The sequence below is a fragment of the Frigoribacterium sp. CFBP 8759 genome, assembly GCF_014841655.1.
In the GTDB taxonomy this organism is placed as follows: Bacteria; Actinomycetota; Actinomycetes; order Actinomycetales; family Microbacteriaceae; genus Frigoribacterium.
On sequence record NZ_JACYUH010000002.1, the window covers coordinates 286,989 to 746,313 of the forward strand.

Annotated in this window: 417 protein-coding genes, 10 tRNA genes, 1 other RNA gene and 4 pseudogenes (1 of these 432 running past the window's edge); 294 read left to right on the forward strand and 138 right to left on the reverse strand. The window is 70.2% G+C overall.

Annotated elements, in window-relative coordinates; translation table 11 throughout:
- The 5 genes in view from IFT79_RS06625 to IFT79_RS06645 are tightly spaced (each overlapping or abutting the next) and all read right to left on the reverse strand, a layout consistent with a single transcriptional unit that may run on beyond the window.
- Positions 1-92: the start of an ABC transporter ATP-binding protein gene (locus tag IFT79_RS06625; protein ID WP_192123352.1), read on the reverse strand. The gene continues 715 nt to the left of window position 1, outside the view; the window shows 92 of its 807 coding nt (coding positions 1-92); the start codon lies at positions 90-92; its stop codon lies beyond the left edge, outside the window.
- Complete coding sequence (locus IFT79_RS06630; RefSeq protein ID WP_192123354.1) at positions 89-868, reverse strand: ATP-binding cassette domain-containing protein; 780 nt, start codon at positions 866-868, stop codon at positions 89-91. The genes IFT79_RS06625 and IFT79_RS06630 overlap by 4 nt, the downstream gene beginning before the upstream one ends.
- Positions 865-1,818: an ABC transporter permease gene (locus tag IFT79_RS06635; RefSeq protein ID WP_192123356.1), complete on the reverse strand. Its 954-nt coding sequence runs from the start codon at positions 1,816-1,818 to the stop codon at positions 865-867. Before IFT79_RS06635 ends, IFT79_RS06630 begins: the two co-directional genes overlap by 4 nt.
- Positions 1,815-2,768 (reverse strand): ABC transporter permease subunit, encoded by a 954-nt coding sequence (locus IFT79_RS06640; RefSeq protein WP_192123358.1) that lies wholly within the window; start codon positions 2,766-2,768, stop codon positions 1,815-1,817. The genes IFT79_RS06635 and IFT79_RS06640 overlap by 4 nt, the downstream gene beginning before the upstream one ends.
- Positions 2,765-4,264 carry an ABC transporter substrate-binding protein gene (locus IFT79_RS06645; RefSeq protein WP_342211785.1) on the reverse strand — a complete coding sequence of 500 codons (1,500 nt, stop codon included), beginning with the start codon at positions 4,262-4,264 and terminating at the stop codon, positions 2,765-2,767. Before IFT79_RS06645 ends, IFT79_RS06640 begins: the two co-directional genes overlap by 4 nt.
- Positions 4,265-4,549: 285 nt before the next feature.
- Here IFT79_RS06645 and IFT79_RS06650 point away from each other — a divergent pair, with 285 nt between their 5' ends.
- On the forward strand, positions 4,550-4,978 hold the full coding sequence (locus IFT79_RS06650; RefSeq protein WP_192123362.1) for an SIP domain-containing protein: 429 nt from the start codon (positions 4,550-4,552) through the stop codon (positions 4,976-4,978).
- A gap of 12 nt (positions 4,979-4,990) precedes the next feature.
- Complete coding sequence (locus tag IFT79_RS06655; RefSeq protein WP_056045971.1) at positions 4,991-5,947, forward strand: siderophore-interacting protein; 957 nt, start codon at positions 4,991-4,993, stop codon at positions 5,945-5,947.
- 73 nt (positions 5,948-6,020) lie between these two features.
- Here IFT79_RS06655 and IFT79_RS06660 read toward each other — a convergent pair whose 3' ends face one another.
- The 3 genes from IFT79_RS06660 to IFT79_RS06670 are packed head-to-tail and all read right to left on the reverse strand — an operon-like array spanning position 6,021 to position 8,592.
- Positions 6,021-6,842, reverse strand: a complete 822-nt coding sequence (locus IFT79_RS06660; RefSeq protein ID WP_056045968.1) for an SDR family NAD(P)-dependent oxidoreductase — start codon at positions 6,840-6,842, stop codon at positions 6,021-6,023.
- Positions 6,839-7,195 carry a Fe-S oxidoreductase gene (locus IFT79_RS06665; protein ID WP_307785085.1) on the reverse strand — a complete coding sequence of 119 codons (357 nt, stop codon included), beginning with the start codon at positions 7,193-7,195 and terminating at the stop codon, positions 6,839-6,841. Before IFT79_RS06665 ends, IFT79_RS06660 begins: the two co-directional genes overlap by 4 nt.
- The gene (locus IFT79_RS06670; RefSeq protein WP_192123364.1) at positions 7,192-8,592 is read right to left on the reverse strand and encodes a dihydrolipoyl dehydrogenase family protein; all 1,401 of its coding nucleotides are present in this window, start codon (positions 8,590-8,592) and stop codon (positions 7,192-7,194) included. Before IFT79_RS06670 ends, IFT79_RS06665 begins: the two co-directional genes overlap by 4 nt.
- A gap of 193 nt (positions 8,593-8,785) precedes the next feature.
- Between IFT79_RS06670 and IFT79_RS06675 the strand changes: the two genes are divergently transcribed.
- Positions 8,786-8,956: a CsbD family protein gene (locus tag IFT79_RS06675; RefSeq protein WP_043595102.1), complete on the forward strand. Its 171-nt coding sequence runs from the start codon at positions 8,786-8,788 to the stop codon at positions 8,954-8,956.
- 81 nt (positions 8,957-9,037) lie between these two features.
- Here the strand turns inward: IFT79_RS06675 and IFT79_RS06680 are convergent, their stop codons facing one another.
- The 6 genes from IFT79_RS06680 to IFT79_RS06705 form a co-directional block, all read right to left on the reverse strand.
- The gene (locus tag IFT79_RS06680; protein ID WP_192123365.1) at positions 9,038-9,874 is read right to left on the reverse strand and encodes a crotonase/enoyl-CoA hydratase family protein; all 837 of its coding nucleotides are present in this window, start codon (positions 9,872-9,874) and stop codon (positions 9,038-9,040) included.
- Positions 9,871-10,698, reverse strand: a complete 828-nt coding sequence (locus IFT79_RS06685) for an arginase family protein (protein ID WP_307785086.1) — start codon at positions 10,696-10,698, stop codon at positions 9,871-9,873. The genes IFT79_RS06680 and IFT79_RS06685 overlap by 4 nt, the downstream gene beginning before the upstream one ends.
- A 13-nt stretch (positions 10,699-10,711) precedes the next feature.
- Positions 10,712-11,818, reverse strand: coding sequence for a DUF418 domain-containing protein (locus IFT79_RS16875; RefSeq protein WP_192123366.1), 1,107 nt, complete (start codon positions 11,816-11,818; stop codon positions 10,712-10,714).
- Positions 11,819-11,847: 29 nt separating this feature from the next.
- A complete protein-coding gene (locus IFT79_RS06695) occupies positions 11,848-12,570 on the reverse strand; it encodes a PspA/IM30 family protein (RefSeq protein WP_123570253.1) in 723 nt (240 codons plus the stop codon).
- A 130-nt stretch (positions 12,571-12,700) separates the two neighbouring features.
- Positions 12,701-14,704, reverse strand: a complete 2,004-nt coding sequence (locus tag IFT79_RS06700) for a TPM domain-containing protein (RefSeq protein WP_192123367.1) — start codon at positions 14,702-14,704, stop codon at positions 12,701-12,703.
- Between the two features lie 106 nt (positions 14,705-14,810).
- A complete protein-coding gene (locus tag IFT79_RS06705) occupies positions 14,811-15,218 on the reverse strand; it encodes a hypothetical protein (RefSeq protein WP_043596924.1) in 408 nt (135 codons plus the stop codon).
- Between the two features lie 50 nt (positions 15,219-15,268).
- On the opposite strand from IFT79_RS06705, the gene IFT79_RS06710 reads away from it, so the two are divergent.
- From IFT79_RS06710 to IFT79_RS06720, 3 genes are all read left to right on the forward strand, one after another.
- Positions 15,269-16,159 carry an EamA family transporter gene (locus tag IFT79_RS06710; RefSeq protein ID WP_056045943.1) on the forward strand — a complete coding sequence of 297 codons (891 nt, stop codon included), beginning with the start codon at positions 15,269-15,271 and terminating at the stop codon, positions 16,157-16,159.
- A gap of 141 nt (positions 16,160-16,300) precedes the next feature.
- Positions 16,301-16,516 carry a hypothetical protein gene (locus IFT79_RS06715; RefSeq protein WP_148053617.1) on the forward strand — a complete coding sequence of 72 codons (216 nt, stop codon included), beginning with the start codon at positions 16,301-16,303 and terminating at the stop codon, positions 16,514-16,516.
- A gap of 105 nt (positions 16,517-16,621) precedes the next feature.
- The gene (locus IFT79_RS06720; RefSeq protein ID WP_192123368.1) at positions 16,622-17,206 is read left to right on the forward strand and encodes a recombinase family protein; all 585 of its coding nucleotides are present in this window, start codon (positions 16,622-16,624) and stop codon (positions 17,204-17,206) included.
- A gap of 67 nt (positions 17,207-17,273) precedes the next feature.
- Here IFT79_RS06720 and IFT79_RS06725 read toward each other — a convergent pair.
- Positions 17,274-17,348 (reverse strand) — tRNA-Arg (locus IFT79_RS06725).
- 77 nt (positions 17,349-17,425) lie between these two features.
- On the opposite strand from IFT79_RS06725, the gene IFT79_RS06730 reads away from it, so the two are divergent.
- On the forward strand, positions 17,426-18,145 hold the full coding sequence (locus IFT79_RS06730; RefSeq protein ID WP_192123369.1) for a pyridoxine/pyridoxamine 5'-phosphate oxidase: 720 nt from the start codon (positions 17,426-17,428) through the stop codon (positions 18,143-18,145).
- Positions 18,146-18,246: 101 nt separating this feature from the next.
- Entirely contained in the window at positions 18,247-19,074 is an 828-nt protein-coding gene (locus IFT79_RS06735) for a gamma-glutamyl-gamma-aminobutyrate hydrolase family protein (RefSeq protein WP_249407867.1), read from the forward strand.
- Positions 19,075-19,113: 39 nt separating this feature from the next.
- Here IFT79_RS06735 and IFT79_RS06740 read toward each other — a convergent pair whose 3' ends face one another.
- A complete protein-coding gene (locus IFT79_RS06740; protein ID WP_192123370.1) occupies positions 19,114-19,740 on the reverse strand; it encodes a hypothetical protein in 627 nt (208 codons plus the stop codon).
- Positions 19,741-19,804: 64 nt separating this feature from the next.
- Between IFT79_RS06740 and argS the strand changes: the two genes are divergently transcribed.
- From argS to IFT79_RS06845, 21 genes are all read left to right on the forward strand, one after another.
- A complete protein-coding gene (argS, locus tag IFT79_RS06745) occupies positions 19,805-21,466 on the forward strand; it encodes an arginine--tRNA ligase (RefSeq protein WP_173151002.1) in 1,662 nt (553 codons plus the stop codon).
- An 83-nt stretch (positions 21,467-21,549) separates the two neighbouring features.
- Positions 21,550-22,329: an LmeA family phospholipid-binding protein gene (locus IFT79_RS06750; RefSeq protein ID WP_192123372.1), complete on the forward strand. Its 780-nt coding sequence runs from the start codon at positions 21,550-21,552 to the stop codon at positions 22,327-22,329.
- 67 nt (positions 22,330-22,396) lie between these two features.
- Positions 22,397-23,827 (forward strand): diaminopimelate decarboxylase, encoded by a 1,431-nt coding sequence (gene lysA, locus IFT79_RS06755; RefSeq protein ID WP_199859511.1) that lies wholly within the window; start codon positions 22,397-22,399, stop codon positions 23,825-23,827.
- A gap of 69 nt (positions 23,828-23,896) precedes the next feature.
- Entirely contained in the window at positions 23,897-25,228 is a 1,332-nt protein-coding gene (locus IFT79_RS06760) for a homoserine dehydrogenase (protein ID WP_056045923.1), read from the forward strand.
- Entirely contained in the window at positions 25,228-26,310 is a 1,083-nt protein-coding gene (gene thrC / locus IFT79_RS06765; protein ID WP_056045920.1) for a threonine synthase, read from the forward strand. The genes IFT79_RS06760 and thrC overlap by 1 nt, the downstream gene beginning before the upstream one ends.
- Positions 26,307-27,260, forward strand: coding sequence for a homoserine kinase (thrB, locus tag IFT79_RS06770; protein ID WP_123570242.1), 954 nt, complete (start codon positions 26,307-26,309; stop codon positions 27,258-27,260). Before thrC ends, thrB begins: the two co-directional genes overlap by 4 nt.
- 344 nt (positions 27,261-27,604) lie before the next feature.
- The gene (gene rho / locus IFT79_RS06775) at positions 27,605-29,860 is read left to right on the forward strand and encodes a transcription termination factor Rho (RefSeq protein ID WP_213016651.1); all 2,256 of its coding nucleotides are present in this window, start codon (positions 27,605-27,607) and stop codon (positions 29,858-29,860) included.
- 2 nt (positions 29,861-29,862) lie between these two features.
- Positions 29,863-30,945: a peptide chain release factor 1 gene (gene prfA, locus IFT79_RS16275; RefSeq protein WP_056045910.1), complete on the forward strand. Its 1,083-nt coding sequence runs from the start codon at positions 29,863-29,865 to the stop codon at positions 30,943-30,945.
- Positions 30,942-31,832 carry a peptide chain release factor N(5)-glutamine methyltransferase gene (prmC, locus tag IFT79_RS16280; protein ID WP_446718853.1) on the forward strand — a complete coding sequence of 297 codons (891 nt, stop codon included), beginning with the start codon at positions 30,942-30,944 and terminating at the stop codon, positions 31,830-31,832. The genes prfA and prmC overlap by 4 nt, the downstream gene beginning before the upstream one ends.
- A 39-nt stretch (positions 31,833-31,871) precedes the next feature.
- Complete coding sequence (locus IFT79_RS06790; protein ID WP_056045907.1) at positions 31,872-32,549, forward strand: L-threonylcarbamoyladenylate synthase; 678 nt, start codon at positions 31,872-31,874, stop codon at positions 32,547-32,549.
- Positions 32,546-33,826 carry an MraY family glycosyltransferase gene (locus tag IFT79_RS06795; protein ID WP_123570237.1) on the forward strand — a complete coding sequence of 427 codons (1,281 nt, stop codon included), beginning with the start codon at positions 32,546-32,548 and terminating at the stop codon, positions 33,824-33,826. The genes IFT79_RS06790 and IFT79_RS06795 overlap by 4 nt, the downstream gene beginning before the upstream one ends.
- Positions 33,823-34,248 (forward strand): hypothetical protein, encoded by a 426-nt coding sequence (locus IFT79_RS06800; protein WP_192123376.1) that lies wholly within the window; start codon positions 33,823-33,825, stop codon positions 34,246-34,248. The genes IFT79_RS06795 and IFT79_RS06800 overlap by 4 nt, the downstream gene beginning before the upstream one ends.
- A gap of 182 nt (positions 34,249-34,430) precedes the next feature.
- Positions 34,431-35,237 carry a F0F1 ATP synthase subunit A gene (gene atpB / locus IFT79_RS06805; RefSeq protein WP_043594504.1) on the forward strand — a complete coding sequence of 269 codons (807 nt, stop codon included), beginning with the start codon at positions 34,431-34,433 and terminating at the stop codon, positions 35,235-35,237.
- Between the two features lie 54 nt (positions 35,238-35,291).
- Complete coding sequence (atpE, locus tag IFT79_RS06810; protein ID WP_043594505.1) at positions 35,292-35,525, forward strand: ATP synthase F0 subunit C; 234 nt, start codon at positions 35,292-35,294, stop codon at positions 35,523-35,525.
- A 20-nt stretch (positions 35,526-35,545) separates the two neighbouring features.
- Positions 35,546-36,106, forward strand: a complete 561-nt coding sequence (locus IFT79_RS06815; RefSeq protein WP_056045898.1) for a F0F1 ATP synthase subunit B — start codon at positions 35,546-35,548, stop codon at positions 36,104-36,106.
- A gap of 2 nt (positions 36,107-36,108) precedes the next feature.
- Positions 36,109-36,903 (forward strand): F0F1 ATP synthase subunit delta, encoded by a 795-nt coding sequence (locus IFT79_RS06820; RefSeq protein WP_056045895.1) that lies wholly within the window; start codon positions 36,109-36,111, stop codon positions 36,901-36,903.
- A 59-nt stretch (positions 36,904-36,962) separates the two neighbouring features.
- A complete protein-coding gene (gene atpA / locus IFT79_RS06825) occupies positions 36,963-38,600 on the forward strand; it encodes a F0F1 ATP synthase subunit alpha (RefSeq protein WP_056045891.1) in 1,638 nt (545 codons plus the stop codon).
- Positions 38,601-38,644: 44 nt separating this feature from the next.
- Positions 38,645-39,544: a F0F1 ATP synthase subunit gamma gene (locus tag IFT79_RS06830; RefSeq protein WP_056045889.1), complete on the forward strand. Its 900-nt coding sequence runs from the start codon at positions 38,645-38,647 to the stop codon at positions 39,542-39,544.
- Positions 39,545-39,585: 41 nt separating this feature from the next.
- A complete protein-coding gene (gene atpD, locus IFT79_RS06835; protein ID WP_043594513.1) occupies positions 39,586-41,046 on the forward strand; it encodes a F0F1 ATP synthase subunit beta in 1,461 nt (486 codons plus the stop codon).
- Positions 41,047-41,048: 2 nt separating this feature from the next.
- Positions 41,049-41,309 (forward strand): F0F1 ATP synthase subunit epsilon, encoded by a 261-nt coding sequence (locus IFT79_RS06840; protein ID WP_043594515.1) that lies wholly within the window; start codon positions 41,049-41,051, stop codon positions 41,307-41,309.
- Positions 41,310-41,337: 28 nt separating this feature from the next.
- The gene (locus tag IFT79_RS06845) at positions 41,338-42,093 is read left to right on the forward strand and encodes a YaaA family protein (RefSeq protein ID WP_192123378.1); all 756 of its coding nucleotides are present in this window, start codon (positions 41,338-41,340) and stop codon (positions 42,091-42,093) included.
- A gap of 33 nt (positions 42,094-42,126) precedes the next feature.
- Here the strand turns inward: IFT79_RS06845 and IFT79_RS06850 are convergent, their stop codons facing one another.
- Positions 42,127-42,687 carry a methylated-DNA--[protein]-cysteine S-methyltransferase gene (locus IFT79_RS06850; RefSeq protein ID WP_192123380.1) on the reverse strand — a complete coding sequence of 187 codons (561 nt, stop codon included), beginning with the start codon at positions 42,685-42,687 and terminating at the stop codon, positions 42,127-42,129.
- 211 nt (positions 42,688-42,898) lie between these two features.
- Between IFT79_RS06850 and IFT79_RS17055 the strand changes: the two genes are divergently transcribed.
- The 9 genes from IFT79_RS17055 to IFT79_RS06890 all read left to right on the forward strand — a co-directional run bounded on the left by IFT79_RS17055 (position 42,899) and on the right by IFT79_RS06890 (position 59,316).
- On the forward strand, positions 42,899-43,453 hold the full coding sequence (locus IFT79_RS17055) for an FHA domain-containing protein (protein WP_267658643.1): 555 nt from the start codon (positions 42,899-42,901) through the stop codon (positions 43,451-43,453).
- Positions 43,450-44,247 carry a PP2C family protein-serine/threonine phosphatase gene (locus IFT79_RS06855; protein WP_123570230.1) on the forward strand — a complete coding sequence of 266 codons (798 nt, stop codon included), beginning with the start codon at positions 43,450-43,452 and terminating at the stop codon, positions 44,245-44,247. Before IFT79_RS17055 ends, IFT79_RS06855 begins: the two co-directional genes overlap by 4 nt.
- Positions 44,248-44,479: 232 nt before the next feature.
- A complete protein-coding gene (locus IFT79_RS06860; RefSeq protein ID WP_267658642.1) occupies positions 44,480-45,844 on the forward strand; it encodes a serine/threonine-protein kinase in 1,365 nt (454 codons plus the stop codon).
- Positions 45,844-51,648, forward strand: a complete 5,805-nt coding sequence (locus IFT79_RS06865) for an Ig-like domain-containing protein (protein ID WP_192123381.1) — start codon at positions 45,844-45,846, stop codon at positions 51,646-51,648. Before IFT79_RS06860 ends, IFT79_RS06865 begins: the two co-directional genes overlap by 1 nt.
- Positions 51,649-51,682: 34 nt before the next feature.
- Complete coding sequence (locus IFT79_RS06870; protein ID WP_056045870.1) at positions 51,683-52,654, forward strand: AAA family ATPase; 972 nt, start codon at positions 51,683-51,685, stop codon at positions 52,652-52,654.
- Positions 52,651-54,114: a DUF58 domain-containing protein gene (locus IFT79_RS06875; protein ID WP_342211786.1), complete on the forward strand. Its 1,464-nt coding sequence runs from the start codon at positions 52,651-52,653 to the stop codon at positions 54,112-54,114. Before IFT79_RS06870 ends, IFT79_RS06875 begins: the two co-directional genes overlap by 4 nt.
- Positions 54,111-56,483 (forward strand): transglutaminase-like domain-containing protein, encoded by a 2,373-nt coding sequence (locus IFT79_RS06880; RefSeq protein WP_192123383.1) that lies wholly within the window; start codon positions 54,111-54,113, stop codon positions 56,481-56,483. Before IFT79_RS06875 ends, IFT79_RS06880 begins: the two co-directional genes overlap by 4 nt.
- Complete coding sequence (locus IFT79_RS06885) at positions 56,483-58,360, forward strand: zinc-ribbon domain-containing protein (RefSeq protein ID WP_192123385.1); 1,878 nt, start codon at positions 56,483-56,485, stop codon at positions 58,358-58,360. The genes IFT79_RS06880 and IFT79_RS06885 overlap by 1 nt, the downstream gene beginning before the upstream one ends.
- Before the next feature lie 95 nt (positions 58,361-58,455).
- On the forward strand, positions 58,456-59,316 hold the full coding sequence (locus tag IFT79_RS06890) for a hypothetical protein (protein WP_192123387.1): 861 nt from the start codon (positions 58,456-58,458) through the stop codon (positions 59,314-59,316).
- Here IFT79_RS06890 and IFT79_RS06895 read toward each other — a convergent pair.
- On the reverse strand, positions 59,313-60,329 hold the full coding sequence (locus tag IFT79_RS06895) for an asparaginase (RefSeq protein ID WP_192123389.1): 1,017 nt from the start codon (positions 60,327-60,329) through the stop codon (positions 59,313-59,315). The genes IFT79_RS06890 and IFT79_RS06895 overlap by 4 nt on opposite strands.
- 69 nt (positions 60,330-60,398) lie before the next feature.
- On the opposite strand from IFT79_RS06895, the gene IFT79_RS06900 reads away from it, so the two are divergent.
- The 20 genes from IFT79_RS06900 to rbfA all read left to right on the forward strand — a co-directional run bounded on the left by IFT79_RS06900 (position 60,399) and on the right by rbfA (position 81,646).
- On the forward strand, positions 60,399-60,890 hold the full coding sequence (locus tag IFT79_RS06900) for an OsmC family protein (RefSeq protein ID WP_192123391.1): 492 nt from the start codon (positions 60,399-60,401) through the stop codon (positions 60,888-60,890).
- Between the two features lie 74 nt (positions 60,891-60,964).
- Positions 60,965-61,525: an FKBP-type peptidyl-prolyl cis-trans isomerase gene (locus tag IFT79_RS06905; protein ID WP_056045854.1), complete on the forward strand. Its 561-nt coding sequence runs from the start codon at positions 60,965-60,967 to the stop codon at positions 61,523-61,525.
- A gap of 36 nt (positions 61,526-61,561) precedes the next feature.
- Positions 61,562-62,575, forward strand: coding sequence for an FKBP-type peptidyl-prolyl cis-trans isomerase (locus IFT79_RS06910; protein ID WP_192123393.1), 1,014 nt, complete (start codon positions 61,562-61,564; stop codon positions 62,573-62,575).
- Between the two features lie 74 nt (positions 62,576-62,649).
- Positions 62,650-63,726, forward strand: a complete 1,077-nt coding sequence (gene dxr, locus IFT79_RS06915) for a 1-deoxy-D-xylulose-5-phosphate reductoisomerase (RefSeq protein WP_192123395.1) — start codon at positions 62,650-62,652, stop codon at positions 63,724-63,726.
- 84 nt (positions 63,727-63,810) lie between these two features.
- Complete coding sequence (locus IFT79_RS06920) at positions 63,811-65,142, forward strand: M50 family metallopeptidase (protein WP_342211787.1); 1,332 nt, start codon at positions 63,811-63,813, stop codon at positions 65,140-65,142.
- Between the two features lie 80 nt (positions 65,143-65,222).
- The gene (ispG, locus tag IFT79_RS06925) at positions 65,223-66,371 is read left to right on the forward strand and encodes a flavodoxin-dependent (E)-4-hydroxy-3-methylbut-2-enyl-diphosphate synthase (protein ID WP_171007237.1); all 1,149 of its coding nucleotides are present in this window, start codon (positions 65,223-65,225) and stop codon (positions 66,369-66,371) included.
- 229 nt (positions 66,372-66,600) lie between these two features.
- The gene (locus IFT79_RS06930) at positions 66,601-67,524 is read left to right on the forward strand and encodes a MetQ/NlpA family ABC transporter substrate-binding protein (protein ID WP_056045848.1); all 924 of its coding nucleotides are present in this window, start codon (positions 66,601-66,603) and stop codon (positions 67,522-67,524) included.
- An 81-nt stretch (positions 67,525-67,605) separates the two neighbouring features.
- Positions 67,606-68,667 carry a methionine ABC transporter ATP-binding protein gene (locus IFT79_RS06935; protein ID WP_056045846.1) on the forward strand — a complete coding sequence of 354 codons (1,062 nt, stop codon included), beginning with the start codon at positions 67,606-67,608 and terminating at the stop codon, positions 68,665-68,667.
- A complete protein-coding gene (locus IFT79_RS06940) occupies positions 68,667-69,326 on the forward strand; it encodes a methionine ABC transporter permease (protein ID WP_056045843.1) in 660 nt (219 codons plus the stop codon). The genes IFT79_RS06935 and IFT79_RS06940 overlap by 1 nt, the downstream gene beginning before the upstream one ends.
- 55 nt (positions 69,327-69,381) lie before the next feature.
- A complete protein-coding gene (locus IFT79_RS06945; protein WP_082460258.1) occupies positions 69,382-70,413 on the forward strand; it encodes an AAA family ATPase in 1,032 nt (343 codons plus the stop codon).
- Positions 70,414-70,418: 5 nt separating this feature from the next.
- Positions 70,419-71,306, forward strand: a complete 888-nt coding sequence (locus tag IFT79_RS06950; RefSeq protein ID WP_192123398.1) for a DUF58 domain-containing protein — start codon at positions 70,419-70,421, stop codon at positions 71,304-71,306.
- Positions 71,293-71,775 carry a hypothetical protein gene (locus IFT79_RS06955; protein WP_056045838.1) on the forward strand — a complete coding sequence of 161 codons (483 nt, stop codon included), beginning with the start codon at positions 71,293-71,295 and terminating at the stop codon, positions 71,773-71,775. Before IFT79_RS06950 ends, IFT79_RS06955 begins: the two co-directional genes overlap by 14 nt.
- Positions 71,766-72,764 carry a vWA domain-containing protein gene (locus IFT79_RS06960; protein WP_123570221.1) on the forward strand — a complete coding sequence of 333 codons (999 nt, stop codon included), beginning with the start codon at positions 71,766-71,768 and terminating at the stop codon, positions 72,762-72,764. Before IFT79_RS06955 ends, IFT79_RS06960 begins: the two co-directional genes overlap by 10 nt.
- Positions 72,761-73,855 (forward strand): VWA domain-containing protein, encoded by a 1,095-nt coding sequence (locus IFT79_RS06965; RefSeq protein ID WP_192123400.1) that lies wholly within the window; start codon positions 72,761-72,763, stop codon positions 73,853-73,855. Before IFT79_RS06960 ends, IFT79_RS06965 begins: the two co-directional genes overlap by 4 nt.
- Positions 73,852-74,688: a hypothetical protein gene (locus IFT79_RS06970; protein WP_192123401.1), complete on the forward strand. Its 837-nt coding sequence runs from the start codon at positions 73,852-73,854 to the stop codon at positions 74,686-74,688. Before IFT79_RS06965 ends, IFT79_RS06970 begins: the two co-directional genes overlap by 4 nt.
- A 26-nt stretch (positions 74,689-74,714) precedes the next feature.
- Positions 74,715-76,475: a proline--tRNA ligase gene (locus tag IFT79_RS06975; RefSeq protein WP_192123404.1), complete on the forward strand. Its 1,761-nt coding sequence runs from the start codon at positions 74,715-74,717 to the stop codon at positions 76,473-76,475.
- A 163-nt stretch (positions 76,476-76,638) separates the two neighbouring features.
- Entirely contained in the window at positions 76,639-77,628 is a 990-nt protein-coding gene (gene nusA / locus IFT79_RS06980) for a transcription termination factor NusA (protein ID WP_056045823.1), read from the forward strand.
- Between the two features lie 61 nt (positions 77,629-77,689).
- Positions 77,690-78,124: a YlxR family protein gene (locus tag IFT79_RS06985; protein ID WP_192123406.1), complete on the forward strand. Its 435-nt coding sequence runs from the start codon at positions 77,690-77,692 to the stop codon at positions 78,122-78,124.
- A gap of 88 nt (positions 78,125-78,212) precedes the next feature.
- A complete protein-coding gene (infB, locus tag IFT79_RS06990; RefSeq protein WP_192123408.1) occupies positions 78,213-81,005 on the forward strand; it encodes a translation initiation factor IF-2 in 2,793 nt (930 codons plus the stop codon).
- Positions 81,006-81,106: 101 nt separating this feature from the next.
- Positions 81,107-81,646 carry a 30S ribosome-binding factor RbfA gene (gene rbfA, locus IFT79_RS06995; RefSeq protein ID WP_159826395.1) on the forward strand — a complete coding sequence of 180 codons (540 nt, stop codon included), beginning with the start codon at positions 81,107-81,109 and terminating at the stop codon, positions 81,644-81,646.
- A 28-nt stretch (positions 81,647-81,674) separates the two neighbouring features.
- Here rbfA and IFT79_RS07000 read toward each other — a convergent pair whose 3' ends face one another.
- Positions 81,675-82,544 carry an A/G-specific adenine glycosylase gene (locus tag IFT79_RS07000; RefSeq protein WP_056045814.1) on the reverse strand — a complete coding sequence of 290 codons (870 nt, stop codon included), beginning with the start codon at positions 82,542-82,544 and terminating at the stop codon, positions 81,675-81,677.
- 68 nt (positions 82,545-82,612) lie between these two features.
- On the opposite strand from IFT79_RS07000, the gene IFT79_RS07005 reads away from it, so the two are divergent.
- Genes IFT79_RS07005 through IFT79_RS07025 form a run of 5 tightly spaced genes read left to right on the forward strand, consistent with a single transcriptional unit; the run spans position 82,613 to position 85,963 of the window.
- Positions 82,613-83,167, forward strand: a complete 555-nt coding sequence (locus tag IFT79_RS07005; RefSeq protein WP_056045810.1) for a hypothetical protein — start codon at positions 82,613-82,615, stop codon at positions 83,165-83,167.
- Between the two features lie 46 nt (positions 83,168-83,213).
- A complete protein-coding gene (truB, locus tag IFT79_RS07010; RefSeq protein ID WP_056045807.1) occupies positions 83,214-84,113 on the forward strand; it encodes a tRNA pseudouridine(55) synthase TruB in 900 nt (299 codons plus the stop codon).
- Entirely contained in the window at positions 84,110-84,478 is a 369-nt protein-coding gene (locus tag IFT79_RS07015) for a hypothetical protein (protein WP_043596125.1), read from the forward strand. Before truB ends, IFT79_RS07015 begins: the two co-directional genes overlap by 4 nt.
- 46 nt (positions 84,479-84,524) lie before the next feature.
- Positions 84,525-85,016: a hypothetical protein gene (locus tag IFT79_RS07020; RefSeq protein ID WP_233568335.1), complete on the forward strand. Its 492-nt coding sequence runs from the start codon at positions 84,525-84,527 to the stop codon at positions 85,014-85,016.
- A gap of 5 nt (positions 85,017-85,021) precedes the next feature.
- Positions 85,022-85,963 (forward strand): bifunctional riboflavin kinase/FAD synthetase, encoded by a 942-nt coding sequence (locus tag IFT79_RS07025; protein ID WP_056045804.1) that lies wholly within the window; start codon positions 85,022-85,024, stop codon positions 85,961-85,963.
- Positions 85,964-86,116: 153 nt separating this feature from the next.
- On the opposite strand, the gene deoC is transcribed toward IFT79_RS07025, so the two are convergent.
- Positions 86,117-86,845, reverse strand: coding sequence for a deoxyribose-phosphate aldolase (gene deoC / locus IFT79_RS07030; RefSeq protein ID WP_192123410.1), 729 nt, complete (start codon positions 86,843-86,845; stop codon positions 86,117-86,119).
- Between the two features lie 26 nt (positions 86,846-86,871).
- On the opposite strand from deoC, the gene IFT79_RS07035 reads away from it, so the two are divergent.
- The 5 genes from IFT79_RS07035 to IFT79_RS07055 all read left to right on the forward strand — a co-directional run bounded on the left by IFT79_RS07035 (position 86,872) and on the right by IFT79_RS07055 (position 91,514).
- Entirely contained in the window at positions 86,872-88,476 is a 1,605-nt protein-coding gene (locus IFT79_RS07035; RefSeq protein WP_192123412.1) for an SDR family oxidoreductase, read from the forward strand.
- Positions 88,473-88,679 (forward strand): hypothetical protein, encoded by a 207-nt coding sequence (locus IFT79_RS07040; protein ID WP_159826405.1) that lies wholly within the window; start codon positions 88,473-88,475, stop codon positions 88,677-88,679. Before IFT79_RS07035 ends, IFT79_RS07040 begins: the two co-directional genes overlap by 4 nt.
- Before the next feature lie 92 nt (positions 88,680-88,771).
- The gene (locus IFT79_RS07045) at positions 88,772-89,356 is read left to right on the forward strand and encodes a GDSL-type esterase/lipase family protein (protein ID WP_056045795.1); all 585 of its coding nucleotides are present in this window, start codon (positions 88,772-88,774) and stop codon (positions 89,354-89,356) included.
- 3 nt (positions 89,357-89,359) lie between these two features.
- Positions 89,360-89,731 (forward strand): DUF6804 family protein, encoded by a 372-nt coding sequence (locus IFT79_RS07050; protein WP_192123414.1) that lies wholly within the window; start codon positions 89,360-89,362, stop codon positions 89,729-89,731.
- 127 nt (positions 89,732-89,858) lie between these two features.
- Positions 89,859-91,514 carry a stealth family protein gene (locus tag IFT79_RS07055; protein WP_249407914.1) on the forward strand — a complete coding sequence of 552 codons (1,656 nt, stop codon included), beginning with the start codon at positions 89,859-89,861 and terminating at the stop codon, positions 91,512-91,514.
- A 129-nt stretch (positions 91,515-91,643) separates the two neighbouring features.
- On the opposite strand, the gene IFT79_RS07060 is transcribed toward IFT79_RS07055, so the two are convergent.
- The gene (locus tag IFT79_RS07060) at positions 91,644-92,120 is read right to left on the reverse strand and encodes an NUDIX hydrolase (protein WP_192123417.1); all 477 of its coding nucleotides are present in this window, start codon (positions 92,118-92,120) and stop codon (positions 91,644-91,646) included.
- A 38-nt stretch (positions 92,121-92,158) separates the two neighbouring features.
- On the opposite strand from IFT79_RS07060, the gene IFT79_RS07065 reads away from it, so the two are divergent.
- Positions 92,159-92,992 (forward strand): oxygenase MpaB family protein, encoded by an 834-nt coding sequence (locus tag IFT79_RS07065; RefSeq protein WP_192123419.1) that lies wholly within the window; start codon positions 92,159-92,161, stop codon positions 92,990-92,992.
- A gap of 365 nt (positions 92,993-93,357) precedes the next feature.
- Here IFT79_RS07065 and IFT79_RS07070 read toward each other — a convergent pair whose 3' ends face one another.
- The 4 genes from IFT79_RS07070 to rplU form a co-directional block, all read right to left on the reverse strand.
- Positions 93,358-94,326 (reverse strand): phosphodiesterase, encoded by a 969-nt coding sequence (locus IFT79_RS07070; protein ID WP_192123421.1) that lies wholly within the window; start codon positions 94,324-94,326, stop codon positions 93,358-93,360.
- A gap of 231 nt (positions 94,327-94,557) precedes the next feature.
- Entirely contained in the window at positions 94,558-95,733 is a 1,176-nt protein-coding gene (locus IFT79_RS07075; RefSeq protein ID WP_192123423.1) for an alcohol dehydrogenase catalytic domain-containing protein, read from the reverse strand.
- A 124-nt stretch (positions 95,734-95,857) separates the two neighbouring features.
- Positions 95,858-96,124 carry a 50S ribosomal protein L27 gene (rpmA, locus tag IFT79_RS07080; RefSeq protein ID WP_043596143.1) on the reverse strand — a complete coding sequence of 89 codons (267 nt, stop codon included), beginning with the start codon at positions 96,122-96,124 and terminating at the stop codon, positions 95,858-95,860.
- Positions 96,125-96,138: 14 nt separating this feature from the next.
- Positions 96,139-96,450: a 50S ribosomal protein L21 gene (gene rplU / locus IFT79_RS07085; RefSeq protein ID WP_054144935.1), complete on the reverse strand. Its 312-nt coding sequence runs from the start codon at positions 96,448-96,450 to the stop codon at positions 96,139-96,141.
- A gap of 88 nt (positions 96,451-96,538) precedes the next feature.
- On the opposite strand from rplU, the gene IFT79_RS07090 reads away from it, so the two are divergent.
- Positions 96,539-97,180 (forward strand): hypothetical protein, encoded by a 642-nt coding sequence (locus tag IFT79_RS07090; RefSeq protein ID WP_056045774.1) that lies wholly within the window; start codon positions 96,539-96,541, stop codon positions 97,178-97,180.
- 22 nt (positions 97,181-97,202) lie between these two features.
- Here IFT79_RS07090 and IFT79_RS07095 read toward each other — a convergent pair.
- Positions 97,203-97,373, reverse strand: a pseudogene (locus IFT79_RS07095) (DUF779 domain-containing protein); the annotation flags it as partial.
- Positions 97,374-97,583: 210 nt separating this feature from the next.
- Between IFT79_RS07095 and IFT79_RS07100 the strand changes: the two are divergent.
- Positions 97,584-97,805: a helix-turn-helix domain-containing protein gene (locus IFT79_RS07100; protein WP_192123425.1), complete on the forward strand. Its 222-nt coding sequence runs from the start codon at positions 97,584-97,586 to the stop codon at positions 97,803-97,805.
- Positions 97,806-98,336: 531 nt separating this feature from the next.
- Positions 98,337-98,984: a hypothetical protein gene (locus tag IFT79_RS07105; protein WP_192123427.1), complete on the forward strand. Its 648-nt coding sequence runs from the start codon at positions 98,337-98,339 to the stop codon at positions 98,982-98,984.
- Positions 98,985-98,987: 3 nt separating this feature from the next.
- Here IFT79_RS07105 and IFT79_RS07110 read toward each other — a convergent pair whose 3' ends face one another.
- Positions 98,988-99,923: a hypothetical protein gene (locus IFT79_RS07110; RefSeq protein ID WP_192123429.1), complete on the reverse strand. Its 936-nt coding sequence runs from the start codon at positions 99,921-99,923 to the stop codon at positions 98,988-98,990.
- Positions 99,924-100,140: 217 nt separating this feature from the next.
- Complete coding sequence (locus IFT79_RS07115; RefSeq protein ID WP_192123430.1) at positions 100,141-100,980, reverse strand: M15 family metallopeptidase; 840 nt, start codon at positions 100,978-100,980, stop codon at positions 100,141-100,143.
- A 193-nt stretch (positions 100,981-101,173) separates the two neighbouring features.
- Between IFT79_RS07115 and IFT79_RS07120 the strand changes: the two are divergent.
- From IFT79_RS07120 to IFT79_RS17060, 3 genes and pseudogenes are all read left to right on the forward strand, one after another.
- A pseudogene (locus IFT79_RS07120) lies at positions 101,174-101,701 on the forward strand (GntR family transcriptional regulator); the annotation flags it as partial.
- A gap of 9 nt (positions 101,702-101,710) precedes the next feature.
- Positions 101,711-102,286 (forward strand): hypothetical protein, encoded by a 576-nt coding sequence (locus tag IFT79_RS07125; RefSeq protein WP_192123432.1) that lies wholly within the window; start codon positions 101,711-101,713, stop codon positions 102,284-102,286.
- Positions 102,287-102,710: 424 nt separating this feature from the next.
- Positions 102,711-103,478 carry a DUF3800 domain-containing protein gene (locus IFT79_RS17060; RefSeq protein ID WP_192123433.1) on the forward strand — a complete coding sequence of 256 codons (768 nt, stop codon included), beginning with the start codon at positions 102,711-102,713 and terminating at the stop codon, positions 103,476-103,478.
- A gap of 142 nt (positions 103,479-103,620) precedes the next feature.
- Here IFT79_RS17060 and IFT79_RS07135 read toward each other — a convergent pair.
- Positions 103,621-103,693 (reverse strand) — tRNA-Arg (locus tag IFT79_RS07135).
- A 56-nt stretch (positions 103,694-103,749) separates the two neighbouring features.
- A complete protein-coding gene (locus IFT79_RS07140) occupies positions 103,750-106,422 on the reverse strand; it encodes a phage tail tape measure protein (protein WP_192123434.1) in 2,673 nt (890 codons plus the stop codon).
- Between the two features lie 1,315 nt (positions 106,423-107,737).
- On the opposite strand from IFT79_RS07140, the gene IFT79_RS07145 reads away from it, so the two are divergent.
- Entirely contained in the window at positions 107,738-108,265 is a 528-nt protein-coding gene (locus IFT79_RS07145; RefSeq protein WP_192123435.1) for a hypothetical protein, read from the forward strand.
- 312 nt (positions 108,266-108,577) lie between these two features.
- Here the strand turns inward: IFT79_RS07145 and IFT79_RS07150 are convergent, their stop codons facing one another.
- The 7 genes from IFT79_RS07150 to IFT79_RS16880 form a co-directional block, all read right to left on the reverse strand.
- Complete coding sequence (locus IFT79_RS07150) at positions 108,578-109,183, reverse strand: hypothetical protein (protein ID WP_192123437.1); 606 nt, start codon at positions 109,181-109,183, stop codon at positions 108,578-108,580.
- A gap of 105 nt (positions 109,184-109,288) precedes the next feature.
- The gene (locus IFT79_RS07155) at positions 109,289-109,681 is read right to left on the reverse strand and encodes a helix-turn-helix domain-containing protein (RefSeq protein WP_192123438.1); all 393 of its coding nucleotides are present in this window, start codon (positions 109,679-109,681) and stop codon (positions 109,289-109,291) included.
- Positions 109,671-110,042 carry a hypothetical protein gene (locus tag IFT79_RS07160; protein ID WP_192123440.1) on the reverse strand — a complete coding sequence of 124 codons (372 nt, stop codon included), beginning with the start codon at positions 110,040-110,042 and terminating at the stop codon, positions 109,671-109,673. Before IFT79_RS07160 ends, IFT79_RS07155 begins: the two co-directional genes overlap by 11 nt.
- Positions 110,039-110,332: a hypothetical protein gene (locus IFT79_RS07165; protein WP_192123442.1), complete on the reverse strand. Its 294-nt coding sequence runs from the start codon at positions 110,330-110,332 to the stop codon at positions 110,039-110,041. The genes IFT79_RS07160 and IFT79_RS07165 overlap by 4 nt, the downstream gene beginning before the upstream one ends.
- Positions 110,329-110,976 (reverse strand): hypothetical protein, encoded by a 648-nt coding sequence (locus tag IFT79_RS07170; protein WP_192123444.1) that lies wholly within the window; start codon positions 110,974-110,976, stop codon positions 110,329-110,331. Before IFT79_RS07170 ends, IFT79_RS07165 begins: the two co-directional genes overlap by 4 nt.
- Before the next feature lie 220 nt (positions 110,977-111,196).
- Positions 111,197-111,565 (reverse strand): hypothetical protein, encoded by a 369-nt coding sequence (locus IFT79_RS07175; protein ID WP_192123446.1) that lies wholly within the window; start codon positions 111,563-111,565, stop codon positions 111,197-111,199.
- A gap of 37 nt (positions 111,566-111,602) precedes the next feature.
- Positions 111,603-111,920, reverse strand: a complete 318-nt coding sequence (locus tag IFT79_RS16880; protein ID WP_342211789.1) for a helix-turn-helix domain-containing protein — start codon at positions 111,918-111,920, stop codon at positions 111,603-111,605.
- 6 nt (positions 111,921-111,926) lie between these two features.
- Between IFT79_RS16880 and IFT79_RS07180 the strand changes: the two genes are divergently transcribed.
- Positions 111,927-112,484: a helix-turn-helix transcriptional regulator gene (locus tag IFT79_RS07180; protein WP_192123448.1), complete on the forward strand. Its 558-nt coding sequence runs from the start codon at positions 111,927-111,929 to the stop codon at positions 112,482-112,484.
- Positions 112,459-113,547, forward strand: coding sequence for a tyrosine-type recombinase/integrase (locus IFT79_RS16885; protein WP_192123450.1), 1,089 nt, complete (start codon positions 112,459-112,461; stop codon positions 113,545-113,547). The genes IFT79_RS07180 and IFT79_RS16885 overlap by 26 nt, the downstream gene beginning before the upstream one ends.
- Here the strand turns inward: IFT79_RS16885 and IFT79_RS07190 are convergent.
- From IFT79_RS07190 to IFT79_RS07205, 4 genes are all read right to left on the reverse strand, one after another.
- Positions 113,532-113,915, reverse strand: coding sequence for a DUF779 domain-containing protein (locus IFT79_RS07190; protein WP_192123937.1), 384 nt, complete (start codon positions 113,913-113,915; stop codon positions 113,532-113,534). The genes IFT79_RS16885 and IFT79_RS07190 overlap by 16 nt on opposite strands.
- A 92-nt stretch (positions 113,916-114,007) precedes the next feature.
- Positions 114,008-115,549 (reverse strand): acetaldehyde dehydrogenase ExaC, encoded by a 1,542-nt coding sequence (gene exaC / locus IFT79_RS07195; RefSeq protein WP_056045771.1) that lies wholly within the window; start codon positions 115,547-115,549, stop codon positions 114,008-114,010.
- Between the two features lie 94 nt (positions 115,550-115,643).
- The gene (locus tag IFT79_RS07200) at positions 115,644-116,885 is read right to left on the reverse strand and encodes a GAF domain-containing protein (protein ID WP_192123452.1); all 1,242 of its coding nucleotides are present in this window, start codon (positions 116,883-116,885) and stop codon (positions 115,644-115,646) included.
- A gap of 231 nt (positions 116,886-117,116) precedes the next feature.
- Positions 117,117-118,040, reverse strand: coding sequence for an NAD-dependent epimerase/dehydratase family protein (locus IFT79_RS07205; RefSeq protein WP_192123454.1), 924 nt, complete (start codon positions 118,038-118,040; stop codon positions 117,117-117,119).
- Between the two features lie 125 nt (positions 118,041-118,165).
- Here IFT79_RS07205 and IFT79_RS07210 point away from each other — a divergent pair, with 125 nt between their 5' ends.
- Entirely contained in the window at positions 118,166-118,882 is a 717-nt protein-coding gene (locus tag IFT79_RS07210; RefSeq protein WP_192123456.1) for a TetR/AcrR family transcriptional regulator, read from the forward strand.
- A gap of 57 nt (positions 118,883-118,939) precedes the next feature.
- On the opposite strand, the gene IFT79_RS07215 is transcribed toward IFT79_RS07210, so the two are convergent.
- The 3 genes from IFT79_RS07215 to IFT79_RS07225 all read right to left on the reverse strand — a co-directional run bounded on the left by IFT79_RS07215 (position 118,940) and on the right by IFT79_RS07225 (position 123,855).
- A complete protein-coding gene (locus IFT79_RS07215; protein ID WP_342211790.1) occupies positions 118,940-119,275 on the reverse strand; it encodes a TraR/DksA family transcriptional regulator in 336 nt (111 codons plus the stop codon).
- 11 nt (positions 119,276-119,286) lie between these two features.
- On the reverse strand, positions 119,287-120,309 hold the full coding sequence (locus IFT79_RS07220; RefSeq protein ID WP_123570205.1) for a glutathione S-transferase family protein: 1,023 nt from the start codon (positions 120,307-120,309) through the stop codon (positions 119,287-119,289).
- A 93-nt stretch (positions 120,310-120,402) separates the two neighbouring features.
- Positions 120,403-123,855 (reverse strand): DNA polymerase III subunit alpha, encoded by a 3,453-nt coding sequence (locus tag IFT79_RS07225; protein ID WP_056045756.1) that lies wholly within the window; start codon positions 123,853-123,855, stop codon positions 120,403-120,405.
- Between the two features lie 132 nt (positions 123,856-123,987).
- On the opposite strand from IFT79_RS07225, the gene IFT79_RS07230 reads away from it, so the two are divergent.
- Positions 123,988-125,301, forward strand: coding sequence for an FUSC family protein (locus tag IFT79_RS07230; protein ID WP_192123458.1), 1,314 nt, complete (start codon positions 123,988-123,990; stop codon positions 125,299-125,301).
- Between the two features lie 200 nt (positions 125,302-125,501).
- Positions 125,502-126,866, forward strand: coding sequence for a glucose-6-phosphate dehydrogenase (locus tag IFT79_RS07235; protein WP_192123459.1), 1,365 nt, complete (start codon positions 125,502-125,504; stop codon positions 126,864-126,866).
- A 102-nt stretch (positions 126,867-126,968) separates the two neighbouring features.
- Here the strand turns inward: IFT79_RS07235 and IFT79_RS07240 are convergent, their stop codons facing one another.
- The 7 genes from IFT79_RS07240 to IFT79_RS07270 all read right to left on the reverse strand — a co-directional run bounded on the left by IFT79_RS07240 (position 126,969) and on the right by IFT79_RS07270 (position 133,652).
- Positions 126,969-128,750: a glycoside hydrolase family 15 protein gene (locus tag IFT79_RS07240; RefSeq protein WP_192123461.1), complete on the reverse strand. Its 1,782-nt coding sequence runs from the start codon at positions 128,748-128,750 to the stop codon at positions 126,969-126,971.
- A 34-nt stretch (positions 128,751-128,784) separates the two neighbouring features.
- Positions 128,785-129,468 (reverse strand): nicotinamide riboside transporter PnuC, encoded by a 684-nt coding sequence (pnuC, locus tag IFT79_RS07245; RefSeq protein ID WP_159824818.1) that lies wholly within the window; start codon positions 129,466-129,468, stop codon positions 128,785-128,787.
- 152 nt (positions 129,469-129,620) lie between these two features.
- Entirely contained in the window at positions 129,621-129,947 is a 327-nt protein-coding gene (locus IFT79_RS07250; RefSeq protein WP_055972315.1) for a DUF6504 family protein, read from the reverse strand.
- Positions 129,948-130,056: 109 nt separating this feature from the next.
- Positions 130,057-131,340: a type II toxin-antitoxin system HipA family toxin gene (locus IFT79_RS07255; RefSeq protein ID WP_056045738.1), complete on the reverse strand. Its 1,284-nt coding sequence runs from the start codon at positions 131,338-131,340 to the stop codon at positions 130,057-130,059.
- Positions 131,337-131,699 (reverse strand): helix-turn-helix domain-containing protein, encoded by a 363-nt coding sequence (locus tag IFT79_RS07260; RefSeq protein ID WP_056045735.1) that lies wholly within the window; start codon positions 131,697-131,699, stop codon positions 131,337-131,339. The genes IFT79_RS07255 and IFT79_RS07260 overlap by 4 nt, the downstream gene beginning before the upstream one ends.
- A 95-nt stretch (positions 131,700-131,794) precedes the next feature.
- The gene (locus IFT79_RS07265; protein WP_056045734.1) at positions 131,795-132,835 is read right to left on the reverse strand and encodes an App1 family protein; all 1,041 of its coding nucleotides are present in this window, start codon (positions 132,833-132,835) and stop codon (positions 131,795-131,797) included.
- Positions 132,836-132,893: 58 nt separating this feature from the next.
- On the reverse strand, positions 132,894-133,652 hold the full coding sequence (locus IFT79_RS07270; protein ID WP_082460251.1) for an SOS response-associated peptidase family protein: 759 nt from the start codon (positions 133,650-133,652) through the stop codon (positions 132,894-132,896).
- Between the two features lie 85 nt (positions 133,653-133,737).
- Between IFT79_RS07270 and IFT79_RS07275 the strand changes: the two genes are divergently transcribed.
- The 5 genes from IFT79_RS07275 (at position 133,738) to IFT79_RS07295 (ending at position 137,702) form a co-directional block, all read left to right on the forward strand.
- Positions 133,738-134,385, forward strand: a complete 648-nt coding sequence (locus tag IFT79_RS07275; RefSeq protein WP_056045731.1) for a TetR/AcrR family transcriptional regulator — start codon at positions 133,738-133,740, stop codon at positions 134,383-134,385.
- Between the two features lie 128 nt (positions 134,386-134,513).
- Positions 134,514-135,350 (forward strand): ABC transporter ATP-binding protein, encoded by an 837-nt coding sequence (locus IFT79_RS07280; RefSeq protein WP_056045726.1) that lies wholly within the window; start codon positions 134,514-134,516, stop codon positions 135,348-135,350.
- Positions 135,347-136,033, forward strand: a complete 687-nt coding sequence (locus IFT79_RS07285) for an ABC transporter permease subunit (RefSeq protein ID WP_192123462.1) — start codon at positions 135,347-135,349, stop codon at positions 136,031-136,033. Before IFT79_RS07280 ends, IFT79_RS07285 begins: the two co-directional genes overlap by 4 nt.
- Positions 136,030-136,770, forward strand: coding sequence for an ABC transporter permease (locus IFT79_RS07290; protein ID WP_056045720.1), 741 nt, complete (start codon positions 136,030-136,032; stop codon positions 136,768-136,770). The genes IFT79_RS07285 and IFT79_RS07290 overlap by 4 nt, the downstream gene beginning before the upstream one ends.
- Positions 136,767-137,702 (forward strand): ABC transporter substrate-binding protein, encoded by a 936-nt coding sequence (locus IFT79_RS07295; protein WP_285063573.1) that lies wholly within the window; start codon positions 136,767-136,769, stop codon positions 137,700-137,702. The genes IFT79_RS07290 and IFT79_RS07295 overlap by 4 nt, the downstream gene beginning before the upstream one ends.
- 90 nt (positions 137,703-137,792) lie before the next feature.
- Here the strand turns inward: IFT79_RS07295 and IFT79_RS07300 are convergent, their stop codons facing one another.
- Positions 137,793-138,461, reverse strand: coding sequence for a DedA family protein (locus IFT79_RS07300; RefSeq protein ID WP_192123463.1), 669 nt, complete (start codon positions 138,459-138,461; stop codon positions 137,793-137,795).
- Positions 138,462-138,604: 143 nt separating this feature from the next.
- On the opposite strand from IFT79_RS07300, the gene IFT79_RS07305 reads away from it, so the two are divergent.
- Genes IFT79_RS07305 through cydC form a run of 4 tightly spaced genes read left to right on the forward strand, consistent with a single transcriptional unit; the run spans position 138,605 to position 144,479 of the window.
- Positions 138,605-140,017 carry a cytochrome ubiquinol oxidase subunit I gene (locus IFT79_RS07305; protein WP_192123464.1) on the forward strand — a complete coding sequence of 471 codons (1,413 nt, stop codon included), beginning with the start codon at positions 138,605-138,607 and terminating at the stop codon, positions 140,015-140,017.
- 43 nt (positions 140,018-140,060) lie between these two features.
- On the forward strand, positions 140,061-141,062 hold the full coding sequence (gene cydB / locus IFT79_RS07310; protein ID WP_056045711.1) for a cytochrome d ubiquinol oxidase subunit II: 1,002 nt from the start codon (positions 140,061-140,063) through the stop codon (positions 141,060-141,062).
- Positions 141,063-141,072: 10 nt separating this feature from the next.
- Positions 141,073-142,716: a thiol reductant ABC exporter subunit CydD gene (gene cydD, locus IFT79_RS07315; protein WP_192123465.1), complete on the forward strand. Its 1,644-nt coding sequence runs from the start codon at positions 141,073-141,075 to the stop codon at positions 142,714-142,716.
- Positions 142,713-144,479, forward strand: coding sequence for a thiol reductant ABC exporter subunit CydC (gene cydC / locus IFT79_RS07320; protein ID WP_192123466.1), 1,767 nt, complete (start codon positions 142,713-142,715; stop codon positions 144,477-144,479). The genes cydD and cydC overlap by 4 nt, the downstream gene beginning before the upstream one ends.
- Before the next feature lie 33 nt (positions 144,480-144,512).
- On the opposite strand, the gene IFT79_RS07325 is transcribed toward cydC, so the two are convergent.
- On the reverse strand, positions 144,513-145,340 hold the full coding sequence (locus IFT79_RS07325) for an aminotransferase class IV (protein WP_192123467.1): 828 nt from the start codon (positions 145,338-145,340) through the stop codon (positions 144,513-144,515).
- 32 nt (positions 145,341-145,372) lie between these two features.
- Here IFT79_RS07325 and IFT79_RS07330 point away from each other — a divergent pair, with 32 nt between their 5' ends.
- The 5 genes and pseudogenes from IFT79_RS07330 (at position 145,373) to holA (ending at position 153,754) form a co-directional block, all read left to right on the forward strand.
- The gene (locus IFT79_RS07330) at positions 145,373-146,797 is read left to right on the forward strand and encodes an anthranilate synthase component I family protein (RefSeq protein ID WP_192123469.1); all 1,425 of its coding nucleotides are present in this window, start codon (positions 145,373-145,375) and stop codon (positions 146,795-146,797) included.
- A 180-nt stretch (positions 146,798-146,977) separates the two neighbouring features.
- Positions 146,978-149,524, forward strand: a complete 2,547-nt coding sequence (gene leuS, locus IFT79_RS07335; protein WP_446718858.1) for a leucine--tRNA ligase — start codon at positions 146,978-146,980, stop codon at positions 149,522-149,524.
- 43 nt (positions 149,525-149,567) lie between these two features.
- A complete protein-coding gene (locus tag IFT79_RS07340) occupies positions 149,568-150,272 on the forward strand; it encodes a ComEA family DNA-binding protein (RefSeq protein ID WP_192123473.1) in 705 nt (234 codons plus the stop codon).
- 353 nt (positions 150,273-150,625) lie between these two features.
- Positions 150,626-152,059 (forward strand): annotated as a pseudogene (locus IFT79_RS16660) (ComEC/Rec2 family competence protein); the annotation flags it as partial.
- Between the two features lie 660 nt (positions 152,060-152,719).
- The gene (holA, locus tag IFT79_RS16295) at positions 152,720-153,754 is read left to right on the forward strand and encodes a DNA polymerase III subunit delta (protein ID WP_056047549.1); all 1,035 of its coding nucleotides are present in this window, start codon (positions 152,720-152,722) and stop codon (positions 153,752-153,754) included.
- A gap of 117 nt (positions 153,755-153,871) precedes the next feature.
- Here holA and rpsT read toward each other — a convergent pair whose 3' ends face one another.
- Positions 153,872-154,132, reverse strand: a complete 261-nt coding sequence (gene rpsT, locus IFT79_RS16300; RefSeq protein WP_043596189.1) for a 30S ribosomal protein S20 — start codon at positions 154,130-154,132, stop codon at positions 153,872-153,874.
- Positions 154,133-154,375: 243 nt separating this feature from the next.
- Between rpsT and IFT79_RS07355 the strand changes: the two genes are divergently transcribed.
- From IFT79_RS07355 to hemW, 5 genes are all read left to right on the forward strand, one after another.
- Positions 154,376-155,527, forward strand: a complete 1,152-nt coding sequence (locus IFT79_RS07355) for a pyridoxal phosphate-dependent aminotransferase (RefSeq protein ID WP_159824834.1) — start codon at positions 154,376-154,378, stop codon at positions 155,525-155,527.
- A gap of 54 nt (positions 155,528-155,581) precedes the next feature.
- Positions 155,582-155,890, forward strand: a complete 309-nt coding sequence (locus tag IFT79_RS07360) for a DUF4190 domain-containing protein (RefSeq protein ID WP_192123476.1) — start codon at positions 155,582-155,584, stop codon at positions 155,888-155,890.
- 476 nt (positions 155,891-156,366) lie between these two features.
- Positions 156,367-158,217 (forward strand): translation elongation factor 4, encoded by a 1,851-nt coding sequence (gene lepA / locus IFT79_RS07365; RefSeq protein WP_056045691.1) that lies wholly within the window; start codon positions 156,367-156,369, stop codon positions 158,215-158,217.
- A 5-nt stretch (positions 158,218-158,222) separates the two neighbouring features.
- On the forward strand, positions 158,223-158,996 hold the full coding sequence (locus tag IFT79_RS07370; RefSeq protein ID WP_192123477.1) for a DUF1990 family protein: 774 nt from the start codon (positions 158,223-158,225) through the stop codon (positions 158,994-158,996).
- 2 nt (positions 158,997-158,998) lie between these two features.
- Positions 158,999-160,225, forward strand: a complete 1,227-nt coding sequence (gene hemW / locus IFT79_RS07375) for a radical SAM family heme chaperone HemW (protein ID WP_192123478.1) — start codon at positions 158,999-159,001, stop codon at positions 160,223-160,225.
- Positions 160,226-160,354: 129 nt separating this feature from the next.
- Here the strand turns inward: hemW and IFT79_RS16305 are convergent, their stop codons facing one another.
- On the reverse strand, positions 160,355-160,858 hold the full coding sequence (locus IFT79_RS16305; RefSeq protein ID WP_236556798.1) for a DUF4870 domain-containing protein: 504 nt from the start codon (positions 160,856-160,858) through the stop codon (positions 160,355-160,357).
- A 180-nt stretch (positions 160,859-161,038) separates the two neighbouring features.
- On the opposite strand from IFT79_RS16305, the gene hrcA reads away from it, so the two are divergent.
- The 13 genes from hrcA to leuA all read left to right on the forward strand — a co-directional run bounded on the left by hrcA (position 161,039) and on the right by leuA (position 176,544).
- Positions 161,039-162,061: a heat-inducible transcriptional repressor HrcA gene (gene hrcA, locus IFT79_RS07385; protein WP_056045687.1), complete on the forward strand. Its 1,023-nt coding sequence runs from the start codon at positions 161,039-161,041 to the stop codon at positions 162,059-162,061.
- A gap of 109 nt (positions 162,062-162,170) precedes the next feature.
- Entirely contained in the window at positions 162,171-163,286 is a 1,116-nt protein-coding gene (gene dnaJ / locus IFT79_RS07390) for a molecular chaperone DnaJ (RefSeq protein ID WP_159824840.1), read from the forward strand.
- A 2-nt stretch (positions 163,287-163,288) separates the two neighbouring features.
- Positions 163,289-164,032 (forward strand): 16S rRNA (uracil(1498)-N(3))-methyltransferase, encoded by a 744-nt coding sequence (locus IFT79_RS07395; RefSeq protein WP_123570183.1) that lies wholly within the window; start codon positions 163,289-163,291, stop codon positions 164,030-164,032.
- 50 nt (positions 164,033-164,082) lie between these two features.
- Positions 164,083-164,460 (forward strand): histidine triad nucleotide-binding protein, encoded by a 378-nt coding sequence (locus IFT79_RS07400; protein ID WP_056047543.1) that lies wholly within the window; start codon positions 164,083-164,085, stop codon positions 164,458-164,460.
- Positions 164,450-165,535, forward strand: a complete 1,086-nt coding sequence (locus IFT79_RS07405) for a PhoH family protein (RefSeq protein WP_446718854.1) — start codon at positions 164,450-164,452, stop codon at positions 165,533-165,535. Before IFT79_RS07400 ends, IFT79_RS07405 begins: the two co-directional genes overlap by 11 nt.
- Entirely contained in the window at positions 165,532-165,993 is a 462-nt protein-coding gene (gene ybeY / locus IFT79_RS07410) for an rRNA maturation RNase YbeY (protein ID WP_056045671.1), read from the forward strand. The genes IFT79_RS07405 and ybeY overlap by 4 nt, the downstream gene beginning before the upstream one ends.
- Before the next feature lie 7 nt (positions 165,994-166,000).
- Positions 166,001-167,299: a hemolysin family protein gene (locus IFT79_RS07415; RefSeq protein ID WP_052505052.1), complete on the forward strand. Its 1,299-nt coding sequence runs from the start codon at positions 166,001-166,003 to the stop codon at positions 167,297-167,299.
- Positions 167,300-167,360: 61 nt separating this feature from the next.
- On the forward strand, positions 167,361-168,299 hold the full coding sequence (gene era / locus IFT79_RS07420; protein WP_056045670.1) for a GTPase Era: 939 nt from the start codon (positions 167,361-167,363) through the stop codon (positions 168,297-168,299).
- 136 nt (positions 168,300-168,435) lie between these two features.
- Complete coding sequence (locus IFT79_RS16665) at positions 168,436-169,698, forward strand: sensor histidine kinase (protein WP_123570181.1); 1,263 nt, start codon at positions 168,436-168,438, stop codon at positions 169,696-169,698.
- A complete protein-coding gene (locus IFT79_RS07430) occupies positions 169,695-170,387 on the forward strand; it encodes a response regulator (protein WP_369794374.1) in 693 nt (230 codons plus the stop codon). The genes IFT79_RS16665 and IFT79_RS07430 overlap by 4 nt, the downstream gene beginning before the upstream one ends.
- Positions 170,388-170,581: 194 nt before the next feature.
- Positions 170,582-171,913, forward strand: coding sequence for an alpha/beta hydrolase (locus tag IFT79_RS07435; protein WP_192123480.1), 1,332 nt, complete (start codon positions 170,582-170,584; stop codon positions 171,911-171,913).
- Positions 171,910-174,576: a phosphatidylglycerol lysyltransferase domain-containing protein gene (locus tag IFT79_RS16670; RefSeq protein WP_192123482.1), complete on the forward strand. Its 2,667-nt coding sequence runs from the start codon at positions 171,910-171,912 to the stop codon at positions 174,574-174,576. Before IFT79_RS07435 ends, IFT79_RS16670 begins: the two co-directional genes overlap by 4 nt.
- A 207-nt stretch (positions 174,577-174,783) precedes the next feature.
- The gene (gene leuA, locus IFT79_RS07445; protein ID WP_192123484.1) at positions 174,784-176,544 is read left to right on the forward strand and encodes a 2-isopropylmalate synthase; all 1,761 of its coding nucleotides are present in this window, start codon (positions 174,784-174,786) and stop codon (positions 176,542-176,544) included.
- Between the two features lie 547 nt (positions 176,545-177,091).
- Here the strand turns inward: leuA and IFT79_RS07450 are convergent.
- Positions 177,092-177,754, reverse strand: coding sequence for a trimeric intracellular cation channel family protein (locus tag IFT79_RS07450; protein ID WP_056045653.1), 663 nt, complete (start codon positions 177,752-177,754; stop codon positions 177,092-177,094).
- A 34-nt stretch (positions 177,755-177,788) separates the two neighbouring features.
- Between IFT79_RS07450 and recO the strand changes: the two genes are divergently transcribed.
- Together recO and IFT79_RS07460 are read left to right on the forward strand one after the other, a co-directional pair.
- Complete coding sequence (recO, locus tag IFT79_RS07455; RefSeq protein ID WP_123570177.1) at positions 177,789-178,532, forward strand: DNA repair protein RecO; 744 nt, start codon at positions 177,789-177,791, stop codon at positions 178,530-178,532.
- Positions 178,529-179,326 (forward strand): isoprenyl transferase, encoded by a 798-nt coding sequence (locus IFT79_RS07460; protein WP_342211791.1) that lies wholly within the window; start codon positions 178,529-178,531, stop codon positions 179,324-179,326. Before recO ends, IFT79_RS07460 begins: the two co-directional genes overlap by 4 nt.
- An 11-nt stretch (positions 179,327-179,337) precedes the next feature.
- On the opposite strand, the gene IFT79_RS07465 is transcribed toward IFT79_RS07460, so the two are convergent.
- Together IFT79_RS07465 and IFT79_RS07470 are read right to left on the reverse strand one after the other, a co-directional pair.
- Complete coding sequence (locus IFT79_RS07465; RefSeq protein WP_192123486.1) at positions 179,338-180,009, reverse strand: hypothetical protein; 672 nt, start codon at positions 180,007-180,009, stop codon at positions 179,338-179,340.
- 32 nt (positions 180,010-180,041) lie between these two features.
- Positions 180,042-180,998 carry a LysR family transcriptional regulator gene (locus IFT79_RS07470; protein ID WP_233568330.1) on the reverse strand — a complete coding sequence of 319 codons (957 nt, stop codon included), beginning with the start codon at positions 180,996-180,998 and terminating at the stop codon, positions 180,042-180,044.
- An 81-nt stretch (positions 180,999-181,079) separates the two neighbouring features.
- Here IFT79_RS07470 and IFT79_RS07475 point away from each other — a divergent pair, with 81 nt between their 5' ends.
- The 5 genes from IFT79_RS07475 (at position 181,080) to IFT79_RS07495 (ending at position 186,073) form a co-directional block, all read left to right on the forward strand.
- Positions 181,080-182,120 carry an aminotransferase class V-fold PLP-dependent enzyme gene (locus IFT79_RS07475; RefSeq protein ID WP_192123488.1) on the forward strand — a complete coding sequence of 347 codons (1,041 nt, stop codon included), beginning with the start codon at positions 181,080-181,082 and terminating at the stop codon, positions 182,118-182,120.
- Positions 182,121-182,198: 78 nt separating this feature from the next.
- Entirely contained in the window at positions 182,199-183,584 is a 1,386-nt protein-coding gene (locus tag IFT79_RS07480; RefSeq protein WP_192123490.1) for a glycine--tRNA ligase, read from the forward strand.
- A gap of 577 nt (positions 183,585-184,161) precedes the next feature.
- Complete coding sequence (locus IFT79_RS07485) at positions 184,162-185,202, forward strand: glycyl-tRNA synthetase (protein WP_192123492.1); 1,041 nt, start codon at positions 184,162-184,164, stop codon at positions 185,200-185,202.
- Positions 185,199-185,867, forward strand: coding sequence for a DsbA family oxidoreductase (locus IFT79_RS07490; RefSeq protein WP_192123495.1), 669 nt, complete (start codon positions 185,199-185,201; stop codon positions 185,865-185,867). Before IFT79_RS07485 ends, IFT79_RS07490 begins: the two co-directional genes overlap by 4 nt.
- A complete protein-coding gene (locus IFT79_RS07495; protein WP_192123497.1) occupies positions 185,864-186,073 on the forward strand; it encodes a hypothetical protein in 210 nt (69 codons plus the stop codon). Before IFT79_RS07490 ends, IFT79_RS07495 begins: the two co-directional genes overlap by 4 nt.
- Here IFT79_RS07495 and IFT79_RS07500 read toward each other — a convergent pair.
- The gene (locus IFT79_RS07500; RefSeq protein WP_082460244.1) at positions 186,063-186,587 is read right to left on the reverse strand and encodes an aminoacyl-tRNA deacylase; all 525 of its coding nucleotides are present in this window, start codon (positions 186,585-186,587) and stop codon (positions 186,063-186,065) included. The two genes, IFT79_RS07495 and IFT79_RS07500, sit on opposite strands and share 11 nt — an antisense overlap.
- Positions 186,588-186,602: 15 nt before the next feature.
- Here IFT79_RS07500 and dusB point away from each other — a divergent pair, with 15 nt between their 5' ends.
- The 10 genes from dusB to IFT79_RS07550 all read left to right on the forward strand — a co-directional run bounded on the left by dusB (position 186,603) and on the right by IFT79_RS07550 (position 199,097).
- Positions 186,603-187,760, forward strand: coding sequence for a tRNA dihydrouridine synthase DusB (gene dusB, locus IFT79_RS07505; protein ID WP_056045623.1), 1,158 nt, complete (start codon positions 186,603-186,605; stop codon positions 187,758-187,760).
- Between the two features lie 45 nt (positions 187,761-187,805).
- Positions 187,806-189,077 carry a deoxyguanosinetriphosphate triphosphohydrolase gene (locus IFT79_RS07510; RefSeq protein WP_082460243.1) on the forward strand — a complete coding sequence of 424 codons (1,272 nt, stop codon included), beginning with the start codon at positions 187,806-187,808 and terminating at the stop codon, positions 189,075-189,077.
- A 112-nt stretch (positions 189,078-189,189) separates the two neighbouring features.
- Positions 189,190-191,097, forward strand: coding sequence for a DNA primase (gene dnaG, locus IFT79_RS07515; RefSeq protein WP_173150935.1), 1,908 nt, complete (start codon positions 189,190-189,192; stop codon positions 191,095-191,097).
- Between the two features lie 228 nt (positions 191,098-191,325).
- Positions 191,326-192,948, forward strand: a complete 1,623-nt coding sequence (locus IFT79_RS07520) for an ABC transporter substrate-binding protein (RefSeq protein ID WP_056045617.1) — start codon at positions 191,326-191,328, stop codon at positions 192,946-192,948.
- 158 nt (positions 192,949-193,106) lie between these two features.
- On the forward strand, positions 193,107-194,201 hold the full coding sequence (locus tag IFT79_RS07525; RefSeq protein ID WP_055972446.1) for an ABC transporter permease: 1,095 nt from the start codon (positions 193,107-193,109) through the stop codon (positions 194,199-194,201).
- A 2-nt stretch (positions 194,202-194,203) separates the two neighbouring features.
- Positions 194,204-195,217 (forward strand): ABC transporter permease, encoded by a 1,014-nt coding sequence (locus tag IFT79_RS07530; protein ID WP_056045614.1) that lies wholly within the window; start codon positions 194,204-194,206, stop codon positions 195,215-195,217.
- Entirely contained in the window at positions 195,214-196,956 is a 1,743-nt protein-coding gene (locus tag IFT79_RS07535; RefSeq protein WP_082460242.1) for a dipeptide ABC transporter ATP-binding protein, read from the forward strand. Before IFT79_RS07530 ends, IFT79_RS07535 begins: the two co-directional genes overlap by 4 nt.
- Positions 196,957-196,958: 2 nt before the next feature.
- Positions 196,959-197,858: an ATP-binding cassette domain-containing protein gene (locus tag IFT79_RS07540; RefSeq protein WP_157485310.1), complete on the forward strand. Its 900-nt coding sequence runs from the start codon at positions 196,959-196,961 to the stop codon at positions 197,856-197,858.
- Complete coding sequence (locus tag IFT79_RS07545) at positions 197,855-198,910, forward strand: NAD(P)-dependent oxidoreductase (protein WP_192123499.1); 1,056 nt, start codon at positions 197,855-197,857, stop codon at positions 198,908-198,910. The genes IFT79_RS07540 and IFT79_RS07545 overlap by 4 nt, the downstream gene beginning before the upstream one ends.
- 114 nt (positions 198,911-199,024) lie before the next feature.
- Positions 199,025-199,097: transfer RNA gene (locus tag IFT79_RS07550), tRNA-Asn, on the forward strand.
- A 171-nt stretch (positions 199,098-199,268) separates the two neighbouring features.
- On the opposite strand, the gene def is transcribed toward IFT79_RS07550, so the two are convergent.
- Positions 199,269-199,835, reverse strand: a complete 567-nt coding sequence (def, locus tag IFT79_RS07555; protein ID WP_192123500.1) for a peptide deformylase — start codon at positions 199,833-199,835, stop codon at positions 199,269-199,271.
- Between the two features lie 41 nt (positions 199,836-199,876).
- Here def and IFT79_RS07560 point away from each other — a divergent pair, with 41 nt between their 5' ends.
- From IFT79_RS07560 to IFT79_RS07600, 9 genes are all read left to right on the forward strand, one after another.
- On the forward strand, positions 199,877-200,791 hold the full coding sequence (locus IFT79_RS07560) for a DMT family transporter (protein WP_192123502.1): 915 nt from the start codon (positions 199,877-199,879) through the stop codon (positions 200,789-200,791).
- Positions 200,792-200,883: 92 nt separating this feature from the next.
- Positions 200,884-202,167 carry a glycosyltransferase gene (locus IFT79_RS07565; protein ID WP_342211792.1) on the forward strand — a complete coding sequence of 428 codons (1,284 nt, stop codon included), beginning with the start codon at positions 200,884-200,886 and terminating at the stop codon, positions 202,165-202,167.
- 57 nt (positions 202,168-202,224) lie between these two features.
- A tRNA-Ile gene (locus IFT79_RS07570) sits at positions 202,225-202,298 on the forward strand.
- 115 nt (positions 202,299-202,413) lie between these two features.
- Complete coding sequence (locus tag IFT79_RS07575) at positions 202,414-202,755, forward strand: hypothetical protein (RefSeq protein ID WP_148053615.1); 342 nt, start codon at positions 202,414-202,416, stop codon at positions 202,753-202,755.
- A 384-nt stretch (positions 202,756-203,139) separates the two neighbouring features.
- Entirely contained in the window at positions 203,140-204,276 is a 1,137-nt protein-coding gene (locus IFT79_RS07580; protein ID WP_192123504.1) for an LLM class flavin-dependent oxidoreductase, read from the forward strand.
- Positions 204,277-204,295: 19 nt separating this feature from the next.
- Positions 204,296-204,937 carry an FMN reductase gene (locus tag IFT79_RS07585; RefSeq protein ID WP_192123506.1) on the forward strand — a complete coding sequence of 214 codons (642 nt, stop codon included), beginning with the start codon at positions 204,296-204,298 and terminating at the stop codon, positions 204,935-204,937.
- Positions 204,938-205,042: 105 nt separating this feature from the next.
- A complete protein-coding gene (locus IFT79_RS07590) occupies positions 205,043-205,903 on the forward strand; it encodes a DUF1684 domain-containing protein (protein WP_192123508.1) in 861 nt (286 codons plus the stop codon).
- Positions 205,904-205,945: 42 nt separating this feature from the next.
- Complete coding sequence (locus IFT79_RS07595) at positions 205,946-207,607, forward strand: bifunctional 3'-5' exonuclease/DNA polymerase (protein WP_446718855.1); 1,662 nt, start codon at positions 205,946-205,948, stop codon at positions 207,605-207,607.
- 196 nt (positions 207,608-207,803) lie between these two features.
- The gene (locus IFT79_RS07600; protein ID WP_056045587.1) at positions 207,804-208,307 is read left to right on the forward strand and encodes a DUF3145 domain-containing protein; all 504 of its coding nucleotides are present in this window, start codon (positions 207,804-207,806) and stop codon (positions 208,305-208,307) included.
- Positions 208,308-208,412: 105 nt separating this feature from the next.
- Here IFT79_RS07600 and IFT79_RS07605 read toward each other — a convergent pair whose 3' ends face one another.
- The 6 genes from IFT79_RS07605 to aceE form a co-directional block, all read right to left on the reverse strand.
- Positions 208,413-209,651: a beta-ketoacyl-[acyl-carrier-protein] synthase family protein gene (locus IFT79_RS07605; protein ID WP_173150928.1), complete on the reverse strand. Its 1,239-nt coding sequence runs from the start codon at positions 209,649-209,651 to the stop codon at positions 208,413-208,415.
- Between the two features lie 156 nt (positions 209,652-209,807).
- Positions 209,808-210,056 carry an acyl carrier protein gene (locus tag IFT79_RS07610; RefSeq protein ID WP_043592609.1) on the reverse strand — a complete coding sequence of 83 codons (249 nt, stop codon included), beginning with the start codon at positions 210,054-210,056 and terminating at the stop codon, positions 209,808-209,810.
- Between the two features lie 81 nt (positions 210,057-210,137).
- Positions 210,138-211,148, reverse strand: coding sequence for a beta-ketoacyl-ACP synthase III (locus IFT79_RS07615; RefSeq protein WP_192123510.1), 1,011 nt, complete (start codon positions 211,146-211,148; stop codon positions 210,138-210,140).
- The gene (locus tag IFT79_RS07620) at positions 211,145-212,065 is read right to left on the reverse strand and encodes an acyltransferase domain-containing protein (protein WP_192123512.1); all 921 of its coding nucleotides are present in this window, start codon (positions 212,063-212,065) and stop codon (positions 211,145-211,147) included. The genes IFT79_RS07615 and IFT79_RS07620 overlap by 4 nt, the downstream gene beginning before the upstream one ends.
- 106 nt (positions 212,066-212,171) lie before the next feature.
- Complete coding sequence (locus tag IFT79_RS07625; RefSeq protein WP_056047511.1) at positions 212,172-213,383, reverse strand: PucR family transcriptional regulator; 1,212 nt, start codon at positions 213,381-213,383, stop codon at positions 212,172-212,174.
- Positions 213,384-213,405: 22 nt separating this feature from the next.
- Positions 213,406-216,150: a pyruvate dehydrogenase (acetyl-transferring), homodimeric type gene (gene aceE, locus IFT79_RS07630; protein ID WP_192123514.1), complete on the reverse strand. Its 2,745-nt coding sequence runs from the start codon at positions 216,148-216,150 to the stop codon at positions 213,406-213,408.
- Between the two features lie 264 nt (positions 216,151-216,414).
- Here aceE and IFT79_RS07635 point away from each other — a divergent pair, with 264 nt between their 5' ends.
- From IFT79_RS07635 to IFT79_RS07650, 4 genes are all read left to right on the forward strand, one after another.
- On the forward strand, positions 216,415-216,888 hold the full coding sequence (locus tag IFT79_RS07635; protein WP_159826459.1) for a peroxiredoxin: 474 nt from the start codon (positions 216,415-216,417) through the stop codon (positions 216,886-216,888).
- 85 nt (positions 216,889-216,973) lie between these two features.
- Positions 216,974-217,046 (forward strand) — tRNA-Val (locus IFT79_RS07640).
- A gap of 492 nt (positions 217,047-217,538) precedes the next feature.
- Entirely contained in the window at positions 217,539-218,108 is a 570-nt protein-coding gene (locus IFT79_RS07645; protein ID WP_192123516.1) for a recombinase family protein, read from the forward strand.
- Between the two features lie 38 nt (positions 218,109-218,146).
- Complete coding sequence (locus IFT79_RS07650; RefSeq protein ID WP_192123517.1) at positions 218,147-218,671, forward strand: hypothetical protein; 525 nt, start codon at positions 218,147-218,149, stop codon at positions 218,669-218,671.
- A 547-nt stretch (positions 218,672-219,218) separates the two neighbouring features.
- Here IFT79_RS07650 and IFT79_RS07655 read toward each other — a convergent pair.
- Positions 219,219-219,566 (reverse strand): hypothetical protein, encoded by a 348-nt coding sequence (locus tag IFT79_RS07655; protein ID WP_192123519.1) that lies wholly within the window; start codon positions 219,564-219,566, stop codon positions 219,219-219,221.
- A gap of 563 nt (positions 219,567-220,129) precedes the next feature.
- On the opposite strand from IFT79_RS07655, the gene IFT79_RS07660 reads away from it, so the two are divergent.
- Positions 220,130-220,552 carry a hypothetical protein gene (locus IFT79_RS07660; RefSeq protein WP_192123521.1) on the forward strand — a complete coding sequence of 141 codons (423 nt, stop codon included), beginning with the start codon at positions 220,130-220,132 and terminating at the stop codon, positions 220,550-220,552.
- A gap of 210 nt (positions 220,553-220,762) precedes the next feature.
- Here IFT79_RS07660 and IFT79_RS07665 read toward each other — a convergent pair whose 3' ends face one another.
- Positions 220,763-221,749 (reverse strand): helix-turn-helix transcriptional regulator, encoded by a 987-nt coding sequence (locus IFT79_RS07665; protein ID WP_192123947.1) that lies wholly within the window; start codon positions 221,747-221,749, stop codon positions 220,763-220,765.
- Between the two features lie 99 nt (positions 221,750-221,848).
- Between IFT79_RS07665 and IFT79_RS07670 the strand changes: the two genes are divergently transcribed.
- Positions 221,849-222,301, forward strand: a complete 453-nt coding sequence (locus tag IFT79_RS07670) for a VOC family protein (protein ID WP_192123523.1) — start codon at positions 221,849-221,851, stop codon at positions 222,299-222,301.
- A 222-nt stretch (positions 222,302-222,523) separates the two neighbouring features.
- Here IFT79_RS07670 and IFT79_RS07675 read toward each other — a convergent pair whose 3' ends face one another.
- Positions 222,524-222,913, reverse strand: a complete 390-nt coding sequence (locus IFT79_RS07675) for a hypothetical protein (RefSeq protein WP_192123525.1) — start codon at positions 222,911-222,913, stop codon at positions 222,524-222,526.
- Between the two features lie 401 nt (positions 222,914-223,314).
- Here IFT79_RS07675 and IFT79_RS07680 point away from each other — a divergent pair, with 401 nt between their 5' ends.
- Positions 223,315-225,921 carry an AAA family ATPase gene (locus IFT79_RS07680; RefSeq protein ID WP_249407930.1) on the forward strand — a complete coding sequence of 869 codons (2,607 nt, stop codon included), beginning with the start codon at positions 223,315-223,317 and terminating at the stop codon, positions 225,919-225,921.
- On the opposite strand, the gene IFT79_RS07685 is transcribed toward IFT79_RS07680, so the two are convergent.
- Complete coding sequence (locus IFT79_RS07685; RefSeq protein WP_192123528.1) at positions 225,811-226,386, reverse strand: hypothetical protein; 576 nt, start codon at positions 226,384-226,386, stop codon at positions 225,811-225,813. The genes IFT79_RS07680 and IFT79_RS07685 overlap by 111 nt on opposite strands.
- Positions 226,387-226,391: 5 nt before the next feature.
- Positions 226,392-226,922 carry a WGR domain-containing protein gene (locus IFT79_RS07690; RefSeq protein WP_192123529.1) on the reverse strand — a complete coding sequence of 177 codons (531 nt, stop codon included), beginning with the start codon at positions 226,920-226,922 and terminating at the stop codon, positions 226,392-226,394.
- Between the two features lie 105 nt (positions 226,923-227,027).
- Between IFT79_RS07690 and IFT79_RS16890 the strand changes: the two genes are divergently transcribed.
- Positions 227,028-228,086: an SHOCT domain-containing protein gene (locus IFT79_RS16890; protein ID WP_199859515.1), complete on the forward strand. Its 1,059-nt coding sequence runs from the start codon at positions 227,028-227,030 to the stop codon at positions 228,084-228,086.
- Between the two features lie 10 nt (positions 228,087-228,096).
- On the opposite strand, the gene IFT79_RS07700 is transcribed toward IFT79_RS16890, so the two are convergent.
- On the reverse strand, positions 228,097-228,462 hold the full coding sequence (locus IFT79_RS07700) for a PcfJ domain-containing protein (RefSeq protein ID WP_192123530.1): 366 nt from the start codon (positions 228,460-228,462) through the stop codon (positions 228,097-228,099).
- 597 nt (positions 228,463-229,059) lie between these two features.
- Between IFT79_RS07700 and IFT79_RS07705 the strand changes: the two genes are divergently transcribed.
- From IFT79_RS07705 to IFT79_RS07715, 3 genes are all read left to right on the forward strand, one after another.
- Entirely contained in the window at positions 229,060-230,019 is a 960-nt protein-coding gene (locus tag IFT79_RS07705) for a hypothetical protein (protein WP_192123531.1), read from the forward strand.
- Complete coding sequence (locus tag IFT79_RS07710) at positions 230,016-230,702, forward strand: hypothetical protein (protein ID WP_192123532.1); 687 nt, start codon at positions 230,016-230,018, stop codon at positions 230,700-230,702. Before IFT79_RS07705 ends, IFT79_RS07710 begins: the two co-directional genes overlap by 4 nt.
- 68 nt (positions 230,703-230,770) lie before the next feature.
- Entirely contained in the window at positions 230,771-231,799 is a 1,029-nt protein-coding gene (locus IFT79_RS07715; RefSeq protein WP_192123533.1) for an AAA family ATPase, read from the forward strand.
- Here the strand turns inward: IFT79_RS07715 and IFT79_RS07720 are convergent.
- The 3 genes from IFT79_RS07720 to IFT79_RS07730 all read right to left on the reverse strand — a co-directional run bounded on the left by IFT79_RS07720 (position 231,750) and on the right by IFT79_RS07730 (position 234,237).
- The gene (locus IFT79_RS07720) at positions 231,750-232,157 is read right to left on the reverse strand and encodes a hypothetical protein (protein WP_192123536.1); all 408 of its coding nucleotides are present in this window, start codon (positions 232,155-232,157) and stop codon (positions 231,750-231,752) included. The genes IFT79_RS07715 and IFT79_RS07720 overlap by 50 nt on opposite strands.
- Positions 232,154-233,185 (reverse strand): hypothetical protein, encoded by a 1,032-nt coding sequence (locus IFT79_RS07725; protein WP_192123538.1) that lies wholly within the window; start codon positions 233,183-233,185, stop codon positions 232,154-232,156. The genes IFT79_RS07720 and IFT79_RS07725 overlap by 4 nt, the downstream gene beginning before the upstream one ends.
- A 335-nt stretch (positions 233,186-233,520) precedes the next feature.
- Positions 233,521-234,237, reverse strand: a complete 717-nt coding sequence (locus IFT79_RS07730) for a hypothetical protein (RefSeq protein ID WP_192123540.1) — start codon at positions 234,235-234,237, stop codon at positions 233,521-233,523.
- A gap of 429 nt (positions 234,238-234,666) precedes the next feature.
- Here IFT79_RS07730 and IFT79_RS07735 point away from each other — a divergent pair, with 429 nt between their 5' ends.
- From IFT79_RS07735 to IFT79_RS07745, 4 genes are all read left to right on the forward strand, one after another.
- Positions 234,667-234,882, forward strand: coding sequence for a hypothetical protein (locus IFT79_RS07735; RefSeq protein WP_192123542.1), 216 nt, complete (start codon positions 234,667-234,669; stop codon positions 234,880-234,882).
- Positions 234,883-234,913: 31 nt separating this feature from the next.
- Positions 234,914-235,450 (forward strand): hypothetical protein, encoded by a 537-nt coding sequence (locus IFT79_RS07740; protein WP_192123544.1) that lies wholly within the window; start codon positions 234,914-234,916, stop codon positions 235,448-235,450.
- Positions 235,451-236,146: 696 nt separating this feature from the next.
- Complete coding sequence (locus IFT79_RS16675) at positions 236,147-236,272, forward strand: hypothetical protein (RefSeq protein ID WP_274604854.1); 126 nt, start codon at positions 236,147-236,149, stop codon at positions 236,270-236,272.
- A gap of 5 nt (positions 236,273-236,277) precedes the next feature.
- Positions 236,278-236,955: a DUF6766 family protein gene (locus tag IFT79_RS07745; protein WP_192123546.1), complete on the forward strand. Its 678-nt coding sequence runs from the start codon at positions 236,278-236,280 to the stop codon at positions 236,953-236,955.
- A gap of 97 nt (positions 236,956-237,052) precedes the next feature.
- Here the strand turns inward: IFT79_RS07745 and IFT79_RS07750 are convergent, their stop codons facing one another.
- Positions 237,053-237,334, reverse strand: a complete 282-nt coding sequence (locus tag IFT79_RS07750) for a GlsB/YeaQ/YmgE family stress response membrane protein (RefSeq protein ID WP_123570784.1) — start codon at positions 237,332-237,334, stop codon at positions 237,053-237,055.
- A 119-nt stretch (positions 237,335-237,453) separates the two neighbouring features.
- Here IFT79_RS07750 and IFT79_RS07755 point away from each other — a divergent pair, with 119 nt between their 5' ends.
- Positions 237,454-238,122 carry a response regulator transcription factor gene (locus IFT79_RS07755; protein ID WP_043592622.1) on the forward strand — a complete coding sequence of 223 codons (669 nt, stop codon included), beginning with the start codon at positions 237,454-237,456 and terminating at the stop codon, positions 238,120-238,122.
- A gap of 33 nt (positions 238,123-238,155) precedes the next feature.
- Here the strand turns inward: IFT79_RS07755 and IFT79_RS07760 are convergent, their stop codons facing one another.
- Both IFT79_RS07760 and IFT79_RS07765 read right to left on the reverse strand, forming a co-directional pair.
- The gene (locus tag IFT79_RS07760; RefSeq protein ID WP_192123548.1) at positions 238,156-238,767 is read right to left on the reverse strand and encodes a histidine phosphatase family protein; all 612 of its coding nucleotides are present in this window, start codon (positions 238,765-238,767) and stop codon (positions 238,156-238,158) included.
- 53 nt (positions 238,768-238,820) lie between these two features.
- On the reverse strand, positions 238,821-240,221 hold the full coding sequence (locus IFT79_RS07765) for a dihydrolipoyl dehydrogenase family protein (RefSeq protein ID WP_192123550.1): 1,401 nt from the start codon (positions 240,219-240,221) through the stop codon (positions 238,821-238,823).
- A 128-nt stretch (positions 240,222-240,349) separates the two neighbouring features.
- Here IFT79_RS07765 and IFT79_RS07770 point away from each other — a divergent pair, with 128 nt between their 5' ends.
- Positions 240,350-240,763, forward strand: coding sequence for a hypothetical protein (locus IFT79_RS07770; protein WP_192123552.1), 414 nt, complete (start codon positions 240,350-240,352; stop codon positions 240,761-240,763).
- A 16-nt stretch (positions 240,764-240,779) separates the two neighbouring features.
- Here IFT79_RS07770 and IFT79_RS07775 read toward each other — a convergent pair whose 3' ends face one another.
- The gene (locus IFT79_RS07775; protein ID WP_192123554.1) at positions 240,780-241,148 is read right to left on the reverse strand and encodes a winged helix-turn-helix transcriptional regulator; all 369 of its coding nucleotides are present in this window, start codon (positions 241,146-241,148) and stop codon (positions 240,780-240,782) included.
- Positions 241,149-241,239: 91 nt separating this feature from the next.
- On the opposite strand from IFT79_RS07775, the gene IFT79_RS07780 reads away from it, so the two are divergent.
- From IFT79_RS07780 to IFT79_RS07795, 4 genes are all read left to right on the forward strand, one after another.
- On the forward strand, positions 241,240-242,097 hold the full coding sequence (locus tag IFT79_RS07780; RefSeq protein WP_192123557.1) for an SDR family oxidoreductase: 858 nt from the start codon (positions 241,240-241,242) through the stop codon (positions 242,095-242,097).
- 142 nt (positions 242,098-242,239) lie between these two features.
- On the forward strand, positions 242,240-242,962 hold the full coding sequence (locus tag IFT79_RS07785; RefSeq protein WP_192123559.1) for a histidine phosphatase family protein: 723 nt from the start codon (positions 242,240-242,242) through the stop codon (positions 242,960-242,962).
- 33 nt (positions 242,963-242,995) lie between these two features.
- Complete coding sequence (locus IFT79_RS07790; RefSeq protein WP_056045550.1) at positions 242,996-243,547, forward strand: DUF3090 domain-containing protein; 552 nt, start codon at positions 242,996-242,998, stop codon at positions 243,545-243,547.
- The gene (locus IFT79_RS07795; RefSeq protein ID WP_192123561.1) at positions 243,547-244,350 is read left to right on the forward strand and encodes an SCO1664 family protein; all 804 of its coding nucleotides are present in this window, start codon (positions 243,547-243,549) and stop codon (positions 244,348-244,350) included. The genes IFT79_RS07790 and IFT79_RS07795 overlap by 1 nt, the downstream gene beginning before the upstream one ends.
- On the opposite strand, the gene IFT79_RS07800 is transcribed toward IFT79_RS07795, so the two are convergent.
- Positions 244,319-246,316: a vWA domain-containing protein gene (locus IFT79_RS07800; protein WP_192123562.1), complete on the reverse strand. Its 1,998-nt coding sequence runs from the start codon at positions 246,314-246,316 to the stop codon at positions 244,319-244,321. The two genes, IFT79_RS07795 and IFT79_RS07800, sit on opposite strands and share 32 nt — an antisense overlap.
- 8 nt (positions 246,317-246,324) lie before the next feature.
- A complete protein-coding gene (locus IFT79_RS07805) occupies positions 246,325-247,710 on the reverse strand; it encodes a hypothetical protein (RefSeq protein WP_056045542.1) in 1,386 nt (461 codons plus the stop codon).
- Between the two features lie 135 nt (positions 247,711-247,845).
- Here IFT79_RS07805 and IFT79_RS07810 point away from each other — a divergent pair, with 135 nt between their 5' ends.
- The gene (locus IFT79_RS07810; RefSeq protein ID WP_192123563.1) at positions 247,846-249,132 is read left to right on the forward strand and encodes an Nramp family divalent metal transporter; all 1,287 of its coding nucleotides are present in this window, start codon (positions 247,846-247,848) and stop codon (positions 249,130-249,132) included.
- A gap of 160 nt (positions 249,133-249,292) precedes the next feature.
- Here the strand turns inward: IFT79_RS07810 and IFT79_RS07815 are convergent, their stop codons facing one another.
- The 3 genes from IFT79_RS07815 to IFT79_RS16895 form a co-directional block, all read right to left on the reverse strand.
- Positions 249,293-249,871, reverse strand: coding sequence for a DinB family protein (locus IFT79_RS07815; protein WP_192123564.1), 579 nt, complete (start codon positions 249,869-249,871; stop codon positions 249,293-249,295).
- A 77-nt stretch (positions 249,872-249,948) separates the two neighbouring features.
- Positions 249,949-251,418 carry a cardiolipin synthase gene (cls, locus tag IFT79_RS07820; RefSeq protein WP_056045533.1) on the reverse strand — a complete coding sequence of 490 codons (1,470 nt, stop codon included), beginning with the start codon at positions 251,416-251,418 and terminating at the stop codon, positions 249,949-249,951.
- Between the two features lie 100 nt (positions 251,419-251,518).
- Positions 251,519-252,463 carry a septum formation family protein gene (locus IFT79_RS16895; protein WP_192123565.1) on the reverse strand — a complete coding sequence of 315 codons (945 nt, stop codon included), beginning with the start codon at positions 252,461-252,463 and terminating at the stop codon, positions 251,519-251,521.
- Between the two features lie 164 nt (positions 252,464-252,627).
- On the opposite strand from IFT79_RS16895, the gene IFT79_RS07830 reads away from it, so the two are divergent.
- The 6 genes from IFT79_RS07830 to rnpB all read left to right on the forward strand — a co-directional run bounded on the left by IFT79_RS07830 (position 252,628) and on the right by rnpB (position 258,231).
- Complete coding sequence (locus tag IFT79_RS07830; protein WP_192123566.1) at positions 252,628-253,767, forward strand: FAD-dependent oxidoreductase; 1,140 nt, start codon at positions 252,628-252,630, stop codon at positions 253,765-253,767.
- Positions 253,768-253,796: 29 nt separating this feature from the next.
- Positions 253,797-254,570 (forward strand): alpha/beta fold hydrolase, encoded by a 774-nt coding sequence (locus IFT79_RS07835; protein ID WP_159826485.1) that lies wholly within the window; start codon positions 253,797-253,799, stop codon positions 254,568-254,570.
- Between the two features lie 115 nt (positions 254,571-254,685).
- Positions 254,686-256,098: a hypothetical protein gene (locus tag IFT79_RS07840; RefSeq protein WP_192123568.1), complete on the forward strand. Its 1,413-nt coding sequence runs from the start codon at positions 254,686-254,688 to the stop codon at positions 256,096-256,098.
- Positions 256,099-256,107: 9 nt separating this feature from the next.
- Positions 256,108-256,923, forward strand: coding sequence for a Nif3-like dinuclear metal center hexameric protein (locus tag IFT79_RS07845; protein WP_192123570.1), 816 nt, complete (start codon positions 256,108-256,110; stop codon positions 256,921-256,923).
- A 112-nt stretch (positions 256,924-257,035) separates the two neighbouring features.
- Positions 257,036-257,779 (forward strand): zinc ribbon domain-containing protein, encoded by a 744-nt coding sequence (locus tag IFT79_RS07850; RefSeq protein WP_233568328.1) that lies wholly within the window; start codon positions 257,036-257,038, stop codon positions 257,777-257,779.
- Between the two features lie 71 nt (positions 257,780-257,850).
- Positions 257,851-258,231: RNase P RNA component class A (rnpB, locus tag IFT79_RS07855), an RNA gene on the forward strand.
- A gap of 75 nt (positions 258,232-258,306) precedes the next feature.
- On the opposite strand, the gene ppgK is transcribed toward rnpB, so the two are convergent.
- Both ppgK and map read right to left on the reverse strand, forming a co-directional pair.
- The gene (gene ppgK, locus IFT79_RS07860; RefSeq protein WP_056045514.1) at positions 258,307-259,068 is read right to left on the reverse strand and encodes a polyphosphate--glucose phosphotransferase; all 762 of its coding nucleotides are present in this window, start codon (positions 259,066-259,068) and stop codon (positions 258,307-258,309) included.
- 13 nt (positions 259,069-259,081) lie between these two features.
- Positions 259,082-259,945, reverse strand: coding sequence for a type I methionyl aminopeptidase (gene map, locus IFT79_RS07865; protein WP_056045510.1), 864 nt, complete (start codon positions 259,943-259,945; stop codon positions 259,082-259,084).
- Between the two features lie 66 nt (positions 259,946-260,011).
- Here map and IFT79_RS07870 point away from each other — a divergent pair, with 66 nt between their 5' ends.
- A complete protein-coding gene (locus tag IFT79_RS07870) occupies positions 260,012-260,182 on the forward strand; it encodes an SPOR domain-containing protein (RefSeq protein WP_123570143.1) in 171 nt (56 codons plus the stop codon).
- A 66-nt stretch (positions 260,183-260,248) separates the two neighbouring features.
- On the opposite strand, the gene IFT79_RS07875 is transcribed toward IFT79_RS07870, so the two are convergent.
- Positions 260,249-262,030, reverse strand: coding sequence for an NAD+ synthase (locus tag IFT79_RS07875; protein WP_192123572.1), 1,782 nt, complete (start codon positions 262,028-262,030; stop codon positions 260,249-260,251).
- 37 nt (positions 262,031-262,067) lie between these two features.
- Between IFT79_RS07875 and IFT79_RS07880 the strand changes: the two genes are divergently transcribed.
- The 5 genes from IFT79_RS07880 (at position 262,068) to IFT79_RS07900 (ending at position 271,527) form a co-directional block, all read left to right on the forward strand.
- The gene (locus IFT79_RS07880) at positions 262,068-263,405 is read left to right on the forward strand and encodes a glutamine synthetase family protein (RefSeq protein ID WP_043592660.1); all 1,338 of its coding nucleotides are present in this window, start codon (positions 262,068-262,070) and stop codon (positions 263,403-263,405) included.
- Positions 263,406-263,426: 21 nt separating this feature from the next.
- Positions 263,427-266,372, forward strand: a complete 2,946-nt coding sequence (locus tag IFT79_RS07885) for a bifunctional [glutamine synthetase] adenylyltransferase/[glutamine synthetase]-adenylyl-L-tyrosine phosphorylase (RefSeq protein WP_192123574.1) — start codon at positions 263,427-263,429, stop codon at positions 266,370-266,372.
- Between the two features lie 506 nt (positions 266,373-266,878).
- Positions 266,879-268,465: a glycosyltransferase family 2 protein gene (locus IFT79_RS07890; RefSeq protein WP_123570783.1), complete on the forward strand. Its 1,587-nt coding sequence runs from the start codon at positions 266,879-266,881 to the stop codon at positions 268,463-268,465.
- Positions 268,458-270,041, forward strand: a complete 1,584-nt coding sequence (locus tag IFT79_RS07895; protein ID WP_192123576.1) for a glycoside hydrolase family 26 protein — start codon at positions 268,458-268,460, stop codon at positions 270,039-270,041. The genes IFT79_RS07890 and IFT79_RS07895 overlap by 8 nt, the downstream gene beginning before the upstream one ends.
- A gap of 55 nt (positions 270,042-270,096) precedes the next feature.
- The gene (locus IFT79_RS07900; RefSeq protein ID WP_159826509.1) at positions 270,097-271,527 is read left to right on the forward strand and encodes a UDP-glucose dehydrogenase family protein; all 1,431 of its coding nucleotides are present in this window, start codon (positions 270,097-270,099) and stop codon (positions 271,525-271,527) included.
- A 189-nt stretch (positions 271,528-271,716) separates the two neighbouring features.
- Here IFT79_RS07900 and glnA read toward each other — a convergent pair whose 3' ends face one another.
- On the reverse strand, positions 271,717-273,141 hold the full coding sequence (gene glnA, locus IFT79_RS07905; RefSeq protein ID WP_043592663.1) for a type I glutamate--ammonia ligase: 1,425 nt from the start codon (positions 273,139-273,141) through the stop codon (positions 271,717-271,719).
- A gap of 138 nt (positions 273,142-273,279) precedes the next feature.
- Here glnA and IFT79_RS07910 point away from each other — a divergent pair, with 138 nt between their 5' ends.
- On the forward strand, positions 273,280-273,723 hold the full coding sequence (locus IFT79_RS07910) for an RDD family protein (RefSeq protein WP_123570140.1): 444 nt from the start codon (positions 273,280-273,282) through the stop codon (positions 273,721-273,723).
- An 84-nt stretch (positions 273,724-273,807) separates the two neighbouring features.
- Here the strand turns inward: IFT79_RS07910 and IFT79_RS07915 are convergent, their stop codons facing one another.
- A complete protein-coding gene (locus tag IFT79_RS07915) occupies positions 273,808-274,530 on the reverse strand; it encodes a DUF4191 domain-containing protein (protein ID WP_056045492.1) in 723 nt (240 codons plus the stop codon).
- Between the two features lie 122 nt (positions 274,531-274,652).
- Between IFT79_RS07915 and IFT79_RS07920 the strand changes: the two genes are divergently transcribed.
- Complete coding sequence (locus IFT79_RS07920) at positions 274,653-276,038, forward strand: hypothetical protein (RefSeq protein ID WP_192123578.1); 1,386 nt, start codon at positions 274,653-274,655, stop codon at positions 276,036-276,038.
- A 27-nt stretch (positions 276,039-276,065) separates the two neighbouring features.
- Here IFT79_RS07920 and sucB read toward each other — a convergent pair whose 3' ends face one another.
- The 3 genes from sucB to IFT79_RS07935 all read right to left on the reverse strand — a co-directional run bounded on the left by sucB (position 276,066) and on the right by IFT79_RS07935 (position 280,681).
- A complete protein-coding gene (sucB, locus tag IFT79_RS07925; protein ID WP_192123580.1) occupies positions 276,066-277,565 on the reverse strand; it encodes a 2-oxoglutarate dehydrogenase, E2 component, dihydrolipoamide succinyltransferase in 1,500 nt (499 codons plus the stop codon).
- A gap of 89 nt (positions 277,566-277,654) precedes the next feature.
- Positions 277,655-279,028: a dihydrolipoyl dehydrogenase gene (gene lpdA / locus IFT79_RS07930; protein ID WP_159826512.1), complete on the reverse strand. Its 1,374-nt coding sequence runs from the start codon at positions 279,026-279,028 to the stop codon at positions 277,655-277,657.
- Between the two features lie 174 nt (positions 279,029-279,202).
- Positions 279,203-280,681, reverse strand: coding sequence for a leucyl aminopeptidase (locus IFT79_RS07935; protein WP_192123582.1), 1,479 nt, complete (start codon positions 280,679-280,681; stop codon positions 279,203-279,205).
- Positions 280,682-280,766: 85 nt separating this feature from the next.
- Here IFT79_RS07935 and IFT79_RS07940 point away from each other — a divergent pair, with 85 nt between their 5' ends.
- The 5 genes from IFT79_RS07940 to IFT79_RS07960 all read left to right on the forward strand — a co-directional run bounded on the left by IFT79_RS07940 (position 280,767) and on the right by IFT79_RS07960 (position 286,650).
- On the forward strand, positions 280,767-281,693 hold the full coding sequence (locus IFT79_RS07940) for a proteasome assembly chaperone family protein (protein ID WP_056047489.1): 927 nt from the start codon (positions 280,767-280,769) through the stop codon (positions 281,691-281,693).
- 88 nt (positions 281,694-281,781) lie between these two features.
- The gene (locus IFT79_RS07945; protein ID WP_192123584.1) at positions 281,782-283,137 is read left to right on the forward strand and encodes an MFS transporter; all 1,356 of its coding nucleotides are present in this window, start codon (positions 281,782-281,784) and stop codon (positions 283,135-283,137) included.
- A 240-nt stretch (positions 283,138-283,377) separates the two neighbouring features.
- Positions 283,378-284,637 (forward strand): RNA polymerase sigma factor, encoded by a 1,260-nt coding sequence (locus IFT79_RS07950; protein WP_056047486.1) that lies wholly within the window; start codon positions 283,378-283,380, stop codon positions 284,635-284,637.
- A gap of 4 nt (positions 284,638-284,641) precedes the next feature.
- The gene (locus IFT79_RS07955) at positions 284,642-285,901 is read left to right on the forward strand and encodes a MurT ligase domain-containing protein (protein WP_056045474.1); all 1,260 of its coding nucleotides are present in this window, start codon (positions 284,642-284,644) and stop codon (positions 285,899-285,901) included.
- The gene (locus IFT79_RS07960) at positions 285,898-286,650 is read left to right on the forward strand and encodes a hypothetical protein (RefSeq protein ID WP_192123587.1); all 753 of its coding nucleotides are present in this window, start codon (positions 285,898-285,900) and stop codon (positions 286,648-286,650) included. Before IFT79_RS07955 ends, IFT79_RS07960 begins: the two co-directional genes overlap by 4 nt.
- A gap of 100 nt (positions 286,651-286,750) precedes the next feature.
- Here IFT79_RS07960 and IFT79_RS07965 read toward each other — a convergent pair whose 3' ends face one another.
- Positions 286,751-286,978: a DUF7455 domain-containing protein gene (locus IFT79_RS07965; RefSeq protein WP_043592677.1), complete on the reverse strand. Its 228-nt coding sequence runs from the start codon at positions 286,976-286,978 to the stop codon at positions 286,751-286,753.
- 224 nt (positions 286,979-287,202) lie between these two features.
- Between IFT79_RS07965 and IFT79_RS07970 the strand changes: the two genes are divergently transcribed.
- Positions 287,203-289,317: a DNA gyrase/topoisomerase IV subunit B gene (locus IFT79_RS07970; protein WP_056045466.1), complete on the forward strand. Its 2,115-nt coding sequence runs from the start codon at positions 287,203-287,205 to the stop codon at positions 289,315-289,317.
- Positions 289,318-289,397: 80 nt separating this feature from the next.
- Here the strand turns inward: IFT79_RS07970 and IFT79_RS07975 are convergent, their stop codons facing one another.
- The gene (locus IFT79_RS07975) at positions 289,398-291,911 is read right to left on the reverse strand and encodes a DNA gyrase/topoisomerase IV subunit A (protein WP_192123588.1); all 2,514 of its coding nucleotides are present in this window, start codon (positions 291,909-291,911) and stop codon (positions 289,398-289,400) included.
- Between the two features lie 61 nt (positions 291,912-291,972).
- Between IFT79_RS07975 and IFT79_RS07980 the strand changes: the two genes are divergently transcribed.
- Positions 291,973-293,103, forward strand: a complete 1,131-nt coding sequence (locus IFT79_RS07980) for an alkaline phosphatase family protein (protein ID WP_342211794.1) — start codon at positions 291,973-291,975, stop codon at positions 293,101-293,103.
- A gap of 28 nt (positions 293,104-293,131) precedes the next feature.
- Here IFT79_RS07980 and sepH read toward each other — a convergent pair whose 3' ends face one another.
- A complete protein-coding gene (sepH, locus tag IFT79_RS07985; protein WP_192123590.1) occupies positions 293,132-294,286 on the reverse strand; it encodes a septation protein SepH in 1,155 nt (384 codons plus the stop codon).
- A gap of 198 nt (positions 294,287-294,484) precedes the next feature.
- Here sepH and IFT79_RS07990 point away from each other — a divergent pair, with 198 nt between their 5' ends.
- Positions 294,485-294,778 carry a DUF4193 domain-containing protein gene (locus IFT79_RS07990; RefSeq protein ID WP_043592858.1) on the forward strand — a complete coding sequence of 98 codons (294 nt, stop codon included), beginning with the start codon at positions 294,485-294,487 and terminating at the stop codon, positions 294,776-294,778.
- On the opposite strand, the gene IFT79_RS07995 is transcribed toward IFT79_RS07990, so the two are convergent.
- A complete protein-coding gene (locus IFT79_RS07995) occupies positions 294,753-295,217 on the reverse strand; it encodes a DUF3093 domain-containing protein (RefSeq protein ID WP_233568327.1) in 465 nt (154 codons plus the stop codon). The two genes, IFT79_RS07990 and IFT79_RS07995, sit on opposite strands and share 26 nt — an antisense overlap.
- A gap of 30 nt (positions 295,218-295,247) precedes the next feature.
- Between IFT79_RS07995 and dut the strand changes: the two genes are divergently transcribed.
- The 5 genes from dut (at position 295,248) to dxs (ending at position 302,232) form a co-directional block, all read left to right on the forward strand.
- Positions 295,248-295,709: a dUTP diphosphatase gene (gene dut, locus IFT79_RS08000; protein WP_173150895.1), complete on the forward strand. Its 462-nt coding sequence runs from the start codon at positions 295,248-295,250 to the stop codon at positions 295,707-295,709.
- 77 nt (positions 295,710-295,786) lie between these two features.
- Positions 295,787-296,425: a DUF3710 domain-containing protein gene (locus tag IFT79_RS08005; RefSeq protein WP_123570779.1), complete on the forward strand. Its 639-nt coding sequence runs from the start codon at positions 295,787-295,789 to the stop codon at positions 296,423-296,425.
- A 6-nt stretch (positions 296,426-296,431) separates the two neighbouring features.
- A complete protein-coding gene (locus tag IFT79_RS08010; protein WP_056045452.1) occupies positions 296,432-297,190 on the forward strand; it encodes a DUF3159 domain-containing protein in 759 nt (252 codons plus the stop codon).
- A gap of 151 nt (positions 297,191-297,341) precedes the next feature.
- Positions 297,342-300,158, forward strand: coding sequence for an aconitate hydratase AcnA (acnA, locus tag IFT79_RS08015; RefSeq protein ID WP_056045449.1), 2,817 nt, complete (start codon positions 297,342-297,344; stop codon positions 300,156-300,158).
- A 127-nt stretch (positions 300,159-300,285) separates the two neighbouring features.
- Positions 300,286-302,232, forward strand: a complete 1,947-nt coding sequence (gene dxs, locus IFT79_RS08020; protein WP_192123592.1) for a 1-deoxy-D-xylulose-5-phosphate synthase — start codon at positions 300,286-300,288, stop codon at positions 302,230-302,232.
- A gap of 79 nt (positions 302,233-302,311) precedes the next feature.
- On the opposite strand, the gene IFT79_RS08025 is transcribed toward dxs, so the two are convergent.
- From IFT79_RS08025 to IFT79_RS08040, 4 genes are all read right to left on the reverse strand, one after another.
- On the reverse strand, positions 302,312-304,435 hold the full coding sequence (locus IFT79_RS08025; RefSeq protein WP_192123595.1) for a 3-hydroxyacyl-CoA dehydrogenase NAD-binding domain-containing protein: 2,124 nt from the start codon (positions 304,433-304,435) through the stop codon (positions 302,312-302,314).
- Positions 304,432-305,637 carry a thiolase family protein gene (locus IFT79_RS08030; RefSeq protein ID WP_123570125.1) on the reverse strand — a complete coding sequence of 402 codons (1,206 nt, stop codon included), beginning with the start codon at positions 305,635-305,637 and terminating at the stop codon, positions 304,432-304,434. Before IFT79_RS08030 ends, IFT79_RS08025 begins: the two co-directional genes overlap by 4 nt.
- 73 nt (positions 305,638-305,710) lie before the next feature.
- Positions 305,711-307,045, reverse strand: coding sequence for an HRDC domain-containing protein (locus IFT79_RS08035; RefSeq protein WP_082460233.1), 1,335 nt, complete (start codon positions 307,043-307,045; stop codon positions 305,711-305,713).
- Positions 307,046-307,088: 43 nt separating this feature from the next.
- Complete coding sequence (locus IFT79_RS08040) at positions 307,089-307,685, reverse strand: DUF3000 domain-containing protein (protein ID WP_342211795.1); 597 nt, start codon at positions 307,683-307,685, stop codon at positions 307,089-307,091.
- Positions 307,686-307,794: 109 nt separating this feature from the next.
- Between IFT79_RS08040 and IFT79_RS16900 the strand changes: the two genes are divergently transcribed.
- A complete protein-coding gene (locus IFT79_RS16900; RefSeq protein ID WP_192123597.1) occupies positions 307,795-309,039 on the forward strand; it encodes an alpha/beta fold hydrolase in 1,245 nt (414 codons plus the stop codon).
- Here the strand turns inward: IFT79_RS16900 and IFT79_RS08050 are convergent.
- The 3 genes from IFT79_RS08050 to IFT79_RS08060 are packed head-to-tail and all read right to left on the reverse strand — an operon-like array spanning position 308,997 to position 311,088.
- A complete protein-coding gene (locus IFT79_RS08050; protein WP_192123599.1) occupies positions 308,997-309,752 on the reverse strand; it encodes a dihydrofolate reductase family protein in 756 nt (251 codons plus the stop codon). The two genes, IFT79_RS16900 and IFT79_RS08050, sit on opposite strands and share 43 nt — an antisense overlap.
- Entirely contained in the window at positions 309,749-310,192 is a 444-nt protein-coding gene (locus tag IFT79_RS08055; protein WP_123570121.1) for a SufE family protein, read from the reverse strand. The genes IFT79_RS08050 and IFT79_RS08055 overlap by 4 nt, the downstream gene beginning before the upstream one ends.
- Positions 310,189-311,088 carry a sulfurtransferase gene (locus IFT79_RS08060; RefSeq protein ID WP_123570777.1) on the reverse strand — a complete coding sequence of 300 codons (900 nt, stop codon included), beginning with the start codon at positions 311,086-311,088 and terminating at the stop codon, positions 310,189-310,191. The genes IFT79_RS08055 and IFT79_RS08060 overlap by 4 nt, the downstream gene beginning before the upstream one ends.
- 176 nt (positions 311,089-311,264) lie before the next feature.
- Here IFT79_RS08060 and zapE point away from each other — a divergent pair, with 176 nt between their 5' ends.
- On the forward strand, positions 311,265-312,281 hold the full coding sequence (gene zapE, locus IFT79_RS08065) for a cell division protein ZapE (protein WP_173150888.1): 1,017 nt from the start codon (positions 311,265-311,267) through the stop codon (positions 312,279-312,281).
- Between the two features lie 221 nt (positions 312,282-312,502).
- Complete coding sequence (locus IFT79_RS08070) at positions 312,503-313,783, forward strand: ammonium transporter (protein ID WP_123570119.1); 1,281 nt, start codon at positions 312,503-312,505, stop codon at positions 313,781-313,783.
- Positions 313,784-313,927: 144 nt separating this feature from the next.
- Here IFT79_RS08070 and IFT79_RS08075 read toward each other — a convergent pair whose 3' ends face one another.
- Entirely contained in the window at positions 313,928-315,622 is a 1,695-nt protein-coding gene (locus IFT79_RS08075; protein ID WP_192123601.1) for a glycoside hydrolase family 13 protein, read from the reverse strand.
- Between the two features lie 124 nt (positions 315,623-315,746).
- Positions 315,747-315,819 (reverse strand) — tRNA-Val (locus IFT79_RS08080).
- 174 nt (positions 315,820-315,993) lie between these two features.
- Here IFT79_RS08080 and IFT79_RS08085 point away from each other — a divergent pair.
- The 3 genes from IFT79_RS08085 to IFT79_RS08095 all read left to right on the forward strand — a co-directional run bounded on the left by IFT79_RS08085 (position 315,994) and on the right by IFT79_RS08095 (position 316,358).
- Positions 315,994-316,065: transfer RNA gene (locus tag IFT79_RS08085), tRNA-Gly, on the forward strand.
- Between the two features lie 66 nt (positions 316,066-316,131).
- Positions 316,132-316,205: transfer RNA gene (locus tag IFT79_RS08090), tRNA-Cys, on the forward strand.
- A gap of 81 nt (positions 316,206-316,286) precedes the next feature.
- Positions 316,287-316,358, forward strand: a tRNA-Val gene (locus IFT79_RS08095).
- A 147-nt stretch (positions 316,359-316,505) separates the two neighbouring features.
- On the opposite strand, the gene IFT79_RS16685 is transcribed toward IFT79_RS08095, so the two are convergent.
- Positions 316,506-318,017: a serine/threonine-protein kinase gene (locus tag IFT79_RS16685; RefSeq protein ID WP_192123603.1), complete on the reverse strand. Its 1,512-nt coding sequence runs from the start codon at positions 318,015-318,017 to the stop codon at positions 316,506-316,508.
- On the reverse strand, positions 318,014-319,351 hold the full coding sequence (gene coaBC, locus IFT79_RS08105; RefSeq protein ID WP_192123954.1) for a bifunctional phosphopantothenoylcysteine decarboxylase/phosphopantothenate--cysteine ligase CoaBC: 1,338 nt from the start codon (positions 319,349-319,351) through the stop codon (positions 318,014-318,016). Before coaBC ends, IFT79_RS16685 begins: the two co-directional genes overlap by 4 nt.
- 178 nt (positions 319,352-319,529) lie before the next feature.
- On the opposite strand from coaBC, the gene IFT79_RS08110 reads away from it, so the two are divergent.
- From IFT79_RS08110 to IFT79_RS08125, 4 genes are all read left to right on the forward strand, one after another.
- Positions 319,530-320,276: an NRDE family protein gene (locus IFT79_RS08110; protein ID WP_056045413.1), complete on the forward strand. Its 747-nt coding sequence runs from the start codon at positions 319,530-319,532 to the stop codon at positions 320,274-320,276.
- Positions 320,277-320,430: 154 nt separating this feature from the next.
- Entirely contained in the window at positions 320,431-321,285 is an 855-nt protein-coding gene (locus tag IFT79_RS08115) for a transporter substrate-binding domain-containing protein (protein WP_192123956.1), read from the forward strand.
- Between the two features lie 2 nt (positions 321,286-321,287).
- Positions 321,288-321,953 carry an amino acid ABC transporter permease gene (locus IFT79_RS08120; protein WP_056045410.1) on the forward strand — a complete coding sequence of 222 codons (666 nt, stop codon included), beginning with the start codon at positions 321,288-321,290 and terminating at the stop codon, positions 321,951-321,953.
- Positions 321,943-322,746, forward strand: coding sequence for an amino acid ABC transporter ATP-binding protein (locus IFT79_RS08125; protein WP_199859517.1), 804 nt, complete (start codon positions 321,943-321,945; stop codon positions 322,744-322,746). The genes IFT79_RS08120 and IFT79_RS08125 overlap by 11 nt, the downstream gene beginning before the upstream one ends.
- 78 nt (positions 322,747-322,824) lie before the next feature.
- On the opposite strand, the gene IFT79_RS08130 is transcribed toward IFT79_RS08125, so the two are convergent.
- Positions 322,825-324,051: a cobalamin-independent methionine synthase II family protein gene (locus tag IFT79_RS08130; protein ID WP_192123605.1), complete on the reverse strand. Its 1,227-nt coding sequence runs from the start codon at positions 324,049-324,051 to the stop codon at positions 322,825-322,827.
- Positions 324,052-324,272: 221 nt separating this feature from the next.
- On the opposite strand from IFT79_RS08130, the gene IFT79_RS08135 reads away from it, so the two are divergent.
- From IFT79_RS08135 to IFT79_RS08205, 15 genes are all read left to right on the forward strand, one after another.
- Positions 324,273-325,580, forward strand: a complete 1,308-nt coding sequence (locus IFT79_RS08135; protein WP_192123960.1) for an aminotransferase class V-fold PLP-dependent enzyme — start codon at positions 324,273-324,275, stop codon at positions 325,578-325,580.
- Entirely contained in the window at positions 325,577-326,026 is a 450-nt protein-coding gene (gene sufU / locus IFT79_RS08140; RefSeq protein WP_123570113.1) for a Fe-S cluster assembly sulfur transfer protein SufU, read from the forward strand. The genes IFT79_RS08135 and sufU overlap by 4 nt, the downstream gene beginning before the upstream one ends.
- 194 nt (positions 326,027-326,220) lie before the next feature.
- The gene (thrS, locus tag IFT79_RS08145; RefSeq protein WP_199859613.1) at positions 326,221-328,158 is read left to right on the forward strand and encodes a threonine--tRNA ligase; all 1,938 of its coding nucleotides are present in this window, start codon (positions 326,221-326,223) and stop codon (positions 328,156-328,158) included.
- Between the two features lie 2 nt (positions 328,159-328,160).
- The gene (locus IFT79_RS08150; RefSeq protein WP_446718856.1) at positions 328,161-328,745 is read left to right on the forward strand and encodes an HIT family protein; all 585 of its coding nucleotides are present in this window, start codon (positions 328,161-328,163) and stop codon (positions 328,743-328,745) included.
- A gap of 23 nt (positions 328,746-328,768) precedes the next feature.
- A complete protein-coding gene (gene pdxS / locus IFT79_RS08155; protein ID WP_123570111.1) occupies positions 328,769-329,683 on the forward strand; it encodes a pyridoxal 5'-phosphate synthase lyase subunit PdxS in 915 nt (304 codons plus the stop codon).
- Positions 329,684-329,705: 22 nt separating this feature from the next.
- The gene (gene pdxT / locus IFT79_RS08160) at positions 329,706-330,311 is read left to right on the forward strand and encodes a pyridoxal 5'-phosphate synthase glutaminase subunit PdxT (RefSeq protein WP_123570110.1); all 606 of its coding nucleotides are present in this window, start codon (positions 329,706-329,708) and stop codon (positions 330,309-330,311) included.
- A 38-nt stretch (positions 330,312-330,349) separates the two neighbouring features.
- Complete coding sequence (locus IFT79_RS08165; RefSeq protein WP_056045387.1) at positions 330,350-331,111, forward strand: YebC/PmpR family DNA-binding transcriptional regulator; 762 nt, start codon at positions 330,350-330,352, stop codon at positions 331,109-331,111.
- 9 nt (positions 331,112-331,120) lie between these two features.
- The gene (gene ruvC, locus IFT79_RS08170; RefSeq protein ID WP_043592720.1) at positions 331,121-331,696 is read left to right on the forward strand and encodes a crossover junction endodeoxyribonuclease RuvC; all 576 of its coding nucleotides are present in this window, start codon (positions 331,121-331,123) and stop codon (positions 331,694-331,696) included.
- Positions 331,693-332,307, forward strand: coding sequence for a Holliday junction branch migration protein RuvA (ruvA, locus tag IFT79_RS08175; protein WP_123570109.1), 615 nt, complete (start codon positions 331,693-331,695; stop codon positions 332,305-332,307). Before ruvC ends, ruvA begins: the two co-directional genes overlap by 4 nt.
- The gene (gene ruvB / locus IFT79_RS08180) at positions 332,304-333,329 is read left to right on the forward strand and encodes a Holliday junction branch migration DNA helicase RuvB (protein ID WP_056045381.1); all 1,026 of its coding nucleotides are present in this window, start codon (positions 332,304-332,306) and stop codon (positions 333,327-333,329) included. The genes ruvA and ruvB overlap by 4 nt, the downstream gene beginning before the upstream one ends.
- 79 nt (positions 333,330-333,408) lie before the next feature.
- Complete coding sequence (locus IFT79_RS08185; protein WP_192123607.1) at positions 333,409-333,822, forward strand: preprotein translocase subunit YajC; 414 nt, start codon at positions 333,409-333,411, stop codon at positions 333,820-333,822.
- A 96-nt stretch (positions 333,823-333,918) separates the two neighbouring features.
- Positions 333,919-335,682, forward strand: a complete 1,764-nt coding sequence (gene secD, locus IFT79_RS08190) for a protein translocase subunit SecD (RefSeq protein WP_056045374.1) — start codon at positions 333,919-333,921, stop codon at positions 335,680-335,682.
- Entirely contained in the window at positions 335,682-336,692 is a 1,011-nt protein-coding gene (gene secF / locus IFT79_RS08195; protein ID WP_192123609.1) for a protein translocase subunit SecF, read from the forward strand. Before secD ends, secF begins: the two co-directional genes overlap by 1 nt.
- Positions 336,689-337,039, forward strand: coding sequence for a rhodanese-like domain-containing protein (locus tag IFT79_RS08200; RefSeq protein WP_192123612.1), 351 nt, complete (start codon positions 336,689-336,691; stop codon positions 337,037-337,039). Before secF ends, IFT79_RS08200 begins: the two co-directional genes overlap by 4 nt.
- A 237-nt stretch (positions 337,040-337,276) precedes the next feature.
- Positions 337,277-339,421 carry a RelA/SpoT family protein gene (locus tag IFT79_RS08205; protein ID WP_235452715.1) on the forward strand — a complete coding sequence of 715 codons (2,145 nt, stop codon included), beginning with the start codon at positions 337,277-337,279 and terminating at the stop codon, positions 339,419-339,421.
- Here IFT79_RS08205 and IFT79_RS08210 read toward each other — a convergent pair.
- The 3 genes from IFT79_RS08210 to IFT79_RS08220 form a co-directional block, all read right to left on the reverse strand.
- A complete protein-coding gene (locus tag IFT79_RS08210) occupies positions 339,400-340,041 on the reverse strand; it encodes a hypothetical protein (RefSeq protein WP_192123614.1) in 642 nt (213 codons plus the stop codon). The genes IFT79_RS08205 and IFT79_RS08210 overlap by 22 nt on opposite strands.
- 102 nt (positions 340,042-340,143) lie before the next feature.
- On the reverse strand, positions 340,144-341,373 hold the full coding sequence (locus IFT79_RS08215) for a DUF349 domain-containing protein (protein ID WP_056045363.1): 1,230 nt from the start codon (positions 341,371-341,373) through the stop codon (positions 340,144-340,146).
- A gap of 89 nt (positions 341,374-341,462) precedes the next feature.
- Positions 341,463-342,254: a peptidylprolyl isomerase gene (locus IFT79_RS08220; protein ID WP_082460230.1), complete on the reverse strand. Its 792-nt coding sequence runs from the start codon at positions 342,252-342,254 to the stop codon at positions 341,463-341,465.
- A gap of 65 nt (positions 342,255-342,319) precedes the next feature.
- Here IFT79_RS08220 and IFT79_RS08225 point away from each other — a divergent pair, with 65 nt between their 5' ends.
- The 40 genes and pseudogenes from IFT79_RS08225 (at position 342,320) to IFT79_RS08420 (ending at position 387,468) form a co-directional block, all read left to right on the forward strand.
- Positions 342,320-343,729 (forward strand): replication-associated recombination protein A, encoded by a 1,410-nt coding sequence (locus IFT79_RS08225; RefSeq protein WP_082460229.1) that lies wholly within the window; start codon positions 342,320-342,322, stop codon positions 343,727-343,729.
- A 220-nt stretch (positions 343,730-343,949) separates the two neighbouring features.
- Positions 343,950-344,579, forward strand: a complete 630-nt coding sequence (gene rpsD / locus IFT79_RS08230) for a 30S ribosomal protein S4 (protein ID WP_043592736.1) — start codon at positions 343,950-343,952, stop codon at positions 344,577-344,579.
- A 123-nt stretch (positions 344,580-344,702) separates the two neighbouring features.
- Complete coding sequence (locus tag IFT79_RS08235; RefSeq protein ID WP_056045353.1) at positions 344,703-344,894, forward strand: hypothetical protein; 192 nt, start codon at positions 344,703-344,705, stop codon at positions 344,892-344,894.
- Between the two features lie 56 nt (positions 344,895-344,950).
- Complete coding sequence (alaS, locus tag IFT79_RS08240; RefSeq protein ID WP_192123616.1) at positions 344,951-347,623, forward strand: alanine--tRNA ligase; 2,673 nt, start codon at positions 344,951-344,953, stop codon at positions 347,621-347,623.
- Positions 347,624-347,631: 8 nt separating this feature from the next.
- Complete coding sequence (gene ruvX / locus IFT79_RS08245) at positions 347,632-348,141, forward strand: Holliday junction resolvase RuvX (RefSeq protein ID WP_056045348.1); 510 nt, start codon at positions 347,632-347,634, stop codon at positions 348,139-348,141.
- 3 nt (positions 348,142-348,144) lie between these two features.
- A complete protein-coding gene (gene mltG, locus IFT79_RS08250) occupies positions 348,145-349,488 on the forward strand; it encodes an endolytic transglycosylase MltG (RefSeq protein WP_192123618.1) in 1,344 nt (447 codons plus the stop codon).
- A 98-nt stretch (positions 349,489-349,586) separates the two neighbouring features.
- Positions 349,587-350,792: a chorismate synthase gene (gene aroC, locus IFT79_RS08255; RefSeq protein ID WP_192123620.1), complete on the forward strand. Its 1,206-nt coding sequence runs from the start codon at positions 349,587-349,589 to the stop codon at positions 350,790-350,792.
- A gap of 32 nt (positions 350,793-350,824) precedes the next feature.
- Positions 350,825-351,304 (forward strand): shikimate kinase, encoded by a 480-nt coding sequence (locus tag IFT79_RS08260; protein WP_159828566.1) that lies wholly within the window; start codon positions 350,825-350,827, stop codon positions 351,302-351,304.
- On the forward strand, positions 351,301-352,389 hold the full coding sequence (gene aroB, locus IFT79_RS08265) for a 3-dehydroquinate synthase (RefSeq protein WP_056045338.1): 1,089 nt from the start codon (positions 351,301-351,303) through the stop codon (positions 352,387-352,389). The genes IFT79_RS08260 and aroB overlap by 4 nt, the downstream gene beginning before the upstream one ends.
- Before the next feature lie 85 nt (positions 352,390-352,474).
- Positions 352,475-353,038 carry an elongation factor P gene (gene efp, locus IFT79_RS08270; RefSeq protein ID WP_043592746.1) on the forward strand — a complete coding sequence of 188 codons (564 nt, stop codon included), beginning with the start codon at positions 352,475-352,477 and terminating at the stop codon, positions 353,036-353,038.
- A 3-nt stretch (positions 353,039-353,041) separates the two neighbouring features.
- Positions 353,042-353,452, forward strand: coding sequence for a transcription antitermination factor NusB (gene nusB / locus IFT79_RS08275; protein ID WP_043592748.1), 411 nt, complete (start codon positions 353,042-353,044; stop codon positions 353,450-353,452).
- Between the two features lie 121 nt (positions 353,453-353,573).
- Positions 353,574-354,167 (forward strand): bifunctional pyr operon transcriptional regulator/uracil phosphoribosyltransferase PyrR, encoded by a 594-nt coding sequence (gene pyrR, locus IFT79_RS08280; RefSeq protein WP_192123622.1) that lies wholly within the window; start codon positions 353,574-353,576, stop codon positions 354,165-354,167.
- On the forward strand, positions 354,164-355,120 hold the full coding sequence (locus IFT79_RS08285; protein ID WP_056045330.1) for an aspartate carbamoyltransferase catalytic subunit: 957 nt from the start codon (positions 354,164-354,166) through the stop codon (positions 355,118-355,120). The genes pyrR and IFT79_RS08285 overlap by 4 nt, the downstream gene beginning before the upstream one ends.
- The gene (locus tag IFT79_RS08290) at positions 355,117-356,484 is read left to right on the forward strand and encodes a dihydroorotase (RefSeq protein ID WP_192123624.1); all 1,368 of its coding nucleotides are present in this window, start codon (positions 355,117-355,119) and stop codon (positions 356,482-356,484) included. The genes IFT79_RS08285 and IFT79_RS08290 overlap by 4 nt, the downstream gene beginning before the upstream one ends.
- Positions 356,481-357,002, forward strand: coding sequence for a PH-like domain-containing protein (locus IFT79_RS08295; RefSeq protein ID WP_056045324.1), 522 nt, complete (start codon positions 356,481-356,483; stop codon positions 357,000-357,002). Before IFT79_RS08290 ends, IFT79_RS08295 begins: the two co-directional genes overlap by 4 nt.
- A complete protein-coding gene (gene carA / locus IFT79_RS08300; RefSeq protein ID WP_056045322.1) occupies positions 356,995-358,179 on the forward strand; it encodes a glutamine-hydrolyzing carbamoyl-phosphate synthase small subunit in 1,185 nt (394 codons plus the stop codon). Before IFT79_RS08295 ends, carA begins: the two co-directional genes overlap by 8 nt.
- Positions 358,179-361,454: a carbamoyl-phosphate synthase large subunit gene (gene carB, locus IFT79_RS08305; RefSeq protein ID WP_192123627.1), complete on the forward strand. Its 3,276-nt coding sequence runs from the start codon at positions 358,179-358,181 to the stop codon at positions 361,452-361,454. The genes carA and carB overlap by 1 nt, the downstream gene beginning before the upstream one ends.
- Complete coding sequence (pyrF, locus tag IFT79_RS08310) at positions 361,451-362,305, forward strand: orotidine-5'-phosphate decarboxylase (RefSeq protein ID WP_192123628.1); 855 nt, start codon at positions 361,451-361,453, stop codon at positions 362,303-362,305. The genes carB and pyrF overlap by 4 nt, the downstream gene beginning before the upstream one ends.
- Positions 362,293-363,207, forward strand: coding sequence for a guanylate kinase (gmk, locus tag IFT79_RS08315; RefSeq protein ID WP_056045311.1), 915 nt, complete (start codon positions 362,293-362,295; stop codon positions 363,205-363,207). Before pyrF ends, gmk begins: the two co-directional genes overlap by 13 nt.
- Before the next feature lie 77 nt (positions 363,208-363,284).
- Positions 363,285-363,551 (forward strand): DNA-directed RNA polymerase subunit omega, encoded by a 267-nt coding sequence (gene rpoZ, locus IFT79_RS08320; RefSeq protein ID WP_056045308.1) that lies wholly within the window; start codon positions 363,285-363,287, stop codon positions 363,549-363,551.
- Between the two features lie 120 nt (positions 363,552-363,671).
- Positions 363,672-364,904, forward strand: coding sequence for a methionine adenosyltransferase (gene metK, locus IFT79_RS08325; protein WP_056045305.1), 1,233 nt, complete (start codon positions 363,672-363,674; stop codon positions 364,902-364,904).
- Positions 364,905-364,906: 2 nt separating this feature from the next.
- A complete protein-coding gene (locus IFT79_RS08330; RefSeq protein ID WP_342211798.1) occupies positions 364,907-366,982 on the forward strand; it encodes a primosomal protein N' family DNA-binding protein in 2,076 nt (691 codons plus the stop codon).
- Positions 366,983-366,997: 15 nt separating this feature from the next.
- On the forward strand, positions 366,998-367,981 hold the full coding sequence (gene fmt, locus IFT79_RS08335; RefSeq protein WP_192123630.1) for a methionyl-tRNA formyltransferase: 984 nt from the start codon (positions 366,998-367,000) through the stop codon (positions 367,979-367,981).
- Positions 367,978-369,348, forward strand: a complete 1,371-nt coding sequence (locus tag IFT79_RS08340) for an RsmB/NOP family class I SAM-dependent RNA methyltransferase (RefSeq protein ID WP_192123632.1) — start codon at positions 367,978-367,980, stop codon at positions 369,346-369,348. The genes fmt and IFT79_RS08340 overlap by 4 nt, the downstream gene beginning before the upstream one ends.
- A gap of 9 nt (positions 369,349-369,357) precedes the next feature.
- On the forward strand, positions 369,358-370,023 hold the full coding sequence (gene rpe / locus IFT79_RS08345) for a ribulose-phosphate 3-epimerase (RefSeq protein ID WP_192123634.1): 666 nt from the start codon (positions 369,358-369,360) through the stop codon (positions 370,021-370,023).
- Positions 370,020-370,283, forward strand: a complete 264-nt coding sequence (locus IFT79_RS08350; RefSeq protein WP_043592769.1) for a phosphoribosyl-ATP diphosphatase — start codon at positions 370,020-370,022, stop codon at positions 370,281-370,283. The genes rpe and IFT79_RS08350 overlap by 4 nt, the downstream gene beginning before the upstream one ends.
- A gap of 64 nt (positions 370,284-370,347) precedes the next feature.
- Entirely contained in the window at positions 370,348-371,187 is an 840-nt protein-coding gene (gene hisG / locus IFT79_RS08355) for an ATP phosphoribosyltransferase (protein WP_123570089.1), read from the forward strand.
- 2 nt (positions 371,188-371,189) lie between these two features.
- Positions 371,190-371,996 (forward strand): imidazole glycerol phosphate synthase subunit HisF, encoded by an 807-nt coding sequence (gene hisF / locus IFT79_RS08360; RefSeq protein WP_192123637.1) that lies wholly within the window; start codon positions 371,190-371,192, stop codon positions 371,994-371,996.
- A gap of 86 nt (positions 371,997-372,082) precedes the next feature.
- Entirely contained in the window at positions 372,083-372,499 is a 417-nt protein-coding gene (hisI, locus tag IFT79_RS08365; protein ID WP_054146066.1) for a phosphoribosyl-AMP cyclohydrolase, read from the forward strand.
- Complete coding sequence (locus IFT79_RS08370) at positions 372,492-374,024, forward strand: anthranilate synthase component I (protein WP_369794370.1); 1,533 nt, start codon at positions 372,492-372,494, stop codon at positions 374,022-374,024. The genes hisI and IFT79_RS08370 overlap by 8 nt, the downstream gene beginning before the upstream one ends.
- On the forward strand, positions 374,024-374,668 hold the full coding sequence (locus IFT79_RS08375) for a Trp biosynthesis-associated membrane protein (RefSeq protein ID WP_159826568.1): 645 nt from the start codon (positions 374,024-374,026) through the stop codon (positions 374,666-374,668). The genes IFT79_RS08370 and IFT79_RS08375 overlap by 1 nt, the downstream gene beginning before the upstream one ends.
- Before the next feature lie 144 nt (positions 374,669-374,812).
- Positions 374,813-375,028: pseudogene (locus IFT79_RS08380) on the forward strand (DUF6704 family protein); the annotation flags it as partial.
- Positions 375,029-375,802 (forward strand): indole-3-glycerol phosphate synthase TrpC, encoded by a 774-nt coding sequence (gene trpC, locus IFT79_RS08385; protein WP_123570085.1) that lies wholly within the window; start codon positions 375,029-375,031, stop codon positions 375,800-375,802. It abuts the pseudogene before it with no gap.
- A 2-nt stretch (positions 375,803-375,804) separates the two neighbouring features.
- Complete coding sequence (gene trpB / locus IFT79_RS08390) at positions 375,805-377,013, forward strand: tryptophan synthase subunit beta (RefSeq protein WP_056045283.1); 1,209 nt, start codon at positions 375,805-375,807, stop codon at positions 377,011-377,013.
- Complete coding sequence (trpA, locus tag IFT79_RS08395; protein WP_056045280.1) at positions 377,010-377,825, forward strand: tryptophan synthase subunit alpha; 816 nt, start codon at positions 377,010-377,012, stop codon at positions 377,823-377,825. Before trpB ends, trpA begins: the two co-directional genes overlap by 4 nt.
- Positions 377,826-377,911: 86 nt before the next feature.
- A complete protein-coding gene (lgt, locus tag IFT79_RS08400; protein WP_233568323.1) occupies positions 377,912-378,913 on the forward strand; it encodes a prolipoprotein diacylglyceryl transferase in 1,002 nt (333 codons plus the stop codon).
- Between the two features lie 288 nt (positions 378,914-379,201).
- Positions 379,202-383,779, forward strand: coding sequence for a glutamate synthase large subunit (gene gltB / locus IFT79_RS08405; protein WP_192123639.1), 4,578 nt, complete (start codon positions 379,202-379,204; stop codon positions 383,777-383,779).
- Positions 383,772-385,229, forward strand: coding sequence for a glutamate synthase subunit beta (locus tag IFT79_RS08410; RefSeq protein WP_123570084.1), 1,458 nt, complete (start codon positions 383,772-383,774; stop codon positions 385,227-385,229). The genes gltB and IFT79_RS08410 overlap by 8 nt, the downstream gene beginning before the upstream one ends.
- A gap of 78 nt (positions 385,230-385,307) precedes the next feature.
- Positions 385,308-386,756, forward strand: a complete 1,449-nt coding sequence (gene pyk, locus IFT79_RS08415) for a pyruvate kinase (RefSeq protein WP_056045267.1) — start codon at positions 385,308-385,310, stop codon at positions 386,754-386,756.
- An 85-nt stretch (positions 386,757-386,841) separates the two neighbouring features.
- Positions 386,842-387,468: a hypothetical protein gene (locus IFT79_RS08420; RefSeq protein ID WP_123570083.1), complete on the forward strand. Its 627-nt coding sequence runs from the start codon at positions 386,842-386,844 to the stop codon at positions 387,466-387,468.
- A 124-nt stretch (positions 387,469-387,592) separates the two neighbouring features.
- On the opposite strand, the gene IFT79_RS08425 is transcribed toward IFT79_RS08420, so the two are convergent.
- Both IFT79_RS08425 and IFT79_RS08430 read right to left on the reverse strand, forming a co-directional pair.
- Entirely contained in the window at positions 387,593-387,796 is a 204-nt protein-coding gene (locus IFT79_RS08425) for a cold-shock protein (protein WP_043592793.1), read from the reverse strand.
- Between the two features lie 292 nt (positions 387,797-388,088).
- Positions 388,089-388,174: transfer RNA gene (locus IFT79_RS08430), tRNA-Leu, on the reverse strand.
- 39 nt (positions 388,175-388,213) lie between these two features.
- Between IFT79_RS08430 and IFT79_RS08435 the strand changes: the two genes are divergently transcribed.
- Positions 388,214-388,819, forward strand: coding sequence for an ANTAR domain-containing response regulator (locus IFT79_RS08435; protein ID WP_043592796.1), 606 nt, complete (start codon positions 388,214-388,216; stop codon positions 388,817-388,819).
- A gap of 58 nt (positions 388,820-388,877) precedes the next feature.
- Here the strand turns inward: IFT79_RS08435 and IFT79_RS08440 are convergent, their stop codons facing one another.
- Positions 388,878-389,231, reverse strand: a complete 354-nt coding sequence (locus IFT79_RS08440) for a PaaI family thioesterase (RefSeq protein ID WP_233568385.1) — start codon at positions 389,229-389,231, stop codon at positions 388,878-388,880.
- Positions 389,232-389,417: 186 nt separating this feature from the next.
- On the opposite strand from IFT79_RS08440, the gene polA reads away from it, so the two are divergent.
- The 20 genes from polA to IFT79_RS08540 all read left to right on the forward strand — a co-directional run bounded on the left by polA (position 389,418) and on the right by IFT79_RS08540 (position 413,611).
- Positions 389,418-392,090, forward strand: coding sequence for a DNA polymerase I (gene polA, locus IFT79_RS08445; RefSeq protein ID WP_056047436.1), 2,673 nt, complete (start codon positions 389,418-389,420; stop codon positions 392,088-392,090).
- A gap of 411 nt (positions 392,091-392,501) precedes the next feature.
- Positions 392,502-393,263, forward strand: a complete 762-nt coding sequence (locus tag IFT79_RS08450) for a DeoR/GlpR family DNA-binding transcription regulator (protein WP_056045263.1) — start codon at positions 392,502-392,504, stop codon at positions 393,261-393,263.
- Between the two features lie 113 nt (positions 393,264-393,376).
- On the forward strand, positions 393,377-394,573 hold the full coding sequence (locus IFT79_RS16345) for a PTS mannitol transporter subunit IICB (RefSeq protein WP_056045261.1): 1,197 nt from the start codon (positions 393,377-393,379) through the stop codon (positions 394,571-394,573).
- A gap of 47 nt (positions 394,574-394,620) precedes the next feature.
- A complete protein-coding gene (locus tag IFT79_RS16350; protein WP_054146078.1) occupies positions 394,621-394,929 on the forward strand; it encodes a PTS lactose transporter subunit IIB in 309 nt (102 codons plus the stop codon).
- Between the two features lie 2 nt (positions 394,930-394,931).
- On the forward strand, positions 394,932-395,396 hold the full coding sequence (locus IFT79_RS16355; protein WP_056045258.1) for a PTS sugar transporter subunit IIA: 465 nt from the start codon (positions 394,932-394,934) through the stop codon (positions 395,394-395,396).
- Positions 395,397-395,422: 26 nt separating this feature from the next.
- Positions 395,423-395,692: an HPr family phosphocarrier protein gene (locus IFT79_RS08470; RefSeq protein WP_043592801.1), complete on the forward strand. Its 270-nt coding sequence runs from the start codon at positions 395,423-395,425 to the stop codon at positions 395,690-395,692.
- Between the two features lie 42 nt (positions 395,693-395,734).
- The gene (locus IFT79_RS08475; protein ID WP_056045255.1) at positions 395,735-397,426 is read left to right on the forward strand and encodes a DUF885 domain-containing protein; all 1,692 of its coding nucleotides are present in this window, start codon (positions 395,735-395,737) and stop codon (positions 397,424-397,426) included.
- A 168-nt stretch (positions 397,427-397,594) separates the two neighbouring features.
- Positions 397,595-399,043 (forward strand): 30S ribosomal protein S1, encoded by a 1,449-nt coding sequence (gene rpsA, locus IFT79_RS08480; protein ID WP_043592805.1) that lies wholly within the window; start codon positions 397,595-397,597, stop codon positions 399,041-399,043.
- A gap of 78 nt (positions 399,044-399,121) precedes the next feature.
- Positions 399,122-399,772, forward strand: coding sequence for a dephospho-CoA kinase (coaE, locus tag IFT79_RS08485; RefSeq protein WP_056045251.1), 651 nt, complete (start codon positions 399,122-399,124; stop codon positions 399,770-399,772).
- 10 nt (positions 399,773-399,782) lie between these two features.
- Positions 399,783-401,849: an excinuclease ABC subunit UvrB gene (gene uvrB, locus IFT79_RS08490; protein WP_043592809.1), complete on the forward strand. Its 2,067-nt coding sequence runs from the start codon at positions 399,783-399,785 to the stop codon at positions 401,847-401,849.
- A complete protein-coding gene (locus tag IFT79_RS08495; protein ID WP_173150858.1) occupies positions 401,839-402,753 on the forward strand; it encodes an SDR family NAD(P)-dependent oxidoreductase in 915 nt (304 codons plus the stop codon). Before uvrB ends, IFT79_RS08495 begins: the two co-directional genes overlap by 11 nt.
- A gap of 70 nt (positions 402,754-402,823) precedes the next feature.
- Positions 402,824-405,775, forward strand: coding sequence for an excinuclease ABC subunit UvrA (uvrA, locus tag IFT79_RS08500; protein ID WP_192123644.1), 2,952 nt, complete (start codon positions 402,824-402,826; stop codon positions 405,773-405,775).
- Positions 405,772-407,694, forward strand: a complete 1,923-nt coding sequence (uvrC, locus tag IFT79_RS08505) for an excinuclease ABC subunit UvrC (RefSeq protein ID WP_123570080.1) — start codon at positions 405,772-405,774, stop codon at positions 407,692-407,694. The genes uvrA and uvrC overlap by 4 nt, the downstream gene beginning before the upstream one ends.
- Positions 407,695-407,734: 40 nt before the next feature.
- Positions 407,735-408,616 carry an RNase adapter RapZ gene (rapZ, locus tag IFT79_RS08510; RefSeq protein ID WP_056045245.1) on the forward strand — a complete coding sequence of 294 codons (882 nt, stop codon included), beginning with the start codon at positions 407,735-407,737 and terminating at the stop codon, positions 408,614-408,616.
- 68 nt (positions 408,617-408,684) lie between these two features.
- Positions 408,685-409,665 (forward strand): DNA-binding protein WhiA, encoded by a 981-nt coding sequence (whiA, locus tag IFT79_RS08515; protein ID WP_056045242.1) that lies wholly within the window; start codon positions 408,685-408,687, stop codon positions 409,663-409,665.
- A 170-nt stretch (positions 409,666-409,835) separates the two neighbouring features.
- Entirely contained in the window at positions 409,836-410,840 is a 1,005-nt protein-coding gene (gene gap / locus IFT79_RS08520) for a type I glyceraldehyde-3-phosphate dehydrogenase (RefSeq protein ID WP_043595015.1), read from the forward strand.
- 63 nt (positions 410,841-410,903) lie between these two features.
- On the forward strand, positions 410,904-412,115 hold the full coding sequence (locus IFT79_RS08525) for a phosphoglycerate kinase (protein WP_192123645.1): 1,212 nt from the start codon (positions 410,904-410,906) through the stop codon (positions 412,113-412,115).
- Positions 412,109-412,897, forward strand: a complete 789-nt coding sequence (tpiA, locus tag IFT79_RS08530; RefSeq protein ID WP_192123646.1) for a triose-phosphate isomerase — start codon at positions 412,109-412,111, stop codon at positions 412,895-412,897. Before IFT79_RS08525 ends, tpiA begins: the two co-directional genes overlap by 7 nt.
- A gap of 106 nt (positions 412,898-413,003) precedes the next feature.
- The gene (secG, locus tag IFT79_RS08535) at positions 413,004-413,255 is read left to right on the forward strand and encodes a preprotein translocase subunit SecG (RefSeq protein WP_043595012.1); all 252 of its coding nucleotides are present in this window, start codon (positions 413,004-413,006) and stop codon (positions 413,253-413,255) included.
- Positions 413,255-413,611 carry an RNA polymerase-binding protein RbpA gene (locus IFT79_RS08540; protein ID WP_043595011.1) on the forward strand — a complete coding sequence of 119 codons (357 nt, stop codon included), beginning with the start codon at positions 413,255-413,257 and terminating at the stop codon, positions 413,609-413,611. Before secG ends, IFT79_RS08540 begins: the two co-directional genes overlap by 1 nt.
- Before the next feature lie 111 nt (positions 413,612-413,722).
- On the opposite strand, the gene pgl is transcribed toward IFT79_RS08540, so the two are convergent.
- The 6 genes from pgl to tkt form a co-directional block, all read right to left on the reverse strand.
- Positions 413,723-414,493 carry a 6-phosphogluconolactonase gene (gene pgl, locus IFT79_RS08545; RefSeq protein WP_056045234.1) on the reverse strand — a complete coding sequence of 257 codons (771 nt, stop codon included), beginning with the start codon at positions 414,491-414,493 and terminating at the stop codon, positions 413,723-413,725.
- A gap of 15 nt (positions 414,494-414,508) precedes the next feature.
- Positions 414,509-415,462 carry a glucose-6-phosphate dehydrogenase assembly protein OpcA gene (locus IFT79_RS08550; RefSeq protein ID WP_056045231.1) on the reverse strand — a complete coding sequence of 318 codons (954 nt, stop codon included), beginning with the start codon at positions 415,460-415,462 and terminating at the stop codon, positions 414,509-414,511.
- Positions 415,459-416,994 (reverse strand): glucose-6-phosphate dehydrogenase, encoded by a 1,536-nt coding sequence (gene zwf / locus IFT79_RS08555; RefSeq protein WP_123570074.1) that lies wholly within the window; start codon positions 416,992-416,994, stop codon positions 415,459-415,461. Before zwf ends, IFT79_RS08550 begins: the two co-directional genes overlap by 4 nt.
- A 113-nt stretch (positions 416,995-417,107) precedes the next feature.
- On the reverse strand, positions 417,108-418,703 hold the full coding sequence (locus tag IFT79_RS08560) for a glucose-6-phosphate isomerase (RefSeq protein WP_056045225.1): 1,596 nt from the start codon (positions 418,701-418,703) through the stop codon (positions 417,108-417,110).
- Complete coding sequence (tal, locus tag IFT79_RS08565; RefSeq protein WP_056045222.1) at positions 418,700-419,827, reverse strand: transaldolase; 1,128 nt, start codon at positions 419,825-419,827, stop codon at positions 418,700-418,702. Before tal ends, IFT79_RS08560 begins: the two co-directional genes overlap by 4 nt.
- A gap of 28 nt (positions 419,828-419,855) precedes the next feature.
- Positions 419,856-421,949 carry a transketolase gene (gene tkt / locus IFT79_RS08570; RefSeq protein ID WP_192123647.1) on the reverse strand — a complete coding sequence of 698 codons (2,094 nt, stop codon included), beginning with the start codon at positions 421,947-421,949 and terminating at the stop codon, positions 419,856-419,858.
- 281 nt (positions 421,950-422,230) lie between these two features.
- Between tkt and IFT79_RS08575 the strand changes: the two genes are divergently transcribed.
- Complete coding sequence (locus IFT79_RS08575; protein WP_192123649.1) at positions 422,231-423,154, forward strand: heme o synthase; 924 nt, start codon at positions 422,231-422,233, stop codon at positions 423,152-423,154.
- 4 nt (positions 423,155-423,158) lie between these two features.
- On the forward strand, positions 423,159-423,593 hold the full coding sequence (locus IFT79_RS08580; protein WP_159826596.1) for a GNAT family N-acetyltransferase: 435 nt from the start codon (positions 423,159-423,161) through the stop codon (positions 423,591-423,593).
- 17 nt (positions 423,594-423,610) lie between these two features.
- Here the strand turns inward: IFT79_RS08580 and IFT79_RS08585 are convergent, their stop codons facing one another.
- Positions 423,611-424,579, reverse strand: coding sequence for a COX15/CtaA family protein (locus tag IFT79_RS08585; protein ID WP_342211799.1), 969 nt, complete (start codon positions 424,577-424,579; stop codon positions 423,611-423,613).
- 299 nt (positions 424,580-424,878) lie between these two features.
- On the opposite strand from IFT79_RS08585, the gene sufB reads away from it, so the two are divergent.
- From sufB to IFT79_RS08610, 5 genes are read left to right on the forward strand one after another with little or no spacing between them, the layout of a single operon-like run.
- Positions 424,879-426,297 (forward strand): Fe-S cluster assembly protein SufB, encoded by a 1,419-nt coding sequence (sufB, locus tag IFT79_RS08590; protein ID WP_192123651.1) that lies wholly within the window; start codon positions 424,879-424,881, stop codon positions 426,295-426,297.
- Positions 426,298-427,524, forward strand: a complete 1,227-nt coding sequence (sufD, locus tag IFT79_RS08595) for a Fe-S cluster assembly protein SufD (protein ID WP_082460223.1) — start codon at positions 426,298-426,300, stop codon at positions 427,522-427,524.
- Positions 427,524-427,856 carry a non-heme iron oxygenase ferredoxin subunit gene (locus IFT79_RS08600; protein ID WP_082460222.1) on the forward strand — a complete coding sequence of 111 codons (333 nt, stop codon included), beginning with the start codon at positions 427,524-427,526 and terminating at the stop codon, positions 427,854-427,856. Before sufD ends, IFT79_RS08600 begins: the two co-directional genes overlap by 1 nt.
- A gap of 13 nt (positions 427,857-427,869) precedes the next feature.
- Complete coding sequence (gene sufC, locus IFT79_RS08605) at positions 427,870-428,655, forward strand: Fe-S cluster assembly ATPase SufC (protein ID WP_056045210.1); 786 nt, start codon at positions 427,870-427,872, stop codon at positions 428,653-428,655.
- A gap of 2 nt (positions 428,656-428,657) precedes the next feature.
- On the forward strand, positions 428,658-428,990 hold the full coding sequence (locus IFT79_RS08610; protein WP_043594998.1) for a metal-sulfur cluster assembly factor: 333 nt from the start codon (positions 428,658-428,660) through the stop codon (positions 428,988-428,990).
- A gap of 100 nt (positions 428,991-429,090) precedes the next feature.
- Here the strand turns inward: IFT79_RS08610 and IFT79_RS08615 are convergent, their stop codons facing one another.
- A complete protein-coding gene (locus IFT79_RS08615) occupies positions 429,091-429,696 on the reverse strand; it encodes a biotin transporter BioY (protein ID WP_056045207.1) in 606 nt (201 codons plus the stop codon).
- Between the two features lie 148 nt (positions 429,697-429,844).
- On the opposite strand from IFT79_RS08615, the gene IFT79_RS08620 reads away from it, so the two are divergent.
- Positions 429,845-431,443, forward strand: a complete 1,599-nt coding sequence (locus tag IFT79_RS08620; RefSeq protein WP_056045204.1) for an ABC-F family ATP-binding cassette domain-containing protein — start codon at positions 429,845-429,847, stop codon at positions 431,441-431,443.
- Positions 431,444-431,532: 89 nt separating this feature from the next.
- Here IFT79_RS08620 and IFT79_RS08625 read toward each other — a convergent pair whose 3' ends face one another.
- From IFT79_RS08625 to IFT79_RS16360, 3 genes are read right to left on the reverse strand one after another with little or no spacing between them, the layout of a single operon-like run.
- Complete coding sequence (locus IFT79_RS08625; RefSeq protein ID WP_192123653.1) at positions 431,533-432,384, reverse strand: SURF1 family cytochrome oxidase biogenesis protein; 852 nt, start codon at positions 432,382-432,384, stop codon at positions 431,533-431,535.
- Positions 432,381-432,617, reverse strand: coding sequence for a hypothetical protein (locus IFT79_RS08630; RefSeq protein WP_056045199.1), 237 nt, complete (start codon positions 432,615-432,617; stop codon positions 432,381-432,383). Before IFT79_RS08630 ends, IFT79_RS08625 begins: the two co-directional genes overlap by 4 nt.
- Entirely contained in the window at positions 432,617-432,991 is a 375-nt protein-coding gene (locus tag IFT79_RS16360) for a DUF3099 domain-containing protein (protein ID WP_236556971.1), read from the reverse strand. Before IFT79_RS16360 ends, IFT79_RS08630 begins: the two co-directional genes overlap by 1 nt.
- 205 nt (positions 432,992-433,196) lie before the next feature.
- On the opposite strand from IFT79_RS16360, the gene fabG reads away from it, so the two are divergent.
- Positions 433,197-433,907 carry a 3-oxoacyl-ACP reductase FabG gene (gene fabG / locus IFT79_RS08640; protein ID WP_056045191.1) on the forward strand — a complete coding sequence of 237 codons (711 nt, stop codon included), beginning with the start codon at positions 433,197-433,199 and terminating at the stop codon, positions 433,905-433,907.
- A gap of 58 nt (positions 433,908-433,965) precedes the next feature.
- Here fabG and serB read toward each other — a convergent pair whose 3' ends face one another.
- On the reverse strand, positions 433,966-434,604 hold the full coding sequence (serB, locus tag IFT79_RS08645; RefSeq protein WP_123570066.1) for a phosphoserine phosphatase SerB: 639 nt from the start codon (positions 434,602-434,604) through the stop codon (positions 433,966-433,968).
- A gap of 53 nt (positions 434,605-434,657) precedes the next feature.
- Positions 434,658-435,899: a glucose-1-phosphate adenylyltransferase gene (locus tag IFT79_RS08650; protein ID WP_054146106.1), complete on the reverse strand. Its 1,242-nt coding sequence runs from the start codon at positions 435,897-435,899 to the stop codon at positions 434,658-434,660.
- A gap of 47 nt (positions 435,900-435,946) precedes the next feature.
- Here IFT79_RS08650 and glgA point away from each other — a divergent pair, with 47 nt between their 5' ends.
- The 3 genes from glgA (at position 435,947) to IFT79_RS08665 (ending at position 438,294) form a co-directional block, all read left to right on the forward strand.
- The gene (glgA, locus tag IFT79_RS08655) at positions 435,947-437,131 is read left to right on the forward strand and encodes a glycogen synthase (RefSeq protein ID WP_192123655.1); all 1,185 of its coding nucleotides are present in this window, start codon (positions 435,947-435,949) and stop codon (positions 437,129-437,131) included.
- A gap of 10 nt (positions 437,132-437,141) precedes the next feature.
- Positions 437,142-437,927: an ABC transporter ATP-binding protein gene (locus IFT79_RS08660; protein ID WP_192123657.1), complete on the forward strand. Its 786-nt coding sequence runs from the start codon at positions 437,142-437,144 to the stop codon at positions 437,925-437,927.
- A gap of 118 nt (positions 437,928-438,045) precedes the next feature.
- On the forward strand, positions 438,046-438,294 hold the full coding sequence (locus tag IFT79_RS08665) for a type B 50S ribosomal protein L31 (RefSeq protein ID WP_043594989.1): 249 nt from the start codon (positions 438,046-438,048) through the stop codon (positions 438,292-438,294).
- 180 nt (positions 438,295-438,474) lie between these two features.
- Here IFT79_RS08665 and IFT79_RS08670 read toward each other — a convergent pair whose 3' ends face one another.
- Positions 438,475-439,197 (reverse strand): exonuclease domain-containing protein, encoded by a 723-nt coding sequence (locus IFT79_RS08670; protein ID WP_192123964.1) that lies wholly within the window; start codon positions 439,195-439,197, stop codon positions 438,475-438,477.
- 54 nt (positions 439,198-439,251) lie between these two features.
- Positions 439,252-440,991: a maltose alpha-D-glucosyltransferase gene (gene treS / locus IFT79_RS08675; RefSeq protein WP_056045180.1), complete on the reverse strand. Its 1,740-nt coding sequence runs from the start codon at positions 440,989-440,991 to the stop codon at positions 439,252-439,254.
- 70 nt (positions 440,992-441,061) lie between these two features.
- Here treS and IFT79_RS08680 point away from each other — a divergent pair, with 70 nt between their 5' ends.
- Together IFT79_RS08680 and IFT79_RS08685 are read left to right on the forward strand one after the other, a co-directional pair.
- Positions 441,062-441,967 carry an alpha/beta fold hydrolase gene (locus tag IFT79_RS08680; protein WP_342211800.1) on the forward strand — a complete coding sequence of 302 codons (906 nt, stop codon included), beginning with the start codon at positions 441,062-441,064 and terminating at the stop codon, positions 441,965-441,967.
- The gene (locus IFT79_RS08685; protein WP_123570064.1) at positions 441,964-443,052 is read left to right on the forward strand and encodes a glycosyltransferase family 4 protein; all 1,089 of its coding nucleotides are present in this window, start codon (positions 441,964-441,966) and stop codon (positions 443,050-443,052) included. Before IFT79_RS08680 ends, IFT79_RS08685 begins: the two co-directional genes overlap by 4 nt.
- A gap of 48 nt (positions 443,053-443,100) precedes the next feature.
- Here IFT79_RS08685 and IFT79_RS08690 read toward each other — a convergent pair whose 3' ends face one another.
- Together IFT79_RS08690 and IFT79_RS08695 are read right to left on the reverse strand one after the other, a co-directional pair.
- Positions 443,101-443,748, reverse strand: coding sequence for a histidine phosphatase family protein (locus IFT79_RS08690; RefSeq protein WP_192123659.1), 648 nt, complete (start codon positions 443,746-443,748; stop codon positions 443,101-443,103).
- A 28-nt stretch (positions 443,749-443,776) separates the two neighbouring features.
- Complete coding sequence (locus IFT79_RS08695) at positions 443,777-444,619, reverse strand: NAD-dependent protein deacetylase (RefSeq protein WP_056045171.1); 843 nt, start codon at positions 444,617-444,619, stop codon at positions 443,777-443,779.
- A gap of 103 nt (positions 444,620-444,722) precedes the next feature.
- Between IFT79_RS08695 and IFT79_RS08700 the strand changes: the two genes are divergently transcribed.
- Together IFT79_RS08700 and IFT79_RS08705 are read left to right on the forward strand one after the other, a co-directional pair.
- Positions 444,723-445,550, forward strand: a complete 828-nt coding sequence (locus tag IFT79_RS08700) for an RNA methyltransferase (RefSeq protein WP_192123660.1) — start codon at positions 444,723-444,725, stop codon at positions 445,548-445,550.
- A gap of 8 nt (positions 445,551-445,558) precedes the next feature.
- Entirely contained in the window at positions 445,559-446,791 is a 1,233-nt protein-coding gene (locus IFT79_RS08705; protein ID WP_158612832.1) for a D-alanyl-D-alanine carboxypeptidase family protein, read from the forward strand.
- Between the two features lie 8 nt (positions 446,792-446,799).
- On the opposite strand, the gene IFT79_RS08710 is transcribed toward IFT79_RS08705, so the two are convergent.
- On the reverse strand, positions 446,800-447,588 hold the full coding sequence (locus IFT79_RS08710; protein ID WP_056045163.1) for an SGNH/GDSL hydrolase family protein: 789 nt from the start codon (positions 447,586-447,588) through the stop codon (positions 446,800-446,802).
- Positions 447,589-447,610: 22 nt separating this feature from the next.
- Between IFT79_RS08710 and IFT79_RS08715 the strand changes: the two genes are divergently transcribed.
- From IFT79_RS08715 to IFT79_RS08730, 4 genes are all read left to right on the forward strand, one after another.
- Positions 447,611-448,813 carry an acyl-CoA dehydrogenase family protein gene (locus IFT79_RS08715; protein ID WP_236556974.1) on the forward strand — a complete coding sequence of 401 codons (1,203 nt, stop codon included), beginning with the start codon at positions 447,611-447,613 and terminating at the stop codon, positions 448,811-448,813.
- A gap of 78 nt (positions 448,814-448,891) precedes the next feature.
- Positions 448,892-450,175, forward strand: a complete 1,284-nt coding sequence (dinB, locus tag IFT79_RS08720) for a DNA polymerase IV (RefSeq protein ID WP_192123662.1) — start codon at positions 448,892-448,894, stop codon at positions 450,173-450,175.
- An 11-nt stretch (positions 450,176-450,186) separates the two neighbouring features.
- On the forward strand, positions 450,187-452,043 hold the full coding sequence (locus tag IFT79_RS08725; protein WP_192123664.1) for a DEAD/DEAH box helicase family protein: 1,857 nt from the start codon (positions 450,187-450,189) through the stop codon (positions 452,041-452,043).
- An 18-nt stretch (positions 452,044-452,061) separates the two neighbouring features.
- Entirely contained in the window at positions 452,062-452,316 is a 255-nt protein-coding gene (locus tag IFT79_RS08730; protein ID WP_056045153.1) for a hypothetical protein, read from the forward strand.
- Here IFT79_RS08730 and IFT79_RS08735 read toward each other — a convergent pair.
- From IFT79_RS08735 to IFT79_RS08760, 6 genes are all read right to left on the reverse strand, one after another.
- Complete coding sequence (locus IFT79_RS08735; protein WP_192123665.1) at positions 452,265-452,831, reverse strand: hypothetical protein; 567 nt, start codon at positions 452,829-452,831, stop codon at positions 452,265-452,267. The genes IFT79_RS08730 and IFT79_RS08735 overlap by 52 nt on opposite strands.
- 91 nt (positions 452,832-452,922) lie before the next feature.
- A complete protein-coding gene (locus IFT79_RS08740) occupies positions 452,923-453,363 on the reverse strand; it encodes an adenylyltransferase/cytidyltransferase family protein (RefSeq protein ID WP_056047412.1) in 441 nt (146 codons plus the stop codon).
- Positions 453,364-453,509: 146 nt separating this feature from the next.
- Positions 453,510-454,958 (reverse strand): hypothetical protein, encoded by a 1,449-nt coding sequence (locus tag IFT79_RS08745; RefSeq protein WP_158612830.1) that lies wholly within the window; start codon positions 454,956-454,958, stop codon positions 453,510-453,512.
- Positions 454,955-455,752 carry a CDP-alcohol phosphatidyltransferase family protein gene (locus tag IFT79_RS16365; protein ID WP_233568318.1) on the reverse strand — a complete coding sequence of 266 codons (798 nt, stop codon included), beginning with the start codon at positions 455,750-455,752 and terminating at the stop codon, positions 454,955-454,957. Before IFT79_RS16365 ends, IFT79_RS08745 begins: the two co-directional genes overlap by 4 nt.
- Positions 455,749-457,011 (reverse strand): glycosyltransferase family 4 protein, encoded by a 1,263-nt coding sequence (locus IFT79_RS16370; protein ID WP_056045142.1) that lies wholly within the window; start codon positions 457,009-457,011, stop codon positions 455,749-455,751. Before IFT79_RS16370 ends, IFT79_RS16365 begins: the two co-directional genes overlap by 4 nt.
- 77 nt (positions 457,012-457,088) lie before the next feature.
- Positions 457,089-458,660 (reverse strand): sugar transferase, encoded by a 1,572-nt coding sequence (locus tag IFT79_RS08760; RefSeq protein WP_056045139.1) that lies wholly within the window; start codon positions 458,658-458,660, stop codon positions 457,089-457,091.
- Positions 458,661-459,325 lie beyond the last annotated feature (665 nt).

Consider the following 459,325-nt stretch of genomic DNA (forward strand, 5'->3'; position numbering starts at 1 on the left):
CGGAAGGGCGAACGGCGCGGCAGGGTGAAGGTGCGAGTGAGGCCCCGGGCGACGAGCAGAGGAGGCGCGGGTGCGGTGGTCGGGTCGCTCACGAGGCCCTCCAGGTCGTCGCCCTCGTGGCCTGGACGAGCCCGCGGGTGACCTCGTGCTCGGGGCGGTGCAGCAGCTGCTCGACGGGGCCCCGCTCGACGACGCGCCCGTGCGACAGCACCGCCGCCTGGTCGGTGATGCGCGAGAGCACGGCGAGGTCGTGCGTGACGAAGAGCAGCGACGTCCGCTGCTCGTCGACCAGGCGCTGGAAGAGCGCGAGCACCTCGGCCTGCGTGGTGACGTCCAGCGCGGTGGTCGGCTCGTCGGCGAGGACGAGCCCCGGCCGGTTGATCAGCGCCATGGCGATGCCGACCCGCTGCCGCTGACCACCCGAGAGCTGGTGCGGGTAGAGGTCCACGACGGTCTCGGGGTCGGGCAGGCCGACCTCGGCGGCCGCGGCCACCGCTCGCGAGCGGGCGTCCCGGCGACCGACGCGACCGTGCAGGCGGAGGGGCTCGGCGATCTGTCGCCCGACGGTCACGACGGGGTCGAGCGCCGTGCGGGGGTCCTGGAAGACCGTGCCGACGACGCGGCCGCGCAGGCCGGCCAGGTCGCGCTCGGACGCTCCGAGCAGTTCGCGTCCGTCGAGCCGGATGCTGCCCGTCGCGCGGGCGCCGTCGGGCAGGAGGCCGAGCACGGCCAGCGTCGTCATCGACTTGCCCGAACCGGATTCGCCGATCAGTCCGACCCTCGCACCGTCGGGCACGTCGAGCGAGAGGCCGTCGACGACGCGGCGGCCGCCGACGGTCACGGTGAGGTCGTCGATCACCAGGCTCACGAGACGACCCCCGGGGTGGTCGGGGTGCCTGCGGTGCCCGGGGCGGTGGCCCGCGGGGAAGTCGTGGACGGAGCCGGCGTCGTGGGGGAGCCCGGGGTGCCACGTCCCGTCCGCCGGGACCGCAACCGGGGATCGGAGGCGTCGCGCACGGCGTCGCCCAGCAGGTTCAGCGCCAGGACGGTCAGCGTGATGGCGAGCCCGGGCCAGACGACCGACCCCGGGTGCACGCCGATGAACTTCTGCAGGTCGCTCAGCAGACGCCCCCAGGAGGCGGTGTCGGCCGGGGCGCCGTAGCCGAGGAACGACAGTCCGGCCTCGGCGAGCACGCTCGTGGCCATCGACAGCGAGAGCTGGACGACGAAGACGGGCGCGATGTTCGGCAGCACGTGGCGACGCAGCACGGCCCCGGTGCCGAGCCCGTTCGCCCGGGCGGCGAGCACGTAGTCGGTCCGCGCCACCTGACGGATCTCGGACCGGCCGACCCGGGCGATCGTCACGCCGTAGCCGATCCCCACGGCGACGACCACGACGGTGAGGGACCCGCCGAACGCCGCGGCGAGGGCCATGGCGATCAGGAGCGTCGGGAACGCCACGAGCACGTCGATCAGCACGGCGACCGACTCGCGCACCCAGCGGGACGTCAACGAGCCGAGGGCGGCCAGCCCCACCCCCACCACGGTGGCGACCACGCCCGAGGCGACGGCGACCACGACCGTCGTTCCGGTCGCCGCGACGACGTAGCTGAAGATGTCGCGGCCGACCGAGTCGGTGCCGAAGGGGTGACCGAGCGAGGGCGTCAGCCAGGCCGAGTAGGGGTCGGTGTCGAAGGGGTCGAGCGGGGTCCAGAACCGGCTGACCACGGCGGACAGGACGATCAGGCTCAGCCAGCCGGCGCCGAACGCGCCCTGCGGTCGACGCAGCAGCTCGCGGACGAACGCGGCGCGCCTCATCGGTGGCCCTCGCGGAGGCGCGGGTCGAGCCGCCGGTGCACGACGTCGATCACGAGGCCGATGAACAGCACGAGCGTGGTCAGCGTCATCAGTTCACCCTGCACCTTGGTCAGGTCGCGGCGGCCGACGTCGGTCACCAGCATGCGGCCGAGCCCGGGCAGCGTGAACAACTGCTCGACGACGACGGCCGACACGATCAGGCCGGCCACCTGCAGGCCGAGGATCGACACGATGCTGAGCATCACGTTGGGCAGCCCGTGTCGCACGAGGGCGCGCGACCGGGTCATGCCGTTGGCGGCGGCCGTCCGCACGTAGTCCTGATCCAGGGCCCCGAGCGCCGCCGACCGGGTGAAGCGCAACAACACGGCCCCCTCGACGATGCCGATGGTGAGGGCCGGCAGCACGAGCGAGCGCAAGGCCCGCCCGGGCTCGCTCCAGCCGTCGGCCGGGAACCCCTGCGTCGGCAGCAACCGCAGCGTCACGGCGAAGACGCCGATCAGCAGCATGCCCGCCCAGACGACCGGCACGGCCGCGAGCAGCTGGGCCCCGGTGCCGAGGACGACCCCGGAGGCGCGGCCACGGCGGAGCGCGCTCGTCACGCCGAGCGGGATGCCGATCAGCAATCCGAAGACCAGGGACAGCCCCGCGAGCGGCAGGGTGACGGCCAGCTTGTCGAGCACCTCGTCGACCACCGGCGTCCCCGTGACGAGCGATTCGCCCAGGTCGAGCCTCAGCAGCCCGCCGGCCCAGTCGAGGTACTGCACGACGACGGGACGATCGAGGCCGAGCTGCTGACGGAGGGCGGCGACCTGCTCGGGTGAGCCGGTCGTGCCGGCGATCGCCTGGGCGACGTCGCCCGGCAGCAACCGCAGCGCCGCGAAGATCAGCACGCTGGCGACGGCCAGCCCCCCGACGAAGAGGAGCAGGCGGCCGACGACGAAGCGGGTCACTCCGTCGTGGCCAGGTCAGCCAGGTCGAGGCGGGTCGTGGTCGAGCTCGTCGGGAAGCCGGTGACGCCGTCGTGGATCGCCGTCAGCGTCGTGGCCGTGTAGAGCCATTCGGCCGGTGCGTCGTCCGAGACGATCGTCGCCGCCTCGGCGAGCTTCTCGTCGGCCACCTCCGGGTCGGTCGCCGCGATCGACTCGGCGTAGAGCTGTTGCACGGGGGCGCTGTCGTAGCCCCAGTAGTAGTCCGGGTTCGCCCAGTTCGCGAAGTCGTGCGTCTCGGCGTGGTTGACCATGCTGAGCTCGAAGTCCTTGTTCACGTAGACGTCGTCGAGCCAGGTGCTGAAGTCGACCTGCTGCACCGTCAACGTGACGCCGACCGCCTTGAGTTGCGTCGTCAGCACGTCGCCGATGGCGGCCGGGTAGACGTTGGGGTACTCGAGGGTGAGCGAGAGGTCACCGTCGTGACCGGCCTCGGCCAGCAGGCCCTTCGCCTCGTCGGGGTCGTAGGAGTCGACGCTCGTGAGGTCCTCGTAGCCGGGGTCGAGCTCGGGGATCGGGCCCCCCTGGTCCACCGCCGACCCGCCGACGGCGGCGATCAGGGCATCGTTGTCGATCGCGAGGCGCAGGGCCTCGCGGACCTTGGCGTCGGTGAAGGGGGCGACGGCGTTGTTGAACGCGAGGGTGTACTTGTCGGTCGTCTTGCCCTTCTCGAGGGTGATGCCGTCCACGCCGTCGAGCTGGGTCGACAGGGTCGCGTCGACCGCGGTCTGCACGTCGACGTCACCCGAGATCGAGGCGTTGATCGCCGCGGACGGGTCGGTCACGTAGCGGAAGGTCACGCCCGCGACCTTCGCCGGGGTGCCCCAGTAGTCGTCGAAGCGCCCGAGCTGCAGGTTGTCGCCCTGTCGCCAGCTCGTCAGCTCGAAGGGGCCGGTGCCGTTCGCCGTCGTCGAGAGGTCGTTCGTCGCGGACTGCTGGAGCACGAGGCCCGCGCGACCGGTGAGGTCGAACAGCAGGGACGAGTCGGGTCGCGAGAGCGTCAGCACGACGGTGTCGGCGGCGGGCGCCGTGATGGTCGAGACCGCGGCGAGGTCGGAATGGCTCGCGAGCGAGGCGTCGTCCTTGACCTGGGACAGCGACCAGACGACGTCGTCGGCCGTCATCGCGGCCCCGTCGTGGAAGGTCACGCCGTCGTGCAGCGTGAACGTGTAGGTCAGGCCGTCGTCGCTGACCGTGTGGCTCGCGGCCAACACGTCGCGGATCTCGTTGTCCTGCGTGCGGCCGACGAGGCCCTGGTAGACGTTGTCGATCAGCACCTGGTCGAGCGCGATGCCGGCCGTGGTGCGGATGTCGAGGTCGCTCGGCTCGAGCACGAGGCCGACCGTGACGGTCGCGTCGGGGTCGGGGGTGCCCGACCCGTCGGGGGACGAGGCGGACGAGCAGCCCGTCGCGAGCAGCAACAGCGCGGCGACGGCGGCGGAGAGGGGGAGGGTGCGCACCTGGTGGGGCCTTCCGGGGATGGCCGTGGCGGATCGTCCACGGCGACGGGGGACCGGGGGCGCGGGAGAGCCCCTCGGTCGTTCGGCGGGGGAGTCCCGGTCGCTGCTGAACCGGTCCACGCGATCCGTCACCGTGTTGCTGTCGGACACGGCACGGCCCCTTGCGCCGGGCGTCGCTGACGGACTCCCGAACCCGTCAGAACTTACCATCACGGCAGCGAGGTCGCTGTCAATCGAGAGACCCGTGTGGCGGATGAGGCAAGCCTTACCTATATTGAAGGGGTCATGCTCCTCGTAGACCAGAACCCGTCCCTGCCGCACGACGCCCTGCGCGTCCTGTTCGCCGCCGACGCGACCTCGATCCCCGTCCTGCGAGAGATGCTCTCGGTCCTGCCGATCTGCGCGAGGGGCCAGGTGTTCGTCGAGGTCGAGAGCGCTGCCGACGTCGTGCCGCTCGCCTCGCCGGGTCGCGTCACGGTCACCTGGCTCGCGCGGGACCGCCGCTCGGGCGTGCCCGGCACCGGCACCGCCTGCGCCCCCGGCCAGGCCCTCGAGCGGGCGGTCCGTGCGTGGCTCGGCGAGATGTACGTCGAACCCGAGACCGTCGCGACGGGTGACCACGTCATCTGGATCGGCGGCCCGCCCTCGTTCGCCTACGACCTGCGGCACGACCTGCACCAGCTCTTCCACGTCGGCACCCCCGCCGCGGCCTGACCGGCTCCCTCGATGACGATCACGTCCCCGGGCACGTCCACGTCCGCCGCCACCGTCGAACGACCGGCGAAGCCGGCCCACCGCCCCTACCGCGTCCGGGTCGCGGCCGTGCGTCGGCTCGCTCCGTCGTTCGTGCGCATCACGTTCACCGGTGACGACCTGGGCGACTTCGGCGTCGACGGCCTCGACCAGCGCATCAAGGTCGTCCTGCCCCTCGAGGCCACCGGCTACGACACGTTCCCGACCGACGACTGGTACGCCTCGTGGCGCGCCCTGCCGCCCGAGCAGCAGAACGCCTTCCGCACCTACACGGCCCGGGCCGCCCGCCCCGAGCGGCGCGAGGTCGACGTCGACTTCGTCTGCCACGGCGACACCGGCCCCGCCTCGGCCTGGGCCGGGCGCGCGCGCGTCGGTGACGAACTCATGCTGATCGGGCCGGACGCGACGAGCGGCGTCACCGGCAGCGGCGTCGAGTGGTCACCGGGTGACGCGCGCACCGTGCTGCTGGCCGGCGACGAGACGGCGGCCCCGGCCATCTGCTCCATCGTCGAGGCCCTGCCGGTCGACGCCCGGGGGTGCGTCTTCATCGAGATCCCGACCGCGGCCGACGAGCTCGACCTCGTCGCGCCTCCCGGGGTCGACGTCCACTGGCTGCCGAGGCGAGACGCCACGTCCGGTCACGGTGAGGCCCTGGTGGTCGCCGTCCGCCGCTGGACCGCCCGCTACGTGACCGCCTGGCACCACGGCGTCGAGGTGAGCGAGGTCGACATCGAGCACGACATCCTCTGGGACGTCCCGCAGGGCGACGATCCGCGCGGCACCGCCGTCAGCTCCGACCTGTACGCCTGGTTCGCCGGCGAGGCGGGGGCGATCAAGACGCTCCGACGCTTCCTCGTCAGCGAGGTCGGCATCGACCGGCGCCAGGTCGCCTTCATGGGCTACTGGCGGGTCGGCAAGTCCGAGTCCTGAGGCGAGGCCCTCGACGACGAAGGAGGCGCGACCACGTCGGTCGCGCCTCCTTCGTCTCGTATCGTGGTCGCGCCTAGACCTCGGCGGGCACACCGACGAGCTCGGAGGTGCGCTCCCAGAGGGCCTCGGCGAGCAGGGGATCGGTGGCCTGGCGGTGCAGGCGACCGTGCGGCGACAGCTGGTCGAAGTAGGTGCCGCTCTCGACCGAGATCGTCGTGGGCCCGGCGAGCTGGATCAACGGCACGGCGCCGGCCGACGCCGAGATGCCGTAGTTGCCGTTGGTCAGGACGTTCGCGACCCGCATCGAGCGTGAATCCGAGCCGAAGCCGGTCATCACGATGCCCGGGTGGAACGAGAACGCGTCGAGGCCCGTGCGCTTCGCCAGTTCACGGATGAACAGGACGGTCTCGATCTTGGTCGTGCCGTACTGACGCCAACCCCCGGCCCATCGACGCTTCGACCAGTTGATGTCGTCGAGCCGGACGTGCCCGAGCAGGTTGGCCGCGCTGGCCGTCGACACGACCCGGCCACCGCTCTCGACGAGGCGGGGCAGGAGGAGCCTGGTCAGGAGGAACGGTGCGAGGTGGTTCGACTGGAGGGTGCGCTCGAACCCGTCTGCGGTGAGGCCTCGTTCGCTGACGAGACCTCCGGCGTTGTTGGCGAGGGCGTCGATGCGGGGATAGCGCTCCAGCAACCGGTCGGCCAACGACCGGACGTCGTCGAGCCGGTCGTAGTCGACCAGGAAGGCCGTCCCGCCCACCTCGTCGGCGACCGCCTGGGTGCGTTCCGGGTTGCGTCCGACGACGCCGATCTCGGCGCCGCCCTTCGCGAGCTCGCGGGCGGCCTCGCGGCCGATGCCGCTGCTCGCCCCGGTGATGATCACGGTGCGGGTCATCGATATCCGCCCTTCTCGAGGCCGGCCTCGATCTCGAATCTGTTCGACAGCGGGTCGCTGCCGGCCAGGAAGTACAGTACGGGCATCAGCATGCCGTACCTCTGCCACTGACGGACGTGCACGGCCTCGTGTTCGAGGACGCGTGGCCCGTCGTTGTCCCGGGTCAGGTAGACCCGACCGACACAGGTGCCTCCCCGCTTGAACGCCCAGCGGGGCAGGCCGCTGCACACGATCAGGTCGCCGACCACGCGGACCCGCCCCACGCTGAGCGGCACCCCGACCGCGAGACCGACGGCCGTCGCCCAGGCGCAGCCGAGTCTCGAGATCGGGGAGTCGAGCAGAGGGTTCTTCACGGACGGCCGTAGGCGTCGAGCAGGCGCAGCCAGACTTCGCTCACCGTCGGGTACGACGGGACGGCGTGCCACAGCCGGTCGATCGGCACCTCGCCGACGACGGCGATCGTGGCGGCGTGCAGCAGGTCGCTGACGTCCGGGCCGACGAAGGTCGCGCCGACGATCACCCCGCGCGACTCGTCGACGACCAGCCGCGCCTGTCCCGCGTACTCGTCCGAGTGGATCGCCGAACCGGCGACCGCGGCGAGGTCGTAGTCCACGACCTTGACGTCGATGCCTCGCTTGCCGGCGGCGTCGGCCGTGAGGCCGACGCTCGCGACCTCGGGGTCGGTGAAGGTGACCTGCGGCACTGCTGCGTCGTCGGCGGTCGCGACGTGTGCACCCCACGGCTCGGCGTGCACGGGCTTTCCGAAGGCGCGGGCGGCGATGACCTCGCCGGCGGCGCGGGCCTGGTACTTGCCCTGGTGGGTGAGCAGGGCGCGGTGGTTGACGTCGCCGACGCCGTAGAGCCAGTCGGTGCCCTTGACGAGCATGGTGTCGTCGACGTCGAGCCAGTCGCCCGGGGTGAGCCCGACGTTCTCGAGGCCGAGGTCGGAGGTGCGGGGGACACGGCCGGTCGCGACGATGATCTCGTCGGCGACGACCGTGGAGTCGTCGTCGAGGGTGACCTCGACCGTGTCGTGCTCGGTGCGCAGCACGGTCGAGGGCGAGGCCCCGAGGCGCACGTCGACGCCGAGACCCCTCAGCGAGTCGGCCACGAGTTCGCCGGCGAAGGGCTCCTGGCCACCCAGCAGACCACTGCGGGCGATCAGGGTGACGGTCGAGCCGAGCTGCTGGTACGCCGTGGCCATCTCGGCGGCGACGACGCCACCGCCGACGATGACGACGCTCTGCGGCATCGACTCGACGCTCGTGGCCTCACGGCTGGTCCAGGGCTTCGCCTCGGCGAGGCCGGGGATGTCGGGCAGGAGCGCCGACGAACCGGTCACCGCGGCGACGGCGTACGTCGCGTGGTGCACCTCGCCGTTCACCGTCACTTCCTTGACGCCGGTGATGGTGGCGTGCCCGCGGATCAGGTCGATGCCGGCGCCCTCGACCCAGTCGGCCTGGCCCGAGTCGTCCCAGTTGCTGGTGAACGAGTCGCGGCGACGCAGCACGGCGGCGACGTCGACGTCACCGGTCACGGCCTGCTTGGCCCCGTCGAGCGACTTCGCCGCACGGACGACGGCGCTCGAGCGGAGCAGCGCCTTCGACGGCATGCAGGCCCAGTACGAACACTCGCCCCCGACGAGCTCGGCTTCCACGAGCCCCACCTTGAGGCCGTTGCGGGTGGCGTAGTCGGCCACGTTCTCGCCGACAGCGCCGGCTCCGATCACGATGAGGTCATAAGTCGTCATGGCCCCGACGCTAGTCGCCCGGGGCCTGGCGTTCTCAGGCGGGTCCCCGGGCGGACGTGGCCGTTTCGTGAAACCCCGCTGGGTCTTTCCTGAACGGCACGAGCGAGATCCGGGAGGCACGGGTAGCGTCCCTCACATCAGCGCACCACCGCGATCGTTGCGGGGGAGCGCGTCAACCTACGAGGAGGCACACATGGGACTCGACGACAAGATCAAGAACGCCGCTCAGGACATCGCCGGCAAGGCGAAAGAAGCTCTCGGCGACCGCAAGGGCGACGACGAGCTGAAGGCCGAAGGTCAGAAGGACCAGGCCGGTGCCTCCGCCAAGAAGGTCGGCGAGGACGTCAAGGACGTCTTCAAGTAGGCCGATCCGCCTCGTTCTCGGGCCCGTCCACCCCTCGGGGTGGGCGGGTTCTTTCGTGTGCCCACGACCGAGGAGGCGCGGTCACCGTCCCGTGAACTCGGCGACGGTCCGCGAGACGAAGGCCTCGAACCCGATCCGGGCGTCGTCGGTGGCGAGCAGCCGCACGAGCTCGGGCTGCAGGCGGGCCTCGGCCGCGGCGTCGCCGTCACGGACCGCGAGCCGGGCGTTCGCCAGGGTGGCCTGCACGGCCAGGGGTGCCTGGGCGGCGATGCGACGGGCGAGGTCGAGGGCGTGGTCGAATGCGGACCCGACGTCCACCAGGTCCTGCACGAGTCCGATGCGCCGCGCCTCCTCGGCGTCGAGGAGGTCGCCGGTCAGCAGGTACCGCATGGCGTCGCCCCAACCGACCCGGCGGGGGAGGCGGATCGTCGCGCCACCGAAGGGGAGGATGGCGCGGCTCACCTCGATCTGACCGAAGCGGGCGTCCCTGCTCGCCACCACGACGTCGCTCGCCAGGGCGAGCTCGACCCCGAGCGTCAGGCAGGTGCCCTGCACGGCCATCACCACGGGCTTGCCCACCTGGCGACCGTGGACCTGCCACGGATCAAGGCCACCCTCGGGGACCACGTCGAGGCCCTCCGCGGTGACCGCGGGCACGACGTCGCCGAGGTCGAGTCCCGCGGTGAAGTGGTCGCCGTGGGCGAAGAGCAGTCCCACCCGCAGGTCGGGGTCGCGGTCGAGTTCGCCGTAGGCCAGGGCCAGTTCGCGCAGCATCCGCAGGTCGGCCGCGTTGCGCTTCTCGGGCCGGTCGAGGCCGATCAGCAGCACGTGGCCGTCCCGCTCCACCGTGACGCGCGGACGGTCGGCCGCGGAGGCGGCGGGGTCGGCCGGGGCGGCGCTCGGGGGGCCCGCGCTCATCGGGACAGGGCTCCGAGGATGCGCAGGATCGGGCCCATGTCGTCGGAGGCGGCTTCGGCGTCGACCGGCGCGAACGAGCACAGGCCCGCGCCGACCAGGGAGAAGCGCTCTTTCAGGGCCGTGATCGTCTCGATCAACACCCCGAGCTCGAGACCGAACGGCTGGGGGTCGAGGAGGCCCTCGATCACCCCCGGGTCCAGCACGTCGAGGTCGACGTGGAGGTACACCTCGGTGGCGCCGGACGCCTCGACGGCGGCGACCACCTCGGCCGGGTCGAAGTCCAGCGACGACACCGTGGGGACGTGGCGGCTCTCGATGTAGCGGTCTTCCGCGTCGTCGTAGCTGCGAGCCCCGGCGAGCACGACCCGGGCGGGGTCGAGCGGTTCGGGCGTCGGACCGGGGCCGATGGTCGGGAGGTCCTCGGTGGCGTCACCGATCAGGGCCCGCAGCACCATGCCGCTGAAGGCACCGCTCTCGCTGCTGCGCGGGCTGTGGAGGTCGGGGTGCGCGTCGAACCAGACCACGGCGGTGCGGGGGGTGACCGCGTGGCGGACCGCGGCGAACTCGACGCCGCAGTCGCCGCCCACCACGATCGCGGGGGAGTCGTCGGCCCGCAGCTCGCGTCCGACCGACTCGGCGATGGTGAGCACCGACGAGAGCCGGTGCACCCGCGTGCCGAGCGAGTCGCCCGCACCCACCGGGACCTCGACCAGGGTGGTGGCCGTCGACGGCAGGTCTCCGAGGACGGCGTACGCACCCTCGGCGAGCCGCATGGCGCGCGACGACGGAGAACCCTGCCACTGTGGAACCACGACGAACCTCACGCGCGTCAGTCTGTCACGGGCGGGGGCCCGTGCTCCAGGCCCAGGGACGACTCAGCGCCCCGACGGCACGCTCCAGCGGCCCGCGCCCGACGTACCGTTGCCAGAGGGTGGCGTAGACGAGCGTGAGGACGACGGCGACGACCAGGTGGCCCAGGGGCAGACCGTAGGCGGCGGCCGGGTCGGACAACCGGTACACGGTGAACAGCGGCGCGGTGATCAGCACGTGGGCCGCGTAGACGGTGAGCGGTTGCGCGCCCGTGGCCGCGAGGGGCCGGAGGACGGTGCGGACGACCGCAGCCGCGCCTCCTCGTCCCCGACCCTCGGGCGTCACGGGACGACGCGGGGTGGTGGCGAGCAGGAGCAGTCCGAGCACGGCGGCGGCGACGCCGCCCGAGCCGACGATCTCGGCGGGCATGCCTTCGTGGTCGGCCGGGTCGAACCAGGGGATCGAGGAGGCGCCGGGCAGGAAGCGCGCCGCGTACCCCACGATCGCGGCCGACGTCCCGGCGACGATCAGCGTGACCTGGGTCCGGGTGCGGTTCAGGTCGGAACGAGCCGCGACGAGACCGACGAGCAGGAAGGGCGTCCAGACCAGCGCCGGGTAGGCGCCGACGAGCAGGGCCTGGGTCGCCAGGCCGGCGGCGCCGGACACCGCGGTGTCGCCGTAGGCGTCGACGGGGACGGACGAGGCCAGCCACGGGGCCACGACGGCGAGCAGGGCGGCGGCCGCCAACAGGACGGCCCGGGGGGCGAAGAGCAGCCCCAGTGCCAGGACGAACATCACGCCGTAGTAGGGCAGGATCACCAGGAGGTACGGGTTCCAGGCCTGCAACGCGAGGCCCAGCACGACGAGCAGGCCCGCCCGGATGGCGATCCCACCGACGACCCGCCCTCGACCGCCACGGGGCGTCGGCCGGGCGCCTCCCGACATCAGACCGAGCGAGACGCCGGCGAGGGTCGCGAAGAGGATCGCCGATCGTCCGTCGAAGACGCGCTCGTCGAGCAGCGGCCGAGGCCACATGTGGGCGGCGAACATGCCGAGCACGGCGAGGCCGCGGGCGACGTCGACGCCCATCAGGCGGGGTGCCGCCCGGCGCGCCTGCACCGGCGGGACGTCCACCGGCGCAGGCGTGACGGGCGGCGGCTGGCTCACTTGTCGAGCGCGCCGAGCTTGAGGGCGGCGAGGCGGGCGTCGACCTCGGTCTGCTCCCCGAGGTCGTCGAGGCCCTCGAACTGGGCGTCGAGGCTCGAGGCCGCGAGCTCTTGACGACCGAGCATCTTGGCCTCCTCACGGCGGACCTTGTCCTCGAAGCGGCTGATCTCGCTCGTCGGGTCGAGGATGTCGATGCTCTGGACGGCGTCGGCGACCTTGGTCTGGGCCTCGACGGTCTTCGAGCGCGCGTTCAGTTCGTCGCGCTTGGCGGCGAGCTGGTCGAGCTTGGACCGCATGCCGCTCAGCCCCGTCTTGAGCTTGTCGACGACGTCCGTCTGGGAGGCGATCTGCGGCTCTGCCGTCTTCGCCTCCTTCTCGCTCTGCAGTTGCTTGCCGAGGGCCACGCGAGCGAGGGCGTCGAACTTGTCGGCGTCGACCGTGTTGCCCGACGAGCGCAGCTCGTCGGCCTTGTTGCTCGCCGCGAGGGCCTTGCGCTCCCAGTCCGCGGCGGCGGCGACGTCCTCGGCGTGGTCCTGCTCGAGGAGGCGCAGGTTGCCGATGGTGGTCGCGACGGCTTCCTCGGCCTCGGCGATGCTGTTGGTGTAGTCGCGGACCATCTGGTCCAGCATCTTGCTGGGGTCCTCGGCCTGGTCGAGCAGGCTGTTGATGTTCGCGCGGGTCAGTTGCGCGATGCGTCCGAAGATCGACTGCTTTGCCATGGTGCGTCCTTTCGAGAGGTGGTGCCGTGGGGTGGTGCTCGGCTTGTCGGTCGTGCTGCTGTCTGGGGGCGGAGGGGGGCGGATTGGGGCGGATGGGGCGGAACGGGGCGTGGACCGTGACGGGCGGGCCCTAGAACCGTCCGCCGCCCGAGCTGCGGCCGCCTCCGCCGCCACCCCCACCGCCGAAGCCGCCGCCCCCGCCGAAGCCGCCGCCTCCGCCACCGAAGCCGCCGCCGCCGAAGCCGCCGCCACCCCCGCTGAAGAGTCCACCGAGCAGCATGCCGGTGACGATGCCGCCGAGATCGGCCCCGGCCGACCCCCGCGTGCCGACTCCGCCGCCGAACGGGCTCGCCTGCTGGTAGGACGAGACGTCGGCCTCGGCACCGGCGGCTGCGGCCTGAGACAACTGGACGGCCTGGTGGGCCTCGAACAGTGCGGCGTCGCGGTCGGACGTCGCGAGCGACACCGCGGTGGCCAGGTGACGTTCGGCCTCGGACAACCGGGTGCGCGGCTGCGGGCCGATGCCGCCGCGACGGGTCTCGATGAAGTCGCGGGTGGCGCTGATCTGACTCCGCGCGGTCAGCAGCGCCTGGTCGAGGGCCGCCTGGGCCCGGCGCTGCTTCTCGGAGTCGTCGCGCACGGCCGCCAGCACTTGGTCGATGCGGTCGTTGGCAGCACCGAGCGAGGCGACGACGGCGAGCGGGTCGTCGGTCGTCGTCTCGGCCAGCGCGATGGAGGCCCGCGCAGCCGAGACGGAGCCGGCGACGTCGACGCCCTGCGGGGCCGAACCGTCGGGCAGCCCCTCGGCCGTCGCGATGTCCTGCCGCAGGTCGAGGGTCATGGCCGAGATGGTGCTGCCCGCCGTCCGCAGCGACACGGCGGCCCCGTCGACCGCGCTGAGCAGCTGGTCGACCTGCGCCAGGGCCTGACGGGCCTCTCGGACGGCGATGACGGCCTCCGACGTGGAGGACGACGCCAGCGCGGTCGCCGCCGTACCGGCCCTCTCGTCGGCGAACTCGAGCAGACGGTCGGCCTGGTCGTCGTTCTGGTCGATCGACGCGACCGCCCGCGCCGAGTAGATCGTGGTCAGCTCGCCGATGAGGGTGCGGGCCGAGGCGAGCCGGGCTCGTCGGGTCGCGACCTCGCCGGGGAGGGCCGCCACGTCGCTCGGCGCCCGCCCCTCGGCCTCACGCAGCTCGTCGAACGCGGCGGACTGCTCGGCGAGCGACGCGTCGGCCGCCTCGCACAACTCGATGATGCGGGTGGTCCACTCGAGGCGTTGTTCGGGGGAGTCGGGGACGGAGTCGTCCAACTTCTGCTGCAGGGCGAACGCCTCGCGGGCGTGCACCCGGGCCGCGTCGAGCGCCTCGGCGAACGGCCGGGCCGCGTCGTCCCCGAACTGTGCCGCCGCGAAACCGACCTCGTGTGCGCCTGCGGTCAACTCGTCGTCGAGGGCGACCAGCACCCGCGCGGCACGCTTGTCGAGTTCGTCCTGGCGGGCCTTCTGCGCATCGGACTCGCTGCGTCGACGTCGTGCCCGGCGGACCACGACGACGACGGCGACGGCCGCCGCGACGAGGACCAGCACGAGCAGCGCCCAGAGCACCCAGCTGAGGTCGGGCCCGGCCTCGTCGCTGCGGATGCCGTCGGCGAGGGCGACGGCGGCACCGGCCCAGTCGCCGTCACGCAGCTCGGGCACGACGACGTCGGTCTGCAGCGCCTGCCGATCGGATTCCGAGATCACGGACGTGTCGGCCGAGAGGTCGTAGAACTGGTCGTCGACCGCCACCGAGAGCAGCACGTCGTTCGCACCCAGTTGGTTCAGGGACGCCGTCGCCTCGCCCCAGGCCGTGCGGTCGGAAGGCGAGGAGAAGGAGTCGACGTAGACGACGAAGAGGTTGACGCCGGTGTCGGTCGCGAGCCGGTCGAGTGCGTCGGTCACCTCGGCCTCGTCCGCGCTCGACAGCACGTCGGCCTGGTCGACCACGTAGGCGCCCGAGAACTCGACCGGTTCGACGGCCTGGGCCGGGATGGCACCGAAGGCGATCGTGCCGACCACGGCCAGGACCGCCGCGGCGACGGCGGCCACCGTTCGTCTCGTCGGTCGTCGGCCGGTCGTGGATCTCGTGCTCACGACGCTCCCCTCGCTCGTTGCGGGGGAGTCTATCGACGGCCCCCGTCAGACCGCCCGGGGTGCCCTGTGCCCGCAGGGGGTGACGTCGAACCGGCCGCCGGACGGGTCAGGAGACGAAGAGCAGGCCCACCGACGCGACGGCGCAGACCGCCCCGACGGCGTAGAGCACCACCCCCACGGTGCGGGGCGCCCGTCCGTCGTCGTGCGGGGGGTGGACGCGGGCCCGGTGGGGTCGGTCGGGGTCGTAGTGCACGGTGAGCTCGGTCTCGAGCGGCGTCGTCACCGGGACGTCGCCGAACTGCGTCTCGTGCAGCTGCCCGTCGACGTCCATCCATCGGGCGGTGGCGGCACGGGCCCAGTCGGGCGGCGGGATGACCACGCCGACGGTGCTCTCGAGGCGGGTCGCTCGGCGCCGGAGCACCCACCCGGCCAGGAGGAAGGGCGTGCCGACGATGAACCCGAACCAGCCGAAGAGCTCCACCACCGGCGAGATGACGGAGAAGGCGTCGCTCATGCCACGATCGTACTGTGCCGCCGCGCACCCCGTGACGAACCCGGAGCCCCGTGAACCCCAGCCCCCTCGGCCGTGTGCCGTCGCCCCTGCTCGCCGTCGCGGCGATCGTCTCGGTGCAGTTCGGGGCCGCCCTCGCCAAGACGCATTTCGAGGCCCTGGGACCCCTGGGCGCCGCCAGCCTGCGCCTCGCCTTCGGTGCGACGCTCCTGGTGCTCGTCTTCCGACCGCGCCCCTGGCGATGGCCCCGTCGAACGTGGCTGGGCGTGGTCCTGTTGGGTCTCGCCCTCGCCGGGATGAACTCGCTCATCTACCTCGCGATCGACGTCGTACCGCTCGGGGTCGCGGTCACCCTCGAGTTCCTCGGTCCGCTGGTCGTGGCACTCGTGCAGACGAGACGCTGGTGGGACGCGGCCTGGGCCCTGCTCGCCCTCGCCGGGGTCGTGCTGCTCGGCTCCGACTCGACCGGGGCGATCCCCGTCGTCGGCGTGCTGCTCGCCCTCGGCGCGGGGGCGTTCTGGGCCTGCTACATCCTCGCGAACGCCGCCCTGGGGCGAGGCCGTGACCCGATGGGCGCCCTCGCGACCGCGATGCTGGTCGCCGCCCTCGTGGTCGTCCCGTTCGGGGCGCACGACGCGACGGTGGCCGTCCGGGCCGACCCGCGCCTCCTGCTCGTCTTCCTCGTGGTGGCCGCCCTCACCTCCGCGATCCCGTACGCGCTCGAGTCGGTGGCGCTGCGGAGGCTGCCGACGCGCGTGTTCGGCGTCCTGTCGAGCCTGGGGCCGGCGGTGGCTGCCCTGGCCGGCCTCGTCGTGCTCGGCGAGGCACTCGGGGTGCGCGAGGTCGTCGCCCTCGCCTGCGTCACGGCGGCGAGCGTCGGCGTCACGATCGCGGCCGGTCGCCGGCGGCGTCGTGGGGCCCTGCCCGAGGCTCCGCCGGCCTGATCGGACGGCGAGGCCTCGCGCCTGTCCGAGGAACGAGTCAGAGGCCCAGTCTGACAACCCCACGGGGACTTGTACCCCAGATGCGGGGTACGCTGCGATCACGGCCCGGTACGAGGGCCGGAGAACGAAGAAGGAGACATCATGGGTGCTGTCTTGGAGCGCACGTCCCGAGCGGAGGTCGTCCCCCTGGGCGACGGATTCCACCGCGTGTCGACGCCGACCGCCGGGGTGATCGGGTTCGTGCACGAGTCCGACGGGTTGTTCGAGGTGCTGCGGGGGCGCGTCCGCACCGCCGTCCGGCGTGAGGGTTCGTACCGCACGCTCGACGTCGCGGTGATCGCGCTCACCTACAGTTGAGTTCGACCCACCACTGACGCACGCCTCCGGGCGGACGTCCTCGAGGCCTCGCCGTCGGCGGGGCCTCACCTCTCTGTCCACCCTCGCCTCGCCGGAAGGCCCACCGTGACCGTCGTCGGGTACGCCCGCATCTCGCGAGACGACCCGTCGTCCGATCGCCAGGCGGAGCGCCTGCGGGCGGGCGGGTGCGAACGGGTCTTCGTGGACCACGCCACCGGCACCAGGCAGTCCCGCCCCGAGTTCGCCAAGGCGATCGGCAGCCTGCGAGAAGGTGACGTCTTCGTCGTGACGAACGTCGACCGGATCGGCCGCTCGGTGGCCGAGCTGGTGGGGGTGATGGCGACCCTCGACGCCCTGGGCGTCGCCTTCCGCTCGATCGACGAACAGATCGACGAACTCAACGCCTACGGCCGCTTCTTCTTCCGCGTCACCGCCGCCCTGGCCCGCTTCGACGAGCAGGTCGGCGGTGAGCTCCACCGCGCCGAGACCCGCAAACGGCAGGAGGCGCGGGTGGCGCAGACCCCGAAGCCCCCCGTCTCGAGACGCCGCCTCGACGCGGCCCGTCAGCTACGGGCCGGGGGAGCGAGCATGCGCGAGGCCGCCGAGCACGTCGCCGTCCCCGAACGCATCCTGCGTCGCGAGCTCGACCGCGACGATGCCGACCGCGCCCGCCGCCAGCAGTCCGACTGACCTGCCGCGGTCGTTCGACCGCGGCACCGGGAGGCCTGTGCATCGAGAGGGGCTTCGAGAGAAGAAGTGGTGCCCCCAGGCAGATTCGAACTGCCGCCCCTGCCTCCGGAGGGCAGTGCTCTATCCCCTGAGCTATGGGGGCCCGGGAACGTCGTCCAGGTTAGCAGCGAATCGGTCCGGCCTGGGACGGCCCCGCCGCGGGAGGTGCATCGTGGGGGAGTGACCGACGACACCCGCACCGACCGAGCCGACTCCGGCACCCGTTCCGACCGCACCGACCCCGAGGGTCCGACACTGCGTGAGCGTCTCCGCTCCGCCAAGGTCTTCCACCCCGAGTTGCCCACCTTCGACGTCGACGACGTGGCCGACGACGCGGTCGACCAGTTCGTCGCGTGGCTTGTCGAGGCCGTCGACCAGGACGTCGCCCAGCCGCACGCCATGGTGATCTCGACCTCGTCGTCCGACGGCGACGTCACGGCCCGCACCCTGCTCCTCAAGGACGTCGACGACGGTGCCCTCTGGTTCGCGACCTCGTCGATCAGCCCGAAGGGACGGCAGATCGCCGAGAACCCCCGGGTGGCGCTCACCCTGTACTGGCGCGAGCAGGGCCGCCAGGTCCGCGTGCTCGGCCGGGCGACGCCCGGTCCGCGCGACCTCAGCGAGAAGGACTTCACCGCTCGCCACCCCGACTCGCGCGCCGTCGCGATGACGCAGCCGCAGAGCAGCCCGATCACCGACGAGGCCGAGACGCGGCGTCGCCTCGCCGAGGCCAAGGCCACGATCGAGTCCGACGACACCTTCGTCCCCGACGACTGGACGGCCTGGCGGGTCGACCCCACCTCGATCGAGTTCTGGCAGGCCACCACGGGCCGCGACCAGGTGCGCCTGCGGTACGACCGCGACGGCGACGGCTGGACCCGCGCCTCCTTGTGGCCCTGACCACCCCTGAGGGAGCCGGCGGCGCGACCGCTGCCGCCGCAGCGGCGTAACGCGACGACACGCACCTGGCAGGGCGCCCGTCGCGACGGCAGCATGGAGGCATGACCTCGTACGCCGCCCCGTCGACCCGCCCGAGCGACCCCGCCGTCGCCTCGATGCGTCTCGCCGTGGTCGAGGTCACCCGGCATCGGTCGCACGCCCCCGAGTACCACGCCTACGTCGACGACATGAACTCCCGTGTCCGCGCGACCGCCGAGGCCGCGGGCTGGCAGGCGACGCGCTTCGCCGCGGGCGACCTCGGCACCGACGAGCTGCTGCGCGTGACCGCCGACGCCGATGCGATCGTCATCCTCGGTGGCGAGGATCTCTCTCCCCGTCTCTACGGAGGCGCGACCGGCTACCCGGGGGAGGGTCGCCACGACCCCGTGGCCGACGAGGCCCAGCTCGCCGTCGTGCGCCGCGCCGTCGCCCGCCGTACTCCGCTGCTGGGTATCTGCCGCGGCCACCAGCTGATCAACGTCGCCCTCGGCGGAGACCTCGTGCAACACCTGGACGACCACGACGGGGTGCACCGCACCCCCGACGCGCCGGTCGATCAGCTCATGCACCCGCACGCCGTCGGGCTCGAGCCCGGTAGTCGCCTCGCCCGGGCCCTCGGCGCCGAGCCCGTCGTCCAGAGCGCGCACCACCAGGCCGTCGGCCGCCTGGGCCAGGGCCTGTGCGTCGTCGGCCGCGCCTCCGACGGCACCGTCGAGGCCGTCGAGCACGACTCGGCCCCGGTCGTCGGCGTGCAGTGGCACCCCGAAGACAGAGGAGCCCCGGTCGGCCAACTCGAGGCACTGTTGGCGTCCTTGGGCGCCTCCGTCGAGGCGGGGCGCCTCGCCGCGTCCGTCGCCTCGCGAACGGACCAGGAGGCGCTGGTCGCCTAGGCCGCGTTCCTCACCGGAGCGCGCCTCCCGCCCTCGGTCTCAGTCGACCTGCTTCAGCGCCGACAGCACGGCAGACACGACCGGCTCGGCGTCGCCGGGTTCGAGGAAGGTCGTCGAACGGGCGACGACGAACGCCGGCGACGAGAACGCCTCGGCCGTGCCGATCTCACCGGGGGTGTCGAAGTAGCCCTCGACGCCGAAGGTCGGCACCGAGTTGCTGGTCGCGACGAGGTCGTTGGCCAGCTCGTCGAGGCTGTCCGCGTCGAAGTGCGCGACACCGACCGTGACGGTGGCGCCGCTGGAGTCCTGCCACGTGCACGTCGTGCCGTCCGCGTCGGCGACCTGCTGCAGGGCCTCACCGTCGCGGCTCGCGTCGCCGCTCGCCTCGTCGTCGACGACGGCCGTCAACCCCGGGTACCAGGAGGCGAGCGAGCCGGGATCGAGCAGCTCGCCGCAGTCGACGTCGAACGGGGTGCTCACGAGCTCGGGCGTGGCCGCCGCCGTCGGCGTCGCGACGGGGGTGGAGGACGACTCCTCGCCCGTGGTCGGGGTCGCGCTCGGCGCGGCCTGCGACGGTGCCGTGCAGGCGGTCAGAGTCAGGGCGAGGGCACCCGTCACGACGAGGGTGCGCAGGACGACGGGGGAGCGGGTCGAGGCGGGGCTCATCCCTCCATCATCACCGACGTCGGGCTCGTCGTCGTCTCCGTGCCTCCCGGTAAGATCGACCCTCGTGACTCCCGCCGAACTCTCCACGTCCCTGCTCGCCGTCGTCCAGGGCGTCCTCGAACGCCGAGGCACCGTCGACGTGGCGGTGACCGAGGGCGACGTGGCGCTCGAGCGTCCGAAGAACCGCGAGCATGGCGACTGGGCGTCGAACGTGGCCATGAAGTTCGCCAAGCGCGTCGGCACGAACCCCCGTGAGCTCGCCACCGACATCGCGGCCGACCTGGCCGAGGTCGACGGCGTCGCCGACGTCGACGTCGCGGGCCCCGGGTTCATCAACATCCGCCTCGACGCCGCGGCCGCGGGCCTCCTCGCGCGCTCGATCGTCGAGCAGGGCGAGTCCTACGGTCGTGGCGACTACTACCGGGGCGTCACCATCGACCTCGAGTTCGTCTCGGCGAACCCCACCGGCCCGATCCACCTCGGCGGCGTGCGCTGGGCAGCGGTCGGCGACAGCCTCGCCCGCGTGTTCCAGGCGCAGGGCGCGCTCGTCACCCGCGAGTACTACTTCAACGACCACGGCGGGCAGATCGACCGTTTCGCCCGTAGCCTCCTGGCCAGCGCACTCGGCGAACCCACCCCCGACGACGGCTACGGCGGGCAGTACATCGGCGACATCGTCGAGCGCGTCGTGGCCTCGACCGGCGTCGACGCCGCCGCCCTGCCGCGTGACGAGGCGCAAGAGGTCTTCCGCGCCGCCGGCGTCGACTTCATGTTCGCCGACATCAAGTCGTCGCTGCACGACTTCGGCGTCGACTTCGACGTGTACTTCCACGAGAACGAGCTGCACGAATCCCAGGCCGTCGAGCGCGCCATCGCCCGGCTCCGCGAGCTCGGGCACGTCTACGAGTCCGAGGGCGCCACCTGGCTGCGCACCACCGACTTCGGCGACGACCGCGACCGCGTCATCGTCAAGAGCGACGGCGAGGCCGCCTACATCGCCGGCGACCTGGCCTACTACCTCGACAAGCGCGAACGTGGCTTCGAACGCAACCTCATCATGCTCGGCGCCGACCACCACGGCTACGTCGGTCGCATGATGGCGATGTGCGCGGCGTTCGGCGACGAGCCGGGCGTCAACCTCGAGATCCTCATCGGCCAGATGGTCAACCTGCTGCGCGACGGCGAACCGATGCGCATGTCCAAGCGTGCGGGCACCGTCGTCACGATGGAGGACCTCGTGGACGCCGTCGGCGTCGACGCCGGCAGGTACTCGCTGGTCCGCAGCCCGGTGAACAGCTCGATCGACATCGACCTCGACCTGCTCACGAAGCGCAGCAACGACAACCCCGTCTTCTACGTCCAGTACGCCCACGCGCGCACCCGTGCGGTCGCGCGCAACGCCGAGGCCGCCGGCGTGACGCGGGACGCGTTCGACGCGTCGCTGCTCACGCACGAGACCGAGAGCGCCCTGCTCGGCGCCCTGTCCGAGCTGCCCCGCGTCGTCGTCCAGGCCGCCGAGTTGCGCGAGCCGCACCGCGTCGCCCGCTACGTCGAAGAACTCGCCGGCACCTACCACCGCTGGTACGACACGTGCCGCGTCACGCCGCTCGGCGACGACGAGGTCACCGACCTGCACCGCACCCGTCTGTGGCTCAACGACGCGGCGGGCCAGGTCATCCGCAACGGCCTCGGACTGCTCGGCGTCTCGGCACCCGACCGCATGTGACCTCGCGCGCCGCGCCTCCTCGGTGTCGACCGCAGGAGGCGCGGCGTGAGCGTCCCTCGCCACCCGGCTGACAAGATGGCCCGATGAGCGACATCGACTCCGACTTCTTCGAGGCCAAGCCCGTCGCCCGCCGCCGAGGCCGGGGCTTCGGCATCGTCGTCTTCGTCCTGCTCGGGATCGTGGTCGTGCTGGGGATCCTGGCCGTGGTCGCCGACCTCGTCGTGCGGACGGTCGCCGAGGACCAGGCCGAGAAGCAGATCTCGCAGCAACTCGGCGACGCGGCCGGTCCCGTCGACGTGCAGATCGGCGGCTTCTCGATGCTCTGGCAGCTGGTGCAGGGCACCATCGACCAGGCCACCATCTCGTCCGCCGGGTCCTCGGATGGCCTGTCGTTCGACTTCGACGTCCGCGACGTGCCGACCGACCTGAGCGGATCGACCGGGTCCATCACCGGCACGGTGACCGCCGACGCGGCGACCGTCAACGGGCTCGCGGCCGTGCAGGAGAGCGGCGGAGCGATCTCCTTCGGCGACGGACAGGTCACCTACGCCCGCGACTTCACGATCCCGCTGGTGAACACGGTCGTCCCCGTGGACGTCGTCGCGAACCCCTCGATCACGAGCGAGGGCCGGGTCATCTCGCTCACCCCGACCACGGCGTCGCTGCGGGACACGTCGGTGACGCTCGACCTCGCCCCCTTCATCGGCGGCTACGCCTTCGACGTGTGCGCCGCGCAGTACCTGCCCCAGGGCACCACCCTCACCGCCGTGGACGTCACGCCGTCGGCGGCGACCCTCGACGTCACGTCGCCCGGCCTGCCGATCTCGTCGAGCGGCATCGGCACCAAGGGGTCCTGCTCCTGACCTCCGGTGTGGCGACCATGTCGCCACGACCCTGGCCGTCACGCACCTCGGCGGTCGGTAGGCTCTGATGTCGTTCCCCGTCCTTCGAACCCCCGAGGTCCGCGTGTCCCCGAACCCCCTGGCTCCCGCCTGGCTCCACGAGCCGACCGACGCCGACGCCCTCGACCCGGCCGTCTGGTCGGCCACGGCCCAGCGGTCCTCCGACGGCGAACTCGTGCTCGGCGGCGTCACCGTCTCCGACCTCGTGGCGTCGTACGGCACGCCGCTCTACGTCCTCGACGAGGACGACGCCCGTGCCCGCGCGGTCGAGGCCGTCCGCTCGTTCGAGCGCGAGGCGGCCCGCATCGGCACGACGGCGACGGTCTACTACGCGGCCAAGGCGTTCCTCTCCGCCGAGGTCGCCCGCTGGGTGGCCGAGGCGGGCATGGCCGTCGACGTCTGCACCGGCGGCGAGTTCGCCGTGGCCCGGGCCGCCGGAGTCGACCCCGCCCGCATGGGGTTCCACGGCAACAACAAGTCGCTCGCCGAGATCGACCGCACGGTCGAGGCCGGCATCGGCACCGTCGTGCTCGACAACGCCGCCGAGGTCGGACGGGTCGCCGCGGCGGCCGAACGGCACGGACGCGTCCAGCGGGTGCGCCTGCGGGTCAACTCGGGGGTCCACGCCTCCACGCACGAGTACCTCGCCACCGCCCGCGAAGACCAGAAGTTCGGCGTCCCGCTCTCCGAGACCGCCGACATCGTCGACTCGATCCGCCGGCAGCCGTCGCTCGAGTTCGTCGGCCTGCACTCGCACATCGGCTCGCAGATCTTCGGCTCGGACGGCTTCGCGGAGGCCGCCCGCCGCCTGCTCGCCGTGCACGCCGACCTGCTGGCGTCCGGCCCGGTGCCCGAGCTCAACCTCGGCGGGGGCTTCGGCATCGCGTACACGAGCGCCGACGACGCCCGCCCGCTCGACGACCTCGCCGTCGCCCTGGCCGACATCGTCCAGGCGGAGTGCCTCCGCCTCGGCGTCGACGTGCCGCTCCTCGCGGTCGAGCCCGGACGCGTCATCGTCGGTCCGGCCGGCACGACGCTCTACGAGGTCGGCACGATCAAGGACGTCTCGGTCGCGATCGACGAGGGCAGCGCGGTGCGCCGCTACGTCAGCGTCGACGGCGGGATGAGCGACAACGCGAGGACGGCCCTCTACGCGGCGGACTACTCCGTGCGCATCGCGAACCGCACCTCCTCGGCCCCGCCCGCCCTCGTGCGGGTCGCCGGGAAGCACTGCGAGAGCGGCGACCTCGTCGTGCTCGCCGACTACCTCCCCGGCGACGTCGTCCCCGGCGACCTGCTCGCGGTGCCCGCCACCGGGGCCTACTGCCACAGCCTCGCCAGCAACTACAACCATGTCGGGCGTCCGCCCGTCGTGGCCGTGCGCGACGGCCGGGCACGCGTGATCGTGCGGGGCGAGAGCGAAGCCGACCTGCTGGCCCGCGACGCCGGCCTCGACTGAGCGATCCGCGCCTCCTCACCTCGTGCGAGCACCGCACCCCGCCGACGAAGCACCCGAGAACGGACTGACATGATCGAATACCGCAACGTGAGGGTCGCCCTGCTGGGCGCCGGCTCCGTGGGGTCGCAGGTGGCGCGGTTGCTGCTCGAGCAGGGCGACGACTTCGCCGGGCGCGCGGGTGCCGGGCTCGAGCTGGTCGGCATCGGGGTGCGCGACGTCGACGCGCCGCGCGACGTCGACCTGCCGCGCGAGCTGTTCACGACCGACGTCGAGTCGCTGATCGTCGGCGCCGACATCGTCGTCGAGTTGATCGGCGGACTCGAGCCGGCCCGCAGCTACGTGCTGCAGGCCCTCAACTCGGGGGCCGACGTCATCACGGGCAACAAGGCCCTGCTCGCGAGCCACGGTCCCGAGCTGTTCGACGCCGCCGAGCAGGTGGGCGCGCAGGTGTACTACGAGGCCGCCGTGGCCGGTGCCATCCCGATCATCCGCCCGTTGCGCGACAGCCTCGCCGGCGACCGCGTCCAACGCATCATGGGCATCGTCAACGGCACGACGAACTTCATCCTCGACCGCATGGACACCGACGGCTCGAGCCTCGAGGACGCCCTGGCGACGGCCACGGCCCTGGGTTACGCCGAGGCGGACCCCACGGCCGACATCGAGGGCTACGACGCGGCGCAGAAGGCGGCCATCCTGGCCGGCCTCGCCTTCCACACGGCCGTGCCCCTCTCCGCCGTGCACCGCGAAGGCATCACGTCCGTCACGCACGACCAGGTGGTCGCGGCTCGCAAGGCCGGGTACGTCGTGAAGATCCTGGCGATCTGCGAGCGCCTGGTCGACGACGACGGCGTCGAGGGCGTCAGCGCACGCGTCTACCCGGCGCTCGTTCCGCTGAGCCACCCGCTCGCGGCCGTGCACGGAGCGAAGAACGCCGTCTTCGTCGAGGCCGAGTCGGCCGGAGACCTCATGTTCTACGGCGCCGGCGCCGGGGGAGTCGAGACGGCGTCCGCCGTGCTGGGCGACCTCGTCTCGGCCGCGCGACGCCACGTCATCGGCGGCCCCGGCGTCGCCGAGTCCACCCACGCGAACCTGCCCGTCCTGCCGATCGGTCGCGTGTCCACGCGGTACCAGATCACGCTCGACGTGGCGGACCAGCCGGGCGTCCTCGCCGAGGTCGCCGGGGTGCTCAGCGACCACGGCGTGAGCGTGCACAACGTCGAACAGACGTCGGGTGCGACGCCGGGCGTCACGGGCGAGGGCGACGCCGTGGCCACCGCTACGCTGATCATCGGCACCCACCGGGCGCGCGAGTCCGACCTCGCCGCCACGGTGACCGCCCTGAAGAACGCCACGGTCGTGAACTCCGTCACGAGCGTGCTGAGAGTCGAAGGAGCCTGATGGCCCACCAGTGGCAGGGTGTCCTGCGCGAATACGCCGACCGTCTCGACGTCACCGACGCCACCCCGATCGTCACCCTCGGCGAGGGCGGAACGCCCCTCATCCCGGCTCCGGCCCTGTCGAACCGCACGGGCGCGAAGGTCTACGTCAAGTACGAGGGCATGAACCCGACCGGTTCCTTCAAGGACCGCGGCATGACGATGGCGATCTCGAAGGCCGTCGAGCACGGAGCCAAGGCCGTCATCTGCGCGTCGACCGGCAACACGTCCGCCTCGGCCGCCGCCTACGCAGCCCACGCCGGCATCACGGCCGCCGTGCTCGTCCCCGAGGGCAAGATCGCCATGGGCAAGCTGAGCCAGGCCGTCGCGCACGACGGTCAGCTGCTGCAGATCCAGGGCAACTTCGACGACTGCCTCGACATCGCACGCGACCTCGCCGCCAACTACCCGGTCCACCTCGTCAACTCGGTCAACAACGACCGCATCGAGGGCCAGAAGACCGGGGCGTTCGAGGTCGTCGACGTGCTCGGCGACGCCCCCGACTTCCACTTCATCCCGGTCGGCAACGCCGGCAACTACACGGCCTACACGCGCGGCTATCGTGAAGACCTCGAGATCGGCCGCGCCACCAAGCTGCCGCGCATGTTCGGGTTCCAGGCCGCCGGCTCGGCGCCGATCGTCGCCGGTGAGGTGGTCAAGGCTCCCGAGACCATCGCCAGCGCGATCCGCATCGGCAACCCCGCCTCGTGGCAGCTCGCCCTCGAGGCGCGCGACCTGACCGACGGCTGGTTCGGGGCCATCACCGACGAAGCGATCCTCGCCGCGCAGAAGATCCTCTCGGCCGAGGTCGGCATCTTCGTCGAGCCCGCGTCGGCCATCAGCGTGGCGGGTCTGCTCGAGCGGGCGGACGCCGGGGTCATCCCCGCCGGGGCCACGGTCGTGCTCACCGTCACGGGCCACGGCCTGAAGGACCCCCAATGGGCCCTGCGGCGCGCCGACGGCAGCGACGTGCAACCGACCGTGGTCGCGAGCGACACGGCCCGGGTGGCCGAGGTGCTCGGTCTCGCGCCGGCCTCTGCATGACCCCCGGGGTCGTCGGGCGTTCGGTGCTGGTCAAGGTCCCCGCGACCTCGGCCAACCTCGGTCCCGGCTTCGACACGCTGGGGCTCGCGCTGTCTCTCTACGACGAGCTCGAGGTCACGGCGACCGGTGAACCCGGGGTCTCGGTCGAGGTCACGGGCGTCGGGGCCGGTCAGGTGCCCACCGACGGCTCGAACCTCGTCGTCCAGGCCGTCGCCGCGGCCTTCGCGTCGGTCGACGTCCCTCTGCCGGGGCTGCGGCTCCGGGCTCGCAACGCGATCCCGCACGGCCGGGGACTCGGGTCGTCCGCAGCCGCGATCGTCTCGGGCATCATGGCCGCCAAGGGACTGCTCGAGGGCACGGTCGAACTCGACTCCGCGGCTCTGCTCGCCCTGGCGACCGAGATGGAGGGTCACCCCGACAACGTGGCACCTGCGCTGTTCGGCGGCCTCACGATCGCCTGGATGAACTCGCACGGCCCGTCCCACAAGCGACTGCTCGTGCACCGTGGGGTGTCGCCCGTCGTGTTCGTGCCCGAATCCACCCTCTCGACGAAGCTGGCGCGGAGCCTGCAGCCCGCCTCCGTTCCGCACGAGGACGCCACGTTCAACGTGTCGCGGTCCGCTCTGCTGGTGGCGGCCCTCGTGCAGAGTCCGGAGTTGCTGCTCGCGGCGACCGAGGACCGCCTGCACCAGAGCTATCGCGCCAGTGCCATGCCCGAGACCGACGCCCTCATCCGCATGCTGCGCGACGCCGGTCTCGCGGCCGTCGTGTCGGGGGCCGGCCCCTCCCTCCTGGTCCTCGGCAGCGACCCGGCACAGCGCTTGTTCGCCGCCGAACTGGTGCGCGAACACGCCGTCTCGGCGTGGCGTCCGTTGATGCTGGCCGTCGATCTCAAAGGTGCTACAGTGGTGCCGCACCCGGTAGAAAACTCAGATTTCCTGGGCATCTAGCATCATCCCCGCAGTTCTTCGCGGGGATTACCGCGTGGGGTCACAAGTCTTCGAGTCCCCGGGTCGCACATCCCGTAGTGCACATCTAGCAGTGTTCGTCTGCCGATCTGGTCGGCGCGCACCGCACCTCCCAGGCCTCCTGCTCATCCCGGGCAGCTGCTCGTTCAGGGCAGAGCCGGCACAGGGTCGCCCCCTCGGGGCGAACCCGTTCAGTGCAGGTGAGAGGCCACGAGGTGTGACCAGCTCTGCCCCGCCGATCAACGCGGGGGAGCGAAAGGAACCCATCACTCGTGACTGACGTCCAGAACGGCGCCGCTGCGCCGTCCACGCCCGAACTCACCGCCATGCGCCTGCCCCAGCTGCAGGCCCTCGCCTCGTCGCTGGGCATCAGCGGCATCTCCAAGCTGCGCAAGGGCGACCTCGTGGCCGCCATCGCGGCGAAGCAGGGCGAGGGGGCGGCCACCGAGGTCGCGCCCCAGCCGACGCTCGACGGAGTCGTCGACGCCGGTGTCCAGGCCTCCGTCGAGACCGCCGTCGCCGAAGGCGCCGAGGCCCCCGTCGTCGAGACGGGCACCGAGCCCACCGAGGCACCGACCCGTGCCCGCCGGGGCTCGCGCCGCGCCACGTCGGCTGCCGGGGCTCCCGAGTCCCGCGCCGCCGGTGCCCACGTTAACGCCGGCGAGACCGGTGTCACTCCTCTCGTCGAGGTGCCCGCCACCGAGGCCGTGGCCGTCGAGGCCGCCGACGCCGAGCAGGGTTCGACCGAGCAGGCTCCGACCGAGAAGGCCGCCTCCGAGCGCCCGTCGCGTCGTCGCGGCTCGCGCCGCGCCTCCGACGCGTCCGTCGCCGCCGACGCGGCGCAGCCCGGTGCGTCGGTCGAGTCCCCGGCCGCCGACGGCTCGGCTTCCCTCGAGACCTCCCCGTCCGCGCCCTCCGACGGGGCCGGTTCCGAAGCGCAGGGCCAGTCCGACCAGCAAGGCCAGTCCGACCAGCAGGGCCAGTCCGACCAGCAGGGCGGCGACCAGCAGAACGGTGGCCAGCAGGGTGGGGGCCGCCGGAGCCGCAACCGCAACCGCGGCAAGGGCGGTCAGCAGCAGACCCAGGCCGACCAGAACGGTGGCCAGCAGAACGGCAACCAGCAGAACGGTGGCCAGAAGGCCGACGCTCCGCAGAACGGTGGCCAGAAGGCCGATGCCCCCCAGAACGGCCAGCAGCGCGGCGACCAGCAGCGCGCGGACCAGAGGGCCGAGCAGCAGGCCCAGCGCGAAGCCGGCGAGAAGAACGACGCCGCCCGCGGCGAGCAGTCCGGCAACGGGCCCCAGTCCGGCGGTCAGAACGACGAGGGCGGCCGACAGGGCCGTGGCCGTCAGAGGGACCGCAAGCGCGGTCGTGGGGCGCAGAACGACGACGTCGAGCCCGAGATCGGCGAGGACGACGTCCTCATCCCCGTCGCGGGCATCCTCGACGTGCTCGAGAACTACGCCTTCGTGCGCACCACGGGCTACCTGCCCGGTGCCAGCGACGTCTACGTCTCGCTCGGTCAGGTCAAGAAGTACCACCTGCGCAAGGGCGACGCGGTCGTCGGCGCCATCCGTCAGCCCCGCGAGGGCGACCAGGGCCAGGGGCGCCAGAAGTACAACGCGATCGTCAGGATCGACTCGATCAACGGTCAGCCCGTCGACGAGGCCGCCAAGCGCGTCGAGTTCAGCAAGCTGACCCCGCTCTACCCGCAGGAGCGCCTCCGTCTCGAGACCGAGCCCCAGAAGCTCTCGACCCGCATCATCGACCTCGTGTCGCCGATCGGCAAGGGGCAGCGTGGTCTGATCGTCTCGCCGCCGAAGGCGGGCAAGACGCTCGTGCTGCAGTCGATCGCCAACGCCATCGCGATCAACAACCCCGAGGTCCACCTCATGGTCGTGCTCGTCGACGAGCGCCCCGAAGAGGTCACCGACATGCAGCGGACGGTCAAGGGCGAGGTCATCGCCTCGACGTTCGACCGTCCGGCGGAGGACCACACCACCGTCGCCGAGCTGGCCATCGAGCGCGCCAAGCGCCTCGTCGAGCTGGGCCACGACGTCGTCGTGCTGCTCGACTCGATCACTCGTCTCGGCCGTGCGTACAACCTGGCCGCACCCGCGTCGGGCCGCATCCTCTCGGGTGGCGTCGACTCGTCGGCCCTGTACCCGCCCAAGCGCTTCTTCGGTGCCGCGCGCAACATCGAGAACGGTGGCTCGCTCACCATCCTCGCGACCGCGCTCGTCGAGACCGGTTCGAAGATGGACGAGGTCATCTTCGAGGAGTTCAAGGGCACCGGCAACATGGAGCTCCGCCTGTCGCGCCACCTGGCCGACAAGCGCATCTTCCCCGCGGTCGACGTCAACGCCTCGGGCACGCGACGTGAAGAGATGCTGCTCAGCCCCGACGAGGTCAAGATCACCTGGCGTCTGCGCCGCGCCCTGGCCGGGCTCGACCAGCAGCAGGCCCTCGAGATCGTCCTGCGCAACCTGCGCGAGACGCAGTCGAACGTGGAGTTCCTCGTCCAGGTCCAGAAGTCGGTCCCCGCGTCGAACGGACACGACTCCGGCCACAAGGAGCACTGAGCGTGTTCGAGTCGGTGGCCGTGCTGCTGGCCGAGCACGACGACCTGCAGACGCAGCTCAGCGATCCGGCGGTCCACGCCGACGCCGCACGCGCCAAGAAGATCAACCGCCGCTACGCCGAGCTCAGCCGCATCGTGGCTGCTCACTCGACATGGCAGCAGGCGGCTGAAGACCTCGAGGCCGCGCGCGAACTCGCGAAGGAGGACGAGGCGTTCGCCGACGAGGTGCCCGTCCTCGAGCAGGCGCTCGACGAGTCCCAGGAGCGCTTGCGGCGCCTCCTGATCCCGCGCGACCCGGACGACGGGCGCGACGTCATCATGGAGATCAAGGGCGGCGAGGGCGGGGCCGAGAGCGCCCTGTTCGCGGCCGACCTGCTGCGCATGTACCTGCACTACGCCGAGTCGAAGGGCTGGAAGTCCGAGATGATCGCGAGCGACGACTCCGACCTCGGTGGCTACAAGAACGTGCAGGTCGCGCTCAAGTCGAACGCGTCCGACCCCTCGCAGGGCGTCTGGGCGCACCTCAAGTACGAGGGCGGCGTCCACCGCGTGCAGAGGGTGCCGGCGACCGAGTCGCAGGGCCGTATCCACACCTCGACCACGGGCGTGCTCGTGTTCCCCGAGGTCGACGAGCCCGAAGAGGTCGACATCAACCAGAACGACCTCAAGATCGACGTCTACCGGTCGAGCGGCCCCGGCGGCCAGTCGGTCAACACGACCGACTCCGCCGTCCGCATCACCCACCTGCCCACGGGCATCGTGGTCGCGATGCAGAACGAGAAGAGCCAGCTGCAGAACCGCGAGGCGGGCATGCGCGTCCTGCGGGCCCGCATCCTCGCCCGTCAGCAAGAAGAGCAGGCGGCCATCGCGTCGGACGCCCGCAAGAGCCAGATCCGGGGCATGGACCGGTCGGAACGCATCCGCACCTACAACTTCCCCGAGAACCGCATCGCCGACCACCGCACCGGTTACAAGGCGTACAACCTCGACGCCGTCATGGACGGTGCGCTCGACGCGGTCGTCGAGTCGTGCATCCAGGCCGACGAAGAGGCACGTCTCGCCGAGATCGGCGACACCGCGTCGTGACCGATGCGATCGCCGCGGCCTTCGACGGCGTGACGACGGTCGACGTGGCCCTCCGGGTCGCGTCGACCGTCCTCGTCGACGCCGGGGTACCGTCGCCCGACGTCGACGCCGAACTCCTGCTCGGCCACGTCACGGGCCTGACCAGGGGAGCCGTGCGGGCGAGGGCCGTCACGGCCGCGTCGTTGACGCCGGACGAGCAGGAGGCGCTGGTCGCCGCGATCACGCGCCGCGCCTCCCGCGAGCCCCTGCAGCACATCACGGGGCGGGCGTCGTTCCGCCACCTCGAGTTGCGCGTGGGGCCGGGTGTCTTCGTCCCGCGACCCGAGACCGAAGGCGTCGCCCAGTTGGCGATCGACGCCCTGCGCTCCAGGGCGGACGCGTCACCCGTCGCCGTCGACCTCGGGACCGGGAGCGGCGCCCTGGCCCTGGCGATGGCCTCCGAGGTGCCGACGGCCACGGTCGTCGCCGTCGAGCTGTCTCCCGAGGCAGCCGTTTGGACCCGTCGCAACATCGACGCGGTGGGGGTCGACAACGTGCGCCTCGTCGAGGGCGACCTCGCCGACGCCCTGCCCGAACTCGACGGCACGGTCTCGGTCGTGGTGTCGAACCCGCCGTACGTGCCCGTCGGCATGGTCCCGCGCGACCCCGAGGTGAGACTCCACGATCCTGCGCTCGCCCTCTACGGCGGTGAGGACGGCCTCGACCTGGTCCGCGCACTGTCCCTCACGGCCCGGCGGCTGCTGCGCCCGGGCGGAGCGCTCGTCATCGAGCACGGCGAGCTCCAAGGAGGCGCCATCCGCGACCTCCTGACGGCCGACGGTTGGCGCTCCCCGGTCACGCATCCCGACCTCACCGGCCGCGACCGGGCCACGACGGCGGTGCGCTGACCGGGTTCTCCCGGTCCGTCGCACTATCATCGTCAGGTCATGGCCACTTTTCACGACTGCTCCGTCGACTCCGAACTCCTCGCCGGCATGCGCATGGCGCGCGGTGCCATCGGTCGAGGCGAGCTCGTCGTCCTGCCGACCGACACGGTGTACGGCGTCGCGGCCGACGCGTTCGACCCGACCGCCGTGCAGCGCCTGCTCGACGCCAAGGGTCGTGGTCGCCAGTCCCCGCCTCCGGTGCTGATCAAGGGTCAAGAGACCCTCGCCGCTCTCACCGACCGGGTGCCCGAGGTCGTCCGTCCGTTGCTCGACGAGTTCTGGCCCGGCCCGCTCACGGTCATCTTCCGTGCGCAGGCGTCGCTCAGCTGGGATCTCGGCGAGACGCGCGGCACCGTCGCCCTGCGCGTGCCGAGCCACCGCATCGCCCTCGAGCTGCTCGAAGAGACCGGCCCGCTCGCGGTGTCGAGCGCCAACCTCACGGGCCAGCCCGCGGCCGAGACGGCAGGCGACGCCCGCCGCATGCTCGGCGACTCCGTGTCGGTGTACCTCGACGACGGCCCCGCGGGCGCCACGTACGAACACCGGGCCGGCGCCAACACGGGGTCGACGATCGTCGACGCGACGGGCGGCGCCGACGGGGTGTTGCGCATCGTGCGCCACGGCGTCCTGTCCGACGCCGAGATCATCCGCGTCGTCGGGGTCGACGCCCTCGCGTGAGGTACTACCTCCTCGCGCTGGCGATCTCGGCGGGGGTCAGCTTCGTGTTGTCCGTCGTCGTCTGGCGGGTGGGCCTCAAGTACCGCCTCTATCCCCAGATCCGCGAGCGGGACGTCCACCAGACGCCCACGCCGCGTCTCGGGGGAATCGCGATGTGGGCCGGCATCGTGGTCGCGCTGCTCGCGGCGTGGTTCGTCTTCCCCTTGATCTCGGGTGTCGACTACTTCCGTCTCGTCTTCGCCGACGCGGGGCCTCCTCTGGCCATCATCGGCGCCGCCACGATCATCGTCGTCATCGGAGTCGTCGACGACCTGTACGACCTCGACTGGATGACCAAGCTGGCGGGCCAGATCGTCGCCGCGGGAGTCCTCGCGTGGCAGGGCGTCCAACTCGTCTCGTTGCCCATCGGGGGCAGCCTGGCCATCGGCTCGCCCTACATGTCGCTCGTCCTCACGGTCCTCACGATCGTCCTCGTCATGAACGCCGTGAACTTCATCGACGGACTCGACGGTCTCGTGGCCGGGGTCGCGATCATCGCGAACGGCGTCTTCTTCGTCTACAGCTTCGTGATCTCGATCACCATCGGCCAGACCGAGTACTTCAACCTCGCCGCCCTCCTCTCCGCCGTGTTGATCGGGGCCTGCCTCGGCTTCCTTCCGCTGAACTGGCACCCGGCCAAGCTCTTCATGGGCGACGCGGGTGCGCTCCTCACCGGACTCGTCATGGCGACGAGTGCGATCTCGGTCACCGGGCAGATCGACCCGGCCGGGATCTCCCGGACGGCACTCCTGCCGGCGTTCATCCCGATCGTCCTGCCCTTCGCGATCCTCGTCGTGCCGTTGCTCGACTTCGGCCTGGCCGTCCTCCGCCGACTCAGTGCCGGGAAGTCCCCCTTCACCGCCGACCGCAAGCACCTGCACCACCGCCTGCTCGACATGGGGCACTCGCACTTCCAGGCCGTCCTGATCTTCTACGCCTGGACGATCGTGGCGGCCGTCGGGGGCCTGATGTTCCTCTTCGTGAAGCCGACCTACCTGGTCGCCGTCTTCCTCGGCGTCGGCCTGGTCGCCTGCACCGCCGCCACGTTGTCTCCGCTCAGCCGTCGCAAGAAGGTCGAGATCGCCGTCCAGACGACCCGCACGGGTGACTTGTCGACGACGGAGTCCGACCGGTTCGACCCGCTCGACGCCGCCGCGGACGTCCTCGACCCGCACGACACCGACACCGCGGCCAAGGCCGAGGTGCCCGAACTGACGAACCCGAAGGACCACCCATGAACGCCAGCTCGATCTTCACCCAGATCCTCAAGTACACGGGCGCACTCGCCCTCGTCATCGCCGTGGTCGGAGGAGGGCTCGGCTACCTCTTCGCCGGCACCGACGGCCTGTGGAGCGCCCTCGTGGGGGTGGGGCTCGCGATCGTCTTCGCGGCGATCACGGCCGCGAGCATGCTCGTGGCGATCCGCTTCACCCTCGGTGCGTTCTTCGGCATCGTGATGGGTGCCTGGCTCCTCAAGCTGGTCATCTTCATCGTCTTGCTCGTCCTGCTGCGCGACCAACCGTTCGTGGACGACGTCGTGTTGTTCCTGGCCCTCGTGGTCTCGATCATCGGCACGCTGGCGGTCGACGCCCTCGTGGTCGTCCGGGGGCGCCTGTCGTACGTGAGCGATGCCACGCTTCCCCCTGCTCCGCAGGACTGACGACCATGCGTGCACACGGTGAAAATACCTCGACCGATTCGTGGAAGCAACCATTACCTTGATAGGGTTGACGACGTTCCCCGGCCGCGTTTCCAGCGTGCACGGATGACAAACCCCACCAATCGTCGCGACACTTCAGGGTGCTCGCCCCGACACAGGAGATAGCGCTGATAGCGAACGCTGTGAACCTGCTCTCCGCTGCCGAAGCCGGCCACGGGGACGGGGGATTCCATGCCCCGACTCTTGACGAGTTCTTCCCTCCCGCCATCTTCTTCGAGGGCACCCCCTTCGAGCTGAACCGCATCATGCTGGTCCGCCTCTTCGCGATCGCCGTCATGTTGCTGCTGTTCTGGCTGGCCCTGCGCAAGGGGCGGCTCATCCCGTCCCGCGGGCAGAGCATCGCCGAGCTGGGCCTCGACTTCGTCCGCATCCAGATCGTCGAGGAGATCCTCGGCGAGAAGCTCGGACGCAAATACCTGCCGTTGCTGGCCGCCATGTTCTTCGGCATCTTCGCCATGAACATCACGGGCATCATCCCCGGCCTCAACATCGCAGGCACGTCGGTCATCGCCATGCCCCTGCTGCTGGCGGTCGTGGCCTACATCATGTTCATCTACGCGGGCTTCCGCGAGGCCGGTGGCGCGACGTTCCTGCGCAACGCCCTCTTCCCGCCCGGTGTGCCGTGGGTCATGTACATCCTGCTGACGCCCATCGAGTTCATCAACATCTTCATCGTGCGGCCGATCTCCCTGGCCCTCCGACTCCTGTTGAACATGATGGTCGGCCACCTCTTGCTGGTGCTCTGCTTCGCGGCGACGCACTTCTTTTTCTTCAGCATGAGCGGGGGCTTCATGGCCTTCGGTGCTCTCACCCTCATCGGTGGCTTCGTGATGACCATCGTCGAGATGGCCGTCGCCGTGCTGCAGGCCTACGTCTTCACGCTCCTCGCCTCGGTCTACATCCAACAAGCCGCGGCGAAAGAACACTAAATACAGACGACGCACGTCATCCGACGTGCATCGCCCAACCGGAAGGAAACACAAGTGGACACCACCACGATCCTCGCTGAGATCAACGGCAACATCGCGACCGTCGGCTACGGCCTCGCTGCGATCGGCCCCGGCATCGGTATCGGCATCGTCGCGGGCAAGACCGTCGAGGCCATGGCCCGCCAGCCCGAGCTGGCCGGCCGCCTGCAGGTCACGATGTTCCTCGGCATCGCGTTCACCGAGCTGCTGGGCTTCATCGGCCTCGCCGCCGGCTTCATCTTCTCCTGATCAGTTAGGACGACACACCGATGATCGAGACGATCCTCGCGGCCGAGGGTGGTGCGCCCGAAGGCGCCGCCATCTTCTTCCCCGCTGGTTACGACATCCTCTGGTCCTTGGTCGTCTTCGTGGTCATCGCCGCGTTCTTCGGGCTCTTCGCGATCCCCAAGTTCCGCAGGATCCTCGACGAGCGTGCCGAGCGCATCGAAGGCGGCATCAAGCACGCCGAGGCCGCGCAGGCCGAGGCTGCCAAGGCCCTCGACGAATACAAGAAGCAGCTGGCCGACGCTCGTGCCGAGGCCGCTCGCATCCGTGAGGCTGCGCGCGCCGAGGGCAACGAGATCATCGCCGAGCTCAAGCAGCAGGCGCAGGCCGAGGCCGACCGCATCACCGCCTCCGCCCACGCGCAGATCGAGGCCGAGCGTCAGGCCGCCGTGGCCTCGCTCCGGTCCGAAGTCGGATCTCTGGCCATCGACCTCGCCTCCGGCGTCATCGGTGAGTCGCTGAGCGACGACGCGAAGGCGTCGGCCGTGGTCGACCGCTTCCTGGCCGATCTCGAGGCGGACGAGAACGCTAAGGCGGGCAACTGACGATGGGTTCCATGTCCCGAGAAGCACTTGGTTCGGCGCGGTCGGTCTTGTCCGACCTCGGCGGGTCGGTCGACCTGACGACCGGCGAGCAGTTGCTCGACGCCGGTCGGGTCATCGGCGGCTCCGTTCAGCTGCAGTCGTATCTCGCCGACCCCGCTGTCGACGTGGCGACCAAGAAGCAGCTGCTCGACCGGCTCTTCGGGTCGTTCTCCGAGTCGACGCGAGCGGTGCTCGTATCGGTCGTCGGCAGCCGCTGGTCGTCGTCCGACGATCTGCTCGCCGGCATCGAAGAGGTCGCCTTCCGAGCGATCGCGACGACCACGCCGGCCGACAGCAGCATCGAGAACGAGCTCTTCGCCTTCGATGCCGCCGTCCGCACGGATTCGCAGCTCGAATTGGCCCTCGGCTCCAAGCTGGGTGACCCCGCCGCCAAGGCGGACCTCGTCGAGCGCCTGCTCGGAGGGAAGGCCAGTCGTCAGACGGTCGCCATCGTGATGCACCTGGTGCAGCAGCCCCGTGGCCGTCGGATCGGTGAGCTCCTCCGTCACGCGGCCGACATCGTCGCCGATCAGTCCGATCAGCTCGTCGCCACCGTCACGAGCGCCGTCCACCTCGACGACGCCCACGTCACTCGGTTGCAGCACGGTTTGGCCAGGCAGTTCGGGCGTAGCCTGCGCATCAACCAGGTCATCGATCCCGCCGTCGTCGGCGGCCTCCGCGTCCAGGTGGGCGACGAGGTCATCGACGGCACCGTTGCGACGAAGCTCAGCCTGCTTCGCCTGCAGCTCGCCGGCTAGTCACGCTCTCACACACAGACTCGAGGCCTCCCGAAGCCTCGCTACGAATAGGAATCACAATGGCAGACATCAAGATCAGCCCGGATGAGATTCGCGACGCGCTGAAGGACTTCGTCTCGTCGTACGACCCTTCGAAGGCCTCCACCACCGAGGTCGGCCACGTCACGGACGCAGCCGACGGCATCGCCCACGTCCAGGGGCTCCCCGGCGTCATGGCCAACGAGCTCATCCGCTTCGCGGATGGCACGCAGGGTCTCGCTCAGAACCTCGACGAAGACGAGATCGGCGCCATCGTCCTCGGCGAGTTCTCCGGCATCGAAGAGGGCATGGAGGTCACCCGCACGGGTGAGGTCCTCTCCGTCCCCGTCGGCGACGGCTACCTGGGTCGCGTCGTCGACCCGCTGGGCGCACCCATCGACGGTCTCGGCGACATCGCCACCGAGGGTCGTCGTGCCCTCGAACTCCAGGCCCCCGGTGTCATGCAGCGCAAGTCGGTCCACGAGCCCATGCAGACCGGCATCAAGGCGATCGACGCCATGATCCCCGTCGGTCGTGGGCAGCGCCAGCTCATCATCGGCGACCGCCAGACCGGCAAGACGGCCATCGCGATCGACACGATCATCAACCAGAAGGCCAACTGGGAGTCCGGCGACGAGAACAAGCAGGTCCGCTGCATCTACGTCGCCATCGGCCAGAAGGGCTCCACGATCGCCTCGGTCAAGGGTGCCCTCGAAGAGGCCGGAGCCATGGAGTACACGACGATCGTCGCCGCTCCCGCCTCGGACCCCGCCGGCTTCAAGTACCTCGCTCCGTACACCGGGTCTGCCATCGGTCAGCACTGGATGTACAGCGGCAAGCACGTCCTCATCATCTTCGACGACCTGTCGAAGCAGGCCGAGGCCTACCGTGCCGTCTCGCTCCTCCTTCGTCGTCCGCCGGGACGCGAGGCCTACCCGGGTGACGTCTTCTACCTGCACTCGCGTCTTCTCGAGCGTTGCGCGAAGCTGTCCGACGAGCTGGGCGCCGGCTCGATGACGGGTCTGCCCATCATCGAGACCAAGGCCAACGACGTCTCGGCGTACATCCCGACCAACGTGATCTCCATCACCGACGGCCAGATCTTCCTGCAGTCCGACCTCTTCAACGCGAACCAGCGTCCCGCGGTCGACGTCGGCATCTCGGTGTCGCGCGTCGGCGGTGACGCCCAGGTCAAGTCGATCAAGAAGGTCTCCGGCACGCTCAAGCTCGAACTGGCCCAGTACCGCTCGCTCGAAGCGTTCGCGATGTTCGCGTCCGACCTCGACGCGGCGAGCCGTCGTCAGCTCGCACGTGGTGCACGTCTCACCGAGCTCCTCAAGCAGCCGCAGTACTCGCCCTACCCGGTCGAGGACCAGGTCGTCTCGATCTGGGCCGGCACCAACGGCAAGCTCGACGAGGTCCCCGTGCCGGACATCCTGCGTTTCGAGCGCGAGTTGCTCGACTACATGGGCCGGAACACGTCGGTGTTGTCCGATCTCAGGGAGAAGAACGTGCTGTCGGACGACATCGTCGCGGCTCTCGAGAGCGGCATCGACTCGTTCAAGCAAGAATTCCAGACCGGTGAGGGCAAGCCTCTCGCTTCGGTGGGACGTGAAGAGTTCGAGGCCACCGACGCCGACGACGTCAACCAGGAGAAGATCGTCAAGACGAAGCGCTGACGCGCCCGTTCGACGTTCACGACTGACGAGACAACAGGAGAGTAATGGGAGCCCAACTCCGGGTCTACCGGCAGAGGATCCGCTCTGCGCAGACGACCAAGAAGGTCACTCGCGCGATGGAGCTCATCTCGGCCTCGCGCATCCAGAAGGCGCAGGCCCGGATGAAAGCCTCCGGGCCGTACTCGCGAGCCATCACCCGCGCGGTGTCGGCCGTGGCGACGTTCTCGGACGTCGACCACGTGCTGACCACCGAGCCCGAGACGGTCGAGCGTGCCGCGATCGTCGTGTTCACGTCGGACCGCGGCCTCAACGGTGCGTTCAGCTCGAACACGCTGAAAGAGAGCGAGCAGCTCGCGCAGCTGCTGCGGAGCCAGGGCAAAGAGGTCGTCTACTACCTCGTGGGTCGCAAGGCCCAGGGGTACTTCGCCTTCCGTCGTCGTGACGCCGAGCAGGTGTGGACGGGCAACACGGACCAGCCCGAGTTCGTCACGGCGAAAGAGATCGGTGACGCCGTCGTCTCCAAGTTCCTCACCGAGGCGGCCGAGGGCGGCGTGGACGAGATCCACATCGTCTACAACCGTTTCGTGAACATGGTCAGCCAGGTTCCCGAGGTCGTCCGTCTGCTTCCCCTCGAGGTCGTCGAGGGGATCGAAGAGCCCGGAGAGGACGAGGTCCTGCCGCTGTACGACTTCGAACCCGATCCGACCGAGGTCCTCGACGCCCTGTTGCCGGTCTACATCGAGAGCCGTATCTTCAACGCCATGCTGCAGTCGGCCGCCTCCGAGCACGCCGCCCGTCAGAAGGCCATGAAGGCTGCCAGCGACAACGCCGACACCCTCATCCGCGACTTCACCCGTCTGGCCAACAACGCGCGTCAGGCCGAGATCACGCAGCAGATCTCCGAGATCGTGGGCGGCGCAGACGCCCTCGGGTCGGCCAAGTAGAGCTCTGCACCACAGCATCATCATCCGAAGAGAGAGAAGCCATGACTGACACCGCAACCGCACCGGTCGCGACCGAGTCGGCTCCCGGCGTCGGGCGCATCGCCCGGGTCACGGGCCCCGTCGTCGACATCGAGTTCCCGCACGATGCCATCCCCGGCGTCTACAACGCGCTGACCACGAAGATCACCATCGGTGACACGACCACGCAGATCACGCTCGAGGTCGCCCAGCACCTCGGTGACGACCTCGTCCGTGCCATCGCCCTCAAGCCCACCGACGGCATCGTCCGTGGGCAAGAGGTCATCGACACTGGCGCGCCGATCTCCGTGCCCGTCGGCGACGTCACCAAGGGCAAGGTCTTCAGCGTCACGGGCGAGATCCTCAACCTCGAGGGTGACGAGACGGTCGAGATCACCGAGCGCTGGCCCATCCACCGCAAGCCCCCGAAGTTCGACCAGCTCGAGTCCAAGACCCAGCTGTTCGAGACGGGCATCAAGTCCATCGACCTCCTCACGCCTTACGTGCAGGGCGGCAAGATCGGTCTCTTCGGTGGTGCGGGTGTCGGCAAGACCGTCCTCATCCAGGAGATGATCCAGCGTGTCGCGCAGGACCACGGTGGTGTGTCGGTCTTCGCCGGCGTCGGTGAGCGTACCCGCGAGGGCAACGACCTCATCGCCGAGATGGACGAAGCGGGCGTGTTCGACAAGACCGCGTTGGTCTTCGGCCAGATGGACGAGCCGCCGGGAACCCGTCTCCGCGTCGCGCTGTCGGCCCTCACGATGGCCGAGTACTTCCGCGACGTGCAGAAGCAGGACGTGCTCCTCTTCATCGACAACATCTTCCGCTTCACGCAGGCCGGTTCCGAGGTCTCGACCCTTCTGGGTCGCATGCCCTCGGCCGTGGGTTACCAGCCCAACCTGGCCGACGAGATGGGCGTCCTCCAAGAGCGCATCACCTCGACGCGCGGTCACTCGATCACCTCGCTGCAGGCGATCTACGTGCCTGCCGACGACTACACCGACCCGGCTCCCGCGACGACGTTCGCGCACCTCGACGCGACCACCGAGTTGTCGCGTGAGATCGCGTCGCAGGGTCTCTACCCCGCGATCGACCCGCTGACCTCGACCAGCCGCATCCTCGACCCGCGTTACCTGGGCCAGGCGCACTACGACACGGCGATCCGGGTCAAGGCCATCCTGCAGAAGAACAAGGAGCTGCAAGAGATCATCGCCATCCTCGGTGTCGACGAGCTCTCCGAAGAGGACAAGATCACGGTGTCGCGTGCGCGCCGCATCCAGCAGTTCCTCTCGCAGAACACCTACATGGCCAAGAAGTTCACGGGTGTCGAGGGCTCGACCGTCCCGCTGAAGGACACCATCGAGTCCTTCACCGCGATCGCCGACGGCGAATTCGACCACGTGGCCACGCAGGCATTCTTCAACGTCGGCTCCATCTCGGACGTCGAAGAGAAGTGGGCTCAGATCCAGAAGGAGAACGGCTGATCGTGGCTGCTCTCACTGTCAGCGTCGTCTCGGCCGACCACGAAGTGTGGTCGGGCGAGGCGTCGTCGATCGTCGCTCGCACCGCCGAGGGTGAGATCGGGATCCTTCCCGGTCACGAGCCGATCCTCGCCATCCTGGCCTCGGGTCAGGTCAGGGTCCGGTTGTCCGACGGCACCACCGTCGAGGCGACTGCCGACGACGGTTTCCTGTCCGTCGAGAACGACACCGTGACGGTCGTCGCGCGCAACGCACAGCTCAACTGAGCTCCGCCCGTCTGCACCACCGAACGACATGCTGTTCCTGCTGCCCCCGTCCGAGACCAAACTCGACGGGGGCAGCGTCGGTTCGCGGCTCGATGTGACGGCACTGTCGTTCGACGAGCTCGACGGCCCCCGCCGCGCCTCCTTGGCCTTGCTCGACGAGATGTCGGCCGACGTCGCGGCGGCCGCCGCCGCCCTCAAACTCGGTCCCACGCAGGCTCACGAGGTCGAGCGCAACCGGCTCGTGACCGTGTCGCCCACGATGCCCGCTCTGTCGCGCTACACGGGGGTCCTCTTCGACCCTCTCGGTGTGGCAGGCATGAGTGCCGATGCGTGGACGTGGGCTCACCGGCACGTACTCGTGCATTCGGCCTTGTTCGGCTTGCTCCGGGCTGGTGACGAGATCCCCGCCTACCGGCTCTCGCACGACTCGAGGGTCCCCCGGACGTCGTTGAAGAAACTCTGGCGAGGGCCGGTGTCCGCGGTCCTGGCAGGCGTCGGCGAACTCGTTGTCGACCTGCGATCCGAGGGATACGTCGGTCTGGGGCCGGCGGGGACGAGGTCGACGTACGTCCGTGTCGTCTCGGATGCGGGCGACCGACGCCGAGCCCTCAACCACTTCAACAAGAAGAGCAAGGGGTTGTTCGTTCGCGCCCTCCTGGCCGATCGTCCGGACCTGGCCGACATCGGCGACCTGACGGAGTGGGCCCGCGGTCGAGGGTTCGTGCTCGAACCCGGAGACGAGAGCGTGCTCGTGGCGGAGTCGGTCCTGCAGGCGTCCGTCTGATCGGCGGGCGGGCGGCGACCCTTCAGATCTGTCTCAGTCCAGGGGCACGGGACCCTCTCGGAACGCGATGCCCTCGTGGCGGAGGAGCCACTTCTTCGTCTCGACCCCTGTGCCCACGGTGTAGCCGGTGACGCCGCCCGTCCGGCCCAGGACGCGGTGGCACGGGACGAGCAGGGGGAGCGGATTCACCGCCACCGCTCCACCGACGGCTCGCCCGGCCCGAGGATTGCCGAAGGTCCCGCCGAGTCGTCCATAGGTCGTGGCCCGTCCCCACTCGACCTCGAGCAGCGCAGACCAGACCGAGCGCTGGAAGCTCGAACCGACCAGGCGGAGCGGAAGATCGAAGCGCGTGCGCACTCCTTCGAAGTAGCCGTCGACCTGACGTCGGGCTGCATCGAGCAGGTTGTCGGGCCGCTCGGGTTGACCGTCGTGAGGCAGGACGCCCTCACGCTCGATCGCGAGGCCCTCGACGGCGAAGTGCCGACTGACGATCTCGATTCGTCCCACGGGGGAGTCGAGTCGGACGAGCCCCGGCGGTTCGTCGTCGTCGGCACGGCCGGGTGGCAGCGGGGGTACGAGGACGAGGTCGGTCATGGCGTCACGTTAGGGCGGCCGCCCGGTCGGGACGCCGGAGAACGGGCCGGGTGTGAACCGACGGCTGCCGCACCCGGCGTGGGGAGGAGACGTGCGGTGGTGCAGCCTGGGCCCGGGTGTGGACGCGGCACCCGAACGGACCGGTCACCGGGCGCTAGCGTGGAGGTCGTGGTCGCCGAACCGCGCCAGAGCCCCCGGTGAGAGGAACGAGATGCCCACCGAACAGTCACCAGGATCGTGGCACCGAGTCGGCTCGATCGACGACACGGTCGTCGGTCGCCCGGCCCGCCCCTCGGGCGTCGACGAGACGGACGCGGACGACACGGTCCTACGGGTCTCCCCGCCGGCACGGCCGCCGACGAGCGGGGAGCCGAACCCGTCGGGCCGACCCACCCCGCGCCTCCACGGGGTGAGGGTCGCCGGGCAGGACCTGTCGCTCGACGTGCCCGTCATCGTGGGGCGTCGCCCGACCGGGCCGCGCGTGGGCTCTGGACCCCTGCCACGGTTGGTGACCGTGCCGTCTCCGCGACACGAGGTCTCGGGGGCGCACGTCGACGTGCGCCAGCACGGGGGCACCGTCGTCGTCACCGACCTGCGTTCGACGAACGGGACCCGGGTGATCGAGCCCGGACGCGTTCCCGTCGTTCTCCGGCAAGGCGAGTCGCTCGTCGCCCGTGCAGGCACGATAGTGGACGTAGGTGACGGGAACCTTCTCGAGATCCTGCCTCCCCAGCGCATCATCCCGACGAAAGAACCCCTCCTGTGACAGAGCTCGGCCGCCCCACGACCGCCCACGCCCTCGGCCTCGACGGCCCGGGGCTCACCTTCGACTGGGCGGGGGTGACCGACGTGGGTCGTCGCCGAGCGCACAACGAGGACAGCTACCTCGCAGAGGCGCCGCTGTTCGTCGTGGCCGACGGCATGGGAGGGCACAGCGCGGGCGACGTGGCGAGCGACGCGGTCGTGCGCCGCATGAGCGAGATCGCGTCACGCCCGTTCGCCACCACGGACGACGTCGAGACGGCCCTCCGCGTGGCCACGGAGGACATCGCGGTGGCGGCGGCCGACACCGAGCTCGGGGTCGGCACGACGGCCACCGGGGCGTTCCTCTCACGAGAGGGAGAAGGCGCCGAGGTCGACTTCACGGTCTTCAACGTGGGCGACTCCCGCGTGTACATGTTCGAAGACGGCCGTCTCCGCCAGGTGACCGTCGACCATTCCGTCGTCCAGGAGATGGTCGACGCGGGGCTCCTGCACGCGGACGACGCCGAGAAGCACCCCGACAGCAACGTGATCACCCGGGCGGTCGGGTTCGACGTCGACCCGCGTCCGGATTACTGGAGGGTGCCCGCCCGACCCGGCCTGCGCCTCCTCGTCTGCTCGGACGGCCTGACCAAAGAACTGTCCGCCGGGCGGATCGCCGAGCTCCTCGGCGGCGTCGACGGTGCCGAGCCAGCGGCGACGGCCCTCGTCGAGGCCGCCGTCGAGGCGGGTGGACGCGACAACGTCACGGCCGTCGTCGTGGACGTCCGGAGCGCCGAGACGACGGACGCCGAGTAGGCGCGACACGCGGACACGGACGGCCCCGCCCCCGAAATGGGGGGACCGGGTCCGTCCACAGGGGGGCCCACGGGCCTCTCGGGCGTCGGGGACCCCCACGTAGAATGGCTGCGGTCGGACCGACGCCGACCTGTTCCGCCCAGCCGACCCGGCATCGATCCCCAGAGGAGGCGACGTGGCTCGACGACTGCCTTCGGCGCCCCCCGTCCTGCCGGGATTCTCGCATGTGCGCGTGCTCGGGTCGGGCGGCTTCGCCGACGTGTTCCTCTACGAACAGAACATGCCGCGCCGGCAGGTCGCGGTGAAGGTCATGCTCAGCGAGGTCGTGAACGACCAGGTCCGCCAGATGTTCCAGGCCGAGGCGAACCTCATGGCCCAGCTGAGTGCCCACCCGTCGATCCTCACGGTGTTCCAGGCCAGCGTCTCGGCCGACGGCCGTCCGTACCTGGTGATGGAACTCTGCTCGTCGTCGTTGAGCGAGCGGTACCGGCGCGACCGCATCCCCGTCGCCGACGTGCTGCGCATCGGCGTCAAGATCGGCAGCGCGGTCGAGACGGCCCACCGGCAGGGCGTCCTGCACCGCGACCTGAAACCGTCGAACATCCTCATGACGGCCTACGGACACCCCGTGCTGTCCGACTTCGGCATCGCCGCGTCCCTCAGCGAGAGCGAGCCGCAGGAGGTCGTCGGCATGTCGATCCCGTGGTCGGCCCCCGAGGTGCTGCTCGACGAGACCAACGGCACCATCGAGTCCGAGGTGTGGTCCCTCGGGGCGACGGTGTACTCGCTGCTCGCGGGCCGGAGCCCCTTCGAGGTCCTCGGCGGCGACAAGAACGGCGCGTCCGACCTGATCGGTCGCATCGACAAGGCCAAGCTCGTGCCGACCGGACGGACGGACGTCCCTCCCACCCTCGAGCGACTGCTCGCGAGGTCCATGTCGCGGCGCCCCGAGAACCGCCAGGCCAGCGTCCTCGAGTTCGTGCGCGAGCTCCAGCAGGTCGAGAGCGAGATCGGCGTCGCGCAGACCCCCATCGAGGTGGCGGTCGACGACTGGGCCCTGGCGACCGTGGCCGACCTCGAGGACAAGACGCGCCTCCGGGGTGTGACCCCCGTGCAGGCCTCGCGGCGTCGCCGCCGGCGCCGGGCGACCGAGGCCCAGGTCCAGGCGCAGCACGGCGGTTCGCTCCAGCAGAGCCGCGCCGTGCCTCGCAGCACGGGTACACGTCCGACGCGGCGTCGGTCGCTGCTCGTCGTGACGTGGGCCCTCGTGGCGGCGTCGGTGGTGGGGATCGGTCTCGCAGCCGCCGCGACGCTGGTGCTCGTCCGCTCGACGTCGACCGACATCCCCCGGGTGGCCGACGTCGCGTCGTCGAGCGACGGCTCCTCGGTGGTCTTCACCTGGAGCGACCCGGGGCTCCGGGCAGGTGACACCTACGTCATCTCGACCGGGGGGCAGACGAGCCAGCAATCCGCCGACCGGTTCGTCGCCACCCCTGCCGACCCGGGTGACGAGGTCTGCATCACCGTCTCCGTGAGCCGCGGTGGTTCGACCGGCCCGGAGAGCAACGAGAACTGCGCGACGGCGGGTCAGGGCTGATGGGGCGGCTGCTCTACTGGGCCTCCCGTCGTCGATCCGCCGTCGTCACCGGGGTCGGAGTGGTCGTGGTGGCCACGCTCGTGACGACCGTCGCCGTGGCCAGCGGTGGCTACGAGGCCCAGCGCGTCGACCTCTCCGACGGAACGGTCTGGGTCGCCAACGGAGAACGCGCCGCGATCGGTCGGGCGAACACCGACGTCCTGCAGCTCAACTCCGCCGTGCGCGGCACCGGTGCCGACCTCTCGGTCGTCCAACGCGAGCAGGACGTCCTGCTCGTGGATCGCAGCAACGCCACGGTCGGTGTCGTCGACACCGCCACGGCCGAGGTGGCCGAGAGCGTCCCGCTCCCGCCCGAATCGCCCGACGTGTCGATCGCCGGGGACCGTGTGCTCGTCGTGTCACAGGGCACGGGGGAGGTCTGGAGCCAACCGCTCTCGGACCTGGCGTCCTTCAGCAACGAGGTCGACCCCGATCTCAGCCTCGGCAAGGGACTGGTCACCGACGTCACGCCCGACGGCCGTGTGGTCGCCTACTCGTCCGACACCGGCAGGGTGTCGATCTTCGACGGAACGGTGTCACCCGACGTCGCCGAGACGCACGACGTGCCCGCCTCGTCGTCCTCCGGGTACCAGGTGGCCTCGGTCGGCGGTCACTGGGCCGTGCTCGATGCCGTCACGGGGGAACTGGTCGTCGACGGACGGCAGGTCGACCTGTCCGACCGGGCCTCGGGCGGGCTCGCCCTGCAGACGGGGTCCGACACGGGCGACGAGGTCCTGGTCGCGACGTCCACCGGCCTCTTGTCCGTGTCGATCGACTCCTCACGGGTCGCCGAGGTCGTCGGCGGACGCGAGGGCAAGCCCGCGCGACCCGTCGTCGTCGGCGACTGCCGCTTCGGCGCCTGGGCGGGCGGGTCGGCGTGGAGCGACTGTGCGTCGGCCCGCGGGGGAGTCCTCGACCTCGACCAGGTCACCGGAGGGGCGAGCCTGGTCTTCGACGTCAACGCGCGCCGGGTCGTGCTCAACGATCCGGCGTCGGGTCGGTCGTGGGCGGTCCAGCGTTCCGGCGAGCTCATCGACAACTGGTCGGACCTCTTCCAAGAGGACCGCGACCAAGAAGAGCAACAGGAGAACGACGACCAGCAACCGCCCGAGCTGGATCTCGACCAGAAACCACCGGTCGCCGTGGACGACGCGCTCGGCGCACGACCCGGTCGAGCGAGCACCCTGCCCGTGCTGCTCAACGACTACGACCCGAACGGCGACCCGCTCGTGATCGACGACGTGTCCGCACTCGACGATGCCGTCGGCCGGATCGACCTCGTCAACGACCGACAACAGGTGCTCCTCACCCTCACCGACTCGGCTTCCGGCACGTTCTCGGTCGACTACACCATCTCCGACGGACGCGGCGGTCAGGCCAGCGCGACGGTCACCCTCACCGTCCGCCAACCGTCGGAGAACTCGCCGCCGCAGCAGGCGCGCAGGACGTCGGCGTCGGTGTCGTCGTCGGGGCGGGTCACCACCTCGGTGCTCGGCGACTGGATCGACCCTGACGGCGACGCCTTCTACCTGACCTCGGCAGGAGGGGCGGCGGGGCTCTCGTACAAGCCCTCGGGGGACGTCGTCTACCAGGACGCCGGTGCGGGCGACGCGACCGTCGAGGTCCCCTTGACGGTCTCGGACGGCCGTGACGAGGGGCGAGGATCGCTCGCGATCACCGTGATGGGGGCAGGGCAGGTGCCCCTCGAAGCCCTGCCCTTCTCGCAGCAGGCCTATGCGGGCCAGCAGCTGACCGTGCGGCCGCTGACCTACGCTCGAGGCGGCACGGGCACCGTCAAGCTGAACAGCGTCCCGGCGAAGGCCGACGTCACCGTCACGCCGAACTACGAACAGGGCACGTTCCGGTTCCTCAGCGACGTGCCCGGGACCCACCTGCTCGAGTACACCGTGACGGACGGCGACCAGACGGCGACCGGCACGGTCAGGGTGGACGTCCAATCCCCTCCGGACGCGGGCACACCGCCCGTCACGACGCCCAAGACGATCTTCGTCGAGACGTTGGGCACGCAGACGCTCGACGTCGTCGCGACCGATCGTGACCCGGCCAACAACGTCCTCATGCTCACGGCGACCGATGCCGTGCCCGCCGCGTCCGGGGTCAGGGTCGAGACCCTCGATCAGCGCTACGCCCGCATCACGCTCGCGGCCCCGCTCGACGACGGGCCGGTCACCTTCGGCTACACCGTCAGCAACGGCCTCGCCTCCGCGCCCGGCACCGTGACGGTGGTCGAGATCCCGCGCCGGGCGATCACCCAGCCGCCGATCGCGACCGACGACCAGGTGACCGTCCGGGTGGGGGACTCCATCGACATCGACGTCCTCGCCAACGACGAGCAGCCCGACGGCGACGAGTTGACGCTGGTGCCGCGACTCGAGAGGGACGTCCCGGCCGGCAGCGGGTTGCTCTTTGCGTCGGGTAACCGTCTCCGGTACCTGGCCCCCACCACCCCGGGCAACGTCACGGCGACCTACACCGTCGAGGGCCCCGACGGGCAGCGGGCCTCGGCCCAGGTCGCCATCGCGGTCCGCGAGGTCGACGCGGGCAGCAACGCCGCCCCCGCGCCCCAGTCGGTGACGGCGCGCGTCGTCGCAGGCGAGACCGTGCGCATCGGCGTCCCGCTCGACGGCATCGATCCCGACGGCGACTCGGTCCAGCTGCTCGGGGTGGGCACGAACCCCGAGAAGGGCAGCGTGTCGACCGTCGGCACCGACTACGTCGAGTACCAGGCGAACGCCAGCTCGGCGGGCACCGACAGCTTCACCTACGCGGTCGTGGACGGCTTGGGTGCCCGGGCCACGGGCACTGTCCGTGTGGGGATCTCGACCCGCGCCGACGGATCGCGCAACCCGATCGCCGTCGCGGACGCCGTGACGATGCGACCCGGGGGTTCAATCACGGTCCGGGTGCTCGACAACGACTCCGACCCCGACGGGGGCGCGTTGTCGGTCGACGCCGTCGAGCCGAACGGCGAGGGCGTCGTCGCGAAGGTCGTGTCGGGGACGATGGTGTCGGTGACGCCCCCCGAGACCCCCGGGACGTACGGCCTCGTCTACACGGTGTCGAACGAGCGCGGCGGGCAGAGCTCGACCTTCGTCACCGTGACCGTCGACCCCGACGCACCGTTGAACTACCCGCTCGCCGACGACACGGTGCTCGGACTCAGCGACATCGCCGGTCGGCAGACCGTGACGGTCAACCCCCTGACCAACGTGTTCTTCTCGGACGGCAGCACGTCGCAGCTCGACCTCGGACTGGCCCCGGGATTCGGCTCGACGGCCGAGGTGACGCCGAACTCACGCGTGACCGTCCGCATCACCGACTCGAGCCAGATCGTCCCGTTCTCGGTCTCGAGGAAGGACGACCCGGGCGTCCGCTCCTACGCGTTCATCGTCGTGCCCGGTTTCGACGACGCCCTTCCGCAGGTCGACCGGACGGTCCGTCCGATCACGGTCGAGAGCGAGAAGGCCGTCACGATCGACCTCGACCGTTACGTGATCTCCGCCGGCACCAACGGAGTCAGACTGACCGACCCCGCGACGGTCCGGGCGACGAACTCGAACGGCGACGACCTCGTGGTCGACGACACGACCCTCCGGTTCACGTCCGCCGACCTGTTCTCGGGTACGGCCTCGATCTCGTTCCAGGTGACCGACGGTCGCTCGGCCGACGACCCGGACGGTCGGACGGCGTCGCTCGTGCTGCCCATCACGGTGACGTCGCGAGAGAACCAGCCACCCGTCTTCAACGGCACCTCGATCGACCTCGAACCGGGCCAGTCCCGCACGCTCGACCTCGCTCGGCTCACCACGTACCCCTATCCGGACGACGTCGACGAGCTCCGGTACTCGGTCGAACAGGGCGGCGTCGCGGGCGTCGGCTTCGACCTGTCCGGGTCTAAGCTCACCGTCTCGGCCGAGGCCGGCACCGCGAAGGGGACGAGCAGGTCGCTCCCCGTCGCCGTCAGCGATGCCCTCAACCCGGGCCGGAGCGGTGCCGTCACCGTGTCGGTCGTGGGATCGACCCGCCCGCTCGCTCAACCGGCCGCCGATCGTGCCGTCGTCAAGCGCGGGGCCTCGACCTCGGTCGACGTGTTGCAGAACGACCAGGCGACCAATCCCTTCCCCGGGCAGGCGCTGCGGGTGGTGGCCATCCGTGGGCTGAACGGGTCGAGCGTGCCGGCAGGCGTCTCGATCACGCCGAGCGGTGACAACCGGAGTCTCGCCGTCTCGGTCGCGGCTTCCGCGGCCCCCGGCGACACGAACCTCCAGTACCAGGTCGCCGACGTCACGGACGACCCCGACCGATACGTCTGGGGCACCGTCACCATCAGCGTGCAGGACGTCTCGAACGCCCCCAATGCCCCGGTCCGAACGGGCACCTTCACGGGGGGACAGCTCACCCTGAGCTACACGGCTCCCGCGGCCAACAACTCGCCGCTGACCGGCTACCGTCTGACCGGGGCGGGTTCGGCCGGGGGCTCGTACTCCAAGGCCTGCGGGCTGGCGACGGTCTGCACCCTGACCGACCTGCCCGCGGGCCAGCGGTTTTCCTTCACGGTCGTCGCCACCAACGGCGTCGGGGACTCCGCTGCATCGGCGCCGAGTCCCGCTTACAGCGCCGACTACGTGCCCGCCGCACCCACGGGCCTGAGCGCGACTGCGGTGCCGTCGGGCCAGGGCGACACCCGGATCACGTGGACGGACTCGCCGGATCCCCGGCCGGGCTCCGCGATCCAGTCGTACGTCGTCGAATGGTCCGGGCCCACGACGGGATTCCAGACCGTTCGCCGTGGGGTGCAGCAGAGCGTCATCCCCGGCCTCGTCCCGAACCAGAACTACACGGTGAATGTCTTCGCGAAGAACGACGCCGACGTCGACAGCGAGGCGGCGTGGGCCCGGGCGTCCCTGACGCGGGTGGTACCCGTCGGGAGCCCCGGGGTACCCCAGGTCACGGCCACTCCCGTGAGCGGCGGCGTGCAGATCACCTGGACGCCGTCGACCGCGAACGGCGGATCGGCTCCCACGTACCGGGTGGTCCGCGTCGCCGGCTCGGACGGGCCGGTGTCCTGCGACACCCCGGGTGACCCCGTTCCCCTCGCCGGCGGGGGAGCGACGGACTCGTCCGCAGAGGACGGCGTCACCTACCTCTACGTCGTGAAGGCGGACAACGGCACCTTCTGTTCCGCGGGTTCGGGTCGCACCACGGCACTCAAGGCCCCCGGTGCTGCTCGCGCGACCGTGGCGTCGATCGAGAACGGTGGGGGACGCTTCGACGTCAGGGTCTCCGCGACCGACGTGGTGTCGGGTACGGCAGCCCGATTCGAGTGGTCGCAGAACGGGCAGACGGGTTGGCAGCCCCTGGCCGCCGACGGCTTCGTCTCCACCGGGGGATACGGCACCGAACTCCAGGTCTACGTCCGAGGCTGTCGAGACGCTTCCGAGACGTTCTGTGGCGCCGCGTCCGATCGTCAGGCCGCGACGCCCGTGACGGTGCGGCCCGTCATCGTCTCGTGCGTCCCCGGCGAACCCCTCGTGGTCAACCCGCCGTCGAACGGTAACCTCGACTTCTCAGCGACGGTCGAGTTCAACGTGTCGCCCCTCATCCTGGACAACTGGCAGTCGGGAGACAGGAACGGCGCGTACACGACGACGTCCCGGGTCGATCCCTCGGCGACGGAGGTCCGCATCCGCGGGACGGTCGACGGCAAGACCGACAGCGGCTACGCACGGGTCACCTGCGGCTGAAGCCCATGAACGACACATCGAGGAACGAAGACACATGAGCATGACCCCCGAGCAGGCGACCTGGTTCTCCGACATCTTCGGGCGACTGGTGGCCAACGTCGACCAGGTGCTGCTGGGCAAGACCTTCGTCGTGCGGCTGTCGTTCACGGCTCTGCTGAGCGAGGGGCATCTGCTGCTCGAGGACTTCCCGGGCACGGGCAAGACCTCGCTCGCCCGCGCGATCGCCCAGAGCGTCCAGGGCTCGAGCAACCGCGTGCAGTTCACCCCCGACCTCCTGCCCGGCGACATCACAGGCGTCAGCATCTACGACCAGAAGGCCGGTGGGTTCGAGTTCCACCGCGGGCCGATCTTCTCCAACATCGTCCTCGCCGACGAGATCAACCGCGCCAGCCCCAAGACGCAGTCCGCCCTCCTCGAGGTGATGGAAGAGAGCCGCGTGACGGTGGACGGCGTCAGCCACCCCGTGGGTTCGCCGTTCATGGTGATCGCCACCCAGAATCCGGTCGAGCAGGCCGGCACCTACCGTCTTCCCGAGGCCCAGCTCGACCGGTTCATCATGAAGACCTCGATCGGCTACCCCGACCACGCGGCGACCGTCCGCATCCTCGAGGGCTCCGCCACGAGGGTCCACGAGGGCAGCCTCAACCCGATCGTCCAGGCCGGGGTCATCACCGAGATGGCGCAACTCGCCCGCACCGTGCACGTCGAGCCCACCATCAGTGACTACGTCGCCCGGCTCGTCGACGGGACGCGCACGGCCCAGGAGGTCCGTCTCGGTGTGAGCGTCCGCGGTGCGCTGGCCCTCGTCCGTTCGGCCAAGACCTACGCGGCGTCCCTCGGTCGTCACTACGTGATCCCGGACGACGTCAAGTCGCTCGCCGAGCCCGTGCTCGCCCACCGTCTCGTGCTCGACCCCGAAGCGGAGTTCGACGGGGTCACGCCGTCCAGCGTCGTGAGCCAGCTGCTCATCGAGACGGCGCCACCCGCCGAGCGGGTAGCCGTGTGAGCGAGCGTCCCCGAGGCACCGACCGGGCCGCCCGGCCCGCGCCGGGGTCGACCGTGGACGGGTCCCGCGCCGGCCGGACACGACCGCGGGTCGGCACCCGTGGCGCCGACCAGCGATTCGATTCCGCGTTCTCGACGGGAACGCAAGGACTGACGAACGCCCGGACCCGGATCGTCGGCGACCGTACCGGCATCGGAGCGGACCTGCTCGTCCTGCTGGTCAGGACGACGCGTGGGGCTCGCCGTTCCGTCCGCCGGGCGTTCACCAGCGCCTCCTCGGTGGTCACGCCCTTCGGGTGGTCGATGCTCGTCGCCGCACCGGTCGGGCTGCTCGTCGGCTACCTGCTCGGCTGGACCGAGCTCGTGGTGGTCGGCTTCGCCGCGATCGTCCTGCTGCTCGTCGCAGGGCTCGCTCTCGTCGGACGGAACACCGTCCGCATCACGCTCGAGATCCCGCACGAGCGCGTGGCCGTCGGCGCCCCGGCGGCCGGCACCGTGCGGGTGCGCAACGCGAGCGCCCGCCGCATCCTCGGAGTGTCCGTCGAGGTCCCCGTCGGTCCGGGTCTCGCCGAGATCGGCCTGCCGAGCCTCCGATCGGGAGACGAGGTCGCCGAGTCGTTCGACCTGCCCACCACGCGACGCGGCGTCGTGGCCGTGGGTCCGGTCAGCACCGTGCGAGGCGACCCGGTCGGCCTCGCCCGACGCGAGATCGAGTGGACCGGCGTCACCGAGGTGTTCGTGCACCCTCGCACCATCGGCATCCCGAGCACGAGCACGGGTCTCATCCGTGACCTCGAGGGCAACCCGACGCGTGACCTCTCGCCCAGCGACATCTCGTTCCACGCCCTGCGCGAGTACCAGCCGGGCGACGAACGACGGAACATCCACTGGAAGTCGACCGCCAAGACGGGCACCTACATGGTGCGGCAGTTCGAGGAGAGCCGGCGCAGCCACCTGGTCATCGCGCTGAGCCTCGCGGCCGGTGACTTCGCCAACGACGACGAGTTCGAACTGGCCGTCAGCGTCGCGGGTTCTCTCGGTGCCCGCGCCATCCGTGACGCGCGTGAGGTCAGCGTCGTCGTCGGCGAGACCACCCCCGAGTTCGCCAAGCGGAAGAACCTCGAGATCCGCTCCCTGAGCACGCTGACCCGGAACCGCCTGCTCGACGAACTCGCGGTCGTCACGTCGGCGGAGTCGGCGCTGGCCATCACCGACGTCGCGCGGGTGGCGGGTGATCAGGTCGTGGGGATCTCGGTGGCGTTCCTCGTCGTCGGGTCCACGACGACGGTCACCGAGATGCGCGCCGCAGCCCTGCAGTTCCCCCTGGGGGTGGAGGCGGTGGCGATCGTGTGCGACCCCGAGACGGTCCCCGGCATGAGGCGCATCGCCGATCTCACCGTGCTGACCATCGGGTTCCTCGAGGACCTGCAGAAGTCGCTCGCCCGAACGGCGAGCGCATGAGCGTCGTCGACGGGGTCCGGACGCCCGCGGGGCCCGCGGCGCCTGCTCCGCGCGCACGGTCCCGCGCGCGGCCGTCACGACTGCGAGCCCCGTTCGTCGCCTGGGTCGTCGCGTTGTTCGCGGCCTCGCTCGGCGCCGCCACCGTGACCTTCTGGCCGGTGTACGAGAGCGCCGCCTTCGTCGTGCTCGTCGTCGTCGCCTTCGCCGTCGGCGTGGTCATCGCGCTGGGCACCGCCGCCCTCCGGCTGTCGAGCGTGTGGGTGTTCGCGGCGACGATCGTGGCGTACCTGTTGCTCGGGGTGCCGCTCGCCGTGCCGTCGCAAGCCTTCGGCGGCGTGCTGCCCACGGGTCGGGGCCTCCTGACGTTGGTCTCGGCGACCGCTCTCGGCTGGAAGCAGCTCGTCACCATCGCCTTGCCGGTGGGCAGCTACGAGGCCCTGCTGGTGCCGGTCTTCGCGCTGGTCCTCGTCGGCACGGTCGTCGGCCTGTCCGTCGCGCTCCGCAGCCGACGCGGAGAACTCGCCGTCGTCGTTCCCGTCGTCGTCTGGATCGCGGCGATCGTGCTCGGTCCGGGCGAGGCCTGGTGGCCCCGCGTCACCGGTCTCGCCGTGTTGGTGACGGTGGTCGCCTGGGTCGTCTGGTGGCGCCTCCGTCGACGTCGCCTCGCGCTCGGGGCCCTCACCACCCGTGCTGTCACGACGTCTGCCGGGCACCGCCCGGTGGCCGTCCGTGCCGTCGTCGGCGCGTTCGCCACGCTGGCCGTCGCAGGGACGGCCGGCACGGTCGCCGTCGCCGCGATCCCGCCGGTCACCGCGCGGACCGTGGCCCGCACGGTGGTCGAGCAACCGTTCGATCCGCGGGACCACGTCAGCCCGCTCAGCGGCTTCCGGGCGTACGAACAGGAGCCCACCGTCGACCAGGCGCTCCTCACGGTCTCGGGCCTCCGCGACGGTCAGCGACTGCGGGTGGCGACGCTCGACACCTACGACGGTGTCGTCTACAGCGTCGGCAGCGGCGAGGTCGACAGCGCCTCCGGGTTCTTCACCCGCGTGCCGTCCGACGTCGACCAATCCCGGGTCGACGGGCAGGCGACCGCGGTGGACGTCACGATCGGTGCCTACGGCGACCTCTGGCTCCCCACCGTCGGCCGACTCGAGTCCGTCTCGTTCGGCGGACCCACGGCGGATGCCCGGCGGGACGCGTTCTTCTACAACGACCTCACGGGTACGGCGGCCGTCCTCGGCGGACTGCGACAGGGCGATTCGTACCGACTGGACGCGGTCGAGCCCCGCCAGCCCGGCGACGACGAGCTCGACGCGCTCACACCGGGGACCGCCACCGTGCCGACGCCGCGGGACGTGCCGGACGAGCTCACCTCCTCGCTCGAGGAGGACGTCGCCGGGGTCCAGGGCCCCGGGGCGCGCCTCCGGGCGGCGCTGAGCGCCCTGCGCGAGGACGGCTACGTGAGCCACGGCGTCACCGCCGACGAACCCGTCAGCCGATCCGGGCACGGTGCGGACCGCATCGCCCAGCTCTTCACCGACCCCGTCATGATCGGCGACGCCGAGCAGTACGCGACGGCCGCCGCGCTGATGGCCGACCGGCTGGGGTTCCCCGCGAGGGTCGTCATGGGATTCGCCCCCGAGACGGACGGTGGCCCCGTCGACGTCACGGGGTCCAGCGTGACCGCCTGGATCGAGGTCGACACCGCCCAGTACGGCTGGGTGGCGCTCGACCCGAACCCGGCCGAACGTCCCATCCCCGAGGACCAGGTGCAGGACCCGACGCAGATCTCCCGGCCCGAGTCCGTCGTCCAGCCCCCACCCCAGGACCCTCAGATGCGGGACGACCAGACGCCGCCGCAGTCCGAGCAGGACGATCCCGAGACCCCTCCGGCCTGGTTGGCCATCGTCCTGGCGGTCGTGCGGGTCGTCGGCTGGAGCGCCCTCGTCGCCGGTCTGCTCGCGGCCCCGTTCGTGACGGTCGTGGTCCTCAAGGCGCAGCGGCGTCGTCGCCGCCGGACGGCGACGAGTCCCTCCGACCGCATCAGCGGCGGCTGGCACGAGTTCCAGGACGCCGTGGTCGACCACGGCATCCGCACCCCGCCCGCGGCGACCCGGAGCGAGGTCGCCGCCGTCGTCGGTGGCTCGCGTCCCGCGGTGCTCGCCCGGGTGGCGGACCGTGCGGTGTTCTCGCCGAACCCGCCCGCGGAGTCCGACGCCGACCGCGTCTGGACGGCCGTCGCCGAGATGAGACACGCCCTCGGCGTCGGGCTCACGAGGCGGCAGCGGTTCGCCGCGGCGGTCTCGCTCCGATCTTTGCGTGGTTACCATGGGCGCACCCCTCCCGAGCGACAGAGGAACGACTGATGTACTGCCCCACCTGTGCCAGCCCCCTGCCCGTCGGCGCGATGTTCTGCGGCGAATGCGGTCGGGCGGTCTCGAGCGCAGACCTCGCGGCTGCCCGACGTCGGGCCGACGCCGCCGCCGAGCACGTCGACGCCACCAGTGCGCCCGACCTGCCCGAGGCTCCTCCGCGTGCGACCTCGCACCCCCGCCGCAGCGATGCGCAACCCCCGTGGTGGGTGCGCGACCGTCAGGCCGACACCGGCGTGCCCGGGGTCGAGGTCGAGCCGACCCGTGTCGATCACGCGCGGTCCGAAGCGCCCGCGTCGGCTCCCGAGCCCCCGGTGTGGCCGGTCGACGATCGAACCGTCGTGTCCACGGGCGAGGACGACCGCCCGACGGCCTCCGAGGAGGCGCGGGCCGAGTCCCCGAGGACCCCTGACCCCGGCAGTCCCGCCGTCCCCGACGGCCCCGTCGGGGCCCTCGCGACGCCGCCACCCGAGACGGTCGGATCGCCCACACCGCTCCGAATGCCCTCCGAGCACCCCGACAACGGGCCCCGCCCCTCGTCCGCCCCGCTCTGGACGGCGTCGTTGACGCCTCTCGCATCGGACGAGTCCTCTCCCGACGTGGTGGTCGCCGTCGAACCCCTCTCCGCCGAGGCGCCCCACGGACGTCGAGACGACGACGGCGAGGTCCGGTCAGGCGAGGTCGAGACGTCCACCGCCCCTGACGGAACCCGGCCGGTCGAGAACGACCACACCGAGGGCGCGACCGACCCCGAGGCGACGGTGATGCCGGACGAGTCCGCTCCCTCGTCCGACTCCTCCTCCGAGGTCGTCCCCGGCGACCGGGTCGCGCCTCCTGCGGGCCCGCCGCCTCTCGTGCGGCCGACGGCCGACGGGCCGCGGGACGGCGACACCGCCCCGGTGGCCGCCCTCGGCCGTGACCTCCGCCCGCCGGTCCCGAGCGGGTCCCGGCCCGCCCTCCCCGACTCCGACCGCCCCGAGCCCGTACCGCTCGTCGAGCCCGCACCGCTCGTGGACCCCGTACCGCTCGTCGAACCGGGCTCCGCCGTCGTCCCCGAACGGTGCACGCACTGTGGCGCACCCATCGACGAGGACGACATCTTCTGCGGCGAATGCGGTGCGGTCGTGCAGTCGGTCGCCTTGTCGTTCACGGGGCCTGTCGTCCCGCTCCCGCCCGAATGGCGACCCGACGACGAGTCCGTCCTCCGCCGTCGTCCCGCCACACAGGACCGTGAGGGCGCCGGATCGGGCTCCGACGACGCCGGGACCTCTCCGGACGGCCCGGGCTCCGGCGACGACGTACCCGTCCGAGACGGCGCCGACGACCGGCAGGACGACACGCCACGCCCGGCACCCGAACCGATCGACCACGTCCCGGGATTCCGCGCCGAACGACCGGCGGCGACTGCGACGCCGAGCGTCGCCGACGTCCCCCCTGCTCCCACGTCGTCGTCGGCTCCGTCCTGGCGCCCGCGTCGGGCGCCCGTCGACCTGACCGACGACGCCGACGTCGACGAGACCCGGATCGTCCGTCGTGGCGCACTCGGGACCGAGTACGTGCTGCAGTTCAGCACCGGTGAGAGCATCACGGTCGACGGGACCGGCCTCGTCGGCCGTGCACCGACGCCCCAGCCGGGGGAGCGCTTCGACCAGCTCGTCCGCATCGTCGATCCCGGCAAGTCCGTGTCGAAGACGCATCTGGAGTTCGGTCAGGAGGCCGGAGCCCTCTGGGTCAGCGACCGGTGGTCCGGCAACGGGACGGTCGTCCGTCCTCGTGACCTCCCGCCCCGCCGTGCCGATCCCGGAGTCCGCGTCCGCGTGACGCGTGGCACCCGGGTCGAGATCGGCGAGCAGTTCTTCGTCGTGGTCTGACCCACGGCTCCTCCCCACGCGGCAGGGTGGTCGGTCCTTCCCCCGACCCGACCACCCGGTACCCGCCGCGGCCGGTGCTCCGCTCCACTGGAGTCATGAACTCCTCGACCACCGCGGCGTCACCGGTCCTGCCGTCCCGCGTCCGGCTGCCGTCCGGGCCGGCCAGACCCCGCCCGACGGCGACGCCCGTGGCGGCGATGTCGACGGGTGCCGTCGTGTCCGCGTGCGGTGCTCTCGTCCCGTGGACCGCGCCGCCTGCCGTCCTCGGGCTCTCGCTCGCGACGGCTCTCGCGGTCCTCGTCGGCTGGGCCGTCGACCGTGTCGTCGGGGCGACGCTCACGGCACGGCGCGAACGGTCGAGGTTCCTGGCCGCCCTCGACGACGTCGACGAGGTCGTCGCGCGCCTCCGGGCGGTGCGGTCGCGTGAGCTGGCCGACTGGTACCCGACGGCCGATCGGCTCGACGAGTGCGACGTCGCACGTCGTCCGACCCGGGTGCTGGTGCTCGGGGTGGGTCGCGCCTCCAGCGGGCTCGTCCTCGAGGGGCGTCCCGAGGACGACCTCGAGCCGGGCGACCCGGTCGCCGAACGTCTGGCACGCCTCCGGGCCGAGGCGGCCACCCTCGACGAGGCTCCGCTGTGCGTGCCCCTCTCGTCGGCCGTGAGGGTCGTCGGTCCACCCGTGGTGGCCGAGGCCGTGGCGTCGGGCCTCCGCCGTCAGCTCCGGGCCGCAGGGGCATCGTCGGTCGACGCGGCCGCGGCGATCGACTGCGTGGTGGTCCGGGCGCCGACCTCGGGCGGGGCCCGGCCCGAGGCCGAGCCACCCCCGGTCGACACCGTCGTCGTGATCGGTCAGGACGGAGGAGCGACGGTCACCTTCAAGGACGGCCGGCCGTGCCGACAGAGCCTGCGGGTCGCCTTCGTGTCGGTGCTCGACGACGTCGCGCGGTGCGCCTAGCGGTCGACCCCGCTGCCCAGGCGGATGCGGCCCACCAGGCCGTCACCGCCGGTGACCTTCTCGAGCGTGCGCTCGACGACGCGAGCGGCGGCGGCGGCGTCGACGGCCCCCTCGTCGACCAGGAGGCGCAGCGCGACCAGGGTGCCGGCCCTCACGTTCCCGTCGAGCACCTTCACGGCCACCGCGACGCCGTCGGTCGTGCCCATCACCATGACGCCCTCGGCGCCGAGCTTGGCCAGCACGCCCAGCTCGTCGATCGTCACCGTGTTGGCTCGACCGGGGCCGTCGATCGCCCAGGCGTCGCCCAGGACGGCCTCGACGAGATGCGCGGCGTGGCCGTCGCGTCCCGGCCCGGTCGCGCCGACCGACCCGGTGATGCGCGCGATCGCCCGGGCCAGGCCGACCACGGTGGTCGCGATCACCGGGGCACCGCAGCCGTCGACGCCGGAGTGGTCAGCGGCCTCGCCGGTGAACTCGGCGACCGTCGCGCGCACCGCGGCCTGCAGGGGGTGGTCGGTGGCGACGTAGCGGGACGGGTCCCAGTCGTTCTCGGCACAGGCGAGGAGGAACGCGGCGTGCTTGCCCGAGCAGTTCATCGCGAGCCGGCGCGGCGCGGTGGCCTCGCGGGCGCTGGCCCGGTCACCGGGCCAGTCCGGCGGGCAGAGGAGGTCGTCCTCGGTGCTGCCCGACCGGCCGAGCAACGCCTCGACCACCTCGAGGTGGGCCGGCGTGCCCGCGTGGCTCGCCGTGGCCAGCACCGCCTGGGGACCGTCGAGGGAGACCCCCGACCGCAGCACCGTGAGCGCTTGCAACGGCTTGAGGCACGAGCGCGGGTAGATGGTCGCGTCGGCGTCCCCGATCCGACGCAGTTCGCGTCCGTCGGCGTCCACGACGACACCGGCTCCGAGGTGACGGCTCTCGTCCCAACCCGAGCGCTCGAGCACGGCCAGCTCGACGCTGGCCGAGGCGGTCAGGGGGTGACGGGAGGGCGCGGCGGGGCGGGGGTCGGTCATGATGGGGAGTGTACCGAGGCCCGCCACGCGACCACGTCGCACCGACGAGGGGCCCGAGAGGGAGGCAGCATGCTCGACCACGACTACGCCGTCGACGTCCGTTGGACGGGCGACCGGGGCGAGGGCACGACCTCGTACCGTTCGTACGGCCGCGACGCCACGATCGTCGCCACCGGCAAGCAGCACGACGTCCTGGCGTCGGCCGACCGCACCTTCCACGGTGACGCGGACCGCTGGAACCCCGAGGAGCTGCTGCTCGCCGCACTGGCGCAGTGCCACCTGCTCAGCTACCTGCACGTCGCCGCGGCCGCCGGGGTGGTCGTGGTCGCGTACGAGGACGCCGCCGTGGGACGGATGACCCAGACGCACGACGGCGGTGGTCGCTTCACCTCGGTGACCCTGCGGCCCCGGGTGACCGTCGCCGACGACGACATGGTCGAGCGCGCCCTCGAGCTGCACGCCGAGGCGAGCCGCAAGTGCTTCATCGCCGCGTCGGTCGCCTTCCCGGTCGATCACGAGCCCACCGTCGTGGCGGTGTCCAGAGAAGCCGACCCGGCGTGAGGCAGAATGGCACGGCACCTCCGCCGCGCCGAGCCCCACGGCACGACCCCCGTCACCCCGACCGAGAGATCCCCATGCGCCGTTCCCTCGCCCTCCTGGCCGTCCCCGCCCTCCTCCTGTCGCTCGCGGCCTGTGCCGGTGACGCCGGCGGGTCCTCCGATGCGGCGACGCCGAGCAGCTCGTCGCAGGCGACCTCCGACGTCCCGTTGCGCGCCTCCGGCGAGCCCCAGGCCCCGCAGGACGGGTTCCCGACGGTCGAGCTCGACGCCGACGGCCGCCCGACGGTGACCGTCCCCGACGCGGACGCTCCGACCGAACTCGGTGTCGAGACCCTGATCAAGGGCGACGGAGCCACGGTCCAGGCCGGTGACACCGTCACCGTCCAGTACCAGGGCGTCATCTGGAACACCGGCGAGATCTTCGACGAGAGCTGGTCGCGCGGTGCACCGGCCACCTTCTCGACCGACCAGGTCATCACCGGCTTCGCGGACGGCATGGTCGGGCAGACCGTCGGATCGCAGACCGTCGTCGTCATCCCGCCGGCCGACGGTTACGGCGAGGCCGGCGCCCCGCAGGCCGGCATCTCGGGCACCGACACGCTCGTCTTCGTCATCGACATCCTCGCCGTCTCCTAGTCGACCGTCGCCGCCGACCCCCGAGACGACTCCCCGATGATCCGCACCGCGCCTCCTCGTCCGTCCGCCCGTGTCCGCCGTGGACGGTTCGCCGCCGTGGCGGCCGTTCCGCTCGTCGCCCTCGTGCTGAGCGGTTGTACGGGTGGTTCCGACCAGCCGTCTCCCACGGCGAGCGGCGCGACCGGCGACTGCAAGGCGCCGACGTCGGGGGCGCTGTCCGACGGCGTCGACGTCACGGGCGAGGTCGAGAGCAAGCCCGAGGTCGTCTTCGACACCCCGCTCGAGGTCCCGTCGACCCAGCGCACCACCCTGGTCGAGGGCAGCGGCGAGGTCGCCGGGCAGGGCGCCGTGGCCAACGTCCGCATCGCGGTCTACGACGCGACCACCGGGGCCGAGGTCACCTCGGCCGGTTTCGACGAGGGCCAGCAGCCCACGCAGCTCACGGTGAGCACCGACTACTACGTGCCGGGCATCGTCGACGCGATCGCCTGCGTGCCCTCGGGCAGCCGCACGGTGACCGTCGCCTCGGCGGCCGACATGACGACCGCGACCGCGGGGGAGCAGGCGGCCGCACCCACGCCCGTGGTGATCGTCGCGGACGTCGTCTCGATCGTGCCGACCAAGGCGACGGGCGAGGCCCAGCCCCCGAAGGACGGTTTCCCGACGGTCGAGCTCGCCGACGACGGTCGGCCCACCGTGACGATCCCGCCCGGCACCGAACCGCCGTCCGACCTGCAGATCGAGGTCCTGAAGAAGGGCGACGGCCCCGTCGTCCCCGACCCCGCGAACGTCACCGTCCAGTACCAGGGCGTGAACTGGACCACCGGCGAGGTCTTCGACCAGAGTTGGGGCAAGGGAACGCCGACACCGTTCTCGACCGACCAGGTCGTGCCCGGATTCGCCAAGGCCATGATCGGTCAGACGGTCGGCTCGCAGGTCGTGGTGATCATCCCGCCCGCCGAGGGCTACGGCGAGGCCGGTCAACCGTCGGCCGGCATCGGGGGCACCGACACGCTCGTCTTCGTCATCGACATCCTCTCCGTCGCCTAGCCCCCGGCCCGTCCGACCACGGCTCGCCTCGCGGCGGTGGGCGGCCCCGACGACGCTCGCCCTAGGCTGATCCCATGCGTCGCATCACGATCCTCGGCTCCACCGGTTCGATCGGGGTCCAGGCCCTCGACGTCGTCCGGGCCCACCCCGACCTCTTCGAGGTCGTCGGCCTCTCCGCCGGTTCCGACCGCGAGGGCGTGGCCGCGCAGGCCGCCGAGTTCGGAGTCGAGCACACGGCGCTCGGCACCGACGAGTCGGTGCAGCTCGTCCGCGACGTCCGGGCCGACGTCGTCCTGAACGGCATCACGGGCTCGGTCGGCCTCGCGCCGACCCTCGCCGCCCTCGACTCGGGGGCGTCGCTCGCCCTGGCCAACAAGGAGAGCCTGATCGTCGGAGGCGATCTCGTGACGAAGCGCGCCGCCCCCGGCCAGATCGTGCCGGTCGACTCCGAGCACTCGGCGATCGCGCAGGCGCTGCGGTCGGGCTCCGACCGCGAGGTGCGTCGGCTCGTCCTGACGGCGTCGGGTGGGCCGTTCCGCGGTCGCACACGGGAATCGCTGGCCGACGTCACCCCGCGCGAAGCGCTCGCGCACCCCACCTGGGACATGGGCCTGGTGGTGACGACGAACTCGTCGACCCTCGTCAACAAGGGGCTCGAGGTGATCGAGGCGCACCTGCTCTTCGACGTCGACTACGACCACATCGACGTCACGGTGCACCCGCAGTCGATCGTCCACTCGATGGTCGAGTTCGTCGACGGCTCGACCATCGCCCAGGCCTCGCCTCCCGACATGCGCCTCCCGATCTCGCTCGGGCTCGCCTGGCCGGACCGCGTCGCGGGCGTGGGGGTCCCGCTCGACTGGACCCGCGCCTCCACCTGGACGTTCGAGCCCCTCGACGAACAGGCCTTCCCGGCCGTGCGACTCGCCAAGCAGGTCGGGCGCGCGGGGGGGACGTACCCGGCCGTCTTCAACGCGGCCAACGAGCAGGCCGTCCTGGCGTTCCACGCGGGACGCGTCGGGTACCTCGACATCCTCGACGTGGTCGAGGCCGTCGTCGACCGGCACACCGCGGGCGAGAGCAGCCTCGAGGGCGTGCTCGAGGCCGAACGCTGGGCCCGTGCCGAGGCGGACGCGATGCTGGCCCGCTGAGCCCGCCGCCCCAGTTCGGGGCTCCCAGCGTCGTCATGGCCCCGGCGCGGTGGACGTCCGGGCACGGGCGGCTACCCTTGCCCGGTGCAGACGATCCTCCTCTTCGTGCTCGGCGTCCTGGTCATGGTCGTCGGGCTGGCCGTGTCGATCGCCCTGCACGAGGTGGGCCACCTCGTGCCGGCGAAGAAGTTCGGCGTGAAGGTCGGCCAGTACATGATCGGCTTCGGGCCGACCGTCTTCTCGCGCAAGAAGGGCGAGACCGAGTACGGCGTCAAGGCCCTGCCGCTCGGCGGCTACATCTCGATGTCGGGCATGTTCCCCCCGGGAAGGACCGGGGGAGGCGCGCGCCAGTCGAGCACCGGCTTCTTCAACACCCTCGTGCAGGACGCCCGGACGGCCAGCGCCGAGACCGTCGACGAGGGCGACGAGTCGCGCACCTTCTACCGTCTGCCCGTGTACAAGCGCGTCATCATCATGCTCGGCGGCCCGTTCATGAACCTGCTCATCGCGATCGTCCTGTTCGCGGTGCTGCTCTGCGGCTTCGGCGTCCAGCAGGCGAGCACGACGGTCGGCAGCGTCAGCACCTGCGTCCTGCCCGCCGGCTCCACCGAGACGAGCTGCCCCTCGGACGCGCCCGAGGCCCCGGCCTACGCCGCGGGCATGCTGAACGGCGACCGCATCGTGTCGATCGACGGGACGACCGTGACCGACGGCGACCAGATCACGGGCATCCTGCAGCGTTCTCCCGGCGACACCCTCGACGTCGTGGTCGATCGCGACGGCACCGAGCGCACGCTCCAGGTGACTCCGGCCCTGTCCGAGCGCTACGTGACGACGTCGAGCGGGGCCGTGGCGACGAACCCCGACGGCAGCTCCCAGACGCAGGAGGTCGGTTTCGTCGGCATCGGGTTCGCCTACGAGAAGGTGCGCGAGCCCGTGACGGCCGTGCTGCCGGCGGTCGGCGACAACATCTCGCACGTCGTCGGTGTCATCGTCACCCTGCCGCAGCGTCTGGTCGGGGTGGCCCAGGCCGCCTTCGGCGGGGCCGAGCGCGACCCGAACGGACCGGTCAGCGTCGTCGGCGTCGGTCGCATGGCGGGCGAGATCGCCAGCCTCGACACGATCCCGGTGGTCGACCGCATCAGCACCCTCGTCGGGCTGCTCGCGAGCCTCAACGTCGCCCTCTTCGTGTTCAACCTGGTGCCGCTGATGCCGCTCGACGGCGGTCACGTGGCCGGGGCCCTGATCGAGGCGATCCGCCGCGGCTTCGCCAAGCTCCTCCGCCGGCCCGACCCGGGCCCGGTCGACACGGCCAAGGCCATCCCCGTGACCTTCGCCATCGTGATCCTCCTCGGCGGCATGACCGTCCTGCTCACCTACGCCGACATCGTGAACCCGATCGACATCTTCGGCTGACGTCCGGTCGCGAGCGACCCGTGACGCACCGGTCACGCGTCCGTCACTCGGCGTCCAGCGCCGAGGTTTACGATGACTCCGTGCCAGCAGTCAATCTCGGAATGCCGAAGGTCCCCGAAGTCCTCGCCCCGCGCCGCAAGACGCGGCAGATCAAGGTCGGCAAGGTGCTCGTGGGTGGCGACGCCCCCGTCAGCGTGCAGTCGATGACCACGACTCCGACCCCCAACATCAACGCCACCCTGCAGCAGATCGCCGAGCTCACGGCCAGCGGCTGCGACATCGTGCGCGTCGCCGTGCCGAGCCGTGACGACGCCGAGGCCCTTCCGATCATCGCGAAGAAGAGCCAGATCCCGGTCATCGCCGACATCCACTTCCAGCCCAACTACGTCTACCAGGCGATCGACGCCGGGTGCGCGGCGGTCCGGGTCAACCCCGGCAACATCCGCAAGTTCGACGACCAGGTCGGCAAGATCGCCGCCGCGGCGAAGGCCGCCGGCGTCTCGATCCGCATCGGCGTCAACGCCGGCTCGCTCGAGCCCAGCATCCTGCAGAAGTACGGCAAGGCCACCCCCGAGGCGCTCGTCGAGTCCGCCGTGTGGGAGGCCTCGCTCTTCGAGGAGCACGACTTCCACGACTTCAAGATCTCGGTCAAGCACAACGACCCGATCGTCATGGTCAAGGCGTACCGCCAGCTCGCCGAACGCGGCGACTGGCCCCTGCACCTCGGCGTGACCGAGGCCGGGCCCGAGTTCCAGGGCACGATCAAGTCGGCCACGGCCTTCGGCATCCTGCTGAGCGAGGGCATCGGCGACACCATCCGCGTCAGCCTCAGTGCCCCGCCCGCCCAAGAGGTCAAGGTCGGCCTGCAGATCCTGCAGTCGCTCAACCTGCGCGAGCGCAAGCTCGAGATCGTCAGCTGCCCGAGCTGCGGTCGCGCCCAGGTCGACGTCTACAAGCTGGCCAACGACGTCACCGACGGGCTCGAGGGCATGACCGTCCCGCTGCGCGTCGCCGTCATGGGCTGTGTCGTCAACGGTCCTGGCGAGGCCCGCGAGGCCGACCTCGGCGTCGCCTCGGGCAACGGCAAGGGTCAGATCTTCGTCAAGGGCGAGGTCATCAAGACCGTTCCCGAGTCCGAGATCGTCCAGACCCTCATCGACGAGGCGAACCGTCTCGCTGCCGAGATGCCCCCCGGCGAGCTGGGCTCGCCCGAGGTCGTCACCGTCTGACCGGGTCCACCCCGGGGGCGACGCGACCCCGTCAGGAGGCGCGGTGCGAGATCTCTCGCACCGCGCCTCCTTCGTGTGGTCGCGTCCGCGGCCGGGCCGACGGGGCCGTGTGTCGTCGTGTGACGCCCCGATGTGACGCGCCCCGGGGCGTCCGCCAGCATGGACGACGCACCGTGACGGCCCCGGCCCACCCCCGAGCGGTGCTCCCGCAGCGCCCCGAGAGGAACCCATGACCAGCAGCGCCCCCCTGATCGACGCCCCCAAGAAGGGCCCCGGTCGTCTGATCGCCGTCATCGTCGCGGTCGTCGTCGTGCTCGCCGCCGTCGGCATCGCGATCGGAGTCACCCGTGGCGGTGGCGACGACGAGACCGTCCGCATCGGCGTCGTGGGCGCGAGCGACCCGTACTGGGCCGACTTCGTGCAGGCCGCGGCCGACGAGGGCATCACGGTCGACCTCGTGGACTACTCGGACTACGAGCAGCCCAACCCCGCCCTCGCCGACGGCGAGATCGACCTGAACCAGTTCCAGCACATCGTCTACCTCGCGCAGTACGACGTGGCATCCGGCAACGACATCGTGCCGATCGGTTCGACGGCGATCTACCCCCTGCCCCTGTACTCGTCGAAGTACACCGAGCTGAGCGACTTCCAGGAGGGTGACACCATCGCGATCCCCGACGACTCGAGCAACCTGGCCCGCGCCCTGCTCGTCCTGCAGTCGAACGGCCTGGTCTCGCTGAAGGACGGCGGGACGATCTTCTCGGGCGTCAACGACGTCGACGAGTCGAAGTCGAAGGTGAAGGTCGCGACGGTGAGCGCCGACCTCGCCGCCACGTCACTGCCCGACTACGCCGGTGCGATCATCAACAACGACTTCGCGACGAAGGCCGGTCTGTCGACCGACGACGTCATCGCCCAGGACGACCCCAACGACCCCTCGTCGGTGCCCTACGCCAACGTCTTCGCCGCCCGGGCGGAAGACAAGGACGACGCCACCTACCAGAAGCTCGTCCAGATCTACCAGGACACCAAGGCCGTCACCGACGGCGTCGTCGACAACTCGGGTGGCACGGCGATCATCACGAAGATCCCCGCGAGCGACCTCGAGAAGTCGCTGACCGAGACCGAGAAGCTCGTCGAACAGAACGGCTGACCCACCAGGTCGCCACCCCGGCCCGGACCGCGCGCAGCATCCGCTCGCGGTCCGGGCCTCCGCCCGTGCCGAGGAGAACGCGTGCCCGCCATCACCCTGACCGACGTCGTCAAGACGTACCCGCCCCGTGAGAAGGGCGCCGCACCGCTGACCGCGGTCGACGGCGTCAGCCTCGAGATCGCCGAGGGCGAGATCTTCGGCATCATCGGCTACTCGGGCGCGGGGAAGAGCACCCTCGTCCGCCTCGTCAACGCCCTCGAGCCCACGACGAGCGGGAGCATCCGCGTCGACGGCCGCGAGATCACCGGCCTCCGTGAGCGCGAACTGCGCTCGGTCCGGGCCGGCATCGGCATGATCTTCCAGCAGTTCAACCTGTTCTCGTCGAAGACGGTCTGGGGCAACGTCGAGTTCCCGCTCAAGGCGGCGGGGGTACCCAGGGACGAGCACCAGCGGCGGATCAGCGACCTGCTGCACTTCGTCGGCCTCGGCGACAAGGCCCACGCGCGGCCGGACCAGCTCTCGGGTGGTCAGAAGCAGCGCGTCGGCATCGCCCGCGCGCTCGCGACGAATCCCCGCATCCTGCTCGCCGACGAGGCGACGAGCGCCCTCGACCCCGAGACGACCAGCGAGGTGCTCGCCCTGCTCAAACGCGTCAACGCCGAGCTCGGCATCACCATCGTCGTGATCACCCACGAGATGGACGTCATCAAGTCGATCGCCGACCGGGTGGCCGTGATGGACTCCGGCCGCGTCGTCGAGACAGGCCCCACCTTCGAGGTGTTCTCCGACCCGAAGCAGGCGTCGACCAAACGGTTCGTCTCGACGGTCATCGCGGGCACGCCGCACGGTGACGAACTCGATGCGCTGCGGGCCCGCCACCCCGGCGTCCTGGTGTCGGTGCGCATCGCCGAGGGTGGCGTCGACCAGCGCGACGTCTTCGCGCTGCTCGCGCGTCACGGCCTGTCGTTCGAGATCGTCTTCGGCGGCGTGAACGACATCCAGGGACGCACGTTCGGCACCCTGACCCTCGCCGTGACCGGCGACGACGCGGCCGTCCGAGCGGCCGTCGCCGAGCTGGGCGACGACGCGACCGAACTGCCCACCTCGCCGACGACGTCGGTCCGACCCACGGAAGGACGCTGATGGACTCCCTGATCGAACTGCAGCCGATGCTGTGGCAGGCGGCCGTCGAGACCGTCTACATCGTCGCCCTGACCCTCCTCTTCGGCGGCATCGGCGGACTCCTGCTCGGCTTGGCGCTCTACCTGACGCGGGGCGGAGCCCTCTTCGCGAACCGCGTCGTCTACGGCGTGCTGAACGTGGTCGTCAACGTGTTCCGACCGATCCCGTTCATCATCTTCCTGGCCGCGGCCCAGCCGTTGGCGAGGTTCGTCATCGGGTCGGGCAGCGGCAACCCGGCCATCATCTTCACCCTGTCGCTCGCCGCGTCGTTCGCCATCTCGCGCATCGTGGAACAGAACCTGCTCACCGTGCAGCCGGGCGTCATCGAGGCCGCACGGGCGGCGGGGGCCGGCCCGGCCCGCATCATCGGAACGGTGCTGCTGCCGGAGGCGCTCGGACCGCTCGTCCTCGGCTACACGTTCATCTTCGTCGCGCTGGTCGACATGTCGGCGGTGGCCGGCTACATCGGCGGCGGCGGGCTCGGCAACTTCGCCCTGCTCTACGGCTACCGGCAGTTCGACCCGGTCGTGACCTGGGCCGCGGTGCTGCTGATCATCGTGCTGGTGCAGCTCGTCCAGTTCCTGGGCAACTGGCTGGCGAGGCGCGCGCTCCGGCGATGAGGCGCGGTGCCCGGGGGCACGGGAGCTGTCGGGGGACTGGTTTACAGTGGGGCGCGTGACCGACACCGCCACCGCCAGCCCGACCCCGCCGCCGGCTCCGGCCCCCGTGACGCCCGCCGAGCTCGAGCGGGCTCGGCAGATCGTCGGGGCGGTGTCGCAGGCGTTCGGCCGCAAGGTCGTGGGTCAGACCGCACTCCGCGACACCCTGCTCGTCGCCCTGATCACCGGCGGGCACGTCCTGCTCGAGAGCGTCCCGGGGTTGGCCAAGACGACCGCGGCACAGACCATCGCGCAGTCGATCGACGCGAGCTTCCGGCGCATCCAGTGCACGCCCGACCTCCTGCCGAGCGACATCACGGGCACCCAGATCTACGACGCCCAGAAATCGACCTTCGTCACCCAGCTCGGGCCGGTCCACTCGAACTTCGTCCTGCTCGACGAGATCAACCGGTCGAGCGCCAAGACCCAGAGCGCCATGCTCGAGGCGATGCAAGAGCGACAGACGACCATCGGGGGCACGGTCTACCGACTGCCGTCGCCCTTCCTCGTCCTGGCCACCCAGAACCCGATCGAGCAAGAGGGCACCTACCAACTGCCCGAGGCGCAGCTCGACCGCTTCCTGTTGAAAGAGATCCTCGACTACCCGACCCCCGCCGAAGAGGCCGAGATCATCCGGCGCATCGAGAGCGGCGTCTACGACGAGGCCGCCGCACCGTCCACGGGCGTCGGCCTGGCCGACGTCGTCTACCTGCAAGACCTGGCCAAGCGCGTCTACGTCGACGCGTCGATCGTCAACTACATCGTGCAGCTCATCTACGTCACGCGGCACCCGCAGCAGTACATCCCGGCGACCCTTGCCGACTACGTCGAGTTCGGGGCCAGCCCCCGGGCCAGCATCGCCTTCATGCAGGCGGCCCGTGCCCTCGCCCTGCTGCACGGGCGCGACTACGTCATCCCCGAAGACGTCAAGCACCTGCGCCACTCCGTGCTGCGACACCGCATGATCCTCAACTACGAGGCCACGGCCGACGAGGTCGCGCCCGAGACGATCATCGACGCCGTGTTCGGCGCCGTCCAGACCCCCTGACGCCGGTGGCCAGCCTGTTGCTGCGCGTCAGGACGAAGATGGGGCTGTTCGCCCACCGACGCACGATCGACCTGCTCGAGGGCGGCTACGCCTCGGTGCACCACGGGCGCAGCCACGACTTCGACGACCTCCGGGCCTACGTCCCGGGCGACGAGGTGAAAGACATCGACTGGAAGGCCACGGCCCGTCACGGCGAGCCCCTGGTCAAGCGGTACATCGCGAGCCGCCGGCAGAACCTCGTCCTCGTGATGGACACCGGTCGCAACATGGCCGCGACGGCCACGAGCGGCGAATCGAAGAAAGACATCGCCCTGATGGCGGCCGGCGCCCTCGCCTACATCGCCGCCAAGCACGGTGACGTCGTGTCACTGGTGGCGGGCGATTCGTCGGGTACCCGCGCGCACCCGGCGGGCGCGACCGAAGCCCACCTCGAGACCCTCCTGCGGCAGGTCGACCGACGCGTCGACCTCGACGCCCCGACGAGCGACCTCGCGGCCGTGCTCGAGTGGGTCGCGCGGGGCATCCGGCGGCGCTCCATGCTGCTCGTGGTCACCGACGACTTAGCGATCGACGATCGCATCACCCGGTTGCTCCGGCGTCTGCGCGCGCAGCACGAGGTCGTCTGGCTGACGATCGGCGACGCCGACCTGATGACGCGCGCGGGTCGGGCGGGCGAGGTCTTCGACGTCCGCGAGATGGCCGGACTGCCGGCGTACCTGCGCGAGAACGCGCAGCTCCGTCGAGAGTTCGACGACTCCTCCCTGCGGCGCGTCGGCGACACCGAGCGCGAGCTCCTGGCCCTCGGCATCAGCAGCCAACGGCTCGGCAGCCAGGCCGAGGTCGTTCCCGGGCTGTTCACCCTGATAGAGAAGCACCGTCGTGTCGGGCGCTGACGACTTCTTCGGGCCCTACCAGTACCCGCTCTGGGTGCTCTGGCTGGTGCTCGGCCTGGTCGGGCTGGCACTCGTGGCCGCCTGGTACGTCTTCGTGATCCGTTTCTCGGCCCGCCGCCTCCCTCCGGCCCAGCGGGCGGCCCGCGCGGCCTCCCGACCGGTCGCCCTCGCCGACACCAAGGAGAAGTACCTCGCCCTGATCGACGAGGTCGAGACGGCCGCCTCCTCGGGGCGGCTGAACGACCGTGGCGTGCACTCCCGGCTCAGCCTGCTCCTGCGGTTCTTCGCGCACGAGACGAACGGGGTCGACACCCACGTGATGACCCTCGCCGACCTCCGCGAGTCGAACCTGCCCCGGCTCGTCGGTGCGGTCGAGCAGTACTACCCGCCGGCCTTCCGGCTCGAAGCGCCCGGCGACCCGGCCCGTGCCGTCGCCACCGCGAGGGACCTGGTGTCGTCATGGGGCTGATCTTCTGGTGGGTCCCGTTGGTCGCACTGGCGGTCGTGGCGGTCGCGGCATGGCTCTACGTGCGGTGGAGGCGCCGCGACAGAGCGCGCCTCCGTCGCCTCGGCGTCCCGGTCGCGCACGGCGAGCGGCTGACCGCGCTGCCCGCGTACCAGCGCGTCGTCCGGCGCTACCGTGCCGCGCTCGCGGTCGTCCTCGTCGCCATGGTGGCGCTGACCGGCATCAGCGTCCTGCTCGCGGCCCGCGTCTCGAGCACCGACGTCGTCGAGCCCCAGTCGTACAAGCGCGACATCATGCTCTGCCTCGACGTGTCGGGTTCGATGACCGAGGTCGACTCCCAGATCGTCGACACCTTCTCGACCCTCTCGCAGGGGCTCGACGGCGAACGCGTCGGGCTGTACCTCTTCGACAGCTCGGCCGTGCAGGCGTTCCCGCTCACCGACGACTACGACTTCGTGCGCACGCAACTCGAGCAGTACCGCGACTCGTTCGACACCATGGGCGAGAACGGGACCCGCTACTGGACGGGCACCGACCTCGGTGACGGTGCGTCGCTGATCGGCGACGGTCTGGCGTCGTGCGTCCTCGGGTTCGGCGACGACGACAGCACGCGGCCCAAGTCGGTCGTGCTCGCCACCGACAACTACGTCAACGGCAAGGCCCTGCTCACGCTCACCGAGGCTGCCGACCTGGCGACCGAGCGCGACGTCCGCGTGTACGCGGTGAACCCCGCCGACCACGCCACGGACGCCGTGGCCGACCAGGTCGCCGCCGAACTGCGCACCGCGGCCGAGTCGACCGACGGTGGCTACTACGCCCTCGACGACTCGACGACCGTGCCGCAGATCGTCGACGAGATCGACGCCCGCGAGGCGGGGCTCTTCACCGGCGCCCGACGGCTCGTGGTGACCGACCACCCGCAGGCCCTGGCGATCGCCGCCCTGCTCGTCGCGATGGGCGGGCTCGTGATGCTCTGGCGGGTGCGCCTGTGATCGCCCGGGCGCTGGTGTTCCAGCCCGTCCTGCCCTGGTGGCTCCTCGCCGTGGCCGCCGTCGCCCTGCTCGGGTTCACGGGCTGGCGCGTGGTGGCCGAGCGGGGCCGACGACGGGCCCTTCTCACCTGGGTGCGACGTCTGGTCATCGTCGCGTTGCTGCTCGTCGTCGCCGTGCGGCCGAGCCTCCCGGGCGGGTCGGCGCAGGCGTCGGTCGCCCAGCTCAACGTCTTCTTCGTGGTCGACACGACGTCGAGCATCGCGGCGGAGGACTGGGGCGACGGTCGGCGTCGACTCGACGGGGTGCGGGCCGACATCGCCGAGGTCACCTCGCAGCTGGCGGGAGCCCGGTTCTCGCTGCTGTCCTTCGACAGCACCGCCGTCCTGCGGACGCCGCTGACCGACGACGCCTCCGCCGTGGTCGCCGCCGCCGACGCCATGAACCAAGAGGTCACCTACTACTCGAGCGGCAGTTCCGTCAGCGAGGCGAACGACCTGCTGGCCGAGCGGCTGTCCGAGGCCCGGCAGAGTGCGCCCGAACGGGCCAACGTCGTCTACTACCTCGGCGACGGCGAGCAGACCAGCGGCACCGAGCCCGAGAGCTTCGCGGCATCCGCCGGCGACGTCGACGGCGGTGCCGTCTTCGGCTACGGCACCGAGCAAGGAGGCAAGATGCGCGTCTTCGACGGCTACGGCGACGAGTACTCGTCGAAGGAGTACATCCAGGACCGCACACAGCCCGGCGATCCCGATGCCGTCTCGACGATCGACGAGGACGCCCTGCGGCGCATCGCCGATCAGCTCGGCGTGCCGTACGTGCACCGCACGGCCGACACATCCGTCGACGCTGCGGTCGCGGACGCTCGCGACGGTGCCGTCGCCTCCGACGAGGGGCGGGCCGACAGCCTGATCGACCTCTACTGGATCGCCGCGATCCCCTTGTTCCTCTTGCTGCTCCTCGACGTCGCACTCGTGGCGAGGGCACTGGGCGAGGTCCGTCCACCACGGCCCGTCCGCGCCGGACGCGGTCGAGGACGCGGTGCGCCGTCGGGACTCGACGCCTCGCGACCCGACAGGGGAGTCCGCCCGTGACCGACACCCTCGTCCCTCCGCCCGTCGACGAGATCCGCCGCGCCCACGAGGCCGAGGCCGGGCCCGACGTCGAGCAGTACCGGAGACGCCTCCGGCGTCGACTGCTGCTCTGGTCGGCCCCGGTCGTGCTCGTCGTCCTGCTCGTGGCCCTGAAGCTGCTGAGCCTGCCCGCCTTCGCCGCCCTGACGCAGTGGTCGTACGGCGACAGGGAGTTCGAGCGCAGCGCCTCCTGGTCCGAGCCCCTCGGCGTCGCCAACGTGGTCGAGCCCTGGGTGCACCACTTCGACCGGGGGACCGCCTACGCCCAGATCGGCGTGCTCGACGTCGCGCGTCAGGAGTTCGTCACGGCACTCGACCTCGCCCCCGACGACGCCACGATCTCGTGCGTCATCCGGGTCAACCTGGTGCTCACGATCGAGGCCCAGGGCGATGACGCCCTGCTCGAACTGCGCTACGCCGACGCCGAGGCGCTGTACGAACTCGGGGCGAAGACCGTCGACGAGGCTCCCGAGGGCTGCTTCCAGCCGCCGGAGGACCCCCGGCAGCCCGACACCTCCCAACCCCTCGACGACGCCCAGCAGCGCCTCGACGAGAAGGGGCAGCAGGCCCAGGGGGGCGAGGGCGACGAGCAGCAGCCCGAAGGGGACGACGGCAGCGATCCCGGTGCCGGGGGAGACGAGCCCGGCGGGGGCGAGGGGCAGGCCGAGTCCGACGACCCGCTCGACCAGCTGCAGCAGCAGGGCGAGCAGAGCCAGCAGCAGCAACAGCAGGACACCGACCGCGACCGCTACTACGAGCAGAACCCGGGTGACTACGACGGCAAGCCGTGGTGACCCGGGCACGCCCCTAAGCTGGACGGGTGTCCACACGTCTCTCCCAGCTCTTCGTCCGCACCCTCCGAGAAGACCCCTCCGACGCCGAGGTGACCAGCCACCGGCTGCTCGTCCGTGCCGGGTACATCCGCCGTCAGGCACCGGGGGTCTTCGCCTGGCTGCCGCTCGGCCTGCGCGTCAAGGCGAAGATCGAGGCGGTCATCCGTGACGAGATGCAGGCCGCGGGCGCCCAAGAGGTGCACTTCCCCGCCTTGCTGCCTCGCGAGCCCTACGAGGCCACCGGGCGGTGGACCGAGTACGGCGACGGCATGTTCCGCCTCAAGGACAGGAAGGACGCCGACTACCTCCTGGCCCCCACGCACGAGGAAGCCTTCACCCTCTTGGTGAAGGACCTCTACTCGTCCTACAAGGACCTCCCGCTGACCCTGTTCCAGATCCAGGACAAGTACCGCGACGAGGCTCGACCCCGGGCCGGCCTGCTGCGCGGCCGCGAGTTCACCATGAAGGACGCCTACTCGTTCGACGCGTCCGACGCCGGTCTGGACGACAGCTACCAGAAGCAGCGCGACGCCTACGAGCGCATCTTCACGCGGCTCGGCCTCGAGTACGTCATCGTCAAGGCGGATGCCGGGGCCATGGGTGGTTCGCGCAGCGAGGAGTTCCTGCACCCCACCACCATCGGCGAGGACACCTTCGTCCGCTCGGCGGGCGGCTACACCGCCAACGTCGAGGCCTTCACGACGATCGTCCCCGACACGGTCCCGCCCGAGGGCCTGGCCCCCTCCCGACGCCTGGCCCCGGCCGACACGCCGACCATCGACTCGCTGGTCGCCCAGCTCAACGCCGACGAGTCCCGCGACTCCGGGCCCTGGACGGCCGCCGACACGCTCAAGAACGTCGTCGTCGCACTCAGCCACCTCGACGGACGCCGTGAGCTCGTCGTGGTCGGCCTGCCGGGTGACCGTGAGGTCGACATGAAGCGGCTCGAGGTCGCCTTCGCCCCGGCCGAGGTCGAGGCCGCCGGCGACGCCGACTTCGCGAAGAACCCCGTGCTGGTCCGCGGCTACCTCGGCCCCCAGGTGCTCGGCGGCGAGTCCGACTCGGGCATCCGCTACTTCGTCGACCCGCGCGTGGTCGAGGGCTCGGCCTGGGTCACCGGGGCGAACGAGAAGGGCGTGCACGTCGCCGACCTCGTCATGGGCCGCGACTTCACCGCGGACGGCACCATCGAGGCCGCGCAGGTCCGCGAGGGCGACCCCGCGCCCGACGGTTCCGGCCCCATCGAGACCGCCCGCGGCATGGAGATCGGTCACGTCTTCCAGCTCGGCCGCAAGTACGCCGAGGCGCTCGGCCTCAAGGTGCTCGACGAGAACGGCAAGCAGGTCACGGTCACGATGGGCTCGTACGGCATCGGCGTCACGCGCATCCTCGCGGTGATCGCCGAGGCGAACAACGACGCCAAGGGTCTGATCTGGCCGGCCAACGTCGCCCCCTTCGACGTCCACGTCGTGGCCACGGGCAAGGACCCCGTGGTCTACGAGGTCGCCGAGAAACTCACCGCCGACCTCGAGGCCCACCGTCTCGACGTCCTCTACGACGACCGACCCAAGGTCTCGCCCGGCGTCAAGTTCGGCGACGCCGAACTCCTCGGCGTGCCGCAGATCGTCGTCGTCGGCCGTTCGGCCGGCGAGGGCGTCGTCGAGCTCTGGGACCGCCGCACGGGCGAGCGCACGCCGGTCCCCGTGGCCGAGGCCGTCGCGACCCTCACGGCTCCGCGAGCGTCCTGAGCGCCGGCACCGCGCCTCCTCGTCCCGGTCGTGACGACCCCGAGGAGGCGCGGTGCCGGGCTCGCGGACGGTCCGCCGTCCACCCCGCTCTCGGGTACCGTAGGGGGATGCTGCGCGCGCCATCGTGCGTGCAGCCTGCAGATCTGAATAGTGGAGGCCCTCAGTGGACATCGACCTGAGCGTGCTGCGTCTCATGGAGCGCGAGCGTGAAATCCCCTTCGACGAACTCGTGCGCATCATCGAGCAGGCCATCCTCACGGCCTACCTCAAGCACACGAACCAGCCCGAGAGCCGCATCCCGGTCGCTCGCGTCGAACTCGACCGCAAGACCGGGCACGTCTCGGTCTTCGCCATCGAACGCGACGACGAGGGCGAGGTCGTGGGCGAGTCCGTCGACAGCCCCAGCGACTTCGGCCGCATCGCGGCCTTCGCGGCCAAGCAGGTCATCAACCAGCGCCTGCGCGACATCGGTGACGACAAGGTGCTCGGCCAATTCAAGGGCCGCGAGGGCGACATCGTCGCGGGCGTGATCCAGCAGGGGCCCAACCCCCGCATGATCCACGTCGACCTCGGCACCGTCGAGGCGATCCTCCCGCCCGAGGAGCAGGTGCCGGGTGAGAAGTACGCCCACGGCTCGCGCATCCGCGTGTACGTCACGGGCGTCAGCAAGGGCACCAAGGGGCCGCAGATCACGGTCTCGCGCACCCACCCGTCGCTCGTGCGAAAGCTGTTCGCCCTCGAGGTGCCCGAGATCGCCAGCGGCGTCGTCGAGATCGTCTCCCTGGCCCGCGAGGCCGGCCACCGCACCAAGATGGCCGTCCGTGCGACCGAGCCCGGCGTCAACGCCAAGGGCGCCTGCATCGGCGAGATGGGGCAGCGCGTCCGCGCCGTCACCACCGAGCTCAACGACGAGAAGATCGACATCGTCGACTACTCGAGCGACCTCCCCACCTTCGTCGCCAGCGCCCTGTCGCCGGCCAAGGTGTCGTCGGCCTTCGTGATCGACGCGTCCACCAAGGCCGTCCGGGCCCTCGTCCCCGACTACCAGCTGTCGCTCGCCATCGGCAAGGAGGGCCAGAACGCCCGCCTCGCCGCGAAGCTCACGGGCGCCCGGATCGACATCCAGCCCGACAGCATCCTCGAAGACGACTGAGTGGATGTCGATCCGCGCGCCGGGTCGACGACGCGCCAGCGTCGGCGGCCCGGTCACGGGAATGACCCATCCAGCCCGACAGCATCCTCGAAGACGACTGATCACCGCGACGAGAACCCGAGTGGTCGAGGGCGACCGGCGCACCACGCCGTTCGCCCTCGGCGTCTCCCGTCCGACGACACGAGGGGGTAAGGTGGAACCCGTCAGAACGTGCATCGGTACTCGAGCGCGCGCTCCACGATCCGCACTCGTGCGGGTCGTCGCCCGAAACGGACGTCTCGTGGTCGATCCGACCGCGACCCTTCCCGGGCGGGGTGCGTGGTTGACGCCGTCGGTCGACGCGTTCGAGTCGGCAGTGAAGCGCAAGGCCTTCCGCCGTGCACTCCGCCTCGACTCCGAACCCGACGTCGACGAGCTCCGCGCCCACCTCACGCGGATCACCACTTCACGACCCATCGCCACGACAGAACAGGCTGAACGGCACATGGACAACTAATGAGCAACCACTAATGAGCGGCTCGAAATGAGACCCGTCCAGAACTAAGGCTCTTCCCGTCTCGGGAAGGGCCCGAGACAGGAGAACTGTGGCTAAACCACGCGTACACGAGATCGCCAGCGAGCTGGGGATCGACAGCAAGACCGCACTAGAGAAGCTCAAAGAGATGGGCGAGTTCGTCAAGGGACCGTCCTCCAGCGTCGAGCCTCCCGTCGCCCGCAAGCTGCGCCAGGCCTTCGCCGGTGCCGCGAAGCCCGCGACCCCCGCCGCCAAGGCCCCCTCGGCCGGTGCCGCCGCACAGCCCGCGAGCTCGGCGCCCAAGCCCGGCGGTCCCCGTCCGGCAGCCCCCAAGCCTCCCGTCGCCGAGTCGACGCCCGCCCCCGTGGCGGCTGACGAGCCCGACGTCGACGCGGCACCCGCACCCGTCGCCCCGCTGACGGTCGCCGAGCGCCAGGCCCAGGCCGAGGCGCAGCGTGCAGCCGCAGCCGCAGCAGCCAAGGACGACGCGGCAGCTCCGGCCGACGACGCCGCCAAGCCCGGCGCCGCGGGTCCCAAGCCCGGCGGCCCGCGCCCCGGTGCCCCTCGTCCCGGCAACAACCCCTTCGCCAGCAACCAGGGCATGGGGCGCCCCAGTGCTCCTCGACCCGGCGGCTCCGGTGCGGCCAGCAGCATGCCCCGTCCCGGCGGCGCCGCGGGCCCGCGCCCGCAGGCTCCCCGTCCCGGTGCTCCTCGTCCGGGCGCTCCGCGTCCCGGCGTCGGTGCCGGCCCCCGTCCCAACGGCTTCGGTCAGCGTCCCGCCGGTGGCGGCGCGGGTCGTCCCGGTGGTGCCGGCGGTGGCTTCCAGCGTCCCGGCGCCGGTGCCCCCGGCGCGGCCGGCGGCTTCCGTCCCGGCTTCAGCGGGCCCCGTCCCTCCGGTGGTGGCGGTCGAGGCCGCGGCCCCGGTGGCGGAACCGCCGGTGCGTTCGGTCGTGGTGGCGGCAAGAGCAAGGCACGCAAGTCGAAGCGGACGAAGAGGGCCGAGTTCGAGATGCGGTCGGCCCCGTCGCTGGGTGGCGTCAGCGTCCCCCGCGGCGACGGCAACACGATCGTCCGTCTGCGTCGTGGTGCGTCCATCAGCGACTTCGCCGACAAGATCGACGCGAGCCCCGGCAACCTGGTGACCGTCCTGTTCCACCTCGGTGAGATGGCGACGGCGACCGAGTCGCTCGACGAGGCCACCTTCCAGGTCCTCGGCGAAGAGCTGGGCTACAACATCCAGGTCGTCTCGCCCGAGGACGAAGACAAAGAGCTGCTCGAGGGCTTCGACATCGACCTCGAGCAAGAGCTCGAGGACGAGGACGAGTCCGTCCTGCAGATCCGCCCCCCGGTCGTCACGGTCATGGGCCACGTCGACCACGGAAAGACGCGTCTGCTCGACGCGATCCGCAACGCCAACGTGGTCGCCGGCGAGGCCGGCGGCATCACGCAGCACATCGGCGCCTACCAGGTGTGGGCTCCGCACGAGGGCGTCGAGCGCGCCATCACCTTCATCGACACCCCCGGTCACGAGGCGTTCACCGCCATGCGTGCCCGTGGCGCCCAGGTGACCGACATCGCGATCCTCGTGGTCGCGGCGGACGACGGCATCATGCCGCAGACCGTCGAGGCGTTGAACCACGCCCAGGCGGCCGGCGTGCCGATCGTCGTCGCGGTCAACAAGATCGACAAAGAGGGCGCGAACCCGGCGAAGGTGCGTCAGCAGCTCACCGAATACGGCCTCGTCGCCGAGGAATACGGCGGAGACGTCATGTTCGTCGACGTGTCGGCCCGTGACAACAAGAACATCGACGCCCTCCTCGAGGCCGTTCTGCTCACGGCCGACGCCGGTCTCGACCTGCGTGCCAACCCCGACAAGGACGCCCGAGGCGTCGCCATCGAGGCCCGTCTCGACAAGGGTCGCGGTGCCGTCGCGACGGTCCTGATCCAGTCGGGCACGCTGCGCGTCGGTGACGCCATCGTCGCCGGCACGGCCTACGGCCGCGTCCGCGCCATGGTCGACGAGAACGGCGACTCGGTCGACGAGGCCTACCCGAGCCGGCCCGTGCTGGTCCAGGGTCTGTCGAGCGTTCCCCGGGCTGGTGACACCTTCCTCGTCACCGAGGAGGACCGCACCGCCCGTCAGATCGCCGAGAAGCGCGAAGCCGTCGAACGCAACGCCTCGCTGGCCAAGGCCCGCAAGCGCATCTCGCTCGAGGACTTCACCCGTGCTCTCGAAGAGGGCAAGGTCGAAGCCCTCAACATCATCATCAAGGGTGACGTGTCCGGTGCCGTCGAGGCGCTGGAAGAATCGTTGCTCAAGATCGAGGTGGACGACAGCGTGCAGCTGCGCATCATCCACCGCGGTGTGGGTGCCGTCACCGAGAGCGACGTCAACCTCGCCACGGTCGACAACGCGGTCATCATCGGGTTCAACGTCCGTCCCGACACGAAGGCTCGGGAGCGCGCTGCTCGCGAGGGTGTCGACGTCCGGTTCTACTCGGTCATCTACGCGGCCCTCGAGGACATCGAGAACTCGCTCAAGGGCATGCTCAAGCCCGAGTTCGAGGAGAAGCAGTCCGGTGTCGCCGAGATCCGCGAGATCTTCCGCTCGTCGAAGGTCGGCAACATCGCCGGTGTCATCGTGCGCTCGGGAACGATCACCCGCAACGCTCGTGCCCGCGTGATCCGCGAGGGCGTCGTCGTCGGCGACAACCTGGCGATCGACTCGCTGCGTCGCTTCAAGGACGACGTCACCGAGGTGCGGACGGACTTCGAGGCCGGCATCGGTCTCGGCAAGTTCAACGACATCCAGATCGGCGACGAGATCGAGACCATCGAGATGGTCGAGAAGCCCCGGGGCTGACCCGGCGTCGTCGCAGTACACGAGGCCCCGCTCCGACTACGGTCGGGGCGGGGCCTCACCCCTCTCGCCACGGCGGCGAGCAGCACGAACAGGAGTGAACAATGGTTGACGCGCAACGCGCCCGCAAGATGGCCGACCGCATCCACGAGATCATCGCGCGGCGTCTCGAACGCGGCATCAAGGACCCTCGACTCGGGTTCGTGACGATCACCGACGTCAAGGTGACGGGAGACCTGCAGCACGCCTCGGTCTTCTACACGGTCTACGGCACCGACGAGGAACGGCGCGACACGGGTGCCGCCCTCAAGTCGGCGACCGGCATGTTGCGCAGCGAGGTGGGCAAGAACATCACCGCGCGGCTCACCCCGAGCCTCGAGTTCATCCTCGACGCACTCCCCGAGAACGCGGCCTCGATCGACCGTCTGCTGCAAGAAGCTCGCCAGCGCGACCACGAGAGCCAGACCATGGCCTCGTCGGCCGAGTACGCCGGCGACGCCGACCCGTACGTCAAGCCCCGCGACCTCGACGCGGACGACGACCTCGACGCGGACGACGAACTCGACGACGACCTGGCGATGGACGACGAGCTCGAGGCACCCGCCGCAGGCGAGTCGACCGAGCCCGACGGCTCGACCCGCTAGCCAGAGCACCCGTCAGGACGCCCCCGCCTCAGTCGGGCAGGCGATAGCCCTCGTCGGGCGACCCCGTGGCCAGACCGTCACGGAGCAGCCCGGCGAGGGCTCTCGCGCGTTGCACGTCGTCCGGCCAGACGGTCGCGATCTCGGCCGCCGTGACGGGGACGTCGCTGGCCCGCAGCTCGGCCAGGATCAGTCCGCGCACCTGGCGGTCCGATCCCTCGAAGCGGGCCTGGGTCCGGAGGCGCGGCCCGGTGTGCGCAGGACGACCCGCCAGCACCCACGCGCATCGGTCGACCAGCGGGCAGACGTCGCACTTCGGTGACCGCGCCGTGCAGACCAGGGCACCCAACTCCATGACGCCCGCGTTCGTGACCCGCGCCTCCTCGAGGTCGTCGGGCAGCTGCGACTCCATCAGGGGGAGGTCGCGCGAGGCCTTCGGCGCCCACGGTTCGGCGAGTCCCTCGACCGCACGGGCCAGGACCCGGCGGACGTTCGTGTCGACGACGGGGTGCCGGTGGCCGTAGGCGAAGACCGCGACGGCCCGTGCGGTGTAGTCGCCGATGCCGGGCAGTGCCAGGAGCGAGGGGACGTCCTCCGGCACGACCCCGTGGTGTCGCTCGGTGATGGCCACGGCGGCGGCGTGGAGGGCCAGGGCCCGACGCGGGTAGCCGAGGCGTTCCCAGGCGCGCACGGCCTCGGAGGCCGGTGACGCCGCCAGGTCGCGTGGTGTGGGCCAGCGGTCGAGCCACTGCTCGAGTCGTGGCACGACGCGGGCCACGGGGGTCTGCTGGAGCATGATCTCGCTGACCAGCGTGCCCCAGGCCGTGAAGCCGGGACGCCGCCACGGGAGGTCGCGACCGTTCTCGCGGAACCAGGCGGCCACGGCGGGGGAGATGCTCACCGTACGAGCCTACGGCTCGTCGAGGGCGTGCCCGGCGAGGTCCCGGCCGTCGGGCGTACGGTGGCCTCATGACCACCCGATGGGCCCCTGCCAAGAAGGACACGCTGCGCGAACTCGCCACCGAGATCGTGCACAACTACGGGCGCGGACGCGTGCTCGTCGCGATCGACAGCGATGGAGGCGCGGGTGCGGCCGGTCTCGCCGACGACCTCCTCGAGGCCTTCCGCGAGCAGGGCCAAGCAGCGTTCCGTGCCTCGCTCGCCGGCTTCGAGAAACGGCCCGCAGGGGCGTCTCGTGACTCCGCTCCGGTCCTCGACGAGAGCCTCTTCCGACGGGTGCTCGTCGAGCCGTTCCGGATGGGCGGCAGCACGGGCTGGGTCGACCGGGCCTGGGACGCCGACGCCGACCGTGCGGTCGAGTCCGCCTGGGTCACGGGCCCCGCCGACGCGGTGCTGCTCGTCGACGGCACCGACCTCGCCCGCCCCGGCCTCGCGGGGCTGTGGCACTACCGGGTGTGGGTCACGGCCGACGACTCGCGACTCGACGCCCGGGCCAGGGCCTCGGCCGTCGTCGACAACTCCGACCGCGAGCACCCCCGTCGACGTTTCGACGACGCGTGCTGAGCGCGTCCCCGGCTTGGTCGCGGTCCTGCTGCGCTAACGTCGTCGGGTGAACAGCGGTCTCCTCCTCGTCGACAAGCCGCAGGGCATCACCAGCCACGACGTGGTCTCCCGTGTGCGGAAGGCCGCGGGCACGCGCAAGGTCGGCCACGCCGGCACGCTCGACCCGCTGGCCACGGGGTTGCTGGTCTTGGGCCTGAACTCGTCGACGCGCCTCCTGACCTTCCTGGTCGGCCTCGACAAGGGCTACGACGCCACCATCCGCCTCGGCGTCTCCACCACCAGCGACGACAGCGACGGCGAGGTCGTCTCGACGACCGCGGCCGGAGACGTCACCGACGACGCCGTCGACGCCGGCATCGCGCGACTGACCGGGCCGATCAGCCAGGTGCCCACCACGGTCAGCGCGATCAAGGTCGACGGCCGTCGCGCCTACGACCTCGCCCGTGCCGGGGTCGAGGTCGAGTTGACGGCCCGCGACGTGACGATCTCCGAGTTCACCGTGCTCGAGCGACGCGACGCCGTCGTCGACGGTGTGCCCGTGCGCGACCTCGACGTGCGGGTCTCGTGTTCGTCCGGCACCTACGTCCGGGCCCTCGCCCGCGACCTCGGAGCCGACCTCGGCGTCGGGGGACACCTGACCGCACTGCGTCGGACGCGGGTCGGGCCGTTCGACGTGACCCGCGCCTCCGTCCTCGAGGGCATCGACGTCGCCCCGGCGCTGCTCCCTCCGGTCGACGTCGCCCGCACCCTCTTCCCCGAGTGGTCGATGACCGCTGCCGAGGCCGTCGACCTCGGGCACGGCAAGCGCGTGGCCGTCGAGCTGGCCGACACCCCGGGGCCCGTCGCCGCGGTCACCCCGACGGGCGCCCTCGCGGGCCTGGTCTCGGTGCGGGGCGGGGCCGCGAAGCCCATCGTGAACTTTCCGACCGACGAGGTGCAGGCATGATCGAGTGGTTCACCTGGGTGCAGGTCGTGGTGGCCGTGGTGGCCGGCATCGTCTGCGTGGTCGCCTGCTTCGCCAAGCGTCAGCCCGACGACATCACCGTCGGCACGGGTGCCGTCGTGCTGCTGCTCCTGCTGGTGCAGCTGGTCGTCGCGATCGTCGCTCCCTTCGTCGGCAACGCACCGACGGGCAACCTCGTGGAGTTCTACATCTACCTGGTCTCGGCCATCCTCCTGCCGCCCCTCGCGACGGTCTGGGCGCTCGTCGACCGGACGCGCTGGAGCAACCTCGTTCTGGCGACCTCGTCGTTCGCGATCGCGGTGATGGTCTACCGGATGTTCCAGATCTGGACCGTCCAGGGCCTCTGACCCACCCGGTCGGCGGTGGAGGCGTCGGAGTCCTATCCTTGACGAGATGGTCACTCAGAAGTCAACGCGCGCGGTCGGCCTCGGCCGGGTCCTCATCGCCGTGTACGCCCTCCTCGCCCTCGCCGCCACCGGTCGGTCGGTCTTCCAGATCGCGACCCAGTTCTCCGAGGCTCCGCTGGCCTACACCCTGAGCGCGTTGTCGGCCGTCGTCTACATCGTCGCCACCGTGGCCCTCATCGGCCGTGGCCAGGGGTGGTACGCCGTGGCCTGGGCGACCATCAGCTTCGAGCTCGCCGGCGTCCTGATCATCGGTCTCGTGACCGTGCTCGACCCCGAACTCTTCCCGCACGACACCGTGTGGTCGTTCTTCGGTCGCGGGTACGGCTTCGTGCCGCTCGTCCTGCCCGTGCTCGGCATCCTGTGGCTGCGACGGCAGGGCCGTGTGGCCCGGGCCGTCGACGCGTCGGGGGTCGACCGGGCGGGCGCCGACGGCGTGGGGGCCGGTGGGGTCCCTCGCGACCCGGGCACGACGAGGTAGCGCGCGTGCAGTTCTACGACCTGGTCGGCGACGTGCCGCCCGACTTCGGGCCGAGCGCCGTCACCATCGGCAAGTTCGACGGGGTCCACGTCGGGCACCGCGCCGTGATCGACATGCTCGAGGGGGTGGCGCGCGACGAGGGTCTCGTCTCCACCGTGGTCACGTTCGACCGGCACCCGTTGGCGGTCCTGCGACCCGACGACGTGCCGACGGCTCTCGTCAGCAACCGTCAGAAGCGCGAGCTGCTCGACGAGGCCGGGGTCGCCGCGACCCTCATGCTCACCTTCGACGCCGAGCTGCGGGCGCTGACGCCCGACGAGTTCGTCGACCGCATCCTCGTCGGGGCCCTGCACGCTCGCGTCGTGTTCGTGGGTGACGACTTCCGGTTCGGCGTGCGCGGCAGCGGCACCGTCGACACCCTGCGCGGCCTCGGTGCCTCGCGCGGGTTCCGGGTCGTGTCGATCGACGACGTGAGACCGAGTGGCGGCCGCCGAGCGTCGTCCACCTGGATCCGCGAGCTGATGGACGCGGGTGACGTCCGTGAGGCCGGCGTCCTGCTCGGCCGCGAGCCGTCGGTGCGCGGCATCGTCGTCCACGGAGAACAGCGGGGCCGCGAGCTGGGCTTCCCGACGGCCAACCTGGCCCGCGACAGCGAGGGGTTCGTCCCGGCCGACGGCGTCTACGCCGCCCGGGTCTCGGTCGGCGACACGCTCTACCCGGCGGCCGTGTCGGTCGGCAACAACCCGACGTTCGAGGGGGTGCCGGCCAAGCAGGTCGAGGCGCACCTGCTCGACGTCTCGCTCGACCTCTACGGGCTCGAGGTCACCGTCCACTTCGTCGACTGGGTGCGCGGCAACGTGCGCTTCGAGGGGCTCGACGCCCTGATCGCGCACATCAGGGCCGACGTCGTCCGCACGCGCGAGATCTTGGGGCTGCCGACCGCCTGAGGCGTCTGGCGTCGAGCGTCACGCGTCGAGCGCCGTGAGCAGATCGTCCGGCGCACGTCGACGACGGGACGCCGAACCGTGCGGCGGTGCGGCCCGACGGCCTCGAGGAGGCGCGGGTCACGTCGTCGACGTCACCCGCGCCTCCTCGGCTCGTCAGTACGACGTCGTGTCGTCGCCCGCGCCCGAGGCGCGGCCCGTCTCGAGGCGGTGCGCCAGGTCGGCGAGGATCGTGCCGCTGGCGCTCGTGCCGAAGCGCGTGACGCCGAGCTCGAGCATCTCGAGCACGGTGTCGAGGCCGCGCACGCCGCCCGAGGCCTTGACCTGCACCGAGTCGGAGACGGCCTCGCGCATGAGGCGCAGGTGCGGGAGCGTCGCCCCGCCACCGGCGAAGCCCGTGGACGTCTTGACGAAGGCGGCTCCGGCGCGCTCGGCGGCCGTCGAACCCGCGACGATCTGGTCGTCGTCGAGGTGGGCCGTCTCGAGGATGACCTTGACGAGCGTGTCGCCCGCCGCCTCGACCACGCCGCGCACGTCGGCCTCGACCTCGGCGGTCATTCCGCTGCGCAGCCAGCCGATGTTGACGACCATGTCGAGTTCGGCGGCGCCGTCGGCGATCGCCTGGCGCGACTCGGCGGCCTTGGCCGCCGTCGAGGTCGTGCCGTGGGGGAAGCCGATGACGGTGCCGACGAGCACGCCGGTGCCCTCGAGGCGCTCGACGGCGTGCGCGATGTCGGAGGGCCGGACGCAGACGCTGAAGACGTGGTTCGCGGCGGCGTCGTCGAGGGCCGCGTCGACCTCGGCGCGGGTGAGCTCGGGCTTGAGGATCGCGTGGTCGATCATGCCGGCGACGGCGGAGACGGTGGGGAGCTGCTGGGTAGTCATGATGGGGTCCAGCGTAGCTTGGGCCCATGTCAGCGAACACTCCCGACGCCGAGCCGTCGAGCGCCCCCGTCACGAGCGACACCGACCACGCCGTGGCCTCCCGCCGGGTGCTGGTGACCGGGGCGACCGGGTACATCGGCGGGCGGTTGACGCCGCGGCTCGTGGCCGCCGGGGCGGACGTGCGGGTGCTGGTGCGATCGCCCGAGAAGCTGCGGGACGTGCCCTGGTCCGGCGACGTCGAGGTCGTCCAGGGCGACCTGACCGACCCCGAGACGGTGCGTCCCGCCATGGAGGGCGTCGACGTCGTCTACTACCTCGCCCACGCGATGGGTGGCAAGGGCGACTTCGAGCGCGCGGAGGCCGATGCGGCGCACACCGTCGCCGACGCGGCGCGCGACGCGGGTGTCCGCCGGATCGTCTACCTCGGCGGACTGCACCCCGAGGGCGACCTGTCGAAGCACCTGCAGTCGCGCAAGGACGTCGGCGACGTCCTGCTGGCGAGCGGGGTCCCGACCGTCGCCCTGCAGGCCGGCGTCGTCATCGGGTCGGGCAGCGCCTCGTTCGAGATGGTGCGCCACCTGACGGACGTGCTGCCCTACATGCCGGCACCGAAGTGGGTCCGCAACTTCATCCAGCCGATCGCCGTCCGCGACGTGCTGCACTACCTGCTCGGGGCGGCCGACGTGCCCGACGACGTCAACCGCACCTTCGACATCGGCGGTCCCGACGTGCTCCGGTACGGGCAGATGATGAACGGGTACGCCCTCGAGGCCGGCCTCAAGCAGCGGCCGATCGCGTCCCTCCCCGTCTTCACCCCGTGGCTCGCCTCGCAGTGGGTCAACCTCGTCACCCCCGTGCCCCGCGCCCTCGCCGTGCCGATCATCGCGTCGCTGCAGTACGACTGCGTCGTGCGCGAGCACGACATCGACGCCGTCGTGCCCCCGCCCGCCGAGGGGCTGCTGCCCTACCGTCGCGCCGTCCGCCTCGCCCTGCAGCGTGAACAGGACGGCGACGTCGAGACCAGCTGGCAGGACTCGTCGGTCGCCGGCGCGCCGAGCGACCTGTTGCCGAGCGACCCCGACTGGTCCGGGCACATCGTCTACACCGACGACCGGCAGACCGACACCTCCGCTCCGGCCGCCGAGCTCTGGAAGGTGCTCGAGAGCATCGGCGGCGAGAACGGGTGGTACTCGTTCCCGCTGGCGTGGTCGGCCCGCGGCTGGATGGACCGACTAGTCGGGGGAGTGGGCCTCCGTCGCGGCCGCCGCAGTGCGACCACCCTGCGCGTCGGGGACGCCCTCGACTGGTGGCGGGTCGAGAAGCTCGATCGCGGCCACCTGCTGCGGCTCCGGGCCGAGATGAAGGTCCCCGGAGGCGCGTGGCTGGAACTCACGGTCGAGCCGCGTCCCGACGGCGGCTCGCACTACCGCCAACGCGCGGTGTTCTTCCCGCAGGGACTCGGCGGGCGCCTCTACTGGTTCGCGATCCTGCCGTTCCACGGCGTGATCTTCTCGGGCATGCTGCGGCGCATCACGGCGACGGCCGAGCGGGAGGCGGCCGCCCGGGCGACCGGCGAGCGGGCAGCCGGTGCCGCGGGCGGGGCCACGACCGACGCGACGGCCGTGGCGTGACCGACCCGCGCCTCCTCGTCCTGACGTCGTCGCCGGTGCCGCTGTACCCGGCGGGCGACGAGGCCATGTCGCCCGTGCCGTTGTGGCTCGGGGTGCTGTTCGGGGTGCTCGTCGTCGTGTCGTCGTTCGTGGTGCTGCTGCCGCGCGTCCGCCACGCGCTCGACCGCGTCTGGTCGAAGAGGCCGCGGCGCTTCCGTCAATGAGGTCGGGGCGGTGCGCACGCGCGCGCCGGTTCGCGGCTCCCAGCGGGTGATGGCACGATGGGGGCACTTCAGCAGACCACCAGGAGGTCGTGATGACACACCGAGAGACCGTCGCCTTCGTCGGCGACAGCTTGACCGAGAACGGCGACTGGGCGGCGTGGTTGCCCGACGAGCAGGTCGTCAACCTGGGCGTCGGGGGCGACACGGTCGCCGGCCTGACCGAACGGCTCCACGACGTCGTGGCCGCGAACCCCGACTCCGTCGTGCTCATGATCGGCACCAACGACTTCACCGCGCGACGCTCGGTCGAACAGGTGGTGCGCGGCATCGAGAACCTCATGGTGGCGATGCGTCGTGAACTGCCCGGCACGCGTCTGCTGTTGCAGTCGATCGCGCCGCGGGGGGCGGAGTTCGCACCCCGCCTCAAGGACGCCAACCGCCACCTCCGTCAGTTCTCCTCGACGGTCCGGGCGCAGTGGCTCGACCTCTGGCCCGCCCTCGCCGACGAATCCGGTGACGCGCTGCGACCCGAGTTCGCCGCCGACCACGTCCACCTCAGCGACGCCGGCTACCAGGCCTGGTTGGGCGAACTGCAGCCGGCCCTCGAGCGCCTGCGTGACGAGCCGCCGATGAGCCGTCCGATCAGCGTCCTCGACGTCGCCTACGACATCGAGTAGGCGGTGCCCACCCCCACCGCCCCCGCGTTCACGCGTCCGGCCCTGGCGCCCGGCCTGATCGCGGCCATCGCCCTGCTGGCCGGCACCGCGTTGCTCGGCTCGGACGTCTTCACCGTGTTCCGGTACGTGGTGTCGATCTTCGCCCTCATCGTCTTCGTCTTCGCCTACCGGGGGCGTGCCTGGTGGGCGCTGCCCCTGCTCGCCGCCGTGGCCGTCCTCTGGAACCCGGTGTTCGTGGTGCCCGTCCAGCCCGACCTCTGGCAAGGGTTGCAGTTCGTCGCCGCGGCGCTCATGATCGCCGTCGGGGTGCTCGTGAAGGTGCCGACCGCGGCCGCGACGACCACGGGGGCCGCCCCGGTCCGAGGCCGTCGCTGACCGTCGTGGGCAGCGGATCCGCCGAGGTGCCTCCGACCCCGTAAAATGCCGAGGGTGCGTCCGCCCGCCCGAGGCCCGCACGGAAGGTTGAGTCTGCATGGCCACGGAGATCCCCGGTACGTCAGAGATGGTCGGCACGTCCGAGAGCCCTCTCCTGACCCCTCGTCACCGAGCCGGTGGTCTCGACCGAGAGGACGTCGTCGTCCGCAAGGGCCAGTTCACGCTCCTCAACGGTCACCTCACGCCCCAACAGTCGATGATCGAGGACCTGCTCTACATCCGGCGGGTGCTCGACGCCGCCCAGGTACCCTTCCTGCTCGTGCGCGGAAACGACGTCCGCCCGGTGATCGCCGTCGACACCGTCCACCGTGACCGCTTCACCGCCGCCATGGTCGCGGCCTCGGCCACCGAGCCCTTCTACGCCAAGCCCCGCAAGGGTCAGGCGTCCCTCGTCGTCGAGGGCGGGCTCGAGCTCGAGACGGAGCGGGTCTTCCGTGTCTACCGGCCCCGCGTCGAACCCATCGGCCGCCTCCGCTACGGCGCGGGCACGGCCGTGCAGGTCGAGTTCTGGATCATCACCGACGACGAGATCCTCGCCCCGACCGAGAACGCGCTGATGCGCACCGAACTGCCCCGTGCCGAGGCCGTCGAACAGACCGTCGAGCGGTACGGCATCGAGTGGCCCACCCTCGAGCACATGTTCGACGACCACGCCACCGACATCACCTTCGACATCGACATCGTCTTCTCGTGGGTCGACGGCAACTCCATCGAGTACCAACGTGCCCGGGCCGCCCAGGCAAAACGTCACGTGGTCGGCGAGGGCGACGACTCGGCGGCCCGGTTCCGTCAGATCGACGAGCTCAAGTACGCCCTGCGGTCGGTCTACATGTTCGCCCCGTGGGTCCGGAACATCTACATCGCGACCGACTCGCCCGTGCCCGAGTGGTTGGGCGAGCACCCCCGCGTCCGCGTCGTGCGCAGCGAGGAGTTCTTCAGCGACCTCTCGATGCTCCCGACGCACAACTCGCAGGCCGTCGAGTCGCAGCTGCACCACATCGAGGGTCTCAGCGAGCACTTCCTGTACTCGAACGACGACATGTTCTTCGGGCGACCCGTCGCGCCGAGCATGTTCTTCTCTCCGGGCTCCGTCACCAAGTTCATCGAGGCCGACACCCGCATCGGGCTCGGGCACAACAACATCGACCGCAGCGGGTTCGAGAACGCCGCGCGGGTCAACCGCCGCCTGCTGCAGCAGCGCTTCGGCCGCGTCCTCACCCGCCACCTCGAGCACACGGCCGCGCCGCTGCGCCGCAGCGTCCTGTTCGAGATGGAGCACGAGTTCGCCGACGAGTTCGCCGCCACCGCCGGCAGCCCCTTCCGTGCGAAGGAGAACATCTCGGTCACGAACTCGCTCTACCACTACTACTCGCTGATGACGGGGCGGGCGATCGTGCAGGAGAACGCGAAGGTCAGCTACATCGACACCACGATGGTGTCGGGCCTGGCGTCGTTGTCCGAGGTGCTGAAGAAGCGCGCGTTCGACTTCTTCTGCCTCAACGACGGCAGCTTCCCCGAGGTCACCGACGACGAGCGGACCGCGACGGTCACGGACTTCCTCGAGCGGTACTACCCGTTCCCCGCACCGTGGGAGAAGGACGAGATGCGGCGCGTCGCCCTCGAGAACGCCGAGCAGGACAGGCGGGCACTCGGAGCCGAGGCGGCGCAGTCGGGCGAGGCGACCGGACCGTCGTCCCAGCGGGGGCTCGAAGGGTCGGACTGACGCCGGTCGTACCCGCGTCGCGAGTGTGACGGGCATCACCGGCCGCCGGCCGCCGGTCGCCGGTCACTGGCGCCGGGTGCCGACGCCGGTCACCGGCGCCGTGGCCGTCACCGTCGTCCGGACGGCCGCTCAGCTCGGCGAGGTGCCGAAGCGGGCGGGCTGTTCGCTCGAGAGTGCGGCGTCGAGACGAGAGAGCATGTCCGGGCCCATGGGCGGCAGGTCGTCCAGCCCGAACCACCGCGCCTCGGTGTTCTCGCCGTCCGCGGGGGAGGGCTCGCCCGAGACGTAGCGCATCACGAAGGTGTGGTCGAGGTACTGCGCGCGGTCGCCGTTCGGATAGACGACCTCGTCGGTCACTCCGATCGAGGCCAGCCGTTCGGGGACGACGTTCAGGTCGGCTTCCTCGAGGGTCTCGCGGACGGCGGCGTCGGCGGGGTGCTCGCCCGGGTCGACGATGCCCGTCACCGGCGTCCAGGCGCCGGTGTCGGCTCGGCGCACCAGCAACGTCTCGTCACCGCGCACCACGACCGCGGTGACGCCGGCGAGCCACAGCGGTGCCGTGCCGATCTTCTCGCGCAGGGACAGGACGAAGTCGGGGGTGGCCATGTCAGCACCCTACCGACGGCCCGCCGTAGGCTGACCGCATGCGACTGCCCTGGACCCTTCACGGCTCGGACGTGCGGCGCATCTCCGACATGGCGGGCGAGTCGTTGCTCCTGGCCGGTGGGGGCCGGGCGATCCTGCTGCAACTCGCGAACCCCGGGGTGGGGCACGGCGTCGCCGAGCACAGCGACTTCGTCGAGCGCCCGTTGTCGCGGCTGCACGGCACCATGACGTACCTCTACGCCATCGTCTTCGGCACCCCGTCCGAGGTGGCCCACGTCCGCCGGGTCGTCGGGCGGGCGCACCGTCCGGTGCACGACGGCGGGTCCTCGCCGGTGCGGTACGACGCGTTCGACCCTGGTCTGCAGCTCTGGGTCGCAGCCACGCTCTACGACTCGGCCGTGCAGCTGTTCGAGCGGGTCCACGGGCCGATCGACCCGGCCGACGCCGAGACCGTCTACCAGGACTACGCCCTCGTCGGCACGTCGCTGCAGATGCCGCGCGAGCTGTGGCCGGCCGATGCGGCGTCGTTCCGGCGCTACTGGGACGACGCCGTCGCGCGCCTCGTGGTGGACGACGTCACGCGTCGGGTCGCCCACGAGTTGTTGCACCCGACGACGGGGCCGTGGTGGCTGAGGGCGGTGATGCCGCTCGCCCGGCTCGTCACCGCGGGGTCGTTGCCGGGTCGAGTCCGTGACGACTTCGGCCTGCCCTGGTCGCCGGCCGCCCAGCGCCGCTACGACCGGGTGATGCGCGTCACGGCTGCGGTCGTCCCGCATCTGCCACCGCGCCTCCGTCACGTCCTCCGCGACGGGTACCTGCGTCGGTTGCGCGCGGCCATGGCCGCCGAGGCCCGCACCCCCGCCCACGGCTGACCCGGTCCGCCCGTCGCCGGCGTCCGGGTCGGCACCTCCCGCTTCCCGTCGCGGCGTCCTCGTCCCTTGTCGGCAATTCCTGACTCCCGTCACGGCGATCGCAGGCGGGGGCCTGTCGGCGTCGTTCGAGCGACGTGAAGCAGGAATTGCCGACTCGCGCGGGCCGTGTTCGGGGCGGTCGGTCGTCGTCGGCGTGGCTGCGTCGGGACGGGTGAGGTCGACGGCACCGAGTGGGTCGGCAACTCCTGCTCCGTGCTGCACGACGGGCAAGGGAAGGGGGCACCGGCGGTCGCGCGCAGCAGGAGGCAGGAGTTGCCGACGGTGCACGAGACCGGCTGCGGTGGTGCGAGGGCCCGCCCGCCCGGTCAGAGCGTGTCGATCGGCCCCGTCAGCGCGAGGTCACGCGGCACCACGGGCACCGGTGCCGTGTCCGTCGCGCGGTGGCGGGGGGCGGCGGGGGCGATGCGCACGCCAGCGACGGCGAGCCGCTCGGCCACCACGTCGGCCGGCACGTACTCGCCCACGGTCTCGTAGGTGCCGATCGGCACGACCGAGTGCACGACGGTGCCCTCGTAGACGTGCACCAGGTTGAACGCCTGGGCACCGTCGCGGCCGCGGGTTCCGCCGCCGGCGACGTTGAGGTCCTGCGTGTAGCAGGTGGCCGACGCGACCGAGACGGGGACGCCCGCGAAGGTGGCGTTGGTCGAGTAGTGCAGGTGCCCGGCGATGATGGAGCGGACGTCGCTGCCCTCGATCACCTCGGCGAGGGCCGCCTGGTCACGCAGCTCGACGAGGGCCGTCAGGTCTTGCACGCTCGGGACCGGCGGGTGGTGCATGGCGATGATGGTGCCGTCGGGGGCGTCGGTCGAGAGCTCTTCGGCGAGCCAGTCGAGCTGGTCGCCGGACAGACGGCCGAAGTGGTGGCCGGGCACGGTCGTGTCGAGGGTGATGAGGCGCAGGCCGTTGACGTCGTAGACGAGATCGACGGGTCGCTGCGACGGCAGCTGCCCGAAGAGCTCGGACCGGAACGCGCTGCGGTCGTCGTGGTTGCCCATGGCCCAGATCACCTGGGCGCCGAGTCGCTCGGCGACGGGCTCGATCAGGGCGCGGAGCTTGCGGTAGGCGTCCGGCTCGCCCTTGTCGGCGAGGTCGCCCGTGAAGACGATGGCCTCGGGCCGCCCGTCGGACGCCTCGATCTCGTCCATGATCTGACGGAGCCGGGCCTCGCTGTCGACGGCGCCGTAGAGGTCGCGGTCCCCGCCGACGAGGTGCGTGTCGCTGAGGTGCAGGATGAAGTGGTTCGGCCTGGGGTGTTCGGCCGTCCGGAGATCCATGGTTCTCTCAATCGATGTCGCCGACGTGGGCTCGGGACGAGACCCTCGTTGTTGATTCGTCACCAGTCCATCACCCGATTGCCATGAGTGGGGTGAACGTGCGCGCGCGTTTCGGTGAACGGTCGTCGAACAGGCCGCATTCCCGAGCGACGACGCTAGCCCGCCCCACGGGACGACGCGACCCCCAGGAGGCGGGGGTCGCGTCGTCGAGGTCTCTGACGTGTCGAGGCGTCAGGGCTTGAGGACGACCTTGATGCAGCCGTCCTCCTTGTTCTTGAAGACGTCGTACATGGCGGCGGCCTCGGAGAGCGGCACCGGGTGGGTGACGAGGTCCTCGGTGCCGAGCGGGTCGGTCGGGTCCTCGACGAGGGGCATCAGGGTGTCCATCCACTTCTGGACGTTGCACTGGCCCATCTTGATGGTGATCTGCTTGTCGAAGAGCGTGAGGAAGGGCGTGGGGTCGGCCGTGCCGCCGTAGACCCCGCTGAGCGAGACGGTGCCGCCACGGCGGACGATCTCGAAGGCGAGGTGCATGGCGCCGAGGCTGTCGATGCCTGCCTTCTGCATGACGGCCTGGCCGATCGCGTCGGGCAGGGCGGCGGCGAACTTCTGCACGAGGCCGATGCCGGCGTGCTCGTGTGCCTCCATGCCGACGGCGTCGACGACGGAGTCGGGTCCGCGGTCGTCGGTCATGCCCTTGACGACGTCGGCGACGTCCTTCGTCAGGTCGAGGACCTCGACGCCGTGGCGCTCGGCCATGGTGCGACGCTCGGGCACGGGGTCGATGCCGATGACGCGGTAGCCGCGGTACTTGCCGATGCGCGACGCGAACTGGCCGACCGGGCCGAGGCCCAGGACGACCAGGGTGCCGCCTTCGGGCACCTGGGCGTACTCGACGCCCTGCCAGGCGGTCGGCAGGATGTCGCTGAGGAAGAGATAGCGCTCGTCGGGCAGGTCGGCGCCGACCTTCACGAGGTTGGCGTCGGCACGCGCGATCCGCAGCTGCTCGGCCTGGCCACCGGGCACCTGGCCGTAGAGCTTGCTGAAGCCGTAGAGGGTGGCGCCCGAGTCGTACTCGGTGACCTGGGTGGTCTCGCACTGCGAGAAGAGCCCGCGGTCGCACATGAAGCAGTGGCCGCACGCGATGACGAAGGGGACGACGACGCGGTCGCCGACCTTGATGCGGCTGACCCCGGAACCGACCTGGGTGACGATGCCCATGGTCTCGTGGCCGAGCACGTCGCCCTTGTCGAGGAACGCGCCCAGGGCGTCGTACAGGTGCAGGTCGCTTCCGCAGATCGCGGCCGACGTGACCTTGATGACCGCGTCGCTCGGGTCGATGATCGTGGGATCGGGGACGTCCTCGACGGAGACGTTGGTGACGGACTGGTACGTGAGTGCCTTCATCGTTCCCGTCTACGCGTCCTCACCCCGTGCCGCCTGGACGAGGGGTACAGCGGGTACGGAAACGCCCCGGGGCGGCCGGGCCTGGGCCCGACCGCCCCGAGGCGGATGACGCGTGTGCTGTCGCCTAGGCGACGGCCGTCGCGGAGGCGACGATGTTGACGACCTTGCGGCCGCCCTTGTTGCCGAACTCGACCGAGCCGGGGGCGAGGGCGAAGAGGGTGTCGTCGCCGCCGCGGCCGACGTTGACGCCGGGGTGGAAGTGGGTGCCGCGCTGGCGGACGATGATCTCGCCGGCGAGGACGACCTGGCCGCCGAAGCGCTTCACGCCGAGGCGCTGTGCGTTCGAGTCACGACCGTTGCGGGTGGACGATGCGCCCTTTTTGTGTGCCATGTGGTGTCAGCCCCTTAGTTGGTGGTGATCGAGGTGATCTTGACGCGGGTCAGGTCGGCACGGAAGCCCATGCGACGCTTGTAGCCGGTCTTGTTCTTGTAGTTCTGGATGACGATCTTCGGGCCGCGCAGGTCGTTCAGGACCTCGCCCTCGACGGTGACCTTGGCCAGGTCGTCGCCCGACAGGATGGTGTCGCCGTCGACGTGCAGGACGGGGACGAACGAGACGGTGTCGGCGGTCGCGGCCTTGAGGCGGTCGACGGTCAGGATCGTGCCGACCTCGACCTTCTCCTGACGGCCACCGGCGCGCACGATTGCGAAAGCCATGGGAACTCCAAAAAAGTGGGGGATGTGACGCCCGGACTGCCGGACGACGTCGTGGTGCCACGAAGGCAACTTGGATAGTCTTTCACAAATGTCACGACCGATCAAACTTCGCCGCCCGCCGCAGTTCACGGCCGAGATCGTCGACGACGCCCGCCGGCGACTCCTCGACCTGCTGGACGACCTCGAGACGCTCACCACCGAGCACGCCGACGACATCGAGGTCTGGGGTTCGGCCGTGACGACCGCCGGCTGGGAGATCGCGAGCCTCGGCCAGTGGCTCGGCCTCGAGGGCGAGGCGGTGCTGCTGCTCGGCGGCGCGTCGTACCCCGAGATCGCCGAGCACCAGGGCACCAGCGCCTCGGCCGTGTACGCGCGCGTCGGCCGGTCGCTCACCCTCGCGCCCTACGCGCACGCCTCCGGTGCCGACGGTGCGACCACCCGGGTCTCGGCCGAGGGACTCGACCAGGCCCGGGCCGAGTACGACCAGGAGGCGCGGGCCGGCGACCCGACGGACGTCGCCCCCGCGACCGCGCCCGTCGGCGACTCCCTGGCCGACCGCGTGCCCGAGGTGCTGCGGAACGGCGCCCGGCGCACCACCGAGATCGTCGCCGCCCTGCCCGACTACCGCCGGAGCAGCGTGCTGTCGACGCTGAGCGTCCTCGCCCGACAGGGAGTGGTCGATCGGGTGGGGCACGGCGTCTACGCCCTGCCCCACCCGCCGACCGACTGAGTCCCCGGGCGGCGTCGGCCGATCAGGCCGGGGTGTCGCCCACCGCGTCGTCGAGTCCGAACGCCCGCAGCTCGTCGTCGTCCAGCAGTCGTGACCTGATCAGGAACCGCCGGCCTTCCGGGCTCTCGATCGAGAACCCGGCCCCGCGGCCCGGCACGACGTCGATCGTGAGGTGCGTGTACTTCCAGTACTCGACGCCAGCCGTTGGGGGTGATGGTGGGGGAGTGCTTGGCCCGCAACTACGGGGCTGAGTCATTATCAGGGGTTGGACGTGGTGGCCTTCCGCTGGAGTTCTTGCGGACTGGCTGCGGACCGAGGGAGAAGTTCCACGCAAGAGGTCGACCTGAAAGCCTGCTTTCGAGTCTGACCCATTCGGCGAACAAGCCTCGGACAGTCTTGTGTCATGGATGACGAAACGAACCGCCTTCTGGCAAAGAGGCTTCGAGCAGCACTGGACGAGCTAGGTATGACCATTAAGGCCACGGCACCGCAAGTTGGCATGTCGCCGCAGAGCCTTTACCGCAAACTCCACGGAGAACGCCCGGTCACTTGGACCGAGCTGGTCAGCCTCTCCGTGCTGGTGAACCGGCACCCAGGCTCGTTCTTGCGAGACCGGGATGCTTGACCCGGGCAAGGCTGATGATGGCCGCTGGGCATACTCAATCGCAGAATTCGCACGACTGGTAGGCCTGTCCGCGCAGACGATTCGCAACCTGGTGCAGCACGGCGACCTCACCGTCGTTTACCCGACTGTCAGCCATTCAAAAGCGTTAATCACGCGCGAAGAAGGTTTGCGCTGGTTGGCGTCTCTTTCCCAGGGGTAAGGCTCCGACAGCAAGCCCCGTTTACTCCGGGACGCTGCGGGTGCCTAGCCTGCCACCACATTGAAGGCAAATGACCCCCCCCAGACCCTCGTGCACCGGGGTCGGGCAGACCGCTCGCGCTCTGCCTCGATCACCATCGGCGAGGGTGGAGATCCCCAAAATTCTCCGTGTGTGATAACGGGCTTTACCCGGAGGGGCTACCTGCTTGCTTGCGTGGGGTCCCTCTCCCCGATGCGATCGAGCAGCCGGCCCCAGCAACCCCCGTTCGGGGCGTCGACACAATCTCACGTTCGTCATAGAGTCCGCCGAGACGTGGACACTTTGGGGGACGCATGACAGACAACGAACCGCACCTGACAGGCACTCTGAGGCCTTCCCAACGGCGGGCAAAGCGGCAGGTGCCAGCATCCATCCAGAACTTCTTGGATGACCCGCGCCGTCGTCTCATTGGCATCGTTGGCGCTGCTGCAATCGTCGGCGGACTCGCAGGCGCAGGGATCGCCGCTGCTGCCACCCCAGCGGCGACTGAAACGCAAGAGTACAAGCGCCTTGAGGCCCGATTGGCCGACACCGTTGAGGCAAAAGATCAGGACATCGACGAACAGCGTGAGCAAATCAGTGACCTGCGCGTCGAGAAAGGGAAGCTCGAGGCGGCGGCAAGCGACGTTGAGGATCAGCAAGTAGCTGCGGACGCTCGAGATGCCGAGCTGGCGGCCCGGGAGACAGCCGTGAGTGCCGCCGAGACGGCCAAGAAAGCGAGCGAATTCGGCAACGGTGTTCACATCGTCGGGACCAACGTGACCGCAGGAACCTATTCGATCGCGTCCAGCACGGACTGCTACTACGCCTGGATGAGCGGAACCGGTTCAGACGCAGACATCATTGACAACAATATTGTCAGTGGTCCAGCCACGGTCACGCTTCGCGACGGCGACGTGTTTGAAACTAGCCGATGCGGCACCTGGTCGAGAATCGGGTAGGGCTCAGGACTTCGGTATGAGCGAAATAAGGTCGTGTGCAGTGATCTGCAATGTGCCTTCCGGTGCCGTCGTTCGACTCTCCGGAGGCGCTCCGAGAACACGCCGTGCAAATTGTTCATAGATGGCGTCCTTCACCTCGCCAGACTCGACCGGCTCCATGAAGGCACCGAATGAGTTGAGCTGAACCGCGATGCTTTTTGCCCAGTTGCCCTGGTGCCTGTGTTGTCCCGCTAGCCGAATTGAATAAGTGGAAAACGCCGCGATCGCAAGAACCATGGCCGATCGAAGGATGAGGCTGCTGACCTTGAGATCGACATTTTCGGATTCCACGAAAAGCCACCAGGCGAGAACAGCGGTGCTTGCAAGGCCGGCGAAGGCGAGAAAGCGGAAAAGCCATGAAGCCGCATGTTCATGGCGCGCATAGGTCTGAAAGTAACTAGCGAGGCTAGCCTCACCCGCCGTCCCCGCCGCGCGCTTTGCGCTGTCCGCGCTCGCCTCGGCAGCCGTAGCCGCAAGCATCGCGGCCTGTCCATTTAGTTCAGCTGCCTGAAGTCGGACGGCAGACGATCGCAGCGATCCAGCAGTCCGAAGATAGTCAGTTGCAATTTCCTGCCACGTGTCGCTGACGCTCGGCTTCTCTAGAGGGGCAAGAACGGTAGTTCGCTTGAGGAAGGAAGCGAGTTCCTCTGCAAGGAGACCAGATGCGCGGAACAGATCCGATTCTTCTCGGGCGACAACGGCCGCGTCTAGTGCGCTATCCACTTTGTCGGAGTCGTAAGACGCCTGCAAGCTCATCAAGCCCCAGGCGTCGAGATCCCCAGCCACTCGCTGCCAGGCCACGAGCGAGTCGCGCAGAAGCAACTGCCCGTCAGTGAGAACTGGCTGTTGCTCGATAAAGGCCAAGGCATCGGAAATGCGGCCCAAAGTATCGCTTTGCACACCGAGAAGCTACAGGAATGGGCGGAAGTCGTGACCTCATCAGGAGATCCGGCCCTGAGCCCGACCAGGGGAGGGATTCCCCCTCTTGGGTCCGCCTAGCCCCTCCGGGGTCAGGCGATGTCTATTTTGGGTATTTTTCCACAATGCACGCACGACAGTGCCCCCTAGCTATTCGGCTAAGGGGCACTTCTTAGAGCGCAATCAGGACAGTGGACACCTAGACCGCAGTCTTTTCGGCGACCGTCGCGTAGAGAACGTTCAGCCCGTCGTAGTCGGCCCCAGAAAGCTCGCGGAACTTTGCTCCATCTGCGATCAGCAGGTCGATCACTCGCTGACCGTCAAGGCCAGTCTGTGCGGTAAGCGTCGATCCGATGGGGACGTAGCGTCCTGCACAGGCAGCAAAGTACCGACCAGTGCCTGAGCGCTTGTAGATGGTGTAGCTCTCGCCGTTTGACATGAGATGTTCTGCTTCCTCGGGTGTGGTGGGGGCTGTGATTGTGCCGGTGAATTCCCAATGCCAGGCTTCGGGAAGGCGCCCACTTGGTTCGGCCCAGGCTGGGTGAACGCAGCCGTAGACTCCGGCATATGCCTTTAGCCAGTTGTAGGTTGCGTCATTGAAGGAGATGCGGCGCTGGTCTCGTGTGCCTACGTCGATTGCGGTTGCCCAGCCGTGGGGAGATTCCCCGGGCGTTGCGGCTTCGCTGCCGTAGTCCTTCTTGGCTTGCACCTGCTCGGCGTAATTGCGGTAGCCGTCATTGATCGGCAGGTTGTAGCCGAAGGCCTTTTGAAAGGCCGTGTTCATGGCTGTCAAGCTGGGCAAGATGTCCGACCGGATGGTCCTATTCGGGTTGAAGCCTTGCGTGCGTGTCCACGAAATTAGCGACAGCTGCGAGGCGGGCACATTCCCATTTGTGTACGTCGCCCCAAACGCCGGAAGCGGATCGAGAGGGCCAAGCCCGATAGCAGCCGCGATGGCCGCCAGGCCCGAGCCGACAAGAACTGACCGCCTCGATAACCCCCCGTGTGCCGTCTTTTCGATTGTGTGATCTTGCGTCAAAAATCCCCCTATGAGTTACCGCCGAGGCTAGGGACAGCTAGGGGGCGTGAGTAGTCGGCATTCAAGCCCACATGCGCTGTCACCCAAAGTTCTTGAAATATCAGACATACCATCGACTATTCTCAAGTACATGCCGATCCCTTAGGCCGAAAGAACCACTGGCCCTCGTCGACTCCTCCGCGATGTCGTCTTCGACAAGATGCTCGCTGCCATCGTGGACGGCACGCTCGAGCCAGGTGAGCGCCTGAACGACGACCAGCTCGTCAAGTGGCTTGGCGTCTCTCGCACACCTGTCCGCGAAGCGATCGCGCAGCTCCACAGCTACGGTCTTGTCGAGATCGAAGCCAACCGGTACACGCGTGTGGCCGAGCGTGACGAGAGTGTCTACGCGGAGGCAGCCCAGTTGCTCGAAGGCCTGCACGACCTCGGGGCGAAACTAGCCGCGGACAAGCTTGACGCGGGCAGCCGGAAAGCTTTGAGCAAGTCCCTGACCGCTGCGTCCAAGCAGATCAAAGCCCACGACCCTGCCGGCGCTGCAGCACTCCTGGACGTGCGCGGGGAGCTAACTGCCTTTAGTGGCAACTCGCTTCTCATGGCGGCCGAGAAGCCGCTGCGGACGCGCGTGCAGTTCCTTCAACCTCGCGAAGCGGCCGCATATGAGTGGGAGGCGCTTGCAGGAGAGTCGGAATCGCTCCGTTCCCAGCTCTCTGACTCCAAGTAGGCGAGCCTCGTGCAGGACATACGTGAGGCAATTGACCGACTGACCGCAGCAGTCGAATCCCAAGGATCACCGTTCGAACTGTGGTCGGGCATCATCATCCCCTTAGCGGTCAGTGCTCTTAGCTCGGGACTAGTGATCTTCGTTCTGGTCTTTCAGCATCGGGTGCGAAAACGTGAGCTAAGCGCGGAAGCTGCTATCCGGGCCGACGAGCGCCGAGAAGCGGTTCTAGTAGCCCGCGCAGCGGCCAAGAGGCGAGCCGCCAGCACCTTCATATCAGCTTTGAATACTGCATACACGCAGAATGCATTTCGACGCAATAAAACTCAAGTGGAAGACGCTCGTACGCGAGTTGCCATAGCTATTGAGAATGTTCAGGCCGCCGCCACGCTGGAACTTGATGACGAGGACATGCCGATTAGGTATTACGTAAACAACCGGCTCGGAGCCGCCTTTACGGCCGGCGACAGTGCTGCCTCTTCAAAGATTGCTCGAGCTGCAACCGAAAACGTTCGCCGCTGGTTGCGCGACGAAATCACTGTCGCCGAATTGCCCACAGAACGAGACCTCTCGATTCCAGAGAATTAGACATTGCAGGGAATGGCAAGGGCAGGTTCGGAAGGTAGGCCAGACCGCTTCGTGGGATGGGTACAAAGCCACCTGGTCCCACCACCTGGACAGCGGACTCAACCTCACTATTGAGGATGTCGAAGCGTGACCACTCAGCTAGCCCGACAAAGTGCCCTTCCCTCGTGACTACTCGTCCGCGGGGGGTGTCGTTGCCTAAACCATCTTCTTTGGCGACAAACAGCAGGTCTGCCACGAAAGGGTGCGCTGCATGGCGCTTGTGCATGCAGAAATATGGCAACTTGATTGACCGACGACTCAGGTGCCGGTGCCCTCTGCCCACGTACGGCGTGGGCGGATACGGTTGCTCTCATTTGAGCTTCAGTCGCCTCCCAGGGCGCATATCCCTTAGGGTCAAACCGTCATAACACCGAGGGGGACTGCAATGCTGCTGGCTTACATAGATGAATCGGGCGATACCGGGAATCCGGCTCTGGGCGGGTCGTCAGCTTGTTTTAGCTTGGGCTGCGTGCTCATTGAGGCCGATAAGTGGCCGCAAGCTCTTGACGACTACATTGCGTTCCGCGGTCGCATGCGGTCAGCGACGGGCGTTCGTTTACGCGACGAGATTAAGGCCAACTACTTGATTCGTGGAAGTGGACCTCTGACGCCCCATCAGCTCACGCTTGGACAACGGCGGTTCGTCTTTCGGTCTCACCTCCAGGAGCTATCGACCCTAAACGCTCGGGCCTTCTCAGTCGTCGTGGATAAGGCCTCGGCGGGAGTGAGCGGAACGGCTTGTTTCGAGCTGGCCTGGCACACTCTGTTGCAACGCCTAGAACGCACGTCGACCAAGGAAAACAAGTCGGTGATGCTCTTTCACGACGAGGGCGAGAACGACTCCGTAAGACGACTTATGCGTCGAGCGCGCCGACACCTCGTGGCGGGCAGCGCTTTTGGGGGACCTCCGCTGCGATTCTCAGCACGTCGGTTCATCGACGATCCCGTTCCTCGACAGTCCAACCACTCGTTCTTCATTCAGATGGCTGACCTCGTTGCTTATGCCGGATGGCGGTCGTACATGGCGCCCAGCACTCGAGTGGCCAAAGTTGCCCCGGCGTCTCTCTGGGGGCAGATCGGAAGCGCCACCCACACTGCAGTCAATGGCCTCAAGCCGGGTGCGTCACAGCCGGGCGTCGTCATTCGCAAATAAAAAGATAAGCCCCTCGCAAGCTGAACTCGCGAGGGGCGGCAAGCGCCTAACCAAGCCATAGGGCGAGGGTTAGCACTTACGAGAAATGTACCAGATCTAACCTCGCTGGTCAGAACAATCAAGGAGTGTCAGCAGAAGTCTGTCCCGGTGAGTGGATTCGAACCACCGACTTGCAGAGTAGAAACCCGCTGCCCTGTCCTCTGAGCTACACCGGGCCGGAAGGGGCCACCTATCCTGGTGGCCCCTTGGCGGAACTCGCGGGGAGAGGCATTTAGCGGACTTGCTTGCCCATGCGGTTGCTCATCTGCCCCTGCTGGTCGGCACGGTCGACAACAATCTCGACATACTTCGTCAGGTCGATTCCGCCCTTCGACTGAACCGTGATGTTTACGGGCCGATCAGAGCCGCCCCCGCCGCCGCCCTGGTAGGTGTTGGCGTAGGTGACGTATTGAGTGGCCCTGTAGGCGTTCCCGTCGATGGCTCCACCCTCGGCGTATCGGCTCCACGGCTTCACGCCCCGGTCCAGTGCGGCACGCATGGCGTAGACACCTGCCTGCCCCCCAAGGTTCGCGACGTCCTGAGCGTCGAGCATGTGTTCGCCGGCTGATGCCCAAATGGGGACACTGTCCGACGTCGCCGTGCCCGGTCCCTCGATGGCCCCACCGAACGCGAACCCGGGGCGCGTGGTCCCACCCGACTGCGGAGTGACGTCCGCTCCACGGTCCACGATTGCCTGAATGCGCGCCTGCCGGACACGAGTCAGGTTCGCCAGGGCTGCCTCTGCATCGGCAAGTCCGGTAATCTGAGCCTGCGTGTTGATGTTGGACGGGATCAGCCCCAGACGGTCGGCGTAGTCCTCTGCGGCCTGCCCGTTGATACCGAACTGCCCGAGCGCCTCGATCAGCTTCTGACGACCATTCGCGATGGCAGCACTCGCCGCGTCCTGAGATCCGGTCTGCTCGAGCGTGGCCGACGACAATTTGATCGTCGACTGCGCAATCTGGTCGAGTGCCGCCTGGTTCGCACGCCCCTTCTCGGTGCCGACGTCCAGGCTGCTGCCGTTGGTCGTAACTGAGTCGGTCAGGCCGTCCAGTGCCGCCTCGAAGTCGCGGGTGGACGAGTTCACGTCGAGCTGCGCGGACCCAAACCCCTCAATTGCAGCCTTGAGATCATCGACGCTGGTCGAGGCTGCTTCAGACGCCGACTGCACGTCCTCGAAGCCGGTAGCCACCTGGTCGGTAGCGCCCGCCGTTTCCTCGCTCACGCCCTTCATGGCCTCAAAGCGCTCTTTGCTCTGCCCGACCGCCTCGTTCGCGTTCACGATGGCCTGCGTGGCATTGCCAGCAGCGATGCCCTCACCCGTGAGAAACGAACCGACGTTGTTCGTGTCGGCCAGCTTCGACTTCACTTCGTCGAGAGCGTTGCCACCCTTGATGACCGCCGTGGTGAGTTCCTTCGCGCTCACGCCAGCTTTCGCCGCCGCTTCGTACGCACCATCGTCGGCAAGCTTCTTGACCAGGGCCGCACGGGTGTAACTCGTAAACGCACCCGTCGTCTTGTCGAGCGTGTCCGCGAGCTGAGACGCCGTCGCCGACACGTCAGCCTGTTTCTCGGCGTACAAAGCCAGCCCGACCGACGCGACGGCCACGACACCACCGATGCCCGCAATGCCTCGAGCGGCAGATGCACCACTGATTCCAAGGGTGTCCAAACCGCGCTTGAACTCGGCGACCTTCGGTAGCCCGAGCAGCGCGGCACCGCTCACCAGGGCGATAGCGGACGAGACAGCAGCGACAGCAGTACCAGCCTGCAGTACAGGTGCCGGCAGGCTGCCGATGCCGTCGACGAGTGCGGTAGCGGTCTGCACCAGCCCCCTCAGCGTGTCGTTAGCCCCCGACCCGGACTGGATGAGGGCCGTATCGAAAGCGCCACCCAAACGCTCGACGTCGCCCCTCAGGTTGTCAAGCTTGAGTCGCGCCGTCTCGGCTGCGTAGCCCTGATCGTTCGTCTGATCGATGTACTTCTGAATGCCCTCGGCACCCTGCCCGTAGAGGACGTTTGCCGACCGGATCGCGTCATTGCCAAAGATCTGCGCGAGGGCCGCGTTACGTTGCTCATCCGTCAGCCCGGCCAGCTTCGTCGAGAGCTGACCCGCAATCTCGGTGTACGAAAGCATCTGCCCGTTGCCGTCGTAAAACGAGAGATTGTACTTCTCCATCACTTCGCGCGACTTGTCAGTCGGAGCCTGCAAAGCGATGATGGCCGACTTAAGCGACGTGCCAGCGTCGGAACCGAGCAAACCCTGATCAGCGAACGCAGCCAGCACGCCCGTGGTGTCCTCGATGGACTGCCCCGCGCCGTCAGCAACGAGGCCTGCCTGACTGAGAGCAGCGCCGAGGTCAGAAACGTCGCCGACAGCCTTGCCAGCACCTGCAGCGAGCAGGTCAGCTACGTGGCTTGCCTGGTCGCCCTCAAGGCCGAACTGCTTGAGTGCGATCGCCGTTTGCTGCGCTGCGTCGGCCACTTCCAGCCCGCCGGCTGCCGCTAGGTCGAGGGCGCCCGAGAGTCCGCCATTGAGAATGTCCGCCGTGGTCAGACCAGCCTTGGAAAGCTCCTCAATGGCCCCTGCCGCCTCGGTGGCGCTGTAGACAGTTGATGCCCCAGCAGCCACCGCAGCATCACTGAGCAGCTTCATGTCGCCCTCGGTGGCGTGCGTTGCCGCCTGCACCCCGGACAAGGCCGCGTCGAACTCAGCAAACTTGGCCACCGCCAGGCCCACAGCAGCAGCAGCGATGCCACCGAAGCCGACCAGGCCCTTGCCAAGGCCCTCGATAGCTGCGCCCTTTTGAGCCAGCTTTTCCGATTCGTTGCCAAGCTCTCTGGTCTTCTTCGCTGCCTGCTCAAGGCCGCTGAGATAGTTGGTCACCTCGGCGACGAGCGTCACCTTCGTCTGTCTGTTGCTACCGGCCATGACTGGCCCCGCTTTCTGCACTGGCCCACTTTTGGGCATAAAAAAGCCCGCTCGGTCGAGCGGGCCAATATTCGTATTTAGTTGGTCGGAGGCAAAATGACACTCAGGTGCATGTTCTTCGCACGGTAAGCTGCGCGCCTTCTTGCCTCGGATACTGCACGAAGCGGCGCATATTGGCCATTTCGGCGAGCAAATCAGCCCCCTGTGATCAGCACGAGCTGCTCGAATGCGGCGCTTCGTGGAACAGAACCTTGTATCCGAGCGAGGCGCCCGAAGCGTTGCGGCGCAAAGGCTGCAGGTCATCAGCTCCACAGATCGGGGTTAGTCCGTGTTACGGATAACTCGCTAGTACATTAGACATTGTTGTCTAATTGGCAATCCGAGTTGCGAGATTTGGCGACTGCGCAAATAGGTCGTTGCCGAGGTCGCCTGCGGGGCAAAAGGCCGCTAAAACGGGCACAAGAGGCCAGTCAGGGTTGCGCAAAAAACAGGGGAAGACCGCACGCAGGATCAGAATTGCTATCCGACGGTATACCTGGGAGAAGTCTGGGTGGTACCCCCATCCCCATCTGGCATATCGATATGTCTCAGCGTGACTGCCTCGCCCTGAGTTGGCCGTCCTCGCTTGGGCTTGTCATCACCCTCGAAGGCATGCGAATCCACGGCGGGAAATGGGCTCACCTCAAGTATGGTGATCCTATGAACGGTCTGCCAAGTTCGGCCTCTCGTCACGCCGCAAAGTCGGGCGTCAGGCGGGACGGCGCTTCTGTGCGCGTGGAACAAGGGCGCACGTGGACCATCGGTGCTGATGGGCGGGCTGATGAGGATCTAGCTCGACTTATGAGCGATTACAAAGTAAGCCGGGTCACAATTGGGCGGCAAAGAGACCGGGGTCGAACCCAGCTCCGGATTCTCAAGGTTCTCTTTGTTGTCACCGCCGCCGCGAGCGTGGCACTGTCACTCCTTCTCATCTTTTCGGCGGCGTCAAGTTCCGAGACGGACCTTGCCTTAATCAGCCTGGGAGCTGCCGTTCTCACCACGTTTGCGTATCTTGTGCCGCTCTCCGCGTTTCTCCGACGCGAAAAACGTAGGAGAGAGGAACTGAGGCGGCTAGCAATAGTCCTCGACATCCTTGAGCGCAATGACGTTGCTATGCACGAACATCATCTGAGGCGCCTGGCGGGCGATCGCCAGGTTCCGTACAAGCGTTCGGCATAAGCCGCGAAACATGGCTGATACTCAACCCGCGGCTACAGGTAGTGATCATCCTGTCGCCCCACCTCCCACCATGCCCTGGTTGCCCCCCGATGCTCTTGCGCCGCCCGCTGCTTCGGAAGCTGTATCGACAGATGCAGCGATCGCGACTTTCTTCGGTGGCTTGTCTGAGCAACAAAAGCGGCTCATCGGCATAGCCATCGAGGTCGACATTGCGGCTCTTAGCAAGCGCACGAAGGAGGTCGCGATTCACGAGGACGAAGCGGCCTATCTGGCAGAGCTTCCCTTCGAGCTGACTCGCGAGTTGAGCAACCTGGCAATTGCGCGCGCTCGCATGACCAACAGTCAGCACCTTCAGCGCGGGGACATTGATTGGGCAGCGGCGCGCATACTTACCGGTCGAAGAAATAGTCGCCTGCTTCCCTTTGCCAACAGTGTCGGTGGACTTATCGCCGGCATTGGAACTCCCTTCATTTGGGAAGCGGCTTCGTCCACCGAGGCGTCATCTCCCGCCGATCTGCTCTTTGGCCTTTGCTTTACGGTGCCAGGAATCATCCTCTTCTCTATTGGGGCGACTCTGAGCTTGAGTCGGCGAAGCTAGGCCCGACTCGAACGGGCTGCGCACCGACTGCGGCTTGGGTGGTGTGGGTTAGTGGAAGCGATTAGCGGCGGCCTGCTCACGTCGGATCTCCTCGACACCCACACGTGCTGCGTCCAGGCTCGCCCCATGATTGTTGGTCATTGCGTCTCCGACGTAATTGGGGATCGCGGGCACGGAATCTTCCGTGGGGAGAGAAAGGTTGCCGCCCCGGAGGTACCCCGGGTGGACCCGTCAAGGGGTGCCCCCACCCCATATATCGGCTCGTATATCGGTGCATTCGTCGATCGGACGATGCCCTGTCGAGCGGAGGTCTCAGCCTTCGGTCGATGCCATGCCATTGATGGCGCTGTCGCTGAGGGCTGCGATCTCGGTGGGCTTCTGAACGGCAAACATGGTGTCGTCGAACATGGACTGGAAGTCATCGGGTGCGCTCAGTCCCCAGAGTTCGACGACGTCCTTCTCGAGGTCGGGTGTTGCCTCGATGTACTGGTTGATGGTGCCTACCTCGCCTAGCTCGAAGGCGCGGGCGAGGACTGCTTTGCCGAGGATGGTGTCACCACTGAGGTTGGCGGTGCGGAGGATGGGGATGAGGTCGGCTTCGTCTTTGACGCTCGATACTCGATCCATGGCGTCGCGGTAGCTGATGGTGTCGGTGCTGAGTGCGCCGGCTTTGAGGCCGAACAGGTTGCGCTCGAGGGTGGCGCGTCGGGTAACGCGGCCTGTGTCGTACGTGGTGCCGAGCGCGTCGAGGGTGGATCGGGTGCTGGTGTACAGCTTGGCGATCGCTTGCTGCTTGCCCTGCGGGGTGAGGCGGTTGTCTGCGCGGATAGTGTCGGCACGGCGCTGGAACTCGGTCTTGGTGTTCTCTGCCTGCTCGTGGAGCGGGCTGGCGTATGTGGTGGTGGGGTTGGCGGGCATGGGGGAACCTCCTGGTTCTGCCGAGACGTGCTGTCAATCAGCTACATCTAGGTTCTCCCGACTGCCGCCAACCCCACCTGTTGTATGCCACATGTGGCAGTGTTATTAATCTGTGCGGGCGTAACGTCTCACGGATGCGAGGCTGATGATCCACCTGTTCTCGACCAGCCGCCCCTCGAGCCTCCCTTTCTCGCAGGCGTCCCGGACACCCCGAGTCGAGAGGTCCAAGATGCCGGCAGCCTGGCGAGTGGTGACCGTTGCTGCGACGCCATCCTTGACAGGCTCGGACTCCCGGGCGGGGTCCGGTGGCATGTACGCCAGGGCCGCCCGATGGAGGCTGCTGAGGACGTCGTAGATCTCACTGTCAGCGGTTCGGACTCTGAGGCGGGCTTCGTCAAGGGCCGTGTACCGCTTCAGGAACGCGGCCACCCGCGCGGGGACGATGACGATCGGGCCATCATCCCCGTGCAGGTACGCATCCGGGGCCTTAGCTGCCACTGGCCTCCTTCACCGCCTTCCAGTCCTTCACGGCCCGCGCACGACGATCCGTACTTGTTCCATCCAGTAGCCGGAAGGCTGGCTCGAGGTGCAGCGCCAGGAGGTTCAGCACCGCGCCGTACATGACGAGTTCGAAGGTGTCTGGGTCGTGTTGCTTGTGCCGGACCAGAACGTCCATCGCTTCCGTGTGGTCGTGCGACGTGGCCGCCAGTTCCATGGCAAGAGCCATCGATGCAAGGCCCACATCTCCCAGCCCAGAGACTGCAACAGGCTTACCTGCCGCCTCGTAGATGACCGAGCCGTGGTTGAACAAGTCAGCGACATTTTTCAGCCACGCATTTACTTCATTCTGGTTCTTCATGCGTTCCTGCCCTTCAGGCGGTAAGTGTTCGTCTTCCCCGAGCGCGACGGCTGCAACTCGGCAATTTCACGCAGGTACAACAAGACGGCCCGGGCCACGTCCGGCTGCAGATTCACCGTCACAACCTCAGACGAGACCTCAGGGGCCGCGGACGGGCGAACCAGCCGCGGCCCCCTGATCTGCCAATCAGTCGCCGACACACCCTGCTCAAGCAGCACCGCCACCGCATCAAACGTCGGATCACGATGCGGGAGAACAGCACGCCCCAACTCGGACGACTCGTCCATCACGCGACCGACCTCCTTGCAGCCGTATGCGCCTCGTCCTGCTTCGGGCAAACAGCGGTCGGGTAGTCGGCATCCAGAGGTGCGAGGCAGACAGGGCACGCCTTGCCCTGCGGGATCGGAGCAACAACCCACGAGGAGGTGGTTCGAGGGGTCGAATTATTTTCTGCCTCTACCTCGCCTGTCTTTTCGTTGAAAGCGACCCCAAGTGCTTCTTCGTCCCGGCCTGTCCTGTCCATTTCGTTCGACGAATCGTGCCCATCTGACGAATGGTTGGACGAGTCGATCGACGAATCGTTAGACGAATCGTTGAAGCGGACTTCCCTTGCCGCAGGCGTGCCTTGCCCGCGCTTGGCCCGGTTCTCCTTGTTGACGGTCTGCTGCTTGATGACGGCTTCGCGCAGACGCTGATACCGGGCGTGATGGTCGATGACGTAATGCTCGTCGTCTTCGTGCCACCAGCCGCCCTCGAGTAGTTCCGTGACGGCGCTCGGGGTCTTGGCGAACCGCGGCAGGTCCACCTTGGGGATGTGCAGGTCGAGCAGCTTCCTGTTGCTCCACACGAGGCCGTCGACGTGCATTCGCGCGGCGGCGTCTGAGAGTGTCCAGGTGTCGTCAGTGAAGTCGTCCGACAGTTTGGTCCAGGTCATCGATGGTCCTCCTTTCTGTAGTCGATGCTTGGACTGCTGCTAGGGCCATTCAGGGGCAGCGGATGATCGTTCGACCCGTCCAGCAGCCGACATGAGCGTGACGGCGAGCTTGCGGGCGGACTCCGGGTCCATGTGTTCGATGACGTCGTAATCGGCGTGACGGGCGACAAGCACTACAGACTTGCTGCCACCGCTAAGGCCGGTGGTGCCCGTCGCCACGTCAGGCCCAGCTCGTCGTGGATGCCGGCCAGATCGATGCAGCATTCGCCCGCACGGCGACCTGTGCCATGAGGACGGAGTGGGCCATCGGCTTGAGGCCGAACCATGCGCGCTGCGTGTTGATCCACGTGTCGCCGGTCGTGGCTTGAAGGGTCGCTCTCGTAAACCCCTGGTCGCTCGCGGCGGCGCGCAGATTGCGTCCCAGGGCCACGTTTAGGCGGATGGCGTCCGGGAGTTGAAGGGTGCGGCTTGCGAGGCGGTTGAGTACAGTCATGGGGATCGTTCCTTCGTAGTAGGGGGTTTCGGTTGCGCCCTCGTTGCCCTGGCCGGCATCGGGGGCTTTTTTGCGGTTGCTGTTCTTGGTCAGCACGGCACCTCCATTTGGAAGTCCTCGTCGTCGGGGCGCATTACGAGGCCTCTGCGAAGGCTGCTGCGAGGTAGTCGGTGACTGCCTGCTCCGAGAACATGCGTCGGCCTGCGATGAGTGCAGACCTTGGGGCGGTTCCCTTGTGGACCATGTAGCGCAACGCGGCAGGGGAGCGCCGGAGAAGGCTTGCTGTCTCCTCGAGGGTGAGGAGAACGATGGGTGAGGTCATTGCGGCTCCGTTTCGTTTATGAACCCGGTTGGGTTCGTCTTTGAACTGCAACCTAACACCCCCAACCGGGGGCACGCAACCGCATTTGAATCCGTGTCGTTCCAAATCTGCTCCGATTTGTGCCACCATGGCTGCATGACGGATGAGGAGCAATCAGAGGCCAAGCTGACACGCGAGGAAAGAAGCTTCGCCGCCGAGGTGCGCCGGCTGCGCGAGGAGAACTCGTGGAGTCAGGCTGATCTGTCAGACCTACTTAAGAAACAGGGCCTGACCTACGTCAACAAGACGATGGTGTCCCGCATCGAAAACGCCACCAGGCCCGTCCGCATGATCGAGGCCCAGGCGTTGTCGCGCATCTTCCGTCGAACCGTCTCGGCGATGACCAACCCCGACGGACGCGAGTATCTGCTGACCCAGATCGACAGGAATCACAGCCGGGGGCGGAAGGCGTTCGTGGCGTTCAAGGACGCCACAGAGGCCTTCGTCCGCTTACAGACAGCAGCAGGAGAAGACCTCAGCCTCATCGCTCGCGACTTCAGAGATCGAGACTCATTCGACGCTGAGGCTCAGCACACGATCGAGCATTTGGACCGCAACTTGCGCACGCTGACCGAGATCGATCCCAGTGTGGTGGCTGCGGAGATCGTCGAAGCGGAGGAGCATCGTCGTGGCAAGCATCCAGAAGCGTCCTAACGGCAAGTGGCGTGCCCGCTACCGGGATGACGAAGGGCGAGAACACTCGCGCCACTTCGACAGGAAGGTCGACGCGACCCGTTACCTCGAGACTGTTGCAGTCTCGATACGCACAGGGTCATACGTCGATCCGGTCCAAGGGCGAACGACCCTCGCATCGTTCTATGCCTCGTGGTCCGCGCGCCAAGTATGGGCTGCGTCAACGCGACGCGCGTCCGACCACGCGCTCGCCGGCTGCACCTTCGCCGACGTCGAGCTAGGCAAGCTGCGACGGTCGCATGTCGAGACGTGGGTCAAGTCCATGAACCTCGCCCCGTCCACCATCGCCACAAGGATGAAGTACGTGCGTGGTGTCCTGCGCGGAGCAGTTCGAGACCGCCTCCTCGCCTCGGACCCGTCTGACGGCGTGGCCCTGCCTCGGCGGCGACGGGCGGAACACGCCATGGTGGTTCCGACCCTTGAGGACGTGAGCGCCATCCTGGCCGCCGCAGAGTTGTGGATGCGCCCCTGGGTCGAGCTGATGGCATTCGCTGGCCTCCGCATCGGTGAGGCGACGGCTGTCCAAGCGTCCGACATCGACTTCCTCAAGGGGCGTCGGCTGCACGTCCAACGCCAGATTCAGAACCACGACGGAGAGCGTCTGGTGCTGCCTCCCAAGCACGGCTCTGAGCGCTACGTGGTCCTGCCGGATCAGCTCCTGAACTCGCTGGCCCGCCACATCGAGACGATCGGCGTGCAGGGGAGTGAGGGGTGGCTGTTTAACGGTGCGCCGCCGTCACCGAACGGTCTCCGTCGCTGGTTCGAGAAGACATGCGTCCGAGCCGGCGTCACGGGCATCAGTCCGCACGACCTGAGGCACTTCTACGCGTCTTCTCTGATCGACGCAGGGTGCGACGTCGTAACTGTTCAGAAGGCGCTCGGACACTCGAAGGCCTCGACGACCCTCGACATCTATGCCCACCTCATGCCTCAGGCTGCGGACCGGACACGAAAAGCGGCAGCCGCCGCGATGGCTGCTGCCGCTCCCGCGGACTATTTGCGGACTGGTCACTCCTCGAAGTAGCCCAGTTCGGTCTCTGTGAGCATTCGGGATCGAATCAAAAAGCGCTTCCCTTCAGGACTTTCGACGGAGAACCCGGCCCCGCGGCCCGGCACGACGTCGATCGTGAGGTGCGTGTACTTCCAGTACTCGAACTGGCTCCGGGACATGTAGACCTCGATCGGGTCGATCCCGTCGACGTGCAGGTCGCCCAGGTGGACGTCGACGGCTCCCACCCGGAAGAACCCGACGGGGTAGCACATCGGCGACGAACCGTCGCAGCAGCCACCCGACTGGTGGAACATCAGCGGGCCGTGCTGCGCCGTCAGGGACACGAGGAACGCCGCCGCCTCGGGGGAGACGTCGACCCGGGAGGGGGTGGCGGCGACCATCCCGGAGGCGGGGGCCGGCGTGACCGCGCCGACCCGCGCCTCCTCGGCTGCTGCCACTGCCGGCGCGGCGGCGGCCGTCTGCTCGGGCGTCATCAGAAGAAGCCCATCGGACCGTCCGCGTAGCTGACCAGCAGGTTCTTGGTCTGCTGGTAGTGGTCGAGCATCATCTTGTGGTTCTCGCGACCGATGCCGGACTGCTTGTAGCCGCCGAACGCCGCCCCGGCGGGGTACTGGTGGTACGTGTTCGACCAGACGCGACCGGCCTGGATGTCGCGGCCGGCCCGGTAGAGCTGGGCACCGTTGCGGCTCCAGACGCCGGCACCGAGACCGTAGAGGGTGTCGTTGGCGATCTTGATGGCGTCGTCGTAGTCGCTGAAGCTCGTCAGGGACAGGACGGGGCCGAAGATCTCCTCCTGGAAGATCCGCATCGAGTTGCGGCCCTCGAAGATCGTCGGGTTGACGTAGTAGCCGCCGGTCAGGTCGCCGCCCAGGTCGGCCCGGTCGCCGCCGAGCAACAGCGTCGCGCCTTCCTGTTTGCCGATGTCCATGTAGCTCAGGATCTTCTCGAGCTGGTCGTTGGACGCCTGGGCGCCGATCATGGTGTCCATCGAGAGCGGGTCGCCCTGCTTGACCTTCTTCACCCGCTCGACGCCGTCGGCGGTGAACTGGTCGTAGATCGACTGCTGCACGAGCGCCCGGCTCGGGCAGGTGCACACCTCGCCCGAGTTCAGGTTGAAGAACGAGAAGCCCTCGAGGGCCTTGTCGTAGAAGTCGTCCCGTTCGTCGGCGACGTCGGCGAAGAAGACGTTCGGGCTCTTGCCGCCGAGCTCGAGCGTCACCGGGATGAGGTTCTCGCTCGCCATCTGCATGATCAGGCGCCCGGTGGTGGTCTCGCCGGTGAACGCGATCTTGCGGATGTTCGGGTGGCTCGCCAGGGGGGCGCCGGCCTCGACGCCGAAGCCGTTGACGATGTTGAGCACCCCGGCGGGCAGGAGGTCCTTGACGAGGTCCATGAAGACGTGGATCGACGCGGGGGTCTGCTCGGCCGGCTTGAGGACGACGCAGTTGCCGGCGGCGAGGGCGGGGGCGAGCTTCCACACGGCCATCAGCAGCGGGAAGTTCCAGGGGATGATCTGGCCGACCACGCCGAGCGGTTCGTGGAAGTGGTAGGCGACGGTGTCGGCGTCGATCTCGCCGGTCGAACCCTCCTGCGCCCGGATCGCCCCGGCGAAGTAGCGGAAGTGGTCGATCGCGAGCGGGACGTCGGCGGCGAGGGCCTCACGGATGGGCTTGCCGTTGTCCCAGGTCTCGGCGACGGCGAGCATCTCGAGGTTCGCCTCCATGACGTCGGCGATCCTGTTGAGGATCAGCGCGCGTTGGGCGATCGTCGTCTTCTTCCACGAGTCGAACGCGCGCCAGGCGGCCTCGACCGCCTTGTCGACGTCCGCGGCGTTGCCCCGGGCGACCTCCGTGAAGACCTTGCCGTTCACCGGGCTCGGGTTCTCGAAGTACTGCCCGCTCGCCGGGGCGACGTACTCGCCGCCGATGAAGTGGTCGTAGCGGGGCTTGAAGGCCACCTTCGCGTCGGGCCGTCCCGGCGCGGCGTAGGTGTTCGGGGGAGTGGTGACGGTCATGACGGTCCCTTTCGACGACGGTGTCGGGTCGGTGGCGGGGGTCGCCCGCCGCTGGCGGCAGGCTACGTCGGGCGGGGTTGCATCCGGTTGCGCGTCAGTCCCGGCCACCGAGCGCCTCGAGGTGCGCGACCAGGTGCGTCCGCCGGGGCGATCCCGGCGGAAGCCGACGCAGCAGCTCGAGCAGCACGCGCACGTCGTCGCGACCCGCGTCCGACTCGGAGTAGGACACGAGGCTCTCGATCGACCCGCCGGTGAGCAGCGCGTCCCGGACGGTCGCCGCGACCTCGACCCGCAGCGCCACGACGCCGGGTGCCGTGGACGAGGGCAGCGCCGGGCCGGTGTCGGCTCGCACGGCGGCGCGGTGGGCACCGCGGTCGACGAGTCCGACGAGCGCGTCGAGGTCGAGGGCCACCGGGCGGGGCAGGCGGTACGGGCGCGACAGGGGGACCAGCGTGGGGTCGAGGGCCTCGACGACGTGCCGCAGGCGCACCATCTCGGGGCGCAGGGTGGACACCGCGTCGACGTCGCCGTAGACCGCGTCGGCCAATTCGTGAGCGGTGTACCCGGCGGTCCGGTGGGCGAGCAGGGTCATGATCTCGGAGTGCCGGGCACCCAGCGCGATGCGGCCGTCCCCGACCGTGAGGACGGCTTCGTCACGGCCCAGGGTCGTCAGGCCGGCGGGGGAGCCCGGACCGGGTCGGACCGGCCGCCGGGGGGTGCGGGTCGGGACGCGATCGACCGCGGCCAACCCCAGGAGCGCGAGGTGCGCCTCCACGGCCGCGACGGTCGCCGTGACCAGGGGCAGCGTCAACGAGCCGGCTGCTCGCTCGTCTCCCGTGATGTCGACGACTCCGATGACGTGCCCGTCGACGGGATCGTGGACCGGGACGGCCGTGCAGCTCCAGGCCCGCACGCGGTGGTTCCAGTGCTCGTCGCCGCGGATCTGCACGCCCCGGTCGAGCACGAGGGCGGTGCCGGGGGCCGAGGTGCCGACCCGCGACTCCGACCAGCCCGCACCGGCGACGAACAGCATGTCCTCGGCCCGGCGGCGGGCCGCGTGGTCGCCCTCGACCCAGAGCAGGCGTCCGTGCTCGTCGCCCAGCGCGACGAGCAGTCCCGAGCCCGAGACGTCGTCCGTGAGCAGACGACGCACCACGGGCAGCGCGAGCGCCAACGGGTGGTCCCGACGCCAGTCGTCGAGGTCGTCCTCGGGCAGCTCGAGTCGGGGCAGGCCGTCGGGATCGAGCCGGTGCCGGGAGGCGCGGTCCCACGAGTCGCGCACCACCCGGCGCTGCGGCCCGACGTCGCGGGGCGGACGGCTCGCGGTCAGCGTCATGGAGCACCAATCGTCGTCGATCGGGGCGAGTCGGCCGTCGTGCGGCGTCGTCGCCGGGGTGCTGTCAGCGTACGGCGGCGTGCGGCCGTCGGGGAAGGGCGGCGCGTGGGGGTCTGCTGTGACCTCGGGGAACCGTCGGTCCCGCCGGCACCTCCTGCTTCCCGTCGCGCCGTCGCGGGACGTCCCCGGGGGCAGGGGCCGTCGTCGTGCGCGGGCGACAGGAGTCAGGAGTCACCGACGCACGGCGTCGCGGGCGGCCGCGATCGTCGCGTCCAGCGCCTCGGGCCACGGGGTCGGTCCGATGTCGAGCAGGAGTTCGCTCTCGGACGAGTCCACGACGAAGGGCGAGTCGAACTGGTACTGCATCGCCCTCACCTCGCGGAGGAACGGCACCGTGCGGGTCAGGCCGGCCCACAGCAGCGGGTTCCACGGGCGGACGCGACCGGTCAGGCCGTAGCGGCGGCGCGCCTCCTCGGCGATCGCGACCCGTGAGGCGTGGGTGGCGTGCGGCGTCAGCCAGGCGCGTCCCCACTCGTCGCGGTCGATGGCGGCCACGAGGGTCGAGACGACGTCGGGCAGGTACGCCCAGGCGTGCGGCTGGGTCACGTCGCCGACCGCGTGGGCGGTGCGGCCCGCGACGAGCGGCCCGAAGAAGTCGCTGCCGAGGTGGGCGTTGCGCCCGGCACCGGGCCCGAAGTAGTCGCTCGCGCGCACCTCGACGGCCCGGACGCCCCGGTCGGCCGCGGCCAGGAGCCGCTGCCAGCTGTCGGCACGCACCCTGCCCTTCCCCTCGGCGGAGGCGAGGGGCGTGTGCTCGGTCATCGGCTCGGACACCGGCCCGTGGCCGTAGAGGTTGCCCATCAGCACGATGCGCGCCCTTGTGGTGGAGGCCGTCTCGATCAGGGCCGTGGTGATGGCCGGCCACTCGACGCCCCAGGCGGGGTAGGGCGGGTTCGAACAGACCACGATCGTGTCGACGCCGTGGGCCGCGTTCGTCAGGGCGGCGGCGTCCTTGGCGTCGAGCGTGAACGGGGCGGCCCCGGCGATCGCGGTGCCGCGGCGGGTGGCGACGCGCACGGTGTCGCCCCGCTCGGCGAGGCGGCGGACGAGGGGGGTGCCGATGGCTCCGGCTCCGACGACGAGATGGGTGGGCATGGGGTCCTCCTGGGGGCGATGAGCGAGAGCGGTGCTCTCGGATCTGACCCTAGGGTCGGGCGGCCCGATACGCAAGAGCGGTGCTCTCGTTTGTGTCGCGTGCTCTCGGACGACAGGATCGGGGCATGACCACGAACGCAGGGGACGACGGACGCGACCGGGCCGTGGGGGGCGTCCGCGAGCGGGCACGGACCGAGATCGTCGAGCGCGCCCTCGCCTCGGCCCACCGGCAGCTGGCCGAGGTGGGAGCGGCCGCCCTCTCGGTGCGCGCCGTCGCGCGCGACCTGGGCATGGCGTCCTCGGCGATCTACCGGTACTTCCCGAGCCGCGACGCCCTGCTGACCCGCCTGATCACCGACGCCTACGTCGACCTCGCCGAGGCCGCCCGTCGGGCCGAGCAGGACGTCGACCGGGCCGACCACCAGGAGCGCTTCCGCGAGACGGCCCGTGCGACCCGTCGCTGGGCGATCGCCGACCCGCACCGCTACGCCCTGCTCTACGGCTCACCCGTCCCCGGGTACGCGGCCCCGGTCGACACCGTCGAACCGGCGATCGCGGTGGGGCTGCTCCTGCTCGGGGCGGTCGACGACGCGGCGGCGAGCGGAGCCACGTTGCGGGCGATGCCCGTGCGAGCCGGCCTGGCCGACGAGTTCACGCAGCTCGCCCAGGGCCTCGGGGCGTCGGTCGCCCCCGGTGTGCTGGCCGCGGGCCTCACCGCCTGGACGGCCCTCTACGGGCATCTCAGCTTCGAGCTCTTCGGTCACCTCACCAACGTCGTCACCGACCGCGACGCCTGGTTCGAGTCGTTCCTCGACGAGCAGATCGCTCGCATCTGGGGCTGACGCCCCGCTGACGCCCCCGCTGTGGGTGCGGGACGAGGCGCCGGCAGGAGGCGCGGGTCAGCTCGCGCAGTCGATGCAGAGTCGGGCGGTGGGTCGCGCCTCGAGCCGAGCCTCGCCGATCCGGGCCGCACATCGCTCGCAGCGCCCGAAGGTGCCGTCGGCGAGCCGGGCCAGGGCGGCCTCGGCGTCGGCGGCGCGTTCGAGGGCCGACCGCCGGACGGCGTCGAGCTGCGACCGTTCGTAGGCGATCGTGGACCCCTCGGGGTCGTGCTCGTCGTCGACGTTGGCTCCCTCGCGGGCCGCGGCCACCGCCTCCATGTCCCCGAGCAGTCGCGCGGCCAGCGCCAGGGCGTCGTCGCGTGTGGTGCGCAACCGGTCCGAGGGATCGAGCACGAGGCGGTGCCTCAGGCCCCGACGAGCGTCGGCACCTCTTCGCCGGCGCGGGGCGGTGCCGGGGGAGTGCCGTCGCCGAAGGGGCGGCCACCGAGCTGCTCGCGCCCGTGGTCGGTGAGCCATCCCGAGGCGTCCGGACCGACCGGGACGATGCCCGTCGGGTTGATGTCGGAATGCACGACGTAGTAGTGCGCCTTGATCTGGTCGAAGTCGATCGTGTCGCCGAACCCGGGGGTCTGGAACAGGTCGCGGGCGTAGGCCCAGAGCACCGGCATCTCGCTGAGCTTGTTCCGGTTGCACTTGAAGTGCCCGTGGTAGACGGCGTCGAACCGGGCGAGCGTGGTGAACAGCCGGATGTCGGCCTCGGTGATGGTGTCGCCCACGAGGTAGCGCTGACCGGCCAGTCGCTCGGACAACCAGTCGAGCCGCTCGAAGAGGGTGCGGTAGGCCCGCTCGTAGCTCTTCTGCGACCCGGCGAAACCGGCGCGGTAGACCCCGTTGTTGACGTCGTGGAAGACCACGGCGTTCACCTCGTCGATCTCGCCGCGGAGGGCCTCGGGGTAGAGGTCGGGGGCACCCTCACGGTGGTGGGCGGTCCACTCGGTCGCGAAGTCGAGGGTGATCTGGGGGAAGTCGTTCGTGACGACCTTGCCGCTCGGCACGTCGACGATCGCCGGCACGGTGATGCCGCGCGGGTAGTCGGGCGTGCGGGCGAAGAACGCCTCTTGGAGGCGTTCGATGCCGAGGACGGGGTCGCGACCGTCGGGGTCGAGGTCGAAGGTCCAGCTGCGGGCGTCGTGCGTGGGGCCGGGCAGGCCGAGCGAGATCGCGTCCTCCAGCCCGAGCAGGCGTCGCGAGATGACGCTGCGGTTCGCCCAGGGACAGGCCCGGGCGGCGACCAGGCGGTAGCGACCGGCCTCGACCGGCCACCCGTCGACGGCATCGCGCGTGATGCGGTCCTCGATGTAGTTGGTGTCGCGGGTGTACTCCTGACCCGGTTCGACGTAGCTGCCCTTGACCTGCTGATCGCTCATGTCGCCACCCTACGCACGGGGTGTCGGCAATTCCTGGCTGCTGCGACGTGCGCGGACGAGCGGCGGCCCCGGCCGCCGTGGTGACGACACGGGTCAGGAGTTGCCGACGGCCAAGGACGAGGAGGCGCGGGCCGCGTTCCAGTCGCGCCACATCGCCTTGAGGTCCCACGCGTTCTCGGCCTCGAGCGAGATGCCGCGCTCGCCGGTGCGACGCGTGCGTCCCTGGATCACCATCAGCTGTGTGCCGAACAGCAGCGAGCCGGCGCGGGCCTGGGCCTCCTCGAAGAACGTGGAGTCGGAGCAACCGCTGCCGTCGTCGAGGCTGATGAAGACCACGCGTTTGCCGCTGCGCATCGGCGGGGTCTGGGTCGCGATGCGGATGCCCGCCACGAGCACGGTCGTGCCGTTCCAGTGGTCGCGCAGGTCGGCGGCGCGCACCACGCCCAGGTCGTCGAGCATGGGCCGGTAGCTCTCGATCACGTGTTCGCTGACCTCCATCGAGAGGATGTCGAGCTCGTCGGCGACCCGCTGCCGGGCGTCGACGTCGGGCGTGCCGGTCGGCACCGTGTCGGAGTCGTCGATCGAGAAGTCGAGCTGGTTCTCGACGTCGGTGGCCTTCGGGCGCGACGACCGGCCGGTGAGCGCCCGAACCCGCGCCAGGACGTCGCCGCGGGTGCGGCCGGGCCCGGCGACCGAGTCGAGCGCCCCGACCTGCGCCAGGCGCTCGAAGAGCGATCGGGACGGCGTCGCCCGCTGCCAGAAGTCGGTGATCGAGTCGTAGGGACGGTTCACGACCACCCGGGCCAGCTCGGCGTCGCTGATGCCGTGCACGTCGGCCAGCGACAGCCGCAGACCGAGGTCGCCGACCCGGGTCGGCGCGATCGGGGTCGCGGGCGGCCGGAGGCGCTCGACCCGGTAGACGTCGGTCGAGGCGTTGACGTCGAGCGGCAGCACGGGGACGCCCATGCGTCGCGCCTCGGTCAGCAGCAACCGCTTCGGGTACATGCCCGGGTCGTGGGTGAGGACGCCCGCCAGGAACTCGGCCGGGTAGTGGGTCTTCAACCACGCGCTCTGGTAGGTCGGCAGGGCGAACGCGGCCCCGTGGGCCTTGCAGAAGCCGAACGACCCGAACCCCTTGAGCGCGGCCCAGATCCGGTCGACCGCGGCGTCGTCGAAGCGTCGCCTCCCGGTCGCGGGGTCGAGGTTGCCGCGGGTGCGCTCGCGGAAGGTCGCCTCGAGCGCGTCGTCGTCGCCCTTGCCCATGTGTCGTCGGATCTCGTCGGCCTCGGCGAGCGACACCTGCATGGTCGCCTCGAGGATGCGCAGCACGTGCTCGTGGTAGATGACCACCCCGTAGCTGTCGTCGAGGAACGACGCGAAGCTCGGGTGCAGGTAGTCGGGCTGTTGGAATCCGTGCTTGGTGTCGAGGAACGGCGCGATCATGTTGCCCTTCATCGGGCCGGGCCGGAACAGCGAGATGTCGGCGATGAGGTCTTCGTAGCGGTCGGGCTGCATCTTGCCGATCAGCTCGCGCTGACCAGGGCTCTCGATCTGGAACATGCCGAGCGTGTGGGTGGTGCGGATCGCCTCGAAGGTGGGCTCGTCGTCGTGCGGGATCTCGTCGAGCTCGATGCGACCCTGGCGGTTCACGTAGGGCACGTCGACGGGCAGGGCGCCGGCGAGGGCGGCACGGGGGCCGTTGACGCGTTCGATCTCGTCGAGGGCGTAGGCGAGCGAGCTCTGCATGCGGACGCCGAGGACGTCCAGCTTGAGCAGGCCGGCGTCGTTCATGTCGTACTTGTCGAACTGGCTCATCGGCAGGCCGATGCCGCTGGGCTGGACGGGGGTCGTGCTGAGCAGGTCGGAGTCGCCGAGGATGACCCCGCACGGGTGCATCGAGATGTGCCGGGGCAGACGGTCGAGCCGTTCGCTGAGGTCGACGAGCAGGTCGATCTGGTCGTTGCTCCGGGCGAGTTCGGCGATCTCGCGCAGCTCGGGTTTCTCGGCCATCGCCGTGCGCAGGTCTCGGGCGTTCGACCGCCAGACGTTCTTGGCCACGAGGTCGATCTGCTCGTCGTCGAGGCCCAGCGCGAGACCGGCGTCGCGCACCGCCCCGCGTCCGCGGTAGGTGGACTGCATCGACATGAGCGTGACCCGGTTGCTGCCGTACCGGTCGAAGATCGCCCGGTAGACCTCGTGCCGCCGCGCCGCCTCGACGTCGATGTCGATGTCGGGCAGGGTCTCGCGCTTGTTGCCGAGGAACCGTTCGAACAGCAGGTCGTGCTCGATCGGGTCGACGTTCGAGATGCGCAGCAGGTAGGTGACGAGGCTGCCCGCCCCCGATCCCCGCGCCGCGTTGCGCACCCGCAGGTCGCGCATCAGTGCGGAGACGTCGGCCACGGTGAGGAAGTACCCGGCGAAGCCGAACCCGGTGATGATGCCGAGTTCGTAGCGCATGCGGTCCTCGACCTTGTCGCGCAGGGCACGGTCGGCGTCGCCGAAGCGTTCGGTGACGCCGGCCTGGGCCTGCCGGAACAGCGCCTGGTCGGGGTCGCCGTCGACGCCGATCGCACTGAGCTCCGGCACCTTCGGGCGGCCCCAGCCGAGGTCGGCGACGGGGTCGAGTCGGCACCGGTCGGCCAGGCGTTCGGTGGCTGCGAGCATCTCGTCGCCGACGCTGCGGGGCAACGACGAGGCGTCGCTCACCAGACGGGCCAGTCGGCGCATGTCGGCGGGGCGTTTGAGGTAGGCCTGGGCGTTCGGTTGGGGCCGGAACGAGCCGAGGGCGGCCAGGTGCCCTGCCGAGTCGAGCACGTCGGCCGTGACGGCCTCGTCGGGATCGAGGTACCGCACGGCGTTCGTGAGCACGGCCGGCACCCCGACGTGGTCGGCCAACTCGAGCATGCGGGCGGCGTGCCGGATGCTGCGGCTCTCGCCCGGCTCGGTCAGGTGGCAGACCACCTCGACCACCACGCCGCCCGGCAGCGTCGCCGCCCAGTCGGCGAGCGACGCCGCGGCCTCGCTGTGACGCCCCGCCTGGACCAGCCGGCCCACGTCGGAGTCGGGCCCCAGCAGCACGGTCGCCGCCGGCTCGGTCTCGCCCTGGACGAAGCCCCTCACCCGGGACCGGGCGATGGTCGCCACGCTGTTGGCACTGCCGCTGGCGCGGCGGGTGGCCCGACCGTGGGACGCGCTGATCAGCCGGCACAGCGCCGCCCACCCCGCCTTCGCCGGCCCGCCGCCCCGCGCCCCGTGCGCCAGCACCACGATGCGGTCGACCCCGCCGACGGCCCCGCCTCCGACGGCACCACCGTCCACGAACCCCTCGCGGTCGTCCCGGCAGCCCAGCTCGACCCCGACGATCGGGTCGACGCCCGCCGTCCGGCAGGCCCCGACGTGCCGGATCGCCCCGTACAGCCCGTCCCGGTCGGTGATCGCCGCCGCGTCGGCACCCGCCGCGACGGCGGCGTCGACGAGCGCCTTCGGGTGCGCCGTGCCGTGGTGGGCGCTGAACGCCGACGCGACGCGCAGGTGGGTGAAGCTCATGGTCGGTACCTCGGGCTGCTGAACCCCCGGCCGGGTCGTTCGAACAGGTGTTCGACCAGTGTACGTCGCTCCGATCGGCCGTCGCACCCCGTGGCCCGTCCCTCGGGTCCCACGGCCTGTCATCATCGGGGCATGTCCGATCGACGCCCCACCCCGACCGATCGACGCCCCGCCTCGCCCGATCGACGGTCCGCCCTGCGTCGCGACGCCCGCACCGCGACCCACTGGACCCGCGTCCTGCTGGCCCAACCGCGCCTCCTGCTCGCCGTGAAGACGGCGCTCGCCGCGGCCCTCGCCTACTGGATCGCGCCGCAGGTGCCCGGCGTCGCCGCCGACTACCCGTACTACGCGCCGCTCGGCGCCGTGATCGCGATGTACCCGACCATCAAGAGCTCGCTGCGACAGGGGTTCCAGGTGCTGGTCGGCGTGGTCGTCGGCATCGCCCTCGCCACGGCGGTCTTCTCGCTGCAGGACGGTCGGCCCGGCGTGTTGGCGGTGGCGCTCGTCGTCGGGGTCGGCGTGCTCGTGGCGGGCATCCGCTGGCTCGGCGCCGGTCGCGACTGGGTGCTCACGGCCGGGTTGTTCGTGCTGCTGCTCGGCGGCGCGAACGCCGAGGCCTACTCGCTGGGCTACATCGTGCAGATCGGCGTCGGCGTCGTCGTCGGCGTCGTGGTCAACCTGGTGCTCGTGCCGCCGCTCTACGCCTCGCGTGCCGAGGAGCGCCTCCTCCGGGTGAAGGACTCGCTGGCCGACCGGGCCGACGAGGTCGCCGGCGTGTTCGAGACCCCCTGGCCTCTCGAGGACGACGAATGGGAGCGTCGCGTGGGCGTCCTGCCGAGCACCCTCCGCCGCGTCCGCGAGACCGTCGCGTACGCGGACGAGTCCCGTCGCATGAACCCGCGGTGGTTGCTCCGCCGCCGCGACCTCGGCCAGGAGTACGCGGATCTCGCCACGTACGAGCGCGTCTCGTTCCACCTGCAGGACGTCGCCGAGGTCTCGGGCATCCTCGGTCGCCGGATCGGCCGGCAGATCGGCATGCCCGACGACCTCGCGCCCGACGTCGCCCACGCCGTGCACGGCGTCGCCACCGTCATCCGACGCCACGGGGCCGACGACGTCGACGCGTTCACCGACGCCCGGCGACGCGTCGCCGACCTCTGGGACGCCGTCGACCGCCACCGGGACCGCCCGACCACGGACACGAGCGGCGGCGTCTCGATCGCCGTCTCGCTCGGACGCATCATCGCCGCGCTCGACCCCGACGACACCACCGCGCCCCGCCCCGAGGACGACGCCGCCGAGGAGGGGCGCACGGCCGGCGACGACGACACCGGCGGCCGGGTGGGCGGCACCGACAGCACGGGGCCGGTCGACGACGACAGCGCACCCCGCGACACCGCCCCGCACGACACCGTGCAGGACGGCGAGGCCGACGCCGGTCGCTGACCCCGATACGGCGCTCACCCTCCGGGAGCAGTACGGTTGACCGGGCACCGGCGCCGAGACGCGACCCGTGCCCTCCGCGGCCGGGGCGGTCGACGGGAATGTCCGTCCCCCCTGTGCGTTGACACCCGTGGCCCCGAGAACCCCCGCCGCCTGATCGACTAGCGACGACACGATCGTCGCCCTCCCACGAAAGCTGCACTGTGACAGACACCACCACCCTCATCATCCTCGGAGCCAGCGGAGACCTCACCGAGCGTCTGCTGCTCCCCGGCCTCGCGAGCCTGCTCAAGAGCGACCGCGGCGTCGACGTCCAGCTCATCGGCACCGGCCGCAGCGAGCGCAGCCCCGAAGAGTGGGACGACGTCGTGAAGACCGCCTTCAACGGCGACGCCGGCAGCGACCTCGCCAAGAAGACGCTGGCGTCGAGCCGGTACCTCCAGGGCGACCCGACCACGGTCGAGCACCTGAAGGCCCTGTTCGAGGCCAGCGAGGGCACGCCGGTCATGTACTTCGCCCTGCCGCCCGCCATCAGCACCAAGGTGATCCAGGCGCTCGCCGAGATCGACCTGCCCGACGGCCTGCGCCTCGCCCTCGAGAAGCCGTTCGGCTCGGACGAAGAGAGCGCCCGCGAGCTCAACGCCGAACTCCTCAAGATCGTCCCCGAGGAGCGCATCCACCGCACCGACCACTTCCTCGGTCGCGCGACGGTCCTCAACATGATCGGCCTGCGCTTCGCCAACCGCCTCTTCGAACCGGTCTGGAACAGCGAGAACATCGAGAAGGTCGAGATCTTCTACGACGAGGTCCTCGGCCTCGAGGGTCGCGCCCAGTACTACGACAAGGCCGGCGCGCTGATCGACATGATCCAGAGCCACCTGCTGCAGGTGCTCGCCGTCATCGCGATGGACGCCCCGTCGAGCATCGACTCGGTCGAGCTGCGCAGCGAGATCGCCCGCGTCCTGCGCGCCACCTGGGTCAAGGACGCCGACCCGGTCGCCTCGAGCCGTCGCGCCCAGTACGCGGCCGGCACGATCGACGGCAAGGACGTCCCCGCCTACGCCGACGAGGACGGCGTCGACAACGAGCGCCAGACCGAGACCCTCGCCGAGGTCGAGTTCGAGGTCAAGACCCGTCGCTGGGCGGGCGTCCCGTTCATCCTGCGGTCGGGCAAGGGCATGACCAAGATCCGCAAAGAGGTGCTCATCACCTTCAAACCGGTCCCCGCGCTTCCCGAGGGCCTCAACGGTTCGTCGACGCCCGACACGCTCCGCATCGAGATCAGCCCCGAGACGATGGAGCTCGGCGTCACCACGAACGGCTCGGGCAACCCCTTCGACCTCGAGAAGTCGACGATGTCGGTCACCCTGGGCAAGCCCGAGCTCACGCCCTACGGCGAGGTGCTCAGCGGCATCTTCCACGACGACCCGACGCTCTCGATCCGCGGCGACGTGGCCGAGCGCTGCTGGGCGATCGTCGCTCCCGTGATCGAGGCCTGGAAGGCCGACCAGGTGCCGCTCGACACCTACGCCGCCGGGTCGACCGGTCCGTCGGACTGGCCCGCCTGATCCTGGTCGCGCACTCCTGACCGGCAGACCTCGACGGCCGCCCCGCTCTCGCGAGCAGGGCGGCCGTCGTCGCGTCCGGCAGCCGAGGAGGCGCGGGTCGGGTCACCCGCGGTCGTGCGCCTTCCCGATCGCGTCGGCCGCGCGCACCAGCGCCAGGTGCGACAACGCCTGCGGGGTGTTGCCGACGTGGCGCCCCGTCGCGACCTCGATCTCCTCCGAGAGCATCCCGACGTCGTTGCAGTAGCCGACCAGCCGGTCCATCAGGGCGACGGCGTCGTCGACGCGCCCCGAGGCGGCGTACTGCTCGGCCAGCCAGAACGAGCAGGTCAAGAACGGGTTCTCCGCCCCGTCCAGGCCGTCGATGCCGCTCTCGGTGCGGTAACGCATGAGCAGGCCGTCCTCCAGCAGATCGTGCTCGATGGCGGCGACGGTGCCGAGCATCCGGGGGTCGTCGGCGGCGACGAAGCCGACCTGCGGCAGCTGCAGCAGGGACGCGTCGACCTCGGTCGTGCCGTAGTGCTGGGTGAAGGAGGCGCGGTCGGCGTTCCAGCCGCGGGTCTCGATCTCGGTGCGCACCTCGTCACGCAGCCGGCGCCACCGGTCGACGGGGCCGTCGAGGCCGAACTGCTCGATGCCCTTGATGGCCCGGTCCAGAGCGGCCCAGATCATCACCCTCGAGTGGGTGAAGTGCTGCAACTCGCCGCGGATCTCCCAGATGCCGTTGTCGGGCCGGGTCCAGTTGTCCTCGACGTACTGCATGAGGGCACGCTGCAGGGGCCACGAGTACTCGCTCTCCTCGACGCCGAGCAGGCGGGCTTCGTGCAGGGCCACCATCACCTCTCCGAAGATGTCGCCCTGGTACTGCTGGTACGCGGCGTTCCCGATGCGCACCGGTGAGGCCCCGTCGTAGCCGGGCAGATGCCCGAGTTCGCTCTCGTGCAGGTACCGCTCGCCGGCCAGGCCGTACATGATCTGCACGTCGGCGGGGTCCCCGGCGATGGCACGCAGCAGCCAGCCGCGCCACCGGTCGGCCTCTTCGGCGTATCCGTGCAGGATGAGAGCCTGCAGCGTCATCGACGCGTCACGCAGCCACACGTAGCGGTAGTCCCAGTTGCGCGAGCCGCCGAACCGTTCGGGCAGGCTCGTGGTCGCCGCGGCGACGATGCCTCCGGTGTCCTCGTTGGTGAGGGCTCGGAGGATCAGGAGCGATCGGTGCACCTCGGGGGCGTAGGCCTCGGGGGCCGAGCAGCGTGAGGCCCACTCCTGCCACCAGGCGACGGTCTCGTCGATGCCGGCCGGCACGTCGAGGGGCGCCGGCGGTTCGCGGTGGGACGGGTACCAGGTGAGGCTGAGGTCGATCGTCTCGCCGGGGGAGACGTCGAACGTCGCCTCGTGCGTGTGGTCGGTGGCGGTCAGCCGGGGGCCGCGGACCACGACGGCGTCGGGCCCGGCCGTGGCGACGAGGGCCGTCTCGTCGCCCTCGGGGATCTGCCGCACCCAGGGGAGGGCCGTCCCGTAGCCGAACCGGATCGCGAGGTCCACGTGCATCGAGACGGTGCCCGAGACCCCGGTCACCCGGCGGACGACGTCGGCCCGCCGGTCGCCGTAGGGCATGAGGTCGGTGACCTCGACCACGCCGGTGGGCGTCGTCCAGCGGGTGACGAGCACGAAGGTGTCGTCGACGTATCGTCGGGTCGAGGTGGCGGCGGCGTCGGAGGGGGCCACGAGCCAGCGTCCGGCGTCGTGGTCGCCGAGCAGGGCACCGAAGGTCGACGCGGAGTCGAAGCGGGGGAGGCAGAGCCAGTCGATGCTGCCGTCGGAGCCGACGAGGCCTCCGGTGTGCAGGTCGCCGATCAGTGCGTAGTTCTCGATGGGCAGGGGCATGCGCTCATCAAACCAGCGCGCCCCGGAGCCGGGATCAGCGTTGCAGCGTCGGATCGGGCCAGAGCGTCTCGACCTTGGGCTTCTGCCGCCGGGTGCGAGCCCAGACGACGAACCCCGCGAGCGTGAAGGCACCGTAGAAGACGTACATGAACGCCGACGCGTAGTAGCCGGCGCTGAACAACAGGGGAGTGCCGACGAGGTCGACCGCGACCCAGATCAACCAGAACTCGACCCAGCCCTTGGCCATGCCGTAGGTGGCGAGGAGCGACCCGGTGAAGATCCAGGCGTCGGCCCACACGGGTTCGTACGACCCCAGCAGGCGGAACAGGGGGGTCAACGCGGCGGTGCCGCCGACGAGGACGACGACGATCAGCACCCGGTTCTTCCACCCCGCCCAGCGGGGCTCGACGGCCGCGCCGCCGGCGTCGTCGGCGTGCTTCCAGCGGTACCAGCCGTAGATCGACACCACGATGAACATCACCTGGCGTGCGGCTTGCCCGAGCAGGTTCACCGGGTTGGGGGTGTCGAACACCGCGCCGAGGAAGACGGTGAACAGCAGCGCGTTGCCCACGATGCCGATCGGCCAGGCCCAGACCTTGCGCCTCATGCCGCCGAGGGCGCTGAGCAGGCCGAAGACGTTGCCCACCACCTCGCGCCAGAGGATCGTCTGGTCGCCGATGTGCACCTGCGCGTCGAACAACCACAGCAACGGATTCATCGGGAGGCTCTCTTCGGTCGGGGAGGCGGGTGGTGCGGGACCACGGCGTCCCCGGGGCGCAGGGCGCCTGGTGCGTCAACGAGTGTGGCACGGGGGGAATTCCCGACGTCGCACGGCTCACCGGCCACCGTCGTCCGACGGACGCCCCGGGTTCAGGCGAACAGCTGCTGCTCGACCCGGTCGTCGAACACCCCGAGCAGCAACCACGAGTCGCCTCGGCCGTCGAGCGCCAGGTCGAAGGTGCCGTCGACCCGGTGGGCACCGTCCGTGAGCGGCACGGCGTCGACCCGCCAGACCGTCATCTCGAGCAGGTGCGCGCTCGCCCCGCGTGGTGCCCGGGTCGCCGATCGCCACCAGTCGGTCCGAGTGACCCAGAGTTCGGGCGAACTGACGACGCCGTACACGACCCCCCGCCACTCGAAGCGCAGGGGCGCCCCGTCGGCGGTCGTCTCGACCGGGACCTTCTCGTCCACCCTCATCTGCCGACCTCTCGTTCGAATGTGTGTTCGAACGGAGTCTACGAACCCCCACCGACATCGACCACCCCCGGTGCGGGCCCGAGGCCCGGGTGCCGAGGCGCCGGCGTCCTCACCAGCCGGGCAGCGCCTCCTCGACGTGGACGACCGCCTCGCGGGGCAGGCCGGCCTCGTCGGCGAACGACCGCCACCGCCCCACCGCGTCACGCACCTCGTCGACGATGCCCGACGCGTCCCGCACCAGGAAACGGTCCGCCAGGCGCATCACGTCGGCCCGCGAGACGTCACGGAAGACGCCGTCCACCCCCATGAGGTGCTGGTACGTCCACCGCCCGGTCGGGTTGTGCGCGAACGTCACGTCGTACGCGGGCGACAGCCCCCACGACGCCTCGGGCCCCGCCAACAGGAACGACGAGTTCTTCGTGTGGTCGTCGTTGTTGGCCGCCAGCACGTTGAAGACCATCCGGCGGAACGCCTGCGCCATCGCCTCGTCGCCCGACCCCATCCGACGGACGGCGTCGAACAGCTGCCCGTAGTCGTGGGCCTGTCGCTGCCGGAAGTCGAGATGGGCCGCCCCACACAGCGTGAGGACGTGGGCCTTGCCCTCGGCCCGGCGGTCGAACCGACGCGTCATGAAGTGCGACCGCCCGTTCTCGTCGAGCAACCGGCACTCGGCCATGTCGATCCCCGCCGCCCCCGCCATCAGCGAATACGCGTACTCGACCCGTCCGGCGAGACCTCCCGACCCCAGCTCGGAGTCCGGGCCCACCCCGTCCAGCTTGATCAACCAGTGCTCGAACCCGTCCGGCGCCGCCACCTGGCCCGACCGGATCTCGCCCGTGCCACGGTTCCACGCGACCACCGCCTTCGCCCGCGCCCCACCCGCCGACGTCCCCACCTGGATCAACGACCTGATCGCCGACTCCGCCTCGCGGTCGTCGCCGAAGCTGGCGTCCAGCACGCTGCGTGCCCCCTCGACGAGCGCACTCAGTTCGACCGCGCTCGTCGTCCGCTGACGCGGTCCCCGCGCCGGCCGGAACTCCAACGCCCCCATGGCCCGGTCCGCCATGTACGCCAACCGGTCGAGCGGGCTCACCTGCTGCCGTGACACCCCCTGGCGCACCAACCAGGCGTCGATCACCGCATTGCCGAAGTCGTCCGGCATCGCGTCCGCCAGCACGGCGGGCAGGCGATGGAACGTCGCCTCGGGCAACTGCGGGAAGACGTGCCGCCGCGTACGCACCGGCATCGTCAGTGGCGCCAACTCGATGCCGCGCGCCACCCAGTCCGGGTAGTACTCGAAGACGTACGCCCCGATCGCCGGGTCGAGCGCCACGGCCCCCACCCGGAGACCCCACGCCGTCACCTCGACCGCACGGACCGGGACCCAGCTCACGAGTCGCCGCCCGGCGATCGTCCGCCCCGCGGGCGATACACCCGACGTCGCGGCTCGTCGCCCGCCGACCGCAGCACGTCGAGCGGGCTGACGGCGCTCGCCGGGGCGATGCCCCCGAGGACGTCGTCGGCACCGAGGGCCCGCAGGACGCGGACGAGCGTGCGCAACGTGCTGCCGCGGCCGGCCTCGAGGGACTGCACCGTGCTGGGGGACAGGTCGGCCCGTCGGGCGAGTTCGAGTTGGTCGAGTCCCCGGTCGAGCCGCAGGCGACGGACCTGCTCGCCGACCTGGCGTTCACGCTCGTCCGTCGACACGAGCGGGGGCACCGGCACTCGTGCGGCCTGGTCGTCGTCGAACACGATGCTCCAATCTCGGGATGATCCACGATAGCAGCCAGGTCGACCCACAAAACAGGACTATCCCACTATCACAGGATCAGCACGAGCTACCAGGGTCAGTCGATCACGCCGTTGTCGAGGAGTTGTTCCCACAGGCCGGCGCCGTCGGGTGCCGACACCCAGACGACGTCGCTGCCCTCGGCGTGTTCCGACCGCGACCGTCCACCGGCCAGCACGGCCTCGCTCGGCGACAGCTGACGGATCGCCACGGCGGCCACGTTCTCGGGGTGGTCGTGCAGGAACGTGCCGTACAGCTCTTCGTCGTGTTGCCCGTCGTCGCCGACGAGCAGCCACTTGAGCTCGGGGAACTCGTCGGCGAGGCGGCGCAGGGACTCCTGTTTGTGCAGGCGACCGCTGCGGAAGATCCGGTCGTGGGTGGGGCCCCAGTCGGTCAACAGGAGTGCGCCGCTCGGGTACAGGTTGCGGGACAGGAAGCGGGACAGCGTCGGCGCCACGTTCCAGGCGCCCGTCGAGAGGTAGATGACGGGGCACCCGGGGTTCGCCGCGTTCAGGCGCTCGTAGAGCACGGCCATGCCGGGCACCGGGCGACGGGCGTGCTCGTTGAGCACGAAGGTGTTCCAGGCCGCGAGCAGCGGCCGGGGCAGCGAGGTGACCATCACGGTGTCGTCGATGTCCGAGACGATGCCGAACCGCGCCTCCGGATCGATGACGAAGATCGGCGCCTCGACCGGCACGGACCCCTCGGTGCTCAGGGTCGCGACGTGCCAGCCGGGTTCGAGGTCGACGGCGATGCGGGCGTCGAGCACGCCACCGCGGTCGGCCTGGACGCGTTGGACGCGACCGCCGAGCGAGACCTCGACCAGGGCCTTCTCGACGGGCACGCTGGTGAAGCTGCGCCACCCCCGGACGTTGAGGCGGTCCACGCCCGACAGCGTGCCCGTCCGGGTGAGCAGGACGCGGGACAGCACCCGCGCCCATCCGGGAGCGCCGTAGCCGGTGTACGGCACGACGGTGGGCAGGAGGCCGCGGCGTCGCGCCCGCTTCTCACGGAAGCGGTGGACCGAGTTCTCGATGCGGGCCGCTCGGTGGAGGAAGGGCTCGACGGCGGCGGGCGGTGCCTTGCGGGTGTCGGGCATCCGGTCAGTCTCGCACGATGGGTCGTCGGACGGACGGACGGACCGCCGACGGACCGGATCAGCCGACGGGGGCCAGCAGACCGGGGTGGTCGACCGACGACGAGCCGACCTCGGGGCCGACCTCGTGGTGCAGCAGGCGCGCGGCGATCTCGTCGCTGAGGCCGGCGATGCCTTGCACCAGGTCGTCGTCGCCCTCGGTCTCGGGGTCGAGCCAGTCGTCCATGACGTCGGTGCCGACGAGCACCGGCATGCGGTCGTGCACCTCGGACACCGGACCCGAGGAGGCGCGGGTCAACACGGTGGTCGACAACAGCCACCGAGACGGGGCGCCCACCTCGGCCGACGGGTCTCGCCACCACTCGTAGAGCGCGCCGAACAACACCACCTCGTCGTCGGGCAGCCGCACGAGGACGGGGCGCTTCGAGCCGTCGGGCAGGGTCTGCCACTCGTACCACCCGGTGGCCGGGACCAGGCCGCGGCGCGAGACCACGGCGTCGCGGAACGACGGCTTCTCGGCGACCGACTCGGACCGTGCGTTGAACAGCGGGGGACCGGAGTCGGGCCCTGCCGAGCCACCGGGCACGAGACCCCACCGCGCCGCGGCGAGCCGTCGGACCGGCGGGCCGCCGGCGTCCTCGCCCCGAGGAGCCGCGTCGACGAGCAGACTCACCGGCCGGGTCGGAGCGATATTCCAGGAAGGCTCTGGGAGAGTGTCTCCTGATACATCGACGTCGAACAGGGCCACCAGGTCGCTCGAGGCGCGTGCCATCACGAATCGTCCGCACATGCGATCCATTCTGGTGGCAGCCGCCGACATCCGGTGACCGCCACCTCGGTCCCCCTTCCGACGTCATCGCACCGTGCCCGACCCCGTCGAGGCATCGCCACGAAACGGAGAAACGTTGCTCGTCACCGACGTCAATGACGCACTGCCCGGGGGTTCACCGCTGCTGAGGAACGAGCCGGTCCAGGCTCGCAGTTCCGCGCGGCTCACCGGGCTGCTCGACGCGGCCGCGGCCATCATCGACGAGATCGGCTACGAGCGTCTGACCACGGCCATGGTCGCCGAGCGGGCGGGCGCCTCGATCGGCACGGTCTACCGCTACTTCCCCGACCGCATCGCCGTCGTCGACGCGCTCGCCCTGCGTTCCGTCCAGCGTCTGACCGTCCGGGTCGACGAGGCCGTGTCCGACGACGCCGTCACCGACTGGCGTCGTGCCGTCGACCTGTTCGTCGACGCCAAGGCCGAGATGTACCGCAGCGAGCCCGGTTTCCGGGCCATCCGCTTCGGCGACGCACCCGACGTGCGCACGCCCGAGACGCGCCAGTACACGAGCCCCCTGGCCGAGCAGCTGCTCGCCGTGCTCGTCGACCACTGCTCGGTGCCGCGCACCGACGAGCTCGAGCTGGGCCTCCAGGTGGCGGTCGAGATCGCCAATGCCCTGCTGGCGCGCGCCTTCATCGACGACGCCGAGGGCGACGGCCGCTTCGTCGACCAGTGCCGCACGGTCCTGACGGGCTACCTCGAGCCCCTCGTCGGCGCGCACTGACCTCGTCGGCCGTGTGACGGCCGGCGTCGGGGGCCCCGGCGGGGTCGATGACGCTTCGTCGGGATCTGTGGTTGGGTGAACGCCCTGGCAAGTGTCGATTCGTGCTGCCCACGAGGAATGAGCCACCCATGATCGAGTTCCGTTCCGTGACGAAGCAGTACCCCGACGGCACCCTGGCGGTGGACGACTTCAGCCTGGTGATCCCGTCCCGGAAGACCACGGTCTTCGTCGGGTCGAGCGGCTGCGGCAAGACGACGATCCTGCGGATGATCAACCGCATGGTCGACCCGACCTCCGGTGTCATCGAGATCGACGGCAAGTCGATCGGCGACCTCGAGCCCGTCGGGCTCCGCCGCAGCATCGGCTACGTCATGCAGAACTCCGGTCTCCTTCCGCATCGCAAGGTCGTCGACAACATCGCGACCGTCCCCGTCCTCAAGGGCACGTCGAAGAAGGTCGCCCGTGACCGCGCCCTCGAGCTCATGGACACGGTCGGTCTCGACCGTGACCTGGCCCAGCGCTACCCGAGCCAGCTGTCCGGTGGGCAGCAACAGCGGGTCGGCGTGGCCCGTGGCCTCGCCGTCGACCCGAACATCCTGCTCATGGACGAGCCCTTCGGTGCCGTCGATCCGCTCGTCCGGTCCGACCTGCAGCAAGAGCTCATCCGGTTGCAGCGCGAACTCGACAAGACCGTCGTCTTCGTCACGCACGACATCGACGAGGCCTTCTACCTCGGCGACCAGGTCGTGATCCTCGAGAAGGGCGGCCAGATCGCCCAGCAGGGCAGCCCCGCCGAGATCCTCTCGGCACCCGCCACCGACTTCGTCGCCGAGTTCATCGGAGCCAACCGGGGCAAGCGTGCCCTCCACGTCGAGCAGACGCCGACCGGGCAGGTGGTGGTGGACGGCGACGGGCGCACCGCCGGGGTGCTGACCGAGTCGGTCCGAGGTGGGCAGGCGTCGTGAACTGGATCTGGTCCAACAGCGACTACATCCTCGACAAGACGATCGTGCACCTCGGCCTGAGCGTGCCGCCGGTAATCCTGGCGTTCGTCATCTCGCTGCCCATCGGCTGGTTCGCGAACCGCTACCGGGTGTCGAGGGGAATCCTCACGGTCGCCGGTCTGTTCTACGCGATTCCGTCCTTGCCCCTCCTCATCGCCCTGCCGGTGGTCTTCGGCACCTCGCTGCGGAGTCCCGTCAACATCGTCATCGGCCTCACCCTCTACGGCATCGCCCTCATGGTCCGGTCGGTGGCCGACGCCCTCGCCGCCGTCGAGGCCGACGTCACGCAGTCGGCGACGGCCGTGGGCTACTCGTCCTGGCAACGGTTCTGGAGGGTCGAGTTCCCCCTGGCGGGTCCGGTCATGCTCGCCGGTCTGCGGGTCGTCGTGGTGAGCACGGTCAGCCTCGCCACGGTCGGAGGGGTGCTCGGCGTCAACGGTCTGGGACTCCTCTTCATCGACGGCTTCCAGCGCGACATCACCGCCGAGATCGTGGCGGGGATCGTGCTCACCATCGTCATGGCCCTCGTGCTGGACTTCCTGCTCGTGCTCCTCGGGCGGGTCCTCATGCCCTGGAGCCGCAAGGACGCGAAGATCAAGCCCGTCGCTCCCGTCCAGGCCCGCCAGGAGGTCGTGCTGCCGTGAACTTCTTCGTCGAGGCGTTCGCCTGGCTCGCGGACCCGATCCACTGGACGGGTGCCGACGGCATCCCCACGAGGCTGGGCCAGCACCTCTGGTACAGCGCCCTCTCGGTGGTGATCGCCTCGGTGATCGCCGTTCCCGTCGGGTACCTCATCGGACACACCGGCCGTGGTCGCTCGATCGCCGTCTCGATCTCGGGCGGCGCGCGTGCCCTGCCCTCCTTCGGCGTCATCACCCTGATCGCCCTGTCCGTCGGCATCGGCCTCACCGCGCCGATCATCTCGTTCGTCATCCTGGCGATCCCGTCGGTGCTCGCCGGTGCCTACTCGGGGTTCGAGGCCGTCGACCGCAAGACCGTCGACGCCGCACGGGCCGTGGGCATGACCGAGTGGCAGATCATGACGAAGGTCGAGATGCCCCTCGGCCTGCCCCTGTTGATCGGCGGCATCCGGTCCGCCGTCCTCCAGGTCGTCGCGACGGCGACCCTCGCCACCTTCGTCGGCGCGGGCGGTCTCGGCAGCTACATCATCACGGGCCTCCGGGCGAACGACTACCCGAAGATGCTGGCGGGCTCCATCCTCGTCATCGCCCTCGCGGTCGTCCTCGAGATCCTCTTCTCGATCGTCCAGCGCCTCGTCGTCCCCGCCGGGGTCACGGCCGGGCGCCCCACCGACATCCGCTCCAGGGCCGTCCGGCCCGGGGCGGTCACGGCAACACCCCTCACGAAAGGCACACAGTGATCACAGCGAACAAGAAAGGCCGGCTCACCGTTCTCGGCGCGGTCGCGATCGGGGCCATGGTGGCCCTGGCAGGGTGCGCGTCGAGCGACCCGCTGAGCTCCGGCGACTCGTCGGCGTCGAGCGACGGCGACACGCTCGTCATCGGCTCGCAGCAGTACTACTCGAACGAGATCATCGCCGAGCTGTACGCCCAGGCCCTCGAGGCCAAGGGCTACACGGTCGACCGTCAGTACCAGATCGGTCAGCGCGAGGTCTACCTGCCCGAGCTCGAGTCCGGCAAGATCGACGTCTTCCCCGAGTACACCGGCAACCTGTTGCAGTACTACGACAAAGACGAGACCGCCAAGTCGCCCGAAGAGGTCGAGACGGCCCTCGCCGCCGCGTTGCCCTCCGGTCTGACCGCGTTGAAGGCCGCCGCGGCGTCCGACCAGGACAGCTACAACGTGACGAAGGAGTTCTCCGAGGAGAACGACATCACGAGCCTGGCCGACCTCAAGGACTACTCCGGCACGCTGACGTTGGGTGCTCCGCCCGAGAACGCCGAACGTCCCTACGGCCCTCCCGGGTTGAAGAGCATCTACGGTGTCGACGTCACCTCGACGCCGATCGACGACGGCGGTGGCCCGTTGACGGTCAAGGCCCTGACCGACGGCAGCGTCCAGCTGGCCGACATCTACACGGCCAGCCCGTTGATCGCCGAGAACGACCTCGTCACCCTGGACGACCCCGAGAACATGATCCTGCCGCAGAACGTGGTCCCGATCGTGTCCGACAAGGTCGACTCCGACGCGCAGGACGTCATCGACAGCGTCGACGAGGTCCTGAGCGCCTCCGACCTGCAGAAGCTCAACTCGAAGAGCCAGACCGACAAGGAGTCCTCGGCCACCATCGCCAAGGACTACCTGACCGAGAAGGGCCTGCTCGACAGCTAGGCCCCCTCGTCGAGAGCCCCGTTCCGTCCGCGGAACGGGGCTCTCCGTCGTCCGGGCCCCGCCCGGAGGGCGACCCCGAGGAGGCGCGGGTCAGGACGACCCGTCGCCCGCGTCCCCGTCGGGGCGTGTCATGTGGCGCTCCTCGCGGCGGTGCAGGACCTTCTTCACGACGACGACCAGCAGGACGAACGCGACGATGATGCCGACGAAGACGTACCCGGCCTGGTGCAGTCGGTCCGCCAGCTCGCGGTAGCCGCCCGCGGCCGCCGCGCCGACGGAGACGTAGGCGAGGGCCCAGAGGAGGCAGGCGGGGGCCGTCCAGGTGAGGAACGTCCGGTAGCGCATGGGGCTCGTGCCCACCGTCAACGGGATGAGCGAGTGCAGAACCGGCAGGAACCTCGAGACGAAGACGGCGATGCCGCCCCGTCGCGCGAGGTAGTTCTCGGCCCGGACCCAGTTCGCCTCGCCGAGGCGTCGTCCGAGCGCGCTCGCGCGGATCCTCGGTCCGAAGAACCGGCCGAGGGCGAACCCGACGCTCTCGCCCACCAGGGCGCCGAGGACGAGGGCGACCACGAGCGCACCGAACTCGAAGGGTGACCCCACCGCCGTGGCCGACACGATCGCCACCGTGTCGCCCGGCACGATCAGGCCTAGCAGCACCGACGTCTCGAGCACCATGGCGATGCCGGCCAGCACCGTCCTCAGCACGGGATCGACGGACTGCACCAGGTCGAGCAGGGTCGTCAGCACGTCGTTCACCCGCCCGAGCCTATTCACAGCGAGTGCACGGCGCCCGGGTGCCCTAAACGACAGGTGTCGTTCATCTCCGGATCTAGGCTCGACACGTCCCGACGGTGCGACGCACGACCACCACCACCATCCGAGGGAGAAGGCACATCCCGATGAACGAGCTGCTCGACCCGCTGCTGTTGTCCCGCTGGCAGTTCGGGCTCACCACGATCTACCACTTCCTGTTCGTGCCCCTCACGATCGGCATGGCCTTCACGGTGGCGGTCTTCCAAACGGCCTGGGTGCGCACCGGCCGCGTCCACTACCTGCAGCTGACCCAGTTCTTCGGCAAGATCTTCCTGATCAACTTCGCCATGGGCGTCGTGACCGGCATCGTCCAGGAGTTCCAGTTCGGCATGAACTGGTCCGACTACTCGCGGTTCGTCGGCGACGTGTTCGGCGCCCCGCTCGCGCTCGAGGGCCTGCTCGCGTTCTTCCTCGAGGCGACCTTCATCGGCATCTGGATCTTCGGCTGGGACAAGGTGCCGCCGAAGCTCCACCTGCTGAGCATCTGGGGTGCGACGGTCGGCAGCATCCTCTCGGCGTACTTCATCATCGCCGCGAACGCCTTCATGCAGAACCCGGTCGGCTACGACATCAACGAGGAGAAGGGGCGGGCCGAGCTCACGAGCATCTGGGAGGTGCTGACCAACAAGGTCGCCCTCGCCGCGTTCCCGCACACGATCTTCGCCTGCTTCATGGTCTCGGCCGCGGTCATCGTCGCCGTCGCCGCCTGGCACCTCTCGCGCAACCAGCACCTCGAGACGATGCGACCGGCCCTGCGGTTCGGTCTCTGGACGATGGTGGCCGCCGGCGCGCTCACCTTCGTCACGGGCGACCAGCTGGGTCTCGCCATGGTCGAGACCCAGCCGATGAAGATGGCGGCCGCGGAGGCCCTGTACAAGACCAGCACCGGCGCCGACGCCTCGTTCTCGATCTTCACCCTGGGCACGCCCGACGGGGTGCACGAGCTCTTCAGCATCCGGGTGCCGTACCTGCTGTCGTTCCTGTCGACGCACACCTTCGACGGCACGGTCGAGGGCATCAACGACCTCCAGGCGCAGTACGTGCAGCTCTACGGTCCGGGGGACTACACCCCGATCATCTGGGTCACCTACTGGTCCTTCCGCTGGATGATGGGCCTCGGCATGGTCAGCGTGCTCGTCTCGCTCGTCGGCCTCTGGATCACCCGCAAGGGGCGACTGCCGCAGAACAGGTGGGTCTGGCGGGCCGCGGTCTTCAGCTACCCGATGCCCCTCCTCGCCATGATCGTCGGCTGGGTCTTCACCGAGATGGGTCGACAGCCCTGGCTCGTCTTCGGGCTGCTGAAGACCGAGGACGGCGTCTCGCCGGGCGTCACCGGCCTGACGGTGCTCATCTCGCTCGTCGCCTTCACGCTGATCTACGGCACGCTCGCGGTCGTCGAGTTCAAGCTCATCGTCAGGGCCGCCCAGAAGGGGCCGGCCGACGCCCCCGAGCCCGACCCCGTGTCGGGCGAGATCCGCCACGAGGCGACGGTCTACTGATGCCCACCACCCCCACCGAACCGATGCGAGAAAGGCTCTGACCATGGACCTCCCCACCCTCTGGTTCGTGATCCTCGGGTTCTTCTTCGTCGGCTACTTCGTGCTCGACGGCTTCGACTTCGGGGTCGGCATGTCCCTGCCCTTCCTCGGTCGCGACGACACCGACCGGCGCGTGCTGATCAACACCATCGGTCCGGTCTGGGACCTCAACGAGACCTGGGTCATCGTCGCCGGTGCGTTCCTGTTCGCGGCCTTCCCCGAGTGGTACGCCACGCTGTTCAGCGGCTTCTACCTCCTGATGCTGCTCATCCTGCTGGCCCTGATCGCGAGGGGCGTCTCGTTCGAGTACCGCCACCAGCGTCCCGAGTCCTCGTGGAAGCGCCGCTTCGACCTCATGATCGTCGTCGGCTCGGCCGTGCCGGCGTTCGTCTGGGGGCTGGTGTTCGCCAACGTCGTGCAGGGCGTGCCGCTCGACGAGGGGCACAACTACACCGGGACGTTGGTCGACCTGTTGAACCCCTACGCCCTGCTGGGCGGTCTCACGACCCTGCTGCTCTTCTTCACGCACGGCGTCGTGTTCGTCACGCTCAAGACCGAGGGGGCGATCCGTGACCGGGCCCGGCGCCTGGCCACCCGCGCGGGGCTCGTGACGATCGTCGTCGCGGCGTCCTTCCTGGTCCTGACCTCGCTGATGCACGGAACCCTCGCCTCGGTGGTCCTCTCGGCCGGGGCCGCCGTCAGCCTGATCGCCTCGTTCGTCGCGAACCTGCGCGGTCGCGAGGGCCGGTCCTTCGGCCTCATGGCCCTCACGATCGCCCTGGCGGTGTCGAGCCTGTTCGCCGCGCTCTTCCCCTGGGTGATGCCGGCGAGCAACGATCCGGCGAACGGTCTCACGATCGCCAACGCGTCGAGCTCGACCTACACCCTGACGATCATGAGCTGGGTGGCCCTCGTCTTCGTCCCGCTCATCCTCGGCTACCAGGGCTTCACCTACTGGATCTTCCGCAAGCGGATCACCCGGGCGACCATCCCGGCCGCGCACTGAGGCGACGTCCGTGAAGCCGCTCGACCCGCGCCTCCTGCGCTACGCCTCCGCCGCCCGGGTGTTCCTGGGGCTCGGTGCCGTGCTCGGCCTCGCGCAGACCCTCGCGATCGTCGCCGTGGCCTGGTTCACCACGACGGCCGTGGTCCAGGTCGTCGACGGGCGCGTCTCCGGTCTCTCGACCACCCTGCTGGGGCTCGGAGTCTCGGTGGCGGCACGATCGCTCGTCGCCTGGGCCCTCGAGGTGACGGCCGCGCGGGCCGCGGCGCAGGTCAAGAGCCAGCTGCGGGCCCGGGTCGTCCGCGCGGTCGCCGACCGGGGGCGCGCCTGGGTCGACCGCCACTCCTCGGCGCGCGTCGCGACGCTCGTCGGCCCCGGGCTCGACGCCCTCGACGAGTACTTCGCGCGCTACCTGCCGCAGCTGGTGCTGACGGCCCTGGCGACGCCGCTGCTGATCGTCGTCATGGCGCTCCACGACTGGTTGTCGGCCCTGATCGTCGTGCTGACCCTGCCGTTGATCCCCGTCTTCATGGTCCTGATCGGGTGGACCACACGGGCCGCCCAGACCCGGCAGTGGGACCGCCTGACGCACCTCGCCTCGTCGTTCGCCGACGCCGTGGGCGGGGCGTCGACGCTCAAGGCCTTCGGTCGCGAGCGGCGCCAGGTCGAGCGGATCGGTCGCATCACCGACGACTACCGGGTCGAGACGGTCACGGTGCTGCGCGTGTCGTTCCTCAGCGGCTTCGTGCTCGAGCTCGCGGCGTCGCTGTCCGTCGCACTCGTCGCCGTGTCCATCGGCATCCGGCTCGTCGAGGGGTCGCTGGGGCTGACCGCCGGGCTGTTCGTGCTGTTGCTCACCCCCGAGGCCTACCTGCCCCTGCGCCAGGTCGGAGCCAACTACCACGCCGCGGCCGACGGGGTCGCGGCGGCGGACGACGTCTTCGAGCTGCTGGACGACGAGGACGGCGACGTCACGCCCCGGTCGTCCCGGGCGACGACCGACGCCGATCCGGCCGCGGCCCTCACCGAGGCCGACGCGCTCGTCGTCGACCGGGTGTCGGTCGGCCGAGGAGGCGCGGTGCGGCTGGCCGAGACCTCCTTCGTCGCCGAGACGGGTCGCGTCACCGCGGTCGTCGGACCGAGCGGTGCCGGGAAGTCCACCCTGCTCGACGCCGTGCTGGGGCTCGAGCCGTGCGAGGGACGCGCCGTCTGGCGCTCGTCGGGCCGCGCGCCCGCCCGCCACGAGATCGCCTGGTCGGGCCAGTCCGCCCAGTTGTCGTCCGGCACCGTCGCCGAGAACGTCGGCCTCGGCGACGAGGACGGGCCCGACACCGAGGCCGTCGTCCGCGCCCTCGACCTGGCCGGCGCGGCCGGCCTCGACCCGGCGCTCGTGCTCGGGGCCGGCGGCGAGGGGCTGTCCGGCGGCCAGGCGCAGCGGGTGTCGGTGGCCCGGGCGCTGTACCGGCTCGACCGGGTCGGGGCGCGCCTCCTGCTGGTCGACGAGCCCTCGTCCGCCCTCGACCGGGTCACCGAGGCCCGGGTCGTCGAGGGCCTCCGTCGCATCGCGGCCACGGGCGTCGCCGTGGTCGTCGTCACGCACCGCCGCGCCGTGAGCGACGCGGCCGACGTCGTCGTCCCGATCGGAGGCCCCTCGTGACCCGCTCGTTGCTCCGCACGGCTCAGCCCGCCGGACGCCGCGCCGCCCCCGGCCTGGTCTTCGGGTCGCTGAGCGCCCTCTCGGCGGTGGCCTTGCTCGCGGCGTCGGCGTACCTCATCACGCGGGCCGCCGAGCAGCCGCCGATCCTCTACCTCTCGCTCGCCGTCGTGGGCGTCCGCGCGTTCGCCCTGACCCGCGCGGTCTTCCGCTACCTCGAACGGCTGTCGAGCCACGACGCGGCCTTCCGTCAGCTGGCCGTGGTCCGCACCGAGCTCTACCGCCGACTGATCCGCGTGGCCCCGGCGGGTCTCGGCCGCACCGATCGCGGCGACCTGCTGGCGCGCGTCGTCGGTGACGTCGACGCCCTGCAGGACCTTCCCCTCCGGGTCGTGCAGCCGCTCGTGGTGTCGGGCCTGACCTCGGTCGTCGCGGTGGTCGGCGTCGCCCTCGTGTCGCCGATGGCGGCGGTCGTCCTGGCAGGCGCACTCGTCATCGCGTTCGTCGTCGGCTGCGTCGCCGCGGACCGGCTCGCCCGCCGCAGTGAACGCACCCTCGCCGACCGGCGGGGGGCGCTCTCGGCTGCCGTCGTCGACCTCGTGCAGAACCTCGACGTGCTCGTCGCGTTCGAGGCGGTGGACCGTCAGCTCGCCCGGGTCGCTCGACTCGACGACGACCTGCGCCGCGCCTCCTCGCGTCGGGCCCTGACCGGGGGCGTGGTCGCCGCCGTGCTCTCGGCGCTGTCGGGTGCCGCCGTGTTCGCGACGATCCCCGTCGTGGCGCCCGACGTCGCCTCGGGCGGGCTGACCGGTCCCGCCTTCGCGCTGGTCGCCCTCGTGCCCCTCGCCGTCTTCGAGGTCGTCGGTGCCGTCCCGACGGCCGTGCTGGCCTGGCGTCGCGTGCGGGCGAGCGGTGACCGCGTCGACTCGGCGGTGCCGGTCGACGTGCCGGCCGGCGTCGTCGACGACGACCACGTGTCCGGCGAGGCGGACGTCACCGCCTCCGACCCTCTCCGAGCCCACGGGCCCGCCGTGCCGGCCTCCGTGCCCGCGCTTCGCCTGCGGGGAGTCTCGGCGACCTGGCCGGGGGCGGCGGGCCCCGCGCTCCGCGGCGTCGACCTCGACGTGGCCGTCGGCGACCGCCTCGTGGTCGAGGGGCCGAGCGGCGCCGGCAAGACCACGCTGGCGTGGGTGCTGGCCCGCTTCGTCGAGCACACGGGTCGCTACGAGGTCGGGGGAGTCGACACGGCGATCCTCGCCCCGGCCGCCGTCCGGGCCACGGTCGGCCTGATCGAGCAGAGGCCCTACCTCTTCGACGAGTCCCTGCGGCAGAACCTGCTCTTCGCCCGCGACACGGCCACCGACGACGACCTGCTCGCGGTCCTGGACCGCGTCGGGCTGGGCCGCTGGGCCGCCGAGCGCGGCGGGCTCGACGCACCGGTGGGCGAGCGCGGCGTCCTCGTCTCGGGTGGTCAGGCCCAGCGCATCTCGCTCGCGCGTGCCCTCCTGCGGGGGTTCCCGGTGCTCGTGCTCGACGAGCCGACGGCCGGACTCGACGCCGAGACCTCCCGTCGGCTCGTGCACGACGTCCTGACCACCGCCCGCGACGACGGCTCGACGGTCGTCGTGATCTCGCACGTCGAGGTGCCGGCCGAGCTGGTGACGCGGCGCGTGCGCCTCGAGGCGGGCCGCCTCGGCGAGGTCGAGGTCGAGGTCGGGGTCGAGGTCGGGTCCGACGTCACGCCCGACGACGGGGCCGGCGCCTGACGCGTCGAGGCACCGATCGCGTCGCGGTGGGGGTCAGCCGTCGACCGGTCGTCGCAGGCGGTCGAGTCGGCCGCGCCAGAGCGCCAGGCGCCCCGGCTCCTCGGCGGGTGCCGGGCCGTCGATCCAGCCGGTGACGATGCGGATGCCGTGCAGTGCGCCGAGGCTCCAGACCTCGAACCCGTCGAGCTCGTCCGGCCGGGTGCGGTCGTGCAGCACGTCGACGCCGAGGACGGCGGCCAGCGTCGTCAGGCTGCGGACCGTGACGCCCGGGAGGCGCGCCAGGTCGTCCGACGGGAGGCAGAGGGCGTCTCCGCGCCACCAGACGATCGAGCTCCAGGCGCCTTCGACGACGTGTCCCTCGGGCGAGAGCAGCACGGCCTCGTCGGCCCCTCGTGACCGCGCCTCGGAGACGAGCGAGCCGAGGGCGGCGAGGTCGGGCCCCTTGACCGTCGGTCGCGTGCGGGGGTCCCGGTCGGCCGTGGCGAGGACGACCGAGCGGTGACGCGGGGGAGCGGGACGGAGGCGCAGCCGCAGGCGTGCCCGGTCGCCGTCCTCGGCTCCGTCGCCCGCGACGAGCTCGACGCGGGGGAACCAGGCTCCCGTCCGGGGGAGGACCGCGAGGGCCGCCGTCCAGAACGCCGATACCTCGTCCGCGTCGGGCGCCCCGGGCACCTCGGCGATCGACCCGGCGAACCGGTCGCGGTGCACGTCGAGGGCCAGCACCGAGCCGTCGTCGACCAGCCACGAGTCCGCCACGAGGAGGTGCGGGTCGGCGTCCGCCGCCCCTCCGCCCCCGGGCGTCGCCAGCTCGTCGCCCTGCCAGACGTGCAGCACGTCACCACCCGGCCCGTCGCCACTCATCGGGTCGGGTCTCCGCTCATAGGATCAAGGGTATGCGTCCCGCGGTCGTCCGTTCCTCCCTGCCGTGGCGCGACCCCGAGGCCGTCGTCCGGCACCTGGCCGCGACCGGCGACGTGGTCTGGCGCGACGCCGGGGACGGCGCCGTGCGGGGCCGCTCGGTCGTCGGGTGGGGTCGGGCCGCGACGGGCGACGTGCGCGACGGCGGCGCCGACCGGCTCTGGCAGGCGGTGCGTGACGACCTGGTCGACGTCGAGCCCGACAGCCATCCGCTCGGTTGGGCCGGCTGGCTCGGCTACGGCTTCGGCTGCCGGCTGCTCGACCGCGACGCCACCGAGGGGCACCGGCCGGCAGCCACCGCCTCCACCGTCGCCGCCGACGGAGACCCCGCCGACCTCGCCCTGCTCGACGTCGACCGTGCCCTGGTCTTCGACCACGCGGCACGCTCGGTCGAGGCCGTCGCGCGGGCCGACGACCCGTGGGCGTCCTCCCTGGTCGAGACCTGGGCCGACGTGCCGCCCGAGCCTCCGGTGCCCGGGCCGACCCGCGCCTCCTCGGGGGGCACCGCCCCGCCCACCGCCCGCTGGCGGCACCGCCCCGACGAGTACCTCGACCTGATCGAGGGGTGTCGGCGGGCCATCGCGGCCGGCGAGGCGTACCAGCTCTGCCTGACCACGGCCGTCGACGTCGTGGGGCCGGTGGACGCGCTCGAGGCCTTCGCGCGCCTCCGTCGGTCCTCGCCGGCGCCGCACGCGTCGTTCGTGCGCATCGGCGACGTGGCCGTCGTCGGGGCGTCGCCCGAGTCGTTCGTCGAGGTGACGGCCGACGGCCGGGTGTCGTCGGCGCCGATCAAGGGCACGCGACGCCGCGGGTCGGGCGCCGACGACACGGTGCTCGCGCGCGAACTCGTCGAGAGCGAGAAGGAGCGCGCCGAGAACGTCATGATCGTCGACCTGGTCCGCAACGACCTCGCCCGGGTGGCCCTGCTCGGCACGGTCGAGGTGTCCGAGCTGCTCGCCGTGCACTCGTACGAGCACGTCCACCAGCTCGTCAGCACGGTGCGGGCCCGTCTCGGGGCGGGGTGCACCGCGGCCGACGTCGTCGAGGCGGCCTTCCCCGCCGGGTCGATGACCGGTGCCCCGAAGCGACGGGCCGTCGAACTGCTCTCCGACCTCGAAGGAGCGCCCCGGGGGGTCTACTCGGGCGCGACCGGCTGGCTCGGGCGCGACGGCTCGGCGAGCCTGGCGATGACCATCCGCTCGATCGTCGTCCACGGGGCCCGGGCGGCGAGTGCGGGACGGCCCGCGCGACCGGCGGGTGCTCGCGTCGGGGTGGGCGGCGGCATCACCATCTCGTCGGTGCCGGTCGACGAACGCGACGAGGTCGAGCTGAAGGCGGCGGCCCTGCTCGCCGTGCTCGGCGTCCGTACCGCCGACGGGGCGCCGGTCCGCATGTCGTGACGGCGCGTGCCGTTCGGTAGCCTTGGCGAGGATCGCCGAGCCCGGCGCACGTCGCCGTGCCCTCGCACGGACGGTCCGCCCCCACCGCACCTACTGCCAGCAGTGAATGAGAGCCCCGTGGCACACGAGCACGACACGACCGCGACCGACGCCTCCTCGGCCATCCCGCCCCACGACGGCGTGCCCGAACGCGAGTACGACGTCGCCCGCCTGCAAGAGAAGTGGCAGGCCCGGTGGGACGCCGAGCAGCCGTTCGTCGTCGACCCCGACGACAAGCGGCCGCGCAAGTACATCCTCGACATGTTCCCCTACCCCTCGGGCGACCTGCACATGGGCCACGCCGAGCAGTACGCCCTCGGCGACATGGTGACGCGGTACTGGCGCCAGCAGGGCTTCAACGTGCTGCACCCGATCGGTTGGGACAGCTTCGGGCTCCCCGCCGAGAACGCGGCCATCAAGCGCGGCGTCGACCCCCGCGAGTGGACCTACGCGAACATCGCGCAGCAGAAGCAGAGCATGAAGCTCTACGCCCCGTCGTTCGACTGGAGCCGGGTGCTGCACACGAGCGATCCCGAGTACTACAAGTGGAACCAGTGGCTGTTCCTCGAGATGTACAAGAAGGGCCTGGCCTACCGCAAGGACAGCTGGGTCAACTGGGACCCGGTGGACCAGACCGTGCTCGCCAACGAGCAGGTGCTGCCCGACGGCACCAGCGACCGGTCGGGCGCCGTCGTGGTCAAGAAGAAGCTGACGCAGTGGTACTTCAAGATCACCGACTACGCCGACCGTCTGCTCGACGACCTCAACCAGCTCGAGGGCCGGTGGCCGACCAAGGTGCTCAACATGCAGCGCAACTGGATCGGCCGCTCGATCGGTGCGGACGTGCACTTCGCCATCGAGGGCCGTGACGAGAAGGTCACGGTCTTCACCACGCGTCCCGACACCCTCTACGGCGCGACGTTCATGGTGGTCGCGCCCGACTCCGACCTCGCGGCCGAACTCGTCGCCGACGCGACGGACGACGTCAAGGCGACCTTCGCCGAGTACCTCGTCGAGGTGCAGAAGGCGACGGAGATCGAGCGCCAGTCGAGCGAGCGCCCCAAGACCGGCGTGCCGCTCGGCCGGGTCGCGGTCAACCCGCTCACGGGCGACCCGATGCCGGTCTGGGCCGCCGACTACGTGCTGGCCGACTACGGCCACGGCGCGGTCATGGCCGTGCCCGCGCACGACCAGCGCGACCTCGACTTCGCCCGCAAGTACGACCTCCCGGTGCGCGTCGTGGTCGACACGAACGCGCCCGTCACGGGCGTGATCCCCAAGCTCGAGCTCGACGAGGACGGCCAGGCGATCCTGCCGGACGACCTGCCCGACCTGAACCCCCGCGAGACGGGCGTGGCCCTGACCGGCGACGGCCGACTGATGAACTCGGGCGCCCTGACCGGCCTCAGCAAGTCGAACGCGATCAAGCGCGTCGTCGAACTGCTCGAGGCGTCCGGCGACGGCGGGGCGGCCAAGACGTACCGTCTGCGCGACTGGCTGATCTCGCGCCAGCGCTTCTGGGGCACGCCCATCCCGATCGTGCACGGGGCCGACGGCGTCGAGGTGCCGGTGCCCTACGACGAGCTGCCGGTCCGACTGCCGTCGACCGAGGGCCTCGACCTCAAGCCGAAGGGCAGCTCGCCGCTCGGCGCGGCCGAGGACTGGGTGAACGTGCCCGACCCGCGCGACGGGTCGCCCGCGCGTCGGGACGCCGACACGATGGACACCTTCGTCGACAGCTCGTGGTACTTCCTGCGGTTCCTCGATCCCACCGACGCCGACCGGGCCTTCGACCCGGCCCAGGCCAGCAGGTGGGCGCCGGTCGACCAGTACGTCGGAGGCGTCGAGCACGCCATCCTGCACCTGCTCTACGCGCGCTTCATCACCAAGGTGCTCTTCGACCTCGGCCACGTCGACTTCACCGAGCCCTTCAGCGCGCTGCTGAACCAGGGCATGGTGCTGCAGGACGGCGCCAAGATGAGCAAGAGCAAGGGCAACGTCGTCAGCCTCTCCGACGAGATCGAGAAGCACGGCGTCGACGCCATCCGCCTGACGATGGCCTTCGCCGGCCCGCCCGAGGACGACATCGACTGGGCCGACGTCTCGCCCGCCGGTTCGGCCAAGTTCCTGGCCCGGGCGTTCCGTCTCTCGAGCGACGTCGACAGCTCGCGCGACGTGGTGTGGGCCGACGGCGACCAGGCCCTGCGCCGGGTCACCCACCGGTTCCTCGCCGAGGCCCCGGGGCTGAGCGAGGCGTTCAAGTACAACGTCGTCGTCGCTCGCCTGATGGAGCTCACCAACGCCGTCCGCAAGGCGATCGACTCGGGTCCCGGCGCGTCCGACCCGGCGGTGCGCGAGGCGACCGAGACCGTCGCGCTGGGGCTGTCGCTGTTCGCTCCCTACACGGCTTCCGAGATGTGGGAGAAGCTCGGCTACGACGGCGGTGCCCTCGCCACGTACGGCTGGCGGAAGGCCGACCCGACGCTGCTCGTCGAGACGAGCGTCACCGCGGTCGTCCAGGTCAACGGCAAGGTGCGCGACCGGCTCGAGGTGTCGCCCAAGATCGCCTCCGACGAGCTCGAGGCGCTGGCCCGCGACTCGGCGGCCGTGCAGCGCGCGATCGGCGACAAGCAGATCGTCAACGTCATCGTGCGGGCGCCGCGCCTGGTGAACATCGCGGTGAAGTAGGTACTCGGGGCGTCTCGTCCCCNCGCTCGTACCGTGACGGGTCATGACCGTCAGCTTCCGCACCGCCGTCGACCCGTCCGAGCCGGGTGGTCCGCGGTGGCGCGTGGGGGTCGGGGCGGTCGTCGTCCTGCTCTTCGTCGTGCTGGCGGTGAGCGTCGCCGTGTCGGCCTTCGCCACCCGAGGAGGCGCGGCGGACGAGGTCGTGACCGTCGAGCCGGGCACCGGGGCCGAGGCCGGGGCAGGGGCCGGCACCGCACCTCCCGCGGGTGCCTCGGTCGTCTTCGTGCACGTGCACGGCCGGGTGGCGGCGCCCGGCCTGTACGAACTGCCGCACGGCGCCCGCGTCGTCGACGTGGTCGCGGCGGCCGGCGGGTTCACGGACGAGGCCGACCAGGCGGCGGTCAACCTCGCGCGGGTGCTCGTCGACGGCGAGCAGCTGCGGGTGCCGGCCGTCGGTGAGACCGCGGACGAGGGGGTGGCGGGCGGTGGCGACGCGGCGGCGGGTGGACCGGCCGCGGGGGGACCGGCGACAGGTGGCGGGACGACGGTCGGTGGCGGGACGGTCGACCTCAACCTCGCGGACGACGCCGCGTTGCAGACGCTGCCCGGGGTGGGTCCGGCGACCGCGGCGGCGATCCTGTCCTGGCGTGACGAGAACGGCCGCTTCCGCAGCGTCGACGACCTGCTAGGGGTGCCGGGCATCGGTCCGAAGACGCTCGAGGCAATGCGCGACCGGGTGCGGGTGTGACGCCCGGTCGCGTCCTCGACCTGCGGCTCGGGGTGCCCGTGGCCGTGGCGTGGGTCGGGCTCGCCGTGGGCTCGGCCCGGCCGGGGCTGTCGCCCGTCGTGGCCGCCGTCGCCCTCGTCGTCTGCGTCGTCGCGGTAGGACTCGTGCTCGTGGCGCGGGTGGGCGCCCTCGCGGCCGGGCAGGTCCTGCTGGTGGTGGCCCTGAGCGCCGGGGCATGCGCCGGGCTCACGGGCCAGGCGGCGGTGCGCGACGACCGTCGTCACCCGTCGGGGCTCACGACGTCGGTGGGGCACGCGGTCACCGTCGAGGGGCGCCTGCTCGACCGGGTCGAGGCGCGGGCCGACGTCCTGACGATGTCGGTCGACCGACTCGACGTCGGCGCGGGGACCGTGGCCCTCGGGGACCGCGTCCCGGTGCGGGTGTTCGGGGCGCGCCTCGACGGTCGTCGGTCGGCCGAGATCGGGGCCCGGGTGTCGGCCCGGCTCGTCCTGGGCCCGGTGAGGTACGGCGAGTCGGTCGCGTTCGAGGGGCGGGCGGTCGAGCCGCTCGGCGTCCGCGCCGAGCCCGGGCGGGCGTCGGCCTGGTCGAACGGTCTCCGCTCGGCCTTCCGTGCCGTGGCCGCAGACCTGCCGGGTGACGGCGGGGCCCTGCTGCCGGGGCTCGCGATCGGCGACACGTCGGGAGTGCCCGACGACCTCGACGACGACATGACGCAGGCGTCGCTCAGCCACCTGACGGCCGTGTCGGGCTCGAACTGCGCCGTCCTGGTCGCCCTCGTGGTGCTCGTCGGGTCGGTGCTGAGGGTCCCGCGGTTGCTGCGGCTCGCGATGGCCGTCGTCGTGTTGGTCGCGTTCGTCGTGCTCGTCACGCCCGAGCCGAGCATCGTCCGGGCCACCGTCATGGCGGTGCTCGTCCTCGTGCACCTCGCCGTCGCCCGGCCGATCGCCGGTGTGCCCGTGATCGCGCTGGCGGTCGCCGGGCTGCTGTTCGCTGACCCGTGGCTGGCCCGCGACCTCGCCTTCGTCCTGTCGGTCCTCGCGACGTCGGGGCTGGTCGTGCTCGGAGGGCCGCTGACCGCCCTGCTGGCGCGCCTCGTGCCCGAACCCGTGGCGGCGGCCCTCGCCGTCCCCACGGCCGCGCAGCTCGCCTGCCAGCCCGTGCTGCTCGCCCTCGAACCGAGCATCGCCCTGCACGGCGTCGCCGCGAACGTGCTGGCCGGCCCGGCGGCTCCGGTGGCGACCGTGGGTGGGCTCGTCGTCTGCGTGCTCGCGCCCTGGGCGCCCGCGACGGCCGCGGCCGTCGCCTGGGCCTCGTGGCTGCCGTCGTCCTGGGTCGCGGCCGTCGCCCGGTCGGCGTCGACCTGGCCGGGCACGCGAGTCGGGTGGGACGCCTCGGCGCTCGGCGTCGCCTCCCTGGTCGGCGTGACGGCCCTCGTCGTGGTCGCCGTGGTGGCCCGGGCCCGGGGCCGCCTGCGGGCCGTCGCCACGACGTTGCTGGTGGGCGTGCTGGTGGCCACCGTCGGGGTGGTGGGCGGGCGCACCGTGGTGACCCGCGCCTCCGTTCCCGACGACTGGGTCGTCGCCCAGTGCGACGTGGGGCAGGGCGACGCCGTGCTCGTCCGCAGCGCGCGGGCCGTCGCCCTGATCGACGTGGGTGACGACGAGGCCGCCGTCGACCGCTGCCTCTCGACGTTCGGCGTGCGCCACGTCGACCTGCTCGTGCTCACCCACTTCGACCGTGACCACGTCGGGGCGATCGGCTCGGTCGTCGGCCGGGTCGGCACGGCCCTCGTCGGGCCCGTGGGGCGTTCGGACGACGCCGAGGTCGTGACCGCCCTGCGCGGCGGTGGCGCCGAGGTCCAGGAGGCGCGGGTCGGCACCCGGGGACGCCTCGGCGACCACACGTGGCGGCTCCTCTGGCCGCCCTCCGCGACCCCGGCGGGCAACGACGCCAGCCTCGTGGTGCGCCTCGACCCGGGCGGGTCCTGCCGGGTCGGGTGCCTCTCCCTGCTGGCCCTCGGCGATCTCGGTGAGACCGCCCAACGCCGTCTGGCCTCGTCACCCGACGGCGAGGAGGGGCTCGGGCGGGTCGACGTCCTGAAGGTGTCGCACCACGGGTCGGCGGACCAGCACGCCGAGTTGTACGAGCGGGTGTCGGCCCGCGTCGGCCTGGTGGGCGTGGGGGCCGACAACTCCTACGGGCACCCGACCGACGTCGCGCTCGACCTGGTCCGGGACGGCGGGGGAGTCGTGGTCCGCAGCGACGAGGCCGGTCAGGCCGCCGTCACGCCCGTCGGCCGTGACGGCGGCGACGTCGGCCTGCGGATCTGGCGGGAGCACGCGGGGTCCGCGGGTCGAGATCGCGCGTCCGACACGTCGGTGGCGTCCTCTAGCATCGGAGGAGGCGCGGCGGGCCCCGCGTCCGTGGGACGACGTCCGAGAGGCAGCATGGCAGCGCGAGCGAGTGGCAAGACGGCGAAGAAGGCCTCGGTCGCGATCGACCAGGTCGGGTGGGACAAGATCCGTCCCGCGGCCGTGGTGCTGGTGAGCGGGCCCGAGCAGTTCCTCGCCGACCGTGCCTCCCGCCAGCTGCGCGACCAGCTCGTCGCCGAAGACCCCAGCCTCGAGGTGCACGACCTCGAGGCCGACCATTACCAACCCGGCGAGCTCGTGACGCTGGCGAGCCCGTCGCTCTTCGCCGAGCCACGTCTCATCCGCGTCTCGAACGTCGAGAAGTGCACCGACGCCTTCCTCACCGAGACGCTGCGCTACCTCGACACGCCCGCCGACGACACGACCCTCGTCTTGCGCCACGGTGGCGGGGTCCGCGGCAAGAAGCTGCTCGACGCCGTCCGGGGCGGCACCGGCGGCGGCCTCGAGGTCGTGTGCGCCGAGCTCAAGAAAGACACCGAGAAGCTCGAGTTCGCGGCCGCCGAGTTCGCCGCCGAACGGCGTCGCATCTCGCAGGGGGCCCTCCGGGCGCTCGTGACGGCCTTCAACGACGACCTGGCCGAGCTCGCCAGTGCGTGCCAGCAGCTGATCAGCGACGCCGCGGCCGAGATCACCGAGGCCACGGTCGAGAAGTACTACTCGGGTCGGGTCGAGACCAACGCCTTCAAGGTGGCCGACGCGGCCATCGCAGGTCAGCAGGGCGAGGCTCTGGTCCTGCTCCGCCACGCGTTGTCGACCGGGGCCGATCCCGTGCCCGTGGTGGCGGCCTTCGCGATGAAGATCCGCACCATGGCCAAGGTGCAGGGCTCCTACGGTGGCTCGGGTCAGCTCGCCTCGCGCTTTGGACTCGCCCCGTGGCAGGTCGAACGGGCACAACGAGATCTCCGTGGCTGGACCGAGGATGGGCTGGGCCGGTGCATCGAGCTGCTCGCCGAGACCGACGCGGCCGTCAAGGGCGCCGAGCGCGATCCGGTGTACGCGCTCGAGCGGATGGTGACCATGATCTCGACGCGCGGTTCGCTGCTGTCGTGAGTCGCGCCTCCTGACCGTCCGGTCGCCTGTCCTGCGGGCGAACGAGGACGACGAAGGCCCCGTCTCGATCGAGACGGGGCCTTCGTCGTCGAGCCCGGGGGCTCGGGGGAGGGGAGCCTAGAGGGCGCCGACCTGCTTCGCGATGGACGACTTGCGGTTCGCGGCCTGGTTCTGGTGGATGACGCCCTTGCTGGCGGCCTTGTCGAGCTTCTTCGACGCGAGGAGCAGAGCCGAGGTGGCCTTGTCCTTGTCGCCGGCGGCGATGGCCTCGCGGGTGGCGCGGACGGCGGTCTTGAGCTCGCTCTTGACGGCGCGGTTGCGGTCCTGGGCCTTCTTGTTGGTGCCGATGCGCTTGATCTGCGACTTGATGTTTGCCACGTGAACTTCTTTCTGGATTCTGAGTATCGGACGATGTGCGCCAGCCGAGCGTCCGACCGACGTGAATCGGTCGACCCGGTGCTGCCGCCGGTGATGGCCACCGGAGCGGCTCTCGGCTGCGATCGCGTTCCGCCACTGCAGACGTAACGCGCAAGCCAACAGGCAACGTTACCAGCAGCGAGCCCGACTCTCAACGAACGTCGACCGGTCGGCGTGCCGTGTCGTGCGGGGTACCGTGCCATCATGCCTCAGCTCGCACCCCACATGACCACCGTGCCCGCTTCCGGAATCCGTCGGGTCTACGAGCTCGCGGCGCAGCTCGACGGCGTCGACATGCTCGTGGTGGGCGAACCCGACGTGCCCGTCGCCCGCCACATCGCCGACGCCGCACGCCGCGCCTGGGCCGACGACCGCACCGACTACACGCCGAACGGCGGCATCCCGGCCCTGCGCGAGGCGCTCGTGGACAAACTCGCCCGGGAGAACGACGTGCACGTGGACCTCGAGCAGGTCTGGGTCACCGTCGGGGGGACGCAGGCCCTGCACCAGACGATGGGACTGCTGCTCGCGGCCGGTGACGAGGTGCTGGTGCCGGACCCCGGTTACACGACGTTCACGATGAACGCCCACATGCTCGACGCCGTGCCCGTGCCCTACACGTTGGCCCCCGAGCTCGGCTTCCACCCCGACCTCGACGAACTCGAGAACCTCGTCGGCGACCGCACCCGTGCCCTCATCGTGAACAGCCCGTCGAACCCGCTCGGCGTCGTCTATCCGGAGGAGACGCTGCGGCGCCTGCTGGACTTCGCCCGCCGGCACGACCTCTGGGTCATCAGCGATGAGGTCTACGAGTACTTCACCTACGGGCCGAAGCACGTCAGCCTGGCGTCGCTCGACGGCGACGACCGGGTGTTCAGCGTCTTCTCGATGAGCAAGACCTACGCCATGACGGGCGTGCGGGTCGGCTACCTCGTGACGCCCAAGGGCCTCGCGGAGACGATGCGCACGGTCCAGGAGGCGGCCATCAGCTGCGTCGCCGAGCCCGACCAGCACGCCGCCCTCGCCGCCGTCGTGGGGGACCACCAGCCCGTGGCCGACGCCCGCGAGCACTATCGGAGCAACCTCGACCTCGCCACGACGTTGCTCGACGAGCGGGGCATTCGGTACCTCGAGCCCACCGGCGCCTTCTACCTCTGGATCGACGTCAGCCACGCCTCGCAGGGCGACGTGGCGGCGTGGGCCGAGCGGTTCCTGCTGTCGGAGCGCGTCGCGGTCGCGCCGGGCAGTGCGTTCGGCCGGAGCGGCGAGGGGTGGATCCGCGTCTGCCTCGCGTCGTCACCCGAGGTGATCACCCGGGGGCTCGGCAAACTGCCGGCGCCGGGCGACCCCCGCTGAGATCCGGGGGTCAGCCCCCTGGGGTCGACGCGAGGGGCTTCCTAGGCTCGGAGCATGACGAATCAACCCGTGCACACGACCTTCTCCGCCTCCACCACCGGCGTCCGTTCGCCCCTCGCCGTCTGGAGCCTCGTCCTCGGCCTCGCCTCGATCGGCTTCGGCTTCACCTTCGTCGTCCCGATCGCCGGCCTCGTCCTCGGCAGCCTGTCCCGCCGCCGTGAGCCCGAGGGTCGCACCATGGCGCTCGTCGGCATCGTCTCGTCCGCCGTCATGCTCGTGGGCACGCTGATCGCCCTGGCGATCGGCCTCGCCGTCGTCGGGGGCGCCGGCGTCCTCGCGCTCCTTCCCGGCACCGCGGTCTGACCCTCGGCCCGGCAGTCCCGCCCGCGGGCCCGTCCCGCGGTCCGGCTCGCGCCTCCCGCGCCCGCGCTCGTCCCGCGCTCATCCCGCGGCCCGGCTCGCGTCGCCCGCGTCGGCAACTCCTGCCTGCCGTCGCACGCCCGACGCGACGCCGGGGAGTCCGACCGCCCGAGCGGCACCGGCCAGGAGTTGCCCGCACCGCCCCTCTGGCTCGCATCCCCCTCTGACCCACCCGCCGACCGGCCCACCCGCTCGCCCGCCCCGCGGCGTCCCGCGCGCACGGCATCCGGTGCGGCCACGGTGTCGGCAACTCCTGCCCGCCGTCACGGCGCGAGCCGTCCACCGGGGGAGGCGCGGTGCCGGTCGCGGCACCGGGCAGGAGTTGCCGACGTACGGCCCCGCGCGGGCCGACGCCCGATCCGTCGCCCGGGCGTGGGAGAATCGTGCGGTACCCCCGCCCACCACCCCCAGAGGATCGTGTGAGTCCCCAAGCAACCCGCGCACTCGAGCCGGCGTCGACCGAGCCCGAGTCCCTCCGCAACTTCTGCATCATCGCGCACATCGACCACGGCAAGTCGACCCTCGCCGACCGCATGCTCGGCATCACCGGTGTGGTCGAGTCGCGTGCGATGCGTGCCCAGTATCTCGACCGCATGGACATCGAGCGCGAGCGCGGGATCACGATCAAGAGCCAGGCGGTGCGCATGCCGTGGGAGCGCAACGGCGAGACCTTCGCGCTCAACATGATCGACACCCCCGGCCACGTGGACTTCAGCTACGAGGTCTCCCGCTCGCTGGCCGCGTGCGAGGGGGCGATCCTGCTGGTCGACGCCGCCCAGGGCATCGAGGCGCAGACCCTGGCGAACCTCTACCTGGCGCTCGAGAACGACCTCGAGATCATCCCGGTGCTCAACAAGATCGACCTCCCGGCGGCCGACCCCGACAAGTACGCCGCCGAGCTGGCGGGCCTGATCGGCGGCGACCCCGCCGACGTGCTGCGGGTCAGCGGCAAGACCGGAATGGGCGTCGAAGAGCTCCTCGACCGCGTCGTCGACCGCATCCCCTCTCCCGTCGGCGTCAAGGACGCACCGCCCCGCGCGATGATCTTCGACTCGGTCTACGACAGCTACCGCGGCGTCGTGACGTACATCCGCATGATCGACGGCACCCTGCACCCTCGCGAGAAGGTGCAGATGATGTCGACGAAGTCGACCCACGACATCCTCGAGATCGGCGTCTCGTCACCCGAGCCCGTCCCGAGCCAGGGGCTGTCGGTCGGCGAGGTCGGCTACCTCATCACCGGCGTGAAGGACGTCCGCCTCTCGAAGGTGGGCGACACCGTCACGACGTCGGCCAAGCCCGCGACCGAGGCCCTCAGCGGGTACACCGAACCGCTGCCGATGGTCTTCTCGGGGCTCTACCCGATCGACGGCAGCGACTACCCCCTCCTCCGCGAGGCCCTCGACAAGCTCAAGCTGTCCGACGCCGCGCTGGTGTACGAGCCCGAGACCTCGGTGGCCCTCGGCTTCGGCTTCCGCTGTGGGTTCCTCGGCCTGCTCCACCTCGAGATCGTCACCGAACGACTCGACCGCGAGTTCGGCCTCGACCTCATCACGACGGCCCCGAGCGTCATCTACGAGGTCACCACCGAAGACAAGAAGACCGTCACGGTCACCAACCCGAGCGAGTTCCCGGGCGGCAAGATCGCGAGCGTCAGCGAGCCCATGGTCAAGGCGGGCATCCTCGCGCCCAAGGACTACGTCGGCGTGATCATGGAGCTCTGCCAGCAGCGCCGCGGCACCCTGCTGGGCATGGAGTACCTCGGCGAGGACCGGGTCGAGATCCGTTACGCGATGCCCCTCGGCGAGATCGTGTTCGACTTCTTCGACAGCCTCAAGTCGAAGACGGCGGGCTACGCCAGCCTCGACTACGAGCCCATCGGCGATCAAGAGGCCGACCTGGTCAAGGTCGACATCCTGTTGCAGGGTGAGCAGGTCGACGCCTTCAGCGCGATCGTGCACCGCGACAAGGCCTACGCCTACGGGGTGCTCATGACGGGCCGGCTGCGCGAACTCATCCCGAGGCAGCAGTTCGAGGTGCCCATCCAGGCCGCCATCGGTGCCCGGATCATCGCCCGCGAGAGCATCCGGGCCATGCGCAAGGACGTCCTGGCCAAGTGCTACGGCGGCGACATCTCGCGCAAGCGCAAACTCCTCGAGAAGCAGAAGGAGGGCAAGAAGCGCATGAAGACCATCGGTCGGGTCGACGTGCCCCAAGAGGCCTTCATCGCCGCCCTCAGCGGCGACGTCGAGAAGAAAGACAAGAAGTAGGGTCCATGCGTCGAGCCACCCACACCGAGACCCGCACGACCTACGGCGAGGTCGGGGCGACGCAGGCCCCCGACCTCATGCAGTACCCGCCGAAGGGGTTCAAGCCGGCCGAGTACCGGGCCCGCGTCGGCCACGGCGACGCCCGCTTCGCCGCGGCCTGGATCGCCACCATGACCTGGCAGATCCAGGAGCGCAGCGGCATCCGCGTCCGGGTCGACAGTGTGCCGCCGGCCGACGAGAGCGAGTACACGCCCGTCCAGTTCGACGAGCACGGGCAACCGGTCGACGCCGCCGAGTGGGCGACCGCGCGTGACGAGTCGCGCTACTCGCCCGACGGCACGCCCTTCCTCACGGCGGGCACGACGGCCACGCTGAGCATCGAGGCCTACGGGCGCACGGTCGAGGCCCCGGTGCGCGTCGTCTACGTGATCGACGAACCGAAGCGCAAGGGTTTCGCGTATGGAACCCTCGACGGCCACCCCGAGAGCGGCGAGGAGTCCTGGATCGTCGACCAGACCGACGACGGTTCGGTCTGGCTCTCCATCCGGTCGTTCTCGAAGCCGTCGAGCGCGAAGTGGCGTCTCGTGGCACCGTTCCTGCGGCGCACGCAGGCGCAGTACACGAGGCGGTACCTGCGGGCACTGAGCCTCAACGAGAAGGGCGAGCAGACCGACGAGGTCGTCGTCGTCGAGGACACCGAGGCCGGCGTCGGCGACCCCCGCGGTGACGAGCGCCCCCCGACCGGCCCGCGCGGCGACGCCGCGGGAACCGGCGCCTGACGGTGCCCGGAGCCCTTCCCCTCGGCGATCCCGCCCCCGTCGACGGACGCCTGCCCGAGACCGTCGCCGTCGGCGCGGACGACCGCAACTTCGGGGTCTACCTGCACGTCCCGTTCTGCCGCGTGCGCTGCGGGTACTGCGACTTCAACACCTACACGGGCGACGAGCTGCGTGGCGCTCGTCGCGACGACTACGCCGGGCAGGCCGTCACCGAGATCGAGCTCGGGGGCCGGGTGCTGCGCGAGGCGGGCCTCCCGCCGCGCCGCGCCTCCTCGGTGTTCTTCGGCGGGGGCACCCCGACGATGCTGCCCTCGGGCGACCTCACGTCGATGCTCCACGCGATGGTCGACACCTGGGGTCTCGAGCCCGGCGCCGAGGTGACGACCGAGGCGAACCCCGACTCGGTCGACGCCGCGTACCTGCAGCAGCTCGCCGACGCCGGCTTCACGCGCGTCAGCTTCGGCATGCAGTCGGCCGTCCCGAGCGTGCTCGCCACCCTCGAGCGCACGCACGACCCCGAGCGCATCCCGTTCGTGGTGCGCTGGGCCCGTGACGCCGGGCTCGACGTCAGCCTCGACCTCATCTACGGCACGCCCGGCGAGACCCTCGACGACTGGAGGCGTTCCCTGGACGTCGCCCTCGAGCAGGAGCCCGACCACCTCTCCGCGTACTCGCTGATCGTCGAGGACGGCACGAAGCTCGCCCGCCAGATCAAGCGGGGCGAGGTCCCGATGCCCGACGACGACACCGCGGCCGACATGTACGAGATCGCTGACGACCGGCTCGCCGGCGCGGGCTACGACTGGTACGAGGTCAGCAACTGGTCGCGTGGCGTCGAGCACCGTTCCCGCCACAACCTGGCGTACTGGCAGGGCCACGACTGGTGGGGCGTCGGCCCGGGCGCGCACAGTCACGTCGGTGGCGTCCGCTGGTGGAACGTCAAGCACCCCGCCGCCTACCAGCAGCGCATGGCCGCGGGCGAGTCGCCGGCCGCCGGGCGCGAGACCCTCGACGACGAGACCCGTCGGGTCGAGCGCGTCCTGCTCGGGGTGCGCATCCGAGAAGGGCTGCCCATCTCCGAGCTCGACGACGACGGACGCCGGGCCGTCGGTGGCCTCATCGCCGACGGCTGGGTCGAGGGGCGCCCGGCCCTGCGGGGTCGCGTCGTGCTCACGCGCGAGGGGCGGCTCATGGCCGACGCCGTCGTGCGGCGTCTGCTGCCCGACTGAGCGTCCCGATCGTCCTGATCGCCGCGGCGCCCCGCGGTGGCGACCAGGAGGCGCGGGCCCGGAACGCAGGAGGCGCGGCTCCCGGGGGAGTCGCGCCTCGCGTGGTGCCCGTCCGGGCCGGTCGACCGTCTACTTGACGAACTCGATGGTCAGCGGGTACTTGTACCACTCGCCCTTGTTGGCCGCGACGGCGGCGATGATCGAGAAGATGATCACGAGGATGCCGGCGACGAGGGCGAGCACCCCTCCGATGACGATGATCGACAGGATCGCCGAGATCACGTAGACGATGGCCACCGTGATCTGGAAGTTCAGCGCGGTCCTGGTGTGCTCCCGGATGAACGGGCCGCGGTCCTTCAACACGAGGTAACCGACGAGGGCGGGGACGAACGCGAAGAGGATCCCGCCGAGGTGGATGAGCGTCGACCAGAGCTTCTCGTCCTCGGGGCGCATCGGCTGGACGGGCTGCGGCTGGTAGCCGGGCTGCTGGCCGAAGCCGGGGCCGGACTGCTGGCCCTGGCCGGGCTGACCCTGGCCGGGCAGACCCTGCCCGTACGGCTGGCCGGGCTGACCGTTCTGGCCGGGCTGGCCGTTCTGCGGGCCGTTCGGCTGGGCGGGAGGGTTCTCGGTCATGGCTGCACCTGTTCGTGAGTGTCCTGCGGATGTCCCCGCCACCCTAGGGCAGCCGGGTGCGGCCCGAGTAGGCCTCGCGACGGAGGTGTCGTACGATTGGCAGTCCGGCACGTCGAGTGCCAGGCCCGGTCGCCCGGCGTGCGGACGACCCGGGGGACGTCGAGCGAAGAGAGGTGCGTCATGGTCTCCGAACGCGGTCTCGAAGTGCTTCGCGTCATCGTGCACGACTACGTCGCGTCCCGCGAGCCGGTCGGGTCGAAGTCCATCGTCGAGCGACACCAGTTCGGCGTCTCGGCGGCGACCATCCGCAACGACATGGCGCTGCTCGAAGAAGAAGAGCTCATCGCGGCACCGCACACCTCGTCGGGACGCGTGCCGACCGACAAGGGCTACCGGCTCTTCGTCAACCAGCTCGCCGACCTGCGCCCGCTCAGCGCGGCCCAGCGGCAGGCCATCGAGACGTTCCTGGGCGACTCCACCGACCTCGACGAGGTGCTCGGTCGGACGGTCCGGCTCCTGTCGCAACTCACCAACCAGGTGGCCCTGGTGCAGTACCCCACCTTCTCCCGGGCCCGCGTGCGTCACGTCGAGCTGGTCAGCCTGGGCGACGGTCGCGTCATGACGGTGCTGATCACCGACAGCGGCCAGGTCGAGCAGCGGGTCGTCGACATCCGCACCGCCGTCGACGAGTCCTTCCTGTCCGAGTTGCGGGCCGCCATCAACGCCGCGGTCGGCGGTCGGCCCCTGGGTGAGGCCTCCACCGCCCTCACCGACCTGCCGGCGCGGTTCCGTCCCGACCTCGCGGCGGTCGTCGGCGTGGTCGTCGCGAGTCTCACCGAGCAGATCGCCGCCGGACGTCAGGACCGCCTCGTCATGGCCGGTGCGGCGAACCTGGTGCGCACGGGCGACGACTTCAGCGGCGACCTCTTCCCCGTGCTCGAGGCGATCGAAGAGCAGGTGGCCCTCTTGCGGCTCTTCGGCGAGATGCAACTCGACGCCGTCGACGTGGCCGCGAGCATCGGCCGCGAGAACGCGTCGTTCGGGTTGTCCCAGGCGTCCGTGCTGGCCAGCGGGTACTCCACGCAGGGCAGCGAGATCGCGAGGCTCGGCGTGCTCGGGCCCATGCGCATGGACTACTCGACCAACATGGCGGCGGTCCGTGCCGTCGCGCGGTACCTGTCGTCGCTGCTCACCGAGCGGTAGCCGACCACCACGGCCCCGGCCGTCCCACGACCCCCATCCCCGTCCCGGTCCGCCGGGCCCGGCCCCGCCGGGAAGACCACCACACCACACCAGAGGCAGACGAGAACCAGTGGCAGATCATTACGACGTCCTCGGAGTCGACCGTCAGGCGACCCCGGAAGAGATCAAGAAGGCGTACCGCAAGCTCGCCCGCGAGCTTCACCCCGACGTCAATCCCAGCCCCGACGCGTCCGAACGGTTCAAGGACGTCACGCACGCCTACGACGTGCTCAGCGACCCGCAGCAGCGCGAACGCTACGACCTCGGCCCCCAGCCCGGCTTCGGTGGCGGCGGCGGAGGCGGGGCCGCCGGCTTCGGCGACATCTTCGACGCGTTCTTCGGCGGCGGTGGCCAGGGCCAGCGTCAGGGTCCGCGGTCCCGGCGGGAACGCGGGCAGGACGCGCTCCTGCGCCTCGAGGTCGACCTCGAGGACATCGTCTTCGGCACGCAGCGCGACATCGAGGTCGACACGGCCGTCCTCTGCGACACGTGCAGCGGCTCGTGCTGCGCACCCGGCACCTCGCCCCAGACCTGCGACATCTGCGGGGGCTCCGGTCAGATCCAGCGCACCGTGCGCTCGCTGCTCGGCAACGTCATGACGTCGAGCCCGTGCGGGACCTGCCGTGGCTACGGCACCGTCATCCCCAACCCCTGCCCGACGTGCCAGGGCCAGGGGCGCGTCCGGGCCCGACGTTCGATCCCCATCGACATCCCCGCGGGCGTCGACACCGGACTCCGGCTCCAGCTGCCCGGTCAGGGCGAGGTCGGCCAGGCCGGTGGCCCGAACGGCGACCTGTACCTCGAGGTCAAGGTGCGACACCACGACACCTACAGCCGCAACGGCGACGACCTGCTGGCCACGCTCGAGGTGCAGATGGCCGACGCCATCCTCGGCACGTCGACGACGCTCACCGGGCTCGACGGCGAGATCGAGGTCGAGATCAAGCCCGGCACCCAGAGTGCCGACATCCTCACCGTGAAGGACCGCGGCATCACCAGACTGCGCGGGACGGGTCGCGGCGACCTCAAGATCGGCGTCCAGGTGGTCACCCCGACCAAGCTCAGCCACAAGGAGCGCGAGCTGATCGAGAAGTTCGCCTCGGGTCGCCGCTCCCCGGCGCCCGAGCTGTCGCACTTCCAGCAGGGTCTCTTCGGCAAGTTGCGCGACCGCTTCCTGAACTTCTGATCGTGGCGCACTTCTACCTGGTCGACGACCTGGCCGCCGCCGAGGTCGGCTCGAGCGTCGAGCTGACCGGTTCCGAGGCCCGACACGCGGTCACGGTCAGCCGGGTGCGGGTGGGCGAGCCGCTGACCCTCGGCAACGGACGGGGGCTGGTGGTCCAGGGCGAGGTGTCCGAGGCGGCCCCCGAGCGGCTGGTGCTGCTCGCGACCCGGGTCGTCCGGCACGAACCGCCGACGACGCGGCTGGTCCTCGCCCAGGCGCTGGCCAAGGGCGACCGCGACGAACTCGCCGTGCAGGCCGCGACCGAGCTCGGCGTCGACGAGATCGTCCCGTGGGCCGCGGCGCGCAGCATCTCCCGCTGGGAGGGCCCCAAGGTCGCCAAGGGCCTCACCCGCTGGTCGTCGATCGTGCGCGAGGCGACCAAGCAGTCGATCCGTCCCTGGTCGCCCGAGGTCTCGGGGCTCGCGACGACGCGGCAGCTGGCCGAGCGCGCCTCCCGCGATCTCGTCCTCGTGCTCGAGCCGTCGGCCGAGCAGGCGCTCACGGCGGTCGACCTGACCGCAGGAGGCGCGGTGCCCGGCCGCGTCGTCGTGGTCGTCGGTCCCGAGGGCGGGGTGTCGCCCGCCGAGCTGCACCAGCTCGCCGAGGCGGGTGCCCGCGCCGTGCGCCTCGGGGACGCCGTCCTGCGGACCTCCACGGCGGGTCCCGCCGCGCTGTCCGTGCTGAGCGCGCGACTCGGTCGCTGGTGACCTCGACGCCCCCGGGGGCCGTGTCGGCGGTCGTCGCTACGATGGGCAGCATGTCCGAGACCTCCGACGAGCCCACCGTCTTCAGCCGCATCGTCGCGCGCGAGATCCCCGCCGACATCGTCTTCGAGAGCGACGCGGTCATCGCCTTCCGCGACATCGCGCCCCGGGCACCCGTCCACCTGCTCGTGGTGCCCAAGACCCAGGCGTACCGCGACGTCGTCGAACTCGCCGCGGGCGACCCGGCGTTGCTCGCCGAACTGGTGGCGACCGCCTCCCGGCTCGCGGCCGACCCGGCAGCGTTCGGGGAGCACTCCGGGTCCGAGTTCCGTTTGATCTTCAACACCGGCGCATCCGCCGGGCAGACCGTGTTCCACGTGCACGCCCATGTGCTCGGTGGACCCCTGGAGGAAGGCACCCTTGCCCACTAGCGACACGAACGCCACCGGCCCCTCGACACCGACGACGGGTGACGACGTCCGTCGCGTCGACGTGACCGTCGACGGCGTCGCCATGGTCCAGCTCCTGGGACCGCAAGACCGCCTGCTGCGTGCGGTCGAGAAGCAGTACCCCGACGTCCGCGTGCTCGTCCGCGGCAACGAGGTCACCCTCGAGGGGCCCTCGTCGGCCGTCGGCAGGGCCGAGGGCCTCGTCGACGAGCTCGTCTCGATGGTCCGCGGCGGTCACGACCTCGGCCCGGCCGAGGTCGCGACGTCGGCCCGTCTGCTCGACTCGGGGCAGGGCAGCCCGTCCGAGGTCTTCGGGCAGCCGATCGTCACCAGCCGCGGCAAGGGGGTCCGGGCGAAGACTCGGGGCCAGAAGGACTACGTCGACGCGATCGACCAGCACACCATCACCTTCGGCATCGGCCCGGCCGGCACCGGCAAGACCTACCTGGCGATGGCCAAGGCCGTCCAGGCGTTGCAGCGCCGCGAGGTCCAGCGCATCATCCTGACGCGCCCCGCGGTCGAGGCCGGCGAGCGGTTGGGCTTCCTGCCCGGCACGCTGACGGACAAGATCGATCCGTACCTCCGGCCGCTCTACGACGCTCTGAACGAGATGATGGACCCCGAGATCGTGCCCAAGCTGCTCGCGGCCGGCACCGTCGAGGTCGCCCCTCTCGCGTACATGCGCGGTCGCACCCTCAACGACGCGTTCGTCGTGCTCGACGAGGCGCAGAACACCACGCCCGAGCAGATGAAGATGTTCCTCACCCGTCTCGGATTCGGCTCGCGCATGGTCGTGACGGGCGACGTCACCCAGGTCGACCTGCCCACCGGTGCCAGCGGCCTCCAGCTCGTCACGACGGTGCTCGACGACATCGACGACATCCACTTCGCCCGTCTCACCAGCGACGACGTGGTGCGGCACACGCTCGTGGGCCGCATCGTCGACGCGTACACGACCTACGACGCCGAGCGTCAGGCCCAGCAGCACCGCCGTCTCGAGGCGGCGGACCAGCAGGCCGACGTCCGCGACCGCCTGCCGAAGAAGGGAACCCGGTGAGCATCGAGGTCGCCAACGAATCCGCCGTCGAGGTCGACGAGGCCACGATCCAACGTCTGGCCACCTTCGCGCTCGACCAGATGCACGTTCACCCCGAGGCCGAACTCGCGATCGTGTTCGTCGACGAGGCGGCGATGGAGCAGCTCCACGTCCAGTGGATGGACGAACCCGGTCCGACCGACGTGCTGAGCTTCCCGATGGACGAACTGCGCCCCGGCACCGAAGACGAACCCACGCCGGCCGGCTTGCTCGGCGACATCGTCGTGTGTCCGCAGGTGGCCGTGGCCCAGGCCGCCACGGCGGGGCACAGCCCGCTCGACGAGATGCTGCTCCTCACCTGCCACGGCATCCTGCACCTCCTGGGGTTCGACCACGCAGAACCCGACGACGAGCGTGAGATGTTCGGTCTGCAGCGCGAGATCCTCGCGGCCTTCGCCGCGTCCGACACGAGTCGGTGACGCCGTGATGGTCACGGTCTTCGTCGTCGTGGCGGTCTTCCTGGTGGTCTTCGGCGGCCTCCTGGCCGCCGCCGACTCCGCACTCGGCGTCCTCAGCCGCCAGGACCTCCTCGACGAGGCGGACGACGATCCGCGTCACGCGACGGCGTTGACCGCCATCGCCGCCGACGTCGGGGCGCACGTCAACGCCGTCAACTTCGTGCGCATCCTCGCCGAGACGTCGGCGGCCGTCCTCGTGTCGCTGTCGTTCGCCTTCTCGGTCGAGCCGTGGTGGCTGGCCCTGCTGCTCTCGGCTCTCATCATGACGGTCGTGTCGTTCGTCCTCGTGGGCTCCAGCCCGCGCAGCGTCGGTCGGGCCCACGCCCGCGGCCTCGTGCGTCTGACCTCGGGTCTCGTGCGGTTCGTCCGGGTCGTGCTCGGGCCCCTGGCCGACGCCCTGGTGGCGGTCGGCAACCGGGTGACCCCCGGACGTCCGCGCAGCGCGTCGTTCTCCTCCGAAGAGCAGTTGCTCAGCATGGTCGACGAAGCCACCGAGCTCGACGTCCTCGAAGAGGACGACCGCGAGCTCATCCACTCGATCTTCGAGTTCAGCGACACGGTGGTCCGCGAGGTGATGGTGCCCCGCACCGACATGGTCACCCTCGACGCCACCGCGTCGGTCGGTTCGGCGATGAGCCTCTTCCTCGGTCGAGGCGTGTCGCGGGTTCCGGTCGTCGGTCGCGACTCCGACGACGTCGTCGGGATCGTCTACCTGCGCGACCTCGCCCGGCGGTTGCACGAGCACAGCGGCGACGACTCGGCCCCGGTGACGACGCTCGCCCGCCCGGCCGTCTTCGTGCCCGAGTCCAAGAAGGCCGACGACGCCCTCCGGCAGATGCAGCTCGACAAGAACCATCTCGCGATGGTCGTGGACGAGTACGGCGGCATCGCAGGCCTGGTCACGCTCGAGGACCTCATCGAAGAACTCGTCGGCGACATCAGCGACGAGTACGACCGCGAGGTCGCCCCGCAACGCGAGGTCTCCGCGGGGGTCTTCCGGGTGAGTGCCCGTCTCCCCGTCGACGAGCTCGGCGATCTCTTCGGCCTCGAACTCGACGACGACGACGTGGACTCGGTGGGAGGGCTGCTCACCAAGGTCCTGGGACGCCTGCCCGAGCAGGGCTCGGTCGTCCGCGTGTCGGGCCTCGTCCTCACGGCCGACCGCACCGAGGGGCGTCGGCACGACCTGCAGACCGTGCTCGTCGAGCGCGATCCCGACCTCGCGGACGCCCAGGCCGCGTTCGCCGACGCCGCTCGCGACGACTGAGCGTCCGGTCGTCGCGACCCTCCACCTCCCACCCGTTCCCGCACGTTCACGAAAGGCCCCCATGTCGACCACCGGAGACGACCTCACCCCCTCGGCCGCGCCTCCTCGGGGGTCGACCTACCGCGCGGGGTTCGTCTCGTTCGTCGGGCGGCCCAACGTCGGCAAGTCCACGCTGACCAACGCCCTCGTGGGGCAGAAGGTGGCCATCACCTCGTCGAAGCCGCAGACGACTCGACGAGCGATCCGCGGCATCGTGCACCAGGCGACCGGCCAGCTCGTCCTGGTCGACACCCCGGGCATGCACCGTCCGCGCACGCTGCTCGGCGAGAGGCTCAACGACATCGTCCAGACCACCCTCGGCGACGTCGACGTGATCGGGTTCTGCGTGCCGGCCGACGAGAAGCTCGGGCCGGGGGACCGGTTCATCAACGAGCAGCTCGACCAGTACCCGCGGGCCAAGAAGGTCGCGATCGTCACCAAGACCGACGCCACGTCGCGGCCGGCCGTCGCCGAGCAGTTGCTCGCGGTCAGCCGTCTGCGCGACTGGGAGGCCATCATCCCGCTGTCCGCGGTCAGCGACGTGCAGCTCGACGTCCTCACGGCCGAGCTGATCAAGCTCATGCCGCTGTCACAGCCCCTCTACCCGTCCGATGCGGTCACCGAAGAAGGCCTGACCGACCGGGTGGCCGAGTACGTCCGCGAGGCCGCGCTCGAGGGCGTGCAGGACGAGCTGCCGCACTCGCTCGCGGTGACCATCGACGACATGGTCGAGCGTGACGACAAGGACCTCCTCGAGATCTACGCCAACCTCTTCGTCGAGCGCGACAGCCAGAAGGCCATCGTCATCGGCAAGGGCGGTCAGCGCCTGCGCGAGGTGGGCGAGCGTGCCCGCGCGCAGATCGAGCCGCTCGTCGGCAAGCAGGTGTTCCTCTCGATCCGGGTGAAGGTCGCCAAGGACTGGCAGCGCGACCCGAAGCAGCTCGGTCGACTGGGGTTCTGACGCCCCCTCCCGGTCGTCCGGCCCCGTCCCGGGCAGGAGGGTCGTCCTCGTCCCTGCGGATGATCGTGGTGGTCCCGAGGTCGTTCGCGCACGGCGGCCGCCCCGGACGGGCCGCCGTAGGTCGTACGGTGGTCGGGTGATCTTCCGACGCCTCGCGCCCTACCAGGTCGCCGTCGACCTGTCGGCGGCGTTCCTGCTCGGCGTGGTCGGCCTGGTGTTGTCCGACGGGGTCGTGACGACCCCGTTCGTCGTGCTGGGCATGACGGTCACGTTCGCCCTGCGCCGCCTGTCGCCGGGGCTCGCCCTGACCCTCGCCTGGCTGGTCGCCGCGTCCCAGATGATCACGGGCAGCACGCCCGGTGTCACGAACCTCGCGATCTGCGCGGTGCTGTACTCCACGGCGGCGTACGGGACGAACCGGGTGAAGTGGTCGGGCCTGGTCTCCGTGGGCGTGGGTGCCCTCCTGGGCACCTTCTACCTCTCGTTCGTGCAGCAGAGCCTGTTCGGCGTCGACTACGACATCTATGCGGTGACCGACGTCGTCCGCATCCTCCTGCAGCTGGGGATCAGCCTCCTCGGATTCCTCGCCCTGCTCGGTCTGCCCTGGGCCGGGGGACTGCTGGCCCGGGCGCGATGGTCCGAGCGGCTCAGCCGTGAGGCGCGGCTCATCGCCGAGCGCGAGACCGCCCGGGCCGAGAACGACGCCGCGCGGGCCGAACGCGAGGCCGCCCGGGCCGAGCGGGACATCGCCGTCGAGCAGGAACGCAACCGGATCGCCCGGGACATGCACGACGTCGTCGCCCACTCGCTGGCCGTCGTCATCGCCCAGGCAGACGGGGCCCGGTACGCCGCCCGGGTCGACCCGACCTCGGTCGACGGGGCGCTCACGACGATCGCCACGACGGCTCGGGAGGCCCTCGGCGACGTCCGGGTGCTGCTGGGTCAGCTGCGGCACAGCCAGGGCGAGGCGCCCCAGCCCGCCCTCGGCGACCTCGACCGTCTGCTCGACCAGATGCGCGGGTCGGGTCTCACGGTCGACCTGCTCGTGACCGGCGAACCGCAGGTCCTCGGGACCAACCGGCAGCTCGCCGTGTTCCGCATCGTGCAGGAGAGCCTGACCAACGTCCTGCGGCACGGTGCCGTCGACCAGCCCGTCGGCCTCCACTTCGACTGGCGCTACGAGGCGTTGCACCTCGTGATCTCCAACGTCGTGCGGCCGCCGACGCGTCCGCTCGACACGTCCGGCGACGAGCGACGGGGCGGCCACGGGCTCGACGGCATGCGGGAGCGCGCCACCCTGGCGGGCGGCTCGCTCACCACCCAGAACGCCGACGGACGCTTCGTCGTCCACGCCATCGTGCCGACCCTGGCACTGACCCAAGAGGTACGCATCCGATGATCGACATGCCCGGCCGTTCGACGGCACCCATCCGCGTCGCCCTGGTCGACGACCAGGCCCTGTTCCGTGCGGGCATCAAGATGCTCGTCGGCTCACAGCCCGACCTCGAGTTCGTCGGCGAGGCCAGCAACGGCGAGGAGGGCGTGGCGATGGTCGGGCGCACCGCTCCCGACGTCGTCCTCATGGACATCCGCATGCCGGTGATGGACGGCATCGCGGCCACCACCGCCGTCCTGGCGCAGGCCGAGACGGCCTCCCGTCGCCCGCCGCGCATCATCGTGCTGACGACCTTCGACCTCGACGAGGCCGCCACCCGCGCCATCCGGGGAGGCGCGAGCGGTTTCGTCCTGAAGGACGCCGACCCCGAGTTCCTGCTCGCCGCGATCCGCACCGTGCACGCGGGCAACGCCGTGATCGCGGCGTCGGCCACGCGTGAACTCTTCGAGCACTTCGACGGTCGGGCCTCACGCGCCCGGGCCGTGCCCGCGTCGTTCGGCACCCTGACCACCCGGGAACGCGACATCTTCGACCTCGCGGCGCGGGGCCTCAGCAACGCCGAGATCGCGTCGCGGGAGTTCCTCAGCGAGGCGACGGTCAAGACCCACATCAGTCGGGTCCTCTCGAAGTTGTCCCTGCGCGACCGGGTGCAACTGGTGGTCTACGCGTACGAACACGGGCTCGCCGAGTAGTTCGGCTGGAGCGGGCTGCCACGGCCGTCGCAGACGGGGCGCCCCGGTACGACGTGTCGGTGCCGTGTGGTGGCTGATCACACCTGATGAGGCTGCTGAGACCGGGCGGCACGGCTCGTGTCGAGAGGCTCCGAGGCGGCAGAGTGTCACCTGGGTGGCCATCACCCCGATCCTCCGCCGAAAGAAGCTCTTGCATGGACTGGTTGCTGTCGGTTCCGCTCTTGTCCACGACGATGCTGCTGGCGGTGGACGTCGTCGCCGCCCTCGTCGCCGTCGGGCTCCTCGTCCGCCCGCGGACCCGACGCACGTGGTGGCGGTGGATCGCCCTCGCGGTTCTGCTCGGGGCCGGCCTCGGCGCCCTCGCGACCTGGTGGCTCGGCGACGTACGCGACGTGCTGGGCCTGTCACCCACCTGGGTGGATCGCCTCTGGGTCGCCGCCGTGGTCGCCGGCGTCGCTGTCGTCGTCGTCAACCTGTTCCGCACCCGGTGGTGGCGGAAGCTCGTGGCCGTCCTGGCCGTCCTGGTCTTCGCCCTGGCCGGGGGCCTCGCCCTGAACCGGGACGGCAGCGTCTACCAGAACCTGTCCCAGGCGCTCGGTCGGGACGAGGTGCCCGCCCTCCCGGCGACCGCCGCCGCGCCTCCGTCCGCGGCGCCCGGCTCGACGGATTTCGACCCGACCCTCTGGTCGACCTGGAAGGCTCCCGTCGACCTCCCGGCCGTGGGACGGTACGGCAGCGTGGCCATCCCCGGCGCCGTCTCGCACTTCCCCGCTCGTGACGCCGTCGTCTACCTGCCCCCGGCGGCCCTCGTGGCCGAGGCCCCCGCCCTTCCCGTGATGATCATGCTCTCGGGGCAACCGGCCGAACCGAGTTCGGTGATCACGGCCGGCCACCTCGTCGAGACGCTGGACGCCTTCGCGGCGAAGAACCACGGGCTCGCGCCGATCGTCGTCGTGCCCGACCAGCTGAGCGCCGACGCCCACAACCCGATGTGCGTCGACGGCGCCCTGGGCAACAGCGCCACCTACATCACCACCGACGTGGTCGACTACATGACGAGTCACTTCCACGTCGCCACCGGGCCGCGGGCATGGGCGATCGGTGGGTTCTCGCAGGGGGGCACCTGCTCGATCCAGTTCGCGTCGGCGCGGCCCGACCTGTTCTCGACCTTCATCGATGTGTCGGGTGAGCTCGGCCCTTCGATCGGCGACGAGAAGACCACGATCGACCAGGGCTTCGCCGGGAACCGAGCGGCCTACGAGGCGGCCCAACCGCAGGCGATCATGGCCGCGCACGGGCCCTACGCGGGCACCGCGGCGTTCTTCGCCGTCGGTGCCACGGACGCTCGGTACGGCCAGATCATGACCGCGAACTCGGCGGCCGCGGCGAAGGCCGGCATGACGGTGACGCGCTACGTCTCACCGGGAAGCGGACACGACTGGACGACCGCGACGAACGGCTTCGCCCACGGCATCGGACAGTTCTACCCGCGCCTCGGCCTGAGCGCGACGGTGCAGACACCGTGAGCGGCGAGCTGGCCGGAGCCGACGCCGGTGCCGGGGCCGACGCCGGTGCCGGCGCCGGCGCCGGCGCACCGACGGTGCCGACGGCCTCCACGACGGCACCCCCCGGGCCGGCACCCCACGAGCCCGACCCCCACGAGCCGGGGCGTGCGCGCCGGTTCGTGGACGGCGTCGCGACCCGCGTGGTGGCGTTCGTCGGCGGCCGTCCCGTCAGTCTCGCCCTCGCGCTGCTGCTCGTCGTGCTCGCGCTCGCCTCGGGCAGCGTGACGCATGCGCCGAGCGAGCGGCTGCGCGACCTCGTCGGAGCAGGGCTCGACCCCTTCGAGGACCGCACCTCGTGGCTGCTCGTCGTCGGCTCGGTGTTCTTCGCCGGCAGTCCCGCGCAGCTCGTCCTGGCCGTGGTCGGCGTGCTCGTCCTCGTGGGCACCGCCGAGCGTCGCATGGGCTGGTCCCGCACGGTGGCCGCCTACCTGGTGACGGCCGTCGTCGCGACCGGGGTCGGCGTGGCGGTGCAGGCCCTGGGGCAGGCGGTCGGCGAGACCTGGGCCCTCGAGGTGGCGGCCGAGTCCACCCTCCACCCGCTCACCCCCGCCCTCGGCACGATCATGACCGCCAGCGCGTTCTCCGGACCCCTCTGGCGACGGCGCATCCGGCTGGTCGGATTCTCGTGCGTGTTCGCCTTCGTACTCTACGACGGGCACCCGGCCGGTCTCTACGCGCTGATCGGCGGCCTCGTCGGGCTCGCGTTCGGGGTGGTGCTGACGGGTCGCCCCGCCGAACGCGGCTGGTCGCGCAGTTCGCACCACGAGGTACGCCGCCTCGCGTCGACCATCGTCGCGGTGACCGCGCTGGGTCCCGTCCTGACCCTCCTCACCCGCAGCCCGATCGGGGCCCTCTCGCCCCTCGGCATGCTGTTCCGCGACGTCCTCCCCGGGCGGTCGCTCTCGGCCGCGTGCGCGGCCGCGGGACAGGGCGCACCGGATCGGCACGCGCCTCCGATCGGAGCCTGCGCGCGCGCCGCGGCCCTCGCCGGCATCGACACCGTCCCGACGGTCCTGCTGAGCCTGCTGCCGCTGGCCGTGCTGCTGCTCTGCGCCTGGTACCTGCGGCGGGGACGTCGCCTCGCCCTCGACGTGGCCGTCGCGGTCAACGGGCTCCTCGCCCTCTTCGCCGGTCTGTACTACGTGGTGCTGCCCGTCACGACCGACCCGGTGGTCGACCAGCCCCGACACGTGGTCGAGAGGGTGGTGCTCGCCGTCCTGGCGGTCGCCGTGCCGGCCGCGGTGGCCCTCGGGCTGTTCCTCCTGCGCCGTCATTTCGGCGTCGGTGCCGAGGGGACGCGACGACCGCGGTTCGCGCTCGTCGTCGTGCTGTCGGGTCTGGTGCTGGCGGTGACGTTCGCCGTCGTCGGGTGGCTGGGGCGCGCCTCCTTCGTCCCGACGATCGAACCGTGGACGTTGCTGCTGGACGTGCCCGAACGCTTCGTGCCGGTCGGGTTCGTCGGGCTCACCCGCATCGGACCGGTGCCGGACGGCGGGCTCGTCCGGGCCGCCTTCGAGTGGGTGGGGCCGGTCTGGTGGCTCGTCGTCCTGGTCGGGCTCGGGGTGGGCGCGACCCGGCCGGGGGACGTCCGTCCCGACGCGGCGCGCACCCAGGTGCGCGACATCGTCCACCGCGGGACCCCCGGCACGCTGTCGCACATGGCCCTCTGGGAGGGCAACCGGTACTGGTTCACGGAGGACGGCCTCGCCGCGGTGGCCTATCGCGTCGTCGCGGGCATCGCGATCACCACGGGCGAGCCGCTCTGCGCGGCCGACCGGCTACGCGAGGTGACCCGCGAGTTCGCCCGGTGGTGCGACGACCAGGGCCTCACCCCGGTCTTCTACAGCGTGCGCGGCGAGCTCTCGCCCCTCTACGACGAGATGGGGTGGGCGACGCTGCCCGTCGGCGAGGAGACGGTGCTGCACCCGGCCACCTTCGCGATGACGGGCAAGAAGTGGCAGGACGTCCGGTCGAGCATCAACCGTGCGACGAAGAACGGCGTCCGGGCCGAATGGACCCGGTACGCCGACCTCCGTCCCGCCGTCGCCCGCCAGATCGGCGAGATCAGCGAGCAGTGGGTCGCCGAGAAGGACCTGCCCGAGATGGGCTTCACCCTCGGTGGCGTCGACGAGTTGCGCGACCCCGACGTGGCGCTGATGCTCGCCCTCGACGAGGACGACTCGGTCCAGGCCGTGACGAGCTGGCTGCCCTCGTGGCGCGACGGGGTCGTCGTCGGCTGGACGCTCGACTTCATGCGGCGTCGGCCGGACAGCATGAACGGCGTCATGGAGTTCGTCATCGCCTCGTCGGCCCTGGCGATGAAGGAGCAGGGCGTCGAGTTCCTGAGCCTGTCGGCGGCGCCGCTGGCGAGCGGTGCGCCGTCCGACGGGCCGTCGACGCAGACGGAGCGCGTGCTCGCCTTCCTCGGGCGCGTGCTGGAGCCGCCCTACGGGTTCCGCACCCTCCTGGCGTTCAAGAAGAAGTTCCAGCCCGACTTCGTCCCGCTCGTCATGGCGTTCCCCGATCCGGTGCAGCTCCCGGCCATCGGCACGGCACTCGGCCGCGCCTACCTGCCCGACCTCTCGGTCGGGGCCGTCGTGCGGCTCGTCCGCACGGTGGTCTGATCGGGCGGGGGAGCCGAGGAGGCGCGGTGCCGGTCCGCGACGACCCGCGCCTCCTCGGTCGGTGCTAGCCTCGTCACGTGTTCACCGGCCTGCTCCTCCTTAGCTGCCGCGGCGAGTCCTGACCCAGGCCCCCCTCGTCGCGGAGTTCGTCGTCGGCCGACACCCCCGCGAAGAGCAGCCCCTCGAGGGCGAGAGAGACCACAGGACATGAAGAACGCACAGCAGCCGTCGGCCATGCCGATCCACAAGTACCGGCCCTTCCACGAGCAGATCGCCGTCGACCTGCCCGACCGCACCTGGCCGTCCAAGCGCATCACCGAGGCGCCCCGCTGGTGCGCCGTCGACCTGCGCGACGGCAACCAGGCGCTGATCGACCCGATGAGCCCCGAGCGCAAGCGCATCATGTTCGACCTGCTGGTCGGCATGGGCTACAAAGAGATCGAGGTCGGCTTCCCGAGTGCCTCGCAGACCGACTTCGACTTCGTCCGCAGCCTCATCGACGAGGGGGCCATCCCCGACGACGTCACGATCCAGGTGCTGACCCAGGCGCGCGAGCACCTGATCGCCCGCACCTACGAGTCGATCGCCGGCGCCAAGCAGGCCATCGTCCACCTGTACAACTCGACGAGCGTGCTGCAACGGGACGTCGTGTTCCGCACCGACCGGCAGGGCATCGTCGACATCGCCCTCGAGGGCGTCCGCCTGTGCCTCGAGGCCGAGAAGACCATCCCCGAGACGGCCGTGTTCTACGAGTACTCGCCCGAGAGCTACACCGGCACCGAGCTCGACTTCGCGCTCGACATCTGCAACCAGGTGATCGAGGCCTTCGACGCGACGCCCTCGCGACCGGTGATCGTCAACCTGCCGGCGACCGTCGAGATGGCGACCCCCAACGTCTACGCCGACTCGATCGAGTGGATGCACCGTCACCTGGCCCGTCGCGACAGCGTCATCCTGTCGCTGCACCCGCACAACGACCGGGGCACCGGCATCGCGGCCGCCGAGCTGGGCTACCTGGCCGGCGCCGACCGCATCGAGGGCTGCCTCTTCGGCAACGGCGAGCGCACGGGCAACGTCGACCTCGTCGCGCTGGGCATCAACCTGTTCACCCAGGGCATCGACCCGCAGATCGACTTCAGCGACCTCGACAGGGTCAAGCGCACCGCCGAGCACTGCAACCAGCTGCCCGTGCACGAGCGCAGCCCGTGGGCCGGCGACCTCGTCTACACGGCGTTCTCCGGTTCGCACCAGGACGCCATCAAGAAGGGCTTCGAGGCCATGGCCGCGACCGCGGCGTCGCGCGGGGTCGACGTCGACGCGCTCGAGTGGGCGGTACCGTACCTGCCGGTCGACCCCAAAGACCTGGGACGCAGCTACGAGGCGGTCATCCGCGTCAACTCGCAGTCGGGCAAGGGCGGCGTGGCCTACCTGCTGAAGGCCGACCATGCCATCGACCTGCCGCGCAAGCTGCAGATCGAGTTCAGCGGCGTCGTGCAGTCGCGTACCGACCAGGAGGGGGGCGAGATGACGAGCGCCCACATCTGGTCGATCTTCCAGGACGAGTACCTCCCCGCCGACGCGGCCGACGACAAGTGGGGTCGCTTCGAGTTGACCCGGACGAGCACCGCGAGCGACATGTCGGGCGAGACCGTCCTCGACGTCGACCTGCGGGTCGGCGAGACGGTCGAGTCGACGTCGGCACGGGGCACGGGGCCCATCGCGGCGTTCATCGCCGTCCTCGCCGAGCAGGGCGTCCAGGTCAAGCTGTACGACTACGTCGAGCACACCCTCAGCGCCTCGGGCGACGCCCAGGCTGCGGCCTACGTCGAGCTCGACGTCGACGGCACGCGGCTCTGGGGAGTCGGCATCGACGCCGACATCTCGACGGCGTCGCTCAAGGCCATCGTCTCGGCGGTGAACCGCGCCATCCGCACGACGACCGACGTGCGCGAGCTCGCGTCGGTCTGAGCGGCCGCCCCGCCCCGACCCGCCCCGTCCCGACCCGCCCCCGGTGCCCTCGCGGTGCCGGGGGCGTCGTCGTGCCGGCGGTGTCGCGCCTGCGGGTGTCGGCAACTCCTGCCTCGTGTAGGGCGCAGGCGCCGATGTGCGGCGTGTCGGGGTGCGCTGGCGCAGAGGGCAGGAGTTCCCGACGGGTGCGGGCAACTCCTGCCTGGTGTCGTGCGGGGGTGCGGATGTGCGGCGTGTCGGGGTGCGCTGGCGCAGGGGGCAGGAGTTCCCGACGGGTGCGGGCAACTCCTCCCGGTGCCGTGCGGGGGTGCGGGTGTGCGGCGTGTCGGGGTGTGCTGGCGCAGGGGGCAGGAGTTGCCGACGGGTGCGGGCAACTCCTGCCTGGTGTCGCGCGCGGGTGCGGGGGTGCGGCGTGTCGGGGTGTGCTGGCGCAGGGGGCAGGAGTTGCCGACGGGGTGCGGCCCGGGCCCGCCGAGGGGCGACGGGTCCGACGAGGGGCGAGCGGCCGGCCGGGCGACGGGCCCGGGCGCCGAGACGGCAGGCGGACTCAGCGCGGACGACGCCAGCGGGGCAGCCGGCTGAGGGCGCGCTGCTCGGGCAGGGTCCAGCCGAACCGTACCGCCAGCATGCGGATGACCAGGGTGATCGACGTGCCCGCGATCGCGGAGACGGCCACGGGTGCGCCGAGCGTCACGGCCACGACCAGCACGACGGTGCCGCCGGCCGCCGCCACGGCGTAGAGCGATCCCACGTGCATCATCGCGATGGTGAGGTTCATCAGCAGGTCGCGGAGCACCGAGCCGCCGACAGCCGCGATGACCCCGACGAACACGGCCGGGATCTCGGGCAGTCCGAGCGAGAGCGCCTTGGTCGACCCGATCGCGCCGAGCAGGCCGATGGTCAGCGCGTCGAGCACGGTGATGACCCCGGCCAGCCGGGTGAACACGCGCTGGAGCGCCATGCCGACGATCGCCGCGGCGACGGCGACGAGCAGGTACCAGTTGCTCGACATGGCGCGCGGCACCTCGCCGAGCAACACGTCGCGCAGCACGCCGCCGCCGAGCCCGGTTGCGATGCCGATGATGGCGATGCCGAGCAGGTCGAGACGGCGGTCCTTGTACTCCGACGCGAACATCGCCCCCTGCAGGCTGCCGATGCCGACGGCGAGGAGGTCCACCCACAGGGGTACGGCGAAGGCTGTGGCGTGCACCTGACGTTTGTACCACGCGTGCGATGCTTGGTCGGTGCCCGTCTACCGTGATGAATGCGTCGTGTTGCGCACCCACAAGCTGGGTGAGGCCGACCGCATCCTCACGATGCTCAGCCGCAACCACGGCAAGATCCGGGCCGTGGCCAAGGGCGTCCGACGGACGGCGTCGAAGTTCGGGGCGCGCCTCGAGCCGATGATGGTCGCCGACCTGCAGCTCTACGAGGGTCGCTCGCTCGACATCGTGCAGCAGGCCGAGTCGCTCGGCTCGTACGGTGCCGTGATCGCGGCCGACTACGAGAGCTACACGGCCGGCAGCGTGATGGTCGAGACGGCCGACAAGCTGACCGAGGCCGAGGCGGGTCTGCAGCAGTACCTCCTGCTCGTTGGGGCCCTCCGCTCGCTCGCGCGGCACGAGCACGCCCCCCAGCTCACGCTCGACTCGTACCTCCTGCGTGCGCTCAGCATCGCGGGCTGGTCGCCGAGCTTCGGCGACTGCGCCGTGACCGGTGCCCCCGGGCCGCACTCGGCCTTCGTCGTCCAGCTCGGTGGCGTGGTGGCCGACTCGCACGCGCCTCCCGGCGCTCCGCGCTTGACGCAGGAGGCGCTGGCCCTGTTGGGCGCGCTGCTCACGGGGGACTGGGACCACGCCGAGGACGCACCCGACGCGACCCGCAACCAGGCGAGCGGCGTCGTCGCCGCCTACACGCAGTGGCACCTCGAACGGGGACTGCGATCGCTGCAGCACGTCGACCGGGTGCCCGGAAGAGAGAGACCGTGAAGAAGACCCACCGCGACGCCGCCGACTTCCGCCCCCTCGACTGGACGGGCGTCCACCCGCCCGAGATGCCGCGGGGCGCCGTGCCCGAGCACGTCGCGATCGTGATGGACGGCAACGGCCGCTGGGCGAACGGGCGCGGGCTCACCCGCGTCGAGGGCCACAAGGCCGGCGAGATGTCGCTGCTCGACGTGGTCGCCGGGGCGATCCAGATCGGCGTGAAGCACCTCAGCGTGTACGCGTTCTCGACCGAGAACTGGAAGCGCTCGCCCGACGAGGTGCGCTTCCTGATGGGCTTCAACCGTGACGTGCTGCACCGACGTCGCGACCAGCTGAACGCCTGGGGCGTGCGGGTCCGCTGGGCCGGGCGGAAGCCGCGGCTGTGGGGGTCGGTGATCAGGGAACTGCAGTTCGCCGAAGAGCTGACCAAGGGCAACGACGTCCTGACGTTGACGATGTGCGTCAACTACGGCGGGCGGACCGAGATCGCCGACGCGGTGCGCTCGATCGCCGACGACGTCGCCGCCGGTCGGCTCAAGCCCTCGGCCGTCGGCGAGAAGCTGATCCAGAAGCGGCTGTACGCTCCCGAACTGCCCGACGTCGACCTCTTCCTGCGCAGCTCGGGCGAGCAGCGCACGAGCAACTTCATGCTCTGGCAGTCCGCCTACGCCGAGATGGTGTTCCTCGACCGGCTGTGGCCGGACTTCACCCGGACTGACCTCTGGCAGGCCGTCGAGACGTACGCCTCGCGCACCCGCCGTTTCGGGGGAGCGGTGGACGCCCCCGGGCCGGCCTGACCGGACGCCCGTCAGAACTGGATGTTCGCGCCCAGGAAGATCCGCTCGGCCGGCCACAGGAACTGCAGGGTCAACGGTCCGTCGTTCGCCCGGTGGAACCAGGCGTTGGCGAAGACGGTCGACTCGCCCGGCAGCAGGTACCAGTTCGCGCTGTCGGCGGGGAACTTCGACTCGAGCGAGGTCTCGTAGCCCAGCTGCGTCAACAGATCCTGCCCGGCGAAGACGTCCTGTGTGGCGAGGTCGTTGCCGTACGACGAGTAGTCGGCGCTCAGGTCGGTCAGGTCGAGCCGACGCTGCGAGTTGTTCGTCAGCACGTAGGCCGTGACCTCGACGTCGGTGCCCGCCGGGTAGGGGTCGGTGCCGTCGGGGCGGGCGTAGATCGAGGGCGCCGAGGTCGTCAGCTCGCCGACGCCGTAGACGTAGATGGTGAGGTCCTTGTAGTTGACCTGGCCGAGCAGTGTGCCCCCGGGGGCGAGGGCGTCGGGCTGCGACCCCGTGCCGCCGCCGGTGCCGGGAGCCCCGGTGACCTGGGGCTGCGGCGCGCCGGTGGCTCCCGGGCCGGGGGACGACGCCGATCCGCCCGCACCGGCCGGCGTGAGGTCGTCGAGGCTCGGGAAGCAGCCGGTCAGCCCGACGAGGGCCAGCACCGAGACGGCGATGCCGACGGTCAGTCTTGTGCGCACGACCTGCACCTCTCCTGGTTCGTCGGGCCAGCCTAACCCGGCGCCGTGGACGGCTCGCCCCGTGGCACCGGCACGAGGCCCAGCGCGTCGCCGTCCACCTGCTCGAAGGCGTCGAGGACCGCCCGCACGCTCGGCACGCGGTCGCCGCCACGCCCGTGGACCACGTGCACGACGCGGGCGAGGCCGTCGTCGAGCTCCACCACCCGCACCCCGCGAGGCACGGCGGCGGACACGAGCGAGAGCCCCGGGAGCAGGGCGACGCCCAGGCCCGCCGCGACGAGGCCGAGCACGGCCAGGGCGTTGTCGGTCTCGAGCACGATCTCGGGCTCGAACCCGGACGCGGCGCAGGTCGCGAGCAGGTGGCCCCGGCAGCGGGGGCATCCGCCGATCCACCTCTCGTGCGCCAGGCCGCCGAAGTCGTCGCCTCGCGTGAACGGGTGGGCAGACGGCACGGCGAGCACCGTGCGGTCGACGAAGGAGGCGCGGTGCAGCAGACCGTCGAGGTCGCGTTCGCCCCCGGGGTCGCCCCCGTGACGGAAGGTGACCGCGACGTCCGCCGAGCCGTCGCGCAGTCGTGCCAGCGCCTCCGGGGGTTCCGCCTCGACGTAGTCGACCGTGAGGCCCGGGTGCCGGTCGCGCAGGCGCGAGAGCACGTCGGGGACGATCGTCGACGACGCGCTGGGGAACCCGGCCAGGGTGACGTGGCCCGTGGCGACGCCGCCCAGGTCGTCGAGGTCCTGCCGTGCGGCGTCGAGGGCCGCCTGCACGTGGACGGCGTGCGCGGCGAGCCTGTGCCCGGCCTCGGTGAGGGCGACGCCGCGCCCGGCGCGGAGCACGAGCGGTTGCCCGACCTGGCGTTCGGCTCGACGCAGCTGCTGGCTGACGGCGGGTTGGCTGTAGCCGAGCAGGGCGGCCGCCGCCGTGATGGTGCCGGTGTCGGCCACGGCGCGGACGACGCGCAGGGACGCGAGGTCGAGATCGTCGGGCACAGTCGAATCATAAGTCGCGGTGATGATCGGCCTCAGACACTGGTGGTTGTCCTCCGGTCTCGACGGGGGGAGCCTGAGGACATGACCGCGTCCCGACCCGACCTCTTCGCCCCCGCACCGGGTTATCTGGCCGCCTGCACCATGGGCCTGCCGATGCGGTCCACGATCGAGGCGTCGCGCGCCGACCTCGACCGGTGGTCGTCCGGTCGGGCCGGCCCGGCCGCCTACGGCGCCGTCGTCGAGGAGGCGCGCGCGGCCTTCGCGCGTCTGGCCCGGGTCGGCGTCGACCGCGTGGCCATCGCGTCGCAGACGTCGGCGATGGTCGCCGTCATCGCGGCCTCGGTCCCGGACGGCGCCGAGGCGCTGGTGCCCACGGGCGACTTCAGCTCGATCGTCTACCCCTTCGTGGTGCAGGAGGCGCGGGGCATCCGGGTGCGGAGCGTCCCGCTGGCCGAGCTGGCCGGCTCCGTCGGGCCCGGCACGCACCTCGTGGCCTGGTCGGCCGTCCAGTCCGCCACCGGCGAGGTCGCCGACGACGCCGCCATCGTCGCCGCGGCGGCCCGACACGGGGCGTTGACGCTGTGCGACCTCACGCAGGCGGCCGGCGTGCGGCCCGTCGACGCCTCGCGGTACGACGCCAGCGTCACGCACGCCTACAAGTGGTTGTGCTGCCCGCGAGGGGTGGCGTTCCTCACCGTGGGGGAGCGGCTGCAGGAGGCCATGGTCCCGGCCCAGGCCGGCTGGTACGCGGGCGACGACGTGTGGGCCTCGTGCTACGGCCCCGACATGAGCCTCGCCACGGACGCGCGGGCCTTCGACGTGTCGCCCGCCTGGCAGGCCTGGGCCGGGGCGCTGCCCGCGCTCACGACGTTCGCCGCGCTCGACCCCGACGAGACCTGGGCGCACGCCGCCGGGACGGGCGACGCGCTCTGCTCGCGGCTCGGGATCGAGGCGCAGGGCCGCGCGATCGTGACCTGGGCCGATCCCGACGGACGCGACCAGCGCCTCCTCGGCGACGCCGGTCTCGTGGTGTCGGGGCGCGCCGGTCGCGTCCGCGTGGCGTTCCACCTCTGGAACGACGAGGGCGACGTCGAGGCCGTCGCCGTCGCGCTCGGCCGGTGACGCACCGCCGGTAGAGTTGCCGGGTACCTCGACCGACCGGGCACCCAGCTCGGGCCTCAACTCATCGGAGCATCACACGTGGCAGCACCCAACCGTCTCGATTCCGTCATCGCCCTGGCCAAGCGCCGCGGCTTCGTCTTCCAGTCGGGAGAGATCTACGGCGGTTCGCGCTCGGCTTGGGACTACGGGCCCCTCGGCGTTGCCCTGAAGGAGAACATCAAGCGTCAGTGGTGGCAGACCATGGTGCAGGGCCGCGACGACGTCGTCGGCCTCGACTCGGCGGTCATCCTGCCGCGCCAGGTGTGGGAGGCCTCCGGGCACGTCGAGGTCTTCAGCGACCCGCTGGTCGAGTCGCTGCACACCCACAAGCGCTACCGCGCCGACCACCTGCTCGAGGCGTACGAGGCCAAGCACGGCCACCCGCCCGAGAACGGCCTGGCCGACGTCCGCGACCCCGACACGGGCCAGCCCGGCTCGTGGACCGAACCGCAGAACTTCTCCGGTCTGCTCAAGACCTTCCTCGGCCCGGTCGACAACGAGCAGGGCATGGCGTACCTGCGACCCGAGACCGCGCAGGGCATCTTCACCAACTTCGACAACATCCTGCAGTCGTCGCGCATCAAGCCGCCGTTCGGCATCGGCCAGATCGGCAAGAGCTTCCGCAACGAGATCACGCCCGGCAACTTCATCTTCCGCACGCGCGAGTTCGAGCAGATGGAAATGGAGTTCTTCGTCGAGCCCGGCAGCGACGAAGAGTGGCACCAGTACTGGATCGACCAGCGGTTCCAGTGGTACGTCGACCTCGGCATCGACCCCGAGAACCTGCGCCTCTACGAGCACGCGGCCGAGAAGCTCTCGCACTACTCCAAGCGCACCGTCGACATCGAGTACCGCTTCCGGTTCGCCGGCGGCGAGTTCGGCGAGCTCGAGGGCGTCGCGAACCGCACCGACTACGACCTCAAGACCCATGCCGCCGCCTCGGGCAAAGACCTGACCTACTTCGACCAGGCCAAGAACGAGCGCTGGACCCCCTACGTCATCGAGCCCGCGGCCGGTCTCACCCGCTCGCTCATGGCGTTCCTCGTCGACGCCTACACCGAGGACGAGGCGCCGAACGCCAAGGGCGGCGTCGACAAGCGCACCGTGCTGAAGCTCGACCGTCGCCTGGCACCGATCAAGGTGGCCGTGCTGCCGCTCAGCCGCAACGAGCAGCTGTCGCCGATGGCCCGCGGGCTCGCCGCCGACCTCCGCAAGTACTGGAACATCGACTTCGACGACGCGGGCGCCATCGGCCGACGCTACCGCCGCCAGGACGAGATCGGGACGCCGTTCTGCGTCACGGTCGACTTCGACTCGCTCGAGGACGACGCCGTGACCGTGCGCGAGCGCGACACCATGGCCCAGCAGCGCATCCCCCTGGCCGGGCTGCGCGCCTACCTGGCCGAGCAGCTGCTCGGCGCGTAGCCGCCGGGGCGCCTCGCGCCCGCCCCTCCGCGACGGGCCCCGGTCGTGCACGCGTTGCACGACGGGGGCCCGTCTGTCGTCGGCAACTCCTGCCTCCCGCCGCGACCCGCGCCGCCCACGCGGCGTGTCGCTGGCCCACGAGGCACGGGCCCGGAGTTGCCGACCGCCGAGCGCCTCCGCACCCCCTCGTGCAGAGCCCGTTCGCCCTGCACTTCCGCGCTCCGTCGTGCTCAGCCGATTGCCCTGCACCTCCGTGCCCCCTCGCGCCGCGCTGCGGCTTCGCGCACCCTCGCGCCGCCCCGCGGCTCCGCGCCCGGTCGCGTCGACACGTGCCGCCCTGCGCCTCCGCGCCCGGTTCGTTCGTGGGGCGGTGCGTCGGCAACTCCTGCCTCGTGCCGCGACCCGCGCCGCCCACGTGGCGTGTCGCGGGCCCACGAGGCACGGGGCAGGAGTTGCCGTCGCCCGAGTCGCAGTCCCCGCGACGAGGTCTCGGCCCCAGGGGAGCCACGCGCGGCCACCGTCCCCAAGCCGCCCTCGGCCGCCCCGGGAGAGGGGCACCGCTCGGCACGCTGTCGGCATGACCACGATCGCCGAACTCGTCTCCGATGCCGGTGGCCTGCTGCACAAGCGTGACCTGGTCGCGCTGGGTGCCACGGACCGCCACCTGACCGTCGCCGTGCGCGCCCGCACGGTCCGTCGTCCCCGACGTGGCTGGTACTCGACGTGGCCGCCCCGCGACCCGAGGTTCGTCGCCGTCGCAGTGGGTGGCCGGCTCACGGGGGCAGCTGCCCTGCACCAACTCGGCGCCTGGTCGTGGCGACGCCCGCGGATCACGGTCTCGGTACCCGAGACCGCCTCCCGCCTCCGACGTCGACGGGGCGTCCGGGTGGTCTGGGACCCCGTCGCTCTGGGAGCCCGCGGCTCGACCTGGATGGTGGACCCACGTGACGCCCTCGCCCGCGCGGTCGTCGAGGCGGCATCGCTCGAGGACGCGGTGATCCTGGTCGACTGGGCCCGCAGCATGAGCCTCGTCACCGACGACGAGGACGCCGCCGAGGTCCTCGCCCGGAAGCGTGTCGATGCCGCGGGCCTGGTGGCCTGGAGCGACGGGGGAGCACAGAGCATCCTCGAGTCGGCGGCCGGGACGCGGCTCCGGTTGGCCGGGCACCACGTCGTGCGGCAGGTGCCCGTCGGCACCACGGGCAAGGTCCTCGACATGCTCGTCGACGGCATCGTCGGTCTCGAGACCGACGGTCGCGAGCACCACGAGAGGCGGTTCGACCAGGACCGCCTCAAGGACGCCGACATCGCTCTGGACGGGCTCGTCCCGTTCCGCGCGGGGACGATCATGGTGCGTGACCTGTGGGCTCGCACCTCGGCCGCGATCGACGCCCTGGTGGCCACGGCGGGTGGCCCCACGCCCAGGTCACGTGTCGGCAACTCCTGCACGCCCCGGGTGCTCGGCCCCCGAGGCCGCAGGAACTGGCGGCTCGCCGGACTCGGGCAGCGCACGAGGCAGGAGTTGCCGACAGGGGAGGAGCCGGAGGGGGCGCCTGAGGGGGGCGGAGGGACGGCGCGGGGAATGGCGGGGCACGGCCGAGGGTTGGGCCTGCCGTGACCGCAGACCCAGCCACCCCGTCCGCGACCGTCAAGGTCGACATCTGGTCCGACATCGCCTGCCCGTGGTGTTTCATCGGCAAGCGCAAGTTCGAGGAGGCCGTGCGACGTTTTGACGGCTCCGTCGAGGTCGAGTACCACTCGTTCGAGCTCTCGCCCGACACCCCGGTCGACTTCGAGGGCGACGAGGTCGACTTCCTCTCGAGGCACAAGGGCATGCCCGCCGACCAGGTCCGCGGCATGCTCGACACCGTCGCCGGCATCGCGTCCGAGGTGGGCCTCGCCTACGACTTCGAGCACCTGCAGCACACCAACACGGTCAAGGCGCACGAGCTGCTCCACTTCGCCAAGGCGAACGGCCGTCAGGCCGAGATGAAGGAACGCCTCCTCCGCGCCTACTTCGAGGAGGGCCGTCACGTGGGCCGCGTCGACGATCTCGTCGTGTTCGCCACCGAGGTCGGCCTCGACGAGCAGGAGGCGCGCGAAGCCCTCGAGACCGGCCGTCATCTCGACGACGTGCGGGCCGACCAGGCCCAGGCACAGGCCTTCGGCATCACCGGCGTCCCGTTCTTCGTCCTCGACGGCAAGTACGGCATCTCGGGCGCCCAGGCTCCCGAGACGTTCGTCCAGGCCCTCGAGCAGGTCGCCTCCGAGGTGGCCCGATGAGCGATTCCCGCGGGGCCGGGGCCGGGGCCGGGGCCGTGGCCCGGGCCGCGGTCGCGACGCCGCCCGCGCCGTTGACCATGCTCGGTGCACCGGACGCCGTCGCCTGTGAGGGGGACTCCTGTCTGGTCGTCCCTCTGGTCGGCGAGGGCACGTCCGCGGTCGGGTCCCCGGCCGCCGAGCCCGGGAGGCGCGGCGTCAGTCGCTGACGTCGGCCACGGTCGCGTCGTACGCGGCGACGAGGTCGTCGGCCTCGACGAAGGCGCTGAAGCCGTGGGCTCCGGCACCCAGGGCGACGCGCCTCCCCACGATTCGGGAGTCCGCGACCACGGGCCACGCGGTCGAGCTGCCCAGGGGGGTGATGGTGCCCCGCTCGTACCCGGTGACCTCGAGGGCGACGTCGGCGCTCGGCATCGACAGCTTGTTGACGCCCACGACGGCTCGGAGCTTCGCCCACGAGATCTGTCGGTCGCCCGGCACGAGCGCGAACAGGAACGAGCCGTCGTGTCGCTTGACCACCAGGCTCTTCACGATGTCGGACGGCTGCAGCCCGAGCAGAGCGGCAGCGGCCTCGAGCGAGTCGGCCGCGGGGCGCGCGACGATCTCGACCGCGAGACCGCGCGCAGCGGCGTCCGCCCGCACCCGGTCCGCGCCGTCGGGTCGACCCTGGTCGCCCCCGACGTCCGCGTCGTCCACACCACTCGTCAGCCCGCCGTCGCTCATGGGAGAATCGTAACGATGTCCACCACCACCCTGCCCTCGCGCGGCCTTTCGATCGGACCGATCGACGTGGCCTCGCCCGTCGTGCTCGCCCCCATGGCCGGAATCACCAACACGGCGTACCGCCGCCTCTGTCGCGAGTACGGCGCCGGCCTCTACGTGAGCGAGATGATCACGAGTCGGGCGCTGGTCGAGCGCACGCCCGAGTCGATGCGCCTCATCCAGCACCACGAGTCCGAGACGCCGCGCAGCATCCAGCTCTACGGCGTCGAGCCGAACACGGTGGCCGAGGCGGTCACCATGCTCGTCGCCGAGGACCGCGCCGACCACATCGACCTCAACTTCGGCTGCCCGGTGCCCAAGGTCACGCGCAAGGGCGGTGGCTCGGCCCTGCCCTGGAAGATCGGCCTCTTCCGCGAGATCGTCGAGGGTGCCGTCAAGGCCGCCGGCGACATCCCGCTGACCGTCAAGATGCGCAAGGGCATCGACGACGACCACCTCACCTATCTCGAGGCCGGTCGAGCCGCCCAGGGGGCCGGCGTCGCGAGCATCGCGCTGCACGCCCGCACGGCCGCCGATTTCTACTCGGGCACCGCCGACTGGTCCGCCATCGCCACCCTGAAGCAGACCGTGACCGACGTGCCGGTCCTCGGCAACGGCGACATCTGGTCGGCGGCCGACGCCCTGCGCATGGTCGACGAGACCGGGTGTGACGGGGTCGTCGTGGGTCGCGGCTGCCTCGGTCGGCCGTGGCTGTTCGGCGACCTCGCCGCGGCCTTCCGCGGCGAGGACCTGAAGGCCGAGCCGACGCTCGGCGAGGTGGGACGGGCCTTCCGGCGCCACGCCGAACTCATGGTCGAGTTCTGGTCGGGCGACGAGGGCCGCGCCTGCCGTGACATGCGCAAGCACGTCGCGTGGTACTTCAAGGGCTACCCCGTGGGCGGTGAGGTCCGGGCGGCTCTCGCCCTCGCCGACTCGTTGCAGCAGATCGACGACCTGCTCGCCACGATGGACCCCCACGAGCAGTACCCCGGCGAGGCGGCCGAGGGGCCGCGTGGCCGTGCGGGCAGCCCGAAGCGGCCCGCCCTGCCCGACCGCTGGCTCGAGAGCCGCGAGCTCGACGAGGCCTTCAAGGCCGAGCTCGCCGCGGCCGAGCTGCACCACAGCGGCGGCTAGGCACCCCCTCCCGAGATCCCTTCCCGTCCCGACCGAGAGGCCCCGGTGTCCACCGAAGCCCTGCCGAGCGCCACCCCCGGGTACGACCCCGCCGACTCCGAGCGCTGGGCGCCCGAGCAGCACTCCAACCGGCGAAGCGACTTCGCCCGCGACCGGGCCCGGTTGCTGCACTCCAGCGCGCTCCGGCGCCTGGCGGCCAAGACGCAGGTGCTGAGCCCGACGGCCGGCCTCGACTTCGCCCGCAACCGGCTGACGCACTCGCTCGAGGTGGCGCAGGTCGGTCGCGAGCTCGCCACGAGCCTCGGCCTCGATCCCGACGTCGTCGACACGGCCTGCCTCGCGCACGACCTCGGCCACCCGCCGTTCGGGCACAACGGCGAGCGGGCCCTGAACGACTGGTCGACCGACATCGGCGGCTTCGAGGGCAACGCGCAGACCCTACGACTGCTGACCCGCATCGAGCCGAAGGTCATCGACGCGACGGGACGCAGCTTCGGGCTGAACCTCACCCGTGCCAGCCTCGACGCCAGCTGCAAGTACCCGTGGCCCGCGGCCCAGGGCATCCCCGACCCGGGCGGTCGCATGAAGTTCGGTTTCTACGACGACGACACGGCCGCGTTCGAGTGGCTGCGTCGGGGTGCCCCGCGTCGACGGCGGTGCGTCGAGGCCCAGGTCATGGACCTCAGCGACGACATCGCGTACTCGGTCCACGACTTCGAGGACGCCGTGGTCAACGGCTACGTCGACGTCGCCGCCCTCGGGGCGCGGGTCGACCACGACTCGCTCGTGACGGCCATGCACGAGTGGGTCGGCGGGGAGCTCAGTCGCGACGAGTTGACCGAGGCCTTCGACCGGTTGCAGGCGCTGCCGTTCTGGCTCGAGTCGTACGACGGCAGCCGGTTCGCGCAGGCCCGTCTCAAGAACCTCACGAGCCAGCTGATCGGACGCTTCGCCGGTTCGGCCACCCAGGCGACCCGTGAGTCCTATCCCGGTGACGCCCTGATGCGCTTCGGCGCGTCGGTGGTCGTCGCCCCGGACGTGATCGGCGAGATCGCCGTGCTCAAGGGCATCGTCGCGGCCTTCGTCATGACGCGGGACAACCGGCAGCCCATCTACCTGCGTCAGCGCGAGGTCCTGACGAGCCTCGCCGACGCCCTGTGGCAGGCGGGCCCGTCAGAACTCGACCGTGGCTTCGCCGCCGACTGGGCCTCGGCGGACGACGACGCCGCGAGGCGTCGGGTCGTCGTCGACCAGGTCGCCTCGCTGACCGACCAGAGCGCCATGGCATGGCACGACCGGCTCACCGCCGGCCGCTGACGGCGGGTCGCCGAGGAGGCGCGGGTCCCGACCGGCCGCACCGCGCCTCCTCGTCCTCCCGCGGCCGACCTCCCGGGTCGGCGTGGTCGGTGGCTCGACCTACAATCGACACGTGCCCGGCCTGATCAAACGCAACGACATCGACGAGGTCCGGTCGCGCACCAACATCGCCGACATCGTCGGCGACCACGTCACGCTCAAGGGGGCGGGCGTGGGGTCGCTCAAGGGGCTCTGCCCATTCCACGACGAGCGCAGTCCGAGCTTCCACGTGCGGCCCCAGGTGGGGCGGTACCACTGCTTCGGCTGCGGTGAGGACGGCGACGTCTTCAGCTTCGTCATGAAGACCGACCACACGACCTTCCAAGAAGCGGTCGAACGCATGGCGGCGCGCATCGGTTTCGAACTGCACTACGAGGACGGCGGGCAGGCCAGCGACCACGGCAACAGGGCGCGTCTGATCTCGGCGAACGAGGCCGCGCGCGAGTTCTTCGTGGACCACCTCACGGCCGCCGACGCCGAGCCCGCCCGCCGGTTCCTCGGCGAGCGGGGCTTCGACCCGGCCGCGGCCGAGCGGTTCGGCGTGGGGTTCGCCCCCAAGTCGTTCGACGCCCTGCGGTCTCACCTCAAGGGGCTCGGTTACCGCGACGACGAGCTCGTCACCGCGGGCTTGCTGAGCCAGGGCGACCGCAGCCCCTACGACCGCTTCCGCGGGCGGCTGGTGTGGCCGATCCGCGACGTCACGGGGTCGACCATCGGGTTCGGCGCGCGTCGGTTGCTCGAGGACGACAAGGGCCCGAAGTACCTCAACACCCCCGAGACGCCGATCTACCACAAGTCCCAGGTGCTCTACGGGCTCGACCTGGCCCGTCGGGACATCTCGAAGGGCAAGCAGGTCGTCATCGTCGAGGGCTACACCGACGTGATGGCGTGCCACCTGGCCGGGGTCACGACGGCCGTCGCGACCTGCGGCACGTCGTTCGGCGTGGACCACATCAAGGTGCTGCGACCCATGCTCGGCGACGTCAGCGGGGCCGACACCTCGACCGGCGGCGAGGTCGTCTTCACCTTCGACCCCGACGAGGCGGGCCAGAAGGCGGCGTCACGCGCGTTCGCCGAAGAGCAGCGGTTCGCCGCGCAGACCTTCGTCGCCGTGGCCCCCGACGGGCTCGACCCGTGCGACCTCAGGCTGAACCGCGGCGACGACGCCGTGCGCCGCCTCATCTCGACCAAGCGTCCGATGTTCGAGTTCATGATCCGCCGGCTCATCGACGGGCACGACCTCGAGACGGTCGAGGGTCGCGTGTCGGCGCTCCGGGCGGCCTCGCCGGTGGTGGCGGGCATCCGGGACCGTTCGATGACCCAGGGCTACGTGCGGTCGCTGGCCGGGTGGCTGGGGCTCGACCCGGCCGACGTCGCGCGGTCCGTCGACGACGCGGGTCGCGCCTCCTCGGCCCAGAACGCGCTCGAGCGGTCGCAGCCCAAGAACGCCACCGACGGCCGGCAGTCGATCACGAGCCTGCCGCCGGTGCCCGACGAGCCCGCCGGCCCGAGCCTGCTGACGCTCCCGGGCGACCTGACCACCCGCACCGAGCGCGACGCGCTCATGGCGATGCTCCAGCACCCGGCGACGGTCGGCTTCGAACTCATGCAGCGGGCGGCACGGGCACGCATCGAGAACGGTGCGCTGGCCGTCGTCCGCGACGCGATCGGCGCGAGCCTCGACCGGTTCGACTCGGCCGACTGGCTGGACGTCGTCCTCGGCCAGACGCCGTCGCCGTTCGACGCCCTGGCCAAGGAGCTCGCCGTCGCCCCCATCCCCGAGCGCGAGGGACGCGAGATCACGACCTACTGTCGGGGCATCGTCGTCTCGATCGTCGAGCGCGACCTGATCCGCGAGAAGTCCGAACTGCTCGGGCAGTCGTTCCGCACCGACATGAAGACCGAACCCGAACGCTGGCGTGAGATCCAGGTGCGGATCGCCGCCGTCGAGGCCGAGCGTCGGTCCATCCGCCAAGAGTGAGGTCGGGGGCCGCCATGTGGCACTCGGGCCTGAACGCGCATACATCACGAGGATGCGCCGCCGGCCTCGAGGCGACCAGTTGGCAAGGGTTCGTTGCGGGCCTGTAAACAGTTGCGCGATGAGCCCGTCTCGCGCTCACGTGTGTGTTACCAATGGACGTTCCCTGAAACGGCCGCGTCCACAGCACGGCCCGGGGCCCCTTGCACACAGAGAAAGAGGTAACCGGATATGACATCCGACTCCACGCTCGCCCGACGCGCCCTCGCCGTCGTCGGTGGCGCCGCTGCCACCGCACTCGTCCTCTCGGGCTGCGCCTCCGGTGGTGACGCGACCGACGCCCTCGACGGTCTCAGCATCGGCACGACCGACGTCATCACGTCGCTCGACCCGGCCGGTTCGTACGACAACGGCTCGTTCGCCGTCCAGAACCAGGTGTTCGGCTTCCTGACGAACGCCCCGTACGGCAGCCCCGACGTCGAGCCCGACCTGGCCGAGTCCGCCGACTTCACCAGCCCGACCGAGTACACGGTCAAGCTCAAGGACGGACTGACCTTCGCGAACGGCAACGCGCTCACCTCGAGCGACGTCAAGTTCAGCTTCGACCGCCAGCTGGCCATCGCCGACCCCAACGGCCCGTCGTCGTTGCTCGGCAACCTGGCCAGCACCGACGCGCCCGACGACACGACCGTCGTCTTCACGCTCAAGTCGGCCGACCAGACCTGGCCCCAGGTGCTCTCGAGCCCCGCCGGCCCGATCGTCGACGAGGACGTCTTCTCGGCGACCGGGCTCACCGACGCCGACGACATCGTCAAGGGCAACGCCTTCTCGGGTCAGTACACGATCACCGACTACTCGCAGAACGAGACGATCGCCTACGAGGCGAACGACGCCTACGACGGCGTGCTCGGTGCCCCGAAGACCGACTCGGTCACGGCGACCTACTACACCGAAGAGACCGACCTCAAGCTCGCCGTCCAGAACGGCGACGTCGACGTCGCGAACCGCAGCCTGAGCCCGACCGACCTGGCCGACCTGGCCAAGGACGACGCGCTCACCGTGCACAACGGCCCCGGCGGCGAGATCCGCTACCTGGTGTTCAACTTCAACACCATGCCCTACGGTGCCACGCAGCCCGACGCCGACCCGGCCAAGGCCCTGGCCGTGCGTCAGTCCGTGGCCGACACGGTCGACCGTGCCGCCCTGGCCAAGGACGTCTACAACGACACCTACACGCCGCTCTACTCGGTCGTCCCCGACGGCCTGACCGGTGCGACGACGCCCCTCGAGGGCCTCTACGGCGACGGCCAGGGGGGCCCCGACGTCGACAAGGCCGCCGCGGCCCTGTCGGCCGCCGGCGTGAGCACCCCGGTGTCGATCGACCTGCAGTACAGCCCCGACCACTACGGTGCGTCGAGCGACGAGGAGTACGCGCTGATCAAGTCGCAGCTCGAGGCGAGCGGCCTGTTCACCGTCAACCTCCAGTCGACCCTGTGGGACACCTACAGCACCGAGCGCCGTGAGGACGCCTACCCCGTCTACCAGCTGGGTTGGTTCCCCGACTTCTCGGACGCCGACAACTACCTGACGCCGTTCTTCAGCGCGGACAACTTCGTCGGCAACCACTACGACAGCCCGACCGTCCAGGGTCTGCTGACGAAGGAGATCGGTGAGCAGGACGCCTCGGCTCGTGAGGCGACCATCGGGGACATCCAGGACGCCGTCGCGGCCGACCTGCCGACCCTGCCGCTGCTGCAGGGCACGCAGGTCGTCGTCTCGCAGTCCGACGTGAAGGGCGTGGACGACACGCTCGACGCGTCGTTCAAGTTCCGTTACGGTGCGCTGAGCCGCTGACGCGCCTCCCCGTCCCCTGAGTCCCGCCGGTCCGCCGGTCGGCCTCCGGGGTCGGGGGACTCCGCACCACGGCCGTACGCCGAGGGGGCGACCCGCGACACCGCGGGGCGCCCCCTCCGGTCTGCGACCGGCACCACACCATCGAAAGGCCCAACGACGTGACCCTGATCACCGACGGTTCCCTCACGGCACCGCCCACCTCCAGTCCCGGGAAGTCCCGGAGTTCCGGCGGCGGCGGCCTCGGACGCTACATCGTGATCCGCGCGATCCTCATCGTGCCCACCGTGTTCATCCTCGTCACGCTCGTGTTCTTCCTGATGCGCGTGGTCGGCAACCCGATCACCGCCTCCGTCGGCGGGCGTCTCACCGAGGCCCAGCTGCAGGAGCGTCTCGCCGCCGCCGGCTACGACCGCCCCGTGATCGTGCAGTACCTCGAGTACCTCGGCCAGATCGTCCGAGGCGACTTCGGCACCACCGCGACCGACAACCGCGAGATCAGCGGCATCCTGCTCCAGTACGGCAGTGCCACGATCGAGCTGGTCTTCTACGCCCTGATCGTCGCGCTCGTGCTGGGCATCCCGCTCGGCATGCTCGCCGCGTACGTGCGCGACCGCTGGCCCGACGCGATCCTGCGCGTGCTGGCGATCCTCGCCTACGCGACCCCGGTCTTCTTCGCGGGCCTGCTGCTCAAGCTCACCTTCTCGGTATGGCTCGGCTGGCTCCCGCTCGGCGGTCGTGCGAGCACGCGGGTCGCCATCGCCCTGGGGCGCATCGACAACCCCACGGGCATCTACATCGTCGACGCCCTGCGGACGGGCAACTCGACGATCATCGTGGACGTCCTCTCGCACGCGGTGCTGCCCGCCCTCGCGCTCGGCGTGCTGACCGCCGGCATCTTCCTGCGCCTGGTGCGCACCAACGTCATCGGCACGCTCGGTTCCGAGTACGTCGACGCGGCGCGGTCGCGGGGCGTCAGCGAGTTCCGGCTCGTCCGGGCTCACGCGCTCAAGCCCGCCCTGATCCCGATCATCACCGTCATGGGGCTGCAGATCGCGATGCTGCTCGGCGGCTCGGTGCTGACCGAGACCACCTTCGGCTGGCGGGGGCTGGGCTTCCAGCTGCAGCAGTACCTGTCGGCCCGCGACTTCATCGCCGTGCAGGGCATCGTCGCCGTGCTCGCCGTCATCGTCGCCGTCACCAACTTCGTGGTCGACGTGATCGCCGCCCTGATCGACCCCCGCGTGAGGTACTGACCATGACCGATTCGACCGTCGCGGCCGACCGCCGCGAACCCCTCTACAAGCGCCTCCCCGTCGTCGCCCAGATCCGCCGTTCGGTGGGGCTGCAGCGCGGCATGCTGCTGACCGGCGTCGTCATCGTCGCCGTGTTCGTGCTGCTGGCGATCTTCGCCCCCCTCATCGCGCCCTACGGCTTCGGCCAGCTGCGCGGTGCCACCGAGGCCTTCCCGCGCCAGGCGCCACCGTCGGCCGAACACCTCTGGGGGACGACTGTCGGCGGCTACGACGTGTTCAGCCGCGTCATGTGGGGCACCCGGACCGCCGTGGCCGTCGTCATCGTGGCCGTGGTGCTGTCGATCACGATCGGCGTGACGCTCGGCCTGATCTCGGGCTACCTCGGCGGGTGGCTCGACCGCGTGCTCGTCGTCGTCGCCGACGCGGTCTACGCGTTCCCCTCGCTGCTGCTCGCCATCGTCGTCTCGATCGTCATCAGCGGGGGCCAGTCGAGCCTCTGGGGCGGCATCGTCTCGGCGGGCATCTCGATCACCGTGGTGTACGTCCCGCAGTACTTCCGCGTCGTCCGCGCCGAGGCCACGAGGCTCAAGGCCGAGGCGTTCGTCGAGTCGGCCAAGGTCAACGGCAGCAGCACGGGCCGCATCATGTTCAAGCACGTGCTCCGCAACGCCACGCGGAGCCTGCCCCTGATCCTCACGCTCAACGCGTCCGAGGCGATCCTGACCCTGGCGGCCCTCGGCTTCCTGGGGTTCGGCATCGGCCCGACCGCGGCGGCCGAGTGGGGGTACGACCTGAACCGCGCCCTCTCCGACACCGCCAGCGGCATCTGGTGGACCGGCGTCTTCCCCGGTGCGGCGATCGTGCTGATGGTGCTCGGCATCACGCTGATGGGCGAGAGCCTGAACGACCTGGCCGACCCGCGCCTCCGGACCCGCCGTCGCGCGAAGCGCAAGACCAAGGGCACCCGACGCACCGAGCAGGCCCCGACCACGACCCACGACGAGGTGACCGCATGACCGCCGACACGACCACGACCGGCCGACCCGCGACGCCGCGCGACGAGCGCCCCGTCGCCGTCGGCATCACCGACCTCGAGGTGACCTTCGCGACCGACGGCGGCGACGTCGCGGCCGTCCAGGGCGTGACGCTCGACGTCCGCGCCGGCGAGGTGCTGGCGATCGTCGGCGAGTCGGGGAGCGGCAAGACCGTCACGGCGAAGACGATCCTCGGCCTCTTGCCCGAGACCGCGGTCGCCACCGGTGCCGTGCTGCTCTCGGGGCAGAACGTCCTCGAGGTCGGCCCGAAGAAGGTCCGCGAGCTCCGCGGCACCGACGTCGCCATGGTCTTCCAGGAGCCGTCGACCGCGCTCAACCCCGTCTACACGGTGGGCTGGCAGATCGCCGAGGGCCTGCGGGCCCACGGCAAGGTCGGACGCAAGGAGGCGCGGGTCAAGGCGATCGACATCCTGCGTCGCGTGGGCATCCCCGACCCCGAGACCCGCGTCGACTACTACCCGCACCAGTTCTCGGGCGGGCAGAAGCAGCGCGTGGTCATCGCGATGGCGCTCGTGCTCGACCCGTCGGTGATCGTCGCGGACGAGCCGACCACGGCCCTCGACGTGACCGTGCAGGCCGAGATCCTCGACCTGTTGCGCCGCTGCCGGGACGAGTTCGGCACGGCCATCGTGCTGATCACGCACAACATGGGCGTCGTCGCCGACCTCGCCGACCGCGTCGCCGTCATGTACCTCGGCAAGGTCGTCGAGCAGGCCCCGGCCGTCGAGCTGTTCGCGAACCCGCAGGACGACTACACGAAGCGCCTGCTCGGCTCGGTGCCGAAGCTCGAGGCCCGCGGCCACACGCAGCAGGAGCAGCCCGCCGACAGCGAGGTCGTCGTACGTGCCCGGGGTCTCGAGATCGAGTACCCCGGTCGCCTCGGCCGCGGCGGCTTCCGGGCCGTCAAGGGCGTCGACTTCACCATCGCCCGCGGCGAGGTCCTCGGCCTCGTCGGCGAGAGCGGTTCGGGCAAGACGACGATCGGACGGGCCATCGCCGGGCTGACGAAGGTCACCGGGGGGTCGCTCGAGGTGCTGGGCATCGAGATGAACGGGGTGCACGAGCGTGACTTCAAGCCGAAGCGCGCCGACATCGGCTTCGTCTTCCAGGACCCCGCGTCGAGCTTCAACCCGTTGCTGACGATCGCCGAGTGCGTGGCCGAGCCACTCATCGTGCACGGTCGTGCGAAGGACGCCCGGGCCGCCCGTCCGCGCGTCGACGAACTCCTCGAGGCGGTCCAGCTGCCCAAGTCGTTCGCCGACCGGTACCCCCACGAGCTCAGCGGCGGACAGCGTCAGCGGGCGAGCCTCGCCCGGTCGCTCGCCCTCGACCCGACGCTGTTGATCGCGGACGAGCCCACCAGCGCGTTGGACGTCTCCGTGCAGGCCCGGGTGCTCGAGCTGTTCACCGAGTTGCAGTCGCAGCTGGGCTTCGCCGCCCTGTTCATCAGCCACGACCTCGCGGTCGTCAACATGCTGGCCGACCGGATCGGCGTGCTGTTCCACGGCGACCTGATCGAGAGCGGACCGAACGACCAGGTCCTCGGCGCGCCCGAGCATCCCTACACGCAGCGCCTGCTGGCGTCGCTGCCGGTGCCCGATCCGATCGAGCAGGCGTCCCGCCGCGAGCGGTTGGCCGAACTCGACCGCCGGGCGGCGGGCGACCCGGAGCGCGGAACCGACACCGTCGGGGCGGCCTGACGGTGCCGGGTCGCGAGCTCGACCTCGACCAGCCGGTCGTCACCGACGACCTGTCGCTGCTCTACCCCGCCCGGGCGGGCCATCCGGCCGTGCGTGCCGTCGACGGGGTCACCCTGCGGGTCGAGCCGGGCGAGATCGTCGCCGTGCTCGGCGAGAGCGGTTCGGGCAAGTCGACGCTTGCGATGGCCCTCGCCGGACTGACCGGCACGGGCCGCGTCGACGAGGGGCGCCCGCGTCTGGTGGGTGGGACCGCACGGGTCTTCGGCCAGGACGTCGGCAAGCTCTCGGGCCGGCGCCGGGACCGGCTCTCGGCCATGGTCGGCTACCTGGCGCAGGACGACGGCGAGCGGCTGAGTCCCGACCTGACCGTCGGCGAGGCCATCGCCGAGCCGATCTACCAGCGCGACCGCAAGTTCGACCGCACCGAGGCCGGGCGCATCGTCGCGACGCTCGTCGACGGCGTGCACCTGCCGCTCGGCACCATGCTCAAGCAGACCTGGGAGCTCAGTTCCGGTCAGCGACAACGCGTCGCCCTGGCCCGCAGCCTCGTCCTCGAGCCCCCGTTGCTGATCGCCGACGAGCCCGCCCGGGGGGTGGACGTGCTCGTCCGCCAGGCCGTCCTCGACGTCATCGGGAACCTGCACGAGGGGCGTCAGTTCTCGGCGCTCGTCGTCACCTCCTCGGTGGCCGAGGCGCGAGCGATCACCGACCGCGTCGCCGTCATGCGCGGTGGCCGTCTGGTCGGACTGGGCGACATCGACGAGGTCCTCCGGACCGGCATCGACCCCTACGTCAAGGTGCTCTCGCAGACGACCCCGATCGACATCATCCGCCCGGAGGAGCGCGAGGCCGGGCGACCGCTCGACCCCGACGCCGGCCTCCGCGGAGACCGGCCCTCGTGACCGCCGAGCCGGCCACGGGCTCGACCGTCTCGGATGCGGCCCGGGCGACGAGCCCGGGAGGCGCGCGCGGCCACCGCGCGGTCGTCACCGCGGGCCCCGTCCTCGCCCCGGGGCGACGCCCGACCCCGGGCGCCGTCTCGGTGGCCCCCCGCCCCACCCCGGTCTTCGTCGACGCCGTGCGGGCCGGGGGAGCGGACGTCGTCCCCCTGGGCCCGGAGACCCGTGGCCTGGTCTGGCTCTCGTACCGCGACCCCGACGGCCTGGCCCGCGCGCTGGACGAGAACCCGGGCATCGAGTGGGTCCAGCTGCCCTACGCCGGGGTCGACGCCTTCTCCGAGGTCATCGCGGCCCGTGCCGACCGCGCGCTGCCGCTCTGGACGAGCGCCAAGGGGGCGTTCGCCGAACCCGTCGCCGAGCACGCCCTCATGCTCGTGCTGTCGCTGCTGAGGGTCGTTCCCCAGCGCGTGCGCGCCACCTCCTGGGCCACCGAACAACAGGGCCGGTCGCTCTACGGACGGCACGTCGTCATCGTCGGGGCGGGGGGCATCGCGATCGAGCTGATGCGCCTCCTGGCCCCGTTCGACGTCCGGGTGACGATCGTGCGCCGGTCGAGCGAACCCGTGCCCGGGGCCGACCGGACCGTCCCCGTCGAGCGACTCGACGAGGTGTTGCCCGAGGCCGACGTCCTCGTCCTCGCCGCCGCCGCGACGCCCGGCACGGCAGGCCTCCTCGACGCGCGTCGGCTCGCCCTGCTGTCGGCGACGGCCGTGCTCGTCAACGTCGCGCGGGGCAGCCTGGTCGACACGGACGCCCTCGTCGAGGCGGTCAGGGCGGAGCGACTCTGGGGCGCGGGGGTCGACGTCACCACGCCCGAGCCGCTCCCGGACCGGCACCCGCTCTTCGGCGAGCCGCGTGTCGTCGTCACGCCGCACCAGGCGGACACCCCCGAGATGACGGCCCCGCTGCTGGCCGAGCGCATCCGGCTCAACGTGCGGGCCTTCCTCGGCGACGGGGAGTTCGTCGGCGTGGTCGACCCGCACGACGGGTACTGACGCGGCGCTCGGAGCCGTGCGACGCGCCGCGTCGTCGGCGTGGTCCCTCGGGGGCTCAGATCTTTGCTAGTGTTGTCTCCGCTGTCACGGACGAAAGTCCGGGGCGGTTGCCATTCCTCGATAGCTCAATTGGCAGAGCAGCCGGCTGTTAACCGGCAGGTTGTTGGTTCGAGTCCAACTCGGGGAGCGAAGGCCCAGAGGCTCCACCCTCTGGGCCTTTTCTCTTGCCCGGTCCGTCCTGGGCCTCTCTCGCCGTTCCGTTACGTTACGTTCCGTTCCGTGCCCGAACGAGAAGGAGGCGCGTCCTGCGGTTCGCAGGACGCGCCTCCTCGGTCTCGGGGTCGGTCGGGGCCGGCCGTCAGTCCTCGAGGTGGTCGACGCCCGGCAGCCAGGTGCTGCCCGGTTGTCCCCAGCCCTTCTTGCGGACCGCCTTCGCAGCCGCCTTGTGGAAGGGATGCTCGAGCCGGTCCGCGTACAGGATGCCGTCGAGGTGGTCGTACTCGTGCTGGAAGACGCGGGCGAGCCAGCCCCAGGCCTCGATCTCGACCGCGTCGCCCTCGAGGTCGGTGGCCCGCAGCACGACGCCGTCGGCACGCCGCAACGGGAACCTCTCGCCGGGCACCGAGAGGCAGCCCTCGGACTCGGAGTCGTCGTCGAGTGGCTCGATCGAGAGCGGACTCTGCCAGAGCGTCGGGTTGATGGCCACGCCGCGCCACAGCTCGCCGTCGTCGTCGGTCCACGAGTAGACGAACAGCCGCTTGCCGACGCCCACCTGTGGGCCCGCCAGACCGACGCCCGGGGCGGCGTCCATCGTCTCGAACATGTCGGCGACGAGGGTGCGCAGGTCGTCGTCGACGACGGTCACCTCGGAGGCGGGGGAGTGGAGCACGGGGTCACCCGTGATGGAAATGGGTCGAACGGCCATTCGTCCAGACTATCCAGCGCCACGGCACTACCGTGGACGCCGTGACGACGGACATCGGGGAGCTCACCCAGCAGGTATCCCTGACCCCCTACCAGGCGCTCGGCATCCCGATCGCGCTGATCGGCGCGGTGTTCCTCTCGATCGGCGCCCAGCTCCAGCACCAGGGCGTCGCCAAGGTCGAGCGACGGATCGGTGCGGCGAAGAGCGGCATGAACGTCCGCCAGGTGCTCGCCCTCGTGGGCCGCCCCTCGTGGGTGCTGGGCACGCTGATGCTCGGCCTCGCGATCCTCTTCCAGCTGACCAGTCTGCGCATCGCCCCGCTCCTCGTGGTGCAGCCGCTCGGGGCGGTCGCCCTCGTCATCACGGCGGTCCTCAACTCCCGTTCGACGGGTCGACGACTCGACCGGCGCGCCAAGCGCGCCATCCTCTTCTGCGTCGGCGGCGTCGGGCTCTTCGTCACCGTGGCGGCCTTCACCGCCATCGAGCCCGAGATCACCACCCGGCAGCTCGTCACCGTGCTCGTCGTCCTCGCCGTCGTCGGCTCCGTGCTGGGCGTCGCCTTCGCCCTGTTGCGTCGCCGTCGCAGCGCCCTGTTCTACATCATCGCCGCGGGCGTGCTCTACGGCTTCGTCGCCACCCTCGCCAAGGTCGTCCTCAACCGGGTCTTCGCGGGCAACTTCGACTGGTTGACGATCGTGTGCATCGTGTTCCTGCTCGCGGCCGGACTGCTCGGCGGGTACTTCGTGCAGAACGCCTACTCGTCCGGCCCACCCGACCTCGTCATCGCCGGTCTCACGGTCGTCGATCCGCTCATCGCGGTCGGCATCGGCATCGTCGTCCTGGGCGAGGCGCAGAACGCCCCCGCGATCGCCGGCGTCTTCTTCGTCGTCGCGGCCGCCATCGCGGTCTACGGCGTGTTCCAACTCGCCAAATACCATCCCCAGACCCGAGCCTGAGCTAGCGTGGGGTCGTCTCGCCCGCCGGTCGACGATCGTCCGGGCACGATGCGCCGCACACCCCACCGAGCACGAGAAGGACGCCACGACCCGTGACACCTGCCCCGACGCCCTCGGAACCCGGCCGACCCGACGACGCGACGTCGGCTGACGTCGCGACCCGCGCCTCCTCGGGGCCGTCCGACCGTCTGACCGTCCTGATCGCGGGCGACACCTTCCCGCCCGACGTCAACGGCGCCGCCAACTTCACGGAGCGGCTCGCCGTGGGGCTCGCCCAGCGCGGCCACGACGTGCACCTCATGGTGCCTGCGGCCAGCCGGCACCACGGCACCTTCCTCGAGCAGCACGGCGGCGTGACGTTGACCGTCCACCGGCTGTACTCGACGCGGTGGCCGCTGCACGACTGGCTGCGCTTCGCCACCCCGTGGCGCGTGCAGGAGCACGCCGAGGCGATCTTCGACGAGATCCACCCCGACGTCGTCCACATCCAGTCGCACATCGTGATGGGCCGGGGCGTCGCGCAGGTCGCCGAACGCCGGGGCGTGCGGATCGTCGCCACGAACCACTTCATGCCCGAGAACCTGCTCGAGCACACCGGTCTGCCCAAGGGGCTGCGCGCCAAGGCGACCCAGATGGCCTGGAACGACGCGAGCAAGACGTTCCACAAGGCCGCGGCGATCACGACCCCCACGCAGAAGGCGGCCACGTTCCTCGAGAAGTCGGTCGCGGTCACGGGCGTGCTCGCCGTCTCCTGCGGGATCGAGGCCGGGCACTACACCGCCCTCGACACCCGTCCGGCCGAGAACCGCATCGTGTTCGTCGGCCGGGTCACGGCCGAGAAGCAGATCGACGTGCTGCTCAAGGCGATGACCCTGCTCGACCCGACCCTCGGCGCGACGCTCACGATCGTGGGCGGCGGAGACCTCTTCAAGCAGCTCCAGACGACCAGCCGCGACCTCGGCCTCGCCGACGTCGTCACCTTCGCCGGGTACCTGTCCGACGACGAGTTGCGACGCACGCTGACCGAGTCGACGGTCTTCGCCATGCCGTCGATCGCCGAACTCCAGAGCATCGCCAGCCTCGAGGCGATGGCGTCGGGGCTGCCCATCGTCGTGGCCGACGCCATGGCCCTGCCGCACCTGGTCGACGAGGGCCAGAACGGCTACCTCTTCCGCCCGGGCGACAGCCGCGACCTCGCCGACAAGCTCACGACCGTGTTGACCGCCCCCGACGACGAGTACCTCGCGATGCGCCGGGCCAGCCTGAAGATGATCGAGGGGCACGACATCGAGCGAACGCTCAGCGTGTTCGAGAGCCTGTATCGTGGTCAGCCGGTGGTCCCCTCCACCGACGCGGCGTCCGACCGCGCGCACTGACGGTCGACCGCGGCACCGCCCCGGCCGGCCACGGCTCGCACCGGTGGGCCGACGCGAGGGGCGGTAGCTCAGCCGGTTAGAGCAGTCGACTCATAATCGATCGGTCACGGGTTCAAGTCCCGTCCGCCCTACTCGTGGTGTCCGGTGGCGCCTGCCCCGGTTCCGGTCGGTTCGCGGCCTCCGCGCCTGCTGTGAGCGCGGCCGCGTCGTCGCCCGGCGTCCGTCGTGCGTGGCACGATGTCGTCCATGTTCACCAAGCGGCCCCGACAGCCGGAGCCCGACCCCGACGCCTGGGGCGGCGCCTCCTCCGACGACGCCGGGCGATCCGGCCCGGCGCGCATGGGCGTGGGGGCCCAGGTGTACGTCCTCGACTCGGACGAGGACCCTTCTACGCCGTTCCCGTACGGCCCGACGGGCATCGTGGTCCGGGCCGGGGGCAGCGCCTGGCAGGGGGTGTCGGCCATCGGCGGCTCGGCCCGCACCTGGTGGGTCGAGTTCGACTCGCCCCAGATCGACCGCGACGGCGACGGGCCCGTCTCGCAGGCCCAGGTCGCGGAGCGCTGGCTGCGCCTCGCCCCCCTCGCCTGACCCGCCGCCGTACCGCCTCACCCCGCCCCGGCGCCCCCCACCCCCTCCGCACCGCCCGCTACGGCGTGTGCCGCGCTTCCTGCATGACTTCTCGCGGTGGTGACTTCGGCCACCCCGCCGCGTGGTCGGCAACTCCTGCCCCCTGCTGCGTCGGTCGGCGCGGGCCCCGTGTTTCCGGGCCCGGGCGTTCGGGGTGGAGCACGAGTCCGGAGTTGCCGACACGTCGCACGTCCCACGTCCCACGTCGCGCACGGAGGTCGAGGTCGAGGCCAGGTCGTCCGCTGCGCGTTCCCGACGGCCGTCGCACGCCCCGGGAATGCCACGCCCCACCCCGAGGTTCACCGAAGTGCATGCAAACGCATGCAGATGTTCTAAGGTGGAGCAATGCAGTTCGGAATCTTCAGCGTCGGCGACATCACGACCGACCCCACGACCGGTGCCACCCCGACCGAGGGCGAGCGCCTCCAGGCGATGGTCACCATCGCGAAGAAGGCCGAAGAGGTCGGCCTCGACGTCTACGCCGCAGGCGAGCACCACAACCCGCCCTTCGTGAACTCGAGCCCGACGACCCTCCTCGCCTACATCGCCGCGCAGACCGAGCGCATCGTGCTCAGCACGGCGACGACGCTCATCACGACGAACGACCCGGTCAAGATCGCCGAGGACTTCGCGATGCTCCAGCACCTCGCCGGTGGCCGGGTCGACCTCACGCTCGGTCGCGGCAACACGGGCCCGGTCTACCCCTGGTTCGGCAAGGACATCCGCCAGGGCATCAACCTGGCGATCGAGAACTACGCCCTGTTGCACCGCCTCTGGCGCGAGGACGTCGTCGACTGGAAGGGCCACTTCCGCACGCCGCTGCAGGGCTTCACGGCGACCCCGCGTCCCCTCGACGGCGTCGCGCCCTTCGTCTGGCACGGGTCGATCCGCAGCCCCGAGATCGCCGAGCAGGCCGCCTACTACGGCGACGGCTTCTTCGCCAACCACATCTTCTGGCCCGCCTCGCACACGAAGCAGATGGTCGAGCTCTACCGCAGCCGCTTCGAGCACCACGGGCACGGGCGTGCCGACCAGGCGATCGTCGGTCTCGGCGGTCAGGTCTTCCTGGCGAAGAACTCGCAGGACGCCAAGCGCACCTTCCGTCCCTACTTCGACAACGCCCCGGTCTACGGCCACGGCCCCTCGTTGGAGGACTTCACGAGCCAGACCCCGCTCACCGTCGGCAGCCCCCAGGAGGTCATCGACCGCACCCTCGGCTTCCGCGACTACGTCGGCGACTACCAGCGCCAGCTCTTCCTCATGGACCACGCCGGCCTGCCCCTGAAGACGGTCCTCGAGCAGCTCGACATCCTCGGCAGCGAGGTCGTGCCGGTCCTCCGTCGCGAGTTCGCCGCGAACCGTCCGGCCGACGTGCCCGACGCCCCCACGCACGCCTCGCTCGTCGAGGCCGCGGCCCGGGCGTCGCGGTCCACGGCCACACCCACCGCGCACGACGCGCTCACCGCGTCGTCCGCCCGCTGAGACACGGAGGAGGCGCGCCATGAGCACCAAGAGGATCATCGCCCTGTCCGCGGGGCTGGGCCAGCCGTCCTCCACCCGTCTGTTGGCCGACCGGCTGGTGGAGGCCACCACGCGTGACCTCGTCGGCCGTGGCTCGTTCGTCGAGGTCGAGGTCGTCGAGCTGCGCGACCTCGCGCACGAGGTGACGGACGCGATGCTGACCGGCTTCGCGCCTCCCGCCCTCGCCGAGGCGCTCGAGAAGGTGACGAGCGCCGACGGCGTGATCGCGGTCACGCCCGTCTTCTCGTCCTCGTACAGCGGCCTGTTCAAGTCGTTCGTCGACGTGATGGACCACAAGGCGCTGACGGGCACGCCCGTGCTGATCGGGGCGACCGGCGGCACGGCCCGCCACTCGTTGGCCCTCGAGTACGCGGTGCGACCCCTGTTCGCCTACCTCCAGGCCGTCGTCGTGCCCACCTCCGTGTTCGCGGCGTCCGAGGACTGGGGCGAGGGCGACGGCACCTCCACGACGCTGCCCGAGCGGGTCACGCGCGCCGCGGGGGAGTTCGCCGAGCGCGTGGCGCGGCACGAGGGCGCGCTCGACGACCCGTTCGCCGCGGTCGTCCCGTTCGACGAGCAGCTCCGGCGCCTCGCCGTGGGCGGCGACGACCTGCAGGGCTGAGACGTCGGACGAGGAGGCGCGGTGCCGGTCCCGACCACGTCCCGTCCGTCGGGGCATGAACCGCGCCTCCCCGGCGTTGCCCCTCGTCAGACCCCAGGAGGACCGATGACCGACAGCACCGCCGACACCACCCGCCCGTCCGAGCACGCGGCCGCGCAGGCCGAGCTCGACCGCTTCCACGTCCTGCGCCGCACCCGCGCGGTGTCGCCGCAGGGTCCGCTCGCCCTGACCGGCACGCAGTGGGTCGACCACGAGCAGATCGTCTGGGGCGTGCCGGGCCGCTGGGCGCCGACCCCTCAGGGCGTGTCGGGATTGGCGTTGACGGCCGCCGCCGCGGACGGCATCCACGTGGACGGCGACCTGGTCGACGGCACCGTCGTCGTGGCGGGTGACGACGCGATGGTCCCGAGCAGCCTCCGGTTCTCGGAGACCACGACCGGCACGGTGATCGCGAACGACGACCACACCGGGTACGCCCTGCGCGTCTGGGACTCCGCGTCGGACGCCGTGACGGGCTTCGGATCGATCGACGCCTTCCCGTTCGACCCGGACTGGGTCGTCACGGCCGACTTCGTGCCGACCGCGCCCGACACCCAGGTCGACATCCGTCACCAGGCGGACCTCGAGCTCAGTCGGCCCAAGCCGTTGCCCGGGCTCATCCGCTTCACCCGCGACGGGGTCGACCACGAGCTCGCGGCGTTCCCGTCGGGTGACGGCGACCGGTTGCAGCTCGTCTTCGGCGACGCGACCAACGGCGACAGCACGTACTCGGTCGGGCGGTTCCTCTTCCCGGTGCCGAACGGCGACGGCACCATCACGCTCGACTTCAACCGGGCCGTCCTGCCGCCCTGCGCCTTCTCGTACGCCTTCAACTGCCCGATCCCGCCGGCCCAGAACCGGTTCGCGTCGCCGATCGAGGCGGGCGAGAAAAACGTCCTCGACGCCGCCGGGCAGCCGCTGCACTGAGAACGGGCCGGCGGCGTCGGCGCGGGGTGGGATGATCAGGCGGTGTTCTTCCTGCTGCGTCGACTGCCCGACGGTGACGTCGAGCTGACGCGGTACGAGCGTGGCACGTCGGGGTTGCTCGAAGCGGTCGGCGTGGAGACCATCCCCGCGGCCGACCTGCCGGCGCGCGTGGCCGGCCTCGAGCGCGAGGCCTCGCCCCGCTGGGTCTGGGACGACACCCCGCGGTGGTACCCGCGCCTCCTCGACGCGGGGGTCACGCTGGCGCGCTGCGTCGACCTCCGGCTCGTGCACGCGATCCTGCGACGGTCGACGGCGGCGCCGGCCTTCCCCCTCGGAGGTGCGGCTCCCGGGCCGTGGGACGTCGCCCAGGCGTCGCCGGGCGAGTCCGACGGACTCTTCGAGGTCCTCCCCGAGTCGCTGCCCGACCCGGCGGCCGAGTTCCTCGCCCAGCGCGAGGCGGTCGAGGCGTCGCCTGCCCGGGGTCGACTCGAGCTGCTCGTCGCCGCCGAGTCCACCGGTGCGTTGATCGCGGCCGAGATGCGCCACCGGGGCATCCCGTGGTCTCCCCGGGTGCACGACGAACTGCTGACCGCCGCCCTCGGGCCGAGGCCCGCCCCGGCGGAGCGACCGGCCCGCATGCGCGACGCCCTCGACGAGGTGCGGCAGGCGCTCGACGCGCCCGATCTCAACCCCGACTCGCCCGCCGAACTGATCAGGGCCCTGAACCGGGCGGGCGTGCTCGTGCAGTCGACGCGGCAGTGGGAACTGCAACGGCACGAGCACCCCGCCATCGAGCCGCTGCTCCGCTACAAGAAGATGCAGCGCCTGCTCGTCGCCAACGGCTGGGCCTGGCTCGACGCCTGGGTGCACGGCGGGCGCTTCCGCCCCGACTACGTGCCGGGCGGCGTCGTGACCGGCCGGTGGGCCACGAGCGGAGGAGGCGCGCTGCAGCTTCCCCGGGCGGTCCGCGGGGCCGTCGTGGCCGACCCGGGCTGGAAGCTCGTGGTCGCCGACGCCTCGCAACTCGAGCCGCGCATCCTGACCGGCCTGTCCGGCGACCGCTCGATGGCCCGGGCCGGGTCGGGCGACCTGTACGAGGGCATCGTCGCCAGCGGAGCCGTCGCCACGCGGGCCGAGGCCAAGGTCGCGATGCTCGGCGCGATGTACGGCGCGACCCAGGGCGAGAGCGGTCGTCTCGTGCCCCGCCTGGCGCGGCGGTTCCCCGACGCCATGGCGCTCGTCGAGACGGCGGCGCGCACGGGCGAGGCCGGGGGAGTCGTCGACACCCTGCTCGGCCGCAGTTCACCGCGGCCGTCCGACGACCCGGACGCCTCCGGGGGCGCCGGGGCGGGCGCCCTGCCTCCCGAGATGGGCGTGCGGCCGGCCGATCGCGACGCACGCTCGTGGGGTCGGTTCACGCGCAACTTCGTCGTGCAGGGCACCGCCGCGGAGTGGGCCCTCTGCTGGATGGGTGCCCTGCGCCGTCGTCTGCACGCGCGCTGGGGGACCGGCGTCCCGGCACCCCACTTCGTGTTCTTCCTGCACGACGAGGTGGTGGTGCACGCCCCCGCGGCCGCGGCCGACGAGGTCGCCGCGATGGTCGCCGACAGCGCGGTCGAGGCCGGCCGGCTGCTCTTCGGCGACGCCCCGGTGGCCTTCCCGGTCACGGTCGCGGTCGTGGACGACTACTCGCAGGCCAAGTGAGCCGACAGGCCGTGCGAGACGCCGCACCATTCGCAGGTGTTACACAGTTGTGATTTCTCAGGCGGGTCGGTCATAATTCACAGAACGGGCACCGTCCCGCGCATCACCGGGTCCCGGCCCGCACAATCGAAGAACGCACACGAGTCACGTCTGACAGGTCGATGGGGAAGTCGCACCTGAACCAGATGGAGGAATCGTGGCTGCTGCAACCGCTCGGGGAGTGCTCTACGTGCACTCGTCCCCTCGTGCACTGTGCCCACATGTCGAGTGGGCCGTCGGTCGTGCCCTCGGGCACGGCGTGAACTTCGCCTGGGTCGACCAACCCGTGCTGCCCGGCGCCCAGCGCACCGAGTTCTCGTGGCAGGGTGACGAGGGTTCCGGCGCGCGCATCGCCTCTGCTCTGCGGGGCTGGGAGCACCTCCGCTACGAGGTGACCGAAGACCCCGGCGAGACCCACGACGGGGGGCGCTGGATGCACTCTCCCGACCTGGGCGTGTTCTTCGCCCAGACCGACACCGCCGGCAACACGGTCATCCCCGAGGACCGCATCCGCTACGCGATGGAGATCGCGGGGTCGAACACCCTCGAGCTGCACCGCGAGCTGCGTCTCGCCCTCGGCCAGGCCTGGGACGACGAACTCGAACCGTTCCGCTACAGCGGCGAAGGCAACCCCGTCGTCTGGCTGCACAAGGTCAGCTGACCCGCCCCTGCCCGGGGAGGGGCGTCCCGGGCGCACCGGGTGACGACGCAGGAGGCGCGGGTGGCGTGATCACGCCACCCGCGCCTCCTGCGTCGGTCGCCTCGGTCAGACCGAGCGGAACCCGACGACGGCGTTGTGGCCGCCGAAGCCGAACGAGTTGCTGATGGCCACGATCTCGCCCTCGGGCAGGGGGCGCGGTTCTCCGACGACGACGTCCATGTCGATCTCGTCGTCCATCTGCGTGACGTTGATCGTCTGCGGTGCCACGCGCTCGTGCAGCGCCTTGACCGTGAACAGCGCCTCGATGCCGCCCGCGCCGCCGAGCAGGTGGCCCGTGGCCGCCTTGGTCGCCGAGACGATCAGCTTCGAGGTGTGGTCGCCGAAGACGCGCTTGATGGCGTGGTACTCGGCGATGTCGCCGACCGGGGTGCTCGTCGCGTGGGCGTTGACGTGGACGACCTGGTCGCGGTCGACCCCCGCGTTCTCGAGCGTCGCGATGACGGCCCGGGCGGCGCCGGTGCCCTCGGGGTCGGGAGCGGTGATGTGGTACGAGTCGCTGGTGACCGCACCACCGATGAGCTCGGCGTAGATGCGGGCCCCGCGGGCCAGGGCGTGCTCCTCGGTCTCGAGGACGAGCGCCGCGCCTCCTTCGGCGAGGACGAAGCCGTCGCGCGTGACGTCGTAGGGACGCGAGGCGGTGGCGGGGTCGTCGTTGCGCTTCGAGAGGGCCTGCATGGCCGCGAAGGAGGCCAGGGGCATCGGGTGGATGGCCGCCTCGGAACCGCCGGCGACGGCGATGTCGGCGAGGCCGGACTGCAGGTGCTCGTAGGCCATGGCGATCGACTCGGTGCTGGAGGCGCAGGCCGACACGACCGTGCGGGCTCCGGCGCGCGCACCCAGGTTCATCGAGATGGCGGCGGCGGGACCGTTCGGCATGAGCATGGGGACGGTCATCGGCAGGACGCGTCGCGGGCCCTTCTCGCGCAGGGTGTCCCACCCGTCGAGCAGCGTCCAGACACCGCCGATCCCGGTGGCCCAGTCGACGATGAAGCGTTCGGGGACGACCTCGGGCGAGCCGGCGTCGGCCCAGGCCTCGCGGGCCGCGGTGAGCGCGAACTGGCTCGACGGGTCGAGGCGCTTGATCTCGCGGCGGTCGAGCACGTCGGCCGAGGGGGTGCGTGCCTGGCCGGCGAAGGTGACGGGCAGCTCGTACTTGGCGACCCAGTCCTGTTCGAGCGTGGTGATGCCCGACTGGCCGGCGAGCAGGTTCTGCCAGCTCTCGGTGGCGGTGCCACCGAGCGGGCTCGTGGCGCCGAGGCCGGTGACGACGATCTTCTTGGTCATTGACGTTCCTTCTGGGAGGGCCGGTCGGTGGGCTGTGCCGATGTACGACGACGCCGTGACCCGGGCTGCAGCCGAGGCTGGTGGCGTGGGGTCGACGGCGTCGAGGGCACAGCGGCGGGGCCCGGTCGCCGTGACGGCGACCGGGCAGCCGACGTCTTAGTTCTGCGCCTTGTGGATGTACGTGACGGCGTCGCCGACGGTCTTGAGGTTCTTGACCTCTTCGTCGGGGATCTTGACGTCGAACTTCTCTTCGGCGTTGACGACGATGGTCATCATGGAGATCGAGTCGATGTCGAGGTCGTCGGTGAACGACTTGTCCATCTCGACGGTGTCGGTGGCGATCCCGGTCTCGTCGTTGACGAGCTCGGCGAGGCCGGCGAGGACTTCTTCGGTGGACAGTGCCATGGTGTTGTCTCCTTGAGGGGGTGTCGTTGTGACCGGGGTAAAGCCTATACAGCGCCCCGCGGTCGGGCGGGCAGCGGCGCGCTAGGGCAGCACGACCACCTGGGCACCGAACACGAGTCCGGCACCGAAACCGATCTGCAGCGCGAGACCGCCACTGAGTTCGGGGTGTTCGTCGAGCAGTCGGTGGGTCGCGAGCGGGATGCTGGCGGCCGAGGTGTTGCCGGTGGTCGCGATGTCGCGACCGATCACGACGGACTCGGGCAGGCCGAGCTGCTTCGCGAACTCGTCGATGATGCGCATGTTGGCCTGGTGGGGCACGAAGGCCGACAGCTGCTCGGCGGTCACGCCGGCGCGTTCGAGGGCCTCCTTCGCGACCTTGGCCATCTCCCAGACGGCCCAGCGGAAGACCGTCTGACCTTCTTGGCGGAGGGTCGGCCAGGGGATCTCACCGGCGCCCTCGCGGTACTCGGTCATGGTGTTGGTCATGCCGATGGCGTCCCACTTCGAGCCGTCCGAGCCCCAGACCGTCGGGCCGATGCCCGCGGTGTCGGACGGGCCGACGACGGCCGCACCCGCTCCGTCGGCGAGCAGGAACGAGATCGTGCGGTCGGTCGGGTCGATGACGTCGCTGAGCTTCTCGGCACCCACGACGAGGACGTACTCGGCGAGGCCCGACTTGACGAACGAGTCGGCCTGCGCGATGCCGTACGTGAAGCCGGCGCAGGCGGCCGAGATGTCGTAGGCGGCGGCCGGGTTGGCACCGACGCGCTCGGCGAGCAGCGAGGCGACGGACGGGGTCACGACGCCGGCACCGATGGTCGACACGAGGACGGCGCCGATCTGGTCGGGGCGGATGCCCGACTTGGCGATGGCCTCGTTGGCGGCGGTCTCGGCGAGGTCGACGACCTTGACGTCCTTGCCTGCCCGTCGGCGGGTGATCACACCGGTGCGCTGCTGGATCCACTCGTCGCTGGAGTTGATCGGTTCGATGATGTCGGCGTTCGGGACCACGTTCTCACCGCGGGCGGCGCCGAGTGCGTAGATCCGGGTGAACTGCGCACCGGTGGTCTGGTTGAGCTGGGGGGTGGTCATGCTGCTCCCTCGATGAGGTCGACGGCGGCCTGCAGGTCGTCGGGTGTCTTGACGGCGACCGAGGGGACACCCCTCAGCGCACGCTTGGCCAGGCCGGTCAAGGCTCCGGCCGGGGCGAGTTCGACGATGCCCGTCACACCGGCGTCGGCGAACGACCGCATGGTCGCATCCCAACGGACGGGAGACGACACCTGGCCGACGAGCAGCTCGACGAAGCGCGGGCCCGAGTCGACGGTGCTGCCGTCGTGGTTGGTCCAGAGCGTCGTCGAGGGGTCGGCGGCCGTGACCGAGGCGGCGGCGGCGCGGAGGCGCTCGACGGCGGGTTGCATGTACCGCGTGTGGAAGGCGCCGGCGACCTGGAGGGGCACGACGCGGCTCTTGGCCGGCGGGTCGGCCGCCAGCTCGGCGAGGGCGGCGGTCTCGCCGGCGACGACGATCTGGCCGCCACCGTTGTAGTTGGCGGGGAAGAGCCCGAGCGCGTCGAGACGGGCGAGCAGTTCGGCTTCGTCACCGCCGAGCACGGCGCTCATGCCGGTCTCGACGAGTGCGGCGGCGTCGGCCATGGCCCGGCCCCGCTCGGCGACGAGCGTGACGGCGTCGACGTCGCTCAGCACGCCGCTGACGGCCGCGGCGGTGAACTCGCCGACCGAGTGGCCCGCGACGCCGGCGACGGCGGAGCGCTCGACGCGACGGAAGAGGGCACGGGCGGTCAGGATGCCGGCCGCGACGATGAGGGGCTGGGCCACGGCGGTGTCGCGGATCGTGTCGGCGTCGGACGTGGTGCCATGGGCGACGAGATCGAGGCCGGCCGCGTCGGAGAGCGACGTCAGCAGCTCACGCTGGTCGGGGTCGGCCAGCCAGGGGTCGAGGAAACCGGGAGTTTGGGAGCCCTGACCGGGCGCTACGACAACGATCACTGGACCATCATGCCAATGAGTCGAGGGTCTGCGGTGTAGCAACTCGACCAAAGATGAGCGAGAACGTTGTCGAAGCGCACAGACGTCCTCGCGGTCAGCCCGACGGTCACTTGCGTCGGACCCCTGACCCCTCGGGGTCGGCGATCGATCCGAGCACGAGCGCCGACTGGAGGATCAGCGCCTCACGGGCGCCGGTGGCATCCCAGCCGATCACGTCCGTGACGCGCTTCAGGCGATACCGCACGGTGTTCGGGTGCACGAAGAGTTCGCGTGCCGTGGCCTCGAGCGAGCGCCCGTTGTCGAGGTAGCACCACAAGGTCGTCAACAACTCGGTCGAGTGCGTCTTGAGGGGCTTGTAGATGCGGTTGACGAGGGTCGACCGTGCGACCGGGTCCCCGGCGAGGGCGCGCTCGGGCAGGAGGTCGTCGGCGAGGACGGGGCGGGGCGCGTTGCGCCAGGCCCGTGCGACCGCGAAACCGGCGAGGGCGGCCTTGGCGCTCTTCGAGGCGTCGACGAGGCTCGGCACCTCGTGGCCGAGCACGAGGTGCCCGTCACCGAAGCCGGGTTCGAGGGCACGCGCGATCTCGGTGAAGCTGGGGTGGGTCGAGGAGGCGCTGCCCTCGTCGAGCGGATCGGCCCGCCCGATGACGAGCACCAGTCGGCTGCCCTGGACGCCGATGAGCACGTCGGCCTCCCGGTGCCGGGCCGTGCGTCGCAGCATGTCGACGTCGAGCATCCGCGGAGCCGTGCCGACCAGGACGGCGACCTCACCGTGCCCATGCCATCCGAGCGCAGCGATGCGGCTGGGCAACTCGTCGTCGTACTCGCCGCTCAGGATCGAGTCGACGACCAGGGCCTCGAGTCGGGCGTCCCAGAGGCCGCGGGCTTCGGCGGCCCGGGCGTAGACGTCCGCCGAGGCGAAGGCTATCTCGCGCGAGTACAGGAGGATCGCTTCGCGCAGGGAGTCGTCCCCGTCCTTGACGCGTTCTTCGACGACCTCGACGGTGATGCGGATGAGCTGCAGGGTCTGCGTGAGGCTGACCGAGCGGAGAAGTTCGCGGGGGGCCGAACCGAAGACGTCGGCGGCGATCCACGGGGTAGATCGCGGGTCGGCGAACCAGCTGATGAACGAGGTGATGCCGGCCTGGGCGACGAGCCCGACCGCCGAGCGGCGCCCGGGAGGCATGTCCCCGTACCAGGGCAGCGTCTCTTCGAGGCGCTTGATGGTCGCGGTGGACAGCTCACCCGAGACCGTCCGCAGCCACGCGAGCGTGCGCTCTTTCGTGGCCGCGGACGGCTGCAGGGGCGATGCGGGCACCCGCTCGGCGCTCACGGGGTCGTCAGGCCTCCCCGCCGGCGGTGCCGCTGGTGCCGGCCGTGACGTCGTGCAGCTGGTAACGATCGATCGCCTGCTGGACGACACCGGGGTCGACCTCGCCGCGCCGGGCCAGGGCCTGCAGGGTGCGGACGACGACCGACGGTCCGTCGATCTTGAAGAACCGGCGGGCGGCGGCCCGGGTGTCGCTGAAACCGAAGCCGTCGGCTCCGAGGGTCAGGTAGTCGCCGGGCACGTACTCGCGGATCTGGTCGGGCACGGCGGCCATGAAGTCGCTCGTGGCGATGACGGGGCCCTCGGAGTCCTTCAGCTTCTCGGTGACGTAGGGCGTCTTCGGCTCCTCGTTCGGGTGCAGGAAGTTGTGCTCCTCGACGGCCAGGCCGTCGCGGCGCAGTTCGTTCCAGCTCGTGACGCTCCAGACGTCGGCCGCGACGTTCCAGTCGTCGGCGAGCAGCTGCTGTGCCTCGAGAGCCCACGGCACACCGACGCCGGACGCCAGGAGCTGGGCGCGGGGGCCCAGGTTCTCGGCGTCCTTGAGCTTGTAGATGCCGCGCACCACACCGTCGACGTCGAGGCCCTCGGGCTCGACGGGCTGGGCCATCGGCTCGTTGTAGACGGTGATGTAGTACATGACGTTCGGGTCGGAGTGCGACGCGTTGCCGTGCTCGTCGGTGCCGTACATGCGGTCCATGCCCGACTTGACGATGTGCCCGAGCTCGTAGCCGAACGCCGGGTCGTACGAGACGACCGCGGGGTTCGTCGACGCCAGCAGCGGGGAGTGGCCGTCGGCGTGCTGGAGGCCCTCGCCGGTCAGCGTCGTGCGCCCCGCGGTGGCACCGATGATGAAGCCGCGCGCCATCTGGTCGCCGGCGGCCCACATGGCGTCGCCGGTGCGCTGGAACCCGAACATCGAGTAGAAGACGTAGACCGGGATGAGAGGTTCGCCCTGCGTCGAGTACGAGGTGCCGACGGCCGTGAAGGCCGCGAACGCGCCGGCCTCGTTGATGCCGACGTGGATGATCTGTCCCTGCGGGCTCTCCTTGTAGGCGAGCAGCAGTTCGCGGTCGACCGACGTGTAGTGCTGACCGTTCGGGTTGTAGATCTTGGACGTCGGGAAGTACGCGTCCATGCCGAAGGTGCGGGCCTCGTCGGGGATGATCGGCACGATGCGGTGGCCGAAGTCGGGCGAGCGCAGCAGGTCCTTCAGGAGGCGCGCGAAGGCCATCGTCGTGGCGACCTCCTGCTTGCCCGACCCCTTCTTGACGACGTCGTAGGTCTTCGCCTCGGGGACCGCGATCTGGGTGTACTTGGTCCGGCGCTCGGGCACGTAGCCGCCCAGCGCACGACGACGCTCCTGCATGTACTGGATCGCGTCGTCGTCCTGACCGGGGTGGTAGTACGGCGGCAGGTACGGGTTCTCGTCGAGCTGGGCGTCGCTGATCGGGATGCGGAGCTCGTCGCGGAACTGCTTGAGGTTGTCGAGCGTGAGCTTCTTCATCTGGTGGGTGGCGTTGCGCCCCTCGAAGGACGGCCCCAGGCCGTAGCCCTTGACCGTCTTGGCGAGGATGACCGTGGGCTGTCCCTTGTGCTCGGTCGCGGCCTTGAAGGCGGCGTAGACCTTGCGGTAGTCGTGGCCACCGCGCTTGAGGTTCCAGATGTCGTCGTCCGAGTAGTCCGCGACGAGTTCGAGGGCGCGCGGGTCGCGACCGAAGAAGTTGTCGCGGACGTAGCCGCCGCTCTCGGCCTTGTAGGTCTGGAAGTCGCCGTCGGGCGTGGTGTTCATGAGGTTGAGCAGTGCGCCGCTCGAGTCGTTCGCGAGCAGGGTGTCCCACTCGCGACCCCAGACGACCTTGATGACGTTCCAGCCGGCGCCGCGGAAGAACGACTCGAGTTCTTGGATGATCTTGCCGTTGCCGCGGACCGGGCCGTCGAGGCGCTGCAGGTTGCAGTTGATGACGAAGTTCAGGTTGTCGAGGCCCTCGTTGGCCGCCACCTGCAGCTGACCGCGGCTCTCGACCTCGTCCATCTCGCCGTCGCCGAGGAACGCCCAGACCTGCTGGTCGCTGGCGTCCTTGATGCCACGGTTGGTGAGGTACTTGGCGACCTGCGCCTGGTAGATCGCGTTGATCGGACCGAGGCCCATCGACACGGTCGGGAACTGCCAGAAGTCGGGCATGAGGCGCGGGTGCGGATACGAGCTGAGTCCGCCCGAGGCGTGCGACTTCTCTTGGCGGAAGCCGTCGAGCTGGTCCGTGCCCAGCCGGCCCTCGAGGTAGGCGCGGGCGTACATGCCGGGGGAGGCGTGGCCCTGGAAGAACACCTGGTCGCCGCCACCGGAGTGGTCCTGACCGCGGAAGAAGTGGTTGTTGCCGACCTCGTACAGGGCGGCCGACGAGGCGTACGTCGAGATGTGGCCACCCACCGAGACGCCGGGGCGCTGGGCGCGGTGCACCGTGATGGCGGCGTTCCAGCGGACCCACTTGCGGTAGCGGCGCTCGAGGTCTTCGTCGCCGGGGAACTCGGGCTCGTCCTCGGGGGCGATGGTGTTGACGTAGTCCGTCTTCGGCACCATCGGCACGCCCAGGTGCAGCTCGCTCGACCGGGTGAGCAGGCTCTTCATGATCTCGCGGGCACGTTCGTGACCCTGCGCCTTCACGAGAGCGTCGAGCGACTCACGCCACTCGGCGGTCTCTTCGGGATCGCGATCGGCCTTGTCGACCGTGTACGGGTCCTGATCGTTAACCGTCACCCTTGACCTCAATCATCTGTGTGGAGCAGCCGTCTCTTGGAGGGCCACCGCGTGGAGTGGACAAACAGATGTCAGGCCCGTCGTGCCCGGGTTCCGAGACGCACTCCGCCTGACCAGCCCACTCTAGTTGCCCGGACCGGGACAGGCTCGGCACGCGCTGGGAACGTCCGGCCACGCCACCGTGTGGAAACCGACGAGTGAGGCGTAGGATCGGCGATCGTGTCAGTCGCCGACCGCCCGGGTCGACGCGAAAGGAACGCACCCATGGCTTTGGAGAACGCCATCCAGGCTCCCGACTTCGACCTGCCGAACCAGTTCGGCGAGCGAGTCCGGTTGAGCGACTTCCGGGGCGTCAAGCCCGTCGCGCTGGTGTTCTTCCCCCTGGCGTTCAGCAGCACCTGCACGAAAGAGCTCTGCACCCTCCGCGACAACCTCGCGATGTTCCAGGACCACCGCGTCGAGTTGCTCGTCGTCTCCGTCGACTCCAAGGCCACGCTGCGCGCCTTCGCCGAGGAGAAGGGCTACGAATTCACCCTGCTGGCGGACTTCTGGCCGCACGGCGAGGTCTCGAAGGAGTACGGCGTCTTCCTCGAGAACAAGGGTTTCGCGACCCGCACCACCTTCCTGATCGACGTCGACGGGGTGATCCGCGAACACTTCGGCACGGAGCCCGGCCAGGAGCGCTCGCTCGCCGACTACCGCGCCGCGCTCGACCTCCTCGTCCCCGTCTCGGCCTGACGACCGCGATCACGACCGCAGGAGGCGCGGGTCCGTTCGTCCACCCGCTAACCTGTAGTCGCTCGCCCGGCTCGTCCCGGTGCGAGGGCCTTTAGCTCAGTTGGTAGAGCGCCACGTTTACACCGTGGATGTCATCGGTTCGAGCCCGGTAGGGCCCACCCTCGAAAGTCCCGATCAGGAGACTTTTGACACGCCCCAGGTACTCTGCCGCTACCTAGGCTGGCGTTCCGTGTCGGTGTGGTGTTGGTGGAGCCCCACCGCAGTCCGTAAGCATGGGCCGCGGGCGACTGTGCCCGGAGGATCCGGGTGAGGCCGTGGGGATTTGGTTCGGCCAGCGCTCAAGCCCCTGAGCCCGAGCGGATCGCTGAGCGTCAGTCGGTGACGGAGACCTGAACCACTTAAATTTCTGCTGCCCGAATGCCGGTGTTGGCGGCTACGTGAATCATTCGTGGCCGGGGCAGCCTTGGATCGACGAGGTGATCTCCTGCCGGGCCTCGTATCGTGGCCGCCCGCAAGTCGGTCGTTCATCGGGACACCTACTCGAGCTGTTCTCGGCCGGCTGGGGTCAAGTAGCTCCTGGCCTGCGGATTCGCGTATGCCTGTCCCGCAAAAATGCCCGATGAAGGGGGTATAAACGCTACAGTCCTGAGATGCTCATCGGATACGCCCGCGTCTCGACCTCGGGGCAGGATCTCGCAGCACAGCGTGACGGTCTTGCAGCACTTGGTGTTGACGATCAACACGTGCATGTTGATCACGGCTTGTCCGGGACGACTCGAGCTCGGCCAGGCCTCCGTGAGGCGCTGGCGGCGTGCCGTGCCGGCGACGTTCTCGTCGTGACCAAGCTCGACCGCCTCGCCCGCTCACTGCGCGATGCAACAGCGATCGCGGACGAGCTCACAGAGAAGGGCGTCGCCCTGAACCTCGGGGGAGCGGTCTACGACCCCACCGACCCCGTGGGCCGGCTGCTGTTCAACGTCCTCGGCATGGTGGCCGAGTTCGAGGCTGACCTGATCCGTGCCCGGACTCGTGAGGGCATGGCGATCGCCAAGGCCGCCGGCAAGCTCCGCGGCCGAAAGCCCAAGCTCACCGCCTCGCAGGAGAAGCACCTCGTGCAGCTGCACCGCACGGGCGCTCATACGACGAGTGAGATCGCGGAGCTCTTCGGTGTCGCCCGCTCGACGGTCTATCGTGCGGTTCAACGAGGGGAGCAGTCCTGATGTGGTTCCACAAGCGAGTCAGAGCGAGGACGAGACCGTTGGTCGCGGAAGACAATGCTGCTGTCGACCATGGCGGATTTATGGAAACTGAGGTGACTGATCGGGACGTGATCGCGATCCTGCTGGTCGTCGCGCTCACGCGAGAGGCCGATGAATGGTGCGGCCCTGAGCTTGCCGTCGCTTGGTTGATGGCGGGCCATGACAGCTTGAACATTCGCCTTCTTGCTGGCGAGTCCAAGAGCCTGCCTGCAAGCGAGAACCTTCGGTACCTCCTCGCGATCGGCACCGATCTAGGGTTGACCACCGACGATGACGAGGCTGGCCGGCGAACTCTCGTTGTCGAGAGTCTGCGCTTGATCGCTGGTCGCGACGAGAGGTATCTGCAGCTTTCGGAAGCTTTGCGAGGATTCAGTTTCAGATTCAGGGATGACACGTGGGTGCCTGGGGTCGAGGCCTTGCTGATCATGAGCGGTGTCGACGAGCTGCCACCAGAACAGTTGTCGGATCTCATCGCCACCGAGGCTGCCGAGTTACTTGCCACGTCCGGGCCCTTGCGTGGGTAGCGCCAGGAGCCCCTGCACGCGCCGAGGAGGGAAGGGCGGCTTTGGTGTGTCGCAGTAGACGATCGGCTTCAGGGCGGATCGCGAAACCTGCATACTCGCTCCATGAGCAATCCCGCAGGCGATTCCGGCCGTGCCGTGCGGCGGCGGCTTCGAGAGACGCTGTGCCCGGACTGCGAACACCCATGGGAAGAGCACCGGGGTTCAGCCTTTGAGGGGCCGGTGGCCTGTGGGGAGTGCAAGTACGAAGAGGACCACGGGCAGCAGGTCCGTGGTCGAGAGAAGTGCTGGAACATCGTGCCTCATGCGTTGTTCGTGCCGCCGACGGCCCGAGAGCTAGAGCGAGCAGCGCCACTCCACAGAAAAGTTCTTCTGCGATTCGGGCAGTTGATGCTGGCGGTGTTGCATCTAGTAGTGCGTTAGCCCTGACCGAGGGTGCCCGATAGACGATCGTTCAGTGGAGCGATTCTTACCTGCCGTGCCGTGCGGTGCGGTGCGGTGCGGTGCGGTGCGGTGCGGTGCGGTGCGGAGGGAGAGTAACTGCTGGCGCCTACGACTTCACTGTCACGAGGAAGTGCCTGTTGCGCTCGTCGACGAGTTCGCCCGACCACGGTGTCTCAAGGTGCCCGTCGTCCTCGTCGTCAAATCCGCGCAGGGCCACGCCGCTGGGAACGCGAAGAACTGGTGTCGAGGAACCATCCTCAGCAAGCACGAGAATGTCCACGACGCGACCGCGGACACGAGTTTCGATAGGGGAGTCGTGGTGGGTCTCGATCAACCGCACTTGTCCATCGGCGTCCCGCCAACGAAGACAGCCCAGGTCGACTACATCGTTGCGTTCGATCGCGGGGCCGCAGCATTCGTGCTCCCAATCGCCCACTTCGACTGTGACGTTCAAGGGTGCTCCTTCCGTGGCTCGTGCCTGCACGTTAGCGGAGCCGAAGCTGGTGCCCGATAGACGATCGGCTACTGGGCTGCTCTAGACCCCAGGTGACCCGGAGAACGCGTTGCTGAACGTGCCGACCAGGATGACGATGGCGATGACCACGAATATGAGACCTATGAGCAGAAACGTGGGCGGGTGGCTTTCGGAACCCACGTGAACTCCTAGTCGTTCGCGTTCACTCCTGACTCGTCTCGAAAAGGGCCGGTGAAAGATGACGAGGAGGATCCCGCCGCTGATGCCCAGCGAAGCAACGATGAGGGCTGGCACTTCTGTCGTGTTTGTCGTGTTCAGGGTCTCGCCTGCCGGGAGGAGTGCACGGCAGCTTTTCGCTCAGCGAGGTAAGAGGACCGGGCCCTGTAGGTATCTAATCGGATCTTGGGAGCGCGTTTGGACCTTGAGCGGCACTGCAGGGTGTCCGATAGCCGATCGTTCCCTGCGACGGTTGGGTCGGCAATTCGAGAGGCGGGTAGGGGGCCGCCCTGGTGCTGGCTTCATCGCTCGGCCAGGATGAGGACATGACCACGGGGCAGTGGGCACGACTGGCGGTAGTGCTTCTAGGTGCCGGCGCACTAGCGGGTTGCTCGGTGGCCACAACGAATGACGTGTTGGCTGAGGAACAGGTCAGTTCTGATGCCCTGCCGCAAGTCGAGAGTGTGGTCCTCGACGATCTGGACCCGGAGTCGGCGCGGTATCTCGGCGAAGCTGAAGGGACTCGGTATTGGGCGGCCCGGAACGCGGATGACGAGTTCTGCGTCCTCACGCAGGTTGTCGCGGGCGAACCTGATGACATGATGTCCGGCTGCAGCCCGGGCGATGGGGGCACGCTCACGATCTCCATGAGCGGAGGGCCGTCAGCTTCGTGGTCGGCCGTTGAAGATCCGACCGTGCCCGAGGGCAGCACGCTGCTCCGCGGTCACCTCGTTGTGTCGCCCCGCTGACCACACAGGCGGTCAGTCGCCTCGTGGCGGAGAACCCTGCCCGAACTCGGCTCGAATGGGCTGATTAGCGTTCGCATCGTCCATTCCCAGTGAGGCCGGCCTGTCCCGATAGACGATTTTAGGCGGGCGCCTGTCGGTGTCGGGGATCGCACGCCTGCGCCTTCTTCCCTGGTCTGCAGGGCCGACTGGCTGTGTCTTGGACTTGCCGCACTAGTCGTGGTCGGTCGCGCCCGTCGCCGCGTATCGGTGCGCAAGGGCCACGAAGGCAGTCGCGAGCTCGGGGGGCCCGGTCACCTGCATCGGTGCCTCGAAGCGGCCGTAGAAGGCGGCCAATGCGCCCCAGGACCACGAGCCCGCCTCGAGGCTGCACCGCTGGTCGTCGAGGGCCACGACCGTGCCGTCGCCGGCGAACGGGAGGACGTCTTCAGCGGGTAGTTCCAACACGACGGTGCCTCGGCACGGCCACTCGTCGACGTCGGACCCCTTGAAGCGAGCGGAGACGAACTCGTGCACGCTGCCGCCGGGCACGACACGGGGATCGTACCGGGGGCCACCGGGGACCCTCGGCTGCACACGGTCCACGCGGAACAGGCGCCAGTCGTCGCGCTCGAGATCCCATGCCACGAGGTACCAGCGGCCGTGCGACGTCACCAGGTGGTGCGGCTCGACCCGGCGGGCCTGACGAATCTGCTGCTCGCTGTCGTCGTCGCCGCGGGCGGCGTAGTCGAAGCGCAAGACCTCGCGGTCTCGGATGCTGTGGGCAAGCGTGACGAGGACGTCGAGCGAGATGTCCGCCATCGCTTCATCTCCCGGCCGGCCGACAGCGGTCACCTCGAAAGCGTCCAACCGGTCGCGCAGTCGTGAGGGCATGACCTGCCGGATCGTTCCCAGGGCGCGGATCGCCGCCTCCTCGATCCCGCCGCCGGCACCAGCTGCCACCTGCAAGGCGACGGCCACCGCGACGGTCTGGTCATCATCGAACAGCAGGGGCGGCAGCTCACTACCGGCGTCGAGCCGGTACCCGCCCTCAGGGCCCATCGTCGCGCGGATGCTGTAGCCCATCTCGCGCAGGCGGTCGACGTCCCGGCGGACCGTCCGGTCGCTGACTTCGAGACGAGATGCCAGGAGAGACCCGGGCCAGTCCCGCCGAGTCTGCAGCAACGACAGCAGGGCCAGCAGTCGCGATGTCGTCGTCATGCCGTTCAGACTAGATCCGGTCCAGGACAGGAATCGACCTATACGGCTGTAAGAGTCGAGTCGACGGCCGAGCGGGCCGACCCCCAACAAGGAGTAGCGATGACCATCCAGACGACCACCCACCTCAACTTCCGCGGCGACGCCCGTCAGGCGCTCGAGTTCTACCAGTCCGTGTTCGGCGGGCACCTCGTGGTCAACACCTACGCCGACTTCGGGATGCCGGCCGACGTGCCTGGTGCCGACAAGGTCGTCTTCGGCCTCGTCACCGCCGAGAACGGCTTCCACATCATGGGGTACGACATCCCCGGCCAGACCGAGGGCTCGATCGCCGCAGGCGGCCTGACCCGCCGCGAGAACGGGACCACCATCACCGACCAGGCTCTGTTCGTCTCGATAGGGTCCGACAGCCTCGACGAGTTGCAAGGTCACTGGGACGCACTGGTGGTCGGTGCGACCATCGTCGAACCGCTCGCCGCGTCGGCGTGGAGCGCCGGCTTCGGCATGCTCACCGACCGGTTCGGAGTCACCTGGAGCGTCAGCGTCACCGCGTAGTGCCTCTGCCGCGGCGCGAGTCCGACCTGCCCGCGCCGCGGCGCCTCTCTCCCCTCGTCACAAGCAAGCGAACGAGCAGCGGTTCCGAGGCCCTCGACCACCAGAAACGTCCGGGGCGCTGCCCGATAGCCGATCAGCTTCCGGACGCGCCCAGAAGTCAGAGGTCGAGTTCCCCGTTGTCCCTACGGCAGCTGGAATGGGGGCTGCTGCCCCCAGAACGGGTTACGCGATAGTGACGCGGATACCGTCTTCGCTTGCTACGTAGCGCTCATCTGACGTCCCTCTTTCAATCGCGAAGGATTCACCGGAAGAGAAGGGAGACAGAATGACCTCTTGCTCAAGGCCGTCTTCTTCGCGTTCCCAGATCTGATTGAGAGAGTCGTCTGCCGTGAACCCGGCATTGGTGAGGCCCTGAGCTACTTCTTCTCCCACGTTCGTTCCTTCGAGGAAGTACTGCAGAGTTGTTGGCGTTGGGCCGCCTCCCGTGCCGGAAACTGCAGCAACGGAGTCGGAGTCGTCAAGAACAATGTCAGTCGCAACGAGCAGTTGTGAGGCAAATCGCTCTTCGAAGGTGTCCCCACTGCACGCGCTCAGTCCGAAGGTGCTTGCCACGAAGGCAAGCAGGGCAACGACAAGTCGAACGCATCGAGACATGACTCCCCTTGGCTTGTGGCCTAGTTGGCAATCATGCACCACGACATCGTGTCGCCAGCCATGGACATCAATGGCTCGACCGAGCACAGCGACTCCGGTGGCAAGACCGATCAGAAGACAGGCCCAAGCGACTCGCCCCAAGAATTAATCGACATAACGTCTTTTATCGGCCCCTCGGCAGTATCTTTGCAGACCGCTTTGTGCTTAGTCGTCCGAATGGGCCTAGTTCCCTTGAGCCCGGCTGTGCGGCCTAATGACAAATCATGAATAGGATTCAGGTTGCTGGCAGCTAAAGGTTCTCAGGACCTGCTCGGGTTTCGGTTCAACGACGTGATGCAGAGACGGGTGGCGTGGTGTTCATGGGGTGGGCGAAATTCTGGGCGGTTGATCTTCACGTACACACGCCAGCGTCAGAAGACGCAAGTGACGGGGACTTTGGCAACCCCAAAGACGTCGTACGGGCTGCTCGCGCCGCCGGGCTTGATTGCATAGCCGTGACAGATCACAACACTGCTGGCTGGTGCGATGCCATGACGGACGCGGCTGAAGGCGAAAGCTTGGTCGTTCTTCCTGGCGTCGAGATCAGCACGACGGAAGGTCACCTGCTAGGGATCTGGGAAGAAGGCACGGCGAGCAGTGTCATTGAGGATGTGCTGGTTCGTATCGGAATATCTAGGGCAGACTTCGGGCGCCTTGATGTGACCTCTCACCAGGGCCTGCTGGAGACCGCCGAAGAAATTCAGAAAGCCAGCGGGATAGCCATACCCGCTCACATTGACAAAGAGAGAGGTCTGCTGGGGTTGGCGGTTAGGAATCACGCCAATGCCCTGCTGGCATCGCCAGTCTTTGCTGCGCTCGAATTCGTAAGCCAGGCAACGCCCGAGGTCGTGAAGCAACGTAGTTCAGGCAAATCGACGACGGCGTTTATCCAGAACTCGGACGCCTATGACGCAAGTCTCAATCGCCATGCCTCAAGCGGTATCGGTGTACGGCGCACCTGGATCAAAGCTGCGCGTCCCGATCTAATCGGACTTAAACACGCCCTCAACGATCCGTCCCTACGTGTGGCGCTCTCTGAGGCCCGGACCCAGTCGGATCATGCCAGGATTACGGCCGCATCTGTGAGTCAGGGATTTCTCAAGGACATCAATCTGACGTTTAGCCCCGACATGAACTGTCTTCTTGGCGGCACGGGCTCAGGCAAGTCTCTGTCGCTCGAAGTGATTCGCTTTGCTCTTAATCAGCAAGTCGATGCAGATGCCTTCCCGCAAATTCGGGATGAAGTTGATAACCGGCTTCGGGTGGCCCTAGGGCCGGACTCAGAGGTGACCGTCGACTTCGAAATATCGGGTGAAAGACACCGAGTTCAGCGTCGATACTCCGTTATTCCCGGGGCTCCGGTTGTTTTCAAGGATGTAAACGGCAACTGGTTCGAGACCGACGTACCCGTTACTCAGGTGCTCAAGGTTGCTGCCTTCTCGCAAGGCGAGGTGCTCGAGTACGCCAGGCAACCGGTCGGGCGAATGGCCCTAATCGATGCGGAACTCGATCTCGCAGATCTAGGTCTTGAAAGCGCACGAATCAAGGGCGAGCTCCACATCAATGGTGAAGCTCTGATCCGTCTTCGGGCACGAGAATATCAGTTGGTCGAAAGTGCCGCCGATGAGAAGCAGCTCACAGAGCGGATTGCGCAGCTGTCCGACCTGTTCGAGAGCGACATGGTCACCCTCCAAGCAGAGTGGACGAAGGACAAGGCCGCCGTCACCAAGCTCCTTGCGGAAATTCCAAGCGGGCCGTCCTCTACCGAAATCACGTTCCGCGTTCCAGACGCGAAGGTGATAAAGGCGAATGCCGCGCGATTTGAACGGATCCGCGCAGCAGTCGCCGACTTCGCAGGGGTTCAGGACAACGCTCGCCAGCTGCAAGAAAACGGGCTGCTTGAACTAAAGAAGGTGCTCGAACAAAGCCAGGACGACATCGGAGTTGAGTTCGACACGTTTACTGACGAGTTCGACGCGCTTCTCTCCGAAAAAGGTGGGACATCGGTGAAGTTGCTTCGCTCTGAACTTGAGACCGCGCAGACAAAGCTCGGACACTCACAAGCGGCTAGCGAGGAGCTTCGGGAAGAGGTTCGTCCTCACATCACACGCACCATGTTCGATCGAGAGCAGCTACTGAATGAACTCAAGACGGTTCGCGGTGCGATTCGAGCTATGCGACGAAGTCGAATCGATGTTCTGAACCGGAAAACGGCTGGTCACGTCAAGCTTGATATCCCGACTTCGGGTGACACAGCGGCCTACCGGGAGAAGTTGGAGGCCCTAAAGGTTGGTTCGCGGGTGCGTGAGTCAGTTCTTGATTCACTCGCCAAGTCGGTTCATCCCTTTGCGTTAGCTCGCTCCATTCTCGGGGGCGATGCCACGCTCGGCGGGCAGCTGCCAGAAGGTGTTGCTGCAACCGATGTGGCGAGACTCATCACAAATATCGACGATCGATCATCCTGGGATGAACTCCTGAGTCTTCAGATTGTGGACACGCCTGACATCCTCCGAATCAAGTTCCGTAAGCCTGAAGGGCAGGCGTACGCCGGCATTGAGGATCTCTCCCACGGTCAAAAATGCACCGCGATCCTGGTCGTTCTCCTTGCTGACGGGGACAATCCCGTCTTGGTTGATCAACCTGAGGATGCGCTTCATGCACCATGGATTGAGGACTATCTAGTCGAGCGCTTGCGAAGCCTCCGTGGGCATCGGCAGTACGTCTTCGCCACCCGCAGTCCGGGACTCGTTGTAAGCGCCGACGCTGAGCAAATAATTACGCTCCGAGCCACGGCTCAAGCTGGTGAGCTTGAGGCGTCAGGATCTCTGGAGCGTCATGACCTCAACAAGCTGGCTTTGCATCATCTTGAGGGCGGTAGGCCGCCGTTTGAGCGGCGTGCCAAAAAGCTTATTCCTTCGATGTCCTGACATGGACCTGACAAGTGAGGAAGGACTCCGCGGATGCCTACTGACACAGTCGACAACATCCGTCACAAGGGTGCAGATGGGCCAGCCCTTCTGCCTGATCTCTGAATGTTCGTTTCTAAGCAGATCCGCGTGGACCTCAGCGCCGGGCTCGTCGACGAGCTCGAAGACGCGCTTCAGCTTGAGCCGGGAGGCGCTGTGGTGCTCGTTCTTCGACTCTTCGAACCTGCGTCGGTTACTTTTGAACGGGTCGCCGTCGGTCGGCACCGAGCGGAGGTGGTACTTGAAGCCGGAGTCCGCCTTAATGTCCTCGTGGGCGGGGGTGCGGGCGGCCGATTCGGCCTGCGCGTCGAAGAACGTGACGGAGTCGCGGAGCTGCTGCAGGAAGTCGCGCTTGTGCTGCACGGTGTGGTGCGTGCCGAAGAAGTCGTCCTGCCAGCCGCGGGTGCGGCCGACCTTCTGCGGCACGAAGGTCAGGTACTGCTCGAGGAGGGTGTCGTGCGCGGCGCCGGCGGCGTGCTCGAGCTAGTCGAGGATGCGTGTGGCCTCGGTGATGCTCCTGAGGGTGACGAGGCCGACGGGGTCTGGATGCGACCGTTCAGGTCGACCTTAATCAGGCCGCCGGAGGACTCGAGGATGTCGTGGGCGTTGACCTTGATGATGCGCTCAATGACGTCGGCGACGAGGGTGTCGTTGACGGCGTCCTCACTGACGAGGCCTGCTCGGGCGACGGAGGCGAGGCGGGACCTGTCGAGGCGAGGGCGAATGGGCTGTGAGCTCGCGTCCGCGACGTCGACTTCCTTGTAGCCCTTTCGCTTCTTCGCGTCGAGGATCTTCTGGAAGCCGCTGTCGCCGGTGTGCTCGTAGTTGGTCACCCCATCGGCGCCGATGCGGCCGTACGTCTTCGACACGCGGCCGGTCTGGTCCAGTTCGAGGCTGTAGAACTTGTTCGAGTTCGCCTTCGTGTCCACCAGCACCAGCATCGCTTTTCGTGTCGTCGTCATGCCTGTCCCATGCGCGGCATGAGGTCGTCAGCTTCCGTAGATGGCGGCGCGGCGAAACGGTGTTGAGTAGGTCTCAGCGACTCGTTGTGGATAGCATCACGACTCGTGAGCACTTCGATCGATGACCTGGCGCCCCAGAACGAGTTCAAGTCGGGCGCGGAGACCATGCGCCTTACTGACGACGGTCTGGTGATGCACTTCACGGGCATGCTCACGCAGACCATTCGCAAGAAGGCCTCGCCATACGAGGTGCCTTTCGAGTCAATCGAGACCATCGACTACACGCCGTCGACGAACTGGAAGCCCGGGGTCATCACCTGGCAGCTCCTGGGGGACGACAACCCGCAGCCAAAGCCGGAGTACAACGTCAACGCGTTCATCATCCAAAACAGCGCCCGTGGGCCGAAGGCCGAGGAGATGCAGGCTGAGTGGCTAGGGCTGGCCAACCGGCTGGTGGCCCAGGTCGCGGAGGCTCGCGACGTCGACCCGAGTCTGGTCATGAGCCCCCGTTTCGGCAGAACAGCCACGGCTGAGGAAGTCGCGAGCGACAAGCTCGTCGTCAAGACGACAAAGGTCGAGGCGAAGGCCGTTGTCGTCGAAGAGAAGAAGGCTGAGAAGGCGCGCATCGCTGCCCTCACCGGGGCGAGTCAGTTCACCTTCTTCGAGATGTTCGGCACCTTGCACGTCTTCTCAAACGAGGTGTGGAAGGGCAAGCCTCACGGCCCTGGATCGGTTGGAGGTTCCCTAGCCGGCGCGATCGCCGAAGTGACTACCGAGGGCCACCTCCAGCAGCGCCTGACACTGACGCGCATGTTCGTGCTCGGCCCCATCGCGCTAGCCGCCCCGAAGCAGACAGGAAACCAGAAGTTCGTCTTGCACATCTCTGGCGGGGACTACGACATCCAGTACATCCCGTCCGGGAAGACGCCGAGCTACAACCAGCTGGCCAAGGCCGCCCAGTTCATCAACAATCAGTCGCGGAAGCTCAAGCCAGTGCTGTCTGAAGAGCCGTCGGTGGCGCCAACGGTCCTCGTCTCCTCGACGCCACGAAAAGCTGAGGCGACCCTGGCTGAGCAGCTCCGTCAGCTGGCAGCGCTTCGCGACGACGGGATCCTCACCGAGGACGAGTTCACGGCCAAGAAGACGCAGCTGCTGGGGCTGTAGACTGCCCTGTTCACGCAGTTAGCCCGTGCACGTCACGGTCGCGCGACAGCGCAGGCAGCGCCTTCGACAGGATTGCCTCGGACACGGCCTTGTCCCTGGACGCCTCGAGGGGCTGGTTGAACCGGCCGAACAGCTGGCGGAGGGTCCCGTTCGGTAAGAGCTCAGCGTTGGCGAGGAGCTCGGAGCCTCGGTAGACGCCGAGGAGGTAGGAGCGGTGGTCGACGGCGACCGCACCGTACGAGCCAATGCAGTTGTCCATGGCGTTGCCCCAGTCCTCGAGCGTCTCAGTCTCCTTCGGCGTCACGAGTCGGAGGTCAGTGCGCGGCACCACCTGACCGTCAAGGGCGGCGTAGACGGCGTCCTGCTGGATGGGCATGTTGGGCTTCTAGATGCGGAGGGCCACGCGTGCGAGGGCGGTGTCGAGCTGGGCCCAGGTGCGGGCGTCGCGGACGGTGTCGGTGATCCAGGTTGTGCTGTCAGCGCCGTGCTCCGCGTGGATGATGCCGAGGGCGAGGTGAGAGTCGGAGACGGTGACGGAGACGGGGCGGCAGTGGAAGCGAGGCCGACCTCGGGCGACGTCTGGGGCTTATCGGTGAAGGCTCCGTCGGCGGCGCGCGGGTGCTCGGACGCGACGAAGGCAGGTGCGGTGTTGGTCATGCCACCGACGTGTGCGCCGCCAGAGAGATGGCGGCCGGTGACGACCCGAACGCGTCACCGGCCACTTGCTCGACTCCGCTCCACCCGAAGGAGCGGGGAGCGCCCGGCCCCCTAGGCGCCGGGACAACTAAGCGCCCAGTCGAAGATCAGGCTTAGGGGCCCTTCACGCCGCGCCGGGCGCAGGAACGACGGTAGGCGGTGTGCTTGCTGGATGCGAACGGCCACTTGACGGTTTGGACACACCAAGGAAGCAGCCTCACGTTGGGGGGATGTGAGGCGCTCGCCCCGGTGCGCTGCAGTGACGGTAGGTAGGTGGGTGGCGTCGCTGCCGACCGGGAAGGGCACCGATCGGCGGGAAACTCGCAGTGCGAGATTGTCCGTCACCGAATTTCGACCCCCCGACAGTGGGGAGGGGTTCACGCCCATGGGCGTAGCACGGAACACCCCCGCGGTGGCGGGGAAGGGCCATGAAGCTGAGTGCCACGACCTCGCGGAAGGCTGCCAGCACGGCGTCGGTCGTCTTCTTGCGGCGCAGCACGGCGAGCTTCTCGTGGAGGTCGGTGAAAGAGTTCCAGCCGGTCAGGTTCTCGTCGGTCACGTCGTTAACGAGCAGCAGGTCACCGTCATCGCACTACCCGCCGCGGCGCCGCCTACCCACTGGCAGGTCACCAACGCTCTCATCGGCCACCTGGTCGACAGCGGGGCTACGTTCCTGCGTGAGCGCGACGAGCTCGCACCCGACACGCTGCGCCGCGGCGCCCGGGCCGCTCAGCGTCGCGTCGAACGACACGAGACCGCACGGAGCGACATCCTCGCCTCCCGCGGCTGGGTCTCCGACCGCGCCGGCATCACCCCTCGCAGCCACACCGTCAGTGACGTCACCACCGCTGAGAAGCTGAGCCGCAGGCGCAGCATCACCGGTCTCATCAGCACCAGCCCCCTCGTCAACTCCGTCCTCGAACGGATCATCGACACCGCCATCAGCGAGCAGCCGGACCTCCTCGCCAAGCCGCAGATGTTCCAGCAGCTCGAGGCCGGCACGGCCGGAGCATGCCACCGGGTCGAATCCATGGTGGCCGGCATCACCGAGGTGGACGACGACGTCGTACTCGCCATCGAAGGAGCCATGGCCGACCACCTCGAGGAGCACCTCGTCGACGACGGCTACGAGGTCGCCGCAGAGGCCTGGCGCCACATCGCCTGGTCAAGGTCGAAGCCCCGCGGCGGTCGGACCAGGCCGGTTCTCGGAGCTCGAGCTGTGGCGGTGCCCACATGACGCCCCCGAAGGCGGGCTTCCGCGCTGCTGAGGCCGCCCGCCAGGCTGAAGGCATGTCCTGGGGGAGAACCATCACGCTGTCCGTCGTCGCCATCGCGCTCACAACCACGCTCGTCAGCTGTTCGGCCGCCGCTGACACGCTTAGCGAGCTCGCCGCGGCGACCCCGACAGCTACAGCCACCCCCGACGCGCTCGAGGGGGACCTCAACGGGGATGGGAAGCTCACCACCTTCGAGACGGACTGGCTCGCGAAGACCAAGGCTGACGCTGCCGTTCGGGACTACACCCTGGCCGACGGGACCGTCATGCAGGTCGACCCGTCGCAGGCCCTTCCGGAGCAGGTACGCAACGACATCGTCGCTCAGTTCGCGGAAGACATCGCGGTCACCACGTCCACGGTCGAAGGCGGTGTGCGAGACGCACGCCGGCAGGTCATGATCGGTCGCGTCAACCAGGTGAAGGCAGCAACCGGTAGAGACGTAATGGTCGTCTACCCGTCCCTCAGCCTGAGCAGCCCCGACGCCCGCAAGACGGACACGCAGATGGTGTGGTCGAGCATGAACAGCGCGCCCGAGGACGGCAACCCCTTCGCCGGTCCTGACTACGACATCGACCGGGACGCCTATATCGCCAAGGCTACCGAGATCGCCGGAGACCAGTACGACCTCATCGTCCTCGGCTGACGCCGACATGTGAGCCCACCCTCCGGCGGGGCGTTGCGCGCCCGCAGACTGCCGCGCATGGGCCACCCATGCAGATCAAGAGCATTGAGGTCCACGGCCTCTGGTCCTACCGCGAGCCCGTCACCATCGACCTCACCGGGCTCCCCCTCGTTGTCGGTGTCGGCGACAACGGGGCCGGCAAGTCCATGCTCCTCATCGAGGCACCCCTCGTCGCCTTCTACGGCCGCTTCCCCTCGAAGACCGTCGCCGAGTCCATCACCACCGGCGCGACCAGCGGCAAGGTCACCGTCGTCTTCGGCATCGGCGACGCCACCTACCGCGTCTCCCGCACCTACCCGCGCAAGGGCAGCGGCACAGGCCAGGTCCACGTCGCCGACGACACGGCCAAGAGCGGCTGGCGCGCCATCAGCGACCCCGGCCACCGCGCCACCGACGCCGCCATCCTCAACCTCCTCGGCATGAACTACGAGACGGCCACGATGACGTGGGCCGCCGAGCAGGGCAAGTACGGCCGGTTCGCCAGCGCCCAGCCCATCGAGCGCTTCAAGCTCCTCGCCACCGTCTTCGACCTCGACAAGTACGGCCCCATGGCCGCCGCAGCCAAGCGACGCTTCGACGAGGCCACGGCCACCGTCACCCGCATCGACGGACGCATCGCCGAGCTGACGGAGACGCTCGACGGGCCGGTCAGCGACGAGGGGGACGAGCCGGAGGACCAGGACGGTCAGGACCTGCTCACCCGCCTGCGGAAGCTGTCGGATGACGACCTGCACTGGAAGGCTCAGTCCCGCGACAAGGAGATCGACCGGATCACCGTCAGCATCGCCGACCTCGCGTCCAGCGACCCCACCCGCAAGGCGCACGAGGCCCGTCAGGCCCGCGACCTCGTCCGCAACGACCGGCAGAGCAAGCATGCGGCCGCGGACGGCCAGCGCCAGCGCGCCGAGGTGGCCCTCCACGAGGCACGCACCCGGGGTGCGTCGGCTCGCGCGGCAGCCGACCAGCAGTTCCAAGCTGCCGTCGACGGCGGCCGCCAGTCCGCGATTGCTACGAAGAACCAGGCTGCGCAGATCCGCCGTTGTCGTAGCGGCTGTTGAAGGCCATGCCGTCGAACTTCGGCTCGATGCTGACGGTGCCGCCGGCCGCAGCGATGCGCTCGGCGAAAGCCTCGATTTCGGCGAGGTCGGTGACCTTGTCGAGGGAGATCATGGGGCCGTCGTAGGTGACGGTTCCGCCGGTGCTGGTGCCGGCAGCGACGTCACTGAAGAGGCCGTGCTCGATGACGCTGTCCGGGTTGGCCGCCTCGTACGCGGCGATGCCGGCCAGGAGCTCGTCGTAGGAGGTGTCCGACATCAGCTCGGTGTCGGTGTCGTAGTAGGCACGAGCGGCCGCCTTGGCGGAGCTGACGTCCGCGCGGTACTGGTGGTCGTCGAGGGCGGGGGTGGTCGTGGTCACGTGTCTGCTCCAAGGTCCGTGGGCGCTTCGCGTGGTCCATGCGCGGCAGCACCGCCGCGACCGCCGTGCTGCGCCACCTCGCCGTCACCGTACCGAAGGTCCTCCGCGACCGCCCTGGCCCTCGTCGCCTGCGAGTAGGACGCATCGAGGTACGTCCGGAAGTTGTGCGCCACAGCCGGGGGTGGCAGCTGTCCCCAGCCCCAGCGTGCAGGGTCGGCAGCGCTGGCGGAGTTGCGTGCAGCTATTCGCTGGCGCCTTGCCTCAGCATCTGCTTCCTTCTTGGCCTTTCGGGCGGCCTCAGCAGCGGCAAGTTTCGCCATGAGGGCCTCATGCTGGGCTGCCTCAGCAGCAGCGCGTGCCTCCTCCTCTGCAATCCACAGCTCCCAGGCGTGCTTTGTGCGTGGCCTGTCAAGCCGGTTGCGAAGGGCTGCATCGACCCAGTCGGCCATGAGGACGTAGCGGGTCGCAATTAGGTCGGTGGCGACCTTCTCATCGCCGCGCTCCAGGTGGTAGATCGGCACGTACCCAGCTTCGACCGCCACGTCGGCGTTCCGTGTCAGCCAGAGCGAGCGCGTGTTCGGCACAACGGTCCGAAGGTCCTGCCGGCGCCGATACTCCTCCGCGCCTTGGGACGAGACTTGCACCTCGAAGACGACCCGCTGCCCGGTGTTGGGGTTAACTGCGAGCACGTCCGGTATGTGGTCGGGGCGGTCCCTGCCGCTCTTGCCGGCCTCAGCCTCGGCATCCCAGCCGAGGCGCCGGGACTCGAAGACGAGCGTGTCTTTCAGCGCCAAGTGAGACTCGGACTCGCCAGCCCACCGGCAAGTGGCCTTCTCCTTCGCGAAGTGAGCGAAGTGGTAGCGGAGGCGTCCGCCCACCGACTTCGACCTGATGAACACGCGGTGCTCACAGAACGGATGGACAAGGGTTCTGGACTCCTCAGCCTTGGACCGGACCTGGTCGACGTTGTGCCGACTGATCTGGGCACGGTCGATGCGTTCGCCGTCCCAGTACGCGTGCAGGCTCATCTGCCCTCCCCAGGCGGGAGCCTAGGTCGGGCCACCGACACTCGGGCAGCCCCTCAGGAGGGGTCAGAACATGTCGGCGCCGACAACGATTGGCAGCACCGTGGCGCCGACAAGTGTGGCCGCGAGGGAGACAGTCATCCGGCGGCGGGTCTTCGTGGACAGCATCATCGTGGCCTCCTGGTGGTGCGTTGATGCCAGGAGGCATGTGGCGCGGTCGGGCGCTCACGGCATGCCGGTCGACCGAATCGTGACGCGAGCAGCTGAGCGAGCCGACAGTAGTGGCAGTCGCTGCCGGAGGCGGAATCGCTACTTGACGGTTTGGACGGGCTCGGTGGTCAGCTTCCGAGCTGACGACGGATGGGGGCCGGTGCCGGGGGTTGCCGAGGTGTGAAGACTCGCGCCAACTCCGCCGTCGTCTCCTCGGTGAGGAGGGCGGGATTCACCTCGAGCAGGCGCCGGATCCGGGCGACGAACTCGCCGGGCGTCATCTGCGTGGCGGCGCTTCCTTCCGGCAGGGCCGTGTCGTCGACGATGCGGGCGTTCGTGAGGATCCGCAGTTGCTCGTCGGCGAAGGAGCCAGCAGCAGCCATCGCGTGGAAGCGCTGCTCCCACTCCTGCCCGCTCATGCTGAGTTCGGGGTCCGTCACCGCCAGTTCGACGCCCTCGGTGGAGACCACGAACGTCGCAGGCCGCGGTGGTCGACCGTCGGCGCCGACGGCTTTCTTCGTCCGGCGAGGCGACGACATGCGCTTCCAGATGGCGCGGGCGGACGGAAGAGCTCGCTCGTGCCAGAACCGCGCGATGATGGGCAGGGAGGCGACGATGCCGGCGAGGATCAGCTCCGCCATCAAGGCGATCGCTTCGAGTTCTTCCTTCGTGAGTTCCGGCGACTGAGGTGCCTGCGAGTACCTGGGCGTGTCCTCGACGTACTCCCAATCGGCGTGGTCGACGAGGTTGCCGTCCGCGTCGAAGAGGTGCCCCTTGAAGGCGCCGTCGACGCGTCGTGAGGAGCCGAGGTGAAGTCCCTCAGGGACGATGGGGACGAAGGGCATGCCGCGACACTACTGGCCGCGAGCAGTCCTCAGGAAGTCGGGGACCGGGAGGCCTAGTAGACCGCGCCGAGCACGAGGCCGCCGACGAGGCCGGCCAGGCCGAGGACGGCGCCATTGACGGTGAGGCGCTTCCGGGTGCGGGGAGCCACGACCATCATGTGAGTCCCATGCGCGGCAGCCGCCGAAGTGGTCAGACGCCGAGTCGGTGCCGGACGCTGATCGAGTTGGCGTGGACGGTTGCCGGGCGGGGCACCTCGCCGAGGAGTCGGTGGAAGAGGCTGACGCCGCCCGATGACCGGAAGAGCTCTGTCCGGCGCTCGGCGGGTGACGCGTTAAGCGGTGTGGTCTCGTCGAGGTGTCCTCGAGCGTGACAACTGCACTTGCGCTTAGTTCGGAAGCAGCCGCTTCGGCACGACGCTCGACCACATCATGCCCGAGAGCCGGCTCACGCGAGTCGAGGCGGACACGTGGCTCAACTCCATCGCTGCCTGCCTCAGGTGCAGCGGCATCAAGGCCCACCGCACCTCGGAGGAGGCCGGCATACCGCTGCTCTTCCAGCCGCAGGTAGTCACCACGAGGGACACACTCCTCGTGGCCGTCACCGCCACCGGCGCCGGGGTCGTCGCCCTGGGCCTCGTCGCCTAGGAGCGGCCTTCGATCGCTCTAGGCTCACGTCATGGATTGGACACGCGCAGGGCTGACGGCGGCAGGCTTCCACGGCTTCGTGCCCTTCGCGGATCTGCCGGCCTCGCCCGTCCCACCTGGCGCCGGCACCTACGTCGTGGTCCGCCCTGACACGGGACCCCCTGTCTTCCTCGAGGTGAATTCCGGCCGTGCGGTGCCCGGCCGCCGGCACACCGAACCCCTCAAGACCCTCGAAGCAGCGTGGGTCACGGGCGCTGAGGTCGTCTACATCGGCAAGGCCGACCTCGGCTCGAAGGGCGACCGAGGCATCGCCAAGCGCCTCGATGAGTACCGGCTCCACGGTGCAGACCTCGGTGGCAGCCACAACGGTGGCCGCTACCTGTGGCAGCTCCACGACAGCGCCACCCTGCTCGTGGCCTGGCAGGAGAGCGCCGACGCCCGCGCCACGGAGACAGAGATGCTCGACGACTTCATCGACCAGTTCGGCAAGCTCCCTTTCGCCAACCTCACGAACGGCCGCAGATCCCGGCACAGCCGCAGCCGTCCGCCTCGCGTAGGAGAGGCGTGAACACGCGCCTGGTTATGGACAGCCCTTCGGCCGGGGGATATGGCGCGTGACTTATCGTGACTGGCCTGGGTGGGCCGTCTACATGTGCCATCGGTGGGCCGCTCCATGGGAACCCGTTCGCAGATCGCCGTGGTCCACTGATTTCGACGGACCCTGTCACCGGTTGGCCCCTGCGAGAACTCGTGACGCTTAACACGAACAGAATCACAGTCGACAACGCAAATGTGGCTTACTCGCTCACGACCGCGCCCTTACTTGGTCTTGCTGAGACCGAGGACATGCATGGCCCAGTCTTCGTGCACAGTCCGAGGTTTGTGTTGGTGTGGTGTTGGTGACGGGCTGCGCACTACTGCTTTCTCTTGCAGGCCGTTGCACTCCTCGCCCCAGAATACCGGCAGTTTTGCGCAACTGGCGGCAAGAACGTAGGCCTCGCTACACGTTTACACCGTGGATGTCATCGGTTCGAGCCCGGTAGGGCCCACCTCACGAACGGTGGTCGGACGACCGCGGTTCTCCTCGGTCGCACGGCCCGTCGGGGCACGGACGCCGTGTCGGGTCGCCTGCGGGCGTCATCGTCGGCGCGTGGCTGGCGACGGTCCGACAGCAGCACCCGGAGGAGAAAGCAAGCCCCTTGTCGCCGCGCAGTCGGTGACGTAGGACTGCCTCGTGGCGATTCCCGTCGAGGAGGGTGACCAGGTGAGCGATCAGCAGGACGACGACGCCGGATCGACGCGGGGGATGCGCGCCGTCTTCTGGCTGTGGATGGGCGTGATCGTCGCGGGACTCGTCGTGATGATCGCCGTCCCGTTGACGGCTCGGTGACGAGGATGCGTCGAGCCATCCGAGACCAGGGGCTCAGCACGGCCTTCCTCGTGATCTTCGTCGCCGCCCTCGTGGGCCAGTCGTTCGCCGGGCTCGCCGCCACCAACGAGGAACTCGCGGTGCACGGTCTTCCGCCCCTCGCTTACTGGGACTTCGTGTCGTCGTCGAGCTTCCTGGTGGACGTGGCCGAGAACTGGCAGTCCGAGTTCTTGCAGTTCTTCTTGTTCATCGCCGCGACGATCTGGCTGGTGCAACGCGGGTCGCCCGAGTCGAAGCGACCGGGGGACGAGGGCGTCGGCAGCGACGAGGCACAATCGGTCGGAGACCACGCGCGGCCGGGGTCGCCCGCGTGGGCGCGCCGGGGCGGATGGGCATCCTTCGTGTACTCGAACTCGCTCCTGTTGGTGATGGGCGCCCTCTTCGTGTCGTCCTGGCTCGCACAGTCCCTCGGCGGGACCGTGGTCGCGAACGAGGAGAACGCGGAACACGGCGCACCACCCGAGACCTGGCTCCAGTACGTCACGTCTCCGGATTTCTGGAACAGGACCCTGCAGAACTGGCAGTCGGAGTTCCTGGCGGTCGGAGCGATGATCGTGTTCTCGATCTTCCTCCGCCAGCGTGGCTCGAGTGAGTCCAAGCCCGTCGGGGCACCGCACACCACGAGCGCGGAGGAGTCCGCCTGAGCACGAGGTCGTCGTTCCGTCCTGCGGGCAGTGGATGCCGCCGGCAGGACGATGCCCTCGGGGCGGCCGTCCGCGGCCGCCCCGACCGGGACCGGGGTCAGCGGCGAGCGGCGCCGCGGCGACCCGAGACGGCGACCCAGACGACCAGCACGACGATCGCGCCGATGATCGAGCCGATGATGCCGGCGGGCTGGAAGAACCCGTCCGTGGGGTCGTGCTGGAACAGCAGGAAGCCGAGGAACCCTCCGACGAACGAACCGATGATGCCCAGCAGGATCGTCATGGCGATCGAGAGGCTCTGGCGACCCGGGACGACCGCGCGGGCGATGAACCCTGCGATGAGACCGACGACGAGCAAGCTGATGATGAGACCGATCATGGTGTTCTCCTTCCGGGAGAGATGGGCGACCGGCACCGTCGGTGCCGTGGTGTCGCAGGACCCAGCAGACCACCCCTGGAGGTGTGGCGGCACACCCCTCGGGGTGGGATGGTGTCCTCATGCCCCTCGCTCCGACCCGGTCGATCACCGTCGCACTCGTCGACGACTACGACGTCGTGCTCGCCGGTCTCGCCCACATGTTCGACCGCTACCGCGACCGGGTCGTCGTCGCCGAGATCGACGCCACGACGTCCCTGTCCGACCGGGTCGACGTCGTTCTCTACGACTCGTTCGCCCAGCCGGAGTCCGACCATCACGAGCTCGCCGAGCTGGTCGCCAACCCGGCGGCCGGCAAGGTCGTCGTCTACACCTGGAACTTCCACCCCGAGCTCGTCGAGTCGGCTCTGGCGCAGGGCGTGCACGGGTACCTGTCGAAGACCCTCGGTGCCCGCGAGCTGGTCGAGGCGCTCGAGGCGGTCCACCGGGGCGAGCGCGTCGTCAGCGAGGTGCGGGGGCGGGCGCCGAGTGCACCGGGCCTCGACTGGCCCGGCCGCCGCGAGGGCATCACCGACCGCGAGTCCGAGATCCTGGCCCTCATCACCCAGGGGAAGAGCAACGCCGAGGTCGCGGCACTGACCTACCTCAGTCCGAACACGGTCAAGTCGTACATCCGATCGGTCTATCGGCGCATCGGCGCGACGAGTCGGACGCAGGCGGTGCTGTGGGGCGTCCAGAACGGCTTCCGGCCGGACCACCACCGGATCGACCACTGGCTCGGCGGCCCCTAGGAGGCGCTGCTGCGCCGTCGACGGACGCGCGCGTCAGTGCGCCAGGGGTTCGCCGTCCCACGAGACGGCGACCCAGCCGGCCTCGGTCGAGCCCTCGAGGACGACCGACCCCGTGTTGCGGAGTCCGTGGGTGCGACTGAACGCGGCGTCGAGGTTGCGGGCGGTGTCGGACGCCCAGACGCAGATCGCGGCTTCGTGCGAGACGAGCACCGCGGTCGAGTCGGCCGGTGTCGACGCCACGACCCGATCGACCGCTCCGCGGAACCGGGCCGTGAACTCGGTGCCGCTCTCGCCACCGGGGATGCGCGCCTCCGGGTCGGTCCACCACTGCTGCATGGTGCCGGCGTACCGGGGCAGGGCCTGGGCGTAGGGCAGACCCTCCAGGTCGCCGGCGTCGATCTCGTGGGCACCCTCGACCTCGAGGTGGGGGAGGCCGAGACCCTCGGCGACGATCGCGGCGGTCTCACCGGCCCGGCGCAGGCGCGACGAGTGCACGGCGACGATCGCTTCGCCCGCCAGGGCCCCAGCGAGGTCGGCGGCCTGTTCGCGACCGAGCGGAGACAGCGGCGGGCCCGGGGGGCGCGAGCCGATGGTGCGGGCGACGTTGTCGGAGGTCTCGCCGTGGCGGATCAGGAGGAGGCGCATCGTGGCTTTCGGTCGGGGCGGAGCGTCCATCGTGCCACGGCGCCCGCGGGCTCCTAGCGCGCGGTGCGATCCGCCAGCACGGCCCGGGCCGCCATCCCGATCACCGCGCTGTAGGTGGGGTAGGCGAAGCGCACCTCCGCCAGCGTGGCGACGTCGACGCCGCCGGCCATGGCGGTGGTGACCGCCTGGACCACCTCGACGGCGTTCTCACCGACGGCATGGGCACCGAGCACGAGCTCGCGACGGCGGTCGGCGATCAGCTTGAGGAACCCCGTCTCGCGGTCGTCGATCACGGCCCGGTCCACGGTCGAGTACGGGATCGTGACGACCACGCACGACTCGTCCGCCTCGCGGGCCTCGTCCTCGGTGAGGCCGACGCCGGCGTAGTCCGGGTCGGTGAACCCACCGGCGGGCAGGAGGTGGTGCGGCGTGCGGCGGTTGGCGCCGAGGACGGCGTTCTCGGCGGCGGCCTCCCCCTCGAACTGGGCGGCCTGGACCAGCATGTCGCGGCCGTTGGCGTCGCCCACGGCAAAGACGTGCGGGACGACGGTCCGGAAGTACCGGTCGACGGGGACGGACGAGCGCTCCACCTCGATCCCGGCGTTCTCCAGGCCGAGGTCCGCGACGTCCGCCGGCCACCCCGTGGCCATGACGACCACGTCGAAGTCGGCCCGGACGCTCGCGTCGTCCTGCCGCCAGGTCAGGGTGATCGAGCCGTCGTCGGCTCGGGCGAGGCTCTCGACGCCGTCGATCCCGGTGCGCACGTCGATGCCCTGCTCGGTGAACGCGACGGAGACCGCCTCCGAGATCGACGCGTCCGACGTCGTCAGCACCCGCGGGGCGACGTCGAGGAGCGTCACGTCGCTGCCGAACGCGTCGAACACCGTCACGAGTTGTGCGCCCGTGTTGCCCGCGCCGATCACGGCCACCCGGTGGGGGAGGGACGGCAGGTCGAGGACGTGCTCGGGCACCGTCGCCAGCTCGCTGCCCGGGATCGGCAGTCGGCGCGAGTGACCGCCGACGCAGATCAGGATCGACGCCGCCGAGATCGTCCGCCCGCTGTCGAGGGCGAGGGTCGAGTCGTCGACGAACCGGGCCCTGCCCTCGTGGACCAGCTCGACGCCCGCGGCCTCGAACCGCTCGGCCTCCCGCTTGATCGACCGCACCGCGTCGACGCGCTCCCGGACGCGGGCGACGGTCGTCGCCCAGTCGATCGTCGGGGGAGCGACGTCGACGCCGTAGACGTCCGCGTGCCGGGTCTCGCGGATCAGCCGGGCCGTCTTGGCCAGCACCCTGGTGGGCACGCATCCGGTGTTCACGCAGGTGCCTCCCTCGCGCCCCGCCTCGAGGACGACGACGCGGGCCCCGAGTTCGGCTGCGCGCAGGGCCGCCGCGGTGCCCGCCGGACCGGCGCCGATGACGGCGACGTCGTAGTCCTTCTCCGAGATGCCCATGTGCTGCCTGCCCCTTCGTCGCGTCGGTCGTCAGGACGAACTCAACCAGGTGGCCATGGGCGGACGCCCGTGCAGGCGAGTCGAGGCGGAGGAGCAGACCGGTCCGTCCGACTCGCTAGCATCACCACGTGACCATCGACCTGAAGACGACCCGGCCCGACGGCACGCCCCGCACGGTGCCGCTCACGGACGACGACGTCGCTCGGGGGCGGGTGCTCGTCCGGTGGATGCGCGTGGCCCTCGTCGTCGGCATCGTCGTCTCGCTCGGCCTGGTCGTCTTCGTCTGGACCCAGGTCCCGGTGTGGACGACCACGCCGTATCGGCGACACGGCGTCGAACACTCCTTGCCGACCTTCGCGCTGTTGCTCTTCCCCGGCCTCGGCCTCGGGATGCTCGCGTCGACCCTGCGGAAGTCGAGTGCCTACGTACCGCCCCGCGAGAGGACGTTCCTGCTGGTCGCGATGCCGATCTTCGTCGTCTTCATCGTGGGTGCGACGGCCTACCTCGCGTCCACGTACCTGGCAGCGGGGGCGTCGTCCTGATCGGTCGACCGATCGCTCACCGGCCCGCGACGATCTCGTCAGCGTTGTCGAGGATCCAGTCCATGAGCGGCACGAGGCGGGCGGCCAGGTCGGTGCCACGCTCGGTCAGCGAGTAGTCGACCCGCGGCGGGATCGTCGGCTGGGCGGCGCGATGGACGATGCCGTCGGCCTCGAGGGTCTTCAGGGTCGAGGCGAGCATCTTCTCGCTGACGCCCTCGATCTCGCGTCGCAACTCGCCCCACCGCATCGGCCCGCGTTCGAGCGCCAGCAGGATCAGCACTCCCCACCGACTCGTCACGTGGGTCAGCACCACGCGGCTCGGGCACTCCGCCGGGAAACGACCCGAGGGTGCAGGGCGGGCAGGGTTCACTAATCCGACGTCCACGTCAGTAGCTTACAAAAAGGTGCGTACCTGCAGATGGGAAGTCCCGGTGGATCGTCGTCGTTGTCCCGGGCACGCAACCGAAAGGAACACCATGTCCACGATCGTCACCGCCGCCTCCGGCCAGCTCGGCCGCCTCGTCGTCGAGGCCCTCCTCGCCCGCGGCGCCGCCCCCGACAGCGTCGTCGCCACGTCGCGCGACGTCTCGAAGCTGGCCGACCTCGCCGAGCGCGGCGTCCGCACCGCCGAGCTCGACTACACGCGGCCCGACACCGTCGCGGCCGTCATCGAGGCCGGCGACGTCGTCGTCCTCATCTCGAGCGACGCGGTCGGTCAGCGCGTGGCACAGCACGGCACTGTCGTCGACGCCGCCGCGGCCGCCGGTGCCGCGCGCATCGTGTACACGAGCGTCCTCGCGGCCTCGACCTCGCCCCTGGTCCTCGCGCCCGAGCACAAGGCGACCGAGGAGCACCTCGCCGCCTCCGGGGTGCCCACGACGCTGCTGCGCAACGGCTGGTACACCGAGAACTACGTCGGCGAGATCGCCACCGCCCGCGAGTCGGGCGTCGTCTCGGCGAGCGTGGGCGACGGTCGCGTCGCCAGCGCCAGCCGACGCGACTACGCCGAGGCCGCCGCCGCCGCGGCCCTCGACGAGTCGACCGCCGGTCGCACCTTCGAGCTGTCCGGCGACCAGGCCTGGTCCTTCGACGAGTTCGCCGAGGCGCTCACCGTCGTCACGGGTCGCCCGGTCCGGTACGAGTCGCTCACGCCCGAGCAGCACGCCGAACGCCTGCGGGGCCTCGGCCTGGACGAGGGCACGGTCGGCTTCGTCGTCGCGCTCGACGGGAACATCCGCGACGGGCTGCTCGCCGACACGAGCGGCGACCTCTCCGGTCTCATCGGCCGCCCGACGACCCCGCTCGTCGAGGCCCTCACCGCTGCCACCGCGTAGTCCCGCCGAGACGCGGGGGCAGCAGCCCGCAGGAGGCGCGGTTCCGGTCGTCCGGGCACCGCGCCTCCTCGTCGGCCCCTCCCCGGCGCCGAGCGGCCGGCGTCCGGCGTCGACGGCGGGTCCCGGTGTCTAGGCTCGACGCATGGCCACCCTCGTCCTCGTCCGACACGGACGCACCACCGCCAACGCGAGCGGCGTGCTCGCCGGACGGACGGCCGGCGTCCGGCTCGACGACGTCGGACGCGAGCAGGCGCGGCGGACCGCCGACCGGCTCGCCGTCGTGCCGCTCGTCGGCGTCGTGTCGAGTCCTCTCGAACGCTGCCGTCAGACGTCCCGGGCGATCCTCGACCGTCAGACCGGGACGCCGGCGACGCCCGTCGAGCGGGGCATCACCGAATGCGACTACGGCGACTGGCAGGGTCGGCCGCTCAAGGACCTGGCGGGCGAGGCCCTCTGGTCCGTCGTGCAGAACCAGCCGTCCGCCGCGGTCTTCCCGGGCGGTGAGTCGCTGCAGACCATGCAGTCCAGGGCGGTCGCCGCGGTCCGCCGGCACGACGCCGCGTTCGAGGCCGAACACGGTCCGGGCGCCGTGTGGGTCGCCGTCAGCCACGGTGACATCATCAAGTCGATCCTCGCCGACGCCTACGGCATGCACCTCGACCTGTTCCAGCGCATCAGCGTCGGCCCGGCCTCGGTGTCGATCGTCCGCTACGGGCCGAACCGCCCCGACGTCGTCGCGACGAACACGGACTCGGGCGACCTCTCGTGGCTGCGGCAGGCGGCTCCCGTCGGCGACGCCGCCGTCGGGGGAGGCGCGGGTCCGGCGGGCGGCGACGCCGCCGGCGACGAGCCTCCCGCGACCTGAGCGTCGGCGGCGGGGCGCTCGTAGACTCGCGGCATGCCCTCCATCGTCCACACCTTCGACTGGCCGGATCGGGTCGTCGTCGGGACCATCGGCCGTCCCGGCTCCCGCGCGTTCTACCTCCAGGCCCGTGACGGGTCGCGGGTCACGAGCGTCGGCCTCGAGAAGATGCAGTCGGCCGCACTCGCCGAGAAGATCGACGAGATCCTCGACCAGGTGATGGCCGCCGACGGCAACCCGGTCAGCGTGCCCACCGGCATCCCGGTCGAGCTCGTCGACAACGAGCCCCTCGACCAGCCCGTCGAGCCCGAGTTCCGGGCCGGGGCGCTCAGCCTCGGCTGGGACCCGTCCACCGCCCAGGTCGTCATCGAGGCGTTCCCGCTGGTCGAGGTGGCGGACGACGCCGACGTCGACGAGGCCGAGCTCGAGCCGGACGAGGTCCTGGTCGTCCGCATCCCCGTCGGCACGGCGAGGGCGTTCGCGGCTCGGACCCTCGAGATCGTCGGGGCCGGTCGACCGCTCTGCCCCTTCTGCGGGCAGCCGATCGACCCCGAGGGCCACGTCTGCGTCCTGTCCGGCGACCTCTGATGTCCTCGGCGTCGGCCGAGGACGCTCCCCCCGAGGCGTCCGCCACCGTTCCGCCGGACGACGTCGACCTCGAGCTCACCGGTCGCATCCGCACGGCGTCGAACGCGTCGTTCCTGGCCCGCCTCGGCGACGTGTCGGTCATCTACAAGCCCGTCGCCGGCGAACGGCCGCTCTGGGACTTCCCCGACGGTCGCCTCGCCGATCGTGAGGTCGCGGCCTACCTCGTCTCCGAGGCCCTGGGTTGGGACGTCGTCCCGCGCACCTGGCTGCGCGACGGCCCGCTCGGCGAGGGCATGGTCCAGCTCTGGCAGGACGTCGACCCGGAGCAGGACGCCGTCGACCTCGTCCCGGTCGACGACCTGCCCGACGACGGGTGGCGCCTCGTGCTGGAGGGCGAGGGCGACGACGGGCCGGTCGCCCTGATCCACGAGGACACCGATGCCCTCCGCCGCATGGCCGTCTTCGACGTCGTGGTCAACAACGCCGACCGCAAGGGTGCCCACGTGCTCGCCCTGTCCGACGGACGACGGCACGGCGTCGACCACGGCCTCACCTTCCACGCCGAGCACAAACTGCGCACCGTGCTCTGGGGCTGGATCGGCGATCCGCTCACCACCGACGAACTCGCCGGGGTCGAGCGCGTCCGGGCCGGTCTGTCCGGTGGCCTGGGGACGGCCCTCGCGCCGCTCGTGACGTCGGACGAACTCGAGGCGCTCGACGACCGCTGCGCCCGCCTGCTCGCGTCCTCCGTCTTCCCCGAGCCGCACGGCCCTATGCCGGCGGTTCCGTGGCCCGTGTTCTGACGTACGACCCGACGACGGCCGCTCCGAGGTCGTCCAGGTCGGGGGCGGTCACCGTGCCGTCAACCCGCCGCGCCATCCCGTCGACGAAGCGGGCGAGCCCCGGGTCGTCGCCGAGCCGGAAGAACGTCGTGTGCGCGCCGAGGCGGCGGGCCACGTCCAGTTGCTCCACGGCCCGCAGGATCGTCACGGGGTGCGGCGGGTAGTCGAAAAAGACCTCACCGCCAGGCTCGAGGTGGGAGGTCGGCTCGCCGTCGGTGACGATCAACAGGACGGGTTGCGCGGTCGGGTGCTTGCGGAAGTGCCGATTCGCCAGCAGAAGGGCGTGGTGGAGGTTCGTACCCTTGTCCCACTTCGCGTCGAGGGCGACGAGCTGCTCGATCGGCATGACCTCGGCGTGCCGGCCGAACCCGATGAGCTGCAGGTCGTCGCCGCGGAAGCGCGACGTGATCAGGGTGTGCAGGGCGAGGGCCGTGCGCTTCATCGGCACCCAGCGGTCCTCCATCGCCATCGAGAACGACGTGTCGACGAGCAGGGCGACGCAGGCCTGCGTCCGGGCGTCGGTCTCGTGCACCTCGACGTCGCCGATCTCGATCCGCACCCCGCCGCCGGTCCGGCCGCCCCCGGCGGCGGTCCGCGTGACCGCGTTCGTGATCGTCCGGGTGACGTCCCACGGCTCGGTGTCGCCGAAGGCCCATTCACGACTCGCGCCGGAGCGGTCGCCGAGGCCTCCCGCGGACCGCAACTCGCGCCTCCCCGCTCGTCCCGACATCTTCGCCGCGACGTCGCGCAGCAGGTCCTTGCCGAGCTGCCTCATGGCCCGGGGCGTCAGGGCCAGCGTGCCGTCGGCCCGGCGGCGGAGGGCACCCGAGTCGCGGAGGGCCTTCTCGAGCCGCCGCAGGGCCGCGGCGTCGACGGCGGCCTGCTCGCCCAGTTGGCGGCGCAGGGCGTCGAGGTCGACGTCGTCGAGCGACGAGCCGCTCGACTGCTGGGCCAGCTGCTCGGCGAGCGCGTCGAGGTCGGCGAGGTCCTGGAAGACCCCCGTGCCGTCGCCGAGCCCGAGGCCCTGTTCGCCGTCCATGCCCTCGGAGCCGCTCCAGTCCTGCCCTGGTCGGAGCGCACGCAGGGTGCCGTCGAGCCGTTCGAGGGACTGCATCAGGTCGGGGGAGCCGAAGGCCTGCTGGGCCAGGGCGTCCAGCTCGGCCCGTTGCTCGGCCGTCATCGAGTTGCGGAGGCGCTGGGCGGCGGCCGCACGAGCGGCCAGGGCGTCGATCAACGCGTCGACGTCGCCCGGCTGCTCGGGGAACGACGCCCCGTGCTTCGCCATGAAGTCGTCGAATTGCTCAGGGGTGTCGTCACCACGGGCGTGGGCGTCGAGCAGGTCGTCGAGGTCGCGCAGCATCTCGGCCACGGCCTCGCGGTCGGCGTCCGAGGCGTTCTCGAGGGCGGTCTTCATCCCCGCGAAGCGCTGGTCGAGCATCTCGCGACCGAGCAGGTCCTTGATCTCGTCGTAGGCGTCCCGGGCCTCCCGGCTTTGCCACCGGTACTCCGACAGCTCGGCGACGGCGCCGGCGGGGGACGGCGGAAGGCTGTCGAGCTGGAGCTCGGCGAGCGCGCGGTCGCCGTCGTCGAGGTCGACGTCCCGGGCGAGCTGGGCGCGCTCGGCCCGTAGGGCCCTGTCGAGGAGCTCACGGACCTCGTGGAGCGTGCCGTCGAGGTGGTGGTCGCGGGTCAGGGCCCGCCGACGTTCCGCGACCCGGCGGGCGAGGTCGTCGAGACCGGTCTGGTCGCGACCACCGCGCCGGAGGAACTCACGGAGTGCCGCCTCGGCGCTCGTGCCCGCCATGACGTCCCGTCCGACGGCGTCGAGTGCTTCGGAGAGATCGGCAGGAGGCGCGAGCGGGTCGGGCCCGTCGGCGTACCTCTGGTAGCGCGCGGCCCGGTGCAGGCGACGGTTCGCCCTAGCCACGTCGCACCTCAGAACCCGTAGGCCGCTTCACCGTCGCCGCTCTCCTTGCTCACGCGTCGGGCCAGGAAGAGGCCCTCGAGCGCCAACTCGACGGCGCCGGCCCGACCGCCGTCGGTCGTCGCGCCGAGCCGTTCGGCGACGCGGTCGTAGAGGTCGTCCTCGCCGAGCGAGGGCAGACCGGCCAGGAACTCCCGGGCGGTGACCTGCTCACCGGTGGTCACCATGACGCCCGACTCGAGGGCGTCGACGAGCCCGTCGAAGTCGAGCCCGCGGAAGTGGGCACGGACGGTCTCGGCGGTGGACGTCCGCAGCAGGTGCTCGAGGACCTCCTCGGCACGGTCCTCTTCTCCGGACTCGAACTCGATCTTGCCGCCGAGCACGTCGACGGCCGTCTCGAGGTCGATCGGTCGTGCCACGGCCTCGTCCTCGCCCTGTCGGGTCGCGCGGTGCAGGGCGGCGGCCGCGATGGTCTCGGCTCCGGCGATCGCGAAGCGGGCGCTGACGCCGCTGCGCTGGTCCACCGAGGGGGACTCGCGGAGCGCGCGCGTGAAGCGCGCCAGGATCTCGACGAGGTGGTCCGGCACCTCGGCGACGAGGTCGGCCTCCTGACGGACGACCGCGACCTCGTCGGCGAGCTCGGCCGGGTAGTGCGTCCGGATCTCGGCACCGAAGCGGTCCTTGAGGGGCGTGATGATCCTCCCGCGGTTGGTGTAGTCCTCGGGGTTGGCGCTGGCCACGACGAGCACGTCGAGCGGGAGGCGGAGGACGTAACCGCGGATCTGGATGTCGCGCTCCTCCATCACGTTGAGCATCGCCACCTGGATGCGCTCGGCGAGGTCGGGCAACTCGTTGACCGCGACGATGCCGCGGTGGCCCCGGGGGATGAGCCCGAAGTGGATCGTCTCGGGATCGCCGAGGCTGCGTCCCTCGGCCACCCGCATCGGATCGACGTCGCCGATCAGGTCGGCGACGCTCGTGTCGGGCGTCGCCAGCTTCTCGACGTAGCGCTCGTCGCGTCCCCGCCAGGCGACGGGCAGGTCGTCGCCGAGCTCGGCGGCGCGACGGCGACTCTCGCTCGTGATCGGCTCGAACGGGTGCTCGCCCAGCTCGGACCCCTCGATCACGGGGGACCACTCGTCGAGCAGACCGGCGAGCGTCCTGAGCAGGCGGGTCTTGCCCTGACCGCGCTCTCCCAGCAGGACGATGTCGTGGCCCGCGATCAAGGCCCGTTCCAGCTGCGGGATGACCGTGGACCGGAAGCCGTGGAGTCCCGGCCAGGGATCACGTCCCTCGCGCAGGGCGTCGAGCAGGTTGTCTCGGATCTCGGTGCGGAGGGGCTTGGGGACGTGCCCCGAGCGCCTGAGTTCGCCGACGGTTCTCGCGGAGGGAGGCATCACCCCGGTGACGCTACGCTCCCGACCCGGACCTGGCGAGGGGCGCCTCCTGCGAGCTTGCCGAGACGTCACGATTCGACGACATCCGTCGCGCGACGGTGGTCGCCTCTCGTCGGAGCCGGTTGACTGGCCGACATGGCTGCCGACGACGACGCCCTCCGGACACCCGACCTCACGACCCCCGTCTCGACGAAGAGATGGCGCGTCATCGGCCCCGGGCTGGTGGTCGCGGCCACCGGCATCGGGGCGGGAGACCTCGTCGCCACCCTCGTCGCGGGCTCCCGCTTCGGCTACGCCCTCGCCTGGACCGTGGTCGTGGGCGTCGTCGTAAAGATCGCCCTCGTCGAGGGCGCCGGGCGCTGGTCGCTGGCCACGGGGCGGTCGATCTTCGAGGGGTGGCGATCGCTCGGGCGCTGGACGAGCGTGTACTTCGGCGTCTACGTCGTCGTCTGGGGCTTCGTCTACGGGGCCGCCGCGATGAGCTCGACCGCGCTGCCGTTGCAGGCGCTCTTCCCGGGGGTCGACCTCAAGGTGTTCGCGATCGGCGCCGGCGTGCTCGGCGGCGTCATGGTGTGGTTCGGCAAGTACTCGTTCTTCGAGAAGGTCATCGCCTTCTTCGTCGGCCTCATGTTCGTCACGGTGGTCGGCTCGGCGATCGTCACCCTGCCGAACCTCGGCGAACTCGCGGCCGGTCTCGTGCCGACCATCCCCGAGAACGGGCTGGTCGTCGCGCTCAGCGTCACCGGCGGGGTCGGCGGCACCATCACGCTCGCCGCCTACGGCTACTGGTTGCGCGAGAAGGGCTGGCACAGTCCGGGCTGGATGAAGGTCATGCGACTCGACAACGGCGTCGCCTACGTCGTGAGCGGCGTCTTCGTCCTCGCGATGCTCGTGGTCGGGGCCGAGCTCCTGTACTCCGGCGGCATCGCGGTGGCCGACGGAGAAGGGGGGCTGGTCCAGCTCGCGGCCGTCCTCGGCGAGCGCTACGGCACCTTCATGACCTGGTTCTTCCTGATCGGGTTCTTCGCGACCTCGTTCTCGTCGATCCTCGGCGTGTGGAACGGTGTGTCGCTCATGTTCGCCGACTTCGTGGGCACCCTTCGCGGTCTCGACGCGGACGACCCCCGACGCCGCATCGGCGGCCTCTACTACCGGGTGTTCGTCGTCTGGCTCACGGTTCCTCCGATGGCGATCCTCTTCCTGGACCGGCCGATCGGCTTGATCGTGCTCTACGGCGTGCTCGGGGCGCTCTTCATGCCGTTCCTGGCGATCACCCTGCTCTGGCTGCTGAACTCGTCACGCACGCCGGCCGAGTGGCGCAGCCGGTGGGTGAGCAACTCGCTCATGGGGATCTGCGCCGTGCTCTTCGTCGTGCTGGGTGCGCAGCAGCTCGTGACCGAGGTCGGCAAGCTGTTCGCCTGACCCGCGCGTCGGCAATTCCTGGTCCCTGCTGCGGCACGTGCCGCCCGCGGGGCGGTCAAGCCGGTCTCGCGCCGGGAGGCAGGAATTGCCGACGTCACGGGTCAGGCGCACGCGGGCCGGCGGCGGACGGTGGCGCGGGGCGGACGGTGGCGCGGGGCGGTCAGTTGCCTGCGGCGCGGGCGGCGGCCTCGACGCGGTCGTGGTGTCGTCGCCATCCGTCGGCATCGCGGTCCGGCACGTTCGGGTCGGCGGGGCCGTTGCCGAGGCCGCCGTCGATCAACTCGCGGACGACGTCGGCGTGGCCGGCGTGCCGGGCGGTCTCGACGGTCAGGTGCACGAGGATCTGGTGCAGCGTGACGGCACGGCGGTCGGGTCCCCACCAGGGGACGTCGCCGGGCGCGTCGAGCGGCAACGCCCGGACGGTCTCGTCGGCGTGGGCGTTCGACCGCTGCAGGAGGTCGACGACGAAGCCGCGGCTCTCGTCCGGAGTCGCCCACAGGTCGGCCTCGGGTTCGTTCTCGTCGGTCAACCAGGGCGTCTCGATGCCGCTCGGTCGCCCGAAGACGTCGCCGAGGTAGCCGAGCTGCACGGTGGCGACGTGCTTGACCAGCCCGAGCAGGTTGGTGCCGCTCGGCACCAGCGGGCGACGGACGTCGTACTCCGACAGTCCGTCGAGCTTGCGCACCAGGTCGTCGCGCGAACGGGTCAGGTACCGGCTGAGGTGTTCCTTCTGGTCCATGCCGACACTCTGCCCCTCAGGGCGTCGACCGTCCACCGGCCGACCGCCCCTGGCCGGGCAGCCCGGAGATGGCGGACCTACTGCACCGCCGCCGTGAGGCGCGCGACGTTGTCGAGCACCTGCAGGGGAGCGGGCCTCGTCAGCCAACTCGCCAGGGTGATCTCGTGCGATTTCGCGCGGTAGTCCGCCTCGACCTCGCGGACCTGGTCGACGAAGCCCGCTCCGCGCACCATGAGCGACACCTCGAAGTTGAGGCTGAACGACCGCATGTCCATGTTGCTCGAGCCGATCACCGCCACGTCGTCGTCCACCGTGAAGTGCTTCGAGTGCAGGACGATCGGCTTCTCGTAGAGGAAGATCCGCACCCCGGCCCGCAGCAGCGTCTCGTAGTACGAGCGTTGCGCGTGGTAGACGAGGAACTGGTCGGCGACCTCGCAGGCGAAGAGTTGCACGTCCACCCCGCGCTCCGCCGCGGTGGTGATGGCGTAGAGCATCGACTCGTCGGGCACGAAGTAGGGGCTCGCGATGATGAGGCGTTCCTGCGCGCCGTAGACCAGGGCGTTGAACAACCGCAGGTTGTTCTCCCCGTCGAACCCGGGTCCGCTCGGCACGACCTGGCACTCGTAGGCGTCGTCGCCCCCGCGTCGTTCGACGGGCGGCTCGGCCCCGGCGTCCGTGGGCAACTCGTCCGTCTCGCTGTACCAGTCGGTGATGAAGAGCGCGTTGAGGCCGATCGCGGCGGGACCGTCGAGCCGCACCATGAGGTCCTTCCACTGCAGGCCGCGTCGGATGTTGCCGCGCTTGTTGTAGCTGGGGTCGGTCATGTTCTGCGAGCCGGTGAACGCCACGTCGCCGTCGACGACGACGATCTTGCGGTGGTTGCGCAGGTCGGGTCGGCGCCACATGCCCTTCGTGGGGTGGAACGGCAGCATCTCCTCGAAACGGATGCCGGAATCGCGGAGCCAGGTGCGCGTCACCCGGCCCTGGGGGTTGCGGATCGTGGCCCAGTGGTCGTAGAGCACCCGCACCTTCACGCCACGGTCGTGGGCACGCTTGAGCGCGTCGAAGAAGAGGAAGGTCGACTCGTCGCGCGTGAAGATGTAGAACTCGACGTGCACGTATCGTTCGGCCGCGTCGACGGCCTCGGTCATGGCCGCGATCGATCCGGCGTAGTCCGGCAGCAGCCGCGTCGTGTTGCCGGGGATGAGGGGCATGGCACCGAGCGTGCGGTTCAGCTGGACCACCGTCCCGAACCACGGCGGCTGGGTGTCGGTCGGCACGCGGTTGTCGAGACCCTGCGTGTTCTCGAGGATGAGCGAGTTGATCTCGCGCTGTTTGTCCCGCCGGTCCTTCGGCAGCTTGGTGCTGCCCAGGAGACCGTAGAGGACGCTGCCCGGGATGGGGGCGACGAAGATCGCCAGCAGCCACGCCATGGCCGAACTCGGTCGCCGGTTGCGCGGCACGACCGCCACCGACACGATCCTGATGAGGATGTCGACCACCAGGATCACGGTGGGGAACGCCTTGAGGAGCTTGCGCCAGGTCATCCGCCGATCATCGCAGGTCGACGGCGGACGGGGCCGCCCCCGTTCGTGTCGCCGGTTCGACCCCGCCGCGCAGGTCAGCGCCCGCTGCCCGCCCCGCAGGTCAGCGACCGCTGCCCGCCAGGCTGGCCGACTCGCCCTCGGGTGCGGTCGCGAGGTAGCAGGTGACCTCGCGGTCGCCGGTGGCCCAGGTGTCCTCGGTCGGCGTGAACCAGCCGTAGTCGAGGGCCGAGTCCTCCCAGGCGGACCCGACGTAGTCGTCGAAGACCTCGAAGCACGCGTCGTCGCCGAGCTGCCCGACCTCGTCGTCGCCGGGGAACGCCTCGTCGTCCAGGACCGGTTCGGCGAACACCTCGAAGTGGTGCACCTCGCCGCAGGCGGTCACGTCGACGAACGTCTGGTACTCGTCGTCGATCCCCTCCGTCATGTCGAAGCAGTCCCCGGTGGTGAGCTCGCTCACGAGCTCGGAACCGGTCTCGATCACGCCTCCCTCGCCCCCGTTCGCCTGGTAGAGGGCGAAGCAGATCCCGCCGAAGGCGAGGACGCCCACCGCACCCAGCACGCCGAGGAGCACGCCCCGCCGTCGCCTCGGTGCCGGGGCACCCGCGACGGCACCGGACGCGAACGCCTGCGGTGCGGGCCAGGCCGTGCCCAGACGGGACGCGGGCGGGACCAGGGCGGCCCACCGTCGCAGCATGGCCGAGGCCGCGTCGAGCACCACGGACGTCTCCTCGCCCACCCCGACGCCGAGGGGGTCCCGGCGCCGCTGCTCGAGGGGCGTGGGCCCCGAGGCGTCGATGCGCAGGGGCACCGCGAACCAGTGCGATCCGTCGTGCCCCAGGTCGACGAACTCGGTGGCGCCGAGCCGGACGCGCAGCATCTCGGGGTGGCCGGCTCCCGGGACCCCGACGGCGCCGGCGGGGTAGTCGCTCGGCAGGACGCGCATCTCGAGCGGTCCGAACCGCTGCACGAGTCCTTCGGCCACGACGGACACGGGGGTCGCGTCCGAGGCCCCCTCGGTCGTCGTCCGGTCGTCTGGTCGGTCCACGAGTTCCCCCTGCTGCTGCGCGAGCCGCGCCCCGTGGCGGCCGTCGAGGGATGTTACCGGAACGCGGCCCGGCCACAGCAGCCCCCGTCGGCGGGCCAGGGGACGGGCGTGCCACGGGGCGTGAGCCGGGGGCGCGGCCGCACCGCGCCTCCTATGCTCGGGGGATGTCGTCCGGTCAGCCGAGTCCGTCCCGCGTCGACGTCGACCTGGTCGTGGTCGGCGGCGGCGCCATGGGCCTCGCGACGGCCTGGCAGGCCGCGTCGCGCGGACACGAGGTCGTGCTCGTCGAGCGCTTCGAGCAGGGGCACCACCGGGGTGCCTCCCACGGCGCGACCCGGAACCTCAACGTCGCCTACGACGACGCCGACTACGTCGCCCTCGTGCAGGAGGCGCGGCGGCGGTGGGACGCGCTGGCCGACGAGACCGGCACCCCGCTGCTCGACCTCGTCGGGGTGGTCAACCACGGTCGCCCGGCGATGCTCCGTCGGATGCGGGCCCTGCACGTCGACTCGGGCGTCCCCAGCGAACTGGTCGACGCCGCCGAGGCGGGGGAGCGGTGGAGGGGCATCCGCTTCGAGACCGAGGTGCTGCACGTGCCGGGCAGCGGACGCATCCGGGCCGCCGAGGCCCTGACGGTCCTCGCCCGGGCGGCCGAGGCCCACGGGGCGCGACTGCGCTGGTCGACGCCGGTCACGGGCCTGCACGTCGAGGGGCCGGAGCGCGTCCGGGTCGTCACGGCGGACGACGAGATCGTCGCCCGGCGGGTCGTGGTGACGGCGGGCGCCTGGACCGAGGACGTCGTCGGGGGCCTCGTCCGCCTCCCTCGCCTCACCGTGACCCAGGAGCAACCGGCGCACTTCGCCGTGACCGACGCCGAGGCCGTGTGGCCGAGCGTCAACCACCGTCCCGACCCCGACCGACCCGGCGAGTCGTGGTGGCCGGGCGTCGTCTACGGCATGCTCACGCCGGGCGAGGGCGTCAAGGCGGGCTGGCACGGAGCCGGACCCGTCGTGCACCCCGACCGCCGGTCGTTCGAACCCGACCCCGGGCAGCTCGAGCAGCTGCGGCGGTACGCCCGCGAGTGGTTGCCCGGCGTCGACGCCGAGACCGCCGACCCGATCAGCTGCACGTACACGACCACCGACGACGAGGACTTCGTGCTCGACCGGGTCGGCCCCGTCGTGGTGGGGGCGGGGTTCTCCGGGCACGGCTTCAAGTTCACGCCTCTCGTGGGGTCGATCCTCGTCGACCTCGTCGAGGGCGGCGACGCCCCCGCGCGGTTCCGGCGGCTGGGCCGGCCGTGAGCCCCCGGAGCGCGACGACCAGGGGCACCGTGGCGGGCCTGCCCTTCGTGCGCCGGGGGAGCGGCGTCCCGACGATCCTGCTGCCCGGGGTCGGCCCGGGTCGCCACCACCCCTCGACCTGGGACCGGACCCTGCTGCGGCTCGAGACGGCGCCGCTCGTCCGGCGGCTCGACCTGTGGACGCTCGGTCGTCGCCGCGGGTTGCCCGAGGGCACGACGGTGGAGGACCTCGCCGACGACGTGGCCCGGGCCGCGGCCGAGATCGCGGACGGCCCGATCGACGTGGTCGGCACCTCGACGGGCGGCAGCATCGCGCTCCGACTGGCCGTCGACCACCCCGAGCTCGTCCGTCGACTGGTCCTCGTGTCCTCCGCCCACCGGCTGGGGGAGGCCGGGCGCGAGGCCCAGCGGCGCACGGCCGAGCGCCTCCGGGCCGGTGACGCGAGAGGTGCCTCGGCCGCGATGCTCGGTCAGACGACCACCGGCGTCCCGTCCTCGAACGCCCTGCGGCGCCTCGGACGGGTGGCACACCACTTCGTCGTCGGCGACCGACACGACGACCTGGTCGTGACGCTGGACGCCGAGGACTCGTTCGACGTGGGCGACCGCCTGGGCGAGGTCACGGCCCCGACGCTCGTCGTGGCCGGTGGCGCCGACGGTTTCTACCCCCTCGACCTGGTGGCGCGGACCGTCGCCGGCCTGCCGGACGCGACGCTCGCCGTGCACCCCCGGTCGGGCCACCTCGGCCTGGGCTCGCGAGGAGTGTCCCGCGAGGTGCTCGCCCACCTGACCCGCGCCTCCTGACGCTCGGGGCCTCGAGGACGCCCCGGGGTCGGCCGGGGCACCCCGGACGACGAATGTGCCGGTCGGACCGGCGAGTCCGCCCGTCGCGGGGCCGTTCGTCACCTACCATCCGAGCATGGCCGACAACGTGCAGACCGCGAGCGTCGGGGGCATCGCACCCCTCGACGACGACGTCACGTTCCACCGGCGCCGTGTGACGTTCGTCGCACCCCTCGACGACACCGTCCCCGAGCCCTTCGCTCGCCCGGACCAGCAGGAGCACCACCCCGTGAACCAGACCCTCGCCCCCGAGACCTCCGAGGCCGCCGAGGCCCCCGTCGACCGGCTCGACGACACGACCGAGGACCGTCAGGCCGAGACGCGTCAGGCCGAGACGCGCCACGCCGAGGTCCGCCCCGTCGACGCCGCCACTCCCGTGGTGCCCCGTCCCGTCTCGATCCCCTCGCACCGCGCCGACGTCGTCCTCGACGACGTCGTGCCCACGGACGCCTTCGAGGCCCGCCCGGCCAGCGTGGCCCGTCACTCGGTCGACACCTCGGCGATCACCCTGCCGGTGCTCGCCGTGTCGGTGCCCGACGACCTGCCCCAGCCCCCGGAGCGCATGACGCTCGACGACGAGGTGCTCGCGCGCCTGGTCGAGAAGCGCCTCGAGGACACCGCGACCATCGACCTGATGGCCGTCGTCCAGGCCCAGCTGGCCCTGCGCGAGGTCGAGGCCGCGCGCTTCGCCTCCTGGGAGGACGAGATCACCCGCGTCGGCACGGACGAGGCGGCTCGCGCCCTCGAGGCCACGCGCCTCCGGTTCACCGGGGTCCTGCCCGTCGTGACGCCCGGGGCGATCCGTCAGGCCAGGCCTGTCGTCGAGGCGGGCCACGCGCCGGACGCCGACCGCGACGCGCGCCCGGCCGACGCCACCCCGACCTCGGCTCCCGTCGTCGTCCCGTCGACCGGCCCCCGTCCCCTCGCGCTCGACTCCGCCGACTCCGCCGACGCCCCGGACGCCCGGGCGGCAGCCGACCAGGAGGCGCTGGTCGCGCCGACCCGGTCGGCCTCCGACGGGAAGACGGTCGTCTCCGCCCCCGTCCCGCCCCTGCTGCGTCGTCCCCTCGCGCTCGTGGTCGCCGCCACGGCCGCGCTGATCGTCGTCGCGGCCGTCGTGCTGGCCTTCGTCCCCGCCCTGGCCGTGGCCTCGGCCGTCCTCGCCACCGTCGCCGTCCCCGTCGCGACCGGCCTCGTCGGCCTGACCGCGCTCGCCTCGGTCTCGACCCGCCCCGACGACGCCACCCGCGTCGCCCCCCGCGGTCCGGTGGGCGTCGTCGCCGGCGTCGTGGTCGGCACCGTCGTCGGCTTCGGTCTGCTCCTGAGCGACCTCGGTTCGTTCGCCTGGCAGGGTTTCGTCGTCCGGGCCGTGGGCCTCACCGGCCTGTCGACGTCCGTCTCGGTGGTCGTCGCCCTGCTCGGCGCCTCGGTCGTCGCGTTCATCGTCGCGGTCATGATCACGGGGTTCCGCTCGACGGCTCGCGACTAGGCTGTCGAGGTGTCCACCCTCGCCTCGGTCCACTCCGTCATCGAACGTCTCTGGCCTCTCGCGGGCGCGTCGTCGTGGGATTCTCCCGGTCTCGTCGTCGGTGACCCCGACCGGCCCGTGACCCACGTGCACCTGGCCGTCGACGCCGTGCTCGACACCGTCGACGAAGCCGTCGGCATGGGGGCCGACCTGTTGCTGGTCCACCATCCGCTGCTGTTCCACGGCGTCTCGACGGTGTCGGAGGACACCACCAAGGGTGCGGTCGTCGCACGGCTCGTCCGTGCCGGGTGCGGCCTCGTCGCCGCCCACACCAACGCCGACGTCGTCGAGACCGGCACGTCCCGCGTGCTCGCGCACCAGCTCGGCCTCGTCGACCAGCGCCCGATCACCCCGGGTGCCACCGACGACACGGGACTCGGCATCGTCGGGCGCCTGCCGCACGCCATGACGCTCGTGGCCCTCGCCCGCCAGCTCGGCGACGTGCTGCCCCCGACCGCGTCCGGCATCCGTGTGGCAGGTGACGCCGACCGCGTCGTCGAGACCGTCGCCCTCTGCGCCGGTGCCGGCGACTCGCTGCTGGCCGACCCGGCGGTGCTCGCCGCCGACGTGTACGTCACCAGCGACCTGCGCCACCACCCCGCCTCCGACGCGCGCGATCTCATGAGGCTCGGCCGCGGCCCCGCCCTGGTCGACGTGTCGCACTGGGCGGCCGAGTGGCTCTGGCTCGACACGGCGGCCGCGCAGCTCCGCCGCGAGCTGCACGACGTCGAGGTCACCCTTAGCGACCTGCGCACCGACCCGTGGGACTTCGCCGTCGTGCAGTGAGCACGCCGAGCCGCCCGTCGCGACGTCGCCGGGTCGCGAGCCGCGAGACCTCGCGGCACGCGCCTCCTCGTCGCCCCGTCCCTGCCTCCCCCCGACCCCGAGAAGAGTCCCCATGCCCCTGATGAAAGCCAGCTACGAGCACCAGGCCCTGCTGCTCGACCTGCAGCAACTCGACACCGCACTCCGCCAGATCGCGCACAAGGGGGCGAACCTCCCCGAGATCGCCGTCCTCGCGTCGCTCGAGGGCGACGGCTCTCGCCTCCGCAGCCGCCTCGCGACCGAGCAGGGCGCCTGGGAGGACGCGCAGAGCGAGCTCAAGCGCATCGAGTCCGACGTCGCCGTCGTCGAGGCGCGCGTCGTCCGTGACGAACAGCGCATCGCGTCGTCGTCGTCCTCGAAGGACGTGGCCGCCCTCGAGGGTGAGCTCGCCGCCCTCGCCAAGCGTCGCTCCGACCTGGAGGACCTCCAGCTCGAGGTGATGGAACGCGTCGAGAGCCTGGGTGCCGTCGCGGCGGTGACGCGGGGCGAGCTCGACCAGCTCGACACCCGCCGCGTCGACGCCGAGACCGGGCGCGACGCGAAGCTCGCCGAGCTCGAGGCCGACCGGGCCGAGGTCGTCGCCAACCGCGAGACCATCGCCGCCACGGTGCCCGCCGATCTGCTGGCCCTCTACGAGCGTCAGCGGGACCGCTACGGCGTGGGTGCCTCGTTGTTGCGTGGTGGCGTGTCGAGCGCGAGTGGCGTGGCCCTGACGGGCAGCGACCTCGCGGCCGTGCGTGCCGCCGCCGAGGACGACGTCGTGCTCTGCCCCGACAGCAACGCGGTCCTCGTCCGCACCTACGAATCAGGCCTCTGACCAGGGGCGGGGCCCCCGCACGAGCCGTGGCACACGGAGGGGCGTCGCACCGCTAGGCTCGGGGTCGCGAATGGGTCGACAAGACGGTCGCGTCGGGGGGCGAGAGCCCGTCGCCGAGGAACGTCCGGGCTCCACAGAGCAGGGCGGTGGGTAACACCCACCCGGGGCAACCCGCGAGAAAGTGCAACAGAGAGCAGACCGCCACGCGTCGCACCTCCGGGTGCGACACGGGGTAAGGGTGAAACGGCGGTGTAAGAGACCACCAGCGGCTCGGGTGACCGGCCGGCTATGTAAACCTCGCCCGGAGCAAGGTCAAAGAGGGGACGACGAGGCTGCTCGCCGAGTCCCCGGGTAGACCGCTAGAGAGCTGCGGCAACGTAGTTCCGAGAGAGATGGCCGTCCATGGTGCCTCGGCACCGGGACAGAACCCGGCGTAGCAGTCGGCCCATTCGCCTCACGCGAGACGACCCCGGCCCAGGAGGCGCGCCTCCTCGGCCGGGGTCGTCTCGCGTCGGTCGCGTCTCGCCTCAGAACGCCGGGTTCGAGTCGGCGGCCAGGGCGGCGGCACCCATGATGCCGGCGTTGTTGCGGAGTTTCGCCGGGACGATCTCGGCCCGCAGGTCGAGCAGCGGCAAGAACTCGTCGTGGTGCTTCGAGACGCCGCCGCCGACGATGATCAGGCGCGGGTAGAGCAGGGCCTCGAGGTGCGAGTAGTACTTCTGCAGGCGCTTCGCCCAGTGCTTCCAGCTGAGGTCGTCGCGCTCCTTCGCCGCGAACGAGGCCTTGGTCTCGTAGTCCTTGCCACCGATCTCGAGGTGCCCGAGCTCGGCGTTGACGATGAGCACGCCGTCGTTGATCAGGGCGGTGCCGATGCCCGTGCCGAGCGTCGTCATGACGACGAGGCCCTTCACGTCCTTCGCGGCCCCGAAACGGGTCTCGGCGTAGCCTGCGGCGTCGGCGTCGTTGACGAAGTGGATGTCGCGGCCGAGTGTGGTCTCGAAGAGCTTCTCGGCCTCGAAGCCGATCCACTTCTTCGACACGTTGGCGGCCGAGAGGGTCTTGCCGTCCATGATGGCGGCCGGGAAACAGACGCCGACCGGCACCGAGGCGTCGTCGAGGCCGAGTTCGTCGACGATCTGCCGGACGACCGCGACGATGGCGTCGGGTTCGCCGCCCTCGGGAGTGCTCTTCTTGATGCGGTCCGAGAGGAGCTCGCCGCTGTCGAGGTCGACGATCGCCCCCTTGATGCCTGTGCCGCCGATGTCGATTCCCACTGCGGTGCGTGCCATGGGTGGTCCTTTCTCAGGAGAGCGTGAGGATGTCGGCACCGCGTTCGGTGACGACCAGGGTGTGCTCGAACTGGGCCGTGAGGCTCTTGTCGCGGGTGGTGACGGTCCAGTCGTCGTCCCAGACGTCGGCCTCGATGCCACCGAGGGTCAACATGGGCTCGATGGTGAACACCATCCCGACCTCGATGACGTCGTCGTACTGCGGCGCGTCGTAGTGGGGGATGATCAGGCCGGAGTGGAAGGCGCGTCCGACGCCGTGGCCGGTGTAGTCGCGCACGACGCCCAGGCCGAAGCGCTTGGCGTACGACTCGATCGCCCGACCGATCACGTTCACCTGACGCCCCGGAGCGACGGCCTTGATGCCGCGCCTCAGCGCCTCACGGGTGCGGTCGACCAGGTCGACGGTCTCGGGGGCGGCCTCGCCGACGACGAAGGTGCGGTTCAGGTCGCCGTGGACGCCGTTCTTGAACGCCGTGATGTCGACGTTGATCAGGTCGCCGTCGACCAGGACGGTGTCGTCGGGGATGCCGTGGCAGATGACCTCGTTCACCGAGGTGCAGACCGACTTGGGGTACCCGCGGTACCCCAGGGTCGACGGGTAGGCGTCGTGGGCGACGACGAACTCGTGGGCGATGCGGTCGAGTTCTTCGGTCGTCACGCCGGGGCGGAGGGCGGCCTCGACGGCGTCGATGGCCTGCGAGGCGATGCGGCCGCTCTCGCGGATCAGCTCGACGGTCTCGGCGTCGTAGACGTCGCCGTCGGTGTACTCGGCCGGAGCGGCCTTGCCGACGTACTCGGGTCGGGCGATCGACGGGGGGACCGGACGCTGCGCTGAGATCCGGCCCGGGGTCAAGAATCCGTGGGAGTCCCGGGGCATACGATCAAGCTTAGGGGGAGCGCGACGGGCTCGCGTTCTCGACAGCCGCACCGAGAGGACGAAACCATGGCCGAGTTCTGGTTCAACACGAAGACGCACGAGGTCGAGGAGGGCAAGGTCTCTCCGGCCGTCGACCGCGCCGGGCCCTACGCCACCCGCGACGAGGCGGCCCGGGCGATCGAGACGATCAAGGCCCGCAACGCCGCCCTCGACGCCGAAGAGGCCGCGAACGACTGACCGGTCCGGTCGTCCGGTCGGCGCCTCGCCGTCGGGACGACCGGTCGCCGACGGGCCGATCGGGCGTCAGACCGTCGTCGGCCGGTAGGTGATCGGCAGACGGCGGTCCCGGCCGAAGGCCATGCCCGAGATCTTCGGGCCGATCGCCCCCTGGCGGCGCTTCCACTCGGAGCGGTCGACCAGCTTCGTGATCTCGGCCACCGTGTCCGCGTCGTAGCCGAGCGCCACGACGTCGGCCGCCCCGAGGGCGTTCGTGATGTACCCCTCGAGGATGCCGTCGAGCACCTCGTAGGGCGGCAACGAGTCCTCGTCCTTCTGGTCCGGCCGCAGCTCGGCCGACGGCGGCTTCGTGATCGAGTTCTCGGGGATGGGCGCGGTCTCGCCGATCGACTCGGCGTGGGCGTTGCGCCACCGGGCGAGCTCCCAGACCATCGTCTTGGGGACGTCCTTGATCGGGGCGAACCCACCGACCGAATCGCCGTAGATCGTCGAGTAGCCGACGGCGAGCTCGGTCTTGTTGCCCGTGGTCAGCACGAGGTGGCCGTGCAGGTTCGACAACCCCATCAGCACGAGCGCCCGGGCGCGGGCCTGGACGTTCTCGGCGGCGAGGCCGGTGAGGTGCAACTGGTCCTCGAACGGTGCGACGAGGCCGGCGATCGGTTCGGTCGAGTACCGCACGCCGATCCGCTCGGCGACGTCGTCGGCGTCGCTGCGGCTGTGCTCGCTCGACCACTGGCTGGGCATCGAGACGCCGTACACGGCGTCGGCCCCGATGGCGTCGGCGGCGATCGCCGCGCACACGGCCGAGTCGATGCCGCCCGAGAGCCCGAGGATCACGCTGCGGAACCCGTTCTTGCGCACGTAGTCGCGGGTGCCGAGCACCAGGGCGTTCCAGAGCTGCTGGCGGTCGTCGGGCAGGTCGGCGACGTCGCGCTCGACCGGGGACGAGGAGGCGCGCCCCGCGTCCGGCCCGGAGCCACCGGAACCGACGACGCTCGCGTCGGACGCCGGGTCGAGCTCGACGCGGCGGATGCCCTCGGGCAGCTCGGTGTCCGTGGCCGGCTCGGGGTCGAGGTCGACGACGAGCAGGTGCTCGTCGAACTGCGGGGCCCGGGCCAGGATCGTGCCGCTGCCGTCGACGACCACGCTGTCGCCGTCGAAGACGAGGTCGTCCTGACCGCCGACGATGTTGACGTAGGCCACCAGGGTGTCGTTCTCGACGGCCCGGCGGGTGACGAGGGGGAGGCGCACCTCGTCCTTGTCGCGGACGAACGGGCTCGCGTTGATCACGACGAGCAGGCCCGCGTCGGCGTGCAGCACGCGCTCGACGGGGCCGCCGTCGCGCCAGAGGTCCTCGCAGATCACGAGGGCGACGTCGACGCCCGCCACGCGGACGACGAGCAACTCGTCGCCGGGGATGAACACGCGGTACTCGTCGAAGACCGAGTAGTTGGGCAGGTGGTACTTGGCGGTGGTCGTCACGACGCGACCGCCCTGCAGGACGCTGGCGCAGTTCTTCGCGATGGCGGTCGGGGCGTTGCTCGTGCCCAGGAGGCGCGGCTCGAACGGTCCGTCGGCGTGGCCGACCACCACGGGGAGGTCGCCCAGGCCCTCGGCCTCGAGGGTCTCGGCCAGCACCTCGACGGCGTGCCGACTGGCCTGGAGGAAGCTCGGCCGGCTGGCCAGGTCCTCGATCGGGTACCCCGTGACGCTCATCTCGCCCGCGGCGAGGAGGTCGGCGCCGGCGGCGTGGGCCCGGCGGGCCGCCTCGACGATCTGGGCGGAGTTGCCGGCGAGGTCGCCGACGACGGGGTTGGTCTGCGCGAGCGCCAAGCGGAGTCGGGGCATGTCCACTACCGTAGTGGCGGAGCAGAAAGGCCGTGGCATGGACAAACAGAGGGACTTCGTCCTCCGCACGATCGAAGAGCGCGGCATCAAGTTCATCCGCCTCTGGTTCACCGACGTGATCGGCACCCTCAAGTCCGTCGCCATCGCCCCGGCCGAGGTCGAGGGGGCGTTCGCCGAGGGCATCGGCTTCGACGGTTCGGCCATCGAGGGCCTGACGCGCTCGTACGAGGCCGACGTCCTCGCGCAGCCCGATCCGACGACCTTCCAGATCCTGCCCTGGCGGGGCGAGATCGATCCGACCGCCCGCATGTTCTGCGACATCACGACGCCCGACGGCCAGCCCGCCGTGGCGGATCCGCGCAACGTCCTGAAGCGCACCCTGGCCCGGGCGGGCGAGCGCGGCTTCACCTTCTACACGCACCCCGAGGTCGAGTTCTACCTCCTCAAGAGCGCCCAGCTCGGCGCCGACGGCCCCCAGCCGGTCGACTCGGCCGGCTACTTCGACAACGTCCCCGGCGGGACCGCCCACGACTTCCGTCGCCGCTCCGTCCGCATGCTCGAAGACCTCGGCATCTCGGTCGAGTTCAGCCACCACGAGGCGGGGCCCGGTCAGAACGAGATCGACCTGCGCTACGCCGACGCGCTGACGACGGCCGACAACATCATGACCTTCCGGACGGTCATCAAAGAGGTCGCCATCGAGCAGGGCGTCTTCGCCTCGTTCATGCCGAAGCCGTTCAGCCAGCACCCCGGTTCGGGCATGCACACGCACATGTCGCTCTTCGAGGGCGACTCCAACGCCTTCTACGAGGCGGGCGCCGAGTACCAGCTGTCGACCATCGGTCGTCAGTTCATCGCGGGCCTGCTCAAGCACGCCCCCGAGATCACGGCCGTGACGAACCAGTTCGTCAACAGCTACAAGCGCCTCTGGGGCGGCGACGAGGCGCCGAGCTTCGTGACCTGGGGCCACAACAACCGCTCGGCGCTCGTGCGCGTCCCGCTCTACAAGCCGAACAAGGGCAACTCGAGCCGGGTCGAGTACCGTGCCATCGACTCCGCGGCGAACCCGTACCTGGCCTTCTCGCTGATGCTGGCGGCGGGGCTCAAGGGCATCGAAGAGGGCTACGAGCTGCCCGCCGAGGCCGAGGACAACGTCTGGGGCCTGAGCGACGCCGAGCGTCGTGCCCTGGGTTACCGTCAGCTGCCCGCCAGCCTCGACCACGCCCTGTCGATCATGGAGAACAGCGAACTCGTCGCCGAGACGTTGGGCGAGCAGGTCTTCAACTACGTGCTCCTCAACAAGCGACAAGAGTGGAAAGAGTACCGGGCACAGGTCACGCCGTTCGAGCTGCGCTCGAACCTCGAGATCCTCTAGTCGACCGGCCACCCCGCCCTCATGCCCCGATCCGCGACCGGTCTCTCCGAGCTGGCGCGGCTCGGGTTCTCCGACCTCGGTGCCGGGCGTGACCGGCTCGACCGCCTCGTCGCCGAGGTGCCCCAGGTGCGCGACCTGGTCCCGTGGTTCGCCACGGTGGCCGACCCGGACGCGGCCCTGGCGCACCTCGAGCGATCGGTCGAGCGGGATCGTGCCGGCGTGGTCGAGTTGCTCGACGGCGAGGCCGGCCCGCGCCTCCTGAGGGTCCTCGGTGCCTCCGAGGGCCTTGCCGAGTTCGTCGCGCGTCGCCCGGCCGAGGCGGGCGTCCTGCTCGAACCGCTGGACGAACCACCGCCGGCCGCGACGTACCGTGACGACGTCCGTCGGGCGGCGACCGGGCTGACCGGCGACGAGGCGCGCGTCGCGCTCCGGGTCCGGTACCGGCGTCACCTGCTCCAGCTGGCGTCCTTCGACCTCGATGCCGACGACCCCGTCGAGGTCCTGCCCCGCGTGGCCGCCGCCCTCGCCGACCTCGCGGGCGCCGCCCTCGACGCCGCCGTCGACGTGGCCCGACGCGAGGTCCCGTTCCCCGCCGCCGACGTCGAGCGCACCCGGCTCGCCGTCATCGGCATGGGCAAGGCCGGGGCCCGCGAGCTGAACTACCTCAGCGACGTCGACGTGGTCTACGTCGCCGAGGGCGTCGACGGGCTCGAGAACGGTCGGGCCGTCGAGATCGGCAGCCGTCTGGCGATGCACGCGGCTCGGGCGATCTCGGACCTCGCCGTCGAACCCGACCTCTGGGAGGTCGACGCGAACCTGCGGCCGGAGGGCAAGGACGGCGCCCTCGTCCGCACGCTCGAGTCGCACGTCGCGTACTACGAGCGCTGGGCCAAGGGGTGGGAGTTCCAGGCCCTGTTGAAGGCGCGGCCCCTCGCGGGCGACGTCGACCTCGGCGAGCGCTACGTCGCGGCCGTCGCGCCGTTCGTCTGGTCGGCCGCCTCACGCGAGAACTTCGTCGAGTCGGTCCAGGCCATGCGCGAACGGGTCACGGCCCTGATCCCGGCGGGCGAGGTCGACCAGCAGCTCAAACTCGGTCCCGGCGGACTGCGCGACATCGAGTTCACCATCCAGCTGCTGCAGCTCGTCCACGGGCAGGCCGACGAACGCGTGCACCAGCGCTCGACGCTCGACGCGTTGGACGCCCTGGCCGCGCGGGGCTACGTCGGACGAGCCGAGGCCGCGGAGTTCGACCGCGACTACCGCGTGCTGCGCCTGCTGGAGCACCGCCTCCAGCTGACGCGACTGCGGCGCACGCACCTCATGCCGACGGACGAGAACGCCCTCCGGGTCCTCGCCCGCGGCACCGGTCTCGCGCCGGGTGCCGCCCAACTCGTCGACCTGTGGCAAGGGGTGAAGCGTCGGGTCCGTACGTTGCACGTGCGGCTGTTCTACCGCCCGCTCCTGTCGGCCGTCGCGGCGCGACCCGAAGAAGACCTGGCGCTCAGCTCCGACCAGGCGTCGGCGCGGCTCGCGGCCATCGGATTCGCCGACCCGAAGGGCGCGCTCGGTCACATCGCCGCCCTGACGGCCGGCGTCTCCCGCCGGGCGAGCATCCAGCGCCACCTGCTGCCGGCCATGCTGCAGTGGTTCGCCGACGGCACCGACCCCGACCTCGGTCTGCTCGCGTTCCGGCGATTGAGCGACGGCCTCGGCGAGTCGTACTGGTTCCTCCGCATGCTGCGGGACTCGTCGGGGGCCGCCCACCGACTGACGACCGTCCTGTCGTCGTCGACCTTCGCCGCCGACCTGCTGGAGCGCATCCCCGAGGCCGCGGCGTGGCTCGAGAACGACGCGGAGCTCAAGGCCCGCTCCCTCTCGAGCCTCCTCGACGAGACGGCCGCCACCCTGGCGCGGCACCGTTCGCCCGACGCGGCGGCGACGGTCCTGCGGCAGGCGCGGCGCCGCGAGATCCTGCGGCTCGCCGTGGGCGGCATCCTGGGCATCCTCGACATCGGCACCCTGGCCCGGGGCCTGACCGCAGTGACGACGGCCTCGGTGACCGGGGCGTTGGCCCTCGCCCGCCGGGACGCCGGCGACCTCGAGTTCGCCGTGATCGCCATGGGCCGGTACGGGGGAGAAGAACTCGGGTTCGGTTCCGACGCCGACGTGCTCTACGTCTACCGCGCTCCCGAGGGCGACGAGACGGCCCATCGGCGTGCCCTCACGGTGGCCGCCGAGATGAGCCGACTCACGTCCGACGCCCTCGTGCCGTTCGACCTCGACACCGGCCTGCGCCCCGAGGGGAAGAACGGGCCGGTGGTCCGATCGCTGTCCTCGTACCGGGCCTACTACGCTCGCTGGTCGCTCACCTGGGAGGCCCAGTCGTTGTTGCGCGCCCGGCCCGTGGCCGGTGACGAGACGCTCCTCGACGACTTCATGGCCGTCGCCGACGCGGTGCGGTACCCCGCCGAGCTGACCGAGCAGCAGATCCGCGAGGTCAAGCGCATCAAGGCCAGGGTCGAGTCCGAGCGTCTGCCCAAGGGCGCCGAGCCCTCGCGTCACCTCAAGCTCGGTCGGGGCTCGCTGAGCGACGTCGAGTGGTTCGTCCAACTGCTCCAGCTGCAGCACGGGGTGGACGTGCCCGGCCTCCGGACCCCGTCGACGCTCGACGCCCTCGCCGCGGCGGTGGACGCCGGCCTGGTGGCCGACGAGGACGCCCGGCGGCTGTACGACGCCTGGATCATGGCCTCCCGGGCGCGCTCGGCGGTCACCCTCTGGACCTCCCGGACACAGGACGTCCTGCCACGGGACCGTCGGCAGCTGGAAGGCGTGGCGCGCCTGATGGAGTACCCGCCGGGCTCCGCCACGACCCTCGAAGAGGACTACCTCGCGGCCACCCGTCGGTCACGCGCCGTCTTCGAGCGCGAGTTCTACGGCATCGACGAGGCACCCGAGCCGCTCGGCTGACCCGTCCGGGACGTGCGACACGCCCGGGCTGCGCCGGAGGCGGTCGATCCGCTCGGGTCGACGTCGGGCCATTTCGCTGTACCCCGTTTGGCGGTGTTGTACCCCTGTGCACGTGTCCATCGGATTTCGGGCAGATGACCCACGGGTGGGGGGTGGTCGTCGACGGCGGCGTCGAGGCCCATCGCTGCCCATTGGGCAACGCCCGTGCCGGGCGCTGATTCCGGGCTCGTGACCAGGCTTTTCGTTCGGCGTCGGATCACGGCTGCCCGTCCCACCTGCGGACCGATCGAACGGTTCCGTTCGGACGTCGAGCCCTCACCGACGTGTCAGCACTTCTGTCGACAGCACCTTGCCCGACCCGACGTACCCCGACCGGCGCGCCCGGCCACCCGCGGTCGGGGGGTGGTTGTGAGCCGCCCGTGAGTGACTGAGAATTCCCTCAACCCGATAGACCAATTCCCCAGCGTTGCGGAAGCCGATCCCTTCTCACACCTCAGGTGGCCATCGTGTTGACCTTCATCCTGCAGATCCGATCCATGGCGGGCGGATACCCCGAGATCTACCTCTTCGCCGCCTACAGCGCCCTCATCTGGGTGCTCTGGATCATCAAGGTCCTGCTCTCCCGCCGCTACCGCCCCTTCACGGGCGAGTTCCGCGGCACGACCAGCGTCGTCGTCCCCGTCGTGGACGAACCGCTCGACCTCTTCCGGGACGTCATCGGCCGCATGGTCGAACAGGGTCCCGGCGAGATCATCGTCGTCATCAACGGCAAGCCCAACCCCGAGCTCGCCGCCGTCTGCGAGGAGTTCGGGCCGCTCGTCCGGTGGGTGCACACGCCGATCCCGGGCAAGCGCAACGCCGTCATGATCGGCACCGAGCTCAGCCGGGGAGACATCACCGTCCTGGTCGACTCCGACACGGTCTGGACGCCGGGCACCCTCTCCGAGCTGCTCCGTCCGTTCGCCCAGGAGAACGTCGGGGGAGTCACCACCCGCCAGCGCATCCTCGAGCCCGAGCGCAGCTGGATCACGCGGTGGGCCGACTGGCTCGAGAACTCCCGTGCCCTCTACTCGATGCCGGCGCAGAGCGTGCTGGGGCAGATCGGCTGCCTGCCGGGCCGCACCATCGCCTTCCGCCGCGAGATCCTCGTCCGGGTCATGGACAAGTTCATGACGGAGAAGTTCATGGGCGTGTTCCTCGAGGTCAGTGACGACCGCACCCTGACGAACCTCACGCTCAAGGAGGGCTACCGCACCGTCTACCAGCACACCAGCCTCGTCTACACGGACGCCCCGCTCCAGGTCAAGAAGCTCTACAAGCAGCAGCTGCGCTGGGCTCGCGGGAGCCAGTACAACACCCTCCGCATGATGCCGTGGATGGTCGGGCACGCCCCGCTCCTCGCGTTCTTCTTCGCCATGGACATCGTGCTGCCCTTCATGCTCATGGGCGTCATCGGCGGCTGGATCTACCGGGGGATCACCGGCCAGGGCGTGAACCTGTACCGCGGCATCCTCGAGGAGTACGGCGTGCAGACCGGCCTCATCAGCATCGTCGTCCTCATGGTGGTCTCGTCGGTGCTCAGCATGTCGATCCGTCAGATGCGCCACCTGGCCGAGAAGCCCTCGGACTTCTTCCGCCTCCCGGTGTTCATCATCGTGTCGACGTTCTTCCTCATGCCCATCCGGGTCATCGGCTTCTTCCGCATGGGTCACGCCAGCGGTTGGGGCACCCGGGCCGGGGCCTACGCAGGAGGCGCGGCGAACGACGAGATGCAGGGTGCGCTCGACGAGGTGGCCGAGGAGGCCCCCATCGACGCCCTCGAACGGCAGTTCCGCGACGGCGTCGACCCGGGGGTCGACACGCTCTTCGACTTCGGCTCGACTGCCGACGAGACGGACGAACAGGGTGCGGTCCTCGTCCGGAGCCGCAAGGCGGCCCTGGCCGCCGAGGCCGACGGCGCGACCACGCCGGCACCGGTGGCCGCCGTGGCCACCGCCACCGCGCCTCCTCGTCGTCGCCTCAACCCCAAAGCCGGGTTCCCGTACCTGATCGGCGCCGCCATCATCGCCCTGGAGGTCTTCTTCATTGTCTGACTCGACGCAGGACTTCGTCACTCCCGTCCACATGCATTCCGGCGCCTGGTGGGCCACCTCGCACGGCAACGCCCGACGCACGGCGCTCGGCGCCACCGCCGTGGTGGTGTTGCTCGCGATGATCTCGTGGCTCATCTGGGTCTCGCCGTCCGACAACATCGTCCGCAGTGCCGTCACCGAGGTCACGGGCGTCGACCCGTCCATCAACGTCTCGTCGCTCAAGGCGGACCGGTCCGCCTTGCTCGACCAGCTGGTCTCCGCGAAGAAGCAGCTCGCCGAGAGCAAGGCCGCCCTGGCCGACGTGCAGCAGCAGGCCTGGACGTCCGAGGGACAGCTGACCGCGGCGCAGGCGAAGCTCGCCTCCGCCGAGTCGGCGCTGGCCCAGGCACAGACCGCCGCGGAGTCGGGGGGCGCGGGCACCGGGTCGGGCGCCGCAGGCACCGCCGGCGGTCGGGGGACCGGCGCGTCGTCCGGCTCCGGGTCGGGCGGCACGGGGTCGAACGGATCGACCGGAGGCGGCGCCACGGGCCCCGTCACGGTCGAGACGCCGTCCCTCGCCTCGATCATCGACCCCGACTCGCGGTACTTCGGGCTCTTCACGGACCAGGCGCCGTTCAACTGGGCGACCTACGACGCGCAGGAGGCGGCGGTCGGTTCCGAGGCCAACATGGTCGGGTACTTCCAGGGTTTCGACCAGGAGTTCCGTGCCGACGCCGTCCGCTCGTCCTGGTCGCGGGGCAAGCTGCCCGTCCTGACGTGGGAGTCGCAGCCGATCAAGGCCGGCAACAACGAGCCCGAACAGCCCGACTACAGCCTGACGAAGATCATCGACGGCAGCTTCGACTCGTACCTGACCACCTACGCCGACGACATCGTGGCCAACGGCATGCCGCTGGCCCTGCGGTTCGACCACGAGATGAACGGCACCTGGTACCCCTGGAGCACCGACTACGGCAACAGCAAGGGCGCCGTCAACGGCAACGGTCCCGCGGACTACGTGAAGGCCTGGCAGCACGTCCACGACCTGTTCGAGCGGCAGGGTGCGAACGACCTGGTCGCCTGGATCTGGGCGCCCACGCGGGTCGACCGTCTGGCCACGGGCAAGACGGGCGGGAGCAACCACACCACGGAGGCCTTCCTGGCGACCCTCTACCCGGGCCCCGAGTACGTCGACATCGTGGGCATGTCGGGCTACTACCGCCCGCCGTACGACGACAAGTCCAAGCCGACCTTCGACAGCACCTTCGGGGCCACCCTGAAGCAGCTCCGGGCGATCGCACCGGGCAAGAACATCCTGCTCGCCGAGATCGGCGCCAGCGAGACGGGTGGCTCGTCGGATCCGACGGCCACGAGCGAGAAGGCGCAGTGGTTCAACTCGCTGTTCGCCGCGCTGGCCGATCCGGCGAACGCGGACATCATCGGCTTCTCGTACTTCGACCTCGTCGCCACCACGGTCGTGGACGGGGTGCGGTCGACCAACGACTGGCGCCTCACGTCCCGGTCCGACAGCCTCGCCGCCTTCACCGCGGGGATCACCCGACGCGACGTCGGTTACGACCTGCAGCCGTCGCCGTGACGACAGCCACCACCTTCCCCTTCTCCCGCCTCTTCCCCATCCCCAGGAGCGCATCATGAAGAAAGACGCCACCACCCCCGAGTCCGCCGTCGCCGCGACGGGGGCCGACGCCACCTCGGTGAAGCCCCGAATCAGCGTCATCGGCACCGGCTACCTCGGCGCCACGCACGCGGCGGCCATGGCCGAGATGGGCTTCGACGTCATCGGGGTCGACACCGACCCCGCCAAGGTCGCCGCCCTGGCCGAGGGGCGCGTGCCGTTCTTCGAGCCCGGCCTGCCCGAACTCATCCTCGAGCACGTGGGTACCGGTCGACTCTCCTTCACCACCGACCTCGCCGAGGCCGTGGCCCTGTCGGACGTGCACTTCATCTGCGTCGGCACGCCGCAGCGCCGGGGGAGTCACGCCGCGAACCTCTCGTACGTCGAGGAGGCGACCCGCAACGTCGCCGCCGCCCTGAGCCACGACGGCCTCATCGTCGGCAAGTCGACCGTCCCGGTCGGAACGGCGGCGCACCTGCGCGAGATCGTGGCGGGCGTCGTCCCCGCCGGTGTCTCGGCCGACCTCGTCTGGAACCCCGAGTTCCTCCGCGAGGGCCATGCCGTCGAGGACACGCTGCGTCCCGACCGCATCGTCTTCGGCGGCACCGACGTCCGCACCGAGGCCCTGATGCGTGAGGTCTACGCCCTGCCGATCGCCACGGGCACGCCCGTCATCTCGTGCGACCTGCCGACCGCCGAACTCGTCAAGGTCAGCGCCAACGCGTTCCTCGCGACGAAGATCTCGTTCATCAACGCCATCAGCGAGTTGTGCGAGGCGGCCGGTGCCAACGTCTCGACCCTCGCCGACGCGCTGGGCTTCGACGACCGCATCGGACGCAAGTTCCTGAACGCGGGGCTCGGCTTCGGCGGCGGGTGCCTGCCGAAGGACATCCGTGCCCTGATGTTCCGGGCCAACGAGCTGTCCGCCCACCGCGTCGTCGGGCTCATGCAACAGGTCGACGAGATCAACATGGCCCAGCGCCAGCGGGTCATCGACCAGGCGATCGACGCCTGCGGCGGCTCCGTGCTCAACCGGCGCATCGCGGTGCTCGGGGCGGCGTTCAAGCCGCACACCGACGACGTGCGCGACTCGCCGGCCCTCAACGTCGCGGCGGCCCTGCACCTCCGGGGCGCCCAGGTGCTCGTCGTCGACCCCGAGGCCACGCAGACGGCCCAGCGGAGCTTCCCGACGCTGTCGTTCGCGGACTCGGCCGCCGAGGCCGTGACGGACGCCGACGCGGTGCTGCTCCTCACCGAGTGGCCCGAGTTCGTCGGGGCGGACGCGGCCGGGCTCGCCGAGCTCGCCGCCAACCCCGTGGTGATCGACGCGCGCAACGTGCTCGACGCCGAGGTCTGGTCGGCCGCCGGCTGGGAGGTCCGTCCGCTGGGCGGCCGTCGCACGCCGGCCCAGCGTCGTGTGCTGACGCCGACCGCCGTACCCGCCTGACCGGATCGTCGGGCACGGGCTGACGGGCCGCCTCCCTCGGGAGGCGGCCCGTCCTGCGTGCGCCCCCGCGCCTCCTGGTCCGGGGTGACCCAGAGGAGGCGCGGGTCGTCACCCCGAGGACCGCTGCGGCGGCGACGCGAGAGGCCCGCACCCCCTGGGGGGATGCGGGCCTTTCGTGGTGCGACGGCGTCAGACGCCGAAGTACAGCTCGAACTCGAAGGGGTGAGGACGCTGCGCCATGGGCAGGATCTCCTTCTCGCGCTTGTAGGCGATCCAGGTCTCGATGAGGTCCTCGGTGAACACGTTGCCCTTGGTCAGGAACTCGTGGTCGGCCTCGAGCGCGTCGAGCGCACCCTCGAGCGACGCGGGCACCTGCGGGATGTTCTTCGCCTCCTCGGGCGGCAGCTCGTAGAGGTCCTTGTCGACCGGCTCGTGCGGCTCGATGCGGTTCTGGATGCCGTCGAGGCCGGCCATCAGCTGCGCGGCGAACGCCAGGTACGGGTTCGAGGCGGCGTCGGGGACGCGGAACTCGATGCGCTTGGCCTTCGGGTTCGTGCCGGTGATCGGGATGCGGATGGCCGCCGAACGGTTGCCGGCCGAGTACACCAGGTTCACGGGCGCCTCGAAGCCCGGGATCAGACGGTGGTACGAGTTGATCGACGGGTTCGTGAAGGCGAGGACGGCGGGAGCGTGCTTGAGCAGGCCACCGATGTACCAGCGGGCGAGGTCGGACAGGCCGCCGTAGCCGTTCTCGTCGTAGAACAGCGGCTTGCCGTCGTTCCAGAGCGATTGGTGGGTGTGCATGCCCGAGCCGTTGTCGCCGAAGAGGGGCTTCGGCATGAAGGTCGCGACCTTGCCCCACTGCTCGGCGGTGTTCTTGACGATGTACTTGAACTTGAGGATGTCGTCCGCGGCGTGGACCATCGTGTCGAACTTGTAGTTGATCTCCTGCTGGCCGCCGGTGCCCACCTCGTGGTGCGCACGCTCGAGCTCGAGGCCCGAGTCGATCAGCTTGAGGCTGATGTCGTCGCGCAGGTCGGCCGTCTTGTCGACGGGGCTGACGGGGAAGTAGCCGCCCTTGTACGCCGTCTTGTTGGCGAGGTTCCCGCCCTCTTCGACGCGGCCGGTGTTCCAGGCGCCCTCTTCGGAGTCGACGCTGTAGAAGCTGGCGTTCTGCTTCACCTCGTAGCGGACGTCGTCGAAGATGTAGAACTCCGCCTCGGGGGCGAAGAAGGCGGTGTCGGCGATGCCGGTCGACGCGAGGTACTTCTCGGCCTTCTTGGCGACCTGGCGCGGGTCACGGCTGTACAGCTCGCCGTTGCGCGGGTTGAAGATGTCGAACACGAGGACGAGCGTGCGCTCGGCGCGGAACGGGTCGACGTACCCGGTCGTGACGTCGGGGATGAGCTGCATGTCCGACTCGTGGATCGAGGCGAAGCCCCGGATGGAGGACCCGTCGAAGAGCTGTCCGACGGAGAAGAACTCCTCGTCGACCGTGGAGGCGGGGATGTTGAAGTGCTGCTGGACACCGGGAAGATCGGTGAAGCGGATGTCAAGGAACTTGACGTCGGTGTCCTTGATGAACTTCAGCACCTCGGAAGAATCAGTGAACATCTAGATGTCTCTCCAATGGGCTTGGAACGGATCGGATGCGGGACGCAGCCTCCGTCGAGGCTACGGAGGGGCCGTTTCGCTGCGGTGTCCCTGATGTTTCGGGCATGTTACGGCTCGGCCCGTCGGTAGGCTCGATGCATGCCCGATCGCACCGCGCCTCCTTCCCGTCCCGCCTCCGTGGGCGGCCCCGACGACGGCGCGCAACGCTGGCCGGGCGAGCGTCTCGGGCTGCCCGAGAAGGGGCCGCGCTCCGTGGCCCGACTCGGACGGCGCGTGGCGGGGCTCGCCGTCGACTGGGCGATCGCCTACGCCGTCGCCGCACTCTTCTTCGGCGGTGAGGGCCTGGCGATCACCGGGGTCTTCCTGCTGATGCAGATCCTGTTCCTGGTGCTCTTCGGCGGCACCCTCGGGCACCTCGCCCTGGGCATGCGCCTCGTGCCGATGGCGGGCGGTCGCATCGGCGTCGGCCGGCCGGTCCTGCGGTCGGTGCTGCTCGTGCTCGTCATCCCGGCCGTCGTCTGGGACCTCGACCAGCGCGGGCTGCACGATCGCGTCGCCGGGACGCTGCTCGTCCGCGTCTGAGGCATCCGTCCCGCACGCACGACGGCGCCCCTCCTGATCGGAGGGGCGCCGTCGTCACGTCGCGTCGAGGCGGGGGTCGCCGGGTCAGCGCGGACGGCCCGACCGCACCTTGAAGGGGTCGACACCCTTGGGGATGGGCAGGCCGTTCTGGCCGAGGGACTGGAGGCGGTTGCTGACGGCCAGCACCTCGTTGCGGTTGATGGACGACTTGAGCTTGTTCATGCGTCCGGCGAGCTTGTGGAGGGGCACGGAGTCGGCATCGGGGCCGACGTTCAGCACGTGGACCGGCACGTTCGGCAGGATGCGCGTGACCTTGCGACGCTCTTCGTCGACGAGTCGGCGGGTCTGGCCGGCGCCGCCCTCGGCGATGAGCACCACGCCCGGCCGGCCGACCGCGCGGTACACCGCGGCCTGACTGCGCCCCTGGACGGCGACGGGCATCTCGGCGGCACGCCACGCACGACGCAGGCCGCTCTTCATGACGGCACCGACGGCACCCGGCTGCCCCTCGATCTGCGAGTAGGCCGCGCGCTCGGCCTTACGACCCAGCACGATCAGCAGCAGCAGGAACCCGAGCATGACGCCGACGACGATGTAGAGCACCAGCGCGAGCACGTTGCCACCCGTGAGCAGCAGCGCCGCGGCCACGCCGAGCAGCACGGGCACGAAGAACGCCAGCAGCATCATCGGCAGCGCCGTCTTGTCGACGCGGCGGGTCATCTGGAAGACCTGCCACATCTGCTTGAAACGGCCGGGTTCCTTCGGCGGTTTCGGGGACGTGTTCTCGGGAGACGTGCGTCGAGCCATGTGCACCAGGATACGGGGTCGGCGGTCCCGACGAATCCTCCCCAGGGACTCCGGTCCGTCGCCGGTCGACAGGGCCCCCCGGCGCGAGGGCGCCGACGACCACCGGACGACACCATCGCCTCATGACGAACGAGTCGATCGGCCCCTACCGCGTGCTCTCCCGGCGCCTCGACGGCGGGGTGGAGCGCATCCTCGCCGAGGCACCCGACGGCTCACGCGTCGTGCTCAGGAGGCGCGGGTCGCGTCCGGCCGGACGCTCTCCCGTCGCCGAGGCGGTCGCCTTCTCCCGGGCGGACCACGCCCACGTCGCCACCCTCGTCGACGTGGTGACGGACCCGTCCGGCGAGGTCGTGCTCGTCTTCGCGGACGTCGGCGGCGACCCACTCGCCTCGTGGCTGGCCGCCCGCGGTCGACCCGAGACCGGGGAGGTCATCACCCTCATCGTCCCCGTGCTCGGCGCCATCCAGCATCTGGCCCGTCGGGGCACGGCCGTGCATGCGCTGGACGTCGACGACGTCGAGATCGACGCCCGCGGGGCACCCGTCCTGGTCGGCGTCCATCCTGTGGACGCGGGGTCGGATGCGGGGCCGGACGCCGAGCGCACCTCGCTGCCCGTGGCGGCGGAGTTCGCCCGGGCCCTGGTCGAGCGGGCGGTGCGACCGGCCTCGCGATCCTCGCCGCCGGTCCTGGACTCGACGAGCTTCGAGTCCCTCGTCGAATCGGTCTTCGACCTCGGCGAGGCTGTCCCGCTCTCGAGTGTCGACGCCGTGGTCGAGGGCGACGAGGTCCCCCAGGGCGAACGCGTCGAGTCGGTCGCAGCGGACGAACGGGTCATTCCGGGCTGGCTCGCCCTCCTGCCCGAGTCGGAGGCGATCGACCGGGTGATCGCGGGCGTGGCCGACCTCCGCCCACGGCGGCTGGTCGACGCCCTGCGAGCCGTCCGTCGGCGATACCGGCTGCTCGCGGCCGCGGGCGTCGTCGTCGCCGGGGTGGCTCTCGTCCTCGGACCGGCCGCCTCGGGACGTGATGACGTTCCACGTCAGGACGGACCGTCCGACGGGGTGGGTCCGGTCGCGCCCGGGTCCGAGTCGTCGGCGCCGGTGAGCCCGTCCGGCGACTCCGCGGACACCCGCACGCCTGCACCCGCTCGGACGGGCGGGGCGGTGACGCCCGGCGAGGTCGAAGCCCTGGTGGGGGGCGACGATGCCGGTGCGGCCGCCGAGGTGCTCCTGCAGGCACGGCTGACGTGCCTGCGCGACGTCACGCCGAGTTGTCTCGACGCCGTCGATCAACCCGGTTCGCCGATCGCTCTCCGGGACGCCGACGTGCTCGACGACCCCTCGCTCGCCGCGGCGGCGACGGTCCCTCTCGAGCTCACGGGACGAATGTCACGAACCGGGGGGACGGTGTTCTTCGAGGCGACGGGCCCGCACGGCGAAACGGCCTCGGTCCTCATGATGAGGACCGAGGCCGGTTGGCGGCTTCGCGACGTGATCGTCGATCGGTGAGGCCGGTCGGGCCTCACGCGAGGGGCGTCAGATGCCGAGCTTGGACGTGAAGTCCCCGCCCTCGAGGCGCTCCTTGACGGCGACCAGGAAGCGCGCCGCGTCGGCGCCGTCGACGATGCGGTGGTCGTACGACAGGGCCAGGTAGACCATCGACCGGATGGCGATGGACTCCGAACCGTCGGCCTTGATGACCACGGGGCGCTTGACGACGATGCCGGTGCCGAGGATGGCCACCTGTGGAAGGAAGACCACGGGGGTGTCGAACAGGGCGCCGCGCGACCCCGTATTGGTGACGGTGAAGGTGCCACCGGCCAGCTCGTCGGGCTTCAGCTTGTTGTCACGCGTGCGCTGCGCGAGGTCGGCGATCTGGCCGGCGATGCCCGCGAGGTCGAGGTCCGAGGCGTTCTTGATGACCGGCGTCAGCAGGCCGCGCTCCGTGTCGACCGCCATGGCAACGTGCTCGTGGTCGGGGTAGACGATCGAGTCACCGTCGACGGTGGCGTTCAGCTTCGGGTGCGCCTTGAGCGCCTCGGCGGCCGCCAGGGTGAAGAACGGCAGGAAGGACAGCTTGTTGCCGGTCTTCTCGAGGAAGGCACCCTTGTTGGCGTCGCGGAAGGCCGCGACCTTGGTGACGTCGACCTCGACCACGCTGGTGAGTTGGGCCATGGCCTGCATCGACTGGACCGCACGCTCGGCGACGACCTTGCGGAGGCGCGACATCGGAACGGTCGTGCCGCGCAACGGCGACACCTCGATCGGGGCGGGACCGGAGGAGGCCGGCGCCGAGGTCGTCGAGGTCGCGGCGGCTTCGGCGGCGGCGAGGACGTCCTCCTTGCGGATGCGACCGCCGACGCCACTGCCGGACAGGGTCGAGATGTCGACACCCTTCTCGTTCGCCAGCTTGCGGACGAGCGGGGTGACGTAACCGACCGGCGCACCGCTGCTCGGGGCCGGCGTGGCGGGTGCCGACGTCTCGGACGAGCCCGTGGCGGGCGACGGCGTCGGTGCCGACGGGGCCGGCTGCTCGCTGCTGGGCCGGGCGGCCTGGGGCTGTGCGGCGGCCGGCTGCTGGCCGGCGGCGTCCTGCTGTGCGCCGTCCTGCTGGGCGGCGGGCGCGGGGTCCACCGCGGGGGCGGGCTCGGGCGCGCTGGCGGCGGAGTCCTCGCCCGGGGCAGGGGCCGCGGACGACGGGAGCTCGGGTTCCTCGGCCTCCGGCTCGGCGGGTGCCGAGGGTGCCTGTTCCGGCTCTGCGGCGGCTTCCGGTTCGTCCGCCGGCGACTCGGAGGCGCTGCCGTCTCCGATGCGGACGAGGGCCGTGCCCACCTCGACGGTCTCGTCCTCGGCGACGAGGATCTCCTCGATCACGCCGGCGACGGGCGAAGGGATCTCGGTGTCGACCTTGTCGGTCGAGACCTCGAGCAGCGGCTCGTCGACCTCGACGCGGTCACCGACGTTCTTCAACCAGCGGGTGACCGTACCCTCGGTGACACTCTCTCCGAGTGCCGGGAGGTTGACGGATTCGCTCATCTGTGGGGCTCCTTTGACGACATGTGTGTCTGTGGTTGCTGTGGTGGTGGTGCGGGCCCCTGCTGAGCAGGAGCGATGGTGCCAGGGATCTACATCGCGTGAAGCGGCTTGCCCGCGAGGGCCAGCATGGCTTCGCCGAGGGCTTCGTTCTGCGTGGGGTGCGCGTGGATCAGGGGAGCGACGTCCTCCGGGTAGGCCTCCCAGTTGACGGCGAGCTGTGCCTCACCGATCAGTTCGCCGACACGTGCGCCGATCATGTGCACGCCCACGACGGGACCGTCGACGACGCGGACCACCTTGACCGAGCCGCTCGTCCCGATGATGTGGCTCTTGCCGTTGCCCGCGAGGTTGTAGTCGTAGCTGGTGACCTTGTCGGCGCCGTACTGGTCGGCGGCCTTGACCTCGGTCAGGCCGACGGATGCGACCTCGGGGTCGGAGTAGGTGACCTTGGGGATGTTCACGTCGGAGATCACCTGCGGCTTGAGGCCGGCGATCTCTTCCGCGACGAAGATGCCGTGCTGGAAGCTGCGGTGCGCGAGCTGCAGGCCGGGCACGATGTCGCCCAGGGCATAGACGCCGGGCACGTTCGTCGCGAGACGTTCGTTCGTCAGGACGAAACCGCGGTCCATCGTGATGCCGACCTCTTCGTAGCCGAGACCGGCGGTCGACGGGCCACGGCCGACGGCGACGAGCATGAGGTCGGCGTCGAACGTCTTGCCGTCCTCGAGGGTGACGACGACGCCGTCGTCGTTCTGCTCGACTCCCTGGAACCGGACGCCCAGCGAGAAGGCGATGCCGCGCTTGCGGAACGCGCGCTCGAACTGCTTCGAGATCGACTCCTCCTCGTTGGGGACGAGGTGCGGCAGGGCCTCGACGATGGTCACGTCGACGCCGAAGCTCTTCCAGACGCTGGCGAACTCGACGCCGATGACGCCGCCGCCGAGGATGACGACCTTGTTCGGCACGTGGTCGAGCGCGAGGGCGTGCTCGCTGGTGATGACCTTGCCGCCGATCTCGAGACCGGGGAGGCTCCGCGAGTACGAACCCGTCGCGAGCACGACGTTCTTGGCCTTGAGCGTGGTCTCGCCGACCTGGACGGTCGAGGGCGACGTGAGCTTGCCCTCGCCCTCGACGGTCGTGATGCCACGGGCCTTGACGAGCCCCTGGAGACCCTTGTACTTGCTGGCGACGATGCCCTCGCGGTACGAGGTCACGGCGGCGATGTCGATGCCGTGGAAATCGGTGTTGACGCCGTACTTGGCGGATTCGCGCGACACGTCGGCCACCTCGGCCGAGTGCAACAGCGCCTTGGTGGGGATGCAGCCTCGGTGGAGGCACGTGCCCCCGACCTTGTCCTTCTCGACGAGTGCGACGCTCAGGCCCAACTCGCTCGCTCGCAGCGCTGCGGCGTATCCGCCGCTCCCGCCACCGAGCACCACCAGGTCAAAATTCTGTTCCGACACCCAGCAACTCCCTCGTGCGTCCGCGGTGCCCCGACGCCGAGGCGGGGCCGTCGCGGTGGCGACGACGCCCGTCCCCGAACCGACCGCACCGTTCGGCGGCGTCGTCGTGACGCGCGTCGGAGGATGCTCTCGGGGGACCGATCTCAGCGGGTTTCTCCCGCCCCCTCGACCCTACTACGCAGCAGAAAACTTGTCGGCCAGCTCGATCAGGGTACGGACGGTCACGCCCGTCGAGCCCTTGGCCGTGTAGCCGTAGCCGCCGCCCTTGTTGTTTGACGGACCGGCGATGTCGAGGTGGGCCCAGGGGATCGGCGTCGTCGTGCCCTCCCGCGAGCCGACGAACTCGTTGAGGAAGACGCCGGCGAGCAGCATGCCTGCGGCCGTGTTGCCCGGGGTCGCGTTCACGAGGTCGGCCACGTCGGAGTTCAGGCGCGCGCGGAGTTCGGAGGCCAGCGGCATGCGCCAGAAGGTCTCGCCGGCCGTGTCGGCGAGCGACACGATCTCGGACGCGAGGTCGTCGTTGCCCATGACGCCGACGTAGCGCATGCCCAGGGCGACGACCTGGGCACCCGTGAGGGTGGCCACGTCGACGATGGCGTCGGGCTGCTCGTCGCTCGCCGCGACCAACCCGTCCGCCATGACCAGGCGGCCCTCGGCGTCGGTGTTCGTCACCTCGACGGTCGTGCCGCCCTTGATGGTGAGGACGTCGTCGGGTCGAATCGCCGTGCCGCTCGGCATGTTCTCGGCGATGCAGAGCCAGGCGGTCAGCCGCACGGGGAGCCGCAGCTTGGCCACGGCCACCGTCACGGCGAGGACCGTGGCGGCCCCCGTCATGTCGTCCTTCATGCCGAGCATGCTCCCGGCGGGCTTGAGGGACAACCCGCCCGTGTCGTACGTGATGCCCTTGCCGACCAGGGCGAGGTGCTTGGCGGCTCCGGCGGGGGAGTACTCGACCTTGACGAGTCGGGGACCGCGGCTCGAGCCCTGGCCGACGCCGAGGATGCCCCCGTACCCGCCGTCACGGAGGCCGTCCTCGTCGAGCACGGTCACCGAGAGGGCGTCGTCCGACGCGTGCGCGACGGCGAAGTCGGCGAGTGCCTGGGGGTACATCTGCTGCGGGGGAGTCGTGGCGAGGTCACGGACGGTGTGCACCGCCTCGGCCACCACGGCGGCACGGTCGAGGACGGACTCCTGGACCTCCGTGGCCGTCGCGAGGGCGATGTCGCGAGCGTGTCGACGGGTGTCGGACGCAGAGGAGTGCCGGAACGCGTCGAACTCGTACGAGGCGATCGCGGCGCCCTCGAGGGCGGCCAGTGCGTCGGCGGCGTCGCCCACGGGCAGGGCCAGGACGACCCGGTCGACGGCCGTGAGCTGACGGACGGCCGAGCCGGCGGCGTAGCGCAGGCTCTCGGCCGTGACGGCGTCGCCCAGGCCGACCAGCGCCACGATGGTGGCCGCGACGCCGGACGCGGGGACCTTGACGAGTTCGTCCCGCGCGCCCGTCACACCGAGGGCGGCGAAGGACTCGGCGAGCCCCGGGACCTCGAGGGTCGGCTCGGGACCGTCGGCCCCCTTCACCACTCCGACGACGAGGACGTCGGCCTCGGCGGTGATCGGATCGGACGGCAGGACGGAGAGGGTGGCGACGGTCATCCATCCATCGTATCCACCGTGGTGTTCGCTCTCGGCACGTGGTCGCGGGCCCTCCTGGCGACGACCGGTGCCTAGCATGGAGACCATGCACGACCCCGCAGCTCTCTACGACTTCACCCCCGACGCCGACGGCGTGCCCGAGGGCCTCCCGCTCGTCGCCGGACTCACCGGGTTCGCCGACGCGGGCTCGGCGGTGAGCCAGCTCGCGGAGTACGTCCTCGACACCCTCGACCACACCCTCGTGGCGACGTTCGACGCCGACGAGCTCCTCGACTACCGGGCCCGTCGCCCGACCTTCACGTTCGACCAGGACCACATCTCCGAGATCGAGCCGTCGACCCTCTCCCTCTACCTCGTCCACGACGACCTCGGTCAGCGGTTCCTCCTCCTGGCGGGCTTCGAACCCGACTTCCAGTGGCAGCGCTTCACCGCGGCCGTCGTGCAGCTCGTCGAGCGCTACCGCGTCTCGACCACGACCTGGGTGCACTCGATCCCGATGCCCGTGCCCCACACCCGTCCCATCGGCGTGACGGTCAGCGGCAACCGGTCCGACCTGGTCGAGGCGATGTCCGTCTGGAAGCCCGTGACCCAGGCCCCCGCCAACGCTCTGCACCTCGTCGAACACCGGCTCGGCGAGACGGGTCACCCCACGGCGGGCTTCGTCCTGCTCGTCCCGCACTACCTGGCCGACACCGAGTTCCCCGACGCCGCCGTGGCGGCGCTGTCGAGCATCAGTGCCGCGACGGGTCTGATCTTCCCGACCGACCGCCTCCGCGAAGAGGGTCGTGACTTCATGGTCAAGGTCGACGAGCAGGTCGCCGGCAACCACGAGCTCTCGCGCCTGGTCGCCACGCTCGAGGAACGTCACGACACCTACATGCAGGGAAACCCGCTGCCGTCGCCGTTGACCGACCAGGACGGCCAGGTGCCCACGGCCGACGCACTCGCGGCCGAACTCGAGAAGTTCCTCGCCACCCGGCGGGTCGACGGCGAGGGCGACGACCGCGCCTGACCGGCACCGCACCTCCCGGGTCCGTTCCGATCCGCGGACGCGGGAGGCGCGGGCCGGCGGCCGGCGCCCGGTCGGCTAGGGTCACGGGGTGAACTCCGCACGCGCCTGGGTCGTCTGGGGCGCCGCCGTCTTCGCGTACGTCGTCGCCGTCCTGCAGCGGTCGTCGCTCGGCGTCTCCGGCGTCGAGGCCCAGCAGCTCTTCGGCGTCTCGGCCTCCACCCTGTCGACCCTGGCCGTCGTCCAACTCGTCGTCTACGCCGGGCTGCAGATCCCGGTCGGCGTCCTGCTCGACCGGGTGGGGCCCAAGAGGCTCATCGTCGCAGGGGCCGTCCTGCTGGCGGCGGGCCAGCTGGTCGTGGCGCTCTCGCCCCCGACGATCGGCGTGGCCGTCGTGGGCCGCGTGCTCGTCGGCGCCGGCGACGCGATGACCTTCATCTCGGTGATCCGTCTGCTGCCCTCGTGGTTCCGTGGTCCGATCCTGCCGCAGGTGTCGCAGTGGACCGGCAACGTCGGACAACTGGGTCAGGTGCTGTCGGCCGTGCCGCTGTCGATCGTCCTGCACGGGGCGGGGTGGGGCCCGGCCTTCCTCAGCGCGGCGTCGTTGTCGGTCGTGGCCGCCGTGGTGGTGCTCCTGGTCGTGAAGGAGTCGCCGACCGGTCGCGTCCGCTCCGAGACGGTCGTCAGTTGGGCCGACGCGGGGCGACAGCTCGGACAGAGCGTCCGGCGTCCCGGTACCCGGCTGGGGTTCTGGTCGCACTTCGTGACGCAGTCGTCGGGCACGGTCTTCAGCCTGCTGTGGGGCGTTCCCCTGTTGGTGGGCGGTCTGGGCTTCACGACCGCCGAGGCCTCGGGCATGCTCTCCCTCCTCGTGCTGTCCGGTGTCGTGGCGGGGCCGGTCCTCGGGGTGCTGGTCGCCCGGTACCCGATGCGACGCTCCAACCTGGTCCTCGGCATCGTCACGGTGCTGGCCGTGGTCTGGACGACGCTGCTCGCGTGGCCGGGGACACCCCCGCACTGGCTCGCCTACGTGCTCGTGGTCGTGCTCGGAGTGGGCGGGCCCGGTTCCCTGATCGGCTTCGACTTCGCGCGGACCTTCAACCCGCTTCGCAGCCTCGGCGTGGCCAACGGGGTGGTCAACGTCGGTGGCTTCCTGGCGAGCTTCGTGATGATGTTCCTCATCGGCGTCGTGCTCGATCGACTCGATGCCGCCCGCATCGCCTCGGGCCAGCCGAGCGACCTCTTCGCGTTCGAGTCGTTCCGCATCGCGCTGCTCGTGCAGTACGTGGTGATCGGCGGTGGCGTGGTGGCTCTGCTCGTCGAGCGTCGGCGCACCCGCCGGGGCCTGCGGCTGGAGGAAGGAATAGAGGTGGCGCCGCTCTGGGTTGCCCTCAACAAGAGATGGCATGCCGCACGCACCCGGGCCCGGAGGGGACCGACCGCCTGAGGTCGCCCTTGTCGCTCGGCACCGGTCGGACGTGCAATAATGGGATACGGACCCGTTCATGTCCATCGATCGAGTTACCGCGTCGACGTCGTCGACGCGCATTCGATCGAGGACTTGACATGGGTCCTAGTACTGCCCGAATTCGGCCGACGCCCAGTGCCGGTCGACGTCCCCACCGGCGCACGTGAACGCGACGATCGCGTCCGGTCCGGAACGTACCGAGAACTGAAAGGTGTTCGCATGGCTACACGAAGCAAGGCGACCACGGCCCCCGACGAGGCCGTGACCGACGACACGGCCGTCGAGGCCGAGACCACGGCTCCTCCCGCCAAGAAGGCGCCGGCCAAGAGGGCTCCCGCCAAGAAGGCGGCGACGAAGGCTCCGGCCAAGACCGCCGCGGCCAAGAAGGCCGCCGCAGCCGAACCCGCCGACGACGAGGTCGACGCCGAGGCCGCGGTCGACCCGGCTGCCGCCGACGACGCGGACGGCGAGGGCGCCAAGCCCGTCCCCGAGATCCTCCCCACCGGCGCGCTCGTCATCTCGCAGGACGACGACGACGAGATGCCCGTCTACTCGACGACGATCACGGGTGCGACGGCCGACCCCGTCAAGGACTACCTGAAGCAGATCGGCAAGGTCGCCCTGTTGAACGCGGCCGAAGAGGTCGAGCTCGCCATGCGGATCGAGGCGGGTCTCTTCGCCGACGACAAGCTCGCGAACAGCACCGGCCTGAGCCGCGAGCTCGAGCGTGAGCTGCGCTGGGTGTCGCGCGACGGTCAGCGGGCCAAGAGCCACCTGCTCGGTGCCAACCTCCGACTCGTGGTCAGCCTCGCCAAGCGTTACACGGGCCGTGGCATGCAGTTCCTCGACCTGATCCAAGAGGGAAACCTCGGCTTGATCCGCGCCGTCGAGAAGTTCGACTACACCAAGGGCTTCAAGTTCTCCACCTACGCCACCTGGTGGATCCGTCAGGCCATCACGCGGGCCATGGCGGACCAGGCTCGCACCATCCGCATCCCGGTGCACATGGTCGAGGTCATCAACAAGCTCGCCCGTGTCCAGCGTCAGATGCTGCAAGACCTGGGACGCGAGCCCACGCCCGAAGAGCTCTCGCGTGAACTCGACATGACGCCCGAGAAGGTCGTCGAGGTCCAGAAGTACGGCCGCGAGCCCATCTCGCTCCACACGCCCCTGGGTGAGGACGGCGACAGCGAGTTCGGCGACCTCATCGAGGACACCGAGGCCGTCGTGCCGGCCGACGCCGTCGGGTTCACGATGCTGCAGAAACAGCTCGAATCGCTGCTCGACAGCCTGTCCGAGCGCGAGGCCGGTGTCATCCGCATGCGCTTCGGGCTCGGTGACGGCATGCCGAAGACCCTCGACCAGATCGGTGACACGTTCGGCGTGACGCGCGAGCGCATCCGCCAGATCGAGTCCAAGACGATGGCGAAACTTCGCCACCCGTCGCGTTCACAGTCGCTCCGCGACTACCTCGAGTAGGCCCGTGCGTTACCTGGTCCCCGTGCTGGCCGGCCGTCTCGTCCGGGCGGTCGCCCGGTTGCGTGGTGGCGGGTCGGCGTACCCGGGGCAGACGGTCCTGAAGCTCGCGCCCGACTTCCTCACCCATGTGTCGTCCCAGTTCGATCGCGGCGTCGTGTTCGTGCTCGGGTCGAACGGCAAGTCGACGACCACGATGATGCTCACCGAGACGCTTCGTGCCCACGGGTTGAAGGTGTTCACGAACCCCACGGGTGCCAACCTCCCGCAGGGCATCGCGTCGGCCTTCCTCCGTGAGGTGACGCCCTTCGGTCGCGTCCGTGACGACATCGGGGTCATCGAGGTCGACGAGGCCTTCGCGGTCGAGTTGACGAAGTCCCTGCACCCCTCCACGGTGCTCATGCTCAACGTGCAGGTCGACCAGTTGTACCGGTTCTTCGAGACCGAGCGGGTCGGCACGATGATGACCGACACCGCCGCCGAGGCGACGGTCGCGGTCGTCACGAACCGCGACGACCAGCACCTCGGCCCCTACCAGCCGGTCGGTCGCCAGACGGTGACCCGGTTCGGCGCTTCCTCCGAGGTCGTCTCCGCGTCACCCAACGGCCTGCAGAACGCGCACGACTTCAGGCGTGAGGCCGACTCCTCGTTGACCGCGGAGACCGAGGTGACCGCACTCACGGGCACCGGTGCCACCATCACGGTCTCGGGCACTCCGATCGACGTCCGGCTGCCGGCCCGTGGTCTCCACTACGCGGTCGACGCGGCAGCGGCGCTCCAGACGGCCTCGGTCGTCCTGGGGCACCCGGTCGACCCGGCCGCCGTCCGGCGGGCGTTCGAGAGCATGAAGCCGGCCTACGGCCGTGGTGAGCGCATGTCCCTCGGCGCCGACGAAGCCGAGTTCATCATGTTCAAGAACGCGGCGAGCCTCCAGATGAACCTCGACGCACTCCCGCAGGGTGTCGAGCAGGTCATGTTGGCCATCGACGAGGGCACGCCCGACATCTCGTGGATCTACGACATCGATTTCTCGCACCTCGACCACGTCGACGTCCTCGCCGGCGCGAAGGCCTGGCAGTTGGCCTTGAGGCTCGAGCACGAGGGCATCCCGGTCCACGTGATCGAAGAAGACATCTCGAAGGCCATCCGTCTGATGCGAGCCCTTCCGTCCCCGAGCGACAAGACGAAGCACTTCGTGACGAACTACGAGCAGATGATGCTGGCCCGTCGCATCCTCGGCCACCCCGACCTGGAGAAGACCGCGTGAGCGACGACGTCCTCCGAATCGTCCACCTCTACCCGGAAGAGCTCGGCGTGAGCGGCGATCGGGGCAACGTGACGTCGCTCTCGGTGCGCGCGAACCGGGCCGGGATCGACAGCCGCGTGCTCGAGTACCGCGTGGGCGACGACGTGCCGACCGTCGCCGACGTGGTCGTCGTGGGGCACGGCCCCCTGTCCGGCGTGCGAGCCGTCGCCGCCGACGCTCGCCGCCTCGCGCCGACGCTCGAGTCGTTCGCGGCGTCCGGGGTGCCGGTCGTGGCGGTGGGGGGCGGTCTCGAGCTCCTCAGTCGGGGCGTCGAGGACGTCGACGGGGCGACGGTCGAGGGAGTCGGTTTCTTCGACGCCGTGGTCCGCCGCGGGGCTCCGCGACGGACGAACTACCTGCAGGTGACGACCGACTACCAGGGCGACGAGGTCACCCTCTTCGGTTTCGAGGATCATGCCGCGCATCTCGAACTCGGCGTGGACGCGGAGCCCTTCGGGACCGTCGTCCACGGAGGCGGGAACGGTGACGGGCGCGAGGGCGTCCGACGCGGGGTCTCCTTCGGCACGCAGCTGAAGGGCCCGGTCCTGCCGCTCAACCCCGCCCTCACCGACCGGGTGCTCCGCGTCGCCCTGAGCCGCCGGATGATCTCCTACTCGGCAGGCCCCGGGCACGCGAAGCTCGACGAGTACGCCGCCGCGTCGCAGAAGGTCATCGCCGACAACCTCGAGCGTTCGTTCAAGGCCATGTGACGACGTCGGTCCGCAGACACGACGAAGGCCCCGCATCGATCGGATGCGGGGCCTTCGTCGTACCGCCGGCCCGGGCTGTGGTCCGGGGAGGCGCGGCGTCTCAGTGGGCGAGGAGCTTCGAACTCTCGTCGAGCCACTCGATGGCGGTGGGCTGCAGCTTCTCCTTGAACTTCGCGCCGTGGTGGGCGCAGAAGAGCAGTTCGCCGGTGGCCATGGTCGCGCGGATGTAGGCCTGGGCTCCGCAGCTGTCGCAGCGGTCCGCGGCGCTCAACTGGTAACGGGAGCCGAGCTCGTCGACGGCGGTCTGGTCGGTGGCCATCTGAGTCATGTGATGCTCCTCCTGACGGTGGTGCGGTGGGTGAGACACTCATCAAAACACGCCGACGTCGGTATCGCGTGCCATCGGCACCGGATTTCGCTCATCGCGTAGCGGCGAGGGGCCGGTCGAGTGTCGGGACTGCCGTGTCGGCGGCCCTCGGTAGGCTGTAACGCGGTCACCGCCTCCCCGCATTCCCGTCGTCGAGAGATGGCGGCGGGCCCCTCAGGAGAACAATGCCCCCCACCTCGTCCGCCCCCGCCTCCGACTACTCGGCCCGGCACCTCTCGGTGCTCGAAGGCCTCGAGGCCGTGCGCAAACGCCCCGGCATGTACATCGGGTCGACCGACTCCCGGGGCCTGATGCACTGTCTGTGGGAGATCATCGACAACTCGGTCGACGAGGCGCTGGGCGGGCACGGCGACACCATCGACGTCGTTCTGCACCCCGACGACAGCGTCGAGGTCCGCGACAGCGGACGCGGGGTGCCCGTCGACATCGAACCCAAGACGGGTCTGAGCGGTGTCGAGGTCGTGTTCACGAAGCTCCACGCCGGCGGGAAGTTCGGCGGCGGGTCCTACACGTCGTCCGGCGGCCTCCACGGCGTCGGTGCCTCCGTCGTCAACGCACTGTCCGAGAGGCTCGACGTCGAGGTCGACCGGGGCGGCAAGACGTACGCCATGTCGTTCCGACGCGGTGAACCCGGCACCTTCGAGGACGTCGACGAACCCACCCCCGATTCACCGTTCACCCCCTTCGTGTCCGGCAGCGTGCTCCGAGAAGTGGGCAAGACCAAGCGTGGCGTCACCGGCACCCGGGTGCGTTACTGGGCCGATCGCCAGATCTTCACCCGAGGGGCCTCGTTCCAGACGGATGAGCTGTCGGCCAGGGCCCGGCAGACGGCCTTCCTCATCCCGGGGCTGACGTTGACCCTGCGCGACGAACGCGTGGGTTCGCTCACGGACGGCGGCTTCCCCCTCGAGAGCACCTTCCGCTTCGACGGAGGCATCAGCGAATACGTCGAGTTCCTCGCTCCCGACACCGCCGTGACCGACACGTGGCGTCTGACCGGGTCGGGCACCTACACCGAGACGGTACCCGTGCTCACCGACGGTGGTGCCATGATCGCCACCGAACTCGAACGCCAGTGCGACGTCGACATCGCCCTGCGCTGGGGCGGGGGGTACGAGACGGTCTTCCGCAGCTACGTCAACATCATCGCGACGCCGAAGGGCGGATCGCACCAGACCGGTTTCGAGGCCGGGCTGCTCAAGTTCGTGCGGCAGCAGGTCGAGGCCAACGCCCGTCGCCTCAAGGTGGGCACCGACAAGATCGAGAAGGACGACGTCCTGGCCGGTCTGACGGCGGTCCTGACGGTGCGCCTGCCCGAGCCGCAATTCGAGGGCCAGACGAAAGAGATCCTGGGCACACCGGCCGTCCGCGCGATCGTCGCGAACGTCGTGGCGAACGAGTTGGGCGCGTTGTTCACGTCGACCCGGCGAGAAGACAAGGCGCAGACCGCCCTCGTGCTCGACAAGGTCGTCGCCGAGATGAAGACCCGCATCGCCGCACGGGCGCACAAAGAGACCCAGCGTCGCAAGAACGCCCTGGAGAACTCGACCCTGCCGGCCAAACTGGTCGACTGCCGGTCGAACGACGTGGCGAACAGCGAGCTGTTCATCGTCGAAGGGGACTCCGCGCTGGGCACGGCCAAGGTCGCCCGGAACAGCGAGTTCCAGGCACTCCTGCCCATCCGCGGCAAGATCCTGAACGTGCAGAAGGCCTCGGTCAGCGACATGCTCTCGAACCTCGAGTGCGCCTCCATCATCCAGGTGCTGGGAGCCGGGTCCGGACGGTCCTTCGATCTCGAGGCGGCCCGCTACGGCAAGGTCATCATCATGAGCGACGCCGACGTGGACGGTGCCCACATCCGGACGCTGCTGCTGACGCTGTTCTTTCGGTACATGAGACCGATGATCGAAGCCGGTCGCGTCTTCGCGGCCGTCCCCCCTCTGCACCGAGTGGTCGTGATGCACCCCGGCAGCAAGCCGAACGAGACGATCTACACGTACTCCGAGAAAGAGCTGCACGGTGTCCTCGCAGGGCTCAAGCGCACGAACAAGAAGTTCCAGGACCCCATCCAGCGGTACAAGGGACTCGGCGAGATGGACGCCGAACAGCTCCGCACCACGACGATGGAACGCCAGAACCGCATGCTGCGGCGCGTCAAGGTCGACGACGCCGAGAACGCCGCCCGCGTCTTCGAACTGCTGATGGGCAACGACGTGGCTCCTCGCAAGGAGTTCATCATCGACGGCGCCGGTCTCAGCCGGGACCGCATCGACGTCTGAGTCCTGATCAGGCCGTCACCGAGAACGAGGACGCCCTGTCTCGACGTCGAGGCCGCCGCCTCGGTCGGTCCGTCGAGGGGTCACTCGTCCGGTTCGGCACCTGCCTCGAGGCCGGTGGCCGAATCGGCGATGTGTGCCACCGAGGCGCCGACCGAGCCCACGGGCGCGTCCAGGGGCGTGCCCGATCCGTCACGGCGTGAGAGCTCGGCGGGCAGAGTGCGGACCGAACCGTCCGGCCCGACCGCCTGAGCGGGAGCCGGGCCGACCCAGGCCAGCGACAGGGCGTCCTCGCCCTTCAGCAACGAATGGGACCGGACGCCGCCCGTGGCACGCCCCTTGCCCGGGTACTCGTCGAACGCGCTGAGCTTGGCACGTCCGGGGTCGGTGCCGGCGATCGTCGAGCTGCTCGACGAGACCGTCGCGACGACGGCCTCGCGGCCCGCGGGCACGGCACCGAAGAAGATCACGGTCGCGTCGTCCGGAAGGTTGATGCCGGCCACCCCGCCGCCCGCGGGCCCCTGCGGTCTGACCGCGGAGGCGGTGAACCGGAGCAACTGCGTGGCGGACGTGACGAAGACGAGTTCGTCCTCGTCGACCCCTTGGGCGACGCCGACGACCTGGTCGCCCTTCTTCAGGGTGATGACCGGGAAGTCGGGTCGGGCGGGGTACTGGCCGGTCGCGACCCGTTTGACGACCCCGCGGGCCGTGCCGAGCGCGATGCTCCGGTCGGCGGTCAGCGAGACGAGCCCGAGCACGCGCTCCTTCTTGTCGACCACGCCGATGTAGTCCCGAATGGGCACCCCCGCACCCAGCTGGACGGACGTGGGCGGCACGGACGGGAGGTCGACGGGGGTGAACCGGACGAGGCGGCCGAGGTTCGTCACGGCGCCGATCTCGGTCCGCGTCGTCGTGTCGATCGACGAGAGGACGGCGTCGTGCTTCGTGCGCCGGGTCGGGGGAGTGGGGGCCGCGGAGTCGGGGTCGAGGTGGTCCACCCGCAGGACGCGGCCCGTCGTCGAGAGGAACACCCGGGTCGGGGTGTCGGCGATCTCGAGCACCGGTGCCGACCTGCTGCCGCGACCGGTCGTCGCGACGCTCGCCTTGGCCTCCGTGAGCAGGGTCCGACGCGGCGTGCCGAACTGCTCGGCGATGTCGGCGAGTTCGCTCGAGACGAGGGCCCGGAGGCGGGCGGGGTCGGCCAGGAGGTCCTTGAGGTCGGCGATGGCCGCGAGCAGCTCGTCGCGCTCGGCTTCGAGTTCGATGCGGCTGAACTTGGTGAGTCGGCGCAGCTGCAGGTCGAGGATGTACTCGGCCTGGATCTCGCTGAGGTCGAAGACCTCGCGCAGGCGTGCCCGGGCGGCAGGCGTGTCGTCGCTCGTCCGGATCACCTGGATGACCTCGTCGATGTCGACGATGGCGACGAGGAGGCCCTCGACGAGATGGAGGCGGTCCTCTTTCTTGGCCAGCCGGTAGCGGCTGCGACGTGTGACGACCGAGAGGCGGTGCGCGACGTAGACCTCGAGCATCTCCTTCAGGCCGAGGGTCCGCGGCTGCCCCTCGACCAGGGCGACGTTGTTGATGCTGAAGCCGTCTTCGAGCGGGGTGTAGCGATAGAGCTGCTCGAGGACCGCCTCGGGGCTGAAACCCGTCTTGATGCCGATCACGAGACGGAGACCGTGCTTGTGGTCGGTCAGGTCGGTGACGTCCGTGATGCCGGTGAGCTTCTTCGCCTGCACCCCGTCCTTGATCTTCTCGATCACCTTCTCGGGCCCCACGAGGTACGGCAGCTCGGTGACCACGAGACCGTTCTTCCGTGCGGTGATGCTCTCGACGCCGACCCGCGCCCGGGTCTTGAAGCTGCCTCGACCCGTGGCGTAGGCGTCGCGGACCCCGGCCAGCCCGGCGATCGTGCCGCCGGTCGGCAGGTCGGGACCCGGCACGAACGCCATCAGGTCGTCCAGGCTGGCGTCGGGGTGGTCGATCAGGTGCCGGGCGGCACCGACGACCTCGACGAGGTTGTGGGGCGCCATGTTGGTCGCCATGCCCACCGCGATGCCGCTCGCACCGTTCACGAGCAGGTTCGGGAAGGCTGCCGGAAGCACCTCGGGCTGCATCAACTGGTTGTCGTAGTTGGGGACGAAGTCGACGACGTCCTCGCCGAGTCCCTGGGTCATGGCCAGCGACGCCTCGGCGAGACGGGCCTCGGTGTACCGCGGTGCGGCCGGCCCGTCGTCGAGCGAGCCGAAGTTGCCGTGCCCGTCGATGAGCGGCACCCGCATGGTGAAGGGCTGCGCCTGACGGACCATGGCGTCGTAGATCGCGGTGTCGCCGTGCGGGTGGAGCTTGCCCATGACCTCACCGACGACGCGCGCGCTCTTGACGTGGCCCCGGTCGGGCCGGAGGCCCATCTCGGACATCTGGTAGAGGATGCGACGCTGGACGGGCTTGAGGCCGTCCCGGGCGTCGGGCAGCGCTCGGGAGTAGATGACCGAGTACGCGTACTCGAGGAACGACCCCTGCATCTCGAGCGAGACGTCGATGTCCTCGATGCGTTCGCCGTGGTCGGAGCTGCTCGTGTTCTCGGTGGTGGTCATGCACTTCTCACGGATCGGGGTGGACGGGGCACCCGATCGTCGCTGTGCCAGACTGGGGCCGGTGTCCTCCATCGTACCGGCGCGCCCCAGAGGGGCCGTGAGCCTGGCCGACGTGGTGCCCTCGAGTCTCGCGTCCCTGCGGGGCGAGCCGAACGCGCTCCGCCTGCCCGCCGCGCGGGCCGCGGTGGTCGTCCTGGTGGACGGTCTCGGCCAGGCGGCCCTCGGCGCCCGTCGGGGCCACGCCCGGACGTTGTCGGGGGTGAAGGGCAGCCTGTGGTCCGGGTGGCCCACGACCACCGCCGCGGCGCTCACGACGCTGACGACCGGGGTGCTCCCCGGCGAGCACGGCCTCGTCGGCTACTCGGCCCTCGACCCCGAGAACGATCGAGTGGTGAAGCAGCTCTCGGGGTGGGACGATCGCATGCGGCCCGACGAGTGGCAGCGGCGTCCCACGCTGTTCGAGACGGCCACCGACGTGGAGTCCCACGCCGTCGGCCCCAAGCGCTACCGCTCGTCCGGCCTGACCGAGGCCATCCTCCGGGGCGCCACCTACGACGTGGCGGAGAGCGTGGCCGACCGCTTCGAGACCGCGGCGACGCTCGTCGACTCGACCCGCGCCTCCTTGGTGTACCTCTACGTCCCCGAGCTCGACATGATCGCTCACCGTGCCGGCTGGGAATCGGACGAATGGATCGATGCCCTCGAAGGCGTCGACGGCGAGGTCCGGAGGCTGGAGGCCTCGGTCGCGCCCGACGTCGGGGTGATCGTCACGGCCGACCACGGCATCGTCGACGTGGCCGAACGGAGGCGCATCGTCTTCGGGGGCATGCCCGCCCTGGTCGACGGGGTGAGGCACGTGGCGGGGGAGCCCCGCTGCCTGCAACTGCACCTCGAGCCCGATGCCGACGAGGGCCGCCGGGATGCGGTGCTCGACGCGTGGCGAGCAGCCGAAGGCGACCGAGCCTGGGTGTTGTCCCGGTCGGAGGCCGTCGACGCCGGTTGGTTCGGGGCCGTGGACCCGGCGGTCCTGCCCCGCATCGGCGACGTGATCGTCGCCGCCCGGCGGGGCGTCGCCTACTACGACGGACGAGATCGCGGTGGTGCTCCGGGAACCATGGTCGGTCACCACGGATCGTGGTCCGACGACGAGACGCTCGTGCCCTTGAGGACGTTCGGCGCCTACCGGCGGTGATCGTGGCCGCCGGGGCGGGCCAGGAGGGTCAGGCGGGGTCGTCGTCCGTACGCGCTCCGAAGACGATCTCGTCCCAGCTCGGCATCGAGGTGCGCCCCCGCGCCTTCTTGGTCGACTGGGCCGCGCTGGGCATCTCGCGTCGGCCAGCGCGTCCCCGGCTGCCCCGGATGCCCGTGGGCTGGACCGGTGCGTCGCCCGCCGGGGCGTCACCTCGGGTCGACCGGTCGGGCAGCACGGGTGTGGGTTTGGTGGCCCCTTCGGGCAGGTCGAAGTCGTCCAGGGGGACGTCGATCACGCGGATCGCCCCGGTGGCCTGGTGGTCCGGGCGCCCGTCGTCGTCGGAGAACCGGGCGGCCTCGCGTTCTCCGCGTCGGCGTCGCAGCGCCTCGAGGAGGTCCGCGGTCTGGTCGTGCCCGCTCTCGTCGTCGGGTGCCCGGTTGGCGGCGGCGAAGGAGGCGGTGCTGCGGACGCCGGGACGCAACCGGTCGGTCGCGGTCTCGGCCGGCAGTTCGACCGCGTCGGCCTGCTCGACCAGGAAGGCGCCGCTGTCGAAACGGCCCGAGGTGTCGTCGTGGCGCGGCTCACGGGAGACGGCCCGGAGACGAGGGACGAGTGGTCCGACGTCCTCGCCGTGCTGCGAGAGGCGGTGGGCGTCGCCGCCGAGGGGGGCGAGGACCGACTTCTTCGGGTCGAAGCGCCACGTCGCGTCGCGCTCGACCTCGTGCGTGACGAAGGCCAGGTGGACCACCCAGCCGTGCTCGGCGTCCTTGTAGGCACTCCAGTCGCGCTGCGAGGTCTCGGCACCGTCCAGTCGCTCGTCGATGACGGCTCCGAAGGTGGTCGCCTGCACACCGGACGCCGCGTCGTCGTCGACGGACACCGGGACGGCCCTGGCGCTCTCGAGCACGAAGGCGCGCTCGGCGAGGACTGGCCCTTCGAACCGGTGCACGTAGTCGAGGTCGGCGCCGGTCAGGTCGGACACCTGCTGAGGGGTCTTGCCAGCCCTGACCAAGGCCTGGATCTCGCGGGGCGGTGCCTTCCGTTCGACCGGGGCGTCACCGGGGCTTGCCGCCCTCAGCTGGGAGTGGAGGGTGTGGGTGACGGGAAGGCGGTACTCGCCACCGGCGTCGGTGGCGACGAGCAGAGCTCCGCTCTGGACGCCTATGACCCTGAGATCCTGCATTTTCCACGCCTTTCACCGTCGTGATCCGGTGCCAAGAGTCGCACGTCGGCGGCCTTTCTCACGGGAATACGACGGGCGTGCCGTCAGTTCTTCCGAGGCGGCTGAAAGGCCGTGGGAACTGGTTTGCTATTCGACAACGAGTGATGCAAACTGCACCCGCCGAATCGGGCACACGAATCACCGAAGAACTGGATGGGCATGGCCACCGACTACGACGCACCTCGCAAGAACGACGACGACGGCTCGGAGTCGATCGAGGGGCTCAAAGAAAGGGTCCCCGACAAGATGACCGGCGTCGTCGACGACGACGCCGACAACCCGGGCTCGTTCGAGCTCGCCGGGCAGGACCTCTCGGACCTCGACCTCGACGTCGTCGTCCTCCCCCCGCAGGTCGACGAGTTCACCTGTGTCGAGTGCTTCCTGGTCAAGCACCGTTCGCAGCTCGACCACGAGACCAAGCTGGGCGCTATCTGCCGGGAGTGCGCCGCCTGATCGCCTCCAACCGTCGCACGACCTCGTCGGGTCGACGGGTCGACACCAACCAGTAGGGCGCCGGGTCGTCGAGGTCCGTCAACGAGATCTTGACCACCGGTCGCACCCACCCCCGGAAGAGGGTCCAGGCTCGCGCGTCGAGCCGGGGCCCTCTTTCTCGTGTCGCGTCGGCGCCGGTGAAGCCCTCGGCGTCACCGATCTCGTGGGCGAACAGACGGGCCCGCCCCGCGGTGAAGCCATCGTCGTCGATCGTCAGCACGGGCGAGGTCAGGACGAGCAGGACGACGGCGGCCGCGTAGAACACGACGGCCATCACCACGCCGACCGTCGAGTTGATCGGCAGGAAGACCAGGAGGGTGGCGGGGACGAGGAGCGCGCAGGCCACGAAGACGGAGAGCGGCGGGAGCAGGCGCTCACGGTAGGGGTTCATGACGTCCATTCGACCAGACTTCTGCACTACCCTCGACACGTGATCCAGACCCTCGACGTCCTCATCGCCGCCGAGGCGATGTCGGTGCCCGTGTATTCCCACCCGGGCGACGCCGGCGCCGACCTGGTCTCGACCGAGGACCTCGTGCTGAGGCCCGGCCACCGCGCCCTGGTCGGCACGGGCGTCTCCATCGCCCTTCCCGAGGGTTTCGCCGCGTTCGTCATGCCCCGCAGCGGCCTCGCCGCCAAGCACGGCATCACCGTCGTGAACGCCCCGGGCACCGTCGACGCGGGGTACCGCGGAGAGATCAAGGTCTCGCTGCTCAACACCGACCTCGAGGCCGAGCACCACGTCGCCGTCGGTGACAAGATCGCCCAGCTCGTCATCATGCCGGTCGTCCGCGCGACCTTCGTCCCCGTCGCGACGCTCCCCGAGAGCGTCCGAGGGGTCGACGGTCACGGATCCACCGGATACGCACACAACCCAGGAGGCACCGCGTGAGGAAGTCCAAACGCCGCGAGCAAGAACTGGCCGCAGTCGAGATCGACGTCGAGTCGGCCGACGTCGCCGACGTCGAGATCGACATCGAGTCCCTCGACGACGCCGAGGTCGAGGTGTTCGACGACTCCAAGTCGGCACCCGCGGACCGCTCCGAGGTGGGCCCGCTGGACGAGACCGAGGCCAACCCCGTCCGCCCGTACGTCGATCTCGGTGGCGTCAAGATCCTGCCCCGCGAAGGGCTCCACCTCCGACTCGAAGTCGAAGAGGGAAGCAAGAGGGTCGTCGCCGTCGGCCTCGACTTCGCCAAGTCGACGCTGCAGGTGCAGCCGTTCGCGGCGCCCCGCACGACGGGACTCTGGAACGAGATCCGAGGTCAGATCAGCGAGCAGATCGAGAAGCAGGGCGGCACGACGGCCGAGGTCGAGGGGCCCTTCGGTCCCGAGGTCCGCGCCGAGATCCCGGTGATGGGCGGTGACCCCGGCACGACCCGGCGAGCACGCTTCATCGGCGTCGACGGGCCCCGCTGGTTCCTCCGCGGCGTGATCGCGGGCGACGCGGCTCACGAAGGCGACGCTGCCGAGAAGATCGAAGAACTCTTCCGCAGCATCGTCGTGGTCCGCGGGACGACCCCGATGCCTCCGCGCGAGCTGATCCCGCTGTCGATGCCGAAGGCCGGCCCGACCGACGCCCCGGGCACCACGCCCTCGGTCGTCTGACCCGACGTGTCCGCGTCCGACGACCGGCCCGATCCGGCTGATCCGTCGCCGCTCGACGACCCCCGGGTGTCGCTCGCGGCCCAGTTGCAGGCCGCCGCCCGACGGGCCGGCATCGGCCAGGTCGCCCCCGGCGAGGTCCCGACGGCGTCGGCGCTGCTCACCGCCATCGGCGGGGTGCGGGGGCTCGTCGAGTCCATCGTGCCCGGGCTCGGCTTCGTGGTCGTCTACACGATCACGCAGGACGTCGTCCCGTCGGTCCTCATCCCGCTGGTCCTGGCCGTGGCGTTCGTCGTCGCGCGCGCGGTCCAGCGCGGTCCGGTCGCCCAGGCCCTCGCGGGCGTCTTCGGCATCGCCCTCTCCGCGGGGATCGCCTTGCTCTCCGGCCGTGCCGAGAACAACTTCGTGCCCGGCCTCCTGATCAACGCCGCGTCGCTCGCCGCGATGCTCGTCAGCATCGCCGTGCGCTGGCCGCTCATCGGCATCGTGGTCGGACTCCTCACGAACGACGGCACGGGCTGGCGGGGGGACCGGGCGAAACGACGCGTCCTCGTCCTGGCCACCTGGTTGTGGGCCGGACTGTTCGCCGCCCGCCTCGCCGTCCAGGTGCCGCTGTGGCTGGCCGGGGACGTCGCTCTCCTCGGGACGCTCAAGCTCGTCATGGGCGTGCCGCTCTACGCGGGGTTGCTCTGGGTGACCTGGCTCCTCGTGCGGACGGTCTACCGCGGACGCGAGGCGGCGGACGACGCGCGCGGCCCCTCGGCCTGACCCGCGCCTCCTGGTGCTATGTTTTGTCTCGACATCGAGACAAATCGCTGGGATCGGCCCCGGGGACACCCCGCGGACTTAGGCTGACCTCGCTGGTGGGCGTCGCGCGCACCGGCCAAGATGAGGGCGTAGTCAGCAAGGGAGACGGCACGTGTCTGCAATCAACAGTTTCGGCTCGAAGAACACCCTCACGGTCGGGTCCACCGACTACGAGGTCTACCGCATCGACGCGGTCGAGGGTTCTTCGAAGCTTCCGTTCAGCCTCAAGGTCCTGCTCGAGAACCTGCTCCGCACCGAGGACGGTGCGAACGTCACGGGTGACCAGATCCGGGCCCTCGGGTCGTGGCAGCCCACCGCCGAGCCCGACACCGAGATCCAGTTCACGCCGGCGCGCGTGGTCATGCAGGACTTCACGGGGGTGCCCTGCATCGTCGACCTCGCCACCATGCGAGAGGCCGTCGCCGAGCTCGGCGGAGACCCGACCAAGATCAACCCGCTGGCACCGGCCGAGCTCGTCATCGACCACTCCGTCATCGCGGACCTCTTCGGCTCCGAGAACGCGCTCGAACGCAACGTCGAGATCGAGTACGAGCGCAACGGCGAGCGGTACCAGTTCCTCCGTTGGGGGCAGACGGCCTTCGACGACTTCAAGGTCGTCCCGCCGGGCACCGGCATCGTCCACCAGGTCAACATCGAGTACCTGGCGCGGGTCACCTACAGCCGCGAGGTCGGCGGAGTGCTGCAGGCGTACCCCGACACCCTCGTCGGCACCGACTCGCACACGACGATGGTCAACGGCCTGGGCGTGCTCGGCTGGGGCGTCGGGGGCATCGAGGCCGAGGCCGCGATGCTCGGTCAGCCCGTGTCGATGTTGATCCCCAAGGTCGTCGGCTTCAAGCTCTCCGGCTCGATCCCGACCGGCGTGACGGCGACCGACGTGGTGCTCACCATCACGCAGCAGCTGCGCCGGCACGGCGTCGTCGGCAAGTTCGTCGAGTTCTACGGCGAAGGCGTCGCCGAGGTGCCCCTGGCCAACCGGGCGACCATCGGCAACATGAGCCCCGAGTTCGGTTCGACGGCGGCGATCTTCCCGATCGACGACGTGACCCTCGACTACCTGCGTCTGACCGGGCGCTCCGAGGAGCAGATCGATCTCGTCGAGCAGTACTCCAAGCTGCAGGGCCTGTGGCACGACCCCTCGACCGAACCCGTGTTCAGCGAGTACCTCGAGCTCGACCTCGGGACGGTCGTCCCGTCCATCGCCGGGCCGAAGCGTCCGCAGGACCGCATCGAACTCACCGAGGCCAAGTCGCAGTTCGAGGTCGACCTCGAGAACTACGCCACGACGGACCACTCGCACGTCGACGCCGCGGTCGAGGGCACGTTCCCGGCCTCCGACCCGATCGGCTTCACGGCCGAGGACGACGACGACGCCCAGCCGCACTCGATCTCGCACACGTCGCACGCACCGGCCAAGGTCTCCAAGCCCACCTCCGTGGCACTCGGCGACGGCTCGACCTTCACGCTCGACCACGGCGCCGTGGCCATCGCGGCCATCACGTCGTGCACGAACACGTCGAACCCCTCCGTCATGCTCGCCGCGGGCCTGCTCGCCCGCAACGCCAGCAAGAAGGGGCTCAAGGCCAAGCCGTGGGTCAAGACGACCCTCGCGCCCGGGTCGAAGGTCGTCACGGACTACTACGAGAAGGCCGGCCTGACCACCTATCTCGAGGACCTCGGTTTCTACACCGTCGGCTACGGCTGCACGACCTGCATCGGCAACTCGGGCCCGCTGCTCGACGAGATCTCGACGGCGGTGCAGGACAACGACCTCGCCGTCACGGCCGTCCTGTCGGGCAACCGCAACTTCGAGGGTCGCATCAACCCCGACGTCAAGATGAACTACCTGGCCAGCCCGCCGCTGGTCATCGCGTACGCCCTTGCCGGGTCGATGAACTTCGACTTCGAGAACGACGCCCTGGGCACCGCCGACGACGGCTCCGACGTCTACCTCCGCGACATCTGGCCCGACGCGGCCGAGGTGCAGCAGACGATCGACTCGTCCATCGACACCGGGATGTTCACCCACGAGTACGCCGGGGTGTTCGACGGCGACGAGCGCTGGCGCTCCCTGCCGACCCCCACGGGTGCCACCTTCGAGTGGGACTCCGAGTCGACCTACGTGCGCAAACCTCCGTACTTCGAGGGCATGACGATCGAGACCACGCCGGTGACCGACATCCAGGGCGCCCGCGTGCTGGCCAAGCTCGGCGACTCGGTCACGACCGACCACATCAGCCCCGCCGGGTCGATCAAGGTCGACAGCCCGGCCGGCCACTACCTCGACGAGCACGGCGTGGACCGCAAGGACTTCAACTCGTACGGGTCCCGTCGCGGCAACCACGAGGTCATGATCCGGGGCACGTTCGCGAACATCCGTCTCAAGAACCAGCTGCTGGACGGGGTCGAGGGTGGCTACACCCGCGACTTCACCCAGGCCGAGGGGCCGCAGTCGTTCATCTACGACGCCAGTGCCCGCTACCAGGAGCAGGGCACGCCCCTGGTCATCCTGGGCGGCAAGGAGTACGGCTCGGGCTCGTCCCGGGACTGGGCCGCGAAGGGTACGAGCCTGCTCGGGGTCAAGGCGGTCATCACCGAGAGCTTCGAACGCATCCACCGATCGAACCTGATCGGCATGGGAGTGGTTCCCCTGCAGTTCCCGCAGGGCGAGAGCTGGGAGTCGCTCGGTCTCGACGGCACGGAGCAGATCGACATCGTCGGCATCGAGCAGCTCAACGAGGGCACGACGCCGAAGACGGTCCACGTCACGGCGACCCCCACCACCCATTCGCCCGCGGGCAAGCAGCCGGTCGAGTTCGACGCCGTCGTGCGCATCGACACCCCCGGCGAGGCCGACTACTACCGCAACGGTGGCATCCTGCAGTACGTCCTGCGCAGCCTGGTCTGAGCGACGGACCCCGCAGTGACCAGGCCCCCGGACGATCGCCCGCGTCGTCCGGGGGTCGCACGGCGTTCTCGCCGGTCGCGTGCCTAGACTGGCGGGATGCCCGAGAGGGCCGAGAGGGAAGGCCAGCATGAGCCTGCTGCAGACGATCACGGGGCCTCGTGACCTCGACCGCCTGACGAACCAACAGATGGTCGAACTGGCCGCCGACATCCGCCGGTTCCTCGTGACCGAAGTGTCGAAGACCGGGGGCCACCTCGGGCCGAACCTCGGCGTCGTCGAGTTGACGTTGGCCATGCACCGGGTGTTCCACTCGCCGCACGACGCCTTCGTCTTCGACACCGGCCACCAGTCGTACGTCCACAAGCTCCTCACCGGTCGCCAGGACTTCTCGGGGCTCCGGCTCCGGGGCGGTCTCGCCGGATACCCGCAGCGGTCCGAGTCCGAGCACGACATCGTCGAGAGCTCACACGCCTCGAGTTCGCTCTCGTGGGCCGACGGCATCTCCCGGGCCTTCCAACTGACGGGCCGGGACGATCGGCACGTGGTCGCCGTCGTGGGCGACGGCGCGTTGACCGGGGGCATGACGTGGGAGGCCCTGAACAACATCAGCGACGACAACGACCGTCGCCTCACCATCGTGGTCAACGACAACGGCCGGTCCTACGCCCCGACCATCGGAGGAATGGCCCGTTTCCTCAACACGGTCCGCACCCGCCAGGCCTACCGCGAGCTCCACGTCGGCAGCAGGGCCGTCTTCGACCGACTCGGACATCCGGGTCGTGCGGTCTACCGCGGCGTCCGGGGTGGTCTGCACGGCTTCCTGAGCCGGTTCACGAACAACGAGGCCCTCTACTCGAACCTGGACATCAAGTACATCGGGCCGGTCGACGGTCACGACCAGGTCGCCATGGAGGAGGCGCTGCTCCAGGCGAAGAACTACGGGGCGCCCGTGATCGTGCACGCCATCACCGAGAAGGGCCGGGGATTCGATCCGGCGCGCGCCGACGTCGCCGACCAGTTCCACGCGGTCGGGCAGATCGACCCCGAGACGGGCGAACCCCTCGAGGCGGCCACCTCGCCGTCGTGGACGTCGGTCTTCGCCGACGAGATCGTCGACATCGCCGAGCACGACGAGAAGGTCGTCGGCATCACGGCGGCGATGCTGCGTCCGGTTGGCCTGCACAAGCTCGCCGAACGGTTCCCGAAGCGGGTCTTCGACGTCGGCATCGCCGAACAGCACGCGGTCACGAGTGCCGCGGGTCTCGCGTTCGGTGGACTGCACCCCGTCGTCGCGCTGTACGCCACCTTCGTGAACCGCGCCTTCGACCAGGTGCTGATGGACGTCGCCCTCCACCGGGCCGGGGTCACCTTCGTGCTGGACCGCGCCGGTGTGACCGGACCGGACGGCCCGAGCCACCACGGCATGTGGGACCTCGCCCTCCTGCAGATCGTGCCGCACATCCGTCTGGCCGCCCCTCGTGACGCGACGCGACTCCGCGAAGAGCTCCGGGAGGCCGTGGCGGTCGACGACGCGCCCACCGTCATCCGGTTCTCGAAAGGCGCCGTCGGCGTCGAGCACGACGCCGTCGAACGACTCGAGGACGGTGTCGAGGTGCTGCGACGCACCGGCCGTGACGACGTCCTCATCGTCTGCGTCGGCCCGATGGCCGGCATCGGACTCGAGGTCGCCGAGCGACTGGAGGCCCAGGGCATCGGTGCCACGGTCGTCGACCCTCGATGGGTCGTCCCCGTCCCTGCCAGCATCATCGAGCTGGCCGCGGCCCACCGGCTCGTCATCACGATCGAGGACGGCGTGCGGGTGGGCGGGATCGGTACCCGTGTGCGACAGGACCTCCGTGGCGCAGGCGTCGACACGGCCGTGACCGAGTTGGGACTGCCCGATGAGTTCCTCGAGCACGGGTCCCGGGCCGAGATCCTCGACGAGGCCGGCCTCACGCCGCAGCACATCGCTCGCGACGTCGTCGCCCAGGTGCTCGGCAGCCGAATCCCGGTGGCGAGGCCACTGGACGAGACCGCTGCCGCATCCCGGCACGAGGATGCCCGGCACGACTGAGCCCCGGTGCGGTGTCACGCCGCACGACAGACGTCGAACGCCCCGTCCCTCTCGAGACGGGGCGTTCGGCGTGGGTGGTCTACTCGACGCCGCGGATCGCGGGTTCGTGGAAGTCGCGACCCCGCACCCGACGTGAGGCACCGACCCGGTCGAGGTACGGCGTGACCCCGCCCATCTGGAACGGGTACCCGGCGCCGAGGATCAAGCAGAGGTCGATGTCCTCGGCCGCGGCCACGACGTGGTCGTCGAGCATGCGCCCGACCTCGTCGGCGAGACCGTCCTCGATGCGGATGCGCAACTCGTCGTCGGTCAGGGCCGTTCCCGGTCCGGCGGCGAGGGCGACGGCCTTCTTGTCGAATCCCTTGCGACGGCCCTTCGAGTCGCGTTCGAAGATCGTGCCGTGCTCGGCCAGGCGGTGCAGTCCGTCACTGGCGAAGAACCGGTCGGGGAAGGCGGCATGGTGGGTGTCGAGGACGTGCGCCCCGACGGTCAGCCCCACCAGCTCGAGCAACTCGAACGGCGTCATCGGGAGGCCGAACGGCGCCGTCGCCCGATCGACGACCTCGAACGGCGTCCCCGTCTCGACGGCGTGCATGGCCTCGCCCAGTAGTTTGGCCAGGATCCGGTTGACCACGAACCCCGGGGTGTCGGCCGTGATGACGGCGTTCTTCCGCAGGGCCTTCGCCGTCACCATCGCCGTGCTCAGCGTCTCGTCGTCGGTCGCCGGGGTCTTGACGACCTCGACGAGGGGCATCACCGCGACCGGGTTGAAGAAGTGGAATCCGACCAGTCGCTCGGGATGAGCGAGGCGCGCCCCGATCTGCTCGACACTGAGCGACGACGTGTTGGTCGCCAGCACCGTGGTGTCCGAGACGACGGCCTCGACGTTTGCGAACACCTCCTGCTTGACCGACAGCTCTTCGAACACGGCCTCGATGACCCAGTCGGCGTCGGCGAAGTCGGCGAGATCGGTCGTGCCCGTGATGAGCGCCTTGAGGCGGTTGGACTCGTCCCGCGAGATCCTGCCCCCGCCCTGCAACTCGTCGATCTCGCCTCTGATGCGGGCGAGTGCCGCGTCGACCCGAGCCTGGTCGAGGTCGGTGATGACGACCGGGACGCGCAGACGGCGCACGAAGAGCAGCGCGAACTGGCTCGCCATGAGTCCGGCGCCGACGATGCCCACCTTGCCGATCTTCCGGGCGAGGTCGGGGGAGGGCGCACCGGCGGGCTTCTTGGCCCGCTTCTGGACGAGATCGAAGGCGTACATGCTGGCGTGGAACTGGTCGCCTGCCACGAGGTCGGCCAGCGCTTCGTCCTCGGCCGCGAAGCCGGTCGTCCGGTCGGTGTTCTTCGCGGCCTTCAGCAGGTCGAGAGCGGCGTAGGGCGACTTCGCGACGGTGCCGATCTTCGACTCGAGCGACTTGCGCGCCACCGAGATCGCGACGTCCCACTTGACGGCACGCTCGAGCCTGCCCGGCACGTTCGGCCGCTTGACGCCGACGCGGCCGGTCAGCACCCCGTCGGCCCACCGGATGCTGTCCTCGAGGAACGACGCGGGGCCGAACATCGCGTCGACGATGCCGAGTTCGAGCGCCTGGGCGGGCTTCAGGGTGCGGTTGTTCTTCAGGGGGTTCTCGATGACGACCTTGAGGGCGTTCTCGATGCCGATCAGGTTCGGCAACAACCAGGCGCCACCCCACCCGGGGATGATGCCGAGGAAGACCTCCGGCAGGGCGATGGCGGCGGCCGACGAGTCGACCGTCCGGTAGTCGGCGTGCAGCCCGATCTCGACGCCACCGCCCAGGGCGAGCCCGTTGACGAAGACGAACGTGGGCACCGGGGCGTCGTGCAGCTTGCCGAGCACGGCGTGGCCGAGCCGGGCGAGCTCGCGGGCGACCTCGCGGCTGGGGATGGCGCTCACCTTGCTGAGGTCGGCACCCGCCGCCAGGAAGTACGGCTTGCCCGTGACGGCGATCGCCGCGATCTCACCCGAGGAGGCGCGGCTGCGGACGGCGTCGAGGGTCGCGCCGAACTCGTGCAGCGTCGCCGGCCCCAGCGTGCTCGGCCGGGTGTGGTCGCGGCCGTTGTCGAGGGTGATGAGGGCCAGGACGCCGCCAGAGGGCAACGGCACGTCGCGGACGTAAGAGTGCGTGAGGACCTCGTCGGCCGACAGCTCGGTCAGTTGTTCGGTCGCCGTGCTCATGCGCGTGCCGCCTTCTTCGAGTAGTGGGGGTTCTCCCAGATGACGCTGCCGCCCTGACCGAGGCCGATGCACATGGCCGTGAGGCCGTACCGCACCTCGGGGTGCTGCTCGAACTGGCGGGCGAGCTGGATCATCAGCCTCACGCCCGAGGACGCGAGGGGGTGACCGACGGCGATGGCCCCGCCCCAGGGGTTCACGCGCGGGTCGTCGTCGTCGATGCCGAAGTGGTCGAGCAGGGAGAGGACCTGCACCGCGAACGCCTCGTTCAGTTCGAAGAGGCCGATGTCGTCGATCGACAGCCCCGCCTTGCGGAGGGCCTTCTCGGTGGACGGCACGGGACCGATGCCCATGATCTCGGGCTCGACGCCGGCGAAGGCGAAGCTGACGAGGCGCATCTTGGGGGTGAGCCCGAGTTCCTTCGCCGCGGCACCCGACGCCATCAGGCTGACCGTCGCCCCGTCGTTGAGACCCGACGAGTTGCCCGCCGTGACGCGGCCGTGCGGCCGGAAGGGAGTGCGCAGCCCGGCGAGACCCTCCATCGTGGTCTCGGGTCGAGGCGCCTCGTCTCGGGTGGCGAGCCCCCAGCCCTGGTCCGTCTTGATGGCCACCGGGACGAGGTCGGGTTGGATCTGGCCGGCGTCGTAGGCCGCTGCGAGCTTCTGTTGCGATCGCAGGGCGTACCGGTCGGAGCGTTCCTTGGTGAGCTGGGGGAACCGGTCGTGGATGCGCTCCGCGGTGTTGCCCATGTTCAGGGCCTCGCCGCTGACGAGCTTCTCGGCGGCGAAGCGCGGATTGGGGTCGGCGGCGAACCCCATGGGGTGACGCCCCATGTGCTCGACTCCGCCGGCGAGGGCGACGTCGTACGCGCCGAAGGCGATGCCGCCGGCGACGCTCGTCACGCTTGTCATGGCGCCGGCGCACATCCGGTCGATGGCGTACCCGGGCACGGACTGGGGGAGACCCGCGAGGAGCGCCGTCGTGCGTCCGAGGGTGAGGCCTTGATCGCCCTGTTGAGTGGTCGCCGCGATGGCGACGTCGTCGATGCGTTCGGGCGGTAGGGACGGGTTGCGTTCGAGCAGACCCTTCATCGCTTTGACGACCAGGTCGTCGGCGCGGGTCTGCCAGTACATGCCTTTGTCGCCGGCCCGACCGAACGGGGTGCGTACCCCGTCGACGAACACGACATCGTTGCTCTCGGCCACAGTGCCTCCAGTGTCAGGATCTGGTCCTGATCTTAGGGACGACGCCGGGGGCCCGAGAATCGTTCGAGCAATCCTACGAAGCGCCGTCGCCCGTCGCCTCGGGCTCTTGGTGGGCGTCGACAAAGGCCTCGGCGACCGCCTCGGCCACGGCCTCGACCTGCCAGGTCCGCGCACCGAGCTCGACCAGGGCGGCCGCGATGGTCGGTGCGTCGAAGGGGATGGGCGGGTCCCAGGCCAGCCGGCGCAGGGTCTCGGGTGTGAGCAGGTTCTCGACCGGCAGGTCGAGCCCCTCGGCGATCTCGGTCACCTTGGGGCGGACGGCCTTGTAGCGCGCGTCGGCCAGCGGGTTCTTGTCCGCCCACGATCGGGGCGGGGGGAGGGTGTCGCTCGCGGGCCCCCGGTGCGAGGGCAGGTCCGTCGTCTCACGGCCGCGTTCGATCGCCGCGAACCAACGGTCCAGCTCACTGCGACTGGCGCGGCCGACGAACTCCTTGATGCCGGCGAGGGACCGTTTGTCGGTGGGCATCGCCTTCGTGGCGGCCAGGAGCGAGGAGTCCGGGACGAGACGGCCCGGGGCCGTGTCGATCTCGCGCGCGTAGTCGTCCCGCGCCTGCCAGAGTTCACGAGCCACGGCGAGGGACCGGGACCCGCGCAGGCTGTGCAGCCCGGTCAGTCGACGCCACGGGTCGACCTTCGCGGGCTTGGCCTCCCGCCTCAGGGTCGCGTCGAACTCCTGGCGCGCGATCTCGAGCTTGCCCGCGTCCGCGAGGACCGCCTCCATGGCGTCCCGGAGGTCGACGAGCAGCTCGACGTCGAGAGCCGCGTAGACGAGCCAGCTCTGCGGCAACGGTCGCGTCGACCAGTCGGCGGCACTGTGTTCTTTCGCGAGGTGGACGCCCAGGAGCTGCTCGACGACGGCACCGAGCCCGACCTTGGGGAGCCCGGCGAGGCGCGCACCCAGTTCGGTGTCGAAGATGCGGCTCGGATCGAGGCCGACCTCGCGCAGGCACGCGAGGTCCTGGCTGGCGGCGTGGAGCACCCACTCCTCGTCGCCGATGACGGCTTGCAGTTCGGCGAACGAGCCGATGGCGGGTGGGTCGAGGAGGAACACCCCCGAGCCGCGTCGGAACACCTGGATGAGGTAGGCCCGCTGCGAGTAGCGATAGCCGGAGGCGCGCTCGGCGTCGATCGAGACCGGCCCGGTCCCGGCGCGGATCGCCTCGACGGCGGCGAGGTACCCCTCGCGGTCGTCGATGACGGTCACCTCGCCGTGCTGCGAGTCGGCGGTCTCGACGACGGGTCGGACGGAGACCCGGGGACGGGTGTCGCGCGGCTCGGAGCCGTGGGGTGCTGCCGCGTCGGCCGCCGCCGCGTCTGGTGCGGCCTCGTCTGGTGTCGCTGTGGTCATGTCTCCGCTGTTCTCTCCGGGGGCGCTGTTCTGTTCCGGTGGTTCAGTCTCGTCCGACCCGCCTCGAGGCGAGGAGGGTGACGCCCTCGACGGTCGGGGGCAGGCCGGCGAGCGTGCAGATCAGCTCGCTCCAGGCCTCGATGTGCGGGGCCAGGTCGGTGGTGGCGGGGCTCCAGGACGCCCGGAGTTCGAGCTGGGCCCCGTCACCGTGGTTGGCCAGCTCACCGTATCCGGTCGAGAGGATCTTGGTGGCGGTGCCCGATGCCCGGTCGTAGACGGCACCGCGGGCGTCGAGGCTGTCGACGAGCCAGGACCACGCGACGTCGGCCACGAACGGATCGAGGGCGATCTCGGTCTCGAGGGGCGCCTGCGCGAAGCTGACGACCCGGAAGGGTCCGCCCCACGCCTCGGGTTCGTCGTCGTCGTAGAGCAGCACGAAGCGTCCGGTGCCGAGGTCGGGGTCCGGGCGACCGGACGCGCCGATGACGTCCCCGGCGAGGGCCAGGGCGTGGGGCGCGAGGCCGTTCGGAGCGGGGATCTCGGTCACGGTGAGGGCGTCCCGCGCGGCGGTACGGTGGACGGACTCGACGGCCGCGGCGAACGCGGGCGGGCGGGTCGACGTCGGGGGGATCTCGGACACCTTGGAAGACTAGGGTCGATCCCGAGGGCGACCCCCGCGGCACGCCGCGCCCGGCTCAGCAGATCCACAGGTCTCCCCGCTCCATCTCACGCCGTCCGAGGAGCCGCCCGTGAACCGCCCCGCATCCACCGGTCGACGGGGCGTCGGCCCGCTCGCCGTCGTCTCGATCGCGGTCGGGGGCACCGTGGTGGTGTCGTCCGCAGCCCTCGTCTCGGGGATCGTCGCCATCGCCCGGAAGATCGTCACCCCTGCCCGGAGGCGACGCGACGACGTGCGCATCGAGGCCCACGACGCCGTCGCCGGGACGATCACCCTGCGTTCGACGCCCGACACGCGCCTCCCCGGTCGCTACAGCTTCTGGTACGACCGGGGCCGAGGGCACGCCCGCATCGGTGAGGTGGTGCACGACGACGGCCGGCACGTCGAACGTCGGGTCGAACACGGGGACGGCGCCGGGGGCGTCGAAGGAGTCGAGGCATCCGGCCTGCGGCGCGCCCACCGGGGTCGCATCGGCGGCTGGCTGTACCCGACGCCGCACGACGCGGGCCTCACGGCCGACGAGGTCGTGGTCAAGACCGAGGTCGGTCCGGCGCCCGCCTGGCTGGTCCCCGCCGAGGGCGGGCTCGACGGCCCGTGGATGATCGGGGTGCACGGTCGCGGGGTGACGCGCGCCGAGACGATCCGTGCGGCACCGGTCTTCCGGCGAGAGGGCTTCACCTCGCTCCTCGTGTCGTACCGCAACGACGGCGAGGCGCCCCGTTCGCCCGACGGCCGTTACGCCCTGGGCGACTCCGAGTGGCGCGACGTCGAGGCGGCGATCCGGTTCGCCCTCGACCACGGGGCGACGTCCGTCGTGCTGATGGGCTGGTCCATGGGTGGGGCGCTGGTGTTGCAGGCCGCCACCCGCTCCACCCTGCGCGGCGCCGTCTCGGGTCTCGTGCTCGAGTCGCCCGGCGTCGACTGGCGGACGACGCTCGCCTACCAGGGCGCGGCCATGCGGGTGCCGGGGATCGTCCAGGGTCTGGTGCTGCGCCTCCTGGGGTCGCCCCTGCTCTGCCGGCTGGCCGGCAGCGCCGAGCCCATCGACTTCGACCGGCTCGACCTCGTCTCACGCGCGGGCGAGCTCGACCTCCCGGTGCTGGTGCTGCACAGCGACGACGACGGCTTCGTGCCGTCCACCGCGTCACACGCGCTGGCCGAGGCGCGGCCCGACATCGTGACCTTCGAGGTGTTCGACGTCGCCCGGCACACCAAGCTCTGGAACCTCGACCCCGAGCGGTTCGAGGGGGCGATCGGTCGATGGCTCGACCGTCACCGACTCGCGGGTCCACCGTCCACCGACCACCGCGCGTAGAGCGTGCTCTGCTCGTCGACCAGCAGTTGGCCGAGCACGAGCGACGCCGGGTCGAAACGTTCGCGACCGAAGACGGGCAGGCCGCTGCCGATCACGACCGGCGAGGTCGACAGGCACAGCTCGTCGACGAGCCCGTCCCGGAGGAACTGCCCGGCGAGCGAGGGACCGCCCTCGCACACGAGCGAACGGAGGCGCTGCTCGCGCAGGCACCGCAGGATCGCGGCGGGCTCCAACCGGCCGCCGTCGTCGGTCGCCGTCAGAACGCGGGCGGACGCCCAGATCGCCTCACCGAGGGTCTCGCGGACCCGTGCCCGCGCGGACTCGGGGCAGACCACGACGACCCGCTCGGCTTCGGCCGGGTCCATCCGGTGGCCGGAGAGGTCGCCCGACGCCGTGACGACGACGAGTCGCGAGGACTTCGGCACCCGGTAGCCCTCGGCACGCACGCTCGCCGCACCGACGAGGACCCCGTCGGCGAGCGAGCGGATCGCGGCCAGGATCGTGCGGTCGGTGGCGTTGCTCAGCGTCTCGGAGGTGCCGTCGGCCCCCGCGGCGTCACCGCTGACCGCCGCGATCAGGTTGAGTCGCAGCCACGTCTCGCTCGGCGGGGCGTACAGCTCGCGGATCCGGGCGGGGGTCGAGTCCTCGTCGATCTCGAGCTCGAGCCCGACGTCGCCGGGACGTCCGAGGGCGTGCAGCACCCGGAGCGTCACGCGACGGCGGTCCGTTCGCGGATCTGACGCTTGGCGCGGCCGAGCAGCGCGGTCATGCCGCGGATGCGCAACGGGCTCACGGCCTCGGTCAGGCCGATCGTCTGCGGGTAGTCGTCGGGGACGTCGTCGAGCACCTGCTCGACGGTCAACCCGTCGAGCCCCTGGGCGAGGATCGAGGCGAAGCCCCGGGTCGTCGGCGCCTCGCGTGGTGCCGTCGCGTGCAGGTGCACCCGACCGTCGGTGACCTCGACGAACAGGAACACGGGGGACTGGCACTCGACCACCCGTTCGAGCAGGTCGGGATGGTCGGCGTACCGGGCGGGCAGCTCGGGCAGCTCGTTCGAGAACTCGAGCAACAACTGAAGACGGTTCCGCACGTCGAGGGCGAGGAACTCCTCGCGGATCTCGACGAGCGCCTCGGGCAGGGCCGCGTCGGTCACCGGGCCGGCACCTCGCCCGGCTCGGTGCCCTGCACGATGGGGACCCGCACGGCGCTGCCCCACTCGGTCCAGGAGCCGTCGTAGTTGCGCACGTCCTCGAAGCCCATCAGGTGCGTCAGGACGAACCAGGTGTGGCTGGACCGCTCACCGATGCGGCAGTAGGCGACGACCTCGTCGCCGTCGGAGAGGCCCGCCCCGTCGCGGTAGATGGCGTCGAGTTCGGCCAGCGGCCGGAAGGTGCCGTCGTCGGCCGCGGCCTTGCCCCACGGCACGTTCTGGGCGCTCGGGATGTGACCGGCCCGCAGGGCGCCCTCGTCGGGGTAGGCCGGGGCCGTGGTGCGCTGGCCGGAGAACTCCTCGGGCGAACGCACGTCGATCAGGGGCTTGCCGAGGTGCGCCAGCACGTCGTCCTTGTAGGCGCGGATCACGCTGTCGTCCCGCTCGACGACGGGGTAGTCGGTGGCCTCGACCTCGGGCGCCTCGGTCGTGTAGTCGCGTCCCTCGGCCTCCCACTTCGCGCGGCCACCGTCGAGCAGACGGACGTCCTCGTGCCCGAAGAGTGAGAAGACCCACAGCGCGTACGCGGCCCACCAGTTGTTCTTGTCGCCGTAGATGACGACCGTGCTGTCGCGCGTGATGCCGCTGCGGCTCATCAGCGCGGCGAAGCCCTCGCCGTCGACGTAGTCGCGCTGCACCGGGTCGTTGAGGTCGAGGTGCCAGTCGATCTTGACGGCGCCGGCGATGTGGCCGGTCTCGTACAGGAGGACGTCCTCGTCGGACTCGACGACGACGAGCCCGGGGGTGCCGAGGTGCTGCTGCAGCCACTCGGTGCCGACGAGACGCTCGGGATGGGCGTACTCGCCGAAGCGGGCGGACGTGTCGTGCTCGACGGCCATGGTGTCTCCTTGTGCGGGGGTCGGGGTGGAGCCGACGCCGGGCGACGCGTGGTGCCCGGCGGCGTAGGATCGCCTCTCGTCGGCCCCGTCGAGGTTACGCATGCCGCGTGACCGTCGCCCGGGAACCGTACGACTCTGACACAGATCCCCGCCCACCCCACCGCGAGGCCGCGCCCATGCCCCCCGAATCCGTCAGCACCCTCGTCTCGCTGAGCGACCGCACCCCGACGATCACGGGGGCCGAGATCGTGACGCAACTCGTGCCTCCTCGTCAGTTCGCGGAGGCCTCGCTCGAGAACTACCGGCCCGACCCGGCCTTCGCCTCCCAGGCCGAGGCGGTGGCCGCCGTGACGGCGTTCGGAGGCGCGGGTCCCGACGCGCCGCGGAGGGGCCTGTTCCGCAAGAAGCCGGCTGCCCCGGCCGTGCGTCCCGGCCTGTACCTCGACGGCGGCTTCGGCGTGGGCAAGACCCACCTGCTCGCCGCCCTCTGGAACCGCACGCCCGGCCGGCGGTACTTCGGCACCTTCATCGAGTACACCGCGTTGGTCGGCGCCGTCGGCTACGCCGGGGCCGCGTCGCAGCTGAAGGGCGCCGCCCTGGTCTGCATCGACGAGTTCGAGCTCGACGACCCGGGCGACACGATGATGATGACCCGACTGCTCGGCGACCTGGCCGACGACGGCACGCGCATCGCCGCCACCTCGAACACGCCGCCCAACGCCCTCGGTGAGGGCCGGTTCGCCGCCGCCGACTTCCTCCGCGAGATCCAGGGGCTCAGCGACAAGTTCCTCACCCTGCGCATCGACGGGGACGACTACCGGCGTCGCGAGGTCGAGGCCCGGGCGCACGTGGTCGACGACGTCGACGCGGCGGCGGCCGCCCTCGGCGGGACCGTGTCGCTCGACGACTTCGACGGCGTGGTCGCCCACCTCGCGACGGTCCACCCCAGCAAGTACGTGAAGCTCGTCGACGACCTCGACGCGGTGGGGCTGCGTGACGTCCACGTCCTCACGAGCCAGGTGGACGCCCTGCGCCTCGTGGCCTTCGTGGACCGCCTGTACGACGCGCAGATCCGGGTGGTCGCCTCGGGCACGCCCCTCGACCAGGTCTTCTCGGACGAGATGCTCGCCGGCGGCTACCGCAAGAAGTACCTGCGCGCCGTGTCGCGCTTGGTGGCCCTGACCTCGCTCTGACGAGATCCCCACCCCGCACCGGGCATCCGGTAACACGTTGTTTACCTGCGCCCGAATCGTGTTACATCGGGGAAACAATCCCGCACACGGCCCGAAACCTCTCCCCGCGACACTGGGGGCCGCACCGGACGAGAGCGTTCGTCACCACAGCCCGTGAACCCACACGGTCGACCTCGACGTCGGTGCCTCCCCGGCTCCGAAACTCGAGAGGTGACCCACCCATGGACCAAGGCAACACCGCCTTCATGTTGATCTGCGCGGCACTCGTGCTGCTCATGACCCCCGGCCTGGCCTTCTTCTACGGCGGCCTCGTCAAGGCCAAGAGCGTCATCAGCATGATGATGCTCAGCTTCGGCGCGATGGGCCTCATCGGCGTCCTGTGGGTGCTCTTCGGCTATGCGATCGCCTTCGGCAACCCGACCTCGATCCCCGGTGGGAGCGAGAGCTTCGTGGGCATCCAGGGCCTGATCGGCCTCGACGTCGCGAACCTCGGCCTCGGCGCCGCCTTCGAGGACAGCCTGGACCCGACCGGCGCCTACCCGACGATCGCCTTCGCCGCCTTCCAGGCCACCTTCGCGATCATCACGGTGGCCCTCATCTCGGGCGCCATCGCCGACCGGGCCAAGTTCGGGGCGTGGATGATCTTCGCCGGCGTCTGGGCCACGGTCGTCTACTTCCCGGTCGCCAGCTGGGTCTTCAACTTCACGAAGGACGCCGACGGCAACACCGTCGGTGGCTGGATCGCCGCCATGGGCGTCATCGACTTCGCGGGCGGCACGGCCGTCCACATCAACGCCGGTGCCGCGGCCCTCGCCCTGGCACTCGTCCTCGGCAAGCGCGTCGGCTTCGCCAAGGGTGCCGACAAGCCGCACAACCCGCCCTTCGTCCTGCTGGGTGCCGGGCTGCTCTGGTTCGGCTGGTTCGGCTTCAACGCCGGCTCCGAGCTCGCGGCCGACGGCGTGGCCGCCCTGGCGTTCCTGAACACCATCGCCGCACCGGCCGCCGCCGTGCTCGGCTGGCTGGTCGTCGAGAAGCTCAAGGACGGCAAGGCCACCTCGGTCGGCGCCGCCTCGGGTGCCGTCGCCGGCCTCGTCGCCATCACCCCGGCCTGCGCCGCCCTCACCCCGGGGTGGGCCGTCGTCCTCGGCGTCGTCGCGGGTGCCGTCTGCGCCCTCGCCATCGACCTCAAGTTCAAGCTCGGGTTCGACGACTCCCTCGACGTCGTGGGCATCCACCTCGTCGGTGGCCTCATCGGGACGCTGTACCTCGGCATCTTCGCGAACGACACCGGCCTCATCTTCTCGGGCACCTTCACGCAGCTCGGCATCCAGGCCCTCTCGGCCCTGGCCGTCATGCTCTACTCGTTCGTCCTGGCCTTCGTCATCGGCTTCGTCATCGAGAAGACCATCGGCTTCCGCGTGAAGAACGAGGACGAGGTGGCCGGCATCGACCTCGCCCTGCACGGTGAAGAGGGCTACGTCCTCGAGAACTCGCGCGCCTGACCCACGTCGCACGACGAACGGCCCCGGTCCTCGGACCGGGGCCGTTCCGCGTCCCGGCCGCGGCAGAACGCAGGAGGGGCGGTGCGCGACCGCGTCGCACCGCGCCTCCTGCGGGTGGTCACCCGGTCGGACCGGGCCCGGGTCTCAGGTCAGCGAGAACCAGACCGTGGTCTCGCCCGGCACCTCGGTGACGCCGGCGAGCGTGTCGTGCAACGGCTCGCTGGAGGCCAGGACGCGTGCCCCGGTGGGCAGGTCGACCGGGCCGCCGCCGAAGTTCGTCAGCGAGTGCCACCCCTCGTGGCGGGAGAAGTGCACGACGTCCTCCGAGGTGCCGTCGGCCCAGAGGAACGCCTCACCCCGCTGCAGCTCGCGGCGGAGGGCGAGGGCGCGCCGGTAGATCGACAACGTGGACTCGTCCTCGTCGTCCTGGACCGAGACGGCGAGGTCCTCGAACCACTCGGGTTGCGGCAGGTGCGGGGCGTGGTCCCCGAAGCCCAGGGCGGGCTCGCTCGTGTCCCAGGGCAGCGGCACCCGGCTGCCGTCACGGCCCTTGCGCCGGTGGCCCGTGCGGACCCAGACCGGGTCCTGCAGGTCGTCGGGACGCAGGTCGGCCACCTCGAAGAGGCCCAGTTCTTCTCCCTGGTAGACGTAGGCCGAACCCGGGAGGGCGAGCATGAGCACCGTCGCCGCGCGGGCCCGACGGAGGCCCGCATCGGGGTCGAGAGTGGGTCGGCGACCGTCGCTCAGCACGAAGGCGTCGAGGTCCTGCCCCTTCGGCAGGCCGTAGCGCGTGGCGTGACGGACGACGTCGTGGTTCGAGAGCACCCACGTGCTCGTCGCCCCGCTGACGGCCGCCTGCTCGAGGGTCGACGCGATGATGGTCCGGTACTGGTCGGCGTCGAAGTCGGCGCGCGTCAGGGCGAAGCTGAAGGCCTGGCCGAGCTCGGTGGGGCGGGCGTAGAGCGGCACCCGCTCGGGCTGCACCCAGGCCTCGGCCACGGCGCTCCGGGGCGGGTCGTACTCGTCGAGGACCCGGCGCCACCCCTCGAAGATCGTGTGCACCTCGTCACGGTCGTAGAGCGGATCGCTGCCGTCGACCGGCAGGACCTGACGTTCGGCCGCGTCGCGGAGGGGCTCGGTGAGGTCCTTCGCGAGCCCGTGGGCGACGTCGACCCGGAATCCGTCGACGCCACGGTCCGACCAGAACCGCAGCGTGCGTTCGAAGTCGGAGCGGACCTCGGGGTTGCTCCAGTCGAGGTCGGGTTGCTCTGGGGCGAACAGGTGCAGGTACCACTGTTCGGGCGTGCCGTCGGGGCGCTGCAGGCGGGTCCAGGCGCCACCGCCGAAGTTCGAGACCCAGATCGACGGGGGAGTGTCTCCTCCCTCGCCGAGGCCGTCCCGGAACACGTACCGGCCACGGGCGGCGCTGCCGGGCTCGGACGCCACCGCCTCACGGAACCACTCGTGGTCGCTCGAGGTGTGGTTCGGGACGATGTCGACCACGACCCTCAGCCCGGCCGAGTGGAGGGCGGCGACCATCTCGTCGAAGTCGTCGAGGGTGCCGAGGCGGGGGTCGACGTCGCGGTAGTCGGCGACGTCGTACCCGCCGTCGGCGAGCGGGGACGGATAGAAGGGGCTCAGCCAGACGGCGTCGACCCCGAGCCGCTGCAGGTACGGCACGCGCGAGGTCACGCCGGCCAGGTCACCGATGCCGTCGTCGTTCGCGTCGGCGAAGCTGCGCGGATACACCTGGTAGACCACGGCCTGCCGCCACCAGTCGGCGTCGGGGCCGGGCGTCGGGCGGGTCGCGGCGGCACGGGAGGTGGGGGAGTCGGTCATGGGGCGAGGATGCCACGTCTCGGCAGTGGGCGGCGTCGATGCTCCCACGGCGGCACCGGGCCGGGGATCGCGGGCCAGGAACGACGAAAGGCCCTGCAGGAGCAGGGCCTTTCGATGGTGATCGTGGGCGATACCGGGCTCGAACCGATGACCTCTTCCGTGTGAAGGAAGCGCGCTACCAACTGCGCCAATCGCCCGTGTGGGACTCGACGATGCTAGTGCATCGCGGTGCTCGAACGCCATTCGGCCGGTCGTCGAGGTCACCGTCGTGAGCTGCCCCGTGATCGATCAAGACACGAACTTCCCTCGATTTGGTTTCTGCCCCGGGGTGTGGGTATTGTTCTTTTGCACGCAGAAATGCAAAGCGAAATGCGGATGTGGCGCAGCGGTAGCGCATCACCTTGCCAAGGTGAGGGTCGCGAGTTCGAATCTCGTCATCCGCTCGAGTGTAATGCTCACCGGAGGGTGGTCCACCGACTGGTGGCCTCCCTCTGGGGGGCTACTCGTATGGTGGAGTGGCCGAGAGGCGAGGCACCGGCCTGCAAAGCCGTTCACGCGGGTTCAAATCCCGTCTCCACCTCCATTCGATCTAGACCTAGGTCTAAACTCGATGTTGCAATTGAATAGTGCGGTTCGAGGGGAGACTCTCGGATCGTTGAGACATGAGCGATTGGCGCAGCGGTAGCGCGCTTCCCTGACACGGAAGAGGTCGCTGGTTCGATCCCAGTATCGCTCACACACAGAAAGCCCCGGCCTCGGCCGGGGCTTTCGTCATGTCCGGGCTTCTTCTCTCACGGGTGGCCCGCCTCTCCTGCCGAGAGGCCACGACCTGTCGCCCACCTCACGATGCGAGCGACGGGTCGTGACGTCCCGCGGCAACCGCCTAGGGGGTGTCGGCCCCCGTCCCGAGACCGACCCCGTTGCCCCGGCCGTTCCCGTTTCCGTTGGTGCCCGGTCCGCCGTTCCCGTTGCCGTTGCCGTTGCCGCTGTTGCCGGGCCCGCTGTTCCCCCCGGGGACGTCGACACCGGGCACGTCGACCGTCGGGGGCGTCACGGGGTCGACCGTCGGCTGCGTCGTCGGCTCGACCGGCGCCTCCTGGGTGGGGCTCACCTCGTCAGAGGGAGCCGGGTCCGCCGGTGACTCGTCGGTGGAGTCGTCGGACGGCGACGGCGAGTCGACGTCCGACGACTCGGACGGCGTCGTCGACGGATCCGTCTCGACGCTCGGACTCGTGCTCTCCGTCGGGTCGACCCTCCCACCGTCGCGGGTGGCGGCCCAACCGATGCCCGCCGCCAGCAGCCCGGCGACGACGATCGCCGCCAGCACGAGGGGCCAACGACGACGCTTCCGGGTCCCGTCGTCCGCCGCGACGTCGGCGACCAGGTCCGTGGCGTCGGCGCGGGAGGCCGCCCCCGCCCCGAGCACCTGCGTGCGGGCGTCGTCCCGGGGCAGGACGCGAGTGGGGGCGTCGCCGCCGGGCAGGGCAGCCGTCGGCACGTCGGGAGCGGCCATGACGCGCGTGACGGCTTCGGTCGACCCGGCGCCCTCGACGGCCAGCGTGCGGGCCGCTCGGGCGACCTCGGCGGCGGCCGGACGGTCGTCGGGTGCTCGCGCGGTCATGCGCGTCAACAGTTCCGCCCACCCCGAGCCGATCGAGGCCGGGATCTCGGGGTCGCGGGTGAGACGGGCCATGACCGACTCGACGACCGACCCCGTGAAGACGCGCCGCCCGGTCAGCGCCTCGACCAGCACCAACCCGAGCGAATAGACGTCGGACGCGGGGGCCGGCGGACGCCCCTCGGCCTGCTCCGGGCTGACGAAGGCGGCGGTGCCCATCAGGGTTCCCGTGGCCGTCACCCGCGTCGAGTCGATCAGGTAGGCGATGCCGAAGTCGGCGAGCTTGGCCCGTCGGGGGTCGCCTTCGTGGTGCGGCGCGGCGAGCAGGATGTTCGCGGGCTTGACGTCCCGGTGGACGACGCCGGCGCGGTGCACCGCCGCCAGGCCGTCCGCGACGTCGCCGAGCACCGCCGCGGCCTCGGCGTGCGACAACGGACCGTCGGCGAGCACGGTCTGCAGGGTGGGGCCGTCGACGTACTCCATCACGAGGTAGGCGTCGTCGTCGTGGCCGTCGCCCTCGACCCGGGCGTCGTAGAGCGTGACGAGCCCCGGGTGGTTGAGGGAGGCGAGGAGGCGCACCTCGCTGACCTGGCGGCTGAGGTCGTGGACGTCGTGCCCGTCCGAGGAGAAGAGCTTGACGGCGACGACCCGGCCGAGCTCGAGGTCGCTCGCCCGGTAGACGGCCCCCATGCCTCCGCGCCCGACGATCGCGTCGAGGCGGTAGCGACCGCCGACGGTCGTGCCGAGGCGGGGATCGGCCTGCTCGCGGGGGCTCATGCGCCCGCTCCCGTCGACGCGCCGGGGAGCACGGGAGGAGTGCCGCCACCCGACCCCCGACTCGCGACCCGACGGGACACTACGGCGTCGAGCACCGTCTCGGCCACGGCGGTCTTCGACCCCTCGGCCTCGGACACCACGTCACCGTCGGCGTCGATCACGACGACGGCCGTGTCGTCGCTGCCGAAGCCGGTCGTCCAGCCCACCGTGTTGAGGACGAGCAGGTCCGCTCCCTTCCGCCGCTGCTTGGCGCGCCCGAGCGAGAGCAGTTCGTCCCGGTCGGCGGCCGTCTCGGCCGCGAAGCCGACGACCACCTGCCCCACGGCCCGACGGGCGACGAGCCCGGCCAGGACGTCCGGGGTCCGGACGAGACGGACGGTCAGCTCGTCGCCCGAGTCGTCCTTCCGGATCTTCCCGTCGGCCACCGACGACGGCCGGTAGTCCGCCACCGCGGCCGCCATGATCACGACGTCCGCCGCCGGGGCGTGCTCGCCCATCGCGGCGTCGAGCTCGAGGGCGGTGCCGACCTCGACGACGTCGATCGTCCCCTCCGTCTCGAGCGTCTGCCGCACGGCTCCGTCGAGTGCGGCCGCGACGACGGTGACGTGGGCACCGCGGCGGGCCGCCCCGAGGGCGAGCGCCGCCCCCTGCGTACCGCTCGACCGGTTGCCGACGAACCGCACGGGGTCCAGGGGCTCACGGGTGCCGCCGGCCGAGACGACCAACCGGAGGCCGTCCAGGTCGCCGACCCGCGCCTCCTGGTCCCGAGCACCCGGGGCGACGGCTCGCGGGGCGTCGGGGGAGCCCGGGCCGGTCACGAGGGCGAGTGCCGCGGCGACGATCTCGTCGGGTTCGCTCAGCCGGCCGGGCCCCACGTCGCCCCCGGTCAGCGGCCCGTCGTCCGGCCCGACGACGGTCACCCCGCGCGACCTCAGCAGGTCGACGTTCGCGACCGTCGCCGGGTTCCGCCACATCTCGGTGTGCATGGCGGGCGCGACGACGAGCGGCGCGGTGCTCGCGAGGATCGTCGTGCCGAGCAGGTCGTCGGACAGGCCGTGGGCGATCTTCGCCAGGGTGTGGGCGGTCGCGGGGGCCACGACGATCAGGTCGGCGCGCTGCCCCAGGGCCACGTGCCGCACCTCCGCGACGTCGTCGAAGACGGACGTGTGAACCGGGTTGCGGCTCGTGGCCTCCCAGGTGGGCGCCCCGACGAAGCGCAGGGCGGCCTCGGTCGGCACGACGTGGACGTCGTGCCCCCGCAGCACGAGGCCGCGGACGACCCCGACGGCCTTGTACGCCGCGATGCCGCCCGAGACGCCGACGACGACGGACAGGCGACGCGGGGCGTCGGCGGGGGAGGAGCGGGGGTGGTCGTGCGTCACGGTGGGCCTCGTCGATCGATGCGTCGGTCGGCCGACCCGGTGCCGGGTCGGTAGCGTTGCCCACCACGATGCCGCATCCCGCGGTCGAGCGTCGGCACCCGTCCCGACGAGCCCCCACCCTGAGGACCCCATGTGCACCGTCGTCGTCGCCGTCCAGCCGGACGCGCCCTGGCCCGTCGTCTTCCTCGGGCTCCGGGACGAGTCGCCCGACCGCCCCTGGGACGAGCCCGGCGCCTGGTGGCCCGACCTCGGTGAGCGGGTGACCGGGGTGCACGACCGCGAGGCGGGCGGGGCCTGGTTGGCGACCGCCCGGGGCCCGAGCCGGGCGAGCGTCGTGCTCAACCGTCACGAGGCGCCCGCGTCGCCGCCCGGCGGATGGACCACCCGCGGTGCCCTGCCCCTCCGGGCGGCCGCCGACGGCGTCCTGCCCGACGGGCCGCAGACGACCCGCACCTTCAACCTGCTCACCGCGGACGCAGGAGGCGCGGTGCACTCCGTCTGGGACGGCACCGCCACCGATACGGCCCGCCTCGCCGCCGGGGTGCACCTGCTCACGCACGCCGCCCCCGACGACCGGTCCGTGCCGCGCGTCGACCGCTGGCTGCCCCGGTTCCGTGACGTCGCGCCTCCGACCGGTCCGCTGCCGACGGGGGCCGAGGGCGAGGGCAGCTGGACGCCGTGGCTCGACCTGCTGCGCGAGAGCAGCGCCCTGCCGACGGACGACGACGACGCGCTCGTGCGGGCCGACCTGGTCGACGGACGCCTCTTCCATTCGCTGTCGCTGAGCACCGTCGCCGTCTCGGCTGACGACGTGGCCCACCGGCACGTGCGGCTCGACGGCGCCCCCTCGGTGGGGGAGGCGATCGCGCGACGCTGACGGGCGCGTGGCGACGCCGACGGGTGTGCGACGACGCCCGGCCTCCGTGGCCGCACGGTCATGCGGAGTCATCGGGAATCACGCCCGCCCCCGCGGCGTTAGTGTCGGGAGGCTCGTCCGACCCCCGAGCCGCAGCAAAGGAACCCTCGTGAAGATCACCGCCGTCCGCACCGTCCGTCGACTCGCCTCCGTCGGCGTCGTCGCCGCCGCCGCCATCGCGCTGGCCGCCTGCGCGCCCGCCTCCACCGACGGGGTCGTCCAGTCCACCGGCAGTGCGACCGCCGACACGAGCGCGGCGAAGAGCCTGTCCGACATCCAGGCCGCCGGCGAGCTCGTCATCGGCACCGAGGGCACCTACCAGCCGTTCACCTACCACGAGGGCGGGGCCGGCGCACTGACCGGCTACGACGTCGACGTCGCCACGGCCGTCGCCGAGAAGCTCGGCGTCACGCCGACCTTCGAGGAGACGCAGTTCGACGCCCTGCTCGCCGGACTCACCGCCGGCCGCTTCGACCTCGTGGCGAACCAGATCTCGATCACCGACGAGCGTGAGGCCACGTACGACTTCTCGACGCCCTACACGGTCAGCCGAGGTGTCGTGATCACGTCCGCCGACAACACCGACATCTCCTCGCTCTCCGACCTCGAAGGCAAGACGACGGCCCAGTCGCAGTCGAGCAACTTCTACACCACCGCCAAGGACGCGGGCGCCGACGTGCAGGTCGTCGACGGCTGGGCACAGTCCGTCGCGCTCCTCGAGCAGGGTCGCATCGACGCGACCGTCAACGACGAACTGACCTTCCTCGACTACGTGAAGACCAACCCCGAGCAGGCCGCCGGCATCAAGATCGCGGCGACCACGGACGACGTCTCGCGCTCTGCCCTGGTCACCACCAAGGGCAGCGACGACCTCGTGTCGGCGATCGACGACGCCCTCGCCGAGCTCAAGGCCGACGGGACGCTGTCGTCGATCAGCGAGAAGTACTTCGGCCAGGACGTCAGCGAGTAGGCGTGCAGTCCTCCCTCGACCTCTTCTGGCGGTCGCTCTGGCCGATCGTGTCGGGGGCGCTCGTCGCATCGATCCCGCTCGCCTTCGCGTCGATGGCGATCGGGCTGGTCATCGCCGTCGTCATCGCGCTGATGCGCCTGTCGGGCAAGGCGGCGCTCGCGGGCATCGCCCGGGTCTACATCTCGATCATCCGGGGCACGCCGCTGCTCGTGCAGCTCTTCGTCGTCTTCTACGGCCTTCCGTCGATCGGCGTCAAGCTCGATCCGTGGCCCAGCGCCATCATCGCGTTCTCCTTGAACGTCGGTGGGTACGCGGCCGAGGTCATCCGCGCGGCCATCCTCTCGGTGCCCAAGGGCCAGTGGGAGGCCGCCCACACGATCGGCATGTCGCGGGGGCTCGCCCTCCGGCGGATCATCCTGCCGCAGGCGGCGCGCGTCTCGGTGCCCCCGCTGTCGAACACCTTCATCAGCCTGGTCAAGGACACCTCGTTGGCGAGCGTCATCCTCGTCGTCGAGCTGTTCCGTCAGGCCGAGCAGATCGCCACCGTCTCGAACCAGTTCCTGCTGATCTACCTCGAGGCCGCCCTGGTCTACTGGGTGATCTGCCTGATCCTGTCGTTCGGGCAGGACGCCCTCGAGAAGAGATTGGACCGCCACGTTGCCCGCTGACGTCACCCCGCCCCGGCCGGCCGACGAGACCGGTGCCCCCGTGCTGACCGTCCGGGGGCTGCACAAGGCGTTCGGCTCGAACGAGGTGCTGCGCGGCATCGACCTCGAGGTCCGCCGCGGACGCGTCGTCGCCATCATCGGGCCCTCGGGCTCGGGCAAGACGACCGTGCTGCGGTCGCTCAACAGCCTCGAGGTGCCCGACGGGGGAGTCGTCACGCTCTCCGACGGCCGCTCGATCGACTTCGGCACCACGGTCGGCAAGCGCGACCTGCTCGCCCTCCGCGACCGCTCGTCGATGGTGTTCCAGCACTTCAACCTGTTCCCGCACCTCACGGTGCTGCAGAACGTCGTCGAGGGACCGGTGCGCGTCCAGGGACGCGATCCGAAGGAGGCGCGGGCCGAGGCCGAGGCACTCCTCGCGCGCGTGGGCCTCGCCGAGAAGGCCGACGCCTACCCGGCCGAGCTCTCGGGAGGCCAGCAGCAGCGCGTGGGCATCGTACGCGCGCTCGCCCTGCGGCCCGAACTCCTGCTCTTCGACGAGCCGACCTCGGCCCTCGACCCCGAACTGGTCGGTGACGTGCTCACCGTCGTGAAGGAACTCGCCGACGAGGGCTGGACGATGATCGTCGTCACCCACGAGCTCGAGTTCGCCCGACGCGTGGCCGACGAGCTGCTCTTCATGGACGCCGGCGTCGTCGTCGAGCGGGGCCGTCCCGCCGACGTGCTGTCCCGCCCCCGCGAGGTCCGCACGCAGCAGTTCCTGCAACGGGTGCTCAAGCCGCTCGACGACTGACGGGACGTCGGCGCGACGAGCGACCCGCGCCTCCTCGATCGCGGACCAGGAGGCGCGGGTCGACTCCGCCGCGGACGCTCAGCCGAACAGGCGGTGCGAGGCGATGCGCGCGCCCTCGCCGAGCGAGGCCAGCTTGGCCACCGCGATCTGCGGGTGGATGCGACCGCCCAGGCCGCAGTCGGTGGAGGCGACGACGTTCTCGGGGCCGACCAGCGAGGCGAACCGTTCGATGCGGTCGGCCACGAGTTCGGGGTGTTCGACCACGTTCGTGGCGTGGCTGACGACACCCGGCACGATCGTCTTGCCGGTCGGCAGCTCGACGTCGCGCCAGAGCTTCCACTCGTGCTCGTGACGGACGTTGGCCGCCTCGAACGAGTACGAGCCGACGTCGATCTCGAGCATGAGGTCGACGATGTGACGGAACTCGACGTCGGTCGTGTGGGGACCGTGCCACGAGCCCCAACAGAGGTGGAAGCGCACCTGCTCCGGCGGCAGGCCGCGGAGGGCGTGGTTGAGCGCCTCGACGCGGATTCGGGTGAACGCCCGGTAGTCCTCGACGCTCGGCTCCGGGTTGATCTGGTCCCAGTTCTCGGCGATCGAGGGGTCGTCGATCTGGACGGTCAGGCCGGCCTCGACGATCGCCGTGTACTCCTCGCGCAGCACCTCGGCCCAGGCCCCGATGTGCTCCTCCTCGGTGGCGTAGAAGTCGTTGGCGATGCGGGCACCGCTGCCCGGGGACAACGACGTGAGGAAGCCCGAGGTCGAACCGCTCGCCTCGAGCCCGGCCTTCAGGTTGGCGATGTCCGAGGCGATGGCGGCGTGTCCGACGTAGGCCAGGGGTCCCGTCGTGCTCGGGAACGGCGTGGCACCCGAGCCCGTGCCGATGCCCGAAGTCGGGTCGGTGTAGGCGTCGTGGAAGGCCCGCCAGTCCCGGCGGTCGGGGAACGACGTCAGTCGTACGTCGCCGGGCGAGGACCGCACGGCCGGCTGGCTGAAGATGTCCGACCCCGTCAACGAGAGACCGCTCACGCGCTGGAACGAGTACGACCACCAGGCGCCGTAGTCGACGGCGCTCGTCATCGCCTTGCCGTACTCGCCGTCGCCGACGATGGTGATGCCGAGATCGTTCTGGCGCCGGACGAGATCGACGACGGCGTCGGTCAGCAGGGCGTCGAACTCGGGCGTGCGCTCGAGGGTGAAGCCATCCCCGCCGAGCGCGCGCGCGTCGTTCGCCGCGATCAGCTCGGGCGTGCGCGGCAGGCTTCCCGCGTGGGTGGTCTCGATGCGGCCGGGGGTGGTCGTCATGGTGTGCTCCGTTCGTCGCCACCACTCTGGCCCCGACCCCCGACGTATGCGACGTCCGCGACACGGGGCGTCACAGCCACGGGGTCGGGAACACCGCGCGGCCGTCAGCCGTTGCGTCCCGTGTCGGCCGGAGCCGGGCCCCTCGGGGGGCCTCGGTACGATCGACGGGAAGGGACACCGTGACCACCACCTCCTCCGCACCATCCACCCACCGTCCGGGGCTGTCCGACGACGACGCCCGCCGTCTGCGCGCCGACTTCCCGCTCCTCGGGCAGGACGTCAACGGCGAGCCGCTCGCTTACCTCGACTCGGGGGCGACCGCCCAACGGCCGGCATCCGTGCTCGACGCCGAGCGGCGCTTCCTCGAGACGACGAACTCGGCCGTGCACCGGGGCGCCCACACGCTCGCCGCCCTGTCGACCGAGGCCTACGAAGAGGCGCGCGAGACGGTCGCCCGCTTCGTCGGTGCCGACGTCGACGAGATCGTCTGGACCTCCAACGCCACCGACGCCCTCAACCTCGTCGCGTACGGCGTCGCGAACGCGACGCACGGGCGGGGTGGTGAGGCCGCGCGACGCTTCGCCCTCGCGCCCGGCGACGAGATCGTCGTCACCGAGGCCGAACACCACGCGAACCTCGTCCCGTGGCAAGAACTCGCCGCGACGACCGGTGCCAGCCTGCGATTCGTGCCGGTCCGCGACGACGGCACCTGGACCACCGCCGACGCGGCCGCCGTGATCGGACCCCGCACGCGCCTCCTCGCCTTCGCCCACGTCTCGAACGTCACCGGCCTCGTCGCGCCCGTCGCCGAGCTGGTGGCGCTGGCGCACGACGTCGGCGCCCTCGTCGTCCTCGACGCCTGCCAGTCGGTCCCGCACCGCCCCGTCGACCTCCACGACCTCGACGTCGACTTCGCCGCCTTCTCGGGCCACAAGATGCTGGGGCCCACGGGCATCGGCGTCCTCTACGGCCGGGCGGAACTGCTGAACGCCCTGCCGCCGTTCCGGACCGGCGGCTCGATGATCACGACGGTGACGATGGAGGGCTCCGAGTACCTCCCCGCTCCGCAGCGCTTCGAGGCCGGCACGCAGCCCGTGTCCCAGGCCGTCGCCCTGGCCGAGGCCGTGCGCTACCTCGACGCCGTCGGCATGGACCGGGTGCGCGCCCACGAGGAGGCCCTCGCCGACCTGCTCGTCCGCGGCCTCGAGGCCGTCGACGGCGTCACGGTCGTGGGCCCGCCCGCCGGCGTGCCGCGATCGGGACTCGCCAGCTTCGTCGTCGACGGGGTGCACGCCCACGACGTGGGCCAGTTCCTCGACGCGCTCGGCATCGCCGTGCGGGTCGGCCACCACTGCGCCCAGCCACTGCACCGGCGTCTCGGGGTGACGGCCACGACGCGGGCCAGCACCTACCTGTACTCGTCGAGCGACGAGGTCGACCGGCTGGTCGCCGGGGTCGCCGAGGTCCGCGGCTACTTCGGCGTCGTCGGCCCGGAGCCCGTCGACGAGAAGGCCGAGGAGGCGCGGTGAGCGCCGCCCTCGACGGCCTGTACCAGCAGGTCATCCTCGACCACGCCAAGGCGCGGCACGGCGACGGCGAGCTGCCCGGGGCCGACGCGCAGCACCACGAACGCAACCCGACCTGCGGTGACGAGATCACCGTCCGCGTCGCCCTCGAGCCCGGGACCGACCGCATCGCCGACCTCCGCTGGCAGGGCGCCGGCTGCAGCATCTCGATGGCCTCCGCCTCGGTGCTGGCGCAGTTGGCTCCGGGTCGCACGCTGACCGAGCTCGACGCACTCGTCGGGGAGTTCCGCGAGATGATGCGGTCCCGGGGCGCCGGGGAGCCCGACGACGAGGTCCTCGGCGACGCGGTCGTGTTCCACGGGGTCTCGAAGTTCGTCATGAGGGTGAAGTGCGGCATGCTCGCGTGGGTCGCGGCGGAGGCCTGTTCGACCGAACTGCGCGCCGTCTGAGCCGACCCGGGCCTCGTCGCCCGTCGAGGCCCTGGTCGACCGGTCGGCGGTCGGTCGGCGACTAAAGTGGTCCCCGCCCCTCGACGATAGGAACCACCGCCGTGTCCGACCAGACCGACATCGACCCGACCGCCTCCTCAGCCGCGACCGGCCTCTCGGCCGTCGAGGCCACCGCGACGACGACCGGCTCCGAGCTGTTCACCGACAAGTCGGTCGTGGCCGTCCGCGTGTCCGGCGAGCTCCGCGACCTCGCGACCGAACTGCACGCGGGCGACGTGGCCGAGCCGGTCACGATCGACTCGCCCGACGGCCTGGCCATCCTCCGGCACTCGGCTGCGCACGTGATGGCCCAGGCGGTGCAGCAGATCAACCCCGAGGCCAGGCTCGGCATCGGACCGCCCGTCACCGACGGCTTCTACTACGACTTCGACGTCGCGGAGCCCTTCACCCCCGACGACCTCAAAGCCATCGAGAAAGGCATGGAGCGCATCATCCGTCAGGGCCAGCGCTTCCGTCGTCGCGTCGTGACCGACGACGAGGCCCGCGAGCTGCTCGCCCACGAACCGTTCAAGCTCGAGCTCATCGGGCTCAAGGGCGGGTCGGCCGACGAGCTCGGCGCCGACGGCGAGTCGGTCGAGGTGGGCGGGGCCGAGCTCACGGTCTACGACAACCTCGACCCCAAGACCGGCGAGGTCGTCTGGTTCGACCTCTGCCGCGGTCCCCACGTGCCCAGCACGCGCCTCCTCGGCAACGCCACGAAGCTGATGCGCGTGGCTGCGGCCTACTGGCGCGGATCCGAGAAGAACCCCCAGCTGCAGCGCATCTACGGCACGGCGTGGCCCACCAAGGACGACCTGCGCGCCTACCAGGCCCGACTCGAGGAGGCCGCCAAGCGCGACCATCGCAAGCTCGGCGCCGAGCTCGACCTCTTCTCGTTCCCCGACGAGATCGGCTCGGGTCTCGCGATCTTCCACCCGAAGGGCGGCATCATCCGTCGCCAGATGGAGGACTACTCGCGCGAGCGCCACGAGAAGGCCGGGTACGAGTTCGTCTACACGCCGCACATCACCAAGGCGGCCCTGTTCGAGACCTCGGGCCACCTGGGGTGGTACAAGGACGGCATGTTCCCGGCGATGCACCTCGACGAGGCACGCAACGACGAGGGCGAGATCACCCGTCAGGGTGCGGACTACTACCTCAAGCCGATGAACTGCCCGATGCACATCCTGGCGTACCGTTCGTCGGCCAAGTCCTACCGTGACCTGCCACAGCGCCTGTTCGAGTTCGGCACCGTGTACCGCAACGAGAAGTCCGGCGTCATCCACGGGCTCACCCGCGTGCGCGGCATGACCCAGGACGACGCGCACATCTTCACCACCCGTGACGACATGGCGGCCGAGCTCAAGGGCACGCTCGACTTCGTCCTCAGCCTGCTGCGCGACTACGGCCTCGACGACTTCTACCTCGAGCTGTCCACCAAGGACCCCGAGAAGTACGTGGGCGACGACGCCACCTGGGACGAGGCGACGGCGACGCTGAGGCAGGTCGCAGAAGAGACCGGCCTCGAACTCGTTCCCGACCCGGCCGGCGCGGCGTTCTACGGGCCGAAGATCTCGGTCCAGGCACGTGACGCGATCGGACGCACCTGGCAGATGTCGACGGTGCAGCTCGACTTCAACCTGCCCGAGCGCTTCGACCTCGAGTACACGGCGGCCGACGGCTCGCGTCAGCGTCCGGTCATGATCCACCGGGCGTTGTTCGGTTCGATCGAGCGCTTCTTCGGCGTGCTCACCGAGCACTACGCCGGGGCCTTCCCGGTCTGGCTGGCGCCCGTCCAGGTCGTGGCGATCCCCGTCGCCGACGAGTACGGCGACTACCTCGACGGCGTCGTGGCGCGTCTGCGCGAGGTCGGCGTCCGGGCGCAGGTCGACCACAGCGACGACCGCATGCCGAAGAAGATCCGCACGCACACCAAGGCCAAGGTGCCGTTCCAGTTGATCGCCGGCGAGGACGACCGCGCGGCCGGGGCCGTCAGCTTCCGCTACCGGGACGGCTCGCAGGAGAACGGCGTGCCGCTCGACGAGGCGATCGCCAAGATCGTCGCCGCCATCGAGACCAAGGCCCAGGTCTGAGCGTGGTCGCCGACGGGTCTGCGGCCGAGTCCTCCGCCGACTTCGCCGCGGTCCCGGACGCGTTCCAGCGACTCTGGACGCCGCACCGCGCCGTCTACGTCGAGGCGGGCCAGGGCGCCCACGACGACTCCTGCCCGTTCTGCAGTGCCCCCTCGAGGTCGGACGACGAGGCGCTCATCGTGGCTCGGGGCGAACACGCCTACGTGTTGCTCAACCTCTACCCCTACAACCCGGGGCACCTGCTGGTCTGCCCGTACCGGCACGTCTCCACGTACGACCTCGCCACCTCCGACGAGGTGGCCGAGATCGCGTCCCTGACCCAGACCGCCGTGCGGGTCCTCACACAGGTGTCCCACGCGCAGGGCTTCAACATCGGCATGAACCAGGGGCAGGTCGGCGGAGCCGGCATCGCGGCCCACCTGCACCAACACGTGGTGCCGCGCTACGGCGGCGACTCGAACTTCTTCCCGATCATCGCTCAGACGAAGGCCGTCACGCAGCTGCTCGGCGACGTCCGCGTCGCGGTCTCCGAGGCCTGGCCGAGGGACGGCGACGGCACGACGCCGACGGCGGCGTCGGCGGTCTGATCGGGCCTAAGATAGGGGCCATCATGAGCGACACGACCCCTGCCTCCCACCAGTCCTCCACCACCGGTTCGAGCCGCGTCAAGCGCGGTCTCGCCGAGATGCTCAAGGGCGGCGTCATCATGGACGTCGTCAACGTCGAGCAGGCGAAGATCGCCGAAGACGCCGGGGCCGTGGCCGTCATGGCCCTCGAGCGCGTTCCCGCCGACATCCGGTCCCAGGGCGGTGTCGCCCGCATGAGCGACCCCGACATGATCGACGAGATCGTGGCGGCGGTCTCGATCCCCGTCATGGCGAAGGCCCGCATCGGCCACTTCGTCGAGGCCCAGATCCTCCAGACCCTCGGCGTGGACTACATCGACGAGTCCGAGGTGCTGAGCCCGGCCGACTACGTCAACCACATCGACAAGTGGAACTTCACGGTCCCCTTCGTCTGCGGGGCCACCAACCTGGGCGAGGCGCTGCGTCGCATCACCGAGGGCGCGGCCATGATCCGCTCCAAGGGCGAGGCCGGCACCGGTGACGTGTCCGAGGCCACCAAGCACATCCGCACGATCTCGAAAGAGATCGCCCAGCTCCGTGGGCTCAAGTCCGACGAGCTCTACGTCGCCGCGAAAGAACTGCAGGCTCCCTTCGAGCTCGTGAAAGAGATCGCCGAGACCGGCAAGCTCCCCGTCGTCCTCTTCACCGCGGGCGGCGTCGCGACACCCGCCGACGCGGCTCTCATGATGCAGCTCGGTGCCGACGGCGTCTTCGTCGGTTCGGGCATCTTCAAGTCGGGCAACCCCGCCGAGCGTGCCAAGGCGATCGTCAAGGCCACCACCTTCTTCGACGACCCCCAGGTCGTGGCCGACGCGTCGCGCGGTCTCGGCGAGGCGATGGTCGGCATCAACGTGCCCGACCTCCCCGCACCGCACCGCCTCGCCGAGCGCGGCTGGTGACCTCGGGGGTCGATCGTCGGTGATGCCCGAACGAACGCCCCGGGTCGGCGTCCTGGCCCTGCAAGGCGATTTCCGTGAACACCTGGCCGTCCTGACCTCGTTGGGGGCCGAGGCCGTCCCCGTACGCCGAGCCACCGAGCTCGACGAGATCGACGGTCTGGTGATCCCGGGTGGCGAGTCCAGCGTCATGGACAAGCTGTCGCGGACGTTCGACCTGGACGGGCCGCTCCGACGGGCGATCGGGTCGGGGTTGCCCGTCTACGGCACCTGCGCCGGCCTCATCATGCTCGCGGACCGCATCGTCGACGGCATCCCCGGCCAGCAGAGCATCGGGGGCCTCGACGTCTCGGTCCGGCGCAACGCGTTCGGCTCCCAGACCGACTCGTTCGAGACCGACGTCCACGTCCCCGTGCTCGACGGTCCACCCGTGCACGCGGTGTTCATCCGCGCCCCGGTGGTCGACGCGGTCGGGCCGGCCGCGACGGCGATCGGCGTCCTCGAGGACGGCCGGGTCGTCGCCGTCGAGCAAGGCCCTCTGATGGGCACCTCGTTCCACCCGGAGGTCACCGACGACCTGCGGTTCCACTCGCGGTTCCTCGACAAGGCCCGCGCGCGGGCGTCGCGGTAGACTCGTCGCGATCCACGTCAGCAGTCTGAAGGAGCACCGTGTCCGGGCATTCCAAGTGGGCAACGACCAAGCACAAGAAGGCCGTCATCGACAGTCGACGTGCCAAGTCGTTCGCCAAGCTCATCAAGAACATCGAGGTCGCGGCCAAGCAGGGCGGGGCCGACATGTCCGGCAACCCCACGCTGGTCGACGCCGTCCAGAAGGCCAAGAAGACCTCGGTCCCCAACGACAACATCGACCGGGCCGTCAAGCGCGGTGCCGGTCTCAGCGGCGAGAGCGTCGACTACCAGACGATCATGTACGAGGGGTACGGCCCCAACGGCGTCGCGTTGTTGATCGAGTGCCTCACCGACAACAAGAACCGCGCGGCCGCCAACGTCCGTACGGTGATGTCGCGCAACGGCGGCACCATGGCCGACCCCGGCAGCGTGGCCTACAACTTCAGCCGCAAGGGCGTCATCGCCGTCATGAAGACGGACGACCTCACCGAAGACGACGTCCTCGCCGCCGTCCTCGACGCCGGAGCCGAAGAGGTCACCGATCGTGGTGAAGGCTTCGAGATCGTCACCGAGGCCTCCGACCTGGTCCCGGCCCGTTCGGCCCTCCAGGACGCCGGCATCGACTACGACTCGGCCGACATCGAGTTCGTGCCCGGGCTCAAGATCGAGGTCGACCTCGAGACGGCACGCAAGGTCTTCCGACTCATCGACGCCCTCGACGACGACGACGACGTTCAGAACGTCTACGCGAACCACGACGTCCCCGCCGACGTGCAGGCCGCGCTCGACGACGAAGAATAGGCCGCCGCGGTGACGCTCCGGGTGCTCGGCATCGACCCCGGGCTCACCCGATGCGGGGTCGGGGTGGTCGAGGTCGACGCCCAGCGGCGTGCGACCCTGGTCGACGTGCAGGTCATCCGCACCGCCCCCGACCTCGCCCTCGAGTTGCGTCTCCTCGCCCTGGGTCGCGGTCTCGAGGCGCTCATCGACGAGCACCGGCCGGACGCCATGGCGATCGAGCGGGTCTTCGCCCAACAGAACGTCCGCAGCGTCATGGGGGTGGCACAGGTCAGCGGCCTCGCCCTGCGTGCCGCAGCCGAACGCGAGATCCCCGTCACGCTGCACACGCCGTCCGAGGTGAAGGCTGCCGTGACCGGGTACGGGTCGGCCGACAAGAAGCAGGTCGGCACGATGGTCGCCCGGTTGCTCGGGCTGGCCGAGGCGCCCCGGCCGGCGGACGCCGCCGACGCCCTGGCCCTGGCCATCTGCCATGCCTGGCGGGGTGCGCCCGTCGCTGCCCGCGCCTCCTCGGGTTCCCTCACGCCGGCCCAGCGAGCGTGGCGCGACGCCGAGAAGTCGGTGCGCACTCCTAGGCTGGGGGCATGATCTCCAGTGTCCGCGGTACCGTCCTGTCCGCGTCCGGCACATCGGTCGTGGTCGAGGTCGGCGGCGTGGGCCTCCGCGTCTCGGTCACCCCACAGCTCGCACTGACGGTCCGCGTCGGCGAGCAGGCGCTCGTCCACACGGCGTTGATCGTCCGAGAAGACGACCTCTCGCTCTTCGGCTTCGCCGACCGCGAAGAACTCGAGGTCTTCGACCTGCTCCGCAGCGTCACCGGCGTCGGCCCGAAGTCGGCCCAGGGCGTGCTGTCGACGCTCACGCCCCATCAGGTCGCCACCGCCGTCGCCGACGACGACGACGCCGCGTTCCGACGCGTCTCGGGCATCGGGCCGAAGACGGCCAAGCTCATCGTCCTCTCGCTCACCGGCAAGCTCGACGTGGCACCGACCGCGCCGACCGTCACGGCGGCGTCGACGACGGCTGCCGACGTGCTCGTCGCGTTGGTCGGGCTCGGGTGGTCCGACCGTGAGGCGCAGGCCGCCATCGACGCCGTCGTGGCGGACCGTGGCGACGCCGTCGCGGTGGCCGTGCCGCAGTTGCTGCGTGCCGCACTCGGTCACCTCGGTCCGCAGAAGTCCACCGGGGCCCGAGCGTGAGCGACGACGACCTGACCCGTCCCACGCTCGAGTCCGAGGCCGAGCTGGCCTTCGAAGGGGCGCTGCGGCCCACCTCGCTCGGCGAGTTCGTCGGGCAGTCCAAGGTGCGGGGCCAGCTCGAGCTGCTGCTCAAGGCCGCGACGATGCAGGGCCGCACCCCCGACCACATCCTGCTCGCCGGACCGCCCGGGCTCGGCAAGACGACCCTGGCCATGATCGTGGCCCACGAAGGGGCTCGGCCGTTGCGGATGTCGTCGGGTCCCGCGATCCAGCACGCGGGCGACCTGGCCGCGGTCCTCTCCGCGCTCGTGCCGGGGGAGGTGCTCTTCATCGACGAGATCCATCGCATGGCACGGCCGGCCGAAGAGATGCTGTACCTCGCGATGGAGGACTACCGGATCGACATCATGGTGGGCAAGGGGGCAGGAGCGACCAGCATCCCCCTCGAGTTGTCGCCCTTCACGCTCGTCGGTGCGACCACCCGCAGCGGACTGCTGCCCAACCCCCTGCGCGACAGGTTCGGCTTCACGGCGCACCTCGAGTTCTACGACGAGGCCGAGCTGACCGAGGTCCTCCGCCGGGCGGCGTCCCTCCTCGGCATCGTCATCGACGGTGCCGCCCTGGCCGAGATCGCCGGACGGTGCCGGGGCACGCCTCGCATCGCGAACCGCCTGCTCCGACGCGTCCGCGACTACGCGCTCGTCCACGGGCGGGATGCCGACCTGACGACCGTGCGCGAAGCGCTCGATCTCTACGACGTCGATTCACTGGGGCTCGACCGGCTCGACCGTGAGGTCGTCCGGACGGTGCTGACCCGGTTCGGCGGCGGACCCGTCGGCCTCAACACCCTCGCGGTCTCGGTGGGAGAAGAGGCCGACACGATCGAGTCGGTCGTCGAGCCGTTCCTCGTCCGGGTGGGCCTGCTCACCCGCACGCCGCGGGGACGCATCGCCACTCCCGAGGCCTGGCGGCACTTCGGTCTGGCGCACGCCTCAGGGGCGCTCTTCGGCGATGACCTATAATTCCTGCAGGTCCGAGGCCTTCGCTCGCTGAAGCGAGTCCCGCTCGGCCCACACCCCCAACAGCGAAAGGGAGTTCCGCATGGATCCCGCAACCCTCATCATGGTCCTCCTCCTGGTGGTCCTCGTCGTCTTCATGTTCCGCAACAAGAAGAAGCGCGACCGTCAGCAGGCCGAACTGCAGAACAAGCTCGTCCCCGGCGTCGAGGTCATGCTCTCGTTCGGCGTCTACGGCACCGTCGTCTCCATCGACGACGAGAACAACGTGGCCGAGGTCGAGGTCTCGCCCGGCACCGTCCTCAAGGTCCACCGTCAAACCCTGGGTCGCGTCGTCGAACCGGTCATCGACGAACCCGTCGCCGACGACGCCGACTCGCTGGCCGACGGCTCCACCGACCACGACCGCGTCATCGACGACGCTCCCGAGTTCGGTGAACGCGCCACGTCCGCCCCGGTCGACTCGACGGTGGCCAAGGACTCCGACACCAAGGCCTGACCCGACGACCGCCTCGGCCGCCTGGCGCGGCCGGGTCCGATCCACGGCGCGCGCTCCACGTGAGCGCGCGCTCCCATGAGAAAGCAGAGTTCCTCCGTGGCACGCTCGACGCCGGTGAAGAAAGCAATACGATCCCTGACCTGGTTGTTGGTCATCATCGCCGGCCTCACGGCCCTGAACGGCACGGCCACGTTCCTGAACGACTCCGGTCGTGACGGGTGGTGGAACGGAGCGAGTTGGGTGCCCGAACTGGCCCTCGACCTGCAGGGCGGTACGCAGATCACCCTGGCGGCCCAGCTCCAGAGCGGAGAGACGGTGTCGTCGGAGCAGCTGGACCAGGCGGTCACGATCATCCGGCAGCGCATCGACTCGGCCGGCGTCTCGGAATCCGAGATCACCAAGCAGGGCACGCAGAACATCGTCGTGTCCATCCCGGGACGACCCGACAACGCGACCCTCGAACGCATCGAGGCGTCGGCCAAGCTGACCTTCCGCCCCGTGCTCTACACCGAGGCGGTCTCGAACGCCGCGGTCGGCGGAGAAGGCGACGGCGCCACGGCCAGCCCGAGCGCCACGCCCTACACCCCCAACCCCGAGCTCGAGAGCACGCCGACCGCGTCCCCGACGAACGCGTCCGACCTGGCCTGGATCACCCCCCAGCTCGCCGACCTCTACCAGAACTACGACTGCGCGGCCGAGAACGACCTGGCCACGGCCCGTGACGACGAGCCACTGGTCACCTGCTCCACCGACGGCACGGCCAAGTACATCCTCGGCCCGGTCGAGGTGCAGGGTTCCGACATCAGCGACGCCACGAACGGCCTCGCCGCCGACTCGCAGGGCAACTCGACGAACACCTGGGCCGTGAACCTCGAGTTCAACGGCCAGGGCACCGACCGGTTCTCCCAGGTCACCTCGCGCCTCGTCTCGTTGCAGGCGCCGCAGAACCAGTTCGCCGTGACCCTCGACAACCAGGTCATCACGGCGCCGTCCGCGAACGCCGCCATCACCGACGGCCGGGCCCAGATCACGGGCCAGTTCACGCAGGACTCCTCGAAGACCCTCGCCGACCAGCTGAAGTTCGGTGCCCTCCCGCTCAGCTTCTCGGTCCAGAGCAACGAGACGATCACCGCGACCCTCGGACAGACCCAGCTGATCAGCGGCCTGATCGCCGGCCTCATCGGCCTGATCCTGGTGGTCATCTACTCGCTGATCCAGTACCGGGCCCTCGCCTTCGTGACCGTCCTGTCGCTGGTCATCGCCGCCGTGCTCACCTACCTCGTGATCGCCATCCTGTCCTGGCGAGAGGGCTACCGCCTCTCGCTGGCGGGGGTGACCGGTCTGATCGTGGCCATCGGCATCACGGCCGACTCATTCATCGTCTACTTCGAACGCATCCGGGACGAACTCCGCGACGGTCGCATCCTCGAGAGCGCCGTCGAATCGGGCTGGAAGCGCGCCATCCGCACGATCATCGCGTCCGACACGGTGAACTTCCTGGCGGCCATCACGCTCTTCATCCTCGCGGTCGGCAACGTCAAGGGCTTCGCGCTCACCTTGGGCATCACCACGGTGATCGACCTGATCGTGGTCTCGCTGTTCACCCACCCCATGCTCCAGCTCATCGCCCGGACGCGGTTCTTCGGCGAAGGCCACTCGTTCAGCGGGCTCAACCCACGCGCCCTCGGCGCCGTCTACCGGGGGCGGGCGCAGTTCCGAACCCCGGCCGTTGTCGGCCGCAAGCAAGCGGGCGGTCGCGAGGCCGTCAAGCGTCAGACCATCGCCGAGCGCAAAGCCGCCGAGAAGAACACCGAGCGCGTCGACTCGTCGACCGCCGGTGAAGGGAAGAAGGACTCCTGATGGCCAGTTTCTCGAAATTCGGCAACGACCTCTACACGGGTGCCCGGTCGTACGACATCGTCGGCCACCGCCGCCGCTGGTACTGGATCGCCGCCCTGGTCATCCTCATCTCGGTCACCGTCCCGTTCCTCCGCGGCGGCTTCCACTTCGGCATCGAGTTCACGGGTGGGTCGGAGTTCCAGGTCGCCCAGCCGGCCGAACTCGACCAGGACGTCGCCACGACGACCGTCGACGAGGTCGTACCCGGTTCGAACCCGCGGGTCACCCAGGTCGGCACCGACACGATCCGCGTGCAGACCTCGCAGCTGGAAGCCGCTCAGACGAACGACGTGGCGGCGGCGTTGGCCACCGCGTACGACGTCCCCGACGATCGAGTGACCTCGTCCTTCATCGGTGCCTCATGGGGTGCCGACATCACGAGCCAGGCCATCAAGGGTCTCGTGATCTTCCTGATCCTCGCCGCGATCGGCATGACGCTGTACTTCCGAACCTGGAAGATGTCGTTGGCCGCCATGGCAGCCCTGCTGCACGACCTCGTGCTGACCGCGGGCATCTACGGCATCGTCGGCTTCGAGGTCACCCCGGCGGCGGTCATCGGCTTCCTGACGATCCTCGGCTACTCGCTCTACGACACCGTGGTGGTGTTCGACAAGATCCGCGAGAACACCGCCGACGACGGCGAGAACTCACGACGCACGTTCGGACAGTCCGTGAACCTGGCCGTCAACCAGACGTTGGTCCGGTCGATCAACACGTCGGTCGTGGCGCTCCTCCCCGTCGCGGCGATCCTCTTCATCGGGGCATTCGTCCTGGGAGCGGGCACCCTCCGCGACATCTCCCTGGCGCTCTTCATCGGCATCCTGGTCGGTACCTACTCGACGATCTTCATCGCCTCACCGCTCTACGCCACGCTCCGCCTCCGTGAGCCGGACATCGCGAAACGCGATGCCCGCAAGCTCGAGGCACAGAAGACCGAGCCCCTCACCGTCGACGAGACGGTGGGCGCATGATCGGCGACCACCGTCGACCCGAGATCGGGGCCGACGCCGCCATCGACGCCCTGTCCGACGGCACCTACGTGCTCGACGTCCGAGAACCGCACGAATGGGATGAAGGTCATGCGCCCGGCGCGACGTCCATCCCACTGTCCGAGCTGAACGAACGGGTCGGGGAGGTCCCCACCGACCGCCCCGTCCTCGTCGTCTGCCACTCCGGCATGCGGTCGGCCCGCGCAACGGACGCCCTCCGAGGCGTCGGCGTGGACGCCCGCAACGTCGTCGGTGGGATGCTCGCCTGGCGGGACGCGGGGGGCACGGTCGTGGCAGACGACGGCCGCCCCGGGGCGTCGGTCGACTGACGGCCGACGGGTACCCTTGACCCCACGGAGTCCACGTCCGACCACGACGGCCGGCGGTGGCGCTCCGACCCGAGAGAACGAGGTGCAGCCGTGACCGAGATCACCACACGGAACAACTCCGCACCGCCCGAGACGCCCGGCGGTCAGAACACGGCCTCGTTGCGGACGCTCCTGCCTCGACTCTTCTCGCGCAGCCAACCGGCGGGCGCCGTCGACCGCTTGATCAAGACCGTGCGCATGCACCATCCCAAGGCCGACATCGTCATCATCGAGCGGGCCTACTCGGTGGCCGAGAAGGCGCACACGGGGCAACTGCGCAAGAGCGGCGAACCGTACATCACCCATCCCGTCGCGGTGGCGCAGATCCTCGCCGATCTGGGCATCGGCGCCAAGACCGTCGCGGCTGCACTGCTGCACGACACCGTCGAGGACACCGACTACACACTGGCCATGCTCCAGCGCGACTTCGGGGACGAGATCGCGATGCTCGTCGACGGGGTCACCAAGCTCGACAAGCTCAAGTACGGCGACAGCGCTCAGGCCGAGACCGTCCGGAAGATGGTCGTGGCCATGTCGAAAGACATCCGGGTCCTCGTCATCAAGCTCGCCGACCGGCTGCACAACGCTCGCACCTGGGGTTTCGTCGAGTCGGCGTCAGCGACCCGCAAGGCCACCGAGACCCTCGAGATCTACGCCCCCCTGGCGCACCGGCTCGGCATCCAGACCATCAAATGGGAGCTCGAGGACCTCTCGTTCGCGGTGCTCCACCCCAAGCTCTACGTCGAGATCGACAACCTGGTCAAACAGCGCACGCCGCAACGCGAGCAGTTCGTGCAGAACGTCATCAACGCCGTCAAGTCCGACCTCAAGTCAACGAAGATCCGCGGCGACGTCATGGGTCGGCCCAAGCAGTACTACTCGATCTACCAGAAGATGATCGTCCGGGGTCGGGAGTTCGACGAGATCTACGACCTCGTCGGCATCCGCATCCTCGTCAACTCGCTTCGCGACTGCTACGCCGTGTTGGGCTCGATCCACGCCCGCTGGAACCCGATCCCCGGCCGCTTCAAGGACTACATCGCCACGCCGAAGTTCAACCTGTACCAGTCGCTGCACACGACCGTCATCGGTCCCAAGGGACGTCCCGTCGAGATCCAGATCCGCACGCACGAGATGCACCAGCGGGCCGAGTTCGGCGTGGCCGCCCACTGGAAGTACAAGCAGCGCATGAACGGCGGGCGCGACGACCAGGGCGGAGCGAAGACCGAGACGGACATGGCCTGGCTCGCCCACATCTCGGACTGGCAGGCCGAGACGGCGGACCCCAGTGAGTTCCTGGACAGCCTCCGTTTCGAGATCGGCGCGAAGGAGGTCTACGTCTTCACGCCTCAGGGCAAGGTCATCGGCCTGCCGTCGGGAGCGACCCCGGTCGACTTCGCCTACGCCGTGCACACCGAGGTCGGACACCGCACGATGGGCGCCAAGGTCAACGGTCGCCTCGTGCCCCTCGAGAGCGTCCTGTCGAGTGGCGACGTCGTCGAGGTCTTCACCTCGAAGAATCCTGACTCGGGGCCGAGCCAGGACTGGCTCGCCTTCGTCAAGAGCCCCCGCGCCCGGAACAAGATCAGGCAGTGGTTCACGAAAGAACGCCGCGACGAGGCCATGGAGCAGGGCAAGGACGCCATCGCCCGTGCCATGCGGAAGCAGAACCTGCCGCTCCAGAAGCTGATGACCCAGGACAGCATCGCCGAAGTCGCCGCCACCATGCGGTACGACGACGTGTCGAGTCTCTACGCGGCCGTCGGCGAGGGCCACATCTCGACCCAGTCCGTCATCGAGAAGATCCTCGCCGCGGTCCACACGCAGACCGAGGTCGACGAAGGCGAGTTCGAGTTCCCCAGCCAAGGTCGAGCACGGCCGTTGCGCAACAGCGACTCGGGCGTGCTGGTCCGAGGGGCCCCGGACATCCTGGTGAAACTCGCCAAGTGCTGCACGCCCGTGCCGGGCGACCAGATCGTCGGATTCGTGACCCGCGGCCAGGGCGTCAGCGTCCACCAGGCGAACTGCCACAACGTCCAAGGTCTGTTGAAAGAGCCCGAGCGGATGATCGAGGTCGAGTGGGCTCCGTCGTCCAAGAGCGTGTTCATGGTGCAGATCCAGATCGAGGCCCTCGATCGCAGCGGATTGCTGTCGGACGTCACCCGGGTCCTGAGCGAGCACCACGTCAACATCCTGTCGGCGAGCGTCTCGACCTCTGACGAACGCCTGGCCCTCAGCCGCTTCGTGTTCGAGATGGGTGACACCACCCACCTCGATCGCGTCCTGAACGCGGTCCGACGCATCGACGCCGTGTACGACGTCTACCGGGTCAGCGCCGGCTGAGACGCTGCCTCCTCCGACGGACCGGGTGGGCCTGCGTCTCGTCGCACCTCGTCGTCGACGAGGGCCGCGTCGGCGCCGGCTGAACAGACTCGACCGAGCCGCTCCACGGTTCGCGTTCGATGGGGGAGCCGTCCACGTCGATCGAGGACGGCGATCGCGTCGGCGTACGTCACGCCCTGCTGAGACACGACGTCCCGCGCGGCCGTCTCGTCCTGAGACGCCCAGCCCTCACAGCGAGCGAGGTCGACGACGGTCCGGGCCGGTGTGGTGACGGCCACACCATGGACGGTGACGATCTCGCCCTCGTCGATGACGACCTGTCGGACGATCGAACCCCGACCACGATGCTTCACCCTGGCCGGCGACACCACCAGCCCGGAGTGGGGGAGTGGTGCCGGGCCTCGGGCACCCCAGACCCAGGCGGCACTCCGTTCGGCCGCGACGACTCCGGCGCCGAGGGCGATCCCGATCGCGATCGCCCGGCCCCCGGCATCGTCGATCTCGGCCACGCTGCGCCACGAGCCACCGACTGCGTAGACCTGCCCGTCCAGTGCAGCCGCACGCAGTTCGGGCTCGGGCAGGTCGTCGTCGGTCAGGACCAGGGGGAGACGAGCAGGCATGCGCCCAGCCTGGCCGACCCTGCCGACGACGACGAACCGCCCGACCCTCCCTGTGGAGAATCGGACGGTTCGCGACGTCGGTGGGCGGTCGGCCCCGGACGGTCAGCCCAGGGCGTCGAGCCAGACCTTCCGGGCGTCCAGAGCTTCACGAGCCTCGCGGACACGACGAGCGTCGCCGCTGGCCTCGGCCGTCGCGAGTTCGTCTTCGAGCTTGCTGATGGCGTCGTGCAGTTGGCTCGCGAGCCCCTGGGACCGTGCCTGGCGTTCGGGGTTGTTCTTCTCCCAGAACTGCTCGTCGAGCTGACGCACGTGGGACTCGACCTTGCGGAGGCGATCCTCGACCACCCGGACCTGCTCGCGAGGAACGCGACCGATCTCGTCCCATCGCAGCTGGATCGAGGTGAGGGCCTCGCGCGCCGGGACCCGGTCCGTGACCGTCAGGATCTTCTCGGCCTCGGTGAGCAGCTCGAGTTTCTGTTCGAGGTTGCCCTCGTACTCGGCGGTGTCCTGCGCGACGACCTCGGACTTGGCTGCGTAGAGGACGTCGCCTGCACGCTTGAACTTCGCCCAGAGGGCGTCGTCGTACTTCTTCCCGGCACGGCCGGCGCGCTTCCAGTCGTCGAGCAGCCCCCGGTAGGCCGAGATGCCGTCGACACCCTTCGGCGCCAGGGCCTCGGCCGCTTCGACGAGGGCTTGCTTGCGCTGACGAGCGTCACGGTGGGTCGCGTCGAGTTCGGCGTAGAAGGCCTTGCGGTGCTGGTCGATGGTGGTGCGCGCAGCACGGAATCGTTTCCAGAGGTCGTTGCCCTCGCCCTTCGGGATGCGAGGACCGTCCTGTTGATGCTTCTGCCACCGGGCGAAGATGTCGTCGAGGGTGGCCGTGACCTGCTTCCACTGGACGCGGGCGGGGTCCTGGGCCGCCAGGGCCTCGGCCTCCGTGACGAGAGCGGTGCGGTAGGCGACCGCTTCGGTGAGGGCCTTCTGTGCCTCGGCGCTCTGCTGTTGCGTCAGCTCGTCGACCGTGGAGTCGAGTGCCGACACCCGAAGGCGCAGGGCCTCGAGATCCCCGACCGCGCTCGGTTCGACGAGCTGCTCGCGCAGGTGGGTGACCGTCTTGACGACGTCGCCCGCCGATGCGCCGCGCTTGATGCGCTGCTCGAGCAACGTCACCTGCCCGGCGAGTTCGATGAACTTGCGTTCGTAGTACGCGAGAGCCTCGGCGGGCGTCGCGTCGGGGTACTGCCCCACGGCGCGTTCGCCGTCGCCCTCGCGGACGTAGACCGTGCCGTCGTCGGCGACGCGGCCCCAGGGTGCCTGATCGTCAGTAGCCACTTTTATCCCTTGCTGAACGTGCTCGTCGCGGGACCAGGACAGGCCACCACGATGGGTGCTCAGCCTATTGCACAGCGGACCGCGGCGGACTACTCGATGGTCGCGCCCGTGATCGTCGTCGGCACGACGGGAGCGCCGTCGGTCTCGCTCGTACCGGGAGTCAGGCCCGCGTCCGTGATCTGCGCCTCGAGCTGGTCGAGTCCGCTCGTGACGCGTCCGACCACGGTGTAACCACCCGTCGAGCCGTCGAGGGTGGTGTCGCCGTAGGTGATGAAGAACTGCGTCGACTGCGAGTACGGGTCGGTGCTCCGAGCCATGGCGATCGTCCCCGTCGGGTACACGCCGTCCGACGGGACGTTCTCGAGTGGGCCGAAGGTGAAACCGGCGTCGCCCGTCCCGTCGCCGTTGGCGGACCCGCACTGGATGAACTTCGCCGTCGCGGCGTCGCTCATGCGGTGGCAGGTCGTCCCCGTGTAGAAGCCCTTCTGGATGAGGTCGATGACGACGCTCGACGCCTGCGGGGCCTTCGCCCCGTCCAGTTCGATCCCGAGCTCGACGCCGTCATTGAGCGTGAGGCCGCCCGTCCAGGAGCGGCCGTCGGCGATCGCCTCGCTGGGCACGTCCCCGACGTTCTCGCCGGCGGCGGGCGTCGAGGAGGCGCTGGGCGCGTCAGACGGAGCCGCCGCGGGGGCACCGGGACCGCTGGTCGACCAGAACACCTGGGACACGGCCGCGACTCCGACCACGACCACGACGGCGGTCACGGCGAGGACGTTGTCCCGACGGCGTCGGGCGACCTGCGTCGCGTGCACCTGCTGACGAGCGGTGTACCTGCGGAGCCGGTCCCGGCTCTCACGGTCCGGGTTCTTGCTCGGTGCCACGGGTCCTCCAGCTCGGTGATGTCCAGCCTGCACTGTATCGGAGGGCCGGTCTAGCATGGGTCACCATGAGCCCGCTCCCGCAGAGCTCGACCCCTCTCGCGGTCCGCATGCGTCCCACCACCCTCGACGAGGTCGCCGGTCAACGGCACCTCTTGCGGCCCGGCTCGCCTCTGGTCACCCTGGCGTCCGGCACGGGTGCCGACCAGGGGGCCGTCTCCGTCATCCTCTGGGGTCCGCCGGGTACGGGGAAGACCACCCTCGCCCAGGCCATCGCCCGCAGCTCCGGCCGACAGTTCATCGAGCTGTCAGCCGTGACCGCGGGAGTCAAGGACGTCCGACAGGTGATGGAGAAGGCCCTGTCGAACCGTGACCTCTACGGCACGACGACCGTGCTCTTCCTCGACGAGATCCATCGCTTCACCAAGGCGCAGCAGGACGCCCTGCTGCCCGGCGTCGAGAACGGCTGGGTCATCCTCATCGCCGCCACCACCGAGAACCCGTCCTTCTCGGTCATCACGCCCCTGCTGTCCCGTTCGCTCCTGCTGACGCTCGAACAGCTCAGCGACGACGACCTGGCCCAGTTGGTCCAGCGGGCGGTCGGCGACCCCCGCGGTCTCGACGGATCCGTGCGCCTCGACGACGAAGCCCTGGCCACCATCGTCCGACTGGCCTCCGGTGACGCCCGACGTGCGCTCACGGCCCTCGAGGCGTCCGCCCAGTCGGCGTGGGCCACGAAGCTCGAGGCCGACGCGGTGCCGGCGGCCTCGGCCGACGACGCGTCCGACGCCGACTTCGATCCCGACGCCGAGTACGACGAGAACGATCCCGACGACGACCGTCCGACGATCACGTCCGAGATCGTCGCCCAGTCGGTCGACCGGGCGTTGCTGCGGTACGACCGCAACGGCGACGAGCACTACGACGTCATCAGCGCCTTCATCAAGTCCATCCGGGGGTCCGACGTCGACGCGTCGCTCCATTACCTCGCCCGCATGATCGAGGCGGGTGAGGACCCCCGCTTCATCTGCCGTCGGATCATCGTGTCGGCGGGTGAGGACATCGGCATGGCCGATCCGAACGCACTCACCGTCGCGGTCTCGGCCGCGACCGCCGTGCAGATGATCGGCATGCCCGAGGGACGCATCCCGATGGCCGAGGCCGTCGTCTACCTGGCGACCGCACCCAAGTCGAACCGGTCCTACTCCGCCCTCGACGCCGCGATCGCGGACGTCCGGGCCGGCAAGGCGGGCCGCGTGCCCAAGCACCTGCGCGACGCCCATTACCCCGGGGCACGGCGCCTCGGGCACGGGAAGGGCTACCGCTACGCCCACGACTCCGAGTTCGGGGTGGTCGAGCAGCAGTACCTCCCCGACGAACTCGTCGGCCACGAGTACTACGATCCCACCGCCAACGGCAACGAACGCGACGTGGCGGCCCGTCTCGAGAAGCTGCGCCGGATCACCCGCGGGCACTGACGGCACGACCGACCGGCTGCTCGCATCGGCGCCCGAGCTCCTGTATGCTCGGGGGGTTGCCTGTTCTCGGGCGTCGACGCGCGGCTGCTGACGACGACCCGATCAAGGTGCGACGACCTGTAGCCGGTCGCCACCGCGGCACTCACCCCTCTTGTTACGCCGCCCGGCGCTCGCGCGCTGGGGCGGTCCCTGACGAACCACCGACAAGAAAAAGGAACAAGTGTCCACCAAGTCACGTACCCGCAGCAAGACCCGTCTCTCGCGTGCCCTCGGCATCGCCCTGACCCCGAAGGCTGCTCGTTACCTCGAGAAGCGCCCCTACGCTCCCGGCGAGCACGGCCGCACCAAGCGCAAGACCGACAGCGACTACGCCGTCCGTCTGCGTGAGAAGCAGCGCCTGCGCGCCCAGTACGGCATCCGCGAGGCCCAGCTCAAGATCGTCTTCAACGAGGCCCGCAAGGCTTCGGGCCTGACCGGTGAGAACCTGGTCGAGCTCCTCGAGACCCGTCTCGACGCCCTCGTCCTCCGTGCCGGCTTCGCCCGCACGACGGCCCAGGCCCGTCAGATGGTCGTCCACCGCCACATCCTGGTGGACGGCAAGCTCGTCGACCGCCCCTCGTTCCGCGTCAAGCCGGGTCAGATGATCCACGTCAAGGAGCGCAGCGAGAAGACCGAGCCCTTCCAGGTCGCCGCGGCCGGCGGTCACGTCGACCTGCTGCCCAAGGTGCCCGGTTACCTCGAGGTCGAGATCGACAAGCTGCAGGCCCGCCTCGTGCGTCGCCCGAAGCGCGTCGAGGTCCCGGTGACCTGCGAGGTCCAGCTCGTCGTCGAGTACTACGCCGCGCGCTAGAACTCGTCACCCCGTCAGGAGCGGGCCACGGTCGTGGCCCGCTCCTTTCGCGTTCCCGGGGCCGGGTAAGCTGTCGAGTCGTCGCGCTCGCACGTCGCGGCACCAGCCCCAAGAGGAGTCCCCGTGAAGAGCCTGTTCCTGCTCGCCGTCGGTGTCGTCGGCGGCTTCGCCGTCGCCCACCAGTTCAACAAGACATCTCGGGGTCAGCAGTTCTTCGGCGACCTCGACGGCAACGTGAAGTCGTTCCGTGCCGCCGTGGTAGACGGTTACAAGGCCCGCGAAGCCGAACTGCGTTCCGACCGCGACGAGTCCTGAGCGCGCCGCCGCGCCTCCTCGTCCTGACACACGACCAACCCACCCTCGGGAGAACCATGCAGACCGCCGAAATCCGCCGCCGTTGGCTCGACTACTTCGGCGATCGGGGCCACACCGTCGTCCCGTCCGCGTCCCTGGTCAGCGACGATCCCAGCCTGCTCTTCACCGTCGCGGGCATGGTCCCGTTCATCCCGTACCTCACGGGGCTCGTCCCGACGCCGTACCCGCGTGCCACCAGCGTCCAGAAGTGCATCCGCACCAACGACATCGAAGAGGTCGGCAAGACGCCGCGGCACGGCACGTTCTTCCAGATGAACGGCAACTTCTCGTTCGGCGACTACTTCAAGGAAGAGGCGATCGGCTACGCCTGGGAGCTCCTGACCTCGAGCGAGGCCGACGGAGGACTCGCGTTCTCGCCCGACGACCTCTGGGTGACGGTGTACGAGGAGGACGACGAGGCCATCGCCCTCTGGAAGAAGGTCGCCGGTCTGCCCGACGAGCGCATCCAGCGACTCGGCAAGGACTCCAACTACTGGCACACCGGCCAGCCGGGGCCCGCAGGTCCGTGCTCGGAGATCTTCTTCGACCGTGGTCCCGCCTACGGCGCCGACGGTGGCCCGGCGACGGACGACGACCGTTACGTCGAGATCTGGAACCTCGTGTTCATGCAGTACCAGATCGAGAACGTGCGCTCGAAGGTCGACTTCGACATCGTCCGCGAGCTGCCGAACAAGAACATCGACACCGGCATGGGTCTCGAGCGCGTGGCGTTCCTCAAGCAGGGCGTCGACAACATGTACGAGATCGACCAGGTGCGCCCCGTCCTCGACAAGGCCGCCGAGCTGTCGGGACGGCGCTACGGAGCCGTCCACGACGACGACGTGCGGATGCGGGTCATCGCCGACCACGTCCGCAGCTCGCTCATGTTGATGTCCGACGGGGTCCGCCCGTCCAACGAGGGTCGGGGCTACATCCTCCGCCGCCTCCTGCGCCGCACGGTCCGGTCGATGCGCTTGCTCGGCGTCGACGGCCCCACGTTCCCCTCGCTCTTCCCCGAGTCCCGCGACGCGATGAAGGCCGCCTACCCCGAGGTCGAGACCGACTACGAGCGCATCTCGCGCCTGGCCTACGCCGAGGAGGAGACCTTCCTCCGCACCCTGGCCGCCGGGACGAACATCCTCGACATCGCCGTCGACGACACGAAGCAGCGTGCCTCGGCGGGCACGACCCCGCAGCTGCAGGGCGACACGGCGTTCCTCCTGCACGACACCTTCGGGTTCCCCATCGACCTGACGCTCGAGATCGCGGAAGAGAGCGGTCTGACGGTCGATCGCGAGGCATTCGACCGACTCATGTCCGAGCAGCGTGCCCGGGCGAAGGCCGATGCCAAGTCCCGGAAGGTGGCCCTGGCCGACCTGAGCGTCTACAGCGCGTTCCGGGCCCAGGGCGAGACGGTCTTCACCGGCTACGACGAGCTCGACACCGAGACGCGCGTGCTGGGCCTGATCGTCGACGGGGCCGACGTCGACCGGGCCGTGGCGGGTGACATCTCCGAGGTGATCCTCGCCGAGACCTCCCTGTACGCCGAGTCCGGCGGTCAGGAAGCTGACTCGGGCCGCATCGTCGGCGTGGGCTTCGACCTCGAGGTCCTCGACGTGCAGAAGCCCGTCAAGGGGCTGATCAGCCACCGCGTCCAGGTGACGTCCGGCGAGGTGGGGGTCGGCGACACGGCGACCAGCGTGGTCGACCCGGCCTACCGCCGCGGCGCGACGCAGGCGCATTCGGCGACGCACCTGATCCACGCCGCCCTCCGGGAGGTGCTCGGCCCGGAGGCGCACCAGGCGGGGTCGTACAACAAGGCCGGATACATGCGGCTCGACTTCAACTGGAACCAGGCGCTGAGCCCGCAGACACGCTCCGAGATCGAGGAGATCGCGAACAACGCCATCCGCGACGACCTGCAGGTCGTCACCCGCGAGATGCCCCTCGACGACGCCCGCGCGCTGGGCGCCATGGCGCTGTTCGGTGAGAAGTACGGCGAGACGGTCCGCATGGTCGACATCGGTGGTCCCTGGTCGCGCGAGCTCTGCGCGGGCACCCATGTCTCGACCAGCTCGCAGGTCGGCCTCATCAACCTCGTCAGCGAGAGCTCGGTGGGGTCGACCAACCGCCGCGTCGAGTCCCTCGTCGGCATGGACGCATTCCGTGACTTCGCCGCCGAGCGGGCTCTCGTGTCCCAACTGACCTCGTCGCTCAAGACTCCCCGTGATCAGCTGGCCGACCGCATCGGCGACCTGGTCACGAGCCTCCGGACGGCAGAGAAGAAGATCGCCGAGTTCGAGTCCGCCCGCCTCGCCACCCGCGTCCCGGCGCTGGCCGAGACGGCGAGTCGGATCGGCGACCTCACGGTCGTCGCCGAATCGGTCGGGTCGCTCGCTTCGACCGACGACCTGCGGTCGCTCGCCCTGTCGGTCCGCGAACGCCTGGGCGCGTCCAGCGCCTCCGTCGTCGCCCTGGCAGCCGACGTCGCGGGCAAGCCCGCCGTGATCGTGGCCACCACGGACGGCGCGCGCCAGGCCGGCGTCAAGGCCGGCCGTCTCGCCAAGGGCGCCGCCGCGGCTCTCGGTGGCGGGGGCGGCGGCAAGGACGACCTCGCCCAGGGCGGCGGATCCGACGTCTCGGCCATCCCCACCGCGCTGGCCGGCATCGTCGCCGAGCTCGGGTCCTGAGGACGCTCGTGCGGCGCGGAGTCCGGATCGGCATCGACGTGGGCAAGGCCCGGGTCGGTGTCGCCCGCACCGATCCCGACGGTCTGCTCGCCACCCCGGTCGAGACGCTGGCGCGTTCGGCCGACGGCGTGGCCGACATCGGTGCCGTCCGGGACCTCGTCGTCGGACTCGACGCGCTCGAGGTGATCGTCGGGCTGCCCATCGCCCTATCGGGTCGCGACACGGCCTCCACCCAGGACGCCCGGGACTTCGCCGCGGCCGTCGCCCAGGCCGTGGCCGTGCCCGTGCGCCTCGTCGACGAGCGCCTGTCGACCGTGAGCGCCCAGGGCGCCCTCCGGGCCTCGGGCCGGAAGGGCAGGAGCCAGCGGTCCGTCATCGACCAAGTGGCCGCTGTTATCATCGTCCAGCACGCGCTCGACCTCGAGCGCTCGAGCGGTCGACCGCCCGGGCGGATGGTCGACGTGACCCGAGAGGCGAGCGGCGACGGTGCCGCACCCGCCACCGACGAGAGACAGTGATTCGTGGCCGACGAACCCGACTGGGACGACATCTTCGCGTCCCAACCCCAGAACGACCGCCCTGCCGACACCTCCGGACGACGACGGGGTGATCCGGGTGATGGTCGACCGGGCGACGCCGACGGTGCACCCCTCCGCCGCAGCACCCACGTCGACGCCCCCGCCCTGTCCCGCCGCGAACAGCGTGAGCGCGAGCGACAGGCCGAACCCGCCGTCGTTCCCTCCTCCGACGGTGGGGGGGACCGCCCCCGCGGACGCACGACGCGCGAACCGCGCGAACGGCGTTCCAAGAAGGGCCCGATCGTCCTCGCGTCCATCCTCGTGCTCGTCCTGGCCGGCGGAACCGCCGGCGTCGCCGCCGCCTGGGGGCAGGTACAGCCCCTGATCGCCAAGTTCACGGGTGACGACGAACCGGCCGACTACGCCGGCAGCGGGAACGGCACGCCCGTCGAGTTTGCCATCGTCTCGGGTCAGGTCGGCTCCGACATCGCGCAGAACCTCGCGGACGCGGGCGTCACGCAGAGCTACGAGTCGGCCTACTCGCTCCTCCTGTCGAACCCGTCGATGACCTTCCAACCGGGCACCTACACCCTGCAGCAGCAGATGAGCGCCCAGTCGGCCCTCGATGCACTGCAGGACAGCGCCAACCGCATCACCAACAAGGTCGTCATCCCCGAGGGGACCGTGGCGGCGGACGTCTACGAACTCCTGGCCACCGCGACGTCGATCCCCATCGCCGACGTCCAGGCCGCCGCTGCGGACTACACGTCGTTCGGGCTGCCCGCCGAGGCCACGAGCCTCGAGGGATGGCTCTTCCCGGCGACCTACGAACTCGACCCGGGCAAGACCGCCCACGACTACCTGCAGGACATGGTGACGACCATGACCCAGCACCTGCAGTCCGCCGGCGCACAGCCCGCCGACTACCAGAAGACCATCGTCTTCGCGTCGCTCGTCCAGAAAGAGGCCGGTCTGGCCGACGACTACCCGAAGGTCGCGCGGGTCTTCCAGAACCGTCTCGACCAGGGCATGCTCCTCCAGTCCGACGCGACGGTGGCCTACGGCACCGGCAACACCCACCGGGTCACGACGACCGACGAAGAGCGCGGTGACGCGAACAACGCCTACAACACCTACGTCCACGAGGGTCTGCCGGTCGGGCCGATCTCGAACCCCGGTGATCTCGCCCTGAACGCCGCCCTCAAGCCGGCCGACGGCACGTGGCTCTACTTCGTCACGGTCGATCTCGACTCGGGCGAGACGGCGTTCTCGACCACGTTCGCGGAGCACCAGGCCGCGGTCAAGCAGTGGCAGGCCTGGATGCGGGAGCACCCCGAGTACCAGTGACCGACCCACGGGACCCCTGGGCAGACCCACCGGTCCCGAGGGGCCGATCGACCGTCACACGGTCGGTCGGCCCCTCTCTCTGTGGGAAGATCGACACCATGCTTCGTTGGTTGACCGCTGGAGAATCTCACGGGCCCGAGCTCGTCGCCGTCCTCGAAGGGCTGCCGGCCGGCGTGCCGGTGTCGCTCGACGCGATCCGTGCCGACCTCGCCCGACGCAAACTGGGCTACGGCCGCGGCTCCCGCATGAAGTTCGAGCAGGACGAACTCAACATCTCGGGCGGCGTCCGTCACGGTCTGACCATGGGCAGCCCCGTGGCCCTGCGGATCGGCAACACCGAATGGCCGAAGTGGGTCGAGGTGATGAACCCCGAGCCCGTCGAGGTGAGTGAGGCCTCCCGGGGGCGGAGCGCGCCCCTCACCCGACCCCGTCCCGGCCACGCCGACCTCGTCGGCATGCAGAAGTACGACTTCGACGAGGCCCGTCCCATCCTCGAGCGGGCGAGCGCACGCGAGACGGCAGCGCGCGTCGCGCTCGGAGCCGTCGCCCGGTCGTTCCTCTCCGAGCTCGGCATCGAGCTCGTCAGCCACACCCTGTCGATCGGGCCCGTGCGCGTGCCCGACGGCAGCCCGGTGCCCGTCCCGACGGACGTGGACCGTCTCGACGACGACCCGTTGCGCTGCTTCGACCAGGCGACCAGCGCCCTCATGGTCGACGAGGTCGAGGCCGCCAAGAAAGACGGCGACACCCTGGGCGGCGTCGTCGAGGTGCTCGCCTACGGGGTGCCGCCCGGGCTCGGTTCGCACGTCCAGTGGGACCGTCGCCTCGACTCGCAGCTGGCCGCCGCGTTGATGGGCATCCAGGCGATCAAGGGAGTCGAGGTCGGCGACGGCTTCGAGACCACCCGGAGGCGCGGTTCCGTCGCCCACGACGAGCTCCACCGCACGGGAGGGGTCATCTCGCGTGACACCGATCGAGCCGGCGGCACCGAGGGGGGCATGAGCACCGGCACGGTCCTCCGCGTGCGTGCCGGCATGAAGCCCATCGCGACCGTGCCCCGGGCGCTGGCCACCGTCGACGTCACGAGCGGCGAAGAGAGCAAGGCGCACCACCAGCGCTCGGACGTCTGCGCGGTCCCGGCCGCCGGCGTCGTCGCCGAGTCGATGGTCGCCCTCGTCCTCGCGAACTCGATCCTGGAGAAGTTCGGCGGCGACTCGCTGGGCGAGACGGCGCGCAACCTGCGGGGCTACCTCGACGCCATCCCCGAGAACCTGCGGACTCAGCCGGCGTCCGCCGCCGAGTGACGGTCGCGCGGCCGGTCGTCCTGATCGGGCCCATGGGGGCGGGCAAGACGAGCATCGGCAAGAAGCTCTCTCGTCGTCTCGGCGTCCCGTTCGTCGACAGCGACCGTCTCGTCGTCCGGCGGCACGGGCCCATCGCCGACCTGTTCGACCGTCACGGCGAGGCCCACTTCCGGGCACTCGAACACGAGGCCGTGCTCGAGGCCCTGACCGGCGACGGGGTGGTGTCGCTGGGCGGGGGAGCCGTCCTCGACGAACGCACGCGCGCCTCCTTGTCCGGGTTGCCCGTCGTCCTGCTGACCGTGACGGCGGAGGCCGTCGAGTCGAGGCTGGCCGGGAGCACCCGGCCGCTGCTGCAGAGGGGCGGGATCGAGGCCTGGCGAGCCATCGCCGCCGAGCGCGATCCGGTCTACCGGGCACTGGCGTCCGCCGTGTTCGACACGTCCCACCGACCCGTCTCGACCGTCGTCGACGACATCGAGACCTGGCTCGACTCCGAGAGAGGCACCGCATGACCGACGCGACCGACACCACCACCATCCACGTCGGGGGAGACGCCCCGTACGACGTCCTGATCGGTCGGGGCCTCACCGGCCACCTGCCGGCGGTCCTGCACCCGCAGACCAAGAAGGTGCTGATCGTCCACGCCCCCACCTTGGGCCGCAAGGCCGGAGAGGTCCGCGACGCGCTCGTGGCGGCCGGCTACGAGGCCCTCATCGCCGAGGTGCCCGACGCCGAGGACGCCAAGCGCGTCGAGGTCGCCGCCTTCTGCTGGCAGGTGCTGGGCCAGGCCGACTTCACCCGCACCGACGCCGTCATCGGTCTCGGCGGCGGGGCGATCACCGACCTGGCGGGCTTCGTCGCCGGCACCTGGCTCCGAGGCGTCCCGCTGGTCCAGATGCCGACCAGCGTGCTGGGGCTCGTCGACGCGAGCGTCGGCGGCAAGACCGGAGTGAACACGGCCGAGGGCAAGAACCTCGTCGGTGTCTTCCACCCGCCCGTGGCGGTGCTCGCCGACCTCGACCACCTCGACACGCTCTCGAAGAACGAGATCCTCGCCGGTTTCGCCGAGGTCGTGAAGGTCGGGTTCATCGCCGAACCCGAGATCCTCGACATCGTCGAGGCGGACGTCGACCGGGCGACCGACCCGACCACGCCGGAGTTCCGACGGGTGGTCGAACTGGCGATCGGGCTCAAGGCCCGCGTCGTGGGCGAAGACCTCACCGAGCAGGGCCTGCGCGAGATCCTGAACTACGGCCACACCCTCGGCCACGCCGTCGAGCACGCCGAGCGTTACCAGTGGCGTCACGGGGCCGCGGTGTCGGTGGGCATGGTGTTCGCCGCCGAGCTCGCCCGCCTGACCGGCCGGCTGTCCGACGAGGCGGTCGACCGTCATCGCCGCATCCTCGAGTCACTGACCCTTCCCGTCTCGTATCCGCTCGGGCGCTGGAACACCCTGCTCGCCACCATGCAACGGGACAAGAAGGCGCGCGCGGGCCTGTTGCGCTTCATCGTCCTGGACGAGATCGGTCGGCCCACCGTGCTGCAGGGGCCCGACCAGAGCCTGCTCTTCGCGGCGTACCAAGAGATCGGTTCGTAGCCCTTCGGCCCTTCGGGGCGTCCGCTACACTCGACGATGGCCGATTCCGGCCGACCTCCCACCACCCCGAACGGATCATCCGCGCATGGCGACTACCAACGACATCAAGAACGGTGCCGTCCTCAACCTCGACGGTCAACTCTGGAACGTCATCGAGTTCCAGCACGTCAAGCCGGGCAAGGGTGGCGCGTTCGTCCGTACCAAGATGAAGAACGTGATGTCGGGCAAGGTCGTCGACAAGACGTTCAACGCCGGCACCAAGATCGATTTCGCCAACGTGGACCGTCGCGAGTACACGTACCTCTACGCCGAGGCCGACGGCTACGTGTTCATGGACACGAGCGACTACGACCAGATCAACGTGCCCGCCACGATCGTCGGCGACGCGAAGAACTTCATGCTCGAGAACCAGAACGTTCAGATGGCCCTGCACGACGGCGACCCGCTGTACATCGAGTTGCCCGCCTCGGTCATCCTCGAGGTCACGTACACCGAGCCCGGCCTCCAGGGCGACCGCTCGACCGGCGGGACGAAGCCCGCCACCGTCGAGACCGGCTACGAGATCCAGGTGCCGCTGTTCCTCGAGACCGGCACCAAGGTCAAGGTCGACACCCGCGACGGCGGCTACCTCGGCCGCGTCAACGACTAGTCGGTGAGCGCACGCACCAAGGCGCGCAAGCGCGCCCTCGACGTCCTGTACGTCGCCGACATCCGTCAGATCAGCATGACCGACGCACTCGTCGCCGAGACCCAGCGGGCCCTCGACCAGCCCGAGCGGGGTTCGAGCTGGGGCTATGCCCGCGACATCGTGCAGGGCGTCATCGACCACCGCGACGAGATCGACGAACTGATCGAGACGTACTCGCAGGGCTGGACCCTCGCGCGCATGCCCACCCTCGACCGCGGCATCATCCGGATCGGCATCTGGGAGCTGCGTCACAACGACGAGATCCCCGACGCCGTGGCGATCAGCGAGGCCGTCGAACTGGCCCAGACCCTCAGCACCGACGACTCCGCCTCGTTCGTCAACGGACTGCTCGGTCGGATCGCGACCGCGGACTGACCGCCGACCGGCCGCCGTCGTCGCCGGCCGGCTCGTCGGGCGTCCGACGAACCGCTAGGGTTGAGCGACCCACACCGACATCCTTTAAATTCCGTCCCGAGAGGCGGGGAAGGAGGTCCGATTGAGCACCCGTACCGTGCTGAGTCAGGCTGACATCGCGCGTGCCCTCACGCGCATCTCGCACGAGATCCTCGAGTCGAACAAAGGTGCCGACGACCTGGTCGTCCTGGGCATCCCGACGCGGGGGGTCGTGCTCGCCGACCGGCTCGCCGCGATCCTCTCGTCCATCTCGGGCAGCACCGTTCCCGTGGGGTCGGTCGACGTGACGATGTACCGGGACGACCTCCGGCGCCAGCCCACCCGGTCGCCCCGCCCCACGTCGGTGCCCTCCGGCGGCATCGACGGCAAGACCGTCGTCCTCGTCGACGACGTCCTCTACTCGGGCCGTACCATCCGTGCCGCGTTGGACGCCCTGAGCTCGATCGGTCGGCCGCGGGCCGTCCGCCTCGCGGTCCTCGTCGACCGCGGCCACCGAGAACTGCCCATCCGTGCCGACTTCGTGGGCAAGAACCTGCCGACCTCCACCGCCGAGCGCATCTTCGTGCGGCTGCACGGCGTCGACGACGACGAACTCGTCGCCATCGACGACGCCACGACCGCAGGAGGCGCGGGTGCCGCCTCCGCGCCCGTCACCACCCCGGGGGCGAATCGATGAGGCACCTGCTCAGCACCGCCGACCTCTCGCGCGACGAGTCGATCCGCGTCCTCGACGTCGCGGAGGACATGGCGGACGTCGCCACCCGCGAGGTGCGCAAGCTGCCGACGCTCCGCGGCATCACGGTCGTCAACCTGTTCTACGAGGACAGCACCCGTACGCGCATCTCGTTCGAGGCCGCCGCCAAGCGGCTCAGTGCGGACGTCATCAACTTCGCCGCCAAGGGGTCGAGCGTCTCCAAGGGCGAGTCCCTGAAGGACACGGCCCAGACCCTCGCCGCCATGGGGGCCGACGGCATCGTGATCCGCCACCCGTCGAGCGGCGCACCTCGTGTGCTGGCCGACAGCGGCTGGGTGGACGCCGGCATCGTCAACGCTGGCGACGGCACCCACGAACACCCCACGCAGGCCCTGCTCGACGCGTTCACGATCCGCCGGCGCGTCCACGGCGCGGCGAGCCGGGGGCGCGACCTCGACGGCGTCGAGGTGATGATCGTCGGTGACATCCTGCACTCGCGGGTGGCCCGTTCCAACGCGTGGTTGTTGCGGACGCTCGGGGCGCACGTCACGGTGGTCGCGCCTCCCACGCTGATCCCGGTGGACGTCAGCCGCTTCGGCGTCTCCGTCCGCTACGACCTCGACGAGGCCCTGGCCGAGGTGCGACCGGACGTCGTCATGATGCTGCGCATCCAACAGGAGCGCATGAACGACGCGTTCTTCCCCAACCCCCGCGAGTACGCCCGGTCCTGGGGGCTGGGTGCGATGCGGTTCCGGGCTCTGCCCGAGTCCACGCTCGTCATGCACCCCGGCCCGATGAACCGAGGCCTCGAGATCAGCGACGAGGCCGCCGACTCGCCGCGGTCCACCGTCCGTGAGCAGGTCACGAACGGCGTGGCCGTCCGCATGGCCGTGCTCTACCTCACCCTCGCCGGCGACCGGGAGGACGCATCGTGACCACCACCCACCTCATCCGGGGCGCCGAGACCGTCGACGGCACCCGCACCGACGTCGTCGTCAGTGACGGCGTCGTCGCCGAACTCGGCACCGGCCTGACCGCCGCCGGTGCGACGGTCACCGACGCCGACGGCCTGCTCCTGCTCCCCGGCCTCGTCGACCTCCACACCCACCTGCGCGAGCCGGGGGGAGAGGGCAGCGAGACCGTCCTGACCGGATCGCGCGCAGCGGCCGCCGGCGGGTACACCGCGGTCAACGCGATGGCCAACTCGTCACCCGTGGCCGACACCGCGGGGGTCGTCGAACAGGTGCAGGCGCTGGGGGAGCGGGCCGGCTTCGTGACCGTCCGCCCGATCGGCGCCGTGAGCCAGGGGCTGAAGGGGACCCACCTCTCCGAGATCGGTGCCATGGCCCGCTCGCGGGCCGCCGTCCGGGTCTTCTCCGACGACGGTTCCTGCGTCGCCGACCCATTGCTGATGCGTCGGGCCCTCGAGTACATCAAGGGGTTCGGGGGAGTCCTCGCCCAGCACGCCCAGGAGCCGAGGCTCACGGAGGGCGCCCAGATGAACGAGGGCGCACTGTCGGCCGAACTGGGCCTGGGAGGCTGGCCCGCGGTCGCCGAAGAGGCCATCATCGCCCGCGACGTCCTGCTCGCCGACCACGTCGGCGCCCGGCTGCACGTCTGCCACGTGTCGACGGCGGGCAGCGTCGAGGTCATCCGCTGGGCCAAGTCGCGCGGCATCGAGGTCACGGCCGAGGTGACGCCGCACCACCTCCTGCTGACGGAGGACCTCGTGTCGGGTTACGACTCACGGTTCAAGGTCAATCCGCCGCTGCGTCGCTCGGAAGACGTCGAGGCGTTGCGTGCCGCCCTGGCCGACGGCACGATCGACATCGTGGCCACCGACCACGCCCCGCACACGTCCGAGGCCAAGTGCTGCGAGTGGGACGCCGCCGCGAACGGCATGGTCGGCCTCGAGTCGGCCCTGTCGGTCGTCCACCACACGATGGTCGACACGGGGCTCGTCGGCTGGGCCGACGTCGCCCGCGTCATGTCGATCGCCCCGGCCGAGATCGGGCAGGTCGCCGGCCACGGTCGTCCCCTCGCCGTGGGCGAGCCCGCCGAGCTCACGCTCTACGATCGTGGGGTGACCCGCACGTTCTCGACCGAGCACCTCGCGGGCAAGAGCCGCAACTCGCCCTACCTCGGTCGCGTCCTGCCCGGACGGGTGCGGGCGACCTTCCACCAGGGCTACGCGACGGTGGTCGACGGGCACGTCGTCGAGAGCGAGGTCGTCGCCCACGCGGCTCGACTCGTCGACAGCGCCGCCGCCCTCGCCTCCGAGGGGACGCCCGCCCGATGAGCCAGTGGATCATCGCCGCGCTCATCCTCGTCGGCGTCGGACTGCTGATCGGTCTGATGGCCCGGTCCTGGCGCGCCAGGGGGCGGCGTCAGTCCGACATCCCCGCCCCCGACCGGGCGCCCGACGACCTCTCGGCCCCCGTCCTCGCCGTCGATGCCCTCTACGTCGCCACGTCACGGGGCGGTGACCCGCTCGACCGCGTCGTCGTGCACGGCCTCGGGTTCCGCGGTCGGGCGATCGTGTCCGTCCACGCCGAGGGCGTGCGCCTGGAGATCGCGGGCGAACCGGCCGTGCTGATCCGCGCCTCCTCGTTGCGGGGCGTCGACCGTGCGACCTGGACCATCGACCGCGTCGTCGAGCGGGACGGCCTCGTCCTCGTCGGCTGGCGCCTCGGCGACGTCGACCTCGACACCTACCTGCGCATCACCGACGACCCGGCACCCGTCGTCGCCGCGATCCGCCCCCTCGTCCCCACGGCCCCCGGGGCCGGCACCACCAAGGAGAAGACCATTGACTGACGCCGCCACCACCGAGAGGGCCGTGCTGGTCCTCGCCGACGGCACCCGGTACACGGGCCGTGCCTACGGCGCCGTCGGACGCACCCTCGGCGAGGTCGTCTTCGCGACCGGCATGACCGGCTACCAGGAGACCCTCACCGACCCGTCGTACGCCGGGCAGATCGTCGTCATGACGGCACCGCACATCGGCAACACGGGCGTGAACGACACCGACCCCGAGTCACGCCGCATCTGGGTCGCCGGGTACGTCGTGCGGGACGCGAGCCGGGTGGTCTCGAACCACCGGGCGCAGGGCAGCCTCGACGACCAGCTCGTCGCCGACGGCATCGTCGGCATCCGCGGCATCGACACCCGCGCCGTCACGCGCCGTCTGCGCGAGGTCGGCTCGATGAAGGGCGGGGTCTTCAGCGGTCCCGACGCGGAGCTCGACCCCGACGAGCAGCTGTCCCTCGTCACCGCCGGGGCGGACATGCGCGGCCTCAACCTCTCGAGCCAGGTGTCGACGGTCGAGCCGTACGTCCTGCACGCCGAGGGCGACCGCATCGGCTCCGTCGCGGTGCTCGACCTGGGCGTGAAGACCTCGACGCTCCGCTACCTGGCGCAGCGCGGCTTCGAGGTGCACGTGCTGCCGCAGTCCACGACCCTGGACGAGCTCCGTGCCCTCGCCCCCGACGCGCTCTTCTACTCGAACGGCCCGGGCGACCCGGCGGCGAGCGACTCCCAGGTCGAACTGCTGCAGGGTGCCCTGCGGGACGGGCTGCCCTACTTCGGCATCTGCTTCGGCAACCAGCTCTTCGGCCGGGCCCTGGGATTCGGCACGTACAAGCTGCCCTTCGGCCACCGTGGCATCAACCAACCCGTGCTCGACAAGACGACGAACAAGGTCGAGATCACCAGCCAGAACCACGGCTTCGCGGTCGACGCACCCATCGACGGCGTCCTCGACTCCCCGGCCGGCTTCGGTCGGGTCGAGGTCAGCCACTACAGCCTGAACGACCAGGTCGTCGAGGGCCTCCGTGCCCTCGACATCCCCGCGTTCTCGGTGCAGTACCACCCCGAGGCCGCCGCGGGCCCCCACGACAGCAACCACCTCTTCGACCGCTTCCGCGAGGCGGTCGTCGCCCGCACGAACGGCCAGGCCGTCGACTTCGGCTCCGACATCGAAAGCAGCAACTGATGCCCAAGCGTGACGACATCAACTCCGTCCTCGTGATCGGCTCCGGGCCGATCGTCATCGGCCAGGCGGCCGAGTTCGACTACTCGGGCACCCAGGCGTGCCGCGTGCTGCGTGAAGAAGGGGTCCGGGTCATCCTCGTCAACCCGAACCCGGCCACGATCATGACCGACCCCGACTTCGCCGACGCGACGTACATCGAGCCCATCACGTCCGAGGTGCTCGAGGCGATCATCGTGAAGGAGCGCCCCGACGCGATCCTGCCCACCCTCGGCGGGCAGACGGCCCTGAACGCCGCCATCGCCCTCGACGAAGAAGGCATCCTCGCCAAGCACGGCGTCGAGTTGATCGGCGCCAAGGTCGAGGCCATCCAGAAGGGCGAGGACCGCCAGCTCTTCAAGAAGCTCGTGCTGGAGTCCGGTGCCGACGTCGCCAAGTCGTACATCGCCACGACGGTCGACCAGGCCGTCGAGTACGCCGAAGACCTCGGGTACCCGCTGGTCATCCGGCCCTCGTTCACCATGGGCGGGCTCGGATCGGGCTTCGCCTACACCCGTGACGAGCTCGTCCGCATGGTCACGGACGGCCTGCACCAGAGCCCGACCACCGAGGTGCTCCTCGAGGAGAGCATCCTCGGCTGGAAGGAGTACGAGCTCGAGATGATGCGGGACACGGCCGACAACACGGTCGTGGTCTGCTCGATCGAGAACGTCGACCCCGTCGGCGTCCACACCGGCGACTCGATCACCGTCGCCCCGGCGCTCACCCTGACCGACCGCGAGTACCAGAACCTGCGCGACATCAGCATCGACATCATCCGTCGCGTGGGCGTCGACACGGGCGGCTGCAACATCCAGTTCGCGGTGGACCCCGCGGACGGCCGCGTCATCGTCATCGAGATGAACCCCCGCGTGTCGCGCTCGAGCGCCCTGGCGTCGAAGGCGACCGGCTTCCCGATCGCCAAGATCGCGGCGAAGCTCGCCCTCGGGTACCGTCTCGACGAGATCCCGAACGACATCACGAAGGTGACCCCCGCCTCCTTCGAGCCGACGCTCGACTACGTCGTCGTCAAGGTGCCCCGGTTCGCCTTCGAGAAGTTCCCGGCGGCCGACACGACGCTGACCACGACGATGAAGAGCGTGGGCGAGGCCATGGCCCTCGGCCGCAACTTCACGCAGGCGCTGCAGAAGTCGCTCCGGTCGCTCGAGAAGCGTGGCTCGAGCTTCCACTGGCAGGGCGAGCCCGGAGACGAGGAGGCGCTGCTCGCGTTGTCGTCGACGCCCACGGACGGCCGCATCGTCACCGTGCAGCAGGCCCTGCGGGCCGGCGCCACCGCCGAGCAGGTCTTCGACGCCACGAAGATCGACCCCTGGTTCATCGACCAGGTCGTGTTGATCAACGAGGTCGCCGAGCAGGTCGCCGCGGCGGCCGAGCTCGACGCGGACGTGCTCGTCCTCGCGAAGGACCACGGCTTCAGCGACGACCAGATCGGCCAGTTGCGCGGTCTCTCCGAGCAGCAGGTCCGCGATCACCGGCACGCCCTCGACGTGCGTCCCGTCTTCAAGACCGTCGACACCTGCGCGGGGGAGTTCCCCGCGCTGACGCCGTACCACTACTCGAGCTACGACGCCGAGACCGAGGTCGTGGCCAGCGATCGCCGCAAGGTGATCATCCTCGGCTCCGGGCCGAACCGCATCGGGCAGGGCGTCGAGTTCGACTACTCGTGCGTCCACGCGAGCTTCGCCCTGAGCGACGCCGGGTTCGAGACGATCATGATCAACTGCAACCCCGAGACGGTGTCGACCGACTACGACACGAGCGACCGGTTGTACTTCGAGCCGCTCACCCTCGAGGACGTCCTCGAGGTGGTCCACGCCGAGAGCGCCAGCGGCGAGCTCGTCGGCGTCGTCGTGCAGCTCGGCGGCCAGACGGCCCTCGGCCTGTCGAAGGGCCTCGAGGCCGCGGGCGTGCCCATCCTCGGCACGACGCCCGACGCGATCGACTCGGCCGAAGAACGAGGCCTCTTCCAGGGCATCCTCGACGCCGCCGGCCTGCTCGCGCCGCGCAACGGCACGGCGACCGACTACGACAGCGCCGTCGCCGTCGCCGAAGAGATCGGCTACCCGGTGCTGGTGCGTCCGTCGTACGTGCTCGGTGGCCGCGGCATGGAGATCGTCTACGACAGCCCCTCGCTCGCCGACTACTTCGAACGGGTCGCCGACCAGGCCATCATCGGACCGGAGGCACCCCTGCTGGTCGACCGGTTCCTGGACGACGCCGTCGAGATCGACGTCGACGCGCTCTACGACGGCACCGAGCTCTACGTCGGCGGCATCATGGAGCACATCGAGGAGGCCGGCATCCACTCCGGGGACTCGAGCTGCACCCTTCCGCCCGTCACGCTCGGGAAGGGCGAGATCGACCGCGTCCGCGACGCGACCCTCGCCATCGCGAAGGGCATCGGCGTGTCCGGTCTGCTGAACGTGCAGTTCGCGATCGCAGCCGGCGTGCTCTACGTCATCGAGGCCAACCCCCGGGCGAGCCGCACGGTGCCCTTCGTCTCGAAGGCCCTCGGCATCCCGTTGGCCAAGGCGGCCTCGCTCATCATGGTCGGCCACAGCGTGCGCGACCTCGTGGAGACCGGTCTGCTGCCCGAGCAGGACGGATCGGACGTCCCCCTCGACTCGCCGATCTCGGTGAAGGAAGCCGTGCTCCCCTTCAAGCGGTTCCGCACGAAGGAGGGCCAGGTCGTCGACAGCGTCCTCAGCCCCGAGATGCGCTCCACGGGCGAGGTCATGGGCATCGACCGCGACTTCCCCCGGGCGTTCGCGAAGAGCCAGACGGCGGCGTACGGCGGCCTCCCCACCTCGGGCACCGTCTTCGTCAGCGTCGCCGATCGCGACAAGCGGGCCATCGTGTTGCCGGTGCTGCGCCTCCAGCAGCTCGGCTTCCGCATCCTGGCGACCGAGGGGACGGCCACCGTCCTCGTCCGCAACGGCATCCACGCCGACACCGTCGACAAGTTCAGCGCCGGAGGCCACTCGGTCGTCGACCTGATCAACGCCGACGAGGTCGACATCGTGATCAACACCCCGAGCGGCTCGAGCGCGAGGGCCGACGGCTACGAGATCCGTGCGGCGACGGTCGCAGCCGACAAGGCGCTCTTCACGACCATCGCCCAGCTCGGTGCGGCCGTCGCCTCGATCGAGGCCGTCCAGAGCGACCTCGAGGTGACGAGCCTGCAGGACTACGGCCTCGCCCGGGCGGCCCGACGGTGAGCTCGACGTTCGGCGACCGGCTCGCGGCGGCCTTCGCCGCGACCGGTCCGCTCTGCGTCGGCATCGATCCCCATCCCTACCTCCTCGACCAATGGGGCCTGCCGTCCGACGCCTCGGGTGTCCGTGAGTTCGGCCTGCGCGTCCTCGACGGTCTGGTCGGCTCGGCGACGATCGTGAAACCGCAGGTCGCGTTCTTCGAACGGTGGGGCTCTGCGGGGTTCGCAGCCCTCGAAGACGTCCTCGAGGCCGGTCGCGAGCGGGGCCTGGTGCAGATCGGCGACGCGAAGCGGGGCGACATCGGCTCGACGATGGACGCCTACGGTGAGGCTTGGTTCGGGGCGTCGTCACCGCTGCGGGTCGACGCGCTGACGGTCTCGCCCTATCTCGGCTTCGACTCCATGACCGGACTGGTCACCCGGGCACGGGCCGTCGGCGCCGGCGTCTTCGTGCTGGCCGCGACGTCCAACGTCGAGGCCCTCGCCACCCAGACGGCCGTCCGGACGGACGACCACGGCGCGGAGGGCACCGTCGCGAGCGGTATCGTCGACGACGTGCTCCATGACAACCAGACGGCGGGCGACGCTCCGTTCGGCAGCGTCGGCCTCGTGCTCGGCGCGACCGTCGACCTCGACGACTACGGCATCGACGCCGCCCGACTGACGACGACGCCGGTGCTCGCCCCGGGGTTCGGCCACCAGGGCGCGACCTATGCCGACCTGCCGCGGCTCTTCGGCCCCGCGGCCGGTGCCGTGCTGGTCTCCGCCTCCCGAGCCCTGCTCTCGGCGGGTCCGGAAGGGTTCGCCGACGCGGTCCGTCGTGATGCCGACGAGGTGCGTTCGTGCCTCGTCTGACCCCGCCTCCCGTCGACCGTGCCGCTGCGGCCCGAGCCGCCGTGGCCGCGCGTCGCGGTCGCGCCGCCGTCAAGAACGCCGTCGCCTCCCGGACCCGCAGCGCCCTCGACGTCGCCGAGTCCGCCTGGGCCGGTGAACCCACGAGCCCCGAGGGGTCGCTCAGGGTCCGCGAACTCCTGACCAGCATCCCGGGCATCGGTCCGACCCGCGTCGCCCGCATCATGACCGAGCTCGGCATCGCCGAGTCGAAGCGCGTCGGCGGACTCGGGGTGAGGCAACGCCGCATCCTCGGCGACTGGCTGGCCGTCCGCGAGTCGAAGGGGCGCCTCCGGTCCCGGCTGGTCGTCCTGGCGGGCCCCACGGCCGTGGGCAAGGGCACGGTCTCGACCTACATCCGCGAGAACTACCCCGACGTGCACCTCAGCGTGTCGGCGACGACCCGTGCCCCGCGACCCGGCGAGGTCGACGGGGTCCACTACTACTTCGTGGACGACGCGGAGTTCGACCGCATGATCCGCGACCGCGAACTGCTCGAGTACGCCACGGTGCACAACTCGTACCGCTACGGCACGCCCCGCCCTCCGTTGGACGCCGCGTTGAACGAGGGGCGCAGCGTGCTGCTCGAGATCGACCTGCAGGGCGCTCGACTCGTCCGGGCCGCCATGCCCGAGGCCGTGCTCGTGTTCCTGCTGCCCCCGACCTGGGACGAACTCGTCCGTCGACTCATCGGTCGGGGTACCGAGGACGCCGCCGAACAGCAACGCCGACTCGAGACCGCGAAGGTCGAACTGGCCGCCCAGGACGAGTTCGACGCGCGTGTCGTGAACCACGACGTGGCCGAAGCGGCCCGGGAGGTCGTAGAATTGATGACTGCGCCCGAACCGGGCCGCACCCGCGCGTGACCCGCGCCCCCATCTTGGTGCCCACGCTCGTCCCGAGCGGAGCCGGCACCGTCCCCCATCGACACGAGGAGCAACCAATGGCCGACAAGAACCAGGGCATCATCGATCCCCCCATCGACGAGCTGCTGTCGAAGGTCGAGTCGAAGTACGCACTCGTCATCTTCGCCTCCAAGCGCGCGCGTCAGATCAACGACTACTACGCCGACCTGCACGAGGGCAGCCTGTTCGACAACGTCGGCCCCCTGGTCGACAGCTCCATCGACGACAAGCCCCTGTCGGTCGCGATGCACGAGATCAACGAGGACAAGCTCGAGGTGAAGCCGCTCGCCGTCCCCTCCGAGTAGCGGGGCGACACGACCAGCCCCTCTGACGGTGGTCGGTCCTATCATCTGACGAGGCCCCCGGGAGTCCATCCCGCGGGGCCTCATCGCGTCCCCACCCAGAACGACACCCAGAGGAACACCGTGACCCCGACCGACACGACGACCGCCCCCGCCCCGACGGCATCGACCTCCCTTCGACTCTTCACCTCCGAGTCGGTCACCGAGGGCCACCCCGACAAGATCTGCGACCAGATCTCGGACGGCATCCTCGACGCGCTGCTGGCTGTCGACCCCGCCAGCCGGGTCGCGGTCGAGACCATGGTCACGACGGGACTCGTGCACGTGGCCGGCGAGGTCACCACCAAGGGCTACGTCGACATCCCCACGATCGTGCGCGACCTCATCGTGGGCATCGGCTACGACTCGTCGGCCGTGAGCTTCGACGGCCGTACCTGCGGCGTCGAGGTGTCGATCGGGTCCCAGTCGCCCGACATCGCCCAGGGCGTCGACACCGCCCTCGAGGCGCGTGGCGGCGACGACGACCTGCTCAACCGCCAGGGTGCCGGCGACCAGGGCATCATGTTCGGCTACGCCACCAACGAGACCCCCCAGTTCATGCCGCTCCCCGTGTGGCTGGCCCACCGGCTCGCCGAGCGACTGGCGGCCGTGCGCAAGTCGGGCACCCTCGACTACCTCCGGCCCGACGGCAAGACGCAGGTGACGGTCGGCTACGACGGGGTCGTGCCCACGACCGTCGACACCGTCGTCCTGTCGACCCAGCACTCGCCTGCGGTCTCGAGCGCTCAGCTCGAGTCCGACGTCATCGAGCACGTCATCCGCCCCGTCCTCGACGAGGCAGGGTTCTCGTCCACGGACACCCGGTTCATCATCAACCCGACCGGCAGGTTCGAGATCGGCGGCCCGCAGGGCGACGCCGGACTCACCGGCCGCAAGATCATCGTCGACACCTACGGCGGGGCGAGCCGTCACGGTGGGGGCGCGTTCTCGGGCAAGGACCCCTCGAAGGTCGACCGGTCCGCCGCGTACGCCATGCGGTGGGTGGCCAAGAACGCCGTCGCCGCGGGCCTCGCCGACCGGCTCGAACTCCAGGTGGCCTACGCGATCGGGCGGGCCGCACCCGTCGGCCTCTACGTCGAGACCTTCGGCACCGGGCACGTCGGCGACGACGTCATCACGGCCGCCATCGAGAGCGTGTTCGACCTCCGCCCGGCGGCGATCATCCGCGACCTCGACCTGCTGAGGCCGATCTACGCGGCGACGTCGACCTACGGCCACTTCGGTCGCGACCTGCCCGACTTCACCTGGGAGGCGCTCGACCGCGTCGACGCCCTCCGGGCCGCCGCCGGGCTCTGACCGTGGCGGCGGTCGCCGACGTCCCCGTCGACAGCGTGCCGCGCGTCGTCCGGGTGATGGTCGAATCGCCGCTGCCGCAACTCGACCGGTTGTTCGACTACGCCGTGCCCGAGCGGCTGCGCGACCAGATCGCCCCGGGCATCCGCGTCAAGGTTCCGCTCCGCTCCGCCGGGCGCATCGCCGACGGCTTCGTCGTCGAGGTCGCGTCGTCGTCCGAGCACGGCGGCGACCTGTCCGAGATCGAGGACGTCGTGTCGACCGTGTCGGTCCTGGCACCCGAGGTGTGGCGCCTCGCGCGCGCCGTGGCCGACCGGGCCGGCGGATCGGCCAGCGACGTCGTGCGGCTCGCGATCCCACCGCGTCAGGTCCGGGTCGAGAAGGCCCACCTGGCCGCCGCTGACAACTCGTCCTCACCGGCCTCCGGCCCCACCGGCCCCACTGCCCCGACCGTGGCTCCCGTGGCACCCTCGACTCCCGACCACGACGCCGACGCCCACCCCGAACCCGTCCCGGTCGTCGTCGGCTATCGGTCGACCGACCTCGCCGGGCTCGTTGCGGCCCGCGGTCGCGCGGCGGTCGACGCCGTTCCGCTGCTGGTCGAACTGCCCGACGGGGCATGGGTGGGTCATTGGGCCCTCACGGCCGCCCAGCTCGCTGCGGTCGCCGTCGGCGCGGGCGACAACGCCGTGGTCGCCGTCCCCGACTACCGCGACGAAGAGCACGTCCTCCAGGCCCTCGCCGCCGTCCTCCCGCCCGACCGCGTCGTCCGGCTCGACTCCCGACAGTCGAACGCCGACCGCTACCGAGCGCTCCTCCGTGCCCGAGGCGACGAGCCCGTGGTCGTCGTCGGCAACCGGTCCGTCCTGCTCGCCCCCTCGGCCAGGCTCGGGGTCGTCGTGGTGTTCGACGACGGTGACCCGTCCTTCGGCGAGCCGCTCGCCCCGTACGTGCACGCCCGCGACACCGCGCTGCTCCGGCAGGCCCAACAAGACAGCGCCCTGGTGTTCCTCGGCCACTCCCGCAGCACCGACGTCCAGCGCCTGGTCGAGATCGGCTTCCTGGCCGAGGTGCGTCCCGATCCGCGCTACCAGCCCCGGGTCGTGCCGACCGTCCGTCAGGCCGCCACGGACGGATTCGCCGCGCAGGCCCGCATCCCCTCCTCGGCCTACGCCGAGGCGCGGGCCGCGGTCGAGCACGGACCGGTCCTGATCCAGGTGGCCTCGCCCGGCTACTCGCCACGCCTGGCCTGCGTCGACTGTGGCGACACGGCACGCTGCCTGCGCTGCAACGGCCCACTCCAGCAACGCGAGCGAGGGGTGACCCCGGCTTGCGCCTGGTGTGGCGCCCTGGCCGTCTCGTGGCACTGCCGCACCTGCGAGGGAACGCGCATGCGGGCCGTCGGCACCGGCGCGTCGCGGACGGCCGACGAACTCGGCAAGGCGTTCCCCGGGGTGCGCGTCATCGTCTCGGACGGCGCGAGGGCCCTGACCCACGTCGACGCCGACCCGGCGATCGTCGTCGCGACCCGCGGGGCCGAGCCGATCGCCGCCGGCGGTTACCGAGCCGTGCTGCTGCTCGACGGTGAGCGCATGCTCGCCCGAGAGAGCCTCCGCGTCGCGGAGGACTGCCTCCGCTGGTGGGCCAACGCCACGGCCCTGGCCGCACGTCGCGCCCCGGTCGTGCTGGTCGGGGTGGGTGGCGCCATCGCCTCTGCCCTCGCGACGTGGGAGCTCGCCCGCTTCGTCTCCTCGGAGCTCGCCGACCGTCGCGTCCTGCGCTTCCCCCCGGCCGTCCGAGTGGCGACCGTGACCGGCACGGTCGACACCGTCGCGCGTGCGCTCGATGACCTTCCCGACGAAGTCCGTGCCGAGACCCTCGGCCCGGTGGACGTCGAGTCCGCCGGCGTCCGCGCCATCGTCCGCTTCGACTACTCGCGCGGTCACGACGTGGCGCTGGCCCTCCGCTCCCAGGTCATCCGGGCGGCCACGGACCGACGCAAGGCGCTCGGTCAGAAGCGTGCGCGGGCCGTCCCTACACTCAGAGTGCGGTTCGACGACGTCGAGCCGTTCGCCGACTGACCCGCCAGGAACCCCATGCGCCTCGTCTTCGCCGGCAGCCCCGCCGCTGCCGTGCCCTCGCTCACCGCCCTCGCCGACGGTCCTCACGAGATCGTCGCCGTGCTGACCCGCGACGACACCCCGCAGGGACGCAGACGTGTCCTGACCCCCACCCCCGTCGCCGTCGAGGCCGACCGCCTCGGTCTCCGCGTCGTCAAGGCCCGCCGCATCACGCCTGAGGTCACGGCCGAGCTCACGGGACTCGATCCCGACCTCGGCGTCGTCGTGGCCTACGGTGCCCTGCTCCGCGAGCCCCTCCTCGGCGCCCCCCGGCTCGGCTGGGTCAACCTGCACTTCTCCCTCCTTCCCGCCTGGCGCGGCGCCGCCCCCGTCCAGCGGTCGCTCATGGCGGGCGACGCCGTGTCGGGCGCCGCGGTGTTCCAGCTCGTCCCCGAGCTCGACGCGGGGGACGTCTACGGCACCCTCGAGCGCCTCCTCGACGGCACCGAGACCGCAGGCCAGCTCCTCGCCGAGCTCGCGCGTTCCGGTGCCGGCCTGCTGGTCGACGTCGTCGACCGCCTCGCCGACGGCACGGCCACGGCGACGCCCCAGACCGGCGCGGTCACGCTCGCCCCCAAGCTGACCCTCGCCGACGGCGTCCTCGACGCCTCGCGACCGGCGACCGAGGTGATCGCCCGTTTCCGAGGCGTCACGCCGGAGCCCGGCGCCCGCGTCGACCTCGACGGCTCGGGCCTCAAGATCACGGAGGCGCGGACGACGTCGAACGACGAGGCACCTCTCGAGGCCGGTCGCCTCGAGTCCCGGGGCCGCCGTGTGCTGTTGGGCACCGCCTCCTCGCCCGTCGAGCTGGTCCGGGTGCAACCGGCGGGCAAGAAAGAGATGTCGGCGGCCGACTGGTGGCGGGGGCTGCCCCGCGGGGTCGACCGTCGCGTGACCCCGCCCACCCCGCCCGTCCCGGCCGACACCGACACCGACACCGACCCGAAGAGCACCTCATGAGCCGAGTCCAGCCCGCCCGCCAGGTCGCCCTCGACGTCCTCCGGGCCGTCGAGCAGGACGACGCCTACGCCAACCTCCTGCTGCCGCAGCGCATCGTCCGGGCCCGTCTTGGGGCCCAGGACGCGGGGCTCGCGACCGAACTGACCTACGGCACCCTGCGCCTCCGGGGCTACTACGACCGCGTCATCGCGCTGGCCGCCCGTCGGGGCACCGATGCGATCGACCCGGCACTCCTGGACGTCCTCCGCCTCGGCGCGCACCAGCTCCTCTCGACGCGCGTGGCCGTCCACGCCGCCGTCGACGAGAGCGTCGAGCTCGCGCGTCAGGTGGGCAGCCGATCGGGGACCGGATTCGTCAACGGCGTCCTGCGCACCATCTCGCGGTCGACGCCCGACGAGTGGCGCGAGCGGGTCCTGGCCGGCACGACCGGGGACGACGACCGTCTGGCCGCGGAGTGGTCGCACCCCGCCTGGGTGGTGCGGGCGTTCCGTCGTTCGCTGGCCGCCGAGGGGCGGGAGGGCGAGCTCGTCGATCTGCTGTCGGCCGACAACGACGCCCCGAAGGTCAGCCTCGTCGCCCTGCCGGGCCTCGCCGAGGTGTCCGAGCTCGGCGCCCCGAGCGGGCGCCTGTCGCCGCTGGCGGCGACGAGCGGTGGGGGTGATCCGGCCCAGCAGACGGCCGTCCGCGAGGGGCGTGCCCGCGTTCAGGACGAAGGGTCGCAGCTCGCCGCACTCCTCCTCAGCCGCCACCGCCCCGCCACACCCGGAGAACGGTGGCTCGACATGTGCGCCGGGCCCGGCGGCAAGGCCGCCCTGCTCGGTGCCGAGGCCGCTCGGGCGGGTGCCCACCTCGTCGCCAACGAGCTCGTCCCGGCACGGGCGGGGCTCGTCCGACAGGCGCTCGAGGCCGTCCCGGGCGACGTCGAGGTCCTCGAGGGTGACGCCACCCGCTTCGGGGCGGAACGGCCCGGAGGTTTCGACCGCATCCTGCTCGACGCCCCCTGCACCGGTCTCGGGGCCCTGCGGCGGCGACCCGAGGCCCGGTGGCGCAAGCAGCCGGCCGACGTCGGTCAGCTCACGGCCCTCCAGTCGCGCCTGTTCGCCAGCGCCCTGGACGCGCTGGCGCCCGGGGGAGTCCTGGCCTACGTGACCTGCTCCCCGCACACGGCCGAGACGCGCGGAGTCGTCGAGGCGGGCCTCCGAGGCCGCGACGACGATCTCGTCCTGCTCGACGCGACGGCCGGCGTCGAGCGCATCGCCGGCCGCGCCGTCGACCTGGCGTCGGCACCGTTCGTCCAGCTCTGGCCGCACCGTCACGGCACCGACGCCATGTTCGTCGCCCTGATAGAGAAACGTGCCGGACGGTAGGCTCGTCCCGTGTCGATCCGCATCAGCCCCAGCATCCTCTCGGCCGACTTCGCGAACCTCGAGCGCGACCTCGAGCGCATCTCGACCGCCGACCTCGTGCACGTCGACGTGATGGACGGCCACTTCGTGCCCAACCTCACCCTCGGACTCCCCGTCGTGCAGCGTCTCGGCGAGGTCAGCCCCGTACCGCTCGACCTGCACCTGATGATCGACGACGCCGACCGCTGGGCACCCCGCTACGCCGAGACGGGCGCCTTCTCGGTGACCTTCTCCGCCGAGGCGGCGTCCGATCCCGTCTCGACGGCGCAGGCCATCCGCAGCAACGGCTCCCGCGCCTCCGTCGCCGTGAAGCCGGGCACCGACCTCGAGCCCTACCTCCAGACCCTCGACTCGTACGACATGATCCTCGTCATGACGGTCGAGCCGGGCTTCGGCGGGCAGTCCTTCATGCCCGAGACGATGGCCAAGCTGGCCCGTGCCCGTGAGGCCGTGCGCGCCTCCGGGCTCGACGTGTGGCTCGAGGTCGACGGCGGCATCACGACCGAGACCATCGTCACGGCCGTCGAGAACGGTGCCGACACGGTGGTCGCCGGGTCCGCCGTCTACGGTGGGTCGCCCGTCGACAACATCGCTGCACTCCGGGCCGCCGCCGCGACGGTAGCCTTGACGTCGTGAAATCCTTCGACGACCTGTACCTCGAGCTCAGCGACAAGGCCCGCGACCGGCCCGAGGGGTCGGGCACCGTGGCCGAACTCGACGCCGGCGTGCACCAGATCGGCAAGAAGATCGTCGAAGAGGCCGCCGAGGTCTGGATGGCCGCCGAGTACGAGGGCGACGTCGCGACCGCCGAAGAGATCTCCCAGCTGCTCTACCACCTGCAGGTCATGATGATCGCCAAGGGCATCACCCCGGCCGACGTCTACCGACATCTCTGAGTCGGCCTCCGTCACCCCCGTTCGTCACGCCGCTCGCGCGGCGCCCCAGCAGACAGAGAACCCCATGCTCCGCGTCGCAGTGCCCAACAAGGGATCGCTCAGCGAGACCGCCTCCGCCATGCTCGCCGAGGCCGGCTACACCGGTCGCCGAGACCCCAAGACCCTCCACGTCGAGGACCCGCGCAACGGCGTCGAGTTCTTCTACCTCCGCCCGCGCGACATCGCGACCTACGTGGGGTCGGGCGCCCTCGACGTGGGCATCACGGGTCGCGACCTGCTGCTCGACTCGCACTCGCCGGCACACGAGGTCGCACCCCTCGACTTCGGCGGCTCGACCTTCCGTTTCGCGGGCCCTCCCGGCCGTTTCGCCGACCTCCGCCAGCTGCAGGGCACCCGGGTCGCGACGAGCTACGCCGGCCTCGTCGGCTCGTTCCTCGAGAGCCACGGCGTCACCGCGACCCTCGTGCCGCTCGACGGAGCGGTCGAGAGCGCCGTGCAGCTGGGCGTCGCCGACGCCGTGGCCGACGTCGTGTCGACCGGTGCGACCCTGCGGGCGGCCGGGCTCGAGATCTTCGGGCCGGTCATCCTCGAGTCGACGGCCGTCCTCATCTCGTCCGACGCCGAGGTGGACGGTCTGGCGGTCCTCCACCGTCGCCTGCAGGGCGTCCTCGTGGCCCGGCAGTACGTCCTCATGGACTACGACGTCCCGGTCGACAAGCTGGACGCCGCGACCGCCGTCGCCGGCGGCATGGAGTCGCCCACCGTCTCCCCGCTGCACGACCGCGACTGGGCAGCCGTCCGCGTGATGGTCCCGCGGTCCGACACCAACCAGGTCATGGACGCCCTCTACGACCTCGGCGCGCGGGCGATCCTGGTCAGCCCGATCCACGCCGCGAGGCTGTAGCCGTGACCGCCGACGACGCGGTCGTCCCCGGCGCGGTCGCCGCCGACGCCTCCCTCGCCGTCCGGGTCATCCCGTGCCTCGACGTGGCCGCCGGCCGCGTGGTGAAGGGCGTCAACTTCCTCGACCTGCGCGACGCGGGCGACCCGGTCGAGCTGGCCCGCACGTACTACGAGCAGGGTGCCGACGAGATCACCTTCCTCGACGTCACCGCCACGGTCGACGAGCGGTCGACCACCTACGACGTCGTCCGGGCGACGGCCGAGCAGGTCTTCATCCCGCTGACGGTCGGGGGCGGCGTGCGCACCACCGACGACGTCGCCCGGCTGCAGGCGGCGGGGGCCGACAAGATCGGCGTGAACAGCGCCGCCATCGCGCGGCCCGACCTGATCGGCGAGATCGCCGACCGGTTCGGAGCCCAGGCGGTCGTCCTCTCGCTCGACGTCAAGCGTTCGAGCGGCACCCCCTCCGGCTTCGTCGTCACGACCCACGGCGGTCGCACCGAGACGACCCTCGACGCGCTCGCCTGGGCGCGTGAGGCCATCGAACGCGGGGCGGGCGAGTTGCTCGTCAACTCGATCGACGCCGACGGCACCAAGCAGGGCTTCGATCTCGAACTCGTCCGCGCCATGCGCGAGCTCAGCCGGGTGCCGGTCGTCGCGTCCGGAGGGGCGGGTCGGCTCGAGCACTTCGCCCCGGCCATCGAGGCGGGTGCCGACGCCGTGCTCGCGGCGTCGGTCTTCCACAACGGCGAACTCACCATCGGCCAGGTCAAGGACGAGCTGGCCCGGTCGGGGGCCGTCGTCCGCTGAGGCGGGCCGTCACCGCACCGGTCCGAAGCCGACCAGCCGACATCGCACCGCATCGCATCGCATCGCATCGCATCGAGGAGCACACCATGACCGACCAGCTGACGCGTGAGACGGTCGAGCCCGTCGTCGCCCGTGCCCGGTTCGACGCGTCGGGCCTGCTGCCCGCCATCATCCAACAAGAGGGCACGAAAGACGTGCTCATGATGGGGTGGATGGACGCCGAGGCGCTCCGCCGCACCCTCACCGAGGGGCGCGTCACCTTCTGGTCCCGCTCTCGACAGGAGTACTGGCGCAAGGGCGACACGTCCGGTCACGCGCAGTTCGTCCGCGCCGCCGCCCTCGACTGTGACGACGACGTGCTGCTCGTCACGGTCGAACAGATCGGCGCCGCCTGCCACACGGGCTCGCACTCCTGTTTCGAGGTCGACCCGCTCGAGCCGGCCACCGCCTCCTCGTCCCTGCCGTCCGGCGACACCGACCCCACCGGAGGCCTCCGTGGCTGACGCCCCGATCCGCACCTCGACGACCCGGGCCCAGTTCGACGAGCGGCTGGCCGGGCACCGGGTCGTCCCGGTCGTCCGCGACCTGTTCGCCGACGGCGAGACGCCCGTGGGGGTGTACCGCAAGCTCGCCGACGGCAGGCCCGGCAGCTTCCTCCTCGAGTCGGCGGCCCAGGGCGGGATCTGGTCCCGGTGGTCCTTCGTCGGCGTCTCGTCGTTCGGCGTGCTCACGACCGACGACGGCGAGGCCCGCTGGATCGACTACGGCATCGACCGCGACCGGGCGCTGGGCGATGCCGTCGGCCGTCCCCTCGAGGTGCTCTCCGCCCTGCACCACCGGTGGGCGACCCCGCGCATCGACGGCATGCCGCCCCTCACCGGCGGCCTCGTCGGGTTCATCGGCTGGGAGGCCGTGCGCGAGCTCGAACACCTTCCCGACGCGCCGCCGGCCGAGTTCACGGTGCCCTCCCAGGCGCTCAGCTTCGTGTCCGAGCTCGTGGCCCTCGACCACCGCACGGGTGCCGTCCTGCTCGTCGCCACCGCGTTGAACGACGGAACCGACGAGCCCGACGTCCTGTGGGCCGACGCGCAGTCCCGACTCGACGACCTCCAATCCCGACTCGCGGCCCCGAGCGAGGCGTTCCTGTCCGACGTCGACCTGACGATCGAGGCCACGCCGACCCGCCGTTCGACCGACGACGAGTACGCGCACGCGATCCGGCGGTCGAAGCAGTTCATCCACGACGGCGACGTCTTCCAGGTCGTCGTCTCCCAGCGCTTCGACCACGAGGTCACGGCCGAGCCGCTCGACGTCTACCGGGTGCTGCGGACGCTCAACCCGAGCCCGTACATGTACCTGGTGACCCTCGACGACGTGCAGGGCCGGCCGTACACCATCGTGGGCTCGTCGCCCGAGGCGCTGGTCAAGGTCGACGGCCGGCGGGCCTACACGCATCCCATCGCCGGGTCGAAGCCCCGCGGAGCCTCGCCCGACGAGGACCAGCGCTTCGCCGACGAACTCGCCTCGGACGAGAAAGAACGCGCCGAGCACCTCATGCTCGTCGACCTCGCCCGCAACGACCTGCTCAAGGTGTGCACGCCGGGAACCGTCGAGGTCACCGAGTTCATGCAGGTCGAACGGTTCAGCCACATCATGCACCTCGTCTCGAGCGTCGAGGGCGACCTCGCTCCCGGCAAGGACGCCATCGACGCGTTCCGTGCCACCTTCCCGGCCGGCACGTTGTCGGGTGCTCCCAAGCCCCGGGCCCTCGAGATCATCGACGAACTCGAGCCCGCCCAGCGGGGCGTCTACGGGGGAGTGGTCGGCTACTTCGACTTCGCCGGCTCGGCCGACGTCGCGATCGCGATCCGCACCGTCCTGTTGCAGGACGGCGTGGCCCGCGTGCAGGCGGGTGCCGGTCTCGTCGCCGACAGCGACCCGGTCGCCGAGAACCAGGAGGCGCGCAACAAGGCCGCGGCCCCCTTGCGTGCCGTCGCGGTCGCGAACGCCATGGCACGGCTCCGCTGATGCCCGCTCGTCGCCTGAAGCTCACGACGATCCTCGGGGGCATCCTGCTCGCGGGACTCGCCCTGCTGTCCTGGACGCAGGACTGGTTCCACGTCGTCGTCGCCTCCCCCCAGGGCGGAGACCTCCCGCTCGACGTCGCCGGCGACGTCGCCGGTGCGCCGTTGTCCGCCCTGTCGCTGGCCAGCCTGGCGCTCTTCGGGGCGCTCACGATCGCCGGCCGCGTCTTCCGCGTCGTCCTGGGGGTTCTCCAGGTGGCACTGGGCGTCAGCGTGGTCGTCACGACGTCGACCGCCCTGGCCGACCCCGTGCGCGCCTCGGGGAGCGCCGTGACGACCGCCACGGGCGTCGACGGCACCGACTCGATCCGGGCCATCGTCTCCTCGGTCGAGCCCACGGCCTGGCCCTGGCTCGGGCTCGTGGCCGGCGTCCTCGCCGCGCTCCTCGGAGTCGCCACCGTGCTCCTCGCGGGCGCCTGGCCCCAGGCCACCCGCAAGTACTCCGCCACGCGACTGGTCGCCGCGGATCCCTCGGCCGATCCGGCGGCCGCCTGGGACGCGCTGTCGGGTGGCGACGATCCCACCGACGACCCGGCGCACCTCGACGAGGGCGGGTCGGGCCCCACCGAGCCGGGTCGTACCCGGTAGACTCAGCCCTCGTACCGACCTGATCCAAGGAGCACTGTGAGCACGAACACGACGAGCACCCCGTCCGGTGGCGACGCGCCCCTCGCGAACGCCCCCGCGAAGGTCGACTCCGGCTCGAAGGGCCGCGACACCGAGACGGCCGACGACCTCGGGCACGGCAACTCGCCCGCCGCCTGGACCGCCGTCGTCATCATGCTGGTCGGCTTCGCCATCGGCACGCTGGCCTTCTTCCTCGACGTCCCGTGGATCGTCTGGGCCTCGGCCGGCCTGGTCGTCGTCGGACTGATCGTCGGTCTCGTGCTCAAGAAGGCCGGTTACGGCGTCGGTGGTCACCGCTACGTGCCGAAGGCCCACAACTAGGTGCTCGACGACCTCTACGCGGGTGCCGTGGCCGACGCCGCAGCACGCCGCGAGTCCCTCCCGTTCGCCGCCGTCGAGGCAGCGGCGCTCTCTCGTGAGCCCGCACTCGACGCCCGCACCGCCCTCGCCCCCGGCGACCGTGTCAAGGTCATCGCCGAGGTGAAGCGCGCCAGCCCGTCACGGGGCCACCTCTCGACCATCGCCGACCCGGCGTCTCTGGCCCGCTCCTACGCGGCCGGGGGAGCGAGCGCGATCAGCGTCCTCACCGAGGGCCGGAAGTTCAAGGGCTCCCTCGCCGACCTCGAGGCCGTTCGCACCGCAGTCGACGTGCCCGTCCTCCGCAAGGACTTCATCGCCGACCCGTACCAGGTGTTCGAGGCCCGGGCGGCCGGTGCCGATCTCGTGCTGCTGATCGTCGCCGGGCTCGAACAGCCTCGCCTCCTCGAATTGCACGACCTCGTGAGGCAACTGGGCATGACCGCACTCATCGAGGCGCACTCCGCCGACGAGGTGTCGCGCGGCCTCGACGCCGGTGCCACCGTCCTCGGCGTCAACGCCCGCGACCTCACGACCTTCGAACTCGACAGGGACCTCTTCGGTCGCCTGTCGCACTCGATCCCGACGGGCGTCACCCGCGTCGCCGAGTCGGCGGTCTCGTCGCCCGACGACGTCGCCCACTACCGTCGCTCCGGTGCCGACGTCGTGCTCGTGGGCGAAGCCCTCGTGACCCACGGCGACCCCGCCGACGCCATCACCCGCTTCCTGGAGGTCTGACCATGGCACTGCGCGACGAGACAGGTCCGTATTTCGGTTCGTTCGGGGGTCGCTTCGTCCCCGAGTCCCTGGTGGCCGCCCTCGACGAGCTCGACGCGGCCTACAAGGCCGCGGCCGTCGACCCCGAGTTCGCCGCCGAGCTGACGGCTCTCCACGCCACCTACACGGGCCGGCCGTCGATCATCACCGAGGTTCCGAGGTTCGCCCAGCACGCCGGTGGTGCCCGCATCATCCTCAAGCGTGAAGACCTCAACCACACGGGGTCCCACAAGATCAACAACGTGCTCGGACAGGCGCTGCTGGCCCGAAAGCTCGGCAAGACTCGCCTGATCGCCGAGACCGGAGCCGGTCAGCACGGCGTCGCGACGGCCACCGCCGCCGCCCTCTTCGGCATGGAGTGCGTCGTGTACATGGGGCAGGTCGACACCGAGCGCCAGGCGCTCAACGTCGCGCGGATGCGCCTGCTCGGAGCCGAGGTCGTCTCGGTCACGACGGGCTCCCGCACCCTCAAGGACGCCATCAACGACGCCATGCGCGACTGGGTCTCCAGCGTCGACACCACGCACTACGTGCTGGGCACGGTCGCCGGTCCGCACCCGTTCCCGGCCATGGTGCGCGACTTCCACAAGATCATCGGCGAAGAGGCCCGCCAGCAGGTCCTCGACCTGACCGGAGCACTGCCCGACGCCGTGACGGCCTGCGTCGGCGGCGGCTCGAACGCCATGGGCATCTTCCACGCGTTCCTCGACGACCCCTCGGTGCGGTTGTTCGGCTTCGAGGCCGGCGGGGACGGCGTCGAGACGGGCCGTCACGCGGCGTCGATCACCCTCGGCCGCATCGGCAACCTCCAGGGCACCAAGTCGTACCTCATGCAGGACGAAGACGGTCAGACGCTCGAGAGCCACTCCATCTCCGCGGGCCTCGACTACCCGAGCGTCGGCCCGGAGCACGCCTGGTTGTCCGAGTCGGGCCGGGCCGAGTACCAGCCGATCACCGACGACGAGGCGATGCAGGCCTTCCGACTGCTCTCGCAGACCGAGGGCATCATGCCCGCGATCGAGTCGGCACACGCCCTGGCGGGCACGATCAAGCTCGGTCTGGAGCACCCCGACTGGACGATCCTGGTCTCGCTCAGCGGCCGTGGCGACAAGGACGTCTCGACCGCGAGCCGGTACTTCGGCGTCCTCGACGAGAAGGCACAGCAGCTGTGACCGCCGCAGTCCCCGCCGGGACGAGCAAGGTCGGCGACGCGATCCGGGCCCGGCGAGACGCCGGGAGCGGCGCCGTCGTCGGATACCTGCCGGTCGGGTTCCCCGATCTCGACACCAGCATCGAGGCCGCGGTGGCGATGGCCGAGAACGGCATCGACGTCATCGAACTCGGCATCCCGTACTCCGACCCCGTGATGGACGGCCCGGTCATCCAGGCAGCCACACAGCGGTCCCTCGCCGAGGGGTTCCGCGTGCGCGACGTCTTCACGGCGATCCGTGAGATCACCTCCCGCGTCGACGCCCCGGTCATCCCGATGACCTACTGGAACCCGGTCGAGCAGTACGGCGTCCAGCGGTTCGCCGACGACCTCGCGGCCGCGGGCGGTGCCGGGCTCATCACCCCCGACCTCATCCCCGACGAGGCCGACGCGTGGATGTCCGCGGCCGAGGCCGCCGACCTCGACCGGGTGTTCCTGGCCGCTCCGTCGTCCAGCGACTCGCGCCTCCGGCAGGCCGTGGCCAGTAGTCGCGGCTTCGTCTACACCGTCTCGACGATGGGCATCACAGGAGCCCGAACCGACGTCGACGCGGCGGCGAGCACCCTCGTCGCCCGACTCCGCGAGGTGGGCGTCGAGAACGCCTGCGTCGGTCTCGGCATCTCCACGGCCCAGCAGGTCCGCGAGGTGCTCGACTACGCCGACGGTGCCATCATCGGTTCGGCCTTCGTCCGTGCCCTCGCCGACGGCGGGGTCGAACGCCTCGCCGAGGTCTCCGCCGACCTGTCGTCCGGCGCGGCCCCCTCCGCCTCCTGACCCCCTCGGGTCCGACGCCCTCGCGCTAGAGTCGTCACCCGTCGGGTGACCGACGCTCCGCACCCCCTCCGAAAGGCATCACGCCCGTGTTCGTTCCCTTGAGCATCCCGAGCCCGTCGGCCGCCTGGCAGTACTTCGACGTCACCGCCTGGTTGAACTCGACCTTCGGGGCGTCGTTGCCTGGCTCGCTGCGGATACACGCCTACGCGATCTGCATCCTCGTCGGCATCGTCGCAGCGGTGGTCATCACGAACCACCGTCTGAACCGGCAGGGGGCGGAGAAGGGCATCGTCATCGACGTGGCCATCTGGGCCGTGGTGTTCGGCATCGCGGGGGGACGCCTGTTCCACGTCATCACCCACCCGGCGGACTACTTCTCCTCGCCCGACCAGTACATCCACGTCCTCTTCGTGTGGGAGGGCGGCCTCGCCATCTACGGCGCCCTGCTGTTGGGTGCCGTCGGCGTCTGGCTCGGTTGCCGCTTCACCGGTCTCCGGTTCACGGTCTTCGCCGACGCCCTCGCCCCCGGCCTGCTCGTCGCGCAGGCCTTCGGACGCCTCGGCAACTGGTTCAACCACGAGCTCTTCGGCATGCCGACCGACCTGCCCTGGGGCCTCGAGATCGAGTCCACGAACGCCGCCTACCCCACCGGCCTGCCCGAGGGCACGCTCTTCCACCCGACCTTCCTCTACGAGATCGTCTGGATGCTCGCCGGCGTCGCGATCCTCGTGCTCCTCGAGAAGAAGGCCCCCATGCAGTGGGGTCGGTCGTTGGCCTTCTACCTGGTCTGGTACGGCATCGGACGGGCCTGGTTCGAGTCGATCCGCACCGATCCCAGCCTGCTCTTCTTCGGCATCCGCACCAACGTCTGGATGAGCTTCTTCGCCATCGTCCTCGGGATCGTCCTCTTCGTCCTCGCCTCCCGCCGCCACACCGGCACGGTCCCCGGCCCCTACGTGCCCGGCCGTGCGCCGAGCGAGCGGGCGGCTGCTGTAGACTCTGACGGCACGTACACGGAGAACGACGAACCCGAGTTGGTCACCGTCGGCGCATCGGACGACAACACCGATCGCTCACCGCGTCCCTAGGTCGTCCACTCCACGACGACCGCGGGCCCGGCGCCCCACCGTCGTGGCGCCCGATCCCCTCCACCCCATCCCGGTGCGAACGATCCGCCCGCGACACGGTCCCGTGCACGCACCCGCGCCTCGTAAGATCGAGCGCAGTCGGCCCCTCCCGCCGGCGTGCACGCCCACGGTCGCCACGAGCCGACCTCTCCCGCCGAGTCGGGGCCGCCCACAGAAGCCGGCCCCGTCAGGCACCTCGGGCCGACGTCGTCCCGCCCCCTGTCGGATCTCTTCGTGAGGACGGATTCCATGGCTCTCACGCCAGCACACCAGCAGTTCAGCACGGTCCCCGAGGCCAGCGGCCTCTACGACCCGCGCAACGAGAAGGACGCCTGTGGCCTCGCCATGGTGGCGACCCTCCGTGGAACCCCCGGTCACGACATCGTCGACACCGCCCTGCGGGCCCTCCGGAACCTCGAGCACCGAGGTGCCGTGGGTTCCGACGCCGGCACCGGGGACGGTGCGGGCATCCTCTGCCAGGTGCCCGACGAGTTCCTGCGCCACGAGGTCGACTTCGACCTGCCGCCGGCCGGCCAGTACGCGGTGGGCATCGCCTACCTGCCCCTCGACGAGCAGGAGCGCTCCGAGCTGAAGACGGGCATCGAGCGCATCGCCGACCTCGAGCACCTCGACGTCCTCGGCTGGCGCGAGGTCCCCGTGCGCCCCGAAGAACTCGGCACGTTGGCGCGCAACGCGATGCCCGCCTTCGAGCAGCTCTTCGTCGCCAGCAGGCACCACGACGCCGACGGCGTCCCGCTCGCCGGCGTCGCGCTCGACCGCCAGGCGTTCCGGCTGCGCAAGCGTGCCGAGCGCAAACTCTCGGCCTACTTCACCTCTCTGGGCAGCCGGACCATGGTCTACAAGGGCATGGTCACCACACTTCAGCTCGAGCCGTTCTACCCCGACCTGAGCGACGAGCGCTTCGCCTCGAAACTCGCGATCGTGCACTCGCGCTACTCGACGAACACGTTCCCGTCGTGGCCGCTGGCACAGCCGTTCCGCATGATCGCCCACAACGGCGAGATCAACACGGTCCGGGGCAACCGCAACTGGATGCGTGCCCGGCAGTCCCAGCTCGAGAACGAGCTCATCGGCGACCTGAAGCCCATCCTCCCCATCGTCAGCCCCGGGGCGAGCGACTCGGCGTCGTTCGACGAGGTCGTCGAGTTGCTCAGCCTGACCGGCCGGTCCCTGCCGCACGCGGTCATGATGATGGTCCCCGAGGCGTGGGAGAACCAGGTCGACATCGACCCCACCCTGCGCGACTTCTACGAGTACCACTCGATGCTCATGGAGGCGTGGGACGGCCCCGCGGCCATCACGTTCACCGACGGCACGCACGTCGGCGCCACCCTCGACCGCAACGGCCTGCGGCCGGGCCGCTACCTCGTCACCGACGACGGCCTCGTGGTCCTCGCGAGCGAGATCGGCGTCATCGACGTCGACCCCGCCAAGGTGGTCCGCAAGGGACGGCTCCGCCCCGGCAAGATGTTCCTGGTCGACACCGAGGCCGGCCGCATCATCGAGGACGACGAGATCAAACGCGACCTCGCCACGGCCGCGCCCTACGGCGAGTGGCTCGCCGAGGGGCGCATCCACCTCTCGGAGCTGCCCGAACGCGAGCACATCGTGCACACCCCGGCGTCGGTCACCCGCCGTCAGCGCACCTTCGGGTACACCGAAGAAGAGGTCCGCATCCTGTTGACGCCGATGGCGAAGACCGGCGCGGAGCCCCTGGGTGCCATGGGAAGCGACACGCCGATCGCCGTCCTGTCCGAGCGCCCGCGCCTCCTGTTCGACTACTTCACGCAGCAGTTCGCCCAGGTGACGAACCCTCCGCTCGACTCCATCCGCGAGTCGGTGGTCACGTCGCTCAAGCTGGGTCTCGGTCCCGAGCGCAACCTGCTCGCCGCGACCCCCGAGCACGCCCGCCAGGTGATCCTGGACTTCCCCGTCATCGACAACGACGAGCTCGCCAAGATCCAGCACATCGACCCGAGCCCCGGCTCCCGCAAGACGTCGACCATCCGCGGGCTGTACCGCGCCGACAAGGGCCCGCGGGCACTCGAGAAGCGCATCGCCGCCATGTGCAACGAGGTGGACGACGCGATCGAGGCCGGTGCGGAGTTCATCGTCCTCTCCGACCGCGACTCGAACGCCGACTTCGCCCCGGTGCCGTCGCTGCTCATGATCGCCGCGGTGCACCACCACCTGATCCGCACCGAGAACCGCATGAAGGTCGGCCTGATCGTCGAGGCCGGTGACGTGCGCGAGGTGCACCACGTGGCCACGCTGATCGGCTACGGCGCGTCCGCGGTCAACCCGTACCTCGCGATGGAGACCTGCGAGAACCTCGTGAGGGCCGGGATGATCACCGGGCTGAGCCCCGAGGACGCCGTGCACAACTTGATCAAGGCTCTCGGCAAGGGCGTGCTCAAGATCATGTCGAAGATGGGCATCTCGACGGTGTCGAGCTACGCCGCGGCGCAGGCGTTCGAGGCCGTGGGCCTCAGCCAGGAGTTCGTCGACACGTACTTCACCGGTACCTCGTCGATGCTCGGAGGCGTGGGGATCGACGTCATCGCGGCCGAGAACAAGCAGCGACACACGAGCGCTTACCCCAGCGACGGCTCCGTCATCGCGCACGAGCGGCTGGCCACAGGCGGCGAGTACCAGTGGCGCCGCGAGGGTCCCCGGCACCTCTTCAACCCCGACACCGTGTTCCGGCTGCAGCACGCCACGCGCACCCGCCGCTACGACATCTTCCGCGAGTACACCAAGCTCGTCGACGACCAGGCCGAGCAGCTGATGACGCTGCGCGGGCTGTTCCGGCTCAAGCACGGCGTCCGCCCGGCCGTCCCGCTCGACGAGGTCGAGCCCATCGAGTCGATCGTGAAGCGGTTCTCGACGGGGGCGATGAGCTACGGCTCGATCTCGCAGGAGGCGCACGAGACCCTCGCCATCGCGATGAACCGCCTCGGCGGCAAATCCAACACCGGCGAGGGCGGAGAGGACGTCGACCGCCTCCTCGACCCCGAGCGCCGCAGCGCCGTGAAACAGGTGGCCTCCGGGCGCTTCGGGGTCACCAGCATGTACCTCACGCACGCCACCGACATCCAGCTCAAGATGGCCCAGGGCGCCAAGCCGGGCGAGGGCGGTCAGCTCCCGCCGACGAAGGTCTACCCCTGGGTGGCACGAACGCGTCACGCGACGGCCGGCGTCGGTCTCATCTCGCCGCCGCCGCACCACGACATCTACTCGATCGAGGACCTCAAGCAGCTGATCTTCGACGTCAAGCGCGCCAACCCCAAGGCCCGCGTCCACGTCAAGCTCGTGAGCCAGTCCGGCATCGGCGCGGTCGCGGCAGGGGTCACGAAGGCCCTGGCCGACGTCGTGCTCGTGTCCGGCCACGACGGGGGCACCGGCGCGAGCCCGTTGAACTCGCTCAAGCACGCGGGCACGCCCTGGGAGATCGGCCTCGCCGAGACCCAGCAGACCCTCATGCTGAACGGGATGCGCGAGCGTGTCGTCGTCCAGGTCGACGGTCAGATGAAGACCGGCCGCGACGTCCTCATCGCCGCCCTGCTCGGCGGCGAGGAGTTCGGCTTCGCCACGGCGCCGTTGATCGTCGAGGGCTGCATCATGATGAGGGTCTGCCACCTCGACACCTGCCCGGTCGGTGTGGCGACCCAGAACCCCGAGCTCCGTGCCCGCTTCTCCGGCAAGCCGGAGTTCGTCGTCAACTTCTTCGAGTTCCTCGCACAGGAGGTGCGCGAGTACCTCGCCGCGCTGGGCTTCCGCAGTCTCGACGAGGCCATCGGCCGGACGGACGTCCTCGACGTCGACCGCGCCGTCGACCACTGGAAGGCCTCGGGTCTCGACCTCGCCCCGGTGCTGGTCGGTCCGACGTTCTCCGACGACGAGCCCCGACGCAACCGCACCTCGCAGGACCACGGCCTCGACGGGCACTTCGACGTGCAGCTGATCGAGCGCAGTGCCGACGTGCTGGAGAACGGTGGGCACGTCGAGATCACGCTCCCGATCCGCAACACCGAGCGGGCGGTCGGCACCATGCTCGGGCACGAGGTCACCCTGCGACACGGTGAGCACGGCCTGCCCGACGGCAGCATCGAGATCAACCTCAGTGGTTCGGCCGGTCAGTCGCTCGGTGCGTTCCTGCCCGCCGGCATCACCCTGCGCCTCGAGGGCGACAGCAACGACTACGTGGGCAAGGGCCTCTCCGGCGGCAACGTCGTGGTGCGTCCGCCCCGCGGCAGCGCCTTCGCCGCCGAGGAGAACGTCATCGCCGGCAACGTCATCGGCTACGGCGCGACCCAGGGCAGCATGTTCCTGCGGGGCATCGTGGGGGAGCGCTTCCTGGTCCGCAACTCGGGGGCCAGCGCGGTCGCGGAGGGCGTGGGCGACCACGCGCTCGAGTACATGACGGGCGGTCTCGCCGTCATCCTCGGCGACACGGGCCGCAACCTCGGAGCAGGCATGTCCGGAGGGACGGCCTACGTGCACCGGCTCAAGCCCGAACGGGTCAACGCCGAGGCGCTCGCTTCGGGTGAACTCGAACTCCACCCCCTCGGCAGCGCCGACGTCGAGATCCTGACCGACCTGTTGCGCCGGCACCTCGCCGAGACCGGGTCACCCGTGGCGGAGCACATGCTCGACGACCTCGACGCCACGGTGGCCGAGTTCGTGAAGGTGCTGCCCCGCGACTACGCCGCCGTCCTCGCCACCCGGCAGACGGCCGTCGACGAGGGTCTCGACCCCGATGGCGACGAAGCATGGAAGAGAATCCTGGAGGTGACCGGTGGCTGACCCCAAAGGCTTCCTGAAGACGCAGACCCGCGAGCTGCCCAAGCGCCGACCCGTGTCGGTCCGGCTCATGGACTGGAAAGAGGTCTACGAGCAGCAGGAGAGCGGCGAGCTCCGACGTCAGGCGGGCCGTTGCATGGACTGCGGCGTCCCGTTCTGCCACCAGGGCTGCCCGCTCGGCAACCTGATCCCCGAGTGGAACGACCTCATGTGGCGTGGAGAGGGCCGTCAGGCCGTCGAGCGCCTGCACGCGACCAACAACTTCCCGGAGTTCACCGGTCGTCTCTGCCCCGCGCCGTGCGAGTCCTCCTGCGTCCTGGGCATCAACCAGCCCCCGGTGACGATCAAGCAGGTCGAGGTCTCGATCATCGACCAGGCGTTCGCCAACGGATGGGTCACCCCGCACCCGCCCGAGCGCCTGACGGGCAAGACGGTCGCCGTCGTCGGTTCCGGCCCCGCCGGGCTGGCCGCCGCCCAGCAGCTCACGCGTGCCGGCCACACGGTCGCCGTCTACGAGCGCGAGGACCGCATCGGTGGCCTGCTGCGTTACGGCATCCCCGACTTCAAGATGGAGAAGAAGCAGATCGAGCAGCGCATCGCCCAGATGCAGGCCGAGGGCACGCGTTTCCGCGCCCGGGTCGAGATCGGTCGGGACATCGCCTGGGACGACCTCCGGGCCCGCTACGACGCCGTGGTCGTCGCGACGGGCGCGACGGTTCCCCGTGATCTGCCGATCCCGGGACGCGACCTGTCCGGCATCCACTTCGCCATGGACTACCTCGTGCAGCAGAACAGGGCCGGAGCGGGCGACACGGTGGCCGACCAGATCACGGCCGAGGGCAAGCACGTCGTCGTGCTGGGCGGCGGCGACACCGGTGCGGACTGCATCGGTACCGCCCACCGGCAGGGTGCCCTCTCGGTGACCAACCTCGCGATCGGCCAGCAGCCCCCGGAAGAACGCCCCGAGGCACAGCCGTGGCCGATGTTCCCCACGCTGTTCGAGGTGTCGAGCGCCCACGAAGAAGGCGGCGAGCGGGTCTACCTCGCGTCGACGGTCGAGTTCCTGACCAACGAGGTCGGCGAGGTGCGGGCCATCCGCGTCGCCGAGACCGAGTACGTCGACGGGCGACGGGTCCCCAAGGCGGGCACCGAGCGCGAGGTCCCCGCCGACCTCGTCCTGCTCGCCCTCGGCTTCACGGGACCCGAGCGCGACACCATCGAGGAGCAGCTGCGGCTCACCTTCGACGGTGGCGGCTCCCTCGAGCGCGGTGCCACCTACGAGACGGGCGAACCCGGCGTCTTCGTGACCGGCGACGCCGGGCGCGGTCAGTCGCTCATCGTCTGGGCGATCGCCGAGGGCCGCGCCACGGCCTCCGCCGTCGACGCCTACCTCGAGGGCCAGACCGTGCTGCCCTTCCCGGTGAAGCCCACCGATCGGTCCATCTCGGTCTGATCCGGCCATCCGACGGGAATAGGGTGGGAGTCGGGCTGTAGTCGTCCCACCCCCTTTCCCCCCACACGAACGGAACACATGAGACGCGCAAAGATCGTCGCCACCCTCGGGCCGGCGACGTCGAGCTACGACGACATCCGGGCGATCATCGACGCCGGCGTCGACGTCGCCCGCATGAACCTCAGCCACGGCAGCTACGACGTCCACGAAGGCGTCTACGCGAACGTCCGCCAGGCGTCGGCCGACTCGGGCCGCGCCGTCGCGGTCCTCGTCGATCTGCAGGGCCCCAAGATCCGCCTCGGCAAGTTCGCCGACGGTCCGCACGACCTCGAGGTCGGCGACGTGTTCAAGATCACCACGGACGACATCCTGGGTTCCAAGGAGATCTGCGGCACGACGTTCAAGGGCCTCCCCGACGACGTCACGGCGGGAGACCCGCTCCTGATCGACGACGGCCGCGTCAAGCTCCGCGTCCTCGAGACCGACGGCACCGTCGTCACGACCGAGGTCGTCGTCGCCGGCACGGTGTCGAACAACAAGGGCATCAACCTCCCCGGCGTGGCGGTCAACGTGCCCGCCCTCTCCGACAAGGACGAGGCCGACCTCCGCTGGGGTCTCCGACTCGGCGCCGACCTGATCGCCCTGTCGTTCGTGCGCGACGCGGACGACGTCGTGCGCGTGCACGAGATCATGGCCGAAGAGGGCCGCAAGGTCCCCGTCTACGCGAAGATCGAGAAGCCCCAGGCCGTCGACAACCTCGAGGCCATCATCGACGCGTTCGACGGCATCATGGTCGCCCGTGGCGACCTGGGCGTCGAGTTGCCCCTCGAGGCCGTGCCCATCGTGCAGAAGCACGCGGTCGAGCTCTCGCGTCGCATGGCGAAGCCGGTCATCGTCGCCACCCAGATGCTCGAGTCCATGATCTCGAGCCCGATCCCGACCCGCGCCGAGACCTCGGACGTCGCCAACGCCGTCCTCGACGGCACCGACGCGGTCATGCTCTCGGGCGAGACGAGCGTCGGCGAGTACCCGGTCATCACGGTGCAGACCATGGCGCGCATCGTGGCCTCCACCGAAGAGCACGGGCTCGAGCGCATCCCTCCGCTCGGCACGCGTCCGCGCACGCAGGGCGGCGCCATCACCCTGGCAGCGGCCGACGTCGCCGACTTCGTCCAGGCGAAGTTCCTCTGCGTCTTCACCGAATCGGGTGACTCGGTGCGTCGCATGTCGCGCCTGCGTCACTCGATCCCCATCCTGGCCTTCACACCCAACGAGGCGATCCGACGCCGCATGGCGATCAGCTGGGGCGTCCAGTCCTACCTGGTCGAGACCGTCACGCACACCGACGCCATGTTCGCGCAGGTGGACGACATCCTGCTCGGCAACGACCTCGCCGAATCGGGCGACAAGGTCATCGTGATCGCCGGGTCCCCTCCCGGGATCGCGGGCTCGACGAACGATCTCCGGGTGCACCGCGTGGGTGACGCCCACGGGGAGGCCGCTCCGGCCTACGCGTCGCAGCCCTGACGCACCGCGACACCCCTGGCGAAGCCGGGGCGATCCCCTCGGATCGCCCCGGCTTCGTCGTGTCGGCGGGGCGTACGCTCACGGCATGTCCGTGGACGCCCGTCATCCCTCGTGCTTCGAGTTCGAGGCCCGCTTGTACGTGGTGCCGTCCTGGAGCGGTCACGGTGTGGTCGAGACTCGTCGCAGCCTCGGCCCCGAGATCCGAGAGACCAGCCGAGGAGGCGCGGGGGTGGGCCGGTGGGCAGCTCTCGGTGCCCTCGTGGGCGGCTCGTTCCTCGGGGGAGTGGCGGCGACCGTGTGGCGGGTCGACGGCCTCTGGGCCCTCTCGCTGATCTTCGTCCTCGGCGCCGCGGTCGGGGCCGTGCTGGCGATCGGCACCCGGACGATCTTCCAGGAGGGGGCGGGTGACCAAGCTCGTGGGACCGCGGCGCCGAGTCCACCGGAAGGACCTCTGCCTGCCGTCGAGGTGCCGTGGGACGTCGCCCGGGCGGCGCCCGAGGACTCCACCGGGGACGAACTGGTCCTCTGGGCGACCTTGACCAGCCGATACCGCGAGGCGCGGGAAGCCCTCGTCGCCGGTGGCGGCGAGGACGACCGGTTCACCGACCCGAGGGAGGCCGGAGCACGGATCGCCGAATGGGAGAGCGCCTACCGGACTGCGAGCCGGGACTACGAGCCGGTGGCGCGCCTCCTCGGCTTTCCCCTGCCGTGAGATGGCCGACCCTCCCACCCGAGACGGGAACGGAGAAAGCCCCGACCCGCCGGAGCGGATCGGGGCTTTCGGTTCAGTGGCGGGCGAGCCCGCCGACTGACGGCGTCACGAGGACGCCACCGAGTCAGATGACGCGGATGTTCTCGGCCTGGAGGCCCTTGTTGCCCTGAGCCGTGTCGAACTCGACCTTCTGGTTCTCTTCCAGGTTGCGGTAGCCGTCGCCGGCGATCGCGGAGAAGTGCGCGAAGACGTCAGTGGTTCCGTCGTCGGGGGTGATGAAGCCGAAGCCCTTTTCGGAGTTGAACCACTTAACGGTGCCTGTTGCCATTTTTCTTGTTCCTTCAATCAGAGTTGTCGATCTCGATTTCGAGATCGCTCGTCGCGGTGCCTTTTTGTCCGCTCCCTCTGAGAACGACGCCACCGTCGGAACCCCTCTCGGTGAGAGGAGGCCTTCGGCACGTCGCGAGATACAAATGCGTAACACAACAACCAGTCCCATCAGCGTAGTGCACGGATGCCCACGAACACACCCTCTGAGCAGAACTCGTGTCGGTGTGTCGGCCCGATGACCGGACGAGGCAAGGAGAGCCACATCTCGTCGGTCGGCTTCGCGCCGGGGCTGGTGCCGGATGTGGGACTCGAACCCACACGCCCTCACGGACAGAGCATTTTGAGTGCTCCGCGTCTGCCATTCCGCCAATCCGGCGCACAACAACCAGGTCGACAATACCGTAGGCTTCACGTCGTGAGTGACCAGGAAGCAACCCCAGCAGCACCCCGTCGCGTCGTCGTGGCCGAAGATGAGTCCCTCATCCGCCTCGACATCGTCGAGATCCTCCGCGACAACGGTTTCGAGGTGGTGGGAGAGGCCGGGGACGGCGAGACCGCCGTCGCCCTCGCCACCGAGTTGCGCCCCGACCTCGTCATCATGGACGTCAAGATGCCCCAACTGGACGGCATCTCCGCCGCCGAGCGGCTCTCGAAGGCGCACATCGCGCCGGTCGTCCTCCTGACCGCGTTCAGCCAGAAAGAGCTCGTCGAGCGGGCGAGCGAGGCAGGCGCCCTCGCCTACGTCGTGAAACCCTTCACCCCCAACGACCTGCTGCCCGCGATCGAGATCGCCCTCTCGCGGTACGCACAGATCATCACCCTCGAGGCCGAGGTCGCCGACCTGGTCGAGCGCTTCGAGACCCGCAAGCTCGTCGACCGGGCGAAGGGGCTCCTCAACGAGAAGATGGGGCTCACCGAACCCGAGGCCTTCCGATGGATCCAGAAGGCGTCCATGGACCGCCGCCTGACGATGCACGACGTGGCCCAGGCGATCATCGAACAGTTGAGCGCCAAGAAGTAGTCGTCCGCGACGAGAGAAGGCCCGCCCCGACGATCGGGGCGGGCCTTCTCTCGTCGGCTCACCGGTCGCGGGCGTCCGTGAGGAAGTTCGTGATGCGGACCGTCGACAACAGCCGACCGCGATCGTCGGTCATGACGACCTGGTGCGTCGTGAGCGTGGAACCGAGATGGATGGCCGTGCAGGTGCCCGTCACCCACCCGGTCGCCGCCGAGCGGCTGTGGCTCGCGTTCAGTTCGATGCCCATCGCGACGCGTCCCGCTCCCGCGTGCACGTTCGCCGCCACGGACCCGAGGGTCTCGGCCAGGACGACGTGCGCGCCGCCGTGAAGGATGCCGACGGGTTGGGTGTTGCCGTCGACGGGCATCCGACCCACGGCACGCTCGGCGCTCATCTCGTCGATCACGATGCCCATCTTCTCGGCCAGGGCACCGACACCCCGTCGTCGGAACAACTCGACGGCGGCATCGCTCAGGGACGCGTCCGACGCGACGGTCCTCTCGGCGTCGTTCGGGACGGCGGACGGAGTGCTCATGGTTCTCCGGTGGATCGGACCGGGGCGCCCGGCGACGGTGTCGGGGGTGCCCGCTAGGCTGACGTGGTGACGGACGACACGAAGCCTACCCTCCTGGTCATCGACGGCCATTCCCTGGCGTTCCGGGCCTTCTACGCCCTCCCGGTCGACAGTTTCGTGAACCGCGAAGGTCAGCACACCAACGCCATCCACGGCTTCATCTCGATGCTGCTCAGCCTGCTCAAGGCCGAGAAACCGACGCACCTGGCCGTCGCCTTCGACATCTCTCGCTTCTCCTTCCGCACCCGCGAGTACCCCGAGTACAAGGGCACGCGGTCCGAGACCCCGCCCGAGTTCGTGGGCCAGATACCGCTTCTCCAAGAGGCGTTGCACGCCATGGGCATCACCACGATCACCAAAGAGGACTTCGAGGCCGACGACATCCTCGCGACCCTGGCGAGCCGCGGTCGCGACGACGGGTACCGGGTCCTGGTGGTCTCCGGCGATCGCGACGCCATCCAGATGGTCAACGACGACGTCACCCTCCTTTATCCCTCGGCCCGCGGCGTGAGCGAACTCACCCGGTACGACCGCGACAAGGTCTTCGAGCGATACGGCATCGAACCCCACCAGTACCCCGAGGTCGCCGCTCTCGTCGGCGAGACGAGCGACAACCTCATCGGCATCGACAAGGTGGGGGAGAAGACGGCCGTCAAGTGGATCAACCTCTACGGGGGTCTCGACGAGATCATCGCTCGTGCGGACGAGATCAAGGGCGTCGTCGGGCAGAAGCTCCGCGAGCAGAAAGAGAACGCCATCCGCAACCGCCGGCTCAACCGGCTGGTGACCGACGTCGAGCTCCCGGTGGGGCCGGGTGACCTCGAGCGCCGGGCGATCGACGAGGCGGCCGTCCGAGAGCTCTTCGACAAACTGCAGTTCCGCACCCTGCTCGAGCGCGTCCTGGCCCTGTCGGGATCGACCGAGCCCTCCGCGGCGAACGCGGGTGAGACAGCGGTGACGGCGGCCCCCGAAGGCCTCCCCGTCGTCCGGACCCTCATCGACGAAGAACTGGCCTTCTGGCTGAAGAAGCATGCGTCCGACCCCGAGAAGCCCGTCGGCCTCACGGTCGAGTACGGCGCGGACGGCATCGTCGGGCTCGGCATCTCGTCCCTCGACGAGTCGGCGTACGTGCCCTGGGCCGCGGGTCGCGGCGACTACGTGGCCCTCGAGGCCTGGCTGGACGACGCCACGCCCAAGGTGGTCCACGACGCGAAGCGCGCCTACAAGGCGCTGTCGCGGGCCGGCCTCACGCTGACGGGCATCGCCGGCGACCCGCGGATCGCCGCCTGGCTGCTGCGCCCGGGCCGCACCTCGTTCGCCCTGTCCGACCTCGTCTACGAGCAACTGGGAGAAACGCTGCCCGTCGGCGATCCCAACCAGCTCGTGTCGGCGGACGACGACGTCAACGTGGCCTCCGAGGCCTGGTACGTCCTCCGATTGTCCGAGTCGTTGGTTGCCGCCCTCGACGAGGGCTCCCGTCGGGTGCTCACCGAGATCGAGCTGCCCCTGGTGCCGGTGCTCGGAGACATGGAACTCACCGGTGTCGCCGCCGACCGCGACACGCTCAAGGCGCTCTCGCTCCGTCTGGGTGAACAGGCCGGCGAACTGGCCGCGGCGGCGTTCGCCGAGATCGGACGCGAGGTCAACCTCGGCTCACCCAAGCAGCTGCAAGAGGTGCTGTTCGAGCAACTCCAGATGCCCAAGACCCGAGCGACCAAGACGGGCTTCTCGACCGACGCCGCCTCCCTCGCCGATCTGCAGGAGAAGCACCCGCACCCCTTCCTCGACCTGCTCCTGAAGCACCGCGACGCGACGAAGCTGCGCCAGATCATCGAGACCCTCGAGAAGTCGATCGCCGACGACGCGCGCATCCACACGACGTACGACCAGACGGGCACGACGACCGGGCGCATCTCGTCCGTCGACCCGAACCTCCAGAACATCCCGGTCAAGGCCGCCGTCGGTCGCGAGATCCGCGCCGCGTTCGTGCACGGTCCCGATTACGAGACGCTCCTCACGGCCGACTACTCGCAGATCGAGATGCGCATCATGGCGCACCTCTCGGGCGACGAGGGGCTGATCCAGGCGTTCAACGAGGGCGAAGACCTGCACCGGTTCGTCGGTGCCCGCATCTTCGGGGTCGAACCCGCCGACGTCAGCCCGGCCATGCGCACGAAGGTCAAGGCCATGTCCTACGGCCTCGCCTACGGGCTCAGCGCCTTCGGCCTGTCGAAGCAGCTGCGCATCGAGACCGCCGAGGCACGCCAGCTCATGACCGACTACTTCGCCCGGTTCGGTGCCGTACGGGAGTACCTCCGCAACGTCGTCGAGCAGGCGCGCGAAGACGGCTACACCGAGACCATCTACGGTCGGCGCCGCCCCTTCGCCGACCTCAAGTCCCCGAACCGCGTCCTGCGCGAGAACGCCGAGCGGGCCGCCCTGAACGCCCCGATCCAGGGCTCGGCCGCCGACATCATGAAGATCGCGATGCTCGGTGTCCGATCCGAACTGGACGAGCGAGAGATGGGGTCGCGCGTGCTGCTGCAGGTGCACGACGAACTCATCGTCGAGGTCGCACCGGGCGAGGTCGACGACGTGCGCGAGATCGTGCGTCGGCGCATGAGCGGGGCGGCCGACCTGCGCGTGCCGCTCGACGTCAGCGTCGGCCTCGGCGAGAGTTGGGACGCAGCGGCCCACTGAGCCCCGGGCGCCGCGGCGCCGAACGGCCACGGACCCTGAGGTCCATCTCGGCGACGTCGCACGTCGCACGTCGCACGTCGCGCGTCGCCCGTCGCCCGTCGCACGTCGCACGTCGCCGAGACGGTCCGTCCTGCCCTTCTGCGCGCGCCTCCTGTCCCCGGGGTCCTACGACCCGGCCCGAGCGGCCCCGCTCGGGCACGTGCTGCCCGTTCATCGGGCATCGGTTGCCCATCGGGCAGCCAATCGACGCCCCACTCGGGCACAAACGGACACGACACGCGGTACAGACTTGACCGGGCCACACAAACGGACTTATATAAGCGCAGATCAACAACAGTTGAACTCCTTCCGCACTTCCGCACCACCGGTCAGCCCCCGAGGCGGCCGTGCAGTCCGACGACGAGGTCTCCCATGTACGCACCGGAGCGTCACCAGCAGATCCTCGACACGGCCCTGTCCCGGGGCCGAGTCGAGGTGGCCGGTCTCGCACGAGAGCTCTCGGTCGCGCCCGAGACCGTGCGCCGCGACCTGACCGCCCTCGAGCGCCGGGGCGTCCTCCGCCGCGTCCACGGAGGCGCCATCGCCGTCGAGCGCCTCGGCATCGAGCCTCCCGTGGTCGACCGGGAGGGAACGGCCGCGTCCGAGAAGGAGCGCATCGCCCGGGCCGCCCTCGACGAACTGCCCGACGGCGGCTCGATCATCGTCGACGCCGGCACCTCGACCATCCGTCTGGCCGAACTCCTGCCCCTCGACCGGGAGCTGACCGTGGTCACCCACTCGCTCGCCGTCGCCACCATCCTCATCAGCCGACCGAACGTCACGCTCCACCTGCTCGGCGGCCTCATCCGCACCCGCACGTACTCCGCGGTGGGGGACTGGACGCGGGCCCAGATCGCCGACGTCTTCGCCGACGTCGCGTTCATCGGGACGAACGGCGTCTCGGTGGAGCGTGGGATCAGCACCCCCGACCTGGCGGAGGCGCGGGTCAAGCGCGCGCTCATCGCCGCGTCACGACGCACAGTCGTCCTCGCCGACCACACCAAGTTCGGTCGCGAGGACTTCGCCAAGGTCGCACCGCTCACCGACGTCGACACCGTCATCACCGACTCCGGCGTGGACGCCGAGCTGGCCGACGACGTCGAACAGGCCGGCCCCCGGGTCGTGATCGCATGACGCGACCCCGACCGGCCCCCCTCGTTCCCTCCCGACGCACCACAGCACCTCGCACCACCTCCATCACCCCACACCCCTCTCGTCGCTGAGAGAAACAAGGAGAAGTCGTCACCATGTCCGAATTCACCCCCACCGTCACCGGTACGGGAGCCCGAGCGCGCGTCCAGCGCTTCGGCGGCTTCCTGGCCGGCATGATCATGCCGAACATCGGCGCCTTCATCGCCTGGGGCCTCATCACGGCCCTGTTCATCCAGACCGGTTGGACGCCGGTGCCCCAGCTCGGCGGCTTCGGCGAGATGTCCGACGGCACCCCGTGGCCCGGCCTCGTCGGTCCCATCATCAAGTACCTGCTGCCGATCCTGATCGCCTACACGGGTGGTCGCATGGTCCACGGTCAGCGCGGTGCCGTCATCGGCGCCGTCGCCGTCATGGGCGTCATCGTCGCGACCGACGTGCCCCAGTTCCTCGGCGCGATGATCGTCGGCCCGCTCGCCGCCTGGGTCCTCAAGCAGTTCGACAAGCTCGTCGACGGCCGCATCAAGTCCGGCTTCGAGATGCTCGTCAACAACTTCTCGCTCGGCATCATCGGTGGCGCCATGGGCGTGCTCGCCTTCTTCGGCCTGGCCCCGGTCACCACCGCGATCACGAACGTCTTCGGCGGCGCCGTCGGCTTCCTCGTCGACCGTGGCCTGCTGCCCCTGGCGTCGATCATCATCGAGCCGGCCAAGGTCCTGTTCCTCAACAACGCCATCAACCAGGGCATCCTCACCCCCCTCGGTGGCACGCAGGTGCAGGAGGCCGGCAAGTCGATCCTCTTCATGCTCGAGTCGAACCCCGGCCCGGGTCTCGGCATCCTCCTCGCGTACCTCTTCTTCGGTCCGCGCGCCATCCGCCCCTCGGCCCCGGCCGCGATCATCGTGCACTTCTTCGGGGGCATCCACGAGATCTACTTCCCGTACGTGCTGATGAAGCCGATCCTGCTCGTCGCCGCCGTCCTCGGTGGAGCGACCGGCATCGCGACGTTCGCCCTGTTCAACGTCGGGCTCGTCGGCCCTGCCTCGCCCGGCAGCATCATCGCCTACACGCTCGTCGCCGCCCGCGGGGACCTTCTCCCGATCTACCTGGGTATCCTGCTCTCGGCGGCCGTCTCGTTCGTCGTCTCGTCCCTCCTCATGGGCTTCGGTCGCAAGGAGAACCGCGAGGCCCGTGCCGAGGACTCCGCCGCACAGGAGCAGGCTCTCGCCGACGCCCAGGCCGCCACCGCGGCCAACAAGGCCACCAGCAAGGGCACCGCGGCACCCACCGCCTAGCCCGCCCACACCACCAGTCAGCACCACCACCACACAAGGAGAAGGTCATGGCAACCCTCGACGGTTCCAGCATCAAGAAACTCATCGTCGCGTGCGACGCGGGCATGGGCAGCAGCGTCATGCTGGCGTCCACGCTCAAGAAGCAGCTGAAGAAGAGCGGTGTCACCGTCGAGCACTCGCCCGTCGCGTCGATCCCGTCGGACGCCGACGTCGTCGTCACCCAGAACAACCTCGCCGAGCGTGCCCGCGGCGTCGTGCCGAACGTGCCCGTCGTGCCGTTCCAGCTGTTCATGGGAGACCCCAACGTCGCCAAGGTCGTCAAGGCGATCCAGGACGGCTCGACGGTCGAGGTCTGACGATGACCGACCAGCAGGCACCCGAGCTCTCGGCGCTCCTCGCGGAGTCGTCCATCCGACTCGACGAGGTCGCCGCCTCGCGTGACGAGGCCATCCGCAAGACGGGTCGGGCCCTGATCGACGCGGGTGCGATCGACGAGTCGTACGTCGACGCCATGTTCGAGCGCGAGAACTCGGTGTCCACCTACGTCGGCGAGGGTGTGGCGATCCCGCACGGCACCCTCGCCGGCAAGGACTCGGTCAAAGAGGACGCCCTCGTCGTGCTGCGGTTCCCGACCCCGGTCGACTGGGACGGCAACGAGGTCTCGGTCACGGTCGGCATCGCCGCCAAGGGCAACGGCCACATCGCCATCCTCAGCCAGCTCGCCAGCATCCTGATGGACCCCGACAAGGCCGCCGCCCTGCGCGGGTCGACCACGACCGCCGAGGTCTACGAGTTGCTCGCGTCGACCGACGACGACGACTGATCCCCACCCCCTCCAGAGGAGAAGACATGCCAGAACGTTCCGTCACCATCGCCTCGAGCGTCGGGCTGCACGCCCGCCCCGCCTCGTTGTTCAGCCAGGCCGCCGGCAAGACCGGCGCCAAGGTCACGCTGACCTCCGCGGCCGGCAAGAGCGTCAACGCCGCCAGCATCCTCGGCGTGCTCTCGCTGGGCATCGGCCACGGTGAAGAGGTCGTCGTCGCGACCGAGGGCGACAACGCCGAGGCCGCCCTCGACGAACTCGTCGCGCTCCTGGCGACCGACCTCGACAAAGAGTAGGTACCGACACCAGAACGNTCCTGCGTCACTAGGCTCGTCGGCATGACCGATGCCGCGACGACGCCGACCCCTCGCACGCCCACCCCCGTCGACGGGGTCGCCGAACGCTGGGTGGACACCCTCTGCGAGCTCGACCCCACGACCGCGACCTGGATCGGCCGTGAGGGCCGGACGGGCGAGTACGGCGACTACTCGCCCGACGGTCATGCCCGACGCGTCGAGGCCGTCCGGGCCACGCTGGCCGAACTGCGGGCCACCACCCCCGTGGACGACGTCGACCGGGTCACCCGGGACGACCTGACGAGCGAGCTCGAGCTCGAGCTGCTCTACGCCGAACAGCGCCTCGAGTTGCGCGACCTCAACGTGATCGCGTCACCCGCCCAGGGCATCCGCGACGTGTTCGACCTCATGCCCACCGCCTCCGAGCGCGACTGGGTCGACGTCGCGACCCGCCTCGGCCGGGTACGGACCGCCGTCGACCAGTACGTCGAGACGTTGCGCGCGGGCATCGCCGGGGGAGTCACCCCCGCCCGGCGCCAGGTCGAGAAGGTGGCCGAGCAGTGTGCCCGCATCGGTGCCGACGACGGCTTCTTCGCCGAGTTCGTGCGGGACGCCCGGCTCGGTGACGGCACCGAACCCGGAACGGCGCTCGGCCGGGACCTCTCGTCGGGCGCCTCGTCGGCGGCGGAGGCCTACGTCGACCTCCGACGCTTCCTGCTCGACGAGTTGCTCCCCGCGGCGACGGCCGACGACGCCGTCGGGCGCGACGCCTACGCCCTGCACTCGCGACGGTTCCTCGGAGCGACGGTCGACCTCGACGAGACCTACGAGTGGGGGATCGACGAGCTCGCCAGGATGACGGCCGAACAAGAAGAGGTCGCCCGGTGGATCGAACCCGGGGCGTCGGTCTCCCGGGCCATCGAGCTGCTCGATGCCGATCCCGCACGCCAGCTCGACGGCACCGACGCACTCCGCGCCTGGATGCAGGAGCTCAGCGACCGCGCGGTCGCCGAGCTGGGTCGGGACCAGTTCGACATCCCCGAGCCGGTCCGCCGGCTCGAGTGCCGCATCGCACCGACCAAGGACGGCGGCATCTACTACACGAGCCCCAGCGACGACTTCTCGCGTCCGGGCCGCATGTGGTGGTCCGTGCCCGAGGGGGTCACCCGTTTCGGCACGTGGCGCGAGACGACGACGGTCTTCCACGAGGGGGTCCCCGGCCACCACCTCCAGCTCGGTCAGGCCGTCCACAACCGGGCCACGCTGAACACGTGGCGTCGACAACTGGCCGGCACCTCCGGGCACGCCGAGGGCTGGGCCCTGTACGCGGAACGGCTGATGGACGAACTCGGTTGGCTCGGTGACCCGGGCGACCGGTTGGGCATGCTCGACGGTCAGCGCATGCGTGCCGCGCGTGTGGTGCTCGACATCGGTGTCCACCTCGGCAAGCCGTTCCCCGGCGGCGGCGGGCGGTGGGACGCGACGAACGCCTTCGCCTTCATGTCGGAGAACGTCAACATGGACACCGAGTTCGTGCGCTTCGAGGTCGACCGGTACCTCGGCTGGCCGGGGCAGGCGCCGTCGTACAAGGTCGGTCAGCGCATCTGGGAAGACCTCCGTGCCGAACGAGCCCGTCGAGACGGCGCCACCTTCGACGTCAAGGCCTTCCACCGCGACGCCCTTCAGCTGGGCGGGGTCGGGCTCGACACGCTCAGGCGGGCACTGCTCGCGTGAGTCGCCGCGACCCGCGACACGCCGTTGCCCACACCTGCGGCGCCGCGCTAAGATGACCGAGCGCTATCTGCGTCGACATTTCCGCACGCCGCGTTCGACACACCCTCCCGGACACCGTTCGAGGGACGAGCACGGCCCGATTCATGCCCGTACTGGAGCACTAACTACATGACAACCGTAACGACCAAGGCACCCAAGCAGGTCGCCATCAACGACATCGGATCCGCTGATGACTTCCTGGCCGCGGTCGAGAAGACCCTGAAGTTCTTCAACGACGGCGACCTCATCGAGGGCACCGTCGTGAAGATCGACCGCGACGAGGTCCTCCTCGACGTCGGCTACAAGACCGAGGGCGTCATCCCCTCGCGCGAACTCTCGATCAAGCACGACGTCGACCCCACCGAGGTCGTCGAGGTCGGCGACACGGTCGAGGCCCTCGTCCTCCAGAAGGAAGACAAAGAAGGCCGTCTGATCCTGTCCAAGAAGCGCGCTCAGTACGAGCGTGCCTGGGGCGACGTGGAGAAGATCAAGGACGCCGACGGCGTCGTCACCGGTACGGTCATCGAGGTCGTCAAGGGTGGCCTCATCGTCGACATCGGCCTCCGTGGCTTCCTCCCCGCATCGCTCATCGAGCTGCGCCGCGTCCGCGACCTCACGCCCTACCTGGGCCAGGAGATCGAGGCCAAGATCCTCGAGCTCGACAAGAACCGCAACAACGTGGTCCTGTCGCGCCGTGCCCTCCTCGAGCAGACGCAGTCCGAGAGCCGCACGACCTTCCTCAACAACCTCCACAAGGGTCAGGTCCGCAAGGGCGTCGTCTCGTCGATCGTCAACTTCGGTGCGTTCGTCGACCTGGGCGGCGTGGACGGCCTCGTGCACGTCTCCGAGCTCAGCTGGAAGCACATCGAGCACGCCAGCGAGGTCGTCGAGGTGGGCCAGGAGGTCACCGTCGAGATCCTCGAGGTCGACCTCGACCGTGAGCGCGTGTCGCTCTCGCTCAAGGCCACCCAGGAAGACCCGTGGCAGGTGTTCGCCCGCACGCACGCGATCGGTCAGGTCGCTCCGGGCAAGGTCACCAAGCTCGTCCCCTTCGGTGCGTTCGTCCGCGTGGCCGACGGCATCGAGGGCCTCGTGCACATCTCCGAGCTGTCGGCGAAGCACGTCGAGCTGGCCGAGCAGGTCGTCGCCGTCGGCGACGAGGTGTTCGTCAAGGTCATCGACATCGACCTCGACCGCCGTCGCATCTCGCTGAGCCTCAAGCAGGCCAACGAGGGCGTCGACCCCGAAGGCACCGAGTTCGACCCGGCGCTCTACGGCATGCTCACCGAGTACGACGACCAGGGCAACTACAAGTACCCCGAGGGCTTCGACCCCGAGACGAACGAGTGGCGCGAGGGCTTCGACTCGCAGCGCGAGAAGTGGGAGCAGGACTACGCTGCCGCCCAGGCGCGCTGGGAAGCCCACAAGAAGCAGGTCGCTGCCTCGCTCGTCGAAGAGACGACGTTCGACGCTCCCACGGGTTCGTCGTTCTCGGCCGAGTCCGCTTCGGGCGCCGGCACCCTCGCCGACGACGAGTCGCTCGCCGCTCTGCGCGAGAAGCTGTCGAACAACAACTGAGTCCCTCCGGTCTCGACCAGAAGGCGGTTCCCCCTCGGGGGAGCCGCCTTCCGGCGTTTCCGGCGTAGTCTCGACGTCGTGTTCGTCTGTGGATTGACCGGTGGCATCGCCGCCGGCAAATCGGTCGTGGCCCGTCGACTCGCCGAACGGGGCGCGGCGCACATCGACGCCGACGCCCTCGCCCGCGAGGTGGTCGAGCCCGGATCCGCCGGACTCGAGGCCGTCGTCGCCCGCTTCGGGTCCGACGTCCTGCAGCCCGACGGCTCCCTCGACCGAGCCGCCCTGGGGGCGATCGTCTTCGCCGATGCCGCTGCACGCCGCGACCTCGAGGGGATCACCCACCCGGCCGTGCACGAGCTCTCGGTCCGGCGCATGTCCGACGCCGTCGCGGACGACGCGGGTCGCGTCGTCGTCTACGACGTGCCGTTGCTCGTCGAATCGCGGGGGACCGACGGCTTCGACGTGGTCGTCGTCGTGCACGCCCCGCGCGAGGTCCGCCTGAGGCGACTCGTCGAGCTCCGCGGGATGGACGACGAGGAGGCGCGGCGTCGCGTGGACGCGCAGGCGGACGACCGGACGCGGCTCGCCGTGGCGGACCTCGTCGTCGACTCCTCCGGTTCGCTCGAGAGCACGCTGGAACAGGCGGACGACCTCTACGACCGTCTGCGTTCGCTGTCAGCGGCGAAGCAGGCGGCCTCCCACGACACGAGTGTCGGTGGTCCCTCCTAAGCTGGAATCCATGGAACCGACCCGCAGTGTGCGCCCGTTCGAAGTCATCAGCGAATTCGAACCCAGTGGCGACCAGCCGGCCGCCATCGCCGAACTGGCGGGGCGCATCAACGCCGGCGAGACCGACGTCGTCCTGCTCGGCGCCACCGGAACGGGCAAGTCGGCGACCACCGCCTGGCTCGTCGAGCAGGTGCAACGGCCCACGCTCGTGCTCGCCCACAACAAGACGCTCGCGGCCCAGTTGGCGAACGAGTTCCGATCGCTCTTCCCGAACAACGCCGTCGAGTACTTCGTCTCGTACTACGACTACTACCAGCCCGAGGCCTACGTCCCGCAGACCGACACCTTCATCGAGAAGGACAGCTCGGTGAACGCCGAGGTCGAGCGGTTGCGGCACTCGACGACGAACTCGCTGCTGAGCCGACGCGACGTCATCGTCGTCTCGACGGTCTCCTGCATCTACGGGCTCGGCACCCCCGAGGGCTACATGGAGGCCATGATCGCCCTCCAGGTCGGCATGCGGATCGATCGCGAGACGCTCATCCGGCGGTTCGTCTCGATGCAGTACCAGCGGAACGACATCGACTTCTCCCGTGGCAACTTCCGCGTGAGGGGAGACACGATCGAGATCATCCCGATGTACGAAGAACTGGCCATCCGCATCGAGATGTTCGGCGACGAGGTGGAGGCGCTGTACGCCCTCCATCCGCTCACGGGCGACGTCGTCAAGACGATGGACGCCGTCTCGGTCTTCCCCGGTTCGCACTACGTCGCGGGCACAGATGTCATGCACCGCGCCATCGGCACCATCAAGGACGAACTCGCCACCCGCCTCGACGAGCTCGACAAGCAGGGAAAGCTCCTCGAGTCCCAGCGCCTGCGCATGCGCACGACCTTCGACCTCGAGATGATGGAACAGATCGGCTTCTGCAACGGCATCGAGAACTACTCCGCGCACATCGACGGTCGGTCGCCCGGCGAGGCACCCCACTGCCTGCTCGACTACTTCCCGGACGACCTGCTCGTGGTGATCGACGAGTCGCACGTCACCGTGCCCCAGATCGGCGCCATGTACGAAGGCGACGCCTCGCGCAAGCGCACCCTCGTCGACCACGGCTTCCGGCTTCCCAGCGCCCTCGACAACAGACCCCTCAAGTTCGAGGAGTTCCTCGACCGGGTCGGCCAGAAGGTCTACCTCTCGGCGACGCCCGGCAAGTACGAGCTGGGCATCACCGACAGCGTCGTCGAGCAGATCATCCGACCCACCGGGCTCATCGATCCCGAGATCGTGGTCAAGCCGTCCGCGGGCCAGATCGACGACCTGCTCGAAGAGATCCGCACACGGGTCGAGATCGATGAACGTGTCCTGGTCACCACCCTGACCAAGAAGATGGCCGAAGAACTCACCGACTTCCTCACCGAGGCCGGAGTGCGAGTCCGCTACCTGCACTCCGACGTCGACACGCTCCGGCGGGTCGAACTGCTCACCGAACTGCGGCAGGGCGTCTACGACGTGCTCGTCGGCATCAACTTGCTCCGTGAGGGCCTCGACCTCCCCGAGGTGTCGCTCGTCGCGATCCTCGACGCCGACAAAGAGGGCTTCCTCCGTTCGTCCACGTCACTCATCCAGACAATCGGCCGTGCGGCACGAAACGTCTCGGGTCAGGTCCACATGTACGCCGACGTGATGACCGACTCGATGAAACAGGCGCTCGAAGAGACCGATCGTCGTCGAGAGAAGCAGGTCGCCTACAACCTCGAGCGAGGCATCGACCCCCAACCGCTCCGCAAGAAGATCGCCGACATCACCGAGGTCCTGGCCCGAGAAGGTGCCGACACCGCACGCCTCCTCGCGGATCGCCAGGGTGGCAAGCGCGCCCCCACGCCGAACCTCCGCCGCGAGGGCAAGGCCGCCAGCGCCGCGAACGGCCTCGAAGCGATCATCGCCGACCTCAACGAGCAGATGCTGCAGGCCTCGGCCGAGCTCAAGTTCGAGTTGGCCGGTCGGCTCCGCGACGAGGTCGCCGACCTGAAGAAAGATCTGCGACAGATGGAGGCGGCCGGTCATGCCCGGTGATCGTCGACGCGTCGTCGTCACGGGTGCGACCGCAGGGCTCGGCTATTACTCCGCCGAGCGGCTCGTCGCGGCCGGTCACCAGGTCGTCCTCGCGGCCCGCGACGCCGAGAGGGCCGTGCGGGCCGCCGATCTCCTCCGCAGCCGCGTGCCCGGGGCGGACGTCGACACGGTCGCCCTCGACCTGGCCGACCTCGCGTCGGTCCGCACGGGTGCATCCGCCATCGCCGCCGGCGGACCGGTCGACGGCCTCCTGGCCAACGCCGGCGTCGTCGGCTCCCGTCGGCGTCAGACGACGACCGACGGGTTCGAGCTCCAGTTCGGCACCAATCATCTCGGCCACTTCGCCCTGGTCTCGCACCTCATGCCGGCCCTCGAGTCGGCAGGGCGGGCTCGAGTCGTGCACCTCGGAAGCATCAGCCATCGGTGGGTGCGACTCGACCTGGACGATCCCATGATGGTCTCGAGCTACTCCGGCGCGGTCGCCTACGCACGTTCCAAGCTCGCGGTCATGACCTTCGGCTTCGACCTCGACCGTCGCCTCCGGGCCGCCGGATCCTCGGTCTCCAGCGTCGTCGCCCACCCCGGGTTCTCGTGGGACTCGCTCAGCGACCCGCGCCCGCCCGTCGTCGAGCCCCGCCGCCCTCCCGCCGTCCTCACCTCGATGATGCACGTCTTCTCCCAGGGCAAGGAGGTCGGAGCAGAGCCTCTCGTCCACGCCCTCGTGGGCGAAGACGTCCACGGCGGGGAATACTGGGGTCCGGCCGGATGGTTCCAGTTGACCGGCGCTCCGGCCCGCGTGCCCGCGAAACGTCACAGCCGTGACGAGTCGGTGGCATCGCGTCTGTGGCAGGTGTCCGCCGGCCTGACGGGCGTCCAACCGACCGTCTCGTCCCCGGCCCCCTGACCCTGCGCCGCCGGCTGCACCTCCCGCGGGCCCGCCCGCCACGACGACGAGTGTCGTCCACATCGACAGAATGGTAAGAGTGTCCATCTCACCTGTAGAAGGTTCCTCCACGCTGAGCGTCCGGGGTGCCCGAGTGCACAACCTCAACAACGTCGACCTCGAGATCCCACGTGACTCGTTGGTCGTCTTCACCGGGTTGTCCGGCTCGGGCAAATCGTCCCTGGCGTTCGACACGATCTTCGCCGAGGGGCAACGTCGGTACGTCGAGTCCCTGTCGGCCTATGCGCGGCAGTTCCTGGGTCAGGTCGACCGTCCCGACGTCGATTTCATCGAGGGCCTGAGCCCGGCCGTCTCCATCGACCAGAAGTCCACGAACCGCAACCCGCGGTCCACGGTCGGCACGATCACCGAGATCTACGACTACATGCGCCTCCTCTGGGCACGCATCGGCGTTCCGCACTGCGCCGTCTGCGGCGAGAAGATCAGCAAGCAGAGCGTGCAGCAGATCGCCGACCAGCTCATGACCCTCGAGTCGGGCGTCCGGTACCAGGTGCTGAGCCCCGTGGTCTCGCAGAAGAAGGGCGAGTTCGTCGACCTGTTCGCCGAGCTCGCGTCCACGGGGTACTCCCGGGCCATCGTCGACGGTGAGCAGATCCAGCTCAGTTCGCCGCCCAAGCTGAAGAAGCAGATCAAGCACGACATCTCGGTCGTGGTCGATCGCCTGGTCGCCTCCGACCAGGCGCTGACCCGTCTGACCGACTCGCTCGAGACCGCCCTGCGCCTGACGGACGGCCTGGTCACGATCGACTTCGTCGACACCGACGAGGGCGCGGCCGGCAAGTACCGGACGTTCTCCGAGAAGCTCTCGTGCCCGAACAACCACCCGGTCCAGCTCACCGAGATCGAACCCCGCACGTTCTCGTTCAACGCCCCCTTCGGCGCCTGCCCCGAGTGCTCCGGTCTCGGCACGAAGATGTCGGTCGATTCCGACCTGCTGCTCGGCGACCCCGAGCTCAGCCTCGCCGACGGCGTCATCCTCCCCTGGACCCAATCCGGCAAGGGGCTCTACAACTACTTCCAGAAGCTCCTCGAGGGCCTGGCCGGCGATCTGGGCTTCAGCCTCAAGACGCCCTGGCACGAGCTGCCCGAGAAGGTCCGACAGGCCGTCCTGCAGGGCAACGACTTCGAGGTCACCGTGAAGTGGCGCAACCGCTTCGGCCGAGAGATGACCTACTCGACGGGCTTCGAGGGCGTCATGCCCTTCATCGAGCGCAAGTACGCCGAGGCCGAGACCGACACGCAGCGCCAGCGCTACGCGTCCTACCTCCGCGAGATCCCGTGCGTCGTCTGCAAGGGCAAGCGGCTCAAGCCCGAGGTCCTCGCCGTCCTGGTCGACGGGCACGACATCGCGAGCGTGTCCGAACTCAGCCTCGCCGACGCGTTCGGGTTCATGAACAGCCTCACCCTCACGACCCGCGAGGCGCGCATCGCGGCCCAGGTGCTGCGTGAGATCCGGGTCCGACTCGAGTTCCTGCTCGAAGTGGGTCTCACGTACCTCTCCCTGGCCCGCGCCGCGGGGTCCCTCTCCGGTGGAGAAGCCCAGCGCATCCGCCTCGCGACCCAGATCGGGTCGGGTCTCACCGGAGTCCTCTACGTCCTCGACGAGCCGAGCATCGGCCTCCACCAGCGTGACAACCGCCGACTCATCGACACGCTGGTCAAACTCAAGAACCTCGGCAACACGTTGATCGTCGTCGAACACGATGAAGACACCATCAAGACGGCCGACTGGGTCGTCGACATCGGCCCGGGTGCCGGCGTCAACGGCGGCACGGTCGTGCACTCGGGCAGTTACGAGGACCTCGTCGCGAACACCGACTCGTACACCGGCGACTACCTCGCCGGGCGGCGCTCCATCGAGACCCCGACCAGCCGTCGCCCCGTCGACAAGAAGCGCATGATCTCGGTCGTGGGCGCCAAGGCCAACAACCTGCGCGACGTCACCGTTGACTTCCCCTTGGGCACCTTCGTCGCGGTGACAGGCGTCAGCGGCTCGGGCAAATCCTCGCTCGTCAACGACATCCTGTACAAGGTCCTGGCCAACCAGCTCAACGGAGCCCGTCAGATCCCCGGCAAGCACACGCGGGTCACGGGCCTCGACGCCCTCGACAAGGTCGTCCACGTCGACCAGGCGCCGATCGGTCGCACCCCGCGCTCGAACCCGGCGACCTACACGGGTGTCTTCGATCGCATCCGTACCCTCTTCGCCGAGACGACCGACGCGAAGGCCCGCGGCTACCTGCCGGGCCGGTTCAGCTTCAACGTCAAGGGCGGCCGCTGCGAGAACTGCGCAGGTGACGGCACGATCAAGATCGAGATGAACTTCCTTCCCGACGTCTACGTCGCCTGCGAGGTGTGCGGTGGTGCGCGGTACAACCGCGACACCCTGGCGGTGCGGTACAAGGGCAAGAACATCTCCGAGGTCCTCGAGATGCCGATCAGCGAGGCCGCCGAGTTCTTCGCCCCCATCTCGGCGATCTCCCGGTTCATGTCGACGCTGGTCGACGTCGGCCTGGGCTACGTGCGACTCGGCCAGAGCGCCACCACGCTGAGCGGGGGCGAAGCGCAGCGCGTGAAGCTCGCGACCGAGCTGCAGAAGCGCTCCAACGGGCGCAGCGTCTACGTGCTAGACGAACCGACGACCGGCCTGCACTTCGAGGACGTCCGCAAGCTCCTGCTCGTGCTGAACGGTCTGGTCGAGAAGGGCAACACCGTCATCACGATCGAGCACAACCTCGACGTCATCAAGTCCGCCGACTGGCTGATCGACATGGGCCCGGAAGGAGGTGCGGGTGGCGGAACCGTCATCGCCACCGGAACCCCCGAGCACCTCGCGAACGTGCCCGAGAGCCACACGGGCGTCTTCCTGAAGGAGATCCTCGAGTCGGGTCACACCGTGCCGCGGGTGCAGAAGAAGAAGGCCACGTCGACGCGACGCCGGGAGGCCGTCGAAGCACGATGAGCAACACCGTCTCCTGGCGTCCGAAAGCGGGCGAGATCCCCACCGACCCCGGCGTCTACCGCTGGCGTGACGAGCGGGGGAGGGTGCTGTACGTCGGCAAGGCCAAGAACCTCCGGGCCCGGCTGAGCAACTACTTCGCACCGCTTCCGTCGCTGCACGAACGCACCCGACGAATGGTCCTCACCGCTCGATCCGTCGAATGGACCGTGGTGGGCAGCGACATCGAGGCCCTGCAGCTCGAGTACACGTGGATCAAAGAGTTCGACCCGCCCTTCAACGTCAAGTTCCGCGACGACAAGACCTACCCGTTCATGGCCGTCACCCTGGCCGACGAGGCCCCTCGGGTGATGGTCACGCGCAACCCGCGCATCAAGGGGGCCAAGTACTTCGGGCCGTACCCGAAGATCTGGGCCGTCCACGACACCATCGACCTGATGATCAAGGTCTTCCCGATCAGGACCTGTTCCGACAGCAGCTACAAGAAGGCCATGCAGACGGGCAAGCCCTGCTTCCCGGGGCAGATCGGTCGTTGTGGGGGGCCGTGTTCGCACAAGGTGTCGATCGACGAGCACCGGGCGATCGTCGACGAGTTCGTCAAGTTCATGGGCAGCTACGACAAGAGGGTGATCGCCGACCTGCAGCGCTCCATGAAGACGGCCGCCGTCGAGCAGCGCTTCGAGGACGCGGCCACGTACCGCGACCAGGTCCAGGCCCTCGAGGCCGTGCTCGACAAGTCGGCGGTCGTCCTCCGCGACAACGTCGATCTCGACCTCTACGCCCTCGCCGAGGACGAGCTGGCGGCCGCCGTCCAGCTCTTCACGGTGAGGGGCGGTCGCATCCGTGGTTCCCGCGGCTGGGTCGTCGACAAAGAGATCGACATCTCGACCGGCGACCTCGTCGAGCAGGTCCTGCAGGGCATCTACACCGCCGGCGCCGAGCTTCCCCGCGAGATCGTCGTGACCGAGACGCCGGACGACAACGACGCCCTCGAGAGCGTGCTCAGCACACTCCGCGGGCGGGGACGGGTCCAGATCCACACGGCACAGCGCGGCGAGAAGGCCAACCTGATGCAGACGGCGACCCTCAACGCGCAGCAGTCGCTCATGCTCTACAAGACCCGTCGCAGCGCCGACTTCGCCACCCGGTCGACCGCCCTGGCCGACATCCAGGAGGCCCTCGGCATGAGCGACGCGCCCTTGCGCATGGAGTGCTACGACGTGTCCCACCTCTCGGGCACGAACATCGTCGCCTCGATGGTGGTCTTCGAGGACGGCCTGCCGCGGAAGGACCAGTACCGGCGTTTCAACATCCCCCGGTCGACCGACGACACCGAGTCGATCTACCAGACGCTCAGCCGCCGTCTCTCTCGCCTCGACGACGAACTCGCTCCCGTCGAGGAGGTGGGAGAGCAACGCAAACGGTTCGCCTACCGCCCCAACCTCCTCATCGTCGACGGCGGACAACCCCAGGTGGCGGCGGCCCGACGAGCACTCGACGACGCCGGCGTCACGGACATCGCGCTCTGCGGGATCGCGAAACGGCTCGAGGAGATCTGGCTGCCCGACGACGACTTCCCGGTCATCCTCCCTCGCAACAGCGACGCGCTGTTCCTCATCCAACGCATCCGCGACGAAGCGCACCGGTTCGCGATCACACACCAGCGACAGCGTCGTAAGCGCGACATCTCGACGCAGCTCGCGGAGATCCCGGGGTTGGGGCCCTCCCGGGTGGCCGTGCTCCTGAAGCACTTCGGCTCGGTCAAGCGGTTGAAGGATGCCGAGGCAGCGGACATCTCGGCCATCCGCGGCATCGGCCCGACGCTCGCCGCCGCAGTCGTCGAGCGGCTTCGCGGAGCCGAGGACGTGGCGGCCGACGACGTGGCGGCCGACGACGTCGTGCCCCCCACGAGCCCCGCCTAGACTCGATGCACCGCATGCCGACCCGGAGGACACCACCGACATGAGCGACGTCAGCGAACAGCAAGAGGTCCTGATCGTGACGGGGATGTCCGGCGCCGGACGGTCGACCGTCGGCAACGCCCTCGAGGACCTCGACTGGTACGTGGTCGACAACCTGCCGGCGCAGATGTTGCGACCGCTGCTCGACCTGGCCGAACGTGCGGGGGACTCGCTCCCCAAGATCGCTGCCGTGGTCGATGTCCGCGGGGGACGCCTCTTCAGTGAGGCCCAAGAGGCCGTGCGCACCTTGCGGGCGAGCATGCCCAGCAAGGTGCGGGTGCTGTTCCTCGACGCGACCGACGCGGCGCTGGTCCGGCGTTTCGAGCAGGTCCGGCGACCGCACCCGTTGCAGGGTGACGGCACCTTGCTCGACGGCATCCTCGCCGAGCGTGCGCGCATGGAAGAGCTCCGCGAGACGAGCGACGTGATCATCGACACGTCGGAACTCAACATCCACCAGTTGGCCACGACGATCTCCGAGAAGTTCGCCGAGTCCGACCGCGCCGGGGTCCAGGTGACCGTCCTCAGTTTCGGGTTCAAGTACGGCCTGCCCACCGACGCCGACATGGTGGGCGACGCGAGGTTCCTCCCCAACCCGTTCTGGGTGCCCGCGCTCCGGCAGCAGTCCGGGCTCGACGAGCCGGTCACGTCGTACGTCATGCAGCAGGACGGGGCCCGGGAGTTCGTCGACGCCTTCGCCGCTTCGCTCGTCCCCGTCCTGTCGGGCTATCAGCGTGAGAACAAGAGACACGCTACGATCGCCATTGGCTGCACCGGGGGCAAACATCGATCGGTCACCCTCGTGGGTGAACTGGCGGCGCGTCTGCGTGGACTCCCCGGCGTGGCCGTCAGCGTGAAACACCGCGACCTCGGCCGAGAATGACCCACCGAGGTGCTTCAGCACGCCCGTGCACCGACGACACCTCGACCTGACGAAAAGGAACAACCGGAGTGGCCCAGACTGCCGACGTCAAAGAAGAACTCGCCCGCGTCGAGGTGAGCAGGACGACGATCCGGGCCGCTGAGCTCGCCACCGTCCTCCGTTTCGCCGGGGGACTGCACCTCATCTCCGGTCGGATCGCCGTCGAGGCGGAACTCGATTCCGCGCTCATCGCCCGACGGGTCCGGAAGGACCTGGCCGAGCTGTACGGAGCCAGGAGCGACGTCGCGATGACGGCTCCTGCCGGCTCACGCCGCACCCCCGGGTTCCTCGTCCGGGTCCACGAGGCCGGTGAGACGCTGGCCCGTCAGACCGGGCTCATGGACGCCCGCCGACGACCCGTCCGTGGCCTGCCGAACCGGCTCACGACCGGCTCGCGCGACGATCTCGCCGCCATCTGGCGAGGGGCGTTCCTCGCGCAGGGCTCGTTGACCGATCCCGGTCGGTCCGCCTCGCTCGAGGTCGTGTGCCCCGGCAACGAGACCGCCATGGCGCTCGTCGGGGCCGCTGGCCGACTGGGCGTCGCGGCGAAGGCCCGAGAGGTCCGCGGCGTGCACCGGGTCATCATCCGCGACGGCGAGGCCATCGGCACCATGCTCAAGGTGATGGGCGCCGAGAAGAGCGTCACCGACTGGGAAGAGATGCGCCAGCGCCGCGAGGTGCGCGCGACGGCGAACCGACTCGTCAACTTCGACGACGCCAACCTGCGACGGTCGGCCCAGGCCGCCGTGGCCGCGTGCGCCCGCGTCGACCGGGCGATGGAACTGCTCGGCGACGACATCCCCGAGCACCTCAAGTACGCGGGCGAGCTGCGACTTGCCCATCGCGACGCCAGCCTGGACGAACTCGGCCACCACGCCGACCCCCCGATGACCAAGGACGCCGTCGCGGGTCGGATCCGTCGCCTGCTCGCCATGGCCGACAAGAAGGCCGGCGACCTGGGGTTGCCGGGTACGGACGCCAACCTGCCGCACGACCTCGACCTCGACTGAGGGGCGGCGGAGGGTCTTCACGACGTCACCGGAGGACGAATTCCGGAGGGCTGCTGCTACTGTCGTAAGCGGTGTCCGACCCGAGGTCATCGAGAGTTCGGGCGTCGCCACGGGCCTGGTCGCCCACACCCTCCACGCGTCCCCACGACGCCTGATCATCAGGAGTTTCATTGACCGTCAAGATCGGCATCAACGGCTTCGGTCGCATCGGCCGTAACTACTTCCGCGCGGCGCTCGCCAAGGGAACCGACATCGAGATCGTCGCCGTCAACGACCTGACCGACAACGCCGCCCTCGCGCACCTCCTCAAGTTCGACTCGATCACGGGACGTCTCGACGCGACCGTCGAGCTGGACGGCGACTCGATCGTCGTCGACGGCAAGCCGATCAAGGTCCTCGCCGAGCGCGACCCCGCCAACCTGCCCTGGGGCGAGCTGGGCGTCGACATCGTCGTCGAGTCGACCGGTTTCTTCACGAAGGCCGAGGACGCACGCAAGCACATCACCGCCGGCGCGAAGAAGGTCCTCATCTCGGCTCCGGCCACGGGTGACGACGCCACCATCGTGCTGGGTGTGAACGAGGGCATCTACGACCCCGCCAACCACCACATCATCTCGAACGCGTCCTGCACGACGAACAGCCTGGCCCCCCTGATGAAGGTGTTCCTGGACAACTTCGGCGTCGAGCGCGGTCTCATGACGACGGTCCACGCGTACACGGCCGACCAGAACCTGCAGGACGGTCCGCACAAGGACCCCCGCCGTGCCCGTGCCGCCGCGCTCAACATCGTCCCGACGTCGACCGGTGCCGCCAAGGCCATCGGCCTCGTGATCCCCGAGCTCGCCGGCAAGCTCGACGGTTACGCCCTGCGCGTGCCCGTGCCCACCGGCTCGATCACCGACGTGACCCTCGAGACCAGCACGCCGGTGACGGTCGAGCAGATCAACGCCGCCTACAAGGCCGCCGCCGAGGGTGAGCTCAAGGGCATCCTGGCCTACTCCGAAGACCCTCTGGTGTCGACCGACATCACCACCGACCCGCACTCGTCGATCTACGACTCGGGCCTGACCAAGGTCATCGGCAACCTCGTCAAGATCACCTCGTGGTACGACAACGAGTGGGGCTACTCGAACCGTCTCGTCGACCTGACGAAGTACGTGGCCGACCGCCTCTAGTCCGACCTCGGTGCCCCGGCCCTCACGGGCCGGGGCACCGTCCTCCGAACCCGAAACGAACCCATGAGCCTGCGTACCCTCGATTCCCTCGGTCCCCTGTCGGGCAGACGCGTCATCGTCAGATGCGACCTCAACGTCCCTCTGAAGGACGGCGAGATCACCGACGACGGACGCATCCGTGCCTCCCTCGAGACCCTCGACCTGCTGATCAACCAGGGGGCCAGGGTCGTGGTCATCTCGCACCTCGGCCGCCCCGACGGCGAAGCGAAGCCCGAGTACAGCCTCAGACCGGTCGCCCAACGCCTCAGCGAACTCCTCGGGAAGAGCGTCGGCTTCGCCGCGGACACCGTGGGTGACGAGACCGCCGCAGCAGTGGACGACCTCACCGACGGCCAGATCGTCGTCCTCGAGAACCTCCGCTTCAACGCCGCCGAGACGTCGAAGGACGAGCCCGAGCGTCAGGAGTTCGCCGCACGCCTGGCCGAGCTCGGTGACGTGTTCGTCTCCGACGGCTTCGGGGTCGTGCACCGCAAGCAGGCGAGTGTGTACGAGTTGCCCGCGCTCCTCCCGAGTGCGGCCGGGACGCTCATCTCGCGCGAACTCGAGGTCCTCGACAAGCTGACCGAGAACCCCACGCGCCCCTACAGCGTCGTCCTCGGCGGCTCGAAGGTCTCCGACAAGCTCGGCGTCATCGAGCACCTCCTTCCCCGGGTCGACAACCTGCTCATCGGTGGAGGGATGCTCTTCACGTTCCTCGCCGCCCAGGGACTCCCCGTCGGCAAGAGCCTGCTCGAGAAGGACCAGCTCGACCGGGTCCGCGGCTACGTCGACGAGGCCGCGCGCCGGGGCGTCAACCTCGTGCTCCCCGTCGACGTGGTGGTCGCCTCGTCCTTCAGCGCGGACGCCGAGCACACGGTGGTCGCCTCGGACGGCATCGAATCCTCTGCTCTGGGCTCCGAGGCCCTGGGCCTGGACATCGGCCCCGAGACGGCCGCGCGCTTCGCGGAGACCGTCCAGACGTCGTCCACGGTCTTCTGGAACGGTCCGATGGGAGTCTTCGAGTTCCCCGCCTTCGCACACGGCACCCAGAAGGTCGCCGACGCGTTGACCCGGGTCTCCGGTCTCGGCGTCGTGGGCGGCGGCGACTCGGCCGCGGCCGTTCGTGCCCTGGGGTTCTCCGACGACCAGTTCGGCCACATCTCCACCGGCGGTGGAGCCAGCCTCGAGTTCCTCGAGGGCAAACGACTCCCCGGACTGGAGGTCCTCGGATGGTGACCACACGCACGCCCCTCATCGCCGGCAACTGGAAGATGAACCTCGATCACCTGCAGGCGATCGCGTTCGTCCAGAAGCTCGCATGGTCCCTCAAGGACGCCAAGCACGACTTCGACGCGGTCGAGACCGCGGTGTTCCCGCCGTTCACCGACCTCCGAAGCGTGCAGACCCTGCTCGACGCCGACAAGCTCGAGTTGGCTCTCGGAGCCCAAGACCTGTCCGCTCACGACTCGGGCGCCTACACGGGCGAGATCTCGGGGCAGTTCCTCGCCAAGTTGGACGTGCGCTACGTCCTGGTCGGGCACTCTGAGCGTCGGACGCTCCATGCCGAGGACGACGAGGTCGTGGCGACGAAGGTCGCCGCCGCGCACCGCTCGGGCCTCGTCCCCGTCGTCTGCGTCGGTGAGACGGCCGACGATCTCGAGCAGCACGGCCCCAGCGCGGTGCCGGTCGCCCAGCTCCGTGCGGCGCTCGCCCAGGTGCCGGCCGCCGCCGAGATCGTCGTCGCCTACGAGCCCGTCTGGGCCATCGGCTCCGGACAGGCCGCCACGGCCGAGCAGGCCGAGCAGGTCTGCGCGGCCCTGCGGGCGGCCCTGGTCGAGATCGTCGGTCCGGACGCCGCCGCCACCACCCGCGTCCTCTACGGCGGCTCGGTCAAGTCCACGAACATCGCATCGTTCATGCGAGAGCCCAACGTCGACGGAGCCCTCGTCGGTGGGGCGAGCCTCGACGTGTCCGAGTTCGCCAACATCGTCCGCTTCCAGGCGCACGTCGGCGTCTGACGGGCCGGGTGCGTCGCCCGTCGGCGCCCCTCCGACTCGGCCTGCCAGGGCGACGGCCTCTCGCGGTTATACTGTTCAGCGGTCTCACCGCATCGAAAGGTCCTACGTGGAAATTCTCCAGGTCATCCTGCAGGTGTTGCTCGGCATCACGAGCCTCCTGTTGACCCTCCTCATCCTGCTCCACCGCGGCCGTGGTGGCGGTCTCTCCGACATGTTCGGCGGTGGCGTCACGAGCAACCTCGGGGCATCCGGCGTCGCCGAACGCAACCTCAACCGCATCACGGTCTTCCTGGGTCTCGTCTGGATCACCTGCATCGTGGTCCTGGGCCTCATCACCAAGTTCGCGGCGGTCAGCTGATGGCCTCGGGCGGTAGCGCAATCCGCGGCTCGCGCGTCGGCGCCGGTCCCATGGGTGAGCAAGATCGCGGCTTCCACGCCGAGCGGATCACCATCTCGTACTGGGATGCCCTCGGCAACGAGGTCGTCCGTCACTTCGCGGCCAACGTGCCCGACGAAGAGATCCCCGAGACCGTCGACTCACCCTCGAGTGGATTGCCGGCAGGGCGCGACAAGGCGAACCCGCCGACGGTCGCGAAGCTGGAGCCGTACAAGACGCACCTCGCGTACGTCAAAGAGCGACGGACCGAAGAAGAAGCCGAGCAGTTGCTCGAAGAGGCTCTGCAGCAGCTGCGAGTCCGACGCGGCAAGGCCTGATCCAGCCGATCGCGCCTCCCGGTGTCTCCACACCGGACATGACGAAGGGCCCCGCAGCCGCGAGCTGCGGGGCCCTTCGTCATGCCGGCGTCGGTGCGCCCGCGGCGGGACTCAGTAGGTGGAGGCGATCAAGTTCTCGGGGACCTCAGCCGCCGCGTCCTGGTCGACGAAGAAGACCGTCCGCTTGCGTCCCTTGACCCCTGCCACCGGCACCTGGTCTGCGCCGGCACCCGCCAGGGCGAGCCCCAACGACGAAGCCTTCTCGGCTCCGGCGAGGATCATCCAGACGCGCTGGGAGTTGTTGATGACCGGCAGGCTCAACGTGAGGCGTACGGGCGGAGGCTTGGGGGAGTCGTCTATCGTGAGCACGGTCGGCTCGAGCTGACGGATCTGTGCCTTGTCCGGGAACAACGAGGCGACGTGACCGTCGGGACCGACCCCGAGGAGCGTGATGTCGAAGCGGGGGGCCGCGTCGTCGGCCTGTGCGTGCTGCAGCAATTCGTTCCGGTAAGCGTCGGCGGCCGCCTCGACGTCGTCGAAGTCGCCGACCGCACCGAATCGGTGGACGTTCTCGGGCAGCAACCCGATGTGGTCGAGCAGGTCGATGCCGGCCTGGGTGTCGTTTCGGTCCGCGTCCCCTGCGGGGACCCAGCGCTCGTCGGCCCACCAGATCGAGACCTTCGACCAGTCGACGCTGTCACGAGCCGGCGACGCGTTGATGGCCGCCAGCACGAGGGTGCTCACCGAGCCACCGCTGACGACGACCGACGCGTAGTTCTGCTCTTCGAGCACGTCGATGATCTTGGTGATGAAGCGGGCGGCCACGGAGGCACCCAGCGATTCTTTGTCGGGGTGGACCAGCACCCGGCGTTCGTTCGTCACGGTTCTCTATCTGCTCTAGTTGCTCTGGACGGGTTCGCTCAGTTGGCCGACCCCGTGTCTCACGACGTTCCCGAACAGGTCGTCGGGGTCGAGTCTACGGAGTTCCTCGGCCAGGCAGTCGCGCAGCGAGCGGCGTGGCAGCGCGAGGTCGTGCGTGGGTTGACCCGGTTGGGTGAGCGTCGCCACGTCGTCCAGGGAGCGTTCGAGGACGATGGACCCGGAGGCGCGGACCAGTTGGACACCGTGGATGCCGCTCGATCCCGTCGCCCGGGTCGTCAGCTCACCGTCGACGGGTACCTGGAGCTGCAGACGCAACCAGGCGGCCAAGAGCAAAGTCGACGGAGAATCGGGTGCGCCGGAGACACCGACCTCGGTGACCGATTCGTAAGGCGGTTGGTCGAGCACGGCAGCCAGTTGCGCCCGCCAGAGGGTGAGCCGGGTCCAGGCGAAGTCGGTGTCGCCGGGAGCGTAGCTCCGGGCGAGGTCGATGATCGACTGGCGTGGGTTGGACTGGCTCGCCGCATCCGTGATCCGCCGTTGCGCGATGCGCCCGAGGGGAGACTCGGAGACGACGGCGGGAGCGGTCTTCGGCCACCAGGCGACGACGGGAGCGTCGGGCAGCAGGAGCCCGGTCACGAGCCCCTCCTCGTCGCTCGCGGTCTCTCCGTAGGCCCGGAGCAGGATGACCTCGCTGGCACCGGCGTCGCCGCCGACCCGGATCTGCGCGTCCAGTCGCCCGTCGACCTCGTCGAGATCGAGGTCGGTCGACGTGGAGACGACGATGACCCTCATGGGGTGCTCTCGCGAGGCGTCGTTCGCGGCCTCGATGGCTTCCTCCTCGTCACCGAGACGGGTGGAGATGATCAGGGTGAGGACTCGGCCCAGCGCGACCGCGCCTCCTTCTTCCCTGATCTTGACCAGCGTCTTCTGGACGCGGCTGATGGTGCTGTCGGGCAGGTCGACGATCACGGACGCCTCCAGGTACGGCCGTCACGGGCCATGAGTTCGTCGGCAGAGGCGGGTCCCCACGTGCCGGGTCGGTACTGCTCGGGCTGACCCTGAGTCGCCCAGAACTCCTCGATCGGGTCGAGGATCTTCCAGGAGAGCTCGACCTCCTCGTGCCGGGGGAACAGGGGCGGGTCGCCCAGGAGGACGTCGAGGATGAGACGCTCGTAGGCCTCCGGGCTCGCCTCGGTGAAGGCGTGCCCGTATCCGAAGTCCATCGTGACGTCACGGACCTGCGTGCCGATCCCGGGCACCTTGGACCCGAAGCGCAGGGTCACTCCCTCGTCGGGCTGGACCCGGATCACGAGGGCGTTCTGCCCCAGCGACGTCTGCGTGCCGAAGATGTTCTCGGGCACCTGCTTGAAGACGACGGCGATCTCGGTCACGCGACGGCCGAGACGCTTTCCGGCCCGGAGGTAGAAGGGGACTCCCGCCCACCGCCGGGTCGCGATCTCGAGCTTGATGGCGGCGAACGTCTCGGTCGTGCTCTCGGGATTCATGCCTTCTTCGTCCAGGAATCCGAGCACCTTCTCTCCGCCCTGCCACCCCCCGGCGTACTGACCTCGCGCGGTTCCCGCGGCGAGGTCGGCGGGGAGGCGGACGGCCGAGAGGATCTTCTCCTTCTCGGCCCGGAGGTCACGGGCGGCGAAGGTGACCGGTTCTTCCATCGCCGTCAGGGCGAGGAGCTGGAGGAGGTGGTTCTGGATGACGTCACGAGCGGCGCCGATGCCGTCGTAGTAACCGGCGCGGCCGCCGACGCCGATGTCCTCGGCCATGGTGATCTGCACGTGGTCGACGTAGTTGGAGTTCCAGAGAGGTTCGTACATCTGGTTGGCGAACCGCAGCGTGAGGAGGTTCTGCACCGTCTCTTTGCCGAGGTAGTGGTCGATTCGGAACACGCTGTCGGGCTCGAAGACGGTCTCGACGACGGCGTTGAGCTCGCGGGCCGTCGTGAGGTCGCTGCCGAAGGGCTTCTCGATGACGACGCGTCTCCACGCACCGTCCTTCTCCTCGGCGAGGCCCGAGTTGCGCAACTGCTCGGTGACCATGGGGAACGCCTTGGGCGGGATCGAGAGGTAGAAGGCGTGGTTGCCCATCGTCCCGCGCTCACGATCGAGCTCTTCGATGGTGTCCTTGAGCCGAGCGAACGCGTCGGCGTCGTCGAAGACCCCCTGGACGAAACGGAAGCCTTCTTTGAGTTGACGCCAGACGTCTTCGTCGAAAGGCGTGCGAGCGTGCTCCTTGACGGCCTGGTACACGACCTGTTCGAAGTCCTGGCCCTCGAATTCACGACGGGCGAAGCCGACGAGCGCGAAGCCGGGGGGCAGCAGGCCACGGTTGGCCAGGTCGTACACGGCGGGCATGAGCTTCTTGCGGGAGAGATCACCCGTCACACCGAAGATGATGAGACCGCTGGGCCCCGCGATGCGGTTGAGACGTCGGTCGGAGGGCAACCGGAGCGGGTTGGACTCCGGCGTGATCGGCACCGGTGACATGATGTTCCGTTCTGTGGTTCGAAGGTGTTCCGGTCGGGACGGGCGGAGACGGCCGGGAACACCGGTGGCAAGGCGAAAGGGACGGCGCCCCTGGGGACGCCGGCCCTTTCGGCTCAGCGGAGTGCGGCGGTGATGACCGGCAGCGCGGCCGCCACGTCGGTCACCGTCAGCGTGAGCACGGGACGACCGTGCTCGGCCAGGACCTTGGCGTCACCGGCGGCCTGGGCCTGCACGAGCTGCCCGAACGTGAACGGGCTGTCCGGGATCTCGAGGTCGGTCGCGGGGACCTGCGTGATCTGCAGGAACACCCCGTTGGCCGGCCCACCCTTGTGGTATTGACCCGTCGAGTGCAAGAAGCGCGGACCCCATCCGAAGGTGACGGGACGCTGCGTGCGCATCGCGAGGAGGTCGCGGACCTCTTCGAGCTGCGGGTTCGCCACGCGGTCGACGTAGGCCTGGATCGAGACGTAGCCGTCATCGCTCAGGTGCGAGAGGAGCGCGGCCACGGCGGACTCGAGAGAGTCGCCCAGCTCGATTCCCCCGACCTCGCGGACCTCGACACCCTCGGCCGTGAAGGCCGGGGGAGTGGGCTCGGGACGGTCGTCGAGCAACGCCCGCGTCGCGACCTTGGCCGACTCGACGTCGGGCTGGTCGAACGGGTTGATGTCGAGCAGACGCCCGGCCACGGCGACGGCGTACTCCCAGACCATGATCTGGCCACCGAGCGAACCCGAGATCTCGACCTCGCCGGGCGCGACCTCACGGGTCTCGTCGGCGTTCGCCACGAGACGGACGACCTGCACGTCGTGCAGCCCCGCCGTGATCTCGGGGGCGGAGGTGCCGATGACGACGGGGAGCAGGCCGCGACCCTGCTTCCCGGTCGACTCGGCGATGAGCTGTTCGGCCCAGTCCGGGAACCCCACGATGTGGGTGCCGTCGGCGACGATGGCGATCTTGTCGCGCAGGGGCGAGGTGCCTGCCAGGACGGCACCCAACACGAGACCCGGGTTGTCGGCGCGGTCCTGGGCCAGCTCGACCGTGACGGCGTCGGCCTCGGCGAGCAGCTCGCGGATGTCGGCGCCGGCCAGGCCGGACGGCACGAGGCCGAACGCCGACAGGGCCGAGTAGCGCCCGCCGATGTTGGGGTCGGCGTTGAAGACGCGGTAACCGGCCTCACGGGCCTGCCCGTCGAGGGGCGATCCGGGATCGGTGACCACGACGATGCGCTCGACGGGGTCGATGCCGGCGTCGGTGAACGCCTTCTCGAAGGTCTTGCGCTGGCTGGCGGTCTCGACGGTGGAACCCGACTTCGACGAGACCACGAGCACGGTGCGCTCGAGACGGTCGGCGAGGGCCGTGAGGACCTGACCGGGCTCCGTGGCGTCGAGCACGGTGAGCTCGACGCCGTAGGTGCGGGTGATGACCTCGGGCGCGAGCGACGATCCACCCATGCCCGCGAGCACGACGTGGTCGACGCCCTTGGCGGCGAGCTCGTCCCGGAGCGAGTCGATCTCGTCGAGCAGCGGAGTCGAGACCACGACGGCCTCGGTCCAGCCGAGACGCTTGGCGGACTCGTCCTCGGCGTCAGGGCCCCACAGGGTGGGGTTCTGAGCCGTGATGCCCGAGGCGACGAGGTCGCTCACGAGCTGCGGGACGACCGTCTCGACCGCCTGTGCGGCGTCGCCGCTGGCAGCGATGGTGATGGTCACTTGGACTCCCCGGCGGGCTTGGCGGCCTCGAGGGCAGCGGTGACCGTGTCGAGCAGTTCGTTCCACGAGACGACGAACTTCTCGACGCCCTCTTTCTCGAGGGCCTCGGTCACGTCGTCGTACGAGACACCCTGCGCCGCGATCGCGTCCATGGTCTCGTTGGCCGAGGCGTAGGAGGCGCTGATCGTGTCGCCACGGACGTCACCGTGGTCGAAGGTCGCCTCGAGCGTCTTCTCGGGCATCGTGTTGACGACGTCCTGGGCGACGAGCTCGACCACGTACGTGGTGTCGAGGACGGCGGGGTCCTTGACACCGGTGGAAGCCCAGAGGGGACGCTGCTTGTTGGCACCGGCGGCGAGGAGGCCCTTGGCCCGCTCGGTGTCGAAGGCCTGCTGGTAGACCTCGTAGGCGAGCTGGGCGTTGGCCACGCCGGCCTTGCCCTTCAGGGCCTTGGCCTCGTCGGTCCCGACCGCGTCGAGACGCTTGTCGATCTCGGTGTCGACGCGCGACACGAAGAACGAGGCGACGGAGTGGATCTCGGTGATGTCGATGCCGGCGGCCTTGGCCTGCTCGAGACCCGTGAGGTACGCGTTGATGACGGCGCGGTAGCGCTCGAGGCTGAAGATCAGGGTCACGTTGACGCTGATGCCCTGGGCGATGACGGCGGTGATGGCCTCGAGGCCCTCGACGGTCGCGGGGATCTTGATCAGGGCGTTGGGGCGACCGACCTTGGCGGCGAGCTTGACCGCCTGGTCGATGGTGCCCTGCGCGTCGTGCGCGAGACCGGGCTCGACCTCGATCGACACGCGGCCGTCGAAGCCGTCCGTCGTGTCGTAGAGCTCGCGGAAGATGTCGCAGGCGCGGGTGACGTCGTCGGTCGTGATCTCGAAGACGGCGTCCGTGACGCTGACACCGGTCTTCGCGAGCAGGGCGACCTGGTCGTCGTAGGCCTCGCCCTTGGCGAGAGCCGACGCGAAGATCGTGGGGTTGGTGGTGACGCCGACGACGTTGCGCTCGGCGATCAGCTTCTGGAGGCCGCCCGCGTTGATGCGCTCACGCGAGAGGTCGTCGAGCCAGATGCTGACGCCTGCGGCGGACAGCTGTGCGGTGTTGGAATCGGTCATGGTGTTCTTCTCTTTCCTTCGTCGTCGCTCAGAGAGCGGCGATCGAGTCCTTGGCGGCGGCGACGGCGGCTTCGGTCGTCATGCCGAACTGCTTGAACAGCGTCTTGTAGTCGGCCGAAGCACCGAAGTGCTCGATCGACACGCTGCGACCGGCGTCACCGACGATGCCGCGCCACGGCATGGACACACCGGCCTCGATCGAGACGCGGGCCTTGACGGCGGCCGGGAGGACCGCCTCCTTGTACTCGTCGCTCTGCTCGTCGAACCACTCGATGCTCGGTGCCGAGACGACGCGGGCGTTGATGCCCTCGCCGCGCAGGACCTCACGGGCCTCGACGGCGATCTGCACCTCGGAACCCGTGGCGACGAAGATCACGTCGGGCGTTCCGCCCGGTGCCTCGGCCAGGACGTAGGCGCCCTTCGCCACGTTCTTCGCCGACGCGAAGGTGTCACCCTCGGCGTCACCGGTGCCGCGCTCGAAGACGGGCAGGTTCTGACGGCTGAGCGCGATGCCGGCGGGGCCGTGGTGGCGCTCGAGGATCGTCGCCCAGGCCCAGGCCGTCTCGTTGGCGTCGGCGGGACGCACGACGTCGAGGTCGGGGATCGCGCGGAGCGACGCGAGCTGCTCGATCGGCTGGTGCGTCGGACCGTCCTCGCCCAGGGCCACGGAGTCGTGGGTCCAGACGTAGATCGCCGGGGACTTCATCAGTGCCGCGAGGCGGACCGCCGGGCGCATGTAGTCGCTGAAGATCAGGAACGTGCCACCGAACGGGCGCGTGTTGCCGTGCAGCGTGATGCCGTTGAGGATGGCGCCCATCGCGTGCTCGCGGATGCCGAAGTGCAGAACGCGACCGTAGGGGTCTCCGCTCCACTCGTCGGTCGACCACTCGGTGGGGACGAACGACTTCGAGCCCGTGATCGTCGTCAGGTTCGACTCGGCCAGGTCGGCCGACCCGCCCCAGAGCTCGGGGACCACGCCGGCGAGGGCGTTGATGACCTTGCCGGAGGCGGCGCGGGTGGAGACGTCCTTGCCGGCCTCGAAGACGGGGAGCGCTTCTTCGACGCCCTCGGGCAGCTCGTTCGCGAGGATGCGGTCGAGCATGACCTTCTTGTCGGGGTTGGCCGACGCCCAGGCGGCGAGCTTCTCGTCCCACTCGGCGTGCTGGGCCTGACCGCGCTCGACGGCCTTGCGGGTGTGCTCGAGGACGGCGGGGTCGACGTCGAAGGACTTCTCGGGGTCGAACCCGAGGACCGACTTGAGGCCGGCGACCTCGTCGGCGCCGAGGGCCGAACCGTGGATCTTGCCGGAGTTCTGCTTCTTGGGCGAGGGCCAGCCGATGATCGTCTTGAGGATGATCAGGGAGGGCTTGTCGGTGACGGCCTTGGCCTTCTCGATGGCGTCGTGCAGCTCGGCGACGTCCTCGACGTACTCGCCGGTCTTCTTCCAGTCGACGACCTGGACGTCCCAGTCGTAGGACTCGAAGCGCTTGTGGACGTCCTCGGTGAAGGCGATGTTGGTGTCGTCCTCGATCGAGATCTGGTTCGAGTCGTAGATGGCGACGAGGTTGCCGAGCTTCTGGTGCCCGGCCAGCGACGCGGCCTCGCTCGTGACGCCCTCTTGCATGTCGCCGTCACCGGCGATGACGTACACGAAGTGGTCGAAGGGGCTCGTGCCGGGGGCGGCGTCGGGGTCGAACAGGCCGCGCTCGAAACGGGCGGCGTAGGCGAAGCCCACCGAGCTGGCGAAGCCCTGGCCCAGCGGACCGGTGGTGATCTCGATGCCGTCCGTGTGGCCGTACTCGGGGTGGCCGGGGGTCTTCGAGCCCCAGGTGCGCAGGGCCTCGAGGTCGTCGAGCTCGAGACCGTAGCCGCCCAGGTAGAACTGGATGTACTGCGTCAGCGAGCTGTGGCCGACGGACAGGATGAACCGGTCGCGACCGATCCAGGTGCTGTCGCTCGGGTCACGACGCATGACCTTCTGGAAGAGCAGGTACGCGGCGGGCGCCAGGCTCATCGCGGTGCCGGGGTGACCGTTGCCGACCTTCTCGACCGCGTCGGCCGCGAGGACGCGGACCGTGTCTACTGCTTTGTTGTCAATGGATTCCCATTGCAGATCTGCCACTGGAAGTTGACCCTTCTTGATGCGAACTGCGCGGGGTCGATTCGCTCCCGCGCTGACGTGCGCCTGCCGAGACGTCGTCGGCTGGGTCGCACACACGCCGGGGCGGAGATCGGGACGGTTCGTCCGGTGATTCGGGACCGAGAGGGCGTACGACTGGCAAGCACCTGTAAGTATAGGGACGAACCCCCTTCGCCCGTCCGCATCGGCCGAGGGTTCGCCGTCAGCGTCGACGTTCATCGCCTAGACTCCTTGGGCAAACCGTTCGTCTCGTTAGAGGACTCATGACCGCAGCCGTTGACATCCGCCCCGACACGTCACCCCGGGGCTTCCGTCGCAAGGCTCGGGCGTACGTCGCCCTCACGAAGCCCCGCGTGATGGAGCTCCTGCTCGTCACCACGGCGCCGACGATGTTCCTGGCCCAGGGCGGCATCCCCAACCTGTGGCTCGTCGCCGCGACGCTGATCGGTGGTGCGCTCAGCGCCGGTTCGGCCTCGGCCTTCAACTGCTACATCGATCGCGACATCGACCGCATCATGAAGCGGACGCAGGGCCGACCGCTCGTGACCGGCGAGGTCAGCGACCGCGAGGCGTTGATCTTCTCGTACGTGGTCGGCGTCGCGTCGATCGTCTGGCTCGGCCTGACGGTCAACCTGCTCTCGGCGGCGCTGTCGCTCGGGGCGATCCTCTTCTACGTCGTCGTGTACACGCTCTGGCTGAAGCGCCGCACGCCGCAGAACATCGTGTGGGGCGGCATCGCCGGGTGCATGCCGGTGCTCATCGGCTGGGCCGCCGTCACGAACGACCTGTCCTGGTCGGCCGTCATCCTCTTCATGGTCATCTTCCTCTGGACGCCGCCGCACTACTGGCCGCTGTCGATGAAGTACCGCGACGACTACGCCGCGGCCGACGTCCCCATGCTCGCCGTGGTGCGCGGCCGGTCGATCGTCGGCCTGCAGGTGATCCTCTACGCCTGGGCCACCGTGGTCTGCTCGCTGATCCTCATCCCCGTCGCAGGCATGGGCGTGCTCTACACCGTCGTGGCACTCGCGAGCGGGGCCTGGTTCGTCTGGGAGTCGCACCGGCTCTACAGCCGGGCCATCCAGCACGTCGCCGAGGTCCGTCCGATGCGCGTCTTCCACAGCTCCATCACGTACCTCACGCTCCTGTTCGTCGCCGTCGGGGTCGACCCCCTGCTGCCGTTCTGATCCCGTGAGGCCGTCCGACTGGACCGTCCGTCCGGCGAGCCCGGACGACCTCGAACAGCTGACCGCTCTCAAGCTCGTGGTGCTGCGACCCGAGTTCGAGAGGCTCGGCATCTGGAACCCGGCCCGCCACCGGGCTCGATTCGTCCGCGAGTACGTGGCCGACGAGACACGAGTCGTCGAAGGCGACCAGCGCCTCCTCGGCTGCATCGCCCTTCACCCGGACGGCGACACGACCTGGCTCCGTCACTTCTACCTGGTCGAGGAGGCGCGGGGCCACGGGATCGGGACGACCCTCCTCGCGCAGGCGATCGACTCGGTCACCACGGGGTCGGTCACCCTCGACGTGCTCACGGGAAGCCGAGCCGTGTCGCTCTACGAGCGGACGGGCTTCGTCGTCGTCGAGCAGGACGACGTCGACACCGTCATGCGCCGGGGCTAGACCCCCGGTCGTCCGGGTCAGACGCGGGCGGCGGCCGCCTCGACGATCGGCTCGACCTCGTCGGGAGCCTGGTCGTTGCGCAGCGACAGCACCACGGCGGTCGTCGCGGCCACCAGCAGCGCGGCCAGGACCATGTGACTCCCCACGAGCAGGGGCGGCAGTCCGGAGCGCGCCTGGGTGATGCCGACGGCGATCTGGACGAGTTCGACGCCCAGCAGGGCCACGGGGAACCGACGGGGGAGGCCCGCCTGGACGGTCCAGGCGAGGACCGCCAGGGTGAGAGCGAGGGTCGCGTAGGCCGGCCAGCTGTGGACGTGGTCCATGATCGCCGGGTCGAGGCCGTTGCGGGGGGTCGCCGCATCGCCGGCGTGGGGGCCGGAGCCGGTCGTCAGGACGCCGACGATCACGGTCACGCCGACCACGGCGGCCGTCACGTGGACGAGTCGCGCATAACCACGCGGAGTGGCGGCGTGGTGCCCACGGGGCCCGCGGTACACGCGCCAGAGCAGGGTGGTGGTGAGGGCGACGAGGGCGATCGAGACGACGAAGTGTGCCCCGACGATGTACGGGTTCAGACCGGTGAGGACGGTGATCCCCCCGAGCACGGCCTGGAAGGGGATGCTCAGGCCCTGGACGAGGGTGAGCCAGAAGAAGTCGCGGCGGACCTTCCGCATCCGCAGCACGAAGAGGAAGGCGAGGATGACGACGAGCGTGAGCACGAAGGTCAGGAGGCGGTTGCCGAACTCGATGACCCCGTGGATGCCCATCTCGGGCGTGCTGACGAAGGAGTCGGCGGTGCAGCGTGGCCAGGTGGGGCAGCCGAGCCCTGATCCCGTGAGCCGCACGGCACCTCCCGTGCCGATCAGCAGCACCTGGCAGACGAACGACGCCCACGCGACGAAACGAACCCGGCGATCGACGGTCGTGGGGAGCCACGACCAGGCTCGGGTCAGGACTCCGGTGGCGCCCACCTGTGCGTTGCTCACGACTTGCTGCCTTTCGTCACTTTCGGCGGTCGGCCCTGTAGAATCAACGGGTTCAGGAACACGACCCGGCAGGGTGTCGACGGAGACATCCGAAGGACGTGAGATCCGCAGAAGCGGTACACGGCCTTCATCAACAGTCTAAGCAACGCCACCTGACGTCTCGATCATGTCGAGCGTCGGCGGACGGAGCGGCGGCAGCCGACGTGTTCGACTCGCAGGGCGAGCAGCTGGGCCGCTCCACCACCCGGGGAATGCCGTTCGGCCGACCCGTGTTCGGTCCGGCAGAGAAAGAGGTAGTCATGTCAGACGTGTTGATCGATCGACCCGAGCTCGAGAGCCTGGGGCAGTACGAGTTCGGCTGGTCCGACTCCGACACCGCGGGCGCCTCGGCGCGCCGTGGGGTGTCACACGAGGTCGTCACCGACATCTCGAACTTGAAGAGCGAACCCGAGTGGATGCTCAAGAACAGGCTCAAGGGCCTGACGCTGTTCGAACGCAAGCCCATGCCGACGTGGGGTGCCGACCTGTCGGGCATCGACTTCGACAACATCAAGTACTTCGTCCGGTCGACCGAGAAGCAGGCGACGACCTGGGACGAGCTGCCCGACGACATCAAGAACACCTACGAGAAGCTCGGCATCCCCGAGGCCGAGCGCAACCGCCTCGTCGCCGGCGTCGCCGCCCAGTACGAGTCCGAGGTGGTCTACCACCAGATCCGCGAGGACCTCGAGCAGCAGGGTGTCATCTTCATGGACACCGACACCGCGCTGCGCGAGCACCCCGAACTCTTCCAGGAGTACTTCGGCACGGTCATCCCGGCCGGTGACAACAAGTTCGCCGCACTGAACACCGCCGTGTGGTCGGGCGGCTCGTTCGTGTACGTGCCCAAGGGCGTCCACGTCGAGATCCCGCTCCAGGCGTACTTCCGCATCAACACCGAGAACATGGGTCAGTTCGAGCGGACGCTGATCATCGCCGACGAGGGCAGCTACGTCCACTACATCGAGGGCTGCACGGCCCCGATCTACAAATCGGACTCCCTGCACTCGGCCGTGGTCGAGATCATCGTGAAGAAGAACGCCCGAGTGCGGTACACGACGATCCAGAACTGGTCGAACAACGTGTACAACCTGGTCACCAAGCGGGCGATCGCGCACGAGGGCGCCACCATGGAGTGGATCGACGGCAACATCGGCTCGAAGGTGACGATGAAGTACCCGTCCATCTACCTGGTCGGTGAGCACGCCAAGGGCGAGACCCTGTCCGTGGCCTTCGCGGGCCCCGGTCAGCACCAGGACGCCGGCGCGAAGATGATCCACATGGCGCCTTACACGACGTCGTCCATCGTGTCGAAGTCGATCGCGCGAGGCGGCGGTCGCGCGGGTTACCGTGGCGAGGTGAGAGTCGACGAGGCCGCCCACCACGCGGCCAACACGGTCCGCTGTGACGCCCTGCTCGTCGACACGATCTCTCGTTCCGACACCTACCCCGCGATCGACATCCGCGTCGACGACGTCCAGCTCGGTCACGAGGCGACGGTGTCGCGGGTCAGCGAAGAGCAGCTCTTCTACCTCATGTCACGCGGCATGGCCGAAGACGAGGCCATGGCCATGATCGTCCGTGGCTTCATCGAGCCCATCGCCCGCGAACTCCCGATGGAGTACGCGCTCGAACTCAACAAGCTCATCGAGATGAGCATGGAAGGATCAGTCGGCTAGATGTCCGCCGCAGCACCCACCACCACACCAGAGTCCACCACCACGCCGGGCGTCCAGCACGGCGCGGGTGCCCACAGTGACGGCGGCTGGGGCCTCGTGCCCGTCCAGACGCGTTCCGAGCGGTTCACCTCGGTCGACCCCACGGCGTTCCCCGACGTGACCGGTCGCGAGGTGGACTGGAAGCTCAGTCCGGTGTCGCGCCTCCGTCCGTTGATCGACGGAGACCTCGACGGCTCGCCTTACGCCTACCTGGCCCGCGAGACGCCCGGCGCGACCGTCGAATGGGTCGACCGGTCCGACTCCCGTGTCGGCACGGCGGGCACTCCCGAGGACAAGGCCGCCGCCAACGCGTGGTCGAGCGTCGAGAAGGTGCTCGTCGTGACCCTCGACGGCGACGAACCGTCGGCCATCACCATCGGCCGCTCGGGCCTCGACCGTGAACCACGGGCGGGTCATACGCTGATCCACGCCAAGGCCAACAGCCAGTCCATGGTCGTCCTCCGCAACACCGGATCGGCCCAGCTGGTCGAGAACGTCGAGATCGTCGTGGACGAGGGCGCGCACCTCACCGTCGTCACGCTCCAGGAGTGGGACGACGACGCCGTGCACGTCGCGAGCCACCACGCCCGGATCGGGCGCGACGCCCAGCTGAAGCACTTCGTCGTCAGCCTGGGTGGCTCGGTCGTCCGGGTCAACCCGTCGGCCCACCTGGCCGAGCAGGGCGCGGACGCCGAGCTCTACGGCGTGTACTTCGCGGACGCCGGTCAGCACCTCGAACAGCAGGTGTACGTGAACCACGACGCCCCCAAGACGCGGAGCCGGGTGAACTACAAGGGCGCCCTGCAGGGTGCCGGTGCCCGCACGGTGTGGATCGGCGACGTCCTGATCGGTCGGACGGCACCAGGCACCGACAGCTACGAGCAGAACCGCAACCTAGTGCTGAGCGAGGGCACGCGCGCCGACTCGATCCCGAACCTCGAGATCGAGACCGGCGACATCGAAGGCGCCGGTCACGCCAGCGCGACGGGTCGCTTCGACGACGAGCACCTCTTCTACCTCCAGTCGCGCGGCATCTCCGAGCACGAGGCGCGTCGCCTCGTCGTCCTCGGATTCCTCGTCGAGGTCATCCAGAAGATCGGGGACGCCGACCTGCAGGCCCGCCTCGTGGACGCCATCGAGGTCGAACTGGCCGCGGGCGAGGCGACCTCGACCGAGACGATCGCCTGATGGCGACGAAGGTCTGCGGCGTCGACGACGTCAGCCCCTCCCAGGCCCATCGCGTCGTCGTCGACGGCGTCGCGATCGCCGTCGTGAAGGACAGCGCCGGCACGATCCACGCCATCGGCGACACCTGCACCCACGGCGACATCTCGCTCTCCGAGGGCTTCGTCGAGGACGACACCCTCGAATGCTGGGCCCACGGCTCGAAATTCGAGCTCACCACCGGCAAGCCGCTCACGCTGCCCGCCTACGAACCCGTACCGGTCTTCTCGGTCTCCGTCATCGACGGCGAGGTGTACGTCGACACCACCTCGACCTCCACCGACGCCGCACAGTAAAGGAACAGAACGCATGTCCACTCTCGAGATCCGTGACCTCAAGGTCAGCATCGACACCGACGCCGGCCCCAAGCCCATCCTCAAGGGCGTCGACCTCACCATCAACGAGGGCGAGATCCACGCCGTCATGGGCCCCAACGGCTCGGGCAAGTCGACGCTCGCCTACACGATCGCCGGCCACCCCCGCTACAACGTCGACGGCGGATCGATCCTGCTCGACGGTCGCGAGGTGCTCGAGATGAGCGTCGACGAGCGTGCCAAGGCGGGCCTCTTCCTCGCCATGCAGTACCCCGTCGAGATCCCCGGCGTCACGGTCTCGAACTTCCTCCGGACGGCCAAGACGGCCCTGGACGGAGAGGCCCCCGCGATCCGCGGCTGGATCAAGGACCTCCGCGAGTCGATGACCGCCCTCAAGATGGACTCGGCCTTCGCCGAGCGCAACGTCAACGAGGGTTTCTCGGGTGGCGAGAAGAAGCGCCACGAGATCATGCAACTCGAACTGCTTAAGCCGAAGTTCGCCGTCCTCGACGAGACCGACTCCGGTCTGGACGTCGACGCCCTCAAGATCGTGTCCGAGGGTGTCAACCGCGCGAAGGCCAACACCGGCCTCGGTCTGTTGCTCATCACGCACTACACGCGCATCCTCCGTTACATCAAGCCCGACTTCGTCCACGTCTTCGTCGACGGCCACGTCGCCGACGAGGGCGGCCCCGAGCTGGCCGACCGTCTCGAGAACGAGGGCTACGACCGGTACGTGACGGCCGCCGCCGCCGAGGCCGCCGCGACCTCGGCGGTCTGACCATGGCCGTCGCACTCAGCCCCGAGAAGTTCGACCAGACCATCGAGGCCCTGAAAGAGGTCGTCGACCCCGAGCTGGGCGTCAACATCGTCGACCTCGGTCTCATCTACGACCTGGCGATGGACGAAGAGCACGAGAACGCCCTCATCATCAGCATGACGCTCACGAGTGCAGGCTGCCCGTTGACGGACGTCATCGAGGGTGACACGGCCAACGCCCTCGACGGGGTCGTGGACGCGTTCCGCATCAACTGGGTGTGGATGCCGCCGTGGGGCCCCGACCGCATCACGGACGACGGACGCGACATGATGCGAGCCATCGGGTTCTCCATCTGAGAGTCGCCCGACGACGACACGACGAAGCCCCGCCCCTCCGAGAGGGGCGGGGCTTCGTCGTCGCGTCCCTCGCCGAGCACGCCGAGGGAGCGGGAGGCGGCTAGTCGCCGATGCGCTTCAGAGCACGCCAGGCGAGGGGCAGGGCCGCCGCCGCGATCAGCCACTTGGCGATCCCGCCCACGATGAACGGGTACAGACCGGCGGCGAGGACGCTCGGCAGGTCGTTCGGCAGGCCCAGCGATCCGAGCACGACGGCCAGGTAGGGGAGGCCCACGGCGAAGGGGATCAGGCTCGCGAGGAAGAACGCGGCGGCAGAACGCCACCATTTCTTGTCCCACTCGCGCTCGGAGAGCCAGCCGATGACGGCAGCCGCCACGACGAATCCGATGACGAAGCCGAAGCTCGGCTTGAGGACGCTGAGGGGACCGCCCGAGAACTCGGCGAAGATCGGCAGGCCGGCGACTCCCAGCACGAGGTAGGTGGCCAACGACAGCGCCCCTCGACGGGCCCCGAGGGAGGCGCCGACGAGCATGACGCCGAGCGTCTGTCCCGTGACGGGCACCGGCCAGAGCGGCACCTGGACCTGCGCGAGCGCCGAGACGACGGCGACTCCACCGAGGACGAGGGCCACGTCGGCGGCGGCGCCCCGGGCCACCAGACGGTCGGCGAGGACCGGCCGTGAGGTCGATGCGGCAGTGTTCGTCATGGGGACTCCTAGAATGGGTAGGTTGATCGGCCGAGCGGCTGGTCGGCAGCGCAGTGCTGCGACCCTCTCCACACGACGTCCCCATCTTATGGGCGGCCCCCTTCCGGGCCCCGTTGTGGACTCCTCACCAATCGATTGGACATCTGCTGTGCTCTCCGTGCACGATCTCGAGATCCGCGTCGGCGCGCGCCTCCTCATGGCCGACGTCTCGTTCCGGGTCGACCGGGGCGACAAGATCGGCCTCGTCGGCCGCAACGGCGCCGGCAAGACGACCATGACCAAGACGCTGGCCGGCGAGACCCTCCCGACGGGCGGCAAGATCGAACGCTCCGGCGAGATCGGCTACCTGCCGCAGGACCCCCGCAGCGGCAACCCCGAAGACCTCGCCCGGACGCGCATCCTCGACGCCCGAGGTCTCGGCCAGTTGCTGCTCGGCATCCAGGAAGCGACCCTGGCCATGGGCGACCCCGACCCCGCCGTCGCCGCCCGCGCCATGAAGCGCTACGGCGACCTCGACGACCAGTTCAACGCGCTCGGCGGGTACGCGGCCGAGGCCGAGGCGGCCTCCATCGCGAGCAACCTCAGCCTGCCCGACCGCATCCTCGACCAGCCCCTGTCGACGTTGTCGGGTGGCCAGCGCCGGCGCATCGAACTGGCCCGCATCCTCTTCTCGGCCGCCGACACGATGATCCTCGACGAGCCGACGAACCACCTCGACGCCGATTCGGTCGTCTGGCTGCGCGAGTACCTGAAGACCTACCAGGGCGGCGTCATCGTGATCAGCCACGACATCGAACTCGTCGAGGAGGTCGTCAACCGCGTCTTCTACCTGGACGCCAATCGACAGGCGATCGACGTCTACAACATGGGTTGGCGGAACTACCAGCGACAGCGCGCCGCCGACGAGGAGCGCCGCAAGAAAGAGCGCTCGAACGCCGAGAAGCAGGCCTCGGCCCTGCAGAAGCAGGCGGCCCGGTTCGGCGCCAAGGCGTCGAAGGCCGCTGCGGCCCACCAGATGGTGGCTCGGGCCGAGAAGCTCCTCTCGGGACTGGACGAGGTCCGCGCGGTCGACCGCGTGGCGAAGCTGCGCTTCCCGACGCCGGTCGCGTGTGGCAAGACGCCGCTGATGGCCTCGAACCTCTCGAAGAGCTACGGTTCCCTCGAGATCTTCACGGCCGTGGACCTCGCCATCGACCGCGGCTCGAAGGTCGTCATCCTGGGCCTGAACGGTGCGGGCAAGACGACCCTGCTCCGCATCCTCGCCGGGGTCGACGCTCCCGACACCGGGCAGCTCGAGCCGGGCCACGGGCTGCGGGTCGGCTACTACGCCCAGGAGCACGAGACGATCGACGTCAAGCGCAGCGTCCTCGAGAACATGGTGTCCTCCTCTCCGAACATCACCGAGATGGAGGCGCGACGCGTGTTGGGCTCGTTCCTCTTCACGGGCGACGACTCGGCGAAGCCGGCCGGCGTGCTGTCCGGGGGCGAGAAGACCCGCCTGGCGCTGGCCATGATCGTCGTCTCGGGGGCGAACGTCCTGCTGCTCGACGAGCCCACCAACAACCTCGACCCCGCGAGCCGACTCGAGATCCTCGACGCCCTGAGCAACTACGAGGGTGCCGTTGTCCTCGTGAGCCACGACGAGGGCGCCGTCGAGGCCCTGAACCCCGAGCGCGTGCTGATCATGCCCGAAGGCACCGAGGACCACTGGACCCCGGACTACTCCGACCTGATCAACCTGGCCTGACCCGGGCACCGGCCCAAGCCCCAGGCCCCAGGCTCCCGGCCCTGGGTGCCGTGGGGCCCCGGTCCACCCGGTCCCGGCCGGCGGTCCGGTCAGCGGTGAGCGCCGTCCAGGATCTCGTCCTCGACGTCGTTGTCGTGGCGGGGTCGGGCGTCACGACGGCGCTGGCGTTCTGCCTCGCGTTCGACGAGTTCGTCGTCGTCCGCGTTCTGGTTGCGGTACTCCTGGCGGAACACGTAGAACAGGAACCCGAAGGCACCGACCGCGAACATGAGCCACTGGACGAAGTACGACAGGTTGAGACCGGTGTCGATCTCGGGCTTCGAGGACGGCACGGGTGCCGTTGCCGGCGCGGGGCTCTCGCTGACGACCAGACCGTAGGCGCTCGAGTAGACGGGCTGCCCGACTCGCGACTCGACCTCGCTGAGTTGGATGGTCGCGATCTGGTTCGTCCCGGGGACGCCCGTGCGGTCGCCCAGTGCCGGCTCTCCCGGCTTCAGACGTGCGACCACGGTGACGTCGCCCGAGGGAGGCGCCGGCACGACGTCGGGGGAGTCCTGGGCGTTGCCCGTGGGCACCCAACCGCGGTCCACCACGAAGACGTCGCCCTGGGTGGTCCAGAACGGGACGAGGACCTCGAAGCCGGGTTGGCCGTTGAGCGGGCGGTTGCGGACCAGCAACTCGTCGTCGGTGAGGTAGCGCCCCGTCATCTCGACCGGTTGCCACTCCTGGGCCGCGTCGTAGGACGACAGCTCGGGCAGGGCCTGGTGGAGGGGGACCGGGTCGGCGTCGTAGGTCTGCTCGAGCTGGTGCACGACCGCGAGCTTCTCGTCGTGTCGAGACCACTGCCAGTGCGCGAGGAACACGCAGATGATCGCGAACGCGACGGCGACGGCGAGGTAGCCCAGCCATCTGCGGGAGAGGGCGAAGCGGATGTTCGTCACCGCGCCTCCGTTCCGACCTGTTCGACGACCTCTGACACCCCCGTCACGACGACCGGGAAGTCACGTGCCGCGAGGAACTCGCGCAGGAAGTCGACGTGCTCGTCGCATGCCGACCACACCTTGACCCGGTCGATGCCGTGGATCTTGGGGTTGCGCCAGTGGACATTATGCCGTGCCTCGGCTCGACACGAGGCGCGAGAGCACTGGACGCCGACGGGATCGAGACCGAGCATCAGACGGTGCGCCGATCGTGGTCGGGCTCGCCGGGGACGTCGTCGGACGGGTCGGCGGGGCCCGCAGGACCGGCGTCGCCGTCGACCACCGTCGGTCGGAACGGCGCCTGGGGCTCGCGGTACAGCTCGATGCCGCCGGGGCTCTCGACCGCGTCGCCGGACTCGTGACCGACGTTGGCGAACACCACGGCGATGTACGGGATGACGACGGCACCGATGACGGGCAACAACGTCCACCACCCGAGGGGGAAGACGAAGCAGAGGGCGATGCAGACCAACCTGATGCCCATCGCCACCAGGTACTTGACCATGCGGGAGTGCCGGTCGTCGGTGGGGGAGGGGGGCAGGGACGTGATCGTGTTCGAGGCCTTCACGGGGCACACCTCGATGTCGGGAGGAGGGTGGACGCACCACGGACGGGTGCCGGATCGATCTCGGGGACCAGACGTCCGGGGGACCGCCTCGATCCTAAGACCCGGGTCCGACAGTAGGCTGGTCGGCGGCCTGCCGATCACAGGTTCGCCGTGAGTCCGCCGCACCGAGCGGTGGCCGTCGAGATCGCCCCCGAGGAGACCACCCATGACCACGCCCCGCACCGTCCTCGTCACCGGCGGCAACCGAGGCATCGGCTTCGCCATCGCGGAGGAGTTCGTCGCCCAGGGACACCGCGTCGCCGTCACCGCCCGGAGCGGTCAGGGCCCCGAGGGCACGCTGACCGTCGTCGCCGACGTCACCGACGCCGCCTCGATCGACGCGGCCTTCAGCACCGTCGAGGCCGAGCTCGGCCCGGTCGAGGTCGTCGTGGCCAACGCCGGGATCACGAAGGACGGTCTGCTCATGCGCATGACCGAGGACGACTTCACCTCGGTCGTCGACACGAACCTCGGTGGGGCCTTCCGCGTCGTGAAGCGGGCGTCCAAGGGCATGCTCAAGGCCCGCTTCGGCCGCATCGTGCTCGTGTCGAGCGTGGTCGGCCTCTACGGCGGACCGGGTCAGGCCAACTACGCGGCCTCGAAGGCGGGCCTCGTCGGCTTCGCCCGCTCCCTGACCCGCGAGCTCGGTGCCCGCGGCATCACCGCCAACGTGGTGGCCCCCGGCTTCGTCGAGACCGACATGACCGCCGTCCTCCCCGAGGCTCAGCAGGCCGAGTACAAGAAGAGCATCCCCGCCGGCCGGTACGGCACCACGGCCGAGGTCGCGAAGACGATCACGTGGCTCGCGGGCGACGACGCCGCCTACATCTCGGGTGCCGTGATCCCCGTCGACGGCGGCCTCGGCATGGGCCACTAGGCCCACCGGGCAGGAGGCGCGGGTCGACCACCGACGGGCGCCCGCCTCGTCCGGTGGCTCAGCCCCGGAGCCCGAGCAGGGGCAGCACCTGGGACAGGTCGTTCGTCCCGACGACCACGTCGGCGCGCTCCCGGACCCGCGGCTTGGCGTTGAACGCCACCGAGAGCCCTGCCACGGCCATCATCTCGAGGTCGTTGGCCCCGTCGCCGACCGCGACGGTGTGCGCGAGGTCGACCCGCGCCTCCTCGGCCCATCCGCGAAGAGCGGCGGCCTTGGCGTGCGCGTCGATCACGGGACCGGAGACCCGTCCGGTCAGCCTGCCCCCACGGAGCTCGAGGCGGTTGGCCCGGCGGAAGTCGAGCCCCAGGTCGTCCGCGAGCGGGTCGAGGGTCTCGTGGAACCCACCGGACACGACGCCCACCAGACCGTCGGCGGCATGGACGCCGTCGACGAGTTCACGGACGCCGCGGGTCGGCGTGAGGTGCGCTCGGACCTCGGCGAGGACCGATTCGGGCAGACCCTCGAGGGTCGCGACGCGCTCGGCGAGACTCGAGGCGAAGTCCAGCTCGCCGGCCATGGCCCGGGAGGTCACGTCCTCGACGTGCGCCCGGGAGCCGGCGGCGTCGGCGAGGAGTTCGATGACCTCGTCCTCGATCAGGGTGGAGTCGACGTCGAGGACGATGAGGAAACGCGGCACGCCGACAGCCTAGGGCCGCCGACGCACCGCGCCGCTCGTGTGACTCCGGGCGTCTACTGGTCGACCCGGACGCCCTTGCCGACCACCGTGATGCCGGAGGGCGTGACGGTGAACCCGCGGGCCCGGTCGGCCTCGGGATCGACGCCGACGGAGGCGCCGGCCGCGATGACGACGTCCTTGTCGAGGATCGCCCGGTTGACGACGGCGTTCGGGCCGACGTGGGCCCGCTCGAAGACCACCGAGTCGACGACCCGCGAGCCGCTGTCGAGGGTGCACCATGGCCCCAGGACGCTGCGCTCCACGTGCGCTCCCGAGAGCAACGAACCGAGCGACACGATCGAGTCGATCGTCGTGCCGAGGTTGCCGTGGCCGTCGCGGACGAACTTCGCGGGGGGCGAGTTGAGCTGCTGGCTGAAGATCGGCCAGTCGGTGTTGTAGAGGTTGAAGATCGGCAGGGCCGAGATCAGGTCGCGGTGCGCGTCGTAGAACGAGTCGATGGTGCCGACGTCGCGCCAGTAGTAGCGGTCGCGCTCGGTCGACCCGGGCACCTCGTTGCGGTTGAGGTCGTACACCGCCGCGTCGCCCCGGGAGACGAAGTCGGGGACGATGTCCCCGCCCATGTCGTGGTTGGAGTCGGGCTTCTCGCCGTCGCGCAGCACGGCGTCGATCAGGACGTCCGCATCGAAGACGTAGTTGCCCATCGACGCGAGGATCTCGTCGGGGGAGTCCGGCAGGCCCGTGGCGTCGGTCGGCTTCTCGAGGAACCGGCCGATGCGGGTCGGGTCGTCCGAGTCGACCTCGATCACGCCGAACTGGTCGGCCAGCGAGATGGGCTGACGGATGGCGGCGACGGTGACCCCGGCGCCCGAGGCGATGTGCGCCTCGATCATCTGCGAGAAGTCCATGCGGTAGACGTGGTCGGCACCCACCACGACGACGATGTCGGGCTTCTCGTCACGCAGGAGGTTCAGGCTCTGCAGGATCGCGTCTGCGCTGCCGGCGAACCATCGCTTGCCGAGCCGCTGCTGGGCCGGGACCGAGGCGACGTAGGCACCCAGCAGGCCCTCGATGCTCCAGGTCTGCGACACGTGGCGGTCGAGGCTGTGCGACTTGTACTGGGTCAGGACGACGATCTGCCGGAGACCCGAGTTGATCAGGTTCGACAGGGCGAAGTCGATGAGACGGTAGTTGCCACCGAACGGGACAGCGGGTTTCGCGCGGTCGGCGGTCAGCGGCATCAGGCGTTTGCCCTCGCCACCAGCCAGGACGATGCCGAAGATCTTCTTTGATGCCATGGGGCCAGAATGGCACGATTCGCGGTCGCACGACTACGGTGAACCACGTGCGAGTCGATGTCATCACCAAGGAATACCCGCCCAACGTCTACGGGGGAGCGGGCGTCCACGTCGTCGAACTCGTCAAGGCCCTGCGTCAGGGCGTCGAGGTGCAGGTCCGTGCCTTCGGCGAGGTCGACCCCGAACCCGACACGACCGGGTACCCCGACCTGCCCCAGCTCGACCAGGCCAACGCCACGCTGCGCACCCTCGGCGTGGACGTCAGCATGGCCCAGGACGTGGCCGGAGCCGACGTCGTCCACAGCCACACCTGGTACGCGAACGCGGCCGGCCAGTTGGCCCAGATGCTGCACGGGGTCCCGCACGTCCTGACGGCCCACAGCCTCGAACCGCTCCGACCCTGGAAGGCCGAACAGCTCGGAGGCGGTTACCGCGTCTCGAGCTGGATCGAGCGTCAGGCCTACGAGACCGCCGACCGCGTCATCGCGGTCAGCGACGGGATGCGCCGCGACATCCTGCGCTCCTACCCGTCGATCGACGAGTCGAAGGTCCAGGTCGTGTACAACGGGATCGACCTCGAGGGCTGGAAGCGCGTCGACGACGCCGAGCTGGTCCGCAGCCTGGGCATCGATCCCGACCGCCCCTCCGTCGCCTTCGTCGGTCGCATCACCCGCCAAAAGGGCCTGCCGTACCTGCTGCGCGCGGCCAAGCTGCTGCCGGCCGACGTGCAGCTCGTGCTCTGCGCCGGCGCGCCGGACACCCCCGAGATCATGGCCGAGGTCACGGGTCTCGTCCGAGAGTTGCAAGAGGAGCGCACCGGTGTCGTGTGGATCGACACCGTGCTGCCCCGTCACCAGCTCAGTGCGGTGCTGAGCGCCGCCACCACCTTCGTCTGCCCCTCGGTGTACGAACCCCTCGGCATCGTCAACCTCGAGGCGATGGCCTGCGGCGTTCCCGTCGTCGGGTCCGACACGGGCGGCATCCCCGAGGTCGTCGCGGACGGTCTGACGGGCCGGATCGTGCCCCTCGACCAGGTGCAGGACGGCACCGGCACCCCGGTCGACCCCGACCGCTTCGTGGCCGACCTGGCGGCCACCCTCACCGAGGTCGTCTCCGACCCGGCACTCGCCCGCCTCATGGGACGAGCCGGCCGCATGAGGGCCGAAGAAGAGTTCTCGTGGTCGCGGATCGCCGAGCAGACGCTGGGGATCTACGAGGGCCTGCTCAACTAGGCTGAGGACCATGCCTACCGTCCTGCAGCTCACCGATGTCTCGATCGTCCGAGGCGGCACAGCCGTCGTCGACAAACTGACCTGGACGGTCGACTCCGACGAGCGCTGGGTCGTGCTCGGCCCGAACGGTGCCGGCAAGACGAGCCTGCTGCAGGTCGCCGCCGCGCAGAGCCACCCGTCCTCGGGCGAGGCCAGCATCCTCGGCTCCGACCTCGGCTCCGTCGACCTGTTCGACCTGCGGCCACGCATCGGCTTCGCCTCGACGGCCATCGCCCGGCGCATCCCGGCGAAGGAGAAGGTCGTCGACGTCGTCCTGACGGCCGCCTACTCGGTCACCGGGCGCTGGAACGAAGAGTACGAGGGCGTCGACGTCCGTCGGGCGCACCGCGTTCTCGACGAGTGGAAGCTCGACCACCTCTCGGACCGTACCTTCGGCGAGCTGAGCGACGGCGAGCAGAAGCGCGTCCAGATCGCCCGCTCGGTCATGACCGACCCCGAGTTGCTGATGCTCGACGAGCCGGCCGCGAGCCTCGACCTCGGCGCCCGCGAAGAACTGCTGCAGATGCTCTCGGGCTACGCCTCGTCCGAGGGCGCTCCGGCCATCGTCATGGTGACCCACCACGTCGAGGAGATCCCCAAGGGATTCACGCACGCCCTGCTGCTCGACCACGGCTCCGTCGTGGCCGCCGGTCCGCTCGACGAGGTCATCACGGCCGAGACCCTCGGCGCCACGTTCGGCGTCGAACTGCGGGTCGAGTCCGACGGGGGCCGGTACTCGGCCCGCGCCGCGGGCTGAACCGCGCCTCCTACGATCCGGGCCGTCGGTCTGGTATCGTTGACAGCTGGCCCGCAGCGATGCTGCAAGCGCCTCCTGAACTCACCATCATCACTCGTTCGCTAGACCTAGGACAATCATGAAGACCGACATCCACCCCGAGTACAAGCAGATCGTCTTCCGGGACCTCGCGTCGGGCGCCACGTTCCTCACGCGCTCCACGACGACCAGCGACAAGACCATCGAGCTCGACGGTGAGACCTACCCGGTCATCGACGTCGAGATCTCGTCCGAGTCGCACCCGTTCTACACGGGCAAGCAGCGCATCCTCGACTCGGCCGGTCGCGTCGAGAAGTTCAACTCGCGCTACAAGAACTTCGGCAAGTAGGCCACAGCCCACACGCCCGAAAGAGGCGGTCCACTTCGGTGGGCCGCCTTTCTCGTGCGCCCGGGTGAGGGTGCCCGACCGAGAAGGTGCACGTCGTGTGACACCGCGGCGCAGGAGGCGCGGGCGAGCCCAGGAAGCGGAGGAGCGGGCGACCCAGGAGGCGCGGTGGGGCGATCGTGCTCAGGCGAACGGCAGTGGGCGGTGCGGCCAGTCACCGTGAGCGGTGAAGGTGGGGTCTTTCGCACGGCGCATGTACTGCTGGAAGCTCTCGGCCTGGGTCGAGCACCACCCGACCTGGAGGTCGTGCAACTCGGTCACGGGCACGTCGAGGCGATCGGGATACCGCTTGGCCATCGCCTGGGCGACACGGCCGGCGGCGATCGCGTCGGCCCCGGCGTCGTGGGCGTCGTCGAGCGAGACGCCGTAGACGGCCGCGGCGGCCTCGAGGGTGCGTTTGCCCTTGCGGTAGGTGTCGACGGCCTTGTCGATGACGAGCGGATCGACGACGCAGCCGATCTCGCCCACCTCGCCGAGAGGTTCGACACCGTGGCGGCGGGCCTCACGGTCGAGCAGCGTGAGGTCGTAGGGCGCGTTGTAGACGACCAACGGCACACCGCGGGCGAAGACGGCACGGATGGCCGCGACGATCTCGGCCACGACCTCGGCGGCCGGTCGCCCCTCGGCTCGGGCCCGCTCGGTCGAGATGCCGTGGACGGCGCTGGCCTGCTCGGGGATCTCGACGCCCGGATCGGCCAACCACTCGCCGTGTGCGACCGTCGCACCGGTGGCGTCGATCAGGCCGACGTGCGCGGTGACGATCCGGGCCGACTCGACGTCGATGCCCGTCGTCTCGAGGTCGAAGACGCCGAGGGCCTGCCACCAGGCGGCCGGCGGCTCGCCCACGGCCGCGAGGTCGGGGGCGGTGCCGGTCGTGTCGGTGTCAGTCACTCTGTGAGCTTAGGAGGCGCCACCGACAGCGGGTGCCGCCGCCACGGGCACGTCGCCGACGTGCAGCCAGAAGAACGCCTGCGTGCCGAGGGTCAGGGTGACCTTGCCCTCGTCGTCGAACGAGGGGAACTGCGCTCCGCCGAAGAGGTCGACCAACGTGCGCCCGGCGAACTGCGGGGCCACGATGTCGACCGAGGTCGGGTTGTGACCGAACGAGAAGACGCAGAGGATGTCCTCGGCCGAGTCGCCGAACTGCGTGCCGGCCCCCTCGTAGGACCGGACGAACGACAGGACGGACTCCTGGTTCGTCTCGAGCACCTCGAGGGTGCCGAGGCCGAAGGTCGGGTGGGCCTTGCGCACGTGGATGACGTTGCGGACCCAGTGCAGCAGCGACCGCGACTGCGCCAGCTGGCTCTCGACGTTGACCAGGTTGTAGTTGTAGACGAGCGACTGGACGACGGGCAGGAAGAGCTTGCCCGGGTCGGCGGTCGAGAAGCCGGCGTTGCGGTCGGGCGTCCACTGCATCGGCGTGCGGGACGAGTCGCGGTCCGGCAGCCAGATGTTGTCGCCCATGCCGATCTCGTCGCCGTAGTACAGGAACGGACTGCCGGGCAGCGAGAAGAGCAGCGCGTGGACGAGTTCGAGTTCGGCACGCGAGTTGTCGAGCAGAGGAGCGAGGCGACGACGGATGCCGATGTTCGAGCGCATGCGGGGGTCGTACGCGTACCAGCCGTACATCGCCTGCCGGTACTCCTCGCTGACCATCTCGAGGGTGAGCTCGTCGTGGTTGCGGAGGAAGACGGCCCAGGCCGCGCCCGGGGGCACCTCGGTCGTCTCGGAGAGGATGCGCTTGAGCTCGTCGGCGCTCTGGGCGCGCAGCGAGTAGAAGATGCGGGGCATGACCGGGAAGTCGAAGGCCATGTGGCACTCCGGCTCGTCCTCGGTGCCGAAGAACGCCGCCGTCTCGGCGGGCCACTGGTTCGCCTCGGCGATGAGCACGCGACCCGGGAACTCCTCGTCGACCATGGCGCGCAGACGCTTGATGAACTCGTGCGTGGCCGGTTCGCCCTCGCCGTTGCCCTCTTCGGTCTCGAACAGGTACGGGATCGCGTCGAGGCGGAGCCCGTCGACGCCCATCGCCAGCCAGTGACGGACGACGTCGAAGACCGCTTCTTGGACGGCGGGGTTCTCGAAGTTGAGGTCGGGCTGGTGCGAGAAGAAGCGGTGGAAGAAGAACTGACGACGCACCGGGTCGAACGTCCAGTTCGACTCTTCGGTGTCGACGAAGATGACGCGGATGTTCGAGTACTCGTCGTCGGTGTCGCGCCAGACGTAGAAGTCGCCGTAGGGGCCCTCGGGGTCTTCGCGGCTCTGCTGGAACCACTCGTGCTGGTCGCTGGTGTGGTTCAGCACCATGTCGATGACGATGCGCATGTTGCGCTCGTGCGACTTCGTGACCAGGTCGCGGAACTCGTCGAGTGTGCCGAACTCGGGCAGGATCGCCTTGTAGTCCTGGATGTCGTACCCGCCGTCGCGCAGGGGCGACTGGAAGAACGGCGGCAGCCAGAGGGCGTCGACGCCGAGCCACTGCAGGTAGTCGAGGCGGGTGAGCAGACCCTGGAGGTCGCCCGCCCCGTCCCCGTTGCTGTCGACGAACGACCGCACCATCACCTCGTAGAACACCGCACGGCGGTGCCAGTTGGGGTCGAGGGTCAGTCCGGGCTGCTGGATCGGGGCAGTGAAGCTCACCCGCCCACCCTACGGGCGCGCGCCCCGGGACGCGCACTCCGACCAGCGCGTCGCTCGTAGACTCGGGCTCGTGATCGTCCGACCCCCGCGCGTGAAGTCGCCCTACCGTGCCCGCCTCGACGCCCGACCGGTGCGCGACGACGCCGTCGAGGTCGCCGGCAGCCTCACCCGCTACTGGACGTACGAGCCGCCCGAGGGGCAGGAGGCCCGGGTCACCGTCGTCGCGGTGCACGGCTTCCGGGGCGACCACCACGGTCTCGAACCGGTCGTGGCGCACCTCGACCACGTGAGGGTGGTCATGCCCGACCTGCCGGGCTTCGGCGAGTCGACCCCGCTCGACGGCGAGCACAGCGTCGCGGCGTACGCGCGCTGGCTGACCGCGTTCGTGGCGACCCTCTCGCTCGGTGACGACGTCGTGGTGCTGGGGCACTCGTTCGGCTCGATCGTCACGTCGGCCGCGGTGGCCGACGGGCTCCGCGCCTCCCGGTTGATCCTGGTCAACCCGATCGCCGCCCCCGCCCTGCAGGGCCCTCGCGGCGTGGTCACGCGTCTGGCCGTCTTCTACTACTGGGCCGGCGCGGCCCTGCCCGAACGTGCCGGCCAGCAGGTGCTGCAGAACGCGGCCGTGACGAGGTTCACCAGCCTCGCCATGGTCAAGACCCACGACCGGGCCCTGCGCCGGTGGATCCACGACCAGCACGACAGCTTCTTCTCGCGGTTCTCGGACCGTCGCGTGGTGCTCGACGCGTTCCGCGCATCGGTCTCGAGCGACGTGAGCACGTACGCCGCCCGCATCAGCGTGCCCACCCTGCTCGTCGCCGCCGACCGCGACGACATCACCGCCCTGCCCGCCCAGCACCGACTGCAGGCGCTCTTCCCCGACGCCACGCTCGACGTGATCGAGGGCGTGGGCCACCTGATCCACTACGAGAAGCCGCGCCAGGCCGCCGCCGCGATCGAGTCCTTCGTCCGATGAAGATCGTCGTCGACTGCCGCTACGTCCGCGTCGGACGCCACGACGGCATCAGCCGCTTCAGCGCCGGCGTGGTGTCGGCGCTGGCCGAGCGCCACGAGGTGACGATGCTGGTCAGCGACCCCCGCCAGCTCCACGCGTTGCCCGACGCACCCCACCTGCTCGTCAGCGCGCCCACGAGCGTCCTCGAGCCGCTCGTGGCCCGGCAGGTGAACACGCTGCGCCCCGACGTCGTCTGGTCGCCCATGCAGACCATGGGATCTGCCGGACGCCGGTACCCGCTCGTCCTGACCCTGCACGACCTGATCTACTACACGAACCGCACGCCGCCACCCGAGTTCGCCTGGCCGATCAAGCTGCTCTGGCGGCTGTACCACCTGGCCTGGTGGCCGCAGCGGGTGCTCCTGAACCGGGCCGACGCCGTCGTCACCGTGAGCCGCACGACGCGGGACGAGATGCGTCGTCACCGCCTGACCCGGCGCCCCGTGACGGTGGTGTACAACGCGGCCGACCCGGTCGACCCCGTCGAGCCCCGCACCGCGCCGGTGAGCCGCGACCTCGTCTACATGGGGTCGTTCATGCCGTACAAGAACGTGGCCGCGCTGGCCAGGGCACTGCCGTTGCTCGACGGGTACCGACTGCACCTGATGAGCCGGGTGTCCGGGGCCGAGCGCGCCTCCTTGACGGCCCTGGCACCCGCCGGGTCGTTGGTCTTCCACGACGGGGCGAGCGACGACGAGTACCGCGAGACCCTGCTGGGGGCGACGGCCGTCGTGACGGCCTCGCGCGCCGAGGGCTTCGGCATCCCGCTCGTCGAGGGCATGGCCCTCGGCACGCCGGCCGTGGTCAGCGACATCCCGATCTTCCGCGAGATCGGCGGAGACGCGGCGCTCTACTTCGACCCGTCGTCGCCCGCGTCGATCGCCGCCGCCGTCCGACGACTCGAGGGCGAGTGGGAGGCGCGCTCGGCCGCGTCGGTCGAGCAGGCCGCCCGGTTCAGCTGGCGTGACTCGGCCGACGTGCTGCTGCGCCTGCTGGCCGACGTCGCCGCAGCGGGCGGTCACCGGCGTCGACGCCCGGGACGCTGACCCACCGGCGCCCGGGACGCTGACCCGTCGGCGGCCGGGGCCGGCGGCTCAGGCCGGTTCGGCCGCGTCGCGCTCGAGCGGGTTCTGGTACTCGAACGAGTAGGTGCCGGCACGTTCGGACTCGACCTCGATCGGGTCGTCGAACTCCCGCAGCGTCAGGGCGTCGCCCGTGAACTCGAACGAGTGGACGGACCCGTTGCGGATGGGCACTCCCAGGTGCGCGTCGGTGTCGGGGGAGACGTGGTTCACGACCGCCCTGATGACCGCGCCGTGCGTCGCGACGACCACGGACGAGCCGGCGCCGTGCCTCGCCGCGATCGCGGCGAGGGCGGGCAGCACCCGTGCGACGAGGGCCCCGCGGCTCTCACGACCGGGCACCGGAGTGCCGTGGGGGAACCGTGCCTCGACCTGCTCGCCGGTCAGCCCCTCGGCGTCGCCGTAGCGACGCTCGGCGACCTCGGGGACGAGCTCGGGCGCGCCCAGGCCCAGGCGCTCGGCGATGATGGACCCGGTCTCGGCCGCGCGCGACAGAGGGCTGGCGACGACGGCGTCGAACCGACGCCGGGCGAGCAGGTCGCCGGTCTCTCGGGCCTGCGACCGACCGAGGTCGTTCAGGGGGATGTCGGTGGAGCCCTGGATGCGTCGGGCGCGGTTCCAGTCGGTCTCGCCGTGGCGGACCAGGTACAAGAGCGTCATCGTTCCTCCGGTGGGCACGGCCCGGGGGTCAGGCGCCCAGGTGCTCGGCCAGGGCCGCCAGGGTCTCCGACGTGCCGGCGTCCAGCTTAACCGTGGCCCGCGAGTCGCCCTTGGTGACGCCGCGGTTCAGGACGACCACGGGCAGCTTCCGGCGCGTCGCCTGGTCGAGCAGGCGGATGCCGCTGTTGACGACGAGCGAGGAGCCGGCGACGAGCAGCGCCTCGGCGCCGACGACCATCGAGCGCGCCTCGGCGAACCGCTCGGTGGGCACGAACTCGCCGAAGAACACGACGTCGGGTTTGAGCAGGCCGCCGCACACCGTGCAGGTCGGCACGACGAACGCGTCGATGTCGTGCACCTCGACGTCGCCGTCCGGGGCGAGCCGCACCTGGTCGGGCTCGTCGATCCAGGGGTTCTCGGCGGCGAGGCGGGCCGCCACCATGTCGCGGGCGAACGCCTGCCCGCAGGTGAGGCAGACGACGCGGTCGACGGTGCCGTGCAGGTCGACGACCCGGCGCGACCCGGCGCGGACGTGCAGGTTGTCGACGTTCTGGGTGATGACGCCGTTCGTGACGCCGGCGGCCTCGAGCCGGGCCAGCGCCCGGTGCCCCTCGTTGGGCCCGGCGGCACGAAAGGACTTCCAGCCGAGGTGGCTGCCGGCCCAGTAGCGCTTGCGGTAGCTCTCGCTCGAGAGGAACTGCTGGAAGGTCATGGGGTTGCGGGGCGGAGCGCCCTCGCCCCGGTAGTCGGGGATGCCCGAGTCGGTGCTGACCCCCGCCCCGGTGAGCACGGCCACGCGGCGCCCGCGGAGGGCCTCGACCGCGGCCTCGAGGGCCTGCTCGTCGGTGGGGGCCGCGGGGGCGTTCGACACGGGTGGGGCTCCTTCGGGTGCGGTGACGCTAGCCTAAACGCGTCCCCCTCCGATTCGATTCCAGCGGTCGCCCGTCCGCCGGGGCCGTCCCCCGTGGAGCACCGTGCACGTCACCCGCATCACCGACCTCGACCACGAGGCACTCGCCGACTACAACCGGCTCACCGACGTCGCCCTGCGGCGCGTGTCCGAGCCGGAGGGCGGCCTCTACATCGCCGAGTCGACCAAGGTCATCGAGCGGGCGCTGCGGGCGGGCCACGTGCCCCGGTCGGTGCTGATGACCGATCGGTGGTTGCCCGACATCGAACCCCTCGTGGCCGACCACGAGGGCGAGATCTTCGTCGGCGACGCGGCCCTGCTCGAGACGCTGACCGGCTACCACCTGCATCGGGGGGCCCTCGCCGCCATGCACCGTCCCGAGCTGCCGACGGTCGAGTCGGTGCTCGACGGCGCGCGGCGCGTCGTCGTGCTCGAGGACATCGTCGACCACACGAACGTGGGCGCGATCTTCCGGGCCGTCGCCGGCCTGGGGGCGGACGCCGTCCTGATCACCCCGCGCTGCGCCGACCCGCTCTACCGGCGCAGCGTCCGCGTCAGCATGGGCACCGTGCTGCAGGTCCCGTGGACGCGCCTCCCCGAGTGGCCGGCCGGTGCCGGGCTGCTCCGCGAGGCGGGGTTCGAGGTCACCGCCCTGGCGCTGAGCGACGACGCGGTGACCCTCGACGCCTACGCGGCCGCGCCTCCGGACCGCGTCGCCCTGCTGCTCGGCACCGAGGGCGACGGGCTCAGCCGGGCCGCCCTGCGGGCCGCCGACACGGTGGTGACCATCCCGATGCTGCACGGCGTCGACAGCCTCAACGTGGCCGCCGCCTCGGCCGTGGCCCTCTGGGCCCTGCGTCTGCCGGCGGACGGGTCGGCGGCGGTCGCGTGACCGGTCGCGTGACCGGAGTCGACGGGCGTCGTCGACCCGGCGTGGTCCGGAGGCGCGTGGGCGTGGTCGCGCTGCTCGCCCTGGTCGTCGCGGTCGGCGGCTACGTCCCCCTGGCACTGCTCAGCCCGCTGGCGCCCGCCGCGGCGGACGTCGCCTCGTACGCCGCACCGGCCGAGGAGGCTCCCGACCTGACCTTCCCCGCCTACGGCGCGACGGCGGTCGAGGCGATCGGCTGGGACGACAGCCTGACGACGAGCGGCGACGAACGACCCCGTCCGATCGCGAGCATCAGCAAGGTGGTCACGGCCCTCGTCGTCCTCGACGAGAAACCCCTCGACGGCGGTGACGGCCCGTCCCTCACCTTCGGCCCGGCCGAGGCGGCCCTGGTCGACGCGTACCGCGCACGGAACGGCAAGGTGGCACCGATGGCGGCCGGGCAGGTCCTCACCGAGCGGCAGGTGCTCGAGGTCATGCTGATCGAGTCCGCCAACAACTACGCCGAGGTGCTGGCCCGGTGGGCGTTCGGCAGCGACCAGGCCTTCGTCGACGCGGCGCGGTCCTGGCTCGACGGCCACGGCCTCTCGTCGACCACGCTCGTCGAACCCACCGGGTTGTCGCCGCAGAACACGAGCACCTCGACCGACCTGATCGCACTCGGCCGACTGGCCCTGGCCGACCCCGACGTCGCCCGCACGGTCGGCACGGCGACGACGTCCGTGCCCGGCATCGGCGAGATCAGCAACAGCAACGAACTGCTCGGGCTGGACGGCGTCGTCGGCATCAAGACGGGGACGCTCGACGAGGCCGGCGCCTGCCTGCTGTTCGCGGCGGACTACACGATCGGCGGGCGACGGGTCACGGTCGTGGGCGCCATGCTCGGCGGCGTCGACCACGACCAGCTGGACCGCGACGTGCAGGCCCTGCTCGCGAGCGTCGCGGAGGGCTTCCGGACCATCACGCTGACCAGCCGCGGCGACGCCTTCGCCGACTACGAACTGCCCTGGGGCGACGAGGCCCGAGCGGTGGCCGCGGAGGACGCCACCGTCCTCGTCTGGGGCGACGAGACCGTGCAGGCGTCGGTCGAGACCGACGACGTGGGCGCGGCCCCGGTCGGGACGCGCGTGGGCGACGTCACCTTCACCGTCGACGGAGAACGGCACGTCGTGCCCCTCGAACTCGACGCGGGCATCGGCGAGCCGGGCGCCTGGTGGCGCTTGACGCATCCCGACGAGGTGTTCTGACCCGAGCGTCAGTCGTCGGTGCGGTGGACCACGGTGACGGCGTCCGGTCGCTTGGCCCGGACCAGGTCGCCCGACGACTGGTGCCGGATGCGCCGTACCACCCAGGGCACGAGGTACTCGCGGGCCCAGCCCATGTCGTCGGCCCGTGCGTTGCGCCAGGGGCGACGCTCGAGCGGCTCGGGCTCGTAGGGCGCGAGGTCGTTCTCGACCGCGAGGGCCTGCAGGACCATCCGCGCGATCGTGTGGTGGCCGAGGGGACTGAAGTGCAACCGGTCGGGCGCCCACATCCGTGGGTCGACGAGCTGACGCAACGCCCACATGTCCGCGACCACCGCGTCGTGTCGCAGCGCGATGGCGTGGACGTGCTCGTTGTAGATCGCGACCTTTCCGCGGAGACGACCGAGGACCGGGGTGAGGCCGATGTCGGGCCCGGTGAAGACCACGACCGTGGCACCGTCGGACCGCAGTCGTGCGACCAGTCCCTCGAAGCCCGCGGCGACCTCGTCGGGGTCGGTGCCGGGACGGATGATGTCGTTGCCCCCGGCCGAGACCGAGATGAGGTCGGGCCGCAGGGCGAGCGCGGCCTCGGACTGCTCGTCGATGATCTGCTTCAGCAGGCGGCCCCGGACGGCGAGGTTGGCGTAGGCGAAGTCCTCGGTCGAGGAGCCCAGCACCTCGGCGACGCGGTCGGCCCAGCCCCGGTGCCCCCCGGGGGAGCGCTCCTCGGGGTCGCCGATCCCCTCGGTGAACGAGTCGCCGAGGGCGACGTAACGGGACCACGGGTGTTGCTGACTCATGCCACCAAACTACTCTCGACGCGTGCCCGCACCGAAGCCCGCCCCTCCGTCCGACCCGACCCGCGCCTCCTGGTCGCCCGGCGAGCTGCTGCCCGACGAGCTGCTCGAGCGCTTCCGGGGGCGGGCCGCCGACCACGACCGCGAGAACACGTTCCCCCACGACGACCTCGCCGAGCTGCGCGAGCGCGGCTACCTGAGGGCGTTCGTCCCGGAGCACCGAGGAGGCGCGGGTCTCGGACTCGAGCAGGTCGCGTCCCTGCAGTCACGCCTCGCGGCGGCGGCCCCGGCCACGGCGCTGGCGGTCAACATGCACCTGGTCTGGACCGGGTGCGCGGCCGTGCTGCACGCCCGGGGCGACGACTCGCTCGACCTCGTCCTCGAGGACGCCGCGCACGACGAGGTCTTCGCCTTCGGGGTGAGCGAGCCCGGCAACGACCTCGTCCTGTCCGACTCGGTGACCTCGGCCGAACCCACGGGCGACGGCGGCTACCGGTTCACCGGCACCAAGGTCTCCACGTCGCTCTCGCCGGTCTGGACGCGCCTCGGCGTCTTCGGCCGGGACGACTCCGACCCGGAGGCGCCGGCCCTCGTCCACGGGTTCGTCCACCGCGAGCAGCCGGGCCACGCCTCGCTCGAGGACTGGGACACCATCGGCATGCGCGCGACGCAGAGCCACACGACCCGGCTGACCGGGGTCGAGGTGCCCGCCTCACGCATCGTCCGTCGACTGCCCGTCGGCCCGAGCGCCGACCCGTTCGTCTTCGCGGTCTTCGCCGTCTTCGAGACGACCGTGGCCGCCGTGTACCGGGGCATCGCCCGCCGGGCCCTCGAGCTCGCCGTCGAGTCGGCACTCGGGACGACCTCGCGGCGTGCCGGGGGAGCGGCGAGGGCGCTCGACCCCGTCGTCCGCTGGCGCGTCGCCGACGCCGGACTGGCGGTCGACGGACTCGAGCCGCAGGTCGACCGGGTGGCCCGCGACGTCGACGAACTCGTCGACCACGGGGCCGACTGGCCGCGGCTCGTCGTCGGGCTCAAGACGCGCGCCACCGGGACGGCCCGCGCGGTGGTCGAGCAGGCGGTCACGGTGGCCGGGGGGTCCTCGTACCGGGCGTCGTCCGAGCTCGGGCGCCTGCAACGCGACGTCCTCGCCGGACGCTTCCACCCGTCGAACACCGACTCGGCGCACGCGACGATCGCGGCGGCGCTCCTCGGGCCGGGTTCCTGACGGGTCGACGCACGCGGCCGCACCGGGGGCCGCGCCCCGGGCGACGACGATGTCGGTGGCGCGTGTGAGGATGCTCCGGTGAGCAAACAAGACGGCAGCGGGCGGATCGTCACGACGGTGCCGACCGACGACGCGACCGCGCCGATCTTCCACGTCGACATGGACGCCTTCTTCGCGTCCGTCGAGTTGCTCGACCACCCCGAGCTCCGGGGCCGACCCGTGGTCATCGGGCACCGCTCCGACCGGTCGGTCGTCACGGCCGCCACCTACGAGGCCCGCAAGTACGGCGTCAACTCGGCGATGCCCATGGCGATCGCGTTGCGTCGCTGCCCGCAGGCCGTCGTGCTCGAACCGCACTTCGAGAAGTACCAGCACTGGTCCTCACGAGTCATGTCGATGTTCGACGACGTCACGCCCCTGGTCGAGCGCCTCGGCATCGACGAGGCGTTCCTCGACGTCAGCGGGTCGATCCGCCTGATGGGTTCGCCGTTCGAGATCGCCACGGCACTGCGTCGTCGGGTCCACGCCGAGACCGGGCTGCACTGCAGCATCGGGGCCGCGTCGACCAAGTTCGTCGCCAAGCTCGCGTCGAGCGTCGCCAAGCCCGACGGGCTCCTGCTCGTACCGCACCGCCACACCCTGGCCTTCTTGCACCCGCGGCCGATCAGCGCGCTCTGGGGCGTGGGCGGCAAGACCGAACAGGTGCTGCTCGACCGCGGCCTGCGAACGGTCGGCGACGTCGCCGCGGCCCCTCTCGACATGCTCGTCCACGCGGTCGGGCCGGCAGCGGGCGCAAAGCTGCACGACCTGGCGTGGGGTCGCGATCCCCGCAGCGTCCACACCGAGACGGCCGAGAAGAGCGTCGGCAACGAGAACACGTTCGGCACCGACGTCGTCGACCCCGTCGTCGTCCGACGTGAACTCCTCCGCCTGAGCGACAAGGTCGGCACCCGTCTGCGGGCCGCAGGCGTGAGCGGTCGCACGGTCGTGCTCAAGTTGCGGACGACCGACTTCGTGACGATCACGCGGTCCCGGACGCTCGCCGACCCGACCGACCTCGGGCGACGCATCTACGACGAGGTCGTGTCCCTCTACGAGGCAACGGGCAAGCAGCACGAACGCATCCGGCTCGTCGGCGTGCGCGTCGAGCAGCTCAGCGAGGGGACGGGCGGTGACTCGCTCGGCCTGTGGGACGACGACGCCGACTGGCGCGAGGCGGAGTCGACCATGGACGCCCTCCGGGCCAAGTTCGGCTCGGCCATGCTGACGCCGGCCTCGCTGCTCGGCACCTCGCGGCGTCGACCCGGCACCTCCGGTCGAGATGCGGGTGCCGCGTCCGTCGACGACGCCGGTCGAGGGTAAACTCGGTTCGAGTGAGCACCGCCAACGCATCCGACCCCGCCGGGGGTGAGCAGCACCTCGACGGCCTCTCGTCCGACCCTCTCGACGTCGGCGTCTCGGCAGGCAACTCGGCCGCCGAACACCTCTCGCCCGCATTCCCCGAGCGGGCCGCCTGGGGCACCGCCAGCAAGTTGCGCGCGTGGCAGGCCGACGCCCTCGAGCTCTACTTCTCGACGATGCCGAGGGACTTCCTCGCGGCGGCCACACCGGGCGCCGGCAAGACGACGTTCGCCCTCCGCCTCGCCACCGAACTCCTGTCCCGCGGCGAGGTCGACCGTGTCGTGGTCGTCGCCCCCACCGAGCACCTGAAGCGCCAGTGGGCCGACGCCGCCGACCGGGTCAACCTCCGCCTCGATCCGATGTTCAAGAACGCCGACGGCACCTTCGGGCGCCACTACCACGGCATCGCCGTCACCTACGCCCAGGTCGGCATGAAGCCCGAGGTGCACAAGGCCATCACGACGGCCGGTCGCACCCTCGTCATCCTCGACGAGGTGCACCACGGCGGCGACGCGCTCAGTTGGGGCGACGGCATCCGGGAGGCCTACACCGGGGCCACCCAACGTCTCTCGCTGACGGGCACCCCGTTCCGGTCCGACACGGCTCCGATCCCGTTCGTGCAGTACGCCCCGGACGAGCACGGCATCCGCACCTCGAGGGCCGACTACTCCTACGGCTACGGCCGTGCCCTCGCCGACGGGGTGGTGCGACCCGTCCTCTTCATGGCGTACGCCGGCCAGATGCGCTGGCGCACCCGGATGGGCGACGAGATGAGCGCCTCCCTCGGCGAAGCCGTGACGAAAGACATCACGGCCCAGGCCTGGCGTACGGCGCTGTCGCCGCAGGGCGACTGGATCCCGGCCGTGCTCTCGGCGGCCGACAAGCGCCTCACCGAGGTGCGCCGGGGCGTGCCCGACGCGGGGGGTCTCGTCATCGCCACCGACCACACCGCGGCTCGGCAGTACGCAGCCGTGTTGCAGAAGCTCACGGGTGAACGCCCCACCGTCGTCCTGAGCGACGAGAAGGCCGCCTCCGACCGCATCCAGGCCTTCTCCGACGGCGACAGCCGCTGGATGGTCGCGGTCCGGATGGTCTCCGAGGGCGTCGACGTCCCGCGTCTCGCCGTCGGCGTGTACGCCACCTCGGCTTCGACGCCGCTCTTCTTCGCCCAGGTCGTGGGACGGTTCGTCCGAGCCCGCCGACGGGGCGAGACCGCGTCGATCTTCCTGCCGAGCGTGCCCAGCCTGATGGCCCTGGCCAACCAGCTCGAACTGCAGCGCGACCACGCGCTCGACCGACCCACCGACGCCGACGACGGCCTGTTCGCCCCCGAAGAAGACGTGATGGCCGCGGCCAACCGCGACGAGAAGGCGTCGAGCCTCCTCGAGCAGCAACCGTTCGAGGCCCTGGACTCGCAGGCCTCGTTCGACCGGGTGCTCTACGACGGCGGCGAGTTCGGCACCGGAGGCGAGATCGGCAGCCTCGAAGAACTCGACTTCATCGGCATCCCCGGTCTGCTCGAGCCCGACCAGGTCCGCGACCTGCTGCGGCAGCGGCAGGCCACCCAGGCACGACGGGCTCCGAAGACCGGGTTGCCCACGACCGCTCCGGTCGACGAGGCCCGACCCCTCTACCAGACCATCAAAGAGCAGCGGCAAGAGCTCAGCCGGCTCGTGTCGATCTGGTCGCGGCACTCGAACGAACCGCACGGGCTGATCCACGCAGACCTCAGGCGCATCAGCGGGGGCCCGTCCGTCGCTCAGGCCAGCACCGAACAGATCCAGAAGCGAATCGACGTGTTGCGCGGCCGCCTCGGCCAGCGCGCCTGACCCGGGTACGATCGACCGATGCTCGACGAGAACGTCCCCGACCGGTGGACCGTGCGCGCCGACCCCGAGGGGGCACCCGAGGCGGTCGTCGAGCGCTTCGGCGGCGGCTACCGACTGAGCCGGTGGAGCCCGACCGACGCCGAGCCGGCCCGCCTGGGCGTCTACACGTCCCCCGAGCTCGCCGAGACCGCCTGGTGGAGACTCGTCGACCGCGAGCGGGGTCAGGGCAGGCGGACGATGTCGACCAGGCGGACGGGCCTCGAGGACGCCTGAGGGAGGCCGTTCGGGGCCGGGCGCACCCTGGTGCCCCCGCTCGGGACGAGCGCCGAGACACCCTCGTCGCCGCACAGCAGCACCGGTCGGACCTCGAAGGGCCGTCCTCGCCCGAGCGCCCGGAGGCCGTCACCCCACCGGCGGTCCGAGGGACGGGGCGACGCGGCGCCGACCCTCTCGAGGACGAACGCCACGGTCGTGGCGCCGAACTCGGTGGCGACGGCGGCCAGGGCATCGCCGTAGTGGTCGAGGGCGGCGGTGTCGGGCACCTCGGGGATGCCCTCGAGGGGCACCATGAGGGGGAGGGGGACGTCGTCGTCGTCGAAGAACAACGTCCAGAGCTGGCGACGCACCGCCGACGGGACGATGGCCTCGACGTGGCGGACGAGGTCGTCGACGTCCTGGACGGGGGCGTGCGGATCGGGGACGCATCCGGGATCGGACGTGGCGAAGGCTGCGACCGGGTCGGCGGGAGGGCGGTCGAGGGTGGTGTCGAGGACCGAGGTGAGTGTCATGGGTCGAGCATCTCGGGCCGCCACCGCTCCCGGACGGTTCTCCCCAGCCGCATCGATCGACGAGGATCGACGCGGGGCTGGGGAGGACCGATCAGCCCTGGAGTCGCACGGAGTCGCCGACGGCGACCGTCTCGCCGCCCTGGCCCGGCGCCCCGGACAGTGCCCGGAGCGCCCTGCGGAGCACCGTGCTGGACGTGCTCATGGTGTACGGGAAGTAGACGACCTCGACCCCGACCGCCCCGAACTCTCGCTCGAGCCGGAGGCCCTTCTCGGTGCCCCGCCAGTCGTCGCCCTTGAAGAAGACGTCGAAGCGGAGCTCGCGCCAGACGTCCATCTTGTCGGGCACGGTCTCGGCGTGGACGCCGTCTACGACGTCGATGTGGCGGACGATCTCGAGCCGTTCGGCGAGCGGGACGACGGGGGAGATGCCCTTGGTCACCTGCAACATCTCGTCGGACACGACGCCGGCGATGAGGTGGTCGCACTGCGCGGACGCGTGCCGCAGCAGGTTCAGGTGGCCGATGTGGAACAGGTCGAAGGCGCCGGCCGCGTAGCCGACCCGGCCCGCGCCTCCTCGTCCGCTCCCGCCGTCGACGGGGTCGAGGGCGAGGCCGGTGGCGGGGGTGGGGATGACGTCCACGGGTGTGGTCCTCTCGTCGGGGTGGTGCTCGGAGGTGCTCACGACAGGGCACCGGGCCGGCGTCGGAGGCGGGGGAGGTCCTGCAGCGGGCGGGCGGCGCCCGCGTGGTCCACGAGGTCGGCGATGCTGAACGAGGGCGCGGGTTCCTCGACGGGGTGACGGACGTCGTCGTCGAGCCAGGTGGCACGCACCAGGACCCGGCGCCACGGGGGCACCCCGGTCAGCACGACGCCCACGGGTTGCACGTCCAGGCTGACGAGCTCGGCGCTCAGGCTCCGGAGGGACTCGACAGTCGTGACCCCGGACCGGACGACCAGCAGCACGCCGTCCACCTCGTCGGTCACGCTGCGCAGCGCGAGCGGGTGCGAGTCGCTGGAGGCCTGGACGACGGAGACGTCGTAGTCCTCGCGCAGGGCGGCGAAGAAGGCGTGGGTTCCCGAACGGACCAGGTGACGGGACGACGCGACGACCCCGTCGGACACCGGCACGCGGTCGTAGCCGTGCCGATCGGCCTCGACCTCCTCGGGCACGGCGCCCACGGGCACCGTCGAGGGACGGGACAGCGTGCGGGTGTCGAAGTCGGACTGGACCAGGGCGCACGTGGCGCCGAGCTCGACGACGGCGCGCGCGAGGCCGCCGTCGACGCCGACCGCCTCGCGGACCGAGTCCGTCCGGGCCAGCAGGAGCGTGGCGGGCAGCGAGCCACCCCGGAGGGCCCTCGTGTTCTGCACGACCTCGCGCAGGGCCGTGCGGGTCCGGGCGGACGAGGCTCCGGTCACCGGGTCGTCGCCCTGCCGGAGGGCCCCCGGGAGCTGTCCCACGACCGGCAGCCCCGTGATGCGGCGCACGTCGTCGACCGTGTCGACCGTGGGCCGGGCACGGGCCAGGACGAGCGCGCCGGCGAGACCGACCGCCAGGCCGGCGAGGAGACCCGAGAGGACCGTCAGCGCGAGGCCCGGCTCGTCGGGCGTCGTCGGGACGGCCGCGGGGGAGGTGAGGTCGAGCGCGACGGTCTGACCGTCCGACCCGGCGTCCGATTCGGCGCGATCCACGACCGCCGAGAGGCTCTCGGCGACGTCGTCGGCGAGCGAGGCGGCCCCGTCGGGCGTTCCGGCCGTCGTCTGCACGCGGAGGACCGCGGTGCCGTCCGGGTTGACCACCGAGACCCGCTCGGCGAGCTCGTCGACGGGCAGGCCGAGGTCGGCCGCGACCGGTCCGAGGACTTCCGGGCTCGTGCCGAGCTCGGCGTAGGACGCCACGCGCTGCTGGGCGAACTGACCGCGGGCCGCGAGGCCCGAGCCCGGGGACTCGACCCGGACGAGGAGCGTCGCCTCGGCGCGCCAGTCGGCCGGAGCGAGCTGCGATGCGCCGACGCCCGCGGCCACCCCGAGGAGCGCCGCCACGCCGATGAGCGCGGCATGGCGCGAGACGGCGCGACCGAGACCCCCCGCGACGGCACGACGGACCGGGGCGACCTCGTGCCTCACGACCTCGAACCGATCGACGGGGGAGTCAGGGACTTCAGCTCGCGGAACCACTTCGGCAGGGCGAGGACGAGGTAGCCGGCGTTCGCGACGAGGAGCGCCAGGTAGACGACGGTGAACGCCGGCGGCCAGGCCAACAAGACGAACGCGAGGCACATCAGGCCGTAGTCCGTCGGGACGACCGCCAGCGAGTAGAGCAGTCCCGTGCGACGTCCGACGGGCGCGGCGACGCCGGTCCGGGCCGCCTCCGCCCGGCGGAGCTGGTCGGTCAGGACGATGGCGAAGAACGCCACCGTCGCCACGACCTGGTAGACGAGCGGCGCGGCCAGCAGGGCTTCGCGACCCTCCGGTTCACGGAGCCACGACGCGAAGACCGCCAGGTGCAGCACCGCGATCTTGGTCGCGTCGATGACGTGGTCGAGCCACTCGCCCGCGGGGCTGCCGCCGCCCCGGAGGCGCGCGACCTGTCCGTCGGCCGAGTCGAGGGCGTAACCCACGACGAGCAGCAGGACGACGGCCAGGGCCGTCCCGATGCCGGACGGCGCGAAGGCGAGGACCGCGATGCCGGCGAAGGTGCACGCGGCGCTGAGCGCCGTGACCTGGTTCGGCGTGGCACCCACGGTGTAGGCCACCGCGGCGGCCCATCGACCGAGTCGGCGGTTGACGAAGCGCGAATAGGCGGGCGCACCCGTGGACGGCTTCTGGGCCGACGCGAGCGCGGCGAGGGCGGGACGCACGGCGCGGGGCACGGCGGGCCGGGCCGAGGTCGCCTCGGCGGTCGCGGGGGCGTCGGTCACGAGGCCACCGCCAGGGAGTCGACGTCGGCCGTGTGCAGCTCGCGGGTGACGACCGCGCCGATGCGGCGACGCATGCGTTCCGGTGTGAACCGCTGGAGGTAGGCCTCGCGGGCGTGGCGCCCGGCGACGGCCAGGGTGGAGACGTCCATCGACGCCAGGATCTCGGTCAGGCCGTCGACGTCGCGACGGTCGAAGAGCCAGCCCGTGTGACCCTCGTCGACGACTTCTTCCGGGCCGCCGGAGCGGCTGGCGATGACGGGACGCCCCTGGCTGAACGCCTCGAGCGTGACGAGTCCGAAGCCCTCGAGGGTATCGGTCGGCAGGATGACCGCGTCGGCGTCGCGGAGGTAGGGCGACGCGTCGTCGACCTCTCCCACGACGGTGACGGTCTCGGGTCGCGAGACGATCGCCGCGACCAGACCGGGCACGTCGACGGAGGAGCCGACGGCCGGCGGGCCGCCCAGGATGACGAGCTGCCCGGGGCAGCCTGCCGCGTTCCAGGCCGTCAGGAGCGTCGCGTGGCCCTTGTGGCCGTTCCAGCGACTCGCGACCACGTACTGGGGCGCGCGACCCTCGGCACGGTCGGTGACGGCGATCGAGCGGTCCGACACGCCGTTGTGGACCACGACGGCGCGCGAGTCCTCCGAGAGGCCGGACGAGTCGAGCACCGACCGCGACACGGCGACCAACGAGGTGCAGGCGCGGGCCAGGGGACGGAGGCCTCGACGGTCCCCGTCGCTCCAGGGCTCCTGCAGGTGCCCCACGACGCGGCGGACGCCCATGGCCCGGGCGACGGGCGCGACGATCAGGCAGGCGCTCGTGGCGCAGTAGACGAGGTCGAAGTGGCGCCCGGACAGTCTCAGCGCCGTGCGCGCCGCGTCGCGGGCCAGGCGGACGAGTCCGAGCGGTCCGAGCCGGGTCCGGCGCAGGATCGGGAGGGGCGTGCGCTCGACGCGCGCCCCGAGCTCGCGCAGCCTCGGCCCCAGGGGCCCGACGGACACGTCGGAGGGCAGCCAGACCGTCACGTCGAGGTCGTCGCGGGCGGCGAGCTCACCGACCACCTCGAGGACGATCCGGTCCGAGCCGTACATCTCGTCGGACGAGTGCACCAGCAGCACCCGGCTGCGCCGCGATCCCCTCCGGCGGCGGGGGAGTTCGGGCAGGTCGACGCCCGTCCGGGCGTCCTCCCGCAGGATCGGTGCGGCGGTCGTCGCCGGTGCGGACTCGCGGTCCCGGTAGTGCCTGATGTCGACGGACATGCTCTCTCCCCTGTCGTCGTGAGCGTGGTCCGGGCCCGTGAACGGCCCGCGGTGGTCTCGGATGCTGCTGGTGGGGGTCAATACGCTCCCCGGTGCTCGAAGAGGACCCGGACGGTGCGCCACATGATGACGAAGTCGACCGTCAGCGACCAGTTCTCGACGTAGTAGAGGTCGAGGCGGACGCTCTCCTCCCAGCTGAGGTCGCTGCGTCCGTTCACCTGCCACATGCCCGTGAGTCCGGGCTTGATGTACAGGCGTCGGTGGACGTGGTCCTCGTACCCCTCGACCTCGCGAGGGAGGGGCGGCCGGGGCCCGACGACGCTCATGTCGCCTCGGACGATGTTCCACAGTTGGGGCAGCTCGTCGAGCGACCACCGACGGAGGACGGCACCCACGCGGGTGACCCGCGGGTCGGACTTCATCTTGAAGAGCAGGCCGGCTCCCTCGTCCGCCTGCGCGAGGCCGGCGAGCCGACTCTCGGCGTCGACGACCATGGAGCGGAACTTCAGCATCTCGAAGGTGCGCCCGTCACGGCCGACCCTGCGCTGACGGAACAGCACCGGGCCGGGACCGTCGAGCCGCACCGCGAGGGCGACGACGGCGAACACCGGCGCGAGGACGACGAGCGCGGCGGACGCCAGTGCGAGGTCGGACAGACGCTTGAGGGCGTGTCGCGGGCCGTCGAACTGCGGCAGCTCGACGTGCATGAGGGGGAGACCCTCGACCGGGCGGTAGTGGATGCGGGGCCCGGCGACGTTCGTCAGTCGCGAGGCGATGACGAGCTCCGTCGCTCGTCCTTCGAGCGACCATCCGAGGTCGCGCAGGTACTCCCGGCCACGACCCGGTTCGCCGGCGACGATCACGCTCTCGGCGCCCAGGCGCCAGACCGCACGCGGGACGCCGTCGAGGTCCGCCACCACGGGGACGGTGCGGCCTCCGACCACGATGCCCCTCGGGTCGGCGTCCGGGACGGCCGCCCCGACGACGTCGTACACGGCACCGCTCGTCTTGTCGATGCGACGGACGACGTCGGCGATGTCGTCGCGCGATCCCACGATGACGGCTCTCGACAGGTAGTGGCCCTTGGCCCGCTGGCGTTCGAGCCAGCGCCGCATGGTCCACCGGCCGACGACCAGGCCGGCACCGCCGACGGGCAGCGCCACCAGGAAGTAGCCCTCGCCGCCGATGTGGCCGACCGAGGCGAACCCGATCGCCACGACGGCGAAGGCCCAGACGCTCGCCGTGAGGAGGCGCTTGTACTCGACGACGCCGCTGCCGACGACCGCGAGGTCGCGGGTGCGGTGCAGCGTGAGGCAGAAGGTCCAGACCAGCCCGACGACGACGGGGAGCACGGGAGAACCCACCGACTCGATCAGGGTGGACGCGTCCGAGCCCCGACCGGCGGCGATGGCCCTCGCGGCGTCCACCACGACGGCACCGACGATGCTCAGGGTCAGGACGGCCGTGTCGACGAGGCGGAGCCGGCGCCGGTAGCGGCGAGCCCAGGCGGCGCCGGACTCGGCGTCGTGCGTCGCGGCGGGCGCCGCGAGGGGGCCGTCCGACTCGGTCAGGTCGAACGGGGGATCGATCCGTCGGGGTGACGACGGTCCGACCAGGAGTGAGCGGAGTTCGCTCTGCGTGCTGGACATCGGGTCTCGGGTTCGGGTAGGCGACGGCACGCCCACGTCGGTGGTGACGACGGGGGCGGTGGCGGGCGGTCGATCGAGGTTCGGGTTCGATCGACCGCCCAGGCGTCGCGCCGGAGCACGGACGTCACGATGGTGCGCGACGTCGGCCGGGCGGCGACGGGCGCGCCGGGCAGCGGGTCTGCTCGACGCACGATTCGGGTCGGTGCGGTGACGGGAGCAGATGCTCCCGGTGGAGAGGGTCGGGTTTCTCGGTTCCTGGCGATTTCGGGTCGACCAGGAGGATGCTGTGACTCTAGTTCGGGGGGCACCCGCCACAGGAGTCTAACAAGACCCCCCGTTCGGGGGCGATCGTGTCCCCCCTGTTGCCGACACCCGAACGGGTGACCCTCGGACCCCGCGATGTCACCCGTGCGGGGATGACAAGAAGCCGTGAAAAGCGCGGCCATGGCGCGTCCCGTTCCAGGCGGGCGGTGGCGCGCGGCGCGTGACACGCAAAAGACCTGTTCAGGCCGGTGACACCACGTCCGGACCGACGGTCGACACGCCGCCGTCCGCGCCGTTCACCACCCCGACAGGTGTCGTTCATCTCCCGTCACCCCCGGTGTGTGGGGCGCAGGTGGGGTACAGACGGACAGCGCCCCCCGGCCCTTCGGCCGGGGGGCGCA

What these genes read in the sequence shown, in the direction of transcription:
- secF (WP_192123609.1), top strand. Translation starts at nt 335,682, where the DNA reads ATGGCCAGTTTCTCGAAATTCGGCAACGACCTCTACACGGGTGCCCGG.
- def (WP_192123500.1), bottom strand. Translation starts at nt 199,835, where the DNA reads ATGGCCGTTCGACCCATTTCCATCACGGGTGACCCCGTGCTCCACTCC.
- IFT79_RS08540 (WP_043595011.1), top strand. Translation starts at nt 413,255, where the DNA reads ATGGCCTCGGGCGGTAGCGCAATCCGCGGCTCGCGCGTCGGCGCCGGT.
- rpsA (WP_043592805.1), top strand. Translation starts at nt 397,595, where the DNA reads ATGACAACCGTAACGACCAAGGCACCCAAGCAGGTCGCCATCAACGAC.
- IFT79_RS07715 (WP_192123533.1), top strand. Translation starts at nt 230,771, where the DNA reads ATGCAGATCAAGAGCATTGAGGTCCACGGCCTCTGGTCCTACCGCGAG.
- gltB (WP_192123639.1), top strand. Translation starts at nt 379,202, where the DNA reads ATGGCTCTCACGCCAGCACACCAGCAGTTCAGCACGGTCCCCGAGGCC.
- IFT79_RS17055 (WP_267658643.1), top strand. Translation starts at nt 42,899, where the DNA reads ATGCCCACCGAACAGTCACCAGGATCGTGGCACCGAGTCGGCTCGATC.
- IFT79_RS08070 (WP_123570119.1), top strand. Translation starts at nt 312,503, where the DNA reads ATGGACCAAGGCAACACCGCCTTCATGTTGATCTGCGCGGCACTCGTG.
- IFT79_RS07970 (WP_056045466.1), top strand. Translation starts at nt 287,203, where the DNA reads ATGCCCCCCACCTCGTCCGCCCCCGCCTCCGACTACTCGGCCCGGCAC.
- sufD (WP_082460223.1), top strand. Translation starts at nt 426,298, where the DNA reads ATGTCCGCCGCAGCACCCACCACCACACCAGAGTCCACCACCACGCCG.
- IFT79_RS06930 (WP_056045848.1), top strand. Translation starts at nt 66,601, where the DNA reads ATGACCAGCAGCGCCCCCCTGATCGACGCCCCCAAGAAGGGCCCCGGT.
- alaS (WP_192123616.1), top strand. Translation starts at nt 344,951, where the DNA reads ATGCAGACCGCCGAAATCCGCCGCCGTTGGCTCGACTACTTCGGCGAT.
- IFT79_RS07160 (WP_192123440.1), bottom strand. Translation starts at nt 110,042, where the DNA reads ATGAAGAACCAGAATGAAGTAAATGCGTGGCTGAAAAATGTCGCTGAC.
- sepH (WP_192123590.1), bottom strand. Translation starts at nt 294,286, where the DNA reads ATGCAGGATCTCAGGGTCATAGGCGTCCAGAGCGGAGCTCTGCTCGTC.
- IFT79_RS08630 (WP_056045199.1), bottom strand. Translation starts at nt 432,617, where the DNA reads ATGCTCGGTCTCGATCCCGTCGGCGTCCAGTGCTCTCGCGCCTCGTGT.
- IFT79_RS07500 (WP_082460244.1), bottom strand. Translation starts at nt 186,587, where the DNA reads ATGAGCGACGGCGGGCTGACGAGTGGTGTGGACGACGCGGACGTCGGG.
- IFT79_RS08615 (WP_056045207.1), bottom strand. Translation starts at nt 429,696, where the DNA reads ATGACGAACACTGCCGCATCGACCTCACGGCCGGTCCTCGCCGACCGT.
- IFT79_RS08525 (WP_192123645.1), top strand. Translation starts at nt 410,904, where the DNA reads ATGAGCCTGCGTACCCTCGATTCCCTCGGTCCCCTGTCGGGCAGACGC.
- IFT79_RS06680 (WP_192123365.1), bottom strand. Translation starts at nt 9,874, where the DNA reads ATGAGCGCGGGCCCCCCGAGCGCCGCCCCGGCCGACCCCGCCGCCTCC.
- IFT79_RS08225 (WP_082460229.1), top strand. Translation starts at nt 342,320, where the DNA reads ATGAGCCCGCTCCCGCAGAGCTCGACCCCTCTCGCGGTCCGCATGCGT.
- IFT79_RS08035 (WP_082460233.1), bottom strand. Translation starts at nt 307,045, where the DNA reads ATGACCACAGCGACACCAGACGAGGCCGCACCAGACGCGGCGGCGGCC.
- era (WP_056045670.1), top strand. Translation starts at nt 167,361, where the DNA reads ATGTCGACCACCGGAGACGACCTCACCCCCTCGGCCGCGCCTCCTCGG.
- zapE (WP_173150888.1), top strand. Translation starts at nt 311,265, where the DNA reads ATGCCCCCCGAATCCGTCAGCACCCTCGTCTCGCTGAGCGACCGCACC.
- carB (WP_192123627.1), top strand. Translation starts at nt 358,179, where the DNA reads ATGCCCAAGCGTGACGACATCAACTCCGTCCTCGTGATCGGCTCCGGG.
- IFT79_RS07020 (WP_233568335.1), top strand. Translation starts at nt 84,525, where the DNA reads ATGGTCACTCAGAAGTCAACGCGCGCGGTCGGCCTCGGCCGGGTCCTC.
- IFT79_RS07065 (WP_192123419.1), top strand. Translation starts at nt 92,159, where the DNA reads ATGCGACTGCCCTGGACCCTTCACGGCTCGGACGTGCGGCGCATCTCC.
- IFT79_RS06985 (WP_192123406.1), top strand. Translation starts at nt 77,690, where the DNA reads ATGACCCATCCAGCCCGACAGCATCCTCGAAGACGACTGATCACCGCG.
- IFT79_RS07265 (WP_056045734.1), bottom strand. Translation starts at nt 132,835, where the DNA reads ATGCCCGACACCCGCAAGGCACCGCCCGCCGCCGTCGAGCCCTTCCTC.
- IFT79_RS07935 (WP_192123582.1), bottom strand. Translation starts at nt 280,681, where the DNA reads ATGACCGTCGCCACCCTCTCCGTCCTGCCGTCCGATCCGATCACCGCC.
- IFT79_RS07750 (WP_123570784.1), bottom strand. Translation starts at nt 237,334, where the DNA reads ATGATCGGTCTCATCATCAGCTTGCTCGTCGTCGGTCTCATCGCAGGG.
- IFT79_RS06705 (WP_043596924.1), bottom strand. Translation starts at nt 15,218, where the DNA reads ATGAGCGACGCCTTCTCCGTCATCTCGCCGGTGGTGGAGCTCTTCGGC.
- IFT79_RS07145 (WP_192123435.1), top strand. Translation starts at nt 107,738, where the DNA reads ATGCCCTGGTTGCCCCCCGATGCTCTTGCGCCGCCCGCTGCTTCGGAA.
- trpB (WP_056045283.1), top strand. Translation starts at nt 375,805, where the DNA reads ATGGCACTGCGCGACGAGACAGGTCCGTATTTCGGTTCGTTCGGGGGT.
- IFT79_RS16685 (WP_192123603.1), bottom strand. Translation starts at nt 318,017, where the DNA reads ATGAGCCCCCGCGAGCAGGCCGATCCCCGCCTCGGCACGACCGTCGGC.
- tpiA (WP_192123646.1), top strand. Translation starts at nt 412,109, where the DNA reads ATGGTGACCACACGCACGCCCCTCATCGCCGGCAACTGGAAGATGAAC.
- pnuC (WP_159824818.1), bottom strand. Translation starts at nt 129,468, where the DNA reads ATGAATCCGTTGCTGTGGTTGTTCGACGCGCAGGTGCACATCGGCGAC.
- IFT79_RS07680 (WP_249407930.1), top strand. Translation starts at nt 223,315, where the DNA reads ATGGGGTGGGCGAAATTCTGGGCGGTTGATCTTCACGTACACACGCCA.
- IFT79_RS08710 (WP_056045163.1), bottom strand. Translation starts at nt 447,588, where the DNA reads ATGAGTCAGCAACACCCGTGGTCCCGTTACGTCGCCCTCGGCGACTCG.
- IFT79_RS07590 (WP_192123508.1), top strand. Translation starts at nt 205,043, where the DNA reads ATGACCGACAGCACCGCCGACACCACCCGCCCGTCCGAGCACGCGGCC.
- IFT79_RS07585 (WP_192123506.1), top strand. Translation starts at nt 204,296, where the DNA reads ATGAGCACCAAGAGGATCATCGCCCTGTCCGCGGGGCTGGGCCAGCCG.
- dxs (WP_192123592.1), top strand. Translation starts at nt 300,286, where the DNA reads ATGAGCCTGCTGCAGACGATCACGGGGCCTCGTGACCTCGACCGCCTG.
- IFT79_RS07170 (WP_192123444.1), bottom strand. Translation starts at nt 110,976, where the DNA reads ATGACCTGGACCAAACTGTCGGACGACTTCACTGACGACACCTGGACA.
- IFT79_RS08690 (WP_192123659.1), bottom strand. Translation starts at nt 443,748, where the DNA reads ATGACGCTCTTGTACCTGGTCCGCCACGGCGAGACCGACTGGAACCGC.
- holA (WP_056047549.1), top strand. Translation starts at nt 152,720, where the DNA reads ATGGCAGCGCGAGCGAGTGGCAAGACGGCGAAGAAGGCCTCGGTCGCG.
- IFT79_RS06940 (WP_056045843.1), top strand. Translation starts at nt 68,667, where the DNA reads ATGGACTCCCTGATCGAACTGCAGCCGATGCTGTGGCAGGCGGCCGTC.
- IFT79_RS06750 (WP_192123372.1), top strand. Translation starts at nt 21,550, where the DNA reads ATGAGCGACATCGACTCCGACTTCTTCGAGGCCAAGCCCGTCGCCCGC.
- IFT79_RS08375 (WP_159826568.1), top strand. Translation starts at nt 374,024, where the DNA reads ATGCCCGCTCGTCGCCTGAAGCTCACGACGATCCTCGGGGGCATCCTG.
- IFT79_RS08075 (WP_192123601.1), bottom strand. Translation starts at nt 315,622, where the DNA reads ATGACCGACTCCCCCACCTCCCGTGCCGCCGCGACCCGCCCGACGCCC.
- pdxT (WP_123570110.1), top strand. Translation starts at nt 329,706, where the DNA reads ATGCCCGAACGAACGCCCCGGGTCGGCGTCCTGGCCCTGCAAGGCGAT.
- IFT79_RS07100 (WP_192123425.1), top strand. Translation starts at nt 97,584, where the DNA reads ATGGATGACGAAACGAACCGCCTTCTGGCAAAGAGGCTTCGAGCAGCA.
- IFT79_RS06900 (WP_192123391.1), top strand. Translation starts at nt 60,399, where the DNA reads ATGCTCGACCACGACTACGCCGTCGACGTCCGTTGGACGGGCGACCGG.
- IFT79_RS07150 (WP_192123437.1), bottom strand. Translation starts at nt 109,183, where the DNA reads ATGCCCGCCAACCCCACCACCACATACGCCAGCCCGCTCCACGAGCAG.
- IFT79_RS07915 (WP_056045492.1), bottom strand. Translation starts at nt 274,530, where the DNA reads ATGGCTCGACGCACGTCTCCCGAGAACACGTCCCCGAAACCGCCGAAG.
- IFT79_RS07495 (WP_192123497.1), top strand. Translation starts at nt 185,864, where the DNA reads ATGAGCGATTCCCGCGGGGCCGGGGCCGGGGCCGGGGCCGTGGCCCGG.
- IFT79_RS07995 (WP_233568327.1), bottom strand. Translation starts at nt 295,217, where the DNA reads ATGGACGTCATGAACCCCTACCGTGAGCGCCTGCTCCCGCCGCTCTCC.
- IFT79_RS07795 (WP_192123561.1), top strand. Translation starts at nt 243,547, where the DNA reads ATGTCCTCGGCGTCGGCCGAGGACGCTCCCCCCGAGGCGTCCGCCACC.
- IFT79_RS07670 (WP_192123523.1), top strand. Translation starts at nt 221,849, where the DNA reads ATGACCATCCAGACGACCACCCACCTCAACTTCCGCGGCGACGCCCGT.
- aroB (WP_056045338.1), top strand. Translation starts at nt 351,301, where the DNA reads ATGACCGACGCGACCGACACCACCACCATCCACGTCGGGGGAGACGCC.
- IFT79_RS07850 (WP_233568328.1), top strand. Translation starts at nt 257,036, where the DNA reads ATGCCCCTGATGAAAGCCAGCTACGAGCACCAGGCCCTGCTGCTCGAC.
- IFT79_RS08200 (WP_192123612.1), top strand. Translation starts at nt 336,689, where the DNA reads ATGATCGGCGACCACCGTCGACCCGAGATCGGGGCCGACGCCGCCATC.
- IFT79_RS08260 (WP_159828566.1), top strand. Translation starts at nt 350,825, where the DNA reads ATGGGGGCGGGCAAGACGAGCATCGGCAAGAAGCTCTCTCGTCGTCTC.
- IFT79_RS08735 (WP_192123665.1), bottom strand. Translation starts at nt 452,831, where the DNA reads ATGACACTCACCTCGGTCCTCGACACCACCCTCGACCGCCCTCCCGCC.
- IFT79_RS07530 (WP_056045614.1), top strand. Translation starts at nt 194,204, where the DNA reads ATGACCGATTCGACCGTCGCGGCCGACCGCCGCGAACCCCTCTACAAG.
- IFT79_RS07950 (WP_056047486.1), top strand. Translation starts at nt 283,378, where the DNA reads ATGGCTACACGAAGCAAGGCGACCACGGCCCCCGACGAGGCCGTGACC.
- IFT79_RS06815 (WP_056045898.1), top strand. Translation starts at nt 35,546, where the DNA reads ATGATCGAGACGATCCTCGCGGCCGAGGGTGGTGCGCCCGAAGGCGCC.
- IFT79_RS07735 (WP_192123542.1), top strand. Translation starts at nt 234,667, where the DNA reads ATGCCCGAGAGCCGGCTCACGCGAGTCGAGGCGGACACGTGGCTCAAC.
- IFT79_RS07910 (WP_123570140.1), top strand. Translation starts at nt 273,280, where the DNA reads ATGCCCGATCGCACCGCGCCTCCTTCCCGTCCCGCCTCCGTGGGCGGC.
- IFT79_RS07710 (WP_192123532.1), top strand. Translation starts at nt 230,016, where the DNA reads ATGACGCCCCCGAAGGCGGGCTTCCGCGCTGCTGAGGCCGCCCGCCAG.
- IFT79_RS07805 (WP_056045542.1), bottom strand. Translation starts at nt 247,710, where the DNA reads ATGCCTCCCTCCGCGAGAACCGTCGGCGAACTCAGGCGCTCGGGGCAC.
- uvrC (WP_123570080.1), top strand. Translation starts at nt 405,772, where the DNA reads ATGAGCAACACCGTCTCCTGGCGTCCGAAAGCGGGCGAGATCCCCACC.
- IFT79_RS08060 (WP_123570777.1), bottom strand. Translation starts at nt 311,088, where the DNA reads ATGGCCGTCGAGCACGACACGTCCGCCCGCTTCGGCGAGTACGCCCAT.
- IFT79_RS07765 (WP_192123550.1), bottom strand. Translation starts at nt 240,221, where the DNA reads ATGGGCATCTCGGAGAAGGACTACGACGTCGCCGTCATCGGCGCCGGT.
- IFT79_RS06635 (WP_192123356.1), bottom strand. Translation starts at nt 1,818, where the DNA reads ATGAGGCGCGCCGCGTTCGTCCGCGAGCTGCTGCGTCGACCGCAGGGC.
- IFT79_RS07370 (WP_192123477.1), top strand. Translation starts at nt 158,223, where the DNA reads ATGCGTCGAGCCACCCACACCGAGACCCGCACGACCTACGGCGAGGTC.
- IFT79_RS08285 (WP_056045330.1), top strand. Translation starts at nt 354,164, where the DNA reads ATGAGGCACCTGCTCAGCACCGCCGACCTCTCGCGCGACGAGTCGATC.
- IFT79_RS06865 (WP_192123381.1), top strand. Translation starts at nt 45,844, where the DNA reads ATGGGGCGGCTGCTCTACTGGGCCTCCCGTCGTCGATCCGCCGTCGTC.
- IFT79_RS07610 (WP_043592609.1), bottom strand. Translation starts at nt 210,056, where the DNA reads ATGGCACTGTCCACCGAAGAAGTCCTCGCCGGCCTCGCCGAGCTCGTC.
- IFT79_RS07880 (WP_043592660.1), top strand. Translation starts at nt 262,068, where the DNA reads ATGGACAAACAGAGGGACTTCGTCCTCCGCACGATCGAAGAGCGCGGC.
- IFT79_RS07005 (WP_056045810.1), top strand. Translation starts at nt 82,613, where the DNA reads ATGACCACCCGATGGGCCCCTGCCAAGAAGGACACGCTGCGCGAACTC.
- IFT79_RS06740 (WP_192123370.1), bottom strand. Translation starts at nt 19,740, where the DNA reads ATGAGCCCCGCCTCGACCCGCTCCCCCGTCGTCCTGCGCACCCTCGTC.
- IFT79_RS08425 (WP_043592793.1), bottom strand. Translation starts at nt 387,796, where the DNA reads ATGGCAACAGGCACCGTTAAGTGGTTCAACTCCGAAAAGGGCTTCGGC.
- IFT79_RS07105 (WP_192123427.1), top strand. Translation starts at nt 98,337, where the DNA reads ATGACAGACAACGAACCGCACCTGACAGGCACTCTGAGGCCTTCCCAA.
- IFT79_RS06820 (WP_056045895.1), top strand. Translation starts at nt 36,109, where the DNA reads ATGGGTTCCATGTCCCGAGAAGCACTTGGTTCGGCGCGGTCGGTCTTG.
- IFT79_RS06695 (WP_123570253.1), bottom strand. Translation starts at nt 12,570, where the DNA reads ATGGCAAAGCAGTCGATCTTCGGACGCATCGCGCAACTGACCCGCGCG.
- IFT79_RS07435 (WP_192123480.1), top strand. Translation starts at nt 170,582, where the DNA reads ATGGACTGGTTGCTGTCGGTTCCGCTCTTGTCCACGACGATGCTGCTG.
- IFT79_RS07875 (WP_192123572.1), bottom strand. Translation starts at nt 262,030, where the DNA reads ATGCCCCGACTCCGCTTGGCGCTCGCGCAGACCAACCCCGTCGTCGGC.
- IFT79_RS07205 (WP_192123454.1), bottom strand. Translation starts at nt 118,040, where the DNA reads ATGCCCACCCATCTCGTCGTCGGAGCCGGAGCCATCGGCACCCCCCTC.
- ppgK (WP_056045514.1), bottom strand. Translation starts at nt 259,068, where the DNA reads ATGGCACGCACCGCAGTGGGAATCGACATCGGCGGCACAGGCATCAAG.
- IFT79_RS06845 (WP_192123378.1), top strand. Translation starts at nt 41,338, where the DNA reads ATGCTGTTCCTGCTGCCCCCGTCCGAGACCAAACTCGACGGGGGCAGC.
- IFT79_RS07700 (WP_192123530.1), bottom strand. Translation starts at nt 228,462, where the DNA reads ATGCCCATCCAGCAGGACGCCGTCTACGCCGCCCTTGACGGTCAGGTG.
- IFT79_RS08440 (WP_233568385.1), bottom strand. Translation starts at nt 389,231, where the DNA reads ATGGGCATCGTGATCGACGAGATGAGCGCCGAGCGTGCCGTGGGTCGG.
- IFT79_RS07665 (WP_192123947.1), bottom strand. Translation starts at nt 221,749, where the DNA reads ATGACGACGACATCGCGACTGCTGGCCCTGCTGTCGTTGCTGCAGACT.
- IFT79_RS06850 (WP_192123380.1), bottom strand. Translation starts at nt 42,687, where the DNA reads ATGACCGACCTCGTCCTCGTACCCCCGCTGCCACCCGGCCGTGCCGAC.
- IFT79_RS07615 (WP_192123510.1), bottom strand. Translation starts at nt 211,148, where the DNA reads ATGACCACCCCCCAGCTCAACCAGACCACCGGTGCGCAGTTCACCCGG.
- IFT79_RS07060 (WP_192123417.1), bottom strand. Translation starts at nt 92,120, where the DNA reads ATGGCCACCCCCGACTTCGTCCTGTCCCTGCGCGAGAAGATCGGCACG.
- IFT79_RS08665 (WP_043594989.1), top strand. Translation starts at nt 438,046, where the DNA reads ATGAAGACCGACATCCACCCCGAGTACAAGCAGATCGTCTTCCGGGAC.
- IFT79_RS08475 (WP_056045255.1), top strand. Translation starts at nt 395,735, where the DNA reads ATGACCGATGCCGCGACGACGCCGACCCCTCGCACGCCCACCCCCGTC.
- IFT79_RS17060 (WP_192123433.1), top strand. Translation starts at nt 102,711, where the DNA reads ATGCTGCTGGCTTACATAGATGAATCGGGCGATACCGGGAATCCGGCT.
- IFT79_RS06735 (WP_249407867.1), top strand. Translation starts at nt 18,247, where the DNA reads ATGACCTCGTACGCCGCCCCGTCGACCCGCCCGAGCGACCCCGCCGTC.
- IFT79_RS07340 (WP_192123473.1), top strand. Translation starts at nt 149,568, where the DNA reads ATGACCGTCAGCTTCCGCACCGCCGTCGACCCGTCCGAGCCGGGTGGT.
- ruvA (WP_123570109.1), top strand. Translation starts at nt 331,693, where the DNA reads ATGATCTCCAGTGTCCGCGGTACCGTCCTGTCCGCGTCCGGCACATCG.
- IFT79_RS06790 (WP_056045907.1), top strand. Translation starts at nt 31,872, where the DNA reads ATGGCCACTTTTCACGACTGCTCCGTCGACTCCGAACTCCTCGCCGGC.
- exaC (WP_056045771.1), bottom strand. Translation starts at nt 115,549, where the DNA reads ATGACCGTCACCACTCCCCCGAACACCTACGCCGCGCCGGGACGGCCC.
- IFT79_RS08450 (WP_056045263.1), top strand. Translation starts at nt 392,502, where the DNA reads ATGTACGCACCGGAGCGTCACCAGCAGATCCTCGACACGGCCCTGTCC.
- IFT79_RS07055 (WP_249407914.1), top strand. Translation starts at nt 89,859, where the DNA reads ATGGTCGGCACGTCCGAGAGCCCTCTCCTGACCCCTCGTCACCGAGCC.
- IFT79_RS07580 (WP_192123504.1), top strand. Translation starts at nt 203,140, where the DNA reads ATGCAGTTCGGAATCTTCAGCGTCGGCGACATCACGACCGACCCCACG.
- IFT79_RS08185 (WP_192123607.1), top strand. Translation starts at nt 333,409, where the DNA reads ATGGATCCCGCAACCCTCATCATGGTCCTCCTCCTGGTGGTCCTCGTC.
- rpmA (WP_043596143.1), bottom strand. Translation starts at nt 96,124, where the DNA reads ATGGCACACAAAAAGGGCGCATCGTCCACCCGCAACGGTCGTGACTCG.
- IFT79_RS07045 (WP_056045795.1), top strand. Translation starts at nt 88,772, where the DNA reads ATGACACACCGAGAGACCGTCGCCTTCGTCGGCGACAGCTTGACCGAG.
- sufC (WP_056045210.1), top strand. Translation starts at nt 427,870, where the DNA reads ATGTCCACTCTCGAGATCCGTGACCTCAAGGTCAGCATCGACACCGAC.
- IFT79_RS07070 (WP_192123421.1), bottom strand. Translation starts at nt 94,326, where the DNA reads ATGGATCTCCGGACGGCCGAACACCCCAGGCCGAACCACTTCATCCTG.
- IFT79_RS07430 (WP_369794374.1), top strand. Translation starts at nt 169,695, where the DNA reads ATGATCGACATGCCCGGCCGTTCGACGGCACCCATCCGCGTCGCCCTG.
- IFT79_RS07225 (WP_056045756.1), bottom strand. Translation starts at nt 123,855, where the DNA reads ATGAGCTTCACCCACCTGCGCGTCGCGTCGGCGTTCAGCGCCCACCAC.
- IFT79_RS07730 (WP_192123540.1), bottom strand. Translation starts at nt 234,237, where the DNA reads ATGCCCTTCGTCCCCATCGTCCCTGAGGGACTTCACCTCGGCTCCTCA.
- IFT79_RS08110 (WP_056045413.1), top strand. Translation starts at nt 319,530, where the DNA reads ATGTGCACCGTCGTCGTCGCCGTCCAGCCGGACGCGCCCTGGCCCGTC.
- IFT79_RS08760 (WP_056045139.1), bottom strand. Translation starts at nt 458,660, where the DNA reads ATGTCCAGCACGCAGAGCGAACTCCGCTCACTCCTGGTCGGACCGTCG.
- IFT79_RS16350 (WP_054146078.1), top strand. Translation starts at nt 394,621, where the DNA reads ATGGCAACCCTCGACGGTTCCAGCATCAAGAAACTCATCGTCGCGTGC.
- fabG (WP_056045191.1), top strand. Translation starts at nt 433,197, where the DNA reads ATGACCACGCCCCGCACCGTCCTCGTCACCGGCGGCAACCGAGGCATC.
- IFT79_RS07605 (WP_173150928.1), bottom strand. Translation starts at nt 209,651, where the DNA reads ATGACCAAGAAGATCGTCGTCACCGGCCTCGGCGCCACGAGCCCGCTC.
- atpD (WP_043594513.1), top strand. Translation starts at nt 39,586, where the DNA reads ATGACTGACACCGCAACCGCACCGGTCGCGACCGAGTCGGCTCCCGGC.
- IFT79_RS06660 (WP_056045968.1), bottom strand. Translation starts at nt 6,842, where the DNA reads ATGACCCGCACCGTGATCATCACCGGGGCGAGCAGCGGCATCGGCCGC.
- IFT79_RS07075 (WP_192123423.1), bottom strand. Translation starts at nt 95,733, where the DNA reads ATGAAGGCACTCACGTACCAGTCCGTCACCAACGTCTCCGTCGAGGAC.
- rapZ (WP_056045245.1), top strand. Translation starts at nt 407,735, where the DNA reads ATGAGCGACGTCAGCGAACAGCAAGAGGTCCTGATCGTGACGGGGATG.
- tal (WP_056045222.1), bottom strand. Translation starts at nt 419,827, where the DNA reads ATGACCGATTCCAACACCGCACAGCTGTCCGCCGCAGGCGTCAGCATC.
- rho (WP_213016651.1), top strand. Translation starts at nt 27,605, where the DNA reads ATGCGCCTGCCCCAGCTGCAGGCCCTCGCCTCGTCGCTGGGCATCAGC.
- IFT79_RS07870 (WP_123570143.1), top strand. Translation starts at nt 260,012, where the DNA reads ATGGCCGAGTTCTGGTTCAACACGAAGACGCACGAGGTCGAGGAGGGC.
- IFT79_RS07015 (WP_043596125.1), top strand. Translation starts at nt 84,110, where the DNA reads ATGATCGAGTGGTTCACCTGGGTGCAGGTCGTGGTGGCCGTGGTGGCC.
- IFT79_RS07270 (WP_082460251.1), bottom strand. Translation starts at nt 133,652, where the DNA reads ATGTCGGCGGCTGCCACCAGAATGGATCGCATGTGCGGACGATTCGTG.
- IFT79_RS07535 (WP_082460242.1), top strand. Translation starts at nt 195,214, where the DNA reads ATGACCGCCGACACGACCACGACCGGCCGACCCGCGACGCCGCGCGAC.
- IFT79_RS07475 (WP_192123488.1), top strand. Translation starts at nt 181,080, where the DNA reads ATGACCGCGTCCCGACCCGACCTCTTCGCCCCCGCACCGGGTTATCTG.
- IFT79_RS08575 (WP_192123649.1), top strand. Translation starts at nt 422,231, where the DNA reads ATGACCGCAGCCGTTGACATCCGCCCCGACACGTCACCCCGGGGCTTC.
- IFT79_RS08650 (WP_054146106.1), bottom strand. Translation starts at nt 435,899, where the DNA reads ATGGCATCAAAGAAGATCTTCGGCATCGTCCTGGCTGGTGGCGAGGGC.
- IFT79_RS07635 (WP_159826459.1), top strand. Translation starts at nt 216,415, where the DNA reads ATGGCTTTGGAGAACGCCATCCAGGCTCCCGACTTCGACCTGCCGAAC.
- IFT79_RS06905 (WP_056045854.1), top strand. Translation starts at nt 60,965, where the DNA reads ATGCGCCGTTCCCTCGCCCTCCTGGCCGTCCCCGCCCTCCTCCTGTCG.
- IFT79_RS07990 (WP_043592858.1), top strand. Translation starts at nt 294,485, where the DNA reads ATGGCCACCGACTACGACGCACCTCGCAAGAACGACGACGACGGCTCG.
- rplU (WP_054144935.1), bottom strand. Translation starts at nt 96,450, where the DNA reads ATGGCTTTCGCAATCGTGCGCGCCGGTGGCCGTCAGGAGAAGGTCGAG.
- cydB (WP_056045711.1), top strand. Translation starts at nt 140,061, where the DNA reads ATGGACCTCCCCACCCTCTGGTTCGTGATCCTCGGGTTCTTCTTCGTC.
- rpoZ (WP_056045308.1), top strand. Translation starts at nt 363,285, where the DNA reads ATGGCCGACAAGAACCAGGGCATCATCGATCCCCCCATCGACGAGCTG.
- hrcA (WP_056045687.1), top strand. Translation starts at nt 161,039, where the DNA reads ATGGTCTCCGAACGCGGTCTCGAAGTGCTTCGCGTCATCGTGCACGAC.
- IFT79_RS07575 (WP_148053615.1), top strand. Translation starts at nt 202,414, where the DNA reads ATGTTCACCAAGCGGCCCCGACAGCCGGAGCCCGACCCCGACGCCTGG.
- IFT79_RS06960 (WP_123570221.1), top strand. Translation starts at nt 71,766, where the DNA reads ATGGGGCTGATCTTCTGGTGGGTCCCGTTGGTCGCACTGGCGGTCGTG.
- hisI (WP_054146066.1), top strand. Translation starts at nt 372,083, where the DNA reads ATGACCGACCAGCTGACGCGTGAGACGGTCGAGCCCGTCGTCGCCCGT.
- IFT79_RS08420 (WP_123570083.1), top strand. Translation starts at nt 386,842, where the DNA reads ATGTCCGTGGACGCCCGTCATCCCTCGTGCTTCGAGTTCGAGGCCCGC.
- pdxS (WP_123570111.1), top strand. Translation starts at nt 328,769, where the DNA reads ATGAGCGACACGACCCCTGCCTCCCACCAGTCCTCCACCACCGGTTCG.
- cls (WP_056045533.1), bottom strand. Translation starts at nt 251,418, where the DNA reads ATGACCTGGCGCAAGCTCCTCAAGGCGTTCCCCACCGTGATCCTGGTG.
- IFT79_RS07830 (WP_192123566.1), top strand. Translation starts at nt 252,628, where the DNA reads ATGTCGTCCGGTCAGCCGAGTCCGTCCCGCGTCGACGTCGACCTGGTC.
- IFT79_RS07780 (WP_192123557.1), top strand. Translation starts at nt 241,240, where the DNA reads ATGTCCACGATCGTCACCGCCGCCTCCGGCCAGCTCGGCCGCCTCGTC.
- IFT79_RS08660 (WP_192123657.1), top strand. Translation starts at nt 437,142, where the DNA reads ATGCCTACCGTCCTGCAGCTCACCGATGTCTCGATCGTCCGAGGCGGC.
- rbfA (WP_159826395.1), top strand. Translation starts at nt 81,107, where the DNA reads ATGGTTGACGCGCAACGCGCCCGCAAGATGGCCGACCGCATCCACGAG.
- IFT79_RS08295 (WP_056045324.1), top strand. Translation starts at nt 356,481, where the DNA reads ATGAGCCAGTGGATCATCGCCGCGCTCATCCTCGTCGGCGTCGGACTG.
- IFT79_RS08205 (WP_235452715.1), top strand. Translation starts at nt 337,277, where the DNA reads ATGCACCATCCCAAGGCCGACATCGTCATCATCGAGCGGGCCTACTCG.
- map (WP_056045510.1), bottom strand. Translation starts at nt 259,945, where the DNA reads ATGCCCCGGGACTCCCACGGATTCTTGACCCCGGGCCGGATCTCAGCG.
- IFT79_RS07745 (WP_192123546.1), top strand. Translation starts at nt 236,278, where the DNA reads ATGCGTCGAGCCATCCGAGACCAGGGGCTCAGCACGGCCTTCCTCGTG.
- IFT79_RS07485 (WP_192123492.1), top strand. Translation starts at nt 184,162, where the DNA reads ATGACCACGATCGCCGAACTCGTCTCCGATGCCGGTGGCCTGCTGCAC.
- IFT79_RS06675 (WP_043595102.1), top strand. Translation starts at nt 8,786, where the DNA reads ATGGGACTCGACGACAAGATCAAGAACGCCGCTCAGGACATCGCCGGC.
- IFT79_RS16305 (WP_236556798.1), bottom strand. Translation starts at nt 160,858, where the DNA reads ATGACCGAGAACCCTCCCGCCCAGCCGAACGGCCCGCAGAACGGCCAG.
- IFT79_RS08210 (WP_192123614.1), bottom strand. Translation starts at nt 340,041, where the DNA reads ATGCCTGCTCGTCTCCCCCTGGTCCTGACCGACGACGACCTGCCCGAG.
- IFT79_RS07355 (WP_159824834.1), top strand. Translation starts at nt 154,376, where the DNA reads ATGCCTCAGCTCGCACCCCACATGACCACCGTGCCCGCTTCCGGAATC.
- IFT79_RS08610 (WP_043594998.1), top strand. Translation starts at nt 428,658, where the DNA reads ATGGCCGTCGCACTCAGCCCCGAGAAGTTCGACCAGACCATCGAGGCC.
- IFT79_RS06655 (WP_056045971.1), top strand. Translation starts at nt 4,991, where the DNA reads ATGACGATCACGTCCCCGGGCACGTCCACGTCCGCCGCCACCGTCGAA.
- IFT79_RS07250 (WP_055972315.1), bottom strand. Translation starts at nt 129,947, where the DNA reads ATGAGGGTGGACGAGAAGGTCCCGGTCGAGACGACCGCCGACGGGGCG.
- IFT79_RS07325 (WP_192123467.1), bottom strand. Translation starts at nt 145,340, where the DNA reads ATGAGTGGCGACGGGCCGGGTGGTGACGTGCTGCACGTCTGGCAGGGC.
- IFT79_RS07280 (WP_056045726.1), top strand. Translation starts at nt 134,514, where the DNA reads ATGATCGAGTTCCGTTCCGTGACGAAGCAGTACCCCGACGGCACCCTG.
- IFT79_RS08495 (WP_173150858.1), top strand. Translation starts at nt 401,839, where the DNA reads ATGCCCGGTGATCGTCGACGCGTCGTCGTCACGGGTGCGACCGCAGGG.
- IFT79_RS08730 (WP_056045153.1), top strand. Translation starts at nt 452,062, where the DNA reads ATGCTCGACGAGAACGTCCCCGACCGGTGGACCGTGCGCGCCGACCCC.
- IFT79_RS07900 (WP_159826509.1), top strand. Translation starts at nt 270,097, where the DNA reads ATGAAGAAAGACGCCACCACCCCCGAGTCCGCCGTCGCCGCGACGGGG.
- IFT79_RS06670 (WP_192123364.1), bottom strand. Translation starts at nt 8,592, where the DNA reads ATGACGACTTATGACCTCATCGTGATCGGAGCCGGCGCTGTCGGCGAG.
- IFT79_RS07740 (WP_192123544.1), top strand. Translation starts at nt 234,914, where the DNA reads ATGGATTGGACACGCGCAGGGCTGACGGCGGCAGGCTTCCACGGCTTC.
- IFT79_RS06895 (WP_192123389.1), bottom strand. Translation starts at nt 60,329, where the DNA reads ATGACCGACCCCCGCCCCGCCGCGCCCTCCCGTCACCCCCTGACCGCC.
- IFT79_RS07210 (WP_192123456.1), top strand. Translation starts at nt 118,166, where the DNA reads ATGACCACGAACGCAGGGGACGACGGACGCGACCGGGCCGTGGGGGGC.
- fmt (WP_192123630.1), top strand. Translation starts at nt 366,998, where the DNA reads ATGCGCCTCGTCTTCGCCGGCAGCCCCGCCGCTGCCGTGCCCTCGCTC.
- zwf (WP_123570074.1), bottom strand. Translation starts at nt 416,994, where the DNA reads ATGTCACCGGTGCCGATCACGCCGGAGTCCAACCCGCTCCGGTTGCCC.
- IFT79_RS06800 (WP_192123376.1), top strand. Translation starts at nt 33,823, where the DNA reads ATGAACGCCAGCTCGATCTTCACCCAGATCCTCAAGTACACGGGCGCA.
- IFT79_RS08600 (WP_082460222.1), top strand. Translation starts at nt 427,524, where the DNA reads ATGGCGACGAAGGTCTGCGGCGTCGACGACGTCAGCCCCTCCCAGGCC.
- IFT79_RS16345 (WP_056045261.1), top strand. Translation starts at nt 393,377, where the DNA reads ATGTCCGAATTCACCCCCACCGTCACCGGTACGGGAGCCCGAGCGCGC.
- IFT79_RS07965 (WP_043592677.1), bottom strand. Translation starts at nt 286,978, where the DNA reads ATGACTCAGATGGCCACCGACCAGACCGCCGTCGACGAGCTCGGCTCC.
- IFT79_RS07240 (WP_192123461.1), bottom strand. Translation starts at nt 128,750, where the DNA reads ATGCCCCTGCCCATCGAGAACTACGCACTGATCGGCGACCTGCACACC.
- IFT79_RS06910 (WP_192123393.1), top strand. Translation starts at nt 61,562, where the DNA reads ATGATCCGCACCGCGCCTCCTCGTCCGTCCGCCCGTGTCCGCCGTGGA.
- IFT79_RS08025 (WP_192123595.1), bottom strand. Translation starts at nt 304,435, where the DNA reads ATGAGCACGGCGACCGAACAACTGACCGAGCTGTCGGCCGACGAGGTC.
- IFT79_RS07885 (WP_192123574.1), top strand. Translation starts at nt 263,427, where the DNA reads ATGCCCCGATCCGCGACCGGTCTCTCCGAGCTGGCGCGGCTCGGGTTC.
- IFT79_RS06715 (WP_148053617.1), top strand. Translation starts at nt 16,301, where the DNA reads ATGGGTGCTGTCTTGGAGCGCACGTCCCGAGCGGAGGTCGTCCCCCTG.
- IFT79_RS06760 (WP_056045923.1), top strand. Translation starts at nt 23,897, where the DNA reads ATGATCGAATACCGCAACGTGAGGGTCGCCCTGCTGGGCGCCGGCTCC.
- IFT79_RS07810 (WP_192123563.1), top strand. Translation starts at nt 247,846, where the DNA reads ATGGCTGCCGACGACGACGCCCTCCGGACACCCGACCTCACGACCCCC.
- IFT79_RS08685 (WP_123570064.1), top strand. Translation starts at nt 441,964, where the DNA reads ATGAAGATCGTCGTCGACTGCCGCTACGTCCGCGTCGGACGCCACGAC.
- IFT79_RS07415 (WP_052505052.1), top strand. Translation starts at nt 166,001, where the DNA reads ATGGTCACGGTCTTCGTCGTCGTGGCGGTCTTCCTGGTGGTCTTCGGC.
- pyk (WP_056045267.1), top strand. Translation starts at nt 385,308, where the DNA reads ATGAGACGCGCAAAGATCGTCGCCACCCTCGGGCCGGCGACGTCGAGC.
- IFT79_RS06870 (WP_056045870.1), top strand. Translation starts at nt 51,683, where the DNA reads ATGAGCATGACCCCCGAGCAGGCGACCTGGTTCTCCGACATCTTCGGG.
- IFT79_RS07035 (WP_192123412.1), top strand. Translation starts at nt 86,872, where the DNA reads ATGTCAGCGAACACTCCCGACGCCGAGCCGTCGAGCGCCCCCGTCACG.
- IFT79_RS07940 (WP_056047489.1), top strand. Translation starts at nt 280,767, where the DNA reads ATGCACGACCCCGCAGCTCTCTACGACTTCACCCCCGACGCCGACGGC.
- IFT79_RS06650 (WP_192123362.1), top strand. Translation starts at nt 4,550, where the DNA reads ATGCTCCTCGTAGACCAGAACCCGTCCCTGCCGCACGACGCCCTGCGC.
- IFT79_RS16370 (WP_056045142.1), bottom strand. Translation starts at nt 457,011, where the DNA reads ATGTCCGTCGACATCAGGCACTACCGGGACCGCGAGTCCGCACCGGCG.
- thrB (WP_123570242.1), top strand. Translation starts at nt 26,307, where the DNA reads ATGACCCCCGGGGTCGTCGGGCGTTCGGTGCTGGTCAAGGTCCCCGCG.
- IFT79_RS06880 (WP_192123383.1), top strand. Translation starts at nt 54,111, where the DNA reads ATGAGCGTCGTCGACGGGGTCCGGACGCCCGCGGGGCCCGCGGCGCCT.
- IFT79_RS07690 (WP_192123529.1), bottom strand. Translation starts at nt 226,922, where the DNA reads ATGACGACGACACGAAAAGCGATGCTGGTGCTGGTGGACACGAAGGCG.
- IFT79_RS07305 (WP_192123464.1), top strand. Translation starts at nt 138,605, where the DNA reads ATGAACGAGCTGCTCGACCCGCTGCTGTTGTCCCGCTGGCAGTTCGGG.
- glnA (WP_043592663.1), bottom strand. Translation starts at nt 273,141, where the DNA reads ATGTTCACTGATTCTTCCGAGGTGCTGAAGTTCATCAAGGACACCGAC.
- IFT79_RS07920 (WP_192123578.1), top strand. Translation starts at nt 274,653, where the DNA reads ATGACGAACGAGTCGATCGGCCCCTACCGCGTGCTCTCCCGGCGCCTC.
- IFT79_RS16880 (WP_342211789.1), bottom strand. Translation starts at nt 111,920, where the DNA reads ATGGTGGCACAAATCGGAGCAGATTTGGAACGACACGGATTCAAATGC.
- IFT79_RS07840 (WP_192123568.1), top strand. Translation starts at nt 254,686, where the DNA reads ATGGCCGACAACGTGCAGACCGCGAGCGTCGGGGGCATCGCACCCCTC.
- dxr (WP_192123395.1), top strand. Translation starts at nt 62,650, where the DNA reads ATGCGTCGCATCACGATCCTCGGCTCCACCGGTTCGATCGGGGTCCAG.
- IFT79_RS07790 (WP_056045550.1), top strand. Translation starts at nt 242,996, where the DNA reads ATGCCCTCCATCGTCCACACCTTCGACTGGCCGGATCGGGTCGTCGTC.
- IFT79_RS07180 (WP_192123448.1), top strand. Translation starts at nt 111,927, where the DNA reads ATGACGGATGAGGAGCAATCAGAGGCCAAGCTGACACGCGAGGAAAGA.
- IFT79_RS06890 (WP_192123387.1), top strand. Translation starts at nt 58,456, where the DNA reads ATGAACTCCTCGACCACCGCGGCGTCACCGGTCCTGCCGTCCCGCGTC.
- sufB (WP_192123651.1), top strand. Translation starts at nt 424,879, where the DNA reads ATGTCAGACGTGTTGATCGATCGACCCGAGCTCGAGAGCCTGGGGCAG.
- IFT79_RS07090 (WP_056045774.1), top strand. Translation starts at nt 96,539, where the DNA reads ATGTCACGACCGATCAAACTTCGCCGCCCGCCGCAGTTCACGGCCGAG.
- IFT79_RS07400 (WP_056047543.1), top strand. Translation starts at nt 164,083, where the DNA reads ATGTCCGAGACCTCCGACGAGCCCACCGTCTTCAGCCGCATCGTCGCG.
- IFT79_RS07755 (WP_043592622.1), top strand. Translation starts at nt 237,454, where the DNA reads ATGCCCCTCGCTCCGACCCGGTCGATCACCGTCGCACTCGTCGACGAC.
- thrC (WP_056045920.1), top strand. Translation starts at nt 25,228, where the DNA reads ATGGCCCACCAGTGGCAGGGTGTCCTGCGCGAATACGCCGACCGTCTC.
- hisG (WP_123570089.1), top strand. Translation starts at nt 370,348, where the DNA reads ATGCTCCGCGTCGCAGTGCCCAACAAGGGATCGCTCAGCGAGACCGCC.
- IFT79_RS07330 (WP_192123469.1), top strand. Translation starts at nt 145,373, where the DNA reads ATGCGTCCCGCGGTCGTCCGTTCCTCCCTGCCGTGGCGCGACCCCGAG.
- IFT79_RS07975 (WP_192123588.1), bottom strand. Translation starts at nt 291,911, where the DNA reads ATGACCACCACCGAGAACACGAGCAGCTCCGACCACGGCGAACGCATC.
- IFT79_RS07220 (WP_123570205.1), bottom strand. Translation starts at nt 120,309, where the DNA reads ATGAGCGATCAGCAGGTCAAGGGCAGCTACGTCGAACCGGGTCAGGAG.
- IFT79_RS07725 (WP_192123538.1), bottom strand. Translation starts at nt 233,185, where the DNA reads ATGAGCCTGCACGCGTACTGGGACGGCGAACGCATCGACCGTGCCCAG.
- IFT79_RS07815 (WP_192123564.1), bottom strand. Translation starts at nt 249,871, where the DNA reads ATGGACCAGAAGGAACACCTCAGCCGGTACCTGACCCGTTCGCGCGAC.
- leuA (WP_192123484.1), top strand. Translation starts at nt 174,784, where the DNA reads ATGAAGAACGCACAGCAGCCGTCGGCCATGCCGATCCACAAGTACCGG.
- IFT79_RS07230 (WP_192123458.1), top strand. Translation starts at nt 123,988, where the DNA reads ATGTCCGATCGACGCCCCACCCCGACCGATCGACGCCCCGCCTCGCCC.
- IFT79_RS07360 (WP_192123476.1), top strand. Translation starts at nt 155,582, where the DNA reads ATGACGAATCAACCCGTGCACACGACCTTCTCCGCCTCCACCACCGGC.
- sucB (WP_192123580.1), bottom strand. Translation starts at nt 277,565, where the DNA reads ATGAGCGAATCCGTCAACCTCCCGGCACTCGGAGAGAGTGTCACCGAG.
- aroC (WP_192123620.1), top strand. Translation starts at nt 349,587, where the DNA reads ATGCTTCGTTGGTTGACCGCTGGAGAATCTCACGGGCCCGAGCTCGTC.
- IFT79_RS07645 (WP_192123516.1), top strand. Translation starts at nt 217,539, where the DNA reads ATGCTCATCGGATACGCCCGCGTCTCGACCTCGGGGCAGGATCTCGCA.
- IFT79_RS07190 (WP_192123937.1), bottom strand. Translation starts at nt 113,915, where the DNA reads ATGGTCGCCGCCACCCCCTCCCGGGTCGACGTCTCCCCCGAGGCGGCG.
- IFT79_RS07660 (WP_192123521.1), top strand. Translation starts at nt 220,130, where the DNA reads ATGACCACGGGGCAGTGGGCACGACTGGCGGTAGTGCTTCTAGGTGCC.
- IFT79_RS08340 (WP_192123632.1), top strand. Translation starts at nt 367,978, where the DNA reads ATGAGCCGAGTCCAGCCCGCCCGCCAGGTCGCCCTCGACGTCCTCCGG.
- IFT79_RS08470 (WP_043592801.1), top strand. Translation starts at nt 395,423, where the DNA reads ATGCCAGAACGTTCCGTCACCATCGCCTCGAGCGTCGGGCTGCACGCC.
- efp (WP_043592746.1), top strand. Translation starts at nt 352,475, where the DNA reads ATGGCGACTACCAACGACATCAAGAACGGTGCCGTCCTCAACCTCGAC.
- IFT79_RS07785 (WP_192123559.1), top strand. Translation starts at nt 242,240, where the DNA reads ATGGCCACCCTCGTCCTCGTCCGACACGGACGCACCACCGCCAACGCG.
- dusB (WP_056045623.1), top strand. Translation starts at nt 186,603, where the DNA reads ATGTCCACCACCACCCTGCCCTCGCGCGGCCTTTCGATCGGACCGATC.
- IFT79_RS07520 (WP_056045617.1), top strand. Translation starts at nt 191,326, where the DNA reads ATGACATCCGACTCCACGCTCGCCCGACGCGCCCTCGCCGTCGTCGGT.
- IFT79_RS06830 (WP_056045889.1), top strand. Translation starts at nt 38,645, where the DNA reads ATGGGAGCCCAACTCCGGGTCTACCGGCAGAGGATCCGCTCTGCGCAG.
- uvrA (WP_192123644.1), top strand. Translation starts at nt 402,824, where the DNA reads ATGGTAAGAGTGTCCATCTCACCTGTAGAAGGTTCCTCCACGCTGAGC.
- atpA (WP_056045891.1), top strand. Translation starts at nt 36,963, where the DNA reads ATGGCAGACATCAAGATCAGCCCGGATGAGATTCGCGACGCGCTGAAG.
- lysA (WP_199859511.1), top strand. Translation starts at nt 22,397, where the DNA reads ATGTCGTTCCCCGTCCTTCGAACCCCCGAGGTCCGCGTGTCCCCGAAC.
- IFT79_RS16355 (WP_056045258.1), top strand. Translation starts at nt 394,932, where the DNA reads ATGACCGACCAGCAGGCACCCGAGCTCTCGGCGCTCCTCGCGGAGTCG.
- deoC (WP_192123410.1), bottom strand. Translation starts at nt 86,845, where the DNA reads ATGACTACCCAGCAGCTCCCCACCGTCTCCGCCGTCGCCGGCATGATC.
- IFT79_RS07760 (WP_192123548.1), bottom strand. Translation starts at nt 238,767, where the DNA reads ATGCGCCTCCTCCTGATCCGCCACGGCGAGACCTCCGACAACGTCGCC.
- IFT79_RS07200 (WP_192123452.1), bottom strand. Translation starts at nt 116,885, where the DNA reads ATGACGCTGACCGCGAGCCGTCCGCCCCGCGACGTCGGGCCGCAGCGC.
- IFT79_RS06885 (WP_192123385.1), top strand. Translation starts at nt 56,483, where the DNA reads ATGTACTGCCCCACCTGTGCCAGCCCCCTGCCCGTCGGCGCGATGTTC.
- uvrB (WP_043592809.1), top strand. Translation starts at nt 399,783, where the DNA reads ATGGAACCGACCCGCAGTGTGCGCCCGTTCGAAGTCATCAGCGAATTC.
- IFT79_RS08130 (WP_192123605.1), bottom strand. Translation starts at nt 324,051, where the DNA reads ATGACGACCACCCCCGGCCGCATCGAGACCACCCACGCGGGAAGCCTG.